A 461373-nucleotide genomic window follows, 5' to 3' on the forward strand; every position below is an offset into this window, starting at 1 on the left:
TCAAATTGTCGTGATTTAAAAGGGACTGCAGCCCGCCGGCACCTATTTTCATCGGTGCATCACCCCGGTTCGTTAAATTACTTGAGGAAGTTTAACAAACTGGTCTGCATGATGTTGGCTCCTACCGCCAGGGAAGCGTTGTATGCCAACTGCTGCTGGCTGTATTCGATGGAGAGCCTTGCCATATCGGCCCCTTCGATATTGTTTAAACTACCGGTGAGAATTACTTCTTGATCGAGAATTTGCAGCTGTAACGCCTCAAAGTGCCGGAAGCGGGCACCGGCTGCCACCCGCATTTTAAGTGTTTTATCGTGCTGCAAGTTTAGCTCTTTAATGCTGTCCTGCAGCAAGTCTGTTTTGGTTGGGTCTACTAGGCGCTCTTTTAACTCAAAGAGCACATCAAAGATACCCCTTTCATCATCTGCAGGCGGGTTATTAGGATCATACACAACGTATGCGCCGAGTGCTTCATCGTAACGGGCGGTGCCGTAAAGGCCATTGCTGTCATCTAGGCGAAAAGTATACTCCGCCCCTTCCTTGGAACCGGCAAAGTCGATTTTTAAGCCGTCAAGCACACCGCCGAACACAGTGTTGTCTAATACAATATTATCGGTATCGGTAAAGGTAACGGTTTCTACACCTAGGCCCAGGCTATTGCCGTCGGCATCAACAAGGTTGGTGGCATCAATTTCCACCCCGGTAGCTGTTACCGTAATGGTTAGCTCGCCGTAAATTTGGTGATTTGTCTGCCGGGAAATAATTTTCGGTTCTTCCGATGTTTTAGCCTCACGGTTATTAAACTGGATTTGAAAACCGGTGGTTACACCGGGAGTATCAATGCGGTAGGTGGCTCCGGCCACCACTTCGCGGTAAACCCCTTGGGTGTTGCCATGGTAGATAATTTTGCCGTCAAGGGTTCTTTCAAAAGGCGGGTCATCGTTTTGCATGCCGGCATAGATGTATTTTCCGCCCACGGTAGAGTTGCCCAGATCCACTATTTGGTCAATCAGCTTATCTATCTGCGCGGCAATACCTTCTCTGTCTTGCTCATTGTAGGTACCGTTGGCAGCTTGAACGGTATACTCCAGCGCTTGCTGCAACACAGTGCCAATAGTACCCATAGAGGTGTCGGTCATTTCTAAATAAGAAATTCCGTCACTTAAGTTTTTGTCGTACTGTTGGTTATAAGAAAGCACCGATTTAATAGACATAAACTGCCCCAAAGCGTTAGGGTCGTCACTTAGGCGCAACATACGGCGGGAAGTAGCCATTTGTTCTTGGCTTTTGGCCAGTTTGCTTAAGTTTTGCTGAATACTTCTTAACATTTGATTGGATACATATCTGTTGGTAATGCGCATTGTTTTCTCCCCCTAATTAAAACAGGCGATTGATGATCACATCCAGCATGGTGTCAATGGTGTTCACCATGCGGGCCGAGGCTTGAAAGCCGTACTGAAATTGGATCATTTTGGTCAGCTCCTCGTCTACAGAGACGCCGGAAACCGACTCTTGCAGCGCCGTTATTTGCTGGTAAATGGCAGATTGGTTAGCAGCCATGCCATCGGTACTTTGGGCGTTGTTACCCACTTTGGTAATTAACAAAGTATAATGTTCCTCAAAGGTAGCTCCGTTAATGGTGTCTTTGGTTCTTAATTTTAGCACTTCACCGGCAAACCGGCCTTCCAGTGTGCCGGGTGCAGCAACCAGGTTGGGGTCTACTTTAAATGTGGCCATAAAATCTGCCGGCGTGGTATTGTCACCCACAAAAAAGTCTTTACCTAAGGCATTGGCAAATTCTTCCCTTAAAGTAAAAGCGAGATCATACAGCATTTTTTGATAGGCTTTTAAGTCCTGCCGGGATTTTTCCAGACCGATCAGTGAGCCCTCTTTTTCACCGTTCAGGGCTTTATCGGTAAGATTAATCACAGTACCGCCTATTGTTAATTCCATCTCATCGTCGCTTGTTTGCTGCAGGGTTACATAGTTAACTGTTGGGCCGGCAGAGGTTGCTTTATCTTCAAAAATTGTTTCGCCAAAAAATTTTACCTCTATGCCGCCGGTGGGTTTGCCGTTAATATGTTCATGAATCACGGTAACGGGGCCGTATTTGCTTAGCTTTTCCAGCAGTTGATCTCGTTTATCCAGCAAATCATTGGGTTGCTGGTTTACGCTGTAGACATCTTTAATGGCGGCAGTAATTTGCTGAATTTGCGTTAATATGTCGTTAATTTCATTAACCTGATCGTATAGCATACCTTTATCATTGGTATCGACAATGCTTTTTTCGATGCTTTCCAGCTGCTGATAGGCGGAAGTAATCAGGGTGGACAGCTCTTCGCCGATGCTGACTACCGATGATTTGATGCCTAAATCTTGCGGAGTGTTATTTAGCTCCATCCAGGCTTTAAAGAAGTCAACTATTCTTTGGCCGATGCCGTCGGAAGCAGGTTCGGCAAAGATGGCTTCCGCCCGCCGCATAATTTCTACCTGGTCTTCCCAGTAGGCGGTATCGGTTATTGCCTGGCGCACGTTGTTATCCAGGTATTCATCGCGCACGCGGCGGATGGCTGCCGTTTGTGACCCGGTGCCCAGCTGACCGGGAGTAACCGAGCTGTTGATACCCGGCATATCGTACGGGTCGGAAGCGGTAATTATTGCTTCCTGCCGGGAATAGCCGGGGGTGCTGGCATTGGCCAGGTTGTGGCCGGTAATATTTAGGGCTCTTTGATGAACCTGCATACCGCGGCGGGCGATTTCGATTCCAAAGAAGGTTCCGGGCATTGATTTCACCGTCTTTCTGTTTGGTGTTAGTTTCGTTTTTTGTGGAACGGTTAAGACCGTTCGGTTATGTATTTTGTAAGGCAGGTTTTGGGTTCAATGCCTGCCCGTTTACGTGTATGTAAAGGTTTCTTTGGCGGGCCGGCGTGGAAGCCGGCCCCTACATACGTTGTGATAACCGATTATGTACCAGTGCAGCCAAGGCATTTATCGGAGCAAACGATTAGCCGGCGCATTCAAAGAGCGACGCCGCCGGAGGATTAGCGCCGAGGACTGTTTGAGGAGCTTTGCTCCGAGTTCACTTTCTTCTGATTAAAAAATTTAGGATGAAAGTACACGGCCGCCCGCCCGTAGGCGGCGGAGCTCGTTCATTTATATGTGCCGGCGTGTTTGCGGAGATAAATGCCTTGGCGGCCTACGTGCCATAGAACATCTGAATATCAGGCCGTTCCCTACAATTCTGCTGTTATGTTACCTTTCACCCACTGGGACATCTACACAGATGCAACGTTTCTTTGGCGAATGGTTGGGTCGTTGTGCCCTACACCGTTTTGTTCAGCACGGATGCGGGGCGGTTTTCGCCGGCTACTTTGCCGTCGCCGTGGTAGGTGGCGGCAGTTGTAGGGTTTAGTATTTTCAGCAGGGCAGTATTTACCTGCAGTGCCCTTTTGGTCAGTAGGTTATTTAGTTCGTTGATTTCTTTTAGCTGCTCAAAGTTTTCTTGTAGTTTGCTTTGCAGTGCTTTTAGCTGCTCTTTTATATCTGCCGGGGCGGCTTGTATTAGGCTACTTAAAGTGGCCCCTTTTTCCAGCCCCAGTTGTTTTTTCAGTTTAACCTGCAGTTCTTCCCGTTGGGGATCGTATTTTGCCATCAGCAGGGCAAGTTTGTTTAACTGCTGTACGGCATTGTTTATTTTTTCCGTATCTGCCTGGCGCAAGGCAGAATTGTGCTCTTTAGATGCTGCAATCATTTTTTGCACAATTTCATTTTGTTGTTTCAGCACCGCAATAAGTTCAAAAAAAAGAGGCTCCATGGCTATCGCTCCTTATACTAATTCGTCCAGGTGCCTTTCTTTAATCATGCCGTCGGCAATTTTCTCAGGCGACGGTTGATAGCTTCCGTTTTTAATACGCTGTTTTAAATCCTGCACTTTTTCTTCCCGCACTTCCGGCAGGCTTTTCAGTACGGCGCGATATTTATTCAGTTCGCGGGCCTGGTTGGATATTTCTATCTGATCGCCCGCAGGCTTATTGCCGTTGGTTTTAACCGCTTTATCTTTTCTGGCCTGAGAAGCATAGGTATTAACAATATTGGGGTTAAAAGGGGTGATTTTCATTCCTCACCCACCTCCATCCTACTGCTCTTGCATATATTATCGTCACATGGGCGTAATAACTTTACACCATTTGCACAATTTCTTGGGCAATTTTCGGAAGGGCCACTATTTTTTCAGCCGCCCCCAGTTCAATAGCCGCTTTAGGCATGCCAAACACTGTACAGCTCACCTCATCCTGAGCAATGGTGCGGCCGCCCAAGTTTCTTATTTTCAGTAAGCCCGCTGCCCCGTCCCGGCCCATGCCGGTAAGCAGCACACCGAGTATTTTGCCTTGGTACACAGCAATGGCGGCATCAATCACTTGATCTACAGATGGGCGAAAAGTAGCCGGCGGAATGGGTTCGTCACATTTTTTTAAGTCAATAACCACTTTGCCGCCGGCCTTGCGAAAATGGGTTTCACAGCCCGCCGGGCAGATGATTGCCCGGCCGGGTTTAACTTCCGCTCCTTTATATCCGTGAATTACTTCCAGCGCACTGCGCATGTTGAGATGTTCAGCCAAAGACTGGGAAAAACCGCGCGGTATATGCTGTACTACCACCAAGCCTGCCGGCAAGTCCGCCGGCAGGTGGGGGATGATGTATTGCAGTGCCGCCGGGCCGCCGGTAGAACAGCCAATCAGCACCAGCTCGGGCTTGACTGCAGCCCGCTTAGCCCTGGCAGGCACAACCGGCTTAGCCGGTAACGCACTTGAGCGGAGTATTTTGCGCACCACTACCTTTGATGCCACTCTGATTTTAGCCGTTAATTCGGCCATTGTCGGCTCCAGTTGCCCGGCTCTCACCGGCTTGGGCACAAAGTCTACCGCTCCGGCAGCAAGGGCTTCCATGGTAGCCCGCGCCCCTTCAGTGGTCAGGCCGCTGAGCATAATTACCGGCACCGGGCATTCCTTCATAATCCGCCTTAACGCGGCAATGCCGTCAAGATTGGGCATCTCTACATCCATGGTCACTACCTGCGGGCGCAGCTTTTTAATTTGTGTTATTGCTTCCAGACCGTCACGGGCCTCACCCACAACTTCAATGTCTTTTTCTGTCTGCAGCAATCGAATTAGCAGCCGCCGCATCAATAAAGAATCGTCTACTACCAGTACCCTAATGGGCATCTATTTTTAAGCCTCCTCAATTATGCCTGCTTGTTTCACTATGCCGCGGGCATCAATAATCAGTGCCACCCGGCCGTCGCCCAGAATAGTAGCTCCCGATAGACCGGGTACGTCTCCCAGGTAATCGCCAAGGGATTTGATCACTATTTCCTGTTCGCCAATTAATTCATCAACCACTACGGCTACCTGTCTTTCGGCAGAAGCCACTACTACAACATATAGTTTATCCTTCTTACAGCCGCCCATACCAAAAAATTCAGATAAGCGCAATAGCGGCAAAATGCGCTCGCGAATGACAATCACTTCGTTGTTGCCGACACGGCGAATTTCATCGGCATTGATGCGCAGGGTTTCCTGCACGTTGGACAGCGGAAAAGCATAAATTTGATCGCCCAGTTTCACCATTAGGGCACTGATAATAGCCAGTGTGAGGGGCAGCGAAATGGTAAATTTTGTACCCTTACCCGGGGTGGTTTGTAAATCTACCATACCGTTAATTTGTTCGATAGAAGTGCGCACTACGTCCATACCTACGCCGCGGCCGGATAAATCACTGACTTCTTTTGCAGTGGAAAAGCCGGGGCGAAAGATTAAGTCCAGCACTTCCCGGTCAGTTAGGCGGCTGACACTTTCTTGGTCATACCAGCCCAGCTCTACCGCCTTAGCCCGTATTTTGTCGGGTTCAATACCTCTGCCGTCGTCTTCAATGGTAATTAAAATATGGCTTTCATGGTAAGAGGCCTTTAACAGCAGTTTGCCCACCCGCGGCTTGCCTAAACGCACGCGTTCTTCCGGCGGTTCAATGCCATGGTCAATGGCATTTCTGATTAAATGAATGAGCGGATCGCCGATTACTTCAATTACGTTGCGATCCAGTTCGGTTTCTTTACCTTCCACAATGAAGTCAATTTCTTTGCCCATTTTTTGCGCGGTATCACGCACCATCCGCGGAAAGCGGTTAAATATTTGGGCAATCGGCAGCATGCGTGCTTTCATAATTTGTTCTTGTAAATCGCCGGTAACCTGGCCTAAGTGGCTGGAAATTTCATTTAATGTATCTACCAACTCTTCTGTGCCGAACTTATCTTGGAAAATTTCCGCAAAGCGGTTTAGGCGGGTGCGATCTATTACCAGCTCACCGACCAAATTCATTAAGTTATCCAGTTTTTGCACATCTACCCGTACCGTCTTGACCGCCTTTACCTTTTTGGCCGCTGACTGCCCCTCTGCTTGTTTGTCGTCAGCTTTTTCATCGGCTTTTTGGGCTACTGTACCGCCAATTGAGCTTTCCTGTTCTTCTTCTGTAGATTGGGGTAATATAATTAGCTGCACCTGTACCGATTTTACTTCGGCAATGCTCATTAGGGTGTTGTGCAGCTGATCCTGATCTGTTTTGGTCAGCAGCACCAATTCAAAGCTTAAGTCAAAGCGTCCTTCCTGCAAGTCTTCAGCAGGGGGGTTGCTGTGCACTATTTCCCCCATCTGCTGCAGTGTCTCAAAAATTAAAAAGGCGCGCACGCTTTTCATTTGTGTGCCCTGCTCCAGGTTGACGGTAATGTGATAGGCAGAATAACCCCTTACCTCCGCTTCCTGAATTACCGCTTCCAGCACATCGCTCAGCGGAGACGATTTTGCCTCGTCAGCCGGCTGCTGAGACGGTTCCGCGGCGGCAGCAGCTTCTTGGACGGCAGTTGTTTGGGCCGCACTGTCCTTATTTAGTATGCCCTCCAGCTTGGCCAGTACGTCACTTACGTCTACATCAGTAGCATCACCGGTAATTTCGTCTTGCAGCAGCTTTAGGGCATCTAAAGCATCAAAAAACACATTGATCATTTCGGTATCAATACTGATTTTACCGTGACGAATTTGATCAAATACGTTTTCTATTTGGTGGGTTAAGGTCGCCATTTTTTCATAACCCATTACCCCCGAGGAACCTTTAATGGTATGTGCGGCGCGAAATATTTCCTGCAGTACCGTGCTGTTATTAGGTTCTCGCTCTAATATCAGCAGGTTGTCGTTTATGATTTGAATTTTCTCTTCCAGCTCATCCATAAATACGCCGATTTCTATATCTGAAAACAAAGTGTCTCCCTCCTGCCTATTCGTTAAGCTCTGCCTCTACTTGCTGCAGCTGTTGTTGTTCATCTGCATAGAAGATTCCGGTCTCATCAAGTAAGATAATCAATCGTTCCCCCAATAGGGCAATTCCCTTTATAAAGGAAGCATCTACCCCACCGATCATCGGCGGTGGGGGAGCAATATTATCCGCTGAAATTGACAGTACCTCGTGAACCGCATCAACAATCAAGCCAAAGGTAACCCCGTTTACCTGCATTATTATAATGCGGCTTTGGGCCGTTCTGGAGGATGCCTCCAAGCCAAAGCGTTTACCCAAATCAACAACGGGAATTACTTGACCCCGCAACTTTATAACACCCTCGATAAATTCCGGGGAACGGGGAATACCGGTAATTTCCTCCATATAGATAATTTCCCGTACGGCAGTGATTTCTAATGCATATGTTTGATCAGCGAGCCGAAAAACCACTACTTGTATTTCTTTGTTAAGCGCCATGATAAGTCCTCCCTTTAGTTGGAGTTTGCTGATCTCAACTGTTGTTCAATGGAAATTATTTTGTTCGGTTCTATGTCACTATAACGATCTCTTAAGATAACAATATCTACCCGCCGATTATAGCGCCGGTTTTCTTCGGAATCATTGGGCCTTTTCGGGCGGTACTCACCGAAACCGGTTGCCGACAGGCGCTCGGGGGAAATAGCGTTGGAATCTATTAGTTCCCGCACCACTCGTGATGCACGGGCAGTGGAAAGCTCCCAGTTAGAAGGAAACACTGTCGTGTTAATGGGCAAACTGTCGGTATGTCCTTCCACCCGTATATAGTTATTCAGCTGCGACAAAATACCGCCTATATCTCTGACAATTGCGGCCGATTCCTCAGATAGGGTGGCCTTGCCTAACGGAAAGAGTACTACGTCCTGAAAGCTGATTAAAAGGCCGCGATCTTGCAATTCTACCGTTACTTTATCTTGCAAACCATGCTCTTTAAGGTATGCTTCTACCTGTTCTTTCACCGACAATAAATTCTGCGTTTCCCTTCTTAGCATTTCGTCGGCCAGTTCTGTAGCAGGTTCATAGGCTCCCGGCGACACACCCGGCGCACCGTCGTAAAGAATGGCCCCCTGACCGCCCATCACTTTATGCAGCGAATGGGCTATAGCATCAAAACGGACGGCGTCTATTTTACTCATGGTATACATAAGAATGAAAAACACCAACAGCAATGTGATCATGTCCGCATAGGTAATCAACCAGCGATCGCGGCTGGCACCGCTGCTTTTTTTATTAAAGCGCCTGTTTTGTCTTAACATGGTTTACTCTTCCTCTTCATCTACATTTCTGGTATTGACATTTCTTAAGAAGGCATTCAGCCTTTCTCTAATTAAAATCGGGTTGTATCCAGCTTGCAGTGATAAAACACCTTCAATTTGCAGTTCTTTTAAAGTCAGTTCTTTTTGGCTTAAGTTTCTTAAGCGGTTAGCAATCGGAAAGAAAAACACGTTCGCTGCGGCTACACCGTATAACGTGGCGGTAAAGGCCATGGCAATGGCCGGAGCCAAGGCTTCGGGATTGTCAACGTTGCCCAATACGTGCACCAAGCCCATTACCGTACCGATAATGCCCATGGTGGGCGAATAGCCGCCGGCAGATTCAAATATGCTGACCCCTATTTCGTGCCGCTCATGAGTAGAATACATTTCGGTTTCTAAAATGTTGCGCACCATTTCCGGGTCGGTGCCGTCAACCACTAACTGCATCGCCTTGCGCAGAAAAGGATCTTCGATGGTGTCCAGCATGTTATCTATGTACAGCAATCCTTCCCGGCGGGCTTTGTCGGCTAAGTCAACCACTTGGTCGATCGCATCCTGATAGGAGGGAATTTTTCTGTTCAACGCCATTATTAAAAGCCGGGGTATGTTTTTTATTTCTTCAAAGTTATAAGCTACAATCGTTGCGCCAAAAGTACCGCCAAAAACAATCATCATCGCTGACGGAGAAAACAAGGCACTGATAGTGCCGCCTTCCATCATAAAACCAACGATCAGAGCCGCAGACGCAAAAATTAAACCAAATAGTGTTGTGAAGTTCATTGCCCTATGTTCAACTCCCTAAATATTTGGTATTTTTCGACTTCGTTTGTAATACGACCTTTAATAGGTCAAATCCTGCAACTTTTAGTGATAATTACAAAAATAACCACATATATGTAATTATAAGTAGTTTGTTAGTTAGGCAAAATAGCTTGTAAATTACATGAGTATTTGAATATAATAATAGCACTATGAAGATTACAGTTGTATCAACCCGCTTAGGGCTAAAAGATTTAACCGAACAATTTGATATTGCGGTAGTGTTAGATGTTTTGCGGGCTACCTCAACCATTACCACCGCTTTGGAAAAGGGCTGCCGGTATGTCATTCCGGTGGCAGAGGTAGAAGAAGCCCGCGCTTTGGCCAAAGATAACCCTAAACTAATACTCGCCGGTGAACGGGGGGCAGTTAAACTTCCCGGCTTTCAGTTAGGCAATTCGCCCTTGGAGTTTACCCCGGAGAAAATAAACGGCAAGGAAATTGTTTTAACCACCACCAACGGTACGGGTACAATTAAAGCGGCGGCGGAAAAAGCTAAGCTGGTTTTAATCGGCAGCTTTTTAAACGCCCGGGCAGTAGCAAAAGAAGCGGCAAAACACAGCAACATATTATTTGCCTGTGCCGGAACAAACGGCCGTTTTTCTATGGATGACACGCTGGCGGCAGGGGTAATCATCAAAGAGTTATTGGCACTTAAAGGAAGCAGCGACTACAGCGGCAAAAAACTGGCCGCCATGCGCCGGCAGACAAATGCGGTATATTACGATGAACAGCCCCTGGATAACCCGCAAACACTGCCGGTAATGAATGACAGCGCAGTGGCCGCCTACCGCCTGGCCCAATACTACCAAGACAATATTTTAGATGCACTGTATGATACACTACATGGGCAAAAATTAGTGCAACTTGGTATGATTAATGATTTAACTTACTGTGCACAGTTAAATACATCAAATATTACCCCATATTATAAAGATGGTATAATTTCTACATAATCCGCTATGATTTGCGGGTTATTTTATTATATTAAGCATAGATTATATATAGATTGACTTAGCTTTAATGCATGCTATAATTTTAAATAAAAGGATGTATTGGGGTGGTTATATGTCCGCAATAGAATGGTACAGCCCGCGCAATTCTTTTAATGCTATGATTAGTAAAAACCACATTACTTTGGGTGAATTAGCAGTTGATAAGTTAAATAGTGAGTATGTTATTTTAGGTTATCACCGCGATGATAATTGCATTTTAATAAAACCGGTAAAAAAAGGCGAAGGTTTTAAAGTTACCCGTAGAAAAATAAATGCCAAGAATTTTTTAAAACATTTTAATATAGAAGCTAAAGGTACATATCCGGTTGAATACGACGAAAACAACAGGGTATTAATTATTAAGTTATAGTGGGTGCGATTATTCGCACCTTTTTGTGTTATAATAGGTTTTGTATTATTTTTATGGGGGTTTTATTAGGTGCGCACATGGTATATCGAAGATGCAGGCGGCGGCTGCCGTGCTTTCTCCGAAGTACTGGTGCTGGTGAGTGAAAATCCGCGGGAAATTTATACCGCAAAATTGCCCTTAACTTGGGACGAAAGCATTGGTTTAGAGGAAATGGCCTGCCGGTTAGTAATTAACATGATGAAAAAGGCCGGGGTTAGTAAAGAGGACACTTTATTGGTTTGTTCGGGAAATATATTTCACACACTGCATCAGTGGCTTAGCAATGAAGGGTATAACTGGGAAACCGCAAAAATGGACGGATTGGCGCACGAAGTGGCGGAAGATGCTTTTTACCGGCAGTTAGTGGAAGCGGGCGTACCTAAAGAATATAAACTTGTGGAACGGGATTACCGCACTTTTTACCGTCAGGTGGAAGAATGGGTAAATCAGCAGCCCAATCCATCAAGGTATATGAAGGACCGCAAAGTACGCCAAAAGCCGGCGGAAGCCCGTTACAAATTAAAAAGCACCTATGCCCGTCCGCGCCGTTGCCGCAAATGCCGGGAAACAATTAAACCCTTTTCGCCGGTGGTAGAACATACCGTACGCAATAACGGCAAAAAGTATCGTGTTTATTTTCATCCGGAATGTTCTCCTATTAAGCCGTTAAAGGGCAAGCTGCAGTACGCCACCGGAAAGTGGGCAGGTAAAGAAATCAGCGGGCTGATTCTGCCCAATAAAAAAGAAGTAACCTGCCTGTTATGCGGCCGGCCGATTGCCTTGGGCGAGCCGACCTTTTACGGTTACGATGAAGAAAATTTAATCTTTGGGCATCAACGTTGTTTTGACAAAAACCCGTTGTCAATTGATTAACTTTTCCACCACCGGCAGATCAGCGGCGGCAAATTCATAATGGGGCAGTTCTTCCTTTGTTACCCAGCGAAAGCTGCGGCAATCTTTAGCTGCCGGCCTACCGCCAAGATAGGTGCAGCGGTAAAACAACAGCAGTACCGCGTATTCGGGATAGCGGTGAAAAACGGTTTCTACTACCTCACCCACTTCTATGTCAATATCCAGCTCTTCTTTTATCTCCCGACGCAAGGTATCACGCGGGTCTTCATCCCGCTCTACCTTGCCGCCGGGAAATTCCCATTTCAGTCCTTGATGTGCATTTTGCTTTCGCTGAGCAATTAAAATGCGACCGCCGTGTTCAATAATGGCCGCGGTAACCAGCAGCGTGTGCTTGTTCATCTCCGTCACACCATTCATTTAGTTATAATCAGTATCTTCAAATTTCGGCATTCTTATTAGGCATGGTGTTTGCAGCTTTTAGGCAGCGCAATGCTTTTGCCGCGGTCGAGCATGTAATTTTGAAAGCTGACAAACCCTTTGGATTGCTTTACTTTTTCAAAAATGTGCAAGAAAAATTCAACAATCCAACCACTGACCAAAGCACTGATAACGGTGCCAATGCCAAACAATCCACCCATTAACCAACCGATAGCCACTACCGTTACTTCAAGAATAGCGCGCGTGATGCCTATGCGCAAGCCGGTTTTGCGGGTAAGGGCAATCATTAAGGAATCCCGCGGGCCATACCCTATGTTAACCGACATATATATTGCCCCGCCCAAATTGCATAAAATAATTCCCACGATCAGATAAATAATGCGGCTGCTGAGCACCGCGGTTTCGGGAAACCAGTTCCAGTTTATAATTAAATCAACAATCACACCGATAGAAATGGCATTAACTACGGTGCCGATATATGGTTTAACCCCCATTAGCCAGGCGATAATGACCACAACCAAGCTGGTTGCAATCATCCCTTGGCCCAGGCTCAACGGCAGGCAGTTTGTTAACCCCAGGTGGAAAACCTCCCAGGGCAGTGGGCCGAACTGTGCCTGCACCATCAATACAATACCGGCACTCATAACAAACAGCCCCACTGCAAACCAAGCGGACTGAAGCAGGTGATAAACCAGTTTTTTCAATATTTAGGACCTCCTATTTTTCAGCTAACTATATAATTATATGTTATATTTATAATAAGGTAAACACAGTTAATCTTTGGATATTTAAATTTTAGGAAGGCAGGCTCAATGATGGGAGCATACAAGGCGCTTTATTTAAGAAGGCCTCTGCGCTTTATCAGTAAAAATGACACTAAAATAGCGGAATACAAAGCCTTGCTGCATCCGTTGGATTTTATCCCCGTTGCCATGGATATCGGTGACTTTGCCGGCAGGGATCATCTGGAAATTGTGCGCAACAAAACGCTGCAGGCCTTTGAAATTAAAAGGTCGCCGGTATTTGTTGAGCAAACGGGATTGTATTTAGAGGCTTGGAACAAACTGCCCGGCGGTTTAACGGATCTGTTTTGGGAAAGGTTAAATTTAGACGGCTTTTTAAAGCTTTTGGAAAATGAAGATAATCGGCGGGCAGAAGCAATCACTACTATTGGTTACTGCGACGGACGAAAAATTTACGTTTTTGAAGGAAAAATAAACGGTACTATTGCTCATGAGCCGCGGGGCAAGAACGGCACCCAGTGGGATCCGGTGTTTATTCCTGAGGGAGAAAGCCGCACTTTTGCTGAAATGCAGCCGGAAGAAAAGGCTAAAATCTCTATGCGCCGTATTGCGGCTGACGCTTTTAAAAGTTTCCTCATGAACGGTAGGAGGGCTCAAGGTTGAAAATATTAGATGAACTTGCTCAGGAGATTAAAGAAAAACGGATTATCCCCTTTGTGGGAGCCGGCTTATCTAAAAACCTCGGACTGCCGGGATGGGAGTCTTTAGTTCAGAAAGTAGCCGAGGATTTAGATTACGACCCGGAAGTAATACTTACATACGGTGATTTTCTGCAAATAGCGGAATATCACATTATTAAATACGGCAGCAAAAACCGCATTGCCAAGTTGGTTGACCGCAACGTGCGCGCTGTAAAGTATGATATTGGTTCTTCCAAGGCCCATGAGTATTTGGTAAAAATGAACTTCCCGACTATTTACACCACTAACTTTGATGAAGCGTTGGAAGAAGCTTTTGAATATCACGGTTACCCCTACTGCCGCATTGCCACATTGGACGATATTCTTTGCGCCCAACAAAACGCCACCCAAATAGTAAAGTTTCACGGCTGCTTAGATTATGACGAAACGCTGGTAATTAGCGAAACAGACTACTTTAACCGTTTAGATATGGAAGGCCCGATTGACATTAAGCTGCGTTCGGATTTATTAGGCAAGACGGTGTTGTTTTTAGGTTACAGCTTTCGGGATTTAAATGTACGATATTTGTGGACTAAGTTATTTAAAATTATGCAGTCGAACTGCAAGGCGTATATGGTAACAATGCTGCCCAACCCGGTGTTTGAAGCAATTTACGGGAAGAAAGGAATGCGTATAATTTGCCTAAACTCAGATAACCCCGAGCAGGATATTGTAGATTTTCTGCACGAGTTATACATTCGCGTCAAAGAATGATTTGTTTAGCCGTTTAAGGGTTAACCATTGCTAAGAAGGGCAATGGTATCATCCAGTTCGTCCCAGTTGTCTATAATGGCATCCGGCCGGTGGTTTTCCATGGTTTTTCGGTCGGCAATGCCCCAGGTTACGCCAATCGATTTAGTTTTGGCCCCTTTGGCCGCCATAATGTCAAAGGGTGTATCGCCGATGTATACAGTTTGCTCAGGCTGACGGTTTAATTTTTTCAGCGCGGCCAAAATCGGATCCGGCTGGGGCTTATGCCTGGTAACATCCTGGGCACCGATCAATAAACTTATGTATTGATTTAGCTTTAAATAGTCAATGCTTCTTTGGGCAACCGCGGTACTTTTGGAAGTAACCACGCCCAGGGTAAAGCCTTGTTTTTTCAGCCTTTCCAGCATTTCTACGGTACCGGGGTAGCACCGGGTATGGCGATCGTGCTCTAAAGCGTAATAGTGCTGATAAAGTTTAAAAAATTCCGGCTCTCTTTCTTCCCCCACAAAATGTGTACCGGTATCTTTCAGTGAACGGCCTACCCAGCTCATCACGTCATCGTTTCCCCAAGGTATATTCATTTCTTCAAAAACTCGCTTGAAAGTTGAACGGATTAAGGGTATAGAATCAACCAATGTGCCATCCAAATCAAAAAGTACGGTATCAATTCTCATATTTTACTCAACCTGCCATTTTTAAAATCAAAGTTCAGTATAACATAAATAAGGGTGTAAGGCAAAAAGTGCTTGTAATAAGTGCAAGTGAGATATGTTGCAGTAAACAGGACTGTGGTAGCGCCAAGGCATTTATCTACGCAAACACGCCGGCCTTATAATTGAACGAGCTCCGCCGCCTCCGGGCGCCTGCGGAACTCGCTGACGCTCAAACAGTCCTCGGCGCTAATCCTTCGGCGGCGTCGCTCTTTGAATTAGCCGGCTAATCGTTTGCTCCGATAAATGCCTTGGCGCCTGCACGGAATGTGACATTTACGAACACAGGTAGGATGAAACCCCGCCCATATACCCCTTACAACTAACTAACCTATTTTCCAACTTCCCAACTGTTATAATATGGGAGCCAAAAGGCGGGCAACTGATTCTTTTATCTTAATCATTACCGACCGTTCATTGTATGCCTCCAGGGTTATTTCCCGGCTTTGCTCCACATCCGCTAAAAAGATGTCTTCTAACTTTTTGGCGGTTTGGGTGTCATAAATTATGGCGTTAACTTCAAAGTTGTATTGAAAGCTGCGGAAATCAAAGTTGGCACTGCCGACGGAAGCAATTTTACCGTCTACCACCATTGTTTTGGCATGCATAAAGCCGGCTTCGTACAAGTAACACTTTATGCCGTACTTTAGTAATTCGCCGATGTAATAAAAGGTTGCCCGGTAAACAAATTCGTAATCCGGCCTGCTGGGGATCATCACCCGCACGTCAATGCCGGACATCGCCGCGCTTTTCAGTGCCGTCAGCATGGTTTCATCCGGTACAAAATACGGGGTTTGAATGTAAACTCTTTTTTTAGCGGCATATATCATGGTTATATAATCGTTTTTTATCTGCTCCAGTTCGGAATCCGGTCCGCTGGCAACAATTTGAATGCCGATATTGCCGCGACCGGCAATTGTCGGGAAATAGTCGGAATGGAATTTTATTTTATTTTCCGCCGCCAAGTTCCAATCTAAGATAAACCTAAGCTGCATGTCGTTAACGGCACTGCCGGTAATTTTAATATGGGTGTCCCGCCAAAAGCCCATCCGCTTATCCAGCCCCAAATATTCGTCGCCGATGTTAAAGCCACCGATAAAACCTACTTTTCCGTCAATAATTGCCAATTTGCGGTGGTTGCGGTAGTTTAAGCGGATGTTGAGATAGGGAATTTTTGACGGAAAAAAAGCAGCGGTCTCTCCTCCGGCTGCGATTAACGGACGAAGAGCTTTTTTAATGCCTAAAGAGCCTATGTCATCGTATAACAGCCTTACCTGTACCCCTTCTTTAGCTTTAGCGGCCAGCAATCTAATTATCTGATTCCCCAAACGGTCATTTCTGACAATATAATACTGTAAGTGGATATGGTGCTTGGCATTTCTGATACAGTGGAACAAGGCGTCAAATTTCTCCTGGCCGGTGGTATAAATCTCTATTTCGTTATCCTGAGTAAAAAGGGCCTGGCTGCTTGTTAAGTTAAGGTGGATAATTTTTTGATAGTTTTTTACCAGCGGGTCTTTGTAATTTATTTCCCCCTTCTTAAGCTGTTTTCTCTGTTGTTGAATGGTGTTTTCGATCGCTACGATTTCTTCGCTGCGCAATTTGTATAGTTTTCGCCGGCCAAATTTTTTACCCAGCAGCAGGTACAGTATAAAACCCAAAACCGGTAAAAATAACAGTACCATTAGCCATGTCCAGGTAGCGTTAACGTTTTTTCTTTCAAAAAATATAATGGCTATGGCAAAAATAATGTTTAGTACAATCAAAATGGCATACAAATAATTTAATAACTCCATAGCATTAAGCACACCTCATATTTATGCTTTTAAAAAACATTCCCCGTAGTAGTTTCTTGATTTGTATTTGGTATTGTTATAAAAGGATCAACATTAATTATACTGCTTTTTTAAAATAAAACCATATATATGCACTTACAAATATTATCATTAATACGGCAAAATATTTAAATTTACCACAAAAGCTTATCAATAAAAAGTTAAAAACCTTGGCGGTATTTTACATTGACCTTAAAAGTGCTCAAACTTTTGGTATAATATTTAAGTCAAAAAAAAACAGGAGGAAAAATAATGAAACAAAGCCCTAATAAAGAATATGTGCTTAAAATCGGGATTGGTACATCTAATATAGACGGTGAAGATTACGCCACTATGATGCTTGATCACATTGATTTTGACAGCTTATTAAGAACGGCAGCTGTTTTTGAATTAATTAAGCCTACTTTACAACCGATAACAAATGAGTATCCCATGTTTTTCGGCGAACCTACCGAAGTTATGGGTGAGGACAAAGAGCTCACGGTATCTATAAAAAAAGTCAAAAAAATTATCACCATCAGTATTGTCAGTAAATCTACCTTAGATGAAATTTTAGAACATGCCGATGAAAAAACTATCAAAAACGTGCAAAAAAGCTTACCAAGCACTTTTTTTGAGTTTAACAAAGATAAAAAGTACTTTGAGCAGCAAGCTACCATGGTTTACAGCGGGATTTATAAAGACGCTTATCGCAACTTTTTGCAGGCATATGAGGAAAAGGGGTTTTATTACATCATTTTGGGGGATAACGGCAAGGCAATGCCCGGTGTGCAGGTAATTAAACGGGATTTAACTGTGGAATGATAACAAACAAAGGACTGCAGACACAAGCAAGCGCTCGTGCCAAAATAAAATGTAGGGCGTGTCGCTAACTACTAAAATAGTTTTGCTACACGCCCTCATGTTTAATAATAAAAGTTGTGCCCACCAATAGTGGTCATGTACTGCCGGTTGTTCGGAATCCAAAAGTTTTGGGACTTACTGGGATTTAAGAAGTATAGTGCCGAACCAACCGGCCTTTGTCCGTTGGCTGCCGCTTCTGCCGCCCGCATGCTTTCCGCACTGGGGGTGTTGTAGATAGTACCGTCAATTACCGGTGAAAACTGCGTATACCCGTACTGCTTGTCAAATATTACCCCATAAACAGTGTTGGGAAATTGGCTGTGATTAACCCGGTTAAGAATAACATTGCCCACGGCAACCTTACCGATAAAAGGTTCGCCCCCGGCCTCAGCCTCAATAATTCTCGCCAGCCAATAGATATCATCGCGGCTTAAACCGCGGTTTGCCGGCTGATAGCTTGTCCTGCGGGCAGTTTCCACAGCTGTGCTTGTAGTTTGTGCAGCAGCCACTTGCACGGCTTCTGTTTGATTTTCCGTGCTTTGATATTCAATTTTTTCTGTTGCTTCTTTCTTTGGTTGTTCAGTGGTTTCTTTCTCTTGCTGTTTTTCGGTTTTCGCTTCTTTTTCTTCTTTTACGTCTTTTGCCTTTTGTTTTGTTTTTTGTTGTTCTTCAGTTAGTTCGTTAATTACCAGGTTGGGTTGGTTTTTTTCATTTTGGTTATTGGGAATGTTAAGTAATAGAGTAAAAAGACACACTACCAATATGGGAAGACTGACTAATGCTGTAATCTTTACCTTGCGATTCATCTTCTTTCCTTTCTACCCAGTTAGTCCTCTTGATTGGCAATATTATTATAAGACATATTCACTGTTAAGGTAAGCTGTAAATACTGGTTGACCGGCCAATTATTTAGCTAATATAGCATTATTAGCCAATTCGCCCACGGTTTTTTGTTGCAGTTCCCCTTGCAGGTAAATTTTTATTACCTGCGGATCATCCTTTAGCATTTCCAGTTGTTTAACTGCACCGTCAGCACCGATTTGTCCCAACGCCCAGGCGGCATATCCTCGAAGCTCAGGGTTACTGTGCTGCAGGAATTTTTCAATCTTAGGTACTATATCATACAGGCATGAAATCTTCCCTGCCAGCCGACCGATACCCCACAGCATTCCTTTTTGAAACAGTTCTTCATCTAAAGCAGCGTTAATCATGATGGGTGCAAAATCAGCATATAAATCCGGCCGGTTAAATATTATTTCGGCAACAGCCGCCGGTGCCGACCGGCAGTTGGCCCCCGATTCATCACTCATTGACCAGATAAACCGGCGGATAACATTGAGCACCCTTTCCGGATCTTTATCGGCAATAGCAGCACATACAACACCTAAGGCTTCTATGGCCCGCCAGTGCAGAAAATCGTCACTGCTGTATGTAAGCCGCACTATGTGGCGAATGACCTTACTGCTGTTTTCTTCAGCCAGCGCCACCAATGCTCGGTGGTTTCGGACGCTTACCAAGGTTAAAACTTTCTGTTTATTAGGCAAAGATTTGCACCCCCTGCAAATTTTAACATGCGTTTTGGAATAGACGCAGTAAAATCAGTTATCATTTTAAATATTATAAACCATATATCTTAAAACCTGATTAATAAACTAATATCGGCTACGCATATTATTAAACATACAATATTCCGAGGTGTTATGTATGACGCTCAGTCGAGAAGGCCTTGTTCAAAGGATATCAGAAATAGTAAAAAATGCTTTGTCCGACACGATCATTACCCCAACAGAAAATTTCTCATTACATATAGAACGCAAAAACTACTGGATAGATCTTCATTTGGGCAGTATTTATGAAAATTATCTTAACTGTCCGCCGGATGTACGCAATAAGTATTTAGAGGAGGTTATGCAGCCGTTTATTGAAGATTTATCAAGGGGCAGAAGTGTTAATGCCGAAGATATATTGAACAATAAAGAGCGCGTTTACCCTTTGGTGGTAGGAGCCAATGATTTTCACCATAATTTTGTGTCCCTTTCGCTGGCTGAAGAGCTGCAGATGATTTACGTTTATGATCAAGGTTTACGTTTCTTTTTTATTGAAAAACCGCTGTTAACCGATATGCAAATGGATATTGAAGAGTTAGATAAGCTGGCACGTAAAAATTTTTACCGGGATATGGATAAACCGCTTTTAGTGCTGGATAAAAAACGCGGCATATTAGGCTACAAGTACTGGGATTCTTATGATTCAACGCGGTTGCTGTTGCTGCAAAAAAAATTTGCCGGCATTGAAGATTTATTAGGAGAAGATGTGTTAGTGATGATTCCTTCGCGGGATTTATTGATGGTATTTGCTCACCGCGATCAAGCGGTGTATAACCGCATTAAAATGCTGGGGCATTCGCATTTTATTAACAGTACTTATCCGGTAAGCAAGACAATTTATAAACTGGCAGCCGGCAGGCTGATAAAATATGACGGTGCGGAATAAATCCGCACCGTCTTTAAATTATTTACCTGCCATAACTTCTTCCATTGTTTTGCCGGCGTCAGGGAAGAACAGCGGCTCTCCGTATTTGTCTACGCCAAATTCAGCAATTACATTTTGCACTTCTTCTGAAACCATAAAATCTACAAAAGCTTTGGCGCCTTCAGCGTTAACTTTTTCATATTTGTCGGGGTTAACTTGCATTACGTGGTAAATGTTCAACAGTTCCCCGGCACCTTCTACCATAATTTCTAAGTCCGAATCATCTTTGTGAGCCAGGTATGTAGCCCGGTCGGTAAGTGTGTAAGCCGATTTTTGGTTGGCTACTACCAAAGTATCACCCATTCCGCTACCGGTTTCCTGGTACCATTGACCGGCAGGCTCTATTCCGGCTGCTTCCCAAATGGATAATTCTTTCTTATGGGTGCCGGAATCATCACCGCGGGAGACAAATATGCTTTCACTTTCAGCAATGGCTTTGAAAGCTTCCGTTGCTGATGCGGTTCCCTTAATACCGGCCGGATCATCTGCCGGACCAACAATTATAAAGTCGTTATGCATGATCAATTGGTAATTGACTACCGTTTCATTATCTACCAACGGTTTTTCCGCTTCGGGAGCGTGGGTTAAAAGAACATCAGCTTCGCCTTCTTCACCCATAGAAAGGGCTTTACCGGTACCTACTGCCACAATTTTCAGGTTGTAACCGGTTTGTTCTTCAAACATCGGCTCTAAAACATCCAACAAGCCGCTGTCTTGGGTACTGGTGGTGGTTGCTAAAATTACTTCTTCCTTTGCCGGTGTATCTTGTGCTTGCTCCTCTTGTTCGGCAGGCTCTTGAGCTTGACAGCCGAATAAGAACATTACCAACATAATGGCGGTAAACACTGATAACAGTTTTTTCATCATTTCACCCTCCTAAATGAATATGGTTATTATCCCCCAAGAAGCATAAATTTAAAACGACCAAACCCGCTGTACAAGGATTTGGTCATGTTATGCCGAGAAAGACCATCCCTCCTTTCCACACCGGGAGGCACACCGGTTTCCCAGTATGCCCTATCGGCCTGAAAACCTTAGTTACCCTTAGGTTATCAGGCTCGGAGCATTATTATTATCTTTTTTAGCTATTTAGGTTATTCTAGTTAATCTATGAAATTCCTGCCAAAATTTTAAACAATCAGACAATTGGGTATCCAATAACGACAATCGGGAAAACCTACAGCGATAAATGCAGTAGACAGTGACGCCTGCATATAACAGGCATGGAAGTTTAAATGTCATTAAGTAAAAGGGAAGGGCGTGTCGCAACCGTTAAAAGGTAGCTTTCGACACGCCCTTTTTGTGGTGAGCCCATAATGACCTGCGCTACAGCTACTGCACATCTCTACACAGCCTAAGGCAACCTGGCGGCTGCAGAAGACCGTTACAAAACATACAGTAACCTTTGTCTCAACCGGCAAAGGTACCTAAGAAGCCTGGAGAGATCTGGCGACCAAAACAGACCTCCGCGCAGTTCAGCACCAGCACCAAACTGCTCGGCACCTGGGCCGATCTCAGCTCGACCGGTTAACATGCCTTGTGACCGTAAGGCAATCGTTTTAAGACTGCAATACAGCCTGCCGACACATTAAACGATCTTCCCGCCGGCTAATATTGAGCCAAAACAGGACCCAATATCAACCTTTGGCCGACCATACGCAGAGCTTTAATTTAAAACCCTACGACAGTCTTGGCTCAGCCATTATGAACCCGGTAAGTATTATGCCCGCTGCAAAACTTTTTATACGAAATATAAAAAAATGGGGTGAAGCTTGAACTTTTATTCAAGCTTCACCCCTGCTTTGTTACTTCTTACTTGTGCTAAACTGCCAGCTAAAACCGTCAAAATTATTACCCTCTTTGTCTTCAATAATGTCGTCGGCAATTTCCACTTCGTAGTCGCAGTCATATTCTAATTCATCATCTAATTCAATAATCAACTTGTTACCGTCAATTTTTACTTCATCTATATCTAACTCTTCATCGGTAGTTTGATTGTAAACAGTAATACCCTTTAAAACGTCATCCATGTCTTTAACCGCATAGATATTCATGTTAAACTGCACCAACAGTTGGTCTAATTCAACATCGACATCATTTTGGCCGTCTTTCGGGATTAATCTTTTTACTGTCAATTCTTCCTTATCTTCATCCTCTTCAATAATTACCTTTACCGGGTCGTCGTCTTCTTCAATGACAACTTTTTCAAAACCGTCACATGCTCTGTAAAGAAGCAGTACTGCCTCTACCCGTTTGAGCGGGTCTTGAGGACCAAGATACCACTTGCCTCTGTCCTTGTAACCGCCAAGCAGACCGGCATCTACAGCGGTAGCGACATAAACTCGCAAATTTTTTGATACTTTATCCGCATCTTTATACTTAGCAAGAATTTTATCGGCTGCTCTTTCGCTCACTAAATCTAAACCTTTAGCCTTGACAATGGCTACGGTAACATCTTCACGTACCGCTTTGTCCTTAGGGTAAAAGTACAATTTTCCGTTATAGCGAAATCCGGTTAAGTACTCTTTAGCGGTTTCAATGTTGTTGAAAAACATATTGCTTTTTGGTACGTCTACAAAGGTTTGGTTATAGTTGCCTTCCGATTTCAAACCCATCGAAAGTACCAACAGTTTGGCAAATTGCTCTCTGGTTACATGGTTATTGGGTTTAAAGGTACCGTCGCTGTAACCGCCGATAATTCCCAAATTAATCATTTTTTGCACTTCATGGTAGGCCCAATAATCCGGGGTAATATCTTTAAGTTTATGCACTTTCTTTTCTATTTGCTTATGCACTACCCAGCTCGGCGGATCTGCAAATGCCACACTGGATGCCAAAAGGGACATTACCAACGTTAATACTACTATTAAAGTAAACTTTCTGCCCATTAATTTTACCTCCCTAAACATTATTTAGTAACTTCCCTCTCTGCTTTTTCGCTTATCACTTCGCGAACTACTACTTTTATTGTCCAAAGATTTCTGCTTCTTTTTTTCAGTTTTCTGCTGTTTTTCTAAAGTCTTTTTGTGCTTTTCTTCTGTTTTCTGCCATTTTTCTAAAGTTTTCTGCTTCTTTTCTTCAGCTTTCTGCTGTTTTTCCAAAACCTTATGTTGCTTTTCTTCAGCTTTTTGCCATTTTTCCAATGTCTTTTGCTGCTTTTCTTCAGCTATTTGCTGTTTTTTCTTTTCGTCCGGCGATTTATGAGCTTTTATCTGTTTGGACCGCTCAAAGTGGTTAACATTTTGCAAATCCCTTTTCTCAGGTTTAGCAGGGTGATTATCCATGGTAAGCCCATAAGGCAGGTTCTTTTGCCGGTCAAAAGTTTTTGCGGTTAACCCCCGATCACCGACTTTTGCCTGTCCCGGAGGCATATCTCTCAACAATTGCTCGGTACGAAAGTCTTTCTGCCGTTCAAGCTGCCAGATGGCACTTTGGCGCACTTCATCTATTGTTACCTCTAAGCCTTCTTCACGGGCTTTTTTATATAAAAGATACTTACCGGTGGATAAGCCGGCCTTCTGCGCTTCTTCACGGCTTGCGCTGTCAATCTCTTCAATCACCACCCGAACAGGTAGCCGGTTGTTTTCAATCGGCCGGCTGATCATTTGCTTTATTTTTGCTTTATCTATTTCTGCCGCCTGTTTTTGATCAGTAACAGTAAGGGTAGATAACACTACATTATCCTGCTCGGTGCTGATATAACCTTCGCTAATTGCCCGGGCCACCAACTTAGAAATCGCCTCGGACAATTCAACGCCTTGAACATTTACTTCGGCAACCAATTTTTTACCGGCGGTGTCTAAACCTCGGGTTTCAGTGATGATCATGTTCTTATCTATGCCCAACTCAATACTGGGGTTGATGTCTAAAGCCACATAAGCCACTGCCTGTGCAGGCAAAAGGTAAAAGTGGGCCGGGACTAACAGCACCAACATAACTACTGCGGCGGCAAGCATTGTTCGCCCTAAATGGGGCAAGCGCCAAACTTTCCCCTCAATTTCAGTGCCTAATTCCACAGCGGTATTTGGCAGCAGCACTTTGACAAACTGCCCGCTTGGTGTCATTAAAACGCCCCGCCTGCCATTTTTTTCCACCAACATGCCTTTAACCACAGCCATTTTTTAGCCCTCACCCCTTCCCCAGTCAGTTAGTTTAAGATAAGAATACATGTAGATAAATCTCTCTTTATAATAAAAGAGTATGGCCAGGGCAATGATATATCTTCTGCCCCGCTCCAAGGTTTTTCTTTTCACGCCGGTTTGTCGCACCAGTTCTGCCATCGGCAGCCGTTTTTTCTCCAACAGTTGATTAATTAACTGCGGATCTCGGCTTAACTGCCAGGCAACCCGAATTAAGTTTTCCCGCGTGTCGCGGTGTTTCGGGGATGCAGCAACCAGTGCTTGGTAATCTAAGCCAAATTGGTTTAACAAGCGGCCAAACTCTATAACCTCTTCTCGTCTTTCTCGTTCCGCCGTTTGTTGAATATAGTTATCCCAAGAATGTGCTGCCTCTGCCAAGCTTTGATGATACTCGGTTCCGTCAGCAGCTGTAGCTTCCTCTAAAGGAACAGCACCGTCGTGCTTTGATTCTTGACGAAAATAATCTTTTAGCCGGCTTTTAATAACTATGCGCGCATAAGCTAAAAACGGAATTTGTCTATCCGGATGATAGCGGTCTATCGCCTCATCTAATGCAATTAAACCAATAGAAAGTTCATCATCGCGACCCCATTCTAATTTTCGCTGACAAAAGGAACTCACTACATTGAAAACAAACGGTTTACTTGCACTGATCACTTGATTGCGCGCTTCAAGGTCTCCCTCTTTTGCGCATTTTAGCTTTTCTACCAGCACTCTCTCTTGCGAAATCAAGTGTTACACTCCTTAGAGCCCCCAACCCCTTTTTAAAACTCTTTCTCTGCATCTGTATATAGTTTACGGATATTTACTTTACTTTAAGGGGGCGGGCCGGCTGCAATTTATCATTTTTTCAGCCAGATAATTAAAGAACCTCCAAGGTTAAACAAACCCTGGAGGTTCTTTAATTATTATATCTTTTCTGCATTTAATTACAAGAGTTGCCAGCTATTAACCGGCTTGCCAATTGTTTCCATGGGGCTAATGTCAGCGTATTAATCTTCGCCTTTTTGAGTCACTTTTGTAGATTTATAGTATTTATAGGCCAAGTAGGCCATGATGAAAAGTAAACCGATAATCCAGGATTTTGTGCTGACCGCCTCCGCCACTTGGCGCCAATTTTGCCCAAAGAGATAGCCAACGGCAATATTCACCGCGCTCCAAAGCAGAGTAAATATGCTGCTGTAAATTAAAAAATACGGCAGCTTTACTTGACTTATACCGGCAATATAGGGGGTAACATTGCCCAGTGTAGGTATAAACCGGCCAAAAATAATATATGCTGCCGAAAAGTTATTTAACCACTGCCGGGCTTTGGCAAACCGCTCCGGTGTCACCCGCAAAATACGGCCGTACTTTTTAATAAATGGCTCGCCGATATTTTTACCGATATAATAAGCTGCCGTCGTTCCCGTTAAATAGCCGCAATATATCGCCAGCATTACTTCAAACAAGTTAACATCACCGCGGTTAATTAAAAAGCCGAACATAACGATCATCAGTCCACCGGGAAAGGGAAGACCTAGGGCATCAATAAAAATTGCCGCCAATAAACCCACACTTCCCAGTTTGGCTAAATAATCGAAAAGCGTTTGCATTAACTGCTCCATTAAAAAATGCACCTCAGCAGTTATTATGCCCGAAAATGAAAAAACCCACCGTAGCTTGGTGGGTTTTCTTAAATATAAAATGGCAAGGATCGTAATCGCTTCACACAATTATTATCCCCGCCTGTTGTGCTGGATTCATTATACGGTAGACAAATTAATTTTTTGTCAAGTAATTGTTAATTTTATGTTAAAAACTAAGACCTGCTATTAATAGCCCAAGTTTTTATTAAAAATTTTAATTGCAGCTATATCTGCTATTTGCCGGCATATAATGTACTAAACTTATGAAAGGACGTGGTAGTTTGCACAGTGCTGAAGATTTAAATGTGCATCTGTCTAACGTATTAGCTGATTTGCGTCAGGCGATAGATGCCAGCATTGAAATAAAAAACAGCGATCGCAGAAAAGCTAAAGAAGTGGCCGCTGTGTGGGAAAATTTTTTAGGTGATTTTATTGGCTATGTTAAAGAAAAAGGACAGTCAAGCGGGCAGAATTTAATTGCCGACATATCGTTTATAAATATTTGGAGAAAGTAAACCGGGATAACCGGTTTTTTTTTGATCTAAAAGGGAAAAATAACCGCGGAGGTGGGTTTAATGTTACTTGAGGATAAAGTTGCGGTAATTACCGGCGCTGCCTCTGGCTTTGGCAGAGAAAGCTGTCTTTTGTTTGCCCAGGAAGGAGCAAAAATTGTGGCTGCCGATAATAACGACGCCGGACACGAAGTGGCCAAAGAAATTATTGCTGCCGGCGGAGATGCAGTATTTGTGTTAACAGACGTTTCTAAAGAAGATCAGGTAAAAAACTTGATGGATGAAGCAATCAGTGCATATGGAAAAATTGATATTATCTTTAATAATGCCGGCATTTATCTGTATGGAAAAGCAGATGAACTTTCACTGGAAGACTGGAAGAAGGTTATTGACATTAATCTCACCGGTGTTTTTCTCGGCTGTAAGTATGGCATTCCGCACTTAAAAAACAATCAAGGCGGGGTAATTATTAACACCGCATCGGCCGCCGGTTTAATCGGCTTTCCCGATTCGGTATCATATGCGGCATCTAAAGGCGGCGTTGTATCGTTGACCAAAAATATTGCCGTTGATTACGCCAAAGATAATATTCGAGCCAACTGCATCTGCCCCGGCACCGGCAAAACCAGAATGACGGAAGAAGTTTTAAAAACCGAAAAGAATTACCAGGCCTTTCTTGACCCGATACCTTTAAAAAGATTTGCCGAACCGAATGACGTCGCTCAGGCAGCATTGTTTTTAGCCTCAGATATGTCTGCGTATATAACCGGCTGTGCTTTGCCGGTAGACGGCGGGTGGACAACAGCATAATCCCTTAGGCTCGGTTAACCGGTGCCGTTATTCCTGTAGATGGCGGCTATAGGTAAATGTAATAGATATAAATAGCTAAAAAGGGCTGTTGCACAGTGAGTGCATCAGCCCTTTTTTGTGTTGGTAAATTACATATGTAATCTTTTCCTTATCAGATCGGCATGACTGCCGGCACCTGTATTTTGCAAGATAATATTGCTTTTGGCCTGCAGAAAACAACGGTTACATCACCCGGGCGGTGCCGACGTAAATTAAACCTCTTTGGCCGTCTACGGTAATTATTTCATTATCGGGAATGATGGCGGTTGCTCCGTCTACGCCGACAATTACCGGAATGCCTAAATTCAGCCCGACAATTGCCGCATGGGAGGTCAAACCGGCTTCTTCGGTTATTACCGCCGCACATTTTTCCATATAGGGCACGTATTCGCGATCGGTGCCGATAGCAACCATAATGTCTCCGGGTTGAATTTTTTCTCGCGCATCTTTCACGGTACGACATACCACCGCCCGTCCGGTTGCCCCTTTGGCTCCAATACCGCTGCCTCTGGCCAGAATATTACCCACTGTATGCACCTTCATCATGTTAGTAGTTCCGTGTACGCCAACCGGTACACCGGCGGTAATGACCACCAAATCTCCGCCCTTAACTAAGTTTGCTGCCAGGGCCGTTTCCACACTGGCGGAAATCATTTCGTCAGTACTGTGGATGTCGCGTACCAAGAGGGGCTCAACACCCCATACCAGCGCCATTTTGCGCAGCACCTTCGGGCGAGGCGTTACCGCAATGATCGGCGCCTTTGGACGATACTTTGCTATCATACGGGCGGTGTGTCCGGTGGTTGTGGCTGTGATAATAGCACTGGCATCTAAATTAGCGGATACTTCACAAACCGCATAGCCAATACTGTCAGTTACCGTTTTCGAGCGGGACTCCTCGTGTTTTTTCATAAACCGGGCATACGGGAATGACTCTTCCACCCGCATGGCAATGCGGTTCATTGTCTCTACGGCTTGTACCGGGTACTTACCGGCGGCACTTTCACCGGACAGCATAATGGCATCGGTGCCGTCTAAAATGGCATTGGCCACATCCGATGCCTCTGCCCTGGTGGGGCGCGGGTTGTGCGTCATTGACTCTAACATTTGGGTAGCGGTAATTACCGGCTTTCCTGCTTTGTTACACTGTTCTATTAAATACTTTTGAATTAGCGGCACGTCTTCGGGGGGAATTTCCACACCCAAATCGCCCCGTGCCACCATAATGCCGTCAGATACTTTAATAATTTCTTTAATGTTATCAACGGCTTCCCGGCTTTCGATTTTAGAGATAATATGAATGTCGGCCTGATGTTCTTCTAAAATATTGCGTATAGCCAGCACATCTGCCGCTTTGCGAATAAAGGAAGCGGCAATAAAATCAACTCGCTTTTTAATGCCAAACAAAATATCATCAATATCTTTGTCGGTAAGGGCGGGTAAATTGACCTGCACACCGGGAAGATTGACTCCTTTGCGGCTCTTTAACTCCCCACCGTTAATTACTTTACAGCGCAGGTCAGTGCCGTCTATTATTTCTAATACTTCTAATTCAATCAAACCGTCAGCAAGCAGTATTTTGCCCCCAACACCGACATCTTTGGGCAAGTCCTTATAAGAAACAGAAACTATTGTTCTGTCGCCTTCAACTTCTCTTGTGGTCAGGGTAAATTCATCACCTGTTCGCAATAGCACCGGTTCTCGGGAAAAAGTGCCCAACCTAATTTCCGGCCCTTTGGTATCCAGCATAATGGCAATATTTTTACCTACTTCACTGGCGGCTTGACGAACGAGATCAATCCTTTTGTCATGTTCCTCATGGGTGCCGTGCGAAAAGTTCATCCGGGCCACATTCATGCCGGCTTTTATCATTTTAATTAACGTTTCTTTATCCTCGCTGGAAGGTCCTATTGTGCATACAATTTTGGTTCGTCTCAATTGTTTTACCCCCGTCCGCATAAGGTTTTTAGATAGATAAGGCATTAGCCAGTTCCAGCATTTCTTTGTCTATATGTTTTTCCTGGGTGAACACATCATTTAAATCATACTCCACTATTTCACCGGCACGCACGCCAATAACTTTATCAGTACCGCCGCTGCGCAGGACATCCACTGCTTTTGCTCCCATGCGGGATGCCAGCAAACGGTCAAAGGCCGTTGGTATGCCACCGCGCTGCAAGTGACCGAGAATTGTCACTCTGGTATCATGGCCGGTTATTTCTTTAATTTGTCTGCCAATCTCCAAACCGCTGGCTGCACCTTCGGCTACTAAAATGATACTGTGCAGTTTGCCCCGCTTTACGCCACGCATTAGTTTTTTGCAGATTTCATTAATATCATATGGTACTTCCGGAACAATTATTGATTCCGCTCCGCCGGCCAAACCGGCATTTAAGGCAATAAAACCGGAATTTCTACCCATAACTTCGACAATAAAGGTGCGTTCATGGGATGTAGCTGTATCTCTGATTTTATTGATTGCATCCACGACATTGTTAACACAGGTATCAAAGCCAATAGTGTAATCCGTGCCCGGTATGTCGTTGTCAATAGTGCCGGGCACACATACTATCGGCAGATTATGTTCGGCATGAAACAACTGTGCTCCTTTAAAAGAGCCATCTCCGCCAATCACTACCAAACCTTCTACACCAAAGCGCTTTACATTGGCGTAAGCTTTTGCTCGACCTTCCGGTGTTTTAAATTCTTCGCTGCGTGCAGTGTGCAGTTTGGTTCCCCCGCGGTGAATAATGTCCGCTACCGAACCTAAATTCATCGGCCACATATCACCTTCAATAAAACCGTTATAACCGCGGTTAATACCAATTACTTCAATGCCATGATAAATAGCTTTTCTTACCACCGCCCTTATTGCCGCATTCATACCGGGCGCGTCCCCGCCACTGGTCATTACAGCTATTCTCTGCATTTTTTACCTCCGTAATAAATGTACATTATTGTACTTTTAACTATTTTATACCTAATTTGCCGATTTGAACTCCCCAATGTTTCTAAATTTTTGGTATCTCTGCTCCAGCAAGGTGTCAATCGGATACTGCAGCAGTTCATGTAAATGTTTGCTGATTGCTTTTGATATGTTCTTTGCGGCCTGCTGTATATCGCGGTGTGCCCCGCCCAGTGGTTCATCTACAATTTCGTCAATTATTTCAAGCCTCAGTAAATCCTGAGCCGTTAAGTTCATTGCTTCTGCCGCTTCTTTTGCCTTGCTGCCGTCTTTCCACAGGATGCTGGCAAAAGCTTCCGGCGAGCTTACCGAAAATACTGAATACTGCTGCATTAAAATGCGGTCGGCAACTGCCAGCGCCAAAGCTCCGCCACTGCCGCCTTCGCCGATTACTACTGTTACCATCGGCACGCGCAGTGCGGACATCTCCATTAAAGCACGGGCTATCGCTTCTGCCTGCCCTCTTTCTTCGGCACCGATACCGCAGTATGCACCGGGAGTATCGACAAAGCACAATACCGGGCGGTTAAATTTTTCTGCCTGCTTCATTAATCTTATCGCCTTGCGATATCCTTCCGGATGGGCCATGCCAAAATTGCGAGCTAAATTTCCTTTGGTATTTTTGCCTTTCACGTGCCCAATAACAGTTACCGGCCTGCCCTCAAAGCGGCCAATTCCACCGATTACTGCCGGATCGTCCCCGTATAGGCGGTCCCCATGCAGTTCGATAAAATCTGTGATGATTAATTTAATATATTCCAGAGTGTTGGGACGCTCAGGATGACGGGCAATCAGCACCTTCTGCCAGGGAGTGAGATTATTGTAAACCGATTTTTTCAGTTCCTCTGCTTTGGATTCCAAAGTGCTGATTTCATTGCTTAAGTCAATTCCTTTTTCTTCTGAAAATGCTTTTAGTTCCGCTATTTTAGTTTCTAGTTCAACTATTGGTTTTTCAAATTCTAATAGGCTGGCCATGTTACTCCTCCTTAGTATGCAGGGCAATAATATTTGCCAGCGTTTGCTTCATCTCTTTACGGGGAACAATCTTATCTACAAAGCCATGCTGACGTAAAAATTCTGATCTTTGAAAGCCTTCCGGCAGCTTTTGCTTAATGGTCTGTTCAATAACACGGGGGCCGGTAAAGCCAATTAATGCCCCCGGCTCGGCTAAAATTATATCGCCCAGCGAGGCAAAGCTGGCAGCAACCCCCCCGGTAGTGGGGTCTGTCAGTACGGAAATATAAAGTCCGCCGCATTGGTGCAGTTTAGCCAAAGCGGCAGAAGTTTTCGCCATCTGCATTAAAGATAAAATACCTTCCTGCATGCGCGCACCGCCGGATGTGGAAAATATAATTAGCGGATATTGCTTTTCACAGGCTGCTTCTATGGCGCGGGTAATTTTTTCACCCACCACCGAACCCATGCTGCCCATAATAAAGCGCGAATCCATTACCGCAATGATCACCGGGTAGTTGTTGATTGTCCCTTCCCCGGTTAATACTGCTTCCTTAAGTCCGGTTTTTTCTTGTGCGGCAAGCAGCTTTTCTTGGTATTGAGGAAAGTTTAACGGATCAGCCGTTGTCAGATCGGCATCATATTCTTTAAAACTGCCTTTATCTAATGTGATTTCTATTCTTTCCTGAGCACCAAGACGATGGTGGTAATTACATTTATTGCAAACTTTAAAGTTTTTATCTAATTCTTTGGTATATAGTATTTCGCCACAGCGATTACATTTCAGCCAAAGACCTTCCGGAATGTCTATTTTTTCGCTTTCCGGCTTTACCGTAACATATTTTTGTTTACGGAAAAATTCTAAAACCAAACTTTACACCTCACCTTAAATATACAAGCTAAAAGGAGTTAATTATTTCCATTGCTTCATCCACTTCAGATGCCGGAACAAGTATTTCGTAAGAACAGGTATCAGGATCTTTTCCAGAGCCAATAGGCTTAATTTTAACTAAAAAACCTTCGTCAGTGAGCTTTTTTTGCAATGTTTCAGCAGCAGTTTTGTTTTGTGCTATATACACCACTGTCCACACTTTGCCGGCCCCCTCTGGTTTATTACAATGTCTCCCTAATTTTTTCTACACATTATAATATGACTCCTTTTTATCCTGATACTTTCTGCTTAAACAAGTATATCCAGAGTAAACACCCTGGATACAAAACCGATTAGCAGAGATTAATCATCGGTACGCAATGTACCGTGTTTAGTCATTACTTCTGCTCGGCCGCGAATTTTAATGGCCGATGTATGTTCGGTAAACTGAGCAATCATGATTTCTCCTTTATCCAGCTTTTCGCTGTGATGAAATTTTGTATCTTTGCCACGTGTAAGACCAATTATTGTTACCCCGTTATCTAGAGCTTTTACAACCACATATTCGCCAATAACGTTAGGAATATTGGTCATTTTCATCACACCTTTACCTTTATTTAACAGTTTCATACTACCATAAACCAACTGCACTGGCAAGTAAACAAGCAATGAAAAAGCATCCGCCGGCAAGCTTAATCGCACGCTGTCTAAAAGTCAAGCAGTGAACGAAAGGGCTGGGTATCAGCAGCTACTGTTTGTTCTTTTGGTGTTGCTTTTTCAAGGTTATACTTTACCGTTACGTTTTCTTGGCCGCAAATTTGCTCTAACCGGCTTAACACCGGACCGGGCAGCTGCACCCAGTACTGCGGTTTTAGCTTAATTAATTTTTTGCGGTTTTGATCATACAATACCACCGGTGTTTTGCCGGGATAACTTTTTAACTCCGGCAGCAGGCGCTTTACTGCTTGATCGAAAAACTCGGTTTTCAGATCCAGGCGCAGATATAAGCCCTTTAGTGCAGTAAGCGCTTTTATATCGTCCACGATAATTTTGTTTTCTTCGCCGGAGCATTCCGCTTTACCCCAAACCAGCACCGGTTTGTCGGCTTCCAAAATGTTTCGACGTTTGCGATAAACAGCGGGAAAAATCACCAACTCACAGCTGCCGGTAGTATCTTCCAGAGTAGCAAAGCACATGGAATCACCTTTTTTGGTATTAATGGCACGGGATTCTGCAACCATGCCGCCGACACACACCGTGCTGCCATCCGGCAAAGCTTTTAATTCAGCTATTTTGTGACTGATAATATTCGCAAAATATTTTTGGTACTCATCCAGCGGATGCCCACTGATATATAGGCCCAACACTTCTTTTTCCAAACTAAGCAGTTCGCTGGCGGTATACTCTCCGATATCAGGCATTTCAATTTCCGCTGTCCTGGTATCCCCCCAAAGGTCCAGCAAAGACATCTGGCCGCTGGCCCGATCCCGCCAGTTTTGCTGTGCTAATTCTAAACCTTTTTCTATTACCGCATACAGCTGCGCCCGGGTGTGTCCCAGGGAGTCAAAACATCCGGCCTTAACTAAACTTTCCAGTACCCGTTTATTTACTACCCGGGGGTCAATGCGGCAGCAGAAATCGGTGTAATCTTTAAAAAAGCCGTTTTTCTCTCGCTCGGCAATAATTTGTCGCACCGCACCGCTGCCGACGTTTTTTACTGCCGCTAAGCCAAATCTGATGGTATTTTCTGCCACGGTAAAGTGTTCCTGGCTTAGATTGATATCCGGCGGCAGCACTTTAACACCGATGCGGCGACATTCATCTATATAAACCGCTAATTTTTCGGTGTTATCCTGCACCGAAGTCAAAAGGGCGGCCATGTAGTAAGCGGGGTATTTTGCCTTTAAATAAGCGGTTTGATAAGCAACCAGGGCATAAGCGGCCGAGTGGCTTTTATTAAAGCCGTACCCGGCAAAGTATTCCATTAAGTCAAAGATTTTTTCCGCCAATGCCCGGGGATAGCCGCGGGCCACAGCGCCGGCAATGGGCTGCGTTAACGGCCGGCCTTTATCGTCAACGGTTGTTCCGTTGACAAACCAGTCGCGGTGCATTTTCATTATTGTCGGGATTTTTTTACCCATCGCTTTGCGCAGCGAGTCGGCCTGTCCTAAAGTGTACCCGGCCATTACTTGAGCAATTTTCATTACCTGCTCTTGGTATAAAATTACACCGTAAGTTTCTTTTAAAATGGGTTCTAAATCGGGATGCAGGTAGTCAATCTGCCCGCGGCCATGCTTGTTTTTAATAAAGTCTTCCACCATGCCGCTGCCCAGCGGCCCCGGCCGGTACAGTGCCACTAGGGCTATTAGGTCTTCAAACACATTGGGTTTTAGTTCTTTTAAAATTGAGCGCATGCCGCTCGATTCCAACTGAAAAACACCGGTACTGTACCCGTGGGAAAGCATTTCATAGGTATCCTGATCATCCAGCGGCAGCTGATCGATATTTATGTGCACACCCTTTTCAGCCAGCATCTTTACCGTTTGCTGAATGACCGTTAAATTGCGCAAGCCAAGCAGGTCCATTTTTAGCAGTCCCAGTTCTTCCACCGTACCCATGGGAAACTGGGTGGTAATGCTGCCGTCGGATGTGCGGTGCAACGGCAGGTACTCGGTTAGCGGCTTTTCGGAAATCACAATGCCGGCGGCATGAGTGGAGGCATGCCGCGGCATACCCTCCAGTACAGCGGCGGTGTCAATTAACCTTCGGGCCTGGGGATCCGACTGATATACCGCTCTTAGTTCACCGGAGGCAGACAAGGCTTTTTGTATGGTCATATTTATTTCCGGCGGAATCATCTTAGCTATTTTATCCACATAAGCATAGGGATAATTCAAAACCCGGCCCACATCGCGAAGGGCCGCCCGGGCGGCCATGGTACCGAATGTTATAATTTGAGCAACACGATCGCTGCCGTATTTTTGCACCACATAATCAATTACCTCACCGCGCCGCTCCTGACAGATATCAATATCAATGTCGGGCATCGAGAGGCGTTCCGGGTTTAAAAACCGTTCAAACAAAAGCCCGTATTTTAACGGATCGATGTTGGTAATACCCAGTGAATAAGCAACAATGCTGCCGGCGGCACTGCCCCTTCCCGGACCCACCGGTATACCCCGTTCTTTGGCAAAGTGTACAAAATCGCGCACTATTAAAAAGTAGGCGGAAAATCCCATCTGCTTAATGATCGTTAGTTCATGATGTAATCTTTCTTCCACCTGCGGCGGTAAACCGCCGTAAAGTTGTTCTGCCCCGCGGTAGCAAAGTTCTTCCAGATAGCGGTGGGTAGTGTAACCTTCCGGCACTTGGTATTGGGGCAAATGCATTTGGCCAAATTCAATCTGTACGTTACAGCGCTGGGCAATTTCCAGCGTGTTGGCCAACGCCTCCGGCAGTTCAGGAAATACTTGCGCCATCTCAGCGGCACTTTTTAAGTACAGCTGATCACTTTGAAAGCGCATGCGGTCTTCTTGATCTACTGTTTTGCCGGTTTGGATACACAGCAGTACATCTTGAATTTTAGCGTGTGCTTTAACGGTGTAGTGCACGTCATTGGTAGCCACCAAAGGCAAATGCAGCTCTTTGCTAATGCGGACAATTTCTTTGTTGGCAATGTGCTGTTCTGAAAAACCGTGATTTTGTACTTCTAAAAAGAAGTTTTTCGGGCCAAAAATGTCTCGGTAGCAGGCGGCCGCCTCTTTTGCCTCCTGCACTTTGCCGGCAATGGCTTTGGCGGCAACTTCACCGGCCACACACCCGCTTAAGGCAATTAAACCTTCGGCATGGCGGGCAAGCGCCTCTTTATCTACGCGGGGCTTGTAATAAAAGCCGTCGGTGTAACCCAGTGACACCAGTTTAATTAAATTTTGATAACCCTGCCGGTTTTCAGCCAACAGTACCAAGTGGGATAATTGGTCATCCACCCGGGGAGTGCGGTCAGTCAAACGACGGGGGGCGACGTACACCTCACAGCCCAGTATCGGCTTAATTCCCGCCTTTTGACATTCTTTGTAAAAATCAATCACTCCAAACATTGCCCCATGATCGGTGATGGCCAAAGCAGGCATGCCCATTTCTTTGGCGGCTTTAACCACCTGACCGATGCGGGCAGCCCCGTCAAGCAAACTATATTCTGTATGTACATGGAGATGAACAAAGGGGTTTGTTTCCAATGCTGTTGCACCTCAATTTATATCGTTAACTAATGAAACTTTTGTTTTATTATATCAAGGATAGTTTGGGTTCTGCCAAGGATTTTGGTGGGAACCGTCAGCCGTTTTAAATGGATTTATTACCTTTCTCATGCTTGCTCGTTCTCGTATATGCAATGCTACTTTAGAGGGCCGGCGTAGAAGCCAGCCCCACATTTCAACCGATAAATCAGATGAAAGTAAACTCGGAGCAAAGCTCCTCAAACAGTCCTCGGCGCTAATCCTCCGTTAGCAATGCTCTTTGAATTAGCCGGCTAATCGAAAGCATAAGGTCAAATGCCTTGGCGGCCTTAAGCAAACGTTTTTTTAAATAAGCCAGCATAGAAAGGCACATACTTTCAATCGATAACTTTACCTTTTACCTGTATGGGCAAGGTTCCATTCCTGCTCGTTTCCGTAAACGTGGCGTTTCACAATGATATTTTCATGTAACCATTAATGTAACTTTTGCAGAATTAAGTATAGTGAACGTTCTTGACCGTTTCGTTATCAATAATTAGCAGCACGCTCAAGATCGCGCCCTACAATTCTACTGATATTTTATCCTTCACCCGTTGGGCTTACACAGATGTAATGTTTCTTAACGGCCGGCATGGAATTCGCCCCTCCAATCCCCCTTTAAATTTCAAACAAAATTGTATATAATTTAGGTTAATTAAATAGCTTAGAGTTTTCTAGGGTTCCGCAATGCGCGATGGCGTGTTGGTCTGGTCCGAGAGAAAACCCACAGCTATTGCTGTGTCACGGAAGGACAAAAGCCTGGGAGATACTGTTTACAGTAATCTCTCATTTTTTGTTTTTCAGTTAATTAATAACTTGGAGGTGTTTTAGATCAATCGGAACTGGCTTAAGGTGTTTGTAGCCGCCTTTATTGAAGTTTTATGGGTAATCGGCTTAGCCCATGCACAGGACTTTTGGACCTGGACGGGAACGATTATTGCTCTTATTGTCAGTAACTATTTAATGATTACAGCGGGGCAGGTTCTTCCGGCCGGAACGGTTTATACCGTTTTTGTCGGATTGGGGGCGGCAGGCACCGTTATTTCGGAAATCCTCTTTTTTGGCGAACCCTTTCGCTGGGAAAAGATAATTCTAATTTCACTATTGCTCATTGGCGTAACCGGTTTGAAATTGGTCACGGATGAGCAGGTTGAGAAAGGAGCTGAATCCTAAATGGCGTGGGTTTCCTTAATTTTGGCAGGCTTTTTCGAAGCATTTGGCGTTACCATGATCAATCAATTGAGTGTTAAGCAAAATTGGCAAACGGTAGTTTTATTAATTTTGGGCTTTGGCTTAAGCCTGTTGCTGCTGGGTTATTCTTTAAGATTTATCCCCATGGGAACGGCCTATGCCATTTGGACCGGCATGGGTGTCGTAGGCGGCACTTTAATCGGCATGATATTTTATGGTGAATCAAGGGATTGGAAGCGGATATTTTTAATTGCTTTGATTTTATCGTCTGTCATTGGGCTGAAACTGATTTCTTAAGCGCAAAGCACCATAAAATAATAAAAGGTGCAGGCACGTTTTTATAATAAGGCACCTGCACCCTTTGGGAAATAATAGGGGGCTAGCTGGTTTATACATCCTTAAAGCGAATCATGGGGCATTTTTTGCAGACATCCACTCCGGGATACTGCTGCCCTCCTTTACCTAAAAAGGAGGCGCCGCCGTACTTTGCCGTACGCTGCACTAAATGCCGGGCTACTTTGGTAATTTGGCTGCCGGGTATAAACACATAAACTTCACCTTTTTCCGTTTTGCCGGAAGTGTAACTGCCGGCGCACATTAAACTCACACCCGCCTTTTGGTTAAGATAGCAGCCAACCGTACCGCCGCACATGGCAGAATTAACCGTTTGTGTAGAGGTAACGACAGGTACTTTACAAGCGCCCATATAATCGTTTAGCAAATGATAAGCCTGAAAGGGACTCAATACAAAAACCACTACATCGGGGTCAACCGGGGTTTTGTAAAGCGGCGCAGCCATGATTCCCACTAACTTACCGACCGGCAGTCTGGGCTTAGCCATTACACACTCTTTTGCTAAATCCCGGTCATTGGTGTATTTTATGTGCCGCTCCACTTCTTCTGCGCCGATCTCTTTAAACCCGAAAACAGTCTGCGCATTCTCGCAGAGCAGCTTATCGTCACTGGCTTTTACAATATAATTATCTAAGCGGGCTGCCAGTATCAACTGACAGTATGTCATTTTGGTGGCGGGGGTTTTTTCCGCCGCCAAGTTATCATATTCCTCTCTATCAAAAGAAAATTTCACTGCTACCGGATTGTAATCAAGTTTATATAGCGCGGCAAAAGCCCGGTGTGCTTCTTCATAAGAGAGTGTTTCTTTTTTAGCCAATTTGCCAACATCGATGAGCAGCATTTTATACTCACCTCCTATAATATACGTTGAGTTTATAATCAGGGATTTGTTAGAAACATTAATTATAGAATACCACAACTAATTAATTGATGTGGTCAGCAAAATGACACTTTTAAAAATATTAAATAAAAATTAGTCCTTAATACTGATAGTCGTCGTATAAAATGGTGAGCGGTTTTTGGGTGGTGCCAAAAATATTTGTAGCCATGACTGTAACATCGTTCAGACCGGGTTCTAAATTTAACTGTTGGCTGAACGTACCGTTATTATTATCTACCTCTACCCTTTGGTTGCCGACCAATATCACTACCGTACTGTCAGGATCAGTTGCCCCGCTGACTGTGGCGGTATTAGTAGTGGTCATATCCGGTGCCGCCACTTGTACTCTGGGAGGAACGCCGCGAACCACCACATTTTGGGAAGATGATAAACCATAGCGGTTTACCGCGGTTACTTTAATGTTGTTTGCTCCCGGATTGGTTATTTTCACCACGTCGGAAAATCCGCCGTCCCTGTCGGTTTTTACCTTTTGATTATTTATGTATACCATACATTCCGGATCAGTATAGCCGCTGACGGTAACATTTACCGCGCTACTTTGCGCGGGGGCAAACACCTGCAGAGAAGGTCGTTCAACAGCAAAGGTTACCTTTCTTTCCAGAATTGTGTTTTGGCCGTTTTTATCTACCGCCACCACGGCAACATTATTTACCCCCGGCTGCAAGTCTATTTTGGCCTTAAAAGTACCGTCACTTTTTACTTTCACCGCTTGCCCGTTGACATAAACGGTGGCGTTACGGTCTGTTTCGCCGGAAACCTCTAACTGCTGATAGTCAGTAGTAATTGCATCCGGCAGGTTTAGCGTTAGCTTCGGACCGGCTACCCCTTCTTCCTCTTCCACTTTTTTGTCCGCTTCCTTTGTTTGCTCATCAACTGATTTGGTTTGTGCCGTGGAAGCGGTATCCGACCGTTCTTGCCTTTCTTTTCCCACATCTGCGGCTTCTTCCTGCTCGATAAAAGGCAGGCTGCAACCCACCAGTAGCACTACTAATGATAAAATCAAAATTACCGCCAGGCTACGGGTTTTGACAACTGACATTTTAATCACCCTTGCATTGTTTTTAGCCATATTTAGGCATTTTTTACTATTCGACCCGCAACTATTTGTTTCCTGCCGTTAATTTTCCCAAAAAATTATCCGGCAGTGGGGTGAGCACTGCCGGCAGAGGTAATTTATATTGCCGCTTTTTCCCGCTTGCGGGAACAAAAGGTGCGAAAATCCATTTCCGGAAATATATTGTTGGTTTGTTCCAGTTGAGTTAACCACCCATCTTCTATTTTATTAGCTGCAATCATTTTATATAATCGCAAAAAATTATCTAGGTGAATTTTTGTACGGCGCACTGCATAATCAACGGTAGTTTTGGTATACATAATAAACGCCCAGTCGCTGGCTTGCGCCAACATTAACTCCCTGGCCGCTTGATTTAACGCCCGCTGCCTTAAGGTGTCACGGCAATCTTTATTTTGATTGGCCATTTCTACCATGCGGTCAGCAGCATAGTGCAGGTGGCGGTAAATCCAGTGATTATCATTATGTAGCCAAACTTGATGATAGCCGTTGTTGCCCCAGCTGGATTCGCAGGGTACCGTTACTTGATTTTTCGGGTGATATTTTAAGTAATCTGAAGGGGTAACCAGCTGTATTTTATCGGTGTCAAAGTGAATCTTTCTGATTAACGCCTCCAGCCAGATCGGGCCTTCATACCACCAATGACCGAATAACTCCGCATCATAAGGGGCAACAATAATTGGCGGCCGATCCATAATCGAGCATAAATACTCAATTTGTTTTTCCCGGTTAAACATAAAGTTGCCGGCATGGATTTGTGCCTTCTGCCTCGCCCAATGCGGCACATAAGGCTGTTTATCGGCCAAATCAACGTTACCGGTGATGCGGTAGTATTTAAAACCGGTGTTATGCCTAATACCGTCGGGATGAATGTATTCCCAGATATATTCTTCGTCTAAATCATAGCCGATGTCGCGGTAATATTCGCGGTAGTCGGCGTCTCCGGGATAGCCTTCATTGGAGCTCCAAACTTGTTTGGAAGATTCCACGTCCCGAGCAAAGGCCGCTACCCCGCTGGGGCAGTAGATAGGAGCAAATACACCGTAACGCGGCCGGCGTTCGGCGTATAGCACACCGTGGGTATCGGTAAAAAAGAATTTTATACCGAATTCTTTTAAAATATTGTCCACTCCGACCTTATAAGCACATTCCGGCAGCCATATACCTTGGGGCCGGCGGCCGAAATTTTTCACATATACCTTAACAGCGGTTTCAATTTGTGCATATATCGATTCTTCTCTGTTCATCAGCGGCAGATAGCCATGGGTTGCCCCGCAGGTAATCAGTTCCAGGCAACCTAAATCTTGAAATTTTTTAAAGGCCCAGTTTAAGTTGCCTTGATACTGATCGCAAAAGATATGGTAAGCAGAATTTAGCTGTTGTCGGTACATACAGGCAGTATCATAAAACGGAGTGCCTTTGGTGCGCTCAACTTCTTTTTCGGCCAATTCCAGCATTGATTTTAACTTTTTAATATAACGCTGCTGCAGCAGCGAATCATTTAGCATGCACACCAAGGGCGGAGAGAGGGAGAGTGTTAAGCGAAAAGGGATGTTATCTTGCGTTAAGCGTTCAAAAACTTGGATTAGCGGAATATATGTTTCGGTTATCGCTTCATATAGCCAGCGTTCTTCTAAAAAATATTCATCTTCCGGATGACGAAGAAACGGCAAATGTGCGTGTAGCACTAACGCCAAATAGCCTTTACTCATGACAATCTCCTTTCACGACCTTGCTGAGTGCGATTGGTAGTTTCAGTGTACTGCATGGTAAGGGGCATTTGATAAATGCCTTCCAGGCAGGCCCAATCTTCATCATACAAATCTGATAAAGATTGTCTGGGAGTAGTAACAAAGTTGGAACGCAGCAGAGTAATAAACCTGCCGTCTGCCAACATTCGGCCGAAATCAACGCAGTAGCTCCTGCTCGGCTGGGCAACTTCTATATGCCAATCTCGGCTGTCGTAATTAACATATATGTCGTAATAATAGTTGCTGTTTAAGCCGTCAAAATGATCAACACCGGTAATATCGTAAACCCGCAGTACCGGGCGGGAATTAAACCAAGCCTCCTCGCCAAATGCGGCTTTAAACGCTTCTTCTTTAGTGGCGGTAACTTCCCAGTAGGTATACAACCAATGGGGGTCTCTGACCATGAGCATAATGTAATCTTGATTATAGGCATATGGCAGTTCCGGAGTAGGCTGTGCCGTCTTTTTTTCCCATTCCGGAAAGGGAACAATTTCTTCCGCAAACTCAGTCATCAGCGAGGTCTTTGCCGGTTGCAGCGCAAAATTATCAGCGGCATTTTCAGTATCTTCTTTATAAAGCTGATAAACATAATAAAGCATCACGGCAATCATGATCACCGCTGATACAGCCAAAAACCAGCTGATCGTTGCTTCCATACTTTTCCCTCCTTGGTAATATTTTTTAATAAATGGGTATTTTAAGGTGGTTAATGAGCAATAAAAAAATAAATTAGTCAAATTGTAGTATTGCCATCGATAAATGCCTTTATTTAAGAATTTATTACCGAAAAAACTTTAAAAACGGGAATAATAGCTTAAGCTTTAGGAGGTGCAAAGGCTTTGAACGTACGCTGGGGCGTTAGTGAGGTATTGACAGTATTAATTGCCAGAATTATTGTGGTATTTATTTTAAGCAGGTTGGTGCTTCCTTATTTGCCGGGGATTTCGCAAAACATGCTAAACATTTTGGATCGGTTGATATTAATTGGTTTAACCTTGTTTTTTGCCTATAAATCCGGTTCAGTAAAAGATTTAGGCTTAAACCGGCAAGATTTCGGCAAAAACATTCTTTTTGGATTAGCGGGTGGAATTTTTATTTTTACCGTCACTACCGGTCTGCAGCAGCTGTTTGTCGCTGTTTTGGAAGCGGATATTAACACCAACCCGCTGGTAGCAATGGCTGCCCAAGCCAAAACATTTTCTGAGTTAGCCGCACCGCTCTTTGTGTCCGGCATCATGGCACCGCTGGCGGAAGAAATCTACTACCGCGGCTTTGCCCTACCTGTTTTTATTAAACGCTGGGGGGTGATTGCCGGTGTGGTGATATCCGGCTTATTTTTTTCTGTGATGCATTTAAGCACTGTTTGGTTTATTGAAATTGCCCTGGTAGGCATGGCTTTATCGTTAATGTACTACTGGACCGGATCTCTGTTGCCCGGAATCATTGCCCACGGTTTTGTCAATTCAGCTCGATTAATAACGGTTTATATATTATAACCGTCGGCTTAATTTTTTGACACTGACAGTACAGCTCTATGTTGAACTAATCGACATGGCTGCAATTTGTTACAACTTGCACTATCCTTGCAATTTACAGCCTTAAGGTTTTGTGCATGCTGTTTTAGCTGGTATTATAAGGATAAAGCAGCCTTTATTGAGCTTTACCGACCGCTATTTTGTGATAAAATGAACTTAATATAGTATACAAAATACCCTTTAAGGGAGGCGGTATATATGTTAGATCGCGAGTATGAACAATACTTACAGAATCAGCACTACGCAGTAGAGAAAAATAAAGCCGGCTTCCTCTGGATTATCACAGCAGCAACAATCCTTGTACCTTTATTGTGGTACGTAGTTAAAATATAAAATAAGGTGCATAACGCACCTTTTTTTTGTGGGGTCAGGCTATTATTAAATTACTCAAGCCTGTCCCCTTATACTTATATCCGGATTACTAACGGAACCAGTATAGGCACTAAGGCAGTTAATATCGAGCCGTTGATAAAAGAAACTACTGCGGTATCGGCATCCGTTGATCTGGAGATAATCGGCAGTGTGGTATCCATACTGGTGGCACCGGCAGGAGCAATGGCACTGTATTTGCCGATATACTTGGCAATTAACGGTATGGTGACAAAAGCCATCAGCTCGCGGGCCACGTTGGTGATAAATGCCAGTGCGCCAAGTTCCACCGAATATATTTTTGCCAGTAGCACGCCGGAAAGACTGTACCAGCCAAAGCCGGCACCGACAGCCGATGATTCATTAACCGGCATTCCCAAAGCTAAACCTACCATAACCGCTCCGGCAATACTGCCAATAGCCACCAAAAGCGGCACCAGCAACACTCGCCAACCCATTTTCCACAAGCGTGCCCACACTTCTTTTTGCTGTCCTAAATCTATCCCTACACCCAACAGTAAGACAAATAAAGCGGCAGAAGTTAAAGTATCTAAGTGAGCGACTAAATCTGTCGGCACTACCCAATAGCCCAAAGCCACCCCAACGGCAACGGACGCGAGAATAAGCCAAGTCACCTGTCATCACCAACTTCTTCTGATTGATTAGTCAGTAAATGTTTTGGCTGTTTTTTAACAATAAATTTTTCCGCCAATCTAACCAGCAGCACACTGGCCGCTATACTGCCGCCGGCCAGTAAAAATGCCTGCCAGCCCATGCGGGCAAAATTGTTCAAAACTTCTTCATTAGAACCAAGCTGTGCTCCCATCACCACCAGTAAAAATACCAGCCCGACCAGTGTTACCTTTTGGGTGATTTTGCTGTCTTTGGGCAGCAAATTGAAGTGCCCGACGGCAAAACCCACAGCAATGGCTAATAAAACCACACCCATTTGTTTAATCACTCCATGTTATGTAATTATAAAATATCAACCAATATATCAGTATATCATTTTTTAGATTAATGTTTAATCATCTACTTTACTAATGGGGTGTGGTTTTTGGTATATTATTTAATGTAGCAAGCTTAGGAGGTACGTGCATGTTTAAAAATCCCGAAAGTCACCGGTTGAAAGAGCTGTTGCAGAAAGCCCGCACTATTGCCGTTGTCGGCCTGTCAGATAAACCCGATCGGGCCAGTTTTCAAGTTGCCCAGTACTTACAACAGCAGGGATATAAAATAATCCCGGTCAACCCCAAAGTTGATACGGTATTGGGTGAAAAGGCCTATAAAAAGGTCAGTGATATTCCGGAGCAAGTAGATATTGTCAATGTTTTTCGGCGGAGTGTTGATACCCCGCCGGTGGTTATGGATGCCGTCAGCAAAAAGCCAATGGCGATTTGGCTGCAGCTGGGCATTAAAAACGAGGAGGCGGCCAAAATTGCCCAAGATAACAACATTACAATTATTATGGATCGGTGCATTAAAATCGACCATGCCGATTTATTGGGGAGTGTATAGTGCGGGTAAAAGAAATTTTTGCTATTTTAAAAGAGGCTTATCCTGATGCCGGGTGCGGTTTAAATCATGAAAACCCCTTTCAGTTATTAATTGCGACCATTTTAAGTGCGCAGTGCACCGATAAAAGAGTTAATATGATCACTGACAGCTTGTTTAAAAAGTACCGCACGCCGCAGGATTTTGCCGCATTAACTCCGGAGGAACTGGCGGAAGAAATTAAAGGCTGCGGTTTGCACCGCAATAAAAGCCGGGCAATTATTGAAACCTGCCGTATTTTATTACATAAGCATCACGGCAAAGTACCACAAACCAGGGAAGAGTTAGAAGCGCTGCCCGGGGTGGGGCGCAAAACTGCCGGTGTGGTCTTAGGAGTAGCATTTGGCCAAGCTACCCTGCCGGTAGATACCCATGTGCACCGCGTAGCTCACCGCTTGGGGTTAGCCAGCGGCAAAAACCCGCAAGCTACGGAAAAAGAGCTGATGCAGTGCCTGAAAAAAGAAACTTGGCAGCCGGCTCACCATTTGCTGATAGCCCACGGCCGGAAAATATGCACCGCCCGCAACCCCAAATGTGCTGTCTGCCCGCTGCAAAAACTTTGCCCAACACACCAAAAAAGGAAAGAGGAGAATTAAATGCACGTTGTATTAGTTGAACCGGAAATACCCGCCAACACGGGAAACATTTCCCGCACTTGTGCGGTAACGGGAACGACTTTACATTTAGTAAAACCGCTGGGGTTTTCCACCGATGATCGCCATTTAAAAAGAGCGGGACTGGATTATTGGCATTTGCTGGATCTGCACTACCATGACAATTTTGCCGCACTGCAGCAAAAATATCCCAACGGGAGATTTTGGTACGTCACCACCAAGGGAAAAAAGTATTACACCGAGCCGCGGTATCAGCCCGATGACTTTTTGGTTTTCGGCAAAGAGACTGCCGGACTGCCCCCAGAGCTGTTAGCGGCCAATCCCGATTACTGCATTAGAATACCGATGATTAACAATACTCGCGCCCGCTCACTTAATTTATCTAATTCGGTGGCAATTGTGCTGTTTGAAGCTTTACGTCAGTTAAATTTTAATGGCCTGGAATAAGAGCAAAGGCTCTCATCCAGGCCATTAATTTGATTGCAATAATTGTATCGGTTATATATTATATCAATTACGGTGATTAGTGCAGCTTTAATTAACTAAGGCAATAATGCCGGTACCCCTAGCAGCGGCCAAACAGTTACCGAGAATACACCAATCATTATTACGGCGAGAATGGTAAACGGTATACCCATCTTAAAGAATTCGCTGACACTAAACTGGTTAGACTGATAAGCAATGGCGTTCGGGGCAGCACCGACCAACAGCATGTAAGGCAGAGCGGCAGCTGCCAGAGAAGCGAACAGAATCAGATATGGGTTAACCCCTAGGTAATTGGAAATAACCAGCGCTACCGGCAGGGTAATGGAAATAGCTGCCACGTTCATAATAAAGTTGGTTAAAATGATAATTAGGAAAGCAATTGCCAGTACAAATACTAACCAGTGAGATTCTTGGAACATTCCCAACCAGTGTACCGCCATCCACTGAGCAGCTCCGGTTTCCCAGAGGCACAAACCGATACTCATGGCACCGCCGAATAACAGGATGATGTTCCAAGAGATATTCTTTTCTAAGTCTTCTTTGTTAAATATTCCGGTAATGAACATAATACCTACTGCAATTAAAATGGGCACTGCCCGCCCCATGGCGGCCAAAGCCGGTACAAAACTTTGCAAAGCCAAAATAGCAACTACCGTTAAGGCTAAAACGGCGACAAAGACTTCCTTCTTAGTAAGCGGTCCCATTTCGGCATAGATCTCTTGGGCCTTCTCTTTCAATCCGGGTATATTTTTCTTCTCCGGTCTGTAGAATACATAAGCTAATAAGAACCAGGTAACAAAAGTCATTACGATACCAAAAGGCCCCATCATTTTTGTTACTTCAGCAAAGGACACATAATTACCGGTAAACTCTTGGAAGAAACCGGCGGCTACTGCGGTACGGGCCGCACCAAGCATGGTAATCATACTACCGGCACCGGCAACATAAGCCATACCGATGAACATTGCTTTACCAAATTTACTCGGCTTTTCGTCTTCATCGTACATTTTTAAAATGACCATCATCAGCGGAAACATGGTTGCCGCCACAGCTGTATGCGCCATCAGTAAGGTAAGTCCGACCGTTACCAAAAAGACGCCCAGCAGAATCTTTCTGGTATCCTCGCCTACTATAGTAAGCATTTTAAATGCCAAACGGTTGGTTAAACCCACCTTGGTAAAAGCAAGACCTAAAAACAGTGAACCCATAATGAAAAATACCGAAGAATCCGCCATATTACCAAATGCCTGATCGGCGGGTCGAATGACAAATGCCACTTGAATCACTGCGATTAAAAGACTGGTCACACCGATTGGTATTACCTCAAAAACCCACCAAATACCTGCCAGTAAAAACAATCCAATGGCCAGTTGGCCTTCTCGGGAAAGTGGAAAGACTTCCCCGGCGGGATCCACTGCCGGTGTTAATTCAGGTAAAAAATAGAAAAGAGCAAATGCTGCTATCCCGGCAAATATTGCCGACACCCGTTTCCAATCGAAAGAAGGCTTTTGCACTTCTATCGTCTTGGCAGCGGACGTTGCTTTTGCGGTGTCAACTGACATCCCAATCACCTCTTTTAATTAACTAACTGTAGAGCTTAAGTAAAGCCTGTCACTTAAACAAGGTGCTGTCATATTTTATTTTTGCTTAAAAATAATACTTTTTTCCGAAAAGCCGGTAATATTATAAAATAAAATGTGCTTACATTACAATGGTTTAGTTTTCCAGGCATCCCTCCTTAATAAGCAGTTTATTATAAACGTGCTTGTGTAAAAAGTAACTAATTTTCTTTTGATTATATTATTAATATCCTGTTTTGACAACACTTTTGTCACTGCAAAGACAAAAAAAATTTCACCGCAGCGCTTGCGGTGCTTATTTTTAAAGCCTTTTTGATAAAAATACACTGTATTACACTCAATCTTGCTTGCCATTGTGTGCAGACCGGGGGGTACAGGGCGCGTTCTTTTGCTCACAATCACAAGCCGCTTGGCATCCTTCACAGTCCTGCGGCGGCTGACACGGTTCACTGTGAATGAGAATCTCACTTTGCGGCAGCTTTTGCATTAAATCATTTTCAATGTCATCACATAGCCGGTGGGCACTGACCACATTTTGACAGCGGGGGACAACCAGATGTAAATCAACATGACGCTGCGGCCCCGCCTTGCGGGTGCGCAGGTTGTGATACTGCACTATTTGCCGGTTATAGCTATCCAGTACCGCTTTAATTACTTCCTCCTCTTCTTTAGGCAGTTTTGCATCCAATATGCTGTTAATGGATTCACGCATTAAATCAAAGGCCGCCTTTAATATTAACAGCGCGACAAAAATAGCGATAACGGGGTCAATAATCGGCTTACCGGTAATCATAATCAAAATAATGCCAACAAAAACACCCAGTGAAGTATATACATCGGTGCGCAGGTGCCAGGCATCTGCCACCAAAGCCGGCGAATCCGTCTTTTTGCCCACCTTCATTAATTTACTGGATATTATCCAGTTTACCGCGCATGAAATACCCATAATTAAAAGCCCCAGCTCTAAGGCCACAATTTCACCGGAACCTTGCAAAATTTTCTGTATAGCGTGCCACAAAATTCCTGCCGCCGCGGCAATAATCAGCAGTGCCTCTAATATGGCGGCTAAATTTTCAAACTTGCCGTGACCGTATTTATGCAATTCATCAGCCGGCTTAGCCGACTGACGCACGGATAAAAAGGCAATGATCGCTGCCAACAAGTCCAAACCGGAATGAATAGCCTCTGATATGATACTTACTGAGCCCATAAATATGCCCACCGTCAATTTGCCGGTGGTTAAAAAGGTATTTGAGATAATCGACAGGCGGGCCACTTTTATCTTTTCATCCATGATTACACTTCCTGTTTGTCAAAATAATTCTTATATAATATATATAAAATTACACTTAAACTCAACACCTTTGTAAAAACATTTAGAATAAATTTCAAAATGTGATTGATAATGATTTTAATTTACGATAAAAATACAAAAAAAAATATTAAAAAGGAAAGCCTATGATGATTAGTAAACAAGTAAAGAGTGTGAAGTTTAACCTTAGGGGCATCAATGTCAATTGCTATACTGCAGGTCAATCCGGCTCTCCGATCATTCTTTTGCACGGTGCCGGTGTAGATTCAGCCGACATATCCTGGCGGGAAATTATTTGGCCACTGTCAAAAAAACATCGTGTATTTGCCCCTGATCTTCCTGGATATGGCAAAAGTGATAAGCCGGATGACGTGGAATACTCGCTTTCATTTTATGTAAGTTTTTTAGATCAATTGGTTAACGCCTTAAATCTAAAACAAGTAAATCTGATTGGGCTTTCTCTCGGTGGCGGCATTTCTCTTGCCTTTACATTGAAAGAACCCTGGCGGGTAGATAAATTGGTAATTGTAGGATCATGGGGACTTTATTCCAAACTGCCTTACCATCTTTTGTCCTACTGGTATACCCAATCACCGTTTAACGAACTGTCTTATAGGTTGGCGGCAAAGAGCAGAAGGCTTGTAAAGTGGATCTTGCTGTACAGCTTGTTTGGCAGTAGCGATAATCTTTCAGACGAACTGGTAGAGGAAATACTGGATGCGCTAAAAGATCCCCATGCCGGCAAAGCATTTATCTCTTTCCAGAGAAGTGAGATTACCCGAACGGGCTTGAGGACGGATCTGGCGGTAAGGTTATCGGAAATTAAAGCACCCACACTCATCGTCCATGGGACAAATGATCCCGCCGTTCCTGTTAAATATGCCAAAAAAGCACACCGGAAGATAAAAGGTTCGCAGCTTTATCTTATGGAAGGGTGTAAACACTGGGCACAAAAAGAAAGGCCGGAAGAGTTTGTGCGGGTGGTGGATAGGTTTTTGTCTTGATAAAGGAAGCGCGTTCTCGCAATTGTAACATTCCTTATATCGGGCCGGCATAGAAGCCGGCCCCTACCATTTTATTGATTTTACTGTCCACATTTAAGGGAAAGCTTCTTCATGTCTGCGCGTTCATACAGATGCAACATTTCTTTTGACGCCAAGGCATTTACCGAAGCAAACGATTAGCCGGCTAATTCAAAGAGCATTGCTAACGGAGGATTAGCGCCGAGGACTGTTTGAGGAGCTTTGCTCCGAGTTCACTTTCTTCTGATTAAAAAATTAAGGATGAAAGTACACGGCCGCCCGCCCGGAGGCGGCGGAGCTCGTTCATTTTTATGTGCCGGCGTGTTTGCGTAGTGTAAATGGCCTTGGCGGCCCTTAAGCGAACGTTCCTTTAACTACACAAAAAAGGCTAAAGCACAACAAACCTTTAGTTCGCAGTACTTTAGCCTTTGCATGCAGCAATTTTAAGGCCGATAATATTTGCTTTGATACTTTAATACCGGCTTACGGGCGGCGGTTACTTCATCCAAGCGGCCTATCGGTGTGGTGTGCGGAGCCGACTTAAGCAGTTCCGGATTAGTTTCCCCTTCTTCGATTATTTTTATCACGCTTTCCGCAAACGCATCAATTGTTTCCTTGCTTTCGGTTTCCGTCGGTTCCATCATCATTACTTCCTCAAATATCAGTGGGAAGTAGATCGTCGGCGGATGGTAACCGTAATCCAGCATGCGCTTAGCAATATCTAAGGTGGTGACGCCAAGTTCTTTAAAATTCTTCGGCGGCTGGCAGACAAACTCATGCATGCAGGTGCGCTTCACCGGAATTCTCAATTTGTCGCTCAGCAAATGCATCAAGTAGTTGGCATTTAATACCGCATGCTGGCTGACTGCTTTCAGCCCCTCGGCACCTTGTGACAAAAGGTAGGTATAAGCCTTGATTACCACGCCGAAGTTGCCGTAAAAGCCATGTATTTTGCCGATAGACAATGGACGATTGTAGTCTAAACGGTATTGATCGTTTTCTTTAACAATTATCGGTTTGGGTAAAAACGGCGCCAGTTCTGCCTTCACACCTACCGGGCCGCTTCCCGGGCCGCCGCCGCCGTGTGGGGTGGCAAAGGTTTTATGCAGATTGAGGTGCACAATATCAAAACCCATGTCACCGGGGCGGGCAATGCCCATAATGGCATTCATATTGGCTCCGTCATAATATAGCAAGCCCCCGGCTTGGTGAATGATGTCTGCGATTTCTACAATGTTTTCTTCAAATAAGCCCAATGTGCTGGGGTTGGTAAGCATCAAAGCAGCGGTGTCTTCATCTACTACTTTGCGCAGCTCATCCAGGTCAACATTGCCCCGCTCATCAGATTTAACGGTTACCACTTTAAAGCCGGCCAAAGCGGCAGTTGCCGGGTTGGTACCGTGAGCGCTGTCCGGCACAATTACTTTGCTGCGGCTTTCTCCTTTATGCTTTAGGTAAGCTTTTACAATCAGTATGCCGGTAAGTTCGCCGTGTGCACCGGCAGCCGGCTGCAGTGACATAGCATCCATCCCGGTCAGTTCACACAAATACTGCTGCGTGTTATACATCAATTCCAAGGCACCCTGTACCGTTTCTTCCGGCTGATAGGGGTGCAGCTGCGTAAAACCGGGCAGGTTAGCCATGTCTTCACAAATTTTGGGGTTGTATTTCATGGTGCATGAACCTAGGGGATAAAAGCCAACGTCTACCCCGTAGTTGAGACGGGAAAGCCTGGTAAAGTGGCGTACGGCATCCAATTCACTTACTTCCGGCAGCTGCGGTTCATCTGTACGCAAATTGTTTTCCCCCAGTAACTCTTCCAGCGGTTTTTCCGGCACATCGTTATCCGGCAGCTGCACTCCTTCCCGTCCGGGTTGGGAAAGTTCAAAAATTAGTTTTTCCGTCATCTGGCATCACCTCCCAGTACCGCAACCAGTTTGTCAATTTCCTCTTTGGTTCGTTTCTCTGTAACACAAAAGAGCATGTGGTTTTGCAGCTCGGGATAAGCCTGTCCTAAATCCCAACCGCCGATAATGCCGGCATCCAGTAGGCGAGCGTTAATTTCTGCCGGCGGTTGCGGCACTTTAACCACAAATTCCTTAAAGAACGGCGCATTCCAAGCAACCTCAAAGCCAAGCAATGAAGTAATTTGCTGGCAGGCGTAGTGTGCTTTTTGCAAACACTGCTCAGCTACCTGTCTAAGGCCTTTTTTACCTAATAAGCTTAAGTGCACAGTGGCGGCCAAAGCACACAGTGCCTGATTGGAGCAGATGTTGGAAGTGGCTTTTTCCCGGCGAATGTGCTGCTCTCTGGTCTGCAGGGTAAGTACAAAGCCCCGGCGGCCCTGCCCGTCCTTAGTTTGACCGACTATCCGGCCGGGCATGCGGCGCATTAATTTATCGGTGCAGGCTAGATACCCCAAATAAGGACCGCCGAATGACAAGGGTATGCCCAGGCCTTGGCCGTCACCGACAACAATATCCGCCCCACAGCTGCCCGGTGTTTTCAACACCCCTAAGGCAACGGGATCACAAACCGCTATCAAAAGAGACTTGTTTTTGTGGGCCAACTCAGCTGCTTGGGTTAAATCTTCAACGACGCCAAAAAAGTTGGGATAAGGAATAATCACCGCCGCAACATCTTTGTCAAGCTGTTTTTCCAGCTTTTCCAGATCGGTGCGTCCTTCGTTGAGCGCAATTTCTTCTACCTGCAGCTCCTGCCCCTCGGCGTAAGTCTGCAGTACTTCGCGGTAGGCCGGGTGTGCCGCCCGCGACACCAGTACTTTATTCCGCCGGGTGGCAGCGGAAGCCATTAAAGCTGCTTCCGCCATTGCTGATGCCCCGTCATACATTGACGCATTGGATACATCCATGCCGGTTAATTCGCAAATCATCGTTTGATATTCAAAAATTGACTGCAGCACTGCCTGACTGATTTCCGGCTGATAAGGGGTATAAGCAGTGTAGTATTCTGTTCTGGACAAAATGTGTTTCACCGCACTGGGGATATAGTGATCATAGGCCCCGGCCCCTAAAAATATAGTGTAATCCTCAACGGTTTTATTTTTCTTGGCCAAAGCGCCCAAATGACGGGTCAGTTCTAATTCAGAATGAGCCTTGGGCAAATTTAAGGGTTTGTTTAGTTTTACTTTTTCCGGAATGTCACTAAAAAGCTCGTCCAGCGAATTAAGTTTTAGAGCGGCCAACATTTGGCCGCGCTCTTCATCAGTATGAGGATAAAATTTCATTAGGCATTCTCCTCTAAGAAAGCTTGATACTCTTCAGCGGAAAGCAAGTCGTCTAATTCTGACGGATCGGAAAGCTCCAACACAACAATCCAACCCTCACCATAAGGGTCGTTATTAATTGTTTCCGGAGCTTCTTCCAAAGCCTCATTTACTTCCACTACTTTGCCGCTTAGCGGGGTAAAAATGTCAGATGCGGCTTTTACCGATTCCACAACTCCAAAGGTATCATCTTTTTCTAAAGTGTCGCCTACAGCGGGCAGCTCTACAAAGACAATATCGCCTAAAGAATCTTGAGCATAATCGGTAATGCCAATGGTAACACGGTTGCCGTCAATCCGTACCCATTCGTGTTCCTTACTGTACTTTAAATCACTTGGTACATTACTCATAAAATAACCTCCTCATTATTATTGTTATGTTATATTATTTTCTTTTGTAAAAAGGTTTAGGGACTACTTTAGCTTTTACCGGTTTATTGCGAATGATGACATCCAGTTCCGTATCTACTGCTGCATACTCCGGTTTTACATAAGCTAACGCCAAATTTGCATTTAATGTGGGAGCAAAGTTGCCCGAGGTAATCCAGCCGATTTCCTCACCATTGACTTGCAATTTATAGCCGGTCCGCGGCACTCCCCTTTCGATCATTTTCAGGCCTACCAGTTTATGGCTGACACCCTGCTCCTTAATTTTAATCAAGGCATCTCTGCCGATAAAATCTCCTTTATCAAACTTTACTGCCCAGCCTAAACCGGCCATCAGTGGGTTAATGCTCTCTGTCATTTCATGGCCGTAAAGACCCAATGCCGCTTCAAACCTTAAAGTATCTCGCGCTCCTAACCCGGCAGGCACCACACCTTCTGATTCCCCTGCTTTTAAGATGGCATGCCATAATTTTACTACGTTCTCCGGTTCGCAGTACAGTTCAAAACCGTCTTCCCCGGTATAACCGGTGCGGGAAACCAGGCAGGGTACTTCGGCCACTGAACCGATAGCAAAACGGTAAAATTTAATGGTAGCCAAATCCAGGCTGGTTAAGCTTTGCAGTACTTTTTGCGCCACCGGCCCCTGCAAAGCCAACTGCGCGTATTCATCGGATTTATCCGCCACTCCTACATCCGGAGCGGTTAGGTGCTGTTTAATCCAAGCGAAATCTTTATCTTTATTAGCAGCGTTGACCACCAGTAAATAACGATTGTTTCCCAAGTAATAAATTAAGAAATCATCAATAATCCCGCCGTCTTCCTTAACCATCAGCGTATACATCGCCCGTCCGATTTCCAGCTTGCTGACATCGTTGGTAACTAAGTGCTGCAAAAAACCTAGTGCCCCGGGGCCTTCCACCAATATTTCTCCCATGTGGGAAACATCAAATAGCCCGGCGGCATTTCTTACGGCCTGGTGTTCTTTAATAATGCCCTGATACTGTACCGGCATTTCCCAGCCACCAAATTCAACCATTTTAGCCCCTAATTCAACATGAACAGCGTAAAGCGGAGTCCGCTTTAATTCAGCCATGATATTACCTCCGTTTGCGTTTTTTGAATTATGGTTAGATTTTGAAAACTCTGTCTTGTATTATTTTCCTTGGTTCAATATTATTATAACCTAATGCACAAAAAAAGACAGAGTAAATCAATATGCTGATTACTCTGTCCGGTTTACCTGAGAGATTTTCCTCGGCTCGAGGTTTCCCCTTTGGTGTCCAGTTGGAACTCTCCAGAGCTACGTCCGGTGACAGTTTGTTGGCCTGAGAGTTTCGGTCATCGTCCAGCAGCGAATAACCTTGCTCCTTCGGCGCCCGGCAATACCGGTGCTCTCCTGCCACTTTCATCCGCAAAACATATTTTCTTTTTAAGGCATTATTCGCTGTCAGTAGATTTTCTCCTGCTTAAAATTAATAAAAATCTAAGCATTTTTTATTGCCAAACGGTATTTTATTACGGCTCATATTTTATTATCAAGCGGCCTATACTAACTTTACGATATGATTAATACTATCTGCGGAGATGAGTGAAAATGAAACGAGCTAAAAAAGTTAAGGAACCCACCAAAGAAGACCTGCTAAGAATGGAAATTGCCGAAGAACTGGGCTTAGGTGAAAAAATACGCACCTACGGTTGGGGTGCGTTAAATGCCAAAGAAGCCGGGCGCATCGGCGGTATTATCACGCAGCGAATTAGAAAAGGCTTAATTACCGATTATAAAGCTAAAAACCCTTCAAAAAAAAGTTAATCTTTTTGGATATTTGGAAATTGTATTACTTTCCCCGGTTTTTTCTTCGTTTCTTTGGTTTGTACCGGAGAACCGCAGGAACTACAGCCCTCGCAGCCGGTCCCTGTTATATCTATCAGGTCGGCCTCTAAAAGTTCGCTTAATATTCGGTTAGTCAGTTCTACCGGACTGGTATTATATGTAAAAGCGCGATCAACATGATACAACAATGACACCATTAAATTTTGCAGTTGTTCAGTACTCATTTGCATAACTTTCTTCGGATAAACGGTACATTTCAGTATTTTAACCACCCCCACGTTGCAATAATCTTAACATAATTATCTAATTAAAAACAACTAACTAATTGTAAATCGCATATTAATTAATGGAAAAATTATCCCTTCGCCTGACATAAAAAGGCGGGGCAAACTATGGTTTGCTCCGCCTATATGCTTTTAAGTTTATTAGCCTATTGGTTTTGTATTACCGATGCACAGCGCGGACACAGCGCCGGGTGTTCTGTATTTTGACCTACTTCTTCATGGTACATCCAGCAGCGTTCACACTTTTCACCGGCTGCCTTTTCTACCTTAACAGCCAGGGCAGGAACGGTTTCACTGGCTTTGACATCAGCGGGCAACCCCTGATGCAAATGGGCCTGTGAGGTAATGAATAACACAGCCAGTTCTTCTTCCATCGGTTTTAAGAACTGATACAACTCGTCATCCGCATAAACGTGCACCGCTGCTTCTAATGAATTGCCGATAAATTTCTCTTGGCGGGCATTTTCCAGGCTCTTCAATACTTCGGACCGGATCTGCATTAAGCGATCCCATTTTTGTTCCAAATCGGCATCTAAATATTCTTCATTTACCTGGGGCATATCCAGCAGCTGCACACTGATCGGGCTGCCCTCCGGTTTAGGCATGTAACGCCAAATTTCTTCGGTAGTGTAAGCCAAAATCGGTGTCAGTAAGCGCACTAAGGCATCTAAAACTTGATACAGTACCGTTTGTGCCCCGCGGCGTTCTTTGGATTTAGCCGGCATGGTATATAAGCGGTCTTTAATAATATCCAAATACCGATTGCTCATATCCAGCACGCAGAAATTATGAACGGCATGATATACCACATGGAATTCATAATTATCATAAGCTTTGATTGCTTTTTCAATCAATCTATGCAGCCGCAGCAGCGCCCAACGGTCAAGTTCATTTAATTCTTGATAGGGCAGGCTGTCTGCTGTCGGATCAAAATCGTTTAAATTGCCCAGTAAAAAGCGGGCGGTATTGCGTATTTTACGATAGGCTTCGGACATTTGTTTTAAAATATTATGTGATACTACCAGATCACTGCGGTAATCTGCCGAAGACACCCACAATCGCAATATATCCGCACCCATTTGGTCAATAATTTTTAACGGATCTACTACGTTGCCCAATGATTTGGACATTTTACGCCCTTTTTCATCAACGGTAAAGCCGTGGGTCAATACCGCTTTGTACGGCGGCTCACCGAAAACAGCCACTGATGTGGATAAAGACGAGTTAAACCAACCGCGGTGCTGGTCACTGCCTTCTAAGTAAAGGTCAGCCGGCCAGCGCAACTCCGGCCATAGTTCCGGTTGCATGAGAACACCGACGTGGCTGCTGCCGGAATCAAACCAAACGTCCATGATATCTTTTTCTTTCTTGAATTTGCTGCCGCCGCATTCACTGCAGGTAATTCCTTCCGGCAGCAAATCTTTAACATCCATGGCAAACCAAGCATCAGAACCATGTTCGGCAAATATCTTTTCTAAATGGGTAATGGTTTCTTCATTAATCACTTCCTTGCCGCAGTCCTCACAGTAAAAAATAGGAATCGGCACGCCCCAGGTACGCTGCCGGGAAATGCACCAGTCGCTGCGGCCTTCAATCATATTATAAATGCGCTCTTCACCCCAAGAGGGAATGAATTTGATTTTGTTGCGGATGGCATCCAGTGCTTGCTGACGAAAGCCTTCCACCGATGCAAACCACTGCTCAGTGGCCCGGTAAAAAATCGGCTGTTTGCAGCGCCAGCAGTGGGGGTAAGAGTGCTTAATTTTGTCCACATGCACCATTAAACCTTGTGCTTTTATTTCATCTATTATCGGCTGATTGGCATCCCAAATTTTCCGGCCGGCAAAGATACCTGCCTCTTCAGTGAAAACACCGCGATTGTTCACCGGAGCAATCACCGGCAGATTGTACTGTTTGCCAACTTCAAAGTCTTCTACCCCGTGTCCGGGAGCGGTGTGAACACAGCCGGTACCGGCATCAGTGGTAACATGTTCTCCCAAGATCAGCAGTGAGTCGCGATCGAGAAAGGGGTGTTTGCAAACCACTTTATCTAATTGTTCACCTTTAAATTCTTTTAAAATCTTTGGGTTTTCCAGCCCGGTAGCCTCAAGATAACTTTCCAGCAAATCCTTGCCTAAAAGCTGTTTTTCCTCACCAAACTGCACCAGTACATACTCCAGTTCAGGATGCAGTGAAATGGCCACGTTTGCCGGAATAGTCCAAGGAGTGGTTGTCCAAATAACCACATAGGTGTTTTCTTCCGGCAGCAGTCCTTTGCCGTCTTTAACCGGGAACTTTACATAAATAGACGGCGATTCTTTATCGTAATATTCCACTTCTGCTTCCGCCAGTGCGGTTTCACAAGTGGCGCACCAATAAACCGGTTTTAGGCCTTTATAGATATAGCCTTTTTTAGCCATTTCGCCAAAAACTCTTATTTGTTTAGCTTCAAACTTAGGGTACAGGGTAAGATAGGGATTTTCCCAATCGCCGCGCACACCTAAGCGCTTAAATTCTTCTCTTTGAATGTCGACAAATTTTAAAGCATAATCGCGGCATTGTTTGCGGAAACTCACCGGGTCAATTTCATGACGGTTAATTTTTAAATTTTTAATCGCCTGCTGTTCAATCGGCAGCCCGTGAGTATCCCAACCGGGAACGTAAGGAGCATCGTAACCGGCCATGGAATGGTATTTAACGATGATATCTTTTAACACTTTGTTTAAAACGTGGCCCAAGTGAATATGCCCATTGGCATAAGGAGGCCCGTCATGCAGTACAAATTTAGGACGTCCTTTGTTTTTTTCCTGCACCAGTTGATAAACGTTAATTTCTTCCCACCATTTTAAAATTTCCGGTTCTCTTTTTGGCAGGTTACCCCGCATTGGAAAGTCGGTCTTAGGCAAGTTTAAGGTTTTGCCGTAGTCCATAACTATAATCCACCTCTTTTATTAAAATGAGTAACTGGCAATAAATAAAAAAACCGCCCCTCAAGGGACGGATCTGTTCCGCGGTACCACCCTTGTGAAGCAAACAGAGAACTGTCTGCATCACTCTTCACCGTTAACGTCGGTGTCACCGTCAGCGACCTACTGGCTAAAATAAGCGTTCGATCGTGAACCTCCCGGATGATCTTCAACAGTGCAATGTGCTTGGCTTCCACCGCCTTCCAAGCTCGCTGTGACATTTACCCCACTGTTTACTGTTCCGATCATAGGTTTTGCCTATTTTTAAAATTAACTACTACATTATACAAAATTCAGCGGTAATGGTCAACTTTTGCCGATGCTCTGATAGCGTCAAGATACTATGGGTTTTTTAAAGAAAAAAGTATTCCTCTGTTTACCTTCCAGCCTTAAGCGTAACTTATTGACTTAAGTAACTGGGAAGTACCAGTTCTTTTACCAATATTCAAAATAGTTATGTTACCGATGGTTTCGTGCGATCCGGCAAGCTTTCGTTTTCTGATAATTTCTTGGTCTATTTTTACCTTCCTTGCTTCATTTATGGCTGTTTTCTTTCTTTTTATAAACAATTCATATACATTACCACCATTTGCTACAAAAACTCTTAATCTGGCCATCTGGTCTACACCTGTTTTACTCCAAGCCAAGGGCCTTGAACTTAACCTAGACGACAAAATATGGCTAACATGGCCTTCTGCACTGCAGCCAACATAATCCGCATCATATTGCCGCATTATACCTTCCCAGTTGCCCAGTATGTACCTTCTTGCTTCCTGCACCGCCCTTCTCTTTGTTTCCGGTTCGGTTGCACAAATGATTGCCTTAAATAACTCTTTTACGCTATCCTTGTCTCCCGCATTTATATAATCCCACATAATTGGTGTGGTGTAGCTCATATGTGCTGTAGCTTGTGTTACATACTTTGATAAGTGGTAACGGTCCAACACATAGATGCTTCCCTTTATCCAGCCTAGTCCATTCTTTATCCAAGGTGCCCCATCCCCTGATAGGTATATCTTTTCTATAGCATCCATGTCATAAGCCTTATCTATATAGTCTAAAACTTCTACCCATAATTCATCAGTGTTTGTATAAACACCACTAAAATATCTTGCATTCAATAGTTTCCAGCGATCTTTACCAATCCTTTTTCTGCCCTCATGCACATATACAAGCTTTGGCTCTATATAACCTCCGTTCTGAAGCGCCACATGATCTTCATCTGCTTCTATGTAGAGTACCTTTACAGTCTTTTTAGCTTGTTTAATCTCTACTAAATTATTTTCGACACGCCCAAGCTCACGTATACTGTTCATTACTGTCTGTGATGTTAGAGTTACTGCTTCAGAAACTTTTTCTCCGCTTTTGCTGTAAGGCATATATACTGCTTCTTCTATCAGTTTTGCCTTCAGCGAAGCGTCTAGCTTGTCATGGGCTGATATGCCCACTGCCTCATCCGACAAGTAGCTATATTCACCTGTATTTTTGTTCCTGTAATATGTTCTTTTATACCTGACTTCGCCAAATATTGTAGCAAGAGTCTTTTTAGCTGCTTTTTCTTTTACTGTCCAGCACCGTTTACGTTCTTTGCTGTTTTTATATACCTGATCTACTGTTTCCAAGGCTTCAGCAACTAAGGTTACTCCAACTTCATCCAACGTCTTCTTAATAGCGAGAATGAACTCGGATATATCTTTTCCTTCTCTTATTAGGTTTTCTAGCTCTTTTTCAAAACTACCAATGATTTTTTGTACTATTTCCTGTATAATTGATTCCATAAGAGTATCTCCTTTTCTGTGGTTGTTGTGTTTCTTGGCAAATTCATGATATCACAGAGGAGATACTCTTTTCTTTTATTTTGTGGTTTTTCCCAAAGTAATTTTACGCTAACCGATGCTCTTTTGCATATCATAGGGGCAAAGCTTCATAAAAAGCGCTATATCGACAGCAGTTTTTTAGCCTGAGCGGTATTTATGCCGTTAATGCGCACGGTTTTGCTGCGCCCTTTTAAGCCGGATATTATCTCTACCTGGCTTTTGGCGACTTTAAACACCTTCGCTAAATACTGCTGTAATTCCTTATTAGCCTCACCGTCAACGGGAGGTGCAGTAAGTTTAATTTTTAAGGCATCTCCCATCAGGCCGCAAATTTGGTTTTTCACTGATCGCGGCTGCACTCTGACTTTAATTGTCACCGCATTATTTTCTTCTTTAATGTCTAACAAATTACCCCCTCCGAATTATACCGCTTCTTTTTTTGCTGCTTCATTTTTTTCTTCCTCAGCCGCCTCAATGTCAATCGGATGGCTGTTTTCTTCACTGTTTAACAAATCAAGTTGGGCTTCTAGGAAACTGCGCAGTTGTGTCCGATACACCAGGGTTTGTTTTTGTATTTGCCGGCATTGCTCCATCAGCTCTTTTACTTTTTCTTCCGCTTCAGCGATCATCCTTTTGCTTTCCAACTCCGCATCTTGCATAATTTTTTCCGCCCGTTGATAAGCATCTTTCATCATTACTTGAATTTCTTTGTCTGTGTTTTCTTTTAATTCTTGAGCGTTTTTTTGAGCCATGATCATGGTGTTTTTCAGTACTTCTTCCAGTTCGCGGTACTGTGCATGCCGTTCTTCACTTTGTTTCAGCTTTTCTTTCAGCAGATGATTTTCTTGCAATAGCCTTTCAACGGTATCGGCAACTTCTTCGATAAAATTGTCTATTTCTCGTTCATCATAACCGCGAAATCCCTTTTTAAATTCTTTCTGCCTGATATCCAGCGGAGTTAACACGCGCGCTCCACCTCCAAATTTAACGGACACTAAATATATCTGTGCAATTCCACTGCCACCCGACCCTTTTTAGTCAAGCCGGTGACTGCGGCCACTTTAACCCGACCGCGTCCACGCATGGAAAGCATATCTCCTTCTTTAACTACAGCCGCAGGATTTGTATTGGGGCACCAGTTGACGCTTAAGCGCTCAGCCTTGATTTCCCTGACCAGTTTGCTGCGGGAAGTACCGTATCCGGCAGCGGCAACGGCATCTAAACGCATTGATGCCACTGTAGCTTTAATTACCTTAATGGCAGGTTTCGGAGGGATAAGCTCTTCACGAGTAATTTCATTTACCGTTACCCTTACTTTACCGATTTTGCTTAAATTGGCCACAATGTAAGGAGCAACATCCACATCGGTTACCACCTGAGCTCCCCCGGTATTGACAATGATATCCCCCAACTTGTCCCTTTTAATACCTAAACCCATCAGTGAACCTAAATAATCACGATGGGTTACCGAAACCAGCTTAAAATTGCCGCTAATTTGTAAAAAAGTAAGCCGAGAGTCAACCTGCTCAGCAGTGAGATAATCCGGAAAAACCAATATTCGGGTACGCTCGGCATCAGCATAGCCGCCGTCAGCAGCAACTTCTAAATTTGGTATTCGCTTTAAGTTGGAAAGCACCAAACCGGCATGGTAGGGATCGTAAAAATCAGTAACCAGCGGCTGGTAATTTTTTAATACTATTTCTGCTATGTCTAATGCTCTTGCTAAAATTGCTTTTTCTTCGCCGCTGTATTTATCAAGAACTCTTTCCCGATTAATTAAAGACATTTAAAATATCAGCCTCACCAGCGGTAGTACAATCCAGTATTGAATAATGCCTAAAACAAAGAAGGCGACAATCGGCGAAAAGTCAAGCATGCCGACAGGCGGAATAAAGCGCCGAAAGATGCTTAAATAAGGTTCAGAAAGATCATAAATAAACCTGATCACCGGATTGTAAGGATTGTGCCGGACAAAAGATAAAATAATTCTAGCCAGTAAAATAAACTTGTAAACTTCAAAGGCCACATTGACTAAATCATAAATGATATACATTAATTCACCTCAATAATTTTTAGCTTTTTAAAAATTTATGAATGAAAGATCGATAAAATACTGCTTTTTTCTTTAACCTGTTCCTTTAATTCGTTGGCAATTTCCACATTACTCGGTACACATAAGAAAATATTTTTACCTACTTTTTGAATATTGCCGTCTAAAGCATACGTAACACCGCTCATAAAGTCAACAACGCGGCGGGCTAGATCGGCATCTGCCTCTTCCAAGTTAATAACAACCGGCCGCCGGTTCTTTAAATTATCGGCAATGGCTTGTACTTCTTCATAGGACTTAGGTTCTACCAGCACTACCTGCATCTGCCGTTGCGTATGCAGGCTTACCACCGTACCGCGGCGCTGTTTGAGGGTATTTTTGCTCTCTTCTAAGCTCTGTTCAAGTTCTTCTTCCGGCACTTCTTCATCCAAGCCAATAATACCCATCATTTTATCCAGAAACTTTTTATTACCCACCACCGACCCCCCTTTTATTTAAATAAAATAATCTTTAAAAATTAATGGGTGGTTATGCACGGAAAATAGCTGAGCCAATTCTTACCAAATCGGCCCCTTCTTCTACCGCTACTTCAAAATCATTGGTCATTCCCATGGAAAGCAGTTGGATATGCGGCCATTTTTCCTGCAACCGTTCTCTCATTAACCGCAGTTTTCTAAATATCCAACGTGTATCTTCCGGATTGGCAACCAGCGGCGCCATAGTCATTAAACCTTTGATGTTCACATTGGGCAGGCGAGAGGCATCGATAATAAAATCTTCCACTTCTGCGGGAGCCAACCCGTGTTTTGATTCTTCCCCCGAAATGTTTACCTGAACCAACAGGTTTGGCGCCACGCCTTTTTTTACCGCCTGCTTGCTAATGGTTTCGGCCAGCGACCAGCGATCCAGGGAATGAATCATAAAAACCTTATCAATAATGTATTTTACTTTATTGGTCTGTAAATGACCAATCATGTGCCACTTTACCTGGGTAAAATTGTCTGCCTTTTCAGTCAGCTCTTGCACTCGGTTTTCACCCAAATCAACAACACCGGCATTCACCGCCACGGATATTTTATCCAGCGGCACTGTTTTGGTAACCGCAACCAACCTGACACTTCCCGGCTGACGACCGCTACGCACTTCTGCTTCTTTAATTCTGCGATACACTGATTGCAAGTTAGCTAGAATATCAGCCAACAACATCGCTCCCTGTTTTATAGTAATTATACTACAATTGCTCACCGTCACTTACCAAATGCGGATTGATGATATAGCGTATGCCGTCATTTAAACGTTCACTTTTAACGGCAGCCTTGTTTTTTAAAACTCCCGCTATTTCTACCGGAACCCACATTGCCCTTCGCTTGTACACTATAAACAGGCCGGGCTGATTATTTTTGTAAACCAGCGAATCAGCCGCTACCAACAATCCGCTTAGTTCTTCCAGCACCAGTGTCAGTTCAACATTCCGCCGGTGAATTAAACTGTCCGGATAATTGGCGGCAGACAGCACAATCTGTAGCGGCCGGCTTTTTACTGCCTGCACCACTTGAGCATCAAACCGGCTGTCTTGATAGTTTAACTTAACGGTGCTGCCGCTGTCCAAAAGTTTAGCGGGAAGGTGCTCTTCCGTACTCAGATAAATCAATAACCGCTGTAAGTTATCTATCAGTTTACCTATTGCTTGGCCTTTTTCTGTTATATTATCATCTTTTATATTTGCTGTTAACTCAGTTTTTGGCGGAACAATTTGGGTTAAATCCAAGCTATTTATTGCCGAAGGTGTGAGCACTTCCTCCAAACCGTCTAAATGTGAACAAAAAGTACCCGCTACCGGGGCAAAAACGCCTGCCTTTACCGTGCCGGTATTGTTGTCCAGCGACAAGGCGTGAATCTCGGCCACTGCCGCGCCGGAAGAAACACGTTCCCCGTCCCGCACAAGAAAATCCACTTCGCCGCCAATTGAGGCCCGCAGTAAATACTCCGTTTTAATCAGCAACGCCTGTACCGGTACGGTGTCGGCAACAGTGTCCTCATCCAGCGTGCTAATGCTGATTAAATTTGCCAGCAGCGGTCCGCGAATTAAATTGGCCAAGGCAGCGGAAATTAACAGCAAAAACAAATAGATAACCGCCGCACTGATTAACAGCCGCATTTTTTTGTATTTTAACGTTTTCCTGCGCACAGCTCGCTCCTGAACGTTATTCTAAGAATTATTCGACGATTGTTAAAAAATTCCTTGTGTATAATGAAAAATTGTCAGTCCGGTCTAAAAGAAACAAAGCGCCGCCCGGCGCCCGATTAGTTAAGTTCTATATTTTTACCGGTAATTTGATAAATAACGTTCTCCCCGATGTTGGTGGCATGATCACCAATCCGTTCCAACAGTCTGGCTACCAACAATAAGTAACAGGCCTGATCAATGGTGGCGGGTTCCTTTTTCATGTATTCCTTTAGTTCAGCAAAGACTTCGTTATATAGGTCGTCTATTTCATCATCGCTGCGGCACATCTTTTGGGCTTTTTCTACATCTTCATTGACATAGGCATCTAGGCCATCAGTAACCATGCGCTGGGTTTTATTGGCCATGTCATTTAGCACCACCAGCGGCTTAATTAATTTTTGTCCGGCTAGACACATCGTGACACGGGCAATATCTACCGAGTGATCGGCAATTCGTTCCAGGCTTAATATAATCTTAATGGCGGTAATTACAATGCGCAGATCTTTAGCCATTGGCTGCTGGGTGGCAATTATTTTTATACATTGGTTTTCAATATCACGGTTTAATTGATCTATCCGATCGTCATCCTCAATCACCTGTGCCGCTAAAGCAACGTCTAATTTATTTAACGACTGAATGGCATGATAGATTGACTTTTCCACCAAACTGCCCATGCGCAGAATATCTTGCTGCAAATCAATGAGCATATTTTCAAAGTTACTCCTGACTGACATTAGCACCACCTCCCCTTAGCCAAAGCGGCCGGTAATGTAATCTTCTGTCCGTTTATCCTGCGGTGCGGTAAAAATGTGCTCTGTTTCCCCCACTTCGATTAATTCACCGTTTAAGAAAAAAGCCGTTGTATCGGAAACACGGGCTGCTTGCTGCATATTGTGGGTAACAATTACAATGGTGTATTTTTCTTTTAATTCACGAATTAATTCTTCAATTTTCAGGGTAGATATGGGGTCCAGAGCGGAGGTCGGTTCATCCATCAGCAGCACTTCCGGTTCCACTGCCAGTAAGCGGGCAATGCACAAACGTTGCTGCTGTCCGCCGGACAAACTTAAGGCAGACTTATGCAGCCGGTCTTGTACTTCATCCCACAGTGCTGCCGCCCGTAAACTGGCTTCTACAATTTGATCCAACTTTTGTTTGTTTTTTATACCGTGAATCCGCGGTCCGTAAGCAATGTTGTCATAAACTGACATCGGAAAGGGGTTGGGGCGCTGAAATACCATGCCGACATTTTTACGCAAGCCCACTACATCCACATTGGGTTGATAGATATCCTCACCGTCCAGCTCAACCGTTCCTTCCACCCTCACCCCGGCATATAAATCATTCATGCGATTTAAAGTACGCAAAAAGGTTGATTTGCCGCAACCTGAAGGACCGATCAAAGCAGTCACTTTATTCTCACCCACATCTAAGCTGACATCTTTAAGTGCTTGAAATTGTCCATAAAATAAGTTTAAGTTTTTAATGGCAATTTTAATTCTTGACAAACAAAGCCCTCCCGGTGAGAAAACATTTAAAACACACCTTAAAATAACAGCGGCTCCCATTTGCTGCATTTGTCATGTGTGGCATTAATTACTGAAATTTTAACAAAATAGGTTTATATCTTTATTTAAAGCAGGTTAAATTTGCTTTAACATTACTGATCTTCTACCGGTAACGAAAAGGTAAATTTAGTGCCGTTACCGGTATTTTCAACTTTAATATTTCCATTGTGCAGTTCGAGTACATGTTTTACTATAGCCAATCCCAAACCGGTACCGCCGGCTTCCCGTACTCTCGCCTTGTCTACCCGATAAAACCGTTCAAAAACTCTATCCAAGCTCTCTTGCGGTATTCCCGGCCCGGTATCTTCAACAGAAACGCAAACCGCTTTTTTATTGGCCTCACTACTGACCGATACTTCTCCGCCCACCGGGGTATATTTAACGGCGTTGTCTACCAAATTAATTAACACTTGAATCAGTAAATCTTTTTCGGCAGATATTTTCGGCAAATTTGGGCTTAAATTCTTAGATAATTTAATTTTTTTTCTGCCGCCTGCAGTTTGAAGTTAAAGAGCACTTGTTCAATAATATCATTGATATCCACCGGCTCTTTGTCCAGTATTGTTCTCTTATTTTCCAGGCGGGACAGCTTTAACAAATCATCGATAAGCTTAGTCAGCCGGTCGGCTTCCTGTTTCATAATATTTAAAAAACGCCTGGCTGTCTGTTCATCCTCCAGCGCGCCGTCAAGCAGTGTTTCCGAAAAGCCTTTAATGGAAGTAAGGGGAGTACGCAGCTCATGAGAAACATTGGCTACAAAATCGCGGCGCATTTTTTCCAACTGCTGATAGCGGGTAACATCCCGGAATAACGCCACTACACCAACGGTATTGCCGCCGCTTCTTTTCAGTGGTGTGGCATTTACTCTTAATATCCGGGGTTCGGGCAATAGAATTTTGATCTCCTGCATTGTCGGTTCTTTATTGGTTAAAACCATGGTTAACAGTTGGTCTAAATCGTAATGGCGAATCACTTCCATTAGTTTTTTGCCGATAATTTGCTCCCTTTTAAGGTTTAGGTTTAACATTCTCTCTAATGCCGGGTTCACCGTCAAAATCTTGCCGTTAGAATCCAAGGCAATTACCCCGTCACCCATACTGTCCAGTATCACCTTGGAAAGATTACGGGTTTCATTCATTTGGCTTATTTGCAGTTTTAACTGCTTGCCCATGACGTTAATACTGGAAGCCAACTCATCAAACTCATTGTCGGCATCAATGATAATTTCGTTTTCCAAAATACCGCCGGCCATTTGATAAGCAACTGAGATTATTTTTTCCAGCGGATTAATCAGGTGTGTAATCGTTAAATAAACCAGTACCGCCATACCCCCTACCGCCAACAGTAGGGCAGTAATTAGGGTAATTATGTTTAGGTGATAAAGGAGCAGTAATGTGGAAAAAATTAACAGCATAAATAAAAAAAGTAGTACTATGCGCCCTTTAATTCCCAGTTTCAACTAGCTGCCCTCCTTAAAACGATAGCCCACCCCGCGAACTGTTTCAATTAACTGCGGTGATCCCGGCGACTGCTCTAATTTCTTGCGAATGTGCCGAATGTGTACATCAACGGTTCGGGAATCACCGGTATAATCATATCCCCAAATTTTTTCCAGTAAGTAGTCCCGGGTAAATACCTTTCCCGGATGTCTGGCGAGAAACCGTAACAGTTCAAATTCTTTGGGCGTTAAATCCTGTTTAACACCGTTGACGGTAATTTGAAAGCGATCTTCATCGATAACCAAACCGCCGATAGAAAAACGGTTTTGGTAATCAGGTTGGATGTTTTCAATCACTTCGGCATTGCGTCTAAGTCTGGCCCTTACCCGCGCCACCAGCTCGCGGGGGGAAAAGGGTTTGGTTACATAATCGTCGGCGCCCATTTCCAGCCCCAGTACTTTATCCAGTTCTTCGCCCTTTGCGCTGAGCATAATAATCGGGATTCCTTTTGTCGACGGGCAATTGCTGATATTGCGGCATACTTCCAATCCGTCCATACCCGGCAGCATGATATCTAAAATAATTAAATCGGGCAATTGTTCTCTGGCTACTTTGATGGCTTCATTTCCGTCGCTGGCCGTAATTACTTGGTATCCTTCCTTTTCTAAGTTAAATTTAACCAGTTCCCGAATGTTCTCCTCATCATCTACCACCAAGATCTTCCTGGACATGATAACCTCCTTGCCTGTTATTATTAACCGGAGATACATGACAAAGGCTACTACCCGGTAAGCATAATTAGCGACGCCATTCTGCCGGTACGACCTTGAGCGGCACGATAGGAATAAAGCAAATCATTCCGGCACATCGTGCATATTTCGGCTACAGTTATATTCTCCGGCTTAACACCGACTTCAGTCAACACGCGTCTGTTGATTTCCCACAAGTTTAACAGCCAATGTTCGTCATCACATTGCTTTGCCGTTTGCTGCCAAAAGTCAAAGTTAGCCGCCACCTGCTTGATAACCGGTTGATCAACCTGATAGCAGCAGGGGCCAATTGACGGCCCAATGGCAGCCAAGATATCCTGCGGACGGCAGCCAAAGTTAACTTGCATCTGCCGGACCGTTTTTGCCCCAATGCGCAGTACTGTACCTTTCCAACCGGCATGGGCCAGTCCGACCGCCTTTTTTACCGGGTCCAGAAAAAAAAGCGGCACACAATCGGCATAGTAACTGGACAGCGGCACATTGGGAACATTAGTTATCAAAGCATCGGTTTGGGGTATGGCAGTATCCAAAGACAGACTTCCCCGGCCGATGTGTTCTGCGGTAACTACTGCCACTGCATCACCGTGCACCTGCTCCCCGGCCACTAAACGGCGGTAATCAATATGCAGTGCCTGACATATCCGGCGGCGGTTTTCCAGCACCGCCGCCGGCTGATCATTAACGTGTAATGCTAAGTTTAAAGAGTGATATTCACCGCTACTGACACCGCCAAGGCGGGTACTGAAACCGTGGGTAACCAAGTTAGTAGCGGTAAAACTCGGTATGGTAAAATATTTCACCCCTTGATTTTCGGTGAGCACAAAACTGTTTTTTGCACACAGCAAGTTAAATCACTCCTGCCGACTTTAACATGCTTACATTTTTATTATGTCCCTTTTGTAAAAATATGTTTAGACCGCTTTATCAACCCACCGTTCCAGTTCTCTTAAATGCCGCAGCAGTATTTCGTAATCCTGCGGTTCAACACCGGCATTGATATAGTCACCCAGTTTTTTCATTACATTATTGTAGGTTTCTTTCAGAACAGCCGGGTCAGCAATTTCTTCTACGGTGAGGTCAAATTCCTGCATTAATTCCGGTACTACGGCATCTATGCCGGGCATTTGTTCTTCAATTAAGCGAGCAAGCTCATTGGCCGCATCGGCTTCACCGTGGACAACAAAAACTTTTTTCGGCCGTTTTTTAAATTGACGCAGCCAACCCAACAGCCCGGCTTGATCGGCATGGGCAGAATAGCCGTCAATATTGCGGATATCCGCCCGCACCACTATCTCTTCGCCGTGAATGCGCACATGTTTCTCACCTGATACCAAACGCCGTCCCAGGGTGCCTAAAGCCTGGTAGCCGACAAACAGCACAATACATTCCGGGCGCCATAAGTTGTGGCGCAGGTGGTGTTTAATGCGTCCGGCGTCACACATGCCGCTGGCGGAAATAATTATATGACAGCCCTTTTTCTCGTTTAACTCTTTGGATTCATCTGCCGTCAGGCAAAAATACAGGTTTTCCAGTCTTAAAGGATGCTGTCCTTTACTGACTAACTCGGTAGTTTCTTCATCATACACACCGGGATGGCAGTTGAAAATACTGGTGGCACGAACAGCCATCGGACTGTCTATATAGATCGGCAACACCGGTATTTTGCCTTCCCGCTGTAGTTCGGCAAGTTCATAAATAATATCCTGCGTTCTGCCCACGGCAAAGGCAGGGATAATTAAATTGCCTCCTCTTTGATAAGCATCTAAAACCGCCTTTTGCAGCATTTCCTTTTTATCGTCAATATGCTTATGCAGCCGGTTACCGTAAGTAGACTCCATAATGACGTAGTCGGCATTAAATACAAAGCTGGGGTCATTAATAAACGGCTGATCAATATTGCCCAAGTCACCGGAAAATACCAATTTGGTTTCCTGTTCGCCTTCTGTTACCCAAATCTCCAGTATCGAGGAACCTAAAATGTGCCCGGCATCTAAAAACCGAACGGTCACTTCCGGGGTAATGGAAATTATATCGCCGTAACTTACCCGCTCAAAGTACTGCATCGCCCGTACCCCGTCTTCAGCGGTATAAATCGGCTCAATTAACTTACGGCCGGCCCGGCGGTTTTTGCGGTTTTTGCGCTCACATTCCGCTTCTTGAATATGGCCGCAGTCCGGCAGTAAAATTTCACATAAATCCGCTGTGGCGGCAGTAGCAATTACCCGGCCTTTAAAGCCGTGTTTGATAAATTTAGGCAGCAAACCGGTGTGATCAATATGGGCATGAGTAAGCAGTACAAAGTCAACGCTGCTGGGTGGAATGGGAAAGTTTTGATAGTTGCGCTCTTTTATTTCCTTAGAACCCTGAAACAAGCCGCAGTCCACCATAATTTTGTGACTGCCCACTTCCAATAAAAAGCAAGAACCGGTAACTATCTGAGCTGCACCTAAAAATTTTATACGCAATTTACTCATCTCCGTTTTCTCCTCTTAACAGAGGAATATTTTCGATCTTATTCAACTTTTTAAAACCTTTTCCCTGCTGGACACAATAAATTGACTTCAGTTTAAAAAAGATAATATGTTATAATGTATTTTTAGAATAAACCCTAATTTACTTTTTTAGATGTTACAGACAAGGAGGTAGAGTTATGCCGATATATGAGTTTCGCTGCAGCTCTTGTAAACATAAGTTTGAAAAACTATGTGCCATGGGTGAAACCGGTGAAAACTTGAAATGTCCGGAATGTGGAGCAGTAAGTCCGAAAAGAATAATGTCCGCATTTAGAGCAGACAGTGCAGATTCACTGCGTGGCAGCCGCGGTGACAGCTGTACAACCTGTACTTCAAGCAACTGCTCTGCTTGCAGATAAGCCGTCACCATGGAAATTTGCGTTTTAACGGCAAGGTAGTTTGATACCGAATTGCTCTCTACAACTAACTATTATAAAAAAAGAGCTGATGCACTGTTGATACTTTAACTCGTTGTGCTTCAGCTCTTTCTTTTTGTCTTATTCCTCTGTTTCCAGCTTGAGCAATATTACTTGGCCGTTCTTAAGTGTTGCCGGCACATCAATTAATCTTTGGTTTGCCGAGCCGCGAAAAGCCAGTGTTAAATCCTTTTGGGCTTCAATAAAGGGCCCGTCCACCAGTACATCAATATGTTTCATTACCGGTAAATCTTTAACTTCTTCAAAAGTATAGCCGGTATACACCCAGTAATCCCAGTTGGGGTTTTTTTGTTTCAACAGCTTTATTGTTTCTAATAGCGCCTCCGGTTGCGCCAGGGGATCACCGCCGGAAAAGGTTATCCCTTTGGTTAACGGGGTGGTAGCGGCAATGATTTCCTGTACCAATTCAGCTACCGTCATTTCCCGTCCGCCGGTAAAAGGTATGGTATCGGGGTTTTGACAGCCGGGGCAGTGCCGCGGACAACCTTGGAAAAACACCACACTGCGTATACCCAATCCGTCCACTACACTGCTTTTAGTTAAACCCGCTACATTTACTTTCAATGGCAAAACCACCTTATAAGTTATGTACAATCCGGTCGGCCAGTTCAGCCAATTTACTGTCATTAAAGCGGTCAGTGGTGCTTAGATAACCGGTGATGCGTCTTACCCTGTTGATAAAGGCGGAACCGCAACGCGGGCAGGTGTCTTCGTTAATTACCCCTAAGTAATTGCAACTGGTGCAAAAGTCTACCGGGAAGTTAATCGCTGCATAGCCCATGTCTGATTCACCCATAAACTTAACAACGGATTCAATTGCTTCCAGATTATGCACCGGCGGGCTGGGCAGCTCAATATAGCTGATATGACCGGCATTACAATACTTATGATAAGGGCCTTCCAAAGCGATCTTTTGAAAAGCGTTAATCGGAAAATCAACCGGTACATGGAAGGAGTTAGTGTAATATTCTTTATCTGTTACCCCGGGGATAATGCCGTATTCTCGGCGATCCATTTTGACAAACCGCCCGGACAAGCCTTCTGCCGGGGTAGCCAATAAGGTAAAGTTTAAGTCGTATTCTTCGCAGGCTTCATCTACTTTTTTACGCATAAAGGAAACAATTTCTTGCCCTAAAGCCTGGGCATCTTCACTTTCTCCGTGGTGAACACCGATTAGTGATGTTAAGGTCTCTGCCAATCCGATAAAACCAATAGACAATGTGCCATGCTTAATTGCTTCCTCAATGGGATCATCATTTTTTAGTCCTTCTGAACCAAGATACAGTTTTTGCCCCATTACAAAAGGCATATCTTTCACTTTAAGTTTAGACTGCACATGATAGCGGTGCATCAGCTGCCGCTTAGTCAACTCAATAACATCGTTGAGCAAGCGGTAGAATTTTTTAATATCCCGTTCCGCTTTAATCGCTATCCGCGGCAGGTTAATACTGGTAAAGGATAAGTTGCCTCTGCCGTCGGTAACCGCCGGGCCTCTGCGGTTAGCCATTACCCGGGTGCGGCAGCCCATATAGCCCACTTGATCGCCGTATTCCTTGTTAAAGGAACTGTCCATAAAGCTGAAGCTGGGGTTCAATCTTTTTGCCGCAACCCGCAAGGCCAGCTTAAACAAGTCATAGTTCGGATCACCGGGATTTAGGTTAACGCCTGCTTTTACGCGGAAAATAATATTGGGGAAGATGGGATTTTCACCCCGCCCCAGTCCTGCTTCATAAGCCAGCAAAAGGTTGCGGGTAACGCTTCGACCGGCTTCCGAGGTATCCGTACCGACATTTATAGAACTAAAGGGCACCTGGGCGCCGGCCCGACTGTGCATGCTGTTCAGATTATAAATTAAAGCCTCCATGGCCTGATATATTTCAAACTCATCTGCATCCTGCACGAAATCAGCCATATCCCGATCAAAGAAGGCAAAAGATTGGCCGCCGTGCATATCGTTTTGTGAACTCTGCAAAATAATAGCCGCTAAAGCTGCAGCAGAACTCGGTCGTCTGGGAGGGCGAATATAACCGTGTCCCGTATTAAACCCTTCTTTTAACAGCCTCCCTAAAGGAATCTGAATACAGGTCAGTGTCTTGCCGTAAAAATCCAAATCGTGAATATGTATGTCGCCGCAAATGTGAGCATTGGCGATTTCCTCCGGAATTAACCGGCTAAGATAATACTTTTTACTGGCTGCACTGGCGATTTGCAGCATTTTTGCCGATGGGGAGTTGCTGACATTGGCGTTTTCTCTACTGGTTTCTTCTAAAATTTCCTCTACCGCATCCATTAAGTCAGCTTTGGCTTCCCGTATCCGGGTGCGTTTATCCCGATACAAAATATAAGCTTTGGCAGTGCGGGCATGTCCCCTTTCTATTAACACTTTTTCCACCGCATCCTGTACATCCTCGACGCCAAAAATATTGCCGTTATATCTTTTTTTCAGCAGCTTTAACACTTCCAAAGTTAACTCCATGGCAGTGGTGCGATCCTCTCCACCCACCGCCCGGGCTGCCTTAAAGATAGCATCGGTAATTTTTGTTTCGTCAAAAGGAACTTCTCGCCCATCTCTTTTTCTAATTGTTTTAAACATACAAGCCCACCTCTATTTATTTTTTATCTTTTAACCTATCTAATTCTTGTCTGAAGCTGCTGATGTCCTGAAACTCGCGGTAAACTGATGCAAAGCGAACATAAGCAACCTCATCTTCATGGCGCAGCCAGTCCATTACCAGCTCGCCGATGTCACTGCTGTTAACCTCTGACTGCATTTTGTTGCGCAGTTCTTTTTCTATTTCCACAATCCATTTTTCCATTTTTTCTACGGAAATCGGTCTTTTTTCGCAAGCTTTTATTAATCCGCTTAAAAGCTTGTTGCGGTCAAACATCTCACGACGACCGTCCTTCTTCACTACCACCAACGGTGCTATCTCAAATCGCTCATAAGTAGTAAAGCGTTTGCCACAACTGACGCATTCACGGCGGCGGCGAATGGTAGCACCTTCATCAGCCGGCCGGGAATCAAGCACCCTGCTCTCCAAACAAGCACAAAAGGGGCAACGCATGATATCAGCTCCCAATAATACACTATATATTGTGACAAGTTTATTCTATTACACAATATCTAGTTAGTCAATATTTAACTGAAAAGTTATTAAATTCAAAGAACGGGAAAACAGTTCTATTGGGAATGAAGGGTAGATTTGGAAGGGAAGGCGCTATCATTATAACAGGAATTACCGCAAACATTAAAGATAGAAAATCAGGGTTCAGGGAACAATAACCGTTAAATTTAGTTAAAAGTGTAAGGTGAGGCCATGAATTATCAATTTATACCCCGGCGGGTTTTTTTTGAACCGGATGCTTTAGAGTATCCTTTGGGAAAAGAATTAAAAAAGCTTTTTACCGATATGAAGGCGGAAATAAAATATACTTCTTCCCACAATCGGGTAATCGGTATCCCGGGAAAGAACCCCCAAGAAGCTTATTTTGAAGGTAAGCGCACTTTAGTGGTTGGTGTTCGCCGCAGCCTTGATTTTCAAACCTGCAAACCGTCAGCTCATTACCAACTGCCGTTAGTAACCGGCTGTCCGGGCAAATGTGAGTACTGCTACCTAAATACTAACTTGGGTAAAAAGCCATATATTCGCATTTATGTAAACATTGACGATATTTTAGAACGGGCCGCCCGCTACATTAAAGAGGGCAGTCCGGAAGTTACCGTCTTTGAAGGAGCGGCAACATCAGACCCCATTCCGGTTGAAGGTTATACCGGCGCACTTAAAAAGGCCATTGAATTTTTTGGCCGCCAAAATTTGGGAAGGTTTAGATTTGTCACTAAGTTCACTGATGTAGATTCCCTTTTAAATGCCGAACATAAGGGACACACCCGGTTTCGTTTTAGTATTAACAGTGCAGCGGTTATTGCTAAATACGAACATGCCACGCCCAGCATGGAGGAACGAGTGGAAGCAGCCGGAAAAGTAGCAGCGGCCGGTTATCCCTTAGGCTTTATTATCGGTCCGATTATGCTGGAAGATGACTGGCAGCACCACTATCATGAAATGTTAACGGCCCTGAGAAGCAAAATACCGCAGAAAAAAAACAAAGAAATCATCTTTGAGTTAATTACCCACCGCTTTACCAAGCGGGCTAAAGCAAACATCAGCCAAATTTTTCCCCATACTACACTGAATATGGATGAAGAATTGCGCACATTTAAGTATGGGCAATTTGGCTACGGAAAATATCTCTACCCCAAAGATTTGATGGCGGAAGCGAAAAATTTCTTTATCGCGGCCATTAGTGATATCTTTCCGGAGGGCAAAATAAAATACTTTGTTTAATGTTGTCAGGGCAGCAAATTCGGCCCCTCGGACATTGTGTTAATATCTACTAAAATTACATCCATGCCGATTTTAATTATTTTATTCCAGGGGACAACAAAGTCTTCTTCCTTGCCCCAAAAGCCCAGTATGCGGCCGCTTCCGGGCAGTATCAGCGCATTGATTTTGCCGTTTTCCAAATCTATATCGATATCTTTAATCACCCCTAATCTGCGCCCATCGGCAATATTTATAATTTCCCGCATGCGCAGCTCGGAAATTTTTACCATTTTCACAACTTCACCCCCCTACTATGTATATGTAACGGGGAGGCGTTTTTGAACCGGAAAGTGGGACAGGTGGTTGTAGTTTGTTTGTTAGTTAGTTAGTTAGTTAGTCGGTTAGGGGAGTTGGTTAGGAGGGCGTTTTGCTCTCGGCCCCTAGCGGGCGCAAATAGAACAAAAGCCAAAGGGTAGGGGTGTTGAGAACTGCTGTCGGTGATTGGTTTAGATCACTGTACAGCAGTGTTGGGGCAAGCTGTCAGCAGGTATGCTTTCTTCAAGTTGATAATAAAAATTGTTTGGATTGTAAGCCTCAACGGCATCATATTTATACCAAGCAACTTGGGCAATTGTCAGAGCAAAAATCGTCGTTCCGACTATAAAAGCTAACCATTTACGCATTTGACATTTCTCCCGTTTAAATGTGTTTGCGCATTTGCGTTAATGCCGCTTTTTCCAGTCTAGATACTTGTGCCTGGGAAATACCGATTTCTTCTGCAACCTCCATCTGGGTTTTTCCTTCAAAAAAGCGCAGGGTTAAGATATGCCTTTCCCGTTCACTTAAGCGGTTTAAAGCATCCCGAATAGCTATTCCTTCCTGCCAACTGAGATCAAGGCTTTTTTCGTCACTGATTTGATCCATGACAAAGATTGGATCGCCACCGTCGTGATAGATTGGCTCAAAAAGGGAAATCGGTTCTTGAATGGCATCTAAAGCAAAAACTATTTCTTCTCTCGGCATATTTAACGCTTTGGCAATTTCATTGATCGAAGGTTCACGGGAATTCTTGTTGATTAGTGAATCTCGTACCTGCAGGGCTTTATAGGCAATATCCCGCAGTGATCTGCTCACTCTGATGGGGTTATTATCCCGCAAATAACGCCTAATTTCCCCGATAATCATCGGTACCGCATAGGTGGAGAACTTTACATTTTGGTTTAAGTCAAAATTATCGATTGCTTTCATCAAGCCGATACAGCCCACTTGAAATAAATCATCTACACATTCGCCGCGATTGGTAAAACGCTGAATTACGCTCAGCACCAACCGCAAGTTACCGTTGATAAGCTGGTTACGCGCGTTTTTGTCACCTTTCTTTAAAGCCTCAAATAAAACCCGCATTTCTTTATTCGATAGTACTGGGAGTTTGGAAGTGTTTACGCCACAGATTTCTACTTTGTTAACCAGCATATCAAGTCCCCCGCTCTTTTTGACATATTCACTTGCTTAATTCAATTATTACCTTGGTGATTTTGAATTATACATTCCTGTCTATTCCATGCGGTGAATCTCCTTTTTTAATCTTCTAATGATGCGCTTTTCCAGCCTAGAGATGTAGGATTGAGAAATCCCCAATAAATCAGCCACTTCTTTTTGCGTTTTTTCTTCGCAATTATTTAAACCAAAACGCAGTTCCATAATCCGTCTTTCTCGGCCACTTAGTTTTTGCAGGGCAAGGTGCAATAATTTTTTATCTACTTCTTCTTCAATATATTTGTAAATGATGTCGTTATCTGTACCCAATACATCAGAAAGCAGCAGTTCATTGCCGTCCCAATCTATATTTAACGGTTCATCAAAGGAAACTTCGGATTTGGTTTTATTATTTCTTCTTAAATACATCAGTATTTCATTTTCAATGCAGCGTGATGCGTAAGTGGCCAGTTTTATTTTTTTATTTGGGTCAAAGGTATTAACCGCTTTGATTAATCCAATCGTGCCAATAGATACTAAATCTTCAATGCCCACTCCGGTGCTCTCAAATTTTCTGGCAATGTAAACCACCAAACGCAGGTTCCTTTCAATCAGTACACTTTTAACGGAAGTATCTCCCTTTTCTAACCTTTGAATTAAGCCAATTTCCTCATCTGATGTCAGCGGCGGCGGCAATGCTTCACTGCTGCCAACATAATGCACTTCATCCTGTTGCCCCAGCCAGCGCAGCAGCCGCGATATTGTCAGCCGCATTACCATCGTAATATAGTCAAGGTTCTTCAATGCTCCTATCCCCCCCTGAGCCGGTTTAAGCTGCCTTTAACAACTGCGGATGCAAAAGGGCACGATAACCTTCACCCGAGCTGAGCTCACCCTTGTAAATCGCCACTAATGCTTTGGTAACATGCAAGATTTTTTTATCCAGCCGAATTTGAATTTCATCGGGCTGAAAGGCAATCAACATGCCGTTTTTCTTGCCCAATGACTGATAGGGTATAAACCTGAGCCTGGTTAACCAAGCATTGTCCGGCCTTTGATCAATGTTATTAAAATCCGGTTCGGCATTATTTTCGCACAGTTCGCACAACCACGGCGGCAGTATTGGTTTAACGGCCGCAAACTGCACTACCATCACCGGCAAACCGCTAAAAGGGTCGGTTAACGAATTGCCGGTATCAACCAAGGCCTCAACCTGCACTTGTCGTTGAAAAATTTTTATGGTTACTTCCGTTTTATAAGCCTTTTGAGTCATTTTTTTGTGATAAACTACGGCCCCCACTTTGCTGACCAGCCAAAAAATAAACAGGGTAATAAAAATGCCGTACCAAAAATATTTATCTATCAAATACATGAAGCTGCTTAAATCAGGAGCATAACCGGCACTGCCCATAAAATAAAGTAAGCCCATTACCACGCCGCCCATTCCAAAGGAAACAAGATAGAAATAAGCTAAAACAACAAGCAAACGACGCCACGGCAAAGGGGCAAAAGTACAAAGTACCATAATTACCGCTATAATTAACTTAAAAAGCCAAAACAACAAGTTATGTAAACCGGGAACAAATACACTAAAGGCATAAATTGACCCCACCGCTGCGCCAAACAACAAGCGCAGACGGCTGGGGTAATATCCGGCAAACTTGGCAGTGGTCCAAAGAATTACGTAGTTCATGACTATGTTCCCTACCAGTATCACGTCCAGATATACTACATAGTTCATTTAAATGCCCCCAACCTAAAGGACCGGTACACAATGCCTCTGTTACCAGTATATGGCCCCTAGGTAATTGCTATGACAAACTTTACAATTTTATTATACAACCCATTGTTTGTTATATTTGTCAATATTTGGATGAAAGGCAGCAATTTTTTTCTTCTTTATATTGCAAATTTACGGAGTAAAAAACTTCCGCCTAAATTTTTAGGCGGAAGTTTTTTAACCGATCAGTTGGCCGGCAATGGGCGTAGAAACAAAAACTTCGATTATTGCAGCCACAGCCAGTATCAAAATTAATAGCGGTATTAATTTAACCGCCAGTTTTTGCGCCGGTGGAAAGAGGCTTAAAAAGTTGCCTGTTTTTGTTCTTGCCTTTTTCACCTGCAGCCAAAAATACAGCGGAAACATACAGCCGGCAGCAAAAGCATACAGTTCAAAAGCACCGTGCATCATTGTCACCGTCAGCAAAACTCCGTAATCAACATTTAACATTATACTCAGCGCCCCAATAGACAACCCGGCCGCTAAGCAGTTAACTGTATACAAGAATATGCCGACAAGTGCCGCAAGACCGGCGGCAAAAATTCTAATATGTTTGCCCCGCAGCAGTTGAAGTGAAAATATCACCAACGGTGTGAGCGATATAAGCAGATTATTGACAAATATATTCCAGGTCATTCCCCACGAAGTTGCGGCATCAACTTTGTCAGTCAATCCTTCCATCAGTTTTTGTAATAAGGTCAGCAAGTGGTCAGAGTTTTTAAAAAAGATCAGGGTTATTACTGCCGTAACGGCTACCATTAACACAAATACCGCTTCGGCAATCAGTGCGGCAGCTAAATAACTGCGCAAACAAAACGCATCTTTGTTTGTGTCCATCTTCTCCTCCATACAAATAAGAGGTGCAAAGTAACCTCGCACCTCAAGCACCTGTTTTTTGATTATTTTCTCCGGCGTAAAAAAGCAGGTATATCCAGTTCATCATGGTTGGCAAAAGGTTTAATATCCAATTCGGATTTCAGTTCTTTTTTGCTGCTTCTCTGTTCAAAACCGGTAGCAATTACCGTTACCCGCACTTCTTCGTTCATCTTCTCATCAATTACTGCACCGAAAATAATATAGGCTTCCGGATCAGCAGCCTGAGAAATAATCTCTGCCGCTTCATTAACTTCAAACAGGCCCAATGAAGAACCGCCGGTAATATTTAGCAGCACACCCCTTGCTCCTTCAATGGAGGTTTCCAGTAGTGGGCTGGAAATAGCGGCACGTGCAGCTTCAACAGCCCGGCCTTCCCCAGTGGCAGATCCAATACCCATCAAAGCGGATCCTGTGTCTTTCATAATCGTTTTCACATCGGCAAAGTCTAAGTTAATTAAACCCGGAACAGCAATTAGGTCAGAAATGCCCTGAACACCTTGCCGCAGTACATCGTCAGCAATCCGAAAAGCTTCCACAATAGAGGTATGTTTATCAATTACTTGTAAAAGACGATCATTGGGTATAGTAATTAAGGTATCTACTTTTTCTTTTAACTGTTGAATTCCGCTTTCTGCCTGCGACATTCTTTTCCGTCCCTCAAAGGTAAAGGGCTTGGTGACGACCCCGACCGTTAAAGCTCCTAATTCTTTGGCCACTTCGGCTACTATCGGTGCCGCCCCGGTACCTGTTCCCCCGCCCATGCCGGCAGTAACAAAGACCATATCCGCCCCTTTTAAGGCTTCTTGGATTTCTTCCCTGCTTTCTTCAGCAGCCTTTTTGCCAATTTCCGGATTGGCACCTGCTCCCAATCCTTTGGTTAGTTTTGCCCCAATTTGTATTTTATTCGGGCTTTGCGAAAGGTTCAAAGCCTGGGCATCGGTATTTACCGCAATAAATTCTACACCCTTTAAACCGGCGGTAATCATGCGGTTAACCGCATTATTGCCGCCGCCTCCTACTCCAATAACTTTAATACTTGCGTATTGATCGAGGTCCAGTTCGAAATCCAACATGCAGTAATCCTCCTCACTTTTCTGTTCACTTAAATACCTTTAAGCATCGATTTTTAATTTATATATAACGCCCTTAAGCCGTTCTTTCAGGATGTTCAATGGGTCATTACGGTTGTCATGATTTTTCACATTGTTAGAGACGCCATATTCCATAATTTGCAAGGCAGTAATTTCTTCTAAATTTTCATTTTGCTTTATATCCTTAAACGTCCGCACCTTAAGCCCGGTGGCTGCGGAAATTTTTTGCATTAGGCCCGGCATTTGCGTTCCCCTGCCCATCAGTACAATTCCGGCAGGAACTATTCCCTGACCGTAAGTTTTAATTAGGTTGTTAATTAACTCTATCAATTCATTTACCCGGGCTTCAATGATGTCATATACTAACTGGCCGGAAATTTTTTGCGTTCCATTTGGCAAGCCCTGAATCAATATTTCTTCATCTTTGTTAGTTAATTGGGTTAAACCATACTTAATTTTTATTTCTTCAGCCACGGAAACAGGAATATGTAAACCAATGGCTAAATCACTGGTAATGTGCCCACTGCCCACCGGAAGGGATAGGGTTACCCACGGTTTGCCGCGATGGTACCAGCACAGCCCGGTACTGCTGCTTCCGATGTCCGCTAACAGATAGCCGATTTCTTTTTCCGCCGGCTGCAGCAGTTGGTGGGCAAAAACGTAGGCATTAAAAAACAACCCTTTTACTTGAATGCCTGCCTGATACAGCGCAGCCAACAAGTTTTGCACAGCAAGCTCCCGCCCCATTATGAGATGAGCCTCTATTTCAACGCGGGAACCGTTCATACCGATAGGCTCGGCAATTCCCCATAAGCCGTCAACAGCATATTCCCGGGGAACCAGATGCAATAAGAAGTATCTGTCGTGAACTTGCAGGCTGCAAGAATTCAGCAGCCGTTTGTGAGCATCTTCGGTGCATGTATTTTTCACCGTTATTGACGACATGACATTTTCACTATATACATCGCCGCCGGAAAACCCCACATAGGCAGATTTAATACCGATACCGGCCATATTTTCAGCTGTATTGAGCGCTGATTTAATTGATAAGGCACAGGCTTCGATATCGGAAACCATTCCTTTTCTAAAACCGACAGAGGGGGATTGGCCATAACCCAAAACAGCCAGTCCGGTATCATCGTGCTTGGCAATCAATGCATTAATACTGTGACTGCCGATATCCAGGGCGGCGATCACATTGCTGCCCACAAATTTCTCCCCCTATTCTTACTTTATCTGTAAATTCAACATAAATACTAAATTCCCTCTAATTTTACTGTAATAAAGTAGCACTTTTTTAACAAAATAAGCTATTTTTTTAATAAATGTCGGCGAATAATAGCTAAATTTTGAAATAGGCGCACTCCAAATGCCACTACTGCCGCGGTAGACAGGGCTACACCCAGTCGCTCGCCAATATATGCCAGAGTGGCAGCTAAAATGGCGTTGATAAAAAATCCGGATAAAAATACCGTAGTGTCAAACTTGTCTTCCATACCTGCTCTGATACCGCCAAATATTGAATCTAAAGCTGCCAGCACTGCTAAACCGAGGTAGGGAGCATATACTCCCGGTACTGCTATAGGTAGATTAAGCCCGATAAATAAACCGACAAACAAGCCTAAACTTGCTAATATTATTCCAATCCACATTTACTTTTCCCCTTCTTTTAAAGGTTTGGCATAATTAAACTCCAGTATCCCCCTATATGCGGGGATAGTAATCTCTTCTTTCTTTTCTACCTGCACGTCAATGGCCCAATCTTTTAAGGTTTCCACCAATCCACCTTTAATTTTTAAGCTGCTTTCCAGTTTTTCCGGATCACCGATTGCCAAGATGTGGTAAGGGTCGGAAACCCTAGTTAAGTTCACATCAATAAAATTACCGGCACTGCGTATTTCACTTGTAGCAATCAAACGCTGACCGTTAATTGATACCGCTTCCGCTCCGGCAGCATTCAACTCGTTTACCAGTCTCAACAAGTCATCGTACTTAATGGAAAAAAGGCTCGAATCAATATTCGGATTGTATTGATTGGCACTTTCCTTCGGCATATTCCTTACAATTACCTCCACACCCGGACCGGTTACGGGTTCCAAGCCCGCCGCTTTGCGCAACTTTTTTAATTCATTTTGCAAAGCCTCATAGGATTGATTACTGCCCTGTTGAATTTTTTCTAAGCTGTTTTGTAAATCTGCCGCTTCAGCCAGCAAAACATTGTAGTTTTGCTCTAATCGGCTAAGTTCCTGGGTTAATTCCTGCGGGCGATCATAAGGAAGACTATCGGTAGTGCCGCGAAACTGCAGTGCCAGCATTATTCCCAACACAACACATACTAAAGCGAGAGAAAAGTACATCGGTTTGTTTATTTTCATGTTCTTTCCTCCCCACGGACTCCGTTATGCGTGATCACACCGTCATAACCGGGAATGGTGACTTCTTTCATCTTTTTAGCATTAACTTGAATTCCCCAAACTTTTAACGAATCAACCACCCCGTTTTTCATATAAAGAGAATTATATAAAGTATCCGGATTACCGATGGCGGTAATAACATAGGGAGGAGCTAAGCGTTTATTGTCATTAACTAAGATGACAGGACCAATACAGCGTATTTCACTGGTTGCTATTAAACGCTGATCATTAATGGCCAGCACTTCTGCTCCGGCTGCTTTTAACTCGTTTAATACCTTTAACACATCTTCGTCATGCAGTACGTATAGATTAGGGTTCTGCTGTTGCCCCGGCTGCAGCACTATATCGCTGTCTTTTAAAGTTACCTCTAAACCCGGGCCGGTTACCGGCGTTGTGCCGGCCAAAATACCGGCAGCGGTTAATTCCCGCTGCAGCGCTTTCAATTCCGGTTCATCTGCTGCCTCCTCTAATTGCAGCCGCATTGCGTCAACTTTGGCCTGAAGCGCTTCCACATCCGCTTTTTTTTGCTCAATTTGTTCAGAAAGCTTCTCGGTTCGTTCAACTGTCGGATCATTAACTACCTGGTCTTGGGCGCGAAACTGTACCGCCAACATCAAGCCAAAAACAAAGGCTACTACAACTATTGCCCAGTGGTATCTACTTGTTTTCACCTCAGCTACACCTCCGGAGAGCGATACTTAACCACCGGCGATTTAAAGGATGTTAAGTCCACATACTCTACAACTTTTCCTTCGGGCACCTGATTAAGTACTTCTAAAAATACATTTGCTTTTTGCTCTATTTCTTTGGGATCACCCAAACGTCCTTGTATCCTTTCTAAAGTGTATATAAAAATTTTATTGTTATCATCAACATGGATTTCCGAAAGCCGGGGTAACAATGCCGTCGGCAGGTCGTTGAGCACGTTGAGCATGATATCAATATCTGCACCGGATATCTTTTTACCCAATACCGGCTCACCGATGTCACAGCCGGTAATTACCGGTAGCTCTGATTGGTTAATTTTCCCTTCCCGTAGGTATACTCCTTCCAGATCTATCTCAATAAAGTCTTTCCCCAGTGGCAGTAAAGCAACCGGCACTCTTTCTTCAACGGTAATCACCACAGTGGAAGGAAACTTACGAGTAATTTTTGCATTTTTTATCATTGGCAACATGTTAATTTTTTCTTCGCCAATGCGCAAATCTAATTTAAAAATGTTGCTGCCGGGAACAACACCGGAAAGTTTTACCAGTTCCTCTTGAGGAACACGGTTTCTGCCGTTGATTTCAATTTTTTTTACATCAAATATAGGTGACTGTAAGAATATATAAGTTGCTAAACAAATCAACAGCAGAAAAAAAATACCCTGCAAAAAGTTGTGCTTTGGTTTTTCTGACTGTGGCCTGATTTGGGTCATTTTTTCACCTGCAATACCATTTTTAACAGGACAACCACTTATTGTAAATAATTATACAGGTAAATAGTCTGCTTGTCCAAAACAAAAAAGTTCTAAGAAACAACAAAAATGCCACCGCAAAGGGTAGATAGTAAATAAAGCCTGAGGTTTTGTATAAATGCCTCAGGCTTTATTGCTAACTGTTCACTCTGATAATTCTGGCCCCCAGAGCGTTATATTTTTTTTCTATGCTCTCATAGCCGCGGTCGATATGCTCAATGCTTTCCAGCACAGAACCGTCATCAGCGGCCATTGCCGCCAATACCAGTGCTGCACCCGCCCTTAAATCCGAAACTTCTACATATGCCCCGGAAAGACCGGGGACACCGCGAACAATCGCCGTATTTCCTTCTAAGCGGATATCCGCACCCATGCGCTGTAACTCAGCAACATGTTTAAATCGGTTTTCAAAAATTGTTTCCGTGATGATGGAAGTACCTTCAGCAATACTCATCAGTGCCATCATCTGGGGCTGCATATCGGTAGGAAATCCCGGATAGGGCATGGTTTTGATATCTACCGCTTTAATGCGCTCGCTTCCTCGCACTGTTATGCTGTCTTCTTGAAAAGTTATTTGCACTCCTGCTTCTCTCAGTTTGGCAACGATCGGTTCCAGGTGTTCCGGTATTACATTAGTTAGTGTAATTTCACCTTTGGTAATGGCTGCCGCTACCATGTAAGTTCCCGCTTCAATGCGGTCCGGAATGACAGTATGTTCGGCGGAATGCAGTTCTTTTACGCCGTTGATTTTAACGGTATCGGTACCTGCACCGCTTATATCGGCACCCATAGAATTTAAAAACATCTGCAAATCGGCAATTTCCGGTTCTTTGGCCGCATTGCGAATTACCGTTGTTCCTTCGGCCAGTGTTGCCGCCATCATTAGATTTTCCGTTGCACCCACACTGGGCAGATCCAGATGTATTTCCGCCCCTTTTAAACCATGGGGTGCTTCGGCAATAATGTAACCAAACTTCTCTTTGATACCGGCCCCCATCAACCTCAGCCCTTTTAGATGCAAATCCATCGGCCTGCTGCCGATGTTGCACCCGCCCGGGTAACTGATTTTTACATAGCCAAAGCGGGCCAAAAGGGGGCCTAAAACCAAATTAGAAGCTCTCATCCGACGCATTAAATCTTCGGAAATCTCCAGCGACTGTACTTGTTGGGCATCAACAGTCACGGTTCTTCCTTCACAGCTAAGCCGTGCCCCTAGGTAAAAAAGCACGTCTTTCATATTTTTTATGTCTTGTAAATTAGGCACATCTTTTATTTTACATGTGCAAGGACATAGTAGCGTAGCGGCAAGAATCGGCAATGAAGCGTTTTTACTGCCGTTTACTCTCACCTTCCCTTTTAAGCGGTTTCCTCCCACAATTAAAAACTTTTGGGATGGTTTGTTCACGTTGCTCCACCTCCACGTATGCTAGCCCAGCACACGCACTTCCAGTTCAAGGGCAACGTTGAATCTCTCTTTAACTTTTTGTTTAATCAAATCTATTAAAGTTAAAACATCAGCGGCTGTTGCTCCACCTAAATTAATTATCCAATTGGCATGTTTAGTAGATACCTGGGCGTTGCCTATCCGCATCCCTTTCAGTCCGGCCATCTCAATCAGTCTGCCGGCTGAGTCTCCCGGCGGATTTTTAAACACGCTGCCTGCATTGGGGTAGCCCAGTGGTTGAACGGCCTTGCGCTTTTTAATCAAGGCCTGCATTTGGGCATAAATCGCCTCTTTGTCTGCCGGGTACAGTTCAAAAGTGGCTTCTAATACGATTAAATTTTTGCCTTGCAGGGCACTGGTGCGATAGGCAAACCCCATTTGTTCTTTGTCTAAATTGAAGATATTCCCGGCACCGTCAATTACTTTCGCACTCTGAATAATTTCACTGATGGCCGAGCCGTTGGCACCGGCATTCATCACCACTGCCCCACCGACGGTACCCGGAATGCCTGCAGACCAGGCTAAACCTCCTAGGCCCTGTTCCATTGCCGTTTGTGCAACTTTTGGCAGTGGTGCACCGGCACCGGCAACGATCCTGTTTCCCGTTACCTTGATTTGCCTAAGCCCTCCACCCAGTTTGACGGTCAGACCGGGTATACCGCTGTCCCGCACCAACAGGTTTGTTCCGTTGCCAATAACGGTCAACGGCAGATTAAGTTCTTTAGCCAAAAGAATGACTTTCTTTGTTTCTTCCAGGTGGCCGGTTTCAATAAAATACTCTGCCGGACCGCCAATCTGCCAGCTGGTGTGCTTATGCATTGGTTCATTGATTAACGGTTTGATGCCTAATTCAGAAAAATATCTATTTAAAACAAGTGATTCAACCATTAAAAGTGCTCCTCAAGTTTCTTTACTAAATCTACACCGCAAGTCCAGATATCCCCGGCTCCCATGGTCAGCACAATGTCACCGGGTCGGACAATATTCAGCAAATAGTCGGCAATATCAGCCAGATTATTAATATAAACAACTTCTTTTGCCTGATGGCGCTTAACTGCATCTACAATCAGTTGGGCACTGACCCCGGCAATCGGTTTTTCGCCGGCACTGTAGATATCATTGATAATTACTAAATCCGCATCTTCAAAGGACTCCCCAAATTGTTCGTACAGGTATTTAGTACGAGTATAGCGATGGGGCTGAAAAACGGAAATTATCCGGCCGGTATTCGCCTGACGGGCAGCACGCAGGGTCGCCTTAATTTCGGTAGGATGATGGGCATAGTCATCAACTACTTTAATACCCTTTACTTCTCCCAATAATTCATAACGGCGGTGTGCACCTTTGAATTGACGCAGTGCCGCTGCTATTGTTTCAAATGTCAACCCAATGCGCAGTGATACCGCAACTACCGCCAACGCGTTCATCAGGTTGTGCTGACCGGGAACTGCCAGCTCCAGCCGACCTAAAAATCTGTTCCCTTGATACACATCGGCACTGTTCGCCTTGCCGTTTAATGACATGTTTTTTAAAGTGTAGTCTGCCTCTTCACTCAAGCCGTATGTGATTACCGTTTTATCGACTTCTTTAATGATATTACTAATATTGGCATCATCACAATTTACTACCGCAAAACCGTCCGCATCAATATTAAGTATAAAATTTTTAAAGGCTTCCACTATATTTTCCTTAGTTTTATAATAGTCTAAGTGTTCTTCTTCAATATTGGTCAATATGGCTACGTGTGGGCGTAAAAGCAAAAAAGAGCCGTCACTCTCATCTGCTTCCGCTACCAAATAATCGCCATAACCGACTTTTGCGTTGCCGCCAATATCATTTAGTTCTCCACCGATAATAATAGTGGGATCATAACCACCCTTTTCCAACACTAAAGCCATCATTGAGGTAGTAGTGGTTTTCCCGTGTGCCCCGGCAACAGCAATGCCTTTTTGCCGTTCCATCAGTTTTGCCAGCATTTGTCCACGGTGGACAATTGGTATTCCTTTTTCTTTTGCGCGCAAAATTTCGGGGTTGTTTGGCGGAATAGCAGTAGAAACCACTTCCATTTCCGCCCCTTCAACATTTTCCGCACTATGACCGATAAAGCAGGTTACACCTAAGGCGCGCAGTTTGTTAGTTACTTCTGATTCTTTTATATCTGATCCGGTAACTTGATAACCTAACCCTGCTAAAATACGGGCAATGCCGCTCATACCGGCACCGCCGATTCCTACAAAGTGTACTTTATTGGGGATATCGTTCACTATGCTTTCATCTCCTTCCCTACAGGTCACCCCGCATAGAAAACTTGGCTTGCAAGGCCGCTAGATCTTCGCAGCCTCTGTTTTCCTGTGCTATCATCCTTAGGTTTTTATTTGGTTGATCGTGCATTGAAATGTTATGTTTCCTTGTACTATCATCCTGCAGTACAAAGAAGATTTTTACGGGATATATTATGCAGTTGCAACTATAAGTGTTACTGAACTTGTCTTAGTCGTTATTTAATAAGTGATCAATTAATTCCAAAATATCCTCTAAAGCCTGGGGTTTTCCCAATTTTAAGCTTTCTTCGGCCATCCGGTGTAAGGCTTGCGGAGAAGAAAGCAGTTGTTTTATATGTTCAAGCAGTACATCACCGGTTAATTCAGCATCATTAATCATTACGGCCGCCCCGCGCTCAGCTAATGCGCGGGCGTTATGCTCTTGGTGATTTTCTGCCGCATAGGGATATGGCACCAATATGCTTGGCAACCCTAAAGCCGTCAATTCAGCCAGTGTAGCCGCACCTGCCCGGCACACTACCAAATCGGCTACATTAAGGGCATCCTGCATATTATACAAATAGGGTACAGTGGTAATGTTCCCAATATTAACCAGTGATATACCTCTGGCCTGCAGCATGTTCAGATACTCTTTATGCCCTGCTTGTCCGGTAGCATGAATGATTTGAATCCCTTCATCATTCTGCAGTTCTTCTACTACCTTCACCATGGCATTATTGATTTTGCGAGCACCGCGACTGCCGCCGAACACTAACAGTACCGGTTTGTTAGGTGCAATACCTAGGCGGGAATACGCTTCTTCTTTTGCTACCTGAAAAATCTCGGGGCGCACCGGCAGACCGGTTACTTTTATGCGGGCCCCTTTGGGAAAATGCTTAACGGAGTCTTCAAAGGTAACCGCCACCCTACTTACCATGCGGGAAAGAATGCGGTTAGTTACACCCGGCAGTGCATTTTGTTCATGAATCAGTGTGGGCACTTTAAAAAGTGCACAGGCCATCATCACCGGACCCGTAACGTAACCGCCTGTACCGACAGCCACATCCGGTTTAAAACGGCGCACAATGTTCATCGCTTTTACCAATCCACCGCCGGCCTGCCAGAGCACTTTAAAATTCTTTAAAGACAGCCGGCGTTCAAAACCGGCCACATTGATTTTTTCAAAGGCATAGCCCTCTTTGGGAACAATATCGGACTCCAAGCCGCGGTTTGTCCCCACATATAAAATTTCTATGCCGGGGTAACGCTCCTTCAGTCCTTTAGCGATGGCCAGTGCCGGATAGATATGTCCACCGGTTCCGCCACCGGTAATAATTGCCCGCAATAAAGCCCACCTCTTTCTTACCGCGGTGTGGTATATTTAGATATGTTTAACAGTATGCCTACGCCCATTAAACTAAATAATAAAGACGTACCACCGAAACTGATAAATGGCAGCGGTACTCCGGTCACAGGCATCGAACCGGTAACAACGCCAATATTAATTATTGCCTGTAACACTATACCACAAGTAATTCCGGTTGCCAATAAACTGGCAAAGGGATCAGGCGAAGTAATGGCAATTTTAAAGCCTCTCCAAGCCAGCATGATAAACAACAAAATAACCAGTACCGCCCCAATGAAGCCCAATTCTTCTCCGATAATGGCAAAAATAAAGTCTGTATGGTTTTCCGGCAGATAAAGAAACTTCTGCTTGCTTTGCCCCAGCCCCATGCCAAACAAGCCACCGGAACCTAAAGCATAAAGGGATTGAATAATGTGATAGCCGTCACCTTGCGGGTCTGCCATCGGATCCAAAAAGGCTAAAAATCTGCTCATACGGTAAGGTTCGAAATAAATGGCTAAACCCACCAATACCAGGCCCAATGCACAGAGCAAGGCTAAGTGTGAGATTCTGGCACCGGCCGCCAAAAACATTAGCATAATGGTGCCGCACAGCGTCACCGCAGTACCTAAGTCCGGCTGCAGTAAAATTAAACCGGCAGCTATACCCATGATCACTAAATAGGGCATGAGTCCCTTTTTGAAATCACGAATCAATCCCTGCTTTTTAGAAAGCCCGTATGCAACAAAAGCAATCAAGCATAGTTTTACCAATTCTGCCGGGGCAAAGGAGAGAGGTCCCAAATTAATCCAGCGACGTGCACCGTTTACCTCTTTGCCGATACCCGGCAGCAGCACCGCTACCAGCAATAGGAAACCGATGACCACAATGGGCAGTATCCAGCGCTTGTATTTGTAATAGTCAATATTCATCGTCACTATCATGGCGACAATGCCGATTAAGGCCCACAGCATTTGCCGTTCAAAAAAGTAAAAAGCATTATGATAACGAATAATTGTCACATACTGACTGGCACTAAACACCATCACAATACCAATGCTCAAAAGCATCAAAACGGTAAGAAAAAGAATAAAGTCCGGTGACCTTTTCTTTATTTGCAATTCCTTACCCCCTCAATTTGAGCACCAGCTCCCGGAATAAGTCGCCGCGCTCTTCATAGCTTTTGAACATATCCCAGCTGGCGCAAGCCGGTGACAACAAGACCACCTCATTGGGCTTGGCAATTTGGTAGGCCGCACATACCGCCTCTTGATAGTTCTGCACCTCAATAATGTTTTGATAGCCTAATGCCTCTGCCGCTTCTTTAATTTGCACGCCGTCTTTGCCCAGCAAAATCAAAACCCGCACTTTTTCTTTAATCCGTTTGGCAAACTCATCAAAGCTGCTGCCTTTGTTTAATCCTCCGGCTATCAGTACAATTGGCTGTTCAAAGGCCTCCAGCGCTTTGATGGCAGCATCCGGGTTGGTGGCCTTGGAATCATTGACATAACGCACACCGTTAACAGTGGCCACAGTTTCCAGACGATGAGGCACACCTTTAAATGTGCTAAGTGTTGCCGCCAACTTTTCCGCATCCACACCCAAAGGAAATGTGCAGGCCACCGCCGCCAAAGCATTTTCTAAGTTATGCCCGCCGGGTATGTTCAATTTTTCTACCGGAAGTATTTTAGTGGTAGTCCCATCCATGGTAACCACTATATCCCCGTTTTGGATATATACTCCCTGATCTAAAATATGCTTACGGCTGAAAAATATAACCCGTCCCATTGTTTGTTTGGCCAGTGCCGCAGTATTGGCGTCATCATAATTTAAAACGGTATAGTCAAAAGGCATTTGATTACCAAAAATTCGGCTTTTGGCCTGAATATAGTTTTCTACTGAACCGTGCCTGTCCAAGTGATCGGGAGTAATGTTTAATATGGCCGCCACTTTTGGCCGAAAAGTCTGTATTGTTTCCAACTGAAAACTGGATACTTCGGCTACAACAATGTCATCTTCGTCATAATCTTCAATCGCGCTGACCAGCGGCAGGCCGATGTTGCCGGCCACCAATGTATTAATTCCGGCATCTTTAAAGATTTGCCCCACTAAACTGGTGGTTGTGGTTTTTCCGTTAGTCCCGGTGATAGCAACAATCGGAGCTTCCGCATAACGAAAAGCCAGTTCCACTTCGCTAATCACCGGCACATATGACCGGTATGCCTTCTCTACCGTGGGAACGGTTAACGGCACACCGGGGCTGACCACCAAAAAGTGGTAATCGGTCGGGTCAGGGTAGTTGCCGTCCAATGCCAATTGCACACCCATGGAGGCTAACTTTTTCACCGGCTCCCCCAATTGGGCCAGGGATTTGGCATCGGCCAGCGTTACCTCTGCCCCTTTTTTCTTTAAGAATTCTGCAGCGGCTAAGCCGCTGCGGGCCGCTCCTAATACCAGTACTTTTTTATCAGCTACATGCATTTATATTCACCTTCAGTTATACGAGATTATATAGACCGGCCAGCCCCAACGCACCAAATAAAATGCCGATCAGGCAAAATGTAAACACCACTTTGTTTTCCGACCAACCACCCAGCTCAAAATGATGGTGCAACGGACTCATGCGAAACAATCGCTTGCCGGTGCTTTTAAAAGAAATCACCTGCAGAATTACTGAAAGAGCTTCCAGCACAAATATACCGCCAATAATTGCCAGAAAAATTTCGTGACGGATAAGCACCGCGGCTGAAGCTAAGGCACCGCCCAGTGCCAGTGAGCCGGTATCGCCCATAAAAACTTTAGCCGGGTGACGGTTAAAAATTAAAAATGCCAAGCATCCTCCGGCTACTGCGGCCAGCACAATGGCCACACCGGCTTTATCGGTAATTAAAGCAATTGCCGCCAGTGGCAGTGTTGCGATCAGTACCGTGCTGCCGGCCAATCCGTCTAAGCCGTCGGTAAGGTTGACGGCATTGGTTGTTCCCACAACAACGAATACTGTAAAAGCAAGAAAGCCAATGACACCTAAATCATAGCGCAATCCTTGTTCCACAAAAAAACCGGAGAACGGAATGACAATATCAGTACCCCGTCCCAGTACAGTGACGGCCACCAGCCCCAGCCCTAAAGCAAGAATTAACTGCCCCAACAGCTTTTCCCGGGCGCGGAGCCCCAAAGAACGCTTCAAGCCGATTTTAATAAAATCATCGATAAACCCAATCAAACCATAACCAAGTGTGACTAACAGGATCACCAATCCTTCATTGGCTCCGTCCAAAGCAACGCCCCAGCGTAAAAGGCTTAAGCAGGCTACGGTAATGCCAATGAGGAACATTATTCCGCCCATTGTCGGCGTACCGGCCTTTTGCAAATGACGGGAAGGACCGTCATCACGAATATTTTGGCCAAACTTTAACCGGCGCAGTAGCGGAATTAATATCGGCCCTAAAAGCGCAGTAACGATAAATGATATGCCAAATGAAACAGCAAGATATTTATAAACTCCGCCAGCCAATCCGCTCAAATTTAATTCCTCCAGTAGTTATGATGCTAATAAATTTAACAAAAACCATGCTTTATTTGGCAAACGCCGTTTGTAGCGCAAAGACAATTTCTTCCATCCTCATACCCCGCGATCCTTTTACCAATACGATGTCTTCCGGGCACAGCATCTTTTTTAAATAGGCAATCGCTGTCTTGTTATCAGCAAACCATTTAACTTGTTCAGGTTTTAATCCGGCAGCTTTAGCGCCTGCGGCGATATTTTTCGCTAATTCGCCGACTGCCACCAACAAGCTCACGCCTGCCGCCGCCTGACCGGTTTCGTAATGTCCCTGTATTTCACGCGGCCCCAGTTCAAACATACTGCCCAATACCGCTATCTGCCTGCGCCCGGCGGCCATGTCAGCCAGGGTCCGCAGTGCAGCCTTGGTGGAATCGGGATTGGCGTTGTAGGTATCGTCAATAATGGTTATTGTGCCGGTTTCAATAATCTGCAAGCGCATATCGGTAATTTTTGCCGCGGCAAGCCCCTCAGCCCCTTCCTCCGGCGTAAGCCCCATGTTGATTCCTACTGCCAGTGCGGCTAAGGCATTAGCTATATTATGCTGACCGACGAGGGGGAGTTCAACGGTTATTTTGCCAACAGGAGTTACCGCTGTAAAACTGCTGCTTTTGCCTTTAAAGACAATATCTTCTGCCCGGTAATCGGCATCACTGTCCAAACTAAAAGTCACCACCCGTCCCCGGCAACGGCCGGCTTGCTCTAAAGCCAGTTTTGTCGCCGGAATGACGGCAAAGCCGTCCGCATCGACATGATCCAATATTTCGCCCTTAGCCAAGGCAATATTTTCCCTGCTACCTAACAACTCCAAATGCGTCTCGCCAATATTGGTAATAACGGCGGCATTTATACCGGCAATTTCACAAAGGGCATCAATTTGCCCTAAACCCCGCATGCCCATCTCCACCACCGCAGCATTGTAGCGTTCATCCAGTTCTAACAGCGTCAGTGGCAGGCCGATTTCGTTATTGAAATTGCCCTTTGTTTTTAAAACAGAAAATTTTCTTCCCAGTACTGCCGCCACCAAATCTTTGGTGGTTGTTTTGCCGTTACTGCCGGTAATGCCAATTATCGGAATATCTATCAGGCTGCGGTTATATTTAGCCAGTTTTTGCAAGGCAGTTAAAGTATCCGCTACCTTAATCACCGGAACATCGGGCGGCAATTCTGCTGCCGGTTTTGCCAGTATTAAAGCGCCGGCCCCGGCGGCTGCCGCTTGATGAACAAAATCATGGGCGTCAAACTTTTCTCCGACTAAAGCGACAAATAAATCGCCGGGCTTTAGTTTTCGTGTGTCGGTGCAGACATTTTCTACGGTTACGTTGGGTTCTCCTTGTATTAACTGCCCGTCAACCGCAGCAGCTATTTTTTGTACGGTGAGTTTTTTCATCTTTTCACATCCTGTTGTTGGGTGTAACCTAAAGCCTGTAGCGCCTCCGTTGCCACTACCCGGTCATCAAAGTCATATTTTGTTTTGCCGATAATTTGATAAGTTTCATGCCCCTTGCCGGCTATCACTACAACATCACCGGGCTCGGCTTTGTTGATTGCATAATAAATGGCTTCTCGGCGATCCGGGACTACGGTATATCTGTCCGCACCGACAGCGCCTTTTACACCCACTAATATATCATCAATTATTTTCATCGGATCTTCCGTGCGCGGATTATCGGAGGTAATTACCGCATGTTCACTTAAACGCACGCCCAGTTCCCCCATAATCGGTCTTTTTGTGCGATCACGGTCACCGCCGCAGCCAAACACGGCAATTACGCGATTGCGGGCAATTCGCCGGGCAGCCTGCAGCACATTTTCCAACCCGTCAGGAGTATGGGCATAATCAACAACTACCCCAAAGGGTTGACCGCATTTTACCAATTCAAACCGACCGGCAACACCGGGTACCGCTTCCAGTGCTTTGCTTACCGTCTCTAAATCAATGCCCTGGGCCCGGGTACAGGCAAATGCCGCCAAAGCGTTGTATACATTAAATTCCCCGGTGAGTTTTAACTGCAGCTGACACTCACCGTACTTACCGGTAGTGACAAAAGAAACCCCGTCCGTAGCTAATTTTATGTTTTTCGCACTTACATCCGCTTTATTTCGCAAACCATATGTAACAACCTTTCCGCAGGCAGCCTTAATCATGTCTTGCGCATGGGCATCATCAATATTTATTACTGCCAGCGGGGCCATAGCAAACAGTTTGGCTTTGGCAGCGGCATAATCATCCATACCGCCGTGAAAATCTAAGTGATCTTGAGTAAGATTGGTAAATACGGCAGCAGCAAAGTCAGTTGCCGCCACGCGGTTTAAGGCCAAAGCATGGGATGAAACTTCCATCGCCGCATGAGTAACCCCGCTCTTAACCATTTGAGCCAACAAACGCTGCAGATCAAGTGATTCGGGAGTGGTATTAACCGCCGGCAGTTCTTTGCCGCCCACAATATTTTGAATAGTACCGACCAAACCCACTTTATTGCCGGCCCCTTTATAAATGGCGGCAATTAAGTGGCTGGTAGTTGTTTTACCGTTGGTACCGGTTACTCCGGTAAGAAGCAGTTTTTTTGCCGGATAATTATAAAAAGCCGCTGCTGCCAAAGCCAGGGCCAATCTGCTGTCTTTTACCCGGGCCAGCGGTATGTCAGCCGCGGTTTCCTTTTCCACTATCAGTGCTGCCGCTCCGTTTTCTATAGCCTGATCGATATAGTTATGCCCGTCAGTGACAAACCCGGCAATAGCCACAAAGAGATACCCCGGTTTAACTTTGCGGGAATCATAGGCAATGCCGGTAATTGGCGTATTTAACTCACCTTTGGTATGGCAAACTTCCAATGAAGCTAATAATTCACTAAATAACAACCGGGTTTCCTCCCCCAATAATTATTATTAACTATTTTTACCAGAAATAATAGAAAATATTTCCTTAAAAAACTCAGGCGGCCACAGAGTTACTATGGCCGTACCTGAGTCGTATCTTGAAAAGAGCTTTCTGACACACCGGGCGGCTTAAACACTACTTTTACTTTACTGCCCTTATTTACCTTAGTACCCGGTTTGATACTTTGGCTGGCTGCCAAGCCGGTTCCCGATGCCTCTAAGTGCAAGCCGAGATCTTCCAGAATTGCTCCTGCCTCTTTAATTGTACAGCCGGTTAAGTCCGGCATGGTTACCTTTCCTGCCGGCAACTTACTGGGCGCAGTTAAATTCAGCACTACCGTAGTGCCACTCTCTACCACCGCACCCGCTTCGGGAACCTGCTGATAAACTATATCGCCGCTACCGTTAGTTTGAAAGGCTAACCCTGCCGCGCGCAGTTCATTTTGCGCCTCATGCAGCGGCAGATTAACAACGTTGGGTACTTCCACCAATGTGGTTTCTTCCGGTATTTCATAAGGCTTAACGGGTTTTTTCATATCCCTTGTTTCCGGAACGCCCATGTAGCGCAGTACGTCACGAGCTAACGAACTAAAAACGGGAGCGGCCACTTGGCTGCCGTAATAAATGCCCCCCTTGGGTTCTCGCACCATTACCAGCACGGCAATGCGCGGATCATCCACCGGAGCAAAACCGGCAAATGAAGAAACATATTTTCCGCTAACATAGCCACCGCTGCTGCCGACAACCTGAGCGGTACCCGTTTTACCGCCCGCCGGATAACCTTCAACATAGGCATTTATCCCGGAACCCTCTAAAACAACTTTTTCCAGCAGTTCCCGCAGCTGCCTTGACGTATCTTCAGAAATAACCTGCCTTACTTTTTTCGGTTTAATGGTTTTCACTACTTTGTTTTCGCTATCTCTGATTTCCTTTACAATGTGGGGCTCCATTAAATGTCCGCCGTTTATTGCCGCCGACACCGCAGTGATTAGCTGTATCGGAGTTACCGCAATGGACTGGCCAATGGAAATGGTTGCCAGGTTGAGGTTAGTACACTCTTTCTCGTCAATTACCAAGCCTTTAGCCTCACCGGGGAGCTCTATACCGGTTAACTGGCCAAAGCCAAAAGCGCGAATGTACTTATAAAATTTTTCCTTGCCTAAATTCAAACCCACTTCAATAAAGCCGGGGTTGCAGGAATTCTGAATTACTTCTTCAAAAGTTTGGCTGCCGTGACCGCCACCCTTCCAGCAGCGAATGCGTCTGTCCGCTACCTTAATGTATCCGGGATCATAAAAATGATCCGTAGGTTTAACAGTGTTTTCTTCTAAAGCTGCCGCTGCTGTAATGATTTTAAAAGTAGAGCCCGGTTCATAATTATACCACACTGCCGGGTTGCGGTCCCAAATAGATGACTGATAATCCTGCCATTTATTAGGATTAAAGGTGGGACGGTTGCCCATAGCCAATATTTCACCGGTTTTGGGGTCCATGACAATGATTACCGCGTTCTCCGGTTGGTAGGTATCGACGATCTTATCTAATTCCCGCTCCACAAAGTATTGAATTGTCTGATCAATGGTTAGGACCAAGTTGTTGCCGGGATGGGGCGGAATATATTCATGCATGGCGTGAGGTATCGGACGCCCGGCGGCATCATATTCAATGACAATTTTTCCCGGCACTCCCTTTAGTTCCTCATCAAATGTTTTTTCTATGCCGCTCAAACCCTGGTTATCCATTCCGGAAAAGCCCAAAATGTGCGGAGCCAAAGCTTCCTGTTTATAAAAACGTTTGCTTTCTTCAGCAAATCCGATTCCTTCCAAATTAAGCTTTTTAATTTTTTGGGCGGTATCCCAATCAATTTTTCTTTTGATCCATTCAAAAGAGCTCTGCTTATTTAAAATCTTTAAAACTTTCTCTTCTTCCATCTCCAAAATCTCAGCCAGTTGCTTAGCCGTCTTCTCTTTGTCGGTAACATGTGAAGGAATGACATAAACCGAATCTGAGCTGATACTGGTAACCAATTCATTCATATTTCGATCATAAATAGTTCCTCTTTTGGCCTCTACCGGTACTTCCCGCATACGGTAGGTAGCGGCCTCACTTCTCAATTCATCTCCGCGTACAAATTGAATCCAAGCCAGCCGAAATACTAAACATAATAAAAGGACAAGCATTCCTATAAAAAGCAAGGCAATGCGCTTACGAATAAATATGTTGGTTCTCATTGCTACCTCCTATTGCCCTGCCTTTCCCAAAGCTTTAAGAATTCCAGCGCTGCATTAAATCGGTAAACGCCTGCAAAAACCTGTTGCGAGGATTAGTTTCTTTTTCCGGTTGTTGGGGCAGGGTGACACTTTCCATGTTTTGACCTTGTTTTTGCGCCAAAGTTTGCTTTAATGTTTCATTACTTGTTGTTAAACACTCTTTATCTACCAAAACCACATTCTCTTGATCAGGCTTAACCATGCCCAGTTCATTAACGGCAATGGCTTCAATTTTCTCCAGTGAGGTTAACTCATTTACCTTTTGTTCCAAACTATGGCATTCCAAGCGCAGATCAGCCAATTTAGCCTGCATTAAATCAATCTTATACCCCATGTACGCCACTTGGGCATAGTAGTAAGCAACAAAGCATCCGGTAATAAAACAGCTCAGCACCAAGCTGATAAGAATAATTTTTTGGTTTACCGACAGTTTATGGGATTTTGCTTTTGGTTTCGCTTGTGACTGCTGCGGAATATTTTGTGAACTTTCATAATCCAATTTTTCCCTTGCTAATATCAAAATTTATTCACCCTTCCCGCACTTTAGAACCTAGGACAATTTTTCTACAATACGCAGTTTGGCACTCCGTGCTCTGGGGTTTTGCTCCAATTCCTCTTTTGACGGTGTGATTGGCTTTCTGGTGATAATTTTCACTTCTTGCTTTTTATCGCATTGACATACCGGCAACCCACCCGGGCAAATGCAGCTTTTAGCCAAGTAATTAAATGTTTCTTTAACAATGCGGTCTTCTAAAGAGTGAAAGGTAATCACAGCCAAACGACCGCCCTCTTTAAGAGCGTGCACCCCCTGCGTCAAAGCATCGGCAATAATATCCAATTCATTATTCACCGCTATCCTCAACGCCTGAAATGTGCGCTTAGCCGGATGCGGCCCGGAACGGCGTGCCGCTGCCGGTATAGCTTTTTTAATTACTTCCACCAATTCAAATGTGGTTTCAATAGGCTTGATACGGCGCTGCCGGACGATAAAAGCGGCAATGCGTTTAGCCCATCTTTCTTCACCGTACCGGTAAATAATCTTGGCCAGCTCCCCTTCCGAAAGCTCGTTTACCAGCTCTTTTGCGGTAACGGGATTTTCCGGGTTCATCCGCATGTCCAACACCGCATCACTCATATATGAAAATCCTCGCTCTGCATTGTCCAGTTGAGGGGAGGACACCCCTAAATCAAAAAGCACACCGTCTACTAATGGAATATTTAATTCTTCCAATACTTTAGACAAAGAACTAAAATTGGCATGCACCGTGATAACCCGTTCGCCAAATTCTTTTAATCTTTCGCCCGCAGCCTTTAAAGCAGCGGGATCTTGATCTATACCGATCAGTTTTCCGCCGGGAGACGTTTGCCGCAGTATTTCTCGGCTGTGTCCGGCGCCACCGAGAGTACAGTCAACATATATACCGTTGGGCTTTAAATTAAGCCCGTCTATCACTTCATCCAGCATTATCGGCGCGTGATAAAATTCCACTTTGCTGCGTCACCTGCCATAAATTTAGCCACCGTGGCTGAACGGCCAACACCGTTCACTACATCATTTGCTTACGCAATCGCCTAATCATCCGTCAACGGTAAATACCGTGGCTACTTGAGTTATGCTTTTTCTTAACCTAAGTAATTTCCAATTAGTGATTGATCTATTAGTTTTACTAAAAGGGGGGATTTCAGAGAAGGTCAACGATTTTTTCTGCAATTTCCTCAAAGTTTTCAGCGGCTAAATTGTTATACTCATCCCAACGCTCACGGGACCAAATTTCTACTCGGGAGGAAACACCTAATACGACGACATCTTTGGATAACCGGGCATATTCACGCAGGTTTGCCGGTATCAGTATCCGACCCTGCTTATCTAATTCACATTCTGTGGCTCCGGAAAAGAAAAATCTAACGAAGGCCCGGGCATCTGCCCTGGCAAAGGGCAGTGACTTAAGTTTTTGTTCCAGTGCGGCCCATTCTTGCCGCGGGTAAACAAAAAGGCAGTTATCAAGCCCCTTGGTAACAACAAAGGAGTCACCCAGGCCTTCTCGGAAGCGGGCGGGGATAATTAACCTTCCTTTGGCATCAATTGTATGGTGATATTCTCCCATGAACATACCCGGTCACCCCAATAGTGGATAAGCTCTACCACTTTCCACCACATCACACCACTTTAATTCCACGTCGATACAAAAATTCCTTCCACAAATGGAAGAAAAAGAAAAAAAGTAGGACCAAAAGCTATATTTTTTAATGCTTTGGTCCTGCTTTTTTTATTAGCTATTAAATTTTTATCCAACTTCTTTTTCGCCGGTTGAAAACGGCAACCCGCTTATACCCCGCATCCTTAATAAGCTGCACAGCCTGTTCAATCCCGGCAGCTACTTGTTCCGGTTTATGGGCGTCTGAACCAATGGTCACCGGCACATGATACTTATTCAGCCACTGCAATAAGGCAAAAGCCGGGTAAAGCTCCCTTGCGGGCACACGCAACCCGGCAGTATTAACTTCAACGCATACACCGCTGGCGGCAAAAGTTTGAGCTACTTTTTGGTAGAGGTAATTGATATTTTGCCGCGGCCGAAAACCAAACTTTTTGATTAAATCAACATGGGCGATAATATCAAATAGGCCGCTGGCAGCGGCAGCACAAACCGCTGCAAAATATTCTTCATATAATTGCAGCAAATCATATTTTTGATACTCGGCAATGTATTTTTCATTGTCAAAGCTCCAACCCTTTAAGTAATGCACTGATCCGATAACGTAGTCCAGCGGCAGCGAAGAGATAATCTTAGCGGCAACGGATTCCTGTCCCGGAATGTAATCTACTTCCAATCCTAATTTAACCTGCATATCCGGGTTTTGTTTTTGCAGTGCCAAAACCGTTTCCACATAGTCGGGCAGTTCTTCTTCCGCCATGGCATAGCTTCTGTCTCTTTCCGCTTGCGGCAGCCAATATAAATAGACGTGATCGGCAAAACCTACTTCGGTAATGCCGCGCTTGCGGGCTGTATCCAGGTAGGCCTGCATACTTCCGGACGCATGTCCGCAGCGAGCGGTATGCAAGTGATAATCAATCGGCAAAGGCTATCTTCCTTTCAGTTTATAATTCCTCTACCGCCGGCTGCCAGCCAATTTTTTGCAGCAGCGGCGGATACATCTGCGGTGTAATTTCATTAAAGGGCTTGTCCAGCAGGGCGACACAAATTGCCTCCGTCACATTGGCTCCAAATGACCGCCCACCTAAGTTAGGGCCGCTGGTAACCAGGGTTTTTATTCCCCGAGAGCGCAAAAGCTGTCGATCATTATCGGTGACGGTACTGGTAATAATTTTTCGCCCCGGCAGCTCAAGGGGCATGTAACGGCGGATAAAATGAAAGTCCCCGGCAATAATATCTGCACTCTTAAAGACTCTCTCCCACCGCGGCTGTGATCTTTCCTGCTTTTTGCCCAATGGATAAAGGAAGCTAATCGGCAGTTTGCTTAAAACAGGCAGCGTCAATTTGGCTGCCAAAGCAAAGGTTTTTAATGAATAAAAAGGCAGCGGCAGTTTTAAACCAAACAGGGCGTCACCGATTATCAATCTGCAACCGGCCTCGGCAAAGGCCTCTCCTAAATGCCAGCGATCCAGTGCGGATACAAGCAGCACCCGCTCCCCGCCGGCCGGCCATCCGTACTGCTGCTGCAGAAAAGGTACCAATCTGCTTTCTACCGCCTCTTTAACCCCCGAACCGTCTACCAAGGGAGTGTGCTTTACTATCCCGGCCAGTTTTTGCCCTTCTCTAAAGGGATAGCGGTTAACTCCGACTTTAAAATGAAGATTAATGCCGCCTAAGGCCAGCACATCTACTTTGCCATCCAGTTCGCGCAACATTTCCGCGGCCCTTTGCAATGAACCGTCGGCAGCAACCCTTTCTATCCGCAGCCTTTTATTTAGAACATTCAGTTCTACCACATGGTTTCTGGCAGCCGAACCTAAACTTACACTGACAATTCTTTTCAAAACAACCACCACTGGTAGTTTGTAGCAGAGCTTAACTTAATAACTTTTTTATTTGGGGAAGAAGTCTTTCCGTCTCTACCTCTCCCTGATCTATCGCATATTTAATGCGGTCAAAATCAAGGGGACCGATATCCTTTAAAATCGGCCTAATTAGCAAATCCGCATACTGATCCAGTTCCCTTTTGATCGAGTCGTGCCGAATGATATCCAAGGTTTGCAAAAGCAGATGCGCTATCCCGTTCACCGGCGTACAGAGATCTCCGTCATAACCGACATCCACTGCCAGGACAACATCTGCTCCCAAATCATACAGCACCTCTGCCGGAACCTGTTCACGCAACCCACCGTCAATTAGCAGATATGTGCCAATTTTTTTCGGTTCAAACAAGCCGGGTACTGCCGTACTGGCTCTTACCGCATCGGCTGCTTTATTGCCGGGTAAGTAAATTTTATCTGCTACGTAGGCACGATAAAGCGGCTTATGGACAAATATTACTTTCGAGCCGCAGTTTATATCTACCGTAGTAATTGCCAGCACCATTTTTAGTTGGGCAAAGCGAACATCGTGCAGATATTGACGGAGAAATTTTTCTAATCTTTTCCCCTTCATTAACCCCAAAGGAGTTGATAGCGGCCAGGGGAGTTTAAAGAAACCGCAAACAGTACTGGCCATAATCATAAATAAGTTTATTAATGTTGACCAGGTGTCATACACGTCCCGGGGTTTTAGCGAAGTAAAGATCTGCTCAATTTCATCCAAGGAATAACCGGCAGCATAAAAGGCAGCCACAATACTGCCGGCGCTGGTACCGGCAATGATGTCCGGTTTATATCCTTCCCGCTCCAATACTTTCAGCACCCCAACATGGGCTGCGCCGCGCAAAAACCCCCCGCCCAGCGCCAAGCCTAATTTCTTCACCCAAACCACCTCATTACATACTATGATTGGTTTGGTGCATCTGACACTTTAAGCTGCGCTTGCCGCCTTTTGGTTTTTAAAGTGTTAGTTCCATCTTTTTAGCACTTTTCCTGCTGTCATATACTTGGGCGGCTAAACTAAATTATCGGCAAAACAAAAAAGCACCTTAATCGGTGCAATTCTTACAATAACCGTATATCTTTAATTCGTGATTGGTTACTTTAAAATCATGCTCTCTCTTCACCTGAGATTCCAGTTCATCCAATAAATCCTCGTTTATTTCTATAACCTTACCACACTTTAAGCAGATTACATGATGGTGATGATGACCTGAACTTTGGTAGCCAAATTCATATCTTTTACGGCCGTCACCAAAGTCTACACTGTGTATTATGTCGTTATCATAAAAGAGCTCCAAAGTGCGGTATACCGTAGCCAAACCGACTTCAGGTGATTTTTTTCTTACTAAATGGTAAACCTCTTCAGCGCTTAAATGAGTATCTTTGTTTTCTAATAATACGCGCAAGATCAACTCTCTTTGCGGAGTAAGCTTATAATCCTTAGACCGCAGTTTGTTACTGACATCATCAATAATATTCTGCAAAACATCACCACCAAATTACCTTTTAATAACAGTATAGGTTTATTTTACACTTCTTGTCAATGCTATCTTATTCGTCTAATATAATAGTTTGTTCTTCTTTTATGCTTTCTTGATTTTAGAAATTTCACCATGATAAATATGCCGGCTAATAATGCTACTGCCCGCATTGCCTTAAACCAAAAATAAGTCTTCAGCGGTCTTTCTACGGCACTGCCGGAAACAAGTTTTGCTGTGGATATTAACTGTGAACCGTCGTAAATTGCCAGCTTGCCTAATTCTGTTCCTTTAGCGAACGGAGCGGTAGGTTCACCGTCCAAATGTATTTTATGTCGAATATCCGGTTGATGTTCTTTGGGGAAATTGTAGTAGACATCTTCTGCTGCCAGCAAGGAAACCTCTTCTTCGCTGTATTTAGGATTAATTTTGCCGACTGGGTCACCTTTTGACAGTATTTTTTGCAAGTAAAAATTATCAAAACCGTAGTCTAAAAGCTTTCTGGCATCTGCCCAGATGTTTATTCCTTGGCTTTTCAACACTACCGCAATCAGCCTGCGCCCGTCTTTTTCGGCCGCTGCTACGATGCACTGCTGGGCTTCATTAGTATACCCGGTTTTTACGCCAATTGCTCCTTCATACAGCCACAATAAGCGGTTGTGGTTAATTAACTCCATCGTTGGCTCTACATACTCGGTGCGATCAATCACTTTGGTTTTAGTGGCGGCAATTTTAGCAAAGGTAGGATTATTTAAAGCATGACGGGCAATTACCGCCAAGTCATAAGCGGTGGTGTAGTGCTCTTTATCGGGAAGTCCGTGGGCATTGGTAAAATGGGTATTTCTGGCACCAAGTTCAGCGGCCCGTTTATTTAATATCTTGGCAAAATTCTCTTCCGACCCTGCCAAGTGTTCGGCAATGGCTACCCCGGCATCATTGGCGGAGTTAAGCATCAAGGCATACACTAAATCTTCCAGGGGCAACTGCTCGCCTTCCTGCACCCAAATAGCCGAACCTTCGGTCAGGCTGGCATTTTCACTTACCGTTACTATTTCATCAAGACTGCCCATTTCCAAGGCCACAATAGCAGTAAGCATTTTTGTGGTGCTGGCCGGATACATCCTTTGGTGGGCCTTTTTCTCATATAATACCTGGCCGGTTTTAGCATCCATTAAAACCGCCGTTTCACCGACCAACTGCAACTCGTCAGCACATGCCGCTGAGCCGGTAGTAATAAAGAACAATATTAATAAAATGCTGCCTATGCTTGTCCTAAAAATACCCATGCCATGATCACCTGTGTTATATCTTTAAGTACTCTTCTTTTTGCCAGTTATACCACATAATTATGACCAACACTAACACAGCAATTCCGGCCATTATCGGCATAACGGCTACACCCTCAATTAAGCTAAGTACTTTAATTAATTGGGCGACAATACCACCGATAACAAAAGCCAGGGCAAAAATTGTCAGCCAAATCGCCGCTCCCTGCTTCCAACCCCGTTCTTTAATTATAATCATCGCGGTGGCAATGCAGGGAACAAAGAAGGTAATGGTAGTTAGAGCTACAAATTTCTGCAGCGGATCCATCGGTATAGTAAACATTCCGGCAGTACCAAATTCACGTCTGATTAACCCCATGATAAATCCGCCGGCTACCTCTTTCGGCAGGCCTAGTAGGCTTACCGTCAACGGAACCAGCATATTTTCAATGGCTAAAAGCATGCCGGTAACTTCCAGCACACCAAGAATCAGTGACCCAATTATAAACAGCGGGGTTGCTTCCCGGATAAAATCAGTAGATTTGTACCAGGTCTTTTGTAAAACATTAGACATCCGGGGCAATCTAAGGGGCGGCAAGTCAAGCCACAAAGCAGTAGAATGTCCGGGCAAAAAACGGGCTAAAACCGTTCCGGCGGCCACCAGTGCCGTCAACAAAATTAAGCCGTAAGCAAGCATGTAGAAAAAACCCAAACCCGCCAGCATACTGGTGATAATGGCCATTTGAGCGGAACAAGGAACGGTAAAAGCCAATAAAAAAATAGCAATTAATCTTTCCCGGTCAGAGCGCAGCATACGGGTGCTCATCGTAGCCATGGTTACGCAGCCAAAGCCCAAAATCAACGGTATGACACCCTGGCCGTTTAGACCTAATGACATTAATACTCTGTCTAACAGCGCACCAATTCGGGGCAAATAACCGCAATCTTCTAAAATAGAAAGCACAAATTGAAAACCGACCACCAGTGGCAGCAGCAAGCCAAACAAGTAAGTTATCGCCATGGTGAGTATGCCGAACTGCCCGGCAAGAATAGTCCAAAGAGCGGTACCCTCATCAACAAAAATTCCCAATAACTGCCTGACCATTGGCTGGTAATACTGTTCCATAATTACGCCTTCGGTAAAGTCAACCACAGTTTGCGCGACAAAAACACCCACCAAAAGATAAATTAAAAATAAAGTGATTAAAAGCAGCGGTATACCGGTGATAGGCTTTAGCATCCAGCGGCCGATTTTTGTACCCCATGATGCTTCTACGGTTATTTCCCGCACTGTAGCGGCAACCAAATTATTAACATGTTCCCGACGCAATCGATAAATTTCATCTCGCTTATTTTCCGCACCACAATTGTTTCTCTTGGCGATATCTCGGTCTCCTTCGGCAATAAGCAGCGCTTCTCGCGGGGTATATTCATTATAGTTTACCAATTCTTCAATACCCGGTGTAATATTACCTAACCGGGCTTGACTTACAGCTTTTTGCAGTTCGGTTAAACCGTCACCGCTGACAGCAACGGTAGGAATAACCGGCACACCGAGCTTTTTCTCCAGCAGCTCCCGCTTAATATACACCCCTTGCCTTTTTGCTTCATCCATCATATTTAAAGCCACAATTACCGGTATTTTCGCATCTATGAGCTGCTGAGTGAGAAATAAATCCCTTTCTAAATGTACCGCATCGACGACACTAATCACCAGGTCAGAACGCAAAATGATGTCTCGGGCAATTCTTTCTTCTTCGGTAAATCCGGATAATCCGTAAATGCCCGGAGTATCACTGATAATATAAGAACCCCAGCGACCGCACTTGGTATCAACCGTTGTGCCCGGGTAATTAGAAACGTCATTATACATGCCGGTTAATTGATTAAAAATAACCGACTTGCCAACATTAGGATTGCCGACTAAGGCGATGTTTTTTATATGGTTATCAGGGGTGAGTTGAACACTCACTATGCTGCACCTCTTTTTCTACAACAATTATTACCGCAATAAATCTACTTCAATATTTCTGGCTAAATTTCTTCCAATGGCAATTTCCTGTTTGGCCTTACTGACAATTATCGGGCCGGCGGGGACGATTTCCTGACACTTGACCACAGCCCCTTCGGAAATGCCAAACCTGGTAGCTTGTACACGTACCTGTTCATCTTCAATGCTGCGAATGACAACTTGCTGCCCTTTTTTTATTTTGTCCAGTGTCATCTGCACCCCAGCACCTCTCAGTTTATAGAGAATTGTTTTCAATCTCAATTATAATCTGGAAATATACACAATGGCAATAACTAATTAATTATAACCCAAGTAAAGCAACCTCTTATATGTAAATTAAGGATAGATCTAGGCAAATGCCCAAATCTATCCATATATTTGGCTGTGTACAGATAATTATTTATTAATCAAACTTTTGTCTAACCGTCTGCCAGAAAGTGTCATCTTCTAAGCCCAATCTCCATACTGCGATACCGGCAATATTATATTGTTTAGCCAGGTCTAATTTTATGGCCAAGCTGTACTTATTTTCAAACCAAGCCTCATGCTGAACATCAGTGTAATACTTAATATAAGGTGAACTGCTGGTATTGTCCCATTGAATCGGTCCGTACTGTTGCAGTTTGTAAGCATTGCGCCATAAAATCGTCTGCGTGCCTTTAGGTGACCAGTCATAACCGTAAGCGGCCACACCCATTAAAATCTTTTCCCGCGGCATTTGACTGCTGGCGTATTTAAGCACCTTATTTACCCAAGGAGCGGATGCAATTGGTCCGGGACTGCCCCCAAACCAGTGCTCATCATAGGTCATCAGCACTGCATAATCAACCAGTTGACCAATTACTTGATAATTATATGCGCCGGACCAGCTGTTGTTGGGCATGTCCATTGTTTTGGCCGGAATGGCCACTGTCAGCAATTTCCCTTGGGAATGAAGCACATTTCTTAGTTCTCTTAATAGAGTATTGTATTTTTCGCGGTCTTGAGGGGGTACCCCTTCAAAATCAATATTAACACCGGCAAAATTATATTGATTGACTAATAAGTTAATATTTTGCACTAATCTATTCATATTAGCCGGTGAATTTAATATTTTGCTGACTGATTTGCTGTCTATGCCGTTTGCCATATTATGTACTACCAGCAGTGGCTGAACATTGTTTTTGCGGGCTATATCCATTCCATCCTGAGGAACACTTCCTACCAAGTTGCCGTCCTCTTTCACTGCAAAGCAAAATTTGGCTGAAAAATTAATGACGTCACCGTTATTTGCCAATGAGTTATATGACAGCTTGTCCTGCACGCTGTTCTTTACATAGTAACCCAGCACCACATTGTCGCTTTTTTTATTGTCCTCAGGAAACATAACCTTCCAATCTTCCGCCGTTACTCGACCGTCTACCGTTAGGTTGTTTTCTTTTTCAAACGCCATTACCGCCGCCAGTGTAGTCATGCCAAAATGGCCGGTAAGCTCACCTTCCGGGTAGAAGCCGGCCCTTTGCAGTTTTTCTTGCAGCAAACGCACATCTTCGCCTTGTGAGCCCAACTTTAACTCCGTGTCCCCCGGTAATGCCAGGGCAGATGCCGGCAGAGCAAAAACCGCCACTACCATAAGCAATAAAAAAAGGTATCTCCTTATGCTCATAAAATTCCTCCGCAGCAACCTGTTTTTTTGACCTACACATCTATCTTATCAATAAAACAGTTAGTGCAATAGATATTAGTTATTACCATTTATGAATAATATTGGTTTTTACTGCGGATTATTTTTCCGTTTTGGCCAATTTGGGGAAAACCTGTCCGGCATAAGGCAATACCCAAGCCCGGAAGTTTGGGCCATGCTTTTCTTTTACATAATTAAGTGCGCTTTTTAAACTGGGCTGATTAGTAAAAAATAACTTTTCACAGGTATCCTTTGACAGTTCTGATACCAGTAATATTTCATACTTGCTAACCAACTTGGCTAAAACATAAGCTTTGTGGCCGCCCAAAACAAATTGCTTAGAAAAGCGCTTGATAATATCCTCAGGTTTTCCGGCAGAGGCAATCCACTCGGCAAATACGTTGTCTCCGTAACCTTCCTGACAGCGGGCACATATTACCAAAGTGCCGCCTTCAGCGGTTATATTGGCTGCATTGATAATTGCTTTTACCGCCTGGTAAACATTTATGTCCCGCGGATACCCCCCGCAACTGGCAATGGTAACCGGACAGCGATAACCTACTTCAACAGTGGATAATTTACGGCAAAAATCAACTCCCGCCTCCCAGGCACTTTTAAAATTGCCGGCCACCGCCGCTACAATTTTATTTTGTTCATTTGTCACCACATTAAGAATAAAGTTCAATTTCACCATGTCGGCGGCTTCATTCATCTGCTGTCGAATCGGATTATCCTGCCAGCGGCCGATACCGATTTCCGGTTGCCGCATCATGGCATGATTTGCTTCAATTACCTGCCGTCCGGCCACTGCCGGTAAAATTGACTTCGCTCCCCCGGAGTACCCGGCTAATTTATGCGGAACAATCAGTCCCAAAGCTATTTTTAAATCAGCATGCGCCACAGTAGAATTAATGAGCAGTTCGCTTCCATCCGACAACCAACCAACTGAAGTTAAATTCCGGTCACAGTCGTGGTTTTCCACAATATATTTTAACAACAGCTCCTTGCCCAAAGCCTTTTCTGTCTCTTCAAGAGTATTTGCCCGGTGACAACCGGTACCGATAACAATGCGTATTTGCTCTTTTGTCAAACCGCCCCGATGCAGCTCATCAAGTACCGGCGGCAGCATCTCTTGATAAGGAATCGGTCTGGTAACATCACTGATTATAATTACCGCTTTTTGGGGCTTAATTTTCTTCACTAAAGCAAACAGAGTGGGACTGTCAATGGGATTAGCCAGAGCGGAGGCAATAACTTCTTCCGGGGATTTTAATATAGGCTGTCCCTTAGGCAACAAAATGCCGGCAACATTTTTTTCGTCAATTACAGCTTCCAGATATGTGTCCCCATAAGGCAGTTTAATTCTCATATTTATATAATTCCTATAAAAACTTAAATTATGCTTGCCATGGGCTTTTTCTTCTCTCGTTCTTTACAACTAAGCACTGTAAATTCTTAAAGGGGGCATTTTAAGCTACAAAAAACCCGGAGGCGCTTACCCCCGGGTTTAGCCTTCAATATTTTTTTCATCTAAAGTTACCTTTAATGTAAGCCGCTGATTATTTCTTTCAACAACTACGGTAACCCGATCGCCGATTTTTTTGGACTGCACTTGAGAAATCAATTCATCGGCCTTTGTTACCTTGTGGCCATCGAAATCGGTAATGATATCACCCGGCAGTATTCCTGCCTTAGCCGCCGGACCGCCGTCTATGACATTAGCAACTACAACGCCCTGATCTGTTTGTTGAATTTCCACTCCTAACCAGGGGCGAATTACTTTACCGTGCTTGATTAACTGGTCCACTACATTTTTTACCGTACTTGTCGGTATGGCAAAGCCGATACCTTGAGCTTGCGCGTTAATAGCGGTATTAATACCAACCACTTCGCCGTTTAAATTTAATAGCGGCCCACCGCTGTTGCCGGGGTTAATAGAAGCGTCAGTTTGCAGCAAATGTTCGTAATGGCGATCGCCAATATTTACCGGGCGTTCTTTGGCACTGATTACACCTACCGTAACGGTATCTTCCAACCCAAAGGGACTGCCAATGGCAATAACCCAGTTGCCAACCTTAATGTTTTCGGAACTGCCTAATTTAAGATAAGGCAAATCTTTATTCACATTTATTTTTAACACCGCCAGATCCAAGTCATAGTCCGCTCCCACTATTTCTGCCGGAACTGCCTCCTCCGCTCCCTTCAGCCGCACATATATTTCATTGGCTCCGCTAATCACATGTTCATTGGTCAATATGTACCCATCTTTAGAGATCAGAAAACCCGAACCCAATCCGGGGCGCTCTTGAGTATAGGGCTGAAGCGAATCACCAAAGAAATGTCTAAAAAAGGGATCGTTGAGAAAAGGATTATCGATTTGCTCGATAGACACGGTTTCAATTTTAAGAACTGCCGGACTGACCTGCTCGACAATATCTGCTATCGTATTGGGCCCTATCCCCGGATAGGTAATAGAAGCGTTATCCTCCTGCTCCGGTTTCTCTGCCTCTTTGCCGGTGTCATCGGCTTGCCCGCAGCCAACAACAACCGTTAATAATATTATAACAAGCAAGCCTAATAATTTTTTCTTCTTTGCGGCCACAGCAATCACCTCAATATAAAGATACATTATATATTTATCCACACACCTTAAAAACAAAACCCCTACCCAGGGGTTTAATTTAAGCAGCTGATATTTACATCCGGTAGTTGCAATTCACTTTCATCAATTACTTTGGTAATGGTGACATTATTTACCGTGGATAGATCAAGATATAGGTTATTTAATATCGGCCTGCGCTCAGAATCAAAAATTACTTTTACTTTTGGCCGCAGCGACATTCCCGGCTTTGTTTCCATCACTACCGCAATTTCACCGGTATTTAGCTGAACAATAGTGCCGTAAGCGTAGGCCGCCACATGATCTAAAAATGTTTTTACCAAATCATACCGAAACAAATAGTTTCCTGATGCGGCAATCATTTCAAAAGCCTCGTGAGAGGGAAAAGCCTTACGATAAACCCGATCGGCAGTAATTGCATCATACATATCTACCAAGCCGATTATTTGGGCAAACTCGTGAATTTGTTCACCCTCCAGCCCTTGAGGGTATCCTTCCCCGTTGTACCGTTCATGATGCTGATAAGCGGCAACGCATGCGGTAATGTCGACATCGAAGTTGGCTTTTAAAATTTCATAGCCCCAGATGGTATGCTTTTTAATAATTTTAAATTCTTCTTCTGTTAACTTGCCCGGTTTATTTAATATCTCATCCGGCACTTTAATCTTGCCAATGTCATGCAACATTGCCCCCACCGCTAAAGAAGTTAATTTGCTTCGGTTGTAACCAAGGGCAATTCCGGTAACCAAGGCCAAAACCGCTACATTAACGGAGTGAGCAAATACATAATTATCTTTGGTTCTAATATCAGTTAAATTAACAACTAAATTATTATTGCTCAACAGTTCATCAATAATTTGGGTGACGGAATCCAGTACTTCTGCCGGCGCAATAATGTTTTTCGATTTTATACCTTTACTGAAAACATTTTTTATATTTTTTACCGCCTTCAGTCTGGTTTCGTCGGCAATTACATCCTCTACTTCCGCTTCCGCAAGCAACCCGTCATCAATGTACACAGCCGGGATATCCAGCTTTTTTAAGCGTTTTAAATAACTTTGGTTTAAAATAGCCCCTTTTTTTAACAGAACATTGCCATTACCGTTATAAATAGTACGGGCTATTTTCATTCCCGGCCTTAATATGTCTACTGGTAATTTTCTCATGATACACTCCGCCAGATTTTCTGATTTTTTATAATATTAAAGTGTATTCTATAATTATTCGGCTTATCCTGCTTTAAATGTAAATTATATCTAGTAAACTAACAGATTTCTCAAACTAAAATAAAAAAGTGCGAATAGTTACATTCGCACTTTTTAAAAATTATTATCTTAAGTAAAACAGCATTAAATAACCGGTAGAAATAATTATGGAAAGAATCATCAGCGGAAACGCTACCTTCATATAGCCGATAAAGGATATATGGTGTCCTTGCTTATCAGCCAAACCGGAAACAATTACGTTGGCAGCCGCTCCGATAATGGTACCGTTGCCGCCCAAGCAAGCCCCCAGGGCCAATGACCACCAAAGGGGATTTAAGTCAGTAAATACCTGCATTCCCTGCGGCCCCATTTCTAAAATCATCGGAATCATGGTGGCCACAAACGGAATATTATCTACAAAGGAAGAAAGTATTGCCGACAACCAGAGGATTAGCAAACCTGTGGCCATCAGTTCTCCACCGGTCAGCTCAATGGCCTTTTCAGCAATCCAGGCAATTACACCGGTTACCTCTAATGAACCGACAATGGTAAACAAGCCAACAAAGAAGAAAATGGTCGGCCATTCTACAGTGAGGAATATTTCTTCCGGATTAATCCTGGTAATCAGCAGCAGCAGTGTGGCCCCGGCCAACGCAATAATTGAGTTTTCTATGCCGAGTGCACCGTGCATCGTAAAGCCAAAGATGGTAATAGCTAGCACAGCCAATGATTTTTTCATCAGTGCTACGTCTTTCAATGCTGCCTTTTCATCAAACTTCATAATATTTTGCTTTAATTCATCGGTAGTAATTAGGTCTTTGCGGAAAATAACGCGTAAGATTAAAATAGTTACAATAAATACCACAATGGCAACAGGGGTTAAATTATAAATAAATTCCATAAAACTTAAGCCGGCCGGTCCGCTAATCATAATGTTCGGCGGGTCCCCAATCAGCGTTGCCGTACCGCCGATATTAGATGCCATAATTTCAGTAATCAAGTAAGGAATGGGACTTACGTTTAATTCCTTAGTAATGGAAAAAGTTACCGGCACAACCAATAATACCGTCGTCACGTTATCTAAAAATGCTGACGCTACTGCAGTGATTATAGCCAAAGAAACCAGTATGCGCATCGGCTCGCCTTTGGCTTTTTTAGCAGACCAAATTGCCAGGTATTCAAACACCCCTGAGCGTCTGGTGATGCCGACGATGATCATCATCCCGATTAAAAGGCCGATGGTATTCCAGTCAATTTTGCCGATCGCTTCTTCAAAACCTATGATGCCGGCAAAAAGCACCACCATCGCACCCGCCAGTGCTACTACGGACCGGTGAATTATTTCGCTCATAATTAGTGCATATGTAATGATAAAGACAATTACGGCAAATATCACATCAAAGTTCCCCATTTTTCTCTCTTACCTCCTCATAATATAAATGATGGCAAGTTTCTTTATTTTACAGATCACCTCCATAAACACCGGACTCCAAGTTGCTGATGAGATCCAGTATACAGAAAAGCTATTTAAATTTTTAGTTAATATTGTTATTATAAGTTAATTTATGCGCAATGACAACAATCTTTGTCACTATTAAAAAATTAATTACAACGGTAACAAAGTGGATTTTGCTGTTTTATTTCCATAACTTGCTTATTTATTTCTAAAATTCATACAATTACCAATCTACATAAAGACATTATAAATTCATTATTAACCAGCTACATATTATAATACATTTACGGTCAAGCATCACCCCAAAATTACAAAAATTTTCGACATTAATTAACATTTTAAAGAGAAGAATCACTGCTCTACTGAACTGGCCTCTGCCAAGTGGGGTGGCAAAAAATAAACGCAACCCTAACAAGAGGGTTGCGTTTTGTTAAACCATAAAAATATATATGCTCTGTAAAGAACTAAATATGAACAGCCAGATAACATAGAAGAAGATAGTTGCAGTTAGTACCGTAAATCACAATTGGGTTTTTAACTCTTCCTTATTCATTTTACATTCCAGGCGTTTAATTTCTTTTCCCTGATCCAATACTATTACAGCAGGTGCTGCTGCTATTTTGTATTTTTCGGCCAGCTTTTTCTTTGTAGCCATATCTACTTTCACTAATTTATAGGTATTACCCAGCTCATTATTTACTTCTTCTAATAAAGAGCTGAATTCTAAGCTCTCATTAACCTGAGCGTTAAAGAACAATAGCAACACCTTTTTATCACTTTGTAAAACTTCTGCGTTAAAGCTGCTAAGCTCTTCAATATAGCGTTCAGCAGCTACCGCTGCAGTAGCTCCGTCAGCGGCTGCAGAAACTACTTGCCTTAAGTATTTCACCCGACTGTCTCCGGCAGCATATACACCCTCAATATTGGTCTCCATTAAATCATTAACCGGGATATAGCCTCTTTCATCCATTTCAATGCCGCTGCCTTTCAAAAATCCGGTAGATGGCACCATACCGACAAAGAAAAATACTCCTTGACATGGAAAATCTTTAATTTCCCCTGTTTTTAGGTTTTTAAGTTTAACGCCTTCCACGCTGTCTTCGCCTAGAACTTCTATCACTGTTGAGTTCCAGATAAACTCCATTTTCTCGTTCTTAAAGGCTCTCTCAGCACTTACTTTATTGCAATCCAGTATTCCTTCATCATGTAATACTATAACTGTAACCTTATCAGCAAATTTTGTGATAAACATGCCTTCTTCGATTGCTTGGTCACCGCTGCCTACTACTACCACATGTTCTCCCTCAAAGAACTCGGCATCACATGTGGCACAATACGCTACACCACTGCCTCTCAGCCTTTTCTCGCCGGGGATATTAAGTAACCTTGGCTCACTGCCGCAGGCAATAATCACCGCTTTAGCAGCAAATTCCTCCCCTTTTTTAGTCTTGATCACCTTTTCTTCTTGGGAAAAGTCTACGCTGACTACTTCTCCCTTTAAAAATTCCACTCCAAAACTTTTAGCATGTTCATAGAAATCCCTCATTAAATCCGGGCCGCTTATTTGTTTGTAGCCTGGGTAGTTGACAATTTCGCGAGTTGTGTCTACCAGACCACCTATTGCCCCTTTGTTGATCACCAAAGTTTTTAATTTTGCCCGGCCGCCATATATGGCAGCAGTTAGCCCTGCCGGGCCTCCGCCGATAATAATCAGATCGTAAATCTCCATCTCTCCCACCATTCCTTTAAGTTGATATTAACCCAGTATCTCAGCTATTTTATCTTCTACTGCCTCTTCCTCAACTTTACCGGCCATTTTTCCTTGATATTCTCCTTCATTAAAGAACAATATTTGTGGTACTCCTTTTAAGGAAAAACGTTGATATAGGCTTTTATCCTCTTCCACATCTACATAATAGAAGCCAAACTTGCCTTCATATTTCGGTTGCAGCTCTTCTAGCATCGGAACGACTTCTTTACAAACATGGCAAGATTTTCTGGAAAAGACTACCAAGCAAGCTTCGCCGCTATCGTAGATAATTTCATCAAAGCTATCCGGTTTTAATTGTTCTAAAGCCATTTTAGATACACTCCTTAAGTTACTGATATTTTCAAAGCTTCGTAAATGTCTGTAGAAGATTAAGTTTGTACAATTGTACTTGTTGACTATCTAGATTCAATACCTGCTGCAAACGCCTTCTCACAATACTCAATAAATTTTATATCCTCATCCTTTAATTTCCGATTGCGTAAATACATCAAAAAGATCGGGGTCTTGTGATCTAAACCGCATATCGGTATGCTGCGCACAGAACCGTTTTCGATATAGGGATTACCATATCCTAACGATTTCAAATTCACCAAGCAATATTCCGTACGCGCAAGACAATTCATTGCTACATTCAAATCATTTGCCAAAAATACATGGTTAGGCGCACTATTCGCTATTTTTAAATAGTAACTTCTCTCACGTTGTTCATCCAATTCCATAGTAATCAGGGGTAGTTCCACCAGTTGGTCAATAGAGATACATTTTTTTGACCAGTAAGAAGATTTTTGTCCGACGTAAAGAGTGGATTCATCCTCACTTATTTTTTTAAAAAAGAAGGTGCTATTATTTTGGGCGTTTGAAGCTAAACCAAACCAGTCAGCAATTATTGCGAAATCTGCACTACCTTTCTCGAAGGATTCAATTATTTTACTATTGCTCATTTTTTCAATAGAAAAACTAAATTTCTTTCCTCTTTTGTTGATATAGCTAATTATTTTATCAAAATACATGTCATTTATAGCATAGTTTGCTACTATTTTTAACTTTCTTTCATGACCTTCACCTTTACAGATCGCTTTAATATCGGAAATAGCGTTTAATACATCGTTAATTTTATCCTCAATGTTTTTATATGCCGCAGTAGGCAGCACGCCATTTTTAGTTCTAATTAACAGAGTTGTGCCAAGTTCATTTTCGAGCTTTATTATTTCTTTGCTGAAGTGAGATTGGGACATGAAATTTTTTTCCGCTGCTGCTGATATAGAACCACACATGACGGCATCCCTTAAATATAAAAGTTGTTCAATTTTCAACTTTCTTCACCCTTTGTATACAATATACTATAAGTAATATATCATACTCACTGAGTAATCGAAAATACATAAAAATAGCCTTTTAGGAGATGCCCTTCATTCTGTGGAAGACATGCTTTAAAGCCTATAAAAGTTGAATAACCATAATGAGGAAGTCATGTAATTTAGGTGTTCAAGCAGGAGACTTCTCAAACTATGGTTATTCAAACTATGGTGACTTAAACTGCAGCAATTTACATCTTAGCTCATTTGAACGTGGCAAAATATCTTACAACCGGTATTGCATTTAATATTCCAAACTTGGGCTTTTTGAAGTGCTGATGACTTTTGTCGGTTCAACCCCTTCGATATCTTCCAGTGAACGACCGCCGGTTCTTTCACCCCAAATTCCAATGGATACTGCTACCAGCAAGAACATAGCACCAATTACGCCAAACAGTACTGTGTAGCCGAACATATTGAAGATTATCGGAACGGTGAGCATTGCTACCGCAGTAAGCAATCTACCGGTACTAAAAATTATACCTGTGGCACTGTTACGTATGCGCGTTGGATACTGTTCAGCCAAGTAAGACCACATCATAACGAATACGCCGTCCATGAGAATTCTGATTATAAAGCCAATTATTACGATAAGCATTGGAATTTTCAGAGTACCAAAGGCGATTGTCAATACACCGATTATCAGGCTGAATATTACCATAGGAACTTTTCTGCCGCCCTTATCCGATACAAGGGCAACGGACGTGCAACCTATGGGGCAGCCAAATGCTACTAAAGCTGTCATCCACAAAGCATCTTCCAGCGAGAAACCGTATTCATTCAGTAATGTAGGCATCCAGCCAAAGAACATAAAGTAGCCAACCGTAATACAGCAAACCATGGTGATCAGTACCGCACTCTTGCGAGCGTATTTTCTACTGAATAACTCTTTTATTATCTCTAAAGTTCTTTTTAGGGATCTTTTATCTTTTTGAATAACGTTATCTTCTGTAGCAATGATCGGTTCATTTTTGATGTCTAATTTCGCATCTGGCGCAAACTCACGAATAACTTTCACTGCTTCTTCATATCGACCCTTGCTAAAAAGCCAACGTGGAGATTCCTTTAACCAGGAAAGGGCCAGGAAAAAGATGAAGATGCCTGATCCGCCGATGAAAAATATAACCCTCCATGCATTTGGACCGGTTGGTACAATTGCTTGAGCAATTTGACCGACTATCGGTATGCTCAGTGTACCTATACCTACAGCTATCGCCTGCCATTTTCCCCTTGAGGCAGCCGGCAGGATTTCTGTAATATAAACCATTGCTACGACAACCATAGACAGGACACCAACACCGGTCAATGTTCTGGTAATTAAAAAGATTCCTTGGTTAGGTGCCAAACCGTTTAATATAGAAAATGTTGAGAAGAAAACAACTGAAAACAAGAATGCCTTCTTTCTACCTATAGCATCTGATAACCACCCCCCAATCCAACAACCAATTAACATACCTACAAAAGTAAAGGAGTTAACTAAGCCGATCCAATCCAGAGAAACGCCCCAGAAATTTGTCAGTGCAGGAGCAACGTAAGAGAAGGTAAATAGGTCAAGCTGGTCAAATGCATATGCTAAAGCAAGTATAATCACAAACTTGAAATGTTCCTTACTTAATTTCGCTTCATCCATCGCTTTATTCAAATCTTTACTGGTCATATTCTTAACCTCACTTCGTAAGATAAATGTTTTTGATAAACGATAGAATGAGTATTGTTCGTTTTAGATCAAGAGCTTTTTTAAAATCACCCCTATAGTCGCAATGGGTGAACTTTCTACCCACTGCTCTATAGAGGTGATTAATTTTTGCTATCTTTCAAGCTTTTTATTTATCAATATCAGAATTTTCTATATTCCCTTTAATAAAGTGGAAAGGCAATTAATATTCTTCAGCCAATATCTGATAAACCGGTGCCCCTTCACACTGGGCAGGCATCCGTACCCCGCCCAAGACCGCTACTGTTGGTACAAAGTCAACCTGCCGAATGATTCTATCAGTTTTAAAACCTTCTTTGAGACCCGGTCCTGCAGCTATAAAAATCGGTGAAACGGAAGTATTGCTTTCTCCGTAAGTTGTAGAGAGGCTGTCGGCATGGTCAAAGTTGTACCCTTCTGCCATCCAGTAAACGATATCTCCGCATTCCGGGCCACCATAACCCAGCAGTACCGCATCTTTGTTACGTAGAGCAACTGAAACCACACGTTTACCTGTTTTCTTGTCTCTATAACCGTATAATGCAGTTATAATCTCTTCTTCCAGCTCATATTTGTCGGCCGGATCTACAATGCCTTCAGGATCCCTGCCCTTCAAATTGATGTAAATATTACATTCTCGCACAGCAACCGCTTTTGTCTTAGACCAATCGATCTCAGGGAGCTCATTGCCATTCTCATCTTTCTTGAGGACTGTAAAGCCTAATTCCTGCATCAGTCTTACTTCAACGCCGCCACAATCACCTAAAAACTGGAGATCGTGTTTAGATGCAACCAAGCCATGATCGGAAACAATTAGAATAGTCCACCCTTCATCTAAAAGGTGTATAAACTTTCCAAGGTAATAATCTGTCTGCACATATACATCTTCCATGAATTTTGCATAGACCTCATGGGGATGACGGTTAAATTCCTTATCTGCTAAGTGTTTAACAAATTTATGTCCCTGTAGGTCAACATTATGGAAGTGAGAGAATACTACATCCAAATTCTCTGATTCGATCAAATGCAGGATAGCTTTGGCTTGCCAATCAGCAGATACGTACCAATTATCTAACATACAATCGGTAATTAAGGTTTTATCCTGGCAGCCTATATATGAAGTAGGAGGAATATAACCTACGTTCTCGATTATTTCCTTAAACAATCTTTTCGGATGGAAGACACTGTCATTTTCCGTATCCATTGCAGCAGAAACATAAATGGTCAACTTGCTGCCATCCGGCTCAAGGTTTAAAAGTTTTATGTTGCGATTAGCTCTATATCTGACATCATCCTTTATTGCTTCTGCAATAACCTCACGGCACATAACTCCCTTTTCAAGCACCACAATTGGTTCCGCTGATTTCTTATTCTTAAATATTGCGACCTTATCATATATTCCGTCTTCATTGCGCAAAATTAACGCCGGATATCTTAACAAGCCACCTGAAAATAGTATGGTAAACTCTTTTGCCCCTTCCGGAGCATTTTCCCAACCGGTAGCTTCTTTAATAGGAGATTGCTGCATATCAATAGGAAGTTCTGTTGCCGCACTTTCTTTTTGACTCATTTTCAGAATTAATCTTTTTAGGTACTTCTGACTCCATTCGTCCATAGACTGCATATCTTCATCATTTTCAATTTTCATGTTTTCCACGACACATGGTGCTATGGCATCTGACGCACCTTGGGGAACGTATCTGAGCTCTTTTATATCAACACTTGCGCCTACTAAAAATTCTTTATCCACTGTCGCCACTGCCATTCCTACACTGCCGGGAGCAGTCCCGTCCACAACCATTAAATTAGGATTATCTGAAGTTGGAGGCCAAGAAGAACCCGGCCAATGCCAAACCAAAGTTTTTTTGCCCGCTTCAGCAAAAACATTCCACAGAGGCTCAGCACGACAATTTCTTGAATCCATATTGTATTCAATCGTATCCAAGCCCCGATCAGATGCTCTGTAAAAACCGGTAATACCATGTACATTGGCATAGCATCCTGTAGCTAAAGTTGTCCACATTGGAGGGGTCACTGTAGGATGAGCGCCTAACATGACTAAATCCTCTCTGCATGCCCCTCTTTCAATGTATTTTTTAACATTGGGCATTTTGCCCTCGTCCACATATTTGCGAGTAAGTCTCGGATCCATTCCGTCTACGCCCAGTATCAAAATTTTATTAGCTAGTGCTTTCCTTTGCATTTTTCAACCAGTACCTCCTTGTAGAAACTGAAAGGTTGCTGGTTACCGGTAACCGTTGAGTTAGTTTTTAGTGTTTTTATTACAAAAAATCTTAAAAAGTTATGTTTATCGATAAACAATATAAAATTTAAACATTTTGATTTGTTAACTTAATATTAATGTGATTGTTAGAACACTATCTATATCAGGATTGGAATGCAGATATTCGTTTTTGGAATATTTAAAAGTAACTTTCGTGGATAAACATCTTCCATCGGCTCACAAAAAACTAAACGACCTCTGCTTAAACAAAAGAAGTCCCTTGGTTTTTTATATAACTCTCCGTGCAGTTTCTCACCATTTTTGCATTGCGCCATATCATAATACATGAAAACATTTCCTTAACTGCATGGAGGTGCCTACATCATGTCTTCATCAGGCTGCCGTCGACCCATTAGATGTCCGTCAGGGTTTCAATGTCAATACACCGTTACTGCCGGAGATACCATGTATTGCATAGCTCGCCGCTTCGGTGTTAGCTTGGATGAATTAATTTGGGCAAATCCCCATATTCCGGATCCCTGCGAAATTTATCCCGGCGATCGGATATGTGTACCGTGCCGCCCGAAACATGAACTGCGACTAGCCACCACAACCAGCACAGTAGATACCGGGCTTTTGGATGTGTTAATTCCCCGATTTGAAAGGCAAACCGGTTGTTCCGTTACCGTTAGCTCAGTAGGTTCGGGATCGGCTATAGGAATGGGATCAAAGGGTGAGGTGGATGTGCTATTAACTCACTCACCTGAGCTGGAAAGAAGTTATGTGGAAAGAGGTTATTTCACCAACTACCAATTGGTAATGTATAATGATTTTATTATTGTTGGCCCGCCGGAAGATCCGGCAAACATCAGAAACATGGAAAGTGCCGCCAGCGCCTTGGCGCAAATAGCCCAACACGAGGCGACATTTGTATCCCGCGGGGATTACTCCGGTACCCATCTTAGAGAGCTCAACCTTTGGGAAAGAGCGGGGATAGAACCTGAAGGTGATTGGTATTTGCAGGCCAATGCCGGCATGGCGGAAACCCTTAAGCGGGCATCGGAAGAGGGGGGTTATACACTTTCAGATCGGGGCACTTATCTGGCTCAAAGACAAAATCTTGATTTAGAAATTTTAGTAGCCGGCGACCCATTGTTGTTAAATATTTATCATGTGATGCAAGTAAACCCGGAAAGGTTTGCCGACATCAATGCACAGTGTGCCGAAGCTTTTGTTCAGTTTATGGTGAATCCGCATACTCAACGAATAATCGGTAATTACGGTGTAGAAGAGTATGGTGAGCCTTTGTTTATCCCTGCCGCCGGCAAAGATATAGAAGATATCACGGGGTAGCAAACCAACCGGTAACTGTTCGATAAATAGTCGGGGCGCATCAGCACTACTTTTTAGTAGTTGGCGATGCGCCCCGGATACTAATATTTACTTAAAACTTTTCTGAAATAGCCTTAGCCTGTGTAAAGAGCAACAGGTAATCTCTGCCACCGGCTTTGGAATCGGTTCCGGACATTTTAAATCCGCCGAAAGGATGTACGCCCACCAAAGCACCGGTGCACTTGCGGTTGAAATAAAGGTTACCTACATGGAATTCACGTTTTGCTTTTTCCAGTTTTACGCGATCCCGTACATATACCGAACCGGTAAGCCCATACTCGGTGTTGTTAGCTATTTCTAAAGCCTGATCAAAATCTTTAGCCTTGATAAATGCCAGCACCGGCCCGAAAATTTCTTCTTGTGCTATTACCGCATCAGGCTGAATGTCAGCAAAGATAGTCGGCTGTACATAATAACCGCCCAAGCTTTCCAGTGTATCTCCACCTAGCAGAAGCTTGCCTTCCTTCTTACCAATTTCTATATATGACTTAATTTTATCCAGAGAAGCTTGATCAATCACCGGACCAACCGGATGATTTTCTGCAGCCTCCCCTACAGTTAATTTACTTGCCTTTTCAACTACCAGTTGAACTACCTTGTCGTATACGTCTTCTACTACAACTGCCCGGGAGCAGGCAGAACATTTCTGTCCTTGAAAACCAAAAGCAGAGGTTACAATGCCGGCAGCCGCTTCTTCTAAATCAGCACTGCTATCAACAATTATTGTGTCTTTACCGCCCATTTCGGCGATCACGCGCTTAATATGGTACTGACCTTTAACGGTTTTAGCGGCCAATTCATTAATTCTTAATCCTACTTCTTTAGAACCGGTGAAATTAATAAAGTTTACTTTGGGATGACTTACCAGGTAATCACCAATGACCCCGCCGCTTCCCGGCAGATAGTTTACTACACCGTCAGGTAAGCCTGCTTCCTTTAAAATGTCCATGAAGATCGCCGCAATTACCGGTGTATTGCTGGCGGGTTTTAGTACTACTGTGTTTCCGGCCACAACAGCTGACGCCGTCATCCCGGCCATAATCGCCAACGGGAAGTTCCAAGGCGGAATAATCGCACCTACGCCTAAGGGAATGTATACCAGTTCATTTTGTTCCCCCGGAATTGCCACCAACGGTTGGGGTTCTGCCAAACGCAACATCTGCCGGCCGTAAAACTCTAAAAAGTCAATCGCTTCGGCTGTATCTGCATCAGCCTCCGCCCAGTTTTTGCCTGATTCATAAACCAGCCAAGCGGAAAGTTCATTTTTTCTCCGCCGCATGATGGCAGCAGCCTTAAACAGCATACCTGCTCTCACTTCAGGACTAACCTTCGACCACATGCCAAAGGCATTTTCAGCACTGTTTATGGCTTGTTCCGCCAACTCAACCGTTGCTTTGCCAACGTAACCAACAACCTGATCCTTCCGGGACGGGTTAATGGATGTAATTTTTTCTTCTGTTTCAATTTCTTTGCCGTTAATGACAATCGGATAATATTGTCCTAGTTTAGACTCTACTAATTTCAATGCTGACTTAAATTCATCTGCAACTGACGGATCATTAAAATTTTGAAAGGGTTCGTTTTTAAACTCTATCATCATTTTACTGTCACCTCGAATAACTAAATTTTAAATTAGCAGATTAAGCTAAAAGATTTTGTTGATACTGATCAAAATTCCTATATCTCCGTTCAGAAAAATCGCCGGTACTCTTTTAAGTGTTTTTTAAATCAATTCAGTCTCCAAAACCTGCACGTAAGATCAAAAAGTTTCCTGATATAAACAACGTCACCTGCCTTTCTCAAGAAAAAGGGGTTGGTCAGTACCCCCTTGAAAAGGACAGCACTAACCAACCCCTATCCCATTGGGAAGGCAAATGCTCTCCTTTTCAAACACGGAAGGCTAACCGGTTTCCCAGTTAACCCTATCGGCCAAAAACCATAGCATAAGCCTTAGGTAATTTGGCTCGGAGAGAAGTTTTTGATTATACTTCTGAAAATAACAGAAAAGCTGAAACCAAAATCCAATATTGGCGGTTTCAAGCTTGGCGGGTCACGAAATATAGTATTCTACAGTTAGCTTTAATAATCCTTTTTTCTTTAAAATGCAAGACATTTCAAAAAAACGCAAGTGCAGTATAACTAAAAAATGGCCTTGAGTGTTTGGTTACACCTTCAAAAGCGGCCGATATTGCAACAAAAGGTTTGCGGGGTAAAACGCCTAAAAAGCCAGATTGTCACGGGATTGTCACAGCTAAAAAAATGGGTTCCGGCAAAACGCCGGAACCCTTGATATACTTGGAGCCGAAGAAGGGATTTGAACCCTCGACCTACGCATTACGAGTGCGTTGCTCTACCGCTGAGCTACTTCGGCAGTTATCAGCAGATTATATTTTAAACTTTAATGTTTTATATGTCAAGGGATAGCGTGTTTATACTTTGAAAGCCACAGGTAATGGTTTGATATACTTCCCGCCAGCTGCTACAGCGCGGACCAACCCACGGCGAATGTTTATTGTGTGGAGCATTAAACAAAATTACCTTAAATCCGGCTGCTGACAGCTGCAGGGCATTATGGTAGTTATCCTCAATGATAACATCTACAGCCAGTTTTTGACAGATCGCCACTTTATCATGGCTGTTTAACAAGTGCAAGCCATGATAGGGCAGTTGATATTTTTTCAGCCAAGCAGCGGTAAGCTCTTTAAGCCGCGGATTGCGGGCAGTAATAATGTGAATTTGATGCTCACCGGCCAACTGCTGCAAATATTTATCGGCTTCTTTAATTAACGGCGCTTTGGTGATAATTTCCGCCTCTGCCTCACTCATTAAACTGATAAATTGTTTGCGGGTAATTGGAAAGGTCTTGGTGACATCATACTGCCTGATATCCTCAAGGGTTATGTTTTTACCGGTATATTTGTTTAAACAATCAACTAATAAAGGTAAGTTGTCACAAATTGTGCCGTCTAAGTCGCATCCGATAATCATCTTTTTATTGTTACTCCTTCTATTTTAAGCAGTTTTTCTTTCCAAGCCGGGCTAGCGCCAAAACCGCCTAAACTGCCGTCTTGTTTAATTACCCGATGACAAGGAAGCACCAGTAATACACGGTTTCTGGCTAACGTATTACCTACTGCCCGACTGGCATTAGGACGGCCGATCATCTCCGCTACTTGTTTATACGAACGGGTTTGACCATAAGGAATTTTTTGAATAGCTTGCAGTACCTGCCGCTGAAAAGGTGTCGCCCAGGTAAGATCAACGGGAAAGTTAAAATGGCACTTGTCACCGGCAAAGTAGCGGTTCAGCTGGACTGTCAGCTCATTAATTAAGCTGTTAACGTTATCACTTTCTGAAAGGTCTTCAGGATTTAGCTGCAGGTAATCTATCAGTGTCACCATTGCTTGAGCAGGCTGAGCAAAAGGTAATGTCAAAGCAGACAGCCCAATATCCGACCAAGCAACGCCGATCCAACCGGATGTCAGTTTAATTAGCTGATATTTCATGGCAGTAATCCCTCTGTAAGAAAGTTAGTGGGCGGTGCGGTAACCGCCCCATAAAACGATTGTTTAAAAGGTTGTATGTTCCGTACGGGCGATAATTTCATCCTGCAGTGCTTTGCTTAAGTCGCAGAAATAGTCGCTGTAGCCTGCTACCCGCACAATTAAATCCCGGTATTTTTCCGGATTGGCTTGCGCATCCCGCAGTGTTTCCGCACTAACCACATTAAATTGAATATGGTGGCCGTCCAGGTTAAAGTATGCGCGCACCAAATGGGCAAGATTATCAATACCTTCGTCGCTCTGCAGTAACTGCGGCGTAAATTTCTGGTTTAACAAAGTGCCGCCGGTACGTAAGTGATCAATTTTAGAAGCGGATTTCAACACGGCGGTTGGCCCCCGCCGATCTGCGCCTTGTACCGGAGAAATCCCTTCAGAAAGGGGCTGCCATGCCCTGCGCCCATCCGGGGTTGCCCCCAGTACGGAGCCAAAGTAAACGTGGCAGGTAGTGGGCAAAAGGTTAATGCGATAAACACCGCCTTTGGTATTTTTGCGCCCGTTTACTGCGTTATAAAAAGCTTCAAAGGCCATGCGTAACACGTCATCGGCATAGTCATCGTCATTGCCGTATTTAGGTGTTTTATTTACCAGAGTTAAGCGCAGTTTTTCATTATCGGCAAAATTGTTGCTCAGAGCTGATAACAGCTCCGCCATGGTTATATTTTTTTGATCATAAACATGGTATTTTATAGCAGTTAAGCTGTCGGTTAAACTGCCCAATCCCACACCTTGAATGTAAGTAGTGTCATAACGGGCACCGCCGGCGTTGTAATCTTTACCTTTAGCAATGCAGTCATCAATTACTATGGATAAAAAGGGAGCAGGCATAATATCGGCATAAAGCCGTTCAATAATGTTGTTTCCTTTTATCTTGATATCAACAAAGTGCTGCAGCTGCTTTTCAAAGGCGGAAAACAGTTCTTCAAAACTGTTAAAGCTCTCAGGAATACCGGTTTCTAAGCCGATTTTTTTACCGGTACGGGGATCAATGCCGTTATTTAACGTAATTTCTAAAATTTTAACCAAGTTAAGGTAGCCGGTTAAAATGTAGCTTTCCTTGCCAAAAGCACCTGTTTCCACACAGCCGCTGGTGCCGCCGTTGCGTGCGTCAATAATGGATTTTCCCTGACGCAACAGTTCTTGCACTACCGCATCGGCATTAAATATTGACGGCTGCCCCCAACCTTTTCTGATAATGCGCAGCGCCCGTTTTAAAAATTTATCGGGATTCTTTTTGCTCAGTTGAATGTTGGAGCTGGGCTGCAGCAAGCGCATTTCATCAATGACATCCAAAATCAAGTAAGTAACATCGTTAACCCCGTCTGAACCGTCTGCTTTCAGTCCGCCGGTGTTGATATTGGCAAAATCGGTGTACGTGCCGCTTTCTTCAGCTGTTACCCCTACTTTGGGCGGAGCAGGCTGGTTGTTAAATTTGATCCAAAAACACTGCAACAGTTCTTTAGCTTTCTCTTCAGTCAGTGTACCATCGGCCAGCCCTTGTTTATAAAACGGATAAAGATGCTGATCTAAGCGTCCGGGATTGAAGGAATCCCAAGTGTTAAGCTCGGTAATTACGCCAATATGCACAAACCAGTAGGCCTGCAGTGCTTCCCAAAAATTGCGGGGGGGATTAGCCGGTACGTGATCACATATTTCGGCAATTTGCTCCAACTCTTTTTTACGGTTTAAATCAGTTTCCCTGGCTGCCAACTGCCGAGCCAATTCAGCATGCCGCTTAGCAAAAGTAATAATGGCATCGGCACAAATTTGCATTGCTTTAAGTTGTTGCTCTTTGTAATAAGCTTCCGGATCATTCAAATAATCCAGGTTATCCAAAGCGGCTTGAATGTCTTTTTTAAAGTCTAAAAATCCTTTGCGGTAAATCTTATCGTCCAGCACAGTGTGGCCGGGCGCCCTTTGTTCCATAAATTCGGTAAAAATACCGCTTTCATAAGCTGCATGCCATTCCGGCGGCAGTTCCTTAAAAATAATATCCCGCATGGATTTGCCGCGCCAATAGGGAATTATTTCTTTTTCGTAAAGTTCGTATACTTCTTTATCCACGGTATAACTGATTTTCTCTCGGTTGTTTAAAACATCCAAATCTTTTAAACTGTGACAGCACAGCTCGGGATAAGTAGGTACCGCTTTGGGAGCCGGTCCCCGCTCACCGACAATTAATTCACCCTCATTAATACAAATGGCTTTGTTTTCCATCAGATATTTAAAGGCCAGCGCTCGTTTGATGGGTGCTGATTCATAACCGCAGTTACGGTAAAATTCAGTGATCAGCTTTGCCCGTTCGCCGGAAATATACGGTTTTGTTTCCAAACTGCGTCTTCTTAATTCCGCCACTCTTTCATTCATACGCTTTAGCCTCCAATCTTTGTTGTTAAACCAAACTTCTGTAATTGATTAGCTAAAACAGCCATATATGCTGCCGTTGGCTCTTTAAGGTCCGGAAGTAGGTATGTTCTGTTTAACCGTCGATATTTGTCGGTTCCCGCCCGATGGTAGGGCAAAAGGTGAACTTCATTTAGTTTGAGTGAAGTTAACAGTTCGCCGATATCATTGATATTTTTTTGATCATCGTTTATGCCCGGAATAATCGGCACGCGGGCAATAATACGCGCCTGGTTTTCAGCCAGCATTTTTAAGTTCTCTATAATCATCCGGTTAGACACACCGGTATATTTTCTATGAGCGGCATCATCCATCAGTTTTAAATCATAAAGAAACAAATCTACCAGAGAGCTAAGGCGCAGCAATGTCTCCGGCCGCGCATAGCCGGTAGTTTCCAATGCCGTGTGAATTTCCCTCTGTCGGCAGACTTTTAGCATGGCCTCTAAAAAATCAGGCTGCATCAGCGGTTCACCGCCGGAAAAAGTAACCCCGCCGCCGGATTGCCGGTAAAAAACCATATCTTTTTCAATCTCGTGCAGTGTTTCTTCTATTGACATTGTTCTGCCAACCAGCACTCTGGCCTCAGCTGGACAAACTTCTGCACATTTCCCACATTGGGTACAGTTTTCCGGATGGGCCATTGCTTGGAATTGACAGGCTTTTTGACATTCGCCGCAGCCAATGCAACGGTTCGGCCAAAGCATTATTTCCGGTTTTAGCGCTTGTCCCTCGGGATTGTGACACCACCAGCAATTTAACGGACACCCTTTTAAGAAAACGGTAGTACGTATTCCCGGCCCGTCGTGTACAGAGTATTTCATGATGTCAAAGATACATCCAGTCATTAAACAGCGATCACCTAACCTTTTGGGAATTTGTTGCTTCGTCTTGGGCCTCTGAAACGGTAAAGATATACAAACCCAAAATAATTACCGCACCGCCCAGCAACTGGAGCATTGTCGGTACTTCGGCAAAGAAAATGTAGGCTAAAACAGTGGCCCCAATCGGTTCACCGAGAATGCTTACTGAAACCACCGCCGCCTGTACATAACGCAGTGCCCAGTTGAAAACGGTGTGGCCAAATATTGTCGGCACAACAGCCAGAGCTAAAAACCAAACCCAGGTAATGGGCTCGTAAGGATAAAGCGGTTGACTTAAGGCCAAGCTTAAGGCCAAAAGTGTGAACGCAGAAGCACCATACACTAACGTTACATATGAAAATAATGATAAGCGGGCGCGCAAGCGGCGGCCGATTAAAACATAACCGGCTTCAAAAATTGCGCCGGCAAAAGCCAGCAAGTCACCCCACAGGGCTTTTCCGCCCAATTGAAAATCATTAATGCCAATTATTATGCTGCCGGCAATTGCCATGCCGGCACCAAGCACACCTTTTTTGCCGATTTTTTCTTGAAAGAGAATTAAAGCCCCAATAATAACAAACAGCGGATGCATGGAAACCAGTACGGTGGAACTGGCCACCGTAGTGTAGTTAAGGGAAGTAATCCATACTGCAAAGTGCAACGCCAAAAACACCCCGGACAATGCCGCCAGCAGGAAGTCTTTGGCTTTCATCTGCCTTATTTCCTGCCTGCCGGTAAGATATGCCGCCGGCAGCAGTAACAATACGGTAAAAGCTAAACGATAAAAGGCAATAATTAACGGTGGAGCGTCGGCAAACTTAGTAAATATCGAAGAAAATGAAGCTGCCAATACTCCTAAAAAAATCGCTAAAAAAGGGTTTACAATCGGTTTAGTATCTTGCATCTCGCCGTCCTCGTCTTTTAATCATCCAGTTAGTTAAAACTATTCTACACCTTTTTGTGGTTTTCCTTTCCGGGTTAAACTAAAGAAGTGACCGGCCATCTGTCTGCACCTTACCAACTGAAAGGAAATTCGGCTAACTACAGTTGAAACAATTCGGTAGAAAGGTAACGTTCACCCGTATCGGGCAGCAGTACCACTACCAATTTGCCTTTGTTTTCCGTGCGCTTTGCTACTTCTAAAGCTGCAAATGCCGCCGCCCCGGAAGAGATGCCCACCAGCAAGCCTTCCTTGTTAGCCAGCATGCGGGCTGTTTCTATTGCTTGATTACTTGGAACTTGAAATATTTCGTCGACTAATTCCAAGTCAAAAACATAGGGTACAAAGCCGGCACCAATACCTTGGATTTTATGTGCTCCGGGAGCGTTACCGGACAAAACCGCAGACTCTGCAGGCTCAACGGCCACAACTTGTACTGTCGGCTTTCTTTGTTTCAGTACTTTCGCCACACCGGTAATTGTGCCGCCGGTACCTACGCCGGCAACAAAAATATCAATTTTTCCATCGGTATCCTGCCAAATTTCTTCGGCAGTAGTAGCTACATGGGCGGCCGGATTGGCCGGATTGGCAAACTGCTGGGGAATAAAGCTTTTAGGGTACTTTGCCGCTAACTCTTCCGCTTTGGCAACCGCCCCGCTCATACCCTGTGCTCCGGGAGTGAGTACAATTTCCGCACCATAGGCTTTAAGTAATTTACGCCTTTCAACACTCATTGTTTCCGGCATGGTTAATATCAGGCGGTAACCTTTGATTACACAAACCATCGCCAATCCAATGCCGGTATTTCCGCTTGTCGGTTCAATGATTACGGTATCTTTATCTATTAAACCTTGTTTTTCCGCCTCATTAATTAAATTTATGGCAATCCTATCCTTAACACTGCCGCCGGGGTTAAAATATTCCACTTTAGCTACCACTTCGGCGGTGTTTGGCTCGGTAATTTTATTTAAACGCACCAACGGCGTATTGCCAATAAGTTCCAATAAGTTATTTTTTATATTCAATAGTACTACCCCCGTTTATTTTTAATTAACTTTATTTTACCATTCTACCATTAAAATTATCTAAAAAACAAAACTCCTTGCGCTTAAGCGCAAGGAGTTTTTGCAATCTATTACATCGGAGGCATGCCATTGGCACCGGACATTGGATCATTCTTTTCCGGCTCAGGCTTATCAGCAACCAAAGTTTCAGTAGTAAGAATCATCGCTGCAATGCTGGCAGCATTTTGTAGTGCAGAACGAGTTACTTTAGCCGGGTCAACAATACCGGCTTCAATCATGTTGACATAATTTCCGGTTAGCGCATCGTAACCTACGCCAACTTCGCTGTTGCGAACTTTTTCTACAATTACTGAACCTTCAGCACCTGCGTTATTAGCAATTTGACGCAGTGGCTCTTCTAAAGCCCGCTTGACAATGTCGATACCGGTTTTCTCATCCGGTACATCTGAAGAAAGCTCTTCTAAAGCCGGAATGATATCTACATAGCAAGTGCCGCCACCGGCTACAATACCTTCTTCCACTGCTGCACGGGTAGCATTTAAAGCATCCTCAATGCGCAGTTTCTTATCTTTCATTTCTACTTCGGTAGCTGCCCCTACTGAAATAACAGCTACACCGCCGGCCAATTTAGCCAAACGTTCTTGCAGTTTTTCCTTATCAAATTCGGATGTGCTGTCTTCAATTTGCTTTTTAATTTGCGCAATGCGGCCGGCAATCTTCTCTTGAGAACCGGCACCGCCAACAATAATGGTTTCTTCTTTCTTCACGGTTACCTGACGGGCAGTACCCAGTAAATCTAAAGTAGCCTTATCTAACTTCAAACCTACATCTTCAGTAATTACGGTACCGCCGGTGAGGATAGCGATATCTTCCAGCATAGCCTTCCGGCGATCACCAAAGGCAGGAGCTTTTACTGCTACGCAGTTGAAGGTGCCACGCAGTTTGTTCAGCACTAAGGTAGCCAGTGCTTCGCCTTCTAAGTCTTCACAGATAACAACCAGTGGCTTGCCGGCTTGTACAACTTTTTCTAAAATCGGCAGGATATCTGCTACTGCACTGATTTTCTTATCAGTAATCAGTATGTAGGGATCTTCCAGGTTAGCTTCCATCTTATCCGTATCGGTAATCATATACGGAGAGATGTAGCCGCGATCAAAATTCATCCCTTCTACTACTTCTAAAGAAGTACCGGTACCTTGAGATTCTTCTACAGTGATTACGCCGTCTTTGCCCACTTTTTCCATTGCATCGGCAATTAATTCACCAATTGCTGTGTCATTAGCGGAAATTGATGCCACCTGAGCAATTGCTTCTTTACTTTCAATGGATTGTGCTTGCTTTTTAATCTCTTCTACTGCTTTTTCTACAGCTTTTTCAATACCGCGCTTAATCAGCATCGGGTTGGCACCGGCAGCTACGTTTTTCAAACCTTCACGTACCAGTGCTTGAGCCAAAACGGTAGCGGTAGTGGTACCGTCACCGGCAACATCGTTAGTTTTGGTAGCTACTTCTTTAACCAGCTGAGCCCCCATGTTCTCAAGATTATTGGACAGCTCAATTTCTCTGGCAATGGTTACACCGTCATTGGTAATTAACGGAGCGCCGAATTTTTTTTCTAATACAGCGTTACGACCTTTTGGTCCAAGAGTAACCTTTACTGCTTCCGCCAGAGCATTTACGCCTCTTTCCAGAGCTCTGCGGGCATCTTCCTTAAAGACAATTTCTTTACCTGCCATCATTACAACCTCCTTTAATTACAACACTGGTAAAATACACCATGATTAGGTAATTTATTATTCAATAACAGCAAGAATGTCCATATCACGCAGAATCAGATATTCTTGACCGTCAATTTTCACTTCATTACCGGCATACTTAGAATACAGTACTTTATCACCGGGTTTTACTTCAATGGGTTGACGCTGACCGTTTTCCAGCACCCGACCCGGGCCTACAGCTACAACTTCTGCTTGCTGAGGCTTTTCTTTTGCCGTATCCGGAATTACAATACCACTCTTTGTTACCTCTTCGCTGGGTAGGGTTTTTACTACTACCCGATCACCTAATGGTCTGATTGCCACAAATACCCCTCCTTAAAAAATATAAGGTAATTTTAAATCACTTTTATTGTTAGCACTCGTATCTTGCGAGTGCTAACAATCAATTAATATAATATAGAACAAAAAAATTAAAAGCAAGTATCTGAGTGTGTTTTGACTACCCTTAATTTGCTATTTATGAAAATTAAGGGTTTTTTGCTTTTAATTCCTCCGTCTATATCCTTTTTACTCTATTTCTAATATTTTTTTTGACAGCTATTTTATATTTTGGCCTTTGGTTACTAAATTTATACACATAACAAAAAATTTTCCATACATAATTTTAGGGATTAACGGGCACATTCACCGCCCTTACCGGATAGAATTTCCAAAGCATGAGGCAAGACCGGCAGTACTGTCTCCAGACATTCCTTAACTGCTTTTGGGCTGCCGGGTAAATTAATGATTAATGTGCTGCCGCGCACCCCGGCCGTTGCTCTGGACAACATGGCCTTTGGCGTATAGCGCATTGATTCCTGCCGCATGGCTTCAGGAATTCCGGGAACTGCTTTTTGAATAACTTCCAGTGTGGCGTCCGGCGTGTTGTCGCGGGGGCTTAGTCCGGTTCCTCCGGTGGTCAGCACTAAATCAAGTTTTAAATCATCACAGCAGTAGATAAGCTGCCCTTTAATTATGTCAAAATCATCCGGAATAACTTTATAGTACGTCACCTGACCGTCGATTTGGGCAATCAATTCTTTAATTACTGCCCCGCTTTTGTCTTCACGTTCACCTTTTGCTCCTTTATCGCTCATAGTAATAATTCCTACATTGATCATTTTCGTCACCTCTTAAGTAGATACATTGTCCGCTATTGATATATAATAATATGAATTAGAGTAGTATAGGCAACAGCGGAACGACCGGGAGTCGTTCCCGGCACCGGCACGGCTAAAGCTAAAAACAGCTAATTACAGCATTAATATACTATTGTTTGGGGGACTTACACATGAATAGGCAGAAAAATTTTACAACCGTACCGATCATTAGAGTTGTCGACCAGGAGATAAATCATCAACTGGATAATGTGGTACAGGAAGTGCCAATTACACTGTTCTTAAACGGTAAAGAATTCGTCACTCTGGTCTGTTCGCCGCAAAATCTCAAAGAACTGGCAGTGGGATTTTTATGTTCCGAAAGCATTCTCTTTGACCCGGCTGAACTGCGGGAAATTAAGATTGACGAGCAAGAAGGGTTGATTTACGTCACTGCCGATACAGACGAAGCGGAACAAAGATTTATGAAGCGCTATATTACTTCTTGTTGTGGTCGCGGACGTTCCACTTTTTATTTTGTTAATGATGCCAAGTCAATGAGCGTGATTAAATCCTCGTCGGTCACTGTTACCCCAAAGCAAATTTGGCATTTAACCCAAAGGTTGGAAGAACTGTCCCAATTGTTTCGGCATACAGGCGGTGTGCACAATGCCGCGTTATGTAATCCGCACGATGTTGTTGTATTTTTTGAAGATATTGGCCGGCACAATGCGGTTGATAAAATCTTCGGTCACTGCTTTTTAAATCATATCCCCACCGATGATAAGATTATGGTTTTCAGTGGACGAATTTCCTCAGAAATTTTAATTAAAGTAGCAAAAATGAAAATTCCCATTTTAGTATCCCGTTCAGCCCCAACCGCCCTGGCCATTCAAATGGCCAATGAGCTGGGAATGACGGTGGTAGGCTTTGCCCGCAATAATCGTCTAAATATTTATGCCCATAAACAGCGTATTTTACTTTAGGGTTATTTAGCATGAAAATTGTGTTCAAATATTTTAGTAATTGCTCTGTTAACTTGGTTGATAAATTTTTGGTAACGACTTAGTAAGTTAATGGCGGTAGCGGTAAGAACCGCGCCACCGCCTTGACTTCCCCCAACCTGGGTTTCTACTAATTTAATTTGCCAATTCTCTTCTGCCGCTTTTATTTTCCCCCACGCTGCCCGATAAGACATATTCATTTCGCGGGCAGCAGCGGAAATTGAGCCGGTTTGATGAATGAGCTGCAGCAGCTCAAACAGTCCCTCACCAAATATTTCCCCGTCTAATTCCAACCAAACTTTGTAAGCTACCCGCAATCTTTCCGGGGCAAGCATTTTCAATCACCTGAGCGCCACATAATTTTACCGCAATCCCGCAAGTCGTAACCGCCTAAGGACAAAACATGCTGCTGGAATTCCGGCAGACTGATTACCTTTAATAGGCGCTGAATTACCGGTGTATCCCAATATTCGGCAGGAATACACAAATCATATCTCTCTTCTACTACGCCAATAAAGTCCAGATCCAGTGCTTGGGCGGCTGCTTTGATTCCTAAACCCGCTGTAGCGGCACCTCCGGCCACAGCAGCAGCAACCGCCATGTGGGTGTATTCTTCATGCTGGTAGCCGTGAATATCCTCCGGACTGATGCCTAATTCCTTAAGTTTATAATCTAAAAGAATCCGGGTGCCAGCACCGCGCTGGCGATTGACAAAAGTAACCCCCGGCTTGGTTAAGTCAGCCAAACCGGTGATATTGTGTGGGTTCCCTTTGGCTACAATTAAGCCCTGTTCACGATAAACCAAATTTAACAGGATTACCTCCCGATCCGGCAGCAGCCGTTTGATGTAAGAAACATTGTACTCACCGGTTTCTTCATCCAGCAAGTGAGTGCCGGCACAATGTGCTTCGCGGCGTTTTAAGGCTAAAAGACCGCCTAAGCTGCCCACATGGGCGGATGAAAGTGTTGCCTCCGGATACAGTTTGCGCAGGTAATTACCCAAAATATCCAGCGCAATATCATGACTGCCAATGACTACAGTAGTTTCATCAATCTCTTCCGGTGAGCGCAGTAAGTTAACCGTTACTGTTTCACCGGCTTGGTAGCCTTCGATATTACGAGGCACACGCAATATACCGTCCGCTCTTACCATGGACATAATTATCCCCGCCCCGCGGGATATGGGGGTAGCAATAGTTTTTTCGCCTACGCGGCCCAATTTTACCCGGACAAATTCTTCTACCCCAATCGGGGTGACCAATTTGCGGGAAATGGTGGCCTCCATCTGCGGTTCAGCCGGCGGCACAGCTCCCAGTTTGTGATAAATCAGCGGTTTAACAAAAAGCTCACAGGCCAACGCCGCCGATACCGGGTAACCGGGTATGCCCACCACCGGTTTTTTGTTTATTTCACCGAGGATTACCGGTTTGGCCGGTTTTATCGCCACGCCATGAGTAATTACGGTGCCTAATTCCCGCACCAAATCAACGGTAAAATCTTCCCGTCCGGCAGAAGAACCGGCATTAATCAACACAATATCCGCTTCTTCAGTGGCTTTTAAAATTTGCTTCTTCAACAGTTCGTAATCATCTTTAGTAATCTCCCAGCGCAGCGGGATGCCGCCCCATTGAGTAATAAAGCCGCTCAACACTCGGCTGTTGTATTCGATAATATTGCCGGGATTTAACTTACTGCCTGGCTGCACCAATTCAGTGCCGGTGGGCAGTATCGCTACTTTAGGCTTGGGATGAACCGGAATTTGATTCACCCCGCCCGCCAGTATACCGCCGATATCTACCGGGCGGATGCGGTGGTTGCCGGGCACAATCATTTCCGTAGCTACCACATCTTCTCCAATCTCTCGCACATTTTGCCTAGGAGCAGCGGCAGCGGTAATTTCAATTAAATCAGGGTTAATAAAATGCACATCTTCAATCATAATTACCGCATCGTACCCATCGGGCAGTGGGTCTCCGGTATCAACCATCACAGCCTGTTCGTTCATTTTTAATTGTACCGGTGTGGTTTCTGATGCTCCAAAGGTATCCAGTGAACGCACCGCTACCCCGTCCATTGCGGATGCATGATAATGCGGTGACGAGATGCGAGCGTATATGGGTTGTGCAGTAACACGGTTTAAAGCATCTTCGGTATTAATTATCTCCGGCTCTCCGGGCTTTAACGCCCCTACTTCCGTTAAATATTTAATATATTCTGCCAGTGCCTCTTCCCTAGGTTTATCATCTAAATACACGTCTCGTTTCATTGCAATCTTCTCCTTTTCACACACTTTGGCGGTATTTTATCGCAACCATTACATGCCAGGCGGTTTTAAAACAGCTTAACTTCAACATATTCGCCGGCTTCAACCCCCTCTTTGCCCTCAGGAATACGGGCAATGCCGTCTGCCTTGACCATTGTATTGATTAAGCCCGACTTGCCTAGCACCGGTTCGGCCATTAACTCACCCTTTTCGACATACAAGCGTACCCGGATAAAATCTTCTCGCCCGGCAGCCGAACGGGTATTGCGGGTTATTTTAGCCCGCAATGCTATCTCCTGAGCGGCATGGGAGTATTTGCCCCAGCGCACTAAGGGATCAACCAATAGGTTGTATGCCACCATAGCGGAAACCGGGTGCCCGGGCAGGCCAAAAATCGGTTTACCGTTGACGACCGCCCCAATAGTGGGTTTGCCCGGTTTAATATTAAGGCCGTGGAATAACAAACCGGGCCGTCCCAGTTCGTTCATCACACGGGCAGTAACATCACGGGTACCGACTGAGCTGCCCCCTGATACCAAAACAATGTCATTTTCCGATACTGCTTGCTGCAAAGTTGCTTTTAAAGCCTCAAAATTATCTTTTACGATGCCGTAAATTTTCGGAATACCGCCGCCTTGAGCAACCAGGCCAAAAAGGGTGTAAGAGTTAATATCTCTTACCTGACCCGGTTGAGGGACTTTTTCCGGGGAAATGACTTCATCACCGCTGGAAATAATACCTACTTTCAATTGGGCCAGCACCGGAACTTCCGTAACACCGGTGGCCGATAATATCCCTAAATCCTGTGGACGCACGCGACTGCCGGCAGCCAGTACCACACTGCCGACCGGTACATCTTCCCCCCGGCGCACTACATTTTCTCCGGGTGCTACCGGTTTGGTAACAGCAATAGTATGTTGATCAAGTTCTTCGGTGTATTCTATCATTACCACTGCATCAGCACCTTTAGGCAACATGCCGCCGGTAGGAATGGACCAAGCTTGTCCAACGGTTAACTCACCTGCAGGCTCTTTGCCCATCAGTACTTCACCGGCTATGTCCAAATAGGCAGGCAAGCCTTCAGAAGCCCCAAAGGTATCAGCTGCCCTTACCGCAAAACCGTCCATAGTGGAACGATTAAAGCCGGGCACATCTTCTTGGGCGGTGACATCTTTAGCCAGCACACGTCCCAAGCTGGATAACAGCGGCACTGTTTGATATTGAGAAAAGTTAATATGTTCTTCTAACACCTCTTGGGCTTCACGCACCGTTAACACTTTAAATAATTCCATCGTTTTCCCCCACTTTAGAAACAGCCCAATTGGCAGGCCTTAATTTTGATATTTAATTTATCAGCGGCTTCTCCGACAACACGAGGAGAAACTTTTAATTCAGCAGCAATTTTATGGGCAGCCGCACAAGAAATTTTGCCATTCACTGCCGCTTTGCGCACTGCTTCAATTACATTTTCCGGAATATCGTTCACTTCTTGTACCTCCAAAAATTCATCTAAAATTATTATTTTAGTTTATTATTTCATGCTCAGTAAGAAATATCCTGCCGGAAAAAGTCAAGTTTACTAACATACCGGTTATTTTTAAAAGCGGGTTTGCTAAGGCGCTGACACGGGCTGTATTAGGAGGATGATTTTTTCACATATGGATAAAATAATCTCTACATTTTTGCTAAAACCCCTTTCTTTTTTACTCGCTTTAGCTTATACTATTAGTAAATGATTGTGATAATTTTCCCAATCGGGAGGTGCATCCCATGAAATTATATCAGGTCATTGAAACCCTTAAATTTTCCGGAATAAAAGTCATCCCCGTACCGGGAACCAGTAATTATACCGTTACCTTACCTAACGGTCAGGTTACCAGAGTGAAGGAAAAGCAACTAATACAATTGGTAAGCGAGGTTAAAAACAGCAATGCTGATTTCCAAGCTGCCTTTCAGCAGCTCAGCATGTAGCTTATATAAGTAATGGTCAGCTACCATGCTAACACAAGTTACATGTTAGTAAGACCGGCCCATACACCCCTTTCTGCCCGCCTGTTGTGCTATCTCTAAGGCAGACGGTACTAGAAAACCAGAGCTTTCGCCTGTCGAAAGCTCTGGTTTTCTTTATGTCCATATTCACTAATTCTGCTAACCAACTCTTCTACATTTGCCGCCATTCCGAGCTGCTTTCATCAACAATTACACCGTTACTGATTATCTTCACCAATATGCGGGTTTTACAGTTAATTGGATAGTTAAGCTTAATGTCAAACACTTGTTTGGTTTGCGGCATTATGTCTACCGGCTGAGTAAGTCTTTGGTCATAAACCATGCCGTTACCGGCATCAAAGGCAGCATATACCTTGGTATTGTAAGCCGGTGCAGTTCCCTCATTTAGCACTGACACCTTTACGTGGTAATCATTTACCGTTCCCCCTGATTCCCAGGAATGGGTGAGCACCGGGCGGGATACCAAAGTTATAACCATGGCTTTACTGTTTCGATATTGTTCCGGTACAACTCCAATCGGCCAACCTTTGCCGGTGGTTTCCACGTAATAATAACGTTCGCCTTGATGTTCCCAGTAGTATCCCGGCAAATTGCCATCCCCTTTGACGCCTACGCCCATATGATCTTGAAAAGCAATCAGTACAACGCCATAACCCATCTCACGCAGCAGTGAGGCCAGTAAAATACTGGTGTCCTCACAATCTCCGCCCTGATCTACTAAGGTTTCTAAAGGGTATTTGGGGTACTCATCATAACCGGTAGACAGGTCATCCGGCACATACTGCAAACTTTGCACAAATGAAACGATAAACTCGACGGTCTCCCGCTCAGTATAGCCATATTTTTGCACATCTTTTTTAAACTTGTTAACCAAATCCGCTATATACTGATCATCCATCGGATTGGTTACATAAACTGAATAATCATTTGTTGCCGGGCGCTTTAAATTTTTAAAGTAATTGTAGTGGCCTTCATGAATGTAAATACTCCATGACCACAGCCGGTTGTCATAATACCACCGGTATTCACGGTTAATTAGGTTGCCGGAACTTAAGTCAATTTCCGGTTGCAGATCAATTGCCTGTACTTCTGCCGGTTTTTGCCCATTATCTACCGGCAAAGTTTGCTTTAAATTTTGCAGGACACCTTCCAACGGCCCTGAAAAATTCATCCAGCTTATGATAGCAATGGTGAATAGCATTAATAAAATAACAATTTTTTTCATATCAAATCACCTTAAATAAAAAGCACTTGCGTCAAAATTTCTTCAACAACCGATTGGCAAAATCCTTTTGCCATTAGTTTGTAAAAGTACTACGGGACGTTTCCAAGAAAGGTATCCTTAGATACCTGATAGCGAAAAAAGAGAGTGCGATGAAATGCACTCTCTATCATATCATTCGTTAAGCCGTTTCTTCAGCTTCTTCCTTTTCTTTTTTCTTGCGCGCTCGCCACTCAACAAACCTGATAATTTGCGCACTTAACTCATATAGCAAATACATGGGAGTAGCCATCATCAGCGGCGTAAGAAGATCCGGCGTTGGAACAATCGCTGCCGAAATTACTACAGAAATAAGTAATGCATATTTGCGCTTACTGATAGCAAATTTATAACTGATTAGTCCTAACTTTGCTAAAAAGAAGGCAGCCAGCGGCAGTTCAAACACCAGGCCAAAGGGCAGTAAAAAAACAATGGTAAAGGAAATATATCTGCCAATAGAGATCATCGGCAATAGTTCAGAGCCGCCAAATTGAAGTAAAAATTTAATTCCAAAATAATAAACCCCAAAAAACCCAAATAATATACCGACTATAAATAAAATATAAGACAGGGTAATAAACAGTGTGAAGTAGACGCGCTCCATTTTGCGCAGTGCCGGGATAATAAACCCCCAAAACTGCCACAAAACTACCGGTAGAGCCACTAAAAAGCCAAGAAAAAATGCAATTTGGATTTTGGTCATTAGTGCTTCGGTAACGCTGATGTAAACAATCTGGTTGCCCGTTACCGTAATTGGATCTAACAATATTTCCAGAATGGGATCAGAAAATACTAAACAGCCTATTGCTGCTACAAAAGTGGCAACAAGGGAAATAATTATAACCCTTCTTAGTTCCTTAAGGTGCTCTACCATTGACATTTCAACATCTTGCGAATCTATGTCCTGTGAAATCGTCAACGCCCCCTTTATGCGCTGCCTACAACCTTCGATTAACTATCAAGCACGTTCTCTTTTATCACCACGTTGATATCCTTCGGCAGCGGCAAGCTTGTCAAAGTCAGAGGTAGCAAGATCCTCACAGAACAAGTCTACTTCACCACACTTACGTTCGTCAACTGTTTTTAAATAGCTTTTACATTTTTCACATAGATATAGGCGATATTGTTTATAATCCTCCGGTGTAATAAAGGATAACTTGTCGGTGTCTTGGTTGCCGCAAAACGGACAGCCAAGTCTCAAATAACCCCATTCTGATTCGCAACGACCACAGTACAGCACGCGTTTACCATATTTGCCGGTTAACTTGGCCATCACCGGGCTTTCACCGCATACCGGACAGTACCCTTTTAACCATTTATCAATAGCTAACTGCCTTGCCGCATTTTTAGCATAGCTGCGCAGATAGAGCCTGGCTACATTGTGGGCCAAGAACTCAAACATTTCTTCAGATATCTTTAATTTTTCCGCCCATGGTTTTTGCCGGGCAACATTGTCTTTAATAATGATATCTGCCAACTCTGTTAGTTCTTGCTCACTTAGGTTGTTGAGTAAAGATATTATCTCCTCAGAAAGGAGCTGTGGACCGGGCTGCCATTTTAGGCAGGCCCGAACCACGTCTAACATTACCTCTAAAAACTGCTTTGGCTCAATACTTAATTGTACTTGAGAGAGTATTGGTTTACCCTCTAGCCACTGTGATTTAATTTCGTCTGAAAGATGTACATTCCACTCTATGGAGAGCAGCTTCTCTTCCAAATCTACTAAATCCATATAAAAGTTAGCCATTTTTCCTTCATCTGTTTTTACTTTCTCCATTAGAGCAGCTCCTTTCCTTTTTGCGGCTTAAATTAAGCAGCTTTGGTTTCATGTTCTTCATGTTCGCCTATTATATTGAAGTTTTCAGCTATAAAGAGATAAACAATTGCGGCACCGGTAATCAGCCCCACGGTTACCATAATCTCAATCCAAGACGGGAAATATCCGGGACCGAGGGCATTGTACATGCCGGTAAATACTACGTTCATCCTGTTAATAATAACGCCCGCTGTTGTAAACAAACCAAAGGCCAATAAACCACTTCTGGTTTTAGTGTATGAAGTAAAGCACATGATTATCGGTATAATAACACCAATGATCATTTCCAGCAAGAACATATTTGATTCCAGCCCACCGGCAAACACGTATCCGAAAGCCCCACGGTTAATTAAGTCAATTACCTTCCACGCCAAGTAAATAACCATTAATGTACCGGATATACGTGTTAAACTGCGCAACACTCTGATGTCAACCTGGTGGTTCAATGCCTTGCCGGCAAGGGTTGTTTCAATGCAAATCATAGCCGGGCCAACAAAGAATGACGACATCATAAAGAACAACGGGATAAAGGGTGACCACCACAGTGGGTGCAGTTTGCCTACTTCAATTAAATACAAGCCCCCCAGTGAAGACTGGTGCATCGTCGGTAAAAGCACACCGACAATCAGCAAAACAGGCATAATTTTCTTAAAGAATGGATTAAATTTAGTGAAAACCCGTTCAGTGGCGATTTCCCCAAATTCCAGCACTTGCACCATAGTGTACAGCGAGACACACCAGAAAACTTCAAACAGTACTGAATGGTAACCCCATGACACGAACGGGCGCCAGAAGTTAAACCATTGTCCGATGTCCAAAAACAGTCCAACCAGTACCAGTATATAACCAAGCAGTGAGGTAAGCATCGCACTGCGGGCAATGGAATGAAACTGGTTGCGATGCATAATGTGCACAATTAAAGCTGTGCTGTAACCTCCACCCGCCAGGGCAACACCTACCAACACGTCAAAGCCAATCCACCAACCCCAAGGCCAATCATCGTTGAGGTTTGTTACACCCAATCCGGCGGTTAAGCGGTAGACTGCAAGGCCGGCAGCTAATAAAGCCAATGCAATCATCACTATCCGCACCGGAGTTATTTTAAATGTCCACTTTTGAGCCGCCATTATATATCCCCCCTAGTAACCGAAGATTAGAACCGACTGCTCCTCTATACACCAAAATTCTTGTTTTGGTCTTTGGCGACGTCATTCCGGCGCTTGGTATAAAGATACATTAATGTAAGCAGGCCACCCCAGGCAGCAATAATAGCAGGTGTATATTTCAAATAGTTGTGTGTATATTCGGGTAGCGGTGTTTCGGTAATGTCAGTACGGAAACCGAATGTTTCAAATGGCACATCGGAAATATACAACCACGATGTACCTCCGACTTCCTTCTCCCCGTAAACCCGCTTGACATATGCAGGATTTTCCTCAATGCGCCGCCAAGCTTCTTTAATTAATTCATCACGTTCACCAAACTGCAAAGCATTGGTCGGGCATGTATCAACACATGCCGGAGCCTGGCCATGTCCCAGACGGTCGTACTTGCCGTCAGGATCAAAACAAAACTGACATTTAGATACCAACGGGAAAACCTTATCCCATTCATACTTAGGTATTTTGAAGGGACAGGCCAGCATGCAGTAACGGCAGCCAACACACAAATTCGGATTATAGACAACCGGACCTTCCGGTGTTTTATAAAATGCTTTAGCAAAGCAAGCTGAGGCACAAGCCGGTTCCAAGCAGTGCAAACATTGCTGTTTGGCAAACCTTAAAGTATCCTTTCCGTCTTTCTTGGCAACCCGATGCAGTACGGTGGTATAGGTGTAGCCGTCCATTTTGGCCGGAAACCCCAAATTATTATCAAATTCCGGTCTACTTGACGGAAGATCATTCCACTGTTTGCAGGCTGTTTGGCAAGCCTTGCAGCCCATACATCTTGATATGTCAACTAATACGCCTTTAGCCAATGTTTACACCCCCTGAGCCTTTCTGATATTGCATAGGAATGCCTTGTACTCCGGTATGCTTGAGTTGGCATCGCCTACAGCAGGAGTAATATCGTTAGCGGTAGCACCGGTAGCCAAACCTTGATAACCCCAGTGCCAAGGCATACCAATTATCTCAACCTTCTTGCCGTTTATAATAAGCGGCTTAATTGTCGGCAATACCGACGCCTTCGCTTTAATGCTTCCGCGAACGGTTTCTACGATTACTTCATCCCCCGGTTGAATGCCTTTTTCTTTAGCCAAGCTTTCTGAAATTGATACCCACATCCACGGCCCAATTTCTACCAGTGACGGACAGTTACGAGTTACCGCGCCGCTCTGATAGTGTTCAATTTGCCGGAAAGTAGTGGCCACATACGGGTATTTAACATCACCAACCTGTGCCAATCTGCTCCATTCACCCTTAAACACTTTGGCAAGGGGGTTGTTTTGCTGTGATGACATAATATTTTCCACCGGGCTTTCCATCGGTTCATAGTGCTCAGGGAACGGCCCTTCGGCAAGTCCGTTGGCAAACAAGCGCCCAACACCTTCAGGTTGCATAATAAACGGCGCTTTACCGGTCTCCTGTGGCGGCTTATTGGCAGCAAAGTCCGATACGTCATGGGCAATCCATTTCGTCCCGTCCCACTTAAACAACGCCCGCTCGGGATCCCAAGGTTTGCCGTTTATGTCAGCGGAACAACGGTTGTATAAAATTCTTCTGTTGATCGGCCAGCACCATGACCATTTTGGATAAGTACCAATTCCGCTGTCTTCAGTATTGCGGCGCTTACAATTGGGAACATTTAATTCCGGATCTATCGCCATGTAACCGGTATAAATCCACATACCGCACACAGTAGAACCGTCGTCAGCCAAATCAGCAAATGTGGATAAGGGTTTGTCTTCTTGACCGTCAACAAAACCGTTGATTTCAATGGCAATTTTTTCAATATCCGGTTCATCTTCACCGTGTGGATGCTCATAATCCCAATACATACCCAAAATGGGATCAGGAAATTCTCCGCCTTCTTTTTTATATTCGTTGCGAATTGCTTTAAATAATTCGTAAGCAATCCACAAGTCACTTTTAGCTTCACCCGGAGGATCAACAGCTTTGTAACGCCATTGCACCCAACGACCGCTGTTAGATACGGTGCCTTCTTTCTCAAATGAAAAGGCGGCCGGTAATAAGAAACATTCGGTATCTATCTTGGTCGGATCTACATCGGGGGCATGCCAGAAGGCTGCTGTTTCAGTTTCGAATAAATCTACCACAACCAGCCATTTCAGTTTTTCCATCGCTCGCCGTTCAAATGCCGCGGCAGGCCCACCAACCGCCGGGTTTTGTCCCCAGGCAATTAAGCCTTGTACATAACCTTCAGCCATTTGTTGGAAAATACCCATGTGGGTACGGTTTTTATCATCAACTTTTGGCAACCAGTCAAAGCAAAAGTCATTTTCTTTAGTAGCGTTGTCACGATAAAACGCCTTCAGCAAACTAATTAAGAACTTCGGTTTATTACTCCAATAACCGCTTTTCGGTGTCTCTACCTCAAGGTATTCTTGTAAGTTTCTGTGTTTAGAAGCAGTCGGTACACCTAAATAACCAGGTAACTGGTGACTTAACATCGCTAAATCTGTGGAGCCCTGCACGTTAGATTCGCCGCGTTGAGCGTTAACGCCACCGCCGGGCACGCCAATGTTGCCCAGTAACAGCTGCAATATGGCAATGGCTCTAACGTTTTGCGTACCGTAAGTATGCTGAGTAATGCCCATAGCATAGATAATATTTCCGGCTTTATTAGGTGCACCGGTTGAACAATAGGTTTCACAAACCTGGCGATAAATATCTTTCGGTACTCCCGTAATGCGGGATACAGTGTCAATATCATAGCGGCTGACGTGTTTTTTCAACAGTTGGAATACACAATTTGGATCCTGCAAAGTGGGATCTTTCAGTATTGTTTCGCCGTCAGTTTGATACTGCCAGGTACTCTTATCATAGGTAAATTTACCGTCTTTCAAGCCGGCTCCGGAGAACAATCCGTCTTTAAAGTCAAATTCCGGGTTAACTAAGTAACTGGCATTGGTATAATTTACCACATATTCTTTATGATATAAATTGTTTTGAATAGCATAGTTAACAATTCCCAGCAAAAACGGAATATCAGTACCCGGACGCAACGGGGCATGGATATCAGCATGAGCCGCAGATTTACTCAATCTGGGATCGGCTACAATCAGCTTCGCCCCTCTGGTTGCTTTGGCTATGCCAATCCAGCGCATTGCCTGCGGGTGAGTTTCTGCCGAGTTGGAGCCTATCATTAAGAACACGTCGGAATTTTTGTAATCAACAAAGTGATTTGTCATTGCACCGCGTCCAAATGAGTTGGCCAGACCGACCACTGTTGCCGAGTGTCAGAGGCGGGCATGGTGCTCAATATTAACAATGCCTAAAGCACGAAACATTTTATGCAGCAGATAGTTTTCCTCGTTGTCCAGTGATGCGCTGCCTAATGTGTTAATGGCAGTTGTTCGGTTGACGGTAACCCCGTTTTCGTCTACTCTTTGGAAGGTTTCATCTCTTGTCTTTTTAATCCGCTTTGCTACTTCGGTAAGCACCCAATCCCAATCTTTTTCTTCCCACTTAGTGCTTCCCGGTGCACGGTACAACGGCTTTGTAACCCGTCTGGGGTTAATGATTCGTTCACCGTCTTTATTAATTATGTTATAAGTGTCAATAATGCCATTCCCTTTCGGACAAAGAGTTCCCTGGTTAATGGGATGATCGGGATCACCCTCGGCAAAGACAATTTTATCTCCGGTTGAGTAAAGTAAAATGCCGCAACCACAGCCGCAATAAGCGCAAACTGTGTAGGTTTCTTTTACTTTAGTAAGTTTTGTAGCTAAATTGCTGTTGTTAAAGGACTGGGCAGCTACAGCCGGGGTGGCAAATAAAGTTAAGCCGGCTGTGCCCAAGCCTATGTTCCTAAGAAAATCCCGTCTGCTTATTTTTTTCATGTTCAAATTTAACCCCCTTTGGACACTATCCCGGAGTTTGCCTGTTCTTTAATTGTTGTGTTTTCAGTCGTTTTAACTCTTTTCTCTCTTTTTCAAACTCCCCTATCGATTCCGGGGCTGACCTTCATCAGAAAGTTTCAGCCCCAAAAATATCAGTCACCTGCCCCCAACTCATCCCCCCTTTCAATTAATCTCAAATAATGGTTTATAGAAATTTTTTAAAACAGAAAATAACTATTACTAGTTAATTATTAATTTAATAAAAAATTATTACTTTCAAAAAATAAAGATTATTAAACTCGTTAAAGCCTCCCCTAGACAATTATATTATAAATTTAGCAGCATGTATTAGCAGTTAATAAATTTTTTGACAAAAAGCGATAAAATATTAAAAATTGCTATATTAAAGTCATTATCTTTATAAGTTATCTTTGACAAAAAAAAAATATTCCCTTCTAAAGAAGGGAATATTTAAGCTAATTTAATAAATACCGGTAGACACAGTTGCATCCTACGGCGTCTTATTTTTAATGTTGTACCGGTTTATTTTCTTCGTGACCTAAAATATTAAAGTTTTCAACAATGAAGCAGTAGACCAAAACGCCTCCAGCTATTAAACCAACGGTAACCATAATTTCGATCCAAGACGGAATATAACCAAAGCCGTAATGATTGATCATACCGGTAATTACTACGTTCATTCGGTTTAATACAACACCGAGTGATGTCAGTATACCATAGGTAAACAAGCCTGCCCGGGATTTGCTCATCGGACTGAAAATAATGATCAGCGGTAAAATAACTCCTAATACAATTTCTATTTGGAACATATTAGATTCCAGTCCACCGGCAAATACGTATCCCCAAGCACCCCGGTTAACTAAGTCTACAATCCGCCAAATCAGGTAAATGATCATCAAAACGCCGCCTATACGGGCCAAGCTGCGCAGTACTTTAACGTCTATCCAGTGATTAAAGGCTCTGCCGGCAAGCGTAGTTTCTACACAAACCATAGCCGGGCCGACAAAGAATGATGACATCATAAAGAACAGCGGGATAAAGGGTGACCACCACAGTGGATGCAATTTGCCGTACTCAATTAGGTATAAGCCACCCAGGGATGATTGGTGCATGGTTGGCAAAAGCACACCGACAATTAACAATACAGGCATAATTGCTTTAAAGAAACCATGTAACGGTTTGGCCACTCTTTCAGTTGCAATTTCCCCAAATTCCAGCACTTGCACCAGTGTATATAATGAAACACACCAGAAAACTTCAAACAGCACTGAATGGTAACCCCAAGATACAAAGGGAACCCAGAAGTTGAACCATTTACCAATATCAAGGAACAAACCGACTAACACTAAGATATAGCCCAGTAATGATGTGAGCATGGCACTGCGGGCAACAGCATTAAATTGATTGCGATGCAAAATATGAACAATTAATGCGGTACTGTAACCACCACCGGCTAAAGCAACACCGCAGAGTACGTCAAAACCAATCCACCAGCCCCAGGGCCATTGGTCGTTCAGGTTAGTTGCCGGTCCAATGCCTACGACTAAACGGTATACAGCCAATACAGCTGCTAAACCGGCCAAAAGAAGCAACACGAATCTTACAGGAGTCATTCTGAAACTCCATCTTTGTGTTGTAGCCGCCACTTCATAAACCCCCTTTAATTAACTAATTAAAAAAAATTAGTTCATTTAGTTGACTTTCTACATGGGTACGTCTTTGTTTTCTTCTTTGGCAATTTCATTGCGGCGTTTGGTATAGATATACAGCCCGGTTAAAAGCGCACCCCAGCCAACAATTACATATGGGGTATACTTTAGGAATCCATGACTGTATCCACTCATTGGTACGGTAGGTACCTTGGTATTGAATCCGAGTTGTTCAAACGGTACGTCTGAAATATAAAACCAGGATGTGCCACCGGCTTCTTTTTCACCATAAATATGCTTCACATATCTATCGTCACTTTCAATTATTGCCCGCGCTTCAGCCAGTAACTCTTCACGTTCGCCAAACTTCATAACGTTTGTCGGACAAACACTGACGCAGGAAGGAGCTTCACCGGCAGCAACCTTTGTTGAGCACATTTGACATTTTTGTACTACCGGGAAGGGTTTATCCCACTCGTATTTGGGAATATCGAACGGACAAGCCAGCATGCAATAACGGCAACCTACGCACAGGCTTGGATAGTAAACAACCGGTCCTTCCGGTGTTTTTTGGAAAGCCCTGGCAAAACAAGCAGAAGCGCAAGCAGGATCAACGCAGTGTAAACATTGCTGCTTGACAAAGCGCAAAACGGGTTTCTCATCCTTTTTAACCGGATTTATACTGACGGTTGTCCAGTTGTTATCACTCAACCTAGGTTCTACGGCAAGAGCCGGGTCATTTTTATCAAATTTTAAATCATTCCACATTTTGCAAGCAACGGTACAACTGCCGCAACCAACACACTTTGTGATATCAATCAATACAGCCTTACTCATTTAATTTCACCTCCCGAATCAATGCGAATTAGGTCAACTTTTTAGCCTTCAGTTTATCACCGCGCGGAGTATAAGTGGTATGCAGCAACTCGTGTGCTAAATGACTCAAGGGTTTTTCTAAGAATTCATTGTAAATTTTCAATATCTCAGGGTTTTCATGACTGAGACGCAATTTCAAAGCTCTGTCACCTTTATAAATGCTATCTATACGCGCTTGACGCACTTCATCAGCCGGAGGTACAGCAGTACGCGGCGTTCCACCGCCGGAAATACAACCGCCGGGACAGCACATAATTTCAATAAAGTGATACGGTGATTCACCTTTGCGAACAGCTTCCATCAATACCCGGGCATTACCCAGTCCGTGACAAACTGCCACTTTCAAATCTCCTACACCGGGAATCGGCAGTGTAGCTTCTTTAATTCCTTCTAAGCCCCGTACCGGTGTGAGGTTAAGTAATCCTTCAGGAACATCTTGTTGAGTGAGCACAAAATATGCTGTGCGAACTGCCGCTTCCATCACGCCGCCGGTAGCGCCAAAAATCAATCCGGCACCGCTACCGTCAAATTGATCGTATTTTTCTTCGGGCAGAGAGGCCAAATCAATGCCCTTAGCCTTAATCATCCTGGCTAATTCACGCACTGTAAGAACTACGTCAACATCACGCATGTCAGGTACTTGATTGTACTTGCCTGCTGCGTTAAATTCCGGACGCTGGCATTCAAATTTCTTAGCTGTACATGGCATAATCGAAACAGATAAGATCTTCCGCGGGTCAATATTCTTTTGCTTTGCAAAATAAGTTTTAATAACAGCACCAAACATCTGTTGTGGTGATTTAGCGGAAGACAAGTGAGGAATTAAATCCGGATAATAATATTCACAGAACTTAACCCAACCAGGACTGCAAGATGTGAATTGAGGCAGCGGAGCATCGCTTTTACCGGTTATCCGATTAATTAACTCGGTACCTTCTTCCATAATGGTCAGGTCTGCTGTAAAGTTAGTGTCAAATACGTAGTCAAAACCGAGGGCTTTCAGGGCAGCTACCTGCTGACCTTCAGCAAATGTACCGGGTGCCATGCCAAACTCCTCACCGATGTTTACCCGAGTTGCCGGCGCTGTTTGCACCACTACCACCATTTCAGGATCTTCAATGGCTTTAAGTACCTTTTGTGTGTCATCGCGTTCAGTAATGGCAGCAGTTGGGCACCACAATGTACACTGACCGCAGTTTACGCAAATAACTTCATCAAATACCGGAAGCTCGAAGTAACCAAATACTGTCTGTACTCTTTCGCAAACCTCTAAGCATTGACCGCACAGGATGCACTTTTCATCATCTCTGACAATTGACGGGTTCGTAGGATCAATAGGTACCCGCCCGCGTACTTGTGTCGGGTACTTACTGGCAGCTACTTGATACTGCTGTGGAATCCAACCTGTCCCGCCAAGCGGCTCCCCAGAGCAGCCAGCCAAAGTAGCAGTGGCACCGACCAAACCCATGCTTCCAAAAAGCTTTAGGAAGCCGCGCCTGGTCATTTCTCTTTTCTGCTGTGCCTTTTGGTTTTCCATTTGCCTTCCTCCTTACTACTTTTTATTTGCGGAGTACAATTATTTTTAATAACTTGCTGCATTTAAAGAATATTTGTGTTATTCTTTAAATTGTACTCCTTAAAACCCATTGGCCGTATTCGGCCAATGGGTATAAACCTTAATTTTCATTTTTAGTTTTTTCTTCTTCTGCCTTAGCCTCGATAACATTATCCTTTGCTTTTGACTTTTCATCTTTAGTAGCACTTTTAAATTCCTTGATCGATTTCCCCAAAGCTTTGCCCACGTCTGGCAGTTTACCGGGGCCAAAGATAATCAAAACTATAACCAAAATTAGAATTAGATGTGTTGGCTGCAAAAGTCCTGAACCAAACATTAAGTAGCATCTCCCTTCGATCTTATATGCTGAAGCCTCGGTAAACCTTGGCTCAACAGTAACACATGAATTTATTTTGCAAGCGCAATAAGTTTTATTATTTTTCTAAAACGGCTTTTGTAAAAATCCATTTTTAAAATTTTGAGAAATTTAAGATTCTACGCTCCCGTATTGTTTATTTCTACTCAGTCTGGTAAAATCCTGCCGCTGTTCAACAAATTTTATAACTCCAATAAAAGCATCATAATGATATTTTCCCCTACATCATTATAACATATATTAACATTACTTACCTAATATACCGGATAAGCTATAAATAAGATTGTACATAGATATAAAAGCATAATTTCAAACCTGTATTTCTCTAATTTTTATAAAGAAAAAGGCGGACTGTTCGTCCGCCTTTTCCCAGCTTTAAGCATGTTCCTCGCTATGCCCTAAAATATTAAAGTTTTCAACAATAAAGCAGTATGCCAGTACGCCGCCTGCTACCAAACCGATACTAACCGCCAACTCCATCCAATGGGGAAAATATCCCGGTCCATAGTAATTAATCATGCCGGTAATTACAACATTTAACCGATTCATAAGCACACCAATGGCAGTCAGTGCCCCATAAGTAACAATCCCTTTTCTGGTTTTACCCCAGGGACCAAAGACAATAACCAACGGAATAATGACGCCGATAAAAATTTCCAACAGAAACATTGTCGACTCCAGCCCGCCGGCAAAGACATATTTAAACGCACCCCGGTTAATCAAATCAATAACCTTTAAGCCAAGGTAAATAATCATTATTGAGCCGCCAATGCGGGCTAAACTGCGCAGTACTCTTAAATCTACCCAATGATTAAATGCTCTGCCTGCTAATGATGTTTCCACCGCTATCATTGCCGGTCCCACAAAAAACGATGACATAAAGAAAAACAGCGGAATAAAGGGTGACCACCACAGGGGATGCAGCTTACCAACCTCAATTAAATAGAGGCCGCCCAGTGAAGATTGGTGCATTGTCGGTAAAAGCACACCGACAACTAACAAGACCGGCATAATTTTTTTGAAAAATTTATGCCATGGTTTAGCCACTCGCTCGGTAACAATTTCGCCAAATTCAAGTACTTGAACGGTAGTATAAATAGATACACACCAAAATACTTCAAACAGCACGGAATGGTAGCCCCAAGATACAAAGGGGCGCCAGAAGTTAAACCATTGACCGATATCTAAAAACAAGCCGGCCATAACCAAAAGATAGCCTAAAAGTGATGTAAGCATCGCGCTGCGAGCTATCGAATTAAACTGCTCACGGTGCAAAATATGAACAATTAGCGCCGTACTATAACCTCCGCCGGCCAGAGCCACACCGCACAACACGTCAAAGCCAATCCACAGGCCCCACGGCCAATGATCATTTAGATTGGTAGTCGGCCCTAAGCCCACTACCAAGCGGTAGATGGCTAAAACAGCGGCTAATCCGGCTAAGGCAGCTAATATTATTCTGGTGGGAGTTATTTTAAAACTCCATTTTTGAGCTGACATTTTCTAACCTCCCGATTAGTTGTTATTGCATATCGTTATTTTTCTTATTTTCATTAGCCACTTTGCTGCGCCGCTTGGTGTAATTGTACATCAACGTCAACAAACCACCCCAGGCAGCAATGATCACCGGTGTGTATTTCAAGAAATCGTGGCTGTACTCGGGAAGCGGTCGTTCAGTTACATCAGTGCGGAAGCCAAGTTGTTCAAAAGGCACGTCAGATATATAAAGCCAATTGGTTCCACCGGCTTCTTTTTCTCCGTAAATATGCTTAATATACTTGTCATCACTGTTAATACGTCTTCTCGCTTCTTTAAGCAATTCTTCCCGTTCACCAAAAAGCATGGTCTCATTTGGGCAGGTGTCTACACAGGCCGGTTTCTGCCCGTGACCGAGGCGATCATACACTCCTTTGGGATCAAAACAAAACTGACATTTGGCCACTGCCGGAAAAACCTCATCCCACTCATATTTCGGCATATCGAACGGGCAGGCAATCATGCAATAACGACAGCCAACGCAAAGATGTTTATAATAAACCACCGGTCCTTCTGCCGTCTTTTGGAACGCTTTAGCAAAACAAGCAGAAGCACAGGCCGGCTCCAAGCAGTGGAAGCACTGGCTTTTAGCAAAACGCAAAACTTCTCTGTTATTTTTTTTCGCAACGCGGTGTCTTACCGTGGTATAGGTATTACCGTTTGTTTCCGCCGGAAAAGTCAGGCTGTTGTCAAAATCAGGAATTTCAGCGGGTAAATCGTTCCACTGTTTACAGGCCGTCTGACACGCTTTACAGCCCGTACATCTGGTTATATCAACAAGAACGGCTTTAGTCACTGCCTACACCTCCCTACGCTTTTCTAATGTTGCACAAAAATGCTTTATATTCCGGAATACTGGTGTTGCCGTCGCCGACGGCCGGTACCAAGTCATTGGCAGTAGCACCGGTTACCAGTCCTTGGTAGCCAAAGCACCAAGGCATGCCGGCTATTTCGATCTTTTTGCCGTTTACTACCAAGCCTTTCACTACCGGGGTTACCGATGCCTTGCATTTAATCTTACCGCGCACCGTTTCTACCCAAACATCATCTCCCGGCTTAATTCCCCGTGCCTGAGCCAGTTCTTCAGATATCGACACGTACATGTACGGGCCGATTTCAGCTAATGTCGGCGCATTACGGGTAACTGCCCCGCTTTGGTAATGCTCAATAGAGCGGTAGGTAGTGGCCACAATCGGATATCTGTCGTCACCCACTTCAGCCAGCTTAGCCCAATCGCCGCTTCCTTCGAAAATATTGACACAAGGAGTGTTTTGCTGTTTGGATATTTGGTTTTTCACCGGACTCTCCATTGGTTCGTAGTGTTCCGGAAACGGACCGTCAACTAACCCGGTAGCAAAGAGGCGGCCGTGGCCCTCAGCATTCATAATAAACGGTGCCTTTCCTGATTGCTGCGGCGGAACGGTAGCGGTAAAGTCAGGAACATCACGGGCGATAAGCTTGTCCCCGTCCCACTTAAACAGCGCGCGACTTTCATCCCACGGCTTGCCGTTTATATCAGCTGAGCAGCGGTTGTACAATACGCGGCGGTTCAGCGGCCAAACATAAGAATATTTGGGGAAAGTGCCGATACCGTCATCCTGATTAGAACGCCGCTTACAGTTAGGTACACCTAATTCAGGGTCAACTGCCATATAGCCGGCATAAATCCACAAACCACAAGCGGTGCTGCCGTCGTCTTTCAATTTGGCAAAACTGTCCAGCGGTTCATTTTTACCGACTTCATAACCGTTAATTTCTATCGCTATTTTATTAATATCCGGCTCGTGATGTCCGGGAACATCATAATCCCAGTTCAAATTCAAAATCGGATCAGGGAATACCCCGCCCTTTTGATACTCTTTGCGGATGGCTTTAAACATTTCGTTGGCAATCCATAAGTCACTTTTCGCTTCACCGGGAGGGTTAACAGCCATGTAACGCCATTGAATCCAACGTCCGCTGTTCGACACACTTCCTTCTTTTTCATAAGAAAAGGCTGCCGGAAGCAAGAAACATTCGGTTTGAATCTTCTTCGGATCAACATCAGGCGCGTGCCAAAAAGCTGCTGTTTCCGTTTCAAACAAATCAACGGTAACCATCCATTTCAATTTTTCCATTGCTTTACGGCCAAAAGCCGCTGCCGGACCGCCAACCGCCGGATTTTGCCCAAAAATAATAAAACCTTCCACATTACCCTTAGCCATTTCTTGGAAGATACCCATGTGGCTGCGGTTTTTACCGTCTAATTTGGGCAGCCAATCAAAGCAAAAATCATTTTGCTTTGTCGCGCTATCACCATAAAAAGCTTTTAGCAAACTGATGAGAAACTTCGGTTTGTTGCTCCAGTATCCACCGGCCGGAGTTTCTTTTTCTAAATAATCCTGCAGATTTTTATGCTTTGTTGCATCGGGGGTGTTCAAATAACCCGGTAATTGGTGGCTTAACATTCCCATGTCGGTAGAACCCTGCACGTTGGATTCGCCGCGCTGTGCATTTACGCCGCCGCCGGGCATTCCAATGTTACCCAGTAACAGCTGCAGCATAGCACACGCTCTTACGTTTTGCGTTCCATAGGTATGCTGAGTAATGCCCATCGCGTAAATGACGTTGCCTACTTTGTCAGGCGCCCCGGTAGAAGCAAAAGTTTCACATACTTGACGGTACACATCTTCCGACACACCGGTGATGCTGCATACCGTTTTTATATCGTAACGGCTGACATGCTTTTTCAGCAGTTGGAAGACGCAGTTAGGATCCGATAAAGTCATATCTTTTTTAATGGTCTCCCCGTCTTGCTGAAACTGCCAAGTAGCTTTATCATAAGTAAATTTACCGTCTTTTTCATTGGCACCGCTAAACAAGCCGTCTTTAAACCCAAATTGCGGGTTAACTAAATAACTGGCATTGGTATAGTGCAGTACATATTCTTTTTGATAAAGATCATTTTGTATTACATAATTAATGATCCCTAAAAGGAAAGGCAAATCGGTACCCGGACGAATGCGAGCATGGATATCCGCATAAACCGTAGATTTAGTTAAACGGGGATCAACAACAATCAGCTTAGCCCCTCTTTCTTTTTTGGCTTTGCCAATCCAGCGGATTGCCTGCGGGTGGTTTTCCGCAGAATTGGAACCAATCATCAAAAATACGTCACTGTTTTTGTAATCCACAAAGTGATTAGTCATTGCCCCACGTCCAAATGTATTGGCCAGACCGGCCACTGTGGACGAGTGTCAGAGGCGGGCGTGATGTTCAATGTTCACAATACCCAGAGCACGAAACATTTTGTGCAAAAGGTAGTTTTCTTCGTTATCTAAAGACGCACTGCCCAAAGTATTGATGGCAGTGGTACGGTTAACTACAACACCGTTTTGATCTACTCTTTCAAAGGTTCTGTCCCGAGTTTCCTTTATCCGTTTAGCAATTTCACTCAGCACCCAATCCCAACTTTTTTCTTCCCAATGGGAACTGCCGGGTGCCCGATAAAGAGGTTTAGTTAAACGCCTGCGATTGATCACTCTGCCCTTTTGTTTTCTCTCTATAACATTGTAAACGTCAATAATGCCATTACCCTTCGGACACAAGGTACCTTCATTAATCGGGTGATCGGGATCACCTTCAGCATATACTATGCGCTTGCCGTCTGAATACAGCAAAATACCACAACCGCAGCCACAAAAAGCACAAACTGTAAAAGTTTCTTTCATTTTGGTCAGTTTAGTTGCCAAGCCGCTATTAGCCACTTTTTGGGCCCCAGCGGCAGCTGCTGTTGAAGCACCAAACAAAGTTAAACCGGCTGTACCCAAACCAATGTTTCTTAAAAATTCTCGCCTGCTTAGGTTTTTCAACCGTCTTACCCCCTTAGTTCCCTATTTAGTTAATATCTGTCTCTTTAGCGGACTTTGCTTGTAGTGCATTTTCTTCTTTGGTCGCACTTTTAAATTCACGAATAGATTTACCCAAAGCATTGCCTACATCGGGTAGCTTGCCCGGACCAAAAATGATCAGCACCACAATCAAAATTAAAATTAAATGGCTGGGCTGCAAAAGACCGGAGCCAAACATTTTCCCAACCCCCCTTTTAGTTAAATTGCATTAGCTTGGCTTGAACTAAAACATAAAATTAGACAAGTTATTATTTATTTCGACATCACTTGTCAAAAAAAATTCCCCTCGTTGTAAGAGGGGAAACTATTCAGATATGAACATAAGTATTTTAACACTTGCTAGATAAATTGTAAATACAAATAAGCATGGATTATCAATGAAAGCTTTAGGTGTTTACATAGTATAGACCGCTTCTTTGGACATTAAAGTTATACCGTTGGAACGCAGGGCTTCAATGGCGAGTTCCGGCTGTTCCACTCTAAATACCACCAGTGCCTTTTGCGGATCTTTCTGCACAAAGGCATACAAATATTCAATGTTTATACCTACATCGTTTAAAACCTGCATCGCTTTGTTTAGTGCACCCGGCCGGTCATCTACTTCTACTGCCAGCACATCCGTTGTGCTTACTGCAAAACCGGCCGCTCGCAGAACATTTTTGGCTTTTTCCGGATCATTGACGATTAGTCGCAAAATGCCGAAATCAGTAGTGTCTGCAATAGAAAGTGCTCGAATATTAATTTCATTTTCACCCAACACCTCAGTTACCTTTGCTAAACGGCCGCTTTTGTTTTCCAGGAAAATGGAAATTTGCTCTACTTTCATATCCTTCACCTCCCGTAAATTTAATCCATCAAACGCCGGTCGATAATCCTCTTTGCCTTTCCGGCAGTGCGCGGTAGTGAATTAGGTTCCATCAGTCTAATTTTGGCGGAAATACCTAGTACACTTGCAATACGCGCTCTTATACGTTTTTCTAACTCCTCTAGGCCGCGTACTTTATCTGAAAACAGGCGGTCAGAAATTTCTACCTGAATCTCCAAGTCATCCATTGCGCCACGCCGATCAACCACCAGTAGGTAGTGCGGTTCTGTTTCGCCAAACTCCAATAGTATACTCTCAATTTGAGATGGGAACACATTTACACCGCGAATAATCAACATGTCATCTGTACGTCCGGTAATCCGGTCCATGCGTATAAAGGTGCGTCCGCAGGCACATTTTTCTTCATGCAATGCAGAGATATCTTTGGTGCGATAACGCAGTATGGGAAAAGCATCTTTTGTTAATGAAGTAAACACTAACTCTCCTTTTTGACCGTACGGCAACGGCTCTAAAGTTTCCGGATCAACAATCTCAGGAATAAAATGATCTTCAAACACGTGCAGGCCTTGTTGACACTGACACTCACAAGCAACCCCCGGACCCAATACTTCAGATAAACCGTAAATATCCAAAGCTCTAATGTTCCAGCGCTCTTCCAGCTCCTTGCGCAGCGCATCGGACCACGGCTCAGCCCCAAAAACACCGATTCTCAGTTTAATGCGTTCCCAGTCAACACCTCCGGCATGGGCCTCTTCCGCCATGTGTAAAGCATAAGTAGGAGTACAGGCTAAAATAGTGGTGCCAAAGTCCTGCATTAACATCAGCTGCCGCATTGTATTACCGCCAGATATCGGCACTACTGTAGCACCTAGCAATTCTGCTCCAAAATGTATACCCAGCCCACCGGTAAACAAGCCGTAACCATAGGCATTTTGGATGACATCATTTTTAGTTCCGCCTGCCATGACCAAGCAACGAGCCACCAAATTACCCCAGGTTTCTAAGTCTTTTTTAGTATATCCAACTACGATTGGTTTTCCGGTAGTACCGCTGGAAGCGTGTAAACGCACTACCTCTGACAGTGGAACGGCAAACATTCCAAAAGGGTAGGTATCTCTTAAGTCTTGTTTGGAAGTAAAGGGTAAGTGCTTAATATCTTCTAAAGTTTTAATGTCTCCCGGCTCAATCCCTTTTTCAGCAAAGCGTTGTTTATAAAAAGGTATATTGTAAAGTCTCTCAACTAGGGCTTTTAAGCGTTTTAATTGCAGCTCTCTAATCTCTTCCCGCGGCATTGTTTCATATCGCTCTTGCCAGTACATCCGGGGTAATTACCTCCTTTTTTGTTCTATAGAATTAATTATAGATATCTGGTTACTATTCAACAAAATGTTTGTCATCCCTGCTACAAAAATTTAATAAATTCAGGCAGTTTACCCCGGCAGACACAGCGGCCCGTTTCGTCAATCAATCAACAAGCCTTTATTGCTTTTCACAATAAAACACACAGTCTAAACCTTTGAATTATAAGTTATGCACAGACTTATCAACATTATCCACAGATATCATTCCACAGAACCTGTGTTTTTGGGGATAATTACAAGATTATTACAGCTCATTTAGTTTTAGCCCCGGCACTGCATTTAGCGTTAACGGAGCAAATTCCCCTCTCAAATACTTTTGATATCCGGCGGCGGCAATCATGGCAGCGTTGTCGGTGCATAAAATTAACGGTGGAAAGTTCACCGCAATTTGTTTTTCAGCGGCTTTTTCTTTCATTTGCCGGCGCAATAGCCCATTGGCCGCCACTCCGCCTGCCAGCACAATCGTTTGTACCCGATGCTTTTCGGCAGCCATGATGGTTTTGTCCACAAGGACATCCACAACCGCCTGTTGAAAACCGGCCGCTAAATCAGCCTTATTTACTTCTATACCCTTCTGCTTTGCCTGATTAAGGTAGTTGAGCACCGCAGATTTTAAGCCACTGAAGCTAAAATCCAGACTTCCTTCTTCTAAATAGGCGCGGGGAAGCACAATGGCATTGGGATCACCTTTTTGGGCCAAGCGATCAATTGCCGGGCCACCGGGATAACCCAAGCCTAATGCCCGCGCCACTTTATCAAAGGCCTCACCGGCAGCGTCATCCCGAGTGTGCCCTAAAGTTTGAAAGCTGCCGTGGTTTTCAATTAAGACTAAATCAGAATGGCCACCGGAAGCAATTAAGCAAATCAGCGGAAACTGCAAATCCGGCTGATGCAAAAAGTTGGCATAAATATGGCCGGCAATATGATTTACACCAATCAGCGGTATGTCCAGCCCATAGGCCAGCGCCTTAGCTGCAGACACCCCGACCAATAGCGCCCCCACTAAGCCTGGCCCGTAAGTAACTGCCACCGCATCAAGGTCTTGGTAGGTTAAGCCGGCTTCTTCCAGTGCTTCAATGATGACATGATTTATCAGCTCCAAGTGCTTGCGGGAAGCTACCTCCGGTACTACCCCGCCAAATTTTTGATGCACCGGAATTTGCGAAGCAATAATATTTGATTTTATCTGCACGCCATCTACCACTACGGCGGCAGAAGTTTCATCACAAGAAGTTTCAATTCCCAGTATTGTTACACTCATCTTTTTACCTCGCTAGTTCTTTTATGTCCCAAATTAGCTTGAAGATTTGGGTTCCACATAATAATGGCATCTTCATTGGTATCAGTGTAATAATTTTTGCGCATCCCCCGTTCTTCAAATCCTAGGCTTTTATACAGCCGGCGGGCATAAATATTAGAAGGGCGTACCTCCAGCGTCATGCGGTTAATCCCCTCACTACGTGCTTTATTAATCAAGTGGCACATCAACCGGTAACCTATTTTACGATGACGGTACTCCGGCGCTACTGCTATATTAGTCACATGTGCTTCATCTAAAATCATCCACATACCGGCATAGCCAACTACTTGTCCATCAACCAGTGCCACGGTATAATAGCTTAATTCGTTATATAGCAGCTCATAGGTAAATGCATGAGCTGACCACGGGGTAACAAAAGAGGCTCTTTCGACCTTGAGCACTTCAGGGATATGTTTTAACTCCATTTCGCTAAATTTAACTTCCACAGTTGCATTTTTGTCTTTCAGCCCATTTCACCTCAGCTTCCGACTGGCGAATATATTCCGGTATCAGGGTCAGCGGATCTACAGTCAACCCGCTTTTAAACATTTGCATGCCAATTTCAGCCACGGCCGCTCCGCGGGGCAGCATGACAGATATAGAAGAGTAGTCTCCCCGTTCCTTAAGCGCCGTTTCTATTTCATGACGGTATATCTCAATTCCGTCACCTAAAAACAATATTCTTTCATCCCATTGGTTTAATATTTTAATTAGCTCCGCCATCGGCACCGCCATTGGTCCGGCCAGTTTTTCACCGCCGCGATATACTCCGGCATAAACTTCATTTTTACGTGCATTTAATATCGGACATACTAATCCGCGGTACCCTGTCAACGGATAAGCCAAGGCATCTAACGTGGGTACGGGCGCTACCGATAGGTTAAGTACATGAGCCAGTGTTTTGGCAATGGTAACACCGATACGCAAACCGGTAAAGGATCCCGGCCCCTTTGACACCGCTATACAGCTTAAATCCTGAGGAGTGATCCGTGCATCGGCAATCACTTCCTTAATCATCGGCAGCAAGTTAACAGAATGGGTGCGCTTGTTATTAATAAATCTTTCTGCCAATACCTTATTTTCATCTACAACTGCCACACCGGCCACCGGTGTAGCGGCTTCAATTCCCAGTACAAACAATTTTAGCCAGCTCCTCAATAATATGATCATATTTTGGTCCGTGAGCAATAAATTTCAATAGGCGCTCATTTTCTCCCTGCCGTAATATTTCCAGCTCCAGATAATGTTCCGGCAGCACTTCACTTACCTTGTCCGCCCACTCTATTAAAGTTACGCCATCACCGTAAAAATATTCTTCATAACCTAAATCTTCCATATCTTCGGCCCCATTTAGACGATAAACATCCATATGATAAAGGGGGCAACGGCCCTGATATTCATTAATCAAGGTAAAAGTAGGACTGGTGACATGTTCTCTAACTCCCAAACCTGCCGCTACTCCTTGAGAAAAGTGTGTTTTTCCCGCTCCCAAATCTCCGTTTAAACAAACTATATCCCCGGGATTAAGATATTTACCGAGAGCCAAACCAATGCTATAAGTATGGCTAGGCGAATGCGATTTTATTGTAAGCATATTTCCACCTCATCAATATTATAAACACCGCCCAACAATTTCAACACCCTTTTTAAAAAGAAAAAACACGTGCTTTATTACCAAACACGCGTTAAATTTACTTATAGAGCCAGTTCGCTGTCTATATAAGCTAGTTCACGGTTCCAACTGTATAATGCAATCGCATCAATTATATCCTTGACATTGAAGGGTTTTGCCAAACATTTAATTGCGCCCATCTCCAGCGAGCGCTTAACCACTTCTTCCGAATTATTAGCGGTCATCATTATTACTTCGGTTCGTGGAGATATCATTTTAATTCTGGTTAAAGCTTCCAGACCATCCATTACCGGCATGCGAATATCCATAAAAATCAAATCCGGTTTTTTATTTTTCACCGCTTCTACCGCTTCTAAGCCGTTTGCCGCGGTAAAAACGTTATGGCCGGTTTCAGCTATTAAGGTTTGTAACAAGTAACGCACACCTGACTGGTCATCAACCACCAAAATATCGAGCACTTCTTTGCCCATTTGCTTTTTCACCTCTTCGAACCTAATCACGCTTATTGTACACCTACATAACAATTGTTGCATGTTATGTATTTTTTTACCACTATGTTCTGGTATTCGATAATGTTCCTTTATTTTCCTGCTAATTAAATACTCTTTTGCCCATTTATAAAAATTTTTTCCACTTGGCAACGTGTATCAAAAATATCTCTGTCCAATATAACTATATCGGCATCTTTTCCCACTTCCAGACTGCCAAGCCTGTCTTCTAAGCCAAGTATTTCAGCGGCGTTTATGGTAATGGCCTTTAAAACCTCTGCTTCCGGCAAGCCACCTCGCACAGTCAGTGATGCAGATAATGCTAAATATTGAACAGGCACTTCGGGGTGATCTGTCATAATGGCAAATTTAACGCCGGCGCGATACAATTCGGCGGCATTTTTCAGACTCATCCCCGCCAATTCCACCTTGGCCCGATTAGAGATAATGGGCCCAATAACAGCCGGTATTTGTCTAGCCGCTAAAAAATCAGCTACTTTATACCCCTCAGTACAATGTTCAATGACAATTTTTATGCCAAACTCCTCCGCAATGCGCACCGCGGTGACAATGTCATCCGCCCGGTGAGCGTGTACTCTCAGCGGTATTTCTTTTTCAATTACCGGGCGTAACGCTTCATATTTTAAATTGCGCTCCGGTGATTTTTTTTCGCAGTAGTTAATTGTCTCGATTAACGTTTGACGCAACATGGCCGCATTAGCCATTCGCGTCTGCGGTGACTTTTTTTTACCGCCGTATACCCTCTTGGGGTTTTCGCCCAACGCCGCTTTAATACCCACCGGCCTTTTAACCAGCATTTGATCAACTATTGTGCCGCCGGTCTTTAAAACCGCAATTTCACCGCCAATAATATTGGCACTGCCTGGGGCAACAGCTACAGTGGTAACGCCGGCGGACAAGGCATCAGCAAATGCAACGTCGGCGGGATTAACAGCATCTATTACGCGCAGGTGAGGAGTGATGGGGTCGGTGGCCTCATTGCCGTCATTACCTTCTGTCCGGTATATTTCTTCAACAACCCCCACATGACTGTGGGCATCAATAAAACCCGGTAGCACCAGCTTTCCGGTTGCATCAATTATTTCCGTCCCTGCAGGCAGTTCTATATTTAAACCAACTGCCGCTATTTTGCTACCGTCAATTAACACTGTGCCCCGTTCAATAACCGGGCCGCACATAGTGTATACCGTTCCACCGCAAATTGCCAACATGTAAAAAATCCCCTAATTTAATGTTATTATTGTAACATTTTAGGATTTTCAGTTTTACTAAAAATCGATACAGTATTCGTTAAATTATTTCAAATTCCTGCCCAGAGGCAAATATTCTAAATCTTAATTGTTTTTCTACTAAAAGCGACAATTTTTGTCATATTACTACAATGAAGATATTTTTGGCAAGTATAAAATTTATGGAATGACAATTAAAATTGCAGGAACATGCCCAATTTCACTATAGATTTTGTGAAATTGAGTCTTTTTAACAATGGCTCTCGTATTTCTCTCCCAGTAACCAACTAATAAAACAATTCTACTTTTGAATGCCCGTGAAACTTTAATTTTATTTTTCCATAATCATTGAAGATTTAATAAATTCCTCAAAGATTTTACGAGCGTAACAATCAGTTTTGTACATTATTTCCGGGTGGTATTGTACACCTAACACAAATTTTTTATTTTTATGCTCAATTGCTTCAATAACTCCGTCCGGAGCATATGCGGAAACTCTGATATCTTTACCCGGCTTACCAATCATTTGATGATGAAAACTGTTCACTTTAATTGATGTTGAATTGCAAAGTTTGGCCATCAACGTACCCTTTACCGGAGTAACAGTATGCGTAGGATACCATTTCGGTGCTTCTTGCTTGTGCTTTATCGGGTTTTTAATTTCTTGGCCAATATCTTGACACACCGTTCCTCCGGCTGCAACATTAATTACCTGCGCTCCGCGGCAGATCCCCAAAATCGGCAGATCTTTTTCCAGTGCCATTTTTGCCGCATACAATTCCGCGGCATCTGCTTCGGGAGAAATTTCACCGTTTAAGGGATGAGGCTGTTCACCAAACAATAAGGGATCAATATCTCCGCCACCGGGTAATAGCAACCCGTCACATAAATTTAGCAAGCGGTTAATATTATTTAACGGCGCAGTAACCGGCAGCACTAACGGCACTCCACCTGCGTCCGTTATGGCATCAAGGTAATATTTGCTTAACCAAACCCGCGCCGTATTATAATCGTAACGGGCGGTAATGCCAATAATCGGTGCCGACATTTACACCCTCCTCACTGTGTAAGGTTGCTCAACACATTATATTCAACTAACCGGCTGTCATGTTCCAGCACCACGGGCCTTTGCAAACAAAAAGGACTGAAGCACTACGAACCTTTTAGTTCACAGTGCATCAGTCCTTAAAAATCAACTAATGCTAAGCTTATTTCAATAGCTTTTTTAACTTCATTCATTATCTCTGCATTTAAAGAACTGACTCGTTGCAGTAACCTGCTTTTGTCAATTGTTCTGATTTGCTCCAGTAAAATCACTGAATCTTTTGTCAGTCCGCTGATCTCACTGCTGATTTCAACATGCGTGGGCAACTTGGCTTTTGAAATTTGCGATGTTATCGCCGCAACAATGGTAGTCGGACTGTATTGATTGCCAATATCGTTTTGCAAAATCAATACCGGTCTTGTACCACCTTGTTCCGAGCCAACTACCGGACTAAGTTGAGCGTAGTATATGTCCCCACGCTTAATGGACATATTAACTGCCCTCCGCTAGGGGTAAATATTCATCCGCTTCATCTTCTAATCTAGCCTGTTCCATAGCCACCTTTAAATTAATATGGGCCATTTCCAGATAACCTTTTTTCATTTGCTCGCGCAAATGCCAACGCTTTCTTTCCTGAATATAACTATACATTGCCTGACACATCAGTTCTCCGCGATCTAACTCTTCCTTTTCAGCCAGGCAGTCGATTTCATCGATTAGATTATCAGGTAGGCTTATTTCAATTTTTTTGTAATTCACCTACCGTACCCCCTTAGCATTGTTTTGTCCTAATAAATAATTATATACCGTTACCATAAATTTTATGATATCAGAAATGTGTTAGGTTAGTATTAAATTGCTGTATCATCTTTTGCTGCTACCGATTTTCGCGAAAGAGCAATTTTACCGGTGCGTACCATTTCAATTATGCCATGGTCACGCAAGACGGCACTTAAGGCATCAATTTTCTGCTCATCACCGGTTAATTCTATTACCATTGTTTCTGGGCTGACATCAACAATTTTAGCCCGAAAAATTTCAACAATATCTACGATATCGGAACGTTTTTGCGGATCAGCTTTTACTTTAATTAGAGCCAGTTCCCGGTTAATAGCATCCGGACCTTCCATACGCAAAATTTTAATGACGTCAACTAACTTAGAGAGTTGCTTAATTACTTGGTCCAGCTCTTGTTCATCACCTTGCACAACAATGGTAATACGCGTAATGTCCGGGTCTTCGGTTAAACCGGCCGCAATGCTTTCTATGTTGAACATCCGGCGGGAAAGCAAACCGGAAATGCGTGCTAACACACCGGGTTTGTTTACTACCAAAACGGACAAACTATGTTTCATAAACATCCCAGCCCTTTGCTACATTCACAAAAATATATAATATATTATCACAATGTTACCGGATTTTCCACTGGAAAAATAACATTGTGCGGGCAGAGAGTGCTTGCTTACCCATAGATGACTGTTCGCTTTTTTCTAGTACTTGGTTAAATACTCTTCGATTTCCCAAGGATGCACCTGCATGCTATAGCGCTGCCACTCAATAGTTTTGGCTTCTATAAAACGATCCAAAACATGGGGGCCTAAGGCCTCTTTAATCACTTCATCCCGCTGCAGTTCACGCAGGGCCTCTTCTAAGTTTTTAGGCAGACAGCCAATACCTGCTTCGCGGCGTTCTTCAGGTGTCATTTCATAGATGTTGCGACGACATGGTGCCGGTGGCTTAATTTTGTTTTTAATTCCTTCCAGCCCCGCTTTTAAGCAAACAGCCAACGCTAAATAAGGATTGCAAGACGGGTCGGGACTGCGCAATTCAATGCGGGTAGACATTCCGCGTTTAGCAGGGATACGAATAAGCGGACTGCGGTTGCGGTCAGACCACGCGATATAAACCGGTGCTTCATATCCGGCAACCAAGCGCTTATATGAATTAATCTGCGGGTTGGTAATGGCGGTAATTGCCCGTATATGTTTCATCAACCCGCCGATGTAGTACATTGCCACCTCACTGAGCTGATTGGGAGCATTAGGATCATAAAAGGCATTTTTATTGCCGCGCATCAGTGATTGGTTCATGTGCATGCCGGAACCGGCAACGCCAAAAATCGGCTTGGGCATAAAAGTGGCATGTAACCCATGGCGTTGGGCAATAGTACGCACCACAAATTTAAAGGTGACAATTTTATCTGCTACATCTAAGGCATCAGAGTATTTAAAATCTATTTCATGCTGCCCCGGCGCTACCTCATGGTGAGAGGCTTCAATTTCGTAACCCATTTCTTCTAAAGTGAGCACCATATCCCGACGAGCATCCTCTCCTAAATCTACCGGGGTCAAGTCAAAGTAACCGGCACGATCATGAGTATTGGTGGTTGGCCGCCCGTCGGCATCGACATGAAAGAGGAAAAATTCCGCTTCCGGACCGACATACATGGTATAACCCATTTCATTAGCTTCGGCAATTGCCCGGCGCAGTACATAGCGGGGATCGCCGATAAACGGGGTTCCGTCGCTGTTGTAAATATCGCAAATTAAGCGGGCAGTAGCACCTTTGCGGGGCTGCCAGGGAAATACCACAAAGGTATTGGGATCAGGATGTAAATACATATCAGATTCTTCTATGCGCACAAAGCCTTCAATTGAAGAACCGTCAAACATCAACTCGTTGTTCAATGCTTTGTCCAACTGTTCTACTGTAATCGCCACATTTTTTAGCACACCAAAAATATCAGTAAACTGGAGGCGAATAAATTTAACGTCAAGTTCTTTACACATTACCTTGATATCTTCAGCAGTATACTTTGGCACTTAGGTACACACCCCTTGTCAGTTTTTATCAGTGTTAATAGATAAAGGGCCTACAGCATGCCCGTAAATACAGCATCACCGTAAGGCCCCATTGCCTGCACGCTTATTATGTTACTCCATGGAAGCTTTTATTAAATCACTGCTACATTATAGCACAACACTGCCGTTCATAAAAGGTAAATAATTAAAGCTATGTTTATTTTAGGTTTGATTTTTTAACTCCTCTTGAAGCAAGGTAATGGTGCGCATTTTAGCGTCACGTAACTGCCGCATCATTTCGCGGGTTGGTAAATCGGTAATCTGCACCATTAATTCATTATATAGATTTTGGTTTGTTAACTCAATGCCCAAAGCATTAGCCAGCCATCGGCGTTTTTTATTCCAGGATATTTCATCTAAGCAGTCATACAATCTGCCATGATAATGCCGGGCACATTGTTCCAGCTCTTTAAATATTTTCTTTAATTTGGGATCGTTTATTTCTTCAGCAGCTTCCGCATAAACATAAGCCGCTTCTCTTTCCCTAACCATCATAAGATATAAGGCAGTTTGAATTTCCATTTCACTAAAGATCATCTGGCACCACCGCTTATTGTCGATAACTGAAATATACATTGCCGTGAGCATCTATGCCGGCTAAGTATACATCCGATAAATTCTGCACCCCTTGTTTTGTCAGCTCTCGCTTCAACCAGCCGCGATCGTAGTTTAACCGAACCAAGTTTTCATCAAGCACTTTTCCGTCTTCAATTAATAGCAGCGGGTTAACTTCCGGTGTACATTTTAATTCTAAATCCCGAGCAGTTACCGGCCACAGCTCAGATTTGGGAATAATGCTAATTTTACCGCAAGTTTCCAGAATGGCAAACTCAACTTGGGACACATCATTTAACCCCGCTCCTCTAAGCTCCGCCATTAACATCCAAGCCGGCACTAAAGCACGGCGCATGTTTTTTCGCAATACCACACCGTTTTTTATCAACATAATCGGCCGACCGGAAATTAATTTGCCGGCAGTGCTGTTTACCACGGAAAGCTTAGATAAGGCAAAATGACAAATTGCCACCGTCAGCATGGCAACAATCGTTTGCAGAAAGGATACCTGCCGGCTAATCAGCGGTGTGGCCGCCATCCCGCCAAAAAGCCACAGAAAAACAAAGTCATGTCCGTCAAATACACCGGAAGAACGGTGGGGTAGCAAAAAACTTACAGCTAAAATTAGCGCACCGACACCTAATACTGCAAAAAAACTATCTAAGCTAAACATCAAATGTCACCGCCGTTAACGCCCACAGATATATAAATCACCATCGGGCAGCAGCGCAGCAAAAAATACTGCTGCCGCATTAGGAAAACCCTGCTTTTGTAATTCTTTTTCCAACCAAGCTCGGCTTAGGTGCAGGCGTTTTAAATTAGCAATGTCTATCTTGCCGTCATATATAAGCTGTGTAGGCGGACAGGCCAACCGGTTGGGTAAACCTAATTGTTTTCTGAAAACAGGCTGGGCTTCCGGTTTTTTTATCACACTGACTTTGCCGGTAGCTTCCAAATATGCACTTTCCACCATCGCGGGATTAAAAGCCCCTTTTAGCCGCAGTTGCCCTAACAGGTTGTCTATCGTCATATTGGCCCGGCGCAGGTTTTCTCTACTCATTCGGCCGTATTTAATCAAGGCAATCGGCCTAGATACCATTAAGCGCGGTAACTTTAAATCCAAATATGAGAACATTATTCCCAACCCCGTTAAAATAGCTATGGCAATCAAGGCAAATATTAATGAAGAATTGGCATTCAGAATATGCATGCCGGATATGCCGACCACCGCTGCAGTGATCAGATAGTTATGGCGAGACATCACCCCGACATGGCGAAAATGCAGCAGCCGCGTGGCAATAACAACTGACAAATAAATCAATACTGCCCGCAAAGCGATAAAGTACAGCGGCAGTGTCTCTGCCCCCCACCAAAAGCCGTGCCAATTCAATGTTCACTCACCTCAGTTGATATTATGACTCACCGCAGTATTGATTTATAATAATTCCTTTTAATTTGCCGCTGCCACAATTTACTTGCCCTAATATTGTCATAATAGCATTGTACAGATCTATATAAATACTGCTAAGAAGTGCTCATTATCGGGTACTCAAAGGAGGAATAAAAACATGGCTAAACTGCGAAAGTTTTTCCCCGGCGGCAACACCAGTAAAGGATTTTTTTCTTATTATGATTACATAATTGAAAAAGACGCCACTAGAATAATTGCCATTAAAGGCGGTCCTGGCGTTGGAAAGTCAACATTTATGCACTGGATTGGTGAGCAAATGCTAAATCGCGGCTATGATGTAGAATTTCACTACTGCTCGTCAGATAACAATTCACTGGATGCGGTGGTTGTTCCGGCAATTAAGGTTGCACTGCTGGACGCCACTGCTCCGCATATAATTGACCCGCGTTTTCCGGGAGCGGTAGATGAAATACTGCACTTAGGCGACTTTTGGGATGAAGAAAAGCTACGCGCACAAAAACAAGAAATTATCACCGGCACCCGACGGGTTAGCCGACTGTTTAAAATTGCCTACTGCCAGCTTGCTGAAGCATATGTTATTAAAAACGAGTTAGACGGCTACTACGAAGAAGCCACCGGTTTTGCCGGTGTGAACAAAATCATTCATGACATTGCCCAGGCAATTACCAGTAAGGCAACAGCGCAATTTAATTTTGAGCCTTATGAACGGCATCTTTTTGCCACCGCCTTTACTCCCGGCGGACATGTGCATCACCTAGACAGTATATTGCAAGATGTAGAAGAACTGCATTTAATTGCCGGCGAAGCCGCTGCCATCGGCTCAAAAATAGTGGGCATAATTGCCGATACAGTAAAAAGGCATGGCTTAAACAGTGAAGTATATCACTGCCCGTTAGATCCGGAAGAGGCAGATTTACTGGTTATTCCGATGCTGAAAACAGCCGTGCTGAAAGATATCCCCGGTTTAAACTTTAAACCGCAAGATATGGCAGGTATTAAGCGGATTAAAGTGTATAACTTAGATCAATACTTAAACAAAGATACACTCACTGAATACCGGCAGGAAATCAAATGCTGCCACGAGCGTCTCCATTCCGCCCTTTGCCGGGCAATCAAATATATTGCTAAAGCTAAAGCAGAACATGACATTTTAGAAGCTTACTACATTCCGGCGATGAACTTTGCAGCAATCAACGCTAAGCGGGATGAAATTTTACAGCGGATATTAAAGTATGCGGAGGAATTCTTATCAAGATAAAACATTAGGCGCCTACAAAAGGCGCCTGTTTTTTACTCTTTACTGTCTGTCTATCTTAATTAATATCGTTCTAACTTAGTTTGTATTATTTTATGTAGCTCAGCGTCATCTATCTCATGGTATATGTGAACTATTTTTTAAGAATTCTGTAACGCTCTCTGGCTATAATATGGTTAGCTATATCTAACATGGCCTCGATGGATACTTGTAACAGATTCCCTTTGCATGAGTTACCCAACTTTTTATTTACCAACATTTCCCAGTAGGTTAATTTTAGCACAGAATTACCCCATACACCACTTATTCAGCATGTATTTTTAGTCATTAGCAAGAAAATACTTATATATAAAATATTAAAGCCGGCGTTACAGAATTGACGCCGGCTTTAATTTAAAGTTGGAGACGGGTTGTTTGCTATTATAAAGAAGTTTTTTCGTCTTATATCTTAAATTTTTCAACGGAATTCTGTAGGTCATTGGCAATATCAGCCAAGTCTTGAGCAGAAGCACTCATTTGTTGAGTTGTAGAAGTGATTTGTTCGTTGTTGCCGGCGACCTGTGCCATGCCTTCACTGGTTTGTTTAATGCCGTTAGCCAGGTCATTAACAACATTTACTACAACTTTTACCGCCTCTTGAATTTCAGCTAATGCCTTGCCGGCAACCGCACTGTTATCTACACATTCTCTTTCTTTTTCAGCAGTGATAGCAATTACTTTGTTAATGCTATCAATCGAGCTTTCCACCTGTTCGATAATTTTGGCAATCTCTCCGGCGGAAGCCGAAGACTGTTCGGCAAGTTTCCTTACTTCATCTGCTACTACGGCAAATCCCTTTCCGTGCTCACCTGCTCGGGCCGCTTCAATGGCAGCGTTTAACGCCAGTAAATTCGTTTGTTCGGCAATACCGGTAATAACATCGGTAATTTTGGCAACTTGAGAGGATAGCTTTGTTAAATCAAAAATCTCTGTCTGCAACCTCTCAGCATCCTCAACTAATTCGTTGATTGTGGTCGTTACCGCATCAACGGTTCTTGCTCCTGCACGTGCTTTTTCAGCCATTTGCTTAACTTCTTCTTCTGCTATAACCGCCATATTATATCCAGTCTCTGCCGTTGCCGACACCTCACTTGTGGTACTGGCCACCTCTTCCATGGTCGCACTGATTTCTTCACTGGCAGCGGCTAACTCTCTACTGTGAGAAGCTAAGTTTTGAGCATTAACCGTTACACCCTTAATCAGCCCACCTAAACTTTCCGCCATTTCATTTATACTGTTAGCCAACCGGCCGATTTCATCACCGGATTTAATGCTAACTTTGTTTTGAAAATTGCCCTCAGCCAGCATTTTGACTTCTTTCTCCAACATGGCAATAGGTTTAATAATTAATCTATTAGCTAAGGTTACTAATAAAAACAAGCTAATAACAAACAACGCTAAACTGCTGATGATCATTAAAGATATTGCTTCTTTAATTAAAGAACTGGTAGTTTCTTTGGAAACACCGACATTAAACATTCCTACTACATTTCCGTTGCTGTCTTTTATCGGATGGAAGGCAGTTTGATATAAATTGCCCGCAAATACCTCTTCACCGTAATATTCTTTACCTTGTTTTAACACCGTGTCCGCTATTTCTTTCGATACCTTGGTACCCACTGCCCTGGTGCCATCCGGATTTTTTAAGTTTGTCGCAACCCGGGTATCGCCTAAATATATAGTCACTATGTTACCGGTTAATTCACCGATGCGATCCACAGCGGCAAAATTGTCATTCATTAAGTTAAAACCTTTATAAAGCTCATCACCTTCTAACCGCCACGAACCTGAATACCACTCATTGAGTAATTCATTAGCAAATGCCAAGTCACTTTTTGCTTTTTGTATTGCCGCACTGACGGCAACCTTTTGTGAAGATTGATATTGAATAATACCCACGACAATAACCATTAAAGACATTACAACAGCTACTAAAATGCCTAACTTAAAGCGTAATGAAGCCTTCACATATCCCCCTGCCTTTCCTAAATATTAAAATTTAGTGTTGCTACTAACCATTATTTTCTGCTCTATATCTCCCCCCAACTAGATGCAAACCTGCAGTGTAAACATCATTATCAGCACCCAGCAGCTTTATGAGAATATTAGAGCACAAACCTCCCGGATAGCGCGCAATGATAAGCTATTGCCGTCGATTGATTCCAAAAAACACCCTTTTAAACATAAAAAAAGCACTGTTAGCAAGTATTTTTTTAAGAAGCTTTTTATACAATATATTTTTGGGGATTTTTATTTTGCCGATATCGTGGAAAATGCAATTAAAAACCTTTATTTCAATTATGTAAGGAACGTATTTTCCTTAAACTGATAGTTTTACACTTTAACTTTCATTAATTTTGCCTACTGGAAAAATATCCTAACAATGAGTTAAATTATAAGACAAATAATTATAATTTTCAACTATTTGTTGACAAAATAATCAAAATTGCGGGGAATTTTTATGCGAAATGCTTGTAATATTTAGGGGTTGGGCGTAGTCCGTATAATATTAATGCCAGCGTACAGAATTGACACCGGCTTTAATTTAAAGTTGGAGGCGGTTTTTGGCTATTAGAAAATAAGTTTTTTCGTCTTGTATCTTAAATTTTTCTACGGAAGTCTGTAAGTCAGTAGCAATATCAGCCAAGTCCTGAGCAGAAGCACTCATTTACTGAGTTGTAGAAGTGACTACGGCTAATCCCTTTCCGTGCTTACCTGCTCGGGCCGCTTCAATGGCAGCGTTTAATACCAGTAAGTTTGTTTGTTCCGCAATACCCTGCCTTCCCCAAATATGTAAAATTTAGTGTTGCTGGCTAGCCATTATTTTCTGCTCTATACACATCACATCCCCAACTAGATGCTAATCCTGCAGTGTAAATATCATTAGCATCACCCAGCAGCTTTATGAGATTGTGGCGTTTTTTCTTTCTCTCTTGTCTACCTAGAATTCCGAGTTTTCGCATATAATTTTTTAGAGTAGTAATGTCAACATCAAACATATCTGCCAGCTGTCTGGGAGTGGTCTTTTTATAATTTTCCTGTATATATTTGGCATCATAGGCTGTCCACTGTACATTTTTCTTATAAGGTTTGTATCCCAACTGATGGGCGCGGTTACTGATATAACCGGGACTAAAAACACTGCCGGCTATTAAAGCCACTGTATAGGCAGTTTTATTTGCATATTCATGGGCAATAATTTTATCTGCCATTTCTTTATTTTTAACGTTATATCTACGCATTGGACTATCATATTCCTTTCGTCATAAACCAATGTTAGATTGTACTCGTTGATTGATTCTAATACACTTTCTTTCTCTAGAAAGACTCCCTTTTAACATAAAAGATACATTTATAATAAAAACAAAAGTTAAATTGTTAGCAACTAACTTCCCAATGTAAATTAGTACTCATATTTGCCAACTCATTAAACAGATTAACAGTTTTATCGCTAATGCTTTTAGACACCGTATTAATAAACACCTTAACTAAATGAGGATCAAATTGTGTTCCTGAACATTTTAAAATTTCCTCTATTGCTTCACGCATGCTCTTGGCTTTTTGATACACTCTTTCTGTAATCATAGCGTCAAAAGAATCCGCTATGCATACTATTCTGGCTTCTAAAGGTATTTCAAAACCTTTCAACCCCTTATAGCCCGACCCATTCCACTTTTCATGATGATATTCAATAATAGGCAGATAATCATCAAGCTCTTTATACTGCTGCAGCATTTCTACACCGTAATCGCAATGCTTTTTAATTGTTTCAAACTCATTGTTATTTAGGTGGGCTTTTTTGTATAATATACTTTTAGGGATTTTTATTTTGCCGATATCGTGGAGAATGCCGCCAAAAAACATTTTTTTAGCTTTAATTTCGGAAAAATTTAATTTTTTTGCTACTAAAAAACTAATTAACCCCACATTATAAGAATGATCAAACAGCGCGTGGTCAAACGATTTTATTAAACAGCTAAAGTAATCAAGATACAAAAATACTCACCCAATTCATAAATGTTTCTTTGTGAAAAATATCTGATATAAACAACGAGTTAGATTATAAAACAAATTGTTATTTTTTTCAACAATTATTTGACAAAATGCTTAATATTACGGAGGAATTTTTATGTCACTTAAAAAAATTGTCGCTAATAATCTAAAAAACTTGCGCATGCAAAATGGCTTGTCTCGAAAAGAAGCAGCAGAAAAGTTAAACCTAACCAGCTCCTATCTCAGTTATTTAGAAAGAGGGGAGAGAACGCCGGGAATAAATATAATAGAAAAGATAGCGCAACTTTACAACGTTGAACCCTATATTTTACTAACAGACCCCGAAACAGACTACTATCCATACTTTAAAAGTAAGCTTGAGCGTATATCTTCATTCGGGCACATTCACAAACAATTTATTATGCTAGTACTGGATGCATATATAATGGCATTAGATAACGGATTTCAAAAAGCGGAAAGTTAACCGGTAGCGCGCCGGTGTCAAGTTTTCTTGTTATATTATGCTTTACCTGAAAAAAATTAAAAGACCGGCAGAGTGAAATCTACCGGTCTTTTACATTTGCTTCAAGCTATATAATTTTTAAAATACCATTTTAAAAATAGAGGAAATGGTAAATAAAGCTACACCAAAAACCATTAGGAAGGCAAGCAAGTACCCTTCTTTTATAATCATTCCTTTGGATTTTTCCTCTTTATGCTTTTCCAAGTTACAAATATCACCCCTTAGTATAGTAGCATTGACATTTTAAAAGACTTAACTGAAACAAAAAGTGCTTCAAACCAAAAAATTTACTTGTAATGTTAACGCTAAAACAACCAAATGCCAACTAATTAGTTTTATTATAACATATTTCATTTTGCGCACAAATTGGAATAGCCACTAATTTTTTACTTTTTTAAAGTCATCTTCTAATAAGTTTAGATACTGATCTAATATCGTATAAACAAACCGCAGATGACTTAAACCAAATGACGCTATTTTATCAAGCCTACTTTCTAGATATCGGCAGTCATCTGCTTCTGAATCCATAAGTAACATATAAGGCTCAACATTATAAAATCGAGCAATTTTCTCAATAACCTCTACTCCCGGCGTTCTTTCTCCTCTTTCTAAATAGCCCAGGTAAGAACCGGTTAAACCTAACTTCTCAGCGGCTTCAATTTGGGATAAACCGTTTTTTATGCGTAAACTTCTAAGGTTTTTGGCTACAACTTTTTTAAGTGACATAAATTATCCTCCGAAAATAAGCATTTGTTAATAGTGTGTATCTTTTTAGTATTATAGCCCTAACAAAATAGGACCAAATGCCTAAATTATATTACATAAAAAGCGTTATTGCAAATATACTTAAAATTTAAACAAATTTTAGCTCACCGGTTTATCATAAAAAAACCGCTTTTACTGCTTTCAGCATAAAAGCGGTTTTACCTCAATCTTTGAAATAGCATCTTCAAAAGTGCTATATTATATATCTTTATTGTGTGGAGGAATAAATAAAATTCTTATGTCCCTCAATGTATATATTTAATTATACTTTAAACTTTTCTACACTTTGATGAAGATCTTCGGCAATATTAGCTAACTCTTGGGCAGAAGCACTTAATTGCTGAGTTGTAGAAGTAATTTGTTCGTTATTTCCGGCAACCTGCATCATGCCCTCACTGGTTAGTTTAATGCCTTTTGCTACTTCCTCAACCACTGTTACGGTATGTTTTACCGCTTTTTGAATTTGATTTAGTGCCTTACTGGCGGCAACGCTGTTGTTTACACATTCCTTTTGCTTTTCGGCAGCAGCGATAATATCTCTGCTCATATTATCAACCGACTCCTGTACCTGTCTAATTATTTTAGCAATATCTTTAGCCGAACTTGAAGACTGTTCAGCAAGTTTTCTTACCTCCTCGGCCACTACGGCAAACCCTCTGCCATGCTCACCCGCTCTGGCTGCTTCAATAGCAGCGTTTAACGCCAGTAAATTAGTTTGCTCTGCAATATCGGTAATAACTTCTGTAATTTTTCCAATTTGAGACGACAATTTAGTTAAATCAGATATTCTTACTTTAACCTGCTCGGTATTCTTTGTCAGTTGATTAATTGCTTTTGTTACCGCACCAACTGTTCTTGCCCCTTCACGCGCTTTAAGGGCTGTTTGATTGGCTTCTTCCGCTGCTGCAACTGCACTGTTGTAGCCATTTTCCGCAGTTGCTGACACTTCGTTAGTGGTACCGGCTACTTCTTGCATGGTGGCGCTTATCTCTTCACTGGCAGCAGCTAACTCTCTACTATGAGAGGCTAAATTTTGAGCATCTACCGTTACATTTTTAATTAATTTACCTAATTTTTCCGTCATCTCATTTATACAGTTAGCTAACCGACCGACCTCATCACCTGAATTAATGTCAATTTTATTTTGAAAATCGCCTTCAGCCAGTTTACTGACAGCTTTTTCTAAAGTATCAATAGGCTTTATTATTACTTTATTAGCTAATAACATTAACAACAACAAGCCAACGGCAAACAGCACTATACCGCTGATAATTGCTAAATATGTAGCTTGTTTAACTAAACCTATAGTAATTTCTTTGGAAACACCGACATACCACATTCCTATTACTTTACCGCTACTGTCTTTAATTGGTGTGTAGGCAGTTTGATACAAGTTGCCTACAACAACCGCTTCGCCATAATAATTTTTACCTTGTTTTAATACTACATTGGCTACTTCTTCGGAAACCTTAGTACCCACTGCTCTGCTGCCATCTGCTTTTTTTACATTTGTGGCAATTCTGGTATCATTTAAAAAGATGGTTACTGTGTCACCGGTTAATTCACTGATGCGATCCACAACGGCAAAATTGTCATTCATTAAAGTATCGCCTTTATATAGCTTGTCTCCTTCTACCCGCCACGGCCCGGGATACCATTCATTGAGCAGTTCTTCACTCAAGGCCAAATCGCTTTTTGCTTTTTCTACCGCTACACTGCCGATCAAATTCTTAGCAGACAGATACTGAATGCAACCCATGACAATGACCGTTAAAAGCATCATAACCGAAAGTAAAATACCTAACTTGAAACGCAGTGATGCCTTCATTAACCCCCATACCCCTTCCCTAATGATTTTTTTGATCAATAACGTCAAAGTTTGATGTCCGCTTAGAAAAATGCACCATAAAACATAATATTATCATCTATATTTATTTATAGCATAGATTTACAATCCGTGTAACTAAGGATTTACTAATTTTTGGACAATTGTACAAATATTTATAAACATTTAGAGATAATTGGCGTTGACTTATACTAAACCATAAAAAATATCGGTCTTAATGTACACCGGTAAAATTAAATTTTATAAAAGCATCTTTGGTTATAGATGTTGTTCTGTTCCATGCCGTTAAAGGAACATTTCTTCACCGCCTTTTTTAATACCAATAGTTTCACAGCTGGAATATTTTAAAGTTCTGAAAGTATAGATAACGATTGAATCTTCTTTTTCATTAATTACTTGACGTATTTCAGCCTTTAGTTTGACAAAGTTAGCCTTAGAAATCTCTCCTTCCAGCACGGAATTTTGCACCCAGTGAAGATATTTTCTTGCAATTTTTAGTACCTTAGCCACCCTTTTTACGTTAACATCGTAAACAAGAATGACAAACATAAGTGTTCACCGCCTGTTACCATTCTGCAACAAAAGGTTGATATTCTTTTTCGCCCATTAGATGCTTTTCTAGTTTGTATAATTCCAAACGAATTATTCTGCGATAAGAAACCGGCCGACCAATACCTTTGTGTTTGATGGTAGTTTTTAATTTAGCGTCAAGTTCCTGTAGAAAAACCTTTTTAGCTTGATCTTTCATCACTATACCACCGCCCAACTCATCAAAATCACTGAGAGTAATCATTCTTTTGCCTAACACTGAAAAAATTAATCTATCAACTATTATCGGCTTAAATATTTCGGCTAAATCTAAATTTAACGAAAACCTGCGGAAATTTGTGGAGTGCAAATAGCCAATGCGCGGGTCTAAATGGGTTTTATATATTTCACTTAAAATGATAGTATACATAACGGTGTTACCAAAACTAATCAATGTGTTTAGGTGATTTTTAGGAGGACGACGCGAACGCTCTTCAAACAAAAAATCAGGATTACGGATGATCCGGTCAAATGCATGATAGTAATATTCCCGAATATTACCTTCTATTGCCATTAGCTCACTTATATTATTAGATTCATTCAGCGCTTCAGTTAATTCACAAATGCGTTCAATTGTTTCTGTAAATCCGCCAATCCGATTATTATAATATTTAAGTACCTGTCTGATATTTCTGGCTGCTCCTCGTACAAATTGCCTGGCCAAAAAAATTCGTTTTTGCGAATCTAAATAATATTCAGCTTGTTTAAGAGTCATGTAACCGGAATTTAAGTGTTCCCGTGGATAAAAGCTGCCCATATAATAACCATAGTGACTAAAGTAGTGCACAATAATTTCTTTTTGCGAAGCAAATTCTAAAAACTTTTTATTAAAAGTAACTTCACCAAATACTTGTATTTCTCCGACATCCTCAACAGGTAGATATTTTTTAGTATTATCTGTTTGGAACAATATGGTGTTTCCTTTACGTTTTAGTTCACCATTACTAAAAATATATAAAGTCTTTTTCAAAATCCTCACCTCATCAGGCCCAACATAATTCTAGGTAAGCACATTTGTCGCAGAATTTGTTTCTCTCTGCAGGAGGTGGACATGTTTGATTAATAATTTCCTGAATATCTTTAGTAGCTTGAGTTAACCTGTTAATTAATTCTTCGTCCAGTTTGACGATTTCTTTTTTTCTTTCCCGGGGAAACATTAATTCACCGGTAGCTGATATTCCCCTGTTATGTAGCTCCAGCAGATAAAACGCCAGCTGCATTTTTGCGCTTTCTTTGTATTTGCTGCTCTTTTTTACTTCACCGATAATTAAACCGTCTTTACCTTTTTTAACAATGTCAATTTTTATACCCCCTAAAGATATTTCTTTTTTATCGCGGGTATATGACTGCCCGGCAAAAAACCTGCCAAGTACCACATTAGCATCATCTTGATCGGGCGTTATTTGATGAGCCATTAACCATACTTCACGCTTACAAATGTAGTAGTACCAAATTAGTGTTCCACCAATATTAATTTCTTGCAAAAGTTTCACCACCTTGTTTTAGTTGTCAGTAGTTAGTTAGTGGTTAGTTAATAGTGAGCTAGTTAGTTTATTGGTAGTAACGTTTAAATCTGCGCAATAAAAAAAGGCAATCAAAACAATCATAGACACCCATGTCGCCTATGCGGCACCATCAGCAAATGAAAATTAGCAGATTGTTGCCTCTTTAATTATGAGCACGCAGGACAGATTCGCCGTAGCCTTATCGAAGAACGAGCTCGGGAAATTAACCGCATTCAAAAATTTCCGGAAGGGGCCAACATCAAACTGGCTTCCGTAGTCACCGACATAATGGGCAAATCAGCACGCTCCATGATCAAAGCAATTATTGCCGGCGAGGAAGACCCCATTGCATTGTCTGAACTGGCCCAATGCAAGCTGAAAAAAAGAAACCGGAATTGCAACGCCCTTAAAGGCTTGATTGGCTCCCACCAGAAACTGATGTTAGAAACCCAATTGCGCCATATTGACTACTTCAACGTAGAAATCAACAGACTAGACTTAGAGATTAAAAAGCAGATGCTCCCTTTTGAGGAAGAACTGGTATTGTTGGACACCATTAACCAATTCCCCTCCGCCGCTCGAGCCAAAATACTTATTTGTCCAGTCAGTATCACGGCCTTGCTGCAAGACGCGGAGCGAACCGTGCTGCTGCTGCAGTTGCTCATAGCATTCTAACCATCGTCTACCAGATGCTTAAACGCAAGCAAACTTATATTGGGCTTGGTCCTACTTATTATGAAAAACGCAAACGCAAAACCATTGTCAATCAATCCATCAAGAAGCTGAAATCCCTTGGATACAAGGTCACCGCCGAATTAAATGCCTAGCCCTTACTATGTATTTAATGTTATATAGTCCAGTTATATATCTTTCTGCTGCTGGATCCTTATTTTGAAAAATAATTGAGTCTAGCTTGGTACATTATTGTCTTTTTTGAGGAGCAGTACTTTTTAACTTTCAGGACAGGTAGTGTCAACACCGGTTTAAAATTCCCCGATTTCTCCGGTGAGAAATTCCCCACCCTAGTGTAAAATTATCTAGCTTTCATCATCCCCCTTACTAAGGCATAAGCCTGATTTTTTCTTGTTTTTCATGCGGTAACTGGAGCCGCGAATGTTAACAATGCTAGCATGGTGCAATAATCTGTCCAAAATGGCAGTAGCTATGACACTTTCACCAAATATATCAGCCCATTCCGTGAAGCTCTTGTTGGAAGTAAGGATAATACTCCCGTTTTCATACCGCTCGGATATGATATTGAAGAATAAAGATGCTGAGAGCTTGTCTAGCGGATGGTAGCCAATTTCGTCAATTAAGAGAACTTTCGGACGTATATACTTTTTCATCTTCTTTTTTAGGCGATTTTCCTCATAAGCTTTCTTTAGATCGGCAATAAGTTCATCAGTCTTTACAAAATATGCAGTTGCTCCCTGGGCAATAGCTTCCATAGCAAGGGCTACCGACAAATGCGTTTTCCCCACTCCCGGCGGTCCTAAGAAAACTACATTCCCGGCCTCATGTACAAACCGTAAAGTGGCCAATTCTTTAATTTGCCGTTCATCTACTGATGGTTGAAAAATGAAAAGTCAAAATCGGCAATAGTCTTCTGGAAGGGAAGTCGTGCCATGCTTAACCTGGTTTTAAATGCACGGTCCTTCCGGGCTGATAATTCTTCCTCTACCAGTGTATTTAGAAAATCAAAGTATGTTTGGTCTTTATCAACTGCTTCTTGAAGCCGGTATTCTAAAGTTCTGGCCATTTCTTTTAGCCCCAGTTCGGTAAGATGTTCACGCAATATTTCAATCTGCAGCATTGCTATACACCTTCCCAAACCAGGGATTCATAGTAGTCTAAAGGCCTTTTTTCAACCTGAGGCGGTTGAAGCACTGTTACAGAGTTTTTTCTGCGCTGGCTGGTAATGTTTTGGCCAGGAAGCCCATAGTAATGTTCCGGTTTTGCAATACGCTGATAACGTTTATGTTTTACCAGGGTGTGTTGAGTGAGCATTTGCCCTTGCCAATATACTTGTAGTTGGTCCCCGATAATTCTAAGCAAAACATCTCGTCCGATTAACTGCCAGGGTACAGAATAGAAGTTGCATTTGTAGGAAACAAAGCAGTCTCGGCTGACTTTGCGCTGGCAGTAATATGCCAAGTCAAAGTCTGGGTAACCGGTATATGGCTGCAATAACTCATGGGCCCACCGAGTAACCGGCTTTTCTAGAGTAGTAGAGTGAATACGTACGTTGGCCTTTTCATCCCGCCACTTGTGGGCTTGGAAATTGAGGTCTTCCAAGGAACTGAACTTGCGCCCGGGAAAGAAGTTTTCCCGGATATACCGGATTGGGCGTTCTACTTTGCCTTTAGTCCGCGCCCTGTACGGATGACAAAGCCGGGGACTGAAATTAAAGTGAACACTAAAATCCAAAAACCGTTCGTTCCAGATGATATGACCGTTATCATCACGCCCCAGGGTTACTGTCTTGGTGTTGTCGTAAAGTATTTCTTTTGGTATGCCTCCAAAAAATTCAAAAGCATTAATGTGGCATTTTAATAGTGTTGCAACATCCTGAGATGTGGTAAACTCTAGATAGAGCATACGTGAGTAACTTAATACCATAACAAAGCAATACAAGGGACGGCGTGCTCCATCTAGGTCGATGATATAGCCGAAATGAGCCCAATCTACCTGGGCCTGTTCACCAGGTCTTGTTTCATATCTTACGGTTGCTTGGGCCTTTAATACTGGCCGGTATGGCTGCATAAAGTCTCTCAATATGGTAATTTTACCTTTATAGCCCTTATCTTTTATTTCATCATAGATGACGGTGGCGTTAAGTACACCTTCTTGCATACGGGAAACTATATATTCTTTATATTCATCTAACTTACTAGGTCTTCTCCGCCTAACTTTTTTGGGCGGGCCATCAGATTGTATCCATTTTCTTATGGTTTTGCGGTCTCGCCCGGTACGGCGAGCAATTTCGCTGATAGAAACACCATTTTCATACATTTGCTTAATGTTCAACCATTCCCCACTCCCTACGTAAATTTTAAACACCTCCGATTTGCCAGATCTTCGGTGTTTATATTTCTAGGGGGTGGGGATTTTTTCCCCGGTGATTATAGGGATTTTATCACCGTTTTTAACATCATAGGTAGGCTACAAACTAAAAGCCTTTGGTTAGTTACTAAAAACTTGCACGAGTTTCAATTCCTCATAGGTAGGCTACAAACTGCAGAGAGTGGTCTTTTTCAGGCAATTATCGTGCAGTTTCAATTCCTCATAGGTAGGCTACAAACCCCTCCTTTCCTCCAAGATGTAATAACAGGAAAATGTTTCAATTCCTCATAGGTAGGCTACAAACCCTAACAACATACTAAAACCAGCGGCAATTGCCGGGTTTCAATTCCTCATAGGTAGGCTACAAACAAATGGCAAGACAAAGCCATTCATGTTTATTTCGGAGGAGTTTCAATTCCTCATAGGTAGGCTACAAACTCAACAAAGATTATGAAATTGTTGGGCGCCGCCGGAGTTTCAATTCCTCATAGGTAGGCTACAAACTGCTTGTTTATCGTGCCAGATATGGCGAACAGGCATGTTTCAATTCCTCATAGGTAGGCTACAAACGGACAAAAAATACGGTTTATTTTAGAACACAGCTTTTAACGTTTCAATTCCTCATAGGTAGGCTACAAACTGAGAGTAGTAAAGGTTGTTACTAATGGTTAAGGTGTTTCAATTCCTCATAGGTAGGCTACAAACTTGCATGATACACATCTTCAGCACTAAAGCCAGAAAAGTTTCAATTCCTCATAGGTAGGCTACAAACCAGATTCCGCGCTATTTTAGACTTGAGCAGGATGCGGGTTTCAATTCCTCATAGGTAGGCTACAAACCAATATCAACATCCGCCACCCCATCGATACTGTGAGGTTTCAATTCCTCATAGGTAGGCTACAAACCGGTCATACTGCCTGGGTTCAATGGTGTATCAAAGCAGGTTTCAATTCCTCATAGGTAGGCTACAAACTGTATTTCGTGCCCTTGTTGTAGTTTAGTCGGAAGAGGTTTCAATTCCTCATAGGTAGGCTACAAACCACGTTTGAATTTGGCGGGGATGAATTAGAAATGGAGGTTTCAATTCCTCATAGGTAGGCTACAAACAATCCGATGAGGATGACGATATACAGATTATCACTATGTTTCAATTCCTCATAGGTAGGCTACAAACCGACGAACCCGGATTCTCCTTATCATTGGTTGAAAAGTTTCAATTCCTCATAGGTAGGCTACAAACTGGCGGAGGTGAAGGAGGCGATTAAGCGTGGATGAAGGTTTCAATTCCTCATAGGTAGGCTACAAACTGCTCAGATGGATAGGATGCTGGATAGGCAAATTCGGTTTCAATTCCTCATAGGTAGGCTACAAACCTCCCTATCAAAGTGGGTAGAAAGTATACAAGTGATGTTTCAATTCCTCATAGGTAGGCTACAAACTTTGTGACCTCATCTTCGTACCTCCTTAACAGTGGTGGTTTCAATTCCTCATAGGTAGGCTACAAACCGTTGGCGAAAACAGGCTCAAGAACCCGTCCATCCAGGTTTCAATTCCTCATAGGTAGGCTACAAACCACTTCTGAATTTGATCGTTTGGCGAGTGTAGGAGGTTTCAATTCCTCATAGGTAGGCTACAAACGCACTTTTGATTTTCCATCTGGCACGCGCAGGAAAAATGTTTCAATTCCTCATAGGTAGGCTACAAACGAAGTATTCGACCAATTAGGAAACGTCCAGGGTTAGTTTCAATTCCTCATAGGTAGGCTACAAACTGATAAAAAGAGTGAAAATACAAAACTTCCAATCGCAGTTTCAATTCCTCATAGGTAGGCTACAAACTCTTGGTCTAAGTTAAATCCAAAGCCCTCAGATAAAAGTTTCAATTCCTCATAGGTAGGCTACAAACCGGGCGACGTACAAGATTTTCGACAGCCTGGAAGCAGGTTTCAATTCCTCATAGGTAGGCTACAAACCCCTCCTTATGCGCCTGATGGCGTAGTAAATTGATCGTTTCAATTCCTCATAGGTAGGCTACAAACAATCGAGACCCTTAATGAGGTTTTACCCGTATTCCTGTTTCAATTCCTCATAGGTAGGCTACAAACCGGGCTTAAGCAGTGTCGGCTTTGGGGTTCCTGGTAGTTTCAATTCCTCATAGGTAGGCTACAAACTTCGCCCTTGTCAGTTTTTTTCTTCTATTCTGTCTTGAGTTTCAATTCCTCATAGGTAGGCTACAAACGATAGCGTCACGGTTTTGGACAGACGAGAAAGTTATGTTTCAATTCCTCATAGGTAGGCTACAAACCTTTTTCAATCGCTGGTGTATCGATTTTGGCAAATGGTTTCAATTCCTCATAGGTAGGCTACAAACTTTTTTGGGGCCTCCTTAAATGACATCGAAAATATCGTTTCAATTCCTCATAGGTAGGCTACAAACTTGGCTCAAAAACAGAAGGCCAGACAAATGGAGAGAGTTTCAATTCCTCATAGGTAGGCTACAAACATGTGATGAGGTTGGAGGGCGGCAATAATGGCTAGGGGTTTCAATTCCTCATAGGTAGGCTACAAACACAGAAAAGCAAGAGCTATTTTCAGCAGAAGTAGAATGTTTCAATTCCTCATAGGTAGGCTACAAACCAAGACACTATCTGCCAGCTTTGTGGCCCGTCGTTGTTTCAATTCCTCATAGGTAGGCTACAAACTATCCCATTCCCAAATCAAGAAGTAGCCTCTCAACAATGTTTCAATTCCTCATAGGTAGGCTACAAACTTTCTAAGCGATGCCATGAGCAACGGCACCCGGGAAGAGTTTCAATTCCTCATAGGTAGGCTACAAACTCGGAACGGATTTACTAATAATGGAAGTATTCAAGTGTTTCAATTCCTCATAGGTAGGCTACAAACTGGAATGGCAGTGCGGAAAGCCATTCCAGTGGTGGGCGTTTCAATTCCTCATAGGTAGGCTACAAACCTTCAATACCTTCAACAACCTTCGGCTTTCCGTCCTGAGTTTCAATTCCTCATAGGTAGGCTACAAACATGGCTAAGCATTCAGAAACTTATATTTTTATGATCAGTTTCAATTCCTCATAGGTAGGCTACAAACTTTAAAAACCACTTGACTTTTCCGAAGGATATATATAGTTTCAATTCCTCATAGGTAGGCTACAAACTTAGTCTTGACATTCCTACCTTCCAACCATTTTTCGTTTCAATTCCTCATAGGTAGGCTACAAACCGTTTTTTGTGATTCATTAATACGGTAAAAACGTCATGTTTCAATTCCTCATAGGTAGGCTACAAACCGAGATAGGCAGACGCATAGGTTTTTTGCGCACGTCAGTTTCAATTCCTCATAGGTAGGCTACAAACTTTCATTCCTCCTTATCTATTTTTTAATGGGCTGGGGATAGTTTCAATTCCTCATAGGTAGGCTACAAACGAGATCGGTTCATCCTGCAGAGGATGAACAGTAACCTGTTTCAATTCCTCATAGGTAGGCTACAAACGAGAGATAATGCAAAGACATAATATTCCTATCGAAAATGTGTTTCAATTCCTCATAGGTAGGCTACAAACGCATTGATTTCCTCTTGGTCATCTACGCCGTCGCAGTTTCAATTCCTCATAGGTAGGCTACAAACCCATTTTTTCGGGATATTTTTGCTTCAATATTTAATTGTAATGGTTAATTATCGTAAAAATTTATCTGAATATTGATAAAAAAGATATTTCTCGTTAAATAATAACATTGTTTTGGCCATTTTTCCATCTATAAACGGTACTTTTTTCCGTCGATCCCCCGGGTTTTTTGCACTATTGGGGGTCGACGGAAAATGACGGAAAATAATAACAACATTTTTAAAGTATAAAGGCATCTCCATTTTCACTTATAAACCCAGTTTGGAGGTCATAATAATCTGCTAATTGGCCATAAGGTATCCAATACATTGCACATTCTACGCCATTTCTTGCAGCAAATTCAGGCGGCCTGTTTTCTATTATTCTGTTCAACCTTATTTGAATTATATAATCATTAAGTTTAGTTGCCAGCAATCTTAATAGGGCTTTTCTTTCAAAAACACTAAATTTATCAGGAATATTCGGTATCCCCAATTTCTCTAAATTTAATTTTAACTTGTCACCTAAATCGTCCTGTTTCCATAATAAAACCAGTTCATAAGTGTCTGCCAATAAACCGGCATGTTCGTCTATCTCCACAAAAACATCAACCACTTCTGCCGTTTTTTCTATCAAATTAAATTCATTTAGTTTATCAAAATTTAAACGCAAAATGCATTCTTGCCAAAGCTCTGAGGAAATACCATCTACTCCTCTCTCTAATGCCGCAGCATAATATTGTTCTGCCAGTTGTCCGTATTCCGGTTCATAAATTTCTTCTTTTTGTTTTAATAAAGCTTCTGTGCTTTTGCGGTGCATTAATGAGTAAACATAATGGTTATCTGACTCCAGTTGTACAATATATACCGGTAAATAATTACCTTTTTTCCCCTCACGGTTGACTCTTCCTGCCGTTTGAATCAAAGAATCTAACGGGGCAAAATCGCGAAATGCCAGATCAAAATCTAAATCTACCCCAGCTTCAATAGTTTGAGTGGAAACCAGAATTACCGGCTGCTTTAGCTCTAGCAAATCTCTGACTTCATTAATTAATTTTTTTCTTTGCAGTGGGATAATGTTAGTTGATAAATAATATATCGCTACATCACATTCTTTTTCCTGCATCCTCTCTCTTAACTTCTAAATGTCAATGCTACGTTTGATTGTATTGACTACAATTAATGCTGAGGTCAAACCGTTCCATTTTTGTTCGAATAAAGAGATAAACTGCTCAGTATCCATTCTTGCATTTAACAAGGGAATAAATTTTGTTCTTTTTAATTCTTTAAAATAACTCGGATAATCCGGTAATAAGGGAATAGCTGGTTTATGTAGTGCCGGATCATTAAGCAATAAATTGCCAAACTCTAAAATTTTCGGTTGGGTAGCGGTCATTAAAATAAAACGAGTGCCCCAATACACGCTTATTTTTTGCATTGCTGCCCCAATTAGCGGCATATATTTTTCCGGTACGGCTTGTACTTCATCAAGAATGACAATGCTTCCCGCTAATTTATTAATTTTTTTCAATGCCCGATTTTTATTTGTAAAAATAGACTGAAAGAATTGGACAAAAGTTGTTAAGATAATGTCTCCTTCCCAAGACTCTACCTCTAACAAACTCTTGTCTAGGGGAACTTCCTCACCGGCATCCCGGTAGGCGGTAAAGTCGCCCAAACGGTGATGTACTACCAGGCGCAGCTCATCGCTTGCTACATTAAGATATTCCGTTTTTGTTTGTTCAATAATATTGATAAAAGGAATGGCAACAATAATGCGCGGCAGATAACCTTCTACTTCTTTAATTCTCTCTTGTAAACGCAAGGCACATTGCAAAGAGGCCAAGGTTTTTCCTATACCGGTTGGCGCTGTAAGGGTAAAAAAGCGATACTCTTTAATCGCCGTGTCATCCAAGTTCTCAATTACATTCAGTATTGTCCGGCGAGCTTTTTCCCGGCGGGCCACCAATGATTGGTTTGTTTTGCTTACCGGTTTTCGAGCTAAATATTTGCTGACATAATCCGGTGAGATATTTTTTACATGAACAGACTTTACCCCGCCGGAATCTAACTTATCGCAATCAATTAACAAGGAAAAAAGGTATATTACGAGGAAATACCAGCGGGCATCATCCGCCCTTCCGCTGGTAAAATATTCGGGCATATATATAAAATTCCTTTTATCTTTCTTTAGCGAATCTATTTGCAGATATTTTTTAAACTGTTGTGGTGTAATGGAAGTAAATATATTTTTACTATCCTTTAAAATTTCATTTGCATTGGCAATCAGGTTTTCGGCAATTTTTTCTAGCGTGTCCCACATTTCTATATCCCGGATCGGAAATAAGCCTTCTAAACTCAATGACTGATGATGTAATCTAATGCAAAGATAGGCAATAAAAGCAACGATCCTTTTTTGTTTGCCCTCCGGAAGATGCTTAAGCTTCTCTGATAAAAAGGCATAAGTAAAGCAAGCAGATATATGGGCGTGGTTTTTTAAATGTGAGTTTTTTCCTTGTAAGAGATAATCCTGAAAGTACTGAGTATATTTGCCTAAATCATGGTAGCAGCCTAAAGCACGCACTATTTCCTTAATGGCTAGGTTGTCAATATAATCGAATTGAACATTGGGAGGCACTTGAGCCTCAGCAAGTTTAGCTACCGCCTCCAAATGATCACGTAATAATTGTCTGATGTTTTTTTCCGCATCATAATGGGCAAAATAGCTCAAGTGCTAATCCCCCCATTTTTACTTATTCCATCCAGGTAATAGCTTCATTTTCTTCGGTTAACACATATGATGTAACACCGGCCGGTATGGGTTTAATATCAAGGTTCATCACCATATAGCCTAAACCTTCTGGCGTAATGCGTCTTTGCGCGTCAAATTCCAGGGGAACTTCTTCTTTTATTAGCCGATAACCGTCGCTTTGCATCTGCTCAGTTAAGATACCGGTAATTTTGTTCGCCGGTATTACTGAATTAATCGGGCACTGATTCTTTTCCGTCCGCTGCTCACCGGCAATTACTTTTCCATTTTCTATCCAACCCAAGTTAAAAGCTGTCCCTAAACCAACCGCAATACCCCGGCTTTTATAAATTCCTTGATTATTGATTAGCAGTTCTTGTAGCTTATTAATGTAATCCTGATCCCGATGATGCACCCAGATTTTATAATCTATCCACCCATCGCGGATATTTTGGGGGATAATAAATTCAGTGGCAGTTTGGCTGTGATATTCCGCTGAACCGTTTAAATCGTTGGTACTTTTTATCATCAAATAGTTTAACTTTTGCATACATTTTTTGATAGGTGAACAGATCGCTACAGCAATTTGACATTGTTCAAGAGAGAAATCAGCGTAATAACTATCCCTGGTTAAGCCGAGTAAACCGGCAATAATTCCGGTAATGGTTGTACGGGGAGGAATAGTATAGGTTAAAGCCGATGAGTTAGAATAATACCGGCGAAAATGCGCCATTTTACCCCTCAAATGAAAGGTAATTATGTCCATATTTATTCCCTCGCTTGAATAGGCTGCCATAAGTCTATTTCTTGGTATTCCGGCAAGTTCATTAAATGCTTCTTGTCAACAACGGGATGTAGCCAGCCTACAACTTTCTCAATGTACCCGTCCTTTTTCAACTGCTCAATTGCTTGGCTTAACTTACTAAAATCAACTTGAATATCTTCTAATCTTCTAATTGGTTGGTCAATTTGATAAGTTACTTCTATAAACCGGCGCAAATCGCCCAAGTACCCGTCAAATTCCGGCTTGTAAATAATTTCTAAATACATTAGCGGGTCTTGGCCCTGCTTGCTATCGGTTTGGTTGCTGGCTAAACCCTGCACTAATGCCTTGCGCAGTATATCACGGTCGTTTTCCGTCATCCCGGTTAGTTGAGCACTGTACTTATTTATGGTGCCGTAATGGGCCACTAAAGCGTAATATACTTTGTATTTTTTGCCGAAAGTAGAATTATCGTCGTTCATAATCGAAGTTATTGTATTAGACTTAACCAGTTCCACCGGATGAAGTGAATAGCCCCAGTTGATCTGCACCGGACCGGTATAAGTACGGGTAATACCCTCTACCGCCATTGCACTGCCAAATAAGCGAATATCAATCAGAGAACGTTTAATAATTTCAGTCATTAACATGTTATTGAAATCGCCAAAATCTTTCTTTTCATCTTTTGAAAGGTTATTTTTCTTTTCTTCATATGCCTTTTTAAAATCATCTCTGTTACCCATTAAAGCCTGCCACTTATCCGCCAGCTGCTTGTTTTCGTTAAACAACTCTTTCATTTTAGATGTGTCAGAAAGCCAAGTGTCAAAAACATGCTTAAACATTACATCCATCGGTACTTTTTTATCAGTTAAAGTATCCACAAAAATAGCATAACCTTTGTTTTTTAATAAATCGCGCGCATCCCGTTTCCGGCGGGCATCGCTTACCAGCAGGGTAGAAGTTTCATAATCCATCCGCGGTTTATTTTCTTGATCGGGGTCTCCGTTGCAGTTGGTCATGGTTGCCTGAAAAAGGAATATAAAGTCACTGTTTTGATTTAAGTACATAATTTAAAACCTCCCTTATAAACTAAAATTTATTTCTAACGATGCCGTACATTTATTCCTCCGTCTCGTCTTCCCGAACAATTGTATCTGCCTCTGCATCGGCCTCTTCTTTAGTAACATCCGGAGTTTTATTGCCTACTGAATAAGCATAGCCGGACATAATGTAAAAAACGTTGGCCCTTTCGCTAAGGAGCCAGTTTTGCTCTAAAGAACCGTAGTAATAATGAAAACGATTCATAACCGCTTCGGTAAAAAGGGTTATAAGTTCATGTTGTCTTAATTTCTCAACTACATCCGCATATAATTGGCATATTTCTCTTTCTTTCATTCCCTGAAATTGTATTTTCTTTAAAATCGGTTTGTTTTTATATCCTTTTGTCGATTGAGCAACAGCCACACGATAAATTAACACTCCTAAATAAAACAATGCCCTGGCTTGGTTGTTAAATCCTTGTTTATCTAAAAATTGTTCTATTTCATTAATAGCAGTATTAACTTTCTCTGATGAGGTATTAAATTGATTCACCCGTTCCTCCCCCTTTTCGGAATAGCTAAAAATCCTTTCATTAAACAGCCCGAATTGCTCAGCAGTATGCAGCAAGACTAAATAACGCATAATGATATCTTTAATGAAGAAGTCATCATATCCACCTACATAGTCGTACAAGCCCAAATTAAAATAATTGTCAATCTGCTTTTTGCTAATCTGATGCAAGCCCTTTTCTAATGCTTCCAGCGCATAACCATACAAAATATCTTTGTTAACGTACTCACCGGATAAAATTGCTTTATAAAAAGATAACACCCGACCGATATCTAATTGTTCTCCATTTTTATTAGTGCGCACCGGTATAATCCGATAAATTTGACCTAATGTCATTCCCCGTTTAAGATGTTGTTTTAACGTTGCAGACTGATTAGCCAATTCTTCAATAACTTTAATAATGCGCACTGTCGGTACATCTTCAATGGTTTCTAACACTGTAACCGAGTTTCCGTCTGTTCGGTAAAATACAAAACTTATTGAATATAAACTTACCTCGTCAAATTCAGCGGCTGCTTCGATATCTCGCCACCATTCTTCCGTACTGCTGCTTTTAAAAGCTAAATCCACACTGCTTTTGAGTTTGTGCATAAAATTATAATTAAAGTCCGTTGATAATCCTTCCGGTAAAATGAATACACTTTCGCCGGCAATATTGCCCTTAAATTGATTGGCAATTGCCTTTTCACCAGTTAATAGTTTTTGATAGCATTGAGTGCAAATAGAGTAGATGTTATCATAATTGTTTTTTTGCATGTATGGGGCAGTATTAACTGTGGTTGTGGTAAAGATTTTATTTATTCCGGTTCTACTGAATTTTGTTGTGTTTTTACTGCTTACATCAGCCCTTTTGCAACCACAAATGTAACAAACCCGATTCTTACCATCGTCAATTTCAATGTCAGGCTCACCTTTGCCCAGGTTTCTTTCCCGTTTAACCAGTTCCAAATAATCCGGGTGTTGAGGCAATACAATTTCTTTGCCGTCCTCCGTTTTAACTACCGGTATCACCAAAACATATTTGTTCTTTCTATTATCATCATTTAAAAACTTGCGAATTATATCTTCAAATTTTTTTTCAGTTTCGTCGGCCAGCTCAACATCTTTTTTTGTAACTTTAACTATCTTTGGCTCAATGGCAATCTTTTGTAAGTTAATTTGTCCCTCACCTTTTTTATTGCCCAAAGTTACTAAGCCTAACTGCTTCATTTTATTAACCAGCGCCGCTAATTCCCCATTATGTAAATTGTATTTTTTAAGTATAATCATTAAATCGTTCCAAACGCTGGTTAATAAGTAGTGCAAACTTTTAGTGTCTCTGGTTAAGTAGTATTGTAATGAGGCTGCACTGTTGTTACCAAAATAGTTATAAAGGCTCGGCGATTCTTCTTGGTACCGCCCTTTAAGCTCAGAATAAATTGCTTTCTCCTTTAAATCAAAAACCATTGCCACAACATAGTTTTCATTATTGGGTTTTATATTTGGGACCTGTTTAATCAACGAACTAAATATGTTGGTGTCAGATTTTTGAGCATTAGCTCCGATATATGCGGTTAATTGAGGTAAATTCACTTCCCCACCTCCTAATACTTTTAGCGGCGGTAATTTTTACTTAGCCTTTCACCTCCTTAAACCAAAGTTAGGCAACCGAAGCCCTGTGAATTTTTGGCCCCTACACCGGCATCTATGGCTAATTGTAAAAGCTCCCGTGGGCCATTTAATTTTAGCTTACAGCTATATCCTTTAATTATCGTTTGCTTATACTTAGTGATATTTTGCTGTGGGCGATTGAGCACTTGTACTGTGATATTACCTTGCGGGGCCTCCTGCCGATAGTAAGAAAGGTATTTTTTGCGCAAGTTCTTGGCTAATTGATTAGAAAATTGCTGCTCACCCGGCTGGAAATAGTGCGTATATGTACTGCCATCCGGCTTATTTAGGGTACTGTAAATTACAATTGGCGAAAGAGTATTTACCGTGATTGATTCAGCATTAACCTGCAGTTTTTCCACTTTTATTTGAGGCGTTTCTAATTCCAAACTGCCCAGTTGGATTGGCCTTTGAAGCATACTGCCCATTAATGATGTACAAAATTCTTTAATCGGTGATGATACATAAAGTGTTGCTCCTTGAGGAAAGGTAATTTTTTTTTGCTTCTGGTCTAAAACATATTTGCCCAGCAAACGGGAGTAGGTAAAAAGCTTAAAGCTGCGGTTACCATCCATATATCCTCGATCGTGCAAAAAAGCCGCCAGTTCACTGGATATATTGGCATAAATCATTCCTTGTACAAGTCGGTTATAATGAATGGGCAAAGTAATAGAATTTTTTTTGGCAATTAGAGATATACATAAACGCAATAAACCATCTCCCACTTCTTAATATTAAGAATATTTTTTATATTAATTGCGACTCCTTTAAAAACCTTCTACAAAATTCCAACATATGTCGTGATTATTATTAGTTTAAGTATCAAAATTCTTCATCTTAGAGGATATTTTGTAGTAAGCCATAAATATAAAAAGGGCTGAAGCGTTACGAACCTTTGGCTCGTAGTGCTTCAGCCCCTTTGTTTATAAAATATATTCCATCATTAAGTAATATTGGATTATAGTTTTTTTCTAAACAGCACTTATGATGCCAGTGTAACCAGTGTACCGACAATGAAGCAGTAGTAGGCAAAATATTTTAGGTTGCCGCGGGCCATTATGCCCATAAACCAGCGAAGTGAAAAATAAGAAATAACAGTTGAAGCCACAAAGGCAACCAAATAAGGCACCAGCAACGTATTTAAGTAAGGATCTTGCAGTATGTCTGAAAAGCTGAGCAGCATGCCTCCTAAGCTCACCGGAATATACATCATAAAGGAAAAACGCAGAGCGGTATCCTGTTTTAAGCCCATTGCCATGGCAGCTACAATGGTGGATCCCGAGCGACTGATGCCGGGTATTAAAGCCACCGCTTGTGCCAAGCCAATAATTAACGCATCTTTTAAAGTTATACCGGCATCATTTTTGCGCCCTCTGAGGTTTCTTATCAACCATAGTGCTGCACCGGTAATCAGCAGTGTAACCCCTATTACCTTAAGGCCCTTAAAGTATAGGCTGATGGTGTCTTCAAACAAAAACCCCAGTACACCGGCCGGAATGGTAGCAATTAGCAAATAAATAAAAAACATGTAATCTGCCTTAGCCGTCGGTTTACGTGTAGTTACATAGCTGACGGTATTAGAGGCAATTCTGAAGATATCGTGCCGATAAATCAACAGCACGGCAATTAATGAGCCAGTATTAACCAGTAGCTCGAAGGTCATTCCTGTCGGCTTAATGCCTAAAAAATGTTCTGCCAAAACCAAATGCCCGCTGGATGAAATGGGAATTGGCTCGGTAAAGCCCTGCAGCGCCCCCAAAAATAAGTATTTCAGCAATAATAGTATTTGTTCCACTTATTTCGTTACCTCCTGGTTTTGCCGTAAACAACAGTAATTTTAACACAACTGCAATGAATAAGACATTGTCTTTACTTTAGGCAATTATATTTTAATTAATTATGCTCCAGTTTACAGCCACAAGAGCCGCAATAGCTATCTGCCGGTTCAACCGTTTTATTGCATTGTGGACAGGTCTTTTCAGGTGATTGAAACTGTTCTATCTTTCTGTCCAGATTCTGAATTTCCTTATCTAAGCCGATAATTTCCTCACAAAGATTAATTACCGCTTCGCCGTTTTTTTCATTAGATACATATGATTTATAAACGTACTCCCCCAACAAGGTTAATTTCATTTCTTTCTGCCTTTCAATTTTACCTTTTTGCAACTTAAGTTTGGTTATTTCCACTACATCTTCAGTTTTTTTGCCTAAGTTTTCCATAGTGGCATTTAATTTGTCTATAAAACTCATTTAAATCCACCCTTTCATCGTCTCATGATTAGTAACACTAACAATGCTAATATTAACATAAAAATTTCTTTAAATCTGCCATAGTTTATATTGCCGTACAAAAACTTCATCTCACACTGCCCTAAAGTATCTATGTATCATATTTATTTGTAATTGACTAAATTAGAATAGTTATTGCATTTATTCACCAAACAGGATAGCTTTCAGCAACAAAACTTTTTAGTCTGGCTGGCAAAAAAAAACTCTTTGGTTTATCACTAAAACCAAAGAGCTTTATCTTTTGCAGGCGGCCCACCAGGATTCGAACCTGGACCAGCCGGTTATATTATGAACCGGCTGCTCTACCATTAAGCTATGGGCCATATTCCAGTAGTTTTGTATTATAAATTAGTACAATTTTTTGTCAAAAATATGATACTTGTCCCGTAAACTCTTGGCATTATTTTAGTACAATGGTATACACAAGAGACTCACTTCTTTGGTAATTTGGGGTTTTGGTCAACTTTATTTTACCAAAAAGAGTGGTCTCTTGTTTCTTTTTTCCTACAACAACTTTACACTATGTGTGCGTTTTGGGTGGTGTCCTTATTTTGTAGAATTTTTATATAATGGGAGCCTTGTTCTCACAGCCCCCACTCACTATCAGTTATATTAAGCTAACCACTTCGGCAATTTTGGGCACTACCTGCTTCTTTCGGGAAACCAATCCGGAAACAAATACTCCTTGATTGGCGGGAACATTGAAGGCAGAACTAATCAGCGAGCTGTTATTGGTTTGGAACAGCAAATAAGAGCCCTGCTTCAATATATCGGTAACCAGTAGCAGTGTTAAGTAATATTCTTTATTATTATGTGTTTGATTAATAAAGTTTAAAAACTGTTCTTTGCGGGCAAAAACACTGTCAATATCCAGTGTAAAAACCTGGGCAATGCCCGCTTTATAACGGTCAAGATGGAATTCTTTAAAGTCTTTATAAAATATTTCCTCAATGCTGCTGCCTTCCAGCGAGGTGCCTACTTTAAACATTTCCATCGCAAATTTTTCAACTGATAAATTTAACATAGCCTGCAGTTCTGCCGCCACTTTTTTGTCCTGCTCTGTTGTGGTGGGTGATTTAAACAACAGTGTATCAGAAACAATTCCGGCTAACAGCACACCGGCAGTACTGCGGTCTAATTCTACGTTTGATTCTTTATAAAGCTGATAAATAATCGTGCAGGTGCTGCCCACCGGCATATTGCGAAAATACACCGGTGCATTGGTTGCTACATCGCCGATTTTATGGTGATCAATGATTTCCTTTATTTCTGCTTCATGCAAGCCTTCGGCACTTTGGCTGTACTCATTGTGGTCTACTAAAATAACTTGCTTTTTCGCCGGTTTTAATAGGTGTTGTTTATTAATCATACCTAACAGAATATTTTGATCATTTACCACCGGATAGTTGCGATAATTAGTGTTAATCATTTCTTCTTTAACTTCATCCAGGTATTGATTATGGTTAAATTTAACAACACCTTTATCACGCATAATTGAAGAAACATAGTTACATTGATTAATTAACTTAGCAGTTGTATAAGCATCAAGCGGCACAGTTACTATTGGTACCTGTTTCTCTTCAGCCATGGTAACGTATTTTAGCGGCGGTATTTTTCCATCAGTAACAATAATCAGTTTTACCTGCCGGTTAATGGCACATTCAATAATATCGTAGCGGTCACCAACAATGATAATATCGTCTTTGCTTAAGCAATCTAATGCAGTTTTGTAGTAATAAGCCACTACCGCAATGTTACCGCTAACGGAAGCATCACCGTCAACAATGATTTTTGCGTTTAAGTCGCTAACTATATTCTTTAATGAAGTATTTAGTTTATAGAAATCACCGCGTACCAGTTCCATGGCGATATCTTTCATAGCAATAATACCCAATAGCCCGCCCGCCTTATCTACCACCGGCAGTGTTCTTAAATCTTTGCTTTCCATAATTTTATAAGCGTTTAGAATTGAAGTGTCCGGAGTTATCCCCTCCACTAAGTCGTAATTTAAATCTTTCACCTGGGTTTTTACATTTTCAATCACCGGCGGGCGCTCGATATCAAAGTAATCCAGTACAAACTGGCTTTCTTTGTTTATTTCCCCCAAAGTAACCGGTACAGCATCTTCGCCTAATTTATTTTTTAAACGAGCTAAAGCAATAGCTGCAGCCACTGAATCTGTATCTGGGTTTTTGTGGCCAAACACCAATGTTGTTCGGTTGGCATTCATAATATATTTGTATTCCCTCCATAAAGCATTTTTTGCACACTCAAATAGTATAACAAAAGCACTAACAGATTGACGGAAATTAGCAGACAAGATTAAAACAGATTACCTTAAAATATCGCTTTATTTTACGTTATAATAAATTGGTGTGTAGTAAAAACAGTAAAGGTTACGGGAGGAAGGTTAAAATGAACTCTTTTAATAAAAATAGCTGGGATGTTTGGTGGCGGCTTTTACGTCCGCACACTCTTACCGCTTCTTTTGTTCCCGTTTGCATCGGCACCGCACTGGCACTGCATAGCGGGCCGGTTAATTGGCTGCTGTTCTTAGCCATGCTACTGGCATCCATTCTTATTCAGGCCGCTACCAATATGTTTAATGAATACTTTGACTATGTACGCGGCTTAGATACAAAAGATTCAGTAGGAATCGGCGGCACCATTGTGCGCGACGGTGTCAGTGAAAAAACGGTGTTAAATATGGCCATAACCTTTTATGCCATAGCCATTGTTTTAGGTCTGTATATTTGTGCATTAAGCAGTTGGTGGCTGGCTGTGGTCGGTTTAATCTGCATGAGCATCGGTTATCTTTATAACGGCGGACCCTTCCCCATCTCTGCCAGCCCCCTTGGCGAATTGTTTGCCGGTTTTTTTATGGGGATCATCGTTATAATTTCCTTCTTTATTCAAACCGGCAAAGTTACTTTAAGCAGCGTATTGATTGCTGTGCCCTTTATGGTACTGATTGGGGCGATTTTAACGTCAAACAACATTCGAGACCTCGACGGTGACAAAGCTCACGGTCGGCGCACATTGGCCATTCTGCTTGGCCGGCCACGGGCAATTAATTTTTTAGGCGGCATGTTTATTTTTGCTTACTGCTGGGTGATAGGTTTGGTATTGCTTAAGCAGGCTTCTGCATGGTTGTTATTGGTACTGCTCAGCACTCCCAAAGCCTACAGCGCCTATCGCCGGTTTAAAGGAAAAACCAAAGCTCCCGAAATGATGCCGGCCATGAAAGCCACCGCACAAACCAATACCCAGTTTGGCTTGCTACTAACCATTGGACTGATTTTAGCCAGCTTCAATCTGTAATTATCTACATAACTGTTCGGCCAGTCGGAATAATCGCTGACGCCGGTGAAAATAACAAAAAACTCTTTGGTTGTCCACTAAACCAAAGAGTTTTTTAGTGGTGGGCCCACCAGGATTCGAACCTGGAACCAGCCGGTTATGAGCCGGATGCTCTACCGTTGAGCTATGGGCCCAAGTTTAACGAACTTAAATTATAAATTAAAATAATTTTTTTGTCAAGTAAGGGCGCGAGCGATTCTCGCGCCCTTGTTAACGCATGCAAAATTCAAAATTGTACCGGTTCTTATTGCTTTAGCATTGATTCTAAAAGTTGTTTTTGTTCTGCACTCAAATCATAGGAAGAACAGATGAATATTTGCGGCTTCTTTTGCCAGTTATGCTTTCCCAGCTTCTCTACCAGGCCAAAACCGTTTAACTTGGGCATTATGATATCGATGATAATCACATCCGGTTCGTTCTCTAACGCTAACTTCCAGCCTGTTTCGCCATCAGGGGCAGTAATAACCTGATAGCCCTGACCGGTCAAAATATTACTGATATATTCCGTTACTGCCGGATCATCATCCACTGCCAACACAGTTGTTTTGGACGGAAGTTGTTTATGCTCTTTCAGCTCAGCAATTAATTTTGATTTATCTAACGGTTTTTTCAGATACCTAATTGCTTCGGACGGCAAATGGCCGGAACCTTCTTCCAAAGCGTTAATCGGCCGATTAGGCAGCGTAAAGTAAAAAGTTGCTCCGCTACCGGCTTCACTTTCCACCCAAATGCTGCCTCCTTGTAAGTTCAGTATTTTTTTCGTAATCGCCAACCCCAAACCTGCTCCGCCGGTTTGATCAGCAGTGTTTTCATTCACCTGTTTAAATTCTTCAAATATCCATTCGTGGTACTGAGGTGCAATGCCGATGCCGGTATCGGCTACCCAAAACTTAACCGCATCTTTAAGGTTTTCCGCCCCAAGTGTGATTTGACCGCCTGCCGGTGTATATTTAACCGCATTAGACAGTAAATTAACAAATACTTGCCTCAGCCGTTCACTGTCAGCCCATACCTGAGCAATATCGGGAGTAATGTTGTTTATTAGTTTAATCTGTTTGCGTATAACATCCGGCTGTACCATAGCCACTGCCTGCTGAGCAACGGCAGCCGGTTCAGTTGGCTTAATATCTAATCTCATTTCACCTGCTTCAATTCTGGAAAGATCAAGCAAATCATTAATTAGATTTAACAAATGCTGGCCGCTGTTAAATATTTCGCGGGTATATTTTTCCTGCTGTGGATTTAAATCTCCCAACACCTTATCTAACAGCACGTCAGAAAAGCCAATTACCGCATTGAGGGGAGCACGCAGTTCATGGGAAAGCGTAGCCAAGTAATTTGTTTTATTGCGGTTAATAGTTTCTAACTGTTTATTTTTAGCCTGCAGTTCTTTAGAAACAAGCTGCAGTTCTTCCGTTCGAGCGATTAATTCTTCATTTAATGCATTTAATTCTTCAGTTTGGCTGGTTAGCTCTTCGTTCAGGGCATTTAATTCTTCGGTTTGACTGGTTAGCTCTTCGTTCAGGGCATTAAGTTCCTCATTTTGTTGAGCCAATTGTTCATTTCTTTCGGTTAATTGCTCAGATAAATCCACTACCTGCTGATAAACCAAAGCATTATTTACCGCCACTGAAATTTGACCGGCAACATTAGTCAGCTCTTTCATTTGCTGTTCACTAATTTGCTGCATTGAAGCGGCACTGATTACCCCCAACACCTGCTCGTTAAATATTAACGGCAGCTGCACGATACAGGCGGGAAGCATCTCGCCGCCCAACCAGTTGACTGTATAATCAGTGTCTTTCGGAATATCAGAAATGACATAAGCTTTACCGCTGGCCGCAGCCTGCCCTTCCAAACCTTCACCTAATTTAATATTTTTAGTTGATAATTCCCTCCCGGAATTAAAGGTCGCTTGCGGAACCAGCACTTGGCGATCTTTATCCAGCAAAAATACCACTCCGACAGTAAAGTCAAAAGCATGGCAAATTTGCGTTAAAGAATCGGTGAGCATGTCACGGATATCCAAACTGCTTACCAATGACTGCAGCACTTTGTCTCGATTCTTTTGCATTTTAAATTGTTGACCTAATTCTACAGCCATCGTATTTAACGCCTTACCCAAAGCACCTATTTCATCATTATTTTTTATCTTGACTCTTTTGCTGAAATCACCGCCAGCCATATCGCGAGCTATATCAGACATTTCAGTAATTGGTTTAATAAATTTTTCTAACCCAAAATATATTGCCAGCATCATTAAAGCCATAACCAGCAAGGCAGCCAGCGTAAATTTAAACACATTGTTCCAATATGGGGCATATAACTCGGTTAATTCTTGACGCACAATTAAACCCCAACCTGCCTCCGGTATTGGGCGGTAAGCAGCAATCATCTCGTCCCCATCGTAACCGGTACACTGCATAACACCGCTTTCTCCGTTGACCACTTTAAAAGCAGGCTGTGACTGCAGTTGATACTGCAGTGCTGAATTGGGTCGAGCACGCAAATCCGTAATAGCCGTCCGGTTTTGATCGATTAAAATAATTTCACCGGTTTCGCCCATTTTCAGCTGATAGCTTAAAAGAGGCTGAATAACACTTGCTATATTAATGCGAAAAACCAGCACACCAACATAACGATCGGTGCTTTCATCCGCAGCGGTTTTTGCCTCCAGCGGCAGCGCAAAAGCAACGCTGGGCTGATTGGTATATGTAGACTTATAAGCATTACTGAAATATATTTCTCCGGTTTGCAGCGGAATATTAATTAAATCATCCACCGGGCGATAGGTATTTTGACGGCTTTGTTCAGAAGACAGCCATATCCGGCCTTCCGGATCAGTAAAATAAATTTCTTCAAAAATGTTACCTTGGCTAACTATTCTTTTCCAATATTCCGCTAATTCAGCCTCGGTTTGTCGATAATCTTCCCCCATCACCCACTGATTGACATACTGATGTAGCAGCGGGTTTGCAGCCAAAGTGTATACTTCATATTTTCTGTTATTCAGCCAACGTTTAATATCATCACTGATAATATCCGCTGCCAGTGTAAAATATTTATTAACATCTTCGTTAATATGTTTCTTTTCATGTACATAACTCAAACACAATACACTAGCCATTAATAATACAATGACTAAAAAAACCAGTGCCATCACTTTAAAACGAATGCTTTTATATAATAGTTGTGGTAATTTAAGCATCTATACAACCTTCTTTTCCAAGTTTTTGCCACTGTCAACCGGTAGATAAACAGAAAAAACGGTGCCCACACCCGCTTTACTGTCTACCTTTATTTTGCCGCCGTGCTGTTGAACAATTGATTGACAAATACTTAAGCCTAAACCGGTACCGGTATCTTTAGTAGTAAAAAACGGCTGGCACAATTTGTCCAACTTATCAGGCTCAATACCGCAGCCGCTGTCCACCACCTGTAGGCAAATTTGCCGGTTAATTAAATATTTGGTTTCCAGCCAGATCTCTCCCTCATCAGAGATTGCCTCCACGGCGTTTTGTACCAAGTTTAACAGCAACTGTTTAATTTGCGCTGCATCCATAAGTGATTCCGGAATATTGCTGTCGGTTTTTACATACACTTTAATACCACGGGCATAAGTTTGAGAATTAATTAAAGGAAGCATTTCCATTATAATTTTATTAATATTGCAGGGAGCAAAATTAGGCGGTTTTGGACGGGCTAACTGCAAAAAGTTTTGAATTACCTCTTGCATCCTTTCAATTTCAGTGTTCATTGCCTGCATATAACTTTTAATTTCTTCATCGCACCTGGCTGTAATTAATTGGGCAAAACCTTTAATTACTGTTAACGGGTTTTTTAGCTCATGAGCAACGCCGGCCGCCATCTGACCAATTACCGCCTGATGTTCGTTGGCTCGCAGCGTTTTTTCCATCTGCCAGAAAACAGTAATATCATCATAAACGATTACCGCTCCTACTTTATTCCCATCACGATCCCTAATCACATCGGTACGGACGTCAAAAATTTTATTTAAACCGTTGTACTTTATCCCGTAAATTTGCTGCGGCTTCTCATTTTCCAACGTCTTTTTCAACAAACTGTTATTTTTATATCGCGGAAAGACATCATAATAATACTCACCGATTGGATCCCCCTGCAAATTAAACAATTCTCTCGCCTTTTGATTAATCATGCTGATCTTTAAGTTAACGTCAACCGCAATAACCGCTGAAGATAAGCAGCGCAAAATTGAGTCCGCACTGACCTGCAATTCTTCATAAGCATTTTTTAAAGATTGCATCTCCAGCTCTTTATTCCGCTCTTCCCGCTGCTGAGCTATCACTTTTTTCACTACATCAACCAGCTCGCTGTATTTTAGCGGCTTGCGAATATAGTCAACAGCCCCCAAATGCAGTGCCCGGGCAGCAATTTCTTCAGATCCGAAAGCAGTCATAATCACTACCCAAGTTGAAGGATAGCTGCTTTTTATTTTCTCTAATATTTTTAGGCCGTTTTCTCCCGGCAGCATAACATCTAAAAGCACTAAATCCGGCTGTTCACAACAAACTAATTGCCAAGCCCTTTCGGCATCTAATGCACAGCTTACTGTAAACCCTGCTTTTTCCAGGTATAATTTGGCTGTTTCTAAATGTATTAGCATGTCATCAACAATTAATATTTTTTCTGGCTGGCTGGACTCGGTTAATTTCCCCATCATTGTTCTCACCCCATAATTGAAGTAACCTTAAATTGCTGCGTGTATATTTATTCTTTTTTTCACATTTAATTCCTGCATATCTCACAATTAATTTTTGAATTTTCTAAACGCTTTACTTATTTCCAGGTAAAGTCTTTTCCGGTCACTTCAATTCTTTCGGTAATGTAAATAAAAGCGCTGTCATCGACTTCTTTAACCACGACCTTAATTCCGGTAATTTCAAAGTTCTTTACTAACGTGTTGACTAGCCAAAAAACCCCTTGCCCTTTCAGATAGCTTATACCCCGGCCTAATTCATAAATAATACTGTTGGCAACAAGCATTAAAAGCCATAGCGTTAATTGCTTCATATATTTAAATTATTAGCAGGATCTTTGACTTGCTCATCTAATTAATTTAGAAAGGGAAGGTGATAACAATGTCAAATCAAAAAAAGTTGATAATAGCAATCATCGCTGTATTATTGTTTACCGGATTTTTTCTCAATAATAAAAATTCATTAGTTAAAGAAGCGGAAAAGGGTAATCTTGATAACGTAAAAAAGTTACTGGCGGAAGGTATTGATGTGAACAGTCAAGACGGAAAGGGCTGGACTGCATTGATGTGGGCGGTGCGCAACAATCATCCCGATGTTGTACAGTACCTGTTGGAGCAGGGTGCTGACGTTAATATGCAGAATAATGAAGGAAATACCGCATTAATGTGGGCCGCTTATCTAGGATACCATGATTTACTGCAATTGTTAATTACCAGCGGGGCAAAAGTTGAACAAAGCGGCCAGGATGGCTGGACGCCGTTAATGTTTGCCGCTGCCAAAGGTAACCTTGAATGCGTGCAAACGTTGATAGAACATGGTGCGGAGGTAAATCATAAAAATGTAGATGGCTTCACTCCCTTAATGTTTGCTGCCTTGGACGGGTATTATGAGGTTGTAGAGTGGCTTTTGCAAAATAACGCCGATGTCAATGCTAAAAATGCCGAAGGGGCAACCGCTTTAGATTTGGCAGAAGCACAAGCTCATCTGGAAATAGTAGACCTGTTGAAGCAAAAGAGCCTTTAAATCAGCAGCAAAACTAAAATTATGATCATTAAAGCCAGCGATAAAACTACGTAATCTTCAATCCTTTCGTTGGCAAACAACGTTATGTAGTGCGGTTCCTGATAATCTGTTTGTTTTCTGTATTGCTTTTTATTGTGCATAGTTATCCCTCATTACATTAAGGTTCTTCGCTGATAAACAGCATCACTACAATTAAAGCAAGCACGGCTTTTAGCACTGCCGCTGCGGTTCCTACCAGCAACGGCTTACTGCCTGCCTTACTCAGCTCGTTCAGTGAAATTTGCATCCCCATACCGGCTAAACCGATAGCAAAACACCAGTTATAAAGCTTGCGAATGATCATCAGTTCCGGTGACGGTGGCGACGTCTGTCCAAATAAACCAAAAGAAGTCATTAATACCATTATTAAAAAGCCTATAACAAACACCGGAAACCGGCTCCATAAACTGGTATTAATGTTTATGTCATCAACATAGTATTTAGTTTTACTACTGACAAACACTGCTAATACCAACACCACAAAGGGCAAGAAAATCACTCGCAGCAGGTTGTAAATCTCACCGGTTTTTAAACTTATTGAAGCCTGATTATGATTGGCTACTTCGGGATCAAAGGCCAGACAGGCAGCTAAAACCTGACCGGTATTGACTATTCCTGTTCCTGCCCAAACACCAAACTGGTGCGATGTCAACCCAACCAATGTACCAACCAACGGGAAAATAGCTACACTGGCTAAACCAAAAGAAAGAATAGTGGCAATAGAGTAAACCACATCCGTTGTTTTGGCCCGCACCGCAGGGGCTGCAGCAATGATTGCAGAAACCCCGCATATTGATGTGCCGGCCGCCAATACCGCTGCAGATGAAGAATCCATGTTTACTTTTTTTGCCAACCACAAAGTAAATATTATGCTTATAAAAACAAAGCTTAAAACCAAAATTAGCCCCGTCAATCCCAGGCGGGCGACATCCTTCATACTGTACATCGAACCTAAGAGCACAACACCTAATTTAATAAACATTTGTGAAGTTCTTATTCCCGGAACTGCCCAATGAGGTACAGAAAAAAGGTTTTTAATTAACATGCCGATGATAATGCTTAACAGCACATAGTTTAAATGCAGTAGATCAACTAAGTACTTTTTTGTAAACTCGTTGGCCGCAAGATAGGCTTCCAATCCCGGCCATTGGGGAAAACCCAAATCCGCCGCTCCACGGGTTAAGACGGCAATGGCAAACATCAGCAAAATACCGGGTATGGTTTTCACTAATAACCGCACTATGTAAAATTCCCTTCTGTATATTTTGTTGCATATGTTTTGACAAATTTACTTATATTTCACCAAACAACATTATAAAGCATCAGAAAGAATTCGCAAAGCAGGTGGGTAGAAAATAAGCAATTTTTGTTTTTTATTGCCGGTTATTTTACGGCAAGTTATAATAAATATGTCTAAAATGATGTTATAAGGTGATGAAAGGGGTAATACCTTTGAAAAAAGATAATATCACTTGTATCCAAAGGGCAAGATTCTTTTTTTATTTCTTCGAAAAAAGAGAGTGGCAACCCGGTGAAGAGCCCCCGTTGAAAAAAATTGTCAAAGCTAAAAATGTTACTCCCGAAGCGGTGAGAGAACTAAATAAATTTTTAAACAATCGCCTGGAACGCATTGCAACTATGATGGATATCTTATTAGCAGCGCACGATGACTGGGCTGTTACCGGGCGCAAAGATCACATTTTAATGGAAACACAATCCTTTGATTTTAATGAGGCTTTAAAATTGTTAAAAGACAAGGGTTTTAATGATGATGAGTTTGTTTTAAAAGTAGAATATGAACGTAAATGGGGTATGTTGTAAACGCAAACACAAAAAGGGCTGAAGTTCCAGAGCCTATAGCTCGTGGTACTTCAGCCCATATTTGCTTTATTAATTAGTGGCCGGCAACGGAAGCCCAGTAACCGCCGAGGATTAAGACGGAGAAGATAAAGCCCAACGGAACGTTAACCAGTACACCGGTGGTAAATGCTGCGAAAGGCCTCCAACCAACTGATGCCAGCTCCTTAAAGCGAGTGGTTAAACCAATAGCTAAGAAGCAGAATACAAAAGCCCATGTTCTCAAAGTCTTAATCGGTGAAATAACGTCACTGTTAATTTGGTCTGCAACAGCAGGGGCTTGTCCGGCTAAAACAAAAGTTAACAGTGCTGAAGCAACAAAGAAACCAAGAACAAATTTAGGGAATCTATGCCAAATTTCGGCGGCATCCGGCTTAGTACCGTCTTCTCTCTTTTCCCACTTAGTGATTGAAATCAGTGCCAAAATAAAGCACCAAATGCCCACAAACATATCCCGGCCAACAACCTTCATCAAAGTAAAGGTAGTGATTGCTTCATCACCAATGGCCGCGGCAGCGGCGATACCGGCAGAATCAGCAAACTCGGAAGTACCAATCCAAGCACCGGCAGGACCTTCCGAAATACCCAAGAAGTTAATCAGGATTGGCAATAAGTAAATCATGATTACAGCATAAACAACTACCAGTGAAATCGCAACCGATACATGATTTTTATCAGCTTTTACTGCACCGCCGATGGCGATAGATGCGGACACACCGCAAATTGAACCGCCGGCACCAAGAGTAGCGGCAAACCTTTTATCCAGGCCAAACAGCCTGGTTCCTGCCCAGTAAATGGCCAAGAAGGTAGTAACCGCAATTACCGTTGCCTGAGCAAAAGCAATCGGACCGGCTTCAAGAATCTTAGTAAACGGTAAAGTTGCACCTAACAAAACAATACCAACTTTAACGTAAAATTCGGTACGCAGCGCTGATTCAAACCATTTGGGGATTTTTACCGTATTACCAATGATCATACCCAAAGCTAATGCTACCAGCGGAGCTTCCAAGTTATACTTTTGAGCCCACTCCCAAGATCCAAAAATAGATACAATAATGGCGGCTAAAAAGAGAATTGCAAAACCGGGAATAAAATCCTTTAAATCATGGCCGATAATTTTGACAGCAATTGAAAAAATAGCTGTAAGCACTATAAACATAGCAATTACGGAACCAATATTATCCGCTAAATATGTGGTTACCGTACCGAATTGGTTCCAATCCGGAATATTTACCGCTATGTACTTAATGGAACCACCTGCATAGAAAAACATGATGGCAGCAATAACCAAACCGAGACCAAGCCACACTGCCCACCAATCTTCTTTTTTGAAAAGATCAGTCCAGCCGCTGCTTGGTTTTGTGGGTTTGTCACCCATTGATAATCATCTCCTTTGAATTTAAAATTGAGGCTTTTTGCCGGCAACAAAAGCCTCGAAATACCATAAAACAATAAATATATGTCGTTAACGACAGGATTACAGGTTTAGTTAAATTGGTTATTAATTTTAGTTAAAATAATCATCAACTATTCATTCAATTTACTTAATATTACCTTCATGTTATCAACTTAATTAACTATTCAAATACTATTTAATTTAATTTGTTATTTACTATTGATAATCTATTCACATTTTTATAATCTAATTATAAGATAGCCCATTCACATTTTTATATTCTAATCATAATCTATGCTAAGTCAATAACTCACAAATTCTATGACTATTTAGCTTTCCTAATACAGTAGATAAGCGTCACTATAATGACACAAATGTGTCATTAAAACTTTTAAAGATTACATTGACTATTTATTCGCCATAAATTTCAACAGTATATATTTAAATTATTAGCAGGATCTTTGACTTGCTCATCTAATTACATAGAGAGGGAAGGTGATAACAATGTCTAATAAAAAAAAGTGGATTATCGCAATCATCCTAGTACCATTATTGCTTGCCGGTGTTTTTTTCTTCAGCAATCAAAACTCATTAGTTAAAGAAGCGGAAAAGGGTAATCTTGATAACGTAAAAAAGTTACTGGCGGAAGGTATTGATGTGAACAGTCAAGACGGAAAGGGCTGGACAGCATTGATGTGGGCGGTGCGCAATAATCATCCCGATGTTGTACAGTACCTGTTGGAGCAGGGTGCCGATGTTAATATGCAGAATAATGAAGGAAATACCGCATTAATGTGGGCCGCTCATGAAGGGAACCATGATATGCTGCAATTATTAATTGCCAGCGGGGCAAAAGTTGAACAAAGCGGCCAGGATGACTGGACGCCGTTAATGTTTGCCGCTGCCAAGGGTAGCCTTGAATGTGTGCAAACGTTGGTAAAAAATGGGGCAGAGATAAATAAAAAAAATAAGGAAGGTTTTACCCCCTTAATGTTTGCTGCTTTAGGCGGGCATTATGAAGTTGTAGAGTGGCTTTTGCAAAATAACGCCGATGTCAATGCTAAAAATGCCAAAGGGGCAACCGCTTTAGATTTGGCAGAAGCACAAGACCATCTGGAAATAGTAGACCTATTGAAGCAAAAGAGCCTTTAAATCAGCAGCAAAACTAAAATTATGATCATTAAAGCCAGCGATAAAACTACGTAATCTTCAATCCTTTCGTTAGCAAACAACGTTATGTAATGCGGTTCCTGATAATCTGTTTGTTTTCTGTGTTGCTTTTTATTGTGCATAGTTATCCCTCATTACATTAAGGTTCTTCGCTGATAAACAGCATCACTACAATTAAAGCAAGCACAGCTTTTAGCACTGCCGCTGCGGTTCCTACCAGCAGCGGCTTACTGCCTGCCTTACTCAGCTCGTTCAGTGAAATTTGCATCCCCATACCGGCTAAACCGATAGCAAAACACCAGTTATAAAGCTTGCGAATGATCATCAGTTCCGGTGACGGTGGCGATGTCTGTCCAAATAAACCAAAAGAAGTCAATAATACCATTATTAAAAAGCCTATAACAAACACCGGAAACCGGCTCCATAAACTGGTATTAATGTTTATGTCATCAACATAGCACTTAGTTTTACCACTGACAAACACCGCTAATACTAAAACCACAAAGGGCAAGAAAATCACTCGCAGCAGGTTGTAAATCTCACCGGTTTTTAAACTTATTGAAGCCTGATTGGCTACCTCGGGATCAAAGGCCAGACAGGCAGCTAAAACCTGACCGCTATTTAATATTCCTGTTCCCGCCCAAACACCAAACTGGTGCGGTGTCAACCCAACCAATGTACCAACCAGCGGGAAAATAACTACGCTGGCTAAACCAAAAGAAAGAATAGTGGCAATAGAGTAAACCACATCCGTTGTTTTGGCCCGCACCGCAGGGGCTGCAGCAATGATTGCAGAAACCCCGCATATTGATGTGCCGGCCGCCAATACCGCTGCAGATGAAGAATCCATGTTTACTTTTTTTGCCAACCACAAAGTAAATATTATGCTTATAAAAACAAAGCTTAAAACCAAAATTAGCCCCGTCAATCCCAGGCGGGCGACATCCTTCACACTGTACATCGAACCAAAAAGCACAACACCTAATTTAATAAACATTTGCGAAGTTCTGATTCCCGGAACTGTCCAATGAGGTACAGAAAAAAGGTTTTTAATTAATATGCCGATGATAATGCTTAACAGCACATAGTTTAGATGCAGTAGATCAACTAAGTACTTTTTTGTAAACTCGTTGGCCGCAAGATAGGCTTCCAATCCCGGCCATTGGGGAAAACCCAAATCCGCCGCGCCACGGGTTAAGACGGCAATGGCAAACATCAGCAAAATACCGGGTATGGTTTTCACTAATAACCGCACTATAAAGTTCCCTTCTTTGAGAAATTTTTCGTATATTCTAACAACATTATAAACCATCAGTAACAATTCGCAAACTAACCAATTAGATTATAAATACCTTTTATTTTTATCCGGATAAAAGTATTAGCTAGTGAAGGATTAGTGCCGAGGATTGTTTGAGCGTTAGTAGTATACTTTGAACTTAATCCCGCTAACACAAAAAGGGCCGAAGCACCTGAGCCTTTAGCTCGTAGTACTTCAGCCCATTTTTTATGTTTAGTTGACTGTTAAAATACCCTAAACATGAGTATAAAGATCACTAATAATGTAACACCTAAGCCTAAAGAATATTTAATTAGTTTCATTTCAATAGGCAACAAATCGTAATATTCAGTTTCATAAGCCTCAGCAGCTGTAACCGTTTCTTCTGCCAGTCTGGTTTTTGTTTCAGCCATCTTAACAACCTCCTTTTATTATATTATTAACCGCCAATGGTCGGAGGTGTAATTCCATGGTAGAATATATAGGAGATTAACAGGCCTACCCAAAGAATGAAACCAAACAGAGCAACAGCATATACTGTTACAATCCGACCCATACCTTCCTGCCACAACTTACGCACATTGGTAATCAAACCAATAGAGAAGAAGCACAGTGCAAAGAATATCGTTCTAAAGGCATTAGATTCACTTACACCGGCATTAAGGGTATCAACAGCATCCGGGTTACCTAAACCGATAAAGAACAGGATAAAGAATGTTAGTACAAACCCGATAATGAATTTCGGGAAGCGATCCCATATTTCTCCAGGACTTACCTTTGAGCCAGCTTGTGAACTAGCACCGTTTTTATCAATGCGGTATACTGACCAAATTACAGCCAGGATGAAGGCCCAAACACCGATGAAAATGTCAATAAAGACTTTCGTGGTGGTAGTCACCATCAATATCCAGCCTTCTTCGTACTGTACACCCAATTCGCTCAATGCTCTGGCTCTAACCAGTGAATCAGTAATCGCTCCACTGGCAACTGCCCCACCGTCACTCTTTACTGCCAAACCCATCCAGGCACCGGCTACCAACGGATCGTCATACAAGAAAGCCTGTGCCAACCAGGGCAAGAACAGCAACTCTAAAGCAACAAAGACAATAATAACGGCGGATAGAATAACAGGAACTATGGGACGGGCACGAATAGCACTACCGGTAGCGATAGCAGCGGACACACCGCAAATAGAGATACCGGAAGCCAGCGGTGCGGCCCATTCTGGTGTAAATTTGAAAAACTTACGAGATATAAAGTAAACTACCGGCCAGTAAATTAAATATGCTTCTACTACTGCACAAAGACCCCGAATAATAATGGTTGTGGCCAAACCAAAAGCACCCAGTGTTTTAACCGCAATAGAAGCACCGAGAATAACAATACCGGTTTTAATGAACCATTCCGGCTTGGCCGCTTCTTTTAAAAAGTCAGCAAACTTTAAGAAGAAGTTACCGATAATAAGCCCTACCACCATGGCAAAAATGTAGCCCATTTCACCAAGGCCAAGGGACCAAGTAATACCAAAAGCTTCACGTTTGTCCGGAGTAGCACCGATATATGCTATGTTTCCTATGGCATTACATACCGCAGTAATCCAGAAAATAATTGTGAAACCGGCTGCATATCTTTTTACATTAGCCCCCATCACTTTGGCGCCAAATGTTGTAATAGCCAACAGAAATAGGAATGTTATTATCAAAGATACATAACCGGGCATCCAACTGTAGGCTTTCGATACAGGCTTAAATGCATCAGATAAATTAATCCAAGTGCTGCTTTTAACAGCCCAGCCTAAAATGTCTACGCCCATTAGTGGCCCTAAACCTAATGCAAAGATGAACAGTCCGAGCCACGCGGCCCACCAGTCTTCATCTTTTAGCATTGGTTTTCTCTGATAACTAATTTCAGTCATATGTTACCCCCCTTTTTACTTTTGACAGTTGACAGTTAGTTGGCTAGTTGGCTGCTAAACAGTTCCCATAGATCACCCCCACCTTTATGTATTTGAAAATTAAAAATATTTTTGATTATATTTATATGCGTAATATGCAATATGTTGTATATTGGATACTGGATAATTGTTCCTGCCCTTAGAAGTTTTCACATTGTCTAACGTTGCTACTATAGGCTATAATTAAATTTGTATAGTACATTGCCATTGATAAAGTATTCACTTTCCTTTTGTGTTTATGTTAATTTTTGCACTATTAAAAGTCAATAACTCCAGAATCTTATGACTATTTCCCTTACCCATTGCGACGGTTAATTGCCGCCCCAGTGACACAAATGTGTCATTTTGATGGTATTTTTGTTTCATTGGCATTGTGGGTGAATTTGTAACAAAATTGAACTGAAATTGTTTACAATTAAAGTAACAAATAAAAGTAATAAATATATTAAGCATTTATTTGGTGATTGATATGTATAAATTTAATAAACTAAATATCGTTGCCATAATTATCTTGTCCTTGTTATTTCTCTCTTTAGCTATTTTGACGCAGCTGCTTTTTAAAAACAACGAGATAGAACAGCAAACCAATCTATATATTAAAGAGTTAGAGGTTTACAGTGAAGTTGCAAATTTACTGTCAACACTTACTAATCACGGGCGGCAGTATATTCTTACTGGTGATAACCAATACCTGGAATATTTTCGCATATACGCCCGCAATGTGATCGCGGCTGAAGAAGAATTAACCATTACTGAAACTATAAATGAGTTGACACAAGCTTATATTTCATTTATTGAGAATGAAGCAGTACCTCTCAGGCAGGCCACCCGCGATTTATCCGCAGAAAAACTGGCTTATTTACAGTCGCGGCAGCAAGATTTTGATGAGGACTTGCAGTACGAAATAAATAAGGGGATTGAATTAACAACCAAGTATTTAAATGATTTTTCAAGCAATAGTTTCTCTGAACAGAGCGGAATAATAAAACTCTTATTGCTGCTGGCTTGCATCGGTTTGTTTATATTAATATGGAGTGTCTATAGAATCTTTACTAAATTCTCCATTTATAATCTTGATTTCCCTAAGTTGTCAGCGCATATTAAACACGGCATAATTGTTATGGATCGGCGGGGCTACTTTACCGAAATCAATGAGTACGCATTAGATCTTTTTGGCTTAGACGCAGAACAATTTTTGGGAAGAAATTTAAACGAAATAGCAGCTGTTTTGCCACAGATGCAAAATGTAACTCAACCGCTGTATGCTGTAATGATGCAAAAGAAAGAACTTTTAAATCACCATGTTACCTACTTTCATTCCGGGCGCAAGCTGGAGTTAACGGTGGACTATATCCCGGTTTTCTTTTTTAATCAACTGCGCGGTGTAATATTAATTGCCAGCCATGCAGAAAAACAAAAGGACAAGCATTTATTATTAGATACTTTAGAGAAAGAACGCAAATTAATATCTATTGAAATTCATGATTGGATTGCCCGCTATTTATCAACTATCATTCACTCTATTGACTATATTTTAAGACTGAAAGAGGTAGCTGATAATCAACTGCGTGAGCAGTTGACAACATTGCGTGAACACTGTCAGAACGCTGCCATTGAGATGCGGGGTATTATGAACAATATTCACCCTTATTTAATTGACCGCATTGGCTTAATCTCAGCATTGGAGTCATACATTAATACTTTTGAAAAGTTAAATAACATTAAAGTTTACATGATTTATCAAGATCGCAATTTAAACATACCCAAGAGAAATGAGATCATTATTTATCGTATAATTCAAGAGGCATTAAGTAATATCGCCAAGCATGCGCAAGCTACCGAAGTAGATATTCTTTTCACTGTTTTGCACGATACGTTAAAAATAGAAATACAAGATAACGGACAGAACAAAAAAGAAATTATTGCCGGCAAAGGAATGTGGGGAATGAAGGAGCGTGCTAAACTAATCGGCGGTGATATTATATTTGAGCAAACCGATACCGGTTTTGTGGTCGCTTTAACAGTACCGATTATCTCTGGAGGGACTCGGGATGGACAAGATTAAGGTTATGTTAGTTGAAGATCATAACGTTTTCCGTGAAGGATTAAAAAATTTGATTGACTTGGAAGAAAATATGGAAGTAATAGCTGAAGCCGGCAGTCTACAAGAAGCTTTACAGAACATTAATGACGATGTAGATGTAATACTGCTCGATATCGGTCTGCCTGATGGCGATGGCTTAGATTTACTGGCCCAAATTAAAAAAAAGTACCCGCATATTAAACATGTGGCTTTAACCATTTACGATGATGCGGTTTTTATTAAAAAAGCAATGGAAGCGGGCGTAGATGGCTTTGTTCCTAAATATGCGTTTTTTGATGAAATTAAATCCGCTATTATGATGACCTATAACGGTCGTTCTTACCTTTATCCCGGATTATCCGATGCACTGCTAAAGCTATCTGAACCAGGGTTGTCGGAGTCAGAACTGCAAATTCTGCAGATGCTGGCCACCGGAAAAACGCAAAAGGAAGTTGCCCAGCAGTTATATATAAGTTTATCCACACTGCGCCGCCGGCTAAAATCTGTATTCTCTAAACTGCACGTAACAACGGTAGAAGAAGCTTTAACAGTCGCAACAAAAAAAGGCTTAATTAATTAAATAAATTGAAGTTTTAGGGTGAGAACATGAAAAATTCCCCAGGTGTTAAAAGCAATATACCTTTATTTATCTTGTTATTTTTATCCAGTGTTTTTTTAATTATCGGCATTATGGAATTTCGCTTTTTTAAAGATACTTTAAGCAGCTACGGCAGCAGTATTGAACAAATCGCTGTTAATAAAACATTGTTTTTTTTAGATGAGTTGAAGGCAACATCCATTAATGCCGCCAAAAAAATAGAAATGGAAAATGCCAATATTGATGAAATACTGCAGACCATTTCAAATTATGACAACCGAATCACCGATGTATATTTAGTAGAAGCGGACGGCACGATGCTGCATTCGTTGCATGGCAGTGATCAGCAGTACATTGCCCAGTTTATCCGCGAACAATTACCGAAAAACAGCAGGCAAAAGGCGTTTTTTTCTAAATTGCACAAAGATACAAAAACCCAACTGCCGATTATCAGTGTGGCAGCACCGTTATCTTCTAACCAAGTGGCAGTTTTAAGTTTTCGTTTGGACTCATACCAGCAGGAGTTACAAAAAGAATTTGTCAATGAAAATTACAAGTTAGCAGTTTTTGATCATTACGGTCAACCGATTATTTGGCCTTTTAAACAACAAAGCTTGGATTTTTTTCAGCCACCGACAGAAAAATTTTACAGCAATGGTGAAGAATATCGAGTAAACACAACACTGATAGAGCAAACCAATTGGCAGCTTTATTTGTTTCAGCGAGAAAACCACTTTGAAACACTGCGCATAATCATCATTATTTGTTTAATTTTTGCCCTTTATTATTGCTTGTATCAGCTGCTGGTGGAGTTTTGGGGGGTCAACACCGCTAAAACCTACTTTGATAATATTGACTTTGCTATTTTTAACCAAATTAACGAAGGCGTAATCATCAGCAATAATGCAGGAATAATCATCTTTGCTAACCAAGCGGCCCATCAAATATTTGCTGAGCGCAAAGAACAATTAAGAAATGTCAAGCTAAAAGAGCTGATTGGCCATGTTGCCGAAAATCATGAAACCAAATCACAATCTGTGATGTTAAAGACCACTGACAGGCTGTTGGCCGTTATCCATTCACCGATTATTAAAAACGGTAAAAAATTAGGCTCTTTAAGTGTAATTAGGGTCAGCAATGAAGAAGAAAAAACATTAAGTCAAGCCTTTAACAAACTGATAGAAATAGTTTCGGAAGGCATAATTTATGTGGATAAAGATAATAACATCGCTGCTGCTAATTTAATGGCCAATTATTACCTTGGTAATTTAGAACGGGGCAAAAATATTGCCGCCGTTAACAGTGAACTGGCGGCGTTTATTCTGGAAAATCAAGATATTCACACCGTCAAAAGAATCCCGCTGCGCTCTCACAACGTAGTTTGTGATATTGCACCGGTACATGATCAGGACGGAAAATATGCCGGAACATTGATTCTGCTGTTGGATGCTAAAAAAGGTTTGTCTTAAACGGTAATTTTAACCTGTAAAGTATGTCCTAAACAAAAAGCTTAAGGTGAGTCTTGCTTTGCCCTCACCTTAAGCTTTATTGCATTCTTCAGCATTTAAAAGCTGATATTTTTGTCGGCTTATGTGTCTGATAAAGTTGCGGAAAATTAACTTCCAGCCGCCTAACTGATAGGCATATTTAATCGGAACCAATTTTTTAATAAACACCGCTAACGGCCCGTTAAACACCAGTCTATCACCTTCAGCCAGCGCATAATTTTTCCCTATGTTAATGATCAGTATAATCCCTTTCGGACTAAATGCTTTTTTCTTTTGCTTGGTGATATCCGCATAAATATTGTAAGCTACCTGCCGACCATGCTGCATTGATGCTTGGGCGGTGGCCAGCATTGGCTTATTGGTTGTCGGGTCAATTACCAAAGCACTGTCTCCCACACCGTAAATACACGGGTCATCCACAGACTGCAAATACTCGTTTACCAACAACCGCCCACGGCCATCTACCTTCAAACCGGATTCGGCAACCACGTGATTACCACGCACCCCGCCCGACCAAAACAGCAGCGAATAATTTAACTGCCGGCCTGATGCCAGTTCAATGGTATGGGGTGTAACCTTTTTTAACAAATCTCCGGTAATTACCTCTACCCCTTGCTGTTCCAGTGCTTTTTTAGCATATTGCGCTGACTTTTCAGACATGCCGGGAAGCAAGTTTTGGCAGCCTTCAACCAAGGTAATATGATAATCATCAGGGCCAAGGTTATACATCGAGCAAACTTTTTGTAACTGATAAGCTAATTCCCCGGTCAGTTCCACGCCGGTCAGACCGCCACCGCCAATAACAAAGTGAAGTTTGTTTTTCGGTGGGCCAACTGACGCAAATGCAGTCTTTTCTAAAATTGTTTTCACCTGGCAGCGAATGGTACGCGCGCAGTTTAAACTGGTAAGGCCAATGCTGTTCTCCTCTAACCCTTCGATGTTGTAGTACTCCAACTCACTGCCCAGCGCCAGCACCAAATAATGATAATGCAGTACCACTTCACCTTGATTAAGCTTCACCAACTTATTTTTGGTGTCAATAACATCTACCTGAGCTTTGTAAAACTCAATGTTTTCATGATCTAAAATATCCGCCAACGGAATCATCATTCGAGAATAACCGGCAGTGCCCGCTGCGTGCTTGTATAATTGAGTTTTTAACATATGATAATCATTTTTGTTAACCACAATAATGCGGCAATCTTTTCGGCCATGTAAAAGTCCGCTCAGCTTTTGTGCTACTTGTATACCACCATAGCCGGCACCTAATATGACGATATTTTTTACTTCGTATCTCATCATTATCTGCCCTCCTTCTTTTTGCGCTAAGCTTTATAATTAAATTAATAGTCGTTTTGTGTCGCTCTAGTGGGAACATGAACATTACGCTTTAATTATAAGCATAGGGTCGAAAAAAAACTGTCATCTTAAATACAATTAGCCAATTTAATTAAAAATCTTCCCAAAGTGCCGGCTTGCAGGTAATTCTTTACATTAAGTTAAAATCCCGTGACTTACATGCAGATAAATAACGGTATGTGCAGGAGATAAGCTGCACAACGGGATGAGAAGAGCAAATAGTAAGAAAACTAAGCTTTTGGGAAAAAATATATTAAGTTAAACTTAAAATAGATAAGCTACCCGTTAAACAAGTTAGAACCGGCTAATTTCAACCCAGCATTTTAAATTGCGTGACAATACTTGTTATTTCCGCTCAACAGGCTAGACAGCGGCCACGAATATTGTTAAAATAGTGTCGGTTAGTGTAGTGACAATTTAAAATGCACTCTTACGTGTTGTGCTTTGCACAAGGATTTCGACTTACTGGGGGGGGTAGTCGTTTATACGACTATCCTCTCTTTTTTTATAGTGACGACAATCCTTTGAGGCAGGCTTTTTTACTTTCGCCGACAAAAGGTCAAGGTAGGTGTTATAAAAGTGGCTAAAAAGTTTATTACTATAAACATCTGCCTCATTTTGCTGCTTTTTGCTGCCTGGCCAATACCGGCTACCATTATAGAAGAAACCGGCAAATTACACAATTTAATTGAAATCAATAAACCAAATGCCGTTGAGCGGCACTGTGTAGCTAAAGTTAAAAAAGATAAAGCTACCGCTAGGCAAAAGATTGTTCTGCAAATAAAAAGTCGGGGCTCCGTTGACAAAACAACAACACCCCCAAGACTTAGCAGTTTTATCAAAGCCCGATTTTATTTGTCAGCTTACCTAGAAAGAAATCACTCTGCATAGAAATTAGACCAAAAATATTCAAAGGAGTGATTACCCGTGTTGGAAAACCAATTTTTAATTTCAATTATTATTTTCGCCATTACCTATACATTAATTGTTACTGAAGTATTCCATCGTTCGGTCAGTGCTTTGGCCGGAGCCATGGCTGTTTTTTTGTTAGGTCTGTTAAACTTAGAAACAGCGGTTAGGTATGTAGATTGGAACACCATTGGCTTATTGGTGGGAATGATGATTATTGTCACTATTACTCGCCGTACCGGCATCTTTGAGTTCTTGGCGATGAAAGCAGCGGTTAAAGTTCGCGGAGACGGGGTTAAATTGTTAATTGCCCTTTCCTTTATCACCGCCGTTGCCTCCGCCCTTTTAGATAACGTTACCACGGTGCTGTTAATGGTGCCGGTAACCTTTGCCCTGTGTGACGAGCTGGAACTGCCGGTAATGCCCTTTTTATTTGCTCAAATTTTGTCCAGCAATATCGGCGGAACCGCTACCTTAATCGGCGACCCGCCGAACATCATGATTGGCAGTGCTACCCACTTAACTTTTAATGATTTTTTAATTAACCTAGCACCAATTTCTTTTGTGATTTTAACAGTAACTATCCTGCTGTTAAGTATGCTTTACCGCAAAAAACTGCAAGTTAAGCCAGAATTGCGGGAAAAAATTCTTAGTTTTAATCCGGAAAATGAATTAAAAGATCGCAAACTACTGGTGCAATCTTTAAGTGTGCTGGCATTAACTATTTTGGGGTTTGCTCTACACGGAGTTTTAAATTTAGAAACTGCCATTATCGCCTTAGGCGGGGCAGCGCTGCTAATGGTCATTACCAGGGAAGAACCGGAAGAAACACTGCTTGGCGTGGAGTGGCCAACTATCTTTTTCTTCATCGGTTTGTTTATCGTAGTAGGCTCTCTAGAGGAAACCGGTGTGATCAAAACCATTGCCGAATACGCTCTAAGCCTTACCGGCGGCGAAACGGTAATTACTGGCTTATTGGTTCTATGGCTTTCGGCCATCGCATCCTCTTTTGTCGATAACATCCCCTTTGTGGCCACAATGATTCCGTTAATTCAGGAAATGGGACAAATGGGCGGCATTGCAAACCTTGACCCATTGTGGTGGTCTTTGGCTTTGGGTGCTTGCCTGGGCGGCAACGGTTCACTGGTAGGCGCCGCTGCCAATGTTATTGTAGCCGGAATGTCAGAAAGAAGAGGTACTCCAATTTCTTTTATAGGCTTCTTAAAGATTGGCTTCCCGATGATGATTTTAAGTATCATTATTTCCATGATTTACCTGCTACTGTTCATTTACTAAAAAATATAGAGGGGTCGGTCTTCGTGCCGACCCCTACTCCTAAAAATCATTCATTCCGCCGAAACCACCGCCGAAATCGGTAAAGTTATCAAAAGTATTGTGATCGTGTCCGTAATAAGCATCATCAATACCCTGATCATGCCCATGATAATAATGGTCTGTTATGATATCTGTGCCGGGATTGACATACGGGTCAAATTGCGCCATTAGCTCACTCATTTCCTGCTCCTCAAGCAAATTGTTTTCCAGGGCAAAGTTCTGCAGCTGCTCATAATCCATTTGCTGCATCTCTTCCAATGTCTGTTGATCAAAATTATGGTTAGCATGTAAGTGATTAAGTAAAAACATCGTCGCTGCCCCGCCAACCGCACCGGCTAAAAACGGGTTGCCAAAGTCGCGGTTTATTGCACTCCCTCTTGTTTGAGATTGGCGTTGAGCATCCTGCCCCATCCCGTCAAATTGCTCTTTCTTGTTTGCTCCTTTAGACCAACTTACAATTTTAGCCACAACAATACCGGCAATGATTCCCAAAACAAGTTCCATCATTAGTTCAGACATTCCTTTCAAAAAAAGTTGTTACTCAATATTCGCCAACAAAGATAATAAACTCCTGCCTACTTGGTTTGAATTTCCCGCACATATTTAATTATTTTATGTTAAAAAACGCCCGGTTTTCCCACCGGGCGTTACTTTAAGCATATTGTTCTTCGGTTTTAAGTTCTTCTTTCTGTTGCCTATCACCGCCGTCAATCAAACGGCGCAAAGTAGGCACCGTTAAAATCATCAGCAGGGCAATAATGGCCGTAGCTATACCGATTTTCAAAAATACGTTTGAATAAATGGCTAATGTTTGTACCGGCTCGGTAACACCTTCCGGAGCAGCAGTTAAACTAGCCACCCAGCCGCCAATTACACCGGATGCGGAAGTTGTTAAGAACCAAGCACCCATTGTGAAACCGACCATGCGCTGCGGTACCAATTTAGCCACCATTGACAAGCCCAAACCGCTGATCAGCAGTTCACCCACACTTTGGAATAAATAACAGGCTACCAGCCACCAAACGGAAACTATTCCTTGCGCATTGGCAAACATTGCCCCTAAAGGCAGAATCAAAAAAGCAACCGCACACAATACCATACCTAAAGCAAATTTACCCGGCATAGAAAGGTCACGCCCTTGTTTACCGAAATGAGAATACAAATAAGCCATTATTGGGCTGGCCACAATTATCCAAAAGGGATTCAAGGCCTGGAATGATTCCGGATCTGTTACTTGAATGCCCAGAATAGAATGTTCTACATTTTTAATAGCAAAAAAGTTTAATGAAGTAGGCATTTGCTGATACAAAGTAAAGAACACTACAGCCTGTACCATTAAAATAAAGGCGGCTAACATTTTGTTGCGTTCGTTGCGTTCACTTTTAAACATCTCTTTGAAGAAGATACCAAAAACCGTTATCCCGATTAACAGCAGCAGCCAGTGAGCTACTGTAACATTGGTCAGCAGATAGGTGGAAAAAGCAATTAACGCTATTTCCCCGCCCAGCACCAAAGCTAAATTGCGGTAGTTAACCGGAGCCAAGCCAACCGGCGAGTCAATATCGGCAACTAAATGACGTTGAAAGAAAAAGCTTGCCAGCGCAATAACCAGACCCAGCGCACAAACGTAAAAGCCCACATTTAAGCCGTACCTACCTGCTAGCACCGGCACCAATATCATCGAAATAAAAGAACCGATGTTTACAGACATATAATACAGTGTAAAAGCACCGTCCAAGCGCGGGTCACCTTCAGCGTAAAGCTTAGACAACAAGCTGGAAGGGTTGGCTTTAAACAAACCGTTACCTACTGCCACAAAGGCCAAAGCGACATAAACTAAGCTTTTATCTAAAGTAGCCATGCCGATTAAAATATAACCAATCATCATAGTGATGGCACCAATGACAATAGTGCGCTTAGTACCCAGCACTTTATCACCGATAAAACCGCCTATGGCAACAAAGCCATAAACCATCGCACTAAAAGCCCCAAAAATAGTAAAGGACTCCGCATCACTCATTCCCAGCGATTTTACAAAAAATGAAGCCAACACCACTTGCAGGCCATAATAACCAAAGCGCTCCCACATTTCTAAAAAGAAAATCATATAAAAAGGACGCGGCTGTTTTAATGAATTAGAACTTGCAGTATTTCCCATATTTGTTTCACCTTTCTTAATTTAATAATTAGTTATTTTAAAAACGCGAGTTATATTATATAAGTTTTCACAAAAATAGTCGATATTTGTAGAAAAATTTGTATACAGTATTATCAGGAAAAAATAGTATCTAATGCCAAAATGTTTTTGCTAGTTGGACAAATGTCTTTATTATCCGTTTTGGGGTTAATAAGAAAAAAAGAGCTGCTGCACTACCGGCCCTAAATCGTTGTGCAGCAGCCTCACTTAACAATAATATTTAACTCTTAAAAATTCCGTCTAAAGCAGGAATATTTTTGCTAACCATCTGTTTTTTCTACTAAAAAATTAGGCAGAATATAATAGCCGGGATTCTGCGCAATAACATTGTGTTTACCTACCCGCGTATAAATGCCGGCAAATTTTTCATTATAAACAAACAAGCCGAGCATTTGATTGTAGTGCTCCAGCGACAACTCGCCGTTTTTAAAGTTAACCAACCGCTCCCTGCCGGGCAGACAATATTCTTGATACAAGTAGTTTTGGTTCCAACATTTTTGCACAATACTTGCCCACTCTTGCGAGGTAAAATCCTTGCCCAGATATACACCGGCACCGGCATACAAAGCTTTTGGTTTAAGCACGTAATGATCTTTATTTTGCCGTACTTGCAGATAAATTTCCTGCTCGCCTTTAAATTCACCGGTATAGGGAATGTGTTTATCAATAAATGCTTTTTCCTCCGGTGTTAAAAAATCAGCGGCATCTTGATGCAGTATCTTAAAGATAATTTTATTATGGATGATTTCGGAACGCGGCGGGCCAACCACACAAACTGCTCCATCGCGATATGCTTGAATAAAGTCAGCTATCAATTCGCAGCGCTCAATCATTTCTGCTGTGACCAACCGGCGGTAAATTAAATCTATCGGCAGATCTTGATAAAACAGTTTGCCGTCATGATATTTAAGTTCTCGCGGATCCACAATTTCAGCCCTTAACCCCCGCTTTTGATAAGCCCGTTGAAAAGCGGCGAATTCTGTAATATTGCCGGCAGGCAGCCAATCAACAACAGCCACATTTGGTTTGGGGTTATCGGCATTAAACCGGCGGTAGTTTTGCAATGTGGCCTCTACCCAACTGTCAATTAGCTCAAAATAACTTATCCGGTAATTTTGACTAAAATCGGCCACCGCCGCAGACTGAAGAAAAATTTTTTCTAACACGTTGGTTTTGTTCATTCCGGAAGAACCATCGGCGTTAAATTCACAAAACTTGTAACTGCCGGGACGGTAGTAAAATAAATCCAAGCGGGCCATCGGCACATTACAGCGGTAACGGTGATCAACCAAAATCAGCTCCTCCAGCAACTTGCTAAAACCAAACTTTTGGCGGAACTGCGGTCTGTTGATATAAGCGTCAATCACTTTATTAAATATAACCATTAATGTTTGCACCGCTTTTTTAAAACAAGCGATGTCATCTGCGTTAAAAAACAAGGGCTGATATAAAAACGGGACGGTTTCCCCGGCAAATTTGGCGGTAGATTGTTCCACTCTTTTTACAATGTTAAGATAATCGCTATAGTAACGAGCGGCGTCGTTCTTTACCAGATTGACGTACTGTTCGCCCAGATTGTTGAAACTCACCGCATCCACCTTCCCATAAATTGTTCAGTATACACCAACTAAGTGCCGCTTTTTTGCCGTTGTGCAGGCGGGCCTTGGTAACATCCGCCGGGCTGAGCTTTTGCTCTACCAAAACTTCTAACGGCTTTAGATAATGTTTTTCTTCATAAGGCAAACCGGCTTGAGCTAAACTGATGACATACTTCGCCCAATCGTGAATAGTGCCTCCCAGCAAATGTGCATCATAACCTTGCTGTTTAATTCGTTTTTTTACGGCATTTATCTCCTCAGCCGTAACAGTGGCAAAACAGCGCTCTAAATCTTTTAAATTATCCTGATTGTACATTATCCCTTTCCACAACGCCACACCGGCGATGTTTAAAGGATAAGGAACGGAATCGGCTATCCTGATTTCGATAAAATGTTTGGTACGGATATCCGGAAAAACCATCGTTAACATGTATTCCAGTTCATCCCACGTGTAATTATCCGGCTGAAAAACTTCTTGATATTTTTTCGTACAAGGCACTAAATTTGAGCCCTTTTTTAGCACAATGGCCGGTGTGTTTAGAATATAGCGGGCGTAATCCTGATAGCTATAACCCGGCCGAAAGGTGCCATCCACAATACCGCAGCGATCGTCATCACAATTTTGCCAAACGGTGCATTTCACCATTCGCTCGGTGGTAATTTCTCCTTCAAAAAAAGGCACATTATCAAACATTGCGGCCACTACCGGGTAGAGGCAATTAGCAATTTTAAACTTTTGGATGTAATCAGCCTCCGAGCGATAATCAATATTGACATGCATTGCCGCGGTACCTTTCATCATATTTAAAGCATATTTACCCTGCCGCTGCAGATAAGCTGACATATAGCGGTATCTTTCTTTGGGAATAAAGGGAATATCTTTAATTTTTGTTTGCGGTTGATAACCGATAGCCACCAGCATCTGATTATTGGCTTCCAAAATAGGAATCAGGTCTTCTAAAAAATCTAAGTATTCATCTTCAATATCACTAATATTTTGATGTGGCTTAATGCTGATTTCCAACTGTCCGCCTGGTTCCAATGAAATGTTGTTGCCATTCTTAGTCAGCCCCAGCAGGTATTTATCTTCATAAACACCCTGCCAGCCCGCTTTCTGCATTGTTTTCAATATATCTGCAATACCGTGCCGCTGGTAATAGGAAACGGCACAGAGTGTGTCGCAATCTAATACCAGATGTTCAACTTCTAAACCGATTTTTAAATCTGCTTCTCCTTTTTCTCCCTGGCGTAAATAATTGGTTATTTCTTGCACTTGTCGTTCATTAGTTTGCATTTTTGTTCCTCCACTCATCCAACATTTGTTAAGTTCGAATCAACAATCAATTCGTGTACAAGCTAATTCGATGCTAAAAATAATTTGCCTCTTTATATTTGCTTTTTTTTGGTATACCCTATTACTTAGCATTAATGTAAAGATTACTATAATAAATTTCTACAGTTTTTACAAATAATATTAATGTTATCAAAGGAGGTAATTTTTGTGTCTCTAAAATACAGATATGTGCACGGCTGTATTCGGGTGTTGGATTTAGAAAGATCAATCAAGTTTTATCAAGACGCCCTTAATTTAGAAGTAGTAAGAAAAAGAGATTTTCCGGAACATAAATTTACTCTGGTTTACATGAAAAGCCCGGATGATAACTTTGAATTGGAACTGACCTATAACTACGACCGCCAACAACCTTACACCATCGGTGACGGTTACAGCCACTTTGCAGTGGTAGTTGACGATTTAGAAGCTTCTTATCAAAAGCATAAGAAGGCAGGTTATCAGGTAGGAGAAATTAAAAAACTAAGCGGAGAAGCGGACGGCGGTTATTACTTTTTAACCGATCCGGACGGCTACCGGACTGAAATTATCCAAGCATAACTATCTAAAATAACGGTGAGGTCAAATATGCCTCACCGTTTGTTTTTTATTTAATCGGTAATTTGCTTTATTTTGTATTGCAACAACTAACAAATTAAATTAAGATAAAGTTACCGTAGATTGGCAATTATGGAACGTATCTCAAAATTTTTAAGGAGGGGTCCGGTTGAAGAGAAAAACTTTATTGGTAACGCTTTTAACAGTTATTTTTTGCTTAAGCATTGTTTTTACCTCCAATGCCGTACAACCTACAGCCAAGGACATGGTCATTGCTAAAATCAAAAACGCAGAAATAAATATTGATCCGGGCTTTTATGAAAAAGCGCGCGGAGAAATGAACATAGAAGTAACCAAATTTGATGGTGAGGTAAAGGATAAGTTTGGCGATCTAACAAATAGGTTAGTTAACTTACTGCATAAAACAGATGTTGATAACAAAGTTATGAAAATGCAGTTAGCAACAGGCATTAAAGACAGCCAAGGTGAAAGCGCAATTTATTTTACCGATGATAAAATAATCATTACTAAAGATATTTTATATTTGTTAAAAGACTTAGGGTTAAATGAGCAAGGTTTTATTGAGTTTATTGAACAATGCCCACAGTATCTCTATATGGCAAATAACGAACTAAATGATATGTGGGAAATGTTTGATATCTATCAGCGGCAGCAAATTCCCACTGAATACAAAGACTTGTTGCTTTTTATTGTGGAAGCCGTTCCTGAAAAGTGTTTTACCCGTTCATCCGATAAAATAATAGTCAACATTGATCAGCAAGGATTTGAAGAAACGATTTTTAACCTGCTGAACAAGGCTAAAAATGAAAAAGAGCGGTTTGCTGATCTCATTATGGGTTTAACTCAGTACAGCACTTTGCCCGAGGGAATTTCTCAGGAAGACTTAAAAGAACAAATTATTACCGGCTTGGAAAATTTCACCGTGCCCACAAAAGAAGAAATCAGTGCCATCAGCAGTTTTGTTACTGTGAATTTAAACTACGAGGCCCCCATTTTGCCCGGCGGCACCAGCAGCTATACTTTTAAACTGAAGATTAATGCTCCCGGTGCAGTAGGCAACTTAACATTTGCCGGCAATCATACCGCTGAAGGAAAAAATATGGACGGCACCTATGACCTGAACACTGATTTTAACTTTGATGAATTTTACTTTAATTTAAGCGTTAACTGTGATTACCAATATGACGGTCCAACAGCTAAATCCAACAGCATTATTAATATTCAAGGCAAACAATCAAACAGTCAGTTGTTTGATATTGGCTTAAAAACTACCGGAATTAACCAGGTAGACTACAATTTAACGGTTGAAAAACCGGTATTAACTGTCGATAACAGCTTGGATGTCACTGAATATCTCATTCAGCCGGCACCTGGCAGAGTTTCTTTGGGGGTTCAAGCCTCTCCGCCTGATGAAAGTTTGAGCCTCATCGTAAACAATCAACTGGTGGCCACAGATGTTCCACCGGTAATAAAAAACGGTCGCACTTATGTACCGGTAAGAAATATCGCGGAAGCTTTAGATTGTCAAGTAGATTGGCAGAAACCAAATGCCGTGAAAATTTCCGCCGGTGAGCAAGTAATTACCATGTATATTGGTAATTCTAATTACAACGTTAACGGCTCTGCTAAGCAAATGGATGCCGCTCCTTACCAAATAGACGGCCGCACCATGGTTCCGGTGAGGTTTATAGCTCAGGAACTGGGTGGAAAGGTAGAAATGATAGGTAATTTTATCATCATCACTATATAACTACAAACCAGCCCGCTTAAATATAGCGAGCCGGTTTGTTTATTGCTTAATTTTTACGAGCATCATTTTATCAACTTGTTCCTGCTATTTGCATTAGGCAAAGGGGCAGGCACACTTCCCTGCCCCACTGTTTTATCAAAAAAGTAAGGTTGCACTCTATCGATATAGTTGAGGCATTTTTACTGCAACTGCCGTTCCGTATGGGCTTCCGGTGCCTGCCGGTAATGTGGAATGCCAAAATATCCTGAACCGGCAGAAAAATTGAAGAACTCGTTTTGCTCTTCATGGGGAATGTATGCTAAATCCACCCCAGTGGCCCGCGCTAAAAAGGGATCTAGGCAGCACAAATCGGCAGTGCTAACTTCGCTTAAACTTGTTTTACCTAAAGAATAGCACACCTGTTGCATTTCCCGCACGCTGGCGTTTAGGAAGTTAAACAAAGTAGTAGCACCTTGTTCAATATCAAATGCATCGGTGATTTTAGCATTGTAGACCGCCAAAGCGGTCGGCGGTTCAAAGGGCAGTACCTTAGCAACCTGCTCGCCTATCGTTGCCATTACTGCCGCCGTGCCGATGTAAACGGCATCAGCACCTAATGCCATTGCTTTTAAGAAGTCCCCGGGAGTAATTAATCCGCCGGCGGCAATTAAACTGATATCCGATGCTACTCCTTTATTTCTCAAAAACTTAGCCCCCCGGGAAACAGCAAACAAAGTGGGCAAACCCAAATCGTCTTCCAATATGGGAGCGGTGCCGTGCGTGCCTCCTTCGGCACCGTCTAAGGTGATAAAATCCACCTCGGCCTCTAAAGCAACTTGCAGCTCCTGCTCCAAGTAATGGGTGGCGGCAATTTTTAATCCTACCGGTACGCCGGTTTCCGCTTTTAGTTTCCTTACCAGCGAGATAAACTGCTCTTTACTGTCCACACCGGGCAGACGGGAATGAACGCGGGCATCTTCTCCCTCTGCCAGTTCAAAGACCTGGCGAAAATCATGGCCGATGTTTTTAGCAGCGGTACGCTGCGGACTTGACCCCTGGGCCCCCTGCCCCAGTTGAATTTCAATAGCATCCAGCTGCGAGTATTTTTCCGGTGTATTTAACCACCCGCCGCGGTTGTACTGGCCAATAAGCAGCGCGGCAGCTTCCCGCTCTTCGGGCATTAAGCCGGCTTCACCGGTGTTGGTAGCGGTTCCCGCCATAGTTGCCCCTTTAGCCAAGGCAATTTTTACACTTTTACTGAGCGCGCTGCCAAAAGACATGCCGGCAATAAGCACCGGAATGGCTAAATGCAAAGGTTTTTTAGCCCGCTTGCCGATAGTGACCGCCGTCGAAATTTCTACGTCATCCGGCGTGGGAAAGCGGAATAAATGTACCGGATTAAACAAAAATTTATCCCAAGGAGAAAAGCGCATATAACTGCCCAGCGGCCGTGCCGGCGGTTGGCCGCCATGGGAACGCATTACAATCTCCATGAGACGGGTAATGCCAACCTTCTGGGATACCGGAATCATTTCAAAAATATTTTCGGTGTACTGATCCCGGGTCAACCGCAAAATGGCTTTATCTACTGTTTCATTGACTATATTGCGGATGATATTTTCAATAAAATTGCTCATGGGACACTCACCTTTATTCAGATTAATTTAAACTACAAGGATTTCTTTAAACTTTCAATTTTTTGAACCAAACCGGTGCAAATTTGTTTTACTTCTCCCAGTTGTCGGGCAGCACTTTGCTCTTCATTGGCAATTTGATTTAGTTTATTGTTATCATAATTTAATAAATCCTTAGAATGTTGACTTTCTACCGTAGAAAGTGTGCCGGCAATGGTCTGGATTTTATTTAGTTCAGAAGCAATGCATTCCAAAGTTTGCTTAGTATTTTGCTGACTCATCAATCATCTTCCTTTCCGGTTATGTTTTAAGCTAATTTCCCCCGAAATAAATTATGTTATACAACATTATAAAGACCAGGTGCTAGCCATCATCGGTTAAAGAGTGCCTGCACACATATATACAATAAAATAAGGAGATAATGAAAAAAACAATTTTGTAAAGGGGAGTGGGTTTTGAACGGCGAGCAGTACAAAATAGCGGATCTCACCCCAGAACAGTTAAAAGAAATTGAAGCTTTGCAAGAACAGTTAGGTGTAGTACTTGTTGCCTATGAGCACAAAAACAAATAATAACCAAAGATATTGGGGTATTGCCTAAAGAATTCTTTATAACGGTAAGACCCCCGGTAGGTAAACGGCCCACCGGAGGTCTTTTTATATAACCTTCTTTCTACTAAGCACGAATCCATTTCCAAATTTCCCTTGGTGTGGCATTTTTGCCGTACATCAAAATACCCGCCTTGAATATTTTACCGGCCAGTTTCATAAAGAACCAAATACTGACAATTAAAATAAACAGGGCAATGATGATTTCTAACCATGGCCACTCTTCTAATAACGATAAGCGCAGCAGCAGTATTCCCGGCGATGCAAAGGGAATGTAAGAGGCAATTTGAGCAATCAGACCGCTGGGATCATTGGCTACCGGCCCGATAAAGATAAGCGGCAGAAAAGGCAACATCATTACCATACCCTGAAAATTGCCGGCAGTGGTTATATCGGCCATAGTTGCCCCCACGCCAACAAATAAGGCAGCAAACAATAAGTATCCGAGCAAGGCAATCAGTAAATATAAAATAATTTCCGGCACCAGCAAGTACCGCATAAGCGGGATATTGTATTTCCAAACGACAATCGGTACCGCAAAGACCAGAATAATCAACGTTTGCACCATGCCCAGCAAAAAATAACCGATAATCTTCCCCTGCATCAACTCGTCCGGAGTGATTGATGATAAAATAATTTCCGCAACTTTGTCTTTCTTCTCCTGAGAAGCACTTTGAAAAATATACATCCCGGAAAAAATAATAGAAAGAAACACCACACCGGCAAAAGCCCCGGGAATGACGCGCGCCATAATATCTTCCGGCGATAAATCCCCCTTTGCTTCTCGATCATCTGCACCGGCTGCTAAATCTTCCGCTGATATTTCTTGAAAAATAATTTCTTGAGAAATAGCGGCCAGTTGCTCATTGGACAAACCAAGTTGCTTTAGTTGCAGTGTTTTGAGCGGTGCCGCCAACACCTGCACCTGATTGATAAATGCCCGGTCAATTTCCGTACTGGTATAAACCGGTATCACCTGCTGTTCAAGAGACTGTTCGTCTAAAAAAATATAAGCAGTATTATCCACATTTTGCAGTTTTTCTTTAACTTCTTGCTCGCTGATATTTGTCGGTTGCATTTCCCAATTAAATGTATGCCGTTCTGCAGTTTGTTGAAGCATCTCGAATGCACCTATGTTGTCGTTTACAAAAACGCGAACGGTAGTTTCTTCACCGGCAGTATCGCCCAAAATACCGCTTAACACCATAAAACCGACAATTAAAACCGGTGTGATAAACAAGCCAATTAAAAAGGACTTGTTTTTCATGTTGCGCTTGAATTCCCACTTTGCCACTTTGAACGCGTTACGCATCCGCGCCACCTTCTTTCCGCAGTAAGTTGTGATCGGTAGCAATGTCGATAAAGATTTCGTGAAGAGAGATGCGGTCCAGTGATAACTCGTTAATCTGCAGATCTTCCGGCAGTTCTTTCAACCAGCGTGCCGGCTGCACGTCTTTAGTTAAATACAGAACGGATGTATCCTCACTTTGTTCTACCCGCTGCACATTGGGCAATTTTTTTAGTAGGTCTGCATTATTTTGCCCGCGAATGGTGCACTTAAAATTGGCATATTCCCGTTTGACCTCGTCCATATTGCCGTAGATTACCTTTCGCCCGCGATGAATCATAAACAAACGATCGCACATTTCCTCAACCAGATTCATCTGGTGGGAAGATAATAAAACCGCTGTTCCAGCTGCCGCCAGTTCCCTTATTTCCTGTTTGAATAGTTCCTGCGCGACAGGATCCAAACCGGAAAAAGGTTCATCCAAAATTAACAACATCGGTTGGTGAATAATTGAAGCAATAAACTGCACTTTTTGCCCCATTCCTTTGGAAAGCTCTTCAATTAATGCGTTTTCCTTTCCTGCTAAGCCAAATTTTTTCAAATAAGCTCTCGCCCGTTCTTTGGCTTTTTTTAAGGGATAATCTTTTAATTCCGCTAAATACAGCAGAATGTCCATCACTTTAACATTTTTATACAGCCCTCGCTCTTCCGGCAAATAGCCGATTTTGTTGCGGGGTATACCGGCAAAATTATTAAATTCAATTGTTCCTTCATCCGGATATATAATGCCCATAATAATGCGAATGGTTGTTGATTTCCCGGCACCGTTAGGACCTAATATAGCCATAATTTCACCTTTGCGCACTTCAAAGGAGATATCATGAAGTACTTGGGTATCTTTAAACCATTTTCTCAGTTTATTTACTTTCAGCACCGTTTCCATTTTATCCGTCTCCTTAGTTTATTAGGAATACACCCAGCATAATTTTACCACGGCATTTGTATTTATAGCATTTGCCAAGATAAGCAAATATATTTCGCATGTTGGGAACAAAGGTTTGTAAGTTCATAATCTTGATAAATATCATGCAGACTATAGGTCACACTTTTTTTATGAAAATTTTTTTAAAAGTGTTGACAAAAGCCAAAACTGTTTTTATAATAAAATTGTAATGATTACAAAGTTGTTATAAATACAAAAAGGAAAGAGATGGCTTATGAAAATTGCCGGTAAATCTATTGAATTATATCTTAAAGAACAAGGTGTCAAACCTTCATATCAGAGAATTAAAATTTTTGACTACCTAATTCGTCACAAAAATCATCCCACCGTTGACACCATTTACAAAGCGCTGATTAATGAAATACCTACCCTTTCAAAAACTACAGTTTATAATACGCTGAAGCTTTTTTTAGAACGGGGTATTGTGCAAGCACTGGCCATAGAAGAAAACGAAACCAGATATGATGCCGACACTTCCGTCCATGGTCATTTTAAGTGTGAAAAATGCGGTACAGTCTATGATATCCGGGTAGATTTGTCTGGAGTAGATTTAAGGGAATTAGAAGTACATCAAGTGGATGAAGTGCATCTGTATTTTAAAGGCATCTGCCAAGGGTGCCTTAAAAATAAATAAAAAATATTGGGGAGGAGAAGAGTGATGAAAAAATTTGTTTGCACGATCTGTGGTTATGTACATACGGGAGAGGCTGCACCGGAGAAATGTCCGCAATGTGGAGCTAAAGCGGAAAAGTTTGTAGAAAAGAAAGAAGGGGCAGAATTATCCTGGGCTGATGAACATAAAGTAGGAATTGCCAAAGATTTAGACCCGGAAGTTGTTCAAGCTCTTAGAGAAAACTTTATCGGTGAATGCACCGAGGTTGGTATGTACTTAGCTATGAGCCGGCAGGCTGACCGGGAAGGTTATCCGGAAGTGGCCGAAGCTTACAAAAGAATTGCTTGGGAAGAAGCAGAACACGCCGCTAAATTTGCCGAGTTATTAGGTGAAGTTGTTGCCGCTGATACCAAAGCCAACTTACAGGCTCGGGTAGAAGCTGAACACGGCGCTTGCCAAGGTAAAAAAGATTTAGCTACTAAAGCAAAAGAATTAGGTTATGATGCTATTCACGATACCGTTCATGAAATGTGCAAGGATGAAGCCCGCCACGGTGCAGCATTTAACGGTCTTTTAAAGAGATATTTTAAATAAAAATCAGTTAAACTAAAGACGCAAAATTTTAGCCGGAGCTTAGCCTCCGGCCAAAATTTTTATCTTCTTGCCGGAGTTGCGCTTATATGCATTTATCAACAGACAGGTAATGGTAGATGTGAATGACTGCCGGATAGGTGTATATAACCTCCGGAAAGGGGACCGGTCGTTTTCAATCCGCAAATGGCGGTATACACGCAATATAGATAAAATTGTTGAAATTTGTTGACCCGGAGTGAGGGTTGTGATAGAATACACAATAGCAAGACCGGTTCAAGCGGCAAGAGTAATAAGTTATTCGAAATGTGGCGGTAGCATGTTCTAGAAATGGGGTGTGACAAGTGGAGACTTTTACTTTGACAGTAGACCCGGTATTAAATGAAGTGGAAAAGCAAATTATCAGGGAGGCCGGCTCCACAGTCCATTATCCCAAGGGACACGTGATTTTTGCGGCGGGAGATATTTCCGACCGTGTTTTTCTTTTGGAGAGCGGTTGGGTGAAAATTTACCGGCTGTCTGCAGATGGTAAACGGGTTACAGTGGGCAGAATGCGCAGTCCGGGAGAATTAATGGGACTTGCCGAAACTCTGCTGGAAGTAGAGCGTACTTGTTATGCCGGGGCCATGAGTAACGTGTCCATGGTAGTTTTAAGAAAGAGTCAATTCGAGGAATTAATGGCGCAGCATCCCTTTTTGGCCATCAAGGTATCCAAGTTGTTGGCCGTGAGAATGAGAGAAGCCGAGGGAATTATCCACGAAATGGTCTGCTGGCAGGCTCCCGGCCGGCTGGCTTTGATGCTAATAAAAATGGGAGAGCGGTGCGGGCAGCCCACCAAGGACGGAATCATTCTGGATGTGCAGCTGACACATGAAGAAATTGCCAGCATGGTGGGCACTTCAAGGCAAACAGTAACTTCGCTTCTTAATACTTTCAAGCAGGAAAAGAGTATTACTTATGAAGGCCGTACAATTCGTATTCTCGATCCGGATAAACTGGGCAAGTGGGTTGTTTAGGTATGTATCACTGCTATCGCTAAAATGACAATAGTGTTATCAAATGTGGGACAGGTTCCCGCATTTTTTTTGTTAAGTTATAATTAATGCTGATATGTCACTCCGATTAACCGATGTTGTGGTTGATGCCATCCCCCGGGAATTGTTTTGGCAATTGCTGGATATGGAACCGTATTGTGGCTGTGAAGGTAATTAAACTGCTGGCCGGGCGAATGCGGAATGCTGAGAAAAGGATTCAGCAAATAGCCACCGAGCCCCTGGCTCATCCTCTTGTACACTCTTTACTAATCTGATAAGTATCACTGATTAAGTCGTCTTTGGCACTTGTCGGGTAGCCGAACAATAGTGTCGTGAAGATGACTTTTTTTTGTCAAGCAGGCGACATAAAATGCTTATTAGTTTTGCTAATCTAATGTATAAGTAAATATTTATATTGATCGCAAATTTTGATCTCTGCTGTGAATCCGGAGCCCCCTAACGTGAGAACTTATAATACTTCAAGGAGGAGAAAAAATGTTATTAAATGTCAAAGAGCTGGCTCAGAAGGATGAACTTACAATGACTGAGATGCAAGATGCCCTGGAATATCTTTTACGGTTGGACTACCACCCGGTGGCCATCAAGTTCTTCTTTGATCAGGAAGAGTTCGATAACTTCCAGGCGGAAAAGGTACCGGGGCCCAAAATGACTTTTTGTCAGATTGCCCTTGCTTCCCGTCAAAACGGCTTTGTAGTCAAGGCCTCGGAAAAAAATCTCTTGTGCGGTAATGCCAAGACCGTGTTTGGTTTCAGGGAAGCTGAGGATGCTGAAGTTGACGGGCATGTAAAATATACTGCCGATTGGGATTTGGCTAAAAAATGTCTCCTGAGCAAGCCCAAGCTGCCTTTGGGTAAATTAAAAGGTTTTGCCACCGCTCCTTTAGGAAAAGCAAATTTTGAGCCCAGTGTGGTGTTTTTCGTTGTAAATCCCTTGCAGGCCTATCATCTACTGAATGATTACGTGGGTGCCTTCGGCGAGCATCCCCTTATTTTTAAACATACGGTGAATTCCGCGGTATGTGGCGGAAGCGTTGGATGCTACAAGGACAATAGTATTAATATGAACACCATGTGCGCGGGGAGCTATACCTCCGGGAAAACCGAAAAAGGTGAGGTAAATATATTTATACCCGGTGGCAAGATTGCGCAAGTGGTTAAACAACTGATCAAGCGCACCAATATATATGGCGGGCCGTCTATGCTGGGTTCCCCCGGGCAGGAGTTCCCAGGCCTGGATGTCTGCAAAAAGTGTCCGATGATAAGGTTCAAGGATGCTGAATAATAAACCATGTTATTAGGAAGTATTTTTCTATAGATGTGCATATAGGAAAATGCTCCCTTGGCAAATGTTACTCAAGGAGGTGACCGGAGAAAAGCAAACTGTAGAGGGCTGTTCTGTTTGATTTGGTTAAGGAAGGTGAAATATCGGTATGAATATGTGGCTGGATAAATGGTTTCATCCCAATCGTGCCCAGCAAGAACGCATATTAAAAAGAATACAAGAATTGCAGGAATTATCCAAAATAGCTCTGGAAATAGAAAACCCCCAGATTTACAAAAATCTGCAGGTGGAACAAAATGAATTGTTTTTAAAGTATCTCATGTATGTAGTTTTTGATGGTTTACGTTTCATTTTGCCACATTTGTTCTTGTTGGGGATTATTAGCACGCAGGTGCGAATTATTCCATTACCTGTTACCTTGCCTTTAATCGGTAATGAAGTGGGTATTGTGCTTGTTTATTTAATAGGAGCGATATTATTTCATATTTTCTTTAAACGTTACAAAGCATCTAAGTTGCAACTATCTTAATTTGTTTAAAAGAGGGGGTCTGGTTTATGGAATTTGCAGTTGCAGGTGTAACTGTCAATCCCATTTTTCTGGTATTATGGTCAATCTTCGTAGGATATGTTTTTTCAACGGTAGGAGCAGCCGGCGGTATTCTTGCCGGGGTGGGTCATATCACAATTTTTGGTTTAAAAAACGCCAATACTATTAAACCTATGAACCAGGTGTTGACACTTATCAGCCCGTTTATTTCCGCTCCCCTGTATTTCAGAGAACGGCGTCTGGTTGTGCCTGCTGCCCTGGCCCTCGGTCTGGGGGGAATCGTGGGTGCATTGATAGGCTCTTATCTGTCTTCCAATTACCTGCAAGATATGAGTTCCTATAAACCGTTCTTTGGCGTTATTACTTTGTTTATTGCCGTTAAAATTTGGTTGGAGATGTTGCCATCCAACAAAGCTAAACAGCAAGCGGTCAAAAAAGCTAATAAAGCTTTTGAGGAGAAAGTTAAGGAACTAAAAGCGGCTGGTAGAATGAATGAGTTGAAAGAGATCGGTGTTAAATTCAGTCAAGTGGGAATAAACAATACCTTTACATTTGCCGGTGAGACTTTTAGGTTTAATGCTGCTTCGCCATTTATCGCCGGAGCGCTGGTGGCTATTGTTTCTGCTGCCCTGGGTGTTGGCGGTGGTTTCTTGCTGGTACCCTATTTGAGCAGTGTTTTGGGATTCCCCATGTTTATCGTGGCTGGTACATCCGTTCTTTCCATTATTGTAACGTCCTTCACCAGTATCGCCAACTACTTGCGTATGGGTAGTTCCCTTGACTTTTTGATGTTAGCCTTTGAAGTAGGCGGTATTATTGTGGGTTCTTATCTTGGACCTGTTCTTTCCAAATATATTAAAGGCCAGCATTTGAAGATTTTCCTGGCTGTAATCCTTACTTATATCGGTTTGGGTTATCTTCTGAGTGCAGTAGGTATTAAAATTATCTAATGCTTGTACGGTGATAGATTTTCGAGATGATAGACCGCCAAGCCCGGCGGTAGCTGGGCTCAACGCGCTTGCTTACGTGAAAACGGCAGCAAGCCGCTGCCAGGTGCCTCGATGTTATTGCTTGCTGCCGTTTTCACCCGCGAATGCGGTACTCCAACACAATTACCGAAGCCGGCAAACCACAAAATAGCCGATACTTTACCAATGCTGAAGCACTGGCAAAATTAAATTTAAAGCAGCCAAAAGTTAAGTTTCCTTCTTGACATTAAAAACTTTAAGAATACAATAATAACCAAAGAATTTTAGCACTCAGCTTAGTTGAGTGCTAAAATTATATAACCTTCTTTTCCATATCTAGGGGTGAAAAAATGGAAAAAAGGTTATTATCTGTTGACTGGGATTATTTTATTTACTGCAAAAGTTACAATTGGGAATCATATCTGGAAAACAAAAAAAGCGTGATTGATTTATGGTATAAACGGTATCTGCAATTGCAGGCAAAGGGTAAGAATATCAAAAATTATTTTCAATTATCCGCAGATGTCGATCAGTTTTGGCAGAAAATAAAAAGAGTCTTTAAGTTTAAAAAAGGCATTAAAGCTTATGTTTCCGATTCGCACGCGTTATCTTATTACATTGCTAAAAACAATCAGTGCCAGGCAGTTTACCTTTTCGATGCCCATGCCGATTTGGGTTATGGCGGTCTGCCCTCTCTCAACTTTGAGCTAAACTGTGCCAACTGGCTAGGTAAACTGTTAAAAGATAAACTAATAACAAAAGCAGTGATTGTTTACAGTCCGTTTACAACTGAAAAAGCGGAATATTTTAAAGAAATTAACAACTGTTTTAATATCCAATACTGCCACCTAACTGATTTACAACCGAAAATTGAAATATCCGCCATACATGTTTGCCGTTCCGGGGCTTGGACACCTCCCTGGTTTGATAATAAATTTAAGCAGTTTGTCAATCAGTTAGGAGTTCCATATCAAACAATAGATTGCCCCCCCAGAAAATGGAACCCGAAAAATATCAGCACCGCCGAGTACATTTATTATCTGCTGGCTTAACTGCCGCCGCGCAAAAACATGATTGCCCACATACTAATCATGGACAAATAGTCCTACACCGGCGTATGCCTCTCTTTGGGGTGTAGATTGACACATGCTATGTATCTTGAAAAAAATCAAGTAACACTTGATATTTTTTCGCAGCCTCCTGATACCCTTGGTGGTATAAATTATGCAGCACCTCGTTATTTCGTTCAAATCTGCTAGCAATCAACGGTTTTTCCGGCTGAATGACCAAAACTTCATTTCTTTCCTCCATTTCTTTAATCATATCCATAGTCCGGTTATAAATTAAATGCCGTTCCTTTAATTTTTTTCTCAATCCGGGATAATTATTAAATACCAGCTTAAAAAACCAATTTAATTTGGTAGCTCTTTTTATATAGCCTTTGTTTCTGGTCAGTACCACCACATGTTTTTTATACCCGCGTTCAATTGAAGGCGTAATGGGAATCGGATCGGCAACGCCGCCGTCCAACAACTCCTGTCCTTTAAACGAAACACTTGGTGCTAAAACAGGCAGACTGTTGGAAGCGCGTATAATTTTAAATAAGTCTGTTTGGTTATCATATTTGTTAAAATAAACCGGTTGCCCGGTGTTTTTATCAGTAGTAACTACTACAAATTCAGTATTTGATTGCACAAAGGAGTCAAAATCAAAAGGAAGCAGCCGATTGGGAATTTCATCAAAAACATAACCCATTTCCACCAATTCCCTTTGCGTAAACAACCGTTTAATTGAGATAAATTGCCTGTGCTTCATCAATTTTTTTAATAGATTGAAGTTGTTATCCCGCTGCTTGGCCACATATGAACTTGCAACCAAGGCCGCTGATGATGCCGCAACCACCAAAGGAAAATGAATGCCCTTATCCATAAAGAAATCAAGTACGCCGGCAGTATACGCACCGCGCATGCCGCCACCTTCTAAAACTAGGCTTACGTTATATATCATAGCAATTTACCTTTCTAAATCGTCTTCTTCCCCTATTACTTCCCGATAGTAATGAAGCATTTGTTCAGCTGTCTCCGTCCAACTCATTTTTGATACTTCCTGTAAAGCTGCATCAGCCAAACGTTTTCTTAATGTTTCATCTCTTAACCGAAGAACAACGGCAACAAAATCATCCGGATTTTTCGGATCATATAGCAAGCCGTTATAATCATCTTTTATTTGCTCACAAGTTGGGCCACTCTTAGCGGCTACAACCGGCAGACCGGAAGCCATTGCTTCTAAAATAACCAGACCAAGTGTTTCCGTTGTCGAAGGAAACACAAAAACATCTGAAGAAGCATAGGCTTTAGCCAGCTGCTCCCCATGCAAAAAACCGGTAAACACGGTATTGGTGCCGGCAAAATGCTTTTCCAAAGCTTGCCGGTGCGGGCCGTCGCCGACAATAGCCAGCGCAAACTCATCTGACTTTTCTAATACAAACTTAATCTTTTCTATTTCTTTTTCCGGGGCCAATCTGCCGACATAAAGCAATACTGTTTTTTCGGGATTATTTAGAGACAACTTTGCCCGCATATCAGCATCAAATTTTCCGGGACTAAACAGCTCGGTATCAACACCGCGTTTCCAAAGCCGCACGTTATGAAACCCACGTGCAATTAACTCTTGCTGCATTGCCTTAGACGTGCAGACGTTTAGTTTTGCTTGGTTATGAAGGCAGCGAAAATACCGCCACAAAAGCCCCTCTAAAAAGGGAAATCCGTAATATTTGGCATACTTCACTACATTGGTATGATATGAAGCAATCAGCGGATATCCCAATTTTTTGGCATAATAAACCCCTGATAAACCGACTAAAGCGGGATTCACGGCATGCACAATGTCCGGATTATACTCCGCAAGCAGCCGCTTAACTTTTCTATTGGGAAGGGCAAATTTTTGAGAACGGTAAAAAGGAAGTGTATATGCGGGCACACCGGCAATTTCCGCCCCTTCAAATTCATATACGCCGAGATCCGGTGCGATGACGCGCACATCATGTCCTTTTTTTAGATAGTGACGAATACAGGCTGTTAATCTGGTAATTACGCCGTCAGTTGACGGCAAAAAAGTTTCGGCTACAATAGCTATCTTCAACGAATGCACATCCTTTTTCACATTTAAGCCCAAGTTACCTGCGGAAGCACATTTTCTTTAATTACCCGATCTTTATATTTAACTACTGTTTTAAGAATGTCACGTACCACATCTTCTGTCAGCAGGTGAGGTTCCAGCCCTAAATCCTTAAGCTTGGTATTTTCAGCTTGGAAGAAATGCTCTTCCAGCTCTACTCTTGGATTTTTAGTATGTGCAATTTTGCACTCAAAACCCTCTTCACGGGCTACTTTTTGTACCAACTGAGCTAATTCCAGCACGGAAAAGTCCTCGGTAAATTGGTTAAATACCCGAAATTCTCCTTTTTCGGCAGGGTTATTGGCAGCAATCTCAATACAGCGAACGGTATCTTTAATATTTAAAAAGCCACGGGTTTGTCCTCCTTTTCCATAAACAGTAAGATCATGACCGATAGCCGCTTGAATAATAAAGCGGTTTAGTGCCGTACCAAACACGCCGTCATAATCCAACCTGTTAATTAAAACAGGATCCATCTTGGTTTCGTCAGTATCAAGGCCGTACACAATGCCCTGATTTAAATCTGTAGCCCTTATTCCCCAGGTTTTACAGGCAAACATAATGTTATGGCTGTCATGCACTTTAGAAAGGTGGTAAAAAGAACCGGGCTGCTTAGGAAAAGGAAGAATATCTTTTCTGCCTTTGTGTTCTATCTCTATATACCCTTCTTCAATGACAATATTCGGTGTGCCATATTCGCCCATTGTTCCTAATTTAATCAAATGACACTCAGGGGTAATTTCTTTAATTGCATAAAGCACATTTAAAGTGCCTACAACATTGTTAACCTGAGTAAATACAGCGTGTTCACGATCAATCATGGAATACGGCGCCGAACGCTGTTCAGCGAAATGCACAAATGCATCCGGTTGCTCTTTTATGAAAACCAAACGCAAAAAATCGTAGTGTTGCAAATCACCGATGTATACTCGGATCTCCTTCCCGGTAAGCTGCCTCCACTTTGCCACTCGCTCTTCTAAAGTGGCAATCGGGGTGAGAGAATTAGAATGAAGTTCAATGTCCCATTTTCTTCTGGCCAAATTATCAATAATGGCTACATCGTGCCCCTGGTTTGATAAATACAGCGCAGTCGGCCAACCGCAAAAACCGTCTCCGCCGGCAACTATAATTTTCACTTCCCTGACCTCCATACTGTTTAATAATTACTTTTAAAATTTACCAATATTATAATTTTACAACATTTTACAAGATAAATAAAAGTAATACTGCCATTTTTCTGATAGCTTTAACTCTACCGGTAGTAAAAATATATTCCTTGTTCAATGAATTTTTCATATTCAAAAAAGAACCACTTCTTTGGCAATTGGGTTTTGACATCTAAATTTCACCAAAGAGAGTGGCTCTTTTTTCTACAACAAAATTACACTATCGGTTCATTGATTTCGTTCTGCGGTTGTTTATTTTTTCCCAGATAAATTAATATCGCATCCCGTAAAAATTTTGCCCCGCCTTTAACTCTCCGGTCATAATAGGCAGTAAAGCGTTCATCCGCAACATACATTTCCGCCAAGCCGGCATGGGCTTCTTTAGAATAATTGGGCCATGAATACATCAACCATTCTTTATGTTTGGCGGCCATTTTTTGGGCTACGTCCGATGCCGGATCACCGGTTGCATATGCCTGCTCCAGCAATGAAAGTATTTCTTCTTCCAACTGGGTTAATGCTTGAAAATCCTCCGGCGACATGCTTCTTAGTTTGGCATTGCTGGCATCTACAAGCTCATCGCCATATTTTTCGCGAATTTCTTTTCCGTATTTCCTTTCATTTTCCGCAATTAATTTTTCCTTGAAGCCGGCAAATTTTTCCTGATCTGGCAATGGAATTCCTCCTTCTTTACTGGCAATTGTCTTTTCAATTGTGGCCATTATTCTGTCCAGGCGGTCACGTTTTTTCTTTAGATAATGATAATGTTTTTTTAAAGCGGCAAATTCATCGTAGTTCGGATGATTAATTATTTTCTTAATCTCTTCTAAACTGAATTCTAATTCACGATAAAATAAAATTTGCTGCAGCAGATCAACTTCTTTTTCACCATAAATGCGGTAACCGGATGAATTGATTCTTGCCGGTTTTAACAGTCCGATTTGATCGTAATAGCGAAGGGTGCGACCGCTCACACCGGACAACTGCGCTAATTCGCTGACGGTATACTCCATAATGACCCCCCTGACAATTACCATGATAAACCCTTACGTAACGTAAAGGTCAAGAAGAAATTGATATTTTAAAACTACTGTCATTCTTTCGCTGCCGGTTTGCCTATTTCAAGCAGTACTTTGTTTCTTCCTAAGAAAATTCCTAATATAACGATGAATAACCCGGTGCCGATAAGCAGCCTTTCAATTATAATCACATCTGCCAATGGGCCGAAAATAAGCATGCCTATGGGCATCATGGAAGTGGAAATCATGCCAAACACCCCAAAAATTCTCCCCAAATAGTTTTCTTCCACCTTCTCTTGCAGCAAAACAGTAGTAGGTGTATTGAATATAGGTGCAGCAATGCCAAACAGTACCATGAAGGCTAAATAAACCCAAAACAGTGGCACAGTACCCAGCGCAAAAGTGCAGATTCCCATAATCAAGGTGGCAAAAGTCATGGTATGAATTTTGTTTGCAAAGCCACCCCACCAGGCGATTACTCCTCCGCCTAACATCATGCCGGCAGAAAAAGCAATTTCGATGGCTGTTAACCGCCAAACATCACCCCCGAAACTGCGGGTAACTTGCAGGGGTGTTAAAAACGCAGCCGGTGCCATCAAAACAAAAAAAACTGCAAAAAACATAAATATCTGCTTTAAAAATTTATGATTTTTAATGTAGATTAATCCCAGTTTAAAATCAGTGAAATAGCCGGTTATTTGTTTTTCAGCGGCCTTTTGATGTACTTTTATTTCCACAAACAACATTAACATAAAAATAGCGATGACGGCGGTAATGACATCGACAAAGAAAATCGTCTCGATGGTGGCCATGGTCAGCAGTGCTGCACTGACCATCGGAGAAATAAAGGTAATCATTGCATGCAGACTGCCGTTTATTCCATTTACTTTCATCAGCTTATCTGCCGGCACTATTTGCGGCAAAACCGCTCCTACTGCCGGGATTTGGATACCTGAACCGACTGACCGAACAGCGGCTATAAAAAAGAGTAACCAAATTGGTTGGTATCCTTTTAAAAATACAATAGCAACTATCAAAGTGGCCACTGCAATCAATGAATCAGATAATATAATCAGCATTTTTCGATTGTAGCGATCCGCCCATACCCCGGCAACAGGCGATAAAATAAAGGCCGGAATAAAGCCGCAAATAATATACATCGTCATCATGATACCAGACTGCGTAGTTAGCGTAATGTACCACATAATCGCATATTGCACTAATGACGAGCCAAAAAGCGATAGCGTCTGACTGCTTAAAAAGAGAATAGTGTTTCTCTTCCAATTTCCCACTAAATGCTCGTTGGCTATATTCATTTTATACACTACCTCTTTCCTTCCGTTTATATTAGAAGGTACTTAGTTAAAGTTACCCAAAGTTAACTGTTATACAATTTTATTTATGATAATAAAAAGAGGGGAGATCGTCCCCTCTTTTTAATCATCGGTAAATTAAAGCTTTCCTTAAAAATAAAATGACAGACCATTCCCACTTAATCTGCAAAAAGCAGAACCTGCAATCGTATTTAATTAACAACTCCATCTTTTTGCGTCAGCATCATTGTTTTTTCAAAGTAACGACCACCAGCTCCGGCCGATTAAAAACGCGGATAGGAAAAATGCTGTTTCCCAATCCCCGGCTGACAACCATTGATGTTTTTCCCTCATGATAAACCCCTTCGGTATATTTAGGAAACCAACCTTGGTTTGGCGCAACCAAGCCGCCAATTAACGGAATCCTGATTTGACCGCCATGGGCATGGCCGCTAAAAACCAAATCCACACCTGTGTCTGTGTAGGTACCGAAATATTCCGGTCGATGGCAAAGTAATATATTAAAATTTGTCTCTTTTTTATTCAATAGTTCTCTAATGCCGTTTTCAATGTAAACACTGCTGTCTGTCCAAAGATAAGTGCTTTCATCTTGCTGTACCGCCGGATCGGCAATACCCATAAGGCCAATTTCATCTTTGCCCTTTTTCAACAGCACATAGCTGTTATCTAAATTTTGCACATTTAACTTTTTTAATTCTTGCTTCAGTTCCTCATATGCCCCGGACAACTGCTCATGGTTTCCGGAAACATAATATAGCGGTGCCGAAACCGCAATTTGCCTGACAAACTCTACTGCGGTATCAACCTGCGTATTTCTGCGGTCAATTAAATCCCCGGTAATGACTATAATATCGGGCGTGAGTTGATTAATTTTTGGCGGCAGTTTGCCGCGATAATCTTTGTTATGCAAATCGGAAATATGAACAATTTTGTATCCGTCAAAAGATTGTGGAAGCTTAGAATTAGTGTATATGTAATTTGTTATTACAACACTGTTATTTTGCCAGATAATAAATGCAGTTAAAGCTGTAAGCAACAAAAAAAGTATTATCATTTTTTTCGCTATCTTTGTTTTGGGCTTCATAAAAATCTCCTACTACAACCATTATTATTAAGAGCCAGTCAAAGTAAAGCCGACTACAATTTGTAAAATCAATAGATTGCTGTTATTATGTTAATTGGTGAGCAATATTGGCTAAACGTATAGAATGGTTGGACTCATTAAAAGGTTTAGCAATTATACTTGTAGTCTGGGGGCACCTTAATATTCCACTGGAAGCCGAAACCATTATTTATTCGTTTCATATGCCCCTTTTTTTCTTTATTTCCGGTTATTTGTTTAAAAATAATAACCGCTCATTAAAAGAATATGTACAAAGAAAGGTAAACAGTTTACTGATACCTTATTTTTGCTTTGCCGCCCTATCCATACCTTTTGCGATTTACTTGGATTTTGTTTACCATGCCGGTTTCAGCCCTTCAAGATTATTGATTAACTTTTTCTTTTTAAACGGCTCGGTAGGATGGAATGCACCGATATGGTTTTTAGTGGTTTTATTCTTAGTGCAAGTAATTTACTTTGTCATTAACGGCTCTAAAATTAACAATGCCGTTTTTATAATTTTTTCTTTTATCATCGGATATGTTTTTGCACTTTCCGGTTACCGATACCCATTGGGACTGCATGTAGTGTCGTGGGGGTTAGTATTTTATTACTTGGGAAATACAGCCCGAAAAAAACTAATTATTGAAAAAATAACCCATACCAAGGCAAAACTGCTTATATTCCTTTTACTGTTCGCAGTATTAAATATAGTTTTTGGTTTAATCTTGAATAAAAGAATCAGTGTTTTTCTCAATGTGGTAGGAAATTACCTGTATTTTTATCTTTCTGCTATAGCCGGCATATTTTTCATCTGTTCTTTGTTTTATAAAATGCCTAAATTAAAGGTATTTAACTTCTTTGGTAAAAACACGCTGTTAATATTAGGCACACATTACTTTGGGGTATACATTTTTAAACTAACTGATGAAGTAATTTGGGGCTATCCTTTTATGGAGCATAAATCTTATCTAATTTCAATATTACTTACCATAATAATATTAATTACCACCGTTCCGTTAATACATTTTACTAATAAGCACTTACCTTTATTAGTCGGCAAAGGAAAAATCAGCTTGCAAAATTTAAAAGACACTTTCGCTCAATAAATTTTAGACTTGCTTTGACCGGAAAAATAGACGGCCATCGGCCGTCTATTTTTATAAAAAACTGGTCAAATATGATGGGTTTTATCAACATAACTAAGTTAGCGCTAATTAAATAGTAGCAAATCCATATTCTTGCTTTAACTTTTCTACGTGCTTATAAAAATCCAGCCTTTTTAGTTTTGAAGCAGCCTCTTCATCCAGTACCACGGTAATTCCCCCGCTGTGTAGCTGGATAGCGGAAGCGGTGATTTGGGAAGTAACCGGACCCTCAATGGCTTTAGCTACAACATCGGCCTTTTTTATGCCGTTGGCAATCATGATGATGTTTTTAGCTTCTAAAATAGTTCCAATCCCCATTGTGATGGCAAAATGCGGCATATCTTTTCTGGCTACTCCGGCCTTTTTATAGAAGCTCTCATAATTGTCATCAAGAGTTTCCTGTGTTAAGGCCTGAATTCTGGTTCTGGATGCAAGTGACGAGCCGGGTTCGTTAAATGCCCAATGTCCGTCTCTGCCAATGCCCAGAAGCTGTAAATCTATTCCGCCGGCTTTTTTAATTTCTTCTTCATACCATTGACAGTGCTTTTCCGGGTCCTTTGTCATTCCATCGGGAATATGAATATTTTCTTTTTTGATATTGATATGTTTAAAAAGTTCCTCGTGCATAAATCGGGCATAACTCTGATCTAAATGGTACGGCTTGCTTAAATCCATTCCTATTCCGTAATATTCATCAAGATTAAAAGTTTTAACTTCTGAAAAGTCAAGTCCTTCTTCTTTATGCATCCTGACAAGCTCCTTGTAGGTGCCTATAGGTGTGCTCCCTGTCGCCAGCCCCAGTACGCAATCAGGCTTTTCTCTGATAAAACGCGCAATCAACTTAGCCGTATACTTACTCATTTCTTCGTAGTTTTCTCTGATGATAATATCCATTTAGTCATAACCCCTCTTTATAGATTTGTATTATTTATTATATATTCCTATTTTTGTTTTTTCATCAATTTTTTGAGCGCTATTAAAAATTTTTGCCATGGCATCGTTCACCTACCGATGCTAAGATAAATGGGTATGGCCACAAACCAACACGTCACAGTCGTTAACTGCAAAAAATTGATTTTAACTTCCTCATCAGTGTTTGCAAACCGGTATAGGTTTATTCACCGCGGACTGCCAATGTTTACATTCCCGCTTTCAAGATTAAAAGGCTTTTTTTATATAAGGAAAGGGCACTGAAGTAAACTTACATAAACCCCAGTGCCCTTCATTGTATTTATTCAATTAAAATATACATCTTTTAATTTGAAATAAATTTGAAATTATCTTGATAGTAACGCTCGATGGGATGTTTATATTTTTCTATCGGCACATCAACCGGACGGGCTTTAGCTTCTCCGTCTTCTAATCCAATAACAATCCATTTTAACCAATTTTCATCACGTTTTGGATAATCTTCCCGGAAATGACCGCAACGGGACTCTGTTCTCATTAACGACGTCTTAATGAACCATTCGGTAATGAAGGAAATCGCTTCTACTTCTTTTAGCTTCATTAAATAATGAGGATCAGCTGCTCCCATTAACGGTATAACTTCTTCTTGCAAGGTTTCCAGTTTATGCAGAGCATTTTTAAGACTGGATTCAGATTTAATAATACTGACCTCATAAGGGTACACAATCGTCTGAATTGTACGCAGTACTTCTTTCGGGCTGACGCCGCCACTATCCAGCGGTGCATATAATTTTTCTTTTAATGAAGCAACTTCGCCTGCATCTAACTCACATAAAGGCAATTCTTGAATGTAATCAACCATTGCCTCACCGGCAATTTTCCCGGTTGTTGCCGTGGAGGCCAAAGCAAATCCACCGGTGTAAACACCCGGATCAATACTCCGGCAACGACCGGCTGCATATAAACCCGGTACTCGTGTTGCTCCATTCAAATCAGCAACCAAACCGCCGTAAGACATTAAAGGTTGGGGTATCCATTCGGTTTTCTGTTTAAAGAAGTCAATCCCCAATTCAACCAGTCGATTATAATTGATATACTGCCATCCTAGCTTGGGTTTAATGATGGCTGCATCTTCCTCTTTTAAGGCACTGGTATCCATGTAAATTGGCCCTCTGCCCGCACGCATCTCTAAAGCCATGCTGCATAAGCTTTTCTTGCTAAATATTTAATAAATAAATCTTTGTATAGTTCATTACCTGAGATCAACTTATCTAGATCATCAAAAGAAATAATAGAAACACTACAATCGGTAAGTGCACTAACCTCCATCTCAGTATATAATTCACCAATAAAAGGTCCTTCATTAAAAAAACAAGGTGCTTTGTTAATAAATACAACCTTTTCTAACCCGTTTTCACCGACGATTTTAGAAACTGCTAACCCCTTGCTTAAAAAATAGATACCTGACACTTTCTCACCAATATGGGTAATAACACTGTTTTTTTGATATATTCGCTTAGTCCCTATGCGTTCACATTCATTTTTAAATTCGATACAGTTTTCTTGTATGTCAGTTGACGATATACTCCCCCATATGCTGCGAGTTTTCTCCGCCCCTATTTTGGTATGCAAATTATATCCTCCTTGCAAACTTTTATAATATCAGTTTATCAAATACAGTACCAATGTTAATACTTTTTCATTTCACTCCATTAAAAGGCAGTGGTTCATACCACACTAGCTAATTATTCTTCAACCCTTGCTTTACATCAACAAATTTTGATATGATAGACTCATGATTGATACAATTAAAATTGCCAAAGCACTAAGTGATCCCATCCGCTACAAGATAATGTTAATGCTGGCCCAAAGTGAGTCTGGCTGCTGCCCACCACCCGGTAAAGAAGAGCCTCGTTCCGGCTTATGTAACTGTGAGCTGATGGCGGAATTGGGTATTATTCAATCTCGAGTTTCATATCATATGAAAGAACTGGTGGAAGCAGGTTTAGTAATCGAAGAACCCCGGGGCAAGTGGAAATTGTACTATATTAACAAAAAGACTATCCGACAATTTACTGAGCAGTTAAGCCGGGACTTCGCCTAAAAATAATTTTTTTAGGCTAACAAATCAAATTTTTTTGATGTGAGGAGTGATTTAGATGAAAGAAGATATCCGAGAAATAGTTAAGCAGAAATACGCTCAAGCCATTACTCAAAAGAGTAGTTGTTGCTGTAGCAGTAAATGTTGCAGCGGTTCATCAAGTCAAAGCAACCAAATTACAGCTGAACTTTATAGTTCCGAGCAATTTGAAGGCTTGCCCCAGGATTTGGTGGCTAACAGCTTTGGCTGCGGCAACCCTACCGCCCTGGCAGAACTACATCCCGGTGAAGTGGTGCTGGATTTAGGCAGTGGTGCTGGATTAGATGTCTTACTTTCTGCCAAACGGGTGGGACCCACAGGCAAAGTTTACGGGCTGGATATGACCGATGAAATGCTGGCAGAAGCCAGAGCCAACCAAGCCCGTACCGGTATCACTAACGTTGAATTTTTAAAAGGACACATTGAAAACATCCCCTTGCCGGATGACAGCGTAGACGTAATTATCTCCAACTGTGTCATTAACCTATCAACAGATAAAGACCGGGTTCTAAGGGAAGCTTACCGAGTTTTAAAACCCGGCGGCCGGTTTGCAGTGTCCGATATTGTTTTAAGCAGACCACTACCGGAAAAAATAAAGCAGGATGCAATGGCCTGGGCCGGTTGCATTGCCGGTGCTCTACTGGAGCAGGAATATAAAGATAAACTGGCTGCTGCCGGTTTTACCGATATAGAAGTGCAGAAAATCAGAATGCACGATTTCTCCGGTAGCTATGGTGAGCAAAAGTTGCCCAACATACCTGAGCAAGAACGTAAGCAGCTAAACGGAACGGTATTCAGTGCCTTCATTAGAGCAAAAAAGTAGCTTAAATTACCGAAAAAACCACTCTTTGGGCGGCATACCTAAAGAGTGGCTTTTTCATTAATAAGTATTTTACGGCTTCTAACATTACCCCCAACCTTTGCAATTTGGTAATGTTACATTTAGACAGAAGACTATTGCCAACAGTGCCCGTTGTTCCAACCGTGATGTAAACCATGATGTGCTCTGGCCTGTGGTGTTTCTTGATTCGCATTAGGTTGCTGCACTTGCTCGCTTGCTTGGACATCAGTTGCTTTATAATTAGCTAACTTATTGTTTATCCATGCATGATGCATTTGTACTGCATTTTGCGTGTCAAGATTTGGGTTTTTGGGCATCACCCTATGCATCCAGTTCCGTTCCATTTCTAAAATCTCATCTTGGCTTAAGCCTGAAGCGCCGGCCCACATGTCTATCATTGCTTGACTTGCCTGCCGGCAGTTTTCAAGCATTTGATTCATTAAATCCGGTGTAACTTCTGCAGCAGGTGTTGCCTCAGTATCAGTTGTAATAAATTCCGCCATGGGGCCTTGATGATAATCGACAGATGCAGCATTGGCGACACCAAGAGTACCGACGCCTAAAAGCAATATCAATGTAACGGAAATAATTTTTTTCTTAAACCCCATACAAATCCTCCTTAAATTTTTTATTGAGGCACCTCTGATCGACTATCCGGTAATTGGATAATTTTTATGTGGGTCGCCAATAAAAAATTATTGTGCCAAATATTTTATTATTTTCTTTTATTGGTACGGATACTAAAAATACTGCTATCGGTTGTATTAATGTTAAGGAATGTCGTAGCTGAGATCTAGTCTTAAAAAATGCTTGGTTTGGATTTTAAAGCCATAAAAATTTTTGTATTCCCCCACCTAAAAACCCCATGGTTTTTCGGACATTTAATTGAGCGGAGTGATATATGTTGAATGAACTAACTACAACAGAACTTGTAAAGCTGGCGCAAAAGGGCGATCAGCACGCACGGGAAAAACTAATAATAAAATCCAAACCATTTATATTTAATACCAGTTGCAGTATATGTAAGCGCGAACTACACTGGGACAATGATGATGAACTCAGCATCGCCCTTATTGCTTTTAACGAAGCGATAAACGCTTACAATCCGGAAAAGGGTGCAAGTTTTTTTACCTTCGCCAGAAGGGTGATTAGCCAAAGGTTAATTGATTACTTTAGATTAGAGAGCCGCAATCAACATTTACCGCTGAATTATCCATATGAAGAAGAAGACAACGAGTATAATCTAATCGAAAACAAACAGGCATTGGAAAAACATCAACAAAAAACTGAACAAGATGAATTGGCGGAAATGATGCGAGAATTTGAACAAAGGTTAAGTGAGTACGGCACCTCTCTGGATGAGCTTGCAGAAGTATGTCCTAAGCATAGAGACACCCGGGAAAAATTATTGTATGTGGCCACTGTATTAAAGAATAATGACGAGCTTTTAAAGTTCTTTCTTCGCAACAAAAGGTTACCGGCCAAAGACCTTGCCCGGATGGCAAAAGTAAGCAAAAGAGTTTTAGAGAACGGACGCAAATACATTATCGCTTTAGTATTAATTCTAACTGATCAGCGATTTTACGACCTAAAAGTTTTTGCAGGTTTAAATGATTACTAGAAGGGGTAAGCCTTAGCGGCACTTACATTCGTACGGAAAGAGGTTTTGCTTATGAAAGTAAAAGCCAAAGTGGCCAAAATAGATCAAGAAAACGGAACGATGGTGGTATTTACTGAAGACAGGCAGTTTATACGCCTACCGCTTCCTGCCGAATATCCTAAATTAGGTTCTACGATAGTAGTAAGCTTGCCTAAAGAAAAGTCTTTTTTAAACAAAGTGGCTGCTAAACGTTGGATCGCCGTGGCAGCAACAATAATGTTGGTATTTTCCATTGGATTATTCGGTAACTTTGCATTATCCCCGGTATCTGCATATGTAACCTTGGACAGTGCTAATTCAAGTTTACAAATAGCGGTTAATAATGAAGCTAAGGTAGAAAGTGTCACTGCATTGAATGCAGAAGGAGAAAAGCTACTAAATAGGCTAAGTTTAAAGGATAAAGATTTATATTTAGCAGTGCAAGAAATAGTTAAACAATCCTGTAGTTCCGGTTATATAGATCAAGAAAAAGAAAACTTAGTGCTGGCCAGTGTGACAAAGGTAAAAGATATAAACATCAGTGAAGATAAGATTAGAGAAGTAATTTATAATGAAATGTATTCAGGAAAATATCCCGGCTATGTAGTTGTTTGTAATGCTGATCAGAAGCAATGGAAACAAGCTAACAAATCCGGTCGCTCGGTTAACCGGCTTATTTTTGCGGAAAAGGCTAAAGAGAGCGGGGTAACAATAGATCCTAAATCATGGGATAATCATGATTATCTGCAGACGATAAATGATGCTCAACTATCTGTTGAAAAAATGTTTCCCAACAGTTGTTCTAAAGTTAGCCGGCCTGCAGATAATAATGCCGGTATGATGACTAACAATAAATCCATATCACCACACTCGCAGTCAACACCTGCTAATCATCACCATAACCAACGACATAATAACAGCCATTACAACAGGCCAATGGATAGTCAATCTGAGGTACATGAAGCTGCCTGTACTCATTAGAAACTTATAGTTTGCCAGTAAAAATGAAAAAATCCCTGAAGCAGTCAAAGATTGTTTCAGGGATTTTTATTTAATTTTACAAACCGCCATTCCCTTCCCTAGCTAATTTTTTCTACTACGGCTACCAGTTTATCAACTACGGCTTTAAGTTTTTGCTGATCTTTAGCTTCGGCCATCACCCTAATCACCGGCTCGGTGCCGGAAGGACGTACCAAAACCCGGCCTTCACCTTGCAGATATTCTTCTGCCCCTTTAATGGCAGAAGCGAGTTCATTGCTGGTCATGACCAGTTCTTTATCTTTTACCCGTACGTTTTTCAACATCTGCGGGTAGCGTTCCATTTGCGCAGCCAGAACTTCCAGCGGTTGATTTGTTTCTTTGATTACCTCCAATAATTTCAAAGCGGTAATAATGCCGTCACCGGTAGTGCTGTGGTCTAAGAAGATAATGTGACCGGATTGTTCTCCGCCCAGTACGGCACCGCTTTCCAGCAGTTTTTCCATCACATAGCGGTCGCCAACTTTGGTCTGCAGCACCTCTATGCCGCTTTGCCGCATGGCAGCATGCAAACCCATGTTGCTCATCACCGTTACTACCACGGTGTCGTGCGGCAGCAGATTTTTGCTTTTTAGCTGTCTGGCGCAAATCACCATGATTTGGTCACCGTCTACCAGGTTCCCTTGGGCGTCAACCGCCAATACCCTGTCTGCATCGCCGTCATGGGCTAAGCCCAAATCAGCCTGATACTCAACAACTTTTTTCATCAGCATTTCCGGATGTGTCGACCCGCAATCGACGTTGATATTTACGCCGTCAGGAGTATTAAATATGGGAATTACCTCCGCCCCCAGTTCAGACAGTATGCGTGGGGCTACTTGGTATGCTGCACCGTTGGCACAGTCTACCACTATTTTCAGTCCGCTTAAACTTACATTTATTGTACTGCAGGCAAAGTTAACATAGCGTTCCACAGCATCTTTAATGATGTGCACCCGTCCCAAGTCGCCGCCTATTGGCGCGGGGTATTTGGTTTCATTAAATATCATTGATTCAATATCTTCTTCCAGTTGATCGGAAAGCTTATAGCCGCTGGGGCCAAAAAATTTAATCCCGTTGTCTTCCACCGGGTTATGGGATGCCGAAATGACAACTCCCGCAGCCGCATTTAAGTCGCGGGTTAGGTAAGCAATAGCCGGGGTGGGCATAATCCCTACTTTACAAACATCCATACCTACCGAGCAAATACCGGCCACCAACGCTGCTTCCAGCATATCACCGGAAATCCTGGTATCCCGACCGATAACAATACGCTTTGATTGACCGTGTTCAGCTAACACATAAGCACCGGCTCGGCCAATTTTAAAAGCCAATTCAGGTGTCAGTTCGCGGTTAGCTATGCCCCTTACTCCATCAGTACCAAAAAGCTTGCCCATTTATAAAAACTCCTTTCAGACAACATCTGCATTACACTAAATTAAGATAAAGTTATTATATTCCCGGTAATTTTTCATGTCAATTTTCTGCATTGATAAAATATTATATGTAGTTGAGCACACGGTGGCCAGTACCTAATAATGGCATATGCAGCATAATTAAATGTGGGCGCAAAAAAGAGCGCCCTTTAAATAATATTATTTTACTCTGTTTCCGGCTGCTGTGGTTCAGCTGGTTCTTCCTGCGGCGGCTGCTGTTTTTGCCTTAACTGAATCGTTACTTCCACCCGGCTGGGCTGCAGCAGCGCCGCCCCGGCCGGCAATTCCAATTCAACTGTTCGCTTTATGTTTCCGGTAACATTTTCCAGGCTAACCGCTTTTGTTCTCACTTCTCTTATTTGTGACAATACGTCTTGCGGCGCAAAAACTCGCACCATCGCCGGTTCTGCAGCAGTGGAAACAAGCTCATATTCATCCCCAAGTGTACCGGTTGTTACCACTTTTACCGGCAGTGACTCGTAAGGAACAGTAATGTTAATCGGCACCACCACTCTAACTAGTTCCGGAGATAATGAAACTTGTTTGTTTTGCACCGACAAAGGCAGTGAGTAATCCACGTTTTGCCTCGCACCGCTGATGTCAACAGTAACCGGTACCTGTTCAATGGTTTCCAACACTTTGCTTGGCCCGCTGGCCAAAACTGCATTAGGCACTAACACCGGCTCGCCGGCAGAATAGCCTGCCGCCGGTTCACCTTTTAGAAAGGCTTGCACCGGTACCTGCTTTTGCACCAGTTTATCTATATTTACGGTAACGGTACGGGGTTCAATATTACTTATCTGCACACCATTCGGTCCCGATACCTTTACCGACAATTTATTTTCGCCGATACTTACATTGGAAAGATCAACCGTCGCCCGAAAATCTTCGGCTTTCAGCCCACTTACTGTGATACCCGGTTTTACCCGGATACTTACCCGCTCCGGCAGTTCATCAATAATCATCATCCCCTGCGGCAGCCCAGTAGACGTTAAGGTAATTCTAAATTCTTGTTCCTGCAGCGGGTTTTGTAAATTGTTTACATAAGCCCACAAAATTACTGCAATCAGTATAGAAATAATCATCAGGGAATAACGACGCCAGGTAAGGGAATCCACTTTATTGCCGCTCATTTGGCTCCTCCACTCCGATTCAAAATATTGGTAAATGAAGGTGCTGATTTGGTGGGCTGCAAGCCCTCGGTAAGCCGTTCTTTAAGAGTCGTTTCATCAATCATGCGATATAATTTTCCTCCCGCGGCCAGTGAAATATCTCCGGTTTCTTCTGAAACAATAACCGTTAAAGCATCGGAATACTCCGTTATACCCACACCGGCCCGGTGTCTGGTACCCAAATCGTGATCTAACTTAGCATCGGTAAGCGGCAAAAAACAAGCCGCGGCTGCCACCCGATCGCCGCGAATAATGCAGGCACCGTCATGCAGTGGAGTTTTAGGTATAAACAAGTTAATTAGAAATTCCGCTGACACTAAACCATCAATTTTAATCCCGGTGTCGATGTATTCTTCCAACCCGGTAATACGCTCAATAACGATTAACGCGCCCAGGTTGTTTTTAGACAACACCTGTGCCGCCCGCACCACTTCATTGATCATCCGCGAGCGATCTTCTTCTTTTAGGTTGGTAAACCGGGGTGTAAAAAATTTGCCGCGGCCCAGCTGTTCCAGCGCCCGGCGCAGTTCGGGGTGAAATACTATCGGCAAAGCCACTACCAATGCGGTTATTGCCTGACGCAACAGCCAATTAATGGTGTTTAACTGCAGCCAACCGGTAATAGTAGTAGCCACCAATAAAATCACAATTCCTTTAATCAGCTGCACCGCTCTGGTGCCGCGAATAACCAGCATCAACCGATAAATCACATAAGCAACAATAGCGATATCTATTATACTTATTAATGAAAACGGAGTCAGATTTATTGACTGCAGTTGTTCCAGCAAGAAGCGCCCCTCCAAATAACAAATACGTTAATTACAATATTTTTTATGTTATCGCAAAAATAATTCTATTTTTATCGTTAATATACCTGCCGCACCTTCGATAATATTCACTTTACCGAAATTTTACGACAGTAAAGCCAACATTGCATGCGGGCAGAATACACCCTTACTTTTAAAAAATTAAGAGCTTACTTTTACCCAGTAAGCTCTTAATTCAGCCATCATGATTCTTCCGCTTTTAATAATCCATAAGCCATACTGTCAACTAAAGCCTGCCAGCTGGCTTCAATAACATTAGTGGATACGCCTACAGTATTCCAGGAACAATAACCGTTTCCGGTTTCAATCAGCACCCTAACCGTTGCCTCAGTACCGGCCTTTTCATTTAATACCCGCACTTTATAGTCATTAAGTTTCATTTGTTTTACTGCCGGATATACTTCCTCCAATGCTTTGCGCAAGGCGTTGTCCAGTGCGTTGACCGGTCCGTTGCCTTCGGCTGCGGTATGGACAATCTCATCTTTTACTTTCATTTTAATTACCGCTTCTGACTGTACCGGTTCGCCTTCTTTAAATTCAATTATGAGGCGTAAATTTTCTAAAGAAAACGGTTCCCTATACCCGTTAAAGGCTTTGCGCATCAACAGTTCTAAAGAGCCTTCCGCTGCTTCAAATTGGTAGCCTTGGTTTTCCAGTTCTTTAATTTGATTTAATAACTGCCGACTTTCCGGACTGTGTTTGTTTAAACCCATGTTAAGTTCTTTAAATTTGTAAAACAAATTAGAGGTACCGGATAATTCCGATATTAAAACCCGCTGCTTATTGCCCACCAGTTCCGGAGGTATGTGTTCATAGGTAGAGGATTCTTTTAACAGTGCGCTGACATGAACTCCCCCTTTATGGGCAAAAGCGCTGGCTCCCACATAGGGTTGGTAAGGGTTGGGATTCATATTTGCTACTTCACTGACATAGCGGGATAGTTCCGTTAAATGCACTAAATTCTCTTTCGGTATGCTCTCTATGCCGTATTTAAACGCAAGGTTGGGTATGATTGAACACAAATTGGCATTGCCTACGCGCTCGCCGTAGCCGTTTATCGTACCCTGCACATGGGTAACACCGCACTGCACAGCGATCAGTGTATTGGCCACTGCCAGTTCGCAGTCGTTATGGGCATGAATACCTAGCGGTCTGTCAATACATTTTTTGACATCTTTAACCGCTGTCTGCACTTCATGGGGCATTGTTCCCCCGTTGCTGTCGCAAAGCACAACGGTATCCGCTCCGCCGCGGACGGCCGCCTGCAGGCAAGCTAAGGCGTAATCACGGTTGCGTTTATAGCCGTCAAAAAAGTGTTCCGCATCAAAAATCACTTCCAGGCCCTTGCTTTTTAAAAAAGCTACCGAATCTTCAATCATCGCTAAGTTTTCTTCTAAAGTGGTATTTAAAGCATGGGTAACGTGAAAATCCCATGTTTTGCCAAAAATAGCCGCTGTTTTGACACCGGAATCAATAATTGCTTGCAAGTTGGCATCCTCTTCAGCTGTAATCCCGGGTTTGCGGGTGCAGCCAAAGGCAGATATTTTGGCCGCCGTCAGCCGGTATTCAGCAATCCGTTTAAAAAATTCCATATCTTTAGGGTTTGAGCCCGGCCAACCGCCTTCAATATAGTGAAAGCCCATTGCATCAAGTTTTAAGGCAATTTTTATTTTGTCGTCTACTGATAGCGATACTCCCTCACACTGGGTGCCATCCCGCAAAGTTGTATCATATATCTGTACCAATGGCAAGTCCCCATCACCCCCAAACTATCAGTTGGTTTCTCTTTATATCAGTTGTTTTAAAACCAATTCCCCCATTTTTTGAGTGCCTACTTGTTTCATCCCCGGCTGCATAATATCTCCGGTGCGGTATCCGGCGTTGAGCACTTCAGTCACAGCATTTTCCACCGCTTTGGCCTCTTCTTCCAAATCAAAACTGATGCGCAGCATCATGGCAGCCGATAATATGGTTGCCAGCGGATTGGCCATATCTTTGCCGGCAATATCCGGGGCAGAGCCGTGAATAGGCTCATAAAGTGCCACTTGCCCGCCAATGCTGGCCGATGGCAGCATGCCGATGGAGCCGGTTAATTGTGCGGCTAAGTCAGTCAAAATATCGCCAAAGGTATTTTCGGTAACAATAACATCAAACTGTTTAGGCGCACGCACCAACTGCATGGCTGCATTATCTACATACATATGATTTACTTCCACGTCCGGGAATTCTTCAGCGATTTTCTTCACCCGCTCCCGCCAGTGGCGGGATGTCTCCAACACGTTTGCTTTATCTACTGAGAAAAGTTTGCCGCTTCTTTTTTGGGCCATTTTAAAAGCCAATTTAACAACACGGTCTATTTCCGGTGTGGTATAAAGCATGGTATCATATACCCGATAGCCTTCAGGTATGACTTCTCTTTTCTTTTCGCCAAAATATAGTCCGCCGGTAAGCTCACGAATCACCATTATATCTAACCCGGATACCAGTTCTGTTTTTAAGCTGGAGGCATCAGCCAGCGGCGGAAATACTTTTACCGGGCGCAGGTTGGCGTAAAGCCCCAGCTCTTTGCGGATGGGCAGCAGTGCACCTGCTTCCGGACGCAGATGCACAGGCAGGTTATCCCACTTTGGGCCGCCTACCGCCCCCAAAATTATCGCATCGCATTCCCGACACAGCTTTAAAGTTTCTTCAGGCAGCGGGTGGCCGGTTTCATCATAAGCGGCACCGCCGATTAAACCCGTTTTAAACTCAAAATGATGATTATACTTTGCGGCCACTGCTTTTAAAATCTCCACAGTAGGTGCTACAATCTCTTTACCTATACCGTCACCAGGCAGTACTGCAATTTTAGCCAATTTTATTCACCCTTTGCGCTACATAGTTTATTAATCCGCCGGCAGATATGATTTGCTGCATAAATTCCGGTACCGGTGTCGCTTGATAGCTTTCATTTCGGGTTAGGTTTTTAATTAAGCCGCTGGTGACATCTACTTCTAAGCGATCACCGGGTTGAATTTTATCTACCCCTTCCGGGCACTCGAAAATCGGCAGGCCGATATTAAAGGCATTTCTGTAAAAGATGCGGGCAAATGACTTGGCAACTACACAAGATATGCCTGCCGCTTTAATGGCAATGGGAGCATGTTCACGCGAACTGCCACAGCCAAAGTTTTTTCCGCCGACTATAATGTCGCCGGCATTGATTTTTTGATAAAATTGCGGATCGGCGTCTTCCATGCAGTGCTTAGCTAATTCCCCCGGGTCAGAGGTATTTAGATAGCGGGCCGGGATAATTACATCGGTATCGATATCATCGCCAAACTTCCATACCGTGCCGTTTAGTTTCATTTAGCATACCTCCTCTGGATGGGCAATCCGTCCTAGAACCGCCGATGCTGCCGCTACCGCCGGGCCGGCCAAATATACTTCGCTTTCGGGATGGCCCATGCGACCGACAAAGTTGCGATTAGTGGTCGATACAGCCCGTTCCCCTTTAGCTAAAATACCCATGTGACCGCCCAAGCAGGGGCCACAGGTCGGCGTGCTGACAGCCGCGCCCGCTTCAATAAAGACTTCCAGTAAGCCTTCGCGCATTGCCTGCAGATAAATCTGCTGAGTACCCGGAAAAACAATCAGTCTGACATCAGGATGTACTTTTTTACCTTTAAGCACTTGAGCAGCAATGCGCAAATCTTCCAACCGCCCGTTGGTACAGGAGCCGATTACCGCCTGATCTATAGTTATATCAGTTGCTTCACTGACCGGACGGGTGTTTTCCGGCAAGTGGGGAAAAGCCACTTGCGGTTCAATTTTGCTGACATCAAACTCATAAACTTTGGCGTATTTGGCATCATCATCGCTGGTATAGAATGTATAAGGAAATTTCGCCCGCCCCTCTACATAGGCCCGTGTTTTTTCATCCGGGGCAATAATGCCGTTTTTGGCCCCTGCTTCCACCGCCATGTTGCACATGGTGAAACGACCGTCCATTGATAACTCGCTGATTACCGGTCCGGTAAATTCCATGGCTTGATACAGTGCGCCGTCTACACCGATTTTACCGATGGTATAGAGGATTAAGTCTTTGCCCCCTACCCAGGGCTTTAGTTTTCCGTAGTAAACAAATTTAATGCTCTCCGGCACCTTAAACCAGGTTTCACCCAGAGCCATTGCCGCCGCCAGGTCTGTGCTGCCTACCCCGGTGGCAAAAGCACCCAGTGCTCCATAGGTGCAGGTATGTGAATCCGCCCCAATGATTACCCCGCCGGGAACAACCAAACCTTGTTCGGGAAGCAAGCAGTGTTCAATACCCATGCGTCCTACTTCAAAGTAATTAGTTAACTGTTGCTCTTTGGCAAAGTCGCGCAGCACTTTTGACTGTTCGGCTGATTTAATGTCTTTGTTTGGTGTAAAGTGATCAGGCACTAAAGCTACGCGATCTTGCGCAAAAACTTTTTCTACACCGACTTTTTTAAATTCTTTTATCGCCACCGGTGCGGTAATATCGTTGCCTAATACAAGATCCAGCTTGCAGTTGATTAATTCGCCCGGTTCAACGTGGGCTTTTCCTGCGTGGGCAGCGAGAATTTTTTCTGTGATCGTCATTCCCATACTGCTTTCATCTCCTCTTAAAAAAACCTTATAATTGCACTTTTTATTTATTGGTGTTATGCTGTTATCGTGGATATTTTTGTCAGGCTTGATTAATTTCAGGCCTTCTTTTTTTATTTTGGCAGTTTTTTCTGGTTGTTTTGCTCATATACCAACTTATTGGTCGCATTGATATAGGCTTTGGCACTTGCTTCCAAAACGTCGGTACTTACACCGCGGCCAATGTATACTTTCCCGTTTTCCTCCTGGCGCAGTTTCACCGTCACCTCGCCCAATGCATCTTTACCGCCGGTAACGGCGTTAATGGTGTATTCCTCCAGTACTAAATGCAGGCCGGTAAGTTTATCTATCGCCTTATAAATCGCATCTACCGGGCCGTCACCGCAAGAAGCTTCTTCAATACTCTCTCCGGCATATTGCAAACCTACCGTTGCCGTCGGTACAACGGTAGTACCGCTGGAAATATGGAAATATTTTAAATCATAGGTATTGGGCAGATCGCGAATTTCTTCCGCCACAATAGCCTCAATGTCAAGATCGGTAATTTCTTTTTTCTTATCGGCCAGCTGTTTAAAGCGGGCAAAAGCTTTATTTAGCTCATCATCGCTCAGGTGATAACCCAGTTCATGCAAACGCTCCCGAAAAGCATGCCGCCCGGAATGCTTGCCTAAAACCAAGTTGCTCTTCGCAATACCCACCATTGCCGGGTTCATAATTTCATAGGTAGTGCGTTCTTTCAACACTCCGTCTTGGTGGATACCGGATTCGTGAGCAAAAGCATTTTTGCCGACAATTGCTTTGTTGGCCTGCACCGCCATACCGGTAAGGCTGGATACCAGTCGGCTGGTGCGGTAAATTTCTTGCGTCTTGATGTTGGTAGTTACATTAAAGCGATCCCGCCGGGTATATAAGGCCATGATTACTTCCTCTAAAGCGGCATTGCCGGCCCGCTCACCAATACCGTTAATAGTGCCTTCAATTTGACGCACACCGGCTTTTACCGCCGCCAGCGAGTTGGCCACCGCCAAGCCCAAGTCGTCATGGCAGTGCACACTGATGATCGCCCGGTCGATATTACGGACGCGCTGAAAAAGTTGAGTCAAAAAGGCATAAAATTCCTCTGGAGTGGCATATCCCACGGTATCGGGAATATTAACTACTTTAGCCCCCGCGTCTATCACTGCTTCTACCACTTGACAAAGGTAATCTAAATCCGTTCGCGAGGCATCTTCGGCGGAAAATTCAATATCCGAGGTATATTTGCCGGCATACTTAACCGCTGCCACTGCTGCCTCCAATACCTCATCCCGATTTTTGCGCAGTTTATATTTAAGATGGATGTCGGATGTAGCAATAAAAGTGTGTATACGGGGCTGTTCAGCTTCTTTCAGTGCCTCCCAAGCGGTATCAATATCTTTAAAATTAGCTCGGCAAAGCCCGGCCACCGTTGCCCCCTTTACTTCTCGGGCCACCGCTTGTACTGCGGCAAAGTCGCCGGGGGAAGTAACGGGAAAACCGGCCTCGATTATATCGATGCCCATTTTGCTCAGCTGCCGAGCGATTTCTACTTTTTCGCTAACATTTAAGCTCACACCCGGGGATTGTTCGCCGTCCCGCAGGGTGGTGTCAAAAATATAAACCCGTTCACTCAACAGACCGCACTCCTTTCTTATATGTAAAAGGGTTATTAGAAGGGCTCAATGAAATTGGGCCCTTCTACATTGGCATACTGGGTATTTAATCAATACACTGAGCAATACCGTCTCCGGCCAGTACCATCGGCAATACGTTTTCGTCTTGATCTATTAAGCAATTGACTATTACAGCACCGGGCTGATCAAAAACCAGCGGCAGGGTTTTTGCCAACTGTTGTTTGTCGGTTACGGTGTAACCCTTAATACCGTAAACTTTAGCTAAAGCAGCAAAATCTAAGTTAAAATCAAAATCTACAGCCATATAACGTTTGTCACAGTAAAACTCTTGAAGCTGCCGTACCATACCCAAGCGGTGGTTGTTTAATATGAATATTTTCAGCGGCAGATTTTGCTCAACTGCTGTGCCCAGCTCCGTCATCGTCATTTGAAAGCTGCCGTCTCCGCTAATTAATACCACTGTTTCGTCCGGCCGGCCAATCTGGGCGCCGACCGCAGCGGGTAAGCCGAAGCCCATACAGCCCAGCCCACCGGAAGTAATGAAGTTCCGCGGGGATTTATACTTAAAATACTGGGCCGCCCACATTTGGTGTTGGCCAACATCAGTAGCGACAATTACGTCTCCGTTGGTATAACGATAAATCTCTTCTACTACATACTGCGGCTTTAAGGTGGTTCCGTCGTCTTGATACTTTAACTTATATTGCTGTTTCCATTTCTGCACTTGTTCAATCCACTGGTGATTGTCGCGCGGTTCTAACCGCTCTAACATAGCGGCAAGCACGGTTCTAGTATCGCCAACGATTGGCCAATGAGCCGTCACATTCTTACCGATTTCCGCCGGATCTATATCAATGTGAATTATTTTTGCCTCCGGAGCAAAGGCTTCAAGTTTACCGGTTACCCGATCGTCAAAGCGCGCTCCTACCGCAATGAGCAAATCACAATTGCTTACTGCCAAATTTGCATAACGTGCTCCGTGCAGTCCCAACATACCTAAAAAGAGAGGATGATCACCCGGAATGCAACCCAATCCCATCAAGGTATTAACCACCGGGGCAGAAATTGTTTCTGCCAACTTAGTCAGTTCTTCCGCTGCATTTGAGTTAACTATGCCGCCGCCGGCGTAAATTACCGGCCGTTTGGCCTGCATCATTAATTTAACCGCGTTGGCAATTTGAGACGGGTGCCCTTCATATGTCGGCTTATAGCCCGGCAGATCTAAGTCGTCCGGACAATAAAATTTAATTTTTGCCTGTTGTACGTCTTTGGGCAGGTCAATCAGCACCGGCCCGGGCCGTCCGGTAGCAGCAAGGTAAAAAGCACGTTTCACTATTTTTGGCAGTTGCTGCGGATCTTTAACTAAATAGTTATGTTTAACAATAGGCATGGTGATACCCGTTATATCCACTTCTTGAAAGGCATCGGTACCTACCTGGTCGGTGGGTACCTGACCGGTAAAGCATACCAGCGGAACGGAATCCATATAGGCGTTGGCAATACCGGTTACCAGGTTGGTGGCACCCGGCCCGGATGTGGCCATACAAACCCCAACTTTACCGGTTGCCCGGGCGTAACCGCAAGCTGCATGGGCGGCACCCTGTTCATGCCGAACTAAAATATGTTTAATTTTATTCGATTTATAAAGTTCATCGTAAACAGGAAGGATAGCACCGCCCGGATAACCAAAAATCAATTCTACACCTTCCAGTTCTAAGCAGCGAACCAATGCCTCGGCAGCAGTAACCTCCAAGGGATAAACACCTCCTTCTTTTAAATTAAGCCAGTGGCGTTAAAAGCAGTTTATTTATTCAGCCAGGGCATCATTTTGCGCAGTCTGGCTCCTACTTCTTCCACCTGATGCTCGCCTTCCCGTTTTCTCATCGCTCTAAACATTGGTTGATTGGCTTGGTTTTCCAGCATCCATTCTTTAGCAAACTGACCGTTTTGAATTTCACTTAAGATTTTCTTCATTTCTTTTTTGGTTTCTTCGTTAATTAAGCGCGGACCACGGGTGTAATCGCCGTATTCACAGGTGTTGCTCACGGAAGAGCGCATATTTTTTAAGCCGCCTTCGTAAATCAAATCAACAATCAGCTTTATTTCATGTACGCATTCAAAGTATGCCATTTCAGGAGCATAACCGGCTTCCACCAATGTTTCAAAACCTGATTTAATCAGCTGGGTCAAGCCGCCACAAAGTACAACCTGCTCACCAAACAAGTCGGTTTCCGTTTCTTCTTTAAATGTAGTTTCAAAAACGCCGGCTCTGGTGCTGCCGATACCTTTGGCATAAGCCAAGGCCAAATCTTTTGCCTTACCGGTATAATCCTGATACACAGCGATCAATGACGGAACACCGTTACCTTCAACGTACATCCGGCGAAGTAAGTGACCGGGGCTTTTGGGCGCCACCATAATTACATCAACATTTTTCGGCGGTGTGATTTGGTTAAAATGAATGTTAAAACCATGGGAAAACATCAGTGCATTGCCTTCAGCAAGATTGGGAGCAATTTGCTCATAATAAACTTTGCCTTGTACTTCATCGGGCAACAGCACTTGAATGATATCAGCTTTAGCACATGCTTCCGTTATCGTACATACTTCTAAACCTTGTGCTTCTGCTTCTGCCCAGCTGGCACTTCCTTTGCGCAAACCGACAACGACATCCAAGCCGCTTTCATGCAAGTTTAACGCCTGAGCATGCCCCTGGCTGCCGTAACCCAAAACGGCAATTTTTTTCCCTTTTAATAAATCTAAATTTGCATCTTGGTCGTAATATACTTTTGCCATGTTAATCTTCCTCCTTGGTTTTAGCTATGGTATACTTTGCACCCCGCTGTAGGGCAATTTTTCCGGTGCGAACAAATTCTTTAATGGCATAGGGGCGTAGCGCTTCAAATAATGCATCCAGTTTTTCTTCGTTTCCGGTTGCTTCGATAGTTAGCGTTTTTGTCCCGTAATCTACTATCTTGGCTCTAAAAACATCGGCAATTTGCATAATTTCTAATCTACTTTCCCGATCTACCCGCACTTTAATCATCAACAGTTCTCGTTCAACATGAGGCTCATTAGTTAAGTTGCTGATTTTTAACACATCCACCAGTTTATGCAGCTGTTTTACAACCTGCTCAATAGTATGACTGTCCCCCTCAACCACTATCGTCATGCGGGAAATAGCGGGGTCTTCTGTGCGGCCAACTGTTAGGCTGTCAATGTTAAATCCGCGCCGACTAAACAAGCCGGCTACCCTGGCCAGTACTCCCGGGTTGTTTTCAACCAATACAGCCAGTGTATGCAGCATACCGCTCACTCCTTAACCTAACATTTTGTTTATCGATTCCCCAGGCGGAACCATCGGTACGACATTTTCTTCCTGCTCAACAACAAAGTCCATCATCACCGGTTTACTGCTGGCAATAGCCTGCTCCAGTACCGGCCTGATATCCGCCGCATCTTCTATTCGGTAACCTTCCGCCCCGTAAGCTTCAGCCAGTTTTACATAATCAGGGCTGGTAATAGCACTGTAAGAATAACGGCGGTTATAAAAAAGTTCCTGCCATTGCCTGACCATACCCAGGTAACCGTTGTTCATAATGGCGTTATTTACCGGCAAGTTGTATTCTACAGCTGTCGCCAGTTCCTGAATATTCATTTGAATACTGCCGTCACCGGCAATGTTAATTACGGTTTCACCGGGACAGCCTACCTGCACGCCAATGGCCGCCGGAAAACCAAAACCCATTGTGCCTAATCCTCCGGAAGAGATAAAGGAGCGGGGTTTGGTAAAGGTGTAATACTGGGCAGCCCACATTTGATGCTGACCTACTTCGGTAGTAATGCGAGCATTACCGCCGGTTACCCGGTAAATTTCCCTGATTACCTGCTGCGGCTTGATTGCCCTGCCGCCATTTTCATATTGAAGTGGGTATTCTTTTTTCCACCGCTGCACTTTTTCCTGCCAAGCTCCGGGAAGTTTTGCTTCTAATCGCTCTAATAACTGATTAAGCACAATTTTAACGTTGCCCGCTATGGCAATATCGGCAAACACATTTTTGTTTAATTCAGCCGGGTCAATGTCAATATGAATGATTTTGGCATCAGGTGCAAACCCTTCAATTTTACTGGTTACCCGGTCATCAAACCTTACTCCCACCGCTACAAGTAAATCACATTCACACACCGCATAATTAGCGTAGCGTGAGCCATGCATGCCCAGCATGCCCAGTGACAGCGGATGATCTTCCGGAAATGCCCCCAGTCCCATCAGCGTTGTCGCTACCGGAGAAACCATTAATTCCGCTAATTGCTTTAGTTCTTGATGGGCATTGGCAGTGATCACGCCACCTCCGGCATAAATCACCGGACGTTCACTGGCCATAATCGCCTCAGCCGCTTGGTTAACCAGATTTTCATCCCCTGATGTCGGCGGATTGTATCCCGGCAAATATGGCTCTTTTACTTCCTCAGAGCTTACTTCCCCGGCGGAAACATCTTTGGGAATGTCAATCAGCACCGGGCCGGGCCGACCGGTAGTGGCAATGTATAACGCTTCGTGTAATACCTTTGGCAAATCATTGGGATCCTCGACTAAGTAATTATGCTTGGTAATGGGTAAAGTTATGCCGGTAATATCTGCCTCTTGAAAGGAATCACGCCCCAACAGTGAAGTGGCCACCTGACCGGTTAAAGCCACCAGGGGCACTGAATCCATATACGCATTAGCGATACCGGTTACCAAATTGGTGGCTCCCGGGCCGGAAGTAGCCAGACAAACCCCGGGTTTGCCGGTTGCCCGGGCATATCCGTCTGCCGCATGGGCCGCTCCTTGTTCGTGTCTGGTTAAAATGTGCTTGATATTTGAGTCATAAATGGCGTCATATATCGGTAATACCGCACCTCCGGGGTAACCGAAGATGGTATCCACACCTTCAGCCTCAAGTGCCTTAATTAATGCTTGCGCACCGGTTAGCTTCATAACCCATCACTCCTAATTGCTTATTTTGGCAAAATCGCACCGGTACTGGCAGAAGTGACTGCTTTGGCGTAACGGGCCAGATAGCCGGTTTTTACTTTTGGTTCCGGCTGCCGCCAATTTTTTAACCGCCTGCTGATTTCTTCCTCAGAAAGCTCTACATCCAGCCTACAGTTGGGAATGTCGATATTAATGATGTCCCCGTCTTGAACAACGGCAATCGGTCCCCCTTCAGCCGCTTCAGGAGATATATGACCAATAGCTGCGCCGCGGGTGGCCCCGGAAAAACGTCCGTCCGTCAGTAAAGCAACGTCTTTATCTAAGCCTAAACCGGCTAAAGTAGCAGTAGGCGAAAGCATTTCTCTCATGCCGGGACCGCCTTTCGGCCCTTCGTAGCGGATAATTATCACATCGCCTTTTTTAATCTCACCGTTCATCAAGGCATTTTGCGCCTCTTCTTCAGAATTAAACACTCTGGCCGGCCCACGATGCCGCAGCATTTCTTCGGCAACCGCCGAGCGTTTAACTACTGCGCCTTCCGGCGCTAAATTGCCGCGCAACACCGCAATGCCGCCGGTTGAGGAATAGGGGTTTTCAACCGGGCGAATAACTTGATAATTTAATATTTTTTTGCCGACAAGGTTATCTTTAACTTTTTGGCCGGTTACCGTCAGTGCTTCACCGTCAATTAATCCGTACTTCAATAATTCCGCCATAACAGCCGGAATGCCGCCGGCGGCGTCCAAATCCTGAATATGATTACTGCCTGCAGGATCCAGCTTACACAAATTAGGAGTGCGGCCGCTGATCTCGTTAATGTAATCTAAATCTAAAGAAATTCCCAGTTCATTGGCAATTGCCGGCAGGTGTAAAACCGTATTGGTAGAACACCCTAACGCCATATCTACCGTTAAAGCATTTTTGATCGATGCTTCTGTAATAATGTCGCTTGGCTTAATATTTTTTCTTATCAGCTCAACAATTTTCATTCCGGCCATTTTAGCCAGTCGCCTGCGAGCGGCGGAAACGGCTAAAACCGTACCGTTGCCGGGCAGTGCCATGCCTAAAACCTCAGATAAGCAGTTCATTGAATTAGCGGTAAACATGCCGGAGCAAGAACCGCAACTGGGACAGGCACTCTCCTCCAGCTGAGCCAATTCTTCCAGGGTCATTTTTCCGGCCTGTACCGCACCAACGGCCTCAAACATGGTGTTAAGGGATGCCGGTTTATCTTGGTTTTTGCCGGTCATCATCGGACCGCCGCTAACTACAATGGCCGGGATATTAAGTCTGGCCGCTGCCATCAACATTCCGGGAACTACTTTGTCGCAGTTAGGAATAAGCACCAAGCCGTCAAAGGGATGAGCCTGAGCCATCACTTCTACGCTGTCGGCAATCAATTCACGGCTGGCCAAAGAATACCTCATCCCCGCATGCCCCATGGCAATACCGTCGCATACCGCAATGGTTCCGAATTCAAAGGGCGTTCCCCCTGCCATCCTGATACCTGCCTTTACGGCTTCAGCAATTTCATCTAAATGTAAATGGCCGGGAACAATTTCACTTTTGGAATTGACAACGCCAACTAACGGCCGATTGAGTTCTTCATCTATTAAACCCAGCGCTTTAAACAAGCTGCGGTGCGGTGCTTTTTGCAACCCCGATTTCATTACATCACTACGCATAAAGCATCCCTCCGTCAAATTTTTAGACAAAATATTTTTTGGAATATTGGCAAAGCGGTGTTTGAACAGTTAATAAAAACTGCGGTCTTTGGCGGACTTAAGAAAAGTCCTTTCCTTAGTATAAAAAAACCTCTCATACCTGACAGCCTAAACTATCAGGGACGAGAGGAATGTTCTCGCGTTACCACCCTGCTTGCACCTCTTTTATGAGGTACCACTCTGGTGCCTGCTGAATTAACACACATACCCTTTGGTTAACAGGTAATAAAACCTGGCTTACACCTACTAAAGTAGCATCTTTTAAAGCGCAACGGCTTTAGGGTGAGCATTGTCGCCTTTTAGCCCTAACGGTGCCAAGTGCAAGGCAAAACTTTTAAAGCAACGCTACAAGGATTCTAACTTAAATAACATGTTGCCATTTAAAAGCAACTATGTTTGCCTGTATGTAATAAAAAACCTCTCGCCAATAGCAGATAATATCTACCAGGGACGAGAGGTACACCTTGCGCGTTACCACCCTGCTTGCACTCAAAAAAGAGTGCCACTTTAGTGTGTCAGCAGACACGGTTTTGTTAACGGGTTCCACAACCCGGCCTCACCTACTGAACAAATATTGTCTTTCGGATCGGCAGCTCTAGGGTGATCAATGCCTGGCTTAAGCACCGGTTCGCAGCTACCCCGGCTCTCTGGAGCTCAGTTTCAGACAACTATCCCTGTCATCGCTTTGATATCATGTTTGCTAATTAGTATAATGAGGAAACCAAAGGATGTCAACAATTATAAAATTAAAAAACTATTAAGAAAATTTAACACATAGTTTTGACAAAATATTCCCTATAAAAACAAAGCTGCTATATCTTGACAGTTAGTTGACGATATAATAACATAGCATAAAGAGTAGGCTTATGTAGGATGGTTAAAGGGCGGTTGACAATTACATATTTTTTTGCACGGTCACGGTGTAGAACGGCAGTATGGTAGCAAAAAGGGAAGTTTTATCCTTATTATTTGTTGCACTTTATAAAAGCTCCGTTCGGGGAGCTTTTTTTATTTTATAATTTAAGGAGGTTAATGTGTATGAAAAAGGTTCTTATTTCGCTATTATCCGTATTATTAATTTTGACACTTGGCGGATGTGGCGGAGACAGTGAACAAACATCTTCAGAACCGATAAAACTGGGAATTATTCAAATTGTTGAACACCCTGCTCTTGATGCAGCACGACAAGGTTTTTTAGATGAACTGAAAGAAAACGGTTATATTGAAGGAGAAAACTTAATTGTAGATTACCAAAGTGCGCAAAACGATCAGGCTAACCTGCAAACTATTGCCCGTAAGTTTGTGCAGGAACAGTGTGACTTGGTTCTGGCGATAGCTACCCCATCAGCTATGGCTATGGCTAATGAAACTGATGAAATCCCCATTTTAATTACTGCGGTAACCGACCCGGTCAGTGCTAAGTTAGTTAAAAGTATGGATAAACCCGGTACAAACGTAACCGGTACAACAGACATGAATCCGGTAAAAGATCAGCTTAAATTGATTAAAGAAATTATCCCGGATGCAAAAAAAGTTGGTATTATCTATAGTTCTAACGAAATAAACTCTCACGTGCAGGTGGAAGTAGCGGAAAAAGCGGCCCCTGAACTGGGGTTGGAATTAGAAAAAGTAACGGTCACTTCAACCAGTGAAGTAATGCAAGCAGCTCAATCATTGGTTGGCCGCATCGATGCGATTTATATTCCTACCGATAACATGGTGATATCGTCGTTATCGGCAGTACTGAAAGTAGCTGAAGAAAACAAAATTCCGGTATTTGCCGGCGAAGGTGATATCGTTAGGAACGGAGCATTAGCAACTATCGGTATTGAATATTACGAGCTTGGCCGTACTACCGGTAAAATGGCAATAAGAGTAATAAACGGTGAAAATCCTGCCGATATGCCTATTCAAGGCCAGCCGGGCACTGATTTAATAATTAATATGACTGCGGCAGAAAGAATGGGTGTAACTATTCCGGAGGAAATTAAAGCAAAAGCAAAACTAGTGGAATAAGGTGATTTAATTGACAGCAGATGCGTGGCTCGGAATACTGGAACAAGGCTTAATTTATGGCTTAATGGTAATGGGAGTGTACATTACCTTTCGGTTACTTAATTTTCCTGACTTGACTGTTGACGGCTGCTTTACTTTTGGTGCGGCAGTAGCAACACGCATGATTTGCGAAGGCTATGACCCCTGGCTGGGTACATTACTGGCTATCGTTGCCGGCGTGATTGCGGGCCTTACCACCGGCTTTTTAAGCACTAAACTAAAGATTGCCCCGCTGCTGGCAGGCATTTTAGTGATGATCGGCCTGTACTCGATAAACTTAAGGGTGATGGGCGGCAAATCAATGCTTTCTTTACTGCGGATGGATACCATTTTTACCGATGTCAGGCGGATGGGTATATCCCAGGAGCTTGCTGTTGTTACCCTTGGCCTGGCAGTAATACTTATCGCCGGCTATTTACTTTATATGTTTTTACAAACTGAAATCGGTATGGCATTAAGAGCAACCGGTGACAATGAACAAATGATCCGCAGTTTAGGTGTAAATACAGATACCATGAAGATTTTAGGTTTGGCTGTAAGCAATGGGCTTGTGGGTTTATCAGGGGCATTGGTTGCTCAGTATCAAAGCTTCTGCGATGTCGGTATGGGCATCAGTATGATCGTAGTTGGCCTGGCTTCAGTCATAATCGGTGAAGTGGTCATTGGCAAAGGCACTTTAATGCGGGCGTTGATTGCAGTAGCAGTAGGATCAATCATTTATCGGGCAGTTATTGCCATAGTAATGAGAATGGGTTTACCGGCTACAGATTTAAAACTGTTTACTGCCGTTTTGGTAGTAGTAGCCATTTCTTGGCCGCTAATTCGAGAAAAACTAAACATCAGAAAGTGTCTGGGAAAGGAAGGCGTTTAACGTGCTGTCAATAGAGAATGTTAGCAAAACCTTTAATCCAGGCGGTGTTAATGAACGGCTGGCACTGAATAAAGTGTCGCTGAAACTAAATCCCGGTGATGTGGTTACTATAATTGGCGGTAACGGTGCCGGTAAATCAACTTTGTTAAATATAATTGCCGGCGTTTACCCGGTCGATCAGGGCAAAATTTACATCGGAGATAAAGCCATTGAATCTATGCCGGAACATCAGCGAGCCGCTTTCATCGGTCGGGTGTTTCAAGACCCCATGATGGGTACTGCCGCTTCCATGACCATTGAAGAAAACCTGTCGATGGCATTAAAGCGTGGAGCTAAACGCCGTCTGCGCCGCGGTATAAAAAAGCAGCAGCGAGATTTCTTTAGAGAACAGCTCAGCCTCTTGGGCTTGGGCTTAGAAGACCGCTTGCAGACAAAAGTCGGTTTATTATCCGGCGGTCAACGGCAAGCCTTAACTTTATTAATGGCAACATTGATACCGCCTAAGCTGTTGCTTCTGGATGAACATACAGCAGCGCTTGATCCTAACACCGGGCAGAAGGTGCTGGCCCTTACCGAAGAAATCATAAGAAAACACCAACTGACCACTTTAATTGTAACCCATAATATGGAAGACGCTCTGCGCATCGGCAATCGCACCATTATGATGCATGAAGGGCGAATTATTCTGGATTTAAGCGGCGTTAAACGCAGTAACACCCGGATATCTGACTTGTTGGATATGTTTAAAAAGGTCAGCGGCACCACCCTGAGTAACGATAGAATGCTGTTGGCCAATTAAAGTGTCTAAGGACTTATATTGACTATAACGACGGGGTAGTTCTTAAAACTCCTGCATTACCGAAACAATCTCCCAATTTACCATAATCTAATTTTTGCCGAAAACAAAAGTACGGAACGGTCTAACCGTTCCGTTATCTTTTTTATAAGCAGGAATAGCCTAGGCCATTCCTTACACTTGGTCGCCTTGGCGGCCTTTATTGCAGAAACCTGCTCTTACCATTCACTATTTAACCTTTTACGAGCGGAGGCAATTGCTTCTTTTACCGCCTCCGGTGCCGGTCCGCCGGGAACTTTTCTGGCCTCGACACAGTGTTTTACGTTAATGGCCGCATACACATCCTCTTCAATGGCGGCATTAAGTTCTTGAAATTCGGCAATTGACAGCTCTTCTAATGATTTATTTTGCTCAATGCAGTACAGCACTGCTTTGCCAACTATTTCATGGGCTTGACGGAAGGGTATGCCCTTTTGTACCAGGTAATCCGCCAAATCAGTGGCATTGGTAAAACCGCCGCGCGCGGCATGAGCCATATTGGTTGCTTTTACTTTCATGGTAGCAATCATCGGGCGGAAAACCATTAGGCACTTTTTTACAGTGTCTACCGCATCAAACAAAGCCTCTTTATCTTCCTGCATATCTTTGTTGTAAGCCATTGGCAGGCCTTTTAACATCGTCAGCAAGGTAATTAAAGCGCCGTAAACCCGTCCGGTTTTCCCGCGGATTAGTTCGGCGGGATCGGGGTTTTTCTTTTGCGGCATAATGCTGGAACCGGTACTGTAAGCATCGTCCAGTTCCACAAAGTTGTACTCAGCTGAAGACCAAAGGATGATTTCCTCACAAAAACGGCTTAAATGCATCATAATCAATGACGCTGCCGCCAAAAACTCTACCACAAAGTCACGATCACTCACACCGTCCATGGTGTTTTCACAGATTTTACTAAAGCCCAGCTCGTTAGCCACAAATTCGCGGTCAATCGGGAAGGTTGTACCGGCCAATGCTCCTGAACCAAGGGGCATGACATCAGTGCGTTTATAGCAGTCCTTAAGCCGCTGGTAATCGCGTTCAAACATCTGCACATAGGCCAACAAATGATGGGCAAAGGTTATGGGTTGTGCTCTCTGCAGGTGCGTATAGCCCGGCATAATAGTATCGATATGCTTCTCTGCCAAATCTAATAAAGTTTCCCGCAGTGCATTTAATAAAGCGGCTATTTGTTTTAATTCATCCTTCATAAACATACGAATATCCAAAGCTACCTGATCATTGCGGCTGCGAGCGGTATGCAGTTTTTTACCTACATCGCCAATCCGTTCAATTAGCAGCTTCTCAATATTCATGTGAATATCTTCGGCAGAGATATCAAATTCAATTTCACCTTTTTCAATCTCAGCCAATATTTGTTTTAAACCGGCTACTATTTGTTCTCCCTCTTGCCGGCTAATCACGCCGACTTTAGCCAGCATTTTGGCATGGGCAATACTGCCGGTAATATCGTACTTATATAATCGTTGATCAAAAGAAATGGAGGAGTGGAAATCCTCCATCAGTTGGTCATTGGTACGCTGAAAGCGTCCCCCCCAAAGTTTCATATGTACAATTCTCCTTTACAATTATACGATTATTATCTATTATCTTTCGCCTCACAAATGCAACGTTTCTTGAGGACCGCCAAGGCATTTATCTCCGCAAACACGCCGGCACATATTATTGAACGAGCTCCGCAGCCTCCGGGTGCCTGCGGAACTCGGTAACGGCATCGCTCTTTGAATATGCCGGCTAACGGATTGAGATTATTTGTTGTGCTTCTTCATCATTAAGGCCCGCATTTTAAGCGGTAAGCCAAACAGGTTGATAAAGCCTTCGGCATCTTTTTGGTTGTACACTTCGTCTTCGCCAAATGTAGAGTATTCCTCATTGTACAGTGAGTACGGCGATTTAGCGCCGGCAGGAATGACATTGCCTTTGTACAGTTTTAATTTTACGGTACCGGTAACGGTACGCTGGGTGACATCTACAAATGCGTCCATTGCTTCTCTTAGCGGGGAAAACCAAACGCCGTCGTACACTAACTCGGCATATTTTAAAGCCAGCTGTTCTTTATAGTGCATGGTATTCCGATCCAGCGTCAACAATTCCAGTTCGCGGTGAGCATTAACCAAGATCGTTCCGCCCGGTGTTTCATAAACCCCTCTGGACTTCATACCTACCAGACGGTTTTCTACCATATCCACAATGCCAACCCCGTTGGCCCCGCCAATATCGTTTAATTTTTCCAGCATAGTTACCGGATCAAGGGCCTCACCGTTTAGTTTCACCGGTACTCCTTGTTCAAACTCTAATTCCACATAGGTAGGTTTATCCGGTGCTTTTTCCGGAGGCACGGTCATTACAAGCACATCGTCAGGAGCAGCCAACCAGGGATCCTCTAAATCGCCGCCCTCATGGCTGATGTGCCACAGGTTGCGGTCGCGGCTGTAGATACTTTTTTTAGTTACCGGCACCGGAATACCGTGGGCTTCTGCATAGTCAATGGCGTCTTCCCGGGAACGAATGTCCCACTCGCGCCATGGAGCAACTATTTTTATGTCAGGATTTAAGGCTTTAATTGCCAGTTCAAAGCGCACCTGGTCATTTCCCTTGCCGGTAGCGCCATGGGCAATCGCCTCTGCTCCTTCCTTTTCGGCAATTTCTACCAGCTTTTTGGCAATCAGCGGCCGAGCCATCGAAGTGCCTAAAAGATATTTGCCTTCATATATTGCGCCTGCTTTTAATGTCGGAAAAATATAATCGGTAACAAACTCTTTTCTTAAATCCTCAATGTAAATTTTACTTGCCCCACTCTTGATCGCTTTTTCTTCCAGCGGGGCCAATTCTTCTCCTTGGCCTAAGTCAGCGGTAACGGCAATTACTTCATAACCGTAATTTTCTTTTAACCAAGTAATGATAATCGACGTATCCAGCCCGCCTGAATAGGCGAGTACTACTTTAGCCATATCCTCACCTCATTAATAATTGTCCGAAATAAAATATATTCGACACCGGTTATTATTTTCCTACTAAATAGCAATTTTTATGACTAGCCCATATATTAACACAGCAAGGTATTTACCCATCCGTGCCGGATGCAAATGCATGACAGAGCTATAACAGCGGGCAGACACGGATGTCTGCCCACAAAGCTTAACAATAGTTATGTTACAGCAGCAAAGCCAGCACCGCTTTTTGAGCGTGCAAACGATTTTCCGCCTCGTCCCACACCACTGAATGCGGGCCGTCAATAATTTCTGCCGTCACTTCCTCCCCACGGTGGGCCGGCAAACAGTGCAGAAAAATATAATCTGCCTTGGCATGCTTTGCTAAATTGCTGTTTACCTGGTAGGGGGCAAAAACTTTCGCCCGCTCTTCAGCCTCCGCTTCTTGACCCATGCTGGCCCAAACATCGGTTACCAGCACATCGGCATTGGTTACCGCAGCTACCGGATCGGTAGTTAGCTCAATTGTTCCACCGCTTTCAGCCGCCGCTTGCTTAGCCACATCTACAATCATCCCGTGGGGTTGATAATTCTCCGGTGTGGCCACCGCTACATGCATACCCACTTTGGCCCCGCCAATTAAAAGTGAATGGGCAATATTGTTACCGTCACCGACATAAGCCACTTTTAATCCGGATAAACGTCCTTTATGCTCTCTTATGGTCAGCAGATCAGCCAGTATCTGGCAGGGGTGAGTAAGGTCGGTAAGACCGTTAATTACCGGTATATCCGCATATTCCGCCAGTTCTTCTAAGTCAGTTTGGGCAAAGGTGCGAATCATAATGCCGTCCAAGTACCGGGACAGCACTCTGGCGGTATCGGCGATTGTTTCTCCCCGGCCCAATTGCATATCCCTGCTGGATAAAAATAAGGCCTGCCCCCCTAATTGGTACATACCAACTTCGAAAGAAACCCTGGTGCGGGTTGATGACTTTTCAAAAATCATGCCCAGGGTTTTACCCAGCAAAAAAGGTGTTGGCTGATTATTTTTATACAGCTTTTTAATTTCCGCGGCTGTATCTAAAATCGTAATTATTTCATCCTGGCTGTAATCTGCCAGTGTGAGAAAATCCCGTCCTTTAAATTCTTCCTGCAGTATTAACATTTGTCCGCCTCCCAAAAAACTGTTATTTAACTGCTACGCGCTCTGTTTTCAGGGCAACGGGCATTGATAACCGCTTCGTTTAAAGAGATTGGCCGTGGTTTATGGCCCTGTTGTAAACTCTTTAATGCCACCGCCAGTGTGCGAGCGGTATCTAAAGATGTAAAGCATGGCACTTTATACTCGCAAGCGGCACGACGCAGTTTAAAGCCGTTGCGTTCCGGTATTTTTCCCCGGGTAGGGGTATTGACTATCAGCTGAATTTCACCTTTCAGCACCTCAATCAGCGGCTCATCGGCAGTATCAACTGTAAGGCCGGCAGCCCTAAGGGCTTGAGCCGTGTTAGCAGTAGCCGTTAATTTAAAACCTAAAGCCGCATATTGTTTGGCCACCGCCACAGCCTCCATTTTGTCCCGATCGGCTACTGAAAACAACACTTTGCCATGGTGGGAAATATTCATGCCCGCAGCAATGATTGCTTTATAAAAGGCATAATTAAAGGATTTATCTACCCCCATCACCTCACCGGTTGATTTCATCTCCGGGCCCAGTGAAGTTTCGACCAGACCTAATTTTTCAAAAGAAAACACCGGTGCCTTAACAGTGACATATTTAGGCGGCGGCCCCAAGCCCTCGGCATAGCCCTGCTCTGCCAAACTTAATCCTAGCATTGCTTTAGTGGCTATTTGCACCATCGGTACACCGGTAACTTTACTTAAAATCGGCACCGTCCGTGAGGCCCGCGGGTTGACTTCTAAAACATACACTCTGTTTTCGCTGACCACAAACTGAATGTTTATTAAACCGCAAATTTTTAAGGCCTTGCCAATGCGCAAAGTATAATTAACGATTTGATCAATATTATCTTTGGTCAGCGATTGCGGCGGATATACGGCAATACTGTCGCCGGAATGCACACCGGCTCGCTCAATATGTTCCATAATGCCGGGAATAAAGATGTTTTGCCCGTCACCGATGGCATCTACCTCTACTTCTTTGCCCTGAATGTATTTATCTACCAGTACCGGATGTTTAGGGGATACCCGCACTGCGTTTTTCATGTACTTAATCAGCTGTTCGTTATTATAAACAATCTCCATCGCCCGTCCGCCGAGAACATAGGAAGGACGCACCAGTACCGGGTAACCTATTTGTTCGGCAATGCGCTGGGCTTCCGCTACGTTTGTGGCCGTATTTCCCTCGGTTTGCGGTATATCTAAAGAATGCAGAATTTTTTCCATTTTTTCCCGATCCTCTGCCAAATCAATGCCTTCCGCCGACGTCCCTAATATTTTAATGCCCAGCGATGCCAAACTTGCCGCCAAATTAATCGCTGTTTGACCGCCAAATTGCACCACCACGCCAATCGGCTTTTCTTTATCTATCACGTTCAATACATCTTCCAACGTAAGGGGCTCAAAATATAGTTTGTCGGCAGTATCAAAGTCGGTACTGACCGTTTCGGGGTTGTTGTTAATAATTATTGCTTCTACCCCCTGCTGCTGCAGTCCCCAAACTGAATGCACCGAACAATAATCAAACTCAATTCCCTGCCCAATGCGAATGGGGCCGGAACCCAGCACCAATACTTTTTTCCGCTTGCTTACTTCTACTTCATCTTCGCCGTCATAACAGGAATAATAGTATGGGGTAAGGGGTCTGAAACCTGCCGCACAGGCATCCACCATTTTATAAACCGGTTTAATCCCTAACTGCAGGCGCAGTTGGCGAACTTCCGCGGCGGTTAAACCAATTAAGCGTCCAATATAGCTATCGGGAAAGTTCCATGCCTTTGCCCGCCGCAGCAAATCAGGGTCGGGGCCGGAACCGGCTGAACGCAGTTGTTCCTCTAACGAGATAATATTTTTAATTTTTTCCAAAAAATAATAGCTTATTTTTGTTAACTGATGCACTTCAGTCATCGTCCAGCAGCGGCGAAAGGCCTCGGCCACCGCAAAAATCCGTTCATCATCGGCATGCACCAGTTTGTTTTCCAGTTCCATTTCCGACCAGCTGTTGGAACCTTTAAGCTGCAGGCTGTCAACGCCGATTTCCAGTGAGCGCAGCCCTTTCATTAACGAACCTTCAAAAGTGCGGTCAATGGCCATCACTTCACCGGTAGCCTTCATTTGAGTTCCTAAAACCCGATCACCGCTGTCAAACTTGTCAAAGGGCCAGCGAGGTATCTTCGTCACTACATAATCCGGTGTGGGCTCAAAACAGGCGCCGTTACGACCGGTTACCGGGTTGGTTATTTCCTCCAGTGTTAAACCAATGGCTATTTTAGCCGCTATTTTGGCAATTGGGTAGCCGGTTGCTTTAGAGGCCAATGCCGATGAACGGCTTACCCGGGGGTTGACCTCAATGACGTAATAGCGCTGACTGTTTGGATCAAGGGCAAATTGAATATTACAGCCCCCTTCCACACCTAAAGCCCGAATAATCTCTACAGCCGCCCTACGCAGCAGCCGCTCCTCTTGTTCGGTTAAAGATTGGGCCGGAGCTACAACAATACTGTCGCCGGTATGAATGCCTACCGGATCGACATTTTCCATGCTGCAGACAGTAATGCAGTTGTCTTTGCTGTCACGCATTACTTCATATTCGATTTCTTTCCAGCCGGCCACACTGCGTTCTAGCAGCGCTTGACCGATCATACTCATTTTTAAGCCGCGATGCAAAACAGCTGTCAGCTGCTGCTCATTTTCCGCTATGCCGCCGCCGGTGCCCCCTAAGGTGTAAGCCGGACGGACAATAATCGGATAACCGATTTGCGCGGCAAAATCCAGCCCTGTTTCTACGCTGCAAACAATTGTACTTTCCGGCACCGGTTGATTAATAGCCAGCATGGTTTCCTTAAACATTTCCCGGTCCTCGGCACGTTTAATTGTCTCCAGCGACGTGCCGAGCAATTTGACGTTATATTTCTTTAAAATTCCCCGCTCGGCCAGCTCCACCGCCACGTTTAAACCGGTTTGCCCACCCAGTGTCGGCAGCAAGCCCTCCGGACGCTCACGGGCAATAATCCGCTCAATATTTTCCCAGTTTAGCGGTTCAATATAAACTACATCCGCTATACCGGCATCGGTCATAATGGTAGCGGGGTTGGAGTTAACCAGCACTACCGATAACCCTTCTTCTTTCAGTGCTTTGCAAGCCTGAGTGCCGGCATAATCGAACTCTGCTGCCTGGCCAATGACAATCGGCCCGGAACCAATGACCATTACTTTGCTAATGTCTTTTCTTACCGGCATATTTCAGCCTCCTTCTAGGCTTTCAGTGCTTGATCCAATACAGAGACCGCAGTATCAATTTCATTTTTCGTTATAATTAAAGGCGGCAAAAACCGCAGTACATTGCCGTTGGCACAGTTAATTAACAAGCCGTTTTCGCGGCAGCGGTTCACAAGCTCCTGTCCATTGCCGTCGATTTCTACGCCAATCATTAAACCGGCGCCGCGAATATCCTTAATTTGATGATGTTTTTCCGCCAATTGGGCAAGTTTCTCGGTAAAGTATTTCCCCATGGCAGCGGCATTTTCTATCACCTTATCCTCCAGCATGGTCTGCATTGCCGCTAAAGCAGCGGTACAGGCCAAAGGATTACCGCCAAAGGTAGATGCATGACTTCCCGGTTTAAAAGCATTAGCTACCTCTTCTTTTGCCAGCATTGCCCCAATGGGGAAGCCGTTGCCCAAGGCTTTAGCCAACGTTAAAATATCCGGCTCTACGCCATAGCGCTGATATGCAAAAAATTTGCCGGTGCGCCCCAAGCCGCACTGTACTTCGTCAAAAATTAACAATAGCTTGTTTTCTTGACAAATTTGTTTTACACCCAACAGGTAGTCTGAACTTGCCGGGTGCACGCCGCCTTCTCCTTGAATCGGTTCCAGCATCACCGCGCAGGTGTGAGGCCCAACTGCCTTTTTTAGCGCATCCAGATCGTTAAAAGGTACATATTTGAAACCTGCCGGCAGCGGCTCAAAGTCTTTTTGATATTTCGGCTGACCGGTAGCGGTAATGGCAGCCAAGGTGCGCCCGTGAAAAGATTGCCACGCCGTAATAATTTCGTACTTCTCTGGGCCGTAATTTAACTTGGCATATTTACGGGCCAATTTAATGGCTGCTTCATTTGCTTCCGCACCGCTGTTGCAAAAAAACACTTTATCGGCACAAGAATTTTCCACCAACAATTGGGCTAGGCGTACCTGAGGCTCATTCCAGTAAATATTGGACACGTGCATTAAGGTATCTGCTTGCCGCCAAATGGCCTTCACCACTTTGGGGTGACAGTGACCAAGTGAGTTAACGGCAAGACCGCTTATAAAGTCCAGGTATTCGTTGCCCTCGGCATCCCAAACTTTAGCCCCCTTACCCCGCACCAAGGCAATGGGCAATTGACTGTAAGTGTTCATCACATACTGGCTGCCTAAATCAATAATGTCTTTATTGTTCATCAGCATTCCCTCCATCGTTTAGGGCACTACCATGGTGCCAATCCCCTTGTCGGTAAATACCTCCAACAGCAGGGCATGGGGAACCCGCCCGTCTAAAATGTGGGTAGATTTTACCCCATTTTTAATTGCCGAAACACAGCACTCCACTTTGGGAATCATTCCGCCGGCAATTACGCCCTCTTTAATCAGGTCATCAATTTCATTGCTATGTATTACAGAAATTAAGGAATTTTTGTCATTTCTGTCCCTTAATATTCCTTCCACATCGGTTAAAATAATTAGTTTCGTTGCCTGTAACGCTTCGGCCAGTTTGCCGGCTACCGTATCAGCATTGATGTTGTAGCTGGCTCCGTCAGCACCGCGACCTACAGGCGAGATTACCGGAATGTAATTTTCTTTGATTAAAGTATGGATAATGGCGGGATTGATTTTTTCAACCTGACCCACATATCCCAAATCGCAGTTTTCAATGCGGCCGTCCGGATATTGCACGCTGGCTGTTTTTTTGGTCGCTTCAATTAACCCGGCATCTTTGCCGGATATACCGACCGCCTTGCCACCCAGTTGATTAATCAGCGAAACAATTTCTGTGTTTAGTTTGCCCACCAGTACCATTTCTACAATTTCCATCGTTTCTTCATCGGTAACTCGCAAACCGCCCACAAAGGTGCTTTCTTTGCCTACTTTTTTTAACATGCCGGTGATTTCCGGACCGCCGCCATGCACAATTACCGGATTGATGCCGACAAATTTCATCAGCACCAAATCGGTAATTACCGCCTTTTTCAGCTCACAATTCACCATCGCATGACCGCCGTATTTAACCACTACCGTAGAACCATAAAATTTTTTAATATACGGCAGTGCTTCCACCAAGGTTTTTGCCTTTTCTAATGCACTTGTCACCTGTCTTCCCCTACCTGTTCTTTGTTTTTGCTAGGTACGATAACTGGCGTTAATGCGTACGTATTCATAAGTTAAGTCACAGCCCCAAGCCGTTGCCCGGTGATTGCCGGCATGCAAATCAACTGTTACCGTCACTTTATCTTCAGCCAAAACAGCGGTAGCCGCCTCTTCGCTGAAATCTACGGCGCCACCGTTTTGGGCCACCAGAATATCTCCTAAATAGATGTCAACCTTTTCCGGATTAAATTTCGCTCCGGAATAACCAACCGCACATATAATCCGCCCCCAATTGGCGTCCCGACCGAAAACGGCTGATTTTAACAAGTTTGAGCCGGCCACCGCCCGGGCGGCCAAGCGCGCATCTTGAATTGTCGCCGCATTTTTTACCGTCACTTCCAGCAGTGTGGTCGCTCCTTCACCGTCTCGGGCAATGCTTTGCGCCAGTGATTTGCATACTTCCGTCAGTGCTGCCACAAACAATGCATACTCTGCACTGCCGGCCTTGATAGTGGGCATGTCGGCCAAACCGTTGGCTAAAATCAGCACGCTGTCGTTAGTACTGGTATCTCCGTCAACGGTGATCATGTTAAAAGTGCTGTCTACCGCTTCTTTTAGCGCACAGTGCAGTACTTCCGGTTCAATAACGGCATCGGTGGTAATAAAGGCCAGCATGGTAGCCATATTGGGATGAATCATGCCGGAGCCCTTGGCCATAGCGCCAATAGTTACATTACAGCCGTTGATTTCCAGCTGCACCGCTTTTTCTTTGGTAACCAAGTCGGTGGTTTTAATTGCTATGGCAGCATCGTGGCCGCCGCCTGAACTTAACTGTTGGACAGCCCGCTCAATGCCGGGCAATACCTTTTCCATCGGCAGCGGCACGCCGATTACCCCGGTAGAGCAAACCAGCATGTATTGCGGCTCAATCCCCAAAGCTTTAGCGGCAGCGGCTCCCATTGTTTGGGCATCGGTTAAACCCTGGGCCCCGTTGCAGGCATTGGCGTTTCCGGAATTAACAACTATGCCATGAGCAAAGCCATAGCCTTGAGGTAAAAGTTTCATGTTTAAAAGTACCGGCGCTGCCTTTACTACATTAGTGGTAAACACGCCGGCTGCGCTGCAGAGAGTAGGACTGTAAATTAAAGCGATATCCGGTTTACTTTTTTTTAAACCGGCTGCAATACCGCTGGCTAAAAAGCCGGGTACCGCGGTAACGCCGCCGGGAAGATGATCGATGTTTATGTTTGTCACAAAAATTCCTCCTTAAACTTATGGGTATAAGCCAACCATATTGAGCCCGGTATTTTCCTCTAGGCCAAACAGTATATTCATGTTTTGCACCGCTTGACCGGAGGCCCCTTTTACCAAATTATCAATGGCAGAAAGTACAATAACCCGTCCGGTGCGGGGATCACTCACTACTGCCAAATCACAATAGTTGCTGCCGGTGAGCGCCTTGGTTTTCGGCAGTATGCCCGGCGGCAGCACCCGAATAAAATGCTCATCCTGATAATAATCGCGGTACAAATCATATAATTGTTTGCTGTCCATTTGGGTTGAAAGACCGGCGTAAATAGTGCTGAGCATTCCTCTGGTCATTGGTGTCAAATGGGGGGTAAAGCTGATTTTTAATTTTTCCCCGGCCAGTTTTTCTAACTCCTGCTCAATTTCCGGTGTGTGCCGGTGAGCAGCAACGGCATAGGCAGCAAAGTTTTCATTTACTTCCCCATAATGGGTCTTTAATGATAAACCGCGACCGGCACCGGAAACACCCGATTTACTGTCGATGATAATTGAATGAACATCAATTAACTTATTTGTTAACAGCGGGGCTAAGCCCAAGATGGCGGTAGTGGGATAACAGCCGGGATTAGCAACCAGTGATGCATTTTTAATTTGCTCCCGATAAATTTCCGGCAGACCGTAAACCGCCTCTTTTAATAAGTTTGGTGCTTTATGCTCTGTTTTGTACCATTGTTGATATTGGTCGGCCTGCTGCAAACGAAAATCCGCCCCTAAATCAACCAGCTTTTTACCCTGTGACAGTACCGCCTCAGCATAGTCCATCGACAAACCATGAGGTAAAGCGGTAAATACCACATCCGCTATTGATGTAATTTGTTCTAAATCAAGTTCAGTACATTCTAAATCCGTATATTTTAACAAATGAGGATACACCTGATTATACGGTGTACCGGCATAACTGCGGGATGACAACGCTACTATTTCAACATTGGGATGCTGTGATAATATCCGCACTAATTCCGCACCTGTATAGCCGGTGGCCCCTATGATTGCCGCTTTGATCATAAACAAACCCCCAATACCGGATAAAAAAATAAAAAAGAAGTTAGCTCGAAGCTAACTTGTAGAATTTGTTGTTTATAATTATACATTATATTGAATAAAAATCAATAGCCTTAACAAATTATTTTTATTTTTTCCCCACAATGCTTGCATTGATTATCTTTAGTTAAACCGACAATTTTACCGTTATTCCAAGTGCGGTTAACGAGGGTTTTGCCGCAATTAGGGCAGTAAGTATTCATGCTCTTCGGGTGGCCCAAGTTGCCGATATACACATAATCCAGCTTTTCCAAGGCAATTTCCCGGGCTTTATGCAGTGTTTCCGGCGGTGTGGGTTCCAAATCAAATTCAAAATTAGGAAAATAACGTGTAAAGTGCAGCGGAATTTTTCGGTCCAATCCGGCCACCCAGTCCACCAGCTGACGAATTTCTTCTTCCGAATCATTAAGCCCGGGCACCAATAGTGTGGTCAATTCTACATGACAGCGGGTATGGGCAATTTCTACCGTACGCATCACCGGTTCCAAAAAGCCCTTGCAGTTATCGCGGTAGTATTGCTCGCTAAAGCCCTTTACATCAATGTTCATGGCGTCTATAAAAGGCAGCAGTGCCCGTAGCGGTTCTTCGTTGATTGTTCCGTTAGTAACCAGAATGTTTTTTAATCCTTTTTGACGCACTAAACGGGCGGTAAAAAAGATAAATTCATACCACACAGAGGGTTCCGAATAGGTATAGGCAACACCGATGTTTGGGTATGCCTGTTGGTTGGCTGCCGCCTCAGCAACCAAGTCCGGCATAACTTCAACTGTTTTGGGATCGCTATGGGCAATACCCCAGTTTTGACAAAATCCGCAACGCAGATTACAGCCCACAGTACCCACTGACAAAACATACTTGCCGGGATAATAGTGATACAGCGGTTTCTTTTCAATTGGGTCCATATCACATGCAGATACTTGCCCAAAATTTAAAGTATATAGCTTTCCGTCAATATTTTTGCGCACCCGGCAAAAGCCGGTTTTACCGGGGCGTATGGTGCAGTACTTAGGACACAACTGGCACAATACCGTGTGATTATCTTTTGCTGTCCAAAACATTGCTTCTTGCATCCTATTCCCTCTCTCTCCCTGATTAATTCCGGCATGCATTATTTGTAGCGAACAACTTCAAAACGCAGTAAATCTACGGCTTCTTCTTTTTGTATACCGGCTTTTTGTTTGGCGATATCCACCTGCTGTTCCGCCGTTTCCACCCCTTCTATATTGGGCAACAACAAACCGCTCCTTGGCCCTTTTCTGACAATAACCCCGTACTTTTTAGGATCAAGCTGCTCTATGCCGGATACCGGCTCGGGTTCGCTTAATATATCTACCGAATAAATCAGGTCTTCCAACTCTGCAGGTTGCACCGGTTTAAAGCGCGGATCATGAATGCCGGCACTTATCGCATTATGTTTAATTTCCTCCACGATATTTTCGTATTGGGGATAAACGGTGCCAATACAGCCGCGCAAATTGCCGTTCTTTTTAATAGTCACGAAAACTGCCGCCCGACGGCGAAATTCTGCAGGTATCTGCTCAATATCTATTTCCGGTTCCGGAAGGCCGAGAACATAATTTTCCAATGTTTTTCTCGCCAGCCGCACCGGGAAACTTTCCTTTTCCCGAAGGGCCTGCATCCTCTGTTGACGTTGTTTTTCCAGCTTGGGGCCAATCAGCCGGCCGGCATCCGGTTCTAACGGTTTAAGCACTGCCACCATATATCCCACACCAAAGGGTCCTTCGTAAGACAGCACTTCTGATTGTACTTTCTTTCCTTCCAAAGCACCCATGACCATAATAATGGAGCGCAAACCGCATTCCGCGGCCCTTTCCACCCAATCTAAATCCAACCCAATCAGCCCTTCGGCATCCGCTGCTTCTACCAGGCGAACAATTTCCCGGTCAAAATCTGCTGCATCCGGCTGATAGCCGGCCGGGGCATCCGGTGTTAGGCGGTGAGATAAGTCACCGCTGGCTAAAAGCACTATCTTTTTATTTAGTACTTCGGCCGCCCGGTCAACCGCTTGTCCAAAACGATACAGCTGTTCAAATGAAAACAGCGACATGGAAGCAACCACCAGCGGCAGGTCTACCCCGCTTTGCCGCAAAAAGTAGAGCGGCACTGTTACGCCATGATCCAAGGACAAACTGACGTCAAATTCATCGGCCAGTCGCTCATCCATTGCCGCGGCGGGCAGATTAAGGTTATTGCATTGGGCAACGATTTCTTCCACCGTAGCATGATCATTGGCATAATCAAATTTGACCTCGGGGGCAGCAAAATTAGCCAAGTTGCCTTTTAATCTTTTGGCTTTATTCAGTACAATTGCATCGGCAAACAGCGGCGCATGGGGGGAAACGATCACCAATACATCGGCATTAGCGTTCTTAATACGTTCCCCAAGCTGAAGCATCGCTTGTTGAGTATCTTTAACCTTTTGGGCTTCGCTTTTGCCAACTTCCGGCACTGCAATCGGCGGATGGGGTACAACACCGCAAAGAACAACCGGCATTTTTGAAAAACCTCCTTAATTTAACCTAAACAATAATTATATTCTTACCAAATTCCTTTGTAACTTTCTTTTTTCTGCCACTAAAGTCCTGCCCTAACACGCAACGATAATATATAAAGGGGGTGTTTACAATATATATCAATCACCTGCTGCCGATACTGCTCAAACTGCAGCAATGTCAGCCGGCGCAGCAAAGTAAAGAAGCAAAAAACATAGAAACTTTTAGAGCGGCAAAAACTTTGCTTTCCATAACCAATGCCGCGGAAAATAACAGTTCCCCAAAACAGCCTTTTTCATCAAGCACATCGATAAATAACGGGCAGGAGTTAATTTACTTGCCGCTTCCTTTGAGTACTGATTTATTTAAAAATGCCATGCTATATGTGCGTCAATATATTGGCTGTGCAGACAAGCAATCTAAAAACCGCCCCGCCGTGTTTATTGAGTTGGAAACCCAAAATTTAGCAAGGTTGTGGATCGGGTTAGAGTTAGTGCAGCCGAATAGTTTGGTAATACGCATAGTTGTAGAAAAGGATACCGTTCATCAAACCGTCAAACAAACTCTGCCCACGATAAAAAAAGAATTGATCGATTGCGGCTACAATAATGTTACTATACTTTCCTTTGTCAAGCCAAATGTACGCTGCTGCCAAGACATCGATCCGGCAGCGGACAGCGCCGAAGTAATTGCCGGTCTTTTGGATTGGGAGGCTTGACCATATGCGTAGGTATAAAAAGCCTAGAAAAGTGGCCGCAGCCCTTAAGTATCAAACCGGAGACAATGCCCCCAAGGTAACCGCTGTCGGTTACGGTGAAGTAGCTAAAAAGATTGAAGAGCTGGCGATAAAAGAAAAAGTCCCCATCTATAAAGATGGGGTATTGGCCGAAGCTTTGGCAGATTTGGGTGTGAATACGGAAATTCCGCCGGAACTATACCAAGCAGTGGCAAAAATCATTGCTGCCGTAGCCCGGTTGGACCGTTTGCAGGAAAGAGAATAGGAACTACTCACCTGCTTTATGACAGGTTTTAATTTTTGAATCTCTGGGAACTACCGTCACCGGACATTTGGCGGCATGAATTACTTTTTCGCTGACACTGCCCAAAAAAACGTCTTGCAGTCGGCTCAGACCGCGTCGGCCCATAATTATTTGATCATACGGACCGTTATTAGCATAATAAGCAATTATTTTTCCAATTTCTTCTTCACCACGGTTAATAACTGTCTTTACCGGCAGTTGATCACGATCAAATATCTCTTTAGTACGGTTAACTATTTCCTCCCCTTTGGCTTGCACATCGCTAATTACTAAAATTGTCAGCTCCATACAAGGTATCATTTTCATTAAAGATGCTGCGTATTCTGCGGCAACTAAGGCAGATTCTGAACCGTCCGAGGGAAGCAAAACCTTGATCGCCATATTATTCCCCCCCATTCGTTTTTTATACAAAAGTTTATCACTATTGGGAGGGGAAAACAATTTAATTTGTGAAAATTGTTTCAGATATTTCCTTTAGGCATTTTAAAGCATAATCTACTTCTTCCTGCTCATTAAAGAATGAGAAAGAAAACCGAACCAGCTTATTTTTAAAAGTACCTAGCGTGCGGTGGGCATCAGGGGCACAATGCAGCCCTGCCCGGCAGGCGATATTATATTTTTCATCCAACACCTTTCTGATCTCACTGGCATTGCTCCCGGTAAATTCAAAGGAAACTACCGGCACTTGTTTATTAACATCTTGAGGCCCATACAGCTTAATGCCGGGGATTTTTTTCGCCCCCTTGATAAATCTTTCGCATAATTCCAGCTCCTTCTGACGAATGGTATCCCGACCGATGCGCTTAATAAATTTTAATCCGGCCTCTAATCCGGCGATACCGACAGCATTTAAGGTGCCGCTTTCAAACTTCGCCGGCAGCACTTCCGGTTGACCGGGAATATGAGATTTGCACCCGGTACCGCCTTCTTTTAATGTTTTAACGGGCAGTCCTTCGGCAATATACAGTACCCCTGTTCCCTGCGGACCGTATAAGCCTTTATGACCGGCACAAGCCAGCATATCTATTTTCATTTCTTTAACATCAATTTTTTCAATTCCCGCTGATTGAGCGGCATCAAGCAAAAAGTATATATTGTGCTTTTTAGCAATCTCACCCAGTTCTTTGATCGGCATAATAGTGCCGGTAACATTAGAGGCGTGGGTGATTACTAACAGCTTGGTATTTGCTTTTATAGCCTCTTCTACCTTGTTTAACGAAATAAAACCCTTTTCATCACATTGTATTTTTGTCACCTCAATACCCTGCTGCTCCAAAGCATATAACGGGCGGGTGACAGAATTATGCTCCATTGAGCTGGTGATCACATGATCGCCGGGAGATAATATTCCTTTAATAGCAGTGTTTAACGCTTCCGTCGCATTTAAAGTAAAGCTAATTTGTTTGTAATCATCTATATTAAACATTTCGGCAATTAACTGCCGGGTTGTATCCACAATCTTATTAGCTTCTAGGGCCCGCTTATGCCCGGCTCTTCCCGGGCTTGCTCCCACATGCTTGATAAAATACTCCATAGCCTGCCATACCTCTGGCGGTTTCGGCCAGGATGTAGCTGCATTGTCCAAATAGACGTATTCCAATACACTCACCTCTTCATAGATTGCGTATCTTAGATATTTATTCCCTCATTGCTTGTTGCTATACCTTTCCCCCATATAAGGAGAAAATACATTTAGTAATTGCTGCTCTGTAACACTGCCTGCCAAATACGCATATTCTACTAATGAGGTGTTATTTATGCACAGCATCATTTACCAGGAGATTTTTTCTCATATGGTTGCTTTCAGCAGAAATTTAAACAATGAAAAAACGGTACTCTTTGCCACTATTGAAGAAAGGCCTAAATTTTTTATGCTTAATTTGCATAATTTTACAATCAATATCCTTGGCCGCAAGGTTGACGAATAAAGCTTTTCTAGTTACCGGCATTGTTTTTTGCCTGTTCGGCATAATATTTAATCACGCCGGCATAGATGCTCCAGGCCATTTTAGATTGATATGCGGGATCCTGTAACATTTTTTCTTCCTTAGGATTGGTGATAAAACCGGTTTCCACGATCACAGTTGGCATTTTAGTATTTCTGGTAACATAGTAATCGACGGCTTTTTCCACCCTTTTGGTGTTGCCTAAAATTCTTTTGATTTCATCCTGAATGCATTTAGCTAACAGTTGGCTTTGTTTTGAACCGGGCTGGTAAAATACCTGGGCACCATACTGGGAGCGATCCGGAAAACTGTTGCAGTGGATGCTGATAAAAAGATCTGCATTGCGCTCATTGGCAATTTGCACCCGCTTAGATAAATCTTCCCGATGCTTGGCTGACAAGCCGGTAGTATTCGGTGAAGATAACTCCATATCGCTTTCCCTGGTCATAATTACCGCTGCCCCGGCCTGACTTAAAATGGCAGCCAAACGCTTTGATATTTCCAAATTTATATTTTTTTCTTCAATGCCGTTCGGGCTTACCTTGCCGGGATCAATCCCACCATGACCGGGATCAACGACAATTACTTTGTTGGCCACCGACCAAGCCATTGCTTCAACCGCTTTCTGTTCTCTGTGCAATTGCGCATCCCCATAAAGTTTAACCGCTATAGCAACGGCCAGCAGCAAAAATATAAAGTAGCGTTTGCGAAAACGAACCACTTTAATAAAGGCTGACATATCTCCACCCCTTGTACATGCCCTAATAATATAGATATGTATGCAAAAACCCCTTGAAAAATGTATTTAGGATGAAAGAAAACTTGCCGGAAGAATATACAGTTGCTACAAAAATGAATATGAATAAAACATGGTAACTAGAATTTTGAAACACAAAAAAACCGCCAAAGGTGTTTAGCCAATAACGGTTTAGATAAATATATCAACAAAAATAAAAGAAACCGTCTAGGTATTAACCAATAATACTCTCATCTTTCCCGCCCATAAAAGAATTTTTCTAAATAATTTATTTGTAACATATCTCCTACTGTGTAAAAAATCTTGATTTATTATCCTAGCTCCATCTAAATCCTCTCTCTGTATATTCTATTTGTTACTTTATTACCACTATCCTTGAGTCAACTTAATTCGGCACTATGACTAGAATATAAATAAGGTTCAATAAATCCGAATCTCTTTTTTCTGATTATTACTCGTTTAATATTCTTAGGATAGTTGGTTTAAAAACGACAAAAAACAAATATCCTATTAAACCTCCAAATGTATTAGTAATCAAGTCAGTAACATCAAATGATCTTGATGCTAATCCTCCCCAAAATACACTTAATAATTGAGTACTTTCAATTGCTAGACTAAAAAGAATACACAGGGCAACTGTTTCTAGAATGCCTGAAAGGAATAAAGTTGGCAGTTTCAAGAAATAAATTATTAGTACCGTTTAATAATGGTATAGGAAATGGCATCAGTGTTACGCCGAAAACCATTACGATGAAAATTTACAAGAGTGTATTGATTGTAAATACTATTTTAGTTTCCTTGTACCACTTTTTGTAAAAGAATAAGAAGTAAATCAAAGCGTATAACAAAGTCAACTAAATATTGCACCATATTTTCCTAATCTCCCTATTTAATTTTAAGGATTCCCATTGTTAAAATCGGTGGTGTAATCCCCAATTAGATTTTAAGGCATAAAAAAGACCCTTTCCACCAAAGTGAAAAGAGCCTTTGAACCGTTGATATATTAACGCTTGGAGAATTGTGGAGCGCGGCGTGCTTTTTTGAGACCGTATTTCTTACGTTCTTTCATGCGCGGATCGCGTGTTAAGAAACCTGCACGTTTAAGTACCGGACGTAAGTTGGGATCTGCTTGTACCAGTGCACGAGCGATACCATGTCTTACAGCACCTGCCTGACCGCTTATGCCGCCACCGTGCACTTTGCACAGGACGTTGAAGCGGCCGCTAACGCCGGTAAGTTCTAATGGTTGTTTAACAATGGTTTGTAATGTTTTGCGACCGAAATATTCGCTTAAGCTTTTATCATTAATAATAAATTTACCATCACCGGGTACTAAATATACTCGTGCAACGGATTTTTTTCTACGTCCCGTTCCATAAAATTGAACCTGGGCCACTGTTACAGCCTCCTTCCCTCAGACATCGAACTAAAAATTCCAAACTTCAGGCTTTTGTGCCTGATGCGGATGTTCCGGACCACAGTAAACCTTTAACTTTTTAGCCATTTTAGCACCCAGTCGGTTGTGAGGAAGCATTCCTTTAACAGCTTTTTCCACTACTTTTTCCGGTCTGGTGCTTAAAAATTCATCATATTTCATTTGCTTTAAACCACCGGGATAACCGCTGTGACGATAGTAGATTTTTTTCTGCAATTTATTTCCGGTTAAAATTACTTTTTCGGCATTAATTACAATAACATGGTCGCCGGTATCTACATGGGGTGTATAAGTAGGCTTATGTTTACCGCGTAGAACACGGGCAACTTCAGCAGCCAGCCTGCCTAAAACCTTGCCTTCAGCATCAATAACATACCATTTGCGCTGAACCTCTTCCGGCTTAGCCATGAAAGTTTTCATTATTATTTCCCTCCTTGCATGCATGAACCTAAAACAGAACGGGGCGGGCTGTTTTAGGTCACATAGTTGTATTTTAATACATGAAATATGCAGTGTCAAGGTATAACACGCAACCGGGCGTGTTTAGTTGTTAAAATCATCATTTAGCTACATATTTTAACCTTTTTGCCCTACTGGTAATACACTTCCATTAAACACAAACCCTGAGGGGGTACAGTCATTCCCGCTTTGGTACGATCACGGGCAAGTAAAATATCTTTAACCATTTCCGGTTCGATTTTCCCTAAACCGACATCAATTAAAGTACCGGTCATAATTCTTACCATGTTATATAAAAAGCCGTTGCCGGTAAAATTTAATATTACATGGTTGCCGTCCCGCTCTACTGAGGCAGCGCTGATTGTCCGAATTGTACTTTTAACCGGCGTACCCTGGGCCTGAAATGATTTAAAATCGTGCGTGCCAACCAGGTAACCGGCTCCTTTGTTCATTGCTTTTACGTCAAGCGGCCTGGGTTCATGAAGAGCAAACCGCCTGACAAAAGGGTTGGGAATGGGATGATTATATATTGTATAACGATAGGTTTTTCCCTTGGCGGAAAAGCGCGAATGAAAATCTTCCGGCACTTGTTCGGCTAAAGTGACCACGATATCATCAGGCAGTATAGAGTTTAGGGCTAAAGGAGTTTTGTTCAGCGGTACAGGCCAAGAGTCACATTTAAAGTTCACTACCTGACCCCTGGCATGCACCCCGGAGTCTGTGCGCCCGGCACCAATAACTTGAATGGGCTGTTTAGCCAGCTTTGATAAAGCCCCTTCCAATCTTTCCTGAACAGTAGGCAATCCGCTGCCACGCTGTTCTTGAAAGCCATAATAGTCAGTGCCGTCATAAGCTATCGTTAATTTGATATTCAAATAATCACCAACCCATAAAGCGCATTAGTATCGTTATAATCAAAAACGCAGCCGTAATTACTAATGCCAGGTAATCGCGTGTTTGCATGATTAACTTGTGCATATAGGTTCGTTTAAAGTCTCCCCGGTAACACCTTGACTCCATCGCTATAGCCAATTCTTCTGCCCGGCGCAGTGAACCGGCAATTAACGGTACGATAAAGGGCACCAGTGCTTTAATTCTTTTAGAGAAACTGCCTCCGGTCAAGTCAGAACCTCTTGAGCGTTGTGCTTTTATTACTGTATCCGCTTCCATTAGCAATGTGGGAATAAATCTTAAAGCAATAGTCATCATCATTGCCAGTTCATGTACGGGAAGACCCCACTTTTTAAAAGGATTAAGTATGTTTTCAATACCGCGGGTCAGCGCCAACGGTGATGTAGTTAATGTCAATGCGGACGTCAACAGCACTACCATCATGATGCGCCCGGTTAAAAATACCGCCCTTTCTAATCCCTGCCAGGAAACTTTAATAAAGCCTACAGCAAATACTGCGTCTCCGGGTACAGCTAAAGCCTGAAATATAAAGGTAACCAGTAGCAATATCCACAGCGGCTTAAGCCCTTTTAAGCTATTTACAGCCAATCTGCCGATTAACACCAAAATAAGCAACACATATGCCGCTGCAAGAGCTAAGCCCTCCCATCCCGGAGCAATAAATATTGCTGCAGTAGTGATTAATGTGACCACTATTTTAGTAACCGGATTTAGGCGATGCAGCAGTGAATGTCCGGGCACAAACTGCCCAAGAGTAATTTGACCGAACATATTATTAATCCCCCGCAGTATTTGTGGGCGGCAATGCTTTAGTTATTTCGTTTGCTGCTTCATCTAAACCACACACATCCGTCCTTACAGGTAAACCGCGTTTTTTAAGTTTCTGCATAATTTCTACTTCTATAGGCAAAGACAGGTTAATTTTTATTAAATCTTCCCGGCCAAATACCTCCCGCGGTGTACCCTGACAATAAAGCTCGCCTTTGTTTAAAACAATAACCTGGTCAGAAAGACGGGCCGCATCTTCCATGTTGTGGGTAACCAATATTACCGTCAAGTTATTCTTTTTTTGTAACGCCTTTATTTCGGCAAACAGTTTCTTTTTAAAAGAGGGTTCCAGGCCTGCTGTCGGCTCGTCTAAAACTAAAATTTTAGGCTGCATCGCCAATATTGAAGCAATTGCTACCCGCCTCTTTATACCTCCGCTTAAAGAAAAGGGAGACTTAGTTAGTATTTGTTCAGGTAAGGCAAGTTGTTTTAATGTCGTTTTTATTCTTGCTTTGATTTCTTGTTCGTTTAAACCTAAGTTTTGCAGGCCAAAGGCCAGCTCATCATATACCGTTGCTTCAAATAGTTGTTGTTCCGGATATTGAAATACTAAACCAACCTGCCGCCATAACTGAGAACGTGCCTTTTTATCGGTAATGGCTTTACCCAGCACCTTTATCGTACCTTTATTAGGTGTGAGTATTCCGTTAAAAAGCTGAATGAGGGTAGACTTGCCTGAACCGGTAGCACCGATTATGCTGGTAAAACTGCCGACAGCAATATTGACGGATATGTTGGCTAATGCCGTTTGTGCCAACGGTGTTCCGGCATTGTAGGTATAACTGACGTTATTTAGCTCAATTGCCCACATAAATCATCTACCAGTTCCTCTAAATTTAACGGTGTTTTTAACTGCGGAACACCTAATGCTTTTAATTTTTCTGCAAGTAAAATAATATCCGGCAGTTCCAGACCAAGCTGACGCAATTTGTCTGCTGAAGAAAACACTTCCCGCGGAAAAGAATCCATAACAATTTGACCTTCTTTTAAAGCAATTATGCGGTCCGCTAATACTGCTTCTTCCATCAAATGCGTTATTAGTACTACCGTGATTTTATGCTTCCGATTTAGTTCCGTTATAACTTCCAGCACTTCTTTACGACCGGCGGGGTCAAGCATGGCGGTTGGTTCATCTAAAACTAAACACTTTGGGCGCATGGCCAGCACGCCGGCAATAGCCAAGCGCTGTTTTTGTCCCCCGGAAAGCATGTGCGGCGGCCGGTCTTTTAGCTCGGTTAAGTTCATTAGTTTTAAAGCATATTCTACCCGTGCTTTAATTTGCTCCGGAGGCAGACCTAAATTTTCCGGCCCGAAAGCAACATCTTCTTCGCATACTGCTGCTACCAGCTGATTGTCAGGGTTTTGAAAAACCATGCCTACCAGTCTTCTTATTTCCCAAATATCGGCTTGGTTTGCTGTATCCATGCCACCGACCAGCACTTTGCCGGCATTGGGTACTAACAATCCATTTAAATGCTTAGCTAAGGTAGATTTACCCGACCCGTTGCCACCGATTACCGCAACAAACTCACCATCATACAGCTTAAAACTGCAGGATTTTAACGCCGGTATATTTTCTTGTTCACTAACGGGATAGCTATAACTTACATCCTGCAGTTCAATCAGTGCTTGTTTACTTATAGCTGAAGAGAGCATTACCCCGCTACACTTATTCACCCCTAAACGCCGAGAAGGAAATCGCGATGCGATTTCCCTACGACAAAAGAATATAATGTTGTATGGCGACCTTGTATATTAAGTCGCCCTACAACAATTCTAAAATGGCCATGGGTGCGGCATCGCCTCTCCGATAGCCGGTTTTAATGGTACGGGTGTAACCACCTGCGCGATCTTCATACTTAGGCGCAATGTTGTTAAACAACTTTCGCACCACTTCTTCATCATAAATATATTCTAAACATTGACGTCTGGCAGCTAAATCATTTCTTTTGGCCAGTGTAATTAACTTTTCGGCTATACTTTGGACTTCTTTTGCTCTCGTTACTGTGGTTTCAATGCGGTTTTCTCTAAACAGTGATGTCACTAAATTACGCAGCATAGCCTTACGGTGACCGGTGTTGCGACCAAGCTTACGATAGCTCACCGTTCACACCCCCTTATTCATCGTCTTGCCTTAGTGAAAGTCCCAGTTCTGCAAGTTTGTTAATAACTTCTTCTAAAGATTTTTTTCCTAAATTACGCACTTTCATCATTTCTGCCGGCGAACGCTGAATCAGTTCTTCAACAGTGTTAATCCCGGCACGTTTTAAACAGTTATATGAACGAACAGACAAATCCAACTCTTCTACAGACATTTCTAAGATTTTGTCTTTTTGTTCTTCCTCTTTTTCTACCATAATTTCTACATCATTTGCCGCTTCAGTTAGTCCGATAAAGAGTTCCAAGTGTTCGCTCATAATTTTTGCAGCCAAGCTTGTTGCTTCATCCGGCCGTATGCTACCGTTAGTCCAAACTTCAAGTGTCAACTTGTCGTAGTCGGTAATTTGTCCTACTCGGGTGTTTGTGACATTAAAGTTTACTTTAGTTACCGGCGTATAGGCAGAGTCAATTGGAATAACTCCAATTACGTGCTCACCCTTTTTGTTTCTTTCTGCAGATACATAGCCTCGCCCGCGGGCAGCGGTAATTTCCATGTACAACCGCCCGTCTTCAGCAAGCGTGGCGATGTGTAAATCGGGGTTTAAAATTTCCACATCGGCATCTGCAATGATATCTCCGGCAGTAACTTCGCACTCGCCTTCAGCTTCTACCCTCAATATCTTTTCATCTTCTTCGCCGTTAATTCTTAAACATAAACTTTTTAAGTTAAGAACGATGTCTGTGACATCTTCTTTAACACCCGGCACCGTTGAAAACTCATGCAAAACACCGTCAATTTTCACTGAGGTCACAGATGCGCCCGGCAGTGATGACAGCAAAATGCGGCGCAAACTATTACCCAGAGTTATGCCATAGCCTCGTTCTAACGGCTCGACAACAAATTTAGCATAGGTGTTTTCAGCATTAGTTTCAACAATCTCAATTCTCGGCTTCTCAATTTCCAACATATACGGTAACCCTCCTTTGGTCGGGAAAAAGCAATCCAGCCGATATCAATGCCGACCTATCTGGAATATAGCTCAACAATTAGGTGTTCTTCAATCGGAACATCTAGTTGTTCTCTGCTCGGGAGGGCTAATACACGACCTTTTGCTTGTTCAGCGTCAAATTCAAGCCATTCTGGAACGGTTTTTTCTGCGGCACGTTCCAATAATTCCTTAATACGTGGAGATTTGGTGCTTTTCTCACGTATTGTAATTTCATCTCCGACTTTAACCAGGTATGAAGGAATATTTACTTTGCGTCCGTTTACTTTAAAGTGGCCATGTGTTACCAATTGACGTGCTTCGTTGCGAGATGTAGCCAGTCCTAAGCGATAAACTACGTTATCTAATCTGCGTTCTAAAAGACGCAACAAGTTTTCACCTGTTACCCCAGGCTGGCGGTTAGCCTCTTTAAAGTAGTTGCGGAATTGTTTTTCTAAAATTCCATAGATACGGCGTGCTTTTTGTTTTTCACGTAACTGGATACCATATTCTGAGGTTTTCTTGCGAACCTGACCGTGTTGACCGGGAGCATAGCTGCGTCTATCAATAGCACACTTACCGGTATAGCAGCGATCACCTTTCAAATATAACTTTAAGCCTTCACGGCGGCACAATTTGCAAGCAGGGCCTGTATATCTAGCCAATATTTCTTCACCTCCCCTTATACTCTGCGACGTTTAGGTGGCCGACAACCATTGTGTGGAATCGGAGTAATATCCTTAATCACGCTTACCTCTAAACCGGCAGCTTGCAGTGAACGAATAGCTGCCTCACGACCTGCCCCCGGGCCTTTTACCATAACCTCAATACTTTTCATGCCATGTTCCATAGCATCTTTTGCTGCTTTTTCTGCAGCCATTTGAGCTGCAAAGGGAGTGCTTTTCCGGGAACCTTTAAAACCGACTTGACCGGCTGAAGCCCAGGAAATGGTATTGCCCTTTGGGTCAGTTATTGTCACAATCGTATTGTTAAATGACGATTTTATATATGCGATTCCAGTATCAACGTTTTTTCTTTCACGTTTTCTGGTACGCGTTGTTCGACGCGCCATGTATTAATAACCCTCCTTTAGGTTACTTATTTCTACGTACACCTACAGTTCTTCTCGGTCCTTTGCGGGTACGTGCGTTGGTCTTGGTTCTTTGACCACGTACAGGAAGTCCCCGGCGGTGTCTTAATCCACGATAGCAGCCTATTTCCATTAGTCTTTTGATATTTAAGGCTACTTCACGACGTAAGTCACCTTCAACTTTAAGGTTCTTGTCAATATATTCACGCAATCTGTTAACTTCTTCTTCGGTTAGATCTTTTACCCTGGTATCCGGGTTAACACCGGTTTGAGCTAAAACTTTCTGCGAAGTTTTACGACCGATACCATATATATAGGTAAGGGCAATCTCAACCCTTTTATCCCTGGGCAAGTCTACTCCGGCAATTCGTGCCATATAAAATGCACACCTCCCACATTACCCTTGCTTTTGTTTATGCTTGGGGTTTTCACAAATGACCATTACTTTACCTTTACGGCGAATAACCTTGCACTTTTCGCAAATCGGTTTAACCGATGGTCTAACTTTCATGTTGCACCCTCCTTTAACTGGGTGTTACTTATAACGATATACTATCCGACCACGTGTCAAATCATATGGTGACAGCTCCAGGGTAACCTTGTCACCCGGTAATATGCGGATAAAATTCATTCTAATTTTTCCGGACACGTGGGCAAGTACTTGATGACCATTAGCTAATTCCACTTTAAACATTGCATTTGGAAGCGGTTCAATTACGGTACCTTCAACTTCTATAACATCACTCTTTGACATTAGTCTATAAAACCTCCTTACCCTTCCCTAGGTAAACACTCTTTCTCATTTTGTTCCCTATATTCTTCAATGGCATTTTTTATATCTTCGTCTGTAATTTGTTTTTGCAATTCTATTTTTTCTTTCACCGTTTCCGAAATATAGGGCAAAACTTTAACGTGTTTAATATTTTTCTTTTTAGGATTTTTCAGCCGACGTTTATCTCCGTCAACCAACAGTAAACGATCACCTTCAGCCGACCCATAAACCAGATAAAGTCGATCTTTATCTCTGCCGGAAGTTGAGCAAACTAATTGCCCCACCGTTAAATTGACGTCCATTATACTGCACCCCCGCACAGCCATTATCGGTCAGTGGACAGAAGTTACAATTTAGTTAATATTTCTGGCAGATCATCTGTTATAGCAATGGTGTGCTCAAAATGGGCCGACAATTTTCTGTCCTCGGTCACCACCGTCCAGTTGTTGGGAAGAGTTTCTACTTCATGGGTACCTTCGTTAACCATTGGTTCGATAGCTAATGTCATTCCTTTTTCCAGGCGCGGCCCACGTCCGGGGCGACCAAAGTTGGGAACTTGCGGATCTTCATGCAGTTTGTTGCCAATTCCATGGCCGACATAGTCTCGCACCACTGAAAATCCGCGTGCTTCCACATAACTTTGTATAGCATGGGATATATCCGACAAGCGATTTCCGTTTACCGCTTGCTCTATCCCTGCATAAAGCGCTTGTTTGGTTACATTGATCAATTCTTCTGCTGTGCTGTTTACTTCTTCCACCGGATGAGTTACCGTAGCATCTCCAAAATATCCATTTATTTCCGCACCAAGGTCAATACTAATAATATCTCCAGTTTCCAACTTCCTTAAACCGGGAATCCCGTGAACAACCTCCTCATTTATTGATGCGCAAATTGTCCCGGGAAACCCGTATAAGCCCTTAAATGCAGGTTTAGCGCCTTGTTTTACAATAAATTGCTCGGCAATTTCATCTAACTCTTTCGTTGTTACGCCCGGTTTTACAGCCTTTTCTAATTCCTTGTGGGTTAAAGCCACTACTTTGCCGGCATCGCGCATGTAGTTAAGTTCCCGCTCAGATTTATAGGTAATCATTGGAACCACCTACTTAATAAAGCCTTGGTAGCTGCGCATCAGTAGCTGGGATTCCATTTGTTTCATGGTATCTAAGGCCACACCCACTACAATCAGCAAAGATGTTCCACCAAACCATATACCGGGAATTTTGGTAGCAGCCATTACAAAGTACGGCAGTATGGCAATTAACGCCAAGAATACTGCACCGGCAAGTGTAATTCTGCTTAATATCCGGGAAATATACTCAGCAGTGGGACGACCCGGTCTTATTCCCGGTATAAAGCCGCCATACTTCTTAATGTTGTTAGCCATATCTACCGGGTTCATAATTACGGCAGTGTAAAAATAGGTAAATGCAATGATTAACAGCGCATACATTATAGTGTTAAACACACTGCCAAATCCTAAGTACTTAGCATACCAAGCGGCAAAATTTGGGCCGGCAAACCATTGAACAAACTGTTCCGGAAACATCAACAGTGATGATGCAAAAATCACCGGAATTACGCCAGCCTGGTTGACTTTTATCGGTATGTGAGTTGTTTGACCGCCATATACTCTGCGGCCAACCACTCTTCTGGCGTACTGTACCGGAATACGCCGTTGACCTTGCTGAACAATAACAATACCGCCGATAACAACCAAACCGATAATTATAAATAATATTATGCTCAGGAAGTTAATTGTTCCGGCACGCAGCATTTCTGCCATGTTCACAATTGCCGCGGGAATTCTTGATACAATACCGGCAAAAATAATCAGTGATATACCGTTGCCTATACCATTGGCGGTAATTTGTTCACCCAGCCACATTAAAAAGACGGTGCCGGCAGTTAAGGTTATCGCTACTGCTAAATATGAGAAAACGGTTTGACTTTCTAAGGAGTTTCTCATAAATAACGATAAACCTATCGCCTGGATGAAGGCCAATATTGCAGTAAAGTATCTGGTGTACTGGGTAATCTTTTTGCGACCTTCTTCTCCTTCTTTAGCCAATTGCTCCAGTTTTGGGATTACTACTGTCAGTAATTGCATAATAATTGAAGCGTTAATGTAAGGGAAAATTCCCATGGCGACAACGGAAACATTTTTAAAAGCTCCGCCGGATATTACATCAAAAAAACCTAATAATGTATTGCTGTTTGCCAGTTCTTCAAATACACGCGGATCAACACCCGGTACCGGAACGTGTGCGGCAATGCGAAAGACAAAGAGCAACGCCAAGGTAAATAAAAGTTTGTTTCTTAGTTCCGTCACCTTAAGTGCGTTTTTAACAGTATCGAGCAAGCCTAAATCACCTCAGCAGTGCCACCGGCGGCGGCAATTTTTTCGGCTGCCGATTTACTAAAAGCATTTGCCTTGACGGTAAGGGATCTTTCTAAATCCCCGTTACCTAAAATCTTCACACCGTCAGCAATTTTTTTGATCACACCGGTTTCTTTCAGCAGTTCAGGTGTAACTACTGTGCCGTTATCAAATCTGTTCAGAGCGCTAACATTAATGGCAATAATTTCTTTTCGGAATTTATTTGTAAAACCACGTTTAGGTAAACGACGCTGCAAGGGCATTTGCCCACCTTCAAAACCAGGCCTTACCCCACCGCCGGACCGGGCTTTCTGACCTTTATGTCCACGCCCGGCTGTTTTACCTAAACCAGACCCAATCCCTTGACCTTTACGGGTCGGTTTCTTCCTTGAACCGGCAGCTGGTTTTAATTCATGCAGTTTCACCGTCGCACCTCCTTTATACTTCTTCTACTTTAACCATGTGTGAAATTTTGTTAATCATACCGCGAATTTGCGGTGTATCCTCATGCTCAACGGTCTTATATAGTTTTGTTAACCCCAGTGTCTTAGCAGTAATTCTTTGTTTCGGCTGTTTACCAATTGGGCTTTTTACCAGTGTAATTCTTAACTTGGCCATATCCGCCCTCCTAACTTAGCAGTTCTTCTACGGGTATACCTCTCAGACGTGACACTTCTTCCGGAGTTTTTAAACTCTTTAAGCCTTCAATGGTCGCTCTGACCATATTGGTTGCGTTATTGGATCCCAGTGATTTGGTCAAAATGTCACGCACCCCTGCCAGCTCTAAAACAGCCCTTACCGGGCCACCGGCAATAACACCGGTACCGGGTGCAGCAGGCTTAATTAATACCTTACCAGCTCCAAACTTACCCAGTACTTCATGGGGAACGGTAGTACCACTGAGCGGTACCTTAATCAAGTTTTTCTTAGCATCCTCTACACCTTTACGTATTGCATCTGGAACCTGGCTGGCTTTACCTATGCCGGCACCCACGTGACCGTTCCCGTCACCGACAACTACCAGGGCAGAGAAGCTAAAGCGGCGACCACCTTTTACAACTTTAGCTACGCGGTTAATATAAACAACCTTTTCTGACAGTTCCAGCTTGCTGGCATCAATTCTTGCCATTATGCTTTAATTCCCCTCCTTAAATAACCGTACTAGAACTCAAGACCGCCGGCTCTTGCACCTTCAGCCAGTGCCTTGACCCGACCATGATAAATATAACCGGCACGGTCGAACACGACTTTATTGATGCCCTTTTCCAAGGCTTTTTTAGCAATGAGTTCACCCACTGCTTTGGCAGATTCTATGTTGCCGCCTGCTACTTTACCTTTGAGTTCCGGTGAGAGGGATGAAGCTGCAACCAGAGTTATACCCTTTTCGTCATCAATAATTTGGGCATAAATGTGATTTAGGCTACGAAAAACATTTAATCTTGGACGTTCGGCAGTACCAGTTATTTTGTAGCGCAGTCTTGCGCGACGCTTAGCACGAATTGCCTTACGGTTAACCTTTTTGATCAACTGATTTCACTCCTTCCCTAACTACTTACCGGCTTTACCAGCTTTGCGGCGAATGTATTCGTTTTCATATTTTATTCCTTTACCTTTATAAGGCTCAGGCTCACGTACGGCACGGATGTTAGCAGCAATTTGTCCGACTAGCTGTTTATCAATACCGCTTACGGTAATTTTGTTAGCAGCAGGTACATCAAATTCAATGTTTGGCGGTGCTTCTATTTCCACCGGATGAGCATAACCTATATTCAGCACTAGTTTATTACCTTGTTTTTGGGCACGATAGCCAACACCGACCAGTTCTAAATTCTTTTGAAAGCCTTTAGTTACGCCTTCAATCATATTGTGAATCAGTGTTCGGCTAAGCCCATGCAGTGACTTGTGTAATTTATTATCACTGGGACGTTCCACAATAACATTATTGTCTTCCAGTTTAACGATCATTTCCGGGTGTAATTCTTTTTCCAGTTGGCCTTTGGGACCTTTAACAGACACCACATTGCCCTGGATATTGACTTCAACACCTTGAGGTACTGGAATTGGCTTTCTGCCAATACGGGACATATCCTACACCTCCTCAGCCATCATTACCAGACGTAACAGATTACTTCTCCGCCTACGCCTAGTTGACGGGCTTTTTTGTCAACTATAATTCCTTTAGATGTGGAAATTATGGCAATACCCAGCCCACCTAAAACTTTAGGTATGTTGTCTTTTTTGGCGTAAACCCTCAGTCCGGGTTTAGAGATTCTCTTGATACCGGTTATCACACGCTGTTTGTCATCAGTGTATTTCATGAAAATGCGAATAACGCCCTGTTTTCCGTCTTCAATATACTCATAGTCTCTTATATAACCCTCTTCTTTGAGGATTTGTGCAATTGCTTTTTTTACTTTGGATGCAGGAGCTTCAACCACATCCTTGTAAGCCATATTAGCATTGCGAATACGAGTCAAGAAATCCGCAATGGGATCAGACATTACCATTGCCCCTACCTCCTTCCTTACCAGCTTGCTTTTTTAATACCGGGAATTTCACCTCTATAGGCTAATTCCCTGAAACATACACGGCATATACCAAATTTTCTCATATATGCACGTGGTCTACCGCAAATTTTACAGCGATTATATCCCCGCACCTTAAATTTGGGCGGGCGGTTGGCCTTATTTATCAAAGCTTTTTTTGCCATCAAATTCCCTCCTTTGCCGGACATCGTCTTTTCCGGTTAATGATGGGCACTAGCTGACCTGTCTAAAGGGCATTCCTAACAGTCTTAACAGTTCCATAGCTTCTTCGTCAGTCTCAGCTGTAGTGACGAAACTAATATCCATACCGCGAACTTTGTCAATTTTATCATAATCTATTTCCGGGAAGATCAGTTGTTCTTTGATCCCCAGGGTGTAATTACCTCTTCCGTCAAAGGATTTTGGTGATACGCCACGAAAATCGCGAACCCTCGGTAAGGCCACATTGAAAAGTTTATCTGCAAAGTCCCACATGCGGTCACCACGCAGTGTAACCTTTGCACCAATAGTCATACCTTGTCTTAACTTAAAAGCGGCAATTGATTTTTTGGCTTTGGTCACAATCGGACGTTGTCCGGTAATGGTCATCAAATCTTCTACAGCAGCATCAACAGCCTTAGAGTTTTGTACCGCCTCACCTAAGCCAACGTTCAGAACAATTTTCACTAGCCTTGGCACTTGCATGACATTTTTATAGCCAAATTTCTGCATCATCGCTTTGACAACTTCATTATTATATTTATCTTTTAATCTGGGCACTGGTCGTTACCTCCTTCCCACTTGAGGTTTAGCTCAATACTTCACCGCATTTCTTGCAAATACGTTCCTTGCTGCCGTCAGGCAATATTCTTTTGCCTACACGGACGGGACGGTTACACTTCGAGCAAAACGGCATAACATTGGAACTGTGGATAGGAGCAGGCTTTTCAATAATACCTCCCTGCGGCATTGATCTTGAGGGACGAGTATGACGTTTAACAATGTTCACCCCTTCAACAATCACTCTGCCGGTTTTCGGGGATACTTCCAAAACCTTTCCTTTTTTTCCAGCATCTTTACCGGTTATAACTACCACGGTATCTCCTTTACGAACATGTACCTTGGGCATTTTCTGCACCTCCAATCTTACAGAACCTCAGGAGCCAGAGAAATTATTTTCATAAAATCTTTTTCCCGCAACTCCCTGGCCACAGGTCCAAAGATACGGGTACCTCGTGGACTTTTATCATCTTTAATGATTACTGCGGCATTTTCATCAAATTTGATATATGAACCGTCTGGCCGCCGCAACTCTTTTTTTGTACGTACAACAACCGCCTTGACTATATCGCCTTTCTTAACAACGCCACCAGGTGTAGCTTCTTTAACAGAAGCAACAATGATATCGCCTATGCGTGCATAACGTCTGGTCCCGCCACCCAGTATTCTAATGCAAAGTAACTTTCTCGCACCGGTGTTATCGGCAACGTTGAGTTTAGATTCAACTTGAATCAAGGTAGGTCCCCTCCTTTCAAGGCCACTTATCCGTTAAAAGTTATATTTGCTCAGCTCTACGGATAATTTCTACAACCCGCCACCGCTTATGTTTAGATAATGGCCGGGTTTCCATAATTTTTACTTCATCGCCCACACGGCAGGTATTATCTTTGTCGTGGGCTTTAAATTTCTTAGTACGGCGAACAATTTTGCCATACAATGGATGTCTGGCAAAGTCTTCAACTGCCACAACAACGGTTTTATCCATTTTATCGCTTACAACGCGACCGTAACGTACCTTACGATGGACTTGTGCCACAGGTTTGCCTCCTTCCTCATAAAGGTGCACTCTTATATGTTTAGCGTATTCCTAATTCCCGCTCCCGGAGAATTGTTTTGGCACGAGCAATTTTTCGACGAACTTCTCTAATTTTTAGCGGATTATCCAACTGTCCGGTAGCCAATTGAAATCTCAACTTAAAGAGCTCATCCTTAGATTCATCAATTTTCTTATTCAGCTCTTCAACGGTAAGCTCACGCAGATCTTTACTTTTCATTGGCTTCACCTACTTCCTCCCGTTTAATAATCTTACATTTAACGGGTAATTTATGAGAGGCCAATCTAAGAGCTTCCCGGGCTGTTGCTTCAGGAACACCGGCAATTTCAAACATTACACGCCCTTGTTTAACTACAGCAACCCAGTTTTCCGGAGAACCTTTACCACTACCCATACGGGTTTCCGCAGGTTTCTGTGTGATCGGTGTATCAGGGAAAATGCGGATCCACACTTTTCCACCACGTTTAATGTGACGAGTCATGGCGATACGCGCTGCTTCTATTTGCCTGTTTGTTATCCAACCCGGTTCTAAAGCCTGCAAACCAAATTCACCAAAATGTACCTCTGTACCACCTTTTGCCCTTCCGGACAGTTTACGGGGGCGGTGTTGTTTACGATACTTAACCCTTTTCGGAATTAGCATTACCTATTCCCCTCCTTTATTGGCGGTCGCTTCTGCCCTTTGGGGCAATACCTCTCCTTTATATATCCATACTTTAACACCGATTTTTCCGTAAGTTGTGTTAGCTTCAGCAAATCCATAGTCTATATCAGCTCGCAGCGTATGCAACGGTACTTTTCCTTCACTTGCCCACTCAGTACGGGCAATTTCAGCACCGCCCAAACGTCCGCTTACAGCAACTTTGATTCCTTGTGCGCCCATTTTCATTGCGCGGCTGATTACTTGCTTCATAGCCCGACGAAATGCTACTCGCTTTTCTAACTGTAATGCAACGTTTTCTGCCACCAACTGGGCATCAGTTTCCGGCACTTTAACTTCTTGAATATTAATGCTTAGCTTTTTGCCGGTCATTTTCTCCAGTTGACGCCTTAAAGTTTCAACTTCAGCACCACCGCGACCGATAACTATACCCGGCTTAGCGGTAAAAATTGTAATTTTAACACGGTTGGCAGCACGTTCAATTTGAATATTGGAAATACCGGCTTGATAAAGTCTTTTCTTAATATAAGTGCGCAGCTTGTAATCTTCAAGCAGCAATTCAGAAAAATTACGTTTATCTGCAAACCACTTAGAGTCCCAATCACGAATGATGCCAACCCTTAATCCTTTGGGGTTAACCTTTTGTCCCACTTAAGTTATCCCTCCTTTTTCTCTTTTACCACTATTGTAATGTGGCTGGTGCGCTTGCGTATCATATCTGCCCGACCATACGCACGCGGTTTATAGCGCTTGAGGGTGGGACCCTGATCTACATAGGCTTCAGCAATATAGAGATTATCTCTGTTCATATCGTAGTTATGTTCCGCATTAGCTGCAGCTGAATTAATCACCTTTGTCACAGCGGCAGAAGCCCGCTTAGGTGTGTATTTAAGAATCGCCAACGCTTCTTCTATATCTTTACCCCGTATCAAATCAACAACTTGACGCACCTTGCGCGGGGATATCCTGATATATTTGGCAATTGCTCTTGCTTCCATGTTATTGCCCCCCTCTCATGGCTACTTTAGAGCAGTAGATCTTTCGGTGTGAGCCCCATGACCGCGGAAAGTACGGGTTGGAGCAAACTCACCTAATTTATGACCAACCATATCTTCAGTAATGTATACCGGTACATGTTTCCGCCCATCGTGAACGGCAATTGTATGCCCTACCATTTGCGGAAAAATAGTTGAACTGCGCGACCAGGTTTTTATCACTTTCTTTTTCCCGGTTTCATTCATCTTTTCAATCCTCGCCAGCAGCTTCGGATCTACATATGGTCCTTTTTTGAGCGACCGACCCATATCTGGACCTCCTTTATTTCTTATTTCCGACGTTTAATAATCAATTTATCGCTCGGCTTGCGCTTACGTGTGCGAGCACCTAAAGCAGGTTTACCCCAAGGAGTCACCGGGTTGCGGCCGGCAGGCGATCTACCTTCACCACCACCATGTGGGTGATCTACAGGGTTCATTACCACACCGCGCACACTTGGACGACGTCCCAGCCAGCGACTGCGACCGGCTTTACCTATATTAATGTTCTCATGTTCAATATTACCAACTTGACCAATGGAAGCGCGGCATGCTTGTAAAACCATGCGCATCTCCCCGGAAGGCATACGGATAGTAGCGTATTTTCCTTCCTTGGCCATTAATTGGGCGGAAGCACCTGCCGAGCGCACCAGTTGTGCCCCATGGCCTGGATGAAGCTCAATGTTGTGAATCATTGTACCCACAGGTATATTGGCCAGCGGCAAAGCATTACCGACTTTAATGTCGGCATCCGGTCCCGATTCAACAGTCATACCGACTTTTAAGCCGTGCGGTGCAATAATATAGCGCTTCTCACCGTCTGCGTAACTCAATAGTGCAATCCTTGCAGAACGGTTCGGGTCATATTCAATGGCAACTACTTTTGCCGGAATACCATCCTTATCCCGCTTGAAGTCAATTATCCGGTACATTCTCTTGTGTCCGCCGCCACGGTGACGTACTGTAATACGTCCCTGAGCATTACGGCCGGCCTTTTTTTTCAAGGGTGTCAATAAGGACTTCTCCGGCTCGGTTTTTGTAATTTCATCAAATGCTGATACCGTAACGAAGCGGCGACCAGGGGAGGTTGGTTTAAACGTTTTGATTGCCATCCGTCATCCCTCCTTACAGTCCTTCAAATATCTCAATTTTATCCCCTTCTCTAAGGGTTACGATTGCTTTTTTTCTGTCAGCGGTTTTTCCTATATATTGACGGATCCGCTTAGTTTTACCTTTTACATTTATCGTATTAACTTTTTCCACCTTAACATTAAACAGTTTTTCAACGGCTTGTTTGATTTCCGTTTTATTAGCCTTAGGATCTACCCAAAATGTATATTTATTGTCTGCCAACAATGAGGTACTTTTTTCGGATATCGTTGGCTTAATAATAATATCACGAGGGTTTTTCACTATGCCAGCACCTCCTCAACCTTGGCCACCGCATCTTTGGTAATGACCAGTTTGTCATGGTGCAGCAAATCGTAAACATTGAGACCCGCCGCTTGCAGCGGTTTAATACCCGGAATGTTACGTGCCGATTTAGTTACATTTTCATCCTTCTCAGCAGTTACAACCAAAGCCTTACTGTTGATGTTTAGATTGCGAATAATTTCAACCATTTTCTTAGTCTTTGGTTGTTCCAATGATAAGTCGTCTAAAACAACAACTTCACCGGCTAATGCCTTGCTGGAAAGAGCTGATTTCATTGCCAGACGTCTTACTTTCTTTGGCAGTGAAATTTTGTAGCTTCTGGGGCGAGGCCCGAAGACAATACCACCATGACGCCAAATAGGTGAACGTATGCTGCCGTGTCTTGCCCGACCGGTTCCTTTTTGCCGCCAGGGCTTACGACCGCCACCGCTTACTTCTCCTCTGGTTTTGGTACTGTGTGTACCTTGCCGACGGCCGGCCAACTGCATTACCACTGCCTGGTGCAAGACATGCTCGTTGGGTTTGATACCCCAAACCGCATCATTCAGTTCAATCTCACCGACTTGAACGCCTTCTATATTAAAAACTGCTACTTTGGGCATCTCTTATCCTCCTTCCGTACCGTCGTTACTTAGCCTTCTTGACAGCTTCCCTAATCATTACCAGGCCGCCGCGCGGTCCGGGAACGGCACCTTTTACAGCAATAAAGTTACGTTCAGCATCCACCTTTACTACTTCTAGGTTTTGTACGGTAACCCGTTCCACACCGTAATGACCGGGAGATCTCTTACCTTTAAAGGTCCTGGCTGGACCTAATGCACCGGCAGATGCCGGACGACGGTGGTTTTTAGAACCGTGTGACATTGGGCCGCGAGCAAAGCCGTAACGTTTAATGGTACCGGCAAAGCCACGTCCTTTAGAAGTACCGATAACATCTACTTTTTCGCCCTCGGCAAAAATGTCAGCTTTTATTTCTTGCCCTACTTGATAATCATCAACATTATCTGTTCTTATTTCCCGAATATAACGCAACGGTCGAACACCGGCTTTGGCAAAATGTCCTCTTAAGGGTTTGTTTACCAAACGCTCCTTTTTTTCGCCAAAACCTATCTGTATTGCATTATAGCCATCACTTTCTACGGTTTTCTTCTGCAACACCAAGCAAGGTCCGGTTTCCACAACGGTTACCGGAATTGCATCGCCTTCAGGGGTAAGCAGTTGTGTCATGCCAACCTTTTTCCCCAAAATTGCTTTCATAACTTCCTGCACCTCCTATGTCACGATTAGAGGTTCGCTTTGCGAACTTAACCGATTTCTGCCCCGGACAACTGCCCCGGGTGTTTCTTTTTTAGAAAATTAATTAAAGCTTAATCTCTATATCTACACCTGCCGGCAGATCTAAGCGCATTAAAGAATCTACCGTTTTGGGAGTAGGATCAATAATATCTATCAATCTCTTATGGATACGCATTTCAAATTGCTCGCGTGAATCCTTATTTACATGAGGTGAACGCAAAATAGTATAAATGCTTTTTTCAGTTGGCAGTGGCACCGGTCCGGCAACTATAGCACCGGTACGCTTAGCCGTATCGACAATTTTTTGTGCAGATTGGTCTAGTATTTGGTGCTCGTAGGCTTTTAAGCGAATACGAATTTTTTGTTTTTTCACTTTCAATTCCTCCTTAATCGCCCGATTTTGCGGACTACTCCATGAAAATTCCCCCATTTATGGGCAACCTTTCACTTCATCGCTTATGTGACATCCAAAAAGCTAAATATCACGTACACGCAACAGGAGGTGGGGGCTAGCTGCCCACCTCCAAAGTTCTATCTCTTACTCAATAATACTGGTTACAACACCGGCACCTACTGTGCGGCCACCTTCACGAATAGCAAAGCGCAAACCTTCTTCAATAGCAATCGGGGTAATCAGTTCAATTGTAAACTTGGTGTTATCGCCGGGCATTACCATCTCTACACCTTCCGGCAGGGTAATTACACCGGTTACGTCGGTTGTACGGAAGTAAAACTGTGGGCGATAACCGTTAAAGAACGGAGTATGACGTCCACCTTCTTCTTTGGTCAATACGTATACTTCCGCTTCAAACTTAGTGTGCGGGTTAATTGTTCCCGGCTTTGCCAACACTTGACCCCGTTCAATTTCTTTGCGATCTATACCGCGCAGCAGGCAGCCAACGTTGTCACCTGCTTCCGCATAGTCCAGTATCTTGCGGAACATTTCTACACCGGTAACTACGGTCTTGCGCGGCTTTTCTTGTAAACCGACGATTTCTACTTCGTCTTGAACTTTTACCATACCCCGCTCTACACGACCGGTTGCCACCGTACCACGACCGGTAATGGAGAATACGTCTTCTACCGGCATCAAGAACGGCTTATCTTTATCACGTTCCGGAGTAGGAATGTATTGGTCTACGTTGTCCATCAGTTCCAATATCTTGCCGCACCATTCGCATTCCCGCTTGCCGCAGCCACATTCTAACGCTTTCAGTGCTGAACCGGCAACAATCGGGGTATCATCGCCAGGAAATTCATATTCATTCAGCAGTTCCCGAACTTCCATGTCTACCAGTTCTAATAATTCTTCGTCGTCTACCATGTCTGCTTTGTTTAAAAATACGCAGATGTAAGGTACGCCTACTTGGCGGGACAGCAGAATGTGCTCACGGGTTTGGGGCATTGGACCGTCTGCCGCCGACACAACTAAAATGGCACCGTCCATTTGGGCTGCACCGGTAATCATGTTCTTAACATAGTCTGCGTGACCCGGGCAGTCTACGTGTGCATAGTGACGGTTTTCGGTTTCATATTCTACGTGTGAAGTATTAATGGTAATACCACGTTCACGCTCTTCCGGTGCATTGTCAATTTCATCATACTTCTTAACAGTTGCATGGCCGTATTGGGCCAATACCGTAGTAATTGCAGCGGTAAGAGTGGTTTTACCATGGTCTACGTGACCAATCGTACCAATGTTTACGTGCGGTTTTGTCCGCTCAAATTTAGCCTTTGCCATTAGTTACTTTCCTCCTTGAAATGCCAATGATTTACATTAGTTTGTTTTATTAATAATTTTTTCTGCTATATTCTTCGGAACTTCTTCATAATGGGAGAATTGCATAGTATACTGGCCGCGACCTTGGGTACGGGAACGTAAATCAGTAGCATAGCCAAACATCTCGGCCAGCGGCACATATCCGGTAATTACGCGGGCATTGCCTCTTTGATCCATGGACTCAATTTTACCGCGTCTGGAGTTGATGTCTCCCATTACATCACCCATATACTCTTCCGGCATGGTAACCTCTACTTTCATCATCGGTTCCAAAAGTACCGGTTCAGCTTTTTGGGCAGCTGCTTTCAGCGCCATTGAAGCCGCTACCTTAAATGCCATTTCAGAAGAGTCGACATCGTGATATGAACCGTCGTACAGTGTAACTCTGATATCCAGCAGCGGATAACCGGCCAATATTCCGTTATTCATAGCTTCTTGTATACCTGCATCAACAGCCGGTATGTATTCCTTAGGAATAACGCCGCCGACAATCTTATTGACAAATTCATAACCGGCTCCCCGCTCAAGGGGCTCAATTTCAATCCAGACATGACCGTATTGACCACGCCCGCCGGACTGCCGCACAAATTTACCTTCGGCTTTAGCCGGCTTTTTGATGGTTTCTTTATAAGCAACCTGCGGCTTGCCGACATTGGCTTCTACTTTAAACTCTCTCAGCAGCCGGTCAACAATAATGTCTAAGTGCAACTCACCCATGCCGGATATAATTGTTTGACCGGTTTCTTCGTCGGTATGAGTTTTAAAAGTAGGGTCTTCTTCCGCTAACTTTTGTAAAGCTACCCCTAATTTATCTTGGTCAGCTTTAGTTTTGGGTTCTATCGCGACATCAATAACCGGTTCCGGAAAATCCATTGATTCCAATACAATTGGGCTCTTTTCATCGCAAAGAGTGTCACCGGTAGTGGTAAACTTCAAACCTACTGCAGCTGCAATATCACCGGCATAAACCGCGTCCACCTCTTCGCGGTGGTTAGCGTGCATCCGCAGTATCCGACCGACACGTTCTTTTTTGCCTTTAGAGGTGTTAAAAACATAAGAACCTGATTTTAAACTACCGGAATACACTCTGAAAAAGGTTAATTTACCAACATAAGGATCGGCCATAATTTTAAATGCCAAGGCAGAAAACGGCTCATCATCTCTGGGAATACGCCGATCTTCTTGACCTGTATCCGGGTTAATCCCAGCAATCGCCGGTAGATCAGTCGGCGCAGGCATATAATTAACAATCGCATCCAATAAAGGTTGCACACCTTTATTTTTAAAGGAAGAACCACACAGAACCGGTATCATTTTAACTGCCAGAGTAGCTTTGCGAATGCCAAGGTGAATCTCTTCCTCAGTGAGTTCTTCTCCTTCAAGGTACTTCATCATCAGTTCTTCATCGCTCTCGGCCACAGCCTCCAGCAGCTTTTCGCGATATTCTTCCACCAGTTCCACCATATCTTCTGGAATATCAGTTTCATCACTCTTTGTACCCAAATCGTCTATATAGATAATTGCTTTTTTTCTAATCAGGTCAACTACACCCTTAAAACTATCTTCAGCACCAATAGGCAATTGAATCGGTACAGGGTTAGCACCCAATCTATCCCGGATCATCTGGATGGTGCGGAAAAAGTCTGCACCGATGCGATCCATTTTATTTACATAAGCAATTCTAGGTACACGGTATTTGTCTGCCTGCCTCCATACAGTTTCAGACTGGGGTTCCACGCCACCAACAGAGCAAAATACGGCTACTGCTCCGTCCAGAACACGCAATGAACGTTCTACTTCCACTGTAAAGTCCACGTGGCCTGGCGTATCTATAATGTTTATACGATGGTCTTTCCATTGACAGGTAGTTGCAGCCGAGGTAATAGTGATACCACGTTCTTGTTCTTGAACCATCCAGTCCATAGTTGCTGCACCATCATGTGTTTCGCCAATTTTGTGTACCCTACCAGTGTAAAACAAAATGCGCTCGGTGGTAGTGGTCTTCCCGGCGTCAATGTGTGCCATGATCCCAATGTTGCGTGTACGCTCTAACGGAAAACTACGAGACATTTAGTTTAGTTACCTCCTTACCACCTATAATGCGCAAATGCCTTATTAGCCTCTGCCATTTTGTGTGTATCCTCACGTTTTTTAACTGCTCCGCCGGTATTTTGGGCGGCATCCATTAATTCATTTGCTAATTTTTCAGCCATTGTACGGCCTGCACGTTGACGGCTATATTGGGTAATCCAACGTATAGCTAACGTTTGACGACGCTCAGGTCTTACCTCAACCGGAACTTGATAGTTAGCACCGCCAACCCGGCGAGCTTTTACTTCTAATACAGGCATGACGTTTTTCATTGCCTCGTCAAACACTTCTAATGGGTCTTTGTTTGTTTTCTTACGAATAATATCAAAAGCATCATAAACAATTCTTTCCGCTAAACTGCGCTTGCCGTCGAGCATAATTTGATTTATCAGTTTTGTAACCACTTTGCTGTTGTAGACGGGATCTGCCAGCACTTCGCGCTTAGGAATATCACCTTTTCTTGGCACCGTTTTCCCCCCTTTTACAGATGATAGAATATATTAAGACAACGGTCATATAAATTATATAAAGTTACTTCTTCGGCCGTTTAGTACCATACTTAGAACGAGCCTGGTGGCGGTTTTCAGTACCTGCAGCGTCTAATGCGCCACGTATAATATGGTATCTAACACCAGGTAAATCTTTAACACGGCCGCCACGCACCAACACTACAGAGTGTTCTTGCAAGTTGTGACCGATACCCGGAATATAGGAGGTCACCTCAATACCGTTGGTAAGACGCACCCTGGCTACTTTCCGAAGTGCAGAGTTTGGTTTTTTAGGGGTAGTAGTGTACACTCTGGTACAAACGCCTCTTTTTTGTGGTGAATTTTTAAGCGCAGGAGAATTAGACTTTCCTGTTTGCTTTTGTCTACCTTTTCGAACAAGCTGAGCAATCGTCGGCATCTTCCGTCTACACCTCCTTCCAAGTAAAAATGTAAAATATATTAAGATTTAAATTTATTCTTCAATAATAGCAGCTGCAGCACAGCCCACTTCAATTTTGCATGCTTTTCCTAAAACCTTCATGTTTTCCACTTCGATTATCGGCACATTATTCTCCTGACATGAGTTAATTATGGGATCAACTACATGCCGCTCTGCATCTTTTGCTATAAATACCATTTTTGCGTGCCCTTTATGCAGTGCTTTTAATGTCTGTTTAGCACCAACCGTCTTTTTTCGAGCATTGGTTAGTTTTTTATACGACATCACAAAAACCCCCACAAAATTGCACACTCGTAAATATTACCACCACAAAAGTTCGTTGTCAACCTTGAATTTAAATTAGCAGTTATTGGTGGGGTAATTTTTTTATACCCCACCAATAATTTTGTTGTTTATAAAGCCTCAATACTCTCTTCAGGTTTATTGGCCCAGTTGTTCTGAGTAGCTTTATCATCCTTTTTCACTAATTCCGGCTTTATTGTTTGGTAGCGATTCATTCCGGTACCCGCCGGAACCAGCTTACCGATGATTACGTTTTCCTTTAACCCCATCAAAGGATCTACCTTGCCTTTAATTGCCGCTTCTGTCAGCACCCGAGTTGTTTCTTGGAAAGATGCTGCTGACAAAAATGAGTCTGTAGCCAGTGAGGCTTTAGTTATTCCTAAGAGAACAACCTTAGCGGTAGCAGGCTCTCCGCCAAGTTCTTCTATCCGTTTATTTTCTTCTTCAAATTCGTAGATATCTACCAAACCGCCGGGCAGTAATTCGGTATCACCGGCATCCTCAACTTTAACTTTCCGCATCATTTGCCGGATGATTACTTCTATATGCTTATCGTTAATTTCCACACCCTGCAGGCGGTAAACTCTTTGCACTTCATGCAGCAGGTACATTTGTACGGCGCGGATCCCTTTTATCTTCATCAATTCATGTGGGTTAACCGAACCTTCGGTTATTTCATCACCTGCTTCTATTCTGTCACCGTCACGCACTTTTAGGCGTGCCCCGTATGGAAGTTGGTAAGTTTGTTTTGTTCCGTCGTCTGCGACTACCTCAACTTCCCTGCGTCCCTTAACTTCTTTAATGGTCACTACACCGTCATTTTCACTAATGATAGCTTGACCTTTAGGTTTGCGGGCTTCAAACAATTCTTCAACCCGAGGCAAACCTTGAGTAATATCGTCACCTGCTACACCACCGGTATGGAATGTGCGCATTGTTAATTGAGTACCGGGTTCGCCAATGGATTGGGCGGCGATAATGCCAACCGCTTCGCCGATATCAACCTGATGACCGGTAGCTAAATTCCTTCCGTAACATTTCTTACATACGCCATGTCGAGTACGGCATGTCAGTACTGAGCGAATTTTTACTTTCTCAATGCCGGCATTAATAATTTCCGTAGCTGCATCATCACTTATTTCGCTGTCAGCCTTAACAATTACTTCACCTGTTTTAGGATGGACAATGTCTTCGATAGCATAACGTCCGCTGATGCGATCAAAGAGATTTTCAATTGCCTCAGTACCGTCTTTGATTTCGGATACCTCAATGCCCTCATTTGTTCCGCAATCTTCTTCACGAACAATAACATCTTGAGCCACATCTACCAGGCGTCGAGTTAAGTATCCGGAGTCTGCAGTGCGCAAAGCGGTATCCGCCAAGCCTTTACGGGCACCGTGGGTGGAAATAAAGTATTCCAACACCGTCAACCCTTCGCGGAAATTTGCCTTAATGGGAAGGTCAATAATTCGACCGGAAGGATCCGCCATCAGACCCCGCATGCCGGCAAGCTGCCGAATTTGTTGAATATTACCGCGGGCACCGGAACCTGCCATCATATATACCGGGTTCCATTTATCCAGCGCATTCATTAGAGCCTTTGTTACTTGGTCAACGGCATTATTCCAAATATCAATTACTTTACGGTATCTTTCTTCTTCAGTAATTAAGCCTCGACGATACTGTCTTTCAACGACATCGACAGCTTCATTGGACTTATCCAAAATTTCTTTTTTCTCCGGCGGAATGGTGATATCAGATATTGCAATAGTCATACCTGCTTTTGTCGAGTAGGCATAGCCTATTTCCTTCAAGCCGTCAAGCAATTTAGCCGTTGCTGCATAACCCAGTTTGCGATAACACTGATCAACAATGCGACCTAATGCCTTTTTATCGGCAACATCATTGTAGTAGCCCAGTTCATCAGGTATCACACTGTTAAAAATCAACCGCCCTACCGTAGTTTCCATTATTTTACCTTTGTAGCGAACCTTTATTGTTTCGTGAAGGGTTACTACCTTGTTATGGTATGCAAGTTCGGCTTCATTTGCATCCCTAACCAGCTTAGGCTTATGATTGGGCGGATCCTTTTGCATTGTCAAGTAATAACAGCCTAATACCATGTCTTGAGTAGGTGACACTACCGGCCTGCCATCCTTAGGATTAAGAATGTTATGCGCGGAAAGCATCAATATTCTGGCCTCAGCTTGGGCCTCGGCAGAAAGCGGAACATGCACAGCCATTTGGTCACCGTCAAAGTCCGCATTATAAGCAGTACATACCAAAGGATGGATTTTTATTGCCCGACCTTCAACCAGAACCGGTTCGAATGCTTGAATCCCTAATCGGTGCAGCGTTGGAGCACGGTTAAGCATTACCGGGTGCTCTTTAATTACTTCTTCCAATACATCCCACACTTCACTGCGCAAGCGTTCAACCATTCGTTTTGCGCTCTTAATGTTATGGGCATAACCTTTATTGACCAAACTGCGCATCACAAAAGGTTTAAACAATTCCAAAGCCATCTCTTTGGGCAAGCCGCACTGGTGCAGTTTTAATTTTGGACCGACAACAATTACTGAACGACCTGAATAGTCAACCCGCTTTCCAAGAAGGTTCTGGCGAAAGCGTCCTTGCTTCCCCTTCAGCATATCCGACAAGGATTTCAACGGCCTGTTGCCCGGACCGGTAACCGGTCTTCCCCGGCGGCCGTTATCGATTAAGGCATCCACCGCTTCTTGCAGCATGCGCTTCTCATTGCGTACAATGATATTCGGCGCACCAAGGTCAAGAAGTTTTTTCAGACGGTTATTTCTGTTAATCACCCGGCGGTATAAATCATTAAGATCTGAAGTTGCAAACCGGCCGCCGTCCAACTGCACCATCGGACGCAGTTCCGGTGGGATAACCGGCAGGACGTCTAAAATCATCCATTCCGGCTTGTTGTTAGATTTGCGAAAGGCCTCAATTACTTCCAAACGCCTAATGGCACGAATTTTACGTTGCCCGGAAACCTGTTTTATTTCTGCCCGTAATTCTTTAGCTTGCTCCTCAACATCAATTTCTTTAAGTAACTCTTTGATTGCTTCCGCACCCATACCGGCTTTAAAACGGTCGCCGTACTTCTCGCGGTATTCCCGATACTCCGTTTCAGTTAACAGCTGCTTCTTAATTAAATTGGTATCACCCGGGTCTATCACAATATAAGAAACAAAATACAATACCTTTTCCAATGCCCGTGGGGACATGTCAAGCACTAAACCCATACGGCTGGGAATACCCTTGAAAAACCAAATGTGCGAAACAGGAGCAGCCAGTTCTATTCTGCCCATTCTCTCACGACGCACCTTGGATCTGGTAACCTCAACGCCGCATCGATCGCAAATTACCCCTTTATAACGAACACGCTTATACTTACCGCAATGACATTCCCAGTCCTTGGTAGGGCCAAAAATTCTTTCACAAAACAAACCGTCCTTTTCCGGTTTCAAGGTTCTGTAATTAATAGTCTCGGGTTTCTTTACTTCACCCCTAGACCACTCGCGAATTTTTTCAGGAGATGCTAAACCAATCCGGATCCGGTCAAAGTTGTTTAATTCTGGCAAGGATTTTTCCCCCTTTAAACAGGTTTTACCAATGCCTTATTACTCATCTTTTAAAGCAAGATTGCTTTAAAAACAGTCATTGCATTTATCTAATCAGCATTCTTATTCTTCGTCGTAGAATTCTTCATCGTCATCTTCTTCATCTTCAATTGACACATCGCGCACACCTTCGTGAATATCTAAACCGTAATCGCTGGCCGCTTCACTGATATCATCGTCAGATTCCTTAATGGGGATTTCCTGCTCATCTGCGGACAGTACCTTAACATCCAGGCATAGGCTCTGCATTTCTTTAATCAACACTTTGAAGGATTCCGGCACTCCCGGTTCAGGTACATTTTCCCCTTTAACAATTGCCTCATATGTTTTAACCCGTCCAACAACATCATCTGACTTAACAGTAAGGATTTCCTGTAGCGTGTATGCAGCACCGTATGCTTCTAATGCCCAAACTTCCATTTCACCAAATCTCTGTCCACCAAACTGGGCTTTACCGCCAAGGGGCTGTTGAGTAACCAATGAATAGGGTCCGGTAGAACGGGCATGAATCTTATCGTCAACCAAGTGGTGCAACTTAAGCATATATATATAACCAACCGTAACCGGATTATCAAAGGGCTCACCGGTACGGCCATCGTAAAGCGTAATTTTGCCGTTTTCGGGAAGCCCGGCTTGTTTGAGCACATTAATAATACTTTCTTCTGATGCACCGTTAAATATCGGTGTAGCTACATGAAACCCTAATTCCTTTGCCGCCCAGCCTAGGTGGGTTTCCATTACTTGTCCAATATTCATCCGCGAAGGCACACCAAGGGGGTTGAGTACAATCTCTACCGGTGTACCGTCAGGTAAAAAGGGCATATCCTCTTCAGGCAGAACACGGGATATTACACCTTTGTTGCCATGGCGACCGGCCATTTTATCGCCTTCAGAAATTTTTCTTTTTTGCGCAACATAGCAACGCACCAGTTGATTTACACCGGGAGGTAATTCATCGCCGTTTTCCCGTGAAAACACTTTTACATCAACTATTTTTCCGGCTTCTCCATGAGGTACGCGCAGTGAAGTGTCCCGAACTTCGCGCGCTTTTTCACCAAAAATTGCCCTCAGCAAACGTTCTTCTGCGGTTAACTCCGTTTCACCCTTAGGAGTTACTTTTCCAACTAAGATGTCCCCCGGTCTCACCTCGGCCCCAATGCGGATAATACCTCTTTCATCAAGATCTTTTAAAATATCTTCGCTGACATTGGGTATATCCCGAGTAATTTCTTCCGGACCAAGCTTAGTGTCCCGGGCTTCGCATTCATACTCCTCAATATGAATAGAAGTATAGTAATCTTCTTTTACCAACTTTTCACTTATTAAAATAGCGTCTTCGTAGTTATAGCCTTCCCAGGTCATAAATGCTACCAAGACATTACGACCTAATGCTAACTCGCCGCTTTCCGAAGCCGGTCCGTCAGCCAGAATATCTCCCTCATTAACATGCTGCCCTTTAAAAACAATTGGCTTTTGGTTAATGCAGGTTCCTTGGTTTGAACGAGCAAATTTGAGCAGCTTGTAAACATCTTTGGAACCGTCTTCATCTACACGGACATGAATTTCATTGGCAGTAACCTTCTCTACCACACCGGATCTTTTAGCAACCACTAGTTCTCCTGAATCTTTTGCTGCCTTATGCTCAATGCCGGTACCAACAAGGGGTGCTTGCGGACGCAACAGCGGCACTGCTTGGCGCTGCATGTTTGCTCCCATTAATGCCCTGTTGGCGTCATCGTGTTCTAAAAAGGGAATTAGGGATGTCCCTACACTGAACACCTGTTTAGGAGATACGTCCATATAATCCACTTTTATTATCGGAGTGACCACAATTTCACTGCCGTGGCGGGCATTTACACGCTCTTCCAAAAAGTATCCGTCTTGATCAATCGGAGCGTTAGCTTGTGCAATATAAACATCTTCTTCTTCATCAGCAGTAAGATACACTATCTGATCGGTTACCCGCTTATTTTCTTTATCTACTTTGCGATAAGGTGTTTCTATAAAGCCAAACTCATTAATCCGCGCATAAGTAGAAAGGGAACCAATCAAACCAATGTTCGGACCTTCAGGAGTTTCAATAGGACACATCCGACCATAGTGAGAGTGGTGAACGTCACGCACTTCAAAGCCGGCACGCTCCCGCGACAAACCACCGGGACCTAAAGCAGAGAGACGGCGTTTGTGAGTTAATTCGGCCAACGGGTTGGTTTGATCCATAAATTGAGATAACTGGCTGGAACCAAAAAATTCCTTGATAGAAGCAACCACCGGCCGAATGTTAATCAAAGCTTGCGGTGTAATGACATCAATATCTTGGATAGTCATTCTTTCCCGCACTACCCTCTCCATGCGTGATAGTCCGATGCGGAACTGATTTTGTAACAGTTCGCCCACTGAACGCAATCGGCGGTTGCCTAAGTGGTCAATATCGTCGGCGTGTCCTTCACCTTGCATGAGCGCCAGTAAATATCTTACAGTTTCAATTATGTCTTCAACTGTTAATTCTCTGATAAACTCCCGTTCAACCGGTACCTCTTTCTGTAAATAGCGGTCAAACTCTTTTGGCCCTTTATCCTCATCTTTATAGCGATAAAGAACGCCATGCTGCAGTTTTTTATGCATCTTATAGCGTCCTACTTTAGCTAAATCATAACGCTTGGGATCAAAAAACAATGTATTTAATAAGGAACGGGCGCTCTCTACAGTTGGCGGCTCACCCGGTCTTAATCTTTTATAAATTTCAACCAAAGCGTCTTCTTCCGAGTCGGTATTATCTCTGCTCAGTGTTTCGGCAATATTTTTATTGTGTTCAAAAAGTTCCAGTATCTTTTGGTCCGTACCATAGCCAAGGGCTCTAATTAATACCGTTGCCGGTATTTTACGAGTGCGATCAATTCTAACAAACAGATGGTCATTAGCATCCGTTTCAAATTCAAGCCAGGCACCTCGGTTGGGAATTATCGTTGCCCCATAAATCTTTTTCCCTGAAGGGTCGATATTTTCATGAAAATATACACCCGGTGAACGTACCAGTTGGCTAACAATAACTCGCTCAGCACCGTTTATAATAAAGGTGCCTTTTTCCGTCATCAGTGGGAAATCTCCCATAAAAACTTCTTGTTCCTTTACTTCACCGGTTTCCTTGTTAATTAACCTAACTTTAACTCTCAGCGGTGCGGCATAGGTAACATCTCGTTCTTTGCATTCCTCAACTTCATATTTCGGTTTGCCTAATGTGTAGTCCAGAAATTCAAGCACTAAGTTACCGGTAAAGTCCTGGATTGGAGATATGTCATTAAAAACTTCTCTCAACCCTTCAGTCATGAACCATTCGTAAGAGTTCTTTTGTATTTCGATAAGATCGGGTAATTGCAATACCTCTTTGAACTGCCCGAAATTCCACCTCACCCTAGTGCCAACTTTTTCCGGAAAAACCATCTAATGCATCACACCCCTTGTTATTTTAAGGAACAGCGAAAAGCAAGGCTAAGGTATTCACCTTACAACCTCGCTTTCCCCCAAAATAGTGCCTATCTTTCTTATTTAACCCAAATCTATTAATTTCATTCACTATTTGTTAACTTTTCCAAAATGGCAATTAAGTTCCATAGAATGGCATTTTAAGATAATATCATTAGTTAAGGTTTTTGTCAAGTTTTATTGCCTGATCTTAAAAAAATTAACCGAACTTTATATTGATTTTTTAATGATAAAAGTGCCTGAATTTAGTCAGGCACTTTTATCATGATGTTTTTGCCATCATTATTAAAATTTTTATGACAGCAGTTAAAACTCTTCAAACCTGATTTATGCTACTTAATTTCTACAGTAGCGCCGGCTTCAGTAAGTTTGGCTTTGATAGATTCAGCTTCTTCCTTGCTAACTTTCTCTTTAATCGGCTTAGGAGCACTGTCTACCAATTCCTTAGCATCTTTCAGGCCAAGACCGGTAATTTCGCGAACGACTTTGATTACATTGATTTTCTTATCGCCTGCAGCTGCGAGAATTACATCAAATTCGGTTTTTTCATCTTCAGCAGGAGCAGCAGCAGCACCGGCAACAGGAGCAGCGGCTACGGCTGCAACCGGAGCAGCAGCGCTTACGCCAAATTCCTCTTCAAAAGCTTTTACTAATTCAGCAAGTTCCAGAACAGTTAAGCCTTTAACTGCTTCTAAAATTTCATTAACTTTAGACATTATATAGTTACCTCCTTAAATATTTAAACTTAAAATATTATTTTTTAATTTAAATTTCCTAAGAAGCTGCTTCGCCTTCTTTTTGCTTGCGAATCGCTTCAAGCACATAAACCAAATTTCTGAGGTTTGCAGACAATACACTCGCCAATCCATACATAGGTGCCTGCATTCCACCCAGTACCTTGGCCAGCAGCACTTCCCGCGGCGGCAGTTCTGCCAGCCTTTTAATTTCGCCCTTATCAACCAATTTGCCTTCTAAAACACCGGCTTTAATGTCTAGGCCTTGTTTAATTTCTTTAGCGAAATCCGCAAGTATTTTAGCAGGGGCGACGGGGTCGTCTTTACTGAAAGTCAGCACTGTCGGGCCAACTAAATATTCATCCAAGCCTTCAATACCGGCTTCTTTGGCAGCAATCTTGGTAAGAGTATTTTTGGCAACTCTCATTTCACAGCCGGCATTGCGCAGTTTAGCACGCAGTTCAGTGATTTTTTTAACGTTAATCCCTTTGTAGTCAGCCAAAATGGCTATTTGAGCGGTTTCAAAGCTGTCTTTAAGCTCCGATACTATTTGTTCTTTTTCCTGTCTGGTCGGCATTTTTCAAACACCTCCCTTCAGCGCAAAAATATACAATAAAAAGGGCCTCTGTAGAATAGCGCAGAGACCCCACAATTACACCTTGTAGGTAAATCCCGCCTCATGTTGGCGACATAAAGTCATTAAGTATACACACCAACAGTCTACAGCTGGAAAATAATATTATATTAACTTATATTAACGTGTGAGTACTAGCTAAAATTAAAGTTTATGCGGATCTATTTTAACCCCCGGCCCCATTGTGCTGGCAACAGTAATGGATTTCAGATATGTTCCTTTAGCAGCGGCCGGCTTAGCCTTAATTAATGCATCAATCAGTGTGCGGAAGTTGTCAAGCAATTTATCGGTATCAAAAGACACCTTGCCGATAGGAGCGTGAATAATACCCGCTTTATCGGTACGGTAATTAATTTTACCTGCCTTTGCCTCTTTGACCGCACGTTCAATATCCATAGTTACCGTGCCTGTCTTGGGGTTGGGCATTAATCCACGGGGGCCTAAAATGCGACCCAGTCTGCCCACTAAACTCATCATATCAGGTGTAGCAATTGCCACATCAAAGCCCAACCAGCCACCTTGAATTTTTTCAATCAAGTCTTCAGCGCCAACGAAGTCAGCGCCGGCACTCTCTGCCTCTTTAGCCTTGTCACCTTTTGCAAACACCAATACAGTTTTAGTTTTACCAATACCATGAGGCAAAAGAATTGCTCCCCGAATTTGCTGATCGGCATGACGCGGATCCACGCCAAGACGCACAGCTACTTCAACTGTCTCGTCAAATTTTGCCGGTGCAATTTTTTTGACTAGTTCAAACGCCTCTTGCGGTTCATATAGTTTTTGCCTTTCTATTGCTTTTTTTGCTTCCTGATATTTTTTCCCATGTTTTGGCATTTTATTAACCTCCTCAGTGGTATTAACGGAAACTTCCTCCCACAGGAATCAGCTTATATATATGGTTTCTAACCTTCAACAATTTCAATGCCCATACTGCGAGCGGTACCTTCAATCATACGCATTGCAGCTTCAACGCTGGCAGCATTTAAGTCCGGCATCTTCATTTCAGCAATTTCTTTTACTTTAGAACGGGGCACCTTAGCCACTTTATTACGGTTAGGCTCACCGGATGCTTTTTCTATGCCGGCAGCTTTCTTTAGCAGTACTGCTGCAGGCGGGGTTTTAAGAATAAAGGTAAATGATCTATCCTCATAAATTGTGAGTTCAACCGGGATAACCAAACCGGCTTGTTTAGCGGTTCTTTCATTAAATTCTTTTACAAACGCCATAATATTAACCCCGTGCTGACCAAGAGCCGGTCCAACCGGTGGAGCCGGTGTTGCTTTTCCAGCAGGAATTTGCAGTTTAACCACTGCAGCTACTTTTTTAGCCACTACTCACACCTCCTCACACTACATCTAAACAATTTTTTGTACCTGAGTAAAATCTAATTCTATGGGAGTTTCCCGTCCAAACATGGAAACCATAACTCTTAATTTTGCCTTGTCGGGATAAATTTCTTCTATTACGCCGACAAAGTTTTCAAAGGGCCCACTGATAATTTGTACTTTTTCGTTAACGGCAAAGTCAACTTTGGGCCGCAGTTCTTCTCCACCCATTTGTTGCATGATGGCACTAACTTCTTCTTCACTCAACGGGATTGGTTTAGAACCCGAACCGACAAAACCGGTAACCCCCGGTGTATTGCGCACTACATACCAAGAGTCATCGGTCATAATCATTTCCACCAAAACATAACCTGGAAAAACCTTTTTCTTAGTAACCTTTTTCTTGCCATCCTTAATTTCTACCTCATCTTCCATAGGCACTAAAATACGGAAGATTTTCTCTTCCATATTCATTGATTCAATCCGTCTTTCCAGGTTGGCTTTAACTTTATTTTCATAACCGGAATAGGTATGTACCACATACCATTTCTTATCCATATTAAGTAGGAAGCCTCACTTATCTTATTATCAAACTTAAACCGCCGTTGAGAATGGAGTCCAAAACCCAAATAAGAGCAGCAACAAATGTTACCGTAGCCAATACTACACCGGTATAAACCATCGTCTCCCGGCGTGTCGGCCAGTGAACTTTTTTCAGTTCGCTTTTTACACCATTTAGAAAATCCTTTACGGCACCGGCCCGTTTTTTAGTCGCAGCGGTATTTTTCTTTTTTGCTACATTTTTGGCCTTTGCTGCTGCCGCTTCTGTATTTTTCTTCGCTACCATCTATAAGCACATCCTTAAACTACTAATAAACAATAGTTTATCTCTACTTTGTTTCTTTATGTACCGTGTGGGTTTTGCAATGACTACAGTACTTTTTCAATTCAATTCTATTGGAGTCGTTTTTCTTATTTTTAGTAGTTGTATAGTTTCTTCTCTTGCATTCCGTACATGCAAGCGTAATCCCTACTCTCACCGTTGCCACCTCCCAAAACTAAAAAAAGCTCCCCAGACCTATGCAAATTTCACCTTACAAATTTATCACAACTGTTTTTAGCTGTCAATAGCAGATATATTTAAACAATTATTTTTAGTCCAGTAATATTTTAACTCTGCCACTGCCATTTTATACCACAAGGCTTATTTTGCTGCTGAATAAAAACGGTACCTTCTACAATTGGTAAAAGGTACCGTTTTCTCTTACTCAATAATACTGGTTACAACACCGGCACCTACTGTGCGGCCACCTTCACGAATAGCAAAGCGCAAACCTTCTTCAATAGCAATCGGGGTAATCAGTTCAATTGTAAACTTGGTGTTATCGCCGGGCATTACCATCTCTACACCTTCCGGCAGGGTAATTACACCGGTTACGTCGGTTGTACGGAAGTAAAACTGTGGGCGATAACCGTTAAAGAACGGAGTATGACGTCCACCTTCTTCTTTGGTCAATACGTATACTTCCGCTTCAAACTTAGTGTGCGGGTTAATTGTTCCCGGCTTTGCCAACACTTGACCCCGTTCAATTTCTTTGCGATCTATACCGCGCAGCAGGCAGCCAACGTTGTCACCTGCTTCCGCATAGTCCAGTATCTTGCGGAACATTTCTACACCGGTAACTACGGTCTTGCGCGGCTTTTCTTGTAAACCGACGATTTCTACTTCGTCTTGAACTTTTACCATACCCCGCTCTACACGACCGGTTGCCACCGTACCACGACCGGTAATGGAGAATACGTCTTCTACCGGCATCAAGAACGGCTTATCTTTATCACGTTCCGGAGTAGGAATGTATTGGTCTACGTTGTCCATCAGTTCCAATATCTTGCCGCACCATTCGCATTCCCGCTTGCCGCAGCCACATTCTAACGCTTTCAGTGCTGAACCGGCAACAATCGGGGTATCATCGCCAGGAAATTCATATTCATTCAGCAGTTCCCGAACTTCCATGTCTACCAGTTCTAATAATTCTTCGTCGTCTACCATGTCTGCTTTGTTTAAAAATACGCAGATGTAAGGTACGCCTACTTGGCGGGACAGCAGAATGTGCTCACGGGTTTGGGGCATTGGACCGTCTGCCGCCGACACAACTAAAATGGCACCGTCCATTTGAGCTGCACCGGTAATCATGTTCTTAACATAGTCTGCGTGACCCGGGCAGTCTACGTGTGCATAGTGACGGTTTTCGGTTTCATATTCTACGTGTGAAGTATTAATGGTAATACCACGTTCACGCTCTTCCGGTGCATTGTCAATTTCATCATACTTCTTAACAGTTGCATGGCCGTATTGGGCCAATACCGTAGTAATTGCAGCGGTAAGAGTGGTTTTACCATGGTCTACGTGACCAATCGTACCAATGTTTACGTGCGGTTTTGTCCGCTCAAATTTAGCCTTTGCCATAGTTCTTCCCCCTTAACAACTTTTTACATTCTTTTTAATTATTGCCACGTTCAAAAATAATATACCATTTCACGCAAATGCTTAAACGGGTAAATACAACCAACTATGTACATTCGCTAACAAGGGGCAAAATCCTGCTTTAATTGGCAGTTAAAATAAAAAAATCCAGCCATTATGCTGGATTGTGGTAGCGGCGGCTGGACTCGAACCAGCGACACTACGGGTATGAACCGTATGCTCTGACCAACTGAGCTACGCCGCCATATTTTTTGGAGCCACCGACCGGGATTGAACCGGTGACCTCATCCTTACCAAGGATGCGCTCTACCTACTGAGCTACGGCGGCAATTTGGTTGCGGGGGAGGGATTTGAACCCTCGACCTTCGGGTTATGAGCCCGACGAGCTACCAGCTGCTCCACCCCGCGCCGACAAGATTTATTATAGCAAATTTCAACCTTTCTTGCAAGTGGTTTTATCAGCCAACTTCTTTGTTTGTCGAAAATTGGTGGAGGAGGTAGGATTCGAACCTACGAAGGCTACAGCCGTCAGATTTACAGTCTGATCCCTTTGACCACTCGGGAACTCCTCCATATTTATTTGGAGCCGACGATGGGACTCGAACCCGCAACCTGCTGATTACAAGTCAGCTGCTCTACCAATTGAGCTACGTCGGCTCAAACTCAGTGCATTTGTTATCTTAACAGATAATATCCACTATGTCAACTAAATTTAGTTAGCAATATTATCTAATTATCCAGCAAAACTACTTATTAATTTTCACGTTTTTCCAGATAACGCTCAATTTTTCTTTTTACACGCTGCAGCGCATTATCAATGGACTTTACATGACGGTTCAACTCTTCAGCAATTTCTTGATAAGACTTACCTTCCAGATAAGACATCAACACTTTCCATTCCAAGGAACTAAGAATTTCCTCCATCTTTTCTTCTATATCATCAAACTCTTCCCGACTGATAATCAGTTCTTCGGGATCGGTAATTTTCGAGCCGGAAATAACATCTAACAAGGTACGATCAGAATCTTCATCATAAATAGGCTTATTCAAGGAAATGTAGGAGTTAAGCGGAATATGCTTCTGGCGGGTAGCTGTTTTTATCGCCGTAATAATTTGCCGGGTAATACAGAGTTCGGCAAAAGCCCTGAAGGAAGAGAGCTTATCCATCCGGAAGTCACGAATGGCTTTATACAAGCCTATCATTCCCTCTTGGATGATATCTTCCCGATCTGCCCCAATCAAGAAATAACTGCGGGCCTTGGCACGCACAAAGTTCTTGTACTTATTAATTAAGTACTCTAATGCAGCATTATCACCGTTTCGAGCATATTCTACAATTTCTTCGTCAACTAATAGGTGATAATCACCAGCAACATCTCTTTGTGCATTAGCACTCATAGGAGATCGCCCCGCTTTCTATACATTTAAAAGCATAAAAATACATAAAAATACAAGTAATACTTCCTTAAGCCTTGTCTCAAAGACAAGTGTTAAGTATATTCTATTTAGATACTACAACAAACATTATAACTGACAATTAAAAGGCTAGTCAACTAAAAAACAAGCTTAGGGAAAAGTTGTCTAAATTTTTTTTCTTCTCCATTGTTCAAACTTCTTTCTAATTTCTTCGCCTAAACGGTTTTCCAGGTAATCATCCGCCGGAAGCGAGCTTTTGGAATTATTGCGGATTTCTTCTTTCTGCGCCTTAACTTGCTTTAGCAGTTCCAAGGGGGTGATGCGATATGCTCCTTGTCCAAAAATGATGCGTTGTTCGTCCCAATCAGATGTAACAACAAAAACCCTACCCTTCAAAACTGCTTGTCCGGCCAATCTTTCAATCAAAGAGTCAGCCGTTTCATCCTGTGCTGTATAGTATACTTCAATGCTATGTATTTTTTCCACATGTTCTGCCCCGCCCTTTACCTGATAGGCATCAAACACTACCGCAACGCGACTGCCGGAAACCGCCGCAAATTCAGACAATATGGAAATGAGTTTGTCACGGGCATGTTCAAGGGTTGTTTCTCGCAATTTTTCAAAGATCGGCCAGGCGTAAATGACATTGTATCCGTCAATAATGTAGCAATCAGCCATTGTTCCTTCCCATCTTACGTTGTCTGACAACCTCATATATCATCAGCGCCGCCGCAACTGAGGCATTTAGTGAATTTACTTTGCCCCGCATCGGCAATCTGGCAATAATATCACAGGATTCCTTCACTAACCGACCCAGCCCTTTACCCTCGCTGCCAATAACTAAAGCAATCGGTCCGTCCAAAGAAACATCCCAAATATCCTGCCCGTCCATATCTGCACCTACAACCCAAATGCCGCGTTGTTGCATTTTTTTAATCGTTTGCACCAAGTTAGTCACCCTTGCTACCGGGACATACTCAAGGGCACCCGCAGATGATTTGGCAACAGCTGCCGTCAGCTGTACCGAGCGGCGCTTAGGAATAATTACACCGTGTGCCCCCGCAGCATCTACCGTCCGAATGATGGCACCTAAATTATGCGGGTCATTGATTTCGTCCAGTATCACCAGAAAGGGCGGTTCATTAGTTATGCCGTCTAACAGCTCATCAAAGTTTTCATAATCCCTGGCCGCTGCGAAAGCAACAACCCCTTGATGAGATGTATTCGGAGCAAGTTTATCCAGATGCTGCCGATTAACATACTGAAGCGGCACTTTGCTTTCTTTGGCCAATTTTACAATTTCTTTAATTATTTCATTTTTCGCACCCGAGGCAAGGATGATTTTATTTAAAGCTCTGCCGGCACGCAAAGCCTCACGCACCGGATTACGTCCGACAATGATTGAATTTGACATCTTAACACCTACAATCATGGCAGCCAAGATACCGGGCGGCCTGTTTAATCATCTCCGGCAAGCCCATCCTTGGCTTCTCTATAATTGCTTCAGTCCGGTTAGGTAAAAATTCCTTACTTCCTCCATCCGGCCACAGCTTAGTTCCCCTTCGGGACAAGGGCCACTTAAACATCTTGGACCGGCATATTTAAATAATGTGGGCGCCACTTCTTTTACCAAACGCAACATTTCATTAGCCAAAGCCCTTATTTCCCATTGTGCCCGATTACAGCAACGAAGATTAAAAAAATGCATTAATTCCCTGGCATTCATTGTTACTACCATTTTGGTTTCCGCTGCATTAGGCAGTACAAACCGAGCATCTTCATAACCAAAGCGATCACCGCCAAAAAGTTCAACCCATTCATCATACCACTCTTGGATTTGGGCCATTTGATTCTCAAACTTTTTTACTGCTTGTTCCCCTAGCTGTTTAACTTTTAAAGGTATCACATAATCAAATGTTTCACCTCGGTTATGTTGCTTGGTTTCTCCCACATAACGCTGGGATTGAACGCTGAAGCTCGCTATTCGATGCCTGGTAATTTGTGCCAGCAGACTTCTGGATACACCCTCAACGCCAAAGGTAAAGGAGACGTGCTCTACCGGCGATAAATGACCCATATTCAAAAGCTTATTAATAAATTGGGTTTGATCTTTGCTACTGATATTTTCGGTTAACTGTTCGATATCAGCCGCTGAATAGCAAAGCTTGGCAGCCATAGCGATTACTTTTTCCGGGGCAGGTGTGTAAGTCAGTAGCTTAACATTTAAATTTTTTCTGCCCATGATATCCCCCCATTATCTGAACAATAACAACACATTAATCGGTAACGACCTCATTGGCTAATGCCAGTATTTCATTTAACCGGTCCTTATCCCCTTTCAAATAAAGATATCCAATCAGACTTTCAAAAGCAGTACTGTGTTTGTATTCCATCAGCTCGGCTCCCTTTGGTACATGCATCGACTTGGCGTTTCTACCACGCCTGACAACATCTTTTTCTTCTTCTGTCAGCTCGTCTTCTAAAGCAAAAAGCACCTTTGCCTGCGCTCCCGCACAAACATACTTAATTGCCCGGCGGTGCAGTTGATTGACCCGTACCGTTCCGTCAACCAGCAAAAAACGCCGCACCGCCAGCTCGTAAACCGCATCCCCTATATATGCCAAGGCCAGCGGTGGCAGCAAATGGGGGGCCTCCAGCGGTTGATCCGTATAAATTATTTTGTTACGGCGTTCATTCACAGTTTCTTCCATCTCACTCCTTCAGGTGTATCTTCTAAAATGATTCCCAAGTCTTTAAGCCGATCCCTAATGGTATCCGCAGTGTTCCAATCTTTGTTTTTACGTGCATTTTGACGAATTTCAATAATCAAGTTCAACAACCCTTCAGTTAAAGCATCATCTTGGGAAGGGCTTTCAATAATTATTCCGCCTGACGCATCTTCTTTAAATATCCCCAATACGCGATTGAAGGATAAAAACAGTTCTTCCGCCCGTTTTAGGCCGAAGACATCCTTGGTTTGAGCGGATTTTAACTTATTAATATACCCATTGATTTCTCTCGCTAAATCAAACCAAACCGCTATTGCTAATGCCGTGTTGAAATCATCATCCATTGCTTTTTCAAATGACTCTTTAAAATGTTCAAGTTTCTCGGCAAATTCCGATACTTCTTTTCCAGTATTATCGGATATTTGCGATTTGCTCAATTCTTCTTTTAATATGCGATAACTGTTTTTAATTCTTTCCAAACCGCGTTGACCGGCAGTCAATTTTTGGTCATCAAAGTCTAAAGGACTGCGGTAATGAGTGGAAAGGAGGAAAAAGCGAACCGTTTCCGGGGAAAATTTATCAAGAATTTCCCTAACCAAGAAAAAATTACCCAGTGACTTTGACATTTTTTCTTGGTTAACGGTAATAAAGCCGTTGTGCATCCAATAATTGGCAAATGGCTTTCCGGTTGCTGCTTCAGATTGAGCAATTTCATTTTCATGATGGGGAAAAATCAGGTCATATCCCCCGCAATGGATGTCAAAACCATGCCCCAAGTATTTAACGGCCATAGCGGAACATTCAATGTGCCAGCCAGGGCGCCCCTTACCCCAAGGGCTGTCCCAGCTGGGTTCGCCGGCTTTAGCTTTTTTCCACAAAGCAAAGTCCATAGGATCCCGTTTATTCTCATTTATTTCTATCCGCGCTCCGGCCTGCATATCGTCCAGTGAACGTCCTGACAGCTTGCCGTAATCTGCAAATTTTCGCACTTCAAAAAACACGTCACCGTCAACATTATAAGCATAGCCGCGCTGTTCGAGTTCTTTGATTAGTTCTATAATGTCATTGATATGTTCAGATACTTTGGGATGAACATCGGCACGCTTAACATTTAGCGCATCAGCATCTATGAAATATTCTTGAATATACTTTTGGGCCAAAGCTAAAGGATTTTCACCTTCCTCCTTGGCCCGGTTAATAATTTTATCGTCCACATCGGTAAAGTTTTGAACATAAGTAACATCATAACCTTTATATATCAGGTAGCGCCGAACGGTATCAAACACCACCAGCGGCCGGGCATTACCTAAGTGAATATAATTATATGTTGTCGGACCGCAGACGTACATGCTTACTCGGCCGGCTTCCCTGGTTTTTAACGGTTCTTTCCGCCTGGTAAGCGTGTTATATATCTCTATCACTACTTTGGCCCCCCTGTAGTTTAGATTTTAAAATTGCATTTTCTCGCTCCAGCTCGTCGATTCTTTTCTCTAACCGTTTTATATTCTCAGTTATTAATGATAAGGAGTCTGCTACCGGGTCCGGCAATAAGTCATGACGCAAGTCTATTTCCGCAACGTTTTTTACCCGTTCACCGTTTCTTCTGACAATCTTGCCGGGAACTCCCACAACGGTACAGTTGGGCGGTACAGGCTTTAATACAACCGAGCCGGCCCCAATTTTGACATTGTCACCGACTGTAATAGAGCCCAACACTTTGGCACCGGAGCTAATGACCACGTTATTGCCAATTGTCGGGTGACGTTTGCCCTTTTCTTTCCCTGTACCGCCAAGAGTAACGCCTTGGTAAATGGTAACATTATCGCCGATTTCTGTAGTTTCACCAATTACCACGCCGGTTCCGTGGTCGATGAATAACCCCTCACCGATCTTAGCTCCGGGGTGAATCTCAATTCCGGTTAAAAACCTGGCAAATTGCGAAATAATCCGAGCAATTAAAAATAATTTCCTATTATAAAACCAATGAGCAATTCGATACATAATAATGGCATGCAAACCGGAGTATGTTAATACTACCTCTAACACACTTTTTGCCGCCGGGTCGCGCTCGAATATAACCTGAATATCTTTTTTTAGTCTCTTAAACAAAGGCGCCCCCTCCACAAACTGCGTATTAAATATTATTCATTGATTTGCGCCAGCACACTTCCGTCTAAAACCGCATTTAAGCGGGCAATTGTTCTTTGCATTCCTAAAATTGGGATGACCTCGTACAATTCCGGACCACGAGTTCGCCCGGTTAAAGCAACTCTAAGCGGCATATATACTTTTTTACCGCCAAGGCCCAATTCCTTAGGAAGCTCTTTTAGTAACCCTTTGACTATATCTTCATTGAGTTGTCCGGCAGCATATATTTTCTCTTTCATTGCCTGCATCACCTGGGGAACTTGCTCTTGCGCTAAAATGTCTCTTGCCTCATCAGCTTCCAGTTTAATTTTCTCCCCAAAGAAAATATCGGCATGCTGCGGAAGTTCGGACAGGTTAGTAATCCGTTCCCGAGTAGCTTTAACAATTTGTTTTACCATGTCTAGGTCTTCAGGGGCAGGAGCGTCAGAAATGTAGCCGGCCTTTTGCAAATAGGGCAAAGCCAGTAAAGCGACATATTCCAAGCTAGCATTGCGCAAATAATAAGCATTGATATGATTTAATTTATCCAAGTCAAAAACAGCCGGGCTCTTAGATACTTTGTCTAAAGAAAAAAGATTTTTTAATTCCTCCCGTGAAAAAATTTCTTCTTCCCCACCCGGTGACCAACCTAACAGCGCCAAAAAGTTAACCAGCGCCTCCGGAAGATAACCCAAAGACTTATACTGCTCAATAGAAGTTGCACCGTGGCGTTTAGACATTTTAGTGTGATCTTTACCTAATATTAATGACACATGAGCAAAAGTAGGGACTTCCCAATTGAGAGCATTATAGAGCAAAATTTGTCTTGGCGTATTGGAAAGGTGTTCCTCTGCCCGAATAACATGAGTAATACCCATTTCATGGTCGTCAACTACCACTGCAAAATTATAGGTAGGAATGCCGTCTGACTTCATGATAATAAAGTCACCGATACCGCTACTCTCAAATTCAACCCGGCCGCGCACCAGATCATTTACAGCAATTATTTGGTTTTCAGTAACCTTAAATCTCAGTACCGGCTTTCTTCCTTCCGCCTCAAGCCTGGCCCTTTCCTCCGGACTAAGGTTACGACAACGTCCGGAGTAACGGGGGAGTTCTCCTTTGGCGCGCATAGCCTCACGTTCTGCTTCCAATTCCTCTTCACTGCAGTAGCAATAGTAAACATGCCCCTCATCTAAAAGTTTCTTTGCCCACTGCCGATATATATCCAAGCGCTCTGTCTGACGGTAAGGGCCGTTAGGACCACCGACCTCAACACCCTCATCCCAATCAATTCCCAGCCAACGCAAAGAATTTAAAATGTTTTCTTCTGATTCTCTTGAAGACCGTTCAAGGTCAGTATCTTCAATTCTTACCAAAAATTTACCGCCATGATGACGGGCAAACAGCCAGTTAAACAGTGCCGATCTGGCACCACCGATATGTAAAGGCCCTGTAGGACTGGGGGCAAATCGAACTTTGACAGTCAAAAAACTTCCTCCTTCTCACCGCAATATTTTGTAGTTTTCTAAATCGATATTATATCACCTTTTTACATTGGTACACAACAAAACCCCTTCTATTGCGGAAGGGGTTTTGCTGAAATACTTGTGATTATTTTTTTTTGCATTTTGGCCCAAGTATCTTTTAAAGTTACCGTACGATTAAATACAAGTTTTTCGGCAGTGGTATCCGGATCAACACAAAAATAACCCTGTCTTAAAAATTGATACCGACTGCCCGGCTTAGCATCCGCCAAACTGGGTTCAAGATAGCATTCCGTTAATATTTCTAAGGAATTAGGATTGAAATTTTGTCTAAAATCTTCATCTTCTTCGGGGTTAGCCTTGACAAAAAGGTAGTCATATAAGCGTACCTCTGCCTTTACGGCATGGGCTGCCGACACCCAATGCAGTGTTCCCTTTACTTTTTTACCGGAAGTATCCATTCCGCTACGGGTTGCCGGATCATAAGTACAGTGTACTTCAATAATTTCTCCGGTATTTTCATCTTTAACCACGCGCTCACACTTAATAATGTAAGCGTGTTTCAGCCTTACTTCACGACCGGGTGATAAACGGAAAAATTTTTTAGGTGGGTTTTCCATAAAATCATTTTGTTCAATATATATAACTCGCGAGAACGGCAACTTTCTGCTGCCCAATTCTGGGTTTTCCTCATTGTATTCAGCATCCAGCCACTCTACATGATCTTCAGGGAAATTATCAATCACCACTTTTAACGGACGCAATACCGCCATCACCCGCGGTACCTTAAAAATCAAGTCGTTGCGAATACAGTGCTCTAAAAGTGCAATGTCTACCGTACTAACCGCTTTAGCTACGCCAATTCGCTCGCAAAAGTCGCGAATTGATTCCGGCGTATAGCCGCGGCGACGCAATCCGGAAATAGTCGGCATTCTCGGATCATCCCAACCACTCACATAACCCTCTTCCACCAATTGGCGAAGCTTACGCTTGCTCATCACGGTATGACTGAGATTTAGTCTGGCAAATTCAATTTGTTTTGGTTTAGATTTTAACCCGGATACATTTTCAATTACCCATTCATACAGCGGTCGATGGTCCTCAAACTCAGTAGTGCAAATCGAATGGGTAATTCCTTCAATTGCATCTGAAAGCGGATGGGCAAAATCATACATGGGGTAAATACACCACTTCTTTCCGGTACGATGGTGTTCCACATGCTGAATGCGATAAAGAACCGGATCCCGCATATTTAAATTGCCCGAACTCATATCAATTTTGGCGCGCAGTACTTTTGAGCCTTCGGGAAATTCTCCCGCCTTCATCCTTTCAAACAGTTCCAAGTTTTCTTCAATCGAGCGGTTGCGGTACGGACTTTCTTTACCCGGAGTTGTCAACGTACCGCGATACTCCTTGATTTCCTCTGCACTTAAATCATCAACGTAAGCCTTCCCCGCTTTGATTAACTGAACAGCAAACTCATACAGCTGGTCAAAGTAGTCAGAAGCATAATACAAGCGGTCATCCCAGTCGTAACCAAGCCACTTTACATCTCGAATAATTGACTCGACATATTCCGGATCTTCTTTAGTCGGATTAGTATCATCAAAGCGTAAGTTGCAAAGCCCCTTATATTCTTGGGCAATGCCGAAGTTTAAGCAAATAGATTTAGCATGTCCGATATGTAAGTAACCGTTAGGTTCCGGCGGAAACCTAGTATGCACTTTACCGTCATTTTTTCCTTCTTTTATATCATTGTCAATAATGTCATGAATAAAGCTGGTAAACTTATCACTCATGATTCATACTCCTCTTCCATTATGTATGCGGTATTATATATTACAAAAAGCCTACTTTCTACATATTTTCCCTAAATCCTTTTTATTAATCATTTTTATAATATTTATCAACAATAGCGGCAGCATTTAGCCTAACATTTTTTAATGGTACAAACAGCATAGGCGGCAATCCCTTCACCGCGACCGACAAACCCCAGGTGCTCAGTAGTGGTAGCTTTGATGTTTACCGCATTAAAATTTACTTCTAAAACCCGGGAAATATTTTCCCGCATTTGGTTGATGTAGGAAGCTAACTTTGGTGCTTGAGCTGCTACCACCGCATCCACATTATTAACTTTATATCCTTGAGAAATTAGCATTTCTTTAACGGTTTGCAGCAATTTAATACTGGAAATTCCTTGGTATTGAACATCATTATCCGGAAAATGCTGACCGATATCCCCCAACGCGGCTGCACCCAACAAAGCATCCATAATTGCATGTACCAAGACATCGGCATCCGAGTGTCCGGCAAGTCCCCGTTCGTAATCTATATTCACGCCGCCAATAATTAAAGGACGCCCCGCAATCAAACGATGCACATCATACCCAATACCTACCCGCAATAAGCGCCCCTCCTTTTTAGAATTGCTTCCGCCAACAGCAAGTCTTCCGGTGTAGTAATTTTAATATTTTCATAACTACCGGCTACCAAATTTACCGGTATACCGAGTCGCTCTACTAACGAAGCATCATCTGTGCCGATAAAATTACACCGCTCGGCATGTTCATAGGCTTTAATCAGCGTAGCAAATTTAAAAGCCTGAGGTGTTTGTGCGGCCCACAAATTTTCTCTTGGCGGAGTACTCAATACCCGCCGGTTAGCATCGGCAACTTTAATAGTATCTTTTACCGGTACCGCTGCCACCGCATTCCCTTTCTCCTTGGCTACGGCAATTATATTCAACAATATATCAGCAGTAAGTAAAGGCCTCACACCGTCATGAACCACTACTATATCATCATCCGCTGCCTTAAGTGCGATAAGACCGTTATATACCGATTGCTGACGGTAATCTCCTCCGGAGATCACCGCCAGCATTTTTTGAGGGCAGTATTTGCCGACAATATTTTCTTGACACCATAAAACTTCTTCTTTACCAACCACCAACACAATGCCATGAATAACCGGGCATTCAGCAAACAGCGCAAGGGTATGTGCTAACAGCGGCAATCCACACAGTTCTAAGTATTGTTTTTTTACTTCTGTCCCCATCCTGCTTCCGGTACCGGCCGCCGGAATCACTGCAAATACATTAGCCAACAACGTTCACTCCATTATTACGACCGGATGATTTAACTTGTCGATTAATGTTCTTAGGTTTGGCAAAAATCATTCTGCCCGCAGCTGTCTGCAACACGCTGGTAACTTCCACGGAAATATTTTGGTCCATATACTTCTTACCGCCTTCAACAACAATCATCGTTCCGTCATCTAAATACGCCAAGCCCTGACCGACTTCTTTGCCCTCTTTTACTATCTGCACATTCATTTCTTCACCGGGCAATGCTATTGGTTTTACTGCATTAGATAACTCATTAATATTTAAAACTTTCACACCTTGAAACTCAGCAACTTTATTCAAATTATAGTCATTTGTCAATATCTTTGCTCCTAACTTCTCTGCCAACTTAACAAGTTTAGCATCCACTTCAGGAATATCATCCAGGCCTTTAACATTTTCATATATTTGCACTTTAACATCCGGTATATTTTTACGCATATAATTTAAGATGTCTAAACCGCGTCGCCCCCGGTTGCGCTTTAATAAGTCCGATGAGTCCGCAATGTGACGTAACTCGTCAACTACAAAAGCAGGAACAAGCAACACACCTTCGATAAAGCCGCTCTCACAAAGATCTGCGATCCGGCCATCAATAATTACACTGGTATCCAACAGTTTTATACTGCCTGCAGACTTTGCCTCAGATTTTAGCAAACGCTCTCTGCCAAATTTCGGCACATTGGCTAAAAATCCGGTTAATTCTTCCCGCTTTTTAATACCTACAGTCAGGCCCAAATAACCTAATAAGATCGTCACTAACAACCATATTCCCTTTCCTATCGGGCCAATGGCTGATAGCGTGGAGCCTAATAAATTTGCAATTATAAGTCCAAAAATCAGTCCAATTGTACCCATTATTAAATCTTGAATGGGGGTTTTAGCCAAATACTGATCTATATACGCGGTAAATTTAAGAGATAACTCGATGATTCTCGGTGCCAGCAGGACTCCAATCAAGCCCCCCAGTACGGTAGATATAACAAAGAAGCCAATCATAAACTGCGGGACGTTAAGAGCCACAATATTGTGCTGGTACATGTAATATCCGGTATATAAACCAATTACTGAAAACAATAAAATTAACAAACCGTAAATTGCCTTTCTTAACAGAATTATCACCTCCTTCCAAAAAGATGCTTACTACATTATAGAAAATTAGCCATCACTAATTCAACTATTATACACGAATAAAAATGCCTTAATATAAAGAAAAACGTCAGAATAGAGTTCTGACGTTTTTATGCCAGTGCTTTATCAACTAGTGACTGCGCCTTTTCTTCCTCCCATTCCGTTGCCAACACAAGCTCACTAATTAATATTTGCCGGGCATTTTCCAGCATTTTTCTTTCCCCTGATGACAAACCCTTTTCCTGGTCTCTTTTAAAAAGGTTTCGCACTACTTCAGCAACTTCATAAATATCTCCGCTCTTAATCTTTTCCAAATTTGCCCGATAACGCCTATTCCAATTACCGGACATGGCAGTGCTTTCTTGGCGTAGAATACCGATTACCCGTTCTACCCCTTGAGCGCTTATTACCTCACGCAAACCTGTATTTTTGCCGTTTATCGGTATCATTACCTTCATATCTCCAACAGGAAGGCGCAAAATGTAATACTTGCGTTTTTCACCCAACACTTCTTTTTCTTCAATGGCTTCGATAACTCCGGCCCCATGCATAGGGTAAACGACTTTGTCCCCTATCTTGAACAAGTTCAGCCCCCCTTTTCCTTTACCGGGTTTATTATACCATAAAAAAAGTATTTTGTCAAAAGTAAACTATGATTATAGCATAGACCCTGTTTACTGTCAATTATAATTTTTATAAAGATGTTTGTTTGACAAACACCTCAAATGCTGACTATAATTTACTTAAATATTTCACCACTACTTTTATAGGGAGTGACTATCTTGTTAAAAGATTTAATTGCTGAAGAGTTTCAGTACACTGTATCTGAGCAATTGATATGCAATCGCAGCATTTTAGATATTTTAAGCCGTCAACAAGAGTGTGTCGCCAGATTAAACGATGCTATTGTTAAAACAGTGACCAGTTGTGGTTGTTTAAAAATAGAAGCCAAAAAAACAAAAATTCCTGAAGATTTAACCTTAGATCAATTAAAAAAAGTACTTGATTCACACCTTTCCGGCCAACTCTGTCCACATTGTCGAGAAAAAATTGAAAGGGAAATCGGTCGTAAGATGATTTACTTAGCCGCCCTATGTAACTTATTAGATTTAAACTTATTTGACATCATTATTAAAGAACACAATAAAATCAAGCTACTAAGACACTACAGTTTAACATAACCCCCTGACACAACCAACTAAAAAAAACGAGGTGTATTGATACACCTCGTTTAGTTTAAAATCTTTTATACTTTGCGGTCTTGTATTAATTTATCTCGATAGCGACGCAAACCTTCCTTAATGGAACGGGCACGCACTTCGCCTATACCTTCAACTTCATCTAATTGCTCTATACTGGCATTTAAAACGTTTGGCAAGGTAGAAAAAGTATCAACTAGATTTTCAATCACCGGTATCGGCAATCTGGGGATTTTTCGCAATACCCGATAACCTCTGGGCGTAACATTTTGATCCAAAATACTTTGGCTGCCGGAATACCCCAGTGCCCGGGCAATTAAAGTCATGTCCAGCAAATCTTCTGACGGCCAACTGGAAATCATCGTCATAATATCATCAGGCGATTTATCTAACTCTGTAGCGTAATCTTGAATAACCAGCAGCCCTTCAGTGGCAACATTAGCTACTAATTCTTCAACTTGCATAGTAATCAGTCTACCCTCTACACCCAATTCACTGATATACCAAGCAATTTCTTTTTCTACCCTAAGTACCATTTCCACCCTTTGAATAGCCTTGGTAACATCATAAAGGGTAACGGCATCTTGGAACTCTAAAATTGATAATTCCAACAGTACTTGATCCAGTACCGAGCGATATTTTTCCAAAGTTTGAATAGCTTGATTGGCCTTGGCCAATATCACGCCGATATCTCTTAATACATATTTCAATGAGCCTTTATATAATGTAATAACACCACGGCGCTGAGATATGGAAATAACACAGGCACCGGTTTGTTTAGCCACTCTTTCTGCCGTACGGTGCCGGATACCTGTTTCAGAAGAAGGGATAAGTAGGTCGGGGATAAGCTGGGTATTGGCAGCAATTATTTTTTTAGCATCGCTGCTCAAAATAATAGCACCGTCCATCTTCGCTAATTCGTATAAAGAAGCAGGAGAAAAGTCCGCATTAATGAGAAAGCCGCCCTCTGCTATTTCAGTTACTTCAGGACTGTCGCCAATTACGATCAGCGCCCCGGTTTTTGCCCGCAGTATATTTTCCATCCCTTCTCGCAGGGGCGTACCAGGAGCAACCTGTCTTAATACCTGTAATAATTTATTTTCAAATTTTTCATCCTTTATCATGTTGCCCCCCCTAACCCTTCAAACCTATCTCTATGGCTTCTGAAACTGTATTTACTGTATGTATATGCATTCCGGGTATTTTTAGTTTATTTAAAGCTTTTGCCGGGACTAAAGCCCTTTTAAAACCCATGTTTACCGCTTCTTTTAATCTTCTCTCTATTGCATTTACCGGTCTTACCTCACCGGTTAAACCAATTTCTCCAACAACAACCATGTCATTTGCCAGCGCTTGATCTCGAAAGCTGGATGCTAAAGCAAGTGCTATCGGTAAATCAACAGCCGGTTCTATTAAACGCACGCCACCGACAACATTAACATAAGCATCATAACCACTCAGGCGAAACCCGATTCTTTTTTCCAGAACGGCTAATATTAGCGCTACCCGATGATGGTCAACACCTGCCGTCATCCGTCTGGGCACCCCAAAGGAATTTGGACATACTAATGCCTGTATTTCAACCAGTAGCGGTCGAGTACCTTCAATACTGGGTACTACCACCGCTCCGGGTGCCGATACAGGTTGCTTAACTATAAACAGGGCTGAAGGATTTGATACTTCAACTAAACCACGGTCTTGCATTTCAAAGATGCCTACTTCATTAGTTGAACCAAACCGGTTTTTCACCGTTCGCAATATGCGAAAAGACTGATGGCGCTCCCCTTCAAAATACAGAACCGTATCCACCATATGTTCAAGTACTCGCGGTCCCGCTAATGTTCCTTCCTTAGTAACGTGCCCGACGATAAATATTGATATGTTATACCTTTTGGCAAACCGCATTAGCTCTACACAAGTTTCCCTAATTTGAGATACACTGCCCGGTGCAGAACTGATTTCCGGATGAACCATTGTTTGAATTGAATCGATAACCACTACTCGGGGTGCCAGTTCGCTCAAAATACCAGTGACTGTTTCGATATCTGTTTCGGTAAGCAGATATAGATTGTTGATATCTATATTCAGCCTTTTGGCTCGCATTCCTATTTGCTGAATTGATTCTTCTCCGGAAACATAAAGCACTTTACCTTCTTGACTAAGACTTTGGGCAACCTGCAGCAACAGTGTAGATTTACCTATTCCCGGATCCCCACCGATTAAAATCAGGGATCCCGGTACCAAGCCGCCTCCTAAAACCCGGTTTAGTTCACCTATACCCGTCGAATATCTTTTCACCGGTTTTATTTGCACTTCAGAAAGCCGTACCGGGACCGCACTTTTATCGTTTTTTATTTTTCCGGTCTTGGTATCCGTTCTCTCTTCAACAAAGGTGTTCCAAGAGCCACAACTCGGACACTTGCCCAGCCAACGCAGCGATTGATGCCCACATTCTTGACATAAGAAAGCGGATTTGCCTCTTATCTCAACCAGCTCCCCCCTAGCTCTATTCTAAGAGTAAATTATAACATGGGCATCTGCAATGGGTACAGGGTAAAAGCTTGACGCTTTTACCGCTGCCCACTGCTACTGTTTATGCTTTTTTTACCAAGATACCGTTTTCATCGGCATCAATAATTACTTTATCACCGTTTCTGATATTTCCTTGAAGAAATTCTTCGGAAAGCCTGTCTTCAACCAATTTTTGTATTTGCCGTCTCAGGGGTCTTGCTCCATATTCTTCACTAAAACCTTCTTTGGCAAGATAATCCTTAGCCTGCTCTGTAAATTCAAGGAAGATATCATTTTCTGCCATTCTCTTAGCAGTTTGTTGTAACATTAGGCTAACAATTTGCCTGATATGCTCAGGGGTGAGGAAGTGGAAATAAACAATTTCATCAATTCGGTTTATAAATTCCGGTCTAAATGCCCGTTCTAATTCTTTTTTCAACTCGCGTTTCATTTCTTCGGTTTTAAGTTCCGCTTCTTTTCCGGTGCGAATACCTACAACCGGTGTATGCTTTAGTTTCTGCACACCAATATTTGATGTCATGATGATTACGGTATTGCGAAAGTCTACGGTACGGCCTTTAGCTTCGGTGAGCCGACCGTCCTCTAAAACTTGCAGCAGTACATTAAATACATCGGGGTGAGCTTTTTCTATTTCGTCTAATAATATCACTGAATATGGACGTCGCCGCACAGCCTCGGTCAACTGTCCGCCTTCATCATATCCTACGTATCCCGGAGGTGCCCCAAGCAGCCTGGAAACAGTATGCTTTTCCATGTACTCCGACATGTCAATGCGCACCATAGCATCTTCATCACCAAACAACGCTTCTGCCAATGCTTTAGCCAGTTCGGTCTTACCAACACCGGTCGGACCGAGAAAGATAAATGAACCAATTGGGCGTTTAGGATCTTTAAGGCCTGCTCTTGCCCGACGTATTGCCTTGGCAACGGCAGTTACAGCATCATCTTGACCGACAACGCGGTTGTGTAATATTTCTTCTAGTTTAAGCAGTCTTTCAGATTCTTCTTGAACTAGCTTCTGAACCGGTATTCCTGTCCAACCGGAAACAACTTCTCCGATTTCGTTTTCACCAACCACTAATTCCCGATCACCCTGTTGCTGCTGCCATGCTTTTCTTTGCTCTTCCAGTTTCGCTAGCAGTTCTTTTTCCTGATCCCGCAGTTCAGCTGCTTTTTCAAATTCCTGATTATTTACTGCCGCTTCTTTTTCTTTGCGAATTTCATCTAATTTACTTTCCATTTGTTTTATATCCGGTGTTGCGGTAAAAGCCTGTACCCTTACTCGGGAAGCGGCTTCATCCATCAGGTCAATGGCCTTATCCGGCAAAAAGCGATCTGTAATATAGCGATCCGCCAGTTTGGCTGCCGAAACCAAAGCCTCGTCGGTAATACGCACTCGGTGATGAGCCTCATATTTATCCCTTAGCCCTTTAAGTATTTCAATTGTTTCTTCAACCGTCGGCTCTTCCACCATCACCGGTTGAAAACGTCGTTCCAGCGCCGGATCTTTTTCAATATGTTTGCGGTACTCATCCAGCGTAGTTGCACCGATAGCCTGTATCTCACCGCGGGCTAAGGCCGGCTTAAGAATGTTAGACGCGTCAATGGCTCCTTCAGCGGCACCGGCACCAATCAAAGTGTGCAGCTCGTCGATAAATACTATGATATTTCCTGCCTGTTTAATTTCGCTAATTATTTTCTTAATTCGGTCTTCAAATTCACCGCGATATTTTGTACCGGCAACCATGGCCGCCAAGTCCAGGGCAACTACCCTTTTATCCGCCAAAATTTCCGGCACATCACCGCTGACAATTTTTTGAGCTAAACCTTCGGCAATCGCAGTTTTGCCAACACCGGGTTCCCCTACCAGCACCGGATTGTTTTTTGTTCGGCGACTTAGGATCTGAATAACCCGTTCTACTTCTTTTTGTCGGCCGATAACCGGATCAAGTTTATCCTCTTTTGCCAATTGATTTAAATCACGACTGAATTCGTTCAATGTGACCGTGTTACTGCAGCTACCGCCGGGACAGCCGGCCCCCGGTTGGTTTGGGTTATAGTTACTTCCGGCTTCACCTGCCGGTTGTCCTCCTCCCAGCATTTGTGCCAGCAGCTGTTGTACTCGATTCACATCGGCACCCATTGATGCTAAAACACGGGCTGCCACTCCTTCTCCTTCACTGATTAACCCCAGCAGCAGATGTTCAGTACCCACATAATTATGACCCATATTGCGGGCATGTAGTACAGCTAATTCAATAACCCGTTTACCTCTGGGAGTCAGTAATAACTCCTGTACGGCGGCTCCACCCTGGCCCGGTTCAACCAGCTCTTTCACCCTTTGTCTAACTTTATCGGCATCTATTCCTAATTTATTTAAGACTTGTGAAGCAACACCTGAGCCTTCTCTTATCAGGCCCAATAAAATATGCTCCGTACCGACATAAGGATAGTTCATGTTCCTTGCTTCTTCTTGAGCAAATGCCAATACTTTTCTTGCTCTCTCAGTAAACTTAGCAAACATTGTCAACACCTCCATACAACTAATAATTACTTTAACTTTTCCCTGACAATTTCTGCCCTTATAATGTCTCGCTCTTCTATGTTTAATACCCTTCCGGCCTTTTTAACCAAGTACGCCGGTTTAATGATCACACTTAGCTCATTTAACAGTTGCGGTGAAATGTTTTCAATAATGCCTAAATCCACACCTAAGCGTACGTCTGAAATTAGTTTCATTGCTTCACTAGAGGTAAGCAGTCGAGCATTTTTTAATGTGCCATAAGCTCTAAAAACCCTGTCCTCCAGCTGATATTTACGTTTACTATATAAAGCATTGCGGGCCGTTCTTTCATGCTCAATTATTTCTTTGATTACCAACACCAATTTATCTATAATCTCTTCCTCTGTTAAGCCCAATGTTACCTGGTTTGATATTTGATACAAATTGCCTGCAGCTTCCGTTCCTTCTCCATAAAGCCCGCGCACAGTTAATCCCAGTTTAGCTACCGTATTTATTACTCTGTTCACCTGGTTTAGCATGGTTATTCCGGGTAAATGCAGCATAACTGACGCTCTTAAACCGGTACCCACATTAGTAGGACAAGCAGTTAAATACCCCAATTGCTCTGAAAAGGCGTAGTCTATTGTTTGTTCTAAATAATCATCAAGCTCATTAGCCAAATCCCATGCCTTTTGCAGTTGCAGACCGGGCAGTAAACACTGAATGCGCAAATGATCTTCCTCATTGATCATAATGCTGATTATTTCATCATCGCTCAATACTACTGCCTTTTTTTCCGGATCTTTTAGCAAGTTCGGACTAATCAAATGTTTTTCCATTAAAATTTCTCTGTCTGTTTGTGACAATTCAGCTAATTTAACAAGCTCTAAATTGCCAAATCGCTCACTGGGTTTAGATATTGCCTGTTGAACATAATGAAAAACAGACTCTGCGTCTTCTTGTTTCATCAAGTGCGGAAAAGGTACATACGATGTGTTTCTGGCAATTCTTATCCGGCTGCTGATTACAATATCGTGTTCGGGGCCGTGACTATTCATCCATCCGGAATATGCATTATTAATCGTCTCTCTTAACCCCATGTTTAATCCTCCTTGTTCAATTTCTCTTCCAGTTGTTTGATTTGATCACGTAGCATAGCAGCCTTTTCAAACTCTTCTTTATTAACGGCTTGTTGTAATTTCCTTTTCAGATCCATTATCTCTTTTCTGATTCTGACTTTTCCACCCGTTCTTTTCGGTACCTTACCTGTATGCTGAATCGTCCCATGCACTCGCCTTACCAACGGTATAATTTGACTGTGAAAGGACTGATAACAGCTTGGACAGCCAAGTAACCCACCTTTAGCAAAGCTATTCTTTGATATGCCACACTTCGAGCAATTGTCATGGGTATCAATTTTGACAGCCTGACTGAAATCATTTTCGATTAAACTACCTAAAAACTTGTGTAGATTGAATTGGGGACTAAAACCCCATGCCTCCTGTTGCAATTCGTTAGCACAATATTCGCATATATTCATCTCCACTTTTTTGTTATTAATTACTTGTGTTAAATGTACCGTTGCCTGACGCTGATTACACCTTTCGCAAAGCATTGTCCAAACCTCTCTTCCTTATTAAGTTTAACTACTCATCTTCCGTTAACACTACCGCAATCATCGCCTTTAAAATATTGGCCCTAATTTTATCCCGCCAAGGCAGCTTAACATTTAATACGCCCCGTTCTAATGCCGAGCGCATAATTTTATATTCCCTTTTGGTGATGATCTCTTCGTTTAGCAGCCTCTGTAAAACAACATTGGCAGACTTTTGGCTAATACTATCGTTTATATATTGAAACAAATCACCTAACAAATCATTGTCATTCAAACGTATTTTTTCTATTTTTACATAGCCACCGCCACCCCGCCTGCTTTCAATAACATAACCGTGATTAATAGTAAAACGAGTAGATAAAACATAGTTTATTTGTGAGGGAACGCAATTAAACTGCTCTGCTAATTCATTTCGCTGAATTTCAATATACCCTTTGGGGCTGTTTTTTAACATATTGATTAAATAATGTTCAATTAAATCTGAAATATTAGCCATTGTTCCTACCACCCTGCTGTTATTCGTTTGACTTTGACTGACCTTAACCAAAGTATACCACCAAATTAACAATAATATGCAAATGTTAAAAAAGTGAATATTTTTTTATTTTGGTTAATATTGAACAAAAAATTAAAACTACGTTACCCTAGAATATAAAATCTATTGTTATTTATGACATTTTTAAATTATTTTATACTAAAAACAAAGAACGCCAGGTGCTATACCTGGCGTTCTTAAAAGTCAGTGGCTCCTCGAGTAGGATTCGAACCTACAACCTACCGGTTAACAGCCGGTTGCTCTACCGTTGAGCTATCGAGGAATATATATAAAATTCGGCGGCGACCTACTCTCCCAGGGCTCAAGCCCAAGTACCATCGGCCCTGCAGGGCTTAACTTCCGTGTTCGGGATGGGAACGGGTGTACCCCCTGCGGTATTGCCACCGAAAATATTGTTTTCATTCTTAGGCAGGCCTGTCTTACGGCCTGTTCGCTAGCGGTCTGCCAAGGCATTTACGCTCCGCAAACACGCCGGCACATATACTTGTACGAGCTCCGCCGCCTCCGGGTGCCTGCGGAACTCGGAGCAAAGCTCCTCGAACAGTCCTCGGCACTTACCCTCCGGCGGCGTCGCTCTTTGAATGCGCCGGCTTATCGTTTGCTCCGGCAAATGCCTTGGCGTTCAGTATCGTTGCAGGATACCATGTCTGCTGTTCCTTCAAAACTGTACAGCGAGTCAAGAAAAGCTTTCAGGTCAAGACCTCGACCTATTAGTACCGGTCAGCTAAACACATTACTGTGCTTACACATCCGGCCTATCTACCACGTAGTCTTCGTGGGGTCTTACTCTTACGATGGGAAACCTCATCTTGGAGGGGGCTTCGCGCTTAGATGCTTTCAGCGCTTATCCCTTCCGGACATAGCTACCCAGCTATGCCTCTGGCGAGACAACTGGTACACCAGCGGTCCGTCCAACCCGGTCCTCTCGTACTAGGGTCAGCTCTCCTCAAGTTTCCTACGCCTGCGACGGATAGGGACCGAACTGTCTCACGACGTTCTGAACCCAGCTCACGTACCGCTTTAATGGGCGAACAGCCCAACCCTTGGGACCTACTCCAGCCCCAGGATGCGATGAGCCGACATCGAGGTGCCAAACCTCCCCGTCGATGTGAACTCTTGGGGGAGATAAGCCTGTTATCCCCGGGGTAGCTTTTATCCGTTGAGCGACGGCTCTTCCACTCGATACCGCCGGATCACTAAGCCCTACTTTCGTACCAGCTCGACTTGTCAGTCTCGCTGTCAAGCTCCCTTTTGCCTTTACACTCTCTAGGCGCGATTTCCGTCCGCGCTGAGGGAACCTTTGGGCGCCTCCGTTACCCTTTGGGAGGCGACCGCCCCAGTCAAACTGCCCACCTGACACTGTCCTCGTACCGGCTTACGGCACTAAGTTAGAATTCCAATATCTCAAGGGTGGTATCCCACCGGCGACTCCACAAATACTGGCGTACTTGCTTCTCTGTCTCCCACCTATCCTGTACATGAAATACCGAAACCCAATGTCAAGCTGCAGTAAAGCTCCACGGGGTCTTTCTGTCCTGTCGCAGGTATCCGGCATCTTTACCGGAACTTCAATTTCACCGAGTCCCTCGTTGAGACAGTGCCCAAATCGTTACGCCATTCGTGCGGGTCGGAACTTACCCGACAAGGAATTTCGCTACCTTAGGACCGTTATAGTTACGGCCGCCGTTTACCGGGGCTTCAATTCAGAGCTTCGGGTCATTTCCCTAACCCTTCCTCTTAACCTTCCGGCACCGGGCAGGCGTCAGCTCCTATACGTCAGCTTTCGCTTTAGCAGGAACCTGTGTTTTTGCTAAACAGTCGTTTGGGCCTGGTCTCTGCGGCCTCTTCTCGCTCCGTTTGTTCTAACTTCACGATAATGAGGCACCCCTTCTCCCGAAGTTACGGGGTCATTTTGCCGAGTTCCTTAACGAGGGTTCTCTCGCGCGCCTTAGGATTCTCTCCTCGCCTACCTGTGTCGGTTTGCGGTACGGGCACCAACTTCCTCGTTAGAGGCTTTTCTTGGCAGTTTGGGATCGGCTACTTCGCTACTTTTTTTTCGCTCCCCTTCACCTCTCGGGCTTTTTGATAAGCGGTTTTGCCTACTTATCACCCTACGGGCTTGGACGCACTTTTCCAACCGTGCGCTTAGCCTACCCTCCTGCGTCACCCCATCCTTCAAACGGTCGTTGGTGGCATCGGAATCTCAACCGATTGTCCATCGCCTACGCCTTTCGGCCTCGGCTTAGGTCCCGGCTTACTCTGGGCGGACGAGCCTTCCCCAGAAAACCTTAGGCTTTCGGCGGGCAGGATTCTCACCTGCCTTTTCGTTTACTCATACCGGCATTCTCACTTCCCAACGCTCCACAGCTCCTTTCGGTACTGCTTCCGCGCGTTGGCAACGCTCCCCTACCTTTGAATGGTCCATACCATCCAAACCAAAGCTTCGGTGCATGACTTAGCCCCGTTACATTTTCGGCGCAGGGTCACTTGACCAGTGAGCTATTACGCACTCTTTGAATGATGGCTGCTTCTAAGCCAACATCCTGGTTGTCTCTGCAACCCCACATCCTTTCCCACTTAGCCATGCTTGGGGACCTTAGCTGTTGGTCTGGGCTGTTTCCCTCTCGACTACGAATCTTAGCACCCGTAGTCTGACTCCCGGGATTCAAGTGGCCGGCATTCGGAGTTTGATTGGGGTCGGTAACCGGTGAAGGCCCCTAGCCCAGTCAGTGCTCTACCTCCGGCACTCATTCCCGAGGCTAGCCCTAAAGCTATTTCGGGGAGAACCAGCTATCTCCGAGTTCGATTGGCTTTTCACCCCTACCCACAGCTCATCCGCCGCCTTTTCAACGACGGTCGGTTCGAGCCTCCACTGAATTTTACTTCAGCTTCACTCTGGCCATGGGTAGATCACCCGGTTTCGGGTCTACTTTAACGAACTATGCGCCCTCTTCAGACTCGCTTTCGCTACGGCTCCGGCTTTCCGGCCTTAACCTCGCTCGTTAAAGTAACTCGCCGGTCCGTTCTGCAAAAAGTACGCCGTCACGCTTTTAACGCGCTCCGACTGCTTGTAAGCACATGGTTTCAGGTTCTATTTCACTCCCCTCCCGGGGTGCTTTTCACCTTTCCCTCACGGTACTTGTGCACTATCGGTCGCTTTAGGTATTTAGCCTTGGCAGGTGGTCCTGCCGGATTCCCACGGGGTTCCACGTGTCCCGCGGTACTTGGGATACCTCTTTGGTTCGGTTATCTTTCGCCTACAGGAGTGTTACCTTCTGTGCTCCAGCTTTCCAGCTGTGTTCAGCTAGATAACCCAAATCCAATTCTTGAGGTCCCGCAACCCCGGCAATGCAAGCATTGCCGGTTTAGGCTACACCCCGTTCGCTCGCCGCTACTTAGGGTATCGAGTTTTCTTTCTTTTCCTCCGGGTACTTAGATGTTTCAGTTCCCCGGGTGCCCCCCGTTTAGCTATGGATTCACTAAACGGTGACGGGAGTTCGCTCCCGCCGGGTTGCCCCATTCGGAGATCTGCGGATCAACGCTTGTTTGCAGCTACCCGCAGCTTTTCGCAGCTTACCACGTCCTTCATCGGCCTAAAGCGCCTAGGCATCCACCATATGCTCTTACTATCTTGACCTGGTGAAATTGTTTCTACCTACTCTCGCTTCTCTTACTCGCTGTGCAGTTTTCAAGGAACATCTGGTGGAGACGAGCGGATTCGAACCGCTGACCCCCTGCTTGCAAGGCAGGTGCTCTCCCAGCTGAGCTACGCCCCCATTTTACTTTTGTGATACGTGAGTCGTCAGAGAAAAGAAATTAGCATTGCTAATTTCTTCTTACTCTCAGCTCTAACTTCTCACTTTTCAACTGGTGGGACTGGGTGGACTCGAACCACCGACCTCACGCTTATCAGGCGTGCGCTCTGACCGGCTGAGCTACAATCCCTTAATCCTTCAAAACTGAACAGTGCAAAGAGATGAATGATCGACCTAGGAGCGAGAGGTAACACCTTGTCTCCTCTCAGTTACTCCTTAGAAAGGAGGTGATCCAGCCGCACCTTCCGATACGGCTACCTTGTTACGACTTCACCCCAATCATCGACCCCACCTTCGACGGCTCTCTCCTCTTGCGAGGTTAAGTCACCGGCTTCGGGTGTTGTCGACTTTCGTGGTGTGACGGGCGGTGTGTACAAGGCCCGGGAACGTATTCACCGCAGTATGCTGACCTGCGATTACTAGCGATTCCTACTTCATGCAGGCGAGTTGCAGCCTGCAATCCGAACTGGGACCTGCTTTCTGGGATTCGCTCCGCCTCACGGCTTCGCTGCCCTCTGTACAGGCCATTGTAGCACGTGTGTAGCCCAGGGCATAAGGGGCATGATGATTTGACGTCATCCCCACCTTCCTCCGTTTTGTCAACGGCAGTTCCGTTAGAGTGCCCAACTTAATGATGGCAACTAACGGTAAGGGTTGCGCTCGTTGCGGGACTTAACCCAACATCTCACGACACGAGCTGACGACAACCATGCACCACCTGTCTCTCCGTCCCATAAGGGAACTCCCTATTTCTAGGGATGGCGGAGGATGTCAAGCCCTGGTAAGGTTCTTCGCGTTGCGTCGAATTAAACCACATGCTCCACCGCTTGTGCGGGCCCCCGTCAATTCCTTTGAGTTTTAGTCTTGCGACCGTACTCCCCAGGCGGAGTGCTTAACGCGTTTGCTACGGCACTGAAGGGGTCGATACCTCCAACACCTAGCACTCATCGTTTACGGCGTGGACTACCAGGGTATCTAATCCTGTTTGCTCCCCACGCTTTCGCGCCTCAGCGTCAGTTACAGGCCAGGAAGCCGCCTTCGCCACGAGTGTTCCTCCTGATATCTACGCATTTCACCGCTACACCAGGAATTCCACTTCCCTCTCCTGCACTCAAGCTAACCAGTTTTAGAGGCATGCTGCAGGTTAAGCCTGCAGGTTTCACCTCTAACTTAGTTTGCCGCCTACGCGCCCTTTACGCCCAGTAATTCCGGACAACGCTCGCCCCCTACGTATTACCGCGGCTGCTGGCACGTAGTTAGCCGGGGCTTTCTCGTATGGTACCGTCATTATCTTCCCATACAACAGAGGTTTACAGTCCGAAGACATTCTTCCCTCACGCGGCGTTGCTCCGTCAGGCTTTCGCCCATTGCGGAATATTCCCCACTGCTGCCTCCCGTAGGAGTCTGGACCGTGTCTCAGTTCCAGTGTGGCCGGTCACCCTCTCAGGCCGGCTACCCATCGTCGCCTTGGTAGGCCTTTACCCCACCAACTAGCTAATGGGACGCGGACTCATCTATCAGCGGTATCCCCTTTCAACATCAGAACTTGTGTCCCGATGTTCGTATCCGGTATTAGCCCCTGTTTCCAAGGGTTATCCCGGTCTGATAGGCAGATTATCCACGCGTTACTCACCCGTCCGCCGCTAAGTAATCGGCAATTCCGTCCGAAAACTTCATTGCCGATCCTTCGCTCGACTTGCATGTGTTAGGCACGCCGCCAGCGTTCGTCCTGAGCCAGGATCAAACTCTCCGTGAAAAATTATCTCAGAAAGCTTTTTCCAAGCTCTGCGTTATCCTGAATTACTCATCTTCTTAAACGAGTGTTTCCTTGCATTCATCTCTTGCTCACTGTTCAGTTTTCAAGGATCCGTAATTTTGGATTATTTTAGCTTGCCCTTAACGGCAAATATTAATTTATCATATTTTATGTTTTTTTGCAACTGTTAATTTTATACGTAGTAAACAAAAAATTTAAGCATTCCCAAACATGTTATCGTTCCAGTCACAAATGTAATATTAGCACAGTCTCAAATAGTTTGTCAATAAAAATTTGAACCCCGGTTTAATCCCGGGGTCTCATTAACGGAAACAGTATCACATCTCTAATGGATGATGAGTTGGTAAGCAACATTACCAAACGGTCAATACCGATTCCTAATCCCCCTGCCGGCGGCATCCCATATTCTAACGCCTGAATGTAATCCTCATCCATCATATGGGCCTCATCGTCGCCGCCTGCTCTCTTTTCAAGTTGTTGTTGAAAACGTTGCTTTTGATCTATGGGATCGTTTAATTCTGAAAAAGCATTAGCTATTTCGCGACCGTATATAAAAAGTTCAAATCGGTAAGTTAAATTAGGATTGTCCTTTTTGCGTTTAGCCAGCGGTGATATTTCTACCGGGTAATCTAAAATAAAGGTGGGTTGAACTAATTTTGGTTCAACCATCTCTTCAAACACTTTATTAAGCACACTGCCCCAAGTGTCATTATCTTCTACTTCTAAGTTCAGTTCTTTTGCCTTCATTCTGGCTTCTTCGTCCGTTTTAATCACGGTAAAATCTAAGCCACTGTATTCTTTGACGGCTTTCAACATCGGCAGTCTTTTCCAAGGTGTCGCTAAATTAATTTCCTGTTCTTCATACTTAATAGTAGTAGTACCCAAAACTTTCTTGGCTACTGTACTGATCAAGTTTTCAGTAATCTCCATCATATCTTCATAATCGCCATAAGCTTGATACAATTCCAACATGGTAAATTCAGGGTTGTGCTTAGTTGATATGCCTTCATTTCTAAAATTACGATTTATTTCGTAAACCTTTTCAAAGCCGCCAACCAAAAGCCTTTTTAAGTATAATTCAGGAGCAATGCGCAAGTATAAATTCATATCCAATGCATTATGGTGAGTAATAAAAGGTCTGGCTGTAGCACCACCGGCAATAGGATGCATCATTGGGGTTTCTACTTCTAAAAAGTTTAGTTCATCCAAATAATTGCGGATTTCCTTGATAATTTTGCTTCTGGTAATAAAAGTCTTTTTTACCTCGGGATTAACGGTAAGGTCTACATATCTTTGACGATACCGCAGATCTACGTCTTTCAAACCGTGCCATTTTTCCGGTAAAGGACGCAGTGATTTAGCTAACAAGGTCAAGTCGGTAATTGAAACAGTAATTTCACCGCGACGGGTTTTAAATACCGTTCCTTCAATACCGATAATATCTCCAATGTCCAGTTTTTCAAACAGCCGGTAGTTGTCCTCACCCAAATCATTTAACCGCGCATAGATTTGAATGTTTCCTGATACATCTTGTAAATTGGCAAAACTGGCTTTGCCATGACCTCTTTTAGCCATAATTCTTCCGGCTAATCTCACATTTTTACCTTCATATTGCTCAAATTGATCAATAATTTCTTGAGCCATATGCTCACGTGGATATTTACCGCCATAAGGCTCAATGCCGTTTCGCTGCAATTCTGTTAGCTTTTCTCTGCGTACTCGCATTAATTCATTAAGTTCTTCCGTGTTTGCCATATATAACCTCCGAAATCCAAGAGATTTAAATTTAGAGAATATCTAAAATTTGATATTTAATTACACCGGCGGGCACTTCAACTTCAACAATATCTCCTTTTTTACGCTGCAAAATCGCTTTTCCTACCGGCGATTCATTAGATATCTTATTCGCAGTGGGATCGGCCTCTACCGAACCGACTATTGTATATTTAAGCTCATCCCCAAATTCCAAGTCTTTTAACAGCACTGTTGAGCCTAAAGTAACAACTTCTTTTCCTATATCCTCATCTTCAATTACTTTAGCATTGCGCAGCATTTTTTCCAAGGTAATTATACGCCCCTCAATAAAGGCCTGCTCGTTTTTGGCATTCTCATACTCTGAGTTTTCAGAGATATCACCAAATTCAATAGCCTGCTTAATGCGTTGCGCAATTTCTCTCCGCTTTACGGTTTTTAAATTTTCTAATTCCTCTTCCAATTGTTTTAAGCCCTCAAGCGTTAAAATAATTTCTTTTTCTTTCATAATTTGCTCTACTCCTATCTCTATGTAGATGAATTACTTATCAATCAATATATGTTATTTATACTTCATTATTCACAGTAAAAAACCCCATAGTATGCTGAAAGCACTGCAAAAACCAATCTTTTGCAGTGCTGACAATGCTCCACATTTGTCTAACACATTATAAGGTCAGCTTCAATATTTGTCAAGACACCGAAACAAAGTTGTTTCTAGCCGCTCTTATGAAGCCTTGTTTTTTACATTTCTTTTAATCCGCCTTATTTGCTCATCTGTTACGGCACGCTCAAAAGTGCGCAGACCTGCCAGCTTAAAACCGTGTTTTTTAGCAATATTATTAATTTCTTCCACTTTAGCCACCGTTAAGTCTCTGCCTAAAGAAAAAGATTCATATCTGCCTTCCAAAGAAAGCATCATTGTTTCTGCCATACAAGCATAAGAGGTGCCGCGCGGAAACCCGAAATCAAGGTTAAAATTAACATTGCCGGGGACATCAACTACTCCCCCTTCAATTACCAGCACGTCGTCTCGCTGTTCAACCACCCGTTTAGAAACATCACGGGGACGAGCAACATCACAGATTACCGAGCCGCTTTGTAAATATTCAGGCTCAATTATGGTGTCTACACTGTTTGTCACGGTAATAATAATATTGGCCGTCTTAAGCGCTTTTCTTATATCAGAAGTAACCACTGCCGCAGTACCTGTTTCGTACAATATTTTTTGAGCCAAATTATGTAATTTTGATTTATCTCTACCTACTAAGGTTAAATGTTTAACTTCGCGAGCCATGATCAGCGAACAAACCTTGCCAATAGAACCGGTGGCACCGATAACAACCAAATGACTGTTTGCCAGGTCATGTCCCATCAATTGCGCAGCCCGTTTAGTGCCTTCAATCGCAGTAGCCACAGTATATGTATTTCCGGTAGTAACCGGAATATTTAAATTATTGGCTATTGTAATGCCGGCATCACCTACTACGGAAGTAAAAGCCCCTAACCCTACAATTTTGGCACCAAGTTTTTCTGCCACCTTGCCGGCCTGAATAATTTTATTAATTACAAGCTCTTGATTTAGATTCATTATCTGTTTTGCAGTAAGCGGGCAAGCAATAAACCAGCCTTCTGCTTCCTTCCCTTCTAACGACCTAACACCTGTAATGTGAGAAGCTTTAAAAGGCGGTATCAGCTGGAGTGCTTTTTCTACAATGACATCCGGCATATATTTGGCAATGCTAAATTTTCTGGATACGTCTGATACATCCAAGGGGTGAATAATAAAGGCAAATTTTTCCACAGGCTTCCCCTCCATAAAATTATCCCCGCTTAATAGCTTTCACTATCCCAACAACCATATCACACTCAACATATATATTTTCTTTGATGGGAGATTTACCTATCGGTAAGCCAATCACTTCCTTATCCAGAACCGCTTCAATCAGCTTTATCCTCTTGTCTGAACCAATCACAATTGTTTGTTCACAAGCTTGAAATTTTGAGATCACCGACATGATTGTATTTACTAAATCTAATCCACTGCTACTTTTAACCAGATCCCACCTTTCCTGCTCCGTTAACAGATAGATTACATCTACTCCTTCTTTTTCCAAAGCAGCAGTTAACTCTTCTTTATTGGCAATTGGAAAACCAACCACACCGATACTCTTGCCCTTTCTTATTTCTCCAATATTTTCCAACCGGGAAATAAAAGTACGGTCTATCCCCGTCCGTGCTGCTGTATCAGTTTGGGACAAGCCGTCTGCACGCATTTGTAACAAACTGCTAATGGTATTAAATATTTTTTTCTTGCTGATAATTTTGTTGCCAATTCTAATTAAATCCATAACAATGCAACCTTTATCAGAAAATTTGTGCACAATTTTGTGTACAGTTATATTTTAGCAAAGCATCCTGGTTATTGCAATTAAGCGCTTTTAATTTTAATTAATAAAAAGGTGCTTTAAGCACCTTTCATAAAGCCAATAAAATCGCTTTTAATTCCGCAGATGTTTTTGCTTGGTTAATGCGTTGGCGCAGTTGGGCAGCGCCGGGAAAACCTTTTGTATACCAAGCGGCATGTTTACGCATTTCCCTTACCCCGATATATTCTCCTTTATCTGCAACAATTAAATTTAAGTGGCGAATTGCCATATTTATTCGCTCTTGAGGATCAGGATCAGGTAACAACTCACCGGTTTCCAGATAGGTAATTGTTTGTTTGAAAATCCAAGGATTGCCCATTGCCGCCCGACCGATCATTACGGCATCACATCCGGTCAATTCAATCATTTTAGCTGCATCCTGAGGTCTTTTAATATCGCCGTTTCCAATCACCGGTACGTTAACCGCTTCTTTAACTTGGCGGATGATTTCCCAATCAGCTTCTCCGCTATAGAATTGTTCTCTGGTACGCCCATGCACCGTCACTGCTGCCGCACCTGCTTCTACTACACTGATTGCCAACTCAACGGCATTGATATTTTTCTCATCCCAGCCTTTACGCATTTTTACGGTAACCGGCTTATCTGTCGATTGCACAACGGCCTTGACAATTCTATAAGCCAGCTCAGGATCTTTCATCAGTGCACAACCTTCATTATTTTTGACAATTTTGGGAGCGGGGCATCCCATATTAATGTCTATAATATCTGCGCCTCGATCCGCTACAATTTTAGCAGCGCGCACCATGTATTCCGGATTAGCTCCGAATATTTGTACCCCAAGCGGCCTTGGCTCTTGACTAAATTCCACCATATCCATTGTCTTTTTGTTTCCATAAAGTAGCGCCTGGTCACTGATCATCTCGGTAAATACTAAGCCACAGCCCATCTCTCTGGCGATTAAACGAAAAGCCCGGTCAGTAACTCCGGCCATCGGAGCGGAGAATACTTTATTTGCTAACTTAACTTTCCCTATCTGCATTATAATCAACCCTTGTTGCGATTATATATTAATCGCAAACCAATCAAGGTTAAGTCAGGTTCAACTATATCAATCGTTGCGGATTCTTGGGCAATTAAATCAGCCAACCCCCCGGTGGCCAGCACTTTGCATTCACCTAATTCAACTTTAAACCGGCGAACAATTTCATCCACTAAGCCGGTATAACCAAAAATAATGCCGGCCTGCATGCTATGAACGGTATTTTTGCCAATCACTGATGACGGCTTCTTTAATTCCACTCGCGGTAATTTTGCTGCCTTTCTAAACAACGCCTCTGTTGAAATGTCAATCCCCGGAGCGATAGCGCCGCCAAGGTATTCCCCTTTCTCACTGACTGCAGTGAAAGTTGTAGCGGTACCAAAATCCACAATTATTAACGGCCCACCGTATAAGTTATAGCCGGCAATAGCATTGGCAATAAGGTCTGATCCCACTTCCCGAGGGTTATCCATTTTGATCGGTAGGCCCGTTTTAATGCCCGGACCGACTATGATCGGCTTAATGTTAAAATAGCTTTGACACATTCTTTCTAAATTACCCATCAGTGGCGGTACTACAGAAGAAATAACAATCGCCTTAACTTTGCTAGCTTCTAAATTAGCTTGCCGAAACAAAGCAAGCAGTAAAATACCGTATTCATCAGCCGTGTGTTCCTGCCGGCTTGATATCCGCCAACGGGCAACTAGCTCATCATCTTTAAAAACACCAAATACAATGTTAGTATTGCCTACATCAACAGCCAGTATCATGAAAATGCCTCCACCTGACAAATTACTTAAACAATTTTACCAAAGCAAATATAACTGTGCAACTTGCTTTAAAACTCTCTTTGGCTACCCAGTCTTTTGGCAATGGCATAGGATAGCATGCCGGCCAATAAACCTTTAACTAAATCTAAAGCGATAAAAACCAGCATGCCGCTGATTAGCTGCCATAAAGCAACTGCATTGCCCAAATAGAAATTTAGCATTATATAAGAGTAAGGTAACCCGATAATATAAATCACTGCAATACCGGCAATCATGGCGACAATATAATGCCTTAGGCCGGCCCCTTTACTTTTGCGGCTCAAAAAACCGCTGACGTAGGCCGCCGGTATGTAACCCAGTACAAAACCAAAAGTTGGTTTTAACACATACAGGGGGCCGCCGTATGGTTCGGTAGCAAATATCTGAAAGCCAACCAATCCCATAAGCAAGTAAACCAGCATGCTTAAAGCGCCAAGCCTAGCACCCAGAATGCCGCCGGCCAAAACAGCCATAAAGGGCAACATGCTAAAAGGAATCGTTCCTAAAACAAGCGGGTAAAATCGAAACACAACCGCTACAACTGCCGTTGCCGCTACCATCATTGCGGTTAGCGTCATTTCTCTGGTTTTTAGTTTAATCACACTCACCCCTACCCAATTAATGATAATAAAATCATGGTAATTTATAATCTTAAAGATACATCCCCGGATAGAAAGGTACGCAAGCTGCCGTCATCCATCCTCAACACCAGCGCTCCGCTGTTAGAAACGCCTTCTATCCAACCGTGATAGCTGCCACGAATTGTTTCTACTTTGGCATGACAGTGCTGCGATATGCACCATGTGCGCCATTGTTTTAAAATCGGTTCAAAGCCGTCCTGTTGCCATTTAATATACAGCCGCTCTAATTGACGCAAAACTTCCTGGAAAAGTTTTACTCTTGCTACCGGTAAGCCACCGGCTTCTTTTAATGAGGTTGTCTTTTCTCTTATCTCTTTGGGCCAATCAGAAAATGATGAATTTACATTAATGCCGATCCCTAGCACGACATAGCGAACCCGATCTGCCTCCGCGCCGATTTCCACTAAAATACCGCATATTTTTTTGCCGTCAATCAGCAAATCATTTGGCCACTTAATGCCGCTTCTTAAGCTGCATGTGTTTTCGATGGCTCTTGCCACCGCTACTGCCGATAGCATACATATTTGGGGAATTTCCCCCGGGCTTAAGTTTGGATATAAAATAACAGAAAATAAAATATCTTTACCCGCTTGAGAAAACCATTTTCGACCTAAGCGGCCTTTTCCGCCAACCTGCTGCTCAGCAACTACCACCGTTCCCTCTTGAACACCTTGGGCAGCCATTTTCTTCGCTTCCTCATTTGTTGAAGTCAATTGATGGTGGTGAATAATTTTGCTGCCAAAAATATTGGTGTTTAAGTTGTTACCCACTTCCAAGGGATACAGAACATCAGGAGTATTAATTAATCTATATCCTCGCCGAGGCTGGGTTTCTATTTCATAACCCTCTTGTTTTAATGCTTTGATATGCTTCCATACCGCCGTGCGGGAAATAGAAAAATGTCGGCATATTTCCTCCCCTGATACCCATTCATTTTTATTTGTCTTTAACACTTTTAATATATTGCCTTTCATCAATATCCCCTACCTAAGCGCAAATGTCAACCTGTTGTTTGTTAATGGTTAACCATAAAGATAAATATTTAGTTGTCGGGAACACCCGGCAACTAATGTTTTATTTAATTTCTTCTATGTCCAGACTAATATCTAGTGCTTTAGCGGAATGAGTTATTGCGCCGACTGAAATTAGATTAACCCCGCTTTTAGCTACGGCAACAACCGTCTCCTCTGAAATTCCTCCGGAAGCTTCTACCAGCGCCCGACCGTTAATTAGCTCTACAGCCTCTTTCATAAGAGAAGGCTCCATATTATCCAGCATAATAATGTCTGCTTTGGCCATCAGTGCTTCTTCCACACCGGCCAGTTCTTGCACTTCTACCTCTATTTTTACTGTATGGGGGTTATTGCGCCTGGCCAAGTTAATCGCATTGCTAATTCCCCCGGCAGCCTTTATATGATTATCTTTGATCAAAATTGCATCGTAAAGACCAAAGCGGTGGTTGTAACCGCCTCCAACGCGCACTGCATATTTTTCCAGCATTCTTAAACCCGGTGTGGTTTTTCTGGTATCTACTATCCGCACAGGATACATACAAACCAAATCCACCAAAACTGCCGTTTTGGTAGCAATTCCCGATAAGCGTTGCAAAAAGTTTAATGCCAGCCGTTCTCCCGTTAATATCGCCCGGGCACTGCCTCTTACTTCCGCCAAAACGGTACGTGGCTCAACTTTATCCCCGTCTTTTACTTTAGCTATAAACTTAATTTGGGGATCCAGATATTTAAAAACGCGCTCAGCCACTTCTATGCCGGCAATTACACCGCTTTCTTTAGTATGAATAATTCCTACCGTTTTAGCTGTCTTAGGTACTATGCTGTTGGTAGTAATATCCCCTGTTCCGATATCCTCCTCTAAGCATCTTTTTATGAGATCATCCAAAAGCAAAGAATTAAAATCCATGACATTCTCTCCTATCGCCTGATAATTATGTGTTTTTCCCAAGAGGAGGCTGTTTCAGGAAAGTCCAGTCTAAAATGACCACCCCTACTTTCGGTACGCATCATCGCCGCCTCGGCGATCAATCGGCCCACATCCAACATATTGCGCAGCTCCATCTCTTCCGAATTTCTGCAGCGATGAGTTTTCAACCACTCATAGCGATTAAAAAATGCCAGTGCCTCCGTTAACCGTTGCACCGTGCGCAACGGCCCAACATTTTCTGCCATTGTCAATTTTAGTTCTTGACGAATGGCTGTGTAATCACCTGCCGGTTCTCGGAGGGTATCATTTTTAAATTTCGGGTATTTAACAGTGCCCCGATTTTTACAGCTTCTTTCTTTGGCAATTTTTTCTATAATGCGTCGGCCAAATACCAAACCGTCCAACAGGGAATTGCTTGCCAATCGATTTGCTCCATGCACCGCTAAACAAGCCACTTCCCCGCAGGCATATAAATTTTTGATGGAAGTTTGCCCGTCATGATTTGTTTTTACGCCGCCCATGGCATAATGGGCGGCCGGAGCAACCGGAATCATATCACGAGTAATATCCAAACCATAGCGCAAACATGTTTTGGTAATGTTAGGAAAACGCTCTTTTATTTTTTCAGCAGGTAAGTGCGTTAAATCTAAATAAACGCAATTCTGACCGGTTGCCTTCATCTCGGAAAGAATGGCCCGGGATACAATATCCCTGGGGGCCAGTTCTGCCATACCATGATAGCGAGGCATAAAGCGCTCTCCGTTGCTGTTGCGCAATATGGCTCCTTCGCCCCGAACAGCCTCCGAAATTAAAAACCTCGGTGCTTCTTGAAGTACCAGTGCAGTGGGATGAAACTGAATAAATTCCATGTCCATTACTTCTGCACCGGCTCGATAGGCGATAGCGACACCATCACCTGTTGCCACTTCCGGGTTAGTTGTATAACGGTAAAGTTGGCCGCAACCCCCGGTAGCCAAAATTACCGAATCGCTCCAAAAAATACGGTACTTTCCGGAAATCTCATCAAAGGCCAGTACACCATAGCAGATATTGTCTTGAACCAGTAAATCTACTGCAAAGTGCTGTTCTAAAATTCTCACTTTGCTCTTTTCCGTAACCTGCTCCATCAAAGTGCGCATTATTTCTGCACCGGTGGCATCTCCATGGGCATGAAGTATTCGCTTTTTACTGTGAGCACCTTCCTTAGTAAATGCTAATTCACTGCCGACCCGGTCAAAATTTGCTCCCATATCTATTAGTTCTTGAACCCGTTTCGGGCCCTCATTAACCAGTATTTTAACTGCGTTCACATCACATAAACCGGCTCCGGCCATCAGTGTATCTTTGTAATGTAATTCCGGTGAATCGTTCTTACTCAGTGCGGCAGCAATGCCACCCTGAGCCCGACCGGTGTTGCTGTCGACCATTGTGCGCTTAGTGAGCAAAGTTACTTCAATACCTTTTTCCGCTGCTATATAGGAGGAGTATAAGCCGGCGATACCTCCGCCTATAATCAGCAGTTCGGTATGCTCCTGGGACAAATGGTCGCTGTCAAAATTCACTAAATATTGGCCTTTCATTGAGATTCCCCCTAATTACCGGCAAGTTAGTTTACTGCCAGCATTCTTTCCAAAGAAACTAACGCCTTCTCGCGCACTTCTTGAGGCACAGTTACCCGGGGGGACATAGTCTCTAAAGCCTGTTTTAGCAAAGGCAACGTGGTTAGTTTCATATCTTTGCACAATAATTTACTGCTTAGCAAATAAAACTTTTTATCAGGATTTTGCTTCTGCAGTTGATGTAATATCCCTTCTTCCGTGCCGATAATAAATTCCTGAGCGTTACTTTCTTTGGCATATCTCAGTATTCCCGAGGTACTGGAAACATAATCAGCAAGTTCTGATACCTCCGGTCTGCATTCCGGGTGCATCAGCACAACGGCATTAGGATACTTGTTTTTTGCAGCAAGTAAATCTTCTACGGTAATATCGTTATGCACGGGGCAATACCCCTCCCAAACGGTCACTTCCCGCTGGGCTTGTCTGGCGGCATAAATGCCTAAATTACGGTCCGGTACAAATAAAATATCCTTTTCCGGCGGAATTGACTGAATTATCTTAACTACGTTTGCGGAAGTACAGCAGATATCGCTTTCTGCCTTTACATCTGCCGAAGAATTTACGTATGTGACCACTACGGCATTGGGCATTTCTTTTTTCTTTTCGCGCAAAGCTTGTGCAGTAACCATATCTGCCATGTCACATCCCGCTTCGGCTACCGGCAATAGCACCGTTTTTTCGGGACTTAAAATAGCAGCACTTTCCGCCATAAAGTGTACACCGCAAAACACAATAACCTCTGCATCTGTTTTCGCAGCTGTACGGGACAATTCTAACGAATCACCCACAAAGTCTGCTATTTCCTGAATCTCAGGCTTTTGATAATAATGAGCCAGTATAATGGCCTTGCGCTTTTGTTTTAATTTGTTGATATCGTCCCACAGCTGTCTCACATTATCATCAAATTGCAATTAATACAACTCCTTTTTTTATTTTTCTTGATCTTCTATTATTTTTCTGATAATGTCAACAGTCTATTTTATACTTACTGTGGGTGATAAAGGCAATGCAGCCCCGTTGTTGTGTTACGGCAAAAGAGTCTGTTAGCATTCCAGAATGATATTGTCAATTAACCTGGCCCGGCCAAATTTAGCAGCCACCGCTAACAAAACCCGGCCTTCCAATACTGCTATGTCCTTTAAATCTGGCAGAGAATATAGCTCAACATAATCTAATTCAGCTAATGGTTCACTGTTAATTTTATCAGTTACCAACTTGCGAATAGCTTTGGCATCGCGCTCTCCCTGTTGCACTTTCCCCTCGGCCAATTTTAAACTTTTATATAAAATAGTGGCAGCCTTTCTTTCTTCTTTATTTAAGTATACATTTCGGGAGCTCATAGCTAAACCGTCAGCTTCACGCACAATGGGAACGGTAATTATCTGGGGCCCTAAGTGCAAATCTCGCACCATTCTTTCGATTACAACTACCTGCTGAGCATCTTTTTGCCCAAAATATGCTCTGTCGGGCCGGACAATATTGATAAGTTTAGTCACTACTGTGGCTACACCGGTAAAATGCCCCGGTCTGCTGCGTCCACACAACTTTCCGGTTATGCTTTCTCCAACCACGACCCGCGTATTAAACCCGGTTGGGTACATTTCCTCAGCGGTGGGAGCAAATATTACGTCCACGCCGACACCCTCAGCCAGCTTAGCATCCCGTTCTAAATCCCTTGGGTAGCTGGCAAAATCTTCTTGAGGGCCAAACTGCAATGGGTTGACAAAAACACTGGTGACAACAACATCACATTGTTCTACCGCTTTTTTCATCAATGACAAGTGTCCCTCATGAAAATAGCCCATGGTAGGAACCAAACCGACAATTTTTCCGTTGGCTCTTGCTTTGTTCAGATACTGCTGTAGCTCGTAAATGGTATTAATAATAATCAAATTCACTCACCTCAGGGAATTTATGTAGCCTATAATTTTTTTAATTCTTCTTCCGGCATAGAATAGGAGTACTCTGCTGCCGGGAATTGACGCTGTTTAACTTCATCCCGGTAACTTTGCAAAGCAGTTATTATTTGCTCCCCAATATTGGCATAACGCTTGACAAATTTGGGTTTAAAACCTTGAGTTATACCTAAAAGGTCTTGTATTACCAGCACCTGACCGTCGCAGTGCACCCCGGCGCCAATACCAATCGTCGGTATGTTTAATTCTTCAGTAACTTTTTTACCTAACTCTTCCGGAATACATTCTAAGACGATCATAAAAGCTCCTGCCTGTTCCAATGCTTTAGCGTCATTAAGAAGCTTAGTGGCAGCACTGGCGTCTTTCCCTTGTACTCTGTAGCCGCCAAATTGGTGTACCGACTGGGGGGTTAGTCCAAGATGCCCTACTACCGGTATACCGGCATCGGTTATCGCTTTAACGGCATCACAAATTTCCTGCCCGCCTTCCAGTTTTATTGCCTTAGCCCCACCCTCCTGAAAAATCCGGCCGGCATTGCGCAGCGCATCCTTTACTGACAAGTGGTAAGATAAAAAGGGCATATCGGCAACGACAAAAGTTCTCTTCACACCTCGTACTACCGCTTTGGTGTGATGCACTATATCATCCACGGTTACCGGAATGGTTGTATCGTATCCCAGCATAACATTGCCTAAAGAATCCCCCACTAAAATCATATCAATGCCGGCGCTTTCTACCAATACGGCAGTAGAATAATCGTAAGCCGTCACCATAGTAATGGGCTCTTTTTGCTCTTTCATTTTGAAAAAATCTAAAACGGTTAAAGGTTTGCTCATTTATCTCCCTCCAATATTTTAATTAATTCCGCTGACGTTTTTTTGTCAATAGAGCCTTTACTTACTGCTATTTCTATCGTCAAACGCCCTAACATTTGATATGTCTTTTTATATATGGGGTTTATTTCCCTTAATGCCTGCAGGTGTTTGTTTAAAGTTATTCCGTCCCCCCGTTCAATCGGGCCGGTTAATGCCTTTATAGGGCCTGCTTTTTTTATATTGTTTATGGTGCCCTGAATTAACGGCAGTAACGCCTCTACAGCCTGTTTATTTTCCAAACCAAGTTCCTTTAACATTGATGTTGCCAGATACACGGTAGCAGTCAAATAGTTGGATGCCACTACAGCAGCGGCATGATAAAGCGGTTTATCCTCTTTTTTTATGGTAAAGGCCGTTCCCTTAAGATCCTGTACAACAACATGCAGCACAGCCAAAGCTTCAGCTTCTCCCTCTAAGGCAAAATATGACCCGGGTAAGTTACTGATGGCGGTTTTTACATCGGCAAAAGATTGCAGCGGGTGAAATGAAGCTACTTTGGCACCAAACTTTTGGGCCACTTCAACTGCCGTTGCCGGTAACGAACCGCTGGTATGAGCAACTATTTGACCGCTTCTATAACCACCATCGGCAGCAATGCTTTGGGCGGCGGCAGTTATTTCCCGATCCGGGGTGGTAATAAAGATAATGTCAGCAGCCGTAACTTCAGATGCCTTTTCTGAGTAGCGGACATTTAAACGCTGCCCCAGTTTTTGAGCAGACCTTAACGTTCGACTGGCTACACCTACAATTGGATAACCGGCATTATTTAAAGCTACTGCTAATGCCGAGCCAACCTTTCCTGCCCCCACTATTGCTACAGAAGGTTTCGCCATTTAATCCCTCCGGTTTAAATAATATTTATAATTTGCTCAAAAAAGCAAAAACGACTCCGAGAAACCGGAGTCGTGAGATTACTTGGTTTGCGCCGCGCCTTTCGGCCGGTAGCAAATCTTATACTACCAATCTTAAAAAATCTATTACGATAGTATAAATAGATCAACACCTGGTTTCCGTCTCGGTCCAAATGATCCAAGCGGTTTATTTTATCTCAAAATTATTTAGCTAGCAAACATATAAGCGACCCAGAGGTACAGTTCAGCTGATACCGCCCTCGCAGGGTTATTTTAGCATATCCTGTCAATGTTAAGCAACCAAATTGTTAAAAACCTGTTTAAATTTCGTTCAAAGCTTTCTGATAGGCCTCATAAGCCTGCGTTCCGAAAGTCACTATGATTACTTCTTCCGGCCGTTCCTCTTCGGCTAAGAATTTTTTAATCTCAGCAATGGCAATTTTGGCCGCCCTTTCTAAAGGGAATCTATACGCGCCCGTGCTAATTGATGGAAAGGCAATGGTTTTAATCGGGTACTGAGCGGCTAATTTTAGGCTGTTCCGATAGCATCGGGCAAGCAGTTCATCTTCTCCGTTATTGCCTCCCTTCCATATGGGGCCAACGGTATGAATTACCCACTTAGCCGGCAGCTTATATCCTTTTGTTATTTTAGCCTCCCCGGTTGGACAGCCGTTTAATTTTCGGCATTCTTCCAAAAGTTCAGGTCCTGCCGCCCGGTGAATGGCACCGTCAACACCGCCGCCTCCCAGCAGGCTGTTGTTGGCAGCATTAACAATGGCATCCACCTGTTGCTTTGTGATATCACCTTGAATAACCTTTAATCTTTGTGACAAGCTCTTCACCCCCTAGTTTATTTTATAAATTTCCTGTGTTAAGCGCAGTTCTTCTGCCAATTCTTTTGCCGTTTTGCCGCCGGCAACTTTCAAGTCAGGATTCAAATCCGCCAACGGAACCATTACAAAAGCTCGCTCAGCCATTCTGGGGTGCGGCAGTACTAACTCTTTTGTGTTCATAGTAATGTCTCCGTATAACAGCAGATCAAGATCCAGCGTCCTTGGACCCCATTGCACAGTTCTTACCCGGCCCAAATCTTTTTCTATTTGCAACAACTTTTGTAGCAATTCTTTTGCCGGCAGAACAGTTTCAATTTCGGCAACGGTATTCAAAAACCAGTCCTGCTCCGTGTAACCCCACGGTGCGGAGGAGTACAGCGGTGCCACTTTCAGTATCCGTATCTCTGCCGGTATTTCCAAGAGCTTTAAGGCCATATTAATATTTTTTTCTTTTTCTCCTAGGTTACTGCCAATACCAATATATGCTTTTGTCATTTTTAAACCTCTTTTGCCGTTCTTGTTATTTCTACCGCCATATAAGCAAAAGCGCCGGCTATCGGTGCCTGTGGCTTTTTAACCCGTACGGTAATTTTTTCTAAGGCAAAATCTTTAATTAAGCGCTCGGCAATGTTTTCTGCTAACGCCTCAATCAACTTGTATTTATTACCGGTCACGATCTCCCGCACTTGACGATAAACATCGGCATAACTGATAGTTTTAGTTAAATCATCGCTTTTTCCTGCCGCTTTTAATTCTAAATACATTTCTACATCAATTAAAAATTGTTGGCCTAAGCGCTGTTCTTCCGGCAGTACACCATGATATCCGTAAAACTGCATGTCCTTCATAATAATCTTATCCATAATTCCTGCATTTCCTTTCTTGTTATCTAACTATTGCATCAGTCATTTGGCAAAGCCGGGCTATCTCTTTTACATCATGTACCCGGACAATATCCACACCCTTGGCAATGCCTAATGCCACGGTAGCCGCTGTACCTTCTAAGCGCTGATCCACCGGCAAATTAAGTACTTTCCCAATCATTGACTTGCGGCTGGTACCTAAGAGAATGGGGTAACCCAAAGTTTTTAATTCATTAAGCCGGCGCATTACTTCTAAGTTTTGCTCCAGAGTTTTGCCAAAACCAATACCGGGATCGACAATTATTTTTTCTTCGGGCAGGCCGAATGCCATTGCCTGGTGGGCAGCCCGCTTCAAAAATTCAATAATATCCAACATCATATCGCGATACTCGGTTCCCTTTTGATTGTGCATCAGAATTAAAGGCACGTTATATTCTGCCGCCACTTTAAACATCTGACCGTCATTTATTTGTCCCGCCCATTGATCGTTTATAATATGAGCGCCGGCCTCAAGGGCTTGTCTTGCTACTTCGGCCTTGGTAGTATCAACTGATAGCAACACCGGCAGTTCTTTAGCCAAACGTTCGATAACCGGAACAACCCTTTCCGCTTCTACAAATGCCGGTACCGGCTGATAACCCGGTCGGGTAGACTCCCCGCCGATATCAATGATGTCGGCGCCGTCTGCCACCATTTTACTTGCATGCTGCAAAGCTTTGTCTATGTCGTTATACTTACCTCCGTCAGAAAAGGAATCCGGTGTGACGTTTAAAATACCCATTACCAGTGTGCGCTTACCCAGTTCAAGTTTCTTTCCCCGACAGTCAATAATCCGTTTAGGCGGTGTTTCCAGATTACTCAAAGTTTCCTCTATCTTCTGTGCTAAGGGCTTTAAATTAAAGGGCTGAAGCTTTAGTTTGGCACAAACTTTTTTAATTTGGGCAGTAGTTCCCATTAACAGTATATCTGTTTCTTCCACACTGTGATTTACTACTCCCCGGGCTACTGCTGCCTCACCGCCTGCAGATAACATCTCCTGCTTAATAATATTGGCTTGGGTGGGTGTAACGGATTTAAGCTTCAACACCCGAAAAACCGCCTTTTCAGCCATATGCTGTACTCCCCATGGATCACAGCCTATCATAGCCAATTCTTTTTCCGCCTCACTGCGATTATGTATTTCCACACAGCGAATAGTATTCATTTAACTCACCTTCCCGGTTCAGTATACATTAGTTTTAGTATACATTGCTAAAGTAATTTGTATTAGTACCGGTACTATTAAAGATACCCCCGGGATACATATCCCGGGGGTATCTTTGTTTTTAATATTCGTTAGGCATATTTTTCAGTTGAGCTAAAGTAAATACCGGGCCGTCTTTGCACACGTACTTGCTGCCGATATTGCAGCGTCCGCACATGCCCAAGCCGCACTTCATTCTCATTTCCAAGCTCATAATGATTTGTTCCGGCTTAAAGCCCAGTTCTTCCAGTACCGGTTGGGTAAACTTAATCATTACCGGCGGTCCGCAGATAATGCATACCGTGTTTTCAGCACTGGGCGCTACTTCCTTGGTTACTGCCGGTACAAAGCCTACGCGACCCTTCCATCCTTCTACCGGACGGTCGATGGTGGTTATCATGTTGATGTCGTCGCGGCTTTCCCACTCTTTTAGTTCATCTTTATACAGCAACAGTCCGGGATTCCTTGCCCCGTATATCACCGTTATGTCTCCATAGTCCCCACGACGAACCGGATCCAGCAGGTATTTTATCGTAGAGCGCAACGTGGTGAACGCAAAGCCACCGCCGATAATAACTACGTTTTTACCTTTGAATTCTTCTACCGGGTAGTAGTTCCCCAGCGGGCCACGTACCCCTACTATGCTTCCTTCTTCTAAAAGGTGCAGCGCTGTCGATACTACACCTACTTTGGCTACCGAAAATTTCAGTATCCCAGGTTCGTTCGGCGAGGAGGCTATACCAAACGGTGCTTCGCCTTTCCCGTATACCATTACTTCGGCAAACTGTCCCGGCATATATTTGAAGTTCTCTTCATCTTCTTTGTTGATAAATTCTAATGTAAAGGTGTGGATCAGTTTGTCTTCTGTTTCGGTAAAGTTCTTTACCAGTCTCATCGGTATCGGCAAATATGGGTTATTTTTATTCATTTCTTAACCAACCTCGCTTCCGGTGTCCTGTGCTTTAATTTCCGCCAGTACCTGCCGGATATCCATGTTCACAGGGCAGTTTTCGATGCACCGGCCACATCCTACACAGGCTGTAGCATTGTATCTGTCTACGAAGTAGTTAAATTTGTGCATTACTCTTTGTCTAAAACGTTCTTTCCCACTGGGACGCGGGTTGTGTCCCGAGCCATGCAGTGTAAAGAGCGGGAACATGCAGGCATCCCAGTTCCTTACCCGGCAGCCGTCGCAGTCGGTTGCTTCGTCTGCTATGTCAAAGCAGTGGCAGGTGGGGCACAGGTAGGTGCATGCCCCGCAGCCCAGGCATTTTTCGTGTAATCTGTTCCAGTATTCATGTTCAAACATGCCGTCCAGTTTTTCTTTTATGCCCTCTATGTCTACTTTACAGCTTACTTCCGCCGCTGCCTTAATTTTTTCGGCTGCCGCTTTTGCTTCCGCATCTTCTTTTAGGTTTAGTTTGGCCAGCAGTTCTTTCCCTTGTTCGGTTATTGCTTCCGCTACGTAGCTTTCTCCTATGTCGGTCAGCATGATGTCTGAACCGTCTGTGTTAAACGGTCCCCCTCCTACTGAGGTGCAAAAACAGGTGCTTTTCGGCTCGTTACAGCCAATGGTTATTATCACGGTGTTGTTCCGACGGGCCAGGTAGTATACGTCTTGGTATTTGTCGTTATTGAATACGTTGTCTAACAGCATCATTGCTCTGGCATCACAGGGGCGTACCCCCAAGGCAACGGTCTTTGTTTCGTCTATATTGTCTTTCATTGTTAAACCTTCTCCGCTCATGCTGTAGCTGAACAGTTCTTCGGACTGAGGGAAAAGGATTTCTTTGGCAGGCTTTTTGGTGAGAGCATCCAGTTTGACTTCGCTTCCTTCTTTTATTGCCTCAAAGACGATGTTGCCTTCTTTTTCTACCGGGGCATATACCCGGTATTCTTTCGTCAGTTGGTCAAGCAATCCGGCAATTTCGTTTTTGTTTATGTTCATCCTTTTTCACCTCATTCCTTCATCAAGAACGGTTGTGGGTCTGCGGTATTAAAGTCGTTTAATACCGGTTCATCTTCTAAGTTTAGCCCGGCTTCATAGCCAAAGATTTCTTTGACGTCTTTTACCCCTTTGCGAGTCAAAAGGGAAAGCTTGACATCCATCGGACATGCTCTTTCACAGGCACCGCAGTCGGCACAGCGACCCAATTGGTGGAATACACGCACACCTTGGAAAATCAGGTTGTCTTTTACGCTGCTCGCTCTTTTGTTGATCCACTGCGGACGGGAGCAGTCCACAAAGCATTCTTGACAGTAGCACATGGGGCAGGCGTTGCGACAGGCATAGCATCTGATACATTTTTGCATTTCTTTGGCTAAAAACGCTGCCCGTTCTTCGGCACTTAGTGCTTCAAACTCTTCTATTTCCGCAAAGCTTACTTCTTTGGCCGGTTGTTCTTCTCCGATTAGTTCATCGTAAATTACCGGGTTTTGGTAGGAACAACGGCTACAGGTGTCGTAAAGTAGTTCTTTCTTTGCCGCTTTTTGTTCAAAGCCTTTGCCCTTCAAGAGTACTTCTTCGCCACTTATTTCTACTTCTAATATTTCTTTACCGCCAACTAATTTGCTTGCTTTTTTGCGGTCTATCATGCCTTGGCAGGGTATGCCAATAATGTAGAGTTTGTCGCGGTTTATCTGGTTCTCTTTGATTAAGGCTACTATTGAACGGGTATCGCAGCCTTTGGCAACTACCGCTACTTTTTCTTCCCGCCCTCTTAGGTAGTTGGCCAGGTTGTTTTCGCAGTAATCATTCCAGATAAGTTTTTCCGCTTCTTCTACTGTCCTGGCAAAGTAAGGTGTGCTGCGGAGCGGCAGGCTTCCTTCGGCAAACCCCACCACCAGGTCGGCTTTCTGTTCTTCTAAAAGTTTTTTGGCGGTGTCTTGTATCTTTTTACTTAGTTCTTGCATCCGCTACACCTCTTTTTGAAAGACCCCTTTGGGAGGGCCAAGTTCTTTTACTCTTTCGCTCACTTTGGTTGCTACCTCAGCAAATCTTCCGCCTTCTGCCGCGGAAATCCAGGTGAAGTTTACTCTGTCTTCTTCTACACCCATGTAGTTTAACATGCTTTTTAACAGAGCAAATTTCCGACGGGCTACGTAATTGCCACTAACATAGTGGCAGTCTCCCGGGTGTCACCCGGATACTAAAATCCCGTCCGCTCCGTTTCTTAATGCTGAAAAGATAAACAGCGGATTTATTCTACCGGAGCAGGGTATCCGAACCACTCGCAGGTTGGTTGGGTATTGGAGACGGCCAATACCCGCTAAGTCTGCTCCCGCATAACTACACCAGTTGCATAAAAACGCCACTACTTTTGGTTCGTATGCCATTTTCTACCCTCCTGTCTTAAAGCGCACTCAGCATGGCCATGATTTGTTCGTTGGTGCAGCCTTTGACGTTGATTGCTCCGCACCGACAGGATGACGAACATGCGCCACAGCCTTTACACAGTGCTTCGTTTACCACGGCCACTTTTTCTTCCGGATCTATTTGAACCGCCTTGGCTGGACATACTGCTTCGCATGTGCCGCAGCCTGCGCATTTCTTCTTGTCTACTACCGCACTCTTACCTTCTACTGTTACGCGGTCTTTTGCCAGCACTGTTGCCGCTCTGCCTGCAGCCGCTTTGGCCTGGGCTATGCATTCTTCCAGGTTCTTAGGTGCATGGGCTACCCCGCACATGAATACGCCGTCTGTACTAAAGTCTACCGGACGCAGCTTGAGGTGTGCTTCCAGGAAGAAGCCGTCTTCGTTCAGCGGTACTTTGAACAGTTTGGATAGTTTTTGGTTGCTTTCTACCGGCGGTACAATTGCCGCTGCCAGTCCGATTACGTCGGTATTGATTCTGATTTCTTCTCCCAGTACGTGGTCGGTTACTCTTACTACCAAACCGTCTCCCGGATTTTCTACTACCGGTTTTTGGTCTTTGCTGTACCGAATGAAGATGACGCCTTTTTGACGGGCTTCGGTGTACAGCTCTTCATGGAAGCCGTATGTCCGAATGTCACGGTAGAGAATGAATACTTTGGCTTCCGGACGACGTTCTTTGATCTTTAAAGCCAGTTTGATTGATTTGGTGCAGCAAATCCGGCTGCAGTAGGGCCGCTCGTCTTCCCTTGAACCAACGCAGTTGATCAGTACTACGTTGTTTACTTTGTCGAGCTCCCCTCTGGCAATATCTCCTTCCAGCTCTAACAGCGTTCTTACCCGGTGGTTCTCCCCGTATAGGTATTCTGTCGGCTTGTATTCTTCTGCACCGGTGGCAATTATTGTTACACCGTGCTGCAGTTCTTCCCCGTTGCTCAGCTTGGTGTTGAAGTTACCTACAAAGCCGCTTACATCGGTTATTTCTACACCGGTGTATACTTTGATTTTGTCGTTTTGGGTGATCTTTTCGATCAGTTCTTTTAGGTAGGCCTGAATGTCTTCACCACGCATGCCGTATTGCATCCGACGGGCAGTGCCGCCCAGCTCCGCTTCTTTTTCCACCAGATATACTTGGTAGCCTTGGGCAGCCATGTTTAGGGCACTGGTCATTCCTGATACCCCGCCGCCGATTACCAGCACGTCGTGATTCATGTCCAGTTCTACCGGGTAGATCGGTTGAGCCAGTCTTACTTTGTTTACTGCCATTTTTACTAGGTCTTTGGCTTTTTCGGTCGCTTTTTCCGGTTCGTTCATGTGTACCCAGGAGCACTGGTCACGTATGTTAGTCAGTTCGAATAGATGGGGGTTTAAGCCCGCTTCTTTCAGTGTCTCTTGGAACATCGGCTCGTGAGTACGAGGACTGCAGGATGCTACTACTATCCGGTTTAAGCCGTATTCTTCTATTGCTTCTTTGATTTGTCCGGCAGCATCTTGGGAGCAGGCGTATGTTTTATCGGTAGCATAAACTACACCCGGCAATGTCTTGGCATATTCTACCACACTCGGTACGTCTACCACACTGCCTATGTTGATACCGCAGTGGCAGACAAATACCCCTGTCCTGATGATTTCGCCAACTACGTCTTTTTCTTCCGGATATTCTTTTACTTTGGTCAGTGTCCCTTTGGCTTCTGCCAACAGGGCCTGGGCTTCTCCTGCTGCCGCGCTGGCCTGCATTACTGTCTCCGGTATGTCTCGCGGACCGGAAAACGCTCCCGCTACGTAAATCCCGGGTTTGTTGGTCGCTATCCCGGTCAGCGGCTCGGTTTCACAGAAGTTGTATTTGTTTAGCTTGACACCCAGTTTCTCTGCCAGTTCCACCGCTTCTTTATTTGGCTTTAACCCTACAGACAGCACTACCATGTCGAATTCTTCGTAACATATTGTGCCGTCTTCTAAGGCATAGCGAATTTTTACCGCGCCGTCTTCCCCTTCTTCTAATTCGTAAATTCTGTTCCTGATAAATCTTACACCTTGTTGGGTTTCCGCTTTGGTGTAGTATTTTTCAAAGTCTTTGCCGTAGGTCCGCATGTCCATAAAGAATATGGCCGTATCTAAATCTTGTTTGCTGTGTTCTTTGGCTATGATTGCTTCTTTGATAGCGTACATGCAGCATACCGATGAACAGTAGCCGTGGTCGTTTTTGCAGTTCCGGGAACCTACGCATTGTATCCATGCTATTTTCTTCGGTTCTTTGTGGTCTGACGGCCGAATCAGGTGTCCGCCAAAGGGACCTGATGCGGAAAGTATCCGTTCGAATTCAAGGCTGGTTACTACGTTCGGTATTCTCCCATAGCCGTAGTAGTCAAGTTGAGTGGCATCGTAAACTTCAAATCCAGGCATTAGGATTACCGCGCCCACTTCTACTACGGTTTCGGTGTCTTCCATTTGGTGATTGATCGCGTTTGCTTGGCAGGCTTTTAAGCATTTACCGCAAGCTTTCGGATTTTTAAATTTCAAGCATTTTGTCTTGTCTATGGCGTATGCATTGGGATAGGCTTGGGCATATTGTTTGTATATGGCTTTCCGCTTGCTTAAGCCCTGGTTGAACAGGTCATCCACTTTTACCGGGCATTCTTCGGCACAGGAACCGCAACCCGTACATTTGGTCGGGTCTACATATCTGGCATGGGTCTTTATTGTTGCTTTGTAATTGCCCGCTTCTCCTTCCAGGGATACCAGTTCACTGTTGGTCATTACGTTAATGTTTAGGTGTCTGCCGCAATCTACCAGCTTGGGGGATAGGATACACATTGAGCAGTCGTTGGTGGGAAATGTTTTATCTAACATCGGCATTACCCCGCCTATGGCCGGGCTCTTTTCCACCAAATGCACGTAGTATCCTGATTCCGCCAGGTCTAATGAAGCCTGGATGCCGGCTATACCTGCACCTAATACCAGTACACTTCCTACTTTCTTACTCATCTTTGTATCACATCCGTCCTCTCATTATAGAGTGATGTCAGAAAAATATGAAAATAATGGAAATTAGCAAATTGCATCGGTTATATACCGGCCGTGAGATGCTGACAACTCACGGCCGTAATAACCAAGTATTTATACTGCCCTATTCGGTCTCTTCTTCAGCTTCTTCTCCCGGTATAACCAACGCGTTAGCAACAAGCGGAGATATATGGACCATCTCTTTCTTGTTGTTGAAATATTCCTTGTTAATATCCGTAAACTGGTCCATGCAGTTGTGGCATGGAATAGCTACTACTTCCGCACCAACAGCCTCAATTTGTTCCGCTTTACGCTTCCCTTTCTTAATGCGCTGCTCTTTAAATTCCGGCATAGCCAGTGCACCGCCACCGGCGCCACAGCAGAAATTGTATTTTTTATTTGGGTTCATATCCCGAAAATCTGCACAAACATTTTCCATTACATAACGCTGCGGATCCATAACGCCTTCTTTACGAACCAGGTTGCAGGGATCGTGTAAAGTGGTTGGTTTCGGGTTTCTGCTCTTATCTACTTTGATTTTGCCTTCACGGATCCAATCGGCATACAGTTCAACTACACTGCGGATTGGGAATTTGGGGCCGTCCCAAAACTTATCATAACCCATGCGCACTGACTTAAAGGCGTGACCGCATTCGGTTATAACCAGTTCCTTAGCTTTAAGATCTACAACCTCTTGTAGCATCGGTTTAGTAATTTTCCAGAAATCGTGGTTATTGCCACTGAACAAAGCCAAGTTGGTAGCATCCCACTTTGCCGGCCGGCCTAATGTATAGTTTGCTCCGGCATAATAGAAGATTTTTAAAATTTCTTGCAGTTCGTGCGGGTAGTACTTAATCTCCCGCGCATTCAAACCAAAGAGAAAATCAGCATTCTCTTTACCAACAGGTATCTTATAGTTGGGATCTCCAAGTTCTTCCTGTAATTCTTCTTCAATCCATTCCAAAGTTTCAATATAATCCTCTTGGCTCACGTTCATTTGGTTGCCGGAAGTAATAGTTTCATCGACAACCTGCTGCAAAAATCCGGGCAGCGGTAAACCAAACTGACCGCGAATTGTTCTGGTCAATAAAGCAATGTTTACACCCATCGGGCATTCTACGGTACAGCGTTCACACATTGTGCAGAACCATACAAAGGGGTCATTTAATGTTTCCTCACGCATACCTAATACTATTTTACGCAAAAATTTGCGCGGATCATTGTCCGGGTGTACATCGGAATATACGCATCCGGCAGTACACATACCGCAAGTTAAACATCTGGTAAAATCAATTGCCCCAACCTTCTGAGCAACTTCTTCAGTAAAAGTAGGGTCTAATTTCGCAGCACTAATAGCCATTGTCGTTCCTCCCCTTCAAAGGCTTTCGGGTAATTTTTCAAGTTTTTATATTTGGAACTCAGGCGCCAAAAAGGCGCCCCTTTCCGTTTTTTAATATTCGTTAGGCATATTTTTCAGTTGAGCTAAAGTAAATACCGGGCCGTCTTTGCACACGTACTTGCTGCCGATATTGCAGCGTCCGCACATGCCCAAGCCGCACTTCATTCTCATTTCCAAGCTCATAATGATTTGTTCCGGCTTAAAGCCCAGTTCTTCCAGTACCGGTTGGGTAAACTTAATCATTACCGGCGGTCCGCAGATAATGCATACCGTGTTTTCAGCACTGGGCGCTACTTCCTTGGTTACTGCCGGTACAAAGCCTACGCGACCCTTCCATCCTTCTACCGGACGGTCGATGGTGGTTATCATGTTGATGTCGTCGCGGCTTTCCCACTCTTTTAGTTCATCTTTATACAGCAACAGTCCGGGATTCCTTGCCCCGTATATCACCGTTATGTCTCCATAGTCCCCACGACGAACCGGATCCAGCAGGTATTTTATCGTAGAGCGCAACGTGGTGAACGCAAAGCCACCGCCGATAATAACTACGTTTTTACCTTTGAATTCTTCTACCGGGTAGTAGTTCCCCAGCGGGCCACGTACCCCTACTATGCTTCCTTCTTCTAAAAGGTGCAGCGCTGTCGATACTACACCTACTTTGGCTACCGAAAATTTCAGTATCCCAGGTTCGTTCGGCGAGGAGGCTATACCAAACGGTGCTTCGCCTTTCCCGTATACCATTACTTCGGCAAACTGTCCCGGCATATATTTGAAGTTCTCTTCATCTTCTTTGTTGATAAATTCTAATGTAAAGGTGTGGATCAGTTTGTCTTCTGTTTCGGTAAAGTTCTTTACCAGTCTCATCGGTATCGGCAAATATGGGTTATTTTTATTCATTTCTTAACCAACCTCGCTTCCGGTGTCCTGTGCTTTAATTTCCGCCAGTACCTGCCGGATATCCATGTTCACAGGGCAGTTTTCGATGCACCGGCCACATCCTACACAGGCTGTAGCATTGTATCTGTCTACGAAGTAGTTAAATTTGTGCATTACTCTTTGTCTAAAACGTTCTTTCCCACTGGGACGCGGGTTGTGTCCCGAGCCATGCAGTGTAAAGAGCGGGAACATGCAGGCATCCCAGTTCCTTACCCGGCAGCCGTCGCAGTCGGTTGCTTCGTCTGCTATGTCAAAGCAGTGGCAGGTGGGGCACAGGTAGGTGCATGCCCCGCAGCCCAGGCATTTTTCGTGTAATCTGTTCCAGTATTCATGTTCAAACATGCCGTCCAGTTTTTCTTTTATGCCCTCTATGTCTACTTTACAGCTTACTTCCGCCGCTGCCTTAATTTTTTCGGCTGCCGCTTTTGCTTCCGCATCTTCTTTTAGGTTTAGTTTGGCCAGCAGTTCTTTCCCTTGTTCGGTTATTGCTTCCGCTACGTAGCTTTCTCCTATGTCGGTCAGCATGATGTCTGAACCGTCTGTGTTAAACGGTCCCCCTCCTACTGAGGTGCAAAAACAGGTGCTTTTCGGCTCGTTACAGCCAATGGTTATTATCACGGTGTTGTTCCGACGGGCCAGGTAGTATACGTCTTGGTATTTGTCGTTATTGAATACGTTGTCTAACAGCATCATTGCTCTGGCATCACAGGGGCGTACCCCCAAGGCAACGGTCTTTGTTTCGTCTATATTGTCTTTCATTGTTAAACCTTCTCCGCTCATGCTGTAGCTGAACAGTTCTTCGGACTGAGGGAAAAGGATTTCTTTGGCAGGCTTTTTGGTGAGAGCATCCAGTTTGACTTCGCTTCCTTCTTTTATTGCCTCAAAGACGATGTTGCCTTCTTTTTCTACCGGGGCATATACCCGGTATTCTTTCGTCAGTTGGTCAAGCAATCCGGCAATTTCGTTTTTGTTTATGTTCATCCTTTTTCACCTCATTCCTTCATCAAGAACGGTTGTGGGTCTGCGGTATTAAAGTCGTTTAATACCGGTTCATCTTCTAAGTTTAGCCCGGCTTCATAGCCAAAGATTTCTTTGACGTCTTTTACCCCTTTGCGAGTCAAAAGGGAAAGCTTGACATCCATCGGACATGCTCTTTCACAGGCACCGCAGTCGGCACAGCGACCCAATTGGTGGAATACACGCACACCTTGGAAAATCAGGTTGTCTTTTACGCTGCTCGCTCTTTTGTTGATCCACTGCGGACGGGAGCAGTCCACAAAGCATTCTTGACAGTAGCACATGGGGCAGGCGTTGCGACAGGCATAGCATCTGATACATTTTTGCATTTCTTTGGCTAAAAACGCTGCCCGTTCTTCGGCACTTAGTGCTTCAAACTCTTCTATTTCCGCAAAGCTTACTTCTTTGGCCGGTTGTTCTTCTCCGATTAGTTCATCGTAAATTACCGGGTTTTGGTAGGAACAACGGCTACAGGTGTCGTAAAGTAGTTCTTTCTTTGCCGCTTTTTGTTCAAAGCCTTTGCCCTTCAAGAGTACTTCTTCGCCACTTATTTCTACTTCTAATATTTCTTTACCGCCAACTAATTTGCTTGCTTTTTTGCGGTCTATCATGCCTTGGCAGGGTATGCCAATAATGTAGAGTTTGTCGCGGTTTATCTGGTTCTCTTTGATTAAGGCTACTATTGAACGGGTATCGCAGCCTTTGGCAACTACCGCTACTTTTTCTTCCCGCCCTCTTAGGTAGTTGGCCAGGTTGTTTTCGCAGTAATCATTCCAGATAAGTTTTTCCGCTTCTTCTACTGTCCTGGCAAAGTAAGGTGTGCTGCGGAGCGGCAGGCTTCCTTCGGCAAACCCCACCACCAGGTCGGCTTTCTGTTCTTCTAAAAGTTTTTTGGCGGTGTCTTGTATCTTTTTACTTAGTTCTTGCATCCGCTACACCTCTTTTTGAAAGACCCCTTTGGGAGGGCCAAGTTCTTTTACTCTTTCGCTCACTTTGGTTGCTACCTCAGCAAATCTTCCGCCTTCTGCCGCGGAAATCCAGGTGAAGTTTACTCTGTCTTCTTCTACACCCATGTAGTTTAACATGCTTTTTAACAGAGCAAATTTCCGACGGGCTACGTAATTGCCACTAACATAGTGGCAGTCTCCCGGGTGTCACCCGGATACTAAAATCCCGTCCGCTCCGTTTCTTAATGCTGAAAAGATAAACAGCGGATTTATTCTACCGGAGCAGGGTATCCGAACCACTCGCAGGTTGGTTGGGTATTGGAGACGGCCAATACCCGCTAAGTCTGCTCCCGCATAACTACACCAGTTGCATAAAAACGCCACTACTTTTGGTTCGTATGCCATTTTCTACCCTCCTGTCTTAAAGCGCACTCAGCATGGCCATGATTTGTTCGTTGGTGCAGCCTTTGACGTTGATTGCTCCGCACCGACAGGATGACGAACATGCGCCACAGCCTTTACACAGTGCTTCGTTTACCACGGCCACTTTTTCTTCCGGATCTATTTGAACCGCCTTGGCTGGACATACTGCTTCGCATGTGCCGCAGCCTGCGCATTTCTTCTTGTCTACTACCGCACTCTTACCTTCTACTGTTACGCGGTCTTTTGCCAGCACTGTTGCCGCTCTGCCTGCAGCCGCTTTGGCCTGGGCTATGCATTCTTCCAGGTTCTTAGGTGCATGGGCTACCCCGCACATGAATACGCCGTCTGTACTAAAGTCTACCGGACGCAGCTTGAGGTGTGCTTCCAGGAAGAAGCCGTCTTCGTTCAGCGGTACTTTGAACAGTTTGGATAGTTTTTGGTTGCTTTCTACCGGCGGTACAATTGCCGCTGCCAGTCCGATTACGTCGGTATTGATTCTGATTTCTTCTCCCAGTACGTGGTCGGTTACTCTTACTACCAAACCGTCTCCCGGATTTTCTACTACCGGTTTTTGGTCTTTGCTGTACCGAATGAAGATGACGCCTTTTTGACGGGCTTCGGTGTACAGCTCTTCATGGAAGCCGTATGTCCGAATGTCACGGTAGAGAATGAATACTTTGGCTTCCGGACGACGTTCTTTGATCTTTAAAGCCAGTTTGATTGATTTGGTGCAGCAAATCCGGCTGCAGTAGGGCCGCTCGTCTTCCCTTGAACCAACGCAGTTGATCAGTACTACGTTGTTTACTTTGTCGAGCTCCCCTCTGGCAATATCTCCTTCCAGCTCTAACAGCGTTCTTACCCGGTGGTTCTCCCCGTATAGGTATTCTGTCGGCTTGTATTCTTCTGCACCGGTGGCAATTATTGTTACACCGTGCTGCAGTTCTTCCCCGTTGCTCAGCTTGGTGTTGAAGTTACCTACAAAGCCGCTTACATCGGTTATTTCTACACCGGTGTATACTTTGATTTTGTCGTTTTGGGTGATCTTTTCGATCAGTTCTTTTAGGTAGGCCTGAATGTCTTCACCACGCATGCCGTATTGCATCCGACGGGCAGTGCCGCCCAGCTCCGCTTCTTTTTCCACCAGATATACTTGGTAGCCTTGGGCAGCCATGTTTAGGGCACTGGTCATTCCTGATACCCCGCCGCCGATTACCAGCACGTCGTGATTCATGTCCAGTTCTACCGGGTAGATCGGTTGAGCCAGTCTTACTTTGTTTACTGCCATTTTTACTAGGTCTTTGGCTTTTTCGGTCGCTTTTTCCGGTTCGTTCATGTGTACCCAGGAGCACTGGTCACGTATGTTAGTCAGTTCGAATAGATGGGGGTTTAAGCCCGCTTCTTTCAGTGTCTCTTGGAACATCGGCTCGTGAGTACGAGGACTGCAGGATGCTACTACTATCCGGTTTAAGCCGTATTCTTCTATTGCTTCTTTGATTTGTCCGGCAGCATCTTGGGAGCAGGCGTATGTTTTATCGGTAGCATAAACTACACCCGGCAATGTCTTGGCATATTCTACCACACTCGGTACGTCTACCACACTGCCTATGTTGATACCGCAGTGGCAGACAAATACCCCTGTCCTGATGATTTCGCCAACTACGTCTTTTTCTTCCGGATATTCTTTTACTTTGGTCAGTGTCCCTTTGGCTTCTGCCAACAGGGCCTGGGCTTCTCCTGCTGCCGCGCTGGCCTGCATTACTGTCTCCGGTATGTCTCGCGGACCGGAAAACGCTCCCGCTACGTAAATCCCGGGTTTGTTGGTCGCTATCCCGGTCAGCGGCTCGGTTTCACAGAAGTTGTATTTGTTTAGCTTGACACCCAGTTTCTCTGCCAGTTCCACCGCTTCTTTATTTGGCTTTAACCCTACAGACAGCACTACCATGTCGAATTCTTCGTAACATATTGTGCCGTCTTCTAAGGCATAGCGAATTTTTACCGCGCCGTCTTCCCCTTCTTCTAATTCGTAAATTCTGTTCCTGATAAATCTTACACCTTGTTGGGTTTCCGCTTTGGTGTAGTATTTTTCAAAGTCTTTGCCGTAGGTCCGCATGTCCATAAAGAATATGGCCGTATCTAAATCTTGTTTGCTGTGTTCTTTGGCTATGATTGCTTCTTTGATAGCGTACATGCAGCATACCGATGAACAGTAGCCGTGGTCGTTTTTGCAGTTCCGGGAACCTACGCATTGTATCCATGCTATTTTCTTCGGTTCTTTGTGGTCTGACGGCCGAATCAGGTGTCCGCCAAAGGGACCTGATGCGGAAAGTATCCGTTCGAATTCAAGGCTGGTTACTACGTTCGGTATTCTCCCATAGCCGTAGTAGTCAAGTTGAGTGGCATCGTAAACTTCAAATCCAGGCATTAGGATTACCGCGCCCACTTCTACTACGGTTTCGGTGTCTTCCATTTGGTGATTGATCGCGTTTGCTTGGCAGGCTTTTAAGCATTTACCGCAAGCTTTCGGATTTTTAAATTTCAAGCATTTTGTCTTGTCTATGGCGTATGCATTGGGATAGGCTTGGGCATATTGTTTGTATATGGCTTTCCGCTTGCTTAAGCCCTGGTTGAACAGGTCATCCACTTTTACCGGGCATTCTTCGGCACAGGAACCGCAACCCGTACATTTGGTCGGGTCTACATATCTGGCATGGGTCTTTATTGTTGCCTTGTAATTGCCCGCTTCTCCTTCCAGGGATACCAGTTCACTGTTGGTCATTACGTTAATGTTTAGGTGTCTGCCGCAATCTACCAGCTTGGGGGATAGGATACACATTGAGCAGTCGTTGGTGGGAAATGTTTTATCTAACATCGGCATTACCCCGCCTATGGCCGGGCTCTTTTCCACCAAATGCACGTAGTATCCTGATTCCGCCAGGTCTAATGAAGCCTGGATGCCGGCTATACCTGCACCTAATACCAGTACACTTCCTACTTTCTTACTCATCCTTGCATCACATCCGTCCTCCTAAGTAATAAGATGCCGGAAAACAACATTAAAAACTGTTATTATCAATTAATAAATTCCAATTATTTTAGTTCAGTTAACTAAACTAATATCAATAACATAATGTCATGATTAATAAATTAATAATTTGTTTTATTCAGAGTTACCCCCGAATAAAAAATTTCTAAACTTTACCACCCCCGAATAAAAAATTTTCAAACTTTTTCCTACATAAGCTCCAGCGCTCACAAGGTGAACGAAATGAGTCCCTGAAATTTGCTCAGCTCAGTATGAATAGTATAAAAGATTTCAGATACAAGCGTCAATCATATGGCTGACAATAAAGGTAAAAAAGCATTAACATAATATTGCTTAAATACTCTAAATATATATAATTAGTTACTAAAAGTAAAATACCTGCTATATTTTAAAAAAAATTATATGCTAAGTTAATAGTTATGCCTTAATTGAAAAAGATAAAAGGACTAATAAACCGTTTTGTCATAAATTGTCGATTATAGTTGATAAATCTTGTTTACTTAATTAATAAATTGAAAAGGTATAAGCCTATGCACCTTGCCAGCCCTAACTATTGTAAATATTTTTTACAAATATTATATCATACTAAATATATACTAGGTTTTAAAAAAATCACTTTTATGCATTTAAGCATAAAAGTGATTTTTTAATGTGGGATAAAAGGGTATCAGTTTTATCCTTTTTCCTCATAGTTTTTATTTTTAGTGGTTAAATTATTCGGCGGCGTTTTCAGCGGGTTGTTTTTCAACTGCCGCTGCTTAGGCGCCATTTCGGCCGCTGACAGTTCTTCACTTGTTTCATGCTCCACAAGTTCACCCTTAAAGGTCACATTATTTTTGTGCAGCCTTTTACTTTGCAAAGTATGTTCCTTTTTGCGAAGAGACATAGCACCCACTTCCCTTTTAATATATTTTTGGTTAGTGTGCCCTATTCCCTCATAAGGTATTTATCAATAAGCTTTTTATCAGAAACCGCCCCTACATAAAAAAGCTAAAGTACCACAAGCCTTTAGCCCGCAGTACTTTAGCTTTAATTCCTGTTATTCATAAATCCAACTGTCTAATGTTTTGTCGTAATTTAGCAGCTCCTCGGGTTTAAAGAACAGGGAAATTTCTCTTTCCGCACTGGCCGGGGAATCAGAACCGTGGATAATATTGCGCCCAACATCAATGCCATAAGTCCCACGAATAGTTCCCGGCGCAGCTTTTAACGGGTTTGTGGCCCCCATCATTTCCCGTGCCGTTGCAATCACTTCTTTTCCTTCCCACACCATCGCTACCACCGGTGCGGATGTAATGTATTCTACCAGTGATGCAAAAAACGGCTTACCTTTGTGTTCTCCGTAATGGGTCTCCGCTAATTCTTTATCAATCTGCATTAACTTTAAGCCAACCAGTTTGTAGCCTTTTTTTTCAAAACGGGAGATAATCTCTCCAATTAAGCCCCTTTGAACCGCGTCCGGCTTAATCATTAAAAAAGTACGTTCCATAGTTTTCCTCCTTATATCTATTGCTAGTTTTATTATTACATTACATAATTAATTGCCTTGATTTGGCTCTAATCCATACTCTTCCATTATTTCTCTAAATTCCTCTGCTTCAATTGTTTCCTTTTCCATTAACCTGTCGGCAATGGCGTGAAGGGCGTCAATATGATCGCTCAAATATTTTTTGGCAGCATTGTAACATTTATCAATTATTTTTCTTACTTCCTCGTCTATAGCATAGGCAACTTCTTCACTGTAATTTCGATCACGGGCTATGTCCCGCCCCAAAAATACCGCCTCTTGCTTCCGGCCCAATGTTAACGGTCCTAAACGTTCGCTCATTCCATATTCCATAATCATTTTGCGGGCTAATTCAGTGGCCCGTTCCAAGTCATTTTGGGCGCCGGTACTGATTTCTTTAAGCACTAAGTCCTCAGCAACTCGGCCACCCAACAGCATCGCTATCTGATCAAGCAGCATTGAACGGGTCATATAGTAGCGATCTTCTTTAGGAAGGAGCAAGGTATAGCCACCCGCTCTTCCACGCGGAATAATGGAAACCTTATGTACCGGATCTGCATTGGGCAGTAAATAGCCCACCAAAGCATGCCCCGCTTCATGATAAGATACTAAGCGTTTTTCACTTTCACTGATTACCCGGGACTTCTTCTCCGGGCCGGCAATTACTCGCTCGATACTGTCTTCCAGTTCCCTTTGACTAATTTTCTTTTTATTAAATCTCGCTGCCAAAAGTGCTGCTTCATTTACCAAGTTAGCCAAATCAGCCCCGGTAAACCCGGGAGTGCGGCGAGCAAGGACATCCAGGTCAACGTCATCGTCCAACGGCTTATTTCTGGTATGAACCTTTAAGATTTCCTTACGTCCGGCCACATCCGGCGAATCTACCACAATCTGTCTGTCAAAACGACCGGGCCGCAAAAGCGCAGGATCTAAGATATCCGGCCTGTTGGTGGCAGCTATAATAATTATTCCCTCATTAGGGCTAAAACCATCCATTTCTACTAACAGCTGGTTTAAAGTTTGCTCCCGTTCGTCATGTCCGCCGCCTAGGCCGGCACCGCGCTGACGACCCACCGCGTCAATTTCATCAATAAAAACAATGCAAGGTGAATTCTTTTTTGCTTGATCAAAAAGATCCCGTACTCTGGAAGCACCTACACCAACAAACATCTCTACAAAATCCGAACCGCTGATGCTGAAAAACGGCACACCTGCTTCACCGGCAACCGCACGGGCCAACAATGTTTTCCCGGTTCCGGGAGGCCCATACAGCAGCACCCCTTTCGGTATCTTAGCACCCAGTTCGTTAAACTTTTTAGGATTTTTCAGAAATTCCACCACTTCAGCCAATTCCTCTTTTTCCTCATCCGCACCGGCAACATCATCAAATGTCACTTTGATCTTGTCTTCAGTGTGCAGTTTGGCCCGACTTTTTCCAAATGACATTACTCTGTTTCCGCCGCCCTGAGATTGCTGCATTAAAAAGAAAAAGAGAAAGACAAACAGCAGAATGGGCAGCATAGATGTCAACAGGGTTACCCACCAACCCGGTTTCTCCGGCGGTATAACTTCATGTGGTATGCCTTGCGATTTTACCAGTTCCAGCAAAGCATTATCCGGCCACAAGCCTTTAGACGAAAATTCCTGATTATTGTTTTTAAGTACACCGGTAATGTAATTGGTGTTATCTTCTACCTGAAAAACAATGTTTCTTATACGTCCCTGCTCCAGGTATGATACAACCTGGTCATAGCGCAATTCTTTAATGTCGGTATTAGTGGGGGATGTATATTGGATCAGTGATATAATTACTAAGACAATTAATAGATAAATCATAAGGTTCTTAAAGACCTTATTCAACCAAAGCCACTCCTCTCATATGCTTTCCGCCTTTGCCTGGAGCATTATATTTTTATTTTGTACATTATCATTATATCAAATATCATGGTTAGTTTTTTCCAATCTTAAGTGCAACAATACCTTGGTTTGCTCTGTTACCTTCCAGTATTCCCCAATTCGCAATCCTCCTACCCATACAATTTGATTATCCTTGCAAATTAACGGAATTAAATCGCGTTTTTCCCTGGGGACTTTTTGATTTATAAAAAATTTTTTCAACTTTACCGCACCGGTCGCACCGTAAGGGTAAAACTTGTCACCTTTTTTTCGTTTTCTGGCAAAGAGCTCCGGTCCGGTTTTACTGTAATCAAGCAGCGCTTCATTAGCAGGAAGGTCTGCCGGATTTACTTTAATCTCGTCAGCATGATATAATTTGGCGGTAATTGCTAAACCAAGTTCATGAAGCCTTGTCACACCCGGTATCTTAATGGGATAGCAATAATCTGCAACTTCCTGTCGATTTGAACGCTTTTGGAATTTTATTTTTGAATAGGCTATTTGACAGTTGATACCCTCCGGAAGTTCAACAGTGTTGGGCGATCTTTGGTTAGCCATGTTAATTATCGCTTCTACATGCTCAAAAGATAAATTTCTCTTGCTGCCAACTAACTTTTCCCAAGCCCGGCGGATAACCCGCCGTTGCAAAGCAAGTGGTAAATTAATAAATAGTTCCTGTTTTAAAATAATATCTTGTTCGTCAAAAACAGTTAATAATTTTAACGCATCATTGGCCTGTTTTTCAAGAAGGCGATCTTCCTCCCGGAGCAGATTGGCCAGCCTTCCCAATGCCAGAACTATCTCCGGATTATATTCTTTTTCTAACCAGGGTATCAAATGCATTCTTATTTTATTTCTTTGATAAATCGCTTTCCTGTTGGTACTGTCTATCCGGTATGAAAGATGGTTCTCTCGACAATACTTTTCAATATCCCCACGTCTAACTTCCAAAAGAGGCCTGATATATATTCCGTCACGCACCGGGGATATTCCCGACAATCCCCGGGAACCGGCACCCCGCAAAAGATTTAGCAATATTGTTTCTGCCTGATCATCAGCATGATGACCTAATGCAATGCGTTGGGCTTGACATTGGCTTGCTGTTTCCAGCAAAAAACGATAACGAACTTCTCTAGCCGCTGCCTCACATGACAAACCCTGCTCCTTCTGATAGCGAGGAACATCAATTGCCGCATCGGTGCAGGGTATTTCCCACTGTCTGCAAAGTTCTCTGACAAATTGAGCATCTGCCTGGGATTCTTCTCCCCGCAGCATATGGTTTAAATGAGCGGCATGTAAGCTTATTTTCAATCTTTCTTTTAAGTGATTAAGAATATGCAATAATGCAACAGAATCTGGCCCGCCGGAAACGGCTACCAGCACTTTGTCATGGGGCCGGATCATGTTGTTTATCTGAATATACTGGTATATTTTTTCAAGCAAATTCAAATTAATCACCTAAAATAAAGACATAGTAGGTAATTTTCCACATTAACAAAAAATTTCCTCCCATAAAAACAAAGAATTTTTACTGTCAGCTCACAACAACGCAAAATAAAGCAAAAGTGCCAAAATGCAGGTTAATTCCCCTTTTGTTATTATGACATAACCCGCGCCAAAGACGGCCTGTCTACCTAGCTTCTCTCTAGTTTGGCAACCAAAACCGTCATATCGTCAGATAATTTTTGAGCATTTTTCAAACCGGTATCAATTACCTGTAAAATTACTTCCGCTATTTCTTGCGGTTCCAGGTAGGCTAAATCTTTTAACATTTCTGCCAGCCATTCTTCCGGATCCCCCTTGCCTTGATAAGAATCTAACACGCCGTCAGTAAGCATAACCAATATATCTTCTGACTGCAGGTTTCTTGTTTGTGTTACCACTTCAATATCTTCCAGTATGCCCACCGGCAGTGAATTAGATTTTATAATTGAAACCTCTCCCCCTCTGATTAAGTAACTGGGGCAGGCACAAATTTTAATAATATCTGTTTTTCCGGAATAAAGGTCAATAACTGCCATATCTACAGTGGCAAAGCTTTCATTGGGTGAGCGCAAGACGAGAATTGAGTTTACTGTTTTGACCGCCATATCTTTTTCAAAACCGGACTCCAGTAAATGTTTAAGCAAGGTAATAACGGAAGAACTTTCAGCGTTTGCCCGATATCCCACACCCATGCCGTCAGAAAGCAAAAGTGCATATTTACCGTCTCGAAGCTGTACCGTACTGTAACTGTCACCGGAAATATTACTCCCGCCTCGGGTGGCGGTGGCACAGCCAATTGATACCCGGTACGCCAGAGATGAATACAGTTTAAATGTACACTCTTCGCTTTTCTCCTGCAAACAGCACCCGGTATTAGCTAAAACTAAATTCTGACCGGTAATTGCCGACACCAGCGGCACTACTTTATGCTGACAAACTAACTGCCCGCCACAGGGAGGAACGGACAATGCTACTTCCACGCCGCCGTCAGGGCGGTGAAAAGTAAATACATCGTTAACGGTTATTCCCTCTTTACCTAACCGCTTAATTATAGCCTCTTCTATTTCACCGGACATTTCCAAATCTTTTTCCAATTGCTCAGACAGGTTAATTAAAATGTTAGACATACCTTTAAGTTGTTCCGATACCAGGCTTCTGCTGTCAAGTAATTTTTTTTGCCAGTAATTATTCATTTTGAAATTATCATACAAACAGGTAATTGTAATGGCCATTTCTTTTAGGCGAGCACATCTTTTTTTCATCCGTTCAGGCAAATCATCTATACTTAACTTGCCGTACATTTCTACCGTGGTTAATAAATCCAAAATTTGTTGATAGGTGCGATAAAATTCCCTTTCCCAACAGGTACGATACAAAGCACAGCCGTCACATACCTTTTGACCCACTTGTACAAACAACTGCTCCAACCCGTGTTCCTCTTGAGCCCGCTCTACGGCAGCGGAAATTTGCCCAAAACTGTTTGCCAGCTCATTAAAAACAACCGACCAGTTGTGCATCCGGGCAGCAGTCATTTCCTTGATGTGTGACTGCGGTAAAGTGGGACGGCGAAACTTAATTATTCCTTTAGGTAAGGAAAACATTTTAGTAATGCTCTCTACCCACCCTGCAGGCATTAAACAAAAAATCATGGCCGCGATTGCCGTTTCCAACATAACTTCAAGCATATTACCGTAATCGGTTATATAAATTGAAAGCAAAATATTGCCCAACAAAAAGCCGGCAGCTACCCCAATGCGTCCGAATCCCCGCAAAAGTCCGGCCACCAATCCGGCAAAGGAGTACGCACCGATAATTACCGGGGCAACCACATATAAAAGACCCGGTATCACGCCTACTACCGCCCCTGATGCGGCACCCAGCCCAATGCCGCCAACAAAAGCGGAAAATAAAATTATAAATTTGCTAACCAATCCGCGCAAGGTAACTCCGTTAATAGCAATTTCGCCGGTTCCGGCCACAACCCCGCCTAACAGCAGCAGCATACAAAAAACCGCCTCTCCGCTAATCCGCCCGGGCACAGTCTGCTGCCAAACCGGAGGCAGAGCCTGCATAAAGGCTATGGTCAGCAAACATGCAAAAACCCCTTCAAAAAGAATACTGATATAACTGTATAAATCACCTGTACTATAAGCCACAATTGAACATTTAACAATTAATACCGTAACAAATACCAACCCGGGAACAACATACCACTGACGCTCTTTAATTTCCGGGATAAAACGCAACAACAAATAGGTAACTGCCGTTACCAAGGCATTGCCAATAAACACAGTTCCGTCAGTAACAGTGGCCAGCCCGGCAATAACTGAAATAAGCACCAGAATATTTGTTGCTTGTGTTACCTTAGCCGCCGCAGCTACAATGGCAGCTGCAAAAGGCATCAATTCACCCAACAGCACTGCCCTGCCAAGAAAAAAGGCGGTAAGATACAAAAGTAACCACCGCCCGGTAAAAGCCTGTCCAAGCATTGACCAGGGTATGTTAAATTGGTATTTATTTTTCTTTTTACCCCAACCATGCTTAGCTTCACCCGCTTCCGTTGTGCTTTTACCGGCACGGCGGTAGGGATAGATGTCGAAATTATTATACACACAGCCCCACTCCTTAACTACAATGATGCATTATAGCTCATTATAGTACAGTTGCTAGGAAATTTTTGTCAATTCTGGTTAGCTGTGTTAATTTTTCTTTCGACATTTGTTGCTGCCATGGCCAGCCCCCATAGCATATCCGCCTCACTGACGACAAAGGAGTTTAACTCCATTTCCTTAAGAATAATTAATATTATTCTCACTCCGGCTACAATGATATCTGCCCGGTCGGGCGGCAAACCCGGTATTTTTTTTCTTTCCTCCAGGGTCTTACTTTCCAGTAAAGCTAATACTTCTTCCACTTGTTTTACTTTTATCTCAAATCCATGCACCTTCTTGGGATCATAATGTTCCAATTTTTGTATTATTGCCGCTAAGGTGGTAGCAGTCCCGCCGACGGCTACCAGTCGGCTAATTTGCTGCTCTTTTACTTTGGCAATCACCGGCAAAAGCAGGCGGGCTATCTCTTGATCGTCATAATCTCCTTCCGTCATGCGTACAGCACCCACATTACTGCTGGCATAACAAAGCTGATTTTTATCCCGCCAAGAAAATTCCGTACTGCCGCCGCCAACATCTATAACTGCCACTCCTTCTTTCACACCGGACAGCCCGGCCAGTACTCCCCGGTAGCTTAGTTCCGCTTCCTCTTCACCGGCCAGTATCCTAAGCTGACGACCGGTGCTGCAACGGATAAGACGGGCAAATTCTTCTTTATTGCTTGCATCCCTTACCGCACTGGTAGCCGCTATGGTAATATCATCGACCCCATAGTTAAGAGAATACTCCACAAAATTTTTTACTGCCCGAACCGTTCGCTCAATAGCGGCAGCATGCAAACAGCGACCGTTTATTCCCTCACCCAGCCGGGTAGTTTTTAAAGCAGTATGTAAGGCTTTTAAACGGTTTCTTTTGTCAATCTCGGCAATTAACAGCCTGGTTGAGTTGGTTCCGATATCTATGGCTGCAATTTTCACCTAGCAATCACCCCCTAACCCGGTAATTCTTTTTAGTTTCATATTAATTAGGGTAAAATTAAAAGGCGCATCCTTGCGCCTTTAACTCACTGAGCATTTATTTAAACTGCCGCCGCCTGGTTTGATTTTGATTTTTTCGCAGCTGTTGCTGTATTTCCTCGCTTTCTTTCAAAAATTTAGCTATCTTGTCTTCAAATGACAAGTTCGCACGTTGCGTACGAGCTTGCTGCGGGGCAGGTTTTGCTTGCTTGATGGAAAGTCCTACTTTTCCTTTCTCGTCAACCGAGATAACCTTTACTTTAACGCGGTCGTTTAGTTTTAAAAAATCATTTACATCCCGTACATACCGGTGATCTATCTCCGATATGTGCACCAACCCCGTAACATTATTGGGTAGCAAGACAAATGCCCCAAAATTCGTTATCCCGGTGACAACACCTTCAACAACTTTCCCCTGTTCAATTGACATGCTTAAAAAAATTCCTCCTTAAATATCACTGTTGTAATTATATGTTAACAGTAGGGAAAGTGTCAACATTGCAGATTATAGATTACATAACATTATACTTTAGCCGGATAATGCTTACTGCGGGCTATCGGCTTCTGTCTTTTCAGCAGGAATAACCAAAGTTTCTCCCGGCTTAACCAGCCCTAATTTTTCTCTGGCAATTTGTTCAACATATTCATTAGATTGCAGCGATTTGAGCATTTTACGCAGTTCATTATTTTGCGTTTGCAGCTGTTCCATTTCCTGTTCTATTTCTATAACGCTCTTTTTCATATCATTTAATTTTTGCATTTCTCCCCCAAGGGAAACCGCCAAATATACAAATACCAAACTTAACACAATGAGTGGGAGTTTGAAATTATATTTAGATTGATCCCTTTTCTTTTCACGGGGCTTTATTAGTTTGTTTGTATTTTTATAATCTAACTTCACACCTTTTCCCCTGCGATTAGTTGAGGAAATCACTTTTAATTCACCTCTTCTTCATCCGAACCAAACAGGCCCATAGCATCGCCGGGTATAACGATAACCACTTGATAGCCCTTATTGCGGGCACGGTTATATAGCGTAGCTACAGTACTGGCAGTAATGTTCAGTTGTTTTGCTATGCGCTCATTGCTGTAACCCATTTCTTTTAAAGTAACAACCTGCCGTTCGCGAAAACTTAGTTTTTCCACACCTCTAATTTCTATCTGCAAGTTAGCCACCCCTGACTGTGGCAAAAATCAATACACATATTATCCACGATTATTCATAAGTTATCCAAAAGTTATCCACTGCAATATCCACAATTTGTGTACAATTCTTTTACAATGTAACTACTATATTACTACATTGTGGATAAAACTCCTTCCGCCTTAAACATTTCTTTTTTGGCTTAAACAGCTTGCCCTAAATTGTACACAGACTATAAAATCCGCTGTAATTTACGGCATACCGCAAGCCAAACTGTCACCACTGTTTCTTACCTATGCTAATTACTAACCAATAAACTGCTAAATAATATAAAAGGCTAAAGCACTACCTACTGTGTAACCGGTAGTACTTCAGCCTTTTTTACGGGAAAACAGCTTACTTATTTTAACCGTTATTGGTTTAGCCAGTTTTTTCATTGGCTGCACCAGCCAGCTCAGCATTTTGCCCATCACTTTTAACGGTACTGTAACGGCGGTGAATAACAAACGAAAAGGCCAGCAAAGTGCTGCCAACAACAAAGCAAGTATGCGCCACAGCCAGGAAAAAAATTTGTGGATAACTACCAACAAGTAATTAAATAGCGAAACGGCATAAGGGCTTAAGCAACGTAAGTAAATTGCTGCCCCCAGTAGCAAGCCAATTACAACATAAAACCTAAACTCGCCCCAATTGCCCCACAATAAAAACAAAAAGGCAATCGGTGTAAGTACCAGCCAAAAAATGAAATCCCCGACAACTGTTCCCCATTTGTTAAGTTTAATCAGCTTCGCTATCACTCGATAAAAGTCAAAGAGTAAGCCGGCCAACACGCCTATCATTAATGTAACCAAAAAGGCAGTTAATTGATCAATCAGTTGTATTATGACCACACCCTTTAGGGAAACTATTTAAGCAGTCGCTCCAATATGCCCTTAGATTTTACTTTTCCTCCTTTAGCAGTTTTGCCTTCTACGTATTCCACACCGTTTATGTAGCCTTCCACTTTAAGTTCTCCGGCCTCTAAATTTAACTGGGTAATGTGTAAATCTTCCCCCTTTAGCAGCAGATATCCCATATTAGTATCTAGGGCAATTTCTTTTTCATCAAAAGTACCTACATGTTGCACACCTTTTAATATCAATTCCTTTCTATTTAGCATCTCAACTTTATGATTAACACGTTCTTCCACTGGCTACCCTCCCATTTAGCCGTAATTCATTTTTAATATTTATTCCTAAGCAAAAGCAAATATGATAACAAAACGGGTGCAGCTGCACCCGTTATTTCCACAGTTTTTCAATTGTCACATCTTGATAGTAAAATTTAATAATTTCTTCCGGAGATTTGTTTTCAGTAGCCAGTTTGTTTGCTCCCCATTGGCAAAGTCCCACACCGTGTCCAAAACCGTCTCCGGTAATGACTAGGTTTCCATCCTCAACCCTAATATCTTTAATTAGCGTTGAACGCATCAGCTCACTGCCTACTGCCAATCTTAAAGCCGGTCCGCTTACCGTTGCCTCTCCCAATTTAATCTTGGTTGCTCTTCCGGACGGTCCTTTCTCTACTATCTGTACAGAAGTGATATTTCCGGGATCAACACCTGCCGCTTGCTTTACTGCGGCCCGCACTTGTTCTAGCGGAATTTTTGCCACCCAATTTCTGTTTTCCGGTGTAGTGATACTTAAACAACCATCTTCTATACCTGATTGCACATATGGTGTTTTAGTTTTGGTCCAGTTAAGGCCCTCAACGGCATTTGCGGTTTTACCTCCGCAGCAGGCAGAAAACCACCCTTTTACATATTCACCGTTGTATTTAATTACTTCTCCGCAAGTGCTTTCTACCGCCCTTCTAACCCGGTCATTTATGCGCGACGGATCATAGGCTTGAAATTCTTCCACGTCAGTTGAGGCATCGGTACCGTGTAATTTTTTAATTTTACCGCTTTCGATATTCTCCATAGTAAAAGTACGGGCTAAGATTGCTTGAGCGGCCAAAGCATTCTCCGGCCAAGTCGGTTCCATTTCCGCGGCTACAACGCCCATTAAATATTCTTCCAGTTTAATTTCTTTTTTCTCTCCGGTTTCTTTAACAAACAAAGTAATCGTCGGTTCTTCTCCGGGTTGAGTGCGGTCAGGAGCCGGTTTCTTTTCTCCTGCACATGATGTCAATAATGTCAAAATAATAATGCCGATTGCCGTCAGCATAAGGAAGCTAAATTTTTTCATCTTACCACCCCTAATTGCGTTTTGTTTAGTTTCTGCATTGGGGTGGTTAAATATAACCCAAGTTCTAAAATTAAAAATCGCGCTCAGGGTGATAGGTTTCCTCTACAACTTCGTAAAGAGAAGCTGCTTCCTTTGCCGGAACGTTATCTTTAACTTCCAGTATTTTTATGGTCAGAGTTTTGGTTCCCATTTCAATCTCCAGCACATCCCCGGGTTTAACCACACTTCCCGCTTTTGCCGTTCGGGAATTAATTTTTATTTTTCCACTGTCACATACTTCTTTAGCCACCGGGCGCCTTTTAATAATCCGTGAAACTTTAAGAAACTTATCCAGTCTCATCCTAAATTAATTTCCCCCAATAAATATCAATGATCAGGCCTTTGACCTGATCATTTTTATCTTACTTACTTGCTTGCTACCGCCTCTTTGAGAGCTTTACCGGCTTTAAAAACGGGAACCTTGGTGGCAGAAATAGTAATCTTTTCACCGGTTTGGGGGTTACGGCCCTGACGCTCAGCCCGTTCACGGGCTTCAAATGTTCCAAAGCCTACCAACTGGACTTTATCTCCTGAACTTAGGGCTTCAGTAATAGTTTCTAGCATGGCATTGAGCGCCTTTTCTGCATCTTTTTTGGTTAGTTCTGTTTTTTCCGAAATGCTAGAGATTAACTCGGCTTTATTCACTATATTACCTCCTCCAGATTCAAATTGATTAATTCTGTCATTGAATTCGATAAAACCGTTACATTTCCTGCTTTAGTGAAGATATTTATAGTTTATCTTTTCCATTTTTCTTTAATTCCAAACATTTAGCTTCATTCCAGTACTCATCCATTTCCGCCAGCGTCATTTCCGTCAAACTTTTGTTATGCTGCCGGCATTTCTTTTCTATATACTGGAAACGTTTGGTGAACTTTGCATTGGTAGCTGTCAACGCTACTTCGGCATCAACCTTTAACAAACGGGCTAAGTTTACAGCCGCAAAAAATAAGTCACCTATTTCGGCACTAATGTCCTGTTCATTGCCGGCGTCAATTGCTTTTTGTAATTCTGCCAATTCCTCTTTGACCTTCTCCAACCCTCCCCGGTAATCCGGCCAGTCAAACCCTACCTTAGCCGCTTTACTCTGCAGTTTAGTCGCTCTGGTTAAAGCAGGCAGCCCCTTAGGTATTTTATCCAAAAGTGAACAATATTCTTCTTTCCCCTCTTCTTCAGCTTTTATTTTATCCCAATTGACCAATACCTCAGCGCTGTTTTCCACCGAAACATCCCCAAAAACATGGGGGTGTCGCCTAATCATTTTTTCAGTAATCGTATCGATGACATCATTAATATTAAATAAGTTCTCTTCTGCAGCCAGTTGGGCATGAAACACTACTTGCAATAGTAAGTCTCCCAATTCCTCACATATTTTATGCGGATTGTTTGTGTCCAGCGCTTCAATTACTTCATATGTTTCTTCAATCAAATATTGTTTTAATGTTTGATGAGTTTGTTCTTTATCCCACGGACAGCCGTTCTCTCCTCTTAATGCAGCCATCACGTTAACTAACGGATCCAAGGGATATAAACTTTCTTCAAATTGCTTGTCATGCTGACCGTCAAGTTCAGGCACAAATAAACAAGTAAGATGATTAATCCAATCCAGCCTGTCCAACTGATAAAGAGGTATCCGTTCTATTTTTTCTTCTCCGGGCACACCCGCGGCCTTAATAACTGTCACCGGATGATCATCGGGATAATATTCCATCAGCGATAGTTTTACATCAGAAGCAACCAATTTAGAGTATACCTGCGTAATCACTGCGGCAATCGCCGGATTAGGGTGACGTTGATTTAACATTAGTCCGTCTAAAATCTGCAATCCGTTATTTGGATCGTAACCTATTGCGGAAAATACTGCATCTAAAAAACTGGCCGCCGGTAAAATTTTTACCGCTAACCCCTTTTCTTTGGCCCCTTTAATTATTAGCTGTACCGTTTCTTCCGCTACCATGGGATGCCCGGGAACCGCATATACTACATGTTTTTGTTGAGCTAAATTCAATACCTGATCCGCGATTTGGCGATAAAGTTCGCTAAAATTATCTACCCGTTGGTAGTAATGGTCAAAGGATTGATACACTATTCCCTGCTCCTCCAACCAAGGAACAACCGGATGCACTTTTGTGCGCAATAAAACGGGAGATTTTCCTTGTAGGGCTTCCAGTGCCCCCAGCGTCAGACCTTCTTTTGTTCCCGGCCCCAAACCGACAATAGTAATAGCTGTAATATTGCTTCACCCCCTGATTCTTCAAGCATGAAAAAGGAGGCCAAACGGCCTCCCTTTATTGTTCCATTTGTTTTGCCAAAAAACCTGCTGCAGTTTCAGCTAATTTCAATTCCATCTCACCCATTTTTACATCCGGTTCTTTAGTTGCCAAAATCACCGCCCCAATTGGATCCCCTTCAGAGATAATCGGTGCTATCACCTCGCTGGTATACTTGCAATCGCCTCCGTCAATTATCGCTCCGTCTTTGCAGTTAGGATCTTCTGCCGGGTTAAGTATGATGGCCTTCCGTTCTTCCATTACCTTTTCTACTATCGGACCGATCGGCTTGTTAAGCAGCTCTTTTTTCGGCGCACCGGACACTGCAATAATAGTATCACGATCAGCTATACAAGCAATATGACCCAATGCTTCATGTAACGAATCAGCATACTCTTTTGCAAAATCGCCTAGTTCACCAATAGGAGAATACTTCTTTAATATTACTTCGCCTTCTCTATCGACAAAAATTTCTAAAGGATCCCCTTCTCTAATCCGTAAGGTCCTGCGAATTTCCTTCGGTATAACAACTCTACCCAAATCATCTATCCGACGTACGATACCCGTTGCTTTCATAAAGTTCCCTTCCCTCCTTTATTCTGCATGATCTACGCGAAATAACTTTCTGTGATAGTATATAACAGGAGGTTTCTAATTATTCATATTTTACCAGCACAAGATAAATAAATTTCGGCTTTTAGGGGTTTGTCTATCTTTTTGCCGAAAAATCTTAAGGTTTACTACCTACTACTGAAACATATTAACCGCTAACATTCCGTTTTTTGGGCCCTTAATAAATTATATGTTCCTCAAACTTTACAAATAACCACTGCAGCGGTTGTATGACAGCTCTGCCGATTTATACCTCCTTCCTTAAAAAGTATGTAGCAATTATTTTATGCAACGCAGCCATTTTTGGGTTGATGGTATTATTCCCTTACTTTTTTAATAATAATCTATTTTTCTCCAGTATCTAATTTTTCACATTATTGTCTTTAGCTGCCAGTTGAATGGTAAAGTCTAACAGTTCCTTCAGTTGTTGGCAATCAATTCGGTCAACCTGCCTAAATTTTATCTTTATTTCAAATTCTTCAGCACTGTTGTTAAACTTTAAGCATTTGCGATAACGTTCACTTAATTCAACCAACTTTTTGGCATTTAAAGGCGGCTCAGAGCCAAAAACAAATTTGATATATCCGGACTGACGACTAATAGATTTAATTTTCAGCTTACTTCCAACCGCCTTTAATTTTGCCACTAACAGCAAACGCTGTACCGGTGCGGGTACATCCCCAAAACGATCGACTAATTCCTCTTCCAAATCATCAACCTGTTCAGGTTCTTTCATATTAGCAATTCGCCGGTATAACTCGACTTTTTGTCCCGAGTCACTGATGTAGTTTTCCGGTATATATGCATCCACCGGGAGTTCTATCACCGTGTCCACTGTTTTTTCTATTTCTTCACCTTTGGCTTCTCTAACCGCTTCCTCCAGCATTCGACAGTATAGGTCAAATCCCACTTCAGCAATGTGCCCATGCTGTTCCACGCCTAGAATATTTCCGGCTCCTCTTATTTCCAAGTCTCGCATGGCAATTTTATAGCCGGAACCTAAGTCGGTAAAATCGCGAATGGCAGACAGGCGCCGTTCCGCCTCCTCGGTAAGTACCTTATCTTTGCGGAAAGTAAAATAGGCATAGGCAACACGGTTGGAACGTCCCACTCTGCCTCGGAGTTGGTATAACTGTGCTAAGCCAAATCTATCGGCATCTTTGACAATCAATGTATTTACATTGGGTAGGTCTAAACCGGTTTCAATAATTGTGGTGCACACCAACACATCATAACTGCCGGCCATAAAATCCAACATAATTTTTTCCAGCTGTTCTTCCTTCATCTGCCCGTGGGCAACAACTAATTTGGCTTCCGGCACTAAACCGCTTAGCCAATTAGCTACCACATCCAGCTCAGCTACCCGGTTATGTACAAAAAATACTTGTCCACCCCGATTTATTTCCCTGCGAATAGCCTCACGAATCATTACCGGATCTTCTTCCATCACATAGGTTTGTACCGGATAACGCTCTTCAGGCGGGGTTTCTAACAAACTGGTATCACGTACTTTAACTAATGACATATGCAGTGTTCGGGGAATCGGTGTTGCGGTAAGTGTTAATACATCCACCGTAGCCCGCAGCTGCTTTAGTCTTTCTTTGTGAGCGACCCCAAAACGCTGTTCTTCATCTATCACTACTAAGCCTAAGTCTTTAAATTTTACATCTTTTTGCACCAAACGATGTGTGCCGATGACAATATCGACGCTGCCATCACTCAGTCCCTGCAGTACCGCACGCTGCTCTTTGGGTGTGCGGAAGCGAGACAGCATTTCTATGTTAACGGGGTAGGGTGCAAACCTTTCTCTAAAAGTATTGTAATGCTGTTGGGCTAAAATTGTTGTCGGCACCAATACCGCAACTTGTTTACCGTCATTAACCGCTTTAAATGCCGCCCGCAAAGCCACCTCTGTCTTGCCGTAGCCAACGTCACCACAAAGCAGGCGATCCATCGGTCGCGGCGATTCCATGTCTTTTTTTACTTCCGCTATTGCTTTTAACTGATCGGGTGTTTCCTCGTAAGGAAAGGCACTTTCAAATTCCCGCTGCCAGACGGTATCCTTGCTAAATGCATATCCTTTTTGGGCCTGTCTTTTAGCATACAATTGCAGCAGATCATCCGCTATTTGCTTCACGGCCGCTCTTACTTTATTTTTGGTCCGTTTCCACTCACTGCCTCCCATTTTAGATAATTTGGGAGCAATTCCTTCGTTTCCGGAATAACGCTGCAGCAAATCAACCTGATCTGTCGGTACATATATCTTGTCTTCACCGGCATATTGAATAATCAGGTAGTCTTTTTGAATTCCGCCGATATCTAAGGTAGTGAGTCCCAAATACCGCCCGATACCATGATTAATATGTACCACATAGTCATTAGGTTTTAACTCTTCGATCGGAATAACTTTGTTCTCAGAAAACTCTCTCCGCTTGCGTTTCTTTTTACGTTGACCAAAAATCTCTTTTTCGGTAATAACCGCCAAACGGGCAGCCGTTAGTTCAAAACCGGCTGATATATATCCTTCGGTAATGACAATATTCCCGGGAAGCACTTCTTTACTGAGCTTTGACATATAAAAGGCATCTATTTGTGCCTCTTTTAAGGTCTCCAGTAAACTTCTGGCCCGTTCAGCAGTTGATACCATGAGCACCACTGCGTACTTTTTCCTTTTCCATTGTTTAACTTCATCAGCCAATACCGCTAAATTGCCCAAAAAAGGATGCATCGCTTTAGCGATAAAGTTAACAATATTTTTCGGTTTCAAAAACTGAGCACTGCGGGGCAAAAATGAAAAAAACAAGCTCTGTCTGCGTTCCAATTTAGCCCAAAACTGCCGCCAGTCTAAATATATGTGGTATTGGGAAGGTAACGTCTTGCCTTTAGCTAACAAATCAGTATGTGTTTCTGCCCGTTCCTTTTGAATTACTTCAATTATTTCCTTGATACGCAGCGGCTCTTCTATTAACAGGGGGGTATCAGCGGGAAAGTAATCAACAATATTGTAGAGCTCCGGATAAAAATACGGCAGTAACTTTTCCGCCCCCTCAAAGTAGGCCGGTTTTTCCATGCGGGCAAGCAGCGATTCTACTTGGGCATTTAACTGATGCTGGGCGTCCACCGAGGCACTTTTAACCATCTTTTTATGGTGGTTACGGTATTCATTTAACAAACGTTCCCGACCGTCTGCCCAATATTTTTCACTGACCGCCATCTCTTGTGCCGGCGTAATCTTCACTTCACTGAGGTTTTCTATTGAACGCTGTGAACTAATTTCAAAAGTACGGATAGAGTCAACTTCATCATCCCAAAATTCTACACGCAGCGGGTTATCCTCAGCCGGAGGATAAACATCCAGGATGCCGCCGCGTATGGAAAATTGACCGGGTCCTTCTATCATATCCACCCGTTCATAACCTTGACGCACTAAAAACTGCTGCAAATCTTCCAAGTCAACTCGCTGGCCTACTTTTAATATCCGGCGCTCATCGTGATATACCGCCGGAGGGGCTAACCGCCTGAGAACGGCCTCTACCGGGGCGACAACTACCGGATTCTGCCCACTGATCAGTTTTTCCAACACCCTTAGGCGCTGAGCGTTGATCTCTCTGTTGTGAGACACAACCGGGAAAGGCATGGCTTGCCATACCGGAAACAGCATCACTTCCCTGTCCGGCAACAAATAGCTGAGATCTTCCAGCAGCGTACCGGCATCACTTTCATTGGGAGTAATAATCAACGCCGGACCATTTTTTTGGTAAATAATTCCAGCAATGATCAGCGTTCGCTCTGGGCCGGCCAAACCAAAAATATGTTGTTGATCAAGGCCGTTGTTCAGTCCGTTAATTATCCCTTGAAATTCAGTTGCCTGTTCCAAGGGTTGCAATAACCCGGGCAACCCAGTGTTGTTTTTAGCCATAGCAAAAAGAGCTTTAGCTAACAAATGGCCAAAGCCCTAACACGCTCCTTTATCCGTTTATTACCAAATACAAAAACATTCTTAATTATATATTACCCAAAACTACCCGTCAAGATGACACCGTTTTATGAACAATCCAGTAATTCCAACTCATGTGTAGGATATAGGCCAAAGCTACCGCGGGCACAAAGCCCAAAAAATGCCAGGCCAAGGCAGAGATTATTCCGTAAAACAAATGAGTAGCTTGCGCGTAAAAAGCCGCGCGCAGCCCATTTCGGGTGAGCTTTAATTCCCAAGCCGCCTCGAACGTTCCAAACAAAGCGTGGGTGATTATGATTGATGTATTCAGCAAAACAGCTAAACCCGTTTTCGCAAGCTCTTCAACAGCCGGCCCGAAAAAAATTACCGCCCTGTTACCAAAGCGCTCGATTAACATGCCGTTTATTAACCATGACACACCGGCTGCCAAAAAGCCGCTTGCAAAATATATAATCATTTTTTCAGCTTACTAATTAACATTATACTTATTCATCGCCGCGTTAATGTCCTGACGAACCCAAACCTGTAAACTTTCTACGGCTTTTGTAATGACATTATTTATTATATCAAATTCTTGCTGGTTAAAATTACCTAAAACATAATTAACCGCGTCTTTTTCCGAGCGGCCAATGCCAATGCGGATGCGGGGAAATTCAGTAGTGCCTAAATGGGCAATTATTGATTTCATCCCGTTGTGTCCGCCGGCCCCCCCTTTTGGCCGAATACGGAGTTTTCCTAACGGTAAATCCATATCGTCATAAACGACAATCACATCTGAAGGGTTTACTTTATACCAACGGGCAAGGGCGCCTACCGCTTCCCCGCTTAAATTCATATATGTTTGCGGCTTAACCAAAATAACCCTTTCTTGACCAATATAACTTTCGCCAATCAAAGCATTAAACTTACTTTTATTTATTGCCGTATTTAAGTTTGCGGATAAGTGATCCAGGACCATAAACCCGACGTTATGCCGCGTATTAGCATACTTTTGCCCCGGATTTCCTAAGCCAACAATTATTTTCACTTTTCCTACCTCCGTTGCCATTTTCCATGTCAATTTTACTCAATTGAGCTGCAGATGACAACCGGCGGCAGGAACCAATGAGTATTTCCTTTGTTGATGAGCAACTTATGCTTGGGCTTCTGCATTTTCCGGCTCAGAATTTACCCCACTATCTTCCTTAGCCGGAATTTCTTCATCAGGTTCTTTAGAGGTCAATTCTTCCGCCTCTGCGGTTCTCATCATTGTTACACTGGCCACTACCGCCTCCGGATCGGTTGTGGTTTTTACACCTTTTGGCAATGACAAGTCTTTAACATGAATACTTTGCCCAACATTTAAATCTGATACATCTACTACAATCTGGTCGGGAATATCCGCCGGCAGGCACTCAATCTCCAGGGCGTCCAGCTGTCTTTGCAGTACCCCGCCCTGTTGCGCACCGATAGGCTTTCCGACAAATTTTATTTTAACGTTGGTTTTGATTTTTTCAGTCATTTTAACACTTTGCAAATCAACATGCGTTAACTCTTTGCGGACCGGATCATATTGTACATCCTTCAGCAATACTTTCATGCCGTCGCCTTTTCCGTCTTTTAATCGCAGGTCAATAATTTTACCGGTGCCAAAATTTTTTACTATTCTTTGAATATCTTTTAAGTCTACGGCAATTGACATGCTGCCCATTTCTTTACCGTATACTACACCGGGAATTCTCCCCTGTTGCGCCAAAAGGTTGCGAGCATGTCTTCCTCGCTCACTGCGACTACTTGCTTCCAGCTTAATGTCAACCATAAATTACCCCCCTAGTATACTAGCTAAATATATTATTCCCTAAAAATGGTCATATCAAACTCTGAACAAGCATAACATGAATTAGAACAACCCATGAAACCAAGGGGGTTATTTAGATGCTTAAAAGCAAGCGACTTATCGGCATGCCGGTGATCAGTCTGGCTGAAGGTCAGCAATTAGGTAAGGTTAAAGATTTGATCGTCGATCCCCTAAAACGAGCAGTTGCCGCTTTAGTGATTGAACAAAAGGGATGGTTTAGAGAAGAAAAGTTTATTCCCTACTCTAAGGTAAGTAACGTCGGCAGTGATGCAATCACAGTAGCACAAAGTGATTTTGCGCAAAAAGGCACCAGCCTGCCTGAGATCGTTAAGTTAATGAAAGATAAATATTTGATCAATAACACCAAGGTAGTAGCCGAAAACGGAAAAATGTTAGGCATTGTGGAGGAATATTACATAAATACTGAAGACGGCACCATAGCCGGTCTGGAAATTGCCGGCAATTTTTTAAACAGTATTATTTCCGGAAGAGCTTTTTTAGATAGCAGTTTTATTCGTACAATCGGTAAAGAGTTAATTATTGTCGGCGATGAAGCCGTTGATAATTTGGTGAAAACTGACGGTGGCCTCAAGGAAACGATGAAGACTATTAAAGAAAGCAGTAATACCATTTGGGGAGAAACCCTTGTCAAGGCAAAAGAAGTAAGCAGCAGTATCAATAAAAAGTTAGAGCAATTAAAAGAAAGGAAAAAGAAACAGGAAGAACACAGCGAATGTCAATGCTCTGAACAAGCGCCGGAATTACAGGAAGTAAAAAATGCAGAGCAGAAGGAGAGCAGTGAAACCGAAAAAACAATAGAAGCGCAAAAAGAACAAGCTACAGAAAGCCAACCGGAAAAAAATAATCCTCAACCCCCCGGGGAATAATAAATAACAAAAAATTCAGGAGGGGTACGATGTCAACTAAAAGACCGGATCAATTTATCACCGGTTTTGCCGACCGCAGTTACGACAAGTTAATCTATCACACCCAAAAGCATGAGGAGGAGGAAGATAAAAAAGAGGCCGCTTCAAAGTAACGGCCTATTTTTTATAAAATTTTAAACATCAAACAATTTGCTTACCGATAAATCTTCATGAATGCGAATGATTGCTTCGCCCAAAATCGGTGCAACTGATAAGGTTTTGATGCGATCAAACATTTTTTCTTTCGGTAACGGTATGGTATTGGTAACTACCAATTCCTTAATCACAGAGTTCTGCAAACGTTCCACCGCCGGGCCGGATAAGACCGGGTGGGTGCAACAAGCGTATATTTCTTTGGCCCCCCGCTCCATCAGGGCAGCAGCACCATTGGTTATGGTACCGGCAGTGTCAATTATATCATCAATCATAATTACACTTTTACCTTTTATTTTACCGATTACGTTTGTTACTTCTGCCACATTGGGTTCAGGACGGCGTTTATCTATGATTGCTAAAGGCACGCCCAGCCGCTCTGCCAAATCCCTCGCTCGGGTTACCCCGCCGATGTCCGGCGAAACAACAACCAAATCTTCTATCTTGTTTTGTAAAAAATATTCCGCTAAGATTGGCACCCCGGGCAGGTGATCTACCGGTATGTCAAAAAAGCCTTGAATTTGACCGGCATGCAAATCCATGGTAATTACCCTTCTGGCTCCTGCTGCATACAATAAGTTGGCCACAAGTTTTGCTGTAATCGGATCCCGGGCCCTTGTTTTTCTGTCCTGACGCGCATAGCCGTAATAAGGAATAACCGCAGTGATTCGTCTGGCCGAAGCACGCCTGATGGCATCAATCATCACCAACAACTCCATAAGGTGCTCATTTACCGGGTTGCTGGTGGGTTGGATAATAAAGACATCCGCTCCACGGACACTTTCATTAATCCTTACCATTATTTCCCCGTCGCTAAAGCGTTGGACATTTGAATCTCCCAGTGTAACTCCCAAGTACTGGCAGATTTCAATAGCTAAATCTTTATGTGCATTACCACTGAAAATTTTTAACCGTTTGTTTCCCGAACCCATTTCCTAACCTCCAAGTTTGTTGCATTATTTGTTCTTATTTACCCATCCTTCTTTGTTGATTTGGCGCTCCCTGGCCACTGCCAAAGCACCGGAAGGAACGTCTTCGGTAATGGTGGAACCTGCTGCAATAAACGCTTCAGAACCCACCTTAACAGGAGCAACTAAATTACTGTTGCTGCCGACAAAAACATGATCGCCAATTTCCGTTACATATTTATGTTTGCCGTCGTAATTACAGGTAATTGTGCCGGCGCCAATGTTAACTTTTTGACCGATCAATGCATCTCCGATATAGGTTAAGTGGGGTATTTTAGTGTTATCCCCGATTGTACTCTTTTTAACCTCGACAAAGTCACCGACTTTTACGCCGGTACCAAGCTTGGTACCCGGTCTAATGTAAGCAAAAGGACCAACTGTGCAGTTCGGACCGATTTCACTGTCTAAAATTACGGAATATTGCAGTTGACAGTTTTCCCCCACCGAACTGTTGACAATACGCGTATTTGGTCCGACAATGGAAAAACTGCCGATACGCGTGTTTCCTTCAATAATTGTACCGGGATATAACAGGGCATCGTTATCAACGGTGACGGTGGCGTCTACATATGTTGTTTCCGGATCTACCACTGTGACACCCTCGTCCATTAACTTAGTCAGTACCCTCATGCGCATCACTTGGTTGGCAGCGGCCAGTTGTCGACGGTCGTTGACACCCATTACCTCATTAATATCGGAACAGCTGCATGCTGCTACAAGCTTACCTTGAGCATTATATATTTTAATTATATCCGTAAGGTAATACTCTCCTTGAAGGTTTTGAGCGGATATTTTTTTCAAATCTTCAAACAGGCCGGATAGGGCAAAACAATAAAATCCGGTATTAATTTCTTTCACCGCCAGCTCTGCCGGTGTAGCATCCTTCTGTTCAACAATCCGGTCCACTCTGCCGGTACTGTCCCGAATAATCCTTCCGTAACCGGTCGGATCCTCTGCCAAGGCAGTGAGAACGGTAGCCGCCGCTTTTTCTTCCAGGTGTTTGTTAAAAAGCATTTTTAGTGTTTCCGGAGTAATTAGCGGAGTATCTCCACAAACTACCAGCACATGTCCCGAAAAAGAATTCAGCGCGTCAGCAGCCTGCATTAAAGCATGGGCGGTACCTAATTGTTGATGTTGGTAAACCACCTCGGCTGCAGATCCTACATATTCCTTCACTTTTTCCGCACCGTAACCGGCGACAACCACTGTTTTTTCTACGCCGGCATGCTTCAGTGCGTCCAGAACATGTCCCAACATCGGCTTGCCGCCTACCGGGTGTAAAACCTTGGGCAGTGCGGATTTCATTCTCGTTCCTTTTCCTGCTGCTAATACCACAGCCGCAAGCCGCATACGGGAACCCTCCTTTTAATATAAAGTTTAAAACCACGTAATACAATTCAACAGAGATTATCTTATTCCTCTAACTTTTACATTATAAAGCCGTCTTATCCTAAAAGTTTTACTCTTTTGATAATTTAAATTCTTATTTTTTACACTAAATAAGGGAGCTTTTAGCTCCCTTTATTTTAAAAATCACAAATAATTATTTAAATTGCCTGAGAATTTAAAGCAGCCTCATATGCTTCCAGTACAGCGGTTTGAATAATCTCTCTGGCTTGGGAATTAATCGGGTGTGCAATATCCCTGTATTCACCGCTGGGGGTCTTACTGCTCGGCATAGCAACAAATAGCCCGTTTTGCCCTTCTACAACTTTTACATTATGAATAACAAACATATCATTCAATGTCACGGATACTATTGCTTTCATTTTACCGTCAAGTAAAATCTTGCGAATGCGAACGTCGGTAACCTGCACTACGCTCTTCACCACCTTCTGTCATTTACTTAATTAAGGTAACTTTTCTTCAATTTATTTAAAATTCCTTCTAATTTCCAAACTTTTTAGTAAATTATTGCCATAAATTTTAGATTACTATATCCCAGTAATTAACAATTGTCAACTCCCAATAACTTACTAACCATCATTAAATCACTTGGTTTGTCAACGTCCACTCCCACTTCGGGGTAGCTGCAAATTATTGCCTTTCCCTTTATATCTAAAAGCTTTGAAACCTTTTTTTCAGCCTCTGCCAAGCTTAATCTGTGAGATAAGTATTCAAATAAAAACCCCAGACCGACTATTTTACATAACTTCAAAGGATTTTTTCTGGCTTTAATCAGCCTTTCTCCCACTTTAACACATTTAGGTACCACTTTGGGATCAACCAAAAATATATTTCCTCCGGTAAAAGTACCTTCTTTTAATTTTACGTAAGTCCTCTGCACCCCCGGAAACTTTCTACACACATCTTCTTGAGAAATTACCGGAAAATATAGATCCGCTTCATGCAAAAAACATGTTCTGATAAATTCATCTATTGCTTCAGCAGTAATTAAGGGTATATCTGATGTAATTACCAAGACGTGTTTAGTACTGGCCAAATGTTTTAATCCGGAGGTAATATTTCTAATTAGTGTATCTTGGGGAGGAATTACCTCGATGCCCAAAGGAGAAAATATCTTTGTCAACTCCCCAGGGCCGACCACCAATATTTTCTCAATATTTTTTGAATGCATTAAAGCTTCAACAACATACTCCACCATAGTGCGTTTGCCGATGGTGATAAGCGCCTCAAAGCTAACATCACTGCATTCTTTTAACATTCCGTCATTAGGGCTGCCGGCAAGCACCAGGGCGTCAATCATGCATCTTCAGACTCCTTTTTTTTCTTAATTTCTTGCAGCATGATATTTTCAGCATTCTCAATGTGCTGGCGGGCCAATTTTTCTGCCAGCTCGGCATTGCGTTCAGCAATAGCCTCTACTATCTGCCGGTGTTCATCTACCGCTTGTTTGGAACGGCCGGGTGTAGCCAGTGATGTAGCCCGAAAACGCTGCAGCTGTTCTTTCAGATTGGTAATAATTTGAATCAGCTTTTCATTCCGGCTTGCTCGATAGATAATGTCGTGAAAGCCAATATCCTTTTCTACTACTGAACCAATGTTCTTGCCGTCTGATACTTCGGAAATCGATACAATTGAACGCTCCAACTGATCAATTTCTTCATCGGTAATGCGCTCCGCTGCCAAGCTGGCGGCCAATCCCTCAAGTGCAGCACGCACTTCAAAAACATCAACCACGTCTTTAATAGATATACCGGCCACATAGGCCCCTTTGCGGGGCACCATGACCACCAAACCTTCTAACTCCAACTTTCTAATTGCTTCCCTCACCGGTGTGCGACTGACACCCATTTCTTCTGCAATCTGCATTTCCATCAAGCGCTCACCGGGACTGAGTTTCCCCGTAAGAATGGCATCACGCATGGTTTCAAAAACTATATCCCGTAGCGGCTTGTAATTATCTAACTTAATCGGCACCAAGCGCGGTTTATCGGTCATAAAGCAAACCTCCTAAAACTTTGAAATTATTAGGTATTATTATACCTTGAAATTTATAACTCCTGTATCTTTTTACCTGCCGCGTTTTTGTTTGCCTTTTTAAAACCGGTAACAATCACATGAACACTATGATAATTTAATCGTTCTGCTAAATCAACAGCCGCAGACTTACTATCGGTTAAGGCAAAAATCGTCGGTCCGCTGCCCGACATCAATACACCCAATGCGCCGGCACTGCTTGCCGCCTTTTTAATCTCTTTTAATTCCGGATACATTTCCATCGATACATATTCCAGATCGTTAGCTAAATTTTTAGCTATTTCCGGTATATTTTTTTGTTTGATGGCTGAAATCATGGCCGCGGTACTTGGCCTTTTCCCTAAACGGGCCGAGGCAAAGTTTTCGTAAACTTCTGCCGTTGATATGCCAAATGGCGGCTTAATCAGCACTACCCCCATCTCCGGAGCATCCGGTAGCGGAGTTAAAATTTCACCTTTTCCACGGGCCAGTACCGTACCGCCAACTAAACAAAAGGGTACATCAGAACCAATTTTTTCGCCAAGCGCCATTAACTCTTTTAAATTAAGATTTAAGCCCCAAAGCTCATTCAATCCCAACAGTGTCGCTGCCGCATTGGTGGAGCCACCGGCCAAGCCGGCCGCCATCGGAATGCGCTTTATCAGTGATATATTGGCACCTTTGTCACATCCGGAGTATTCCTGTAACAACTCAACGGCGCGCAATATTAAGTTATCCCGTCCTTTAGGTGCATCACCTTCAACGGATAAATTTACTCCTTGTGCACTTTCAAAATATAATTCGTCATGAAGCTCTAAGCTTTGCATAACTGTTTCGATTTCATGATAACCATCACTTCTCTTGCCTAATACTTTCAAAGTCAAGTTTATTTTGGCATAGGCTTTATACTTAATTTTCAATTATGTATCCTCCCGCCATCTGCTGCTACTAAAAAATACTAACTGTAAATATTGGCCTTTAACTTGCCTATTTCCTTCCATACCGCTAAGTATTAGTGATTATTTTGTGCAAATTTTGGAATATTTTGGCTATAGGGACATATATTCAATAACAACCTCATGTTAACCAAATAGACATTAACTTAAACATACTCTGAAAAAAGGAGGTATTGTCATATTGAGCAAGCAAGAGTTTGGTGCTGCAAAGTTCTTGCTGGTAAATACAGAAACAGCTAAGTTGCAGTTTTATGAACGCGGCAGATTAATCAAAACTTACCCTATTGCTGTAGGCAAAGCAGCCACCCCCACCCCCACCGGTGAATACAAGATTGTCTCTAAGATATATAACCCCGGTGGCAATTTGGGCACTCGCTGGTTGGGATTGTCAGTCCCTCACGGTCATTATGGCATTCACGGGACCAACAATCCGGCGTCCATCGGCAAAAAAATTTCCAACGGTTGTATTCGTATGCACAACAAAGATGTTGAAGAACTGTTTGCTATGGTCACGCTCAAAACTCCGGTATTAATTACCGATCTTGCCGAACAAATAAATTTGGCTCCTACACAGGAAAAAGAAACAGATGTTATTAAATCAGAAGATGTGACTGCTATTCCGGCAGAAGATAATGCCTTAAAAGAGGATGTGGCAGAAGATATGCTTGAAGCTCCCCAAAACAATACGGTAGCTACTGAGGAAGAAATTGAGCAATCAGTTGAGCAACCACAACCACCGGCCGCTACTATTTACATGGTCCGCCCGGGAGACACATTGTGGTCAATTGCCCGTAGTTTTGAAATACCCATTCAACGCATTATGGAGCTAAATAATTTACCTGCCCCCAACTTTATCTTCCCCGGACAAAAACTGTTAATCCCCTTAACAAATCATTCCCAGAAAAACAATTAAAAATGCCAATATTTAAAGGCATCCCCCAGTTAGAATTTGGGATGCCTTATTTTTTGAAAAGTATCAACCAAGCTCCTCCGGCCATCAAAAATACACCTAAAATGCGGCAAGGATTAAAAGGTACGCGCTGCATACCAAAGAGACCCAGATGGTCAATTAACCCTGCGGTAAAAACCTGGCCTAATATAATGGCAGTAGTGGCGGGAGCCGCCCCTGCCTTTGGTATACTGCGGGCTACCGCATAAACTATAACTATACTGAGCACGCCACCCAAATATGTATACCAAGGTGCAGCAGCGCATTTATCTAACTCAAAAGCACCTAATTTAAAACCAAATATCAATACACCGACAATTGCTGCCCCAACAACATGCACAATCATAGTGGTTTCCCATAAACCGATTGCCTTTCCCAGTGCCCCGTTTAAGGTGCCTTGTACCGCCATCGCCACACCTGAAAGGGCAGCAATTAACAAAGCGATCATTCGGCCACTCATTATTTACCTCTTTTTAATTTAAAATGTAGGGATCGTTTCCCAACGATTGCAGTGTTTCTTTTAACCAACCTAAGTCCACTACTGCAGAATCATAATCTATAGTTACTGTTCGGTCACTGAGATTGGCTTCTACTTTCTTTACTCCGTCAATTTGCTTTAGGTAAGTCTCAATTTCATCTTTATCCTCTTGAGTAAACAAGCCCCCGACCTTAAATTTTTCCTGAGGCATGGTTGCCACCTCCAAGTATTATTCATGGTTGTTACTAAAGATAGTCTTTTCAAGGCGTGCCAAAATTATTCTTAAGAGAAAATTACTCTGCAAACGACAATTTAAAAAACAACCTGAACCCTAAGCTTAAAAGGCATGTCTTAATTGTCAGACAGCAAAAAAATCCTAAGTGCTACTTTACTCAGTATCACTTAGGATAGCCAAAATCCCTTTCAATTTTATTAATCAAGTTTGCAATTCAGCCAAGAACCTTTTGTGCATTTACCAATCCACATTCCAAATCTTCAAGCTAACCTTTGGCCGCTTTTCTGCAACAAATAAAGCAGCTCCTTTAAGCAAATGTTCGGCTTTATTTTCAAAGCCTGGCTAATCAGCCCGGTGACGTGAGCGGTACCGCTCAAACGCCGATACTTGCCGTTGGAAGCAGTTACCGTAACCTCCGGGCCGTAACTGAAAAAGGAGCAAATCAATCGCCCCAACGGCAATTACTTCCGGGTATGCCCCGGGGTAATCTACCGAGTTATTAGTACGTCATTTTTGGCTGCCGCCACGATAATCAGGTCGGCTTCAACAGTCCGTTGAACAGCCATTGGCAAGCTAATACTTATGCTATCCGTGCCAACACTTAAGTTTACCACCTGTATCTATTTCTTATATACCGGTATTGTTATCTTCAGCGGCTATAGTTCCGGCAACATGTATGCGGTGACCGTTATCATCATCCGGGCTACTCTTTCCACTGTCCATCACCGCTACTTTAACATCTTCGTTACATTGTTGGCACCAATGCGATTAACTCCCCAGGGTATTTGCTGTTTTGGGCTTTGGGGTTTAGCAAAAATTGGGTATATGCGCTCTGTTTTATCAGCCTCAGTTTAATTGGCAGATTGTCTTCCACCGCTAGCACTTTAGGATCCGTTTGAAATTTCCCTGCCGGTTCTTCCGGCAATTGGCGGACAACGCCATTTACCAATGACAGCGGTTTATTGTTTTTCGCAAGGCGCCTCAAGAGAGGTGAAAGACCGGTCTTGTAAATAAAATCACCTTTTCTACGTCAATTACCCTAATTATTTTGAGCTTTCAACAGTGCGTTTACTGTTAAAGCCGGTTTCTTTGTTGTCGGCACTGTAACCGCTGTCATTTTTGGCACTGTTTCCAATCGATGCAAAGCCCTGAATTAAACTGTTCAGTGGCTTCAACAAAGTAGCCAGATCAAATTCCTCATTGGCTGTTTTTTGTTTCAGCGAATTGCCTTTATATTCATCTTTTAACAAATGTGCAATAGTATCAAACATTACATTAGCACTGCTGGCTACAGTTTCAATTACTTTGCCGGTTATTTTAGCCCCGTGCAATACTTTGCGCACGGTTTCCTCGAATTCTACCTGTTTCTCACGCTTGTCATGCTCTTGCAAAACTTTATCAATGTGCTTAGTCATTACTTCTAATTTCTCTGTCAACCTGGCTTCCGTGCTGCGTTGGGATTCCAAACGCGACAGCGTTTGCACAAGCTGATCCAGCTTGTTAAACATTTCATGTGCCCGCTCTACGTCCAGGGATTTTTCTTTTTGGTAGGATTCAATTCTTGCTAACAATTTTTCAATAGTGTCTGTAACATTACCCTGTTTTCCTTCCATATGACTTCAATCCCTCCTTTAATGGGGTAGTTTAAAGGGCTACACAGCGTGTAGCCCTTCCCGGTTAGACTACCACATCACTTAATCGTTAACTAGCAGAAGAAGCCACAGCAGCAGGCAATTGCGAGCATTAAGAAGAGCCATACACCTAACAGTTTCCAATCAAGCAATCCGCAGAAGAAAAGTGCAATGCCAATGATGAAGCCTGCTAGCAATAAGCAGCAGCATTTAACCCAAATTCCTGGGCCCCAATCTTTTACACCAAATTCCTTAACGGCTTCAGCTAAACCCATTCTAAATTCCTCCTTGTAGTTTCTTTAATGGACTGAACGAACTCCCGGGATTCGTTCTAATCATACAATATGAGATGGTTCCAATATCTGTTACAGGGTTAATAAAATTTTTTACCCCCTTGTTAGAAAAAAATAAATATTAACACCCCGAGCAATATGAGAAATATAAAGGTTCCTATCCCAATGATCTCTAACCCTAACAAAACTGCAGCCAAAACAAGTAATGCCAGACAAATAAAAAGACAATAAATATTAAAATAACCCGAATAAAATTTTTGTTTTACACCAAAAATCCCTTGGTCTGACACAGTCAGCCCTCCTTTCCTATGATAAATCGTAGGAAAATCTATTATTTTTAAAGTACGTCAACCTGTCAGCATATGTTACATTTTTAGATTTTGATTTAAGTTGCTAAGCCAAAAAATTTACCGGCAGCCGCCGGTATTAAAACATCCCCTTGTAAGCATCCATCTTAATACCCGTGATCCTTTCAATTTCTTGAAGGGCTTTTTCTTTCGAACGTTTTTGTGCCTCGTTAAAAATAGCTTTAAGCTCTTGTTCAATATGGGTAAGGTATGGAACTTTTAAGACTGCCGGATTAATTCTTATTGCCAATACCTGTTGCTGACCGTTCATAATGATCCTTATATGACCGCTGCGAGAAACAACATCAATATTGGCCTTTGTTAATATTTCCTGAATCTCTTTGAACTTTTCACTAAATTTACTTATATCTCCCAAGCTCAATTTAATACCCCCTATCCTGTTGCATTATCTTACTATATGCTGCTTAATTTTTATAAGTTACAACACCTTAGCCATTCAGTAACCATTTTAAAAGCCTGCACGTATAGTATGATCAGACATCAATCAACCGGAGGGGAGGTTTAATATGCCCAATGCTAAAAATGGCAAAGGCTCTATATTAGAGCCTAATGCCTTTACTTTATTTTTAATTTTAATTTTGCTAATCATGGGGAGTGGATACGATTTAGAAGGACGTCTGGCTCATTTGAGCAGGATGTTGCGGGCAAGCAGCAATGCCGTTAAAATGATGCGTGCCGGAATGAACGAATTTCGTTCCTCCATGGTTCCGCCCAATTCCAATGAATTTAACAACAATACCGTTCAATAATTGTTGATGAGGATGCGCAATGCATCCTTATTTTTTTCCTTTGCCGTTCCCAGGCCCGGCAACTAAAAAAACAAAGGTGCCGATGGCGGCACCTAATGATTATATGGATTCATTATCCCGGGCATTAATGCTAAAACGGCATGTGTAAGCAATGTTGCTAAAAATTCCGGTCTGGGTCCCTCAGTAATCAGCCTGGTCATTAAACAAAGCGGATCCTGATTTATTGATTGAAAGTTTGTTTTTTCGTTTTTTGCTTCATACGGCTTAGCCTGAAAAGTTTTTCTGATAGTAATGAGCTTAGCTTGATAGTTATTTATAGCGTTAATTGTCCCGGTTAAATTGAGCAAGCATAATGCCAATAAAACACTGTTTGTACCGGCATTGCCCTTTTTTAACAGCTTCAACAAATTGTCAATCATGTGAACATATTCATCAGGCTGTTTAAATCTAAACCTGTCGCCTGAGATAATTTATCTTTTACCGCCGCTCTTGATTCAATTTGGGCTTTATTCAATGCTTCCACAATCTTATCTTCTAATTCTTTTACTTCTAAAGTCTGAATGGCCTGCGGATCAATATGCACCGATAGCAACTCTTGTTTGCCGTTCATCACCACTACTACTTCTCCTCCGCTGCAAGGCACTTCTACTTTTAAATTTTGTACTTGGTTTTGAATCTGCTGAATTTGGGACATGATTTGACCCATGTTTCCAAACATAATGATTATTCCTCCTTAATTTAAGGTTATCCTAGTCGGGGATCCCATTTTAAAAGGTTTTTTGCCCCAGAATTTTTTTTGCACCGCTCCTCCTCAACATTCATCTCTTTTACTGCCGACGGTTTTTCTTTAACATTCTGTTCCCCCGGCGGCTTTGGCGGCGGCTTTGGTGGTGCCGTTTTAGATTCCCGCGGGGGAGGAGGCGGCGGCATCATTTGCGAAAGCATCGCTAACATTGCCGGGTCAACCTTGCCGCTCAGCATGCTCATTAACTGATCCGGTTTAAGGTTGCCTGATGCTGCCTGCTGTAATATATACATTAAGTCATCATTAGGTGCCGCACCGGAATTAGCCCGGTTTTTTCCTGTGGCGGAAGATTGATGGCCGGAAATCTCTAAATTAAGTCCTTCCCCCCCTGTCGCCCTTTGCAAAATATCAACTATCCCCATTAAGTTAACCAGGCTCAGCATTAACAGCATGTTGATGTTATCCACACCGTACTTTGACTGCTCATCTAATAAAGTTAATAATGTTTGTTCCAAACCTGCTTTCGGCAAGTTGTTATCCACTGCATGACCTCCTTTTTATAACCTATGCCTTTACCTCACATGGGATTTTAATTTTTTTATGTGCAGAAATATCACCTCTCCTTAAGTTGTGATTTAACGCTAAAATTGCCTCAACAGTGGTGCCAAAGCGTTGGGCCAATTTTTCCAAAGTGTCATCCGGCTGTAAAGTATAATTAAAAAAAATAGTCGATTTTTGCTTATCAGTAGCTTGACTGACTGAATTAATACCTGCCGCTAAGGTACATTTGTTTACTTTAAACAGCTGCACTTTAATATCTATATCAGCAAGCAGTTTTAACCGGCCGTCGACAATGTCTGTTTTAACTTGATCTACATGAAGATAGGTTGCCGTGCGGAAACAGTCCGTCGGTTTCATCAGTCGCAGTACTGTTTTAAATAATGCCCTGCGGTAAATATATTTCAAACCGCCCTCAGATGTGCCAAGATAGATTAAAAAATCACCGTATCCTTTAATTAGCAGACGGTTACCGATTACATTGATGGTTGTCACTTCCACCGGCCCCGGGCGCACTTCATTAATCTTGCCGTCAGTCATTTCCGTAGGCAAGGCGGCGGTATCTAAAATAACCCCTTTGCCGCTGACCTCTTCGGCCAAACTTTCAAAAGTCAAATCCATAAAATCAAATTTATACCGACAATTGCTGATCTGGGTAATAACTTGCTCTTCATGCGGTTGAAAAACCTTAATTAACAAATCAGCCTTAAAGTTTAACATAAAGGAACTGCCACTTTGGTTATTGATTTTTACCTCCGTATATTGATTTAGAAAATGCACTTCACTTACTAAACCGGGACGTGCACCCGGTACAGGCGGCTCAATACTATAGGCTATAAATCGCTGGAGTCGACGATTTTCACCACCTTGATCTAGGTAATTAATTTCCAGCTGCAACCAGCCATTAACAGTAACTGTGCCGACATCATGAATGTAATTTTGCATTAGCGGCAACACTCGATAGCTGACTATTTGCTTGGCGGCAGGCTTGATTGCGGGAATAAGGATCTCCTCAGCAACATCCAGCTTGCCGACCGCAATATCCGTTATTTCGTTAAATATAACCGCTTCTTTATCAGAATGACATCCACTTGGGACGTCAGTTAAAACGGTAATTTCTTCAACCTTATTAACAATAACCTGATTATTTAAAACTATATTCAGGGTAACATTGCGCCCTTGTTTGTCGTCTATAAAAAGTAGAATATCTTTAACCTCCGCTTTCACCACTGAGGTCATAGCCTTTGTTGCATTTGGTGCTTCTATAAAATCACAATAAGGAATGCCGGCAAAAAATTTTTCCTTAGTGTTTTTACCGTAAGCCTGATAGTTAATTTGGATGTTAATTACACCTTCAACTAGCACCTGACCGTCATTGGTTTCCACGCTGCAAATATTAACGGAATGGCTTGTAGACAAGGCTTTTTCAATCGGTGGCAGATTAGCGGGAACGTCAACACTGCCGCGAACAACAGTGCGCTCAAAAATTTCTGTAACAACACGATTAATTTTTATCTTTTTGAGTTTTGCACCCAGCTCAACGGCAGTTCTCCCTTGTTTTGGGTGTGCGCGGCTGTTCTGAACCATTTCCGGCAACACTCACCCCTCCTTTTTGGGAAAGCCCATGCTTTTTATCATTGTTTTTTGGCTAGAAAGAATTTCCCGCTAATAATATATGAGGGAGTTTATTAAATTGTGCGAAATACAACAAATTTCCAACAAACACAGTCGCACTAAATAAGCTTTTTAATGTAATTACGACAACCTTAATTGTCTTAACTTCAGGTTATAATTTTTAGTTAAGTAATGCCAAAACACAAAAAAACTCCTGGCCAATAAGCTTAAACATGCTTACTGGCCAGGAGATAGATAATTTACTTAAAGCCTATTGTTACCGACGGACAAAATGCTGTACCCAATAGTAACCGTCAGCAGTAAAACCGACACCGATTTCGGTAAAGTCTTTATTTAAGATATTAGCCTTGTGCCCGGGACTGTTCATCCAACCTTCCATTACACTCTCAGGTGTTCTATAGCCCATGGCAATGTTTTCACCCGCACGGGTGTAAGATATGCCAAATTGTTTCATCATGTCAAAAGGTGAACCATAGGTAGGCGATGTGTGACTGAAGTAATTATTTTTAGCCATATCTTCAGCTTTTAATTGTGCAACTTTATTTAAGTCGGCTTTGGCTACCAGCGGCTGCAAACCCGCTTTAGCTCTTTCTTGGTTTACCAGCTGCACAATTCGCTGTTGAAATTCACTCATTCCGACAACAGTATTGTTATCCGGTTGTTGCGGTTGAGGCTGATTGTTCTCTGTCGGCTTTTGTGGTTTAGGCTGCGGCTGTCGTGGTTGGGTGTTTTCAACCGGTTTTGGTTGTTCCGGTTGTGTTTCCTTTACATTTTTGCATTTAGCAAACACTTCAACGCATACCTTGCCGTAGCGGCTGCTGTCTACAATACCGATACCAACCCCATTGTATTCAGTACTTAAACCGGCAAAACCAGCGTTTTTTATTTGATATTGAACGGTGCCTATTATATTCGAAGTTCTAAGCACACTGGTTCTAACACCTTCATAGTCACCGCTGCGCAGCAATTTGTAGAGCGGATCATAACTGCCCCAGTAACTGTCGGCAAATTCTTTTGCTTGCTCCCGAGCTATTGCCGTTAATGTGGGATCGGCTTTAAGCAGTGGCAAACCTTTTTCTGCCCTTGACTGATTAATCAGCTCTACAACTTGCTGTTCTTGGGCCCCATAGTTTGCTGCCTCTGCCGCCGTATAGGGAACCGTTAAAATGAGCAACAATAAAACAGCTACAGCAGAAAGCAACACATTTTTGTTTTTTTGTAACGTCAAAATCCCCTCTCCTTTCTTTTTTTAACCCTATTGCTTGTCTATTTCTGTCGTAATTACTATAACAAGTAAAAAGTGGCCGGATCAACTGGTAACTATAACCAGACCCTTTGAACCACTTCTCTGGCGTTTGCGGAAAGTTTTGGTAACATAATCCCGGCAAGACAAATAAAAAGGAGCACTGTTGGTGCTCCACCCAGTCACCGCGATTAAAACACTATGTCCAAAGCTTCCATTACATTTTGAATGCGGTTAAATACCGTAATTTTATCAGAGCCGGCAAACAACAGGCCAACCGCTTTATTGTCCGGAGTGACCACTAAGGAACCGCTGTCTCCGCCCGACGATTTCATGTCGGTAGTGACCTGGTCAGTGAATACTACCTGTTCACCGTCACTCATCGCAACTTTCAATGTTGTACCGATCGTAGTAACCACGCCGGTGGTAACACCCGTGGTACGACCGCTTTTTCTTACCGGCATTCCCGGCTGTGCTTCAACTAATCCATTGACTACACCAAATTCCATAATCGCCGTATCAATAAACTCCGGCCGGTCAGGACGAGCCAAAGCACAGTCAACGGTATTCGGTACACTCAACTTTTTGAATACTCTCACTTGATAATTCGGTCTTATTACCCGCAGTACGGCGTTAGTCACCGTGGAAAAACCGCTGGCATAGGGACAAGTAACCTCTTGTTCGCTAACACCCCGGTTAATTGGAATATACCGGAATAATGTGGCAATCCGGTCTTCCGTTCTCCCGCCGTCGTACGGTCCGGGTTGCAATATCGGATCCCCAATCGCACAACGCCCGTCATATCCGTTGGAGCCATTGGCTAAAATGTGATTATTGGATAAAATTAACGGCTCACCGGTAGTACGGTCACGGACAATCGCCCCCAACGTGCCGGCAGTAACACGGTAATGCCCAATGCTGCAACCCGGCACGGCAGGACGTATGCGTTCAGTGCGGCCGTCTAACATCTTAATCCGTCCAACTTCAATCACATCGGTGTCCACACCCTCAATTTTCATGGGGATAATCTGACTGCGCTTTAAATCTTTAGGCGGCAACTTTTTTTCTACCAAAACAACCATAGAAACTTGCTTTGTGCGCATATTCCCTACTACCTTATGGCCAACGCCCACTCCCACGACATTTTTATCACGGAGTAACTTATTGCGTACTTTTGCCAAAACATTGAAATATCTATTCATCAAGACCCCTCCCGGAAATTTCCTAAACTATGTTATGCAGTCTTCCGGGAAGGAGTGCCATCACCTAGTATGGCGATTTCGGAATTCCTAAGCGGTGCTTACCGCGTGTTTCAACGTTGACAGTGCATTCCGATTAACTGATTAATCAGCTAAATAATCAAAGCAGTAGTTAATTGTGGCCCGGGCCAGCGAACGATTATCTTGGCGAAATGTATCGATGACAATTGAATCTACCAAAGTGGAAATAAGTTTTCTCTTAGCCGCAATATCCGCTTCATTAATCTTTTGCTTAAGTAAATCAGCAAAATTTTTATTTAATAAGTTTTCTTGATTTAGGGGGGAGTTTGGTGCACTTTGACGGCTTTGCCGTTGCCGCAAGATTTTGATTTCGCTTTCAATTGATGCCAGTTGGCTTTCCGCTTCCTGTAAGCTAATTATCCCTTTACGAAACAGTGCCAGCACTCTTTTTCGTTCTTGTTCCTTGCCGTTCATTAATTTATAAAAAACATCCCCCTCGTTTGCTGATGATGGGTGTGATTTCTGCGCAGCAATCATTTCTTTAAGCTTTTGATGTAACGAATTTGCCTTTTGAATGTAGTTTAAAATATCATCCCAAATAATCTTTTCAATCACATCCGCCCGCACCGACTTTGCGCGGCACTTGGCGACTAATTTGCCGCGAAAAGATGAGTTGCCCGTGCAACGGTAGTAATGGTTCCTGCCTTTACGGTGACTCCCGTCGCCGCAGTATTTCCGCCCGCAGTTACCACATACAATCAGCCCGCGCAGCAAATAATCCCGTTTAGCATTGCGTCTGGCATTAAACCCGTTATTTTTTAGTTTAGTTTGTACCTGTTCCCACAGTTTTCCTTCAATAATGGCCGGACAGGGAAATGTCTGCCGTTTTTCCGGAGCTTTGTTTTTGCCGTAGACATAAACCCCGATATAAGCAGAATTTGTCAATATGCTCCATACCGTACTGCCATACCAAATTCCGGGTACGGATTTCTTTTTTCTTGCCGCCGCCGGAGTAGGGTATTTTGACATTGTCAAATAATCAGCAATTGACACGGTATCCATTTGCTGCTGCGCATACAGTTTAAATATCAACCTAACCGTCTCTGCCTCACATTCATTAATTTGCAGCTTTTTGTTGACAACCTTGTACCCAAAGGGGGGTGGTCCCCCCGGCCACCTCCCCTCTTTAATTGCTCGGTTTTTGCCTAAACGCATTCTTTCCGCTATTGTTGAGCGCTCAATTTCTGCAATGCCACCTAAAGTTGTTAAAAAGAATTTCCCGCTGGGAGTTGATGTATCAAAACTTTCGGTCATACTTTTTAATGCGATAGATAACTTATTTAGTTTGTCGTGGGTTTTCAAAATGTCTAAAGTAGTACGTGCCAAGCGATCCAACTTATATACATAAACGGCATCAAACAATTTCTTTTCCGCATCCTCTAACAACTTTCTCCCGGCCGGGCGTTTGTTTACCGGTATTGAGCCGCTTATTCCCTCATCTAAATAAAATTTGTAAATTTCCAAACCTTGAAGCTCACAGTATTTTTGGGCATACTGCACCTGGTTTTCAATAGTTTTGGATTCCGCCTGATCTTCTGTAGAAACCCGACAATATACCGCCACTTTCAAGCAATATGACCTCCCAGGGGCGCAATATTATTTAGCAGTTGTACAAACCTTCCCGCATAAACTATCTATGCGGAGGTGTTTATTGTGATCGTGGTAAAAAATTTTAAAAGCAAACCTGACCGGCAAGAAAAATTATTAAAAATTTTATGCCAACTGCTCACTGCCGGCAGTTATAATTTGCCGGAAAAACCTTCGTTAAACAAAGGCCAAGCTAAAACACCCCCTTTTGCCAAATAATATTCCCTTTAACGGTCCCGCTCTTACCCTGGCGTTAATACATCGTTTTCCTCCCTGCTCTGTCTCTTCATTTATCATGCACAAACTTTCAATGCCAAACTGCAGCCGTTTCTTTAATTCACCAAAGACAAAGCCTTTTTCTTCCCCGGGCCCGATTGGCAACTGGGCAGCTTTAAATAATACTCCCTCTTTATGTGTTTGATCACCTTGCGGCTCTAATTTGCATATATCGTCAATAATAAATTTTCTACTCACCAACATAACCAGCACTCCTTTTCTAGCAGGGATTAGCAAGCATATTTAAGTTTTTATCTTTATTCAGTTGTCAATGAGCTTATTTTCCCGTCCCCAGTGCACCCCGGTTTTGGTTCTTAACTTCCCCTTATTATTTAAGCAGTGTTAGGGACAGGCCATAAACTTTACCTAAAGTAATCTATGTGCTCAACAACCTAAAGATACCCTTAAGCACCCCGAGTAAATGGGAATTAGCAATCTATTCCCTTAATTGTTTTTTGGGTGTGAGGGCAACCTTTCAGTTGCTTGTCAACTGTTAACTGCATGTTACCAAATTATTACAAACACTGTTTTTAATTATAATTACGTAAAAATAAAAAAATTTTTCCTTGTACCAATATTAAATTTTAAATACTTAATAATTCTTTATTTATCTTAAAAAAATATTGTTTTTACTAAAGTGTCGGAATGTATTTTTAGTGTTTCAACACCGCCAATACCGTCAAAACCGGTAATCGTTCCGGCAATGACGTCTTTTAAAGGTATCGGATCATAAATTGAAGTAAAGGCAATTTTTTCTACAACAAATACCGGGTCAAAGGCATGAATTAAAACACGTTTCGGTGAGCTGGCAAAATTTGCCCCCGCCTTTATAATTGCTTCGTAATTAGATTGGCACGCTCCCGCAAAAATTACTAAATCATCCATGCTTTTTTCATACCGTCTGGCTGCCTTTACCGCATTTATAAAGTGCTCTGAATTGTGATAGCTGTTAATATTTCTTAAATCGTGGTTTTTTTTATAACCGTCATGACCGGTTAAAACCAAGATATCGGGGCGGTGCTCTTCCAAATACTGAATAACAACCTCCGCCTGTTTATTTTCCGGTACGTTATATCCATAAGCAGTAATACCCAGCTGATTATAAGTTGTCATACATAAATTTAAGTAATCCGGGTCGCCATCCAGATGCAAAACAGTACCCGGCAAATCAAAAGCTTCTATTTTTTTTTCCTCTTCTAGGGCGTTTTGTTTTAAAGCCCGAGCAAATCTTATTTCCCGCTCCTTCATGCGGCGTTTAAAAACCCTTTTCATCTGTTCGCTGTTATTTTTCATTACATTGTGCCAATAGCGGGCCACTTCAGCAGGCTCAACTTTTTCCAAATCACTTAGCGGCGAACTTGCACAAAGCCTCAAATCCAATCCTTTTAACAAGGCATATGTTCCGTTGTCACTGTGGTAAATTTCCATCACCTTAAAAAACACATCTCGTGAGTAAGATTTACGGGCCACGATATCTCCTGCTTTGATGTTTATCATCTAGCCCTGCCCCCTTCTTAGATAAACTTTTTAGTTATTCTATGAAAAATCCCGCAGGGCAGTTACATATTATGGTAAAGTAGCTTTTGCTTATTATGTTCTTACACAAAAAAGGCTGCTGTACAACAAAACAGCTAAATTTTTGTTGTACAGCAGCCTTTTCTATTTACTGTGTTTATCGGCTACACTGAACGCCCCAAAAGAATCCGGTTTAATTTTGGCATTAAAGCCACTGCCGTTAACCATGCCGATTACTTCTTTGATTAAATCTTTAGTTTTTCCTTTTTTCCCAATGTCAATGTGTATTTCCACTTCCATTTCTTCATAACCGTATTGCGATAAATATCGGGCTACCATCCCGCCAACCTCTAAACTTAAAGAAGTTTCATAAAATATTTTTTGTCTTAAGTTCTTAATCTTTCGTTCAGTAGTTTTACGATAATAATATTTGGCCCCCTTGCCCAAACGATGCACAATTACCGCCGTTATAAAACAGGTTTCATTTTTTACCATCGAGTCTGAACCGATAATAATTTTATAGCTGGTGTAAGGCAGGCCTTTAATGTATTCCATAATATCGGACATCATTTGCTCAAAGGTTAATCTACCTTTGGTAGGGCTGATAAAATCCATAGTTTATACTCCCAACGTTTTTATTTTAAGTGCTAGGTTATTGGCAATTAAAGCAAATTCCTCTAAAGTAAGTGTCTCACCTCGGCGTTTTGGATCTATATTTGCCTTATTTAATATTGCAAGCCATTCTTCTTTTGTTAATTCGATTTTTGAGCCGGTAAGTGCATTTAACAGTGTTTTTCTTCTTTGACCAAAAGCAGCCCGCACTATCTGAAAAAACAGTTTTTCATCGGCTACTTTCACGGCCGGCGTTTTTCTTCGTTTTAATCTCACCACTGCTGAATCAACTTCCGGCTGGGGGTAAAAAACCGTTCTTGGCACTTTAAATAATATTTGCGGTTCGGTATAATATTGCACCGCTACTGTCAAAGCACCGTAGTCTTTATTGTTGGGATTAGCTACCATGCGCAGGGCAACTTCTTTTTGCACCATAATAACCATGCTGTCAATATTAAATTTGTTATTCAGTAAATGCATTATTAACGGCGTGGTGATATAGTAGGGCAGATTAGCCACTAACTTATAGCTGCTGCCCAAACCTTCGTTTGTTTTATTATATATCAACCGGTCAAAGTTTACTTCCATGGCATCCGCTAAAACTATCTCGATATTATCATACGCGGCCAATGTTTCTTTAAGAATGGGAATTAATTTATTGTCAATCTCCACCGCAATTACCTGTCGGGCTTTTTTTGCTAGCGCAGCGGTAAGTACACCAATGCCGGGCCCAATCTCAACTACTAAATCATCATCTGAAATATCTGCGGCCATAACAATTTTGTCAATAATATTGGCATCTACTAAAAAATTTTGTCCAAATTTTTTATTGGTACGAAATTGATGCCGTTTTAAAATTTCCGTAACTTTTGCCGGTGAGCATAAGCCTTTCACAATTAAACCTCTTTTCTAAAACTATGTACTAATTATATTATAACCTTCCCATGCCCTTTACTTCCACTGCAAAAATTATGTTTATTCAACATAAGGGCATTATTTTTCTACCCCTCTCACATAACAAAACAGGTGCCAAAAAAGCACCTGTTGGTTAATTCTCTAATACATACACCTTTACTCTTTTAACTCCCCAGTTTAAAGCCTGTTCCCTGGAATCCATAAATAAATCTATGCGGTTACCGACTATGCTACTGCCGGTATCCATTGCTCGCGCATATCCATAACCTTCAATGTATAATTTACTGCCCAACGGTATCACATTCTGATCTACAGCAACTACCCCTTGACAAGGCCATGCACCGGAAGCAGTGGGATTGCCGGTATGAGTGTAAGCAGTCGCTACCATCTCTAAAACATTTGTATAACGGAAACTTTCTCCCCGGGAAACTTCCCCGCTACTGTTAATTCTTATATGCCCCTGTACCGGCGTTATTTTGTTCTCTGCCGGCTCATTATTGCTAACTGTATTTTCACTTACAGCATTTGTTGCCACAGCCGGCTCACTATTGCTAACTGCGTCTTTACTTGCAGCATTTGTTGCCGCAGCCGGCTCATTATTACTAACTGTATCTTCACTTGTGGCTTTTGTTGCCACATTGTCTTCAGCAATATTTTTTTCCGGCTCGGATGCATGCTCCTTTGTTTCCTCACTTACTTTCGGCGGCGGTGCCTCTAATGCAGCCTTATTTTGCTCTATGTTTTTATTTTTCTTTTTATCTACAAAGCCAAATTGCCGCTGTAGATAAGCAGATGCTTTAGTTGCCGGCAGTTGGATAATCTTTGCCGGGTAAGGCCATTTTGCATTTGGATATATCCACGCCAAACAAATTAAAGCCATTGACAATATTAATAAGCTAATTATCGCCACCACAATATATTTAAGCAGCTTTTTGCGAGTTTTAGAACGCCGTGTTAAACCCGTTCCATTTTCAGGCGGCCACTCAACAGTTGCCCAACCCATATTTGCCCCCTCCTTAATTGTAAATTTTTTCTATTTATGCATATTACTTTCCTGCTAAAAAATTCATACAAATAAACACTATAAAAAACAAAAAAGGTGATAAAATATCACCTCTGCAAAATCATTTATCTAATATTTGTACTTGTACATACTTTTATATCAAAAACAGTCGTATTTAGATTAAAATTCAATACCCTTCTGAGCGGGGATTCCCGCATTGTATGGATGCTTAACGGCTTCCATATTGGTTACTAAATCGGCAGCGTTAATTATTTCTTCCGGTGCATTGCGCCCGGTCAGTATTAAGTGCAACTGCTTTGGTTTCTTTTCTATAAGATTTAACACATCGTTTATCTTCACCAACCCATAAGACAGAGCATAATTAATTTCATCCAGCACAATCAACTGGTACTTGTTGGAGGCAATCCCTTGGCGGGCAATTTCCAAGCCTTTGGCCGCTGTTTTTTTCTGTTGCTCTAAAGACTCAGCATTGGAAAAATCAATAAATCCCTCACCGACCTGAAGAAATTCAAATCTATCTCCCAGTTTTAGCACTGCATTTTGTTCACCGGTTGGCCAACTGCCTTTAATAAACTGCAAAAACAGTACATGCATTCCTTGTCCCCATGCCCTGAGCGCAGTACCCAATGCGGCAGTAGTCTTACCTTTGCCGTCACCGGTAAAAACCAATACTAATCCGACCGTGTCTTTAGGCATTTTCTTCACCGTCCTCAGAAATACCAAATAACTTTCTGGTATTTAGTACGGTTTGCCGGCTTATTTCCTCAACACTTAAGCCTTTAATCTCAGCTATTTGTTCCGCTACATAACGGACATAAGCCGGTTCATTTCTTTTGCCCCGATGAGGAACGGGAGTTAAATACGGACAGTCTGTTTCCACCAAAATTTTTTCCAACGGCACTCTTTTAGCCACTTCTCTTAACCTCTTGGCATTATCAAAGGTAATCGGCCCGGCAAAGGAAATGTAAAAGCCCAGCTGCATACATTCCTCAGCAACCTCCCAACTGCCGGAAAAACAATGCATCACGCCTTTTATCGGTTCTAAGCGCTCTTTTCTCATTATATCTAAAAAATCACCATAAGCATCCCTTAAGTGAATAATCACCGGTTTGCCAAGTTCTTTGGCTAAGTTTAACTGTTCGATGAAAACTTCTTGCTGCACATCCCGCGGTGACAGTTCATAATAGTAATCCAAGCCAATTTCCCCTACTGCCACAACTTTGGGCTTTTGCAATATTTCTTCTAATATTTTCAAATAGTTGCTTGGCAGATTTTTAGCATCATGAGGGTGAACACCTGCCGCCGCATAAATAAAGGGGTATTTTTCTGCCAATGCAACCGATTGCTTAGACGTTTCTAAATTGCTGCCAACGTTGATCAGCTGCTTTATTCCCGCCTCCAGAGCGCGCTGAATCACTTGCTCCCGATCGGAGGCAAAACGCTGATCATCAATATGGGCATGGCTGTCAATTAATGTCATTATACCACCTCTAAAGCTTTGCTAGGTCAATGCGCGGAAACAGCACCTCTCCCTTTGTCACCACCGTACCTTCCGGAATTAACCCCCAGCGCAAACTATCCCAGCTACAGAGTTCAGGCTTATCTTCGATTCCCAGTTGTGACCACACTTTGCCCGCAGTAGTAGGCATAAAAGGTGAGGCCATAATAGTGGCAAAGCGAATTACCTCAATTACATTGTATAAAACGGTGTTTAAGCGCTCAGCCTGAGACGGATCTTTGGCCAAGGTCCAAGGAGCGGTTTCTTCCAAATATTTGTTGGCGCGCCCAATAAGTTTCCAAATAATCGCCAGTGCTGTGGATAGCTCCAGTTTGTTTAATGCTTCTTCCACCGATTCCACAGTTGCTTGCGCTAAATTAATCAACTCTTCATCCAGCGGACCCTCGGGTTGAGGTTTCTTTAATTGCCCTTGCTGATACTTGCCAATCATAGTGGTGGTACGTGACAGCAAGTTGCCGTAATCATTTGCCAAATCGGTATTTATCCGTTTGGCCAGTGCTTCTTCCGAATAATAGCCGTCTGATCCAAAGGGCATTTCCCTTAGCAAGTAATAACGAATGGCATCTACACCGTATTTGTCGATTAACACTAAGGGATCCACCACATTGCCTTTGGATTTTGACATTTTGTCGCCCTCAAGCAGCAGCCAACCGTGACCCAATACTTTCTTCGGCAAGGGCAGGTCTAAAGCCATCAATATAATCGGCCAAATAATGGTATGGAAACGGACAATATCCTTGCCTACCAAATGTAAGTCAGCCGGCCAATATTTTTGGTACAGTTCATCATTTTCACTGCCGTAGCCCAAGGCAGAAATATAGTTCGTCAGTGCATCTACCCAAACATACACCACATGTTTAGAATCAAAAGGTACTTTAATGCCCCAATCAAAAGTAGTGCGCGATACGCAAAGATCTTCTAAGCCTTGCTTCACAAAGCTAATCATTTCATTGCGCCTGGATGCCGGTTGAATAAAATCGGGGTTTTCCTCAACATATTTCATCCAACGCTCGGCGTATTTTGACATTCTAAAGAAATAACTTTCTTCCTGCAATAACTCAACTTCCCGATGGCAATCCGGGCACTTGCCGTCTACCAATTGGTATTCAGTAAAAAATGTTTCACAAGGCGTGCAGTACCAACCTTCATAGGTGGATTTGTAGATATCTCCCTGCCGGTACAATTTTTCCATAATCATTTGTACCACTTTTTTATGACGCTCTTCCGTAGTGCGAATAAAATCATCGTACTGAACATCAAGCTTTTCCCAAAGATGCTTAAAGCCGACAACTATTTTGTCGACATATTCTTGCGGCGTTTGCCCCTGTTCTTTGGCTTTTCGTTCAATCTTTTGACCGTGCTCATCAGAACCGGTTAAAAAATAAACATCATATCCGGTCATTTTTTTATACCTTGCGATCGCGTCTGCAGCAACTGTGGTATAAGCATGGCCGATATGCAGGTTATCACTTGGATAATATATGGGTGTGGTAATGTAAAATGTCTTTTTACTCAAGTTATACCCTCCTAAATGTTTATCGCTCTATCTAAATTCCGTATCGGCAGCTTGAAAAAAATCCGGCTGATAAAAAAAACTCCTATCCCGACAAAGGGACGGAGTTGTTCCGCGTTACCACCCTATTTTGCGCCGCCTCACAGCGGTAGCCTCGATAGGTGAAATTGTCACCTTAACCGTCTAACGGCGGTCAGCCGACAAAGGCCTACTTGCAAATGTTTCGACCCGCAGTTCCAGGGCCATCTTCAATTGCCGTCCACTGACGGGTTTTCAGCAACTCCCGCTCTCTGTACAGCGTTCCGGCAATTTACTACTCCCTGTCATCACTTTTAACGGTATTATTGACATTTAGCATTACAACCTAAATTCTAGCTTAGTCAATATTCTTTGTCAAGTTTTACCTTATTTATACTTAATTGATAATTTATCAAAAAAAATTGGTATTTTTTTTCATTTAGTTATTGACTTTTCTTGGAATCATTGGTACTCTTTACTTGTAAATTATTAGTGCATGCTGTCGAATTGCTGTAAACATAGTTTGAGGGAGGGAGAGCAACATGAAGTCAACAGGCATTGTGCGGAAGGTAGACGAGCTCGGCCGTGTGGTTATTCCCATTGAATTACGGCGCACCTTAGGCATTGAAGAAAAAGATGCACTAGAAATCTACGTTGATAATGAAAAAATTATTTTAAGAAAGTACGAACCGGCCTGCGTATTCTGTGGCAATGCTTCTGACGTGCATATTTTTAGAGGTAAACAAGTATGCAGAAACTGTGCAGAAGCAATGTTTGAATCTACAAAAGCTATATAATTAACCGGTTATTTAATTATTAATCAGATAAAGCAACCAAACGCTATGGTTGCTTTATCTATCCATCAATGTGCAGCACCTCTTTATAAACATCTCTTTTGGGAATGCCGCGTATTTTAGCCACTTCTTTAATCGCTTGCTTTTTATCCATACCTTGTAGCATACATTGTTTAACATGAGCAGCTATCGTTTGCTCATCTACCTCGGTTTGCTCCGCAAGCTCTTCTGCTTGACAACCCGCAACTACCAATGTAAATTCGCCCCGCACAGTCTGACGGGCAAAATATTCACAGGCATCGGTTAGTGTTCCTCGATATACTTCTTCATGTTTCTTAGTAAGTTCGCGGGCAACAGCAATTTGTCTTTCTCCGAAAAATTCCAACAGATCACTTAACGTATCTTTTAACCGGTGCGGGGATTCATAAAATACCAGGGTACGGGTCTCCGTGCTTATTTTTTTCAGCTGCTTACGGCGCAATTTTTTATTAGTCGGCAAAAAACCTTCAAAGACAAATTTCGCCGTAGGCAGTCCCGATACTACCAGTGCCGTTATTGCCGCATTGGCTCCCGGCAGCGGAACGACGGCAATATTATTCTCTAATGCCAATTTAACCAAATCATAACCCGGATCTGATATCCCCGGCATGCCTGCATCGGTTACTAAAGCGATGTTTAATCCCTGCTGTAATTTTTTAAGCAGCTGTTTTCCTTTGCTTTCTTTATTATGAGCATGGTAACTGGTTATTGATGTGTGAATATCGAAATGGGCCAGCAGCTTTCTGGTATGCCTGGTATCTTCAGCAGCAATTAAATCACATTCTTTTAAAATTCTCAATACCCTAAGTGTGATATCTTCTAAATTGCCAATCGGAGTCGCACACAAATATAAAGTGCCCTTCTGCACTAATTTTCACCCACCTCACTGTCCTGACGACGCAAAAGACTTAAACAAAATAAACATTCCTCCTGGCGGGATTGGGCAAACTTGACATTACAAATATGGAAGCCCTCATCGTAAAGGCGCAGCAAGGTTGACGGTTCATTGTCGTTAGTTATTTTACTCTTATTGCCGGGAACCTTATTTTGCTGATTATACATCTCTATTAACTCATGCCGCAGTTTCTCGTTTTCCAGCTCCAATGAACGGACTAAATTTTTAATTTCTTCCAGCTCAGTTAACAGCTCTTTAACCATGAGCTCTAATTTAGCTATCCTCCCAGGCAGCACAATCGCCACAACATTCACCCTTTGTTTTTAATATTTCAATCTCATCTAACGGTAGTTCCACAATATTTTTATTTTCTTTTAATTCTACTGACACCGTGTTCTTAAATATATTAAAGCCGTTGACTTTTCCCTCGCCCATTATTGTTTTTACTAGCGTGCCGTTCGGCGGAAACTTTTGTTTGTATTCTTCATAAATGTCGTTCTCAAATTTTAAACAGCACATTAGGCGACCGCAAATACCCGATATTTTGGCCGGATTTAATGATAAATTTTGATCCTTGGCCATTCTAATAGATACCGGTGCAAACTCGGCCAGCCAAGAGTTACAGCACAGTTCTCTTCCACAACATCCTAGCCCGCCAACCATTTTAGCTTCATCACGTACACCGATCTGTCTCAGTTCAATCCTCGTTCTAAAGACCGCAGCCAAATCTTTTACTAACTCTCTAAAATCAACCCGGCCGTCTGCCGTAAAATAAAAAATTATTTTATTTCCATCAAAAGTTTGTTCTACATCAATTAACTTCATCGGCAAGTTGTGTTTTTTTATCTTTTCCAAGCCAATATTAAAAGCTTCTTTTTCTTTTTTCTTGTTCTTCTCTAACTGCAACTTGTCCTCTTCCGTGGCAACGCGCAGCACCTTCTTTAAAGGCGCGACAACTTCCTCTTCAGCTACTTCTTTAATTCCTTGAATTACCTTGCCATATTCAATTCCCCTGGTTGTTTCTACAATGGCGTCGTCACCGGGATGTAATTCTAAATCACCCGGATCAAAGAAATATATTTTTCCCGCTTTTTTAAAGCGGATGCCTACCACCTTACACGACATAACTTGTCCTCCTTAATAAAACAGCAATATCTAAAATATCTATGTTACAGCTAATTTTAACAACAAAGCATCTAAAACCAATCTCACATTGCCCTTTGCTTCTAACCGGGAAGCGGCCTTTTCTCCTTCTTCGATCATTTCCAACAAGCCGTCCAGTGTATACTTTTCAGTCCAGTCATTGATCATATTTATTAAGTCACTGTTAATGATTAGTGATATGTCTTTTGTTTTTTGCCATACCAACAGATCACGCAGCCATAACTGCATTAATCGGACAAACTCAAGGGCTGTCGTTCGATCATCGGAAAGAATGGCAGATTCTTTCAACAATTCCACAAGGTCCCCTTGACGGGTCTTTTGTAGAATATCTAACATTTTCCTGCGGCGCTCTGTAATATCTCCTTCGATAAGATTTAAAGCCTGTCCTAAGCTACCCCCGGCCATCGAGGCAATCATTTGGGCATCACGGTCATTAACCGAGCTATAGCGTTTAAGTCCTTCCGTAATTTGCTCCACAGACATTGGTTTAAACCAAAGTTGCTGGCACCGAGACTGAATTGTCGGTAATATTCCATAAGGTCGGGACGATACCAATAGGAAAACCGTGTTGCCCGGGGGTTCCTCTAATGTCTTTAATAAAGCATTAGCCGCCTCTAAAGTCATGGTATCACAATCTTCAATAATATAAACTTGACGGCCACCCTGATAAGAGCGATAGTACACATTTTTTTGCAACAAATGAATTTGTTCCAGTTTAATAGTTGCGCCACTGGGTTTAATAATGTGCAAGTCCGGGTGGTTACCGGTATTAACCTGCTGACAATGGCGGCAGTGATTACAGCTCTTTCCCTCAACAGGAGACAGGCACAACAAAGCCCGGGCAAAGGCCAATGCCGTTGTCAGCTTCCCAACACCGGCCGGCCCCATAAAAAGATAGGCGTGGGTTACTTTTTTTAATTTTACCGTTTTCAACAAAGTGGCAATATTTTGTTCGTGGCCAATTATTTCATCAGTGCTTAAAACAGCGTTATTTTCCGCCATTTAATAAGCCCTCCACAGCTTCCTTAACCAGCTGATGCAGTTCACTTATTGTTAAAGAAGCATCTAACAGTAAATGGTTTTCCGGATATTTTCGGCAGATCTCTAAATATCCTTTTCTAACCTGCCGGTAAAAGGTTTGTGCTTCACTTTCCAGGCGGTCGTTGTTTTTTCGCTTATTAACGCGTTTCAAACTTTGCTCTACGGTTAAGTCAAACACCAATACCAAATCCGGTTTAAGCCCACCGGTAGCTAAATCATTAATTTGCTCTAAAAACCGTTCTGACAAACCGCGACCGTATCCTTGGTAAGCAATAGTAGAATCCACAAAGCGATCGCATAGAACTACTTTTCCCTCATTTAAAGCCGGAATAATTTTACTGTACACTAATTGGGCACGGGCAGCAGCATATAGTAAAGCTTCGGTACGGTAATGCAAATCACCGTACTGGGGATTCAGTAAAATTTTGCGCAGCTCTTCCCCGACCGGTGTGCCACCCGGTTCCCTGGCGGCAAATACCTTAACCCCTTGCTGCTGTAAATATTCCTTTAGCAAATTAAACTGTGTCGTCTTTCCTGCACCGTCTATCCCTTCAAATACAATGAATCTCCCTGTCATATGCAAATCCTCACATTAATTATTATAAATCCACTACTCTTATCATCTTTAAAGATGTATCGCCAGAAGCATGTACATGTAAGTTATGCCGCCGAACTTCTAAAAGATAATCCCTCATCGAGTCACTGATTATTTCACCGGGAAATAAAACCGGTATCCCGGGTGGATAAACTGCTATGCTGTCCGCACTGATTTTTCCGGCAGCCTGTTCCAAGGGAATTGTTTTTTTCCCGGCCAGCCAGGCTTGACGCGGTGTCATTTGCTGCAGGGCTTTTGGCGGCAAAGTTATTTTTACACCTTTTTTGGTCAAACTACTGCTATTTTTAACCAGATCCTTCAATGCTAAATATAAATTATTTGCCTCGCTTTCATCGGCATTCAAACCTAATATGGCTACAATATTATTATAATCAGCCATTTCACACTGAACATGATAACGTGCAGACAGTATTTCTGCCGCCTGATACCCGGTTAGACCGGTCATTGCTACGTTGATCACCAGCCGAGTATCGTCTAATGAAAGTATATCATAACCGGCCAAATGATTTTTGCCCAGAACCGTTAATCCAGGAATGGCAGATATTTTTTTTCTTAATTTACCGGCTACTTCTATTGATCTTTCCAGTAACTCTTTTCCTTTGCCAACCAATTGTCTCCGAGCGGCATCCAGTGAAGCCATCAGGATATACGAGGGACTTGTTGTTTGCGTCATCTGCAGGCATTCCTTTAACCGCCGTATATCAATCAATTTAGACTTTAAATGCAGCATCGAAGCTTGCGTGAGCGCTCCACCCACTTTATGAATGCTCTGCACTACAGCATCCGCTCCACAAGACAAGGCACCGGGAGGGAGCTGAGAATGAAAATAAAAATGAGCACCATGGGCTTCATCGATTAATAAAGGTAAATTATATTGATGAGTTATTTCCGCATACGGAGCTAAATCTGCAGCTACCCCATAATAACTGGGGTTAACCATTAACACGCCACAAGCCCCGTGCTGATCCAACGCATTTTTTAAATCTTTAAAAGTAGGCGCCAAGGGAATGCCAAATGTATCCAGTATGGGCAGGTCTAAATATACCGGGCGGGCACCGCTTAAAATTAAACCGGACAACACCGATTTATGGATGTTGCGCGGCAAAACCAGTGCATCACTCGGGCTGCACGTGGCCAGTATTAAGGCAATTAACCCACAAGAGGTACCGTTAACTAAAAAAAAGGAATCTTCCGCACCAAAAGCTTTGGCTGCCATTTTTTGTGCTTCGGCAATTGCTCCTTGCGGATTATGCAAGTCATCCAGTCCCGGCAACTCCGTTAAATCAAATTTAAAAATTTCATCTTGCAATTGCCGCATTTCGCTCGGTATGGCTTTACCTTGACGATGTGCCGGAACATGATAACAAATCTTATTTTGACTGACATAATTTAACAAAGCAAAAATCAACGGCGTGTCATTTTGCTTCAAAAAATACACCTCGTAATTTATTAATTTTAACATTTTATTTTACCATAGATTATAAACGGCATCTATTACCAGGGAGCTTTTCCAACAGTTGTGCGTCATGATTAAACTTTAAGGTGGGAAAATAATAAAAAGCTACTTATAAGGAGAGATCTTTAAAAATGTGGATTGTGGAAAACAGAATTAAAATAGATGAGAAAAAATTATCAAAAAAATACCGCACTAATGCGCATAGCATTATTAACGCTTGGAAAAAGGGAAAATCGGATACTGAAATTGCCGCTCTCACCGGCATTGATTTATTTACTTTAAAACAATTAAAATCAGATATTGAATTGGCTCACCGCAAACAAAGATTAGAACAAAGAATGCAATCTATGGGGACCAGTCAATCTCCTGCAAAGCGCCATATTTTTTTAAGGCCGTTAATGTAAAAATTATATTGAGGCTGGTTAGCCCTGCTGTTGATAATATTTTTTTCACAGTTAGGACAAATATACTTCCCTAAAATATTCAGTGCATCTTCACGGCATTGATCATTGCACAAGATGCATCTATTATCTTTATTTAACAAGACTATCACCTCACCGGCAAATGATGCTTTATCTTATGCAAACTTTCATCATCAGGTGACTTTTTAAGATAAGTAAAATTTTAGGGCGTGACGCTAACTACAAAAAGTAGTTTTGCGCACGCCCTAAAATTTTTACTCTGCTACCGCAGATGTGCTGTTCTTTTCCTCTTTACCTTTTTTTACTACGTTAATTGCACAGTCGGGACAAACCATTTGGCAAATGCCGCAAGCAATGCACTCATCATTAGCCTCTACCGAAGGTGTGCCGTAAACACCCAACACCTTTGACCAGGCAATGCATTTTACCGGGCATTTTTCTATACAAAGTCCACAGCCTTTACACAGGCCGGGAAAAACCGTCCAGTCAGCTTTTTCTAATTGTAGGGTACGGGGCTTGAATTCTACGGCCATTAGCTCTTTCCCTCCCTTTCTTAATCGGCTTATACTGTTCTATACTAATTGAGTTCCTCTTTCCACTGCTTTATAGTTTAGTTCACGCAATTTGGGGTTCTGTTCAAATTTATAACCCAGTTTCTTTTCAATTGCCTTTTTAGCGTCTTCCACTGAAATTACCCCGGTAGCTTTAACAACTGCGCCCAATATAATTACGTTAAAGACACGGGGATGCAGTTCATTTTTAGATACTTCCAGTGCCGGAATTGCTAACAACTGTTTAGCATTTTTCGGCAGGTCTTCTTCCGGGATATCAATTGACTTGTCATACACGAAAATAGTGTTTTCTCCAACATACCGCTTCGTGCGATAAATAGCCCGATCACTTAAAGCAATGAGGATATCGGCAACATTAAACTTTGGGGCACCGATTTTTTTATCACTGATCTGCAAATAAGCAATAGATACCCCGCCGCGTTGCTCAACACCAAAGTTAGGAATGTACAATGCCTCTTTGCCTTGGCTGTCTGCTGCTTCCGCTAAAATTTGGGCAACAGATTGAACCCCTTGGCCGCCTTCACCCGCTAGCATAATCTTAATTACATCAGCCATCCTAGCGCGCCTCCTTTTGTTCGGCACCAGGAGTTTTTAACTCCCCAACCTTGAAGTATTTGGTCATTTCTTTTTGTACAAAGTTCCATGTCTTTTCAGCATTGGTTCTCCAGTTTGTCGGACAGGTAGATAATGCTTCTACAAAAGAAAATCCCTTGCCGTCAATTTGGTTTTGCAGGGCTTTTTTAATATACCCCTTAAGCTGTTTTAAATTAGCCACTGTGCCCCGAGCCACATAAGCGCCTTCGCGGGCAATAGCCGCTACCATTTCCGGACCTTGAGTAGGATAACCGGTAATTTCCGGATCACGACCGTATGGAGCGGTTTCTACCTTTTGACCGGGCATGGTAGTCGGTGCCATCTGTCCACCGGTCATCGCATATACAGTGTTATTAGCCAAAATTACAGTAATTTTTTCATTACGTGCGGTAGCGTTTACCAAGTGTTGTGAGCCAATGGCATAACCACCGCCGTCACCCATATAAGCGACACAAATTAAATCAGGGTTCGCTCTTTTTATACCGGTCATTACCGGCGTGGTACGTCCGTGGTGAGTTTGCACGCTGTCAACGTTAAAAAAGTCCCAAGCCAGCAGCGAACATCCAATGTCGCACCCAAAAACCACTTTATCCTGAATTCCCAATTCGTCAATGGCCTCACCCAACGCTTTTAAGATCAGCCCGTGACCGCAGCCCGGACAAAATTTGTGGGGTTTGGACTCTACTCTCCAGCATTTGGGCATGGGAGGTTGTATAGACATAAGTATTCTTCCTCCTTTCGAATTAGACAGCAGTTAAGTTATAAAATTTCGTTTACTTTAGCCAAAATGTCCTCAGTGGTAATGCCCACACCCGGCTTAAACAGATCGAACAGCTCGGTATTCGCACCGTAAATTGCCTCTTTAATCAAGGTAGCTAATTGGCCTTGCGCAGACTCAACAATTAAAAATCTTTTACAATTAGCAGCAAGCTCTTTTAGTTCTTTTTCTGCCAATGGACGCAAAGTAATCGGGCGCCAGTAACCGACTTTTTTACCTGCCTTACGCAGTTCTTCCACTGCTTCTTTTGCGCCCCGGGAAACAACACCGTGAGAAATAACTACCAGCTCAGCATCTTCAGTATCAAATGCTTCGTATTCAGCAACTTCCGGTGCCATTTTTTCAAAATCCGCAAAATATTGCTGTAAGACTTCATACAATTCTTCTTCAATGTTGTACGTGTTGCGATAATGTCCGGGTTCCCGATCTACACCCGGTGTTCCCGGTTTACCAACGTACGGTTCCGCTTCTACCAGTTCAATACCTTTTTGTCTCGGATCATAAATAGTCAATGATTCGCGCATTTTTGCCTGATATCCGTCACCCAGCACAAAAGTCGGGAAACGGTATTTCCAAGCGGTATTAAAGGCTTTTATGGTGTAATCATACAGTTCTTGGTGGTCGGCAGTTGAATATACGATACGCAAACCTTCACCGTTACCACCATGAGTGGTCAAAAGTACTTCCTGCTGAGAATAAATAACTGTCGCGGTAGAGGGGCCACCACGCTGTTGTATTATGGTTACAACGGGTAAACGCATGGCTTCAGCCATTGATAAGGGTTCTTGCATTAAGGTGTTACCGGGACCCGCGGTTGCAGTAAATGCCTTAAGACCGGCTAACACTCCGCCGATGGTAGTAAAACCGGCCGACAGTTCGTCTTCAGTCTGCAAAAAGCGGCGGTTATACTTGGGGGCTAATCGGGTCCAATAATGCATGATTTCGTTTTGCGGAGTAATTGGGTAGCCGTACATAATTTCAGCGCCGGCAGCAAGTGCCGCCCAAGCAGCTACTTCATTACCTGTCATAAAAACTCGTTTTTCTTCAATAATGAGCTTGTCTGGCATAACAGTAATTGCACCTCCTATGTTTATGTAAAATCCCCATATTGGGGGATATCAAAAACTAACTACCATAATGCACTTGGCATAAAGCGATTTATAGGTTTAACCACATTCCCCATAACATCATGTGTTCCAATCTTTTCAGCCACCGTTTTTTCGGCAGTTGTGGCAATAATCGGTATGCCAAGAGCTTGGGCCGCCTTAGTGACCACCTCTGCTCCTTTTTGCACCGTTTCCGGAGTTGTCTCATTTCCTAAGTGAGTATTGTTGATTAACCCGTCAACTTTTCCCAGGCTCTTGACATATTCTATAATGTCTTCCAATGTAGAAGTCATCGGCCGGGAAATGTTAATAACGGCATAAATTTTTAAATTGGGCTCTTTGTCTACACCTTCTAACAAGTTCAAGGTCTTGGCTCCTTCTACACCGTAACCTATATCCAGGACAACATCTCCCTCTAAAAACAAAGCCCAGCGCGATTCAGGCTTAATGATATTGCCTGTTTCCCCCAGACCGGTTGCTTCTTTAGTTTCCCAAGCCACAACATGAATACCTTTATCAGCCAGTAGTTTCTTAATGGGCCGCAATGTATAACACGGCTCAACAATATCTAAGTCAACAAGGTTAACTTTTCTACCTTGCTGCGATAATTCAAGGGCCCTGTTAACGGCAACCTCACTTTTGCCGCTGGCATATTCGCCTACATAAGCCTCAACAATACGTTTTTGTATATAACCTCACCCCCAAATATAGGACGCCGGGTAATTTTTAGTATAGTTTATCCATTTAATGAATTCTTATCTTTACTTTAAAAAATTATTAGCCCTAACTAAAATAAATCGGGACAAAATGTCCCGTTCTAACAATTACACCCAACTTAGTATAACCCCTGTAAAATAATTCCGTCAAGGGCAACTCAACAGCCAAATTTATCCTTTAAAACAACATATATTCCATTAAAACCAGCAGTATAACCCCCGGCACTTGCAGGACACCGGCAGTGAGCAAAGTAAAGGGATTGAGCGGAATATGCAAGCCAAAATTGGCACTAATCAAATTAACCAAAGTAAGCAATAAGGCGCCGATAACCAGATAAACTGCTAATTTAATTATTAAACGAAGAGGCTTTAAAAAAAACATTACCAAAAAATATAAAACAAAAAGACCGGCAAGAGCCAGCAGAATGGTCGTCCACTCCATACCACCACACCCCTAATCTATGTTTTTCTAATTATATTGCCGAGCAAGTGTGGTTATGCCTAAAATTTAACTTGTTTCCTGCCTGCCCTGCAATGCTTTGATTAAGGTGTATTCATCAGTATATTCCAAATCGGCTCCCACCGGCAGTCCTTGAGCCAGTTGGGTAACTTTTATACCCAAGGGTTTTAACAAACGGGTCAGGTACATAGCCGTGGTATCTCCCTCTACGCTGGAATTCGTCGCTAAAATAACTTCGTTAACCTGGTTGTTTTGCAGTCGTTTTAGTAAGCTTTTAATATTTAAATCTTCTGCCTGAATTCCTTCCAAGGGATTTAAGGCACCGTGCAATACATGATAAAGTCCGTTGTATTTACCGGTTTTTTCAAAGGCAATTACATCCCTTGGCTGTTCTACCACACAAATAACCGACTGATTGCGCGTAGTGTCACTGCAAATTTTACAAGGATCTACATCGGTTAAATTGCCACATACCTGACAATATTTTATTTTCTCACGTACTTCTATTAAAGCACCCGCCAGGTTATGAGCAACATCTGGCGGGGCACTTAAAATATAAAACGCTAATCTTTGAGCAGTTTTCGGTCCGATGCCGGGCAGCTTGGCAAACTCGTCGATCAACCTGGCTAACGGTTCTGCATAATACTTCATTTGCTACATCCTTATTAATTGCTAAATTAAAACATCCCCGGCAGTTTTAGGCCGCCGGTAATCTTACTCATTTCGTTTGCTACCATATCCTGACTTTTACGCAAAACCTCATTAACAGCTGCCAAAATTAAATCCTGCAGCATTTCCACATCATCAGGATCGACTGCTTCCGGCTTTATTTCTACAGCAAGCAATTCTTGGCGGCCATTAGCAACTACTTTAACTACGCCACCCCCGGCAGTTGCCTCTACCGTTTTTTCAGCTAATTCTTCCTGCATTTTAGCCATTTCTTGCTGCATTTTTTGCACTTGCTTCATCATTTTATTCATATTTCCTCCACCTAACATTTAGCATCCCCCTTTAATTTCTATTGGTAATTGTAACTTTATCCCGGCCAAAAAGTTCTGCAGCTTTTTGTACCAGTGGATGTTCACTTTCATCAGATTTTTGTTTTTGGTTTGTTTTTTCTTCAATGGTAATTATATTTACCGACCAATTTCCACCGTAAACCTCACTGACGGCTTGCTCAAAAATTTCTTTGTCTTGTTCGGCCCGCATTTTGTGAAAATTACTGTGCTGCGGTTTAAATCCAATAGTCATTTTATGTTCATCAATATCAACCAATCTTGCTTCGCGAAAAACACCGTAAGCGGAAGGCTTATGCTTTTTAACCCTTTCCAAAATATCGTGCCATACATCTTTTAAGTTTGGCAATACTTTTTGTTGGGATTCCGACTCATCGGAAGTTTCAGGCGCAGGATTAACATCTTTTTTCTGAGCTAATTCTGCCACAGATTGCGGCCGTTCTATTTTTTTAATATCATTTATAGCTTCTTGATTATTTAAATGCTCCGGCCTACTGACATGAGCGCTTAAGCTACTGTTTTTGATATCCGCTAATTTAACTAAAGCTAATTCCAGTAAAATCCGCGGTTGGGAACTCCATTTCATATCATATTCTAAACGGGTTAATTTTTCTAAGCATTCAGCAATAAAAGACGGGCTAAATTTTTCCGCATCGGCTTTTACGTTTATACTATGAGTAAGTTCTTCATTATTATCTTTGGAAACTAAATATAACATCAGTGTTCTTAAATAAGTATTTAACTCTTTAACAAACAAACGTAAATCTTTACCCTGCTGATAAAGCTCATCAACCCTTTTCAACGCTTGACTGATATTGCCGCAAGCTATAAGGCCCGCCATTGAACTTAACACATCTTCCCTTACCGTACCTAAGAGCTTATGAATATCATCAGCAGTGACGGTATTCCCACCGAAGACGGAAGCTTGGTCTAGGATACTCAGTGCATCCCGCAGGCCCCCTTCCGCAGCTCGGGCAATTAATCTCAGAGCCTGTTCTTCCACTTTCAAACCGGCACTGTCTGCTACTGTTTTCAGTCTTTTTAATATATCAGAATTGCTGATGCGGTGAAATTCAAACCTTTGACAGCGGGATAAAATAGTTAGCGGAACTTTTTGCGGCTCAGTAGTTGCCAGTATAAAGATGACATGCTCCGGCGGTTCTTCTAAAGTTTTAAGCAGGGCATTAAAGGCTTCTGTGGTAAGCATATGCACTTCATCAATTATATAAATACGGTATTTCCCGTTAGCCGGCGAGTATTTTACCTGTTCACGCAAATCACGAATGTCTTCTATCCCTCGGTTAGAAGCAGCGTCTATTTCAATTACGTCCGCTGATGTTCCGTTGTTTGTCGCCATACAATTGGCACATTGGTTACAAGGTTCCTCTCCGGAAGGATTTAAACAGTTAAGTGTTTTTGCCAACACTTTAGCCGTAGTGGTTTTCCCTGTACCCCGTGGCCCACAAAAAAGATAAGCATGACTTACCCGGTTGCTGCCTACAGCATTTTGCAAAGTTTGGGTAATATGCTGTTGACCGACTATATCAGCAAACTTTTGTGGTCGATAATCCCGGTACAGAGCACGATAAGCCATAATAATAACCCTCCGTAAATAGTCTACAGTAAAATTCGCTATTTAATACATTATTCCTGTCTTAACCGGTTAGGAAAATCGGCGACATATTTAAAAAGGGATGATTCTTGGTTGTAAGAATCATCCCTTAAAAAAATAACTGGCCGTGCAGCCCGCTTTTGAAAAGTAGCTTCCGGACGTTACAACCGCAGGTAACTCAGACTAGGCACTCTTGCGGCACCCGTAAGACATCCCTTAGTGCTGCTTCCGCCAGGACCTGACACGGTTCGAGAGCTTACGTCGCGCAAGACCCGGTCATCAACGCCCCTTACGGTTGCCAGACTCCACAAACTACCTCCGAGAGCAGGCATTCGACCCCGCTATAGCGGATTGCGGGTACAGGGCACCGCTACCTCCCCATCTAGCACGACCATATTTTATACTTTATAAATAATAAATTGGCGGAGAGACAGGGATTCGAACCCTGGAGACGGTTACCCGTCCACACGCTCTCCAGGCGTGCGCCTTCATCCACTCGGCCATCTCTCCGTGAACTACTAAACTATTATAACATCTTTTATTTTCAATAACAACAGGCAACGCACTGATGTTTTAAGTTGGCGGAGAGCTAGGGATTCGAACCCTAGAGACGCTGTTAACGTCTACTCGATTTCGAGTCGAGCGCCTTCAACCACTCGGCCAGCTCTCCTTAAAAATATCAACTGCTTATTTTTTGCGCAATTCCTTAAAAAAAGTTTGAATAATTTCTTTGCATTTATCTTCCAATACGCCCGATATTACCTCTACCTGGTGGTTAAACCGTGATTGCGTTACTATATCCAATATGCTGTCAATTGAACCGGATTTACTGTTGGGCGCGCCATAAACCAATCTCCCAACCCTAAACTGCACTATTGCTCCGGCACACATTGCGCAAGGCTCAACAGTCACATACAAAGTAACATCATTTAAGCGCCAATCACCCAAAGTTTGCGCTGCTTCACGCAGTGCCAGTATTTCAGCATGTGCACTGGCATCATTCAATAATTCTCGCAAATCATGAGCACCGGCAATTACTTCACCGTCTTTTACAATCACTGCACCAATTGGCACTTCTCCTAACTTATAAGCTTTTTCAGCTTCAGCTAAAGCCAAGTGCATAAATCGGTCATGTTCCACCGGCACCCTGCTCCTTTATATCTAAACCAGTGGTGCCCCCGGGAGGATTCGAACCACCGACACACGGTTTAGGAAACCGCTGCTCTATCCCCTGAGCTACGGGGGCATATAAAAATGTTGTTAGCTAACCTTTTAGGTAAACTAACAACTGGAATGTGGCGTGCCTGAAGGGACTCGAACCCCTAACCTTCTGATCCGTAGTCAGACGCTCTATCCAATTGAGCTACAGGCACAAAATAATAATTTCAAATGACAAAACTTATTATAACAAACTTTATGCATCTAGTCAACTTATAGTTTATTCCAATGAAGTAAAAAAGCTACGGTAGCCCGTAGCTTTGTGGCGGAGAGCGAGGGATTCGAACCCTCGATACAGGTTTAACCCCGTATACTCGCTTAGCAGGCGAGCGCCTTCAGCCAACTCGGCCAGCTCTCCGTAACCTGGCGGAGGGGGTGGGATTCGAACCCACGGAACCCGTAAGAGTTCAACGGTTTTCAAGACCGCCTCCTTAAACCGCTCGGACACCCCTCCAAAACATTAGGAGGAAACAACCTCCTACCGCAAGTTAAAATCTAAAATAACGAGGGATCTTAACTCAACGCATAAACGAGTATAACATATCAAATTGTTATTGTCAATTTACTTAGTTATCTTTATTTAATGCAATCTTTGTCATCCCGTTCATATACGGCTGCAGCACCGGCGGAATGGTAACACTGCCGTCCGCTTCCTGATAATTTTCTAAAATTGCGGCCAGTGTTCGCCCTACAGCTAAACCCGAACCGTTTAAGGTATGGACAAATTCCGGCTTGGCTTTTGGCTCTCTTCTAAATTTGATATTTGCCCTTCTGGCTTGAAAATCTTCAAAATTACTGCATGATGAAATTTCCTTGTAGCCGTTATAGCTAGGCAGCCATACTTCAATGTCATATGTTTTAGCGGCGGAAAATCCTAAATCTCCAGTACATAAGGTTACTACCCGATAGGGTAATCCCAATCGCTGCAGTACTTCCTCTGCATTTTGCAAAAGCTTTTCTAATTCTTCATATGAATTTTCCGGGCGGGTAAATTTTACTAACTCTACTTTGTTAAATTGGTGTTGCCTGATTAAACCACGAGTATCTCTTCCGGCAGCCCCGGCTTCCGCTCTAAAACAAGCACTGTAAGCGCAGTGATAAATCGGTAATAAATCCGCGCTTAATATTTCGTCCCGATAAAGGTTGGTAACCGGTACTTCTGCAGTTGGTATAAGATAATAATTTGCATCTTCTAACTTAAACATATCACCTGCAAATTTCGGCAACTGCCCGGTACCAATCATACTGTCGGCATTAACGATAAACGGTGGGAATACTTCGGTATAACCGTGTTCTTGAGTATGCAAATCCAGCATAAAGTTGATCAATGCCCGTTCCAGCCTTGCTCCCATTCCTTTATAAAAGGAAAACCTTGAACCGCTGACTTTACTTCCCCGTTCAAAATCAATAATATCTAACTTCTCACCAATCTCCCAGTGAGCTTTAACGGGAAAATCAAAATCACGCGGCTTACCCCATTTTTTAACTTCCACATTATCATTTTCATCCGTACCTACCGGCACACTATGATGGGCAATATTAGGTATGTTAAGCATAAACTGATGAATTTCTTCTTCAATCTTTTTAATTTCTTCATCTTTATCCTTAATACTCTGAGAAACTTGACGCATTTCCTGTATTAATTCTTCTGCCGGCTGACCGGATTTTTTTAGTCTGCCAATCTCTTCTGATACCGTATTTCGCTTATTTTTAAGTTGTTCAACCTCAACAAGTTTGCTGCGACGCTGCTCGTCCAATTTCAAAAAATCATCCAATGAGACATCAACAGCTCTGTCCTTTAAAGATTTTTTTACTATATCCGGATTTGCACGTACAAACTTAATATCTAACATGGTTTCGCCCCCATAACTGCTTTATCTGCTAAATACTTACTTTAACCTTTAGTAATTATACTATAGAGGTTTCTTGTTGTAAAATCTTACTTTAATGGGAACTAAAACACCTGTATGCTGATTATTTCAAAGGGACTCAAAAATGAGTCCCTTCGAAATTCAATCATCACTACAAACTGACCAGCTTCACATCTAAAATTGCTTCTTCGCCGGCAATTTCTTTCAATGTATCATCACAAATCAAGGTATCCACTGCCAATACCATAACAGCAACGCCGCCCTGTTGCTGACGCCCTACCTGCATGCCGGCGATGTTAATATTATGTTGTCCGAGTATTGTTCCGACTTTACCAATCATACCCGGTTGGTCAATATGCGGAATCACTAACATATGACCTTGAGGTACAGCATCAATTCTATAGCCGTCAATATTTATTATTCGCGGATCATTATTCAAGAACAGTGTGCCGCTCAGAGTTCTTTCACCTTGATCGGTAATTACCTTGACAGTTATGATGTTGTTGTAATTCTGACTTTGCTCTTGTGTGGTTTGCACAACCTCAATATTGCGGTTTCTGGCAACAACCATCGCATTTACAAAATTAATCTTTTCTTGCAGTATCGGATCTAATAATCCTTTTAAAAGCATGGTGGTAATTGGGTTTATCTCATATTTAGCAATATCGCCGCCGTAAATTACCTCAACTCTTTTAATTCGACCGTTAAGTAATTGAGCTTGAAACTTACCCATTTTTTCTGCCAATTTTAAGAACGGACGTATTTTAGCCAATGCTTTTGGACTTATCGATGGGATATTAACAGTATTTCTGACCATATTTCCCTGCAAGTAATCAGCAATCTCTTTGGCTACATCTATAGCAACATTAAGTTGGGCTTCAACAGTAGATGCTCCCAAATGCGGCGTAGCAATAAAATTGTCAAATTCATAAAGGGGGCTGTCGGTATTTGGTTCTTTTTCAAATACATCCAGCGCCGCACCGGCTACTTTTCCGCTTTTTAAACCTTCGTATAGCGCTTCTTCATCTACAATACCGCCGCGAGCACAGTTAATAATTCTTACACCGTCTTTCATTTTGGCTATTGCCTCAGCATTAATCATATGCCTGGTTTCTTTAGTCAGCGGCATGTGCACGGTAATGAAATCCGCTTCTTTAATGACATTATCAAAAGATGTAATTTCTATCCCCATATTTAAAGCATTTTCCGCGGATATATAGGGATCATAAGCCAAAATCCGCATTTCCATAGCCATAGCTCTTTTTGCTACCGCAGATCCAATCCGTCCTAAGCCAATTATGCCAAGTGTTTTATTTCTTAACTCTACACCTAAAAAGGCTTTTTTGTTCCACTCACCTGCTTTTAGCTTAGCTGTTGCTGCCGGAATTTTACGTGCCAGTGCCAACATCATTGCCATAGTATGTTCGGCAGCTGCTATCGTATTTCCGTCAGGTGCGTTAACTACAATTATCCCTTTATTTGTTGCCGCTTCCAGGTCGATGTTATCCACACCTACTCCTGCTCGACCTACGATTTTTAATTTATGAGCATGCTCGAGCAGCCTAGCTGTTACCTTCGTCGCGCTGCGAACGATCATTGCATCATAATTACCTATAATCTTAATTAATTCATCTTCGTTCATTTTGCCGCCAATATCAACAGTAATGTCCGGAACCTCATATAAAGGTGCCAAACCCTGCTCTGCAACGCCATCCATTACTAATACACGCATTTTACTCACTCTCCCCCAAGAAAACCATTTGTGCCTCTCGCACACCCGCTCCTAACTCTGCCTTGTAACCGCATTCGTTTAGTGCCATTTCCAAGGCTCCAATGGTTAAGATAATATCCGCCTTTGATACATAACCCATATGAGCAATGCGGAATATTTTTCCTTTTAGTTCTCCCTGACCGCCTGCTACCATAACCCGATACTTTTCTAGTAAAGTTTTGCGCAATTGGTCTACATTTACTGTCATCGGACACTGTACCGCTGTTACAGTATTCGAAGAATATTCAGGTGCAGCAAGTAATTCCAGTCCTAAGCCCTGAACAGCGGCTCGGGTGGCTTTAGCCAACAACTCATGACGTTTAAAAACATTTTCTAAGCCTTCTTCTAAGATCATATCCAAAGCCGCTTCCAAACCGTAAAACAGTGATACTGCCGACGTATAGGGAGTGTTATTCTTTTCAATCGATTTTCTATATTTAAGTAAATCAAAGTAATATCTCGGTGCCTTGTTTTGCTCAATAACATTCCATGCTTTCGGACTGACACTTATAAAAGCCAAACCCGGTGGTAACATAAATGCTTTTTGTGAGCCGCTGACCATAATATCAACTTTCCATTCATCGGTTCGAACATCCATACCACCCATGCTGCTTACGGCATCTACAATCAAGACCGCTTGATGTTTTTCTACCAGTTCTCCTAAACCTTTAATATCATTAACTACAGCAGTTGAAGTTTCATTATGAGTAGCCATTACCGCCTTGATATCCGGATTGGCTTCCAATTTTTCTTTAACAGCTCGCAGGTCTACATCGTAACCCCAACCAAATTTCATTTCGTCCACTTCCGCCCCATATTTACGGGCTAATTCACCAAAACGTTCACCAAATTTACCGGTATTAAGCGTAAGTACTTTATCCCCAGGGTTTACAATGTTCGCTACCGCTGCTTCCATGGCACCGGTGCCGGAACTTGCCAGTACAAAAACATCATTTTGAGTTTGAAATACCCTCTTTAACTTTTCAGTAACTCTGCCAATTAAGGCGGCAAATTCCGCACTGCGATGGCCAATTATCGGTTTAGACATAGCAGCAACCACAGGCGGCGGAACCGGAGTCGGTCCCGGAATCATTAAGTAAAGCTTTTCTTTCATAAAAATCCCTCCACACAAAAATATTTATAATTTATAAATTATTTTTGCTTTGTTACCGCCAGGGAAAATAAAAAATCTCTCGTCCCTGACAGATAACCCATCAGGGACGAGAGATACTTCTCCCGCGTTGCCACCCTTTTTGACTAAGACAGAGTTTCTTAGTCCTCTCTTTCCGGGATAACGGCCGTTAGCCGTACCTGCTTACTCAAAAACTTTTCGGCAGGTCCTCTACGAGGTGGATTTCGTTGATACCATTTACCGGTTCACACCAACCACCGGCTCTCTGAAAAATGAGTTCAACTACTTATCCTCGTCATCGAGTTTTCTAAAAATGAAATTATGATGTAGATTTTATCACAACCTGCCAATCTTGGCAAGGTAATTTTTTATTTTTTTTATTATTTTTTGATAGCAAAGATGTATTGGCCATTAATTATCTTCTTATTACGGTTCACTGAGATAACCGCCTTTTATAAGCCATACATATTTTAGTGTGTATATTAGCAATTATTTTATTTACCCCGGGGATAAAATACTCTTCAAAAATTTATTTTTTATGGCGCCCTTACCCATAATGATTTAAATTGTTCGACTATCACTATATAACATAATACAGTTCCGATTTTTACCGATGTCCAGCAATGCTCAGCACAATCTATTGCCTGTGATATTGTCGGGTTTTTTGTTAATGTACAAACTAAACTATTATTACTTACCATAGCCGGCAAGTTAATATCACCGTTATTAACTTTATACCCTAATAATGAGCCCATTATAAACGATAAAATTATCATCGCGGTAATAAACAGTTTAAATAGTTTTCTCATAATGCTACCCCCAAATACTGGCAACGCGGCTGATTTGCTTACAATACTAGCAAAGCTAAACAAACCATAAATTCTATTATAATTCACTGTTTATTACGTTTAATTGTCATGTACCAATAAAAGATTATTATTATGAATTATTGCACTCTAATACTTGGTTTTTTATTGTGTTTTACACCATAAAAAAGAGCGTGCCGCATAACTAATTTTTAGCGACACGCCCTCTTTTCACAACAACAATATTACCTTATCACCGGTAGGGACAGATAATTATAGCTACCCGTTTCAGCATGTGCAAATTTCTTTACCGAGACGGCGCGGAGACTGCCTCCTGGATTAATTACCAGCCTCGTTCTTGCAACCGCTGTTCCGGTGCAAGTGTTTTAATTTCCAGTCCCGGCATTGCTTCACCAAGATCTTTTGATACTTCTGCTAAAATTTTGGGATCGTCATAATGTTTTGTAGCAGCTACAATAGCTTTCGCCCTGGCTACCGGATCTTTTGATTTAAAGATACCGGAACCAACAAAAATACCGTCACAGCCCAGCTGCATCATTAGTGCAGCGTCTGCAGGTGTGGCAATCCCACCGGCTGCAAAGTTAACCACCGGTAATTTACCTAATTCATGCACCTGAAGTAAAAGATCGTACGGTGCTCCCATTTTTTTAGCCGCAGTCACTAACTCTTCTTTAGGTAAATTTTGAATATACCTAATTTCATCCATTATTTTGCGCATATGGCGCACTGCTTCAACCACGTTTCCTGTACCGGCTTCACCTTTAGTGCGAATCATAGCTGCACCTTCAGCAATCCGCCGCAGTGCCTCTCCTAAATCCCGGGCACCACAGACAAAGGGAACTTTAAATTCATTTTTGTTAATGTGAAATTCTTCGTCCGCCGGGGTTAAGACTTCGCTTTCATCTATAAAATCAACACCCAGTGCTTCTAAAATTTGAGCCTCTACAAAGTGTCCAATGCGTGCTTTTGCCATTACCGGTATCGTTACCGCATCCTTAATTCTTAAGATGACAGTGGGATCAGCCATTCTGGCAACTCCGCCCTCTGCGCGGATATCCGCCGGGACACGTTCTAAAGCCATTACCGCAACAGCACCTGATTCCTCTGCTATTTTAGCCTGCTCCGGCGTAGTTACATCCATAATAACTCCGCCTTTTAACTTTTCAGCAAAATCTCTTTTTGCCGTTAAAATATCTTTTTCTACCAACTTTTCTCTACCTGCCTTTCTCTACACTTAACCAGCTTATTTTATAATAATCTACATCTATTAACAAGACAAGTAAATCATTTTGTGCAATAAGCTGCTCTCGCAGCCTATTTTAACAACATCATTTTATTTCTTATTCTAACAGCATAAGCAAAACCCTGAGGTTTAATTCCTCAGGGTTTTGGCAAATTTATAAAATTTTATTTCGGCGGCGACCTACTCTCCCAGGGCTCAAGCCCAAGTACCATCGGCCCTGCAGGGCTTAACTTCCGTGTTCGGGATGGGAACGGGTGTACCCCCTGCGGTATTGCCACCGAAAATATTGTTTTCATTCTTAGGCAGGCCTGTCTTACGGCCTGTTCGCTAGCGGTCTGCCAAGGCATTTACGCTCCGCAAACACGCCGGCACATATACTTGTACGAGCTCCGCCGCCTCCGGGTGCCTGCGGAACTCGGAGCAAAGCTCCTCGAACAGTCCTCGGCACTTACCCTCCGGCGGCGTCGCTCTTTGAATGCGCCGGCTTATCGTTTGCTCCGGCAAATGCCTTGGCGTTCAGTATCGTTGCAGGATACCATGTCTGCTGTTCCTTCAAAACTGTACAGCGAGTCAAGAAAAGCTTTCAGGTCAAGACCTCGACCTATTAGTACCGGTCAGCTAAACACATTACTGTGCTTACACATCCGGCCTATCTACCACGTAGTCTTCGTGGGGTCTTACTCTTGCGATGGGAAACCTCATCTTGGAGGGGGCTTCGCGCTTAGATGCTTTCAGCGCTTATCCCTTCCGGACATAGCTACCCAGCTATGCCTCTGGCGAGACAACTGGTACACCAGCGGTCCGTCCAACCCGGTCCTCTCGTACTAGGGTCAGCTCTCCTCAAGTTTCCTACGCCTGCGACGGATAGGGACCGAACTGTCTCACGACGTTCTGAACCCAGCTCACGTACCGCTTTAATGGGCGAACAGCCCAACCCTTGGGACCTACTCCAGCCCCAGGATGCGATGAGCCGACATCGAGGTGCCAAACCTCCCCGTCGATGTGAACTCTTGGGGGAGATAAGCCTGTTATCCCCGGGGTAGCTTTTATCCGTTGAGCGACGGCTCTTCCACTCGATACCGCCGGATCACTAAGCCCTACTTTCGTACCAGCTCGACTTGTCAGTCTCGCTGTCAAGCTCCCTTTTGCCTTTACACTCTCTAGGCGCGATTTCCGTCCGCGCTGAGGGAACCTTTGGGCGCCTCCGTTACCCTTTGGGAGGCGACCGCCCCAGTCAAACTGCCCACCTGACACTGTCCTCGTACCGGCTTACGGTACTAAGTTAGAATTCCAATATCTCAAGGGTGGTATCCCACAGTCGACTCCACAAATACTGGCGTACTTGCTTCTCTGTCTCCCACCTATCCTGTACATGAAATACCGAAACCCAATGTCAAGCTGCAGTAAAGCTCCACGGGGTCTTTCTGTCCTGTCGCAGGTATCCGGCATCTTTACCGGAACTTCAATTTCACCGAGTCCCTCGTTGAGACAGTGCCCAAATCGTTACGCCATTCGTGCGGGTCGGAACTTACCCGACAAGGAATTTCGCTACCTTAGGACCGTTATAGTTACGGCCGCCGTTTACCGGGGCTTCAATTCAGAGCTTCGGGTCATTTCCCTAACCCTTCCTCTTAACCTTCCGGCACCGGGCAGGCGTCAGCTCCTATACGTCAGCTTTCGCTTTAGCAGGAACCTGTGTTTTTGCTAAACAGTCGTTTGGGCCTGGTCTCTGCGGCCTCTTCTCGCTCCGTTTGTTCTAACTTCACGATAATGAGGCACCCCTTCTCCCGAAGTTACGGGGTCATTTTGCCGAGTTCCTTAACGAGGGTTCTCTCGCGCGCCTTAGGATTCTCTCCTCGCCTACCTGTGTCGGTTTGCGGTACGGGCACCAACTTCCTCGTTAGAGGCTTTTCTTGGCAGTTTGGGATCGGCTACTTCGCTACTTTTTTTTCGCTCCCCTTCACCTCTCGGGCTTTTTGATAAGCGGTTTTGCCTACTTATCACCCTACGGGCTTGGACGCACTTTTCCAACCGTGCGCTTAGCCTACCCTCCTGCGTCACCCCATCCTTCAAACGGTCGTTGGTGGCATCGGAATCTCAACCGATTGTCCATCGCCTACGCCTTTCGGCCTCGGCTTAGGTCCCGGCTTACTCTGGGCGGACGAGCCTTCCCCAGAAAACCTTAGGCTTTCGGCGGGCAGGATTCTCACCTGCCTTTTCGTTTACTCATACCGGCATTCTCACTTCCCAACGCTCCACAGCTCCTTTCGGTACTGCTTCCGCGCGTTGGCAACGCTCCCCTACCTCTGAATGGTCCATACCATCCAAACCAAAGCTTCGGTGCATGACTTAGCCCCGTTACATTTTCGGCGCAGGGTCACTTGACCAGTGAGCTATTACGCACTCTTTGAATGATGGCTGCTTCTAAGCCAACATCCTGGTTGTCTCTGCAACCCCACATCCTTTCCCACTTAGCCATGCTTGGGGACCTTAGCTGTTGGTCTGGGCTGTTTCCCTCTCGACTACGAATCTTAGCACCCGTAGTCTGACTCCCGGGATTCAAGTGGCCGGCATTCGGAGTTTGATTGGGGTCGGTAACCGGTGAAGGCCCCTAGCCCAGTCAGTGCTCTACCTCCGGCACTCATTCCCGAGGCTAGCCCTAAAGCTATTTCGGGGAGAACCAGCTATCTCCGAGTTCGATTGGCTTTTCACCCCTACCCACAGCTCATCCGCCGTCTTTTTAACGACGGTCGGTTCGAGCCTCCACTGAATTTTACTTCAGCTTCACTCTGGCCATGGGTAGATCACCCGGTTTCGGGTCTACTTTAACGAACTATGCGCCCTCTTCAGACTCGCTTTCGCTGCGGCTCCGGCTTTCCAGCCTTAACCTCGCTCGTTAAAGTAACTCGCCGGTCCGTTCTGCAAAAAGTACGCCGTCACGCTTTTAACGCGCTCCGACTGCTTGTAAGCACATGGTTTCAGGTTCTATTTCACTCCCCTCCCGGGGTGCTTTTCACCTTTCCCTCACGGTACTTGTGCACTATCGGTCGCTTTAGGTATTTAGCCTTGGCAGGTGGTCCTGCCGGATTCCCACGGGGTTCCACGTGTCCCGCGGTACTTGGGATACCTCTTTGGTTCGGTTATCTTTCGCCTACAGGAGTGTTACCTTCTGTGCTCCAGCTTTCCAGCTGTGTTCAGCTAGATAACCCAAATCCAATTCTTGAGGTCCCGCAACCCCGGCAATGCAAGCATTGCCGGTTTAGGCTACACCCCGTTCGCTCGCCGCTACTTAGGGTATCGAGTTTTCTTTCTTTTCCTCCGGGTACTTAGATGTTTCAGTTCCCCGGGTGCCCCCCGTTTAGCTATGGATTCACTAAACGGTGACGGGAGTTCGCTCCCGCCGGGTTGCCCCATTCGGAGATCTGCGGATCAACGCTTGTTTGCAGCTACCCGCAGCTTTTCGCAGCTTACCACGTCCTTCATCGGCCTAAAGCGCCTAGGCATCCACCATGTGCTCTTACTATCTTGACCTGGTGAAATTGTTTCTACCTACTCTCGCTTCTCTTACTCGCTGTGCAGTTTTCAAGGAACATCTGGTGGAGACGAGCGGATTCGAACCGCTGACCCCCTGCTTGCAAGGCAGGTGCTCTCCCAGCTGAGCTACGCCCCCATTTTACTTTTGTGATACGTGAGTCGTCAGAGAAAAGAAATTAGCATTGCTAATTTCTTCTTACTCTCAGCTCTAACTTCTCACTTTTCAACTGGTGGGACTGGGTGGACTCGAACCACCGACCTCACGCTTATCAGGCGTGCGCTCTGACCGGCTGAGCTACAATCCCTTAATCCTTCAAAACTGAACAGTGCAAAGAGATGAATGATCGACCTAGGAGCGAGAGGTAACACCTTGTCTCCTCTCAGTTACTCCTTAGAAAGGAGGTGATCCAGCCGCACCTTCCGATACGGCTACCTTGTTACGACTTCACCCCAATCATCGACCCCACCTTCGACGGCTCTCTCCTCTTGCGAGGTTAAGTCACCGGCTTCGGGTGTTGTCGACTTTCGTGGTGTGACGGGCGGTGTGTACAAGGCCCGGGAACGTATTCACCGCAGTATGCTGACCTGCGATTACTAGCGATTCCTACTTCATGCAGGCGAGTTGCAGCCTGCAATCCGAACTGGGACCTGCTTTCTGGGATTCGCTCCGCCTCACGGCTTCGCTGCCCTCTGTACAGGCCATTGTAGCACGTGTGTAGCCCAGGGCATAAGGGGCATGATGATTTGACGTCATCCCCACCTTCCTCCGTTTTGTCAACGGCAGTTCCGTTAGAGTGCCCAACTTAATGATGGCAACTAACGGTAAGGGTTGCGCTCGTTGCGGGACTTAACCCAACATCTCACGACACGAGCTGACGACAACCATGCACCACCTGTCTCTCCGTCCCATAAGGGAACTCCCTATTTCTAGGGATGGCGGAGGATGTCAAGCCCTGGTAAGGTTCTTCGCGTTGCGTCGAATTAAACCACATGCTCCACCGCTTGTGCGGGCCCCCGTCAATTCCTTTGAGTTTTAGTCTTGCGACCGTACTCCCCAGGCGGAGTGCTTAACGCGTTTGCTACGGCACTGAAGGGGTCGATACCTCCAACACCTAGCACTCATCGTTTACGGCGTGGACTACCAGGGTATCTAATCCTGTTTGCTCCCCACGCTTTCGCGCCTCAGCGTCAGTTACAGGCCAGGAAGCCGCCTTCGCCACGAGTGTTCCTCCTGATATCTACGCATTTCACCGCTACACCAGGAATTCCACTTCCCTCTCCTGCACTCAAGCTAACCAGTTTTAGAGGCATGCTGCAGGTTAAGCCTGCAGGTTTCACCTCTAACTTAGTTTGCCGCCTACGCGCCCTTTACGCCCAGTAATTCCGGACAACGCTCGCCCCCTACGTATTACCGCGGCTGCTGGCACGTAGTTAGCCGGGGCTTTCTCGTATGGTACCGTCATTATCTTCCCATACAACAGAGGTTTACAGTCCGAAGACATTCTTCCCTCACGCGGCGTTGCTCCGTCAGGCTTTCGCCCATTGCGGAATATTCCCCACTGCTGCCTCCCGTAGGAGTCTGGACCGTGTCTCAGTTCCAGTGTGGCCGGTCACCCTCTCAGGCCGGCTACCCATCGTCGCCTTGGTAGGCCTTTACCCCACCAACTAGCTAATGGGACGCGGACTCATCTATCAGCGGTATCCCCTTTCAACATCAGAACTTGTGTCCCGATGTTCGTATCCGGTATTAGCCCCTGTTTCCAAGGGTTATCCCGGTCTGATAGGCAGATTATCCACGCGTTACTCACCCGTCCGCCGCTAAGTAATCGGCAATTCCGTCCGAAAACTTCATTGCCGATCCTTCGCTCGACTTGCATGTGTTAGGCACGCCGCCAGCGTTCGTCCTGAGCCAGGATCAAACTCTCCGTGAAAAATTATCTCAGAAAGCTTTTTCCAAGCTCTGCGTTATCCTGAATTACTCATCTTCTTAAACGGGTATTTCCTTGCATTCATCTCTTGCTCACTGTTCAGTTTTCAAGGATCCAAATAACTTTACTGTTAAACTTATTTACTGTTTTTTCAGCAACATCTTTTAGTTTAACAGTATTGTTATCCGCTGTCAATTGGTAATTTTTAATTTTTATTTATTAAAAAATAACACTGCCTGTTTACTTAAAGCCACAGTTAAACTTATTAACTGTGCTTCTTAAACACAGCAGTGTTAATATACCATGTTTATTTTACAGTGTCAATAGAAGAAATGTTATTTATCTTTTTTTGTATCTGTATGAAATCTAGTCATGGCAACAACCTTATCGTTTTCGTCCAGCCTCATTAAAGTAACACCTTGCGTTGAGCGTCCCATTGTCGGAATGTACTTAGTTTCTAATCTAATGATTACACCTTCTGCACTGATAAGTAAAACTTCATCATCTTCCTGAACAACATGTAAAGCAACGGCATATCCGTTACGTTTATTGGTTTTTATATTAATTATTCCTTTTCCCGCTCTAGATTGCAGCCGATATTCATCAATTGGGGTACGCTTGCCAAAGCCATTTTCAGTTACTACTAATATATAACTGTCTTCTTTAACCCGATCTACTCCAATCACTAAATCATCGTCAGCTAAATTGATACCTTTAACACCTCTGGATACCCGTCCCATTGCTCTTACATCAGATTCAGGAAATCTAATTGCTAATCCTTTTTTAGTTCCAAGTATAATCTCTTCATCACCGTTAGTAAGTAAAACATTAACTAAATGATCATCTTCATCAAGATTAATGGCAATAATGCCGTCACTTCTTGATGTATCATATTCTTTAAGAACAGTTTTCTTAACAATTCCACGACTGGTGCACATGAACAAATATTTATCATCATCAAATTCTTTTATCGGAATTACTGCATTAATAAATTCATCGTTATCTATATTAATTAAGTTAACAATAGCCGTTCCTTTAGCATGGCGGCTGGATTCGGGTATTTCATGTGCTCTTACTTTATAAACCTTACCCTTATTGGTAAAAAACAAAATATAATGATGTGTCGTGGTGGTAAAGACTTGGCTTACCGCATCTTCTTCTTTAGTTCCCATTGCAGTAACACCGCGTCCCCCACGCTTTTGACTGTGATATATTTCCAAAGGAGTTCGTTTAATATATCCATAATCGGTTAATGTAACTACAATATCTTCTTTAGGAATTAAATCAATCTCATCCAGTTCAACAACATCATTACTAATTTCCGTACGACGTTCATCATCAAATTTCTTTTTAACTTCTGTCAACTCATCATTAATAATGCCCAATACCAATCTTTCATCCGCCAATACTGATCTTAAATAAGCTATTTTTTCCAGTAATTCCTTATATTCAGCCTCTAATTTTTCTATTTCCAGGCCGGTTAAACTGCGCAATCTCATCTCTATAATTGCATTGGCCTGTATTTCAGTTAAATTAAAGCGTCCAACTAACCTATCTCTAGCTTCCTGTGTTGTTTTTGACGATTTAATAATTTGTACTACTTCATCAATATTGGCTACAGCAATTCTTAAGCCTTCAACAATGTGCGCCCTTGCTTCGGCTTTATTTAATTCGTACTTTGTTCGGCGAGTAATAACATCTTTTTGATGCTCTAAATAATAAAAGAGCATCTCTTTCAAGTTCAATATCCGAGGTTGTCCGTTAACTAAGGCCAGCATAATGATGCCAAAACTTTCTTCCAGTTGCGTATGTTTATAAAGTTGGTTTAATATCACTTTTGCGTTTGCGTCTCTGCGCAGTTCTATTACCACACGCATACCGGAACGATCTGATTCATCTCTTAAATCAGTTATTCCGTCTATTTTTTTATTTTTAACCAACTCT

454 protein-coding genes, 19 tRNA genes, 6 rRNA genes, 1 other RNA gene, 1 pseudogene, 1 CRISPR repeat array, 5 riboswitches and 4 other annotated features (2 of these 491 running past the window's edge) are annotated in these 461373 nt (G+C 43.1%); of the genes and pseudogenes, 62 read left to right on the forward strand and 419 right to left on the reverse strand.

What is annotated here, in order from left to right:
- From ACZ5NG_RS08820 to ACZ5NG_RS08865, 10 genes are all read right to left on the reverse strand, one after another.
- A protein-coding gene (locus tag ACZ5NG_RS08820) for a flagellar protein FlaG (RefSeq protein WP_464251448.1) crosses the window boundary here: on the reverse strand, positions 1 to 52 show its start. 311 nt of this gene lie to the left of the window's left edge; only the first 52 of its 363 coding nucleotides appear in the window; the start codon lies at positions 50 to 52; the stop codon falls past the left edge of the window.
- A 25-nt stretch (positions 53 to 77) separates the two neighbouring features.
- A complete protein-coding gene (flgL, locus tag ACZ5NG_RS08825; protein ID WP_464251449.1) occupies positions 78 to 1358 on the reverse strand; it encodes a flagellar hook-associated protein FlgL in 1281 nt (426 codons plus the stop codon).
- A 16-nt stretch (positions 1359 to 1374) separates the two neighbouring features.
- Entirely contained in the window at positions 1375 to 2781 is a 1407-nt protein-coding gene (gene flgK / locus ACZ5NG_RS08830) for a flagellar hook-associated protein FlgK (RefSeq protein WP_464251450.1), read from the reverse strand.
- Positions 2782 to 3319: 538 nt separating this feature from the next.
- Entirely contained in the window at positions 3320 to 3811 is a 492-nt protein-coding gene (locus ACZ5NG_RS08835) for a flagellar protein FlgN (RefSeq protein ID WP_464251451.1), read from the reverse strand.
- 12 nt (positions 3812 to 3823) lie between these two features.
- Entirely contained in the window at positions 3824 to 4114 is a 291-nt protein-coding gene (flgM, locus tag ACZ5NG_RS08840) for a flagellar biosynthesis anti-sigma factor FlgM (RefSeq protein ID WP_464251452.1), read from the reverse strand.
- 61 nt (positions 4115 to 4175) lie between these two features.
- On the reverse strand, positions 4176 to 5219 hold the full coding sequence (gene cheB, locus ACZ5NG_RS08845; RefSeq protein WP_464251453.1) for a chemotaxis-specific protein-glutamate methyltransferase CheB: 1044 nt from the start codon (positions 5217 to 5219) through the stop codon (positions 4176 to 4178).
- 6 nt (positions 5220 to 5225) lie between these two features.
- Positions 5226 to 7304 carry a chemotaxis protein CheW gene (locus tag ACZ5NG_RS08850; RefSeq protein ID WP_464251454.1) on the reverse strand — a complete coding sequence of 693 codons (2079 nt, stop codon included), beginning with the start codon at positions 7302 to 7304 and terminating at the stop codon, positions 5226 to 5228.
- A gap of 16 nt (positions 7305 to 7320) precedes the next feature.
- Positions 7321 to 7797, reverse strand: coding sequence for a chemotaxis protein CheW (locus ACZ5NG_RS08855; protein ID WP_464251455.1), 477 nt, complete (start codon positions 7795 to 7797; stop codon positions 7321 to 7323).
- 14 nt (positions 7798 to 7811) lie between these two features.
- On the reverse strand, positions 7812 to 8612 hold the full coding sequence (locus tag ACZ5NG_RS08860; protein WP_464251456.1) for an OmpA/MotB family protein: 801 nt from the start codon (positions 8610 to 8612) through the stop codon (positions 7812 to 7814).
- A 3-nt stretch (positions 8613 to 8615) separates the two neighbouring features.
- Positions 8616 to 9392, reverse strand: a complete 777-nt coding sequence (locus ACZ5NG_RS08865; protein ID WP_464251457.1) for a flagellar motor protein — start codon at positions 9390 to 9392, stop codon at positions 8616 to 8618.
- 191 nt (positions 9393 to 9583) lie between these two features.
- Here ACZ5NG_RS08865 and ACZ5NG_RS08870 point away from each other — a divergent pair, with 191 nt between their 5' ends.
- The 3 genes from ACZ5NG_RS08870 to ACZ5NG_RS08880 all read left to right on the forward strand — a co-directional run bounded on the left by ACZ5NG_RS08870 (position 9584) and on the right by ACZ5NG_RS08880 (position 11708).
- Entirely contained in the window at positions 9584 to 10387 is an 804-nt protein-coding gene (locus tag ACZ5NG_RS08870) for a 2-phosphosulfolactate phosphatase (RefSeq protein WP_464251458.1), read from the forward strand.
- Positions 10388 to 10499: 112 nt separating this feature from the next.
- Positions 10500 to 10796 carry a hypothetical protein gene (locus ACZ5NG_RS08875; protein WP_464251459.1) on the forward strand — a complete coding sequence of 99 codons (297 nt, stop codon included), beginning with the start codon at positions 10500 to 10502 and terminating at the stop codon, positions 10794 to 10796.
- A gap of 69 nt (positions 10797 to 10865) precedes the next feature.
- Positions 10866 to 11708, forward strand: a complete 843-nt coding sequence (locus ACZ5NG_RS08880; RefSeq protein ID WP_464251460.1) for a hypothetical protein — start codon at positions 10866 to 10868, stop codon at positions 11706 to 11708.
- Here ACZ5NG_RS08880 and ACZ5NG_RS08885 read toward each other — a convergent pair.
- Complete coding sequence (locus ACZ5NG_RS08885) at positions 11697 to 12086, reverse strand: (deoxy)nucleoside triphosphate pyrophosphohydrolase (RefSeq protein ID WP_464251461.1); 390 nt, start codon at positions 12084 to 12086, stop codon at positions 11697 to 11699. The genes ACZ5NG_RS08880 and ACZ5NG_RS08885 overlap by 12 nt on opposite strands.
- Before the next feature lie 56 nt (positions 12087 to 12142).
- On the reverse strand, positions 12143 to 12829 hold the full coding sequence (locus tag ACZ5NG_RS08890; RefSeq protein ID WP_464251462.1) for a YczE/YyaS/YitT family protein: 687 nt from the start codon (positions 12827 to 12829) through the stop codon (positions 12143 to 12145).
- Positions 12830 to 12937: 108 nt separating this feature from the next.
- On the opposite strand from ACZ5NG_RS08890, the gene ACZ5NG_RS08895 reads away from it, so the two are divergent.
- Both ACZ5NG_RS08895 and ACZ5NG_RS08900 read left to right on the forward strand, forming a co-directional pair.
- Positions 12938 to 13531, forward strand: coding sequence for a non-canonical purine NTP pyrophosphatase (locus tag ACZ5NG_RS08895; RefSeq protein ID WP_464251463.1), 594 nt, complete (start codon positions 12938 to 12940; stop codon positions 13529 to 13531).
- Entirely contained in the window at positions 13528 to 14322 is a 795-nt protein-coding gene (locus ACZ5NG_RS08900; RefSeq protein ID WP_464251464.1) for an SIR2 family protein, read from the forward strand. Before ACZ5NG_RS08895 ends, ACZ5NG_RS08900 begins: the two co-directional genes overlap by 4 nt.
- A 20-nt stretch (positions 14323 to 14342) precedes the next feature.
- Here the strand turns inward: ACZ5NG_RS08900 and ACZ5NG_RS08905 are convergent, their stop codons facing one another.
- Positions 14343 to 14993 carry an HAD family hydrolase gene (locus ACZ5NG_RS08905; protein ID WP_464251465.1) on the reverse strand — a complete coding sequence of 217 codons (651 nt, stop codon included), beginning with the start codon at positions 14991 to 14993 and terminating at the stop codon, positions 14343 to 14345.
- Positions 14994 to 15382: 389 nt separating this feature from the next.
- Complete coding sequence (gene cls / locus ACZ5NG_RS08910) at positions 15383 to 16825, reverse strand: cardiolipin synthase (RefSeq protein ID WP_464251466.1); 1443 nt, start codon at positions 16823 to 16825, stop codon at positions 15383 to 15385.
- A gap of 291 nt (positions 16826 to 17116) precedes the next feature.
- Between cls and ACZ5NG_RS08915 the strand changes: the two genes are divergently transcribed.
- A complete protein-coding gene (locus ACZ5NG_RS08915) occupies positions 17117 to 17668 on the forward strand; it encodes a hypothetical protein (protein ID WP_464251467.1) in 552 nt (183 codons plus the stop codon).
- Between the two features lie 101 nt (positions 17669 to 17769).
- On the opposite strand, the gene ACZ5NG_RS08920 is transcribed toward ACZ5NG_RS08915, so the two are convergent.
- Together ACZ5NG_RS08920 and ACZ5NG_RS08925 are read right to left on the reverse strand one after the other, a co-directional pair.
- The gene (locus tag ACZ5NG_RS08920) at positions 17770 to 18513 is read right to left on the reverse strand and encodes a cell wall hydrolase (protein WP_464251468.1); all 744 of its coding nucleotides are present in this window, start codon (positions 18511 to 18513) and stop codon (positions 17770 to 17772) included.
- Positions 18514 to 18612: 99 nt separating this feature from the next.
- Complete coding sequence (locus ACZ5NG_RS08925; protein WP_464251469.1) at positions 18613 to 19251, reverse strand: DVU0298 family protein; 639 nt, start codon at positions 19249 to 19251, stop codon at positions 18613 to 18615.
- A 160-nt stretch (positions 19252 to 19411) separates the two neighbouring features.
- Here ACZ5NG_RS08925 and ACZ5NG_RS08930 point away from each other — a divergent pair, with 160 nt between their 5' ends.
- Positions 19412 to 20200, forward strand: a complete 789-nt coding sequence (locus ACZ5NG_RS08930; RefSeq protein ID WP_464251470.1) for a DUF1444 family protein — start codon at positions 19412 to 19414, stop codon at positions 20198 to 20200.
- Between the two features lie 18 nt (positions 20201 to 20218).
- Here the strand turns inward: ACZ5NG_RS08930 and ACZ5NG_RS08935 are convergent, their stop codons facing one another.
- The 5 genes from ACZ5NG_RS08935 to ACZ5NG_RS08955 form a co-directional block, all read right to left on the reverse strand.
- Positions 20219 to 21103: an ABC transporter substrate-binding protein gene (locus ACZ5NG_RS08935; protein ID WP_464253139.1), complete on the reverse strand. Its 885-nt coding sequence runs from the start codon at positions 21101 to 21103 to the stop codon at positions 20219 to 20221.
- 95 nt (positions 21104 to 21198) lie between these two features.
- Positions 21199 to 21315, reverse strand: a riboswitch (molybdenum cofactor riboswitch).
- A gap of 729 nt (positions 21316 to 22044) precedes the next feature.
- Complete coding sequence (locus tag ACZ5NG_RS08940; protein WP_464251471.1) at positions 22045 to 23127, reverse strand: S-layer homology domain-containing protein; 1083 nt, start codon at positions 23125 to 23127, stop codon at positions 22045 to 22047.
- A gap of 24 nt (positions 23128 to 23151) precedes the next feature.
- On the reverse strand, positions 23152 to 24357 hold the full coding sequence (locus ACZ5NG_RS08945) for an anti-sigma factor domain-containing protein (protein ID WP_464251472.1): 1206 nt from the start codon (positions 24355 to 24357) through the stop codon (positions 23152 to 23154).
- Between the two features lie 3 nt (positions 24358 to 24360).
- Positions 24361 to 25110, reverse strand: coding sequence for an RNA polymerase sigma-I factor (sigI, locus tag ACZ5NG_RS08950; protein ID WP_464251473.1), 750 nt, complete (start codon positions 25108 to 25110; stop codon positions 24361 to 24363).
- A gap of 260 nt (positions 25111 to 25370) precedes the next feature.
- Positions 25371 to 25985 carry a DedA family protein gene (locus ACZ5NG_RS08955; protein WP_464251474.1) on the reverse strand — a complete coding sequence of 205 codons (615 nt, stop codon included), beginning with the start codon at positions 25983 to 25985 and terminating at the stop codon, positions 25371 to 25373.
- Between the two features lie 302 nt (positions 25986 to 26287).
- Between ACZ5NG_RS08955 and ACZ5NG_RS08960 the strand changes: the two genes are divergently transcribed.
- Together ACZ5NG_RS08960 and ACZ5NG_RS08965 are read left to right on the forward strand one after the other, a co-directional pair.
- Entirely contained in the window at positions 26288 to 26521 is a 234-nt protein-coding gene (locus ACZ5NG_RS08960) for a hypothetical protein (protein WP_464251475.1), read from the forward strand.
- A 60-nt stretch (positions 26522 to 26581) separates the two neighbouring features.
- Positions 26582 to 27328, forward strand: a complete 747-nt coding sequence (locus ACZ5NG_RS08965) for an SDR family NAD(P)-dependent oxidoreductase (RefSeq protein WP_464251476.1) — start codon at positions 26582 to 26584, stop codon at positions 27326 to 27328.
- 222 nt (positions 27329 to 27550) lie between these two features.
- Here the strand turns inward: ACZ5NG_RS08965 and pyk are convergent, their stop codons facing one another.
- From pyk to ACZ5NG_RS09000, 7 genes are all read right to left on the reverse strand, one after another.
- A complete protein-coding gene (gene pyk, locus ACZ5NG_RS08970; protein ID WP_464251477.1) occupies positions 27551 to 29305 on the reverse strand; it encodes a pyruvate kinase in 1755 nt (584 codons plus the stop codon).
- Positions 29306 to 29333: 28 nt separating this feature from the next.
- Positions 29334 to 30296, reverse strand: coding sequence for a 6-phosphofructokinase (gene pfkA / locus ACZ5NG_RS08975; protein WP_464251478.1), 963 nt, complete (start codon positions 30294 to 30296; stop codon positions 29334 to 29336).
- Between the two features lie 51 nt (positions 30297 to 30347).
- Positions 30348 to 31307, reverse strand: coding sequence for an acetyl-CoA carboxylase carboxyltransferase subunit alpha (locus tag ACZ5NG_RS08980; RefSeq protein WP_464251479.1), 960 nt, complete (start codon positions 31305 to 31307; stop codon positions 30348 to 30350).
- Between the two features lies 1 nt (position 31308).
- On the reverse strand, positions 31309 to 32157 hold the full coding sequence (gene accD / locus ACZ5NG_RS08985; protein WP_464251480.1) for an acetyl-CoA carboxylase, carboxyltransferase subunit beta: 849 nt from the start codon (positions 32155 to 32157) through the stop codon (positions 31309 to 31311).
- A gap of 28 nt (positions 32158 to 32185) precedes the next feature.
- Positions 32186 to 32377, reverse strand: coding sequence for a glutamate decarboxylase (locus ACZ5NG_RS08990; RefSeq protein WP_464251481.1), 192 nt, complete (start codon positions 32375 to 32377; stop codon positions 32186 to 32188).
- 143 nt (positions 32378 to 32520) lie between these two features.
- Positions 32521 to 32751 (reverse strand): trp RNA-binding attenuation protein MtrB, encoded by a 231-nt coding sequence (mtrB, locus tag ACZ5NG_RS08995; RefSeq protein WP_464253140.1) that lies wholly within the window; start codon positions 32749 to 32751, stop codon positions 32521 to 32523.
- Between the two features lie 113 nt (positions 32752 to 32864).
- Positions 32865 to 36392, reverse strand: a complete 3528-nt coding sequence (locus ACZ5NG_RS09000) for a DNA polymerase III subunit alpha (protein WP_464251482.1) — start codon at positions 36390 to 36392, stop codon at positions 32865 to 32867.
- 702 nt (positions 36393 to 37094) lie between these two features.
- A riboswitch (guanidine-I (ykkC/yxkD leader) is annotated at positions 37095 to 37199 on the forward strand.
- Between the two features lie 63 nt (positions 37200 to 37262).
- Between ACZ5NG_RS09000 and ACZ5NG_RS09005 the strand changes: the two genes are divergently transcribed.
- Together ACZ5NG_RS09005 and ACZ5NG_RS09010 are read left to right on the forward strand one after the other, a co-directional pair.
- A complete protein-coding gene (locus ACZ5NG_RS09005; protein ID WP_464253141.1) occupies positions 37263 to 37604 on the forward strand; it encodes a DMT family transporter in 342 nt (113 codons plus the stop codon).
- The gene (locus ACZ5NG_RS09010; protein WP_464251483.1) at positions 37605 to 37919 is read left to right on the forward strand and encodes a DMT family transporter; all 315 of its coding nucleotides are present in this window, start codon (positions 37605 to 37607) and stop codon (positions 37917 to 37919) included. It begins immediately after the preceding gene.
- A 91-nt stretch (positions 37920 to 38010) separates the two neighbouring features.
- Here ACZ5NG_RS09010 and ACZ5NG_RS09015 read toward each other — a convergent pair whose 3' ends face one another.
- The 4 genes from ACZ5NG_RS09015 to ACZ5NG_RS09030 all read right to left on the reverse strand — a co-directional run bounded on the left by ACZ5NG_RS09015 (position 38011) and on the right by ACZ5NG_RS09030 (position 42356).
- A complete protein-coding gene (locus tag ACZ5NG_RS09015) occupies positions 38011 to 38817 on the reverse strand; it encodes a DUF169 domain-containing protein (protein ID WP_464251484.1) in 807 nt (268 codons plus the stop codon).
- A gap of 139 nt (positions 38818 to 38956) precedes the next feature.
- Positions 38957 to 39916 carry a hypothetical protein gene (locus ACZ5NG_RS09020; RefSeq protein WP_464251485.1) on the reverse strand — a complete coding sequence of 320 codons (960 nt, stop codon included), beginning with the start codon at positions 39914 to 39916 and terminating at the stop codon, positions 38957 to 38959.
- Positions 39917 to 40050: 134 nt separating this feature from the next.
- Entirely contained in the window at positions 40051 to 41661 is a 1611-nt protein-coding gene (locus ACZ5NG_RS09025; RefSeq protein ID WP_464251486.1) for a glycoside hydrolase family 57 protein, read from the reverse strand.
- Positions 41658 to 42356: a DUF4912 domain-containing protein gene (locus ACZ5NG_RS09030; protein WP_464251487.1), complete on the reverse strand. Its 699-nt coding sequence runs from the start codon at positions 42354 to 42356 to the stop codon at positions 41658 to 41660. Before ACZ5NG_RS09030 ends, ACZ5NG_RS09025 begins: the two co-directional genes overlap by 4 nt.
- Positions 42357 to 42539: 183 nt before the next feature.
- Between ACZ5NG_RS09030 and ACZ5NG_RS09035 the strand changes: the two genes are divergently transcribed.
- Both ACZ5NG_RS09035 and ACZ5NG_RS09040 read left to right on the forward strand, forming a co-directional pair.
- Positions 42540 to 43196 (forward strand): lysostaphin resistance A-like protein, encoded by a 657-nt coding sequence (locus tag ACZ5NG_RS09035; RefSeq protein WP_464251488.1) that lies wholly within the window; start codon positions 42540 to 42542, stop codon positions 43194 to 43196.
- A 237-nt stretch (positions 43197 to 43433) separates the two neighbouring features.
- Entirely contained in the window at positions 43434 to 43568 is a 135-nt protein-coding gene (locus tag ACZ5NG_RS09040) for a hypothetical protein (protein WP_464251489.1), read from the forward strand.
- Between the two features lie 74 nt (positions 43569 to 43642).
- On the opposite strand, the gene ACZ5NG_RS09045 is transcribed toward ACZ5NG_RS09040, so the two are convergent.
- Together ACZ5NG_RS09045 and ACZ5NG_RS09050 are read right to left on the reverse strand one after the other, a co-directional pair.
- Positions 43643 to 44239: a LysO family transporter gene (locus ACZ5NG_RS09045; protein ID WP_464251490.1), complete on the reverse strand. Its 597-nt coding sequence runs from the start codon at positions 44237 to 44239 to the stop codon at positions 43643 to 43645.
- On the reverse strand, positions 44236 to 44553 hold the full coding sequence (locus ACZ5NG_RS09050) for a LysO family transporter (RefSeq protein ID WP_464251491.1): 318 nt from the start codon (positions 44551 to 44553) through the stop codon (positions 44236 to 44238). Before ACZ5NG_RS09050 ends, ACZ5NG_RS09045 begins: the two co-directional genes overlap by 4 nt.
- A 149-nt stretch (positions 44554 to 44702) precedes the next feature.
- Here ACZ5NG_RS09050 and ACZ5NG_RS09055 point away from each other — a divergent pair, with 149 nt between their 5' ends.
- Genes ACZ5NG_RS09055 through trmL form a run of 3 tightly spaced genes read left to right on the forward strand, consistent with a single transcriptional unit; the run spans position 44703 to position 46219 of the window.
- A complete protein-coding gene (locus ACZ5NG_RS09055; protein WP_464251492.1) occupies positions 44703 to 45122 on the forward strand; it encodes a CoA-binding protein in 420 nt (139 codons plus the stop codon).
- A complete protein-coding gene (gene nth, locus ACZ5NG_RS09060; protein WP_464251493.1) occupies positions 45122 to 45754 on the forward strand; it encodes an endonuclease III in 633 nt (210 codons plus the stop codon). Before ACZ5NG_RS09055 ends, nth begins: the two co-directional genes overlap by 1 nt.
- On the forward strand, positions 45755 to 46219 hold the full coding sequence (trmL, locus tag ACZ5NG_RS09065) for a tRNA (uridine(34)/cytosine(34)/5-carboxymethylaminomethyluridine(34)-2'-O)-methyltransferase TrmL (protein WP_464251494.1): 465 nt from the start codon (positions 45755 to 45757) through the stop codon (positions 46217 to 46219).
- Between the two features lie 95 nt (positions 46220 to 46314).
- On the opposite strand, the gene ACZ5NG_RS09070 is transcribed toward trmL, so the two are convergent.
- Complete coding sequence (locus ACZ5NG_RS09070; RefSeq protein WP_464251495.1) at positions 46315 to 47820, reverse strand: SLC13 family permease; 1506 nt, start codon at positions 47818 to 47820, stop codon at positions 46315 to 46317.
- Between the two features lie 355 nt (positions 47821 to 48175).
- Positions 48176 to 49132 (reverse strand): cation diffusion facilitator family transporter, encoded by a 957-nt coding sequence (locus ACZ5NG_RS09075; RefSeq protein ID WP_464251496.1) that lies wholly within the window; start codon positions 49130 to 49132, stop codon positions 48176 to 48178.
- 164 nt (positions 49133 to 49296) lie between these two features.
- On the opposite strand from ACZ5NG_RS09075, the gene ACZ5NG_RS09080 reads away from it, so the two are divergent.
- A complete protein-coding gene (locus tag ACZ5NG_RS09080; protein WP_464251497.1) occupies positions 49297 to 50154 on the forward strand; it encodes an alpha/beta fold hydrolase in 858 nt (285 codons plus the stop codon).
- Positions 50155 to 50615: 461 nt separating this feature from the next.
- On the opposite strand, the gene gcvPB is transcribed toward ACZ5NG_RS09080, so the two are convergent.
- Genes gcvPB through gcvT form a run of 4 tightly spaced genes read right to left on the reverse strand, consistent with a single transcriptional unit; the run spans position 50616 to position 54937 of the window.
- On the reverse strand, positions 50616 to 52079 hold the full coding sequence (gene gcvPB, locus ACZ5NG_RS09085; RefSeq protein ID WP_464251498.1) for an aminomethyl-transferring glycine dehydrogenase subunit GcvPB: 1464 nt from the start codon (positions 52077 to 52079) through the stop codon (positions 50616 to 50618).
- The gene (gene gcvPA / locus ACZ5NG_RS09090) at positions 52076 to 53419 is read right to left on the reverse strand and encodes an aminomethyl-transferring glycine dehydrogenase subunit GcvPA (protein WP_464251499.1); all 1344 of its coding nucleotides are present in this window, start codon (positions 53417 to 53419) and stop codon (positions 52076 to 52078) included. The genes gcvPB and gcvPA overlap by 4 nt, the downstream gene beginning before the upstream one ends.
- Positions 53419 to 53808: a glycine cleavage system protein GcvH gene (gene gcvH / locus ACZ5NG_RS09095; protein ID WP_464251500.1), complete on the reverse strand. Its 390-nt coding sequence runs from the start codon at positions 53806 to 53808 to the stop codon at positions 53419 to 53421. Before gcvH ends, gcvPA begins: the two co-directional genes overlap by 1 nt.
- Positions 53809 to 53842: 34 nt before the next feature.
- Entirely contained in the window at positions 53843 to 54937 is a 1095-nt protein-coding gene (gene gcvT / locus ACZ5NG_RS09100) for a glycine cleavage system aminomethyltransferase GcvT (RefSeq protein ID WP_464251501.1), read from the reverse strand.
- A 132-nt stretch (positions 54938 to 55069) separates the two neighbouring features.
- Positions 55070 to 55144: riboswitch (glycine riboswitch) on the reverse strand.
- Between the two features lie 3 nt (positions 55145 to 55147).
- Positions 55148 to 55253, reverse strand: a riboswitch (glycine riboswitch).
- A 185-nt stretch (positions 55254 to 55438) separates the two neighbouring features.
- Here gcvT and ACZ5NG_RS09105 point away from each other — a divergent pair.
- Complete coding sequence (locus ACZ5NG_RS09105) at positions 55439 to 55654, forward strand: small, acid-soluble spore protein, alpha/beta type (RefSeq protein WP_464251502.1); 216 nt, start codon at positions 55439 to 55441, stop codon at positions 55652 to 55654.
- On the opposite strand, the gene ACZ5NG_RS09110 is transcribed toward ACZ5NG_RS09105, so the two are convergent.
- The 17 genes from ACZ5NG_RS09110 to ACZ5NG_RS09190 all read right to left on the reverse strand — a co-directional run bounded on the left by ACZ5NG_RS09110 (position 55651) and on the right by ACZ5NG_RS09190 (position 71270).
- Complete coding sequence (locus ACZ5NG_RS09110) at positions 55651 to 55947, reverse strand: hypothetical protein (protein ID WP_464251503.1); 297 nt, start codon at positions 55945 to 55947, stop codon at positions 55651 to 55653. The genes ACZ5NG_RS09105 and ACZ5NG_RS09110 overlap by 4 nt on opposite strands.
- 158 nt (positions 55948 to 56105) lie before the next feature.
- Positions 56106 to 58889: an isoleucine--tRNA ligase gene (gene ileS, locus ACZ5NG_RS09115; RefSeq protein ID WP_464251504.1), complete on the reverse strand. Its 2784-nt coding sequence runs from the start codon at positions 58887 to 58889 to the stop codon at positions 56106 to 56108.
- Between the two features lie 60 nt (positions 58890 to 58949).
- Positions 58950 to 59183 (reverse strand) — a binding site (T-box leader).
- A 131-nt stretch (positions 59184 to 59314) separates the two neighbouring features.
- A complete protein-coding gene (locus tag ACZ5NG_RS09120; RefSeq protein ID WP_464251171.1) occupies positions 59315 to 60703 on the reverse strand; it encodes an ISLre2 family transposase in 1389 nt (462 codons plus the stop codon).
- Between the two features lie 158 nt (positions 60704 to 60861).
- Complete coding sequence (locus tag ACZ5NG_RS09125; RefSeq protein ID WP_464251505.1) at positions 60862 to 61149, reverse strand: DUF167 domain-containing protein; 288 nt, start codon at positions 61147 to 61149, stop codon at positions 60862 to 60864.
- A 15-nt stretch (positions 61150 to 61164) separates the two neighbouring features.
- Positions 61165 to 61707: a DivIVA domain-containing protein gene (locus ACZ5NG_RS09130; protein ID WP_464251506.1), complete on the reverse strand. Its 543-nt coding sequence runs from the start codon at positions 61705 to 61707 to the stop codon at positions 61165 to 61167.
- A 29-nt stretch (positions 61708 to 61736) separates the two neighbouring features.
- Positions 61737 to 62528 carry a photosystem II S4 domain protein gene (locus ACZ5NG_RS09135; protein ID WP_464251507.1) on the reverse strand — a complete coding sequence of 264 codons (792 nt, stop codon included), beginning with the start codon at positions 62526 to 62528 and terminating at the stop codon, positions 61737 to 61739.
- Positions 62529 to 62795 carry a YggT family protein gene (locus ACZ5NG_RS09140; RefSeq protein WP_464251508.1) on the reverse strand — a complete coding sequence of 89 codons (267 nt, stop codon included), beginning with the start codon at positions 62793 to 62795 and terminating at the stop codon, positions 62529 to 62531. It abuts the gene before it with no gap.
- Between the two features lie 35 nt (positions 62796 to 62830).
- Positions 62831 to 63268, reverse strand: coding sequence for a cell division protein SepF (locus tag ACZ5NG_RS09145; RefSeq protein WP_464251509.1), 438 nt, complete (start codon positions 63266 to 63268; stop codon positions 62831 to 62833).
- A gap of 52 nt (positions 63269 to 63320) precedes the next feature.
- Complete coding sequence (locus ACZ5NG_RS09150; protein WP_464251510.1) at positions 63321 to 63998, reverse strand: YggS family pyridoxal phosphate-dependent enzyme; 678 nt, start codon at positions 63996 to 63998, stop codon at positions 63321 to 63323.
- 25 nt (positions 63999 to 64023) lie between these two features.
- Complete coding sequence (locus ACZ5NG_RS09155) at positions 64024 to 64980, reverse strand: biotin/lipoyl attachment domain-containing protein (protein ID WP_464251511.1); 957 nt, start codon at positions 64978 to 64980, stop codon at positions 64024 to 64026.
- A 116-nt stretch (positions 64981 to 65096) separates the two neighbouring features.
- Entirely contained in the window at positions 65097 to 65753 is a 657-nt protein-coding gene (gene phoU, locus ACZ5NG_RS09160; protein ID WP_464251512.1) for a phosphate signaling complex protein PhoU, read from the reverse strand.
- Between the two features lie 15 nt (positions 65754 to 65768).
- Positions 65769 to 66527: a phosphate ABC transporter ATP-binding protein PstB gene (pstB, locus tag ACZ5NG_RS09165; protein ID WP_464251513.1), complete on the reverse strand. Its 759-nt coding sequence runs from the start codon at positions 66525 to 66527 to the stop codon at positions 65769 to 65771.
- A gap of 152 nt (positions 66528 to 66679) precedes the next feature.
- Positions 66680 to 67036: a sensor histidine kinase gene (locus tag ACZ5NG_RS09170; RefSeq protein ID WP_464251514.1), complete on the reverse strand. Its 357-nt coding sequence runs from the start codon at positions 67034 to 67036 to the stop codon at positions 66680 to 66682.
- A gap of 8 nt (positions 67037 to 67044) precedes the next feature.
- Complete coding sequence (locus tag ACZ5NG_RS09175; RefSeq protein ID WP_464251515.1) at positions 67045 to 68046, reverse strand: histidine kinase dimerization/phospho-acceptor domain-containing protein; 1002 nt, start codon at positions 68044 to 68046, stop codon at positions 67045 to 67047.
- Positions 68047 to 68757 (reverse strand): response regulator, encoded by a 711-nt coding sequence (locus ACZ5NG_RS09180; RefSeq protein ID WP_464251516.1) that lies wholly within the window; start codon positions 68755 to 68757, stop codon positions 68047 to 68049.
- 50 nt (positions 68758 to 68807) lie between these two features.
- The gene (pgeF, locus tag ACZ5NG_RS09185; RefSeq protein ID WP_464251517.1) at positions 68808 to 69641 is read right to left on the reverse strand and encodes a peptidoglycan editing factor PgeF; all 834 of its coding nucleotides are present in this window, start codon (positions 69639 to 69641) and stop codon (positions 68808 to 68810) included.
- 66 nt (positions 69642 to 69707) lie between these two features.
- The gene (locus tag ACZ5NG_RS09190) at positions 69708 to 71270 is read right to left on the reverse strand and encodes an MBL fold metallo-hydrolase RNA specificity domain-containing protein (protein ID WP_464251518.1); all 1563 of its coding nucleotides are present in this window, start codon (positions 71268 to 71270) and stop codon (positions 69708 to 69710) included.
- Between the two features lie 176 nt (positions 71271 to 71446).
- Here ACZ5NG_RS09190 and ACZ5NG_RS09195 point away from each other — a divergent pair, with 176 nt between their 5' ends.
- A complete protein-coding gene (locus ACZ5NG_RS09195) occupies positions 71447 to 71668 on the forward strand; it encodes an FmdB family zinc ribbon protein (protein ID WP_464251519.1) in 222 nt (73 codons plus the stop codon).
- A gap of 138 nt (positions 71669 to 71806) precedes the next feature.
- Here the strand turns inward: ACZ5NG_RS09195 and nrdG are convergent, their stop codons facing one another.
- The 3 genes from nrdG to nrdR are packed head-to-tail and all read right to left on the reverse strand — an operon-like array spanning position 71807 to position 74811.
- Entirely contained in the window at positions 71807 to 72310 is a 504-nt protein-coding gene (nrdG, locus tag ACZ5NG_RS09200; protein WP_464251520.1) for an anaerobic ribonucleoside-triphosphate reductase activating protein, read from the reverse strand.
- Positions 72311 to 72323: 13 nt separating this feature from the next.
- On the reverse strand, positions 72324 to 74339 hold the full coding sequence (gene nrdD, locus ACZ5NG_RS09205) for an anaerobic ribonucleoside-triphosphate reductase (RefSeq protein ID WP_464251521.1): 2016 nt from the start codon (positions 74337 to 74339) through the stop codon (positions 72324 to 72326).
- Between the two features lie 16 nt (positions 74340 to 74355).
- Positions 74356 to 74811, reverse strand: a complete 456-nt coding sequence (gene nrdR, locus ACZ5NG_RS09210) for a transcriptional regulator NrdR (RefSeq protein WP_464251522.1) — start codon at positions 74809 to 74811, stop codon at positions 74356 to 74358.
- Between the two features lie 252 nt (positions 74812 to 75063).
- Here nrdR and splB point away from each other — a divergent pair, with 252 nt between their 5' ends.
- A complete protein-coding gene (gene splB / locus ACZ5NG_RS09215) occupies positions 75064 to 76092 on the forward strand; it encodes a spore photoproduct lyase (protein ID WP_464251523.1) in 1029 nt (342 codons plus the stop codon).
- 5 nt (positions 76093 to 76097) lie between these two features.
- Here splB and ACZ5NG_RS09220 read toward each other — a convergent pair whose 3' ends face one another.
- From ACZ5NG_RS09220 to ACZ5NG_RS09425, 42 genes are all read right to left on the reverse strand, one after another.
- The gene (locus ACZ5NG_RS09220) at positions 76098 to 76361 is read right to left on the reverse strand and encodes a YlmC/YmxH family sporulation protein (RefSeq protein WP_464253142.1); all 264 of its coding nucleotides are present in this window, start codon (positions 76359 to 76361) and stop codon (positions 76098 to 76100) included.
- Between the two features lie 216 nt (positions 76362 to 76577).
- On the reverse strand, positions 76578 to 76754 hold the full coding sequence (locus ACZ5NG_RS09225; protein ID WP_464251524.1) for a hypothetical protein: 177 nt from the start codon (positions 76752 to 76754) through the stop codon (positions 76578 to 76580).
- Positions 76755 to 76770: 16 nt separating this feature from the next.
- Entirely contained in the window at positions 76771 to 77544 is a 774-nt protein-coding gene (gene sigG, locus ACZ5NG_RS09230) for an RNA polymerase sporulation sigma factor SigG (RefSeq protein ID WP_464251525.1), read from the reverse strand.
- 81 nt (positions 77545 to 77625) lie between these two features.
- On the reverse strand, positions 77626 to 78327 hold the full coding sequence (gene sigE, locus ACZ5NG_RS09235) for an RNA polymerase sporulation sigma factor SigE (protein ID WP_464253143.1): 702 nt from the start codon (positions 78325 to 78327) through the stop codon (positions 77626 to 77628).
- 49 nt (positions 78328 to 78376) lie between these two features.
- Positions 78377 to 79288 (reverse strand): sigma-E processing peptidase SpoIIGA, encoded by a 912-nt coding sequence (spoIIGA, locus tag ACZ5NG_RS09240; RefSeq protein WP_464251526.1) that lies wholly within the window; start codon positions 79286 to 79288, stop codon positions 78377 to 78379.
- 216 nt (positions 79289 to 79504) lie between these two features.
- Positions 79505 to 80164 (reverse strand): stage II sporulation protein M, encoded by a 660-nt coding sequence (locus ACZ5NG_RS09245; RefSeq protein WP_464251527.1) that lies wholly within the window; start codon positions 80162 to 80164, stop codon positions 79505 to 79507.
- A gap of 62 nt (positions 80165 to 80226) precedes the next feature.
- Entirely contained in the window at positions 80227 to 81276 is a 1050-nt protein-coding gene (gene ftsZ, locus ACZ5NG_RS09250; RefSeq protein ID WP_464251528.1) for a cell division protein FtsZ, read from the reverse strand.
- 39 nt (positions 81277 to 81315) lie between these two features.
- Positions 81316 to 82503 carry a cell division protein FtsA gene (gene ftsA, locus ACZ5NG_RS09255; RefSeq protein WP_464251529.1) on the reverse strand — a complete coding sequence of 396 codons (1188 nt, stop codon included), beginning with the start codon at positions 82501 to 82503 and terminating at the stop codon, positions 81316 to 81318.
- Between the two features lie 101 nt (positions 82504 to 82604).
- The gene (locus tag ACZ5NG_RS09260) at positions 82605 to 82946 is read right to left on the reverse strand and encodes a small basic family protein (protein WP_464251530.1); all 342 of its coding nucleotides are present in this window, start codon (positions 82944 to 82946) and stop codon (positions 82605 to 82607) included.
- The gene (locus ACZ5NG_RS09265; protein ID WP_464251531.1) at positions 82947 to 83669 is read right to left on the reverse strand and encodes a DUF881 domain-containing protein; all 723 of its coding nucleotides are present in this window, start codon (positions 83667 to 83669) and stop codon (positions 82947 to 82949) included.
- Positions 83666 to 84379 (reverse strand): DUF881 domain-containing protein, encoded by a 714-nt coding sequence (locus ACZ5NG_RS09270; RefSeq protein ID WP_464251532.1) that lies wholly within the window; start codon positions 84377 to 84379, stop codon positions 83666 to 83668. The genes ACZ5NG_RS09265 and ACZ5NG_RS09270 overlap by 4 nt, the downstream gene beginning before the upstream one ends.
- Before the next feature lie 5 nt (positions 84380 to 84384).
- Positions 84385 to 85128 (reverse strand): cell division protein FtsQ/DivIB, encoded by a 744-nt coding sequence (locus tag ACZ5NG_RS09275; RefSeq protein WP_464251533.1) that lies wholly within the window; start codon positions 85126 to 85128, stop codon positions 84385 to 84387.
- Between the two features lie 175 nt (positions 85129 to 85303).
- Positions 85304 to 86572, reverse strand: a complete 1269-nt coding sequence (murA, locus tag ACZ5NG_RS09280; protein ID WP_464251534.1) for a UDP-N-acetylglucosamine 1-carboxyvinyltransferase — start codon at positions 86570 to 86572, stop codon at positions 85304 to 85306.
- A 21-nt stretch (positions 86573 to 86593) separates the two neighbouring features.
- Positions 86594 to 87499 carry a UDP-N-acetylmuramate dehydrogenase gene (gene murB / locus ACZ5NG_RS09285; protein WP_464251535.1) on the reverse strand — a complete coding sequence of 302 codons (906 nt, stop codon included), beginning with the start codon at positions 87497 to 87499 and terminating at the stop codon, positions 86594 to 86596.
- Positions 87499 to 88875 carry a UDP-N-acetylmuramate--L-alanine ligase gene (murC, locus tag ACZ5NG_RS09290; RefSeq protein WP_464251536.1) on the reverse strand — a complete coding sequence of 459 codons (1377 nt, stop codon included), beginning with the start codon at positions 88873 to 88875 and terminating at the stop codon, positions 87499 to 87501. The genes murB and murC overlap by 1 nt, the downstream gene beginning before the upstream one ends.
- Positions 88876 to 89101: 226 nt before the next feature.
- Positions 89102 to 90217 (reverse strand): undecaprenyldiphospho-muramoylpentapeptide beta-N-acetylglucosaminyltransferase, encoded by a 1116-nt coding sequence (murG, locus tag ACZ5NG_RS09295; protein ID WP_464251537.1) that lies wholly within the window; start codon positions 90215 to 90217, stop codon positions 89102 to 89104.
- A gap of 17 nt (positions 90218 to 90234) precedes the next feature.
- A complete protein-coding gene (spoVE, locus tag ACZ5NG_RS09300; RefSeq protein ID WP_464251538.1) occupies positions 90235 to 91338 on the reverse strand; it encodes a stage V sporulation protein E in 1104 nt (367 codons plus the stop codon).
- Positions 91339 to 91342: 4 nt separating this feature from the next.
- Entirely contained in the window at positions 91343 to 92698 is a 1356-nt protein-coding gene (murD, locus tag ACZ5NG_RS09305; RefSeq protein ID WP_464251539.1) for a UDP-N-acetylmuramoyl-L-alanine--D-glutamate ligase, read from the reverse strand.
- A gap of 16 nt (positions 92699 to 92714) precedes the next feature.
- Positions 92715 to 93740, reverse strand: a complete 1026-nt coding sequence (gene mraY, locus ACZ5NG_RS09310) for a phospho-N-acetylmuramoyl-pentapeptide-transferase (RefSeq protein ID WP_464251540.1) — start codon at positions 93738 to 93740, stop codon at positions 92715 to 92717.
- 52 nt (positions 93741 to 93792) lie between these two features.
- A complete protein-coding gene (locus ACZ5NG_RS09315) occupies positions 93793 to 95169 on the reverse strand; it encodes a UDP-N-acetylmuramoyl-tripeptide--D-alanyl-D-alanine ligase (RefSeq protein WP_464251541.1) in 1377 nt (458 codons plus the stop codon).
- Positions 95166 to 96641 carry a UDP-N-acetylmuramoyl-L-alanyl-D-glutamate--2,6-diaminopimelate ligase gene (locus ACZ5NG_RS09320; protein WP_464251542.1) on the reverse strand — a complete coding sequence of 492 codons (1476 nt, stop codon included), beginning with the start codon at positions 96639 to 96641 and terminating at the stop codon, positions 95166 to 95168. The genes ACZ5NG_RS09315 and ACZ5NG_RS09320 overlap by 4 nt, the downstream gene beginning before the upstream one ends.
- A gap of 92 nt (positions 96642 to 96733) precedes the next feature.
- Positions 96734 to 98890: a stage V sporulation protein D gene (locus tag ACZ5NG_RS09325; RefSeq protein WP_464251543.1), complete on the reverse strand. Its 2157-nt coding sequence runs from the start codon at positions 98888 to 98890 to the stop codon at positions 96734 to 96736.
- Positions 98891 to 98924: 34 nt separating this feature from the next.
- On the reverse strand, positions 98925 to 99449 hold the full coding sequence (locus ACZ5NG_RS09330) for a septum formation initiator family protein (RefSeq protein ID WP_464251544.1): 525 nt from the start codon (positions 99447 to 99449) through the stop codon (positions 98925 to 98927).
- A 30-nt stretch (positions 99450 to 99479) separates the two neighbouring features.
- Positions 99480 to 100418 (reverse strand): 16S rRNA (cytosine(1402)-N(4))-methyltransferase RsmH, encoded by a 939-nt coding sequence (gene rsmH / locus ACZ5NG_RS09335; protein WP_464251545.1) that lies wholly within the window; start codon positions 100416 to 100418, stop codon positions 99480 to 99482.
- A 193-nt stretch (positions 100419 to 100611) separates the two neighbouring features.
- Positions 100612 to 101040 carry a division/cell wall cluster transcriptional repressor MraZ gene (gene mraZ / locus ACZ5NG_RS09340; protein ID WP_464251546.1) on the reverse strand — a complete coding sequence of 143 codons (429 nt, stop codon included), beginning with the start codon at positions 101038 to 101040 and terminating at the stop codon, positions 100612 to 100614.
- 166 nt (positions 101041 to 101206) lie between these two features.
- Complete coding sequence (locus tag ACZ5NG_RS09345) at positions 101207 to 102010, reverse strand: histidinol-phosphatase HisJ family protein (protein ID WP_464251547.1); 804 nt, start codon at positions 102008 to 102010, stop codon at positions 101207 to 101209.
- Positions 102011 to 102029: 19 nt separating this feature from the next.
- Positions 102030 to 102938, reverse strand: coding sequence for a quinate 5-dehydrogenase (locus ACZ5NG_RS09350; protein WP_464251548.1), 909 nt, complete (start codon positions 102936 to 102938; stop codon positions 102030 to 102032).
- A 22-nt stretch (positions 102939 to 102960) separates the two neighbouring features.
- Positions 102961 to 103848, reverse strand: coding sequence for a patatin-like phospholipase family protein (locus tag ACZ5NG_RS09355; protein ID WP_464251549.1), 888 nt, complete (start codon positions 103846 to 103848; stop codon positions 102961 to 102963).
- Positions 103849 to 104014: 166 nt separating this feature from the next.
- Entirely contained in the window at positions 104015 to 104452 is a 438-nt protein-coding gene (locus tag ACZ5NG_RS09360) for a Fur family transcriptional regulator (RefSeq protein ID WP_464251550.1), read from the reverse strand.
- 62 nt (positions 104453 to 104514) lie between these two features.
- Positions 104515 to 105732: a D-alanyl-D-alanine carboxypeptidase family protein gene (locus tag ACZ5NG_RS09365; RefSeq protein WP_464251551.1), complete on the reverse strand. Its 1218-nt coding sequence runs from the start codon at positions 105730 to 105732 to the stop codon at positions 104515 to 104517.
- Between the two features lie 16 nt (positions 105733 to 105748).
- Positions 105749 to 107683 carry a ferrous iron transport protein B gene (feoB, locus tag ACZ5NG_RS09370; RefSeq protein ID WP_464251552.1) on the reverse strand — a complete coding sequence of 645 codons (1935 nt, stop codon included), beginning with the start codon at positions 107681 to 107683 and terminating at the stop codon, positions 105749 to 105751.
- Positions 107684 to 107713: 30 nt separating this feature from the next.
- Positions 107714 to 107935: a FeoA family protein gene (locus ACZ5NG_RS09375; protein WP_464253144.1), complete on the reverse strand. Its 222-nt coding sequence runs from the start codon at positions 107933 to 107935 to the stop codon at positions 107714 to 107716.
- Between the two features lie 190 nt (positions 107936 to 108125).
- Entirely contained in the window at positions 108126 to 109367 is a 1242-nt protein-coding gene (locus ACZ5NG_RS09380; RefSeq protein ID WP_464251553.1) for a glycosyl hydrolase family 18 protein, read from the reverse strand.
- A 118-nt stretch (positions 109368 to 109485) separates the two neighbouring features.
- Positions 109486 to 110754 carry a nickel-dependent malate racemase, LarAH6 family gene (gene larAH6, locus ACZ5NG_RS09385; RefSeq protein WP_464251554.1) on the reverse strand — a complete coding sequence of 423 codons (1269 nt, stop codon included), beginning with the start codon at positions 110752 to 110754 and terminating at the stop codon, positions 109486 to 109488.
- Between the two features lie 138 nt (positions 110755 to 110892).
- Positions 110893 to 112029: a S1C family serine protease gene (locus ACZ5NG_RS09390; protein WP_464251555.1), complete on the reverse strand. Its 1137-nt coding sequence runs from the start codon at positions 112027 to 112029 to the stop codon at positions 110893 to 110895.
- 32 nt (positions 112030 to 112061) lie between these two features.
- Positions 112062 to 113171, reverse strand: coding sequence for an HD-GYP domain-containing protein (locus tag ACZ5NG_RS09395; protein ID WP_464251556.1), 1110 nt, complete (start codon positions 113169 to 113171; stop codon positions 112062 to 112064).
- A 163-nt stretch (positions 113172 to 113334) separates the two neighbouring features.
- Positions 113335 to 114621 (reverse strand): ArsB/NhaD family transporter, encoded by a 1287-nt coding sequence (locus tag ACZ5NG_RS09400; protein ID WP_464251557.1) that lies wholly within the window; start codon positions 114619 to 114621, stop codon positions 113335 to 113337.
- Positions 114622 to 115186: 565 nt separating this feature from the next.
- Entirely contained in the window at positions 115187 to 116395 is a 1209-nt protein-coding gene (trxB, locus tag ACZ5NG_RS09405; protein ID WP_464251558.1) for a thioredoxin-disulfide reductase, read from the reverse strand.
- A gap of 27 nt (positions 116396 to 116422) precedes the next feature.
- Entirely contained in the window at positions 116423 to 116746 is a 324-nt protein-coding gene (locus ACZ5NG_RS09410) for a thioredoxin family protein (RefSeq protein WP_464251559.1), read from the reverse strand.
- 86 nt (positions 116747 to 116832) lie between these two features.
- The gene (locus ACZ5NG_RS09415) at positions 116833 to 117750 is read right to left on the reverse strand and encodes a LysR family transcriptional regulator (protein WP_464251560.1); all 918 of its coding nucleotides are present in this window, start codon (positions 117748 to 117750) and stop codon (positions 116833 to 116835) included.
- 286 nt (positions 117751 to 118036) lie between these two features.
- Positions 118037 to 119449, reverse strand: coding sequence for an MFS transporter (locus ACZ5NG_RS09420; protein ID WP_464251561.1), 1413 nt, complete (start codon positions 119447 to 119449; stop codon positions 118037 to 118039).
- 220 nt (positions 119450 to 119669) lie between these two features.
- Positions 119670 to 121688: an alkaline phosphatase family protein gene (locus tag ACZ5NG_RS09425; protein WP_464251562.1), complete on the reverse strand. Its 2019-nt coding sequence runs from the start codon at positions 121686 to 121688 to the stop codon at positions 119670 to 119672.
- A gap of 405 nt (positions 121689 to 122093) precedes the next feature.
- Here ACZ5NG_RS09425 and ACZ5NG_RS09430 point away from each other — a divergent pair, with 405 nt between their 5' ends.
- Positions 122094 to 123062: a substrate-binding domain-containing protein gene (locus ACZ5NG_RS09430; RefSeq protein ID WP_464251563.1), complete on the forward strand. Its 969-nt coding sequence runs from the start codon at positions 122094 to 122096 to the stop codon at positions 123060 to 123062.
- Positions 123063 to 123153: 91 nt separating this feature from the next.
- On the opposite strand, the gene pruA is transcribed toward ACZ5NG_RS09430, so the two are convergent.
- The 11 genes from pruA to mog all read right to left on the reverse strand — a co-directional run bounded on the left by pruA (position 123154) and on the right by mog (position 134767).
- Entirely contained in the window at positions 123154 to 124701 is a 1548-nt protein-coding gene (pruA, locus tag ACZ5NG_RS09435; protein WP_464251564.1) for an L-glutamate gamma-semialdehyde dehydrogenase, read from the reverse strand.
- A 263-nt stretch (positions 124702 to 124964) separates the two neighbouring features.
- Positions 124965 to 125083, reverse strand: a riboswitch (molybdenum cofactor riboswitch).
- A 314-nt stretch (positions 125084 to 125397) separates the two neighbouring features.
- Positions 125398 to 125472: transfer RNA gene (locus ACZ5NG_RS09440), tRNA-Thr, on the reverse strand.
- A gap of 35 nt (positions 125473 to 125507) precedes the next feature.
- A complete protein-coding gene (locus ACZ5NG_RS09445) occupies positions 125508 to 126089 on the reverse strand; it encodes a 5' nucleotidase, NT5C type (protein ID WP_464251565.1) in 582 nt (193 codons plus the stop codon).
- Positions 126086 to 126607: a methylated-DNA--[protein]-cysteine S-methyltransferase gene (locus ACZ5NG_RS09450; RefSeq protein ID WP_464251566.1), complete on the reverse strand. Its 522-nt coding sequence runs from the start codon at positions 126605 to 126607 to the stop codon at positions 126086 to 126088. The genes ACZ5NG_RS09445 and ACZ5NG_RS09450 overlap by 4 nt, the downstream gene beginning before the upstream one ends.
- Before the next feature lie 63 nt (positions 126608 to 126670).
- Positions 126671 to 129028, reverse strand: a complete 2358-nt coding sequence (gene hypD / locus ACZ5NG_RS09455) for a trans-4-hydroxy-L-proline dehydratase (RefSeq protein ID WP_464251567.1) — start codon at positions 129026 to 129028, stop codon at positions 126671 to 126673.
- Positions 129029 to 129033: 5 nt separating this feature from the next.
- A complete protein-coding gene (locus ACZ5NG_RS09460) occupies positions 129034 to 129909 on the reverse strand; it encodes a glycyl-radical enzyme activating protein (protein WP_464251568.1) in 876 nt (291 codons plus the stop codon).
- A gap of 10 nt (positions 129910 to 129919) precedes the next feature.
- Positions 129920 to 130828: a DMT family transporter gene (locus ACZ5NG_RS09465; protein ID WP_464251569.1), complete on the reverse strand. Its 909-nt coding sequence runs from the start codon at positions 130826 to 130828 to the stop codon at positions 129920 to 129922.
- 137 nt (positions 130829 to 130965) lie between these two features.
- Positions 130966 to 131889: a cysteine synthase A gene (cysK, locus tag ACZ5NG_RS09470; RefSeq protein WP_464251570.1), complete on the reverse strand. Its 924-nt coding sequence runs from the start codon at positions 131887 to 131889 to the stop codon at positions 130966 to 130968.
- Between the two features lie 110 nt (positions 131890 to 131999).
- On the reverse strand, positions 132000 to 133625 hold the full coding sequence (groL, locus tag ACZ5NG_RS09475) for a chaperonin GroEL (protein ID WP_464253145.1): 1626 nt from the start codon (positions 133623 to 133625) through the stop codon (positions 132000 to 132002).
- A 57-nt stretch (positions 133626 to 133682) separates the two neighbouring features.
- Entirely contained in the window at positions 133683 to 133970 is a 288-nt protein-coding gene (groES, locus tag ACZ5NG_RS09480; RefSeq protein ID WP_464251571.1) for a co-chaperone GroES, read from the reverse strand.
- Positions 133971 to 134278: 308 nt separating this feature from the next.
- Complete coding sequence (mog, locus tag ACZ5NG_RS09485; protein ID WP_464251572.1) at positions 134279 to 134767, reverse strand: molybdopterin adenylyltransferase; 489 nt, start codon at positions 134765 to 134767, stop codon at positions 134279 to 134281.
- A gap of 170 nt (positions 134768 to 134937) precedes the next feature.
- Between mog and fdhD the strand changes: the two genes are divergently transcribed.
- Entirely contained in the window at positions 134938 to 135729 is a 792-nt protein-coding gene (fdhD, locus tag ACZ5NG_RS09490) for a formate dehydrogenase accessory sulfurtransferase FdhD (RefSeq protein ID WP_464251573.1), read from the forward strand.
- A gap of 2 nt (positions 135730 to 135731) precedes the next feature.
- Here the strand turns inward: fdhD and ACZ5NG_RS09495 are convergent, their stop codons facing one another.
- The 4 genes from ACZ5NG_RS09495 to ACZ5NG_RS09510 all read right to left on the reverse strand — a co-directional run bounded on the left by ACZ5NG_RS09495 (position 135732) and on the right by ACZ5NG_RS09510 (position 139496).
- Positions 135732 to 136082, reverse strand: coding sequence for a winged helix-turn-helix domain-containing protein (locus ACZ5NG_RS09495; protein WP_464253146.1), 351 nt, complete (start codon positions 136080 to 136082; stop codon positions 135732 to 135734).
- A gap of 2 nt (positions 136083 to 136084) precedes the next feature.
- Positions 136085 to 138013 (reverse strand): molybdopterin biosynthesis protein, encoded by a 1929-nt coding sequence (locus ACZ5NG_RS09500; protein ID WP_464251574.1) that lies wholly within the window; start codon positions 138011 to 138013, stop codon positions 136085 to 136087.
- Between the two features lie 65 nt (positions 138014 to 138078).
- Entirely contained in the window at positions 138079 to 139302 is a 1224-nt protein-coding gene (locus ACZ5NG_RS09505; RefSeq protein WP_464251575.1) for a molybdopterin molybdotransferase MoeA, read from the reverse strand.
- Between the two features lie 14 nt (positions 139303 to 139316).
- The gene (locus ACZ5NG_RS09510) at positions 139317 to 139496 is read right to left on the reverse strand and encodes a hypothetical protein (protein WP_464251576.1); all 180 of its coding nucleotides are present in this window, start codon (positions 139494 to 139496) and stop codon (positions 139317 to 139319) included.
- Between the two features lie 284 nt (positions 139497 to 139780).
- Between ACZ5NG_RS09510 and ACZ5NG_RS09515 the strand changes: the two genes are divergently transcribed.
- Positions 139781 to 139981 carry a hypothetical protein gene (locus ACZ5NG_RS09515; protein WP_464251577.1) on the forward strand — a complete coding sequence of 67 codons (201 nt, stop codon included), beginning with the start codon at positions 139781 to 139783 and terminating at the stop codon, positions 139979 to 139981.
- 190 nt (positions 139982 to 140171) lie between these two features.
- On the opposite strand, the gene ACZ5NG_RS09520 is transcribed toward ACZ5NG_RS09515, so the two are convergent.
- The 30 genes from ACZ5NG_RS09520 to ACZ5NG_RS09665 all read right to left on the reverse strand — a co-directional run bounded on the left by ACZ5NG_RS09520 (position 140172) and on the right by ACZ5NG_RS09665 (position 170732).
- Positions 140172 to 141245, reverse strand: a complete 1074-nt coding sequence (locus ACZ5NG_RS09520; protein WP_464251578.1) for a transglutaminase-like domain-containing protein — start codon at positions 141243 to 141245, stop codon at positions 140172 to 140174.
- A 178-nt stretch (positions 141246 to 141423) separates the two neighbouring features.
- Positions 141424 to 142200 (reverse strand): twin-arginine translocase subunit TatC, encoded by a 777-nt coding sequence (gene tatC / locus ACZ5NG_RS09525; RefSeq protein WP_464251579.1) that lies wholly within the window; start codon positions 142198 to 142200, stop codon positions 141424 to 141426.
- 39 nt (positions 142201 to 142239) lie between these two features.
- Positions 142240 to 143058 (reverse strand): formate dehydrogenase accessory protein FdhE, encoded by an 819-nt coding sequence (locus ACZ5NG_RS09530; protein ID WP_464251580.1) that lies wholly within the window; start codon positions 143056 to 143058, stop codon positions 142240 to 142242.
- Between the two features lie 32 nt (positions 143059 to 143090).
- The gene (gene nrfD, locus ACZ5NG_RS09535; RefSeq protein WP_464251581.1) at positions 143091 to 144224 is read right to left on the reverse strand and encodes an NrfD/PsrC family molybdoenzyme membrane anchor subunit; all 1134 of its coding nucleotides are present in this window, start codon (positions 144222 to 144224) and stop codon (positions 143091 to 143093) included.
- A 44-nt stretch (positions 144225 to 144268) separates the two neighbouring features.
- The gene (locus ACZ5NG_RS09540; protein ID WP_464251582.1) at positions 144269 to 145075 is read right to left on the reverse strand and encodes a 4Fe-4S dicluster domain-containing protein; all 807 of its coding nucleotides are present in this window, start codon (positions 145073 to 145075) and stop codon (positions 144269 to 144271) included.
- Positions 145076 to 145078: 3 nt separating this feature from the next.
- Positions 145079 to 148120, reverse strand: a complete 3042-nt coding sequence (gene fdnG / locus ACZ5NG_RS09545; protein WP_464251583.1) for a formate dehydrogenase-N subunit alpha — start codon at positions 148118 to 148120, stop codon at positions 145079 to 145081.
- Between the two features lie 527 nt (positions 148121 to 148647).
- Entirely contained in the window at positions 148648 to 149754 is a 1107-nt protein-coding gene (nrfD, locus tag ACZ5NG_RS09550) for an NrfD/PsrC family molybdoenzyme membrane anchor subunit (protein WP_464253147.1), read from the reverse strand.
- A 90-nt stretch (positions 149755 to 149844) separates the two neighbouring features.
- A complete protein-coding gene (locus ACZ5NG_RS09555; RefSeq protein WP_464251584.1) occupies positions 149845 to 150627 on the reverse strand; it encodes a 4Fe-4S dicluster domain-containing protein in 783 nt (260 codons plus the stop codon).
- Between the two features lie 28 nt (positions 150628 to 150655).
- Complete coding sequence (locus ACZ5NG_RS09560; protein WP_464251585.1) at positions 150656 to 152203, reverse strand: [FeFe] hydrogenase, group A; 1548 nt, start codon at positions 152201 to 152203, stop codon at positions 150656 to 150658.
- A 139-nt stretch (positions 152204 to 152342) separates the two neighbouring features.
- Positions 152343 to 152558, reverse strand: coding sequence for a twin-arginine translocase TatA/TatE family subunit (gene tatA, locus ACZ5NG_RS09565; RefSeq protein WP_464251586.1), 216 nt, complete (start codon positions 152556 to 152558; stop codon positions 152343 to 152345).
- Positions 152559 to 152972: 414 nt separating this feature from the next.
- The gene (gene nrfD / locus ACZ5NG_RS09570; protein WP_464251587.1) at positions 152973 to 154097 is read right to left on the reverse strand and encodes an NrfD/PsrC family molybdoenzyme membrane anchor subunit; all 1125 of its coding nucleotides are present in this window, start codon (positions 154095 to 154097) and stop codon (positions 152973 to 152975) included.
- 22 nt (positions 154098 to 154119) lie between these two features.
- Positions 154120 to 154929, reverse strand: coding sequence for a 4Fe-4S dicluster domain-containing protein (locus ACZ5NG_RS09575; RefSeq protein ID WP_464251588.1), 810 nt, complete (start codon positions 154927 to 154929; stop codon positions 154120 to 154122).
- Between the two features lie 13 nt (positions 154930 to 154942).
- Positions 154943 to 157984, reverse strand: coding sequence for a formate dehydrogenase-N subunit alpha (gene fdnG, locus ACZ5NG_RS09580; protein ID WP_464251589.1), 3042 nt, complete (start codon positions 157982 to 157984; stop codon positions 154943 to 154945).
- Positions 157985 to 158009: 25 nt separating this feature from the next.
- A complete protein-coding gene (gene tatA, locus ACZ5NG_RS09585; RefSeq protein WP_464251590.1) occupies positions 158010 to 158201 on the reverse strand; it encodes a twin-arginine translocase TatA/TatE family subunit in 192 nt (63 codons plus the stop codon).
- A 216-nt stretch (positions 158202 to 158417) separates the two neighbouring features.
- Positions 158418 to 158849, reverse strand: coding sequence for an ACT domain-containing protein (locus tag ACZ5NG_RS09590; RefSeq protein ID WP_464251591.1), 432 nt, complete (start codon positions 158847 to 158849; stop codon positions 158418 to 158420).
- A 20-nt stretch (positions 158850 to 158869) separates the two neighbouring features.
- Entirely contained in the window at positions 158870 to 160168 is a 1299-nt protein-coding gene (locus ACZ5NG_RS09595) for a phenylacetate--CoA ligase family protein (RefSeq protein WP_464251592.1), read from the reverse strand.
- A 286-nt stretch (positions 160169 to 160454) separates the two neighbouring features.
- Positions 160455 to 161471, reverse strand: coding sequence for a tRNA (adenosine(37)-N6)-threonylcarbamoyltransferase complex transferase subunit TsaD (tsaD, locus tag ACZ5NG_RS09600; RefSeq protein ID WP_464251593.1), 1017 nt, complete (start codon positions 161469 to 161471; stop codon positions 160455 to 160457).
- Positions 161468 to 161956, reverse strand: coding sequence for a ribosomal protein S18-alanine N-acetyltransferase (gene rimI / locus ACZ5NG_RS09605; protein ID WP_464251594.1), 489 nt, complete (start codon positions 161954 to 161956; stop codon positions 161468 to 161470). The genes tsaD and rimI overlap by 4 nt, the downstream gene beginning before the upstream one ends.
- A complete protein-coding gene (gene tsaB, locus ACZ5NG_RS09610) occupies positions 161946 to 162650 on the reverse strand; it encodes a tRNA (adenosine(37)-N6)-threonylcarbamoyltransferase complex dimerization subunit type 1 TsaB (protein WP_464251595.1) in 705 nt (234 codons plus the stop codon). Before tsaB ends, rimI begins: the two co-directional genes overlap by 11 nt.
- Entirely contained in the window at positions 162631 to 163104 is a 474-nt protein-coding gene (gene tsaE, locus ACZ5NG_RS09615; RefSeq protein ID WP_464251596.1) for a tRNA (adenosine(37)-N6)-threonylcarbamoyltransferase complex ATPase subunit type 1 TsaE, read from the reverse strand. Before tsaE ends, tsaB begins: the two co-directional genes overlap by 20 nt.
- 101 nt (positions 163105 to 163205) lie before the next feature.
- Entirely contained in the window at positions 163206 to 163643 is a 438-nt protein-coding gene (locus tag ACZ5NG_RS09620) for a response regulator (protein WP_464251597.1), read from the reverse strand.
- Positions 163644 to 163738: 95 nt separating this feature from the next.
- Positions 163739 to 164863, reverse strand: coding sequence for an amidohydrolase (locus ACZ5NG_RS09625; RefSeq protein ID WP_464251598.1), 1125 nt, complete (start codon positions 164861 to 164863; stop codon positions 163739 to 163741).
- A 349-nt stretch (positions 164864 to 165212) separates the two neighbouring features.
- Complete coding sequence (locus ACZ5NG_RS09630) at positions 165213 to 165929, reverse strand: gamma-glutamyl-gamma-aminobutyrate hydrolase family protein (RefSeq protein WP_464251599.1); 717 nt, start codon at positions 165927 to 165929, stop codon at positions 165213 to 165215.
- Between the two features lie 137 nt (positions 165930 to 166066).
- Positions 166067 to 166417, reverse strand: coding sequence for a type II toxin-antitoxin system PemK/MazF family toxin (locus tag ACZ5NG_RS09635; RefSeq protein WP_464251600.1), 351 nt, complete (start codon positions 166415 to 166417; stop codon positions 166067 to 166069).
- A gap of 1 nt (position 166418) precedes the next feature.
- Complete coding sequence (locus tag ACZ5NG_RS09640) at positions 166419 to 166685, reverse strand: CopG family ribbon-helix-helix protein (protein WP_464251601.1); 267 nt, start codon at positions 166683 to 166685, stop codon at positions 166419 to 166421.
- Positions 166686 to 166777: 92 nt separating this feature from the next.
- Positions 166778 to 167281 (reverse strand): acetolactate synthase small subunit, encoded by a 504-nt coding sequence (gene ilvN, locus ACZ5NG_RS09645; RefSeq protein ID WP_464251602.1) that lies wholly within the window; start codon positions 167279 to 167281, stop codon positions 166778 to 166780.
- Positions 167282 to 167416: 135 nt separating this feature from the next.
- Entirely contained in the window at positions 167417 to 168715 is a 1299-nt protein-coding gene (gene glnA / locus ACZ5NG_RS09650) for a type I glutamate--ammonia ligase (protein WP_464253148.1), read from the reverse strand.
- Positions 168716 to 168949: 234 nt separating this feature from the next.
- A complete protein-coding gene (locus ACZ5NG_RS09655; protein ID WP_464251603.1) occupies positions 168950 to 169324 on the reverse strand; it encodes a hypothetical protein in 375 nt (124 codons plus the stop codon).
- Between the two features lie 13 nt (positions 169325 to 169337).
- Positions 169338 to 170015 carry a DUF421 domain-containing protein gene (locus ACZ5NG_RS09660; protein WP_464251604.1) on the reverse strand — a complete coding sequence of 226 codons (678 nt, stop codon included), beginning with the start codon at positions 170013 to 170015 and terminating at the stop codon, positions 169338 to 169340.
- A gap of 15 nt (positions 170016 to 170030) precedes the next feature.
- Complete coding sequence (locus ACZ5NG_RS09665) at positions 170031 to 170732, reverse strand: DUF421 domain-containing protein (protein ID WP_464251605.1); 702 nt, start codon at positions 170730 to 170732, stop codon at positions 170031 to 170033.
- Between the two features lie 178 nt (positions 170733 to 170910).
- On the opposite strand from ACZ5NG_RS09665, the gene ACZ5NG_RS09670 reads away from it, so the two are divergent.
- Positions 170911 to 172032: a PRK06851 family protein gene (locus tag ACZ5NG_RS09670; protein WP_464251606.1), complete on the forward strand. Its 1122-nt coding sequence runs from the start codon at positions 170911 to 170913 to the stop codon at positions 172030 to 172032.
- Between the two features lie 438 nt (positions 172033 to 172470).
- On the opposite strand, the gene ACZ5NG_RS09675 is transcribed toward ACZ5NG_RS09670, so the two are convergent.
- From ACZ5NG_RS09675 to ACZ5NG_RS09690, 4 genes and pseudogenes are all read right to left on the reverse strand, one after another.
- On the reverse strand, positions 172471 to 174036 hold the full coding sequence (locus ACZ5NG_RS09675) for a methyl-accepting chemotaxis protein (RefSeq protein ID WP_464251607.1): 1566 nt from the start codon (positions 174034 to 174036) through the stop codon (positions 172471 to 172473).
- 718 nt (positions 174037 to 174754) lie between these two features.
- Positions 174755 to 174847: pseudogene (locus ACZ5NG_RS09680) on the reverse strand (methyl-accepting chemotaxis protein); the annotation flags it as partial.
- A 34-nt stretch (positions 174848 to 174881) separates the two neighbouring features.
- The gene (locus tag ACZ5NG_RS09685; protein WP_464251608.1) at positions 174882 to 175310 is read right to left on the reverse strand and encodes a hypothetical protein; all 429 of its coding nucleotides are present in this window, start codon (positions 175308 to 175310) and stop codon (positions 174882 to 174884) included.
- A 136-nt stretch (positions 175311 to 175446) separates the two neighbouring features.
- Positions 175447 to 176064 carry an HD-GYP domain-containing protein gene (locus tag ACZ5NG_RS09690; RefSeq protein WP_464251609.1) on the reverse strand — a complete coding sequence of 206 codons (618 nt, stop codon included), beginning with the start codon at positions 176062 to 176064 and terminating at the stop codon, positions 175447 to 175449.
- A gap of 133 nt (positions 176065 to 176197) precedes the next feature.
- Here ACZ5NG_RS09690 and ACZ5NG_RS09695 point away from each other — a divergent pair, with 133 nt between their 5' ends.
- Entirely contained in the window at positions 176198 to 176545 is a 348-nt protein-coding gene (locus ACZ5NG_RS09695; protein WP_464251610.1) for a helix-turn-helix domain-containing protein, read from the forward strand.
- A gap of 117 nt (positions 176546 to 176662) precedes the next feature.
- Here the strand turns inward: ACZ5NG_RS09695 and ACZ5NG_RS09700 are convergent, their stop codons facing one another.
- The 6 genes from ACZ5NG_RS09700 to cas4 all read right to left on the reverse strand — a co-directional run bounded on the left by ACZ5NG_RS09700 (position 176663) and on the right by cas4 (position 181267).
- On the reverse strand, positions 176663 to 176788 hold the full coding sequence (locus ACZ5NG_RS09700; protein WP_464251611.1) for a hypothetical protein: 126 nt from the start codon (positions 176786 to 176788) through the stop codon (positions 176663 to 176665).
- A 174-nt stretch (positions 176789 to 176962) separates the two neighbouring features.
- Complete coding sequence (locus ACZ5NG_RS09705; protein ID WP_464251612.1) at positions 176963 to 177310, reverse strand: helix-turn-helix domain-containing protein; 348 nt, start codon at positions 177308 to 177310, stop codon at positions 176963 to 176965.
- A 301-nt stretch (positions 177311 to 177611) separates the two neighbouring features.
- Entirely contained in the window at positions 177612 to 179177 is a 1566-nt protein-coding gene (locus ACZ5NG_RS09710; protein WP_464251613.1) for a methyl-accepting chemotaxis protein, read from the reverse strand.
- Positions 179178 to 179480: 303 nt separating this feature from the next.
- Complete coding sequence (gene cas2, locus ACZ5NG_RS09715) at positions 179481 to 179744, reverse strand: CRISPR-associated endonuclease Cas2 (RefSeq protein WP_464251614.1); 264 nt, start codon at positions 179742 to 179744, stop codon at positions 179481 to 179483.
- A 16-nt stretch (positions 179745 to 179760) separates the two neighbouring features.
- Positions 179761 to 180753, reverse strand: a complete 993-nt coding sequence (gene cas1b, locus ACZ5NG_RS09720) for a type I-B CRISPR-associated endonuclease Cas1b (protein WP_464251615.1) — start codon at positions 180751 to 180753, stop codon at positions 179761 to 179763.
- A gap of 13 nt (positions 180754 to 180766) precedes the next feature.
- The gene (gene cas4 / locus ACZ5NG_RS09725) at positions 180767 to 181267 is read right to left on the reverse strand and encodes a CRISPR-associated protein Cas4 (protein ID WP_464251616.1); all 501 of its coding nucleotides are present in this window, start codon (positions 181265 to 181267) and stop codon (positions 180767 to 180769) included.
- A gap of 309 nt (positions 181268 to 181576) precedes the next feature.
- On the opposite strand from cas4, the gene ACZ5NG_RS09730 reads away from it, so the two are divergent.
- On the forward strand, positions 181577 to 181963 hold the full coding sequence (locus ACZ5NG_RS09730) for a hypothetical protein (protein ID WP_464251617.1): 387 nt from the start codon (positions 181577 to 181579) through the stop codon (positions 181961 to 181963).
- A gap of 362 nt (positions 181964 to 182325) precedes the next feature.
- Here ACZ5NG_RS09730 and istB read toward each other — a convergent pair whose 3' ends face one another.
- The 13 genes from istB to ACZ5NG_RS09795 form a co-directional block, all read right to left on the reverse strand.
- Positions 182326 to 182829 (reverse strand): IS21-like element helper ATPase IstB, encoded by a 504-nt coding sequence (istB, locus tag ACZ5NG_RS09735; protein WP_464251618.1) that lies wholly within the window; start codon positions 182827 to 182829, stop codon positions 182326 to 182328.
- Between the two features lie 20 nt (positions 182830 to 182849).
- Positions 182850 to 183101 carry an ATP-binding protein gene (locus ACZ5NG_RS09740; protein ID WP_464251619.1) on the reverse strand — a complete coding sequence of 84 codons (252 nt, stop codon included), beginning with the start codon at positions 183099 to 183101 and terminating at the stop codon, positions 182850 to 182852.
- A gap of 2 nt (positions 183102 to 183103) precedes the next feature.
- Positions 183104 to 184315: an IS21 family transposase gene (gene istA, locus ACZ5NG_RS09745; protein ID WP_464251620.1), complete on the reverse strand. Its 1212-nt coding sequence runs from the start codon at positions 184313 to 184315 to the stop codon at positions 183104 to 183106.
- A 179-nt stretch (positions 184316 to 184494) separates the two neighbouring features.
- Positions 184495 to 187994: a CRISPR direct-repeat array (repeat unit 30 nt; unit sequence GTTTCAATTCCTCATAGGTAGGCTACAAAC).
- Positions 187995 to 188211: 217 nt separating this feature from the next.
- Positions 188212 to 189096 (reverse strand): hypothetical protein, encoded by an 885-nt coding sequence (locus ACZ5NG_RS09750; RefSeq protein WP_464251621.1) that lies wholly within the window; start codon positions 189094 to 189096, stop codon positions 188212 to 188214.
- Positions 189097 to 189111: 15 nt separating this feature from the next.
- Positions 189112 to 190701 (reverse strand): CRISPR-associated endonuclease Cas3'', encoded by a 1590-nt coding sequence (locus ACZ5NG_RS09755; protein ID WP_464251622.1) that lies wholly within the window; start codon positions 190699 to 190701, stop codon positions 189112 to 189114.
- 22 nt (positions 190702 to 190723) lie between these two features.
- Positions 190724 to 191485 (reverse strand): CRISPR-associated protein Cas5, encoded by a 762-nt coding sequence (gene cas5, locus ACZ5NG_RS09760; RefSeq protein ID WP_464251623.1) that lies wholly within the window; start codon positions 191483 to 191485, stop codon positions 190724 to 190726.
- Positions 191486 to 191487: 2 nt separating this feature from the next.
- Positions 191488 to 192549, reverse strand: coding sequence for a CRISPR-associated protein (locus ACZ5NG_RS09765; protein WP_464251624.1), 1062 nt, complete (start codon positions 192547 to 192549; stop codon positions 191488 to 191490).
- Positions 192550 to 192601: 52 nt separating this feature from the next.
- Positions 192602 to 194665: a TM1802 family CRISPR-associated protein gene (locus ACZ5NG_RS09770; RefSeq protein ID WP_464251625.1), complete on the reverse strand. Its 2064-nt coding sequence runs from the start codon at positions 194663 to 194665 to the stop codon at positions 192602 to 192604.
- Positions 194666 to 194721: 56 nt separating this feature from the next.
- Positions 194722 to 195453, reverse strand: a complete 732-nt coding sequence (gene cas6, locus ACZ5NG_RS09775) for a CRISPR-associated endoribonuclease Cas6 (RefSeq protein ID WP_464251626.1) — start codon at positions 195451 to 195453, stop codon at positions 194722 to 194724.
- A 272-nt stretch (positions 195454 to 195725) separates the two neighbouring features.
- Positions 195726 to 196538: an undecaprenyl-diphosphate phosphatase gene (locus tag ACZ5NG_RS09780; protein WP_464251627.1), complete on the reverse strand. Its 813-nt coding sequence runs from the start codon at positions 196536 to 196538 to the stop codon at positions 195726 to 195728.
- A gap of 98 nt (positions 196539 to 196636) precedes the next feature.
- Positions 196637 to 196993 carry a hypothetical protein gene (locus ACZ5NG_RS09785; protein WP_464251628.1) on the reverse strand — a complete coding sequence of 119 codons (357 nt, stop codon included), beginning with the start codon at positions 196991 to 196993 and terminating at the stop codon, positions 196637 to 196639.
- A 286-nt stretch (positions 196994 to 197279) separates the two neighbouring features.
- Positions 197280 to 197355: transfer RNA gene (locus ACZ5NG_RS09790), tRNA-OTHER, on the reverse strand.
- A 284-nt stretch (positions 197356 to 197639) separates the two neighbouring features.
- Positions 197640 to 199262 carry a putative manganese-dependent inorganic diphosphatase gene (locus ACZ5NG_RS09795; protein WP_464251629.1) on the reverse strand — a complete coding sequence of 541 codons (1623 nt, stop codon included), beginning with the start codon at positions 199260 to 199262 and terminating at the stop codon, positions 197640 to 197642.
- Positions 199263 to 199447: 185 nt separating this feature from the next.
- Between ACZ5NG_RS09795 and ACZ5NG_RS09800 the strand changes: the two genes are divergently transcribed.
- A complete protein-coding gene (locus tag ACZ5NG_RS09800) occupies positions 199448 to 200353 on the forward strand; it encodes a 1,4-dihydroxy-2-naphthoate polyprenyltransferase (RefSeq protein WP_464251630.1) in 906 nt (301 codons plus the stop codon).
- Between the two features lie 98 nt (positions 200354 to 200451).
- On the opposite strand, the gene ACZ5NG_RS09805 is transcribed toward ACZ5NG_RS09800, so the two are convergent.
- The 4 genes from ACZ5NG_RS09805 to ACZ5NG_RS09820 all read right to left on the reverse strand — a co-directional run bounded on the left by ACZ5NG_RS09805 (position 200452) and on the right by ACZ5NG_RS09820 (position 205444).
- Positions 200452 to 200526 (reverse strand) — tRNA-Ile (locus ACZ5NG_RS09805).
- 110 nt (positions 200527 to 200636) lie between these two features.
- Positions 200637 to 203600: an ATP-binding protein gene (locus ACZ5NG_RS09810; RefSeq protein ID WP_464251631.1), complete on the reverse strand. Its 2964-nt coding sequence runs from the start codon at positions 203598 to 203600 to the stop codon at positions 200637 to 200639.
- Complete coding sequence (locus ACZ5NG_RS09815) at positions 203601 to 205094, reverse strand: two-component system sensor histidine kinase NtrB (protein WP_464251632.1); 1494 nt, start codon at positions 205092 to 205094, stop codon at positions 203601 to 203603. It abuts the gene before it with no gap.
- A gap of 116 nt (positions 205095 to 205210) precedes the next feature.
- The gene (locus ACZ5NG_RS09820; RefSeq protein ID WP_464251633.1) at positions 205211 to 205444 is read right to left on the reverse strand and encodes a DUF2179 domain-containing protein; all 234 of its coding nucleotides are present in this window, start codon (positions 205442 to 205444) and stop codon (positions 205211 to 205213) included.
- 68 nt (positions 205445 to 205512) lie between these two features.
- Here ACZ5NG_RS09820 and ACZ5NG_RS09825 point away from each other — a divergent pair, with 68 nt between their 5' ends.
- The gene (locus tag ACZ5NG_RS09825) at positions 205513 to 206154 is read left to right on the forward strand and encodes an ankyrin repeat domain-containing protein (protein WP_464251634.1); all 642 of its coding nucleotides are present in this window, start codon (positions 205513 to 205515) and stop codon (positions 206152 to 206154) included.
- Here the strand turns inward: ACZ5NG_RS09825 and ACZ5NG_RS09830 are convergent.
- Positions 206151 to 206294, reverse strand: coding sequence for a hypothetical protein (locus ACZ5NG_RS09830; protein WP_464251635.1), 144 nt, complete (start codon positions 206292 to 206294; stop codon positions 206151 to 206153). The two genes, ACZ5NG_RS09825 and ACZ5NG_RS09830, sit on opposite strands and share 4 nt — an antisense overlap.
- Before the next feature lie 17 nt (positions 206295 to 206311).
- Entirely contained in the window at positions 206312 to 207394 is a 1083-nt protein-coding gene (locus ACZ5NG_RS09835) for a YeiH family protein (RefSeq protein ID WP_464253149.1), read from the reverse strand.
- 251 nt (positions 207395 to 207645) lie between these two features.
- On the opposite strand from ACZ5NG_RS09835, the gene ACZ5NG_RS09840 reads away from it, so the two are divergent.
- Positions 207646 to 208014, forward strand: a complete 369-nt coding sequence (locus ACZ5NG_RS09840; RefSeq protein WP_464251636.1) for a hypothetical protein — start codon at positions 207646 to 207648, stop codon at positions 208012 to 208014.
- Between the two features lie 73 nt (positions 208015 to 208087).
- Here the strand turns inward: ACZ5NG_RS09840 and ACZ5NG_RS09845 are convergent, their stop codons facing one another.
- Positions 208088 to 209428: a YeiH family protein gene (locus tag ACZ5NG_RS09845; RefSeq protein WP_464251637.1), complete on the reverse strand. Its 1341-nt coding sequence runs from the start codon at positions 209426 to 209428 to the stop codon at positions 208088 to 208090.
- Between the two features lie 522 nt (positions 209429 to 209950).
- On the opposite strand from ACZ5NG_RS09845, the gene ACZ5NG_RS09850 reads away from it, so the two are divergent.
- Positions 209951 to 210598 (forward strand): ankyrin repeat domain-containing protein, encoded by a 648-nt coding sequence (locus tag ACZ5NG_RS09850; RefSeq protein ID WP_464251638.1) that lies wholly within the window; start codon positions 209951 to 209953, stop codon positions 210596 to 210598.
- Here ACZ5NG_RS09850 and ACZ5NG_RS09855 read toward each other — a convergent pair.
- From ACZ5NG_RS09855 to ACZ5NG_RS09870, 4 genes are all read right to left on the reverse strand, one after another.
- A complete protein-coding gene (locus ACZ5NG_RS09855) occupies positions 210595 to 210738 on the reverse strand; it encodes a hypothetical protein (RefSeq protein WP_464251639.1) in 144 nt (47 codons plus the stop codon). The genes ACZ5NG_RS09850 and ACZ5NG_RS09855 overlap by 4 nt on opposite strands.
- Before the next feature lie 17 nt (positions 210739 to 210755).
- Positions 210756 to 211832 carry a YeiH family protein gene (locus ACZ5NG_RS09860; RefSeq protein ID WP_464253150.1) on the reverse strand — a complete coding sequence of 359 codons (1077 nt, stop codon included), beginning with the start codon at positions 211830 to 211832 and terminating at the stop codon, positions 210756 to 210758.
- Positions 211833 to 212137: 305 nt separating this feature from the next.
- Positions 212138 to 212305 (reverse strand): hypothetical protein, encoded by a 168-nt coding sequence (locus tag ACZ5NG_RS09865; RefSeq protein ID WP_464251640.1) that lies wholly within the window; start codon positions 212303 to 212305, stop codon positions 212138 to 212140.
- Between the two features lie 26 nt (positions 212306 to 212331).
- Entirely contained in the window at positions 212332 to 213807 is a 1476-nt protein-coding gene (locus tag ACZ5NG_RS09870; RefSeq protein WP_464251641.1) for a putative sulfate exporter family transporter, read from the reverse strand.
- A gap of 508 nt (positions 213808 to 214315) precedes the next feature.
- Between ACZ5NG_RS09870 and ACZ5NG_RS09875 the strand changes: the two genes are divergently transcribed.
- The 3 genes from ACZ5NG_RS09875 to ACZ5NG_RS09885 are packed head-to-tail and all read left to right on the forward strand — an operon-like array spanning position 214316 to position 217996.
- A complete protein-coding gene (locus tag ACZ5NG_RS09875) occupies positions 214316 to 215911 on the forward strand; it encodes a sensor histidine kinase (protein ID WP_464251642.1) in 1596 nt (531 codons plus the stop codon).
- Positions 215898 to 216509 (forward strand): response regulator, encoded by a 612-nt coding sequence (locus ACZ5NG_RS09880; protein ID WP_464251643.1) that lies wholly within the window; start codon positions 215898 to 215900, stop codon positions 216507 to 216509. The genes ACZ5NG_RS09875 and ACZ5NG_RS09880 overlap by 14 nt, the downstream gene beginning before the upstream one ends.
- A gap of 26 nt (positions 216510 to 216535) precedes the next feature.
- Positions 216536 to 217996: a cache domain-containing protein gene (locus ACZ5NG_RS09885; RefSeq protein WP_464251644.1), complete on the forward strand. Its 1461-nt coding sequence runs from the start codon at positions 216536 to 216538 to the stop codon at positions 217994 to 217996.
- Positions 217997 to 218065: 69 nt separating this feature from the next.
- Here the strand turns inward: ACZ5NG_RS09885 and ACZ5NG_RS09890 are convergent, their stop codons facing one another.
- Entirely contained in the window at positions 218066 to 219337 is a 1272-nt protein-coding gene (locus ACZ5NG_RS09890; RefSeq protein ID WP_464251645.1) for an NAD(P)/FAD-dependent oxidoreductase, read from the reverse strand.
- Positions 219338 to 219973: 636 nt separating this feature from the next.
- Here ACZ5NG_RS09890 and ACZ5NG_RS09895 point away from each other — a divergent pair.
- Entirely contained in the window at positions 219974 to 220285 is a 312-nt protein-coding gene (locus tag ACZ5NG_RS09895; RefSeq protein ID WP_464251646.1) for a hypothetical protein, read from the forward strand.
- Positions 220286 to 220324: 39 nt separating this feature from the next.
- Positions 220325 to 221599, forward strand: a complete 1275-nt coding sequence (locus ACZ5NG_RS09900; protein ID WP_464253151.1) for an ArsB/NhaD family transporter — start codon at positions 220325 to 220327, stop codon at positions 221597 to 221599.
- Between the two features lie 39 nt (positions 221600 to 221638).
- Here the strand turns inward: ACZ5NG_RS09900 and ACZ5NG_RS09905 are convergent, their stop codons facing one another.
- The 4 genes from ACZ5NG_RS09905 to ACZ5NG_RS09920 form a co-directional block, all read right to left on the reverse strand.
- Complete coding sequence (locus ACZ5NG_RS09905) at positions 221639 to 222145, reverse strand: hypothetical protein (protein ID WP_464251647.1); 507 nt, start codon at positions 222143 to 222145, stop codon at positions 221639 to 221641.
- Between the two features lie 145 nt (positions 222146 to 222290).
- On the reverse strand, positions 222291 to 223796 hold the full coding sequence (locus ACZ5NG_RS09910; protein ID WP_464251648.1) for an oligopeptide:H+ symporter: 1506 nt from the start codon (positions 223794 to 223796) through the stop codon (positions 222291 to 222293).
- A 299-nt stretch (positions 223797 to 224095) separates the two neighbouring features.
- Positions 224096 to 225424 carry a glutathionylspermidine synthase family protein gene (locus ACZ5NG_RS09915; protein ID WP_464251649.1) on the reverse strand — a complete coding sequence of 443 codons (1329 nt, stop codon included), beginning with the start codon at positions 225422 to 225424 and terminating at the stop codon, positions 224096 to 224098.
- Positions 225357 to 226727, reverse strand: a complete 1371-nt coding sequence (locus ACZ5NG_RS09920; RefSeq protein WP_464251650.1) for a glutamate--cysteine ligase — start codon at positions 226725 to 226727, stop codon at positions 225357 to 225359. The genes ACZ5NG_RS09915 and ACZ5NG_RS09920 overlap by 68 nt, the downstream gene beginning before the upstream one ends.
- A gap of 207 nt (positions 226728 to 226934) precedes the next feature.
- Here ACZ5NG_RS09920 and gloA point away from each other — a divergent pair, with 207 nt between their 5' ends.
- The gene (gene gloA, locus ACZ5NG_RS09925) at positions 226935 to 227324 is read left to right on the forward strand and encodes a lactoylglutathione lyase (RefSeq protein ID WP_464251651.1); all 390 of its coding nucleotides are present in this window, start codon (positions 226935 to 226937) and stop codon (positions 227322 to 227324) included.
- A gap of 166 nt (positions 227325 to 227490) precedes the next feature.
- Positions 227491 to 229092 carry a copper amine oxidase N-terminal domain-containing protein gene (locus ACZ5NG_RS09930; protein WP_464251652.1) on the forward strand — a complete coding sequence of 534 codons (1602 nt, stop codon included), beginning with the start codon at positions 227491 to 227493 and terminating at the stop codon, positions 229090 to 229092.
- Between the two features lie 179 nt (positions 229093 to 229271).
- On the opposite strand, the gene ACZ5NG_RS09935 is transcribed toward ACZ5NG_RS09930, so the two are convergent.
- The 4 genes from ACZ5NG_RS09935 to ACZ5NG_RS09950 form a co-directional block, all read right to left on the reverse strand.
- Positions 229272 to 230708 (reverse strand): FMN-binding glutamate synthase family protein, encoded by a 1437-nt coding sequence (locus ACZ5NG_RS09935; RefSeq protein WP_464251653.1) that lies wholly within the window; start codon positions 230706 to 230708, stop codon positions 229272 to 229274.
- 32 nt (positions 230709 to 230740) lie between these two features.
- A complete protein-coding gene (locus tag ACZ5NG_RS09940; RefSeq protein WP_464251654.1) occupies positions 230741 to 230986 on the reverse strand; it encodes a hypothetical protein in 246 nt (81 codons plus the stop codon).
- Positions 230987 to 231380: 394 nt separating this feature from the next.
- Positions 231381 to 232625 carry an ABC transporter permease gene (locus ACZ5NG_RS09945; protein ID WP_464251655.1) on the reverse strand — a complete coding sequence of 415 codons (1245 nt, stop codon included), beginning with the start codon at positions 232623 to 232625 and terminating at the stop codon, positions 231381 to 231383.
- Positions 232618 to 233544: an ABC transporter ATP-binding protein gene (locus tag ACZ5NG_RS09950; RefSeq protein WP_464251656.1), complete on the reverse strand. Its 927-nt coding sequence runs from the start codon at positions 233542 to 233544 to the stop codon at positions 232618 to 232620. Before ACZ5NG_RS09950 ends, ACZ5NG_RS09945 begins: the two co-directional genes overlap by 8 nt.
- A gap of 274 nt (positions 233545 to 233818) precedes the next feature.
- On the opposite strand from ACZ5NG_RS09950, the gene ACZ5NG_RS09955 reads away from it, so the two are divergent.
- From ACZ5NG_RS09955 to ACZ5NG_RS09985, 7 genes are all read left to right on the forward strand, one after another.
- Positions 233819 to 234238 carry a Fur family transcriptional regulator gene (locus ACZ5NG_RS09955; protein ID WP_464251657.1) on the forward strand — a complete coding sequence of 140 codons (420 nt, stop codon included), beginning with the start codon at positions 233819 to 233821 and terminating at the stop codon, positions 234236 to 234238.
- Between the two features lie 24 nt (positions 234239 to 234262).
- On the forward strand, positions 234263 to 234811 hold the full coding sequence (locus tag ACZ5NG_RS09960; RefSeq protein WP_464251658.1) for an NADH peroxidase: 549 nt from the start codon (positions 234263 to 234265) through the stop codon (positions 234809 to 234811).
- Between the two features lie 341 nt (positions 234812 to 235152).
- Positions 235153 to 235824, forward strand: coding sequence for a Crp/Fnr family transcriptional regulator (locus tag ACZ5NG_RS09965; protein ID WP_464251659.1), 672 nt, complete (start codon positions 235153 to 235155; stop codon positions 235822 to 235824).
- A 513-nt stretch (positions 235825 to 236337) separates the two neighbouring features.
- Positions 236338 to 237144: a DUF169 domain-containing protein gene (locus ACZ5NG_RS09970; RefSeq protein ID WP_464251660.1), complete on the forward strand. Its 807-nt coding sequence runs from the start codon at positions 236338 to 236340 to the stop codon at positions 237142 to 237144.
- 148 nt (positions 237145 to 237292) lie between these two features.
- Entirely contained in the window at positions 237293 to 237673 is a 381-nt protein-coding gene (locus ACZ5NG_RS09975; protein ID WP_464251661.1) for a hypothetical protein, read from the forward strand.
- A 26-nt stretch (positions 237674 to 237699) separates the two neighbouring features.
- Positions 237700 to 238641, forward strand: a complete 942-nt coding sequence (locus tag ACZ5NG_RS09980; protein WP_464251662.1) for a sulfite exporter TauE/SafE family protein — start codon at positions 237700 to 237702, stop codon at positions 238639 to 238641.
- A gap of 368 nt (positions 238642 to 239009) precedes the next feature.
- A complete protein-coding gene (locus ACZ5NG_RS09985; RefSeq protein WP_464251663.1) occupies positions 239010 to 239711 on the forward strand; it encodes an arginase in 702 nt (233 codons plus the stop codon).
- 97 nt (positions 239712 to 239808) lie between these two features.
- Here the strand turns inward: ACZ5NG_RS09985 and ACZ5NG_RS09990 are convergent, their stop codons facing one another.
- The 6 genes from ACZ5NG_RS09990 to ACZ5NG_RS10015 form a co-directional block, all read right to left on the reverse strand.
- Entirely contained in the window at positions 239809 to 240627 is an 819-nt protein-coding gene (locus ACZ5NG_RS09990) for a patatin-like phospholipase family protein (RefSeq protein ID WP_464251664.1), read from the reverse strand.
- 45 nt (positions 240628 to 240672) lie between these two features.
- Positions 240673 to 241800 carry a glycosyltransferase family 4 protein gene (locus ACZ5NG_RS09995; RefSeq protein ID WP_464251665.1) on the reverse strand — a complete coding sequence of 376 codons (1128 nt, stop codon included), beginning with the start codon at positions 241798 to 241800 and terminating at the stop codon, positions 240673 to 240675.
- Between the two features lie 23 nt (positions 241801 to 241823).
- Positions 241824 to 242972, reverse strand: coding sequence for an NAD-dependent epimerase/dehydratase family protein (locus tag ACZ5NG_RS10000; protein WP_464251666.1), 1149 nt, complete (start codon positions 242970 to 242972; stop codon positions 241824 to 241826).
- A gap of 245 nt (positions 242973 to 243217) precedes the next feature.
- Positions 243218 to 244015 carry a MerR family transcriptional regulator gene (locus ACZ5NG_RS10005; RefSeq protein ID WP_464251667.1) on the reverse strand — a complete coding sequence of 266 codons (798 nt, stop codon included), beginning with the start codon at positions 244013 to 244015 and terminating at the stop codon, positions 243218 to 243220.
- An 80-nt stretch (positions 244016 to 244095) separates the two neighbouring features.
- Positions 244096 to 245337 (reverse strand): MFS transporter, encoded by a 1242-nt coding sequence (locus tag ACZ5NG_RS10010; protein ID WP_464251668.1) that lies wholly within the window; start codon positions 245335 to 245337, stop codon positions 244096 to 244098.
- A 241-nt stretch (positions 245338 to 245578) separates the two neighbouring features.
- On the reverse strand, positions 245579 to 246439 hold the full coding sequence (locus ACZ5NG_RS10015; protein WP_464251669.1) for a metallophosphoesterase: 861 nt from the start codon (positions 246437 to 246439) through the stop codon (positions 245579 to 245581).
- A 107-nt stretch (positions 246440 to 246546) separates the two neighbouring features.
- On the opposite strand from ACZ5NG_RS10015, the gene ACZ5NG_RS10020 reads away from it, so the two are divergent.
- Entirely contained in the window at positions 246547 to 247566 is a 1020-nt protein-coding gene (locus tag ACZ5NG_RS10020; RefSeq protein WP_464251670.1) for an acyltransferase family protein, read from the forward strand.
- Positions 247567 to 247674: 108 nt separating this feature from the next.
- Here the strand turns inward: ACZ5NG_RS10020 and nagB are convergent, their stop codons facing one another.
- The 3 genes from nagB to ACZ5NG_RS10035 form a co-directional block, all read right to left on the reverse strand.
- Positions 247675 to 248499, reverse strand: coding sequence for a glucosamine-6-phosphate deaminase (gene nagB / locus ACZ5NG_RS10025; RefSeq protein WP_464251671.1), 825 nt, complete (start codon positions 248497 to 248499; stop codon positions 247675 to 247677).
- A 361-nt stretch (positions 248500 to 248860) separates the two neighbouring features.
- Positions 248861 to 249673, reverse strand: a complete 813-nt coding sequence (locus ACZ5NG_RS10030; RefSeq protein ID WP_464251672.1) for a hypothetical protein — start codon at positions 249671 to 249673, stop codon at positions 248861 to 248863.
- 29 nt (positions 249674 to 249702) lie between these two features.
- Positions 249703 to 250146 (reverse strand): Crp/Fnr family transcriptional regulator, encoded by a 444-nt coding sequence (locus ACZ5NG_RS10035; protein ID WP_464251673.1) that lies wholly within the window; start codon positions 250144 to 250146, stop codon positions 249703 to 249705.
- Between the two features lie 163 nt (positions 250147 to 250309).
- Here ACZ5NG_RS10035 and ACZ5NG_RS10040 point away from each other — a divergent pair, with 163 nt between their 5' ends.
- Together ACZ5NG_RS10040 and ACZ5NG_RS10045 are read left to right on the forward strand one after the other, a co-directional pair.
- Positions 250310 to 250618, forward strand: a complete 309-nt coding sequence (locus ACZ5NG_RS10040) for an ArsR/SmtB family transcription factor (protein ID WP_464251674.1) — start codon at positions 250310 to 250312, stop codon at positions 250616 to 250618.
- Between the two features lie 55 nt (positions 250619 to 250673).
- Entirely contained in the window at positions 250674 to 251477 is an 804-nt protein-coding gene (locus tag ACZ5NG_RS10045; protein WP_464251675.1) for an arsenite methyltransferase, read from the forward strand.
- A gap of 131 nt (positions 251478 to 251608) precedes the next feature.
- Here the strand turns inward: ACZ5NG_RS10045 and ACZ5NG_RS10050 are convergent, their stop codons facing one another.
- Positions 251609 to 252103, reverse strand: a complete 495-nt coding sequence (locus ACZ5NG_RS10050; RefSeq protein WP_464251676.1) for a hypothetical protein — start codon at positions 252101 to 252103, stop codon at positions 251609 to 251611.
- 293 nt (positions 252104 to 252396) lie between these two features.
- On the opposite strand from ACZ5NG_RS10050, the gene sigI (ACZ5NG_RS10055) reads away from it, so the two are divergent.
- Entirely contained in the window at positions 252397 to 253116 is a 720-nt protein-coding gene (sigI, locus tag ACZ5NG_RS10055; protein ID WP_464251677.1) for an RNA polymerase sigma-I factor, read from the forward strand.
- Between the two features lie 51 nt (positions 253117 to 253167).
- Positions 253168 to 254115: an anti-sigma factor domain-containing protein gene (locus ACZ5NG_RS10060; RefSeq protein WP_464251678.1), complete on the forward strand. Its 948-nt coding sequence runs from the start codon at positions 253168 to 253170 to the stop codon at positions 254113 to 254115.
- Between the two features lie 98 nt (positions 254116 to 254213).
- Here ACZ5NG_RS10060 and glmM read toward each other — a convergent pair whose 3' ends face one another.
- From glmM to ilvD, 13 genes are all read right to left on the reverse strand, one after another.
- A complete protein-coding gene (gene glmM, locus ACZ5NG_RS10065) occupies positions 254214 to 255548 on the reverse strand; it encodes a phosphoglucosamine mutase (RefSeq protein WP_464251679.1) in 1335 nt (444 codons plus the stop codon).
- Positions 255549 to 255751: 203 nt separating this feature from the next.
- Complete coding sequence (locus ACZ5NG_RS10070) at positions 255752 to 256720, reverse strand: CdaR family protein (protein WP_464251680.1); 969 nt, start codon at positions 256718 to 256720, stop codon at positions 255752 to 255754.
- Positions 256717 to 257547 carry a diadenylate cyclase CdaA gene (gene cdaA, locus ACZ5NG_RS10075; RefSeq protein WP_464251681.1) on the reverse strand — a complete coding sequence of 277 codons (831 nt, stop codon included), beginning with the start codon at positions 257545 to 257547 and terminating at the stop codon, positions 256717 to 256719. Before cdaA ends, ACZ5NG_RS10070 begins: the two co-directional genes overlap by 4 nt.
- A gap of 221 nt (positions 257548 to 257768) precedes the next feature.
- Positions 257769 to 259337 carry a citramalate synthase gene (gene cimA / locus ACZ5NG_RS10080; RefSeq protein ID WP_464251682.1) on the reverse strand — a complete coding sequence of 523 codons (1569 nt, stop codon included), beginning with the start codon at positions 259335 to 259337 and terminating at the stop codon, positions 257769 to 257771.
- Between the two features lie 36 nt (positions 259338 to 259373).
- Entirely contained in the window at positions 259374 to 260441 is a 1068-nt protein-coding gene (leuB, locus tag ACZ5NG_RS10085) for a 3-isopropylmalate dehydrogenase (RefSeq protein ID WP_464251683.1), read from the reverse strand.
- The gene (gene leuD, locus ACZ5NG_RS10090; RefSeq protein ID WP_464251684.1) at positions 260434 to 260934 is read right to left on the reverse strand and encodes a 3-isopropylmalate dehydratase small subunit; all 501 of its coding nucleotides are present in this window, start codon (positions 260932 to 260934) and stop codon (positions 260434 to 260436) included. Before leuD ends, leuB begins: the two co-directional genes overlap by 8 nt.
- The gene (gene leuC / locus ACZ5NG_RS10095; protein WP_464251685.1) at positions 260935 to 262197 is read right to left on the reverse strand and encodes a 3-isopropylmalate dehydratase large subunit; all 1263 of its coding nucleotides are present in this window, start codon (positions 262195 to 262197) and stop codon (positions 260935 to 260937) included. It lies immediately after the preceding gene.
- Positions 262198 to 262310: 113 nt separating this feature from the next.
- Entirely contained in the window at positions 262311 to 263849 is a 1539-nt protein-coding gene (locus ACZ5NG_RS10100; RefSeq protein ID WP_464251686.1) for a 2-isopropylmalate synthase, read from the reverse strand.
- A gap of 85 nt (positions 263850 to 263934) precedes the next feature.
- Positions 263935 to 265602, reverse strand: a complete 1668-nt coding sequence (gene ilvB / locus ACZ5NG_RS10105) for a biosynthetic-type acetolactate synthase large subunit (protein WP_464251687.1) — start codon at positions 265600 to 265602, stop codon at positions 263935 to 263937.
- Positions 265603 to 265652: 50 nt separating this feature from the next.
- Positions 265653 to 266645, reverse strand: coding sequence for a ketol-acid reductoisomerase (gene ilvC, locus ACZ5NG_RS10110; protein WP_464251688.1), 993 nt, complete (start codon positions 266643 to 266645; stop codon positions 265653 to 265655).
- A gap of 1 nt (position 266646) precedes the next feature.
- Positions 266647 to 267156: an acetolactate synthase small subunit gene (ilvN, locus tag ACZ5NG_RS10115; RefSeq protein WP_464251689.1), complete on the reverse strand. Its 510-nt coding sequence runs from the start codon at positions 267154 to 267156 to the stop codon at positions 266647 to 266649.
- 12 nt (positions 267157 to 267168) lie between these two features.
- A complete protein-coding gene (gene ilvB / locus ACZ5NG_RS10120; protein ID WP_464251690.1) occupies positions 267169 to 268830 on the reverse strand; it encodes a biosynthetic-type acetolactate synthase large subunit in 1662 nt (553 codons plus the stop codon).
- 20 nt (positions 268831 to 268850) lie between these two features.
- On the reverse strand, positions 268851 to 270512 hold the full coding sequence (gene ilvD, locus ACZ5NG_RS10125) for a dihydroxy-acid dehydratase (RefSeq protein WP_464251691.1): 1662 nt from the start codon (positions 270510 to 270512) through the stop codon (positions 268851 to 268853).
- A 482-nt stretch (positions 270513 to 270994) separates the two neighbouring features.
- Positions 270995 to 271241: a binding site (T-box leader), on the reverse strand.
- A gap of 348 nt (positions 271242 to 271589) precedes the next feature.
- Between ilvD and ACZ5NG_RS10130 the strand changes: the two genes are divergently transcribed.
- Genes ACZ5NG_RS10130 through ACZ5NG_RS10140 form a run of 3 tightly spaced genes read left to right on the forward strand, consistent with a single transcriptional unit; the run spans position 271590 to position 274276 of the window.
- Positions 271590 to 272567, forward strand: a complete 978-nt coding sequence (locus ACZ5NG_RS10130) for an ABC transporter substrate-binding protein (protein WP_464251692.1) — start codon at positions 271590 to 271592, stop codon at positions 272565 to 272567.
- Positions 272568 to 272577: 10 nt separating this feature from the next.
- Positions 272578 to 273477, forward strand: coding sequence for an ABC transporter permease (locus tag ACZ5NG_RS10135; RefSeq protein ID WP_464251693.1), 900 nt, complete (start codon positions 272578 to 272580; stop codon positions 273475 to 273477).
- 1 nt (position 273478) lies between these two features.
- Positions 273479 to 274276 (forward strand): ABC transporter ATP-binding protein, encoded by a 798-nt coding sequence (locus tag ACZ5NG_RS10140; RefSeq protein ID WP_464251694.1) that lies wholly within the window; start codon positions 273479 to 273481, stop codon positions 274274 to 274276.
- Positions 274277 to 274491: 215 nt separating this feature from the next.
- Here ACZ5NG_RS10140 and argH read toward each other — a convergent pair whose 3' ends face one another.
- The 10 genes from argH to amrA all read right to left on the reverse strand — a co-directional run bounded on the left by argH (position 274492) and on the right by amrA (position 288639).
- Positions 274492 to 275871 carry an argininosuccinate lyase gene (gene argH, locus ACZ5NG_RS10145; protein ID WP_464251695.1) on the reverse strand — a complete coding sequence of 460 codons (1380 nt, stop codon included), beginning with the start codon at positions 275869 to 275871 and terminating at the stop codon, positions 274492 to 274494.
- Between the two features lie 201 nt (positions 275872 to 276072).
- Positions 276073 to 277275 carry an argininosuccinate synthase gene (locus ACZ5NG_RS10150; protein ID WP_464251696.1) on the reverse strand — a complete coding sequence of 401 codons (1203 nt, stop codon included), beginning with the start codon at positions 277273 to 277275 and terminating at the stop codon, positions 276073 to 276075.
- A 202-nt stretch (positions 277276 to 277477) separates the two neighbouring features.
- Positions 277478 to 278419 (reverse strand): ornithine carbamoyltransferase, encoded by a 942-nt coding sequence (gene argF / locus ACZ5NG_RS10155; RefSeq protein ID WP_464251697.1) that lies wholly within the window; start codon positions 278417 to 278419, stop codon positions 277478 to 277480.
- A gap of 26 nt (positions 278420 to 278445) precedes the next feature.
- On the reverse strand, positions 278446 to 281670 hold the full coding sequence (gene carB, locus ACZ5NG_RS10160; RefSeq protein WP_464251698.1) for a carbamoyl-phosphate synthase large subunit: 3225 nt from the start codon (positions 281668 to 281670) through the stop codon (positions 278446 to 278448).
- Between the two features lie 14 nt (positions 281671 to 281684).
- Positions 281685 to 282872, reverse strand: a complete 1188-nt coding sequence (locus ACZ5NG_RS10165) for an acetylornithine transaminase (protein ID WP_464251699.1) — start codon at positions 282870 to 282872, stop codon at positions 281685 to 281687.
- An 18-nt stretch (positions 282873 to 282890) separates the two neighbouring features.
- Positions 282891 to 283778: an acetylglutamate kinase gene (gene argB / locus ACZ5NG_RS10170; RefSeq protein ID WP_464251700.1), complete on the reverse strand. Its 888-nt coding sequence runs from the start codon at positions 283776 to 283778 to the stop codon at positions 282891 to 282893.
- Positions 283779 to 283808: 30 nt separating this feature from the next.
- A complete protein-coding gene (gene argJ, locus ACZ5NG_RS10175; protein WP_464251701.1) occupies positions 283809 to 285029 on the reverse strand; it encodes a bifunctional glutamate N-acetyltransferase/amino-acid acetyltransferase ArgJ in 1221 nt (406 codons plus the stop codon).
- Positions 285030 to 285047: 18 nt separating this feature from the next.
- A complete protein-coding gene (gene argC, locus ACZ5NG_RS10180; RefSeq protein WP_464251702.1) occupies positions 285048 to 286088 on the reverse strand; it encodes an N-acetyl-gamma-glutamyl-phosphate reductase in 1041 nt (346 codons plus the stop codon).
- Between the two features lie 110 nt (positions 286089 to 286198).
- The gene (gene amrS / locus ACZ5NG_RS10185; protein ID WP_464251703.1) at positions 286199 to 287194 is read right to left on the reverse strand and encodes an AmmeMemoRadiSam system radical SAM enzyme; all 996 of its coding nucleotides are present in this window, start codon (positions 287192 to 287194) and stop codon (positions 286199 to 286201) included.
- 38 nt (positions 287195 to 287232) lie between these two features.
- Positions 287233 to 288639, reverse strand: a complete 1407-nt coding sequence (gene amrA, locus ACZ5NG_RS10190; RefSeq protein WP_464251704.1) for an AmmeMemoRadiSam system protein A — start codon at positions 288637 to 288639, stop codon at positions 287233 to 287235.
- A 122-nt stretch (positions 288640 to 288761) separates the two neighbouring features.
- On the opposite strand from amrA, the gene ACZ5NG_RS10195 reads away from it, so the two are divergent.
- Positions 288762 to 289355, forward strand: a complete 594-nt coding sequence (locus tag ACZ5NG_RS10195; protein ID WP_464251705.1) for a hypothetical protein — start codon at positions 288762 to 288764, stop codon at positions 289353 to 289355.
- A gap of 4 nt (positions 289356 to 289359) precedes the next feature.
- Positions 289360 to 289638: an EscU/YscU/HrcU family type III secretion system export apparatus switch protein gene (locus tag ACZ5NG_RS10200; RefSeq protein WP_464251706.1), complete on the forward strand. Its 279-nt coding sequence runs from the start codon at positions 289360 to 289362 to the stop codon at positions 289636 to 289638.
- Positions 289639 to 289641: 3 nt separating this feature from the next.
- Here ACZ5NG_RS10200 and ACZ5NG_RS10205 read toward each other — a convergent pair whose 3' ends face one another.
- Together ACZ5NG_RS10205 and ACZ5NG_RS10210 are read right to left on the reverse strand one after the other, a co-directional pair.
- Positions 289642 to 290058 (reverse strand): universal stress protein, encoded by a 417-nt coding sequence (locus ACZ5NG_RS10205; RefSeq protein WP_464251707.1) that lies wholly within the window; start codon positions 290056 to 290058, stop codon positions 289642 to 289644.
- A 61-nt stretch (positions 290059 to 290119) separates the two neighbouring features.
- Complete coding sequence (locus tag ACZ5NG_RS10210) at positions 290120 to 291211, reverse strand: aminotransferase class V-fold PLP-dependent enzyme (RefSeq protein WP_464253152.1); 1092 nt, start codon at positions 291209 to 291211, stop codon at positions 290120 to 290122.
- Between the two features lie 223 nt (positions 291212 to 291434).
- On the opposite strand from ACZ5NG_RS10210, the gene ACZ5NG_RS10215 reads away from it, so the two are divergent.
- Positions 291435 to 291605 (forward strand): hypothetical protein, encoded by a 171-nt coding sequence (locus ACZ5NG_RS10215; RefSeq protein ID WP_464251708.1) that lies wholly within the window; start codon positions 291435 to 291437, stop codon positions 291603 to 291605.
- Between the two features lie 7 nt (positions 291606 to 291612).
- Here the strand turns inward: ACZ5NG_RS10215 and cwlD are convergent, their stop codons facing one another.
- The 72 genes from cwlD to ACZ5NG_RS10575 all read right to left on the reverse strand — a co-directional run bounded on the left by cwlD (position 291613) and on the right by ACZ5NG_RS10575 (position 342128).
- A complete protein-coding gene (gene cwlD, locus ACZ5NG_RS10220) occupies positions 291613 to 292362 on the reverse strand; it encodes an N-acetylmuramoyl-L-alanine amidase CwlD (RefSeq protein WP_464251709.1) in 750 nt (249 codons plus the stop codon).
- A 469-nt stretch (positions 292363 to 292831) separates the two neighbouring features.
- Positions 292832 to 293059 (reverse strand): VanZ family protein, encoded by a 228-nt coding sequence (locus tag ACZ5NG_RS10225; protein WP_464251710.1) that lies wholly within the window; start codon positions 293057 to 293059, stop codon positions 292832 to 292834.
- 324 nt (positions 293060 to 293383) lie between these two features.
- Complete coding sequence (gene rpsI / locus ACZ5NG_RS10230) at positions 293384 to 293776, reverse strand: 30S ribosomal protein S9 (RefSeq protein WP_464251711.1); 393 nt, start codon at positions 293774 to 293776, stop codon at positions 293384 to 293386.
- 30 nt (positions 293777 to 293806) lie between these two features.
- Entirely contained in the window at positions 293807 to 294238 is a 432-nt protein-coding gene (rplM, locus tag ACZ5NG_RS10235; protein WP_464253153.1) for a 50S ribosomal protein L13, read from the reverse strand.
- A 167-nt stretch (positions 294239 to 294405) separates the two neighbouring features.
- A complete protein-coding gene (gene truA / locus ACZ5NG_RS10240; RefSeq protein WP_464251712.1) occupies positions 294406 to 295149 on the reverse strand; it encodes a tRNA pseudouridine(38-40) synthase TruA in 744 nt (247 codons plus the stop codon).
- 4 nt (positions 295150 to 295153) lie between these two features.
- Positions 295154 to 295957, reverse strand: a complete 804-nt coding sequence (locus ACZ5NG_RS10245) for an energy-coupling factor transporter transmembrane component T family protein (protein ID WP_464251713.1) — start codon at positions 295955 to 295957, stop codon at positions 295154 to 295156.
- Positions 295958 to 295961: 4 nt separating this feature from the next.
- Positions 295962 to 296825, reverse strand: coding sequence for an energy-coupling factor transporter ATPase (locus ACZ5NG_RS10250; protein ID WP_464251714.1), 864 nt, complete (start codon positions 296823 to 296825; stop codon positions 295962 to 295964).
- Positions 296807 to 297670 (reverse strand): energy-coupling factor transporter ATPase, encoded by an 864-nt coding sequence (locus ACZ5NG_RS10255; protein ID WP_464253154.1) that lies wholly within the window; start codon positions 297668 to 297670, stop codon positions 296807 to 296809. The genes ACZ5NG_RS10250 and ACZ5NG_RS10255 overlap by 19 nt, the downstream gene beginning before the upstream one ends.
- Positions 297671 to 297779: 109 nt before the next feature.
- Entirely contained in the window at positions 297780 to 298118 is a 339-nt protein-coding gene (gene rplQ, locus ACZ5NG_RS10260; RefSeq protein WP_464251715.1) for a 50S ribosomal protein L17, read from the reverse strand.
- Positions 298119 to 298131: 13 nt separating this feature from the next.
- Entirely contained in the window at positions 298132 to 299082 is a 951-nt protein-coding gene (locus ACZ5NG_RS10265; protein WP_464251716.1) for a DNA-directed RNA polymerase subunit alpha, read from the reverse strand.
- 56 nt (positions 299083 to 299138) lie between these two features.
- Positions 299139 to 299765 (reverse strand): 30S ribosomal protein S4, encoded by a 627-nt coding sequence (rpsD, locus tag ACZ5NG_RS10270; RefSeq protein ID WP_464251717.1) that lies wholly within the window; start codon positions 299763 to 299765, stop codon positions 299139 to 299141.
- Between the two features lie 17 nt (positions 299766 to 299782).
- Entirely contained in the window at positions 299783 to 300172 is a 390-nt protein-coding gene (gene rpsK, locus ACZ5NG_RS10275) for a 30S ribosomal protein S11 (protein WP_464251718.1), read from the reverse strand.
- A gap of 22 nt (positions 300173 to 300194) precedes the next feature.
- The gene (gene rpsM / locus ACZ5NG_RS10280; RefSeq protein WP_464251719.1) at positions 300195 to 300566 is read right to left on the reverse strand and encodes a 30S ribosomal protein S13; all 372 of its coding nucleotides are present in this window, start codon (positions 300564 to 300566) and stop codon (positions 300195 to 300197) included.
- Positions 300567 to 300587: 21 nt separating this feature from the next.
- A complete protein-coding gene (rpmJ, locus tag ACZ5NG_RS10285) occupies positions 300588 to 300701 on the reverse strand; it encodes a 50S ribosomal protein L36 (protein ID WP_003156543.1) in 114 nt (37 codons plus the stop codon).
- Between the two features lie 24 nt (positions 300702 to 300725).
- Positions 300726 to 300944, reverse strand: coding sequence for a translation initiation factor IF-1 (gene infA, locus ACZ5NG_RS10290; protein WP_464251720.1), 219 nt, complete (start codon positions 300942 to 300944; stop codon positions 300726 to 300728).
- A gap of 17 nt (positions 300945 to 300961) precedes the next feature.
- A complete protein-coding gene (locus ACZ5NG_RS10295) occupies positions 300962 to 301264 on the reverse strand; it encodes a hypothetical protein (protein ID WP_464251721.1) in 303 nt (100 codons plus the stop codon).
- Between the two features lie 44 nt (positions 301265 to 301308).
- The gene (map, locus tag ACZ5NG_RS10300) at positions 301309 to 302055 is read right to left on the reverse strand and encodes a type I methionyl aminopeptidase (RefSeq protein WP_464251722.1); all 747 of its coding nucleotides are present in this window, start codon (positions 302053 to 302055) and stop codon (positions 301309 to 301311) included.
- Between the two features lie 9 nt (positions 302056 to 302064).
- Positions 302065 to 303324, reverse strand: coding sequence for a preprotein translocase subunit SecY (secY, locus tag ACZ5NG_RS10305; protein ID WP_464251723.1), 1260 nt, complete (start codon positions 303322 to 303324; stop codon positions 302065 to 302067).
- Between the two features lie 2 nt (positions 303325 to 303326).
- Positions 303327 to 303767, reverse strand: a complete 441-nt coding sequence (rplO, locus tag ACZ5NG_RS10310; RefSeq protein WP_464251724.1) for a 50S ribosomal protein L15 — start codon at positions 303765 to 303767, stop codon at positions 303327 to 303329.
- A gap of 13 nt (positions 303768 to 303780) precedes the next feature.
- Positions 303781 to 303960 carry a 50S ribosomal protein L30 gene (gene rpmD, locus ACZ5NG_RS10315; protein WP_464251725.1) on the reverse strand — a complete coding sequence of 60 codons (180 nt, stop codon included), beginning with the start codon at positions 303958 to 303960 and terminating at the stop codon, positions 303781 to 303783.
- A gap of 10 nt (positions 303961 to 303970) precedes the next feature.
- Entirely contained in the window at positions 303971 to 304471 is a 501-nt protein-coding gene (gene rpsE, locus ACZ5NG_RS10320) for a 30S ribosomal protein S5 (protein WP_464251726.1), read from the reverse strand.
- A gap of 32 nt (positions 304472 to 304503) precedes the next feature.
- Positions 304504 to 304869, reverse strand: coding sequence for a 50S ribosomal protein L18 (rplR, locus tag ACZ5NG_RS10325; protein WP_464251727.1), 366 nt, complete (start codon positions 304867 to 304869; stop codon positions 304504 to 304506).
- Between the two features lie 21 nt (positions 304870 to 304890).
- Complete coding sequence (gene rplF, locus ACZ5NG_RS10330) at positions 304891 to 305427, reverse strand: 50S ribosomal protein L6 (RefSeq protein WP_464251728.1); 537 nt, start codon at positions 305425 to 305427, stop codon at positions 304891 to 304893.
- Between the two features lie 23 nt (positions 305428 to 305450).
- The gene (gene rpsH, locus ACZ5NG_RS10335) at positions 305451 to 305849 is read right to left on the reverse strand and encodes a 30S ribosomal protein S8 (RefSeq protein WP_464251729.1); all 399 of its coding nucleotides are present in this window, start codon (positions 305847 to 305849) and stop codon (positions 305451 to 305453) included.
- Between the two features lie 17 nt (positions 305850 to 305866).
- Positions 305867 to 306052 (reverse strand): type Z 30S ribosomal protein S14, encoded by a 186-nt coding sequence (locus tag ACZ5NG_RS10340; RefSeq protein ID WP_464251730.1) that lies wholly within the window; start codon positions 306050 to 306052, stop codon positions 305867 to 305869.
- A gap of 49 nt (positions 306053 to 306101) precedes the next feature.
- A complete protein-coding gene (rplE, locus tag ACZ5NG_RS10345) occupies positions 306102 to 306647 on the reverse strand; it encodes a 50S ribosomal protein L5 (protein ID WP_464251731.1) in 546 nt (181 codons plus the stop codon).
- Between the two features lie 28 nt (positions 306648 to 306675).
- Positions 306676 to 306996 carry a 50S ribosomal protein L24 gene (rplX, locus tag ACZ5NG_RS10350; protein WP_464251732.1) on the reverse strand — a complete coding sequence of 107 codons (321 nt, stop codon included), beginning with the start codon at positions 306994 to 306996 and terminating at the stop codon, positions 306676 to 306678.
- A gap of 17 nt (positions 306997 to 307013) precedes the next feature.
- The gene (gene rplN / locus ACZ5NG_RS10355) at positions 307014 to 307382 is read right to left on the reverse strand and encodes a 50S ribosomal protein L14 (protein ID WP_464251733.1); all 369 of its coding nucleotides are present in this window, start codon (positions 307380 to 307382) and stop codon (positions 307014 to 307016) included.
- A gap of 40 nt (positions 307383 to 307422) precedes the next feature.
- Positions 307423 to 307632, reverse strand: a complete 210-nt coding sequence (gene rpsQ / locus ACZ5NG_RS10360; RefSeq protein WP_464253155.1) for a 30S ribosomal protein S17 — start codon at positions 307630 to 307632, stop codon at positions 307423 to 307425.
- 91 nt (positions 307633 to 307723) lie between these two features.
- Entirely contained in the window at positions 307724 to 307921 is a 198-nt protein-coding gene (rpmC, locus tag ACZ5NG_RS10365; protein WP_464253156.1) for a 50S ribosomal protein L29, read from the reverse strand.
- A complete protein-coding gene (rplP, locus tag ACZ5NG_RS10370; RefSeq protein WP_464251734.1) occupies positions 307911 to 308345 on the reverse strand; it encodes a 50S ribosomal protein L16 in 435 nt (144 codons plus the stop codon). The genes rpmC and rplP overlap by 11 nt, the downstream gene beginning before the upstream one ends.
- Positions 308346 to 308348: 3 nt before the next feature.
- The gene (rpsC, locus tag ACZ5NG_RS10375; RefSeq protein ID WP_464251735.1) at positions 308349 to 309014 is read right to left on the reverse strand and encodes a 30S ribosomal protein S3; all 666 of its coding nucleotides are present in this window, start codon (positions 309012 to 309014) and stop codon (positions 308349 to 308351) included.
- A gap of 5 nt (positions 309015 to 309019) precedes the next feature.
- Positions 309020 to 309361, reverse strand: a complete 342-nt coding sequence (gene rplV / locus ACZ5NG_RS10380) for a 50S ribosomal protein L22 (RefSeq protein ID WP_464251736.1) — start codon at positions 309359 to 309361, stop codon at positions 309020 to 309022.
- A 21-nt stretch (positions 309362 to 309382) separates the two neighbouring features.
- Positions 309383 to 309667 (reverse strand): 30S ribosomal protein S19, encoded by a 285-nt coding sequence (gene rpsS / locus ACZ5NG_RS10385; RefSeq protein WP_464251737.1) that lies wholly within the window; start codon positions 309665 to 309667, stop codon positions 309383 to 309385.
- 20 nt (positions 309668 to 309687) lie between these two features.
- Positions 309688 to 310509: a 50S ribosomal protein L2 gene (gene rplB / locus ACZ5NG_RS10390; RefSeq protein WP_464251738.1), complete on the reverse strand. Its 822-nt coding sequence runs from the start codon at positions 310507 to 310509 to the stop codon at positions 309688 to 309690.
- 13 nt (positions 310510 to 310522) lie between these two features.
- Positions 310523 to 310810, reverse strand: a complete 288-nt coding sequence (gene rplW, locus ACZ5NG_RS10395) for a 50S ribosomal protein L23 (RefSeq protein WP_464251739.1) — start codon at positions 310808 to 310810, stop codon at positions 310523 to 310525.
- Complete coding sequence (rplD, locus tag ACZ5NG_RS10400; protein ID WP_464251740.1) at positions 310810 to 311433, reverse strand: 50S ribosomal protein L4; 624 nt, start codon at positions 311431 to 311433, stop codon at positions 310810 to 310812. The genes rplW and rplD overlap by 1 nt, the downstream gene beginning before the upstream one ends.
- Before the next feature lie 25 nt (positions 311434 to 311458).
- Entirely contained in the window at positions 311459 to 312088 is a 630-nt protein-coding gene (rplC, locus tag ACZ5NG_RS10405; RefSeq protein ID WP_464251741.1) for a 50S ribosomal protein L3, read from the reverse strand.
- Between the two features lie 103 nt (positions 312089 to 312191).
- Positions 312192 to 312500 (reverse strand): 30S ribosomal protein S10, encoded by a 309-nt coding sequence (gene rpsJ / locus ACZ5NG_RS10410; protein ID WP_464251742.1) that lies wholly within the window; start codon positions 312498 to 312500, stop codon positions 312192 to 312194.
- A gap of 165 nt (positions 312501 to 312665) precedes the next feature.
- Entirely contained in the window at positions 312666 to 313868 is a 1203-nt protein-coding gene (gene tuf, locus ACZ5NG_RS10415) for an elongation factor Tu (protein ID WP_464251743.1), read from the reverse strand.
- Between the two features lie 36 nt (positions 313869 to 313904).
- A complete protein-coding gene (gene fusA / locus ACZ5NG_RS10420; protein WP_464251744.1) occupies positions 313905 to 315977 on the reverse strand; it encodes an elongation factor G in 2073 nt (690 codons plus the stop codon).
- Positions 315978 to 315994: 17 nt separating this feature from the next.
- The gene (gene rpsG, locus ACZ5NG_RS10425; RefSeq protein WP_464251745.1) at positions 315995 to 316465 is read right to left on the reverse strand and encodes a 30S ribosomal protein S7; all 471 of its coding nucleotides are present in this window, start codon (positions 316463 to 316465) and stop codon (positions 315995 to 315997) included.
- A gap of 64 nt (positions 316466 to 316529) precedes the next feature.
- A complete protein-coding gene (gene rpsL, locus ACZ5NG_RS10430; protein WP_464251746.1) occupies positions 316530 to 316904 on the reverse strand; it encodes a 30S ribosomal protein S12 in 375 nt (124 codons plus the stop codon).
- Positions 316905 to 316958: 54 nt separating this feature from the next.
- Positions 316959 to 317210, reverse strand: coding sequence for a ribosomal L7Ae/L30e/S12e/Gadd45 family protein (locus tag ACZ5NG_RS10435; RefSeq protein ID WP_464251747.1), 252 nt, complete (start codon positions 317208 to 317210; stop codon positions 316959 to 316961).
- Positions 317211 to 317338: 128 nt separating this feature from the next.
- Positions 317339 to 320833, reverse strand: coding sequence for a DNA-directed RNA polymerase subunit beta' (gene rpoC / locus ACZ5NG_RS10440; RefSeq protein WP_464251748.1), 3495 nt, complete (start codon positions 320831 to 320833; stop codon positions 317339 to 317341).
- Between the two features lie 102 nt (positions 320834 to 320935).
- Positions 320936 to 324313 carry a DNA-directed RNA polymerase subunit beta gene (gene rpoB / locus ACZ5NG_RS10445; RefSeq protein WP_464251749.1) on the reverse strand — a complete coding sequence of 1126 codons (3378 nt, stop codon included), beginning with the start codon at positions 324311 to 324313 and terminating at the stop codon, positions 320936 to 320938.
- A gap of 374 nt (positions 324314 to 324687) precedes the next feature.
- Complete coding sequence (gene rplL, locus ACZ5NG_RS10450; RefSeq protein WP_464251750.1) at positions 324688 to 325071, reverse strand: 50S ribosomal protein L7/L12; 384 nt, start codon at positions 325069 to 325071, stop codon at positions 324688 to 324690.
- Between the two features lie 58 nt (positions 325072 to 325129).
- Entirely contained in the window at positions 325130 to 325666 is a 537-nt protein-coding gene (rplJ, locus tag ACZ5NG_RS10455; protein WP_464251751.1) for a 50S ribosomal protein L10, read from the reverse strand.
- 201 nt (positions 325667 to 325867) lie between these two features.
- Positions 325868 to 326557 carry a 50S ribosomal protein L1 gene (rplA, locus tag ACZ5NG_RS10460; RefSeq protein ID WP_464251752.1) on the reverse strand — a complete coding sequence of 230 codons (690 nt, stop codon included), beginning with the start codon at positions 326555 to 326557 and terminating at the stop codon, positions 325868 to 325870.
- Positions 326558 to 326625: 68 nt separating this feature from the next.
- Positions 326626 to 327054 (reverse strand): 50S ribosomal protein L11, encoded by a 429-nt coding sequence (gene rplK, locus ACZ5NG_RS10465; protein WP_464251753.1) that lies wholly within the window; start codon positions 327052 to 327054, stop codon positions 326626 to 326628.
- A 24-nt stretch (positions 327055 to 327078) separates the two neighbouring features.
- Positions 327079 to 327606 carry a transcription termination/antitermination protein NusG gene (gene nusG, locus ACZ5NG_RS10470; RefSeq protein ID WP_464251754.1) on the reverse strand — a complete coding sequence of 176 codons (528 nt, stop codon included), beginning with the start codon at positions 327604 to 327606 and terminating at the stop codon, positions 327079 to 327081.
- A 19-nt stretch (positions 327607 to 327625) separates the two neighbouring features.
- Positions 327626 to 327895: a preprotein translocase subunit SecE gene (gene secE, locus ACZ5NG_RS10475; RefSeq protein ID WP_464251755.1), complete on the reverse strand. Its 270-nt coding sequence runs from the start codon at positions 327893 to 327895 to the stop codon at positions 327626 to 327628.
- 43 nt (positions 327896 to 327938) lie between these two features.
- The gene (gene rpmG, locus ACZ5NG_RS10480; RefSeq protein ID WP_464251756.1) at positions 327939 to 328088 is read right to left on the reverse strand and encodes a 50S ribosomal protein L33; all 150 of its coding nucleotides are present in this window, start codon (positions 328086 to 328088) and stop codon (positions 327939 to 327941) included.
- A 224-nt stretch (positions 328089 to 328312) separates the two neighbouring features.
- Positions 328313 to 329515, reverse strand: coding sequence for an elongation factor Tu (gene tuf, locus ACZ5NG_RS10485; RefSeq protein ID WP_464251743.1), 1203 nt, complete (start codon positions 329513 to 329515; stop codon positions 328313 to 328315).
- 185 nt (positions 329516 to 329700) lie between these two features.
- Positions 329701 to 329777 (reverse strand) — tRNA-Met (locus tag ACZ5NG_RS10490).
- A gap of 8 nt (positions 329778 to 329785) precedes the next feature.
- Positions 329786 to 329861 (reverse strand) — tRNA-Thr (locus ACZ5NG_RS10495).
- 4 nt (positions 329862 to 329865) lie between these two features.
- Positions 329866 to 329941, reverse strand: a tRNA-Met gene (locus tag ACZ5NG_RS10500).
- Positions 329942 to 330019: 78 nt separating this feature from the next.
- Positions 330020 to 330105, reverse strand: a tRNA-Tyr gene (locus tag ACZ5NG_RS10505).
- A 9-nt stretch (positions 330106 to 330114) separates the two neighbouring features.
- Positions 330115 to 330190 (reverse strand) — tRNA-Thr (locus tag ACZ5NG_RS10510).
- 96 nt (positions 330191 to 330286) lie between these two features.
- On the reverse strand, positions 330287 to 330931 hold the full coding sequence (gene sigH, locus ACZ5NG_RS10515; RefSeq protein WP_464251757.1) for an RNA polymerase sporulation sigma factor SigH: 645 nt from the start codon (positions 330929 to 330931) through the stop codon (positions 330287 to 330289).
- A gap of 183 nt (positions 330932 to 331114) precedes the next feature.
- On the reverse strand, positions 331115 to 331657 hold the full coding sequence (locus ACZ5NG_RS10520) for an NYN domain-containing protein (protein ID WP_464251758.1): 543 nt from the start codon (positions 331655 to 331657) through the stop codon (positions 331115 to 331117).
- Entirely contained in the window at positions 331620 to 332363 is a 744-nt protein-coding gene (gene rlmB / locus ACZ5NG_RS10525; RefSeq protein WP_464251759.1) for a 23S rRNA (guanosine(2251)-2'-O)-methyltransferase RlmB, read from the reverse strand. The genes ACZ5NG_RS10520 and rlmB overlap by 38 nt, the downstream gene beginning before the upstream one ends.
- Positions 332364 to 332441: 78 nt before the next feature.
- On the reverse strand, positions 332442 to 333191 hold the full coding sequence (gene thyX, locus ACZ5NG_RS10530) for an FAD-dependent thymidylate synthase (RefSeq protein WP_464251760.1): 750 nt from the start codon (positions 333189 to 333191) through the stop codon (positions 332442 to 332444).
- A gap of 34 nt (positions 333192 to 333225) precedes the next feature.
- Positions 333226 to 333660, reverse strand: a complete 435-nt coding sequence (locus ACZ5NG_RS10535) for a Mini-ribonuclease 3 (RefSeq protein ID WP_464251761.1) — start codon at positions 333658 to 333660, stop codon at positions 333226 to 333228.
- Complete coding sequence (cysS, locus tag ACZ5NG_RS10540) at positions 333645 to 335096, reverse strand: cysteine--tRNA ligase (RefSeq protein ID WP_464253157.1); 1452 nt, start codon at positions 335094 to 335096, stop codon at positions 333645 to 333647. The genes ACZ5NG_RS10535 and cysS overlap by 16 nt, the downstream gene beginning before the upstream one ends.
- The gene (gene cysE / locus ACZ5NG_RS10545; protein ID WP_464251762.1) at positions 335083 to 335787 is read right to left on the reverse strand and encodes a serine O-acetyltransferase; all 705 of its coding nucleotides are present in this window, start codon (positions 335785 to 335787) and stop codon (positions 335083 to 335085) included. The genes cysS and cysE overlap by 14 nt, the downstream gene beginning before the upstream one ends.
- Before the next feature lie 32 nt (positions 335788 to 335819).
- On the reverse strand, positions 335820 to 337295 hold the full coding sequence (gene gltX / locus ACZ5NG_RS10550; protein WP_464251763.1) for a glutamate--tRNA ligase: 1476 nt from the start codon (positions 337293 to 337295) through the stop codon (positions 335820 to 335822).
- Between the two features lie 89 nt (positions 337296 to 337384).
- Positions 337385 to 339091 carry a glutamine--tRNA ligase/YqeY domain fusion protein gene (locus ACZ5NG_RS10555; protein WP_464251764.1) on the reverse strand — a complete coding sequence of 569 codons (1707 nt, stop codon included), beginning with the start codon at positions 339089 to 339091 and terminating at the stop codon, positions 337385 to 337387.
- Positions 339092 to 339222: 131 nt separating this feature from the next.
- Positions 339223 to 339696, reverse strand: a complete 474-nt coding sequence (gene ispF / locus ACZ5NG_RS10560; protein ID WP_464251765.1) for a 2-C-methyl-D-erythritol 2,4-cyclodiphosphate synthase — start codon at positions 339694 to 339696, stop codon at positions 339223 to 339225.
- Positions 339687 to 340394 carry a 2-C-methyl-D-erythritol 4-phosphate cytidylyltransferase gene (gene ispD, locus ACZ5NG_RS10565; RefSeq protein ID WP_464251766.1) on the reverse strand — a complete coding sequence of 236 codons (708 nt, stop codon included), beginning with the start codon at positions 340392 to 340394 and terminating at the stop codon, positions 339687 to 339689. The genes ispF and ispD overlap by 10 nt, the downstream gene beginning before the upstream one ends.
- Entirely contained in the window at positions 340387 to 341526 is a 1140-nt protein-coding gene (locus tag ACZ5NG_RS10570) for a PIN/TRAM domain-containing protein (RefSeq protein WP_464253158.1), read from the reverse strand. Before ACZ5NG_RS10570 ends, ispD begins: the two co-directional genes overlap by 8 nt.
- A gap of 128 nt (positions 341527 to 341654) precedes the next feature.
- Positions 341655 to 342128 (reverse strand): CarD family transcriptional regulator, encoded by a 474-nt coding sequence (locus tag ACZ5NG_RS10575; RefSeq protein ID WP_464251767.1) that lies wholly within the window; start codon positions 342126 to 342128, stop codon positions 341655 to 341657.
- 198 nt (positions 342129 to 342326) lie between these two features.
- Here ACZ5NG_RS10575 and ACZ5NG_RS10580 point away from each other — a divergent pair, with 198 nt between their 5' ends.
- Positions 342327 to 342725, forward strand: a complete 399-nt coding sequence (locus ACZ5NG_RS10580) for a nucleoside triphosphate pyrophosphohydrolase family protein (RefSeq protein WP_464251768.1) — start codon at positions 342327 to 342329, stop codon at positions 342723 to 342725.
- A 65-nt stretch (positions 342726 to 342790) separates the two neighbouring features.
- Here ACZ5NG_RS10580 and disA read toward each other — a convergent pair whose 3' ends face one another.
- The 61 genes from disA to ACZ5NG_RS10885 all read right to left on the reverse strand — a co-directional run bounded on the left by disA (position 342791) and on the right by ACZ5NG_RS10885 (position 407019).
- On the reverse strand, positions 342791 to 343867 hold the full coding sequence (gene disA, locus ACZ5NG_RS10585; RefSeq protein ID WP_464251769.1) for a DNA integrity scanning diadenylate cyclase DisA: 1077 nt from the start codon (positions 343865 to 343867) through the stop codon (positions 342791 to 342793).
- A 10-nt stretch (positions 343868 to 343877) separates the two neighbouring features.
- On the reverse strand, positions 343878 to 345227 hold the full coding sequence (radA, locus tag ACZ5NG_RS10590; RefSeq protein WP_464253159.1) for a DNA repair protein RadA: 1350 nt from the start codon (positions 345225 to 345227) through the stop codon (positions 343878 to 343880).
- Between the two features lie 109 nt (positions 345228 to 345336).
- Positions 345337 to 347799, reverse strand: coding sequence for an ATP-dependent Clp protease ATP-binding subunit (locus ACZ5NG_RS10595; protein ID WP_464251770.1), 2463 nt, complete (start codon positions 347797 to 347799; stop codon positions 345337 to 345339).
- A gap of 26 nt (positions 347800 to 347825) precedes the next feature.
- On the reverse strand, positions 347826 to 348878 hold the full coding sequence (locus tag ACZ5NG_RS10600; RefSeq protein ID WP_464251771.1) for a protein arginine kinase: 1053 nt from the start codon (positions 348876 to 348878) through the stop codon (positions 347826 to 347828).
- A gap of 2 nt (positions 348879 to 348880) precedes the next feature.
- Positions 348881 to 349393, reverse strand: coding sequence for a UvrB/UvrC motif-containing protein (locus ACZ5NG_RS10605; protein WP_464251772.1), 513 nt, complete (start codon positions 349391 to 349393; stop codon positions 348881 to 348883).
- Positions 349394 to 349424: 31 nt separating this feature from the next.
- The gene (locus tag ACZ5NG_RS10610; RefSeq protein WP_464251773.1) at positions 349425 to 349889 is read right to left on the reverse strand and encodes a CtsR family transcriptional regulator; all 465 of its coding nucleotides are present in this window, start codon (positions 349887 to 349889) and stop codon (positions 349425 to 349427) included.
- Between the two features lie 247 nt (positions 349890 to 350136).
- A tRNA-Asn gene (locus ACZ5NG_RS10615) sits at positions 350137 to 350211 on the reverse strand.
- Between the two features lie 11 nt (positions 350212 to 350222).
- Positions 350223 to 350337: ribosomal RNA gene (gene rrf, locus ACZ5NG_RS10620) — 5S ribosomal RNA — on the reverse strand.
- 302 nt (positions 350338 to 350639) lie between these two features.
- Positions 350640 to 353586, reverse strand: a 23S ribosomal RNA gene (locus ACZ5NG_RS10625).
- A gap of 63 nt (positions 353587 to 353649) precedes the next feature.
- Positions 353650 to 353725 (reverse strand) — tRNA-Ala (locus ACZ5NG_RS10630).
- Positions 353726 to 353817: 92 nt separating this feature from the next.
- Positions 353818 to 353894: transfer RNA gene (locus ACZ5NG_RS10635), tRNA-Ile, on the reverse strand.
- A gap of 90 nt (positions 353895 to 353984) precedes the next feature.
- A 16S ribosomal RNA gene (locus ACZ5NG_RS10640) occupies positions 353985 to 355520 on the reverse strand.
- The 16S, 23S and 5S rRNA genes sit together here with 3 tRNA genes alongside, the layout of an rRNA operon.
- Before the next feature lie 306 nt (positions 355521 to 355826).
- A complete protein-coding gene (gene lysS, locus ACZ5NG_RS10645; RefSeq protein WP_464251774.1) occupies positions 355827 to 357296 on the reverse strand; it encodes a lysine--tRNA ligase in 1470 nt (489 codons plus the stop codon).
- A 31-nt stretch (positions 357297 to 357327) separates the two neighbouring features.
- Positions 357328 to 357801, reverse strand: a complete 474-nt coding sequence (greA, locus tag ACZ5NG_RS10650) for a transcription elongation factor GreA (protein WP_464251775.1) — start codon at positions 357799 to 357801, stop codon at positions 357328 to 357330.
- 219 nt (positions 357802 to 358020) lie between these two features.
- Positions 358021 to 359097: a shikimate dehydrogenase gene (locus ACZ5NG_RS10655; RefSeq protein WP_464251776.1), complete on the reverse strand. Its 1077-nt coding sequence runs from the start codon at positions 359095 to 359097 to the stop codon at positions 358021 to 358023.
- Positions 359098 to 359116: 19 nt separating this feature from the next.
- Entirely contained in the window at positions 359117 to 359644 is a 528-nt protein-coding gene (locus ACZ5NG_RS10660) for a helix-turn-helix domain-containing protein (protein WP_464251777.1), read from the reverse strand.
- A 127-nt stretch (positions 359645 to 359771) separates the two neighbouring features.
- Positions 359772 to 360722, reverse strand: a complete 951-nt coding sequence (gene dusB, locus ACZ5NG_RS10665; protein WP_464251778.1) for a tRNA dihydrouridine synthase DusB — start codon at positions 360720 to 360722, stop codon at positions 359772 to 359774.
- Positions 360723 to 360727: 5 nt separating this feature from the next.
- Entirely contained in the window at positions 360728 to 361492 is a 765-nt protein-coding gene (locus ACZ5NG_RS10670) for a type III pantothenate kinase (protein ID WP_464251779.1), read from the reverse strand.
- Positions 361493 to 361560: 68 nt separating this feature from the next.
- A complete protein-coding gene (locus ACZ5NG_RS10675) occupies positions 361561 to 362133 on the reverse strand; it encodes a biotin transporter BioY (protein WP_464251780.1) in 573 nt (190 codons plus the stop codon).
- Between the two features lie 41 nt (positions 362134 to 362174).
- On the reverse strand, positions 362175 to 363146 hold the full coding sequence (locus ACZ5NG_RS10680) for a biotin--[acetyl-CoA-carboxylase] ligase (protein ID WP_464251781.1): 972 nt from the start codon (positions 363144 to 363146) through the stop codon (positions 362175 to 362177).
- 100 nt (positions 363147 to 363246) lie between these two features.
- On the reverse strand, positions 363247 to 364092 hold the full coding sequence (gene nadC, locus ACZ5NG_RS10685; protein ID WP_464251782.1) for a carboxylating nicotinate-nucleotide diphosphorylase: 846 nt from the start codon (positions 364090 to 364092) through the stop codon (positions 363247 to 363249).
- 11 nt (positions 364093 to 364103) lie between these two features.
- Positions 364104 to 365693 carry an L-aspartate oxidase gene (gene nadB, locus ACZ5NG_RS10690; protein WP_464251783.1) on the reverse strand — a complete coding sequence of 530 codons (1590 nt, stop codon included), beginning with the start codon at positions 365691 to 365693 and terminating at the stop codon, positions 364104 to 364106.
- Positions 365694 to 365719: 26 nt separating this feature from the next.
- A complete protein-coding gene (gene nadA, locus ACZ5NG_RS10695) occupies positions 365720 to 366643 on the reverse strand; it encodes a quinolinate synthase NadA (RefSeq protein ID WP_464251784.1) in 924 nt (307 codons plus the stop codon).
- 132 nt (positions 366644 to 366775) lie between these two features.
- A complete protein-coding gene (panC, locus tag ACZ5NG_RS10700; RefSeq protein WP_464251785.1) occupies positions 366776 to 367624 on the reverse strand; it encodes a pantoate--beta-alanine ligase in 849 nt (282 codons plus the stop codon).
- A gap of 29 nt (positions 367625 to 367653) precedes the next feature.
- Positions 367654 to 368484, reverse strand: coding sequence for a 3-methyl-2-oxobutanoate hydroxymethyltransferase (panB, locus tag ACZ5NG_RS10705; protein ID WP_464251786.1), 831 nt, complete (start codon positions 368482 to 368484; stop codon positions 367654 to 367656).
- A complete protein-coding gene (locus ACZ5NG_RS10710) occupies positions 368481 to 369356 on the reverse strand; it encodes a Rossmann-like and DUF2520 domain-containing protein (protein WP_464251787.1) in 876 nt (291 codons plus the stop codon). Before ACZ5NG_RS10710 ends, panB begins: the two co-directional genes overlap by 4 nt.
- A gap of 338 nt (positions 369357 to 369694) precedes the next feature.
- Positions 369695 to 370207, reverse strand: a complete 513-nt coding sequence (locus ACZ5NG_RS10715) for an O-acetyl-ADP-ribose deacetylase (protein ID WP_464251788.1) — start codon at positions 370205 to 370207, stop codon at positions 369695 to 369697.
- Between the two features lie 12 nt (positions 370208 to 370219).
- Positions 370220 to 370702, reverse strand: a complete 483-nt coding sequence (gene folK, locus ACZ5NG_RS10720; protein ID WP_464251789.1) for a 2-amino-4-hydroxy-6-hydroxymethyldihydropteridine diphosphokinase — start codon at positions 370700 to 370702, stop codon at positions 370220 to 370222.
- Positions 370703 to 370704: 2 nt separating this feature from the next.
- Positions 370705 to 371070 carry a dihydroneopterin aldolase gene (gene folB / locus ACZ5NG_RS10725; protein WP_464251790.1) on the reverse strand — a complete coding sequence of 122 codons (366 nt, stop codon included), beginning with the start codon at positions 371068 to 371070 and terminating at the stop codon, positions 370705 to 370707.
- Between the two features lie 22 nt (positions 371071 to 371092).
- Complete coding sequence (gene folP / locus ACZ5NG_RS10730) at positions 371093 to 372274, reverse strand: dihydropteroate synthase (protein WP_464251791.1); 1182 nt, start codon at positions 372272 to 372274, stop codon at positions 371093 to 371095.
- A gap of 121 nt (positions 372275 to 372395) precedes the next feature.
- Entirely contained in the window at positions 372396 to 373241 is an 846-nt protein-coding gene (locus ACZ5NG_RS10735; protein ID WP_464251792.1) for an FAD/NAD(P)-binding protein, read from the reverse strand.
- A 3-nt stretch (positions 373242 to 373244) separates the two neighbouring features.
- Positions 373245 to 374261 (reverse strand): 4Fe-4S dicluster domain-containing protein, encoded by a 1017-nt coding sequence (locus ACZ5NG_RS10740; RefSeq protein WP_464251793.1) that lies wholly within the window; start codon positions 374259 to 374261, stop codon positions 373245 to 373247.
- 11 nt (positions 374262 to 374272) lie between these two features.
- Positions 374273 to 375226: a 4Fe-4S dicluster domain-containing protein gene (locus tag ACZ5NG_RS10745; protein ID WP_464251794.1), complete on the reverse strand. Its 954-nt coding sequence runs from the start codon at positions 375224 to 375226 to the stop codon at positions 374273 to 374275.
- 3 nt (positions 375227 to 375229) lie between these two features.
- Positions 375230 to 375649 carry a hydrogenase iron-sulfur subunit gene (locus tag ACZ5NG_RS10750; RefSeq protein WP_464251795.1) on the reverse strand — a complete coding sequence of 140 codons (420 nt, stop codon included), beginning with the start codon at positions 375647 to 375649 and terminating at the stop codon, positions 375230 to 375232.
- 16 nt (positions 375650 to 375665) lie between these two features.
- Complete coding sequence (locus tag ACZ5NG_RS10755; protein ID WP_464251796.1) at positions 375666 to 378671, reverse strand: FAD-dependent oxidoreductase; 3006 nt, start codon at positions 378669 to 378671, stop codon at positions 375666 to 375668.
- A 142-nt stretch (positions 378672 to 378813) separates the two neighbouring features.
- A complete protein-coding gene (locus tag ACZ5NG_RS10760) occupies positions 378814 to 380049 on the reverse strand; it encodes a (Fe-S)-binding protein (protein ID WP_464251797.1) in 1236 nt (411 codons plus the stop codon).
- Positions 380050 to 380139: 90 nt separating this feature from the next.
- Positions 380140 to 380985: an FAD/NAD(P)-binding protein gene (locus tag ACZ5NG_RS10765; protein ID WP_464251792.1), complete on the reverse strand. Its 846-nt coding sequence runs from the start codon at positions 380983 to 380985 to the stop codon at positions 380140 to 380142.
- A gap of 3 nt (positions 380986 to 380988) precedes the next feature.
- Positions 380989 to 382005: a 4Fe-4S dicluster domain-containing protein gene (locus ACZ5NG_RS10770; RefSeq protein ID WP_464251793.1), complete on the reverse strand. Its 1017-nt coding sequence runs from the start codon at positions 382003 to 382005 to the stop codon at positions 380989 to 380991.
- 11 nt (positions 382006 to 382016) lie between these two features.
- Entirely contained in the window at positions 382017 to 382970 is a 954-nt protein-coding gene (locus tag ACZ5NG_RS10775) for a 4Fe-4S dicluster domain-containing protein (RefSeq protein ID WP_464251794.1), read from the reverse strand.
- 3 nt (positions 382971 to 382973) lie between these two features.
- Positions 382974 to 383393, reverse strand: coding sequence for a hydrogenase iron-sulfur subunit (locus tag ACZ5NG_RS10780; RefSeq protein ID WP_464251795.1), 420 nt, complete (start codon positions 383391 to 383393; stop codon positions 382974 to 382976).
- A gap of 16 nt (positions 383394 to 383409) precedes the next feature.
- Positions 383410 to 386415 carry an FAD-dependent oxidoreductase gene (locus ACZ5NG_RS10785; protein ID WP_464251796.1) on the reverse strand — a complete coding sequence of 1002 codons (3006 nt, stop codon included), beginning with the start codon at positions 386413 to 386415 and terminating at the stop codon, positions 383410 to 383412.
- Between the two features lie 712 nt (positions 386416 to 387127).
- Complete coding sequence (locus ACZ5NG_RS10790; RefSeq protein ID WP_464251798.1) at positions 387128 to 387340, reverse strand: hypothetical protein; 213 nt, start codon at positions 387338 to 387340, stop codon at positions 387128 to 387130.
- A gap of 153 nt (positions 387341 to 387493) precedes the next feature.
- Positions 387494 to 387943, reverse strand: a complete 450-nt coding sequence (ndk, locus tag ACZ5NG_RS10795; protein WP_464251799.1) for a nucleoside-diphosphate kinase — start codon at positions 387941 to 387943, stop codon at positions 387494 to 387496.
- Positions 387944 to 387991: 48 nt separating this feature from the next.
- Positions 387992 to 389821 (reverse strand): ATP-dependent zinc metalloprotease FtsH, encoded by a 1830-nt coding sequence (gene ftsH / locus ACZ5NG_RS10800; RefSeq protein ID WP_464251800.1) that lies wholly within the window; start codon positions 389819 to 389821, stop codon positions 387992 to 387994.
- A 75-nt stretch (positions 389822 to 389896) separates the two neighbouring features.
- Positions 389897 to 391306 carry a tRNA lysidine(34) synthetase TilS gene (tilS, locus tag ACZ5NG_RS10805; RefSeq protein WP_464251801.1) on the reverse strand — a complete coding sequence of 470 codons (1410 nt, stop codon included), beginning with the start codon at positions 391304 to 391306 and terminating at the stop codon, positions 389897 to 389899.
- Between the two features lie 185 nt (positions 391307 to 391491).
- The gene (spoIIE, locus tag ACZ5NG_RS10810; RefSeq protein ID WP_464251802.1) at positions 391492 to 393954 is read right to left on the reverse strand and encodes a stage II sporulation protein E; all 2463 of its coding nucleotides are present in this window, start codon (positions 393952 to 393954) and stop codon (positions 391492 to 391494) included.
- A 68-nt stretch (positions 393955 to 394022) separates the two neighbouring features.
- Positions 394023 to 394931, reverse strand: a complete 909-nt coding sequence (locus ACZ5NG_RS10815) for a Ppx/GppA phosphatase family protein (protein ID WP_464251803.1) — start codon at positions 394929 to 394931, stop codon at positions 394023 to 394025.
- A gap of 97 nt (positions 394932 to 395028) precedes the next feature.
- Positions 395029 to 395400, reverse strand: a complete 372-nt coding sequence (locus ACZ5NG_RS10820) for a S1 RNA-binding domain-containing protein (protein ID WP_464251804.1) — start codon at positions 395398 to 395400, stop codon at positions 395029 to 395031.
- Between the two features lie 114 nt (positions 395401 to 395514).
- Positions 395515 to 395871 carry an FtsB family cell division protein gene (locus ACZ5NG_RS10825; protein WP_464251805.1) on the reverse strand — a complete coding sequence of 119 codons (357 nt, stop codon included), beginning with the start codon at positions 395869 to 395871 and terminating at the stop codon, positions 395515 to 395517.
- A 35-nt stretch (positions 395872 to 395906) separates the two neighbouring features.
- Entirely contained in the window at positions 395907 to 396137 is a 231-nt protein-coding gene (locus ACZ5NG_RS10830) for a helix-turn-helix transcriptional regulator (protein WP_464251806.1), read from the reverse strand.
- Between the two features lie 348 nt (positions 396138 to 396485).
- Positions 396486 to 397004: a spore cortex biosynthesis protein YabQ gene (gene yabQ / locus ACZ5NG_RS10835; RefSeq protein ID WP_464251807.1), complete on the reverse strand. Its 519-nt coding sequence runs from the start codon at positions 397002 to 397004 to the stop codon at positions 396486 to 396488.
- Between the two features lie 14 nt (positions 397005 to 397018).
- Positions 397019 to 397273 (reverse strand): sporulation protein YabP, encoded by a 255-nt coding sequence (gene yabP, locus ACZ5NG_RS10840; RefSeq protein WP_464253160.1) that lies wholly within the window; start codon positions 397271 to 397273, stop codon positions 397019 to 397021.
- A gap of 121 nt (positions 397274 to 397394) precedes the next feature.
- Positions 397395 to 398342 carry a SpoIID/LytB domain-containing protein gene (locus ACZ5NG_RS10845; RefSeq protein ID WP_464251808.1) on the reverse strand — a complete coding sequence of 316 codons (948 nt, stop codon included), beginning with the start codon at positions 398340 to 398342 and terminating at the stop codon, positions 397395 to 397397.
- Positions 398343 to 398412: 70 nt separating this feature from the next.
- On the reverse strand, positions 398413 to 398682 hold the full coding sequence (locus tag ACZ5NG_RS10850) for an RNA-binding S4 domain-containing protein (protein ID WP_464251809.1): 270 nt from the start codon (positions 398680 to 398682) through the stop codon (positions 398413 to 398415).
- Between the two features lie 65 nt (positions 398683 to 398747).
- A complete protein-coding gene (locus ACZ5NG_RS10855; protein ID WP_464251810.1) occupies positions 398748 to 399026 on the reverse strand; it encodes an HU family DNA-binding protein in 279 nt (92 codons plus the stop codon).
- Positions 399027 to 399111: 85 nt separating this feature from the next.
- Entirely contained in the window at positions 399112 to 400590 is a 1479-nt protein-coding gene (yabN, locus tag ACZ5NG_RS10860) for a bifunctional methyltransferase/pyrophosphohydrolase YabN (RefSeq protein ID WP_464251811.1), read from the reverse strand.
- A 79-nt stretch (positions 400591 to 400669) separates the two neighbouring features.
- Complete coding sequence (gene spoVT / locus ACZ5NG_RS10865; RefSeq protein ID WP_464251812.1) at positions 400670 to 401227, reverse strand: stage V sporulation protein T; 558 nt, start codon at positions 401225 to 401227, stop codon at positions 400670 to 400672.
- Between the two features lie 397 nt (positions 401228 to 401624).
- Positions 401625 to 405161 carry a transcription-repair coupling factor gene (mfd, locus tag ACZ5NG_RS10870; RefSeq protein ID WP_464253161.1) on the reverse strand — a complete coding sequence of 1179 codons (3537 nt, stop codon included), beginning with the start codon at positions 405159 to 405161 and terminating at the stop codon, positions 401625 to 401627.
- Between the two features lie 130 nt (positions 405162 to 405291).
- On the reverse strand, positions 405292 to 405678 hold the full coding sequence (locus ACZ5NG_RS10875) for a hypothetical protein (protein WP_464251813.1): 387 nt from the start codon (positions 405676 to 405678) through the stop codon (positions 405292 to 405294).
- A 12-nt stretch (positions 405679 to 405690) separates the two neighbouring features.
- Positions 405691 to 406248, reverse strand: a complete 558-nt coding sequence (pth, locus tag ACZ5NG_RS10880; protein WP_464251814.1) for an aminoacyl-tRNA hydrolase — start codon at positions 406246 to 406248, stop codon at positions 405691 to 405693.
- Between the two features lie 105 nt (positions 406249 to 406353).
- Complete coding sequence (locus ACZ5NG_RS10885) at positions 406354 to 407019, reverse strand: 50S ribosomal protein L25 (RefSeq protein WP_464251815.1); 666 nt, start codon at positions 407017 to 407019, stop codon at positions 406354 to 406356.
- Positions 407020 to 407135: 116 nt separating this feature from the next.
- Here ACZ5NG_RS10885 and ACZ5NG_RS10890 point away from each other — a divergent pair, with 116 nt between their 5' ends.
- Positions 407136 to 407945: a PRC-barrel domain-containing protein gene (locus tag ACZ5NG_RS10890; RefSeq protein WP_464251816.1), complete on the forward strand. Its 810-nt coding sequence runs from the start codon at positions 407136 to 407138 to the stop codon at positions 407943 to 407945.
- Between the two features lie 29 nt (positions 407946 to 407974).
- Positions 407975 to 408097 (forward strand): hypothetical protein, encoded by a 123-nt coding sequence (locus tag ACZ5NG_RS10895; protein ID WP_464251817.1) that lies wholly within the window; start codon positions 407975 to 407977, stop codon positions 408095 to 408097.
- A 21-nt stretch (positions 408098 to 408118) separates the two neighbouring features.
- Here ACZ5NG_RS10895 and ACZ5NG_RS10900 read toward each other — a convergent pair whose 3' ends face one another.
- The 6 genes from ACZ5NG_RS10900 to ispE form a co-directional block, all read right to left on the reverse strand.
- Positions 408119 to 409069 (reverse strand): ribose-phosphate diphosphokinase, encoded by a 951-nt coding sequence (locus ACZ5NG_RS10900; RefSeq protein WP_464251818.1) that lies wholly within the window; start codon positions 409067 to 409069, stop codon positions 408119 to 408121.
- Positions 409070 to 409093: 24 nt separating this feature from the next.
- Positions 409094 to 410455: a bifunctional UDP-N-acetylglucosamine diphosphorylase/glucosamine-1-phosphate N-acetyltransferase GlmU gene (gene glmU / locus ACZ5NG_RS10905; RefSeq protein WP_464251819.1), complete on the reverse strand. Its 1362-nt coding sequence runs from the start codon at positions 410453 to 410455 to the stop codon at positions 409094 to 409096.
- A 197-nt stretch (positions 410456 to 410652) separates the two neighbouring features.
- The gene (gene spoVG, locus ACZ5NG_RS10910) at positions 410653 to 410922 is read right to left on the reverse strand and encodes a septation regulator SpoVG (protein WP_464251820.1); all 270 of its coding nucleotides are present in this window, start codon (positions 410920 to 410922) and stop codon (positions 410653 to 410655) included.
- Positions 410923 to 411053: 131 nt separating this feature from the next.
- Entirely contained in the window at positions 411054 to 411812 is a 759-nt protein-coding gene (locus ACZ5NG_RS10915; RefSeq protein WP_464251821.1) for a nucleotidyltransferase family protein, read from the reverse strand.
- Entirely contained in the window at positions 411809 to 412507 is a 699-nt protein-coding gene (locus tag ACZ5NG_RS10920; RefSeq protein WP_464251822.1) for a GntR family transcriptional regulator, read from the reverse strand. The genes ACZ5NG_RS10915 and ACZ5NG_RS10920 overlap by 4 nt, the downstream gene beginning before the upstream one ends.
- A gap of 53 nt (positions 412508 to 412560) precedes the next feature.
- Entirely contained in the window at positions 412561 to 413445 is an 885-nt protein-coding gene (ispE, locus tag ACZ5NG_RS10925; protein WP_464251823.1) for a 4-(cytidine 5'-diphospho)-2-C-methyl-D-erythritol kinase, read from the reverse strand.
- Between the two features lie 217 nt (positions 413446 to 413662).
- Between ispE and ACZ5NG_RS10930 the strand changes: the two genes are divergently transcribed.
- Positions 413663 to 414394, forward strand: coding sequence for a L,D-transpeptidase family protein (locus ACZ5NG_RS10930; RefSeq protein WP_464251824.1), 732 nt, complete (start codon positions 413663 to 413665; stop codon positions 414392 to 414394).
- Positions 414395 to 414440: 46 nt separating this feature from the next.
- On the opposite strand, the gene ACZ5NG_RS10935 is transcribed toward ACZ5NG_RS10930, so the two are convergent.
- The 6 genes from ACZ5NG_RS10935 to ACZ5NG_RS10960 form a co-directional block, all read right to left on the reverse strand.
- Positions 414441 to 414890: a DMT family transporter gene (locus tag ACZ5NG_RS10935; protein WP_464251825.1), complete on the reverse strand. Its 450-nt coding sequence runs from the start codon at positions 414888 to 414890 to the stop codon at positions 414441 to 414443.
- A 13-nt stretch (positions 414891 to 414903) separates the two neighbouring features.
- Positions 414904 to 415119 (reverse strand): heavy-metal-associated domain-containing protein, encoded by a 216-nt coding sequence (locus ACZ5NG_RS10940; protein WP_464251826.1) that lies wholly within the window; start codon positions 415117 to 415119, stop codon positions 414904 to 414906.
- Positions 415120 to 415403: 284 nt separating this feature from the next.
- Positions 415404 to 415598 (reverse strand): hypothetical protein, encoded by a 195-nt coding sequence (locus ACZ5NG_RS10945; protein ID WP_464251827.1) that lies wholly within the window; start codon positions 415596 to 415598, stop codon positions 415404 to 415406.
- Between the two features lie 588 nt (positions 415599 to 416186).
- Positions 416187 to 416756, reverse strand: coding sequence for a hypothetical protein (locus ACZ5NG_RS10950; RefSeq protein WP_464251828.1), 570 nt, complete (start codon positions 416754 to 416756; stop codon positions 416187 to 416189).
- A gap of 92 nt (positions 416757 to 416848) precedes the next feature.
- Positions 416849 to 417049: a hypothetical protein gene (locus ACZ5NG_RS10955; protein WP_464251829.1), complete on the reverse strand. Its 201-nt coding sequence runs from the start codon at positions 417047 to 417049 to the stop codon at positions 416849 to 416851.
- A gap of 444 nt (positions 417050 to 417493) precedes the next feature.
- Positions 417494 to 417796: a YbaB/EbfC family nucleoid-associated protein gene (locus tag ACZ5NG_RS10960; protein WP_464251830.1), complete on the reverse strand. Its 303-nt coding sequence runs from the start codon at positions 417794 to 417796 to the stop codon at positions 417494 to 417496.
- 145 nt (positions 417797 to 417941) lie between these two features.
- Between ACZ5NG_RS10960 and ACZ5NG_RS10965 the strand changes: the two genes are divergently transcribed.
- Positions 417942 to 418184: a hypothetical protein gene (locus tag ACZ5NG_RS10965; RefSeq protein WP_464251831.1), complete on the forward strand. Its 243-nt coding sequence runs from the start codon at positions 417942 to 417944 to the stop codon at positions 418182 to 418184.
- A gap of 92 nt (positions 418185 to 418276) precedes the next feature.
- Here ACZ5NG_RS10965 and ACZ5NG_RS10970 read toward each other — a convergent pair whose 3' ends face one another.
- From ACZ5NG_RS10970 to metG, 15 genes are all read right to left on the reverse strand, one after another.
- Positions 418277 to 418603: a hypothetical protein gene (locus ACZ5NG_RS10970; protein ID WP_464251832.1), complete on the reverse strand. Its 327-nt coding sequence runs from the start codon at positions 418601 to 418603 to the stop codon at positions 418277 to 418279.
- A complete protein-coding gene (locus ACZ5NG_RS10975) occupies positions 418600 to 418902 on the reverse strand; it encodes a YbaB/EbfC family nucleoid-associated protein (RefSeq protein WP_464251833.1) in 303 nt (100 codons plus the stop codon). The genes ACZ5NG_RS10970 and ACZ5NG_RS10975 overlap by 4 nt, the downstream gene beginning before the upstream one ends.
- Positions 418903 to 418928: 26 nt before the next feature.
- Positions 418929 to 419471 (reverse strand): hypothetical protein, encoded by a 543-nt coding sequence (locus ACZ5NG_RS10980; RefSeq protein ID WP_464251834.1) that lies wholly within the window; start codon positions 419469 to 419471, stop codon positions 418929 to 418931.
- A 22-nt stretch (positions 419472 to 419493) separates the two neighbouring features.
- Entirely contained in the window at positions 419494 to 421074 is a 1581-nt protein-coding gene (locus tag ACZ5NG_RS10985; protein WP_464253162.1) for a DUF3794 and LysM peptidoglycan-binding domain-containing protein, read from the reverse strand.
- Between the two features lie 304 nt (positions 421075 to 421378).
- Entirely contained in the window at positions 421379 to 422350 is a 972-nt protein-coding gene (locus ACZ5NG_RS10990; RefSeq protein ID WP_464251835.1) for a CAP domain-containing protein, read from the reverse strand.
- 206 nt (positions 422351 to 422556) lie between these two features.
- Positions 422557 to 423567, reverse strand: coding sequence for a hypothetical protein (locus tag ACZ5NG_RS10995; RefSeq protein WP_464251836.1), 1011 nt, complete (start codon positions 423565 to 423567; stop codon positions 422557 to 422559).
- A gap of 141 nt (positions 423568 to 423708) precedes the next feature.
- The gene (locus tag ACZ5NG_RS11000) at positions 423709 to 425208 is read right to left on the reverse strand and encodes a recombinase family protein (protein ID WP_464253163.1); all 1500 of its coding nucleotides are present in this window, start codon (positions 425206 to 425208) and stop codon (positions 423709 to 423711) included.
- Between the two features lie 201 nt (positions 425209 to 425409).
- Positions 425410 to 425712 (reverse strand): hypothetical protein, encoded by a 303-nt coding sequence (locus ACZ5NG_RS11005; RefSeq protein ID WP_464251837.1) that lies wholly within the window; start codon positions 425710 to 425712, stop codon positions 425410 to 425412.
- Positions 425713 to 426120: 408 nt separating this feature from the next.
- A complete protein-coding gene (gene yabG / locus ACZ5NG_RS11010) occupies positions 426121 to 427005 on the reverse strand; it encodes a sporulation peptidase YabG (RefSeq protein ID WP_464251838.1) in 885 nt (294 codons plus the stop codon).
- 162 nt (positions 427006 to 427167) lie between these two features.
- Complete coding sequence (locus tag ACZ5NG_RS11015; RefSeq protein ID WP_464251839.1) at positions 427168 to 427638, reverse strand: ribonuclease H-like YkuK family protein; 471 nt, start codon at positions 427636 to 427638, stop codon at positions 427168 to 427170.
- A gap of 3 nt (positions 427639 to 427641) precedes the next feature.
- On the reverse strand, positions 427642 to 428529 hold the full coding sequence (gene rsmA, locus ACZ5NG_RS11020; RefSeq protein ID WP_464251840.1) for a 16S rRNA (adenine(1518)-N(6)/adenine(1519)-N(6))-dimethyltransferase RsmA: 888 nt from the start codon (positions 428527 to 428529) through the stop codon (positions 427642 to 427644).
- A gap of 154 nt (positions 428530 to 428683) precedes the next feature.
- Positions 428684 to 429553, reverse strand: a complete 870-nt coding sequence (locus ACZ5NG_RS11025; protein WP_464251841.1) for a 3D domain-containing protein — start codon at positions 429551 to 429553, stop codon at positions 428684 to 428686.
- A gap of 180 nt (positions 429554 to 429733) precedes the next feature.
- Complete coding sequence (gene cobO / locus ACZ5NG_RS11030; protein ID WP_464251842.1) at positions 429734 to 430270, reverse strand: cob(I)yrinic acid a,c-diamide adenosyltransferase; 537 nt, start codon at positions 430268 to 430270, stop codon at positions 429734 to 429736.
- Positions 430263 to 431054, reverse strand: coding sequence for a TatD family hydrolase (locus tag ACZ5NG_RS11035; protein WP_464251843.1), 792 nt, complete (start codon positions 431052 to 431054; stop codon positions 430263 to 430265). The genes cobO and ACZ5NG_RS11035 overlap by 8 nt, the downstream gene beginning before the upstream one ends.
- 10 nt (positions 431055 to 431064) lie before the next feature.
- Positions 431065 to 432609 (reverse strand): methionine--tRNA ligase, encoded by a 1545-nt coding sequence (metG, locus tag ACZ5NG_RS11040; RefSeq protein ID WP_464251844.1) that lies wholly within the window; start codon positions 432607 to 432609, stop codon positions 431065 to 431067.
- 91 nt (positions 432610 to 432700) lie between these two features.
- Positions 432701 to 432942: a binding site (T-box leader), on the reverse strand.
- A 224-nt stretch (positions 432943 to 433166) separates the two neighbouring features.
- On the opposite strand from metG, the gene ACZ5NG_RS11045 reads away from it, so the two are divergent.
- Positions 433167 to 433421 carry an AbrB/MazE/SpoVT family DNA-binding domain-containing protein gene (locus ACZ5NG_RS11045; protein WP_464251845.1) on the forward strand — a complete coding sequence of 85 codons (255 nt, stop codon included), beginning with the start codon at positions 433167 to 433169 and terminating at the stop codon, positions 433419 to 433421.
- A 58-nt stretch (positions 433422 to 433479) separates the two neighbouring features.
- Here the strand turns inward: ACZ5NG_RS11045 and rsmI are convergent, their stop codons facing one another.
- From rsmI to ACZ5NG_RS11075, 6 genes are read right to left on the reverse strand one after another with little or no spacing between them, the layout of a single operon-like run.
- A complete protein-coding gene (rsmI, locus tag ACZ5NG_RS11050; protein WP_464251846.1) occupies positions 433480 to 434325 on the reverse strand; it encodes a 16S rRNA (cytidine(1402)-2'-O)-methyltransferase in 846 nt (281 codons plus the stop codon).
- A complete protein-coding gene (locus tag ACZ5NG_RS11055) occupies positions 434325 to 434657 on the reverse strand; it encodes an initiation control protein YabA (protein WP_464251847.1) in 333 nt (110 codons plus the stop codon). The genes rsmI and ACZ5NG_RS11055 overlap by 1 nt, the downstream gene beginning before the upstream one ends.
- Complete coding sequence (locus tag ACZ5NG_RS11060) at positions 434626 to 435477, reverse strand: PSP1 domain-containing protein (protein ID WP_464251848.1); 852 nt, start codon at positions 435475 to 435477, stop codon at positions 434626 to 434628. The genes ACZ5NG_RS11055 and ACZ5NG_RS11060 overlap by 32 nt, the downstream gene beginning before the upstream one ends.
- A gap of 39 nt (positions 435478 to 435516) precedes the next feature.
- Positions 435517 to 436518 (reverse strand): DNA polymerase III subunit delta', encoded by a 1002-nt coding sequence (gene holB / locus ACZ5NG_RS11065; RefSeq protein WP_464251849.1) that lies wholly within the window; start codon positions 436516 to 436518, stop codon positions 435517 to 435519.
- Positions 436505 to 437134 carry a dTMP kinase gene (gene tmk / locus ACZ5NG_RS11070; RefSeq protein ID WP_464251850.1) on the reverse strand — a complete coding sequence of 210 codons (630 nt, stop codon included), beginning with the start codon at positions 437132 to 437134 and terminating at the stop codon, positions 436505 to 436507. The genes holB and tmk overlap by 14 nt, the downstream gene beginning before the upstream one ends.
- Before the next feature lie 22 nt (positions 437135 to 437156).
- The gene (locus ACZ5NG_RS11075) at positions 437157 to 438602 is read right to left on the reverse strand and encodes an aminotransferase class I/II-fold pyridoxal phosphate-dependent enzyme (RefSeq protein WP_464251851.1); all 1446 of its coding nucleotides are present in this window, start codon (positions 438600 to 438602) and stop codon (positions 437157 to 437159) included.
- A gap of 158 nt (positions 438603 to 438760) precedes the next feature.
- Here ACZ5NG_RS11075 and ACZ5NG_RS11080 point away from each other — a divergent pair, with 158 nt between their 5' ends.
- Entirely contained in the window at positions 438761 to 439033 is a 273-nt protein-coding gene (locus tag ACZ5NG_RS11080; protein WP_464251852.1) for a hypothetical protein, read from the forward strand.
- Here ACZ5NG_RS11080 and ACZ5NG_RS11085 read toward each other — a convergent pair.
- The 28 genes from ACZ5NG_RS11085 to gyrA all read right to left on the reverse strand — a co-directional run.
- Entirely contained in the window at positions 438988 to 439182 is a 195-nt protein-coding gene (locus ACZ5NG_RS11085) for a sigma factor G inhibitor Gin (RefSeq protein WP_464251853.1), read from the reverse strand. The genes ACZ5NG_RS11080 and ACZ5NG_RS11085 overlap by 46 nt on opposite strands.
- A gap of 123 nt (positions 439183 to 439305) precedes the next feature.
- Positions 439306 to 439584: a 4Fe-4S dicluster domain-containing protein gene (locus tag ACZ5NG_RS11090; protein WP_464251854.1), complete on the reverse strand. Its 279-nt coding sequence runs from the start codon at positions 439582 to 439584 to the stop codon at positions 439306 to 439308.
- A 39-nt stretch (positions 439585 to 439623) separates the two neighbouring features.
- Positions 439624 to 440178, reverse strand: a complete 555-nt coding sequence (locus ACZ5NG_RS11095) for a 2-oxoacid:acceptor oxidoreductase family protein (protein ID WP_464251855.1) — start codon at positions 440176 to 440178, stop codon at positions 439624 to 439626.
- Between the two features lies 1 nt (position 440179).
- Entirely contained in the window at positions 440180 to 440938 is a 759-nt protein-coding gene (locus ACZ5NG_RS11100) for a thiamine pyrophosphate-dependent enzyme (RefSeq protein WP_464251856.1), read from the reverse strand.
- Positions 440939 to 440976: 38 nt separating this feature from the next.
- A complete protein-coding gene (locus tag ACZ5NG_RS11105; RefSeq protein WP_464251857.1) occupies positions 440977 to 442062 on the reverse strand; it encodes a ferredoxin oxidoreductase in 1086 nt (361 codons plus the stop codon).
- Between the two features lie 62 nt (positions 442063 to 442124).
- Positions 442125 to 442646 carry a hypothetical protein gene (locus ACZ5NG_RS11110; RefSeq protein WP_464251858.1) on the reverse strand — a complete coding sequence of 174 codons (522 nt, stop codon included), beginning with the start codon at positions 442644 to 442646 and terminating at the stop codon, positions 442125 to 442127.
- 349 nt (positions 442647 to 442995) lie between these two features.
- On the reverse strand, positions 442996 to 443259 hold the full coding sequence (locus tag ACZ5NG_RS11115) for a pro-sigmaK processing inhibitor BofA family protein (RefSeq protein ID WP_464251859.1): 264 nt from the start codon (positions 443257 to 443259) through the stop codon (positions 442996 to 442998).
- Between the two features lie 66 nt (positions 443260 to 443325).
- Positions 443326 to 443928: a recombination mediator RecR gene (gene recR / locus ACZ5NG_RS11120; protein WP_464251860.1), complete on the reverse strand. Its 603-nt coding sequence runs from the start codon at positions 443926 to 443928 to the stop codon at positions 443326 to 443328.
- Between the two features lie 26 nt (positions 443929 to 443954).
- Positions 443955 to 444275, reverse strand: coding sequence for a YbaB/EbfC family nucleoid-associated protein (locus ACZ5NG_RS11125; RefSeq protein ID WP_464251861.1), 321 nt, complete (start codon positions 444273 to 444275; stop codon positions 443955 to 443957).
- Between the two features lie 13 nt (positions 444276 to 444288).
- Positions 444289 to 445887, reverse strand: a complete 1599-nt coding sequence (gene dnaX, locus ACZ5NG_RS11130; RefSeq protein WP_464251862.1) for a DNA polymerase III subunit gamma/tau — start codon at positions 445885 to 445887, stop codon at positions 444289 to 444291.
- A gap of 143 nt (positions 445888 to 446030) precedes the next feature.
- An RNA gene (gene ffs / locus ACZ5NG_RS11135) (signal recognition particle sRNA large type) lies at positions 446031 to 446296 on the reverse strand.
- Between the two features lie 29 nt (positions 446297 to 446325).
- Positions 446326 to 446415, reverse strand: a tRNA-Ser gene (locus ACZ5NG_RS11140).
- 69 nt (positions 446416 to 446484) lie between these two features.
- Positions 446485 to 446575: transfer RNA gene (locus ACZ5NG_RS11145), tRNA-Ser, on the reverse strand.
- A 17-nt stretch (positions 446576 to 446592) separates the two neighbouring features.
- Positions 446593 to 447027: a tRNA adenosine(34) deaminase TadA gene (tadA, locus tag ACZ5NG_RS11150; RefSeq protein ID WP_464253164.1), complete on the reverse strand. Its 435-nt coding sequence runs from the start codon at positions 447025 to 447027 to the stop codon at positions 446593 to 446595.
- A 48-nt stretch (positions 447028 to 447075) separates the two neighbouring features.
- Positions 447076 to 447151 (reverse strand) — tRNA-Arg (locus tag ACZ5NG_RS11155).
- 50 nt (positions 447152 to 447201) lie between these two features.
- Positions 447202 to 447278, reverse strand: a tRNA-Arg gene (locus tag ACZ5NG_RS11160).
- Positions 447279 to 447386: 108 nt separating this feature from the next.
- Positions 447387 to 447481 (reverse strand) — tRNA-Ser (locus ACZ5NG_RS11165).
- Positions 447482 to 447487: 6 nt separating this feature from the next.
- A tRNA-Ser gene (locus ACZ5NG_RS11170) sits at positions 447488 to 447577 on the reverse strand.
- Positions 447578 to 447689: 112 nt separating this feature from the next.
- Positions 447690 to 448976 carry a serine--tRNA ligase gene (serS, locus tag ACZ5NG_RS11175; RefSeq protein ID WP_464251863.1) on the reverse strand — a complete coding sequence of 429 codons (1287 nt, stop codon included), beginning with the start codon at positions 448974 to 448976 and terminating at the stop codon, positions 447690 to 447692.
- 169 nt (positions 448977 to 449145) lie between these two features.
- Positions 449146 to 450726 (reverse strand): phosphoglycerate dehydrogenase, encoded by a 1581-nt coding sequence (gene serA / locus ACZ5NG_RS11180; RefSeq protein WP_464251864.1) that lies wholly within the window; start codon positions 450724 to 450726, stop codon positions 449146 to 449148.
- A 1-nt stretch (position 450727) separates the two neighbouring features.
- Positions 450728 to 451879 (reverse strand): pyridoxal-phosphate-dependent aminotransferase family protein, encoded by a 1152-nt coding sequence (locus ACZ5NG_RS11185; protein ID WP_464251865.1) that lies wholly within the window; start codon positions 451877 to 451879, stop codon positions 450728 to 450730.
- Between the two features lie 99 nt (positions 451880 to 451978).
- Positions 451979 to 452205 (reverse strand) — a binding site (T-box leader).
- 841 nt (positions 452206 to 453046) lie between these two features.
- The gene (pdxS, locus tag ACZ5NG_RS11190) at positions 453047 to 453931 is read right to left on the reverse strand and encodes a pyridoxal 5'-phosphate synthase lyase subunit PdxS (protein WP_464251866.1); all 885 of its coding nucleotides are present in this window, start codon (positions 453929 to 453931) and stop codon (positions 453047 to 453049) included.
- Between the two features lie 203 nt (positions 453932 to 454134).
- Positions 454135 to 454249, reverse strand: a 5S ribosomal RNA gene (rrf, locus tag ACZ5NG_RS11195).
- A 302-nt stretch (positions 454250 to 454551) separates the two neighbouring features.
- Positions 454552 to 457498: ribosomal RNA gene (locus ACZ5NG_RS11200) — 23S ribosomal RNA — on the reverse strand.
- Between the two features lie 63 nt (positions 457499 to 457561).
- A tRNA-Ala gene (locus tag ACZ5NG_RS11205) sits at positions 457562 to 457637 on the reverse strand.
- Positions 457638 to 457729: 92 nt separating this feature from the next.
- Positions 457730 to 457806: transfer RNA gene (locus ACZ5NG_RS11210), tRNA-Ile, on the reverse strand.
- Between the two features lie 90 nt (positions 457807 to 457896).
- Positions 457897 to 459432: ribosomal RNA gene (locus ACZ5NG_RS11215) — 16S ribosomal RNA — on the reverse strand.
- Between the two features lie 332 nt (positions 459433 to 459764).
- Positions 459765 to 461373, reverse strand: partial view of a DNA gyrase subunit A gene (gene gyrA, locus ACZ5NG_RS11220; protein ID WP_464251867.1) — the 3' portion only. The gene runs 830 nt beyond the window's last position; 1609 of the gene's 2439 nt are visible here — the last part of the coding sequence; its start codon lies beyond the right edge, outside the window; it ends in the stop codon at positions 459765 to 459767.

This window comes from Desulfovectis peckii (assembly GCF_055391705.1).

Coding starts and splice junctions, on each gene's coding strand:
- flgL (WP_464251449.1), bottom strand. CDS start 1,358: ATGCGCATTACCAACAGATATGTATCCAATCAAATGTTAAGAAGTATT.
- flgK (WP_464251450.1), bottom strand. CDS start 2,781: ATGCCCGGAACCTTCTTTGGAATCGAAATCGCCCGCCGCGGTATGCAG.
- ACZ5NG_RS08835 (WP_464251451.1), bottom strand. CDS start 3,811: ATGGAGCCTCTTTTTTTTGAACTTATTGCGGTGCTGAAACAACAAAAT.
- flgM (WP_464251452.1), bottom strand. CDS start 4,114: ATGAAAATCACCCCTTTTAACCCCAATATTGTTAATACCTATGCTTCT.
- cheB (WP_464251453.1), bottom strand. CDS start 5,219: ATGCCCATTAGGGTACTGGTAGTAGACGATTCTTTATTGATGCGGCGG.
- ACZ5NG_RS08855 (WP_464251455.1), bottom strand. CDS start 7,797: ATGGCGCTTAACAAAGAAATACAAGTAGTGGTTTTTCGGCTCGCTGAT.
- ACZ5NG_RS08860 (WP_464251456.1), bottom strand. CDS start 8,612: ATGTTAAGACAAAACAGGCGCTTTAATAAAAAAAGCAGCGGTGCCAGC.
- ACZ5NG_RS08865 (WP_464251457.1), bottom strand. CDS start 9,392: ATGAACTTCACAACACTATTTGGTTTAATTTTTGCGTCTGCGGCTCTG.
- ACZ5NG_RS08870 (WP_464251458.1), top strand. CDS start 9,584: ATGAAGATTACAGTTGTATCAACCCGCTTAGGGCTAAAAGATTTAACC.
- ACZ5NG_RS08875 (WP_464251459.1), top strand. CDS start 10,500: ATGTCCGCAATAGAATGGTACAGCCCGCGCAATTCTTTTAATGCTATG.
- ACZ5NG_RS08885 (WP_464251461.1), bottom strand. CDS start 12,086: ATGAACAAGCACACGCTGCTGGTTACCGCGGCCATTATTGAACACGGC.
- ACZ5NG_RS08895 (WP_464251463.1), top strand. CDS start 12,938: ATGATGGGAGCATACAAGGCGCTTTATTTAAGAAGGCCTCTGCGCTTT.
- ACZ5NG_RS08905 (WP_464251465.1), bottom strand. CDS start 14,993: ATGAGAATTGATACCGTACTTTTTGATTTGGATGGCACATTGGTTGAT.
- cls (WP_464251466.1), bottom strand. CDS start 16,825: ATGGAGTTATTAAATTATTTGTATGCCATTTTGATTGTACTAAACATT.
- ACZ5NG_RS08915 (WP_464251467.1), top strand. CDS start 17,117: ATGAAACAAAGCCCTAATAAAGAATATGTGCTTAAAATCGGGATTGGT.
- ACZ5NG_RS08920 (WP_464251468.1), bottom strand. CDS start 18,513: ATGAATCGCAAGGTAAAGATTACAGCATTAGTCAGTCTTCCCATATTG.
- ACZ5NG_RS08930 (WP_464251470.1), top strand. CDS start 19,412: ATGACGCTCAGTCGAGAAGGCCTTGTTCAAAGGATATCAGAAATAGTA.
- ACZ5NG_RS08935 (WP_464253139.1), bottom strand. CDS start 21,103: ATGAAAAAACTGTTATCAGTGTTTACCGCCATTATGTTGGTAATGTTC.
- ACZ5NG_RS08940 (WP_464251471.1), bottom strand. CDS start 23,127: ATGGGCAGAAAGTTTACTTTAATAGTAGTATTAACGTTGGTAATGTCC.
- ACZ5NG_RS08945 (WP_464251472.1), bottom strand. CDS start 24,357: ATGGCTGTGGTTAAAGGCATGTTGGTGGAAAAAAATGGCAGGCGGGGC.
- ACZ5NG_RS08955 (WP_464251474.1), bottom strand. CDS start 25,985: ATGGAGCAGTTAATGCAAACGCTTTTCGATTATTTAGCCAAACTGGGA.
- ACZ5NG_RS08965 (WP_464251476.1), top strand. CDS start 26,582: ATGTTACTTGAGGATAAAGTTGCGGTAATTACCGGCGCTGCCTCTGGC.
- pfkA (WP_464251478.1), bottom strand. CDS start 30,296: ATGCAGAGAATAGCTGTAATGACCAGTGGCGGGGACGCGCCCGGTATG.
- ACZ5NG_RS08980 (WP_464251479.1), bottom strand. CDS start 31,307: ATGGCCAGCCTATTAGAATTTGAAAAACCAATAGTTGAACTAGAAACT.
- mtrB (WP_464253140.1), bottom strand. CDS start 32,751: ATGACCAATATTCCTAACGTTATTGGCGAATATGTGGTTGTAAAAGCT.
- ACZ5NG_RS09010 (WP_464251483.1), top strand. CDS start 37,605: ATGGCGTGGGTTTCCTTAATTTTGGCAGGCTTTTTCGAAGCATTTGGC.
- ACZ5NG_RS09015 (WP_464251484.1), bottom strand. CDS start 38,817: ATGCTGCTCATCGATGTTGGCAAATTGGCTAAAAAAGAAACACTCTCT.
- ACZ5NG_RS09020 (WP_464251485.1), bottom strand. CDS start 39,916: ATGTCAGTTGTCAAAACCCGTAGCCTGGCGGTAATTTTGATTTTATCA.
- ACZ5NG_RS09025 (WP_464251486.1), bottom strand. CDS start 41,661: ATGAGTAAAGGCTATTTGGCGTTAGTGCTACACGCACATTTGCCGTTT.
- ACZ5NG_RS09030 (WP_464251487.1), bottom strand. CDS start 42,356: ATGGAAGCAACGATCAGCTGGTTTTTGGCTGTATCAGCGGTGATCATG.
- ACZ5NG_RS09040 (WP_464251489.1), top strand. CDS start 43,434: ATGTTAGATCGCGAGTATGAACAATACTTACAGAATCAGCACTACGCA.
- ACZ5NG_RS09050 (WP_464251491.1), bottom strand. CDS start 44,553: ATGGGTGTGGTTTTATTAGCCATTGCTGTGGGTTTTGCCGTCGGGCAC.
- ACZ5NG_RS09055 (WP_464251492.1), top strand. CDS start 44,703: ATGTTTAAAAATCCCGAAAGTCACCGGTTGAAAGAGCTGTTGCAGAAA.
- trmL (WP_464251494.1), top strand. CDS start 45,755: ATGCACGTTGTATTAGTTGAACCGGAAATACCCGCCAACACGGGAAAC.
- ACZ5NG_RS09070 (WP_464251495.1), bottom strand. CDS start 47,820: ATGTCAGTTGACACCGCAAAAGCAACGTCCGCTGCCAAGACGATAGAA.
- ACZ5NG_RS09075 (WP_464251496.1), bottom strand. CDS start 49,132: ATGGATGAAAAGATAAAAGTGGCCCGCCTGTCGATTATCTCAAATACC.
- ACZ5NG_RS09080 (WP_464251497.1), top strand. CDS start 49,297: ATGATGATTAGTAAACAAGTAAAGAGTGTGAAGTTTAACCTTAGGGGC.
- gcvPB (WP_464251498.1), bottom strand. CDS start 52,079: ATGACGGAAAAACTAATTTTTGAACTTTCCCAACCCGGACGGGAAGGA.
- gcvPA (WP_464251499.1), bottom strand. CDS start 53,419: ATGAAATTTTATCCTCATACTGATGAAGAGCGCGGCCAAATGTTGGCC.
- gcvH (WP_464251500.1), bottom strand. CDS start 53,808: ATGAGTAATGTACCAAGTGATTTAAAGTACAGTAAGGAACACGAATGG.
- gcvT (WP_464251501.1), bottom strand. CDS start 54,937: ATGGCTGAATTAAAGCGGACTCCGCTTTACGCTGTTCATGTTGAATTA.
- ACZ5NG_RS09105 (WP_464251502.1), top strand. CDS start 55,439: ATGAAACGAGCTAAAAAAGTTAAGGAACCCACCAAAGAAGACCTGCTA.
- ileS (WP_464251504.1), bottom strand. CDS start 58,889: ATGGACTACGGCAAAACCTTAAACTTGCCTAAGACCGACTTTCCAATG.
- ACZ5NG_RS09120 (WP_464251171.1), bottom strand. CDS start 60,703: ATGGAATCAATTATACAGGAAATAGTACAAAAAATCATTGGTAGTTTT.
- ACZ5NG_RS09135 (WP_464251507.1), bottom strand. CDS start 62,528: ATGTCTTTAATTAATCGGGAAAGAGTTCTTGATAAATACAGCGGCGAA.
- ACZ5NG_RS09140 (WP_464251508.1), bottom strand. CDS start 62,795: ATGTATATCATTTATGATTTAGTCAATGTGGCCTTTGAAGTTTACAAG.
- ACZ5NG_RS09150 (WP_464251510.1), bottom strand. CDS start 63,998: ATGTTGTTGGCTGATATTCTAGCTAACTTGCAATCAGTGTATCGCAGA.
- phoU (WP_464251512.1), bottom strand. CDS start 65,753: ATGTCAGTCAGGAGTAACTTTGAAAATATGCTCATTGATTTGCAGCAA.
- ACZ5NG_RS09180 (WP_464251516.1), bottom strand. CDS start 68,757: ATGTCCAGGAAGATCTTGGTGGTAGATGATGAGGAGAACATTCGGGAA.
- ACZ5NG_RS09190 (WP_464251518.1), bottom strand. CDS start 71,270: ATGAGTAAATTGCGTATAAAATTTTTAGGTGCAGCTCAGATAGTTACC.
- ACZ5NG_RS09195 (WP_464251519.1), top strand. CDS start 71,447: ATGCCGATATATGAGTTTCGCTGCAGCTCTTGTAAACATAAGTTTGAA.
- nrdD (WP_464251521.1), bottom strand. CDS start 74,339: ATGTTTAAAACAATTAGAAAAAGAGATGGGCGAGAAGTTCCTTTTGAC.
- nrdR (WP_464251522.1), bottom strand. CDS start 74,811: ATGCGTTGCCCCTTTTGTGCTTGTTTGGAGAGCAGGGTGCTTGATTCC.
- splB (WP_464251523.1), top strand. CDS start 75,064: ATGAATTATCAATTTATACCCCGGCGGGTTTTTTTTGAACCGGATGCT.
- ACZ5NG_RS09220 (WP_464253142.1), bottom strand. CDS start 76,361: ATGGTAAAAATTTCCGAGCTGCGCATGCGGGAAATTATAAATATTGCC.
- ACZ5NG_RS09225 (WP_464251524.1), bottom strand. CDS start 76,754: ATGCGTAAATGGTTAGCTTTTATAGTCGGAACGACGATTTTTGCTCTG.
- sigG (WP_464251525.1), bottom strand. CDS start 77,544: ATGCTGGTTAACAAAGTAGAAATCTGTGGCGTAAACACTTCCAAACTC.
- sigE (WP_464253143.1), bottom strand. CDS start 78,327: ATGGTAATGCGGCTGACAATATCGCGGCTGCTGCGCTGGCTGGGGCAA.
- spoIIGA (WP_464251526.1), bottom strand. CDS start 79,288: ATGAACTATGTAGTATATCTGGACGTGATACTGGTAGGGAACATAGTC.
- ACZ5NG_RS09245 (WP_464251527.1), bottom strand. CDS start 80,164: ATGGACACAAACAAAGATGCGTTTTGTTTGCGCAGTTATTTAGCTGCC.
- ftsZ (WP_464251528.1), bottom strand. CDS start 81,276: ATGTTGGATTTCGAACTGGACCTCGATCAATACGCAAGTATTAAAGTT.
- ACZ5NG_RS09260 (WP_464251530.1), bottom strand. CDS start 82,946: ATGTGGATTGGAATAATATTAGCAAGTTTAGGCTTGTTTGTCGGTTTA.
- ACZ5NG_RS09265 (WP_464251531.1), bottom strand. CDS start 83,669: ATGAAAATAAACAAACCGATGTACTTTTCTCTCGCTTTAGTATGTGTT.
- ACZ5NG_RS09275 (WP_464251533.1), bottom strand. CDS start 85,128: ATGACCCAAATCAGGCCACAGTCAGAAAAACCAAAGCACAACTTTTTG.
- murB (WP_464251535.1), bottom strand. CDS start 87,499: ATGGTTGAATCACTTGTTTTAAATAGATATTTTTCTGAATTAGGCATC.
- murD (WP_464251539.1), bottom strand. CDS start 92,698: ATGCATGTAGCTGATAAAAAAGTACTGGTATTAGGAGCGGCCCGCAGC.
- ACZ5NG_RS09315 (WP_464251541.1), bottom strand. CDS start 95,169: ATGAAAAAACTCACCGTACAAAAAATAGCTGCTGCGGTTGACGGGCAG.
- ACZ5NG_RS09325 (WP_464251543.1), bottom strand. CDS start 98,890: ATGAGAACCAACATATTTATTCGTAAGCGCATTGCCTTGCTTTTTATA.
- mraZ (WP_464251546.1), bottom strand. CDS start 101,040: ATGTTCATGGGAGAATATCACCATACAATTGATGCCAAAGGAAGGTTA.
- ACZ5NG_RS09365 (WP_464251551.1), bottom strand. CDS start 105,732: ATGGGTATTTTTAGGACAAGCATAGGCAGCATTTTATTAATATTGTTC.
- ACZ5NG_RS09375 (WP_464253144.1), bottom strand. CDS start 107,935: ATGACACTGGACAAAATAAAAAAAGGGCAGCAAGTTGTCATTCGCAGC.
- ACZ5NG_RS09380 (WP_464251553.1), bottom strand. CDS start 109,367: ATGAGCATAAGGAGATACCTTTTTTTATTGCTTATGGTAGTGGCGGTT.
- larAH6 (WP_464251554.1), bottom strand. CDS start 110,754: ATGAGAATTAAACTGCCTTATGGGGACACATATCTGGAAGCTGTAATT.
- ACZ5NG_RS09395 (WP_464251556.1), bottom strand. CDS start 113,171: ATGAGAAAATTACCAGTAGACATATTAAGGCCGGGAATGAAAATAGCC.
- ACZ5NG_RS09400 (WP_464251557.1), bottom strand. CDS start 114,621: ATGGGGAACTTTGATGTGATATTTGCCGTAATTGTCTTTATCATTACA.
- trxB (WP_464251558.1), bottom strand. CDS start 116,395: ATGGAGATTTACGATCTGATTATTATCGGCGGAGGCCCGGCAGGGCTA.
- ACZ5NG_RS09410 (WP_464251559.1), bottom strand. CDS start 116,746: ATGGCTTTAGAACAATTAAAACCGGATAGCTTTGATGAAATTATCTAC.
- ACZ5NG_RS09420 (WP_464251561.1), bottom strand. CDS start 119,449: ATGACCAGTAAAGATTTGAATAAAGCGATGGATGAAGCGAAATTAAGT.
- ACZ5NG_RS09425 (WP_464251562.1), bottom strand. CDS start 121,688: ATGCAAAGGAAAGCACTAGCTAATAAAATTTTGATACTGGGCGTAGAC.
- ACZ5NG_RS09430 (WP_464251563.1), top strand. CDS start 122,094: ATGTCTTCATCAGGCTGCCGTCGACCCATTAGATGTCCGTCAGGGTTT.
- pruA (WP_464251564.1), bottom strand. CDS start 124,701: ATGATGATAGAGTTTAAAAACGAACCCTTTCAAAATTTTAATGATCCG.
- ACZ5NG_RS09445 (WP_464251565.1), bottom strand. CDS start 126,089: ATGATTATCGGATGCGACTTAGACGGCACAATTTGTGACAACTTACCT.
- ACZ5NG_RS09450 (WP_464251566.1), bottom strand. CDS start 126,607: ATGAAATATCAGCTAATTAAACTGACATCCGGTTGGATCGGCGTTGCT.
- hypD (WP_464251567.1), bottom strand. CDS start 129,028: ATGAATGAAAGAGTGGCGGAATTAAGAAGACGCAGTTTGGAAACAAAA.
- ACZ5NG_RS09460 (WP_464251568.1), bottom strand. CDS start 129,909: ATGACTGGATGTATCTTTGACATCATGAAATACTCTGTACACGACGGG.
- ACZ5NG_RS09465 (WP_464251569.1), bottom strand. CDS start 130,828: ATGCAAGATACTAAACCGATTGTAAACCCTTTTTTAGCGATTTTTTTA.
- groL (WP_464253145.1), bottom strand. CDS start 133,625: ATGGCAGGTAAAGAAATTGTCTTTAAGGAAGATGCCCGCAGAGCTCTG.
- mog (WP_464251572.1), bottom strand. CDS start 134,767: ATGATCAATGTAGGAATTATTACTATGAGCGATAAAGGAGCAAAAGGT.
- fdhD (WP_464251573.1), top strand. CDS start 134,938: ATGAATAGGCAGAAAAATTTTACAACCGTACCGATCATTAGAGTTGTC.
- ACZ5NG_RS09495 (WP_464253146.1), bottom strand. CDS start 136,082: ATGCTTGCCCCGGAAAGATTGCGGGTAGCTTACAAAGTTTGGTTGGAA.
- ACZ5NG_RS09500 (WP_464251574.1), bottom strand. CDS start 138,013: ATGAAACGAGACGTGTATTTAGATGATAAACCTAGGGAAGAGGCACTG.
- ACZ5NG_RS09505 (WP_464251575.1), bottom strand. CDS start 139,302: ATGGAATTATTTAAAGTGTTAACGGTGCGTGAAGCCCAAGAGGTGTTA.
- ACZ5NG_RS09515 (WP_464251577.1), top strand. CDS start 139,781: ATGAAATTATATCAGGTCATTGAAACCCTTAAATTTTCCGGAATAAAA.
- ACZ5NG_RS09520 (WP_464251578.1), bottom strand. CDS start 141,245: ATGAAAAAAATTGTTATTTTATTAATGCTATTCACCATTGCTATCATA.
- ACZ5NG_RS09530 (WP_464251580.1), bottom strand. CDS start 143,058: ATGGAGAAAGTAAAAACAGATGAAGGAAAAATGGCTAACTTTTATATG.
- nrfD (WP_464251581.1), bottom strand. CDS start 144,224: ATGGCGGCTCAAAAGTGGACATTTAAAATAACTCCGGTGCGGATAGTG.
- nrfD (WP_464253147.1), bottom strand. CDS start 149,754: ATGACTCCTGTAAGATTCGTGTTGCTTCTTTTGGCCGGTTTAGCAGCT.
- ACZ5NG_RS09555 (WP_464251584.1), bottom strand. CDS start 150,627: ATGAGTAAGGCTGTATTGATTGATATCACAAAGTGTGTTGGTTGCGGC.
- ACZ5NG_RS09560 (WP_464251585.1), bottom strand. CDS start 152,203: ATGGAAAACCAAAAGGCACAGCAGAAAAGAGAAATGACCAGGCGCGGC.
- tatA (WP_464251586.1), bottom strand. CDS start 152,558: ATGTTTGGTTCAGGACTTTTGCAGCCAACACATCTAATTCTAATTTTG.
- nrfD (WP_464251587.1), bottom strand. CDS start 154,097: ATGTCAGCTCAAAAATGGAGTTTTAAAATAACTCCCACCAGAATAATA.
- tatA (WP_464251590.1), bottom strand. CDS start 158,201: ATGTTTGGCTCCGGTCTTTTGCAGCCCAGCCATTTAATTTTAATTTTG.
- ACZ5NG_RS09590 (WP_464251591.1), bottom strand. CDS start 158,849: ATGAAAGTAGAGCAAATTTCCATTTTCCTGGAAAACAAAAGCGGCCGT.
- ACZ5NG_RS09595 (WP_464251592.1), bottom strand. CDS start 160,168: ATGTACTGGCAAGAGCGATATGAAACAATGCCGCGGGAAGAGATTAGA.
- tsaD (WP_464251593.1), bottom strand. CDS start 161,471: ATGAGTGTAACAATACTGGGAATTGAAACTTCTTGTGATGAAACTTCT.
- tsaE (WP_464251596.1), bottom strand. CDS start 163,104: ATGCTTACAATAAAATCGCATTCGCCTAGCCATACTTATAGCATTGGT.
- ACZ5NG_RS09625 (WP_464251598.1), bottom strand. CDS start 164,863: ATGTTGGCAATTTGCGGTGGAACGGTATACACTATGTGCGGCCCGGTT.
- ACZ5NG_RS09630 (WP_464251599.1), bottom strand. CDS start 165,929: ATGTCGGCACCGATTATTGGCATTACCGCCCGTTACGATTATAATACG.
- ACZ5NG_RS09635 (WP_464251600.1), bottom strand. CDS start 166,417: ATGTCCATTAAGCGTGGGGACATATACTACGCTCAACTTAGTCCGGTA.
- ilvN (WP_464251602.1), bottom strand. CDS start 167,281: ATGAAACATAGTTTGTCCGTTTTGGTAGTAAACAAACCCGGTGTGTTA.
- glnA (WP_464253148.1), bottom strand. CDS start 168,715: ATGTGTAAAGAACTTGACGTTAAATTTATTCGCCTCCAGTTTACTGAT.
- ACZ5NG_RS09655 (WP_464251603.1), bottom strand. CDS start 169,324: ATGATCTTTAGTGAAATGGAAATTCAAACTGCCTTATATCTTATGATG.
- ACZ5NG_RS09660 (WP_464251604.1), bottom strand. CDS start 170,015: ATGTTTAGCTTAGATAGTTTTTTTGCAGTATTAGGTGTCGGTGCGCTA.
- ACZ5NG_RS09670 (WP_464251606.1), top strand. CDS start 170,911: ATGGCTAAACTGCGAAAGTTTTTCCCCGGCGGCAACACCAGTAAAGGA.
- ACZ5NG_RS09685 (WP_464251608.1), bottom strand. CDS start 175,310: ATGCGTAGATATAACGTTAAAAATAAAGAAATGGCAGATAAAATTATT.
- ACZ5NG_RS09695 (WP_464251610.1), top strand. CDS start 176,198: ATGTCACTTAAAAAAATTGTCGCTAATAATCTAAAAAACTTGCGCATG.
- ACZ5NG_RS09705 (WP_464251612.1), bottom strand. CDS start 177,310: ATGTCACTTAAAAAAGTTGTAGCCAAAAACCTTAGAAGTTTACGCATA.
- ACZ5NG_RS09710 (WP_464251613.1), bottom strand. CDS start 179,177: ATGAAGGCATCACTGCGTTTCAAGTTAGGTATTTTACTTTCGGTTATG.
- cas2 (WP_464251614.1), bottom strand. CDS start 179,744: ATGTTTGTCATTCTTGTTTACGATGTTAACGTAAAAAGGGTGGCTAAG.
- ACZ5NG_RS09730 (WP_464251617.1), top strand. CDS start 181,577: ATGGGCAAATCAGCACGCTCCATGATCAAAGCAATTATTGCCGGCGAG.
- ACZ5NG_RS09740 (WP_464251619.1), bottom strand. CDS start 183,101: ATGCTGCAGATTGAAATATTGCGTGAACATCTTACCGAACTGGGGCTA.
- ACZ5NG_RS09750 (WP_464251621.1), bottom strand. CDS start 189,096: ATGCAGGAAAAAGAATGTGATGTAGCGATATATTATTTATCAACTAAC.
- cas5 (WP_464251623.1), bottom strand. CDS start 191,485: ATGGACATAATTACCTTTCATTTGAGGGGTAAAATGGCGCATTTTCGC.
- ACZ5NG_RS09765 (WP_464251624.1), bottom strand. CDS start 192,549: ATGTACTTAAATCAAAACAGTGACTTTATATTCCTTTTTCAGGCAACC.
- ACZ5NG_RS09785 (WP_464251628.1), bottom strand. CDS start 196,993: ATGAGTTTTATAGACAAATTAAATGCCACTATGGAAAACTTAGGCAAA.
- ACZ5NG_RS09795 (WP_464251629.1), bottom strand. CDS start 199,262: ATGAATGCCAACCGAACAACATTGGTGTTTGGCCACAAAAACCCAGAT.
- ACZ5NG_RS09800 (WP_464251630.1), top strand. CDS start 199,448: ATGAACTCTTTTAATAAAAATAGCTGGGATGTTTGGTGGCGGCTTTTA.
- ACZ5NG_RS09810 (WP_464251631.1), bottom strand. CDS start 203,600: ATGCTTAAATTACCACAACTATTATATAAAAGCATTCGTTTTAAAGTG.
- ACZ5NG_RS09815 (WP_464251632.1), bottom strand. CDS start 205,094: ATGATGGGGAAATTAACCGAGTCCAGCCAGCCAGAAAAAATATTAATT.
- ACZ5NG_RS09820 (WP_464251633.1), bottom strand. CDS start 205,444: ATGAAGCAATTAACGCTATGGCTTTTAATGCTTGTTGCCAACAGTATT.
- ACZ5NG_RS09825 (WP_464251634.1), top strand. CDS start 205,513: ATGTCAAATCAAAAAAAGTTGATAATAGCAATCATCGCTGTATTATTG.
- ACZ5NG_RS09830 (WP_464251635.1), bottom strand. CDS start 206,294: ATGCACAATAAAAAGCAATACAGAAAACAAACAGATTATCAGGAACCG.
- ACZ5NG_RS09835 (WP_464253149.1), bottom strand. CDS start 207,394: ATGTTTGCCATTGCCGTCTTAACCCGTGGAGCGGCGGATTTGGGTTTT.
- ACZ5NG_RS09845 (WP_464251637.1), bottom strand. CDS start 209,428: ATGGGTGACAAACCCACAAAACCAAGCAGCGGCTGGACTGATCTTTTC.
- ACZ5NG_RS09850 (WP_464251638.1), top strand. CDS start 209,951: ATGTCTAATAAAAAAAAGTGGATTATCGCAATCATCCTAGTACCATTA.
- ACZ5NG_RS09855 (WP_464251639.1), bottom strand. CDS start 210,738: ATGCACAATAAAAAGCAACACAGAAAACAAACAGATTATCAGGAACCG.
- ACZ5NG_RS09860 (WP_464253150.1), bottom strand. CDS start 211,832: ATGTTTGCCATTGCCGTCTTAACCCGTGGCGCGGCGGATTTGGGTTTT.
- ACZ5NG_RS09865 (WP_464251640.1), bottom strand. CDS start 212,305: ATGGCTGAAACAAAAACCAGACTGGCAGAAGAAACGGTTACAGCTGCT.
- ACZ5NG_RS09870 (WP_464251641.1), bottom strand. CDS start 213,807: ATGACTGAAATTAGTTATCAGAGAAAACCAATGCTAAAAGATGAAGAC.
- ACZ5NG_RS09875 (WP_464251642.1), top strand. CDS start 214,316: ATGTATAAATTTAATAAACTAAATATCGTTGCCATAATTATCTTGTCC.
- ACZ5NG_RS09880 (WP_464251643.1), top strand. CDS start 215,898: ATGGACAAGATTAAGGTTATGTTAGTTGAAGATCATAACGTTTTCCGT.
- ACZ5NG_RS09885 (WP_464251644.1), top strand. CDS start 216,536: ATGAAAAATTCCCCAGGTGTTAAAAGCAATATACCTTTATTTATCTTG.
- ACZ5NG_RS09890 (WP_464251645.1), bottom strand. CDS start 219,337: ATGATGAGATACGAAGTAAAAAATATCGTCATATTAGGTGCCGGCTAT.
- ACZ5NG_RS09905 (WP_464251647.1), bottom strand. CDS start 222,145: ATGATGGAACTTGTTTTGGGAATCATTGCCGGTATTGTTGTGGCTAAA.
- ACZ5NG_RS09910 (WP_464251648.1), bottom strand. CDS start 223,796: ATGGGAAATACTGCAAGTTCTAATTCATTAAAACAGCCGCGTCCTTTT.
- ACZ5NG_RS09920 (WP_464251650.1), bottom strand. CDS start 226,727: ATGCAAACTAATGAACGACAAGTGCAAGAAATAACCAATTATTTACGC.
- ACZ5NG_RS09935 (WP_464251653.1), bottom strand. CDS start 230,708: ATGAGCAATTTTATTGAAAATATCATCCGCAATATAGTCAATGAAACA.
- ACZ5NG_RS09940 (WP_464251654.1), bottom strand. CDS start 230,986: ATGAGTCAGCAAAATACTAAGCAAACTTTGGAATGCATTGCTTCTGAA.
- ACZ5NG_RS09945 (WP_464251655.1), bottom strand. CDS start 232,625: ATGCGTAACGCGTTCAAAGTGGCAAAGTGGGAATTCAAGCGCAACATG.
- ACZ5NG_RS09950 (WP_464251656.1), bottom strand. CDS start 233,544: ATGGAAACGGTGCTGAAAGTAAATAAACTGAGAAAATGGTTTAAAGAT.
- ACZ5NG_RS09955 (WP_464251657.1), top strand. CDS start 233,819: ATGAAAATTGCCGGTAAATCTATTGAATTATATCTTAAAGAACAAGGT.
- ACZ5NG_RS09960 (WP_464251658.1), top strand. CDS start 234,263: ATGAAAAAATTTGTTTGCACGATCTGTGGTTATGTACATACGGGAGAG.
- ACZ5NG_RS09970 (WP_464251660.1), top strand. CDS start 236,338: ATGTTATTAAATGTCAAAGAGCTGGCTCAGAAGGATGAACTTACAATG.
- ACZ5NG_RS09975 (WP_464251661.1), top strand. CDS start 237,293: ATGAATATGTGGCTGGATAAATGGTTTCATCCCAATCGTGCCCAGCAA.
- ACZ5NG_RS09980 (WP_464251662.1), top strand. CDS start 237,700: ATGGAATTTGCAGTTGCAGGTGTAACTGTCAATCCCATTTTTCTGGTA.
- ACZ5NG_RS09985 (WP_464251663.1), top strand. CDS start 239,010: ATGGAAAAAAGGTTATTATCTGTTGACTGGGATTATTTTATTTACTGC.
- ACZ5NG_RS09990 (WP_464251664.1), bottom strand. CDS start 240,627: ATGCGCGGTGCGTATACTGCCGGCGTACTTGATTTCTTTATGGATAAG.
- ACZ5NG_RS10005 (WP_464251667.1), bottom strand. CDS start 244,015: ATGGAGTATACCGTCAGCGAATTAGCGCAGTTGTCCGGTGTGAGCGGT.
- ACZ5NG_RS10010 (WP_464251668.1), bottom strand. CDS start 245,337: ATGAATATAGCCAACGAGCATTTAGTGGGAAATTGGAAGAGAAACACT.
- ACZ5NG_RS10015 (WP_464251669.1), bottom strand. CDS start 246,439: ATGAAGCCCAAAACAAAGATAGCGAAAAAAATGATAATACTTTTTTTG.
- nagB (WP_464251671.1), bottom strand. CDS start 248,499: ATGGATATTATCATCAGAGAAAACTACGAAGAAATGAGTAAGTATACG.
- ACZ5NG_RS10030 (WP_464251672.1), bottom strand. CDS start 249,673: ATGGATACCAGTGCCTTAAAAGAGGAAGATGCAGCCATCATTAAACCC.
- ACZ5NG_RS10040 (WP_464251674.1), top strand. CDS start 250,310: ATGATTGATACAATTAAAATTGCCAAAGCACTAAGTGATCCCATCCGC.
- ACZ5NG_RS10045 (WP_464251675.1), top strand. CDS start 250,674: ATGAAAGAAGATATCCGAGAAATAGTTAAGCAGAAATACGCTCAAGCC.
- ACZ5NG_RS10050 (WP_464251676.1), bottom strand. CDS start 252,103: ATGGGGTTTAAGAAAAAAATTATTTCCGTTACATTGATATTGCTTTTA.
- sigI (WP_464251677.1), top strand. CDS start 252,397: ATGTTGAATGAACTAACTACAACAGAACTTGTAAAGCTGGCGCAAAAG.
- ACZ5NG_RS10060 (WP_464251678.1), top strand. CDS start 253,168: ATGAAAGTAAAAGCCAAAGTGGCCAAAATAGATCAAGAAAACGGAACG.
- glmM (WP_464251679.1), bottom strand. CDS start 255,548: ATGGGCAAGCTTTTTGGTACTGATGGAGTAAGGGGCATAGCTAACCGC.
- ACZ5NG_RS10070 (WP_464251680.1), bottom strand. CDS start 256,720: ATGAGCGGCAATAAAGTGGATTCCCTTACCTGGCGTCGTTATTCCCTG.
- leuD (WP_464251684.1), bottom strand. CDS start 260,934: ATGAAACTAAACGGCACGGTATGGAAGTTTGGCGATGATATCGATACC.
- leuC (WP_464251685.1), bottom strand. CDS start 262,197: ATGGGAATGACGATCACAGAAAAAATTCTCGCTGCCCACGCAGGAAAA.
- ilvC (WP_464251688.1), bottom strand. CDS start 266,645: ATGGCAAAAGTATATTACGACCAAGATGCAAATTTAGATTTATTAAAA.
- ilvN (WP_464251689.1), bottom strand. CDS start 267,156: ATGCTGCATACACTGGCTGTATTGGTTGAAAACAACCCGGGAGTACTG.
- ilvB (WP_464251690.1), bottom strand. CDS start 268,830: ATGAAGCTAACCGGTGCGCAAGCATTAATTAAGGCACTTGAGGCTGAA.
- ilvD (WP_464251691.1), bottom strand. CDS start 270,512: ATGCGTAGTGATGTAATGAAATCGGGGTTGCAAAAAGCACCGCACCGC.
- ACZ5NG_RS10130 (WP_464251692.1), top strand. CDS start 271,590: ATGAAAAAGGTTCTTATTTCGCTATTATCCGTATTATTAATTTTGACA.
- argH (WP_464251695.1), bottom strand. CDS start 275,871: ATGAAACTTTGGGGGGGACGCTTTCAGCGTACCAATGACCAACTGATG.
- ACZ5NG_RS10150 (WP_464251696.1), bottom strand. CDS start 277,275: ATGGCTAAAGTAGTACTCGCCTATTCAGGCGGGCTGGATACGTCGATT.
- argF (WP_464251697.1), bottom strand. CDS start 278,419: ATGTTAATACTGCAGGAAGAATTTAAAGGACGGGATTTTCTCACACTG.
- carB (WP_464251698.1), bottom strand. CDS start 281,670: ATGCCGGTAAGAAAAGACATTAGCAAAGTAATGGTCATTGGTTCCGGG.
- ACZ5NG_RS10165 (WP_464251699.1), bottom strand. CDS start 282,872: ATGAACAATAAAGACATTATTGATTTAGGCAGCCAGTATGTGATGAAC.
- argC (WP_464251702.1), bottom strand. CDS start 286,088: ATGATCAAAGCGGCAATCATAGGGGCCACCGGCTATACAGGTGCGGAA.
- amrS (WP_464251703.1), bottom strand. CDS start 287,194: ATGCAAGAAGCAATGTTTTGGACAGCAAAAGATAATCACACGGTATTG.
- amrA (WP_464251704.1), bottom strand. CDS start 288,639: ATGCCGGTTGTTCTTTGCGGTGTTGTACCCCATCCGCCGATTGCAGTG.
- ACZ5NG_RS10200 (WP_464251706.1), top strand. CDS start 289,360: ATGCGTAGGTATAAAAAGCCTAGAAAAGTGGCCGCAGCCCTTAAGTAT.
- ACZ5NG_RS10205 (WP_464251707.1), bottom strand. CDS start 290,058: ATGGCGATCAAGGTTTTGCTTCCCTCGGACGGTTCAGAATCTGCCTTA.
- ACZ5NG_RS10210 (WP_464253152.1), bottom strand. CDS start 291,211: ATGGAGTATTTTATCAAGCATGTGGGAGCAAGCCCGGGAAGAGCCGGG.
- ACZ5NG_RS10215 (WP_464251708.1), top strand. CDS start 291,435: ATGCACAGCATCATTTACCAGGAGATTTTTTCTCATATGGTTGCTTTC.
- cwlD (WP_464251709.1), bottom strand. CDS start 292,362: ATGTCAGCCTTTATTAAAGTGGTTCGTTTTCGCAAACGCTACTTTATA.
- ACZ5NG_RS10245 (WP_464251713.1), bottom strand. CDS start 295,957: ATGTTCGGTCAAATTACTCTTGGGCAGTTTGTGCCCGGACATTCACTG.
- ACZ5NG_RS10250 (WP_464251714.1), bottom strand. CDS start 296,825: ATGTGGGCAATTGAGCTAAATAACGTCAGTTATACCTACAATGCCGGA.
- ACZ5NG_RS10255 (WP_464253154.1), bottom strand. CDS start 297,670: ATGCTCTCTTCAGCTATAAGTAAACAAGCACTGATTGAACTGCAGGAT.
- ACZ5NG_RS10265 (WP_464251716.1), bottom strand. CDS start 299,082: ATGTTGGAAATTGAGAAGCCGAGAATTGAGATTGTTGAAACTAATGCT.
- rpsK (WP_464251718.1), bottom strand. CDS start 300,172: ATGGCGCGTCGAACAACGCGTACCAGAAAACGTGAAAGAAAAAACGTT.
- rpsM (WP_464251719.1), bottom strand. CDS start 300,566: ATGGCACGAATTGCCGGAGTAGACTTGCCCAGGGATAAAAGGGTTGAG.
- rpmJ (WP_003156543.1), bottom strand. CDS start 300,701: ATGAAAGTTAGACCATCGGTTAAACCGATTTGCGAAAAGTGCAAGGTT.
- infA (WP_464251720.1), bottom strand. CDS start 300,944: ATGTCAAAGAGTGATGTTATAGAAGTTGAAGGTACCGTAATTGAACCG.
- ACZ5NG_RS10295 (WP_464251721.1), bottom strand. CDS start 301,264: ATGGACGTCAATTTAACGGTGGGGCAATTAGTTTGCTCAACTTCCGGC.
- map (WP_464251722.1), bottom strand. CDS start 302,055: ATGATTACCTATAAATCTGAGCGGGAACTTAACTACATGCGCGATGCC.
- rpmD (WP_464251725.1), bottom strand. CDS start 303,960: ATGGCCAAGTTAAGAATTACACTGGTAAAAAGCCCAATTGGTAAACAG.
- rpsE (WP_464251726.1), bottom strand. CDS start 304,471: ATGGCAAGAATTGATGCCAGCAAGCTGGAACTGTCAGAAAAGGTTGTT.
- rplF (WP_464251728.1), bottom strand. CDS start 305,427: ATGTCCCGTATTGGCAGAAAGCCAATTCCAGTACCTCAAGGTGTTGAA.
- rpsH (WP_464251729.1), bottom strand. CDS start 305,849: ATGGTAATGTCTGATCCCATTGCGGATTTCTTGACTCGTATTCGCAAT.
- ACZ5NG_RS10340 (WP_464251730.1), bottom strand. CDS start 306,052: ATGGCAAAAAAAGCTTTGATAAATAAGGCCAACCGCCCGCCCAAATTT.
- rplX (WP_464251732.1), bottom strand. CDS start 306,996: ATGCCCAAGGTACATGTTCGTAAAGGAGATACCGTGGTAGTTATAACC.
- rpsQ (WP_464253155.1), bottom strand. CDS start 307,632: ATGGATAAAACCGTTGTTGTGGCAGTTGAAGACTTTGCCAGACATCCA.
- rpmC (WP_464253156.1), bottom strand. CDS start 307,921: ATGAAAAGTAAAGATCTGCGTGAGCTTACCGTTGAAGAGCTGAATAAG.
- rplP (WP_464251734.1), bottom strand. CDS start 308,345: ATGCTAATTCCGAAAAGGGTTAAGTATCGTAAACAACACCGCCCCCGT.
- rplV (WP_464251736.1), bottom strand. CDS start 309,361: ATGGAAGCAAGAGCAATTGCCAAATATATCAGGATATCCCCGCGCAAG.
- rpsS (WP_464251737.1), bottom strand. CDS start 309,667: ATGGGTCGGTCGCTCAAAAAAGGACCATATGTAGATCCGAAGCTGCTG.
- rplB (WP_464251738.1), bottom strand. CDS start 310,509: ATGGCAATCAAAACGTTTAAACCAACCTCCCCTGGTCGCCGCTTCGTT.
- rplD (WP_464251740.1), bottom strand. CDS start 311,433: ATGCCCAAAGTAGCAGTTTTTAATATAGAAGGCGTTCAAGTCGGTGAG.
- rplC (WP_464251741.1), bottom strand. CDS start 312,088: ATGAAAGCAATTTTGGGGAAAAAGGTTGGCATGACACAACTGCTTACC.
- tuf (WP_464251743.1), bottom strand. CDS start 313,868: ATGGCAAAGGCTAAATTTGAGCGGACAAAACCGCACGTAAACATTGGT.
- fusA (WP_464251744.1), bottom strand. CDS start 315,977: ATGTCTCGTAGTTTTCCGTTAGAGCGTACACGCAACATTGGGATCATG.
- rpsL (WP_464251746.1), bottom strand. CDS start 316,904: ATGCCGACGATTGCTCAGCTTGTTCGAAAAGGTAGACAAAAGCAAACA.
- ACZ5NG_RS10435 (WP_464251747.1), bottom strand. CDS start 317,210: ATGTCGTATAAAAAACTAACCAATGCTCGAAAAAAGACGGTTGGTGCT.
- rpoB (WP_464251749.1), bottom strand. CDS start 324,313: ATGGTTTTTCCGGAAAAAGTTGGCACTAGGGTGAGGTGGAATTTCGGG.
- rplL (WP_464251750.1), bottom strand. CDS start 325,071: ATGTCTAAAGTTAATGAAATTTTAGAAGCAGTTAAAGGCTTAACTGTT.
- rplJ (WP_464251751.1), bottom strand. CDS start 325,666: ATGCCGACCAGACAGGAAAAAGAACAAATAGTATCGGAGCTTAAAGAC.
- rplA (WP_464251752.1), bottom strand. CDS start 326,557: ATGCCAAAACATGGGAAAAAATATCAGGAAGCAAAAAAAGCAATAGAA.
- nusG (WP_464251754.1), bottom strand. CDS start 327,606: ATGGATAAGAAATGGTATGTGGTACATACCTATTCCGGTTATGAAAAT.
- secE (WP_464251755.1), bottom strand. CDS start 327,895: ATGGTAGCGAAGAAAAATACAGAAGCGGCAGCAGCAAAGGCCAAAAAT.
- tuf (WP_464251743.1), bottom strand. CDS start 329,515: ATGGCAAAGGCTAAATTTGAGCGGACAAAACCGCACGTAAACATTGGT.
- sigH (WP_464251757.1), bottom strand. CDS start 330,931: ATGAGTGCTAATGCACAAAGAGATGTTGCTGGTGATTATCACCTATTA.
- rlmB (WP_464251759.1), bottom strand. CDS start 332,363: ATGTCAAATTCAATCATTGTCGGACGTAATCCGGTGCGTGAGGCTTTG.
- thyX (WP_464251760.1), bottom strand. CDS start 333,191: ATGGGCAGAAAAAATTTAAATGTTAAGCTACTGACTTACACACCTGCC.
- ACZ5NG_RS10535 (WP_464251761.1), bottom strand. CDS start 333,660: ATGGAAGAAACTGTGAATGAACGCCGTAACAAAATAATTTATACGGAT.
- ACZ5NG_RS10555 (WP_464251764.1), bottom strand. CDS start 339,091: ATGAGTGATAAGTTTACCAGCTTTATTCATGACATTATTGACAATGAT.
- disA (WP_464251769.1), bottom strand. CDS start 343,867: ATGATAAAGGATGAAAAATTTGAAAATAAATTATTACAGGTATTAAGA.
- ACZ5NG_RS10595 (WP_464251770.1), bottom strand. CDS start 347,799: ATGTTTGCTAAGTTTACTGAGAGAGCAAGAAAAGTATTGGCATTTGCT.
- ACZ5NG_RS10600 (WP_464251771.1), bottom strand. CDS start 348,878: ATGGGGTTAAGAGAGACGATTAATAATGCATATTCCGGATGGATGAAT.
- ACZ5NG_RS10605 (WP_464251772.1), bottom strand. CDS start 349,393: ATGCTTTGCGAAAGGTGTAATCAGCGTCAGGCAACGGTACATTTAACA.
- ACZ5NG_RS10610 (WP_464251773.1), bottom strand. CDS start 349,889: ATGGCTAATATTTCAGATTTAATTGAACATTATTTAATCAATATGTTA.
- lysS (WP_464251774.1), bottom strand. CDS start 357,296: ATGGCAAACACGGAAGAACTTAATGAATTAATGCGAGTACGCAGAGAA.
- greA (WP_464251775.1), bottom strand. CDS start 357,801: ATGAAAGAAAAAGAAATTATTTTAACGCTTGAGGGCTTAAAACAATTG.
- ACZ5NG_RS10660 (WP_464251777.1), bottom strand. CDS start 359,644: ATGGATTTAATTAGAATTGGCAACAAAATTATCAGCAAGAAAAAAATA.
- dusB (WP_464251778.1), bottom strand. CDS start 360,722: ATGCAGATAGGGAAAGTTAAGTTAGCAAATAAAGTATTCTCCGCTCCG.
- ACZ5NG_RS10670 (WP_464251779.1), bottom strand. CDS start 361,492: ATGATACTGGCTGTTGATGTAGGCAATACTAACATTGTATTTGGTGTT.
- ACZ5NG_RS10680 (WP_464251781.1), bottom strand. CDS start 363,146: ATGAAAGGCAATATATTAAAAGTGTTAAAGACAAATAAAAATGAATGG.
- nadC (WP_464251782.1), bottom strand. CDS start 364,092: ATGGATTTTAATTCTTTGCTTTTGGATGATCTCATAAAAAGATGCTTA.
- nadB (WP_464251783.1), bottom strand. CDS start 365,693: ATGAAAGGCCAATATTTAGTGAATTTTGACAGCGACCATTTGTCCCAG.
- panB (WP_464251786.1), bottom strand. CDS start 368,484: ATGAGCAAACCTTTAACCGTTTTAGATTTTTTCAAAATGAAAGAGCAA.
- ACZ5NG_RS10710 (WP_464251787.1), bottom strand. CDS start 369,356: ATGGCGAAACCTTCTGTAGCAATAGTGGGGGCAGGAAAGGTTGGCTCG.
- folK (WP_464251789.1), bottom strand. CDS start 370,702: ATGACAAAAGCATATATTGGTATTGGCAGTAACCTAGGAGAAAAAGAA.
- folB (WP_464251790.1), bottom strand. CDS start 371,070: ATGGATAAGATTATTATGAAGGACATGCAGTTTTACGGATATCATGGT.
- folP (WP_464251791.1), bottom strand. CDS start 372,274: ATGAATACTATTCGCTGTGTGGAAATACATAATCGCAGTGAGGCGGAA.
- ACZ5NG_RS10735 (WP_464251792.1), bottom strand. CDS start 373,241: ATGAATAAAAATAACCCATATTTGCCGATACCGATGAGACTGGTAAAG.
- ACZ5NG_RS10740 (WP_464251793.1), bottom strand. CDS start 374,261: ATGAACATAAACAAAAACGAAATTGCCGGATTGCTTGACCAACTGACG.
- ACZ5NG_RS10745 (WP_464251794.1), bottom strand. CDS start 375,226: ATGCAAGAACTAAGTAAAAAGATACAAGACACCGCCAAAAAACTTTTA.
- ACZ5NG_RS10755 (WP_464251796.1), bottom strand. CDS start 378,671: ATGAGTAAGAAAGTAGGAAGTGTACTGGTATTAGGTGCAGGTATAGCC.
- ACZ5NG_RS10760 (WP_464251797.1), bottom strand. CDS start 380,049: ATGGCTATTAGTGCTGCGAAATTAGACCCTACTTTTACTGAAGAAGTT.
- ACZ5NG_RS10765 (WP_464251792.1), bottom strand. CDS start 380,985: ATGAATAAAAATAACCCATATTTGCCGATACCGATGAGACTGGTAAAG.
- ACZ5NG_RS10770 (WP_464251793.1), bottom strand. CDS start 382,005: ATGAACATAAACAAAAACGAAATTGCCGGATTGCTTGACCAACTGACG.
- ACZ5NG_RS10775 (WP_464251794.1), bottom strand. CDS start 382,970: ATGCAAGAACTAAGTAAAAAGATACAAGACACCGCCAAAAAACTTTTA.
- ACZ5NG_RS10785 (WP_464251796.1), bottom strand. CDS start 386,415: ATGAGTAAGAAAGTAGGAAGTGTACTGGTATTAGGTGCAGGTATAGCC.
- ACZ5NG_RS10790 (WP_464251798.1), bottom strand. CDS start 387,340: ATGTCTCTTCGCAAAAAGGAACATACTTTGCAAAGTAAAAGGCTGCAC.
- ndk (WP_464251799.1), bottom strand. CDS start 387,943: ATGGAACGTACTTTTTTAATGATTAAGCCGGACGCGGTTCAAAGGGGC.
- ACZ5NG_RS10820 (WP_464251804.1), bottom strand. CDS start 395,400: ATGTCAATTGAACAGGGGAAAGTTGTTGAAGGTGTTGTCACCGGGATA.
- yabP (WP_464253160.1), bottom strand. CDS start 397,273: ATGCTAAATAGAAAGGAATTGATATTAAAAGGTGTGCAACATGTAGGT.
- ACZ5NG_RS10845 (WP_464251808.1), bottom strand. CDS start 398,342: ATGAAAAAATTTAGCTTCCTTATGCTGACGGCAATCGGCATTATTATT.
- ACZ5NG_RS10850 (WP_464251809.1), bottom strand. CDS start 398,682: ATGAGACTGGATAAGTTTCTTAAAGTTTCACGGATTATTAAAAGGCGC.
- spoVT (WP_464251812.1), bottom strand. CDS start 401,227: ATGAAAGCAACGGGTATCGTACGTCGGATAGATGATTTGGGTAGAGTT.
- ACZ5NG_RS10875 (WP_464251813.1), bottom strand. CDS start 405,678: ATGATTATATATTTTGCAAGCGGCTTTTTGGCAGCCGGTGTGTCATGG.
- ACZ5NG_RS10885 (WP_464251815.1), bottom strand. CDS start 407,019: ATGGTTGACATTAAGCTGGAAGCAAGTAGTCGCAGTGAGCGAGGAAGA.
- ACZ5NG_RS10890 (WP_464251816.1), top strand. CDS start 407,136: ATGCTTAAAAGCAAGCGACTTATCGGCATGCCGGTGATCAGTCTGGCT.
- ACZ5NG_RS10895 (WP_464251817.1), top strand. CDS start 407,975: ATGTCAACTAAAAGACCGGATCAATTTATCACCGGTTTTGCCGACCGC.
- ACZ5NG_RS10900 (WP_464251818.1), bottom strand. CDS start 409,069: ATGGGTTCGGGAAACAAACGGTTAAAAATTTTCAGTGGTAATGCACAT.
- glmU (WP_464251819.1), bottom strand. CDS start 410,455: ATGCGGCTTGCGGCTGTGGTATTAGCAGCAGGAAAAGGAACGAGAATG.
- ACZ5NG_RS10915 (WP_464251821.1), bottom strand. CDS start 411,812: ATGATTGACGCCCTGGTGCTTGCCGGCAGCCCTAATGACGGAATGTTA.
- ACZ5NG_RS10920 (WP_464251822.1), bottom strand. CDS start 412,507: ATGACCGATAAACCGCGCTTGGTGCCGATTAAGTTAGATAATTACAAG.
- ACZ5NG_RS10935 (WP_464251825.1), bottom strand. CDS start 414,890: ATGAGTGGCCGAATGATCGCTTTGTTAATTGCTGCCCTTTCAGGTGTG.
- ACZ5NG_RS10940 (WP_464251826.1), bottom strand. CDS start 415,119: ATGCCTCAGGAAAAATTTAAGGTCGGGGGCTTGTTTACTCAAGAGGAT.
- ACZ5NG_RS10950 (WP_464251828.1), bottom strand. CDS start 416,756: ATGGAAGGAAAACAGGGTAATGTTACAGACACTATTGAAAAATTGTTA.
- ACZ5NG_RS10955 (WP_464251829.1), bottom strand. CDS start 417,049: ATGGGTTTAGCTGAAGCCGTTAAGGAATTTGGTGTAAAAGATTGGGGC.
- ACZ5NG_RS10965 (WP_464251831.1), top strand. CDS start 417,942: ATGCCCAATGCTAAAAATGGCAAAGGCTCTATATTAGAGCCTAATGCC.
- ACZ5NG_RS10970 (WP_464251832.1), bottom strand. CDS start 418,603: ATGATTGACAATTTGTTGAAGCTGTTAAAAAAGGGCAATGCCGGTACA.
- ACZ5NG_RS10975 (WP_464251833.1), bottom strand. CDS start 418,902: ATGTTTGGAAACATGGGTCAAATCATGTCCCAAATTCAGCAGATTCAA.
- ACZ5NG_RS10985 (WP_464253162.1), bottom strand. CDS start 421,074: ATGGTTCAGAACAGCCGCGCACACCCAAAACAAGGGAGAACTGCCGTT.
- ACZ5NG_RS10995 (WP_464251836.1), bottom strand. CDS start 423,567: ATGAATAGATATTTCAATGTTTTGGCAAAAGTACGCAATAAGTTACTC.
- ACZ5NG_RS11005 (WP_464251837.1), bottom strand. CDS start 425,712: ATGTTGGTGAGTAGAAAATTTATTATTGACGATATATGCAAATTAGAG.
- yabG (WP_464251838.1), bottom strand. CDS start 427,005: ATGATAAACATCAAAGCAGGAGATATCGTGGCCCGTAAATCTTACTCA.
- ACZ5NG_RS11015 (WP_464251839.1), bottom strand. CDS start 427,638: ATGGATTTTATCAGCCCTACCAAAGGTAGATTAACCTTTGAGCAAATG.
- ACZ5NG_RS11025 (WP_464251841.1), bottom strand. CDS start 429,553: ATGGGTTGGGCAACTGTTGAGTGGCCGCCTGAAAATGGAACGGGTTTA.
- cobO (WP_464251842.1), bottom strand. CDS start 430,270: ATGCCTAAAGACACGGTCGGATTAGTATTGGTTTTTACCGGTGACGGC.
- ACZ5NG_RS11035 (WP_464251843.1), bottom strand. CDS start 431,054: ATGACATTAATTGACAGCCATGCCCATATTGATGATCAGCGTTTTGCC.
- ACZ5NG_RS11045 (WP_464251845.1), top strand. CDS start 433,167: ATGAAGTCAACAGGCATTGTGCGGAAGGTAGACGAGCTCGGCCGTGTG.
- ACZ5NG_RS11060 (WP_464251848.1), bottom strand. CDS start 435,477: ATGTCGTGTAAGGTGGTAGGCATCCGCTTTAAAAAAGCGGGAAAAATA.
- holB (WP_464251849.1), bottom strand. CDS start 436,518: ATGGCGGAAAATAACGCTGTTTTAAGCACTGATGAAATAATTGGCCAC.
- tmk (WP_464251850.1), bottom strand. CDS start 437,134: ATGACAGGGAGATTCATTGTATTTGAAGGGATAGACGGTGCAGGAAAG.
- ACZ5NG_RS11080 (WP_464251852.1), top strand. CDS start 438,761: ATGTGGATTGTGGAAAACAGAATTAAAATAGATGAGAAAAAATTATCA.
- ACZ5NG_RS11090 (WP_464251854.1), bottom strand. CDS start 439,584: ATGGCCGTAGAATTCAAGCCCCGTACCCTACAATTAGAAAAAGCTGAC.
- ACZ5NG_RS11095 (WP_464251855.1), bottom strand. CDS start 440,178: ATGGCTGATGTAATTAAGATTATGCTAGCGGGTGAAGGCGGCCAAGGG.
- ACZ5NG_RS11100 (WP_464251856.1), bottom strand. CDS start 440,938: ATGTCTATACAACCTCCCATGCCCAAATGCTGGAGAGTAGAGTCCAAA.
- ACZ5NG_RS11105 (WP_464251857.1), bottom strand. CDS start 442,062: ATGCCAGACAAGCTCATTATTGAAGAAAAACGAGTTTTTATGACAGGT.
- ACZ5NG_RS11115 (WP_464251859.1), bottom strand. CDS start 443,259: ATGGAGTGGACGACCATTCTGCTGGCTCTTGCCGGTCTTTTTGTTTTA.
- recR (WP_464251860.1), bottom strand. CDS start 443,928: ATGAAGTATTATGCAGAACCGTTAGCCAGGTTGATCGACGAGTTTGCC.
- ACZ5NG_RS11125 (WP_464251861.1), bottom strand. CDS start 444,275: ATGTTAGGTGGAGGAAATATGAATAAAATGATGAAGCAAGTGCAAAAA.
- dnaX (WP_464251862.1), bottom strand. CDS start 445,887: ATGGCTTATCGTGCTCTGTACCGGGATTATCGACCACAAAAGTTTGCT.
- tadA (WP_464253164.1), bottom strand. CDS start 447,027: ATGCACTTGGCTTTAGCTGAAGCTGAAAAAGCTTATAAGTTAGGAGAA.
- serS (WP_464251863.1), bottom strand. CDS start 448,976: ATGTTAGATATTAAGTTTGTACGTGCAAATCCGGATATAGTAAAAAAA.
- serA (WP_464251864.1), bottom strand. CDS start 450,726: ATGCGTGTATTAGTAATGGATGGCGTTGCAGAGCAGGGTTTGGCACCT.
- ACZ5NG_RS11185 (WP_464251865.1), bottom strand. CDS start 451,879: ATGAAAGAAAAGCTTTACTTAATGATTCCGGGACCGACTCCGGTTCCG.